This is a genomic window from Simplicispira hankyongi, from assembly GCF_003570885.1.
GTDB classification, from domain to species: Bacteria; Pseudomonadota; Gammaproteobacteria; order Burkholderiales; family Burkholderiaceae_C; genus Simplicispira; species Simplicispira hankyongi.
Genome location: NZ_QXJC01000003.1, coordinates 340,617 through 795,839 on the forward strand (window position 1 = coordinate 340,617; position 455,223 = coordinate 795,839).

The 455,223-nt window shown below is 64.4% G+C and carries 409 protein-coding genes, 4 tRNA genes, 1 other RNA gene, 2 pseudogenes and 1 riboswitch (2 of these 417 running past the window's edge); of the genes and pseudogenes, 151 read left to right on the forward strand and 265 right to left on the reverse strand.

Features of this window, described 5'->3' with window-relative positions:
* The 12 genes from tatC to D3F03_RS08340 all read right to left on the reverse strand — a co-directional run.
* Positions 1-462 carry the 5' portion of a twin-arginine translocase subunit TatC gene (gene tatC, locus D3F03_RS08285; protein ID WP_119108906.1) on the reverse strand. Its footprint begins 336 nt before the window's first position, so only the first 462 of its 798 coding nucleotides appear in the window; the start codon lies at positions 460-462; its stop codon lies off the left edge, out of view.
* 57 nt (positions 463-519) lie between these two features.
* Entirely contained in the window at positions 520-987 is a 468-nt protein-coding gene (gene tatB / locus D3F03_RS08290; protein WP_119108907.1) for a Sec-independent protein translocase protein TatB, read from the reverse strand.
* Between the two features lie 24 nt (positions 988-1,011).
* Positions 1,012-1,254, reverse strand: coding sequence for a Sec-independent protein translocase subunit TatA (gene tatA, locus D3F03_RS08295; protein ID WP_119108908.1), 243 nt, complete (start codon positions 1,252-1,254; stop codon positions 1,012-1,014).
* A gap of 101 nt (positions 1,255-1,355) precedes the next feature.
* Complete coding sequence (locus D3F03_RS08300; protein ID WP_119108909.1) at positions 1,356-1,712, reverse strand: histidine triad nucleotide-binding protein; 357 nt, start codon at positions 1,710-1,712, stop codon at positions 1,356-1,358.
* Positions 1,713-1,725: 13 nt separating this feature from the next.
* On the reverse strand, positions 1,726-2,757 hold the full coding sequence (locus D3F03_RS08305; RefSeq protein WP_119108910.1) for a patatin-like phospholipase family protein: 1,032 nt from the start codon (positions 2,755-2,757) through the stop codon (positions 1,726-1,728).
* Positions 2,750-3,136, reverse strand: a complete 387-nt coding sequence (locus D3F03_RS08310) for a DUF4870 family protein (protein WP_119108911.1) — start codon at positions 3,134-3,136, stop codon at positions 2,750-2,752. Before D3F03_RS08310 ends, D3F03_RS08305 begins: the two co-directional genes overlap by 8 nt.
* Positions 3,137-3,138: 2 nt before the next feature.
* Positions 3,139-3,528 (reverse strand): phosphoribosyl-ATP diphosphatase, encoded by a 390-nt coding sequence (locus tag D3F03_RS08315; protein ID WP_119109462.1) that lies wholly within the window; start codon positions 3,526-3,528, stop codon positions 3,139-3,141.
* Positions 3,529-3,533: 5 nt separating this feature from the next.
* Positions 3,534-3,923: a phosphoribosyl-AMP cyclohydrolase gene (gene hisI, locus D3F03_RS08320; RefSeq protein WP_119108912.1), complete on the reverse strand. Its 390-nt coding sequence runs from the start codon at positions 3,921-3,923 to the stop codon at positions 3,534-3,536.
* 10 nt (positions 3,924-3,933) lie between these two features.
* Positions 3,934-4,971 carry a S49 family peptidase gene (locus tag D3F03_RS08325; RefSeq protein WP_119108913.1) on the reverse strand — a complete coding sequence of 346 codons (1,038 nt, stop codon included), beginning with the start codon at positions 4,969-4,971 and terminating at the stop codon, positions 3,934-3,936.
* A 1-nt stretch (position 4,972) separates the two neighbouring features.
* Positions 4,973-5,344 (reverse strand): Rieske (2Fe-2S) protein, encoded by a 372-nt coding sequence (locus D3F03_RS08330; RefSeq protein ID WP_119108914.1) that lies wholly within the window; start codon positions 5,342-5,344, stop codon positions 4,973-4,975.
* Positions 5,341-6,012: an HAD family hydrolase gene (locus D3F03_RS08335; RefSeq protein WP_119108915.1), complete on the reverse strand. Its 672-nt coding sequence runs from the start codon at positions 6,010-6,012 to the stop codon at positions 5,341-5,343. The genes D3F03_RS08330 and D3F03_RS08335 overlap by 4 nt, the downstream gene beginning before the upstream one ends.
* Entirely contained in the window at positions 6,009-7,028 is a 1,020-nt protein-coding gene (locus D3F03_RS08340; protein ID WP_119108916.1) for an RluA family pseudouridine synthase, read from the reverse strand. The genes D3F03_RS08335 and D3F03_RS08340 overlap by 4 nt, the downstream gene beginning before the upstream one ends.
* A gap of 592 nt (positions 7,029-7,620) precedes the next feature.
* Here D3F03_RS08340 and D3F03_RS08345 point away from each other — a divergent pair.
* The 4 genes from D3F03_RS08345 to queF all read left to right on the forward strand — a co-directional run bounded on the left by D3F03_RS08345 (position 7,621) and on the right by queF (position 13,370).
* Complete coding sequence (locus D3F03_RS08345) at positions 7,621-10,719, forward strand: Rne/Rng family ribonuclease (RefSeq protein ID WP_119108917.1); 3,099 nt, start codon at positions 7,621-7,623, stop codon at positions 10,717-10,719.
* Positions 10,720-10,802: 83 nt separating this feature from the next.
* Positions 10,803-11,582: a peroxide stress protein YaaA gene (yaaA, locus tag D3F03_RS08350; RefSeq protein WP_119108918.1), complete on the forward strand. Its 780-nt coding sequence runs from the start codon at positions 10,803-10,805 to the stop codon at positions 11,580-11,582.
* An 11-nt stretch (positions 11,583-11,593) separates the two neighbouring features.
* Positions 11,594-12,463, forward strand: a complete 870-nt coding sequence (locus D3F03_RS08355; protein ID WP_119108919.1) for a 2OG-Fe(II) oxygenase — start codon at positions 11,594-11,596, stop codon at positions 12,461-12,463.
* 61 nt (positions 12,464-12,524) lie between these two features.
* Positions 12,525-13,370, forward strand: coding sequence for an NADPH-dependent 7-cyano-7-deazaguanine reductase QueF (queF, locus tag D3F03_RS08360; RefSeq protein WP_119108920.1), 846 nt, complete (start codon positions 12,525-12,527; stop codon positions 13,368-13,370).
* A 12-nt stretch (positions 13,371-13,382) separates the two neighbouring features.
* On the opposite strand, the gene D3F03_RS08365 is transcribed toward queF, so the two are convergent.
* From D3F03_RS08365 to D3F03_RS08415, 11 genes are all read right to left on the reverse strand, one after another.
* Complete coding sequence (locus D3F03_RS08365; RefSeq protein WP_119108921.1) at positions 13,383-14,942, reverse strand: methyl-accepting chemotaxis protein; 1,560 nt, start codon at positions 14,940-14,942, stop codon at positions 13,383-13,385.
* 118 nt (positions 14,943-15,060) lie between these two features.
* The gene (locus tag D3F03_RS08370) at positions 15,061-16,296 is read right to left on the reverse strand and encodes a DNA polymerase Y family protein (RefSeq protein ID WP_119108922.1); all 1,236 of its coding nucleotides are present in this window, start codon (positions 16,294-16,296) and stop codon (positions 15,061-15,063) included.
* A gap of 253 nt (positions 16,297-16,549) precedes the next feature.
* Positions 16,550-17,014 (reverse strand): group I truncated hemoglobin, encoded by a 465-nt coding sequence (locus D3F03_RS08375; RefSeq protein ID WP_119108923.1) that lies wholly within the window; start codon positions 17,012-17,014, stop codon positions 16,550-16,552.
* A gap of 13 nt (positions 17,015-17,027) precedes the next feature.
* Positions 17,028-17,924, reverse strand: coding sequence for a DUF3034 family protein (locus tag D3F03_RS08380; RefSeq protein ID WP_245960582.1), 897 nt, complete (start codon positions 17,922-17,924; stop codon positions 17,028-17,030).
* Between the two features lie 70 nt (positions 17,925-17,994).
* Complete coding sequence (locus tag D3F03_RS08385; RefSeq protein WP_119108925.1) at positions 17,995-18,795, reverse strand: anti-sigma factor; 801 nt, start codon at positions 18,793-18,795, stop codon at positions 17,995-17,997.
* A gap of 7 nt (positions 18,796-18,802) precedes the next feature.
* A complete protein-coding gene (locus D3F03_RS08390; RefSeq protein WP_119108926.1) occupies positions 18,803-19,378 on the reverse strand; it encodes an RNA polymerase sigma factor in 576 nt (191 codons plus the stop codon).
* A 123-nt stretch (positions 19,379-19,501) separates the two neighbouring features.
* Positions 19,502-20,665, reverse strand: a complete 1,164-nt coding sequence (locus tag D3F03_RS08395; RefSeq protein ID WP_119109463.1) for an alpha-hydroxy acid oxidase — start codon at positions 20,663-20,665, stop codon at positions 19,502-19,504.
* A 189-nt stretch (positions 20,666-20,854) separates the two neighbouring features.
* Entirely contained in the window at positions 20,855-23,143 is a 2,289-nt protein-coding gene (locus D3F03_RS08400; protein WP_119108927.1) for a bifunctional diguanylate cyclase/phosphodiesterase, read from the reverse strand.
* Positions 23,144-23,203: 60 nt separating this feature from the next.
* Entirely contained in the window at positions 23,204-25,498 is a 2,295-nt protein-coding gene (pbpC, locus tag D3F03_RS08405; protein WP_119108928.1) for a penicillin-binding protein 1C, read from the reverse strand.
* Complete coding sequence (locus D3F03_RS08410) at positions 25,491-25,859, reverse strand: hypothetical protein (protein ID WP_119108929.1); 369 nt, start codon at positions 25,857-25,859, stop codon at positions 25,491-25,493. Before D3F03_RS08410 ends, pbpC begins: the two co-directional genes overlap by 8 nt.
* A gap of 60 nt (positions 25,860-25,919) precedes the next feature.
* Positions 25,920-31,949: an alpha-2-macroglobulin family protein gene (locus D3F03_RS08415; protein WP_119108930.1), complete on the reverse strand. Its 6,030-nt coding sequence runs from the start codon at positions 31,947-31,949 to the stop codon at positions 25,920-25,922.
* A gap of 104 nt (positions 31,950-32,053) precedes the next feature.
* On the opposite strand from D3F03_RS08415, the gene D3F03_RS08420 reads away from it, so the two are divergent.
* The gene (locus tag D3F03_RS08420; protein ID WP_158606149.1) at positions 32,054-35,905 is read left to right on the forward strand and encodes an EAL domain-containing protein; all 3,852 of its coding nucleotides are present in this window, start codon (positions 32,054-32,056) and stop codon (positions 35,903-35,905) included.
* 93 nt (positions 35,906-35,998) lie between these two features.
* Here the strand turns inward: D3F03_RS08420 and D3F03_RS08425 are convergent, their stop codons facing one another.
* Both D3F03_RS08425 and argH read right to left on the reverse strand, forming a co-directional pair.
* Entirely contained in the window at positions 35,999-36,988 is a 990-nt protein-coding gene (locus D3F03_RS08425; RefSeq protein WP_119108932.1) for a Bug family tripartite tricarboxylate transporter substrate binding protein, read from the reverse strand.
* A 137-nt stretch (positions 36,989-37,125) separates the two neighbouring features.
* Entirely contained in the window at positions 37,126-38,625 is a 1,500-nt protein-coding gene (gene argH, locus D3F03_RS08430; RefSeq protein ID WP_119108933.1) for an argininosuccinate lyase, read from the reverse strand.
* Positions 38,626-38,676: 51 nt separating this feature from the next.
* Between argH and D3F03_RS08435 the strand changes: the two genes are divergently transcribed.
* On the forward strand, positions 38,677-39,789 hold the full coding sequence (locus tag D3F03_RS08435; protein ID WP_119108934.1) for a sensor histidine kinase: 1,113 nt from the start codon (positions 38,677-38,679) through the stop codon (positions 39,787-39,789).
* Positions 39,786-40,541 (forward strand): LytR/AlgR family response regulator transcription factor, encoded by a 756-nt coding sequence (locus D3F03_RS08440; RefSeq protein WP_119108935.1) that lies wholly within the window; start codon positions 39,786-39,788, stop codon positions 40,539-40,541. The genes D3F03_RS08435 and D3F03_RS08440 overlap by 4 nt, the downstream gene beginning before the upstream one ends.
* Before the next feature lie 75 nt (positions 40,542-40,616).
* On the opposite strand, the gene hisF is transcribed toward D3F03_RS08440, so the two are convergent.
* Positions 40,617-41,402: an imidazole glycerol phosphate synthase subunit HisF gene (gene hisF / locus D3F03_RS08445; protein ID WP_119108936.1), complete on the reverse strand. Its 786-nt coding sequence runs from the start codon at positions 41,400-41,402 to the stop codon at positions 40,617-40,619.
* A gap of 239 nt (positions 41,403-41,641) precedes the next feature.
* On the opposite strand from hisF, the gene D3F03_RS08450 reads away from it, so the two are divergent.
* The 4 genes from D3F03_RS08450 (at position 41,642) to D3F03_RS08465 (ending at position 45,668) form a co-directional block, all read left to right on the forward strand.
* Positions 41,642-42,598, forward strand: a complete 957-nt coding sequence (locus tag D3F03_RS08450; RefSeq protein WP_119108937.1) for a DUF4434 domain-containing protein — start codon at positions 41,642-41,644, stop codon at positions 42,596-42,598.
* 187 nt (positions 42,599-42,785) lie between these two features.
* Positions 42,786-43,952 (forward strand): acyl-CoA dehydrogenase family protein, encoded by a 1,167-nt coding sequence (locus D3F03_RS08455; protein WP_245960552.1) that lies wholly within the window; start codon positions 42,786-42,788, stop codon positions 43,950-43,952.
* Between the two features lie 29 nt (positions 43,953-43,981).
* Positions 43,982-44,215: an acyl carrier protein gene (locus tag D3F03_RS08460; RefSeq protein WP_119108938.1), complete on the forward strand. Its 234-nt coding sequence runs from the start codon at positions 43,982-43,984 to the stop codon at positions 44,213-44,215.
* A gap of 13 nt (positions 44,216-44,228) precedes the next feature.
* Positions 44,229-45,668 (forward strand): AMP-binding protein, encoded by a 1,440-nt coding sequence (locus D3F03_RS08465; RefSeq protein ID WP_119108939.1) that lies wholly within the window; start codon positions 44,229-44,231, stop codon positions 45,666-45,668.
* Here D3F03_RS08465 and D3F03_RS08470 read toward each other — a convergent pair.
* The 15 genes from D3F03_RS08470 to D3F03_RS08540 form a co-directional block, all read right to left on the reverse strand.
* Positions 45,658-46,320 carry an alginate O-acetyltransferase AlgF gene (locus D3F03_RS08470; RefSeq protein WP_245960553.1) on the reverse strand — a complete coding sequence of 221 codons (663 nt, stop codon included), beginning with the start codon at positions 46,318-46,320 and terminating at the stop codon, positions 45,658-45,660. The two genes, D3F03_RS08465 and D3F03_RS08470, sit on opposite strands and share 11 nt — an antisense overlap.
* A gap of 38 nt (positions 46,321-46,358) precedes the next feature.
* The gene (locus D3F03_RS08475) at positions 46,359-47,942 is read right to left on the reverse strand and encodes an MBOAT family O-acyltransferase (RefSeq protein WP_119108941.1); all 1,584 of its coding nucleotides are present in this window, start codon (positions 47,940-47,942) and stop codon (positions 46,359-46,361) included.
* A 7-nt stretch (positions 47,943-47,949) separates the two neighbouring features.
* Entirely contained in the window at positions 47,950-49,056 is a 1,107-nt protein-coding gene (locus tag D3F03_RS08480) for an alginate O-acetyltransferase AlgX-related protein (RefSeq protein WP_119109465.1), read from the reverse strand.
* Positions 49,057-49,061: 5 nt separating this feature from the next.
* Complete coding sequence (locus D3F03_RS08485; RefSeq protein WP_119108942.1) at positions 49,062-50,051, reverse strand: alginate O-acetyltransferase AlgX-related protein; 990 nt, start codon at positions 50,049-50,051, stop codon at positions 49,062-49,064.
* Between the two features lie 40 nt (positions 50,052-50,091).
* Positions 50,092-53,238, reverse strand: coding sequence for an NfrA family protein (locus D3F03_RS08490; protein WP_245960554.1), 3,147 nt, complete (start codon positions 53,236-53,238; stop codon positions 50,092-50,094).
* A 116-nt stretch (positions 53,239-53,354) separates the two neighbouring features.
* Entirely contained in the window at positions 53,355-55,058 is a 1,704-nt protein-coding gene (locus tag D3F03_RS08495; RefSeq protein WP_119108944.1) for a glycosyl transferase family protein, read from the reverse strand.
* Between the two features lie 27 nt (positions 55,059-55,085).
* Entirely contained in the window at positions 55,086-57,296 is a 2,211-nt protein-coding gene (locus D3F03_RS08500) for a cellulose biosynthesis cyclic di-GMP-binding regulatory protein BcsB (RefSeq protein WP_119108945.1), read from the reverse strand.
* Positions 57,293-58,483, reverse strand: coding sequence for a non-hydrolyzing UDP-N-acetylglucosamine 2-epimerase (wecB, locus tag D3F03_RS08505; protein ID WP_119108946.1), 1,191 nt, complete (start codon positions 58,481-58,483; stop codon positions 57,293-57,295). The genes D3F03_RS08500 and wecB overlap by 4 nt, the downstream gene beginning before the upstream one ends.
* 430 nt (positions 58,484-58,913) lie before the next feature.
* Complete coding sequence (hisA, locus tag D3F03_RS08510; protein ID WP_119108947.1) at positions 58,914-59,651, reverse strand: 1-(5-phosphoribosyl)-5-[(5-phosphoribosylamino)methylideneamino]imidazole-4-carboxamide isomerase; 738 nt, start codon at positions 59,649-59,651, stop codon at positions 58,914-58,916.
* 103 nt (positions 59,652-59,754) lie between these two features.
* The gene (hisH, locus tag D3F03_RS08515) at positions 59,755-60,423 is read right to left on the reverse strand and encodes an imidazole glycerol phosphate synthase subunit HisH (protein ID WP_119108948.1); all 669 of its coding nucleotides are present in this window, start codon (positions 60,421-60,423) and stop codon (positions 59,755-59,757) included.
* A 43-nt stretch (positions 60,424-60,466) separates the two neighbouring features.
* The gene (gene hisB, locus D3F03_RS08520; RefSeq protein ID WP_119108949.1) at positions 60,467-61,090 is read right to left on the reverse strand and encodes an imidazoleglycerol-phosphate dehydratase HisB; all 624 of its coding nucleotides are present in this window, start codon (positions 61,088-61,090) and stop codon (positions 60,467-60,469) included.
* Positions 61,087-62,205, reverse strand: coding sequence for a pyridoxal phosphate-dependent aminotransferase (locus D3F03_RS08525; protein ID WP_119108950.1), 1,119 nt, complete (start codon positions 62,203-62,205; stop codon positions 61,087-61,089). The genes hisB and D3F03_RS08525 overlap by 4 nt, the downstream gene beginning before the upstream one ends.
* A complete protein-coding gene (locus tag D3F03_RS08530; protein WP_119108951.1) occupies positions 62,202-62,654 on the reverse strand; it encodes a PIN domain-containing protein in 453 nt (150 codons plus the stop codon). The genes D3F03_RS08525 and D3F03_RS08530 overlap by 4 nt, the downstream gene beginning before the upstream one ends.
* Before the next feature lie 3 nt (positions 62,655-62,657).
* On the reverse strand, positions 62,658-62,882 hold the full coding sequence (locus tag D3F03_RS08535) for a CopG family transcriptional regulator (protein WP_119108952.1): 225 nt from the start codon (positions 62,880-62,882) through the stop codon (positions 62,658-62,660).
* 68 nt (positions 62,883-62,950) lie between these two features.
* The gene (locus D3F03_RS08540) at positions 62,951-64,399 is read right to left on the reverse strand and encodes an aminotransferase-like domain-containing protein (RefSeq protein ID WP_119108953.1); all 1,449 of its coding nucleotides are present in this window, start codon (positions 64,397-64,399) and stop codon (positions 62,951-62,953) included.
* A 152-nt stretch (positions 64,400-64,551) separates the two neighbouring features.
* Between D3F03_RS08540 and D3F03_RS08545 the strand changes: the two genes are divergently transcribed.
* Positions 64,552-64,860 (forward strand): DUF2917 domain-containing protein, encoded by a 309-nt coding sequence (locus tag D3F03_RS08545; RefSeq protein WP_119108954.1) that lies wholly within the window; start codon positions 64,552-64,554, stop codon positions 64,858-64,860.
* Here the strand turns inward: D3F03_RS08545 and hisD are convergent.
* From hisD to D3F03_RS08605, 12 genes are all read right to left on the reverse strand, one after another.
* Positions 64,847-66,169 carry a histidinol dehydrogenase gene (hisD, locus tag D3F03_RS08550; protein WP_119108955.1) on the reverse strand — a complete coding sequence of 441 codons (1,323 nt, stop codon included), beginning with the start codon at positions 66,167-66,169 and terminating at the stop codon, positions 64,847-64,849. The genes D3F03_RS08545 and hisD overlap by 14 nt on opposite strands.
* A 177-nt stretch (positions 66,170-66,346) precedes the next feature.
* Positions 66,347-67,009 carry an ATP phosphoribosyltransferase gene (hisG, locus tag D3F03_RS08555; protein ID WP_119108956.1) on the reverse strand — a complete coding sequence of 221 codons (663 nt, stop codon included), beginning with the start codon at positions 67,007-67,009 and terminating at the stop codon, positions 66,347-66,349.
* A 1-nt stretch (position 67,010) separates the two neighbouring features.
* On the reverse strand, positions 67,011-68,291 hold the full coding sequence (murA, locus tag D3F03_RS08560) for a UDP-N-acetylglucosamine 1-carboxyvinyltransferase (RefSeq protein WP_119108957.1): 1,281 nt from the start codon (positions 68,289-68,291) through the stop codon (positions 67,011-67,013).
* 100 nt (positions 68,292-68,391) lie between these two features.
* Positions 68,392-68,634 carry a BolA family protein gene (locus tag D3F03_RS08565; RefSeq protein ID WP_119108958.1) on the reverse strand — a complete coding sequence of 81 codons (243 nt, stop codon included), beginning with the start codon at positions 68,632-68,634 and terminating at the stop codon, positions 68,392-68,394.
* 148 nt (positions 68,635-68,782) lie between these two features.
* Positions 68,783-69,538, reverse strand: coding sequence for an ABC transporter permease (locus D3F03_RS08570; RefSeq protein WP_119108959.1), 756 nt, complete (start codon positions 69,536-69,538; stop codon positions 68,783-68,785).
* 49 nt (positions 69,539-69,587) lie between these two features.
* Positions 69,588-70,550 (reverse strand): ABC transporter ATP-binding protein, encoded by a 963-nt coding sequence (locus D3F03_RS08575; RefSeq protein WP_119108960.1) that lies wholly within the window; start codon positions 70,548-70,550, stop codon positions 69,588-69,590.
* A gap of 14 nt (positions 70,551-70,564) precedes the next feature.
* A complete protein-coding gene (locus D3F03_RS08580) occupies positions 70,565-70,870 on the reverse strand; it encodes an STAS domain-containing protein (protein WP_119109466.1) in 306 nt (101 codons plus the stop codon).
* A 5-nt stretch (positions 70,871-70,875) separates the two neighbouring features.
* The gene (locus tag D3F03_RS08585; protein ID WP_119108961.1) at positions 70,876-71,505 is read right to left on the reverse strand and encodes an MlaC/ttg2D family ABC transporter substrate-binding protein; all 630 of its coding nucleotides are present in this window, start codon (positions 71,503-71,505) and stop codon (positions 70,876-70,878) included.
* A 139-nt stretch (positions 71,506-71,644) separates the two neighbouring features.
* Complete coding sequence (locus tag D3F03_RS08590; RefSeq protein ID WP_119108962.1) at positions 71,645-72,397, reverse strand: MlaA family lipoprotein; 753 nt, start codon at positions 72,395-72,397, stop codon at positions 71,645-71,647.
* Entirely contained in the window at positions 72,394-72,882 is a 489-nt protein-coding gene (gene mlaD, locus D3F03_RS08595) for an outer membrane lipid asymmetry maintenance protein MlaD (RefSeq protein ID WP_119108963.1), read from the reverse strand. Before mlaD ends, D3F03_RS08590 begins: the two co-directional genes overlap by 4 nt.
* A gap of 26 nt (positions 72,883-72,908) precedes the next feature.
* Positions 72,909-73,691, reverse strand: coding sequence for a lipid asymmetry maintenance ABC transporter permease subunit MlaE (mlaE, locus tag D3F03_RS08600; RefSeq protein ID WP_119108964.1), 783 nt, complete (start codon positions 73,689-73,691; stop codon positions 72,909-72,911).
* Positions 73,688-74,521, reverse strand: a complete 834-nt coding sequence (locus D3F03_RS08605) for an ABC transporter ATP-binding protein (RefSeq protein WP_425453105.1) — start codon at positions 74,519-74,521, stop codon at positions 73,688-73,690. Before D3F03_RS08605 ends, mlaE begins: the two co-directional genes overlap by 4 nt.
* 320 nt (positions 74,522-74,841) lie before the next feature.
* Here D3F03_RS08605 and speD point away from each other — a divergent pair, with 320 nt between their 5' ends.
* Together speD and speE are read left to right on the forward strand one after the other, a co-directional pair.
* Positions 74,842-75,249 (forward strand): adenosylmethionine decarboxylase, encoded by a 408-nt coding sequence (gene speD / locus D3F03_RS08610; protein WP_119109468.1) that lies wholly within the window; start codon positions 74,842-74,844, stop codon positions 75,247-75,249.
* A gap of 163 nt (positions 75,250-75,412) precedes the next feature.
* Positions 75,413-76,354 carry a polyamine aminopropyltransferase gene (gene speE, locus D3F03_RS08615; RefSeq protein ID WP_119108965.1) on the forward strand — a complete coding sequence of 314 codons (942 nt, stop codon included), beginning with the start codon at positions 75,413-75,415 and terminating at the stop codon, positions 76,352-76,354.
* A 90-nt stretch (positions 76,355-76,444) separates the two neighbouring features.
* Here the strand turns inward: speE and D3F03_RS08620 are convergent, their stop codons facing one another.
* The 14 genes from D3F03_RS08620 to D3F03_RS08685 all read right to left on the reverse strand — a co-directional run bounded on the left by D3F03_RS08620 (position 76,445) and on the right by D3F03_RS08685 (position 93,142).
* Positions 76,445-77,221: an amino acid ABC transporter ATP-binding protein gene (locus tag D3F03_RS08620; RefSeq protein ID WP_281271425.1), complete on the reverse strand. Its 777-nt coding sequence runs from the start codon at positions 77,219-77,221 to the stop codon at positions 76,445-76,447.
* Positions 77,202-77,855: an amino acid ABC transporter permease gene (locus D3F03_RS08625; RefSeq protein WP_119108966.1), complete on the reverse strand. Its 654-nt coding sequence runs from the start codon at positions 77,853-77,855 to the stop codon at positions 77,202-77,204. Before D3F03_RS08625 ends, D3F03_RS08620 begins: the two co-directional genes overlap by 20 nt.
* 48 nt (positions 77,856-77,903) lie before the next feature.
* Positions 77,904-78,704, reverse strand: a complete 801-nt coding sequence (locus D3F03_RS08630; RefSeq protein ID WP_119108967.1) for an amino acid ABC transporter substrate-binding protein — start codon at positions 78,702-78,704, stop codon at positions 77,904-77,906.
* A gap of 288 nt (positions 78,705-78,992) precedes the next feature.
* A complete protein-coding gene (locus D3F03_RS08635) occupies positions 78,993-80,468 on the reverse strand; it encodes a glutamate synthase subunit beta (protein WP_119108968.1) in 1,476 nt (491 codons plus the stop codon).
* A 28-nt stretch (positions 80,469-80,496) separates the two neighbouring features.
* A complete protein-coding gene (locus D3F03_RS08640) occupies positions 80,497-85,278 on the reverse strand; it encodes a glutamate synthase-related protein (RefSeq protein WP_119108969.1) in 4,782 nt (1,593 codons plus the stop codon).
* 184 nt (positions 85,279-85,462) lie between these two features.
* Positions 85,463-86,161, reverse strand: a complete 699-nt coding sequence (locus tag D3F03_RS08645; protein WP_119108970.1) for a transposase — start codon at positions 86,159-86,161, stop codon at positions 85,463-85,465.
* A gap of 38 nt (positions 86,162-86,199) precedes the next feature.
* Positions 86,200-87,072 (reverse strand): class I SAM-dependent methyltransferase, encoded by an 873-nt coding sequence (locus D3F03_RS08650; protein WP_119108971.1) that lies wholly within the window; start codon positions 87,070-87,072, stop codon positions 86,200-86,202.
* Positions 87,069-87,674 carry a DUF1415 domain-containing protein gene (locus tag D3F03_RS08655; RefSeq protein WP_199665448.1) on the reverse strand — a complete coding sequence of 202 codons (606 nt, stop codon included), beginning with the start codon at positions 87,672-87,674 and terminating at the stop codon, positions 87,069-87,071. The genes D3F03_RS08650 and D3F03_RS08655 overlap by 4 nt, the downstream gene beginning before the upstream one ends.
* A 120-nt stretch (positions 87,675-87,794) precedes the next feature.
* Complete coding sequence (locus D3F03_RS08660) at positions 87,795-89,081, reverse strand: Yip1 family protein (protein ID WP_245960555.1); 1,287 nt, start codon at positions 89,079-89,081, stop codon at positions 87,795-87,797.
* A gap of 182 nt (positions 89,082-89,263) precedes the next feature.
* Entirely contained in the window at positions 89,264-90,559 is a 1,296-nt protein-coding gene (locus D3F03_RS08665; RefSeq protein WP_119108973.1) for a dihydroorotase, read from the reverse strand.
* A gap of 75 nt (positions 90,560-90,634) precedes the next feature.
* The gene (locus D3F03_RS08670) at positions 90,635-91,597 is read right to left on the reverse strand and encodes an aspartate carbamoyltransferase catalytic subunit (RefSeq protein ID WP_119108974.1); all 963 of its coding nucleotides are present in this window, start codon (positions 91,595-91,597) and stop codon (positions 90,635-90,637) included.
* On the reverse strand, positions 91,591-92,127 hold the full coding sequence (pyrR, locus tag D3F03_RS08675) for a bifunctional pyr operon transcriptional regulator/uracil phosphoribosyltransferase PyrR (RefSeq protein WP_119108975.1): 537 nt from the start codon (positions 92,125-92,127) through the stop codon (positions 91,591-91,593). Before pyrR ends, D3F03_RS08670 begins: the two co-directional genes overlap by 7 nt.
* A complete protein-coding gene (ruvX, locus tag D3F03_RS08680) occupies positions 92,124-92,552 on the reverse strand; it encodes a Holliday junction resolvase RuvX (RefSeq protein ID WP_119108976.1) in 429 nt (142 codons plus the stop codon). The genes pyrR and ruvX overlap by 4 nt, the downstream gene beginning before the upstream one ends.
* Positions 92,549-93,142 (reverse strand): YqgE/AlgH family protein, encoded by a 594-nt coding sequence (locus tag D3F03_RS08685; protein ID WP_119108977.1) that lies wholly within the window; start codon positions 93,140-93,142, stop codon positions 92,549-92,551. Before D3F03_RS08685 ends, ruvX begins: the two co-directional genes overlap by 4 nt.
* A 20-nt stretch (positions 93,143-93,162) precedes the next feature.
* Here D3F03_RS08685 and D3F03_RS08690 point away from each other — a divergent pair, with 20 nt between their 5' ends.
* Positions 93,163-94,647: a cryptochrome/photolyase family protein gene (locus D3F03_RS08690; RefSeq protein WP_119108978.1), complete on the forward strand. Its 1,485-nt coding sequence runs from the start codon at positions 93,163-93,165 to the stop codon at positions 94,645-94,647.
* A 10-nt stretch (positions 94,648-94,657) separates the two neighbouring features.
* Here the strand turns inward: D3F03_RS08690 and D3F03_RS08695 are convergent, their stop codons facing one another.
* Genes D3F03_RS08695 through D3F03_RS17280 form a run of 8 tightly spaced genes read right to left on the reverse strand, consistent with a single transcriptional unit; the run spans position 94,658 to position 105,903 of the window.
* Entirely contained in the window at positions 94,658-95,857 is a 1,200-nt protein-coding gene (locus D3F03_RS08695; RefSeq protein ID WP_119108979.1) for a PilT/PilU family type 4a pilus ATPase, read from the reverse strand.
* Positions 95,857-101,874: a hybrid sensor histidine kinase/response regulator gene (locus D3F03_RS08700; RefSeq protein ID WP_119108980.1), complete on the reverse strand. Its 6,018-nt coding sequence runs from the start codon at positions 101,872-101,874 to the stop codon at positions 95,857-95,859. Before D3F03_RS08700 ends, D3F03_RS08695 begins: the two co-directional genes overlap by 1 nt.
* Positions 101,875-101,920: 46 nt before the next feature.
* A complete protein-coding gene (locus D3F03_RS08705) occupies positions 101,921-104,173 on the reverse strand; it encodes a methyl-accepting chemotaxis protein (protein ID WP_119108981.1) in 2,253 nt (750 codons plus the stop codon).
* A 21-nt stretch (positions 104,174-104,194) separates the two neighbouring features.
* A complete protein-coding gene (locus D3F03_RS08710; RefSeq protein WP_119108982.1) occupies positions 104,195-104,722 on the reverse strand; it encodes a chemotaxis protein CheW in 528 nt (175 codons plus the stop codon).
* A 15-nt stretch (positions 104,723-104,737) separates the two neighbouring features.
* Positions 104,738-105,103, reverse strand: coding sequence for a response regulator (locus D3F03_RS08715; protein WP_119108983.1), 366 nt, complete (start codon positions 105,101-105,103; stop codon positions 104,738-104,740).
* Complete coding sequence (locus D3F03_RS08720; RefSeq protein WP_119108984.1) at positions 105,103-105,501, reverse strand: response regulator; 399 nt, start codon at positions 105,499-105,501, stop codon at positions 105,103-105,105. Before D3F03_RS08720 ends, D3F03_RS08715 begins: the two co-directional genes overlap by 1 nt.
* A 51-nt stretch (positions 105,502-105,552) precedes the next feature.
* Positions 105,553-105,705: a rubredoxin gene (locus tag D3F03_RS08725; protein ID WP_119108985.1), complete on the reverse strand. Its 153-nt coding sequence runs from the start codon at positions 105,703-105,705 to the stop codon at positions 105,553-105,555.
* A 24-nt stretch (positions 105,706-105,729) separates the two neighbouring features.
* Positions 105,730-105,903 (reverse strand): hypothetical protein, encoded by a 174-nt coding sequence (locus D3F03_RS17280; RefSeq protein WP_199665451.1) that lies wholly within the window; start codon positions 105,901-105,903, stop codon positions 105,730-105,732.
* On the opposite strand from D3F03_RS17280, the gene thiD reads away from it, so the two are divergent.
* The 3 genes from thiD to D3F03_RS08740 all read left to right on the forward strand — a co-directional run bounded on the left by thiD (position 105,821) and on the right by D3F03_RS08740 (position 108,988).
* Positions 105,821-106,756, forward strand: coding sequence for a bifunctional hydroxymethylpyrimidine kinase/phosphomethylpyrimidine kinase (gene thiD / locus D3F03_RS08730; RefSeq protein ID WP_119108986.1), 936 nt, complete (start codon positions 105,821-105,823; stop codon positions 106,754-106,756). The two genes, D3F03_RS17280 and thiD, sit on opposite strands and share 83 nt — an antisense overlap.
* On the forward strand, positions 106,740-108,044 hold the full coding sequence (gene hemL / locus D3F03_RS08735) for a glutamate-1-semialdehyde 2,1-aminomutase (protein WP_119108987.1): 1,305 nt from the start codon (positions 106,740-106,742) through the stop codon (positions 108,042-108,044). Before thiD ends, hemL begins: the two co-directional genes overlap by 17 nt.
* Positions 108,045-108,124: 80 nt before the next feature.
* Positions 108,125-108,988, forward strand: coding sequence for an acyltransferase (locus tag D3F03_RS08740; RefSeq protein ID WP_119108988.1), 864 nt, complete (start codon positions 108,125-108,127; stop codon positions 108,986-108,988).
* 66 nt (positions 108,989-109,054) lie between these two features.
* On the opposite strand, the gene purH is transcribed toward D3F03_RS08740, so the two are convergent.
* The 4 genes from purH to D3F03_RS17160 form a co-directional block, all read right to left on the reverse strand.
* Positions 109,055-110,656, reverse strand: coding sequence for a bifunctional phosphoribosylaminoimidazolecarboxamide formyltransferase/IMP cyclohydrolase (gene purH / locus D3F03_RS08745; protein WP_119108989.1), 1,602 nt, complete (start codon positions 110,654-110,656; stop codon positions 109,055-109,057).
* An 81-nt stretch (positions 110,657-110,737) separates the two neighbouring features.
* The gene (locus tag D3F03_RS08750) at positions 110,738-110,971 is read right to left on the reverse strand and encodes a Fis family transcriptional regulator (protein WP_119108990.1); all 234 of its coding nucleotides are present in this window, start codon (positions 110,969-110,971) and stop codon (positions 110,738-110,740) included.
* Entirely contained in the window at positions 110,968-112,014 is a 1,047-nt protein-coding gene (dusB, locus tag D3F03_RS08755; protein ID WP_119109471.1) for a tRNA dihydrouridine synthase DusB, read from the reverse strand. The genes D3F03_RS08750 and dusB overlap by 4 nt, the downstream gene beginning before the upstream one ends.
* A gap of 110 nt (positions 112,015-112,124) precedes the next feature.
* Complete coding sequence (locus D3F03_RS17160) at positions 112,125-112,370, reverse strand: hypothetical protein (RefSeq protein WP_147414717.1); 246 nt, start codon at positions 112,368-112,370, stop codon at positions 112,125-112,127.
* Between the two features lie 378 nt (positions 112,371-112,748).
* On the opposite strand from D3F03_RS17160, the gene D3F03_RS08765 reads away from it, so the two are divergent.
* Positions 112,749-113,222 (forward strand): YqaA family protein, encoded by a 474-nt coding sequence (locus D3F03_RS08765; RefSeq protein ID WP_119108992.1) that lies wholly within the window; start codon positions 112,749-112,751, stop codon positions 113,220-113,222.
* Between the two features lie 77 nt (positions 113,223-113,299).
* Here D3F03_RS08765 and D3F03_RS08770 read toward each other — a convergent pair whose 3' ends face one another.
* The gene (locus D3F03_RS08770; RefSeq protein WP_245960556.1) at positions 113,300-114,574 is read right to left on the reverse strand and encodes a GGDEF domain-containing protein; all 1,275 of its coding nucleotides are present in this window, start codon (positions 114,572-114,574) and stop codon (positions 113,300-113,302) included.
* Positions 114,575-114,803: 229 nt separating this feature from the next.
* Positions 114,804-115,898: a redox-regulated ATPase YchF gene (gene ychF, locus D3F03_RS08775; RefSeq protein WP_119108994.1), complete on the reverse strand. Its 1,095-nt coding sequence runs from the start codon at positions 115,896-115,898 to the stop codon at positions 114,804-114,806.
* Positions 115,899-116,059: 161 nt separating this feature from the next.
* Here ychF and D3F03_RS08780 point away from each other — a divergent pair, with 161 nt between their 5' ends.
* The 7 genes from D3F03_RS08780 (at position 116,060) to miaB (ending at position 122,687) form a co-directional block, all read left to right on the forward strand.
* Entirely contained in the window at positions 116,060-117,235 is a 1,176-nt protein-coding gene (locus D3F03_RS08780) for an FAD-dependent monooxygenase (RefSeq protein ID WP_119108995.1), read from the forward strand.
* Positions 117,232-117,951 carry a DsbC family protein gene (locus D3F03_RS08785; RefSeq protein ID WP_119108996.1) on the forward strand — a complete coding sequence of 240 codons (720 nt, stop codon included), beginning with the start codon at positions 117,232-117,234 and terminating at the stop codon, positions 117,949-117,951. The genes D3F03_RS08780 and D3F03_RS08785 overlap by 4 nt, the downstream gene beginning before the upstream one ends.
* A gap of 50 nt (positions 117,952-118,001) precedes the next feature.
* The gene (locus D3F03_RS08790) at positions 118,002-119,783 is read left to right on the forward strand and encodes a M61 family metallopeptidase (RefSeq protein ID WP_119108997.1); all 1,782 of its coding nucleotides are present in this window, start codon (positions 118,002-118,004) and stop codon (positions 119,781-119,783) included.
* Between the two features lie 52 nt (positions 119,784-119,835).
* Positions 119,836-120,615, forward strand: coding sequence for an enoyl-CoA hydratase (locus D3F03_RS08795; protein ID WP_119108998.1), 780 nt, complete (start codon positions 119,836-119,838; stop codon positions 120,613-120,615).
* 54 nt (positions 120,616-120,669) lie between these two features.
* Positions 120,670-120,746 (forward strand) — tRNA-Met (locus tag D3F03_RS08800).
* A gap of 108 nt (positions 120,747-120,854) precedes the next feature.
* A complete protein-coding gene (locus tag D3F03_RS08805) occupies positions 120,855-121,280 on the forward strand; it encodes a hypothetical protein (protein WP_119108999.1) in 426 nt (141 codons plus the stop codon).
* Positions 121,281-121,352: 72 nt separating this feature from the next.
* On the forward strand, positions 121,353-122,687 hold the full coding sequence (gene miaB, locus D3F03_RS08810) for a tRNA (N6-isopentenyl adenosine(37)-C2)-methylthiotransferase MiaB (RefSeq protein WP_119109000.1): 1,335 nt from the start codon (positions 121,353-121,355) through the stop codon (positions 122,685-122,687).
* Positions 122,688-122,797: 110 nt separating this feature from the next.
* Here the strand turns inward: miaB and ffh are convergent, their stop codons facing one another.
* The gene (gene ffh / locus D3F03_RS08815; protein WP_119109001.1) at positions 122,798-124,177 is read right to left on the reverse strand and encodes a signal recognition particle protein; all 1,380 of its coding nucleotides are present in this window, start codon (positions 124,175-124,177) and stop codon (positions 122,798-122,800) included.
* 79 nt (positions 124,178-124,256) lie between these two features.
* Between ffh and D3F03_RS08820 the strand changes: the two genes are divergently transcribed.
* The 8 genes from D3F03_RS08820 to D3F03_RS08855 all read left to right on the forward strand — a co-directional run bounded on the left by D3F03_RS08820 (position 124,257) and on the right by D3F03_RS08855 (position 134,296).
* The gene (locus D3F03_RS08820) at positions 124,257-125,054 is read left to right on the forward strand and encodes a cytochrome C assembly family protein (RefSeq protein WP_119109002.1); all 798 of its coding nucleotides are present in this window, start codon (positions 124,257-124,259) and stop codon (positions 125,052-125,054) included.
* On the forward strand, positions 125,051-125,275 hold the full coding sequence (locus tag D3F03_RS08825; protein ID WP_119109003.1) for a PP0621 family protein: 225 nt from the start codon (positions 125,051-125,053) through the stop codon (positions 125,273-125,275). Before D3F03_RS08820 ends, D3F03_RS08825 begins: the two co-directional genes overlap by 4 nt.
* Complete coding sequence (locus D3F03_RS08830; protein ID WP_119109004.1) at positions 125,265-126,992, forward strand: ATP-binding protein; 1,728 nt, start codon at positions 125,265-125,267, stop codon at positions 126,990-126,992. The genes D3F03_RS08825 and D3F03_RS08830 overlap by 11 nt, the downstream gene beginning before the upstream one ends.
* A gap of 10 nt (positions 126,993-127,002) precedes the next feature.
* A complete protein-coding gene (locus D3F03_RS08835) occupies positions 127,003-128,469 on the forward strand; it encodes a sigma-54-dependent transcriptional regulator (RefSeq protein WP_119109005.1) in 1,467 nt (488 codons plus the stop codon).
* Positions 128,459-129,037 carry a 1,6-anhydro-N-acetylmuramyl-L-alanine amidase AmpD gene (ampD, locus tag D3F03_RS08840; RefSeq protein WP_119109006.1) on the forward strand — a complete coding sequence of 193 codons (579 nt, stop codon included), beginning with the start codon at positions 128,459-128,461 and terminating at the stop codon, positions 129,035-129,037. The genes D3F03_RS08835 and ampD overlap by 11 nt, the downstream gene beginning before the upstream one ends.
* 277 nt (positions 129,038-129,314) lie before the next feature.
* Complete coding sequence (locus tag D3F03_RS08845; RefSeq protein WP_119109007.1) at positions 129,315-132,203, forward strand: ribonucleoside-diphosphate reductase subunit alpha; 2,889 nt, start codon at positions 129,315-129,317, stop codon at positions 132,201-132,203.
* Between the two features lie 121 nt (positions 132,204-132,324).
* On the forward strand, positions 132,325-133,500 hold the full coding sequence (locus D3F03_RS08850) for a ribonucleotide-diphosphate reductase subunit beta (RefSeq protein WP_119109008.1): 1,176 nt from the start codon (positions 132,325-132,327) through the stop codon (positions 133,498-133,500).
* A gap of 196 nt (positions 133,501-133,696) precedes the next feature.
* Entirely contained in the window at positions 133,697-134,296 is a 600-nt protein-coding gene (locus tag D3F03_RS08855; protein ID WP_119109472.1) for a histone, read from the forward strand.
* Positions 134,297-134,348: 52 nt separating this feature from the next.
* Here the strand turns inward: D3F03_RS08855 and D3F03_RS08860 are convergent, their stop codons facing one another.
* The 7 genes from D3F03_RS08860 to D3F03_RS08890 form a co-directional block, all read right to left on the reverse strand.
* Positions 134,349-135,251, reverse strand: coding sequence for a carbohydrate kinase family protein (locus D3F03_RS08860; RefSeq protein WP_119109009.1), 903 nt, complete (start codon positions 135,249-135,251; stop codon positions 134,349-134,351).
* A 27-nt stretch (positions 135,252-135,278) separates the two neighbouring features.
* Positions 135,279-136,871, reverse strand: a complete 1,593-nt coding sequence (locus D3F03_RS08865; RefSeq protein ID WP_119109010.1) for a DUF3426 domain-containing protein — start codon at positions 136,869-136,871, stop codon at positions 135,279-135,281.
* 37 nt (positions 136,872-136,908) lie between these two features.
* The gene (prmA, locus tag D3F03_RS08870; protein WP_119109473.1) at positions 136,909-137,796 is read right to left on the reverse strand and encodes a 50S ribosomal protein L11 methyltransferase; all 888 of its coding nucleotides are present in this window, start codon (positions 137,794-137,796) and stop codon (positions 136,909-136,911) included.
* Positions 137,797-137,823: 27 nt separating this feature from the next.
* Positions 137,824-139,173 (reverse strand): acetyl-CoA carboxylase biotin carboxylase subunit, encoded by a 1,350-nt coding sequence (accC, locus tag D3F03_RS08875; RefSeq protein WP_119109011.1) that lies wholly within the window; start codon positions 139,171-139,173, stop codon positions 137,824-137,826.
* 47 nt (positions 139,174-139,220) lie between these two features.
* Positions 139,221-139,667, reverse strand: coding sequence for an acetyl-CoA carboxylase biotin carboxyl carrier protein (gene accB / locus D3F03_RS08880; protein WP_119109012.1), 447 nt, complete (start codon positions 139,665-139,667; stop codon positions 139,221-139,223).
* 103 nt (positions 139,668-139,770) lie between these two features.
* Positions 139,771-140,364 (reverse strand): TlpA family protein disulfide reductase, encoded by a 594-nt coding sequence (locus D3F03_RS08885; protein WP_245960557.1) that lies wholly within the window; start codon positions 140,362-140,364, stop codon positions 139,771-139,773.
* A complete protein-coding gene (locus D3F03_RS08890) occupies positions 140,361-140,966 on the reverse strand; it encodes a hypothetical protein (RefSeq protein WP_119109013.1) in 606 nt (201 codons plus the stop codon). The genes D3F03_RS08885 and D3F03_RS08890 overlap by 4 nt, the downstream gene beginning before the upstream one ends.
* A 169-nt stretch (positions 140,967-141,135) precedes the next feature.
* Between D3F03_RS08890 and mpl the strand changes: the two genes are divergently transcribed.
* Positions 141,136-142,554, forward strand: a complete 1,419-nt coding sequence (gene mpl / locus D3F03_RS08895) for a UDP-N-acetylmuramate:L-alanyl-gamma-D-glutamyl-meso-diaminopimelate ligase (RefSeq protein WP_119109014.1) — start codon at positions 141,136-141,138, stop codon at positions 142,552-142,554.
* 79 nt (positions 142,555-142,633) lie between these two features.
* Here the strand turns inward: mpl and D3F03_RS08900 are convergent, their stop codons facing one another.
* From D3F03_RS08900 to rodA, 6 genes are all read right to left on the reverse strand, one after another.
* On the reverse strand, positions 142,634-142,945 hold the full coding sequence (locus D3F03_RS08900; protein ID WP_119109015.1) for a hypothetical protein: 312 nt from the start codon (positions 142,943-142,945) through the stop codon (positions 142,634-142,636).
* Between the two features lie 62 nt (positions 142,946-143,007).
* Positions 143,008-144,138, reverse strand: coding sequence for a 3-deoxy-7-phosphoheptulonate synthase (locus tag D3F03_RS08905; protein ID WP_119109016.1), 1,131 nt, complete (start codon positions 144,136-144,138; stop codon positions 143,008-143,010).
* Between the two features lie 202 nt (positions 144,139-144,340).
* On the reverse strand, positions 144,341-144,895 hold the full coding sequence (locus D3F03_RS08910; protein ID WP_119109017.1) for a hypothetical protein: 555 nt from the start codon (positions 144,893-144,895) through the stop codon (positions 144,341-144,343).
* A gap of 45 nt (positions 144,896-144,940) precedes the next feature.
* Entirely contained in the window at positions 144,941-146,425 is a 1,485-nt protein-coding gene (gene tldD / locus D3F03_RS08915; RefSeq protein ID WP_119109018.1) for a metalloprotease TldD, read from the reverse strand.
* 60 nt (positions 146,426-146,485) lie between these two features.
* The gene (locus D3F03_RS08920) at positions 146,486-146,821 is read right to left on the reverse strand and encodes a YegP family protein (RefSeq protein ID WP_119109019.1); all 336 of its coding nucleotides are present in this window, start codon (positions 146,819-146,821) and stop codon (positions 146,486-146,488) included.
* A 95-nt stretch (positions 146,822-146,916) separates the two neighbouring features.
* Entirely contained in the window at positions 146,917-148,077 is a 1,161-nt protein-coding gene (gene rodA / locus D3F03_RS08925) for a rod shape-determining protein RodA (protein ID WP_119109020.1), read from the reverse strand.
* A 32-nt stretch (positions 148,078-148,109) separates the two neighbouring features.
* Here rodA and D3F03_RS08930 point away from each other — a divergent pair, with 32 nt between their 5' ends.
* A complete protein-coding gene (locus D3F03_RS08930; RefSeq protein WP_119109021.1) occupies positions 148,110-148,724 on the forward strand; it encodes a YqiA/YcfP family alpha/beta fold hydrolase in 615 nt (204 codons plus the stop codon).
* Between the two features lie 22 nt (positions 148,725-148,746).
* Here the strand turns inward: D3F03_RS08930 and folE2 are convergent, their stop codons facing one another.
* From folE2 to D3F03_RS08955, 5 genes are all read right to left on the reverse strand, one after another.
* Positions 148,747-149,586, reverse strand: coding sequence for a GTP cyclohydrolase FolE2 (gene folE2, locus D3F03_RS08935; protein ID WP_119109022.1), 840 nt, complete (start codon positions 149,584-149,586; stop codon positions 148,747-148,749).
* Positions 149,587-149,605: 19 nt separating this feature from the next.
* Complete coding sequence (locus D3F03_RS08940; RefSeq protein WP_119109023.1) at positions 149,606-150,838, reverse strand: c-type cytochrome; 1,233 nt, start codon at positions 150,836-150,838, stop codon at positions 149,606-149,608.
* Positions 150,839-150,921: 83 nt separating this feature from the next.
* Entirely contained in the window at positions 150,922-151,332 is a 411-nt protein-coding gene (locus tag D3F03_RS08945; protein ID WP_119109024.1) for a c-type cytochrome, read from the reverse strand.
* A complete protein-coding gene (locus D3F03_RS08950; protein WP_119109025.1) occupies positions 151,329-151,922 on the reverse strand; it encodes a ferritin-like domain-containing protein in 594 nt (197 codons plus the stop codon). The genes D3F03_RS08945 and D3F03_RS08950 overlap by 4 nt, the downstream gene beginning before the upstream one ends.
* Positions 151,923-152,074: 152 nt before the next feature.
* Positions 152,075-152,794, reverse strand: a complete 720-nt coding sequence (locus D3F03_RS08955) for an RNA polymerase sigma factor (protein WP_119109475.1) — start codon at positions 152,792-152,794, stop codon at positions 152,075-152,077.
* A 154-nt stretch (positions 152,795-152,948) separates the two neighbouring features.
* On the opposite strand from D3F03_RS08955, the gene D3F03_RS08960 reads away from it, so the two are divergent.
* From D3F03_RS08960 to D3F03_RS08980, 5 genes are read left to right on the forward strand one after another with little or no spacing between them, the layout of a single operon-like run.
* The gene (locus D3F03_RS08960; protein WP_119109026.1) at positions 152,949-153,710 is read left to right on the forward strand and encodes a metallophosphoesterase; all 762 of its coding nucleotides are present in this window, start codon (positions 152,949-152,951) and stop codon (positions 153,708-153,710) included.
* A 57-nt stretch (positions 153,711-153,767) separates the two neighbouring features.
* Positions 153,768-155,858: a ribonuclease catalytic domain-containing protein gene (locus D3F03_RS08965; protein ID WP_119109027.1), complete on the forward strand. Its 2,091-nt coding sequence runs from the start codon at positions 153,768-153,770 to the stop codon at positions 155,856-155,858.
* Entirely contained in the window at positions 155,855-156,718 is an 864-nt protein-coding gene (locus D3F03_RS08970; protein WP_119109028.1) for a TonB family protein, read from the forward strand. Before D3F03_RS08965 ends, D3F03_RS08970 begins: the two co-directional genes overlap by 4 nt.
* Before the next feature lie 58 nt (positions 156,719-156,776).
* Positions 156,777-157,652: a shikimate dehydrogenase gene (gene aroE, locus D3F03_RS08975; RefSeq protein ID WP_119109029.1), complete on the forward strand. Its 876-nt coding sequence runs from the start codon at positions 156,777-156,779 to the stop codon at positions 157,650-157,652.
* On the forward strand, positions 157,649-158,380 hold the full coding sequence (locus D3F03_RS08980) for a transglycosylase domain-containing protein (protein ID WP_119109030.1): 732 nt from the start codon (positions 157,649-157,651) through the stop codon (positions 158,378-158,380). The genes aroE and D3F03_RS08980 overlap by 4 nt, the downstream gene beginning before the upstream one ends.
* Positions 158,381-158,382: 2 nt before the next feature.
* Here D3F03_RS08980 and D3F03_RS08985 read toward each other — a convergent pair whose 3' ends face one another.
* The 3 genes and pseudogenes from D3F03_RS08985 to D3F03_RS17495 form a co-directional block, all read right to left on the reverse strand.
* On the reverse strand, positions 158,383-159,225 hold the full coding sequence (locus D3F03_RS08985; protein WP_119109031.1) for a fumarylacetoacetate hydrolase family protein: 843 nt from the start codon (positions 159,223-159,225) through the stop codon (positions 158,383-158,385).
* 84 nt (positions 159,226-159,309) lie between these two features.
* Positions 159,310-159,582 (reverse strand): annotated as a pseudogene (locus D3F03_RS08990) (SRPBCC domain-containing protein); the annotation flags it as partial.
* 52 nt (positions 159,583-159,634) lie between these two features.
* Positions 159,635-160,018, reverse strand: coding sequence for an SRPBCC domain-containing protein (locus tag D3F03_RS17495; protein ID WP_281271426.1), 384 nt, complete (start codon positions 160,016-160,018; stop codon positions 159,635-159,637).
* 176 nt (positions 160,019-160,194) lie between these two features.
* On the opposite strand from D3F03_RS17495, the gene ruvC reads away from it, so the two are divergent.
* Positions 160,195-160,743, forward strand: coding sequence for a crossover junction endodeoxyribonuclease RuvC (gene ruvC / locus D3F03_RS09000; protein WP_119109033.1), 549 nt, complete (start codon positions 160,195-160,197; stop codon positions 160,741-160,743).
* Between the two features lie 13 nt (positions 160,744-160,756).
* Here the strand turns inward: ruvC and D3F03_RS09005 are convergent, their stop codons facing one another.
* Positions 160,757-162,148, reverse strand: coding sequence for a sensor domain-containing protein (locus tag D3F03_RS09005; protein ID WP_119109034.1), 1,392 nt, complete (start codon positions 162,146-162,148; stop codon positions 160,757-160,759).
* A gap of 91 nt (positions 162,149-162,239) precedes the next feature.
* Entirely contained in the window at positions 162,240-162,683 is a 444-nt protein-coding gene (locus D3F03_RS09010; protein ID WP_119109035.1) for a general secretion pathway protein C, read from the reverse strand.
* Between the two features lie 59 nt (positions 162,684-162,742).
* Between D3F03_RS09010 and gspG the strand changes: the two genes are divergently transcribed.
* From gspG to D3F03_RS09070, 12 genes are all read left to right on the forward strand, one after another.
* Positions 162,743-163,192: a type II secretion system major pseudopilin GspG gene (gene gspG, locus D3F03_RS09015; RefSeq protein ID WP_119109036.1), complete on the forward strand. Its 450-nt coding sequence runs from the start codon at positions 162,743-162,745 to the stop codon at positions 163,190-163,192.
* Positions 163,167-163,613 carry a prepilin-type N-terminal cleavage/methylation domain-containing protein gene (locus D3F03_RS09020; protein WP_119109037.1) on the forward strand — a complete coding sequence of 149 codons (447 nt, stop codon included), beginning with the start codon at positions 163,167-163,169 and terminating at the stop codon, positions 163,611-163,613. The genes gspG and D3F03_RS09020 overlap by 26 nt, the downstream gene beginning before the upstream one ends.
* Positions 163,613-163,987 carry a type II secretion system minor pseudopilin GspI gene (gene gspI, locus D3F03_RS09025; RefSeq protein WP_119109038.1) on the forward strand — a complete coding sequence of 125 codons (375 nt, stop codon included), beginning with the start codon at positions 163,613-163,615 and terminating at the stop codon, positions 163,985-163,987. The genes D3F03_RS09020 and gspI overlap by 1 nt, the downstream gene beginning before the upstream one ends.
* On the forward strand, positions 163,984-164,682 hold the full coding sequence (locus tag D3F03_RS09030) for a PulJ/GspJ family protein (protein WP_119109039.1): 699 nt from the start codon (positions 163,984-163,986) through the stop codon (positions 164,680-164,682). The genes gspI and D3F03_RS09030 overlap by 4 nt, the downstream gene beginning before the upstream one ends.
* Positions 164,679-165,647, forward strand: a complete 969-nt coding sequence (gene gspK, locus D3F03_RS09035) for a type II secretion system minor pseudopilin GspK (RefSeq protein WP_425453112.1) — start codon at positions 164,679-164,681, stop codon at positions 165,645-165,647. The genes D3F03_RS09030 and gspK overlap by 4 nt, the downstream gene beginning before the upstream one ends.
* 34 nt (positions 165,648-165,681) lie before the next feature.
* Positions 165,682-166,911 carry a type II secretion system protein GspL gene (gspL, locus tag D3F03_RS09040; protein WP_119109040.1) on the forward strand — a complete coding sequence of 410 codons (1,230 nt, stop codon included), beginning with the start codon at positions 165,682-165,684 and terminating at the stop codon, positions 166,909-166,911.
* Between the two features lie 61 nt (positions 166,912-166,972).
* Positions 166,973-167,536 carry a type II secretion system protein GspM gene (gene gspM, locus D3F03_RS09045; RefSeq protein ID WP_119109041.1) on the forward strand — a complete coding sequence of 188 codons (564 nt, stop codon included), beginning with the start codon at positions 166,973-166,975 and terminating at the stop codon, positions 167,534-167,536.
* Between the two features lie 18 nt (positions 167,537-167,554).
* Positions 167,555-168,397, forward strand: a complete 843-nt coding sequence (gene gspN, locus D3F03_RS09050; protein ID WP_119109042.1) for a type II secretion system protein N — start codon at positions 167,555-167,557, stop codon at positions 168,395-168,397.
* Positions 168,398-168,410: 13 nt separating this feature from the next.
* Positions 168,411-170,687 (forward strand): type II secretion system secretin GspD, encoded by a 2,277-nt coding sequence (gene gspD / locus D3F03_RS09055; RefSeq protein ID WP_119109043.1) that lies wholly within the window; start codon positions 168,411-168,413, stop codon positions 170,685-170,687.
* The gene (locus D3F03_RS09060; protein WP_119109044.1) at positions 170,687-172,075 is read left to right on the forward strand and encodes a GspE/PulE family protein; all 1,389 of its coding nucleotides are present in this window, start codon (positions 170,687-170,689) and stop codon (positions 172,073-172,075) included. The genes gspD and D3F03_RS09060 overlap by 1 nt, the downstream gene beginning before the upstream one ends.
* Before the next feature lie 62 nt (positions 172,076-172,137).
* On the forward strand, positions 172,138-172,362 hold the full coding sequence (locus tag D3F03_RS09065; RefSeq protein ID WP_119109045.1) for an AbrB/MazE/SpoVT family DNA-binding domain-containing protein: 225 nt from the start codon (positions 172,138-172,140) through the stop codon (positions 172,360-172,362).
* Between the two features lie 9 nt (positions 172,363-172,371).
* On the forward strand, positions 172,372-172,761 hold the full coding sequence (locus tag D3F03_RS09070) for a type II toxin-antitoxin system death-on-curing family toxin (RefSeq protein ID WP_119109046.1): 390 nt from the start codon (positions 172,372-172,374) through the stop codon (positions 172,759-172,761).
* Here the strand turns inward: D3F03_RS09070 and D3F03_RS09075 are convergent.
* The 3 genes from D3F03_RS09075 to D3F03_RS09085 form a co-directional block, all read right to left on the reverse strand.
* Positions 172,758-173,453, reverse strand: a complete 696-nt coding sequence (locus D3F03_RS09075) for an MOSC domain-containing protein (RefSeq protein WP_119109047.1) — start codon at positions 173,451-173,453, stop codon at positions 172,758-172,760. The genes D3F03_RS09070 and D3F03_RS09075 overlap by 4 nt on opposite strands.
* Positions 173,454-173,459: 6 nt before the next feature.
* On the reverse strand, positions 173,460-173,945 hold the full coding sequence (locus D3F03_RS09080) for a CZB domain-containing protein (protein WP_119109048.1): 486 nt from the start codon (positions 173,943-173,945) through the stop codon (positions 173,460-173,462).
* A 169-nt stretch (positions 173,946-174,114) separates the two neighbouring features.
* Positions 174,115-175,167, reverse strand: a complete 1,053-nt coding sequence (locus D3F03_RS09085) for a beta-propeller fold lactonase family protein (RefSeq protein WP_119109049.1) — start codon at positions 175,165-175,167, stop codon at positions 174,115-174,117.
* A 301-nt stretch (positions 175,168-175,468) separates the two neighbouring features.
* On the opposite strand from D3F03_RS09085, the gene D3F03_RS09090 reads away from it, so the two are divergent.
* Positions 175,469-176,491 carry an LLM class flavin-dependent oxidoreductase gene (locus D3F03_RS09090; protein WP_119109050.1) on the forward strand — a complete coding sequence of 341 codons (1,023 nt, stop codon included), beginning with the start codon at positions 175,469-175,471 and terminating at the stop codon, positions 176,489-176,491.
* 63 nt (positions 176,492-176,554) lie between these two features.
* Here D3F03_RS09090 and D3F03_RS09095 read toward each other — a convergent pair whose 3' ends face one another.
* Positions 176,555-177,304 (reverse strand): SDR family NAD(P)-dependent oxidoreductase, encoded by a 750-nt coding sequence (locus D3F03_RS09095; RefSeq protein WP_119109051.1) that lies wholly within the window; start codon positions 177,302-177,304, stop codon positions 176,555-176,557.
* A 122-nt stretch (positions 177,305-177,426) separates the two neighbouring features.
* On the opposite strand from D3F03_RS09095, the gene gspF reads away from it, so the two are divergent.
* Together gspF and D3F03_RS09105 are read left to right on the forward strand one after the other, a co-directional pair.
* Entirely contained in the window at positions 177,427-178,653 is a 1,227-nt protein-coding gene (gene gspF / locus D3F03_RS09100; RefSeq protein WP_119109052.1) for a type II secretion system inner membrane protein GspF, read from the forward strand.
* A gap of 10 nt (positions 178,654-178,663) precedes the next feature.
* The gene (locus D3F03_RS09105) at positions 178,664-179,566 is read left to right on the forward strand and encodes a 5'-nucleotidase (protein ID WP_119109053.1); all 903 of its coding nucleotides are present in this window, start codon (positions 178,664-178,666) and stop codon (positions 179,564-179,566) included.
* Here D3F03_RS09105 and D3F03_RS09110 read toward each other — a convergent pair.
* The 3 genes from D3F03_RS09110 to D3F03_RS09120 form a co-directional block, all read right to left on the reverse strand.
* Positions 179,563-179,997 (reverse strand): hypothetical protein, encoded by a 435-nt coding sequence (locus D3F03_RS09110; protein ID WP_119109477.1) that lies wholly within the window; start codon positions 179,995-179,997, stop codon positions 179,563-179,565. The genes D3F03_RS09105 and D3F03_RS09110 overlap by 4 nt on opposite strands.
* A gap of 141 nt (positions 179,998-180,138) precedes the next feature.
* Positions 180,139-180,612, reverse strand: a complete 474-nt coding sequence (locus D3F03_RS09115; protein ID WP_119109054.1) for a cyanophycin metabolism-associated DUF1854 family protein — start codon at positions 180,610-180,612, stop codon at positions 180,139-180,141.
* Positions 180,609-182,921 carry a cyanophycin metabolism-associated ABC transporter gene (locus D3F03_RS09120; RefSeq protein WP_119109055.1) on the reverse strand — a complete coding sequence of 771 codons (2,313 nt, stop codon included), beginning with the start codon at positions 182,919-182,921 and terminating at the stop codon, positions 180,609-180,611. Before D3F03_RS09120 ends, D3F03_RS09115 begins: the two co-directional genes overlap by 4 nt.
* A gap of 175 nt (positions 182,922-183,096) precedes the next feature.
* On the opposite strand from D3F03_RS09120, the gene D3F03_RS09125 reads away from it, so the two are divergent.
* From D3F03_RS09125 to D3F03_RS09135, 3 genes are read left to right on the forward strand one after another with little or no spacing between them, the layout of a single operon-like run.
* On the forward strand, positions 183,097-185,325 hold the full coding sequence (locus D3F03_RS09125; protein ID WP_119109056.1) for a cyanophycin synthetase: 2,229 nt from the start codon (positions 183,097-183,099) through the stop codon (positions 185,323-185,325).
* 15 nt (positions 185,326-185,340) lie between these two features.
* Positions 185,341-187,908 carry a cyanophycin synthetase gene (gene cphA, locus D3F03_RS09130; RefSeq protein ID WP_119109057.1) on the forward strand — a complete coding sequence of 856 codons (2,568 nt, stop codon included), beginning with the start codon at positions 185,341-185,343 and terminating at the stop codon, positions 187,906-187,908.
* Between the two features lie 8 nt (positions 187,909-187,916).
* Positions 187,917-188,423: a CreA family protein gene (locus D3F03_RS09135; RefSeq protein WP_119109058.1), complete on the forward strand. Its 507-nt coding sequence runs from the start codon at positions 187,917-187,919 to the stop codon at positions 188,421-188,423.
* Positions 188,424-188,500: 77 nt separating this feature from the next.
* Here the strand turns inward: D3F03_RS09135 and D3F03_RS09140 are convergent, their stop codons facing one another.
* Positions 188,501-189,148 (reverse strand): DsbA family oxidoreductase, encoded by a 648-nt coding sequence (locus tag D3F03_RS09140; RefSeq protein ID WP_119109059.1) that lies wholly within the window; start codon positions 189,146-189,148, stop codon positions 188,501-188,503.
* Positions 189,149-189,396: 248 nt separating this feature from the next.
* Here D3F03_RS09140 and D3F03_RS09145 point away from each other — a divergent pair, with 248 nt between their 5' ends.
* Complete coding sequence (locus D3F03_RS09145; protein WP_119109060.1) at positions 189,397-189,687, forward strand: DUF4148 domain-containing protein; 291 nt, start codon at positions 189,397-189,399, stop codon at positions 189,685-189,687.
* Positions 189,688-189,894: 207 nt separating this feature from the next.
* The gene (locus D3F03_RS09150; RefSeq protein WP_245960558.1) at positions 189,895-191,175 is read left to right on the forward strand and encodes an SPOR domain-containing protein; all 1,281 of its coding nucleotides are present in this window, start codon (positions 189,895-189,897) and stop codon (positions 191,173-191,175) included.
* Between the two features lie 35 nt (positions 191,176-191,210).
* Here D3F03_RS09150 and D3F03_RS09155 read toward each other — a convergent pair whose 3' ends face one another.
* The 3 genes from D3F03_RS09155 to hrcA form a co-directional block, all read right to left on the reverse strand.
* Positions 191,211-192,221 carry an aldo/keto reductase gene (locus tag D3F03_RS09155; RefSeq protein WP_119109062.1) on the reverse strand — a complete coding sequence of 337 codons (1,011 nt, stop codon included), beginning with the start codon at positions 192,219-192,221 and terminating at the stop codon, positions 191,211-191,213.
* 178 nt (positions 192,222-192,399) lie between these two features.
* Positions 192,400-192,476: transfer RNA gene (locus D3F03_RS09160), tRNA-Ile, on the reverse strand.
* Positions 192,477-192,526: 50 nt separating this feature from the next.
* Entirely contained in the window at positions 192,527-193,537 is a 1,011-nt protein-coding gene (gene hrcA / locus D3F03_RS09165) for a heat-inducible transcriptional repressor HrcA (protein WP_119109063.1), read from the reverse strand.
* 29 nt (positions 193,538-193,566) lie between these two features.
* On the opposite strand from hrcA, the gene D3F03_RS09170 reads away from it, so the two are divergent.
* The 3 genes from D3F03_RS09170 to rapZ are packed head-to-tail and all read left to right on the forward strand — an operon-like array spanning position 193,567 to position 197,007.
* Complete coding sequence (locus tag D3F03_RS09170; protein ID WP_119109064.1) at positions 193,567-194,463, forward strand: NAD kinase; 897 nt, start codon at positions 193,567-193,569, stop codon at positions 194,461-194,463.
* Positions 194,464-194,465: 2 nt separating this feature from the next.
* Complete coding sequence (gene recN, locus D3F03_RS09175) at positions 194,466-196,133, forward strand: DNA repair protein RecN (protein ID WP_119109065.1); 1,668 nt, start codon at positions 194,466-194,468, stop codon at positions 196,131-196,133.
* Between the two features lie 4 nt (positions 196,134-196,137).
* Positions 196,138-197,007: an RNase adapter RapZ gene (gene rapZ / locus D3F03_RS09180; RefSeq protein ID WP_119109066.1), complete on the forward strand. Its 870-nt coding sequence runs from the start codon at positions 196,138-196,140 to the stop codon at positions 197,005-197,007.
* A gap of 16 nt (positions 197,008-197,023) precedes the next feature.
* On the opposite strand, the gene mutY is transcribed toward rapZ, so the two are convergent.
* The 3 genes from mutY to mutM all read right to left on the reverse strand — a co-directional run bounded on the left by mutY (position 197,024) and on the right by mutM (position 200,961).
* Complete coding sequence (gene mutY / locus D3F03_RS09185; protein ID WP_119109067.1) at positions 197,024-198,067, reverse strand: A/G-specific adenine glycosylase; 1,044 nt, start codon at positions 198,065-198,067, stop codon at positions 197,024-197,026.
* Positions 198,064-200,043: a dynamin family protein gene (locus tag D3F03_RS09190; RefSeq protein ID WP_119109478.1), complete on the reverse strand. Its 1,980-nt coding sequence runs from the start codon at positions 200,041-200,043 to the stop codon at positions 198,064-198,066. Before D3F03_RS09190 ends, mutY begins: the two co-directional genes overlap by 4 nt.
* A gap of 102 nt (positions 200,044-200,145) precedes the next feature.
* Positions 200,146-200,961, reverse strand: coding sequence for a bifunctional DNA-formamidopyrimidine glycosylase/DNA-(apurinic or apyrimidinic site) lyase (mutM, locus tag D3F03_RS09195; protein ID WP_119109068.1), 816 nt, complete (start codon positions 200,959-200,961; stop codon positions 200,146-200,148).
* A gap of 47 nt (positions 200,962-201,008) precedes the next feature.
* Between mutM and D3F03_RS09200 the strand changes: the two genes are divergently transcribed.
* From D3F03_RS09200 to pth, 7 genes are all read left to right on the forward strand, one after another.
* Positions 201,009-202,772, forward strand: a complete 1,764-nt coding sequence (locus tag D3F03_RS09200) for a heme biosynthesis protein HemY (RefSeq protein ID WP_245960559.1) — start codon at positions 201,009-201,011, stop codon at positions 202,770-202,772.
* 17 nt (positions 202,773-202,789) lie between these two features.
* Entirely contained in the window at positions 202,790-203,287 is a 498-nt protein-coding gene (locus D3F03_RS09205) for a lipoprotein insertase outer membrane protein LolB (RefSeq protein WP_119109070.1), read from the forward strand.
* A 7-nt stretch (positions 203,288-203,294) separates the two neighbouring features.
* Entirely contained in the window at positions 203,295-204,146 is an 852-nt protein-coding gene (gene ispE / locus D3F03_RS09210; RefSeq protein WP_119109071.1) for a 4-(cytidine 5'-diphospho)-2-C-methyl-D-erythritol kinase, read from the forward strand.
* Between the two features lie 39 nt (positions 204,147-204,185).
* A tRNA-Gln gene (locus D3F03_RS09215) sits at positions 204,186-204,262 on the forward strand.
* 48 nt (positions 204,263-204,310) lie between these two features.
* Positions 204,311-205,285 carry a ribose-phosphate pyrophosphokinase gene (locus tag D3F03_RS09220; RefSeq protein ID WP_119109072.1) on the forward strand — a complete coding sequence of 325 codons (975 nt, stop codon included), beginning with the start codon at positions 204,311-204,313 and terminating at the stop codon, positions 205,283-205,285.
* A gap of 113 nt (positions 205,286-205,398) precedes the next feature.
* Entirely contained in the window at positions 205,399-206,037 is a 639-nt protein-coding gene (locus D3F03_RS09225; RefSeq protein WP_119109073.1) for a 50S ribosomal protein L25/general stress protein Ctc, read from the forward strand.
* Between the two features lie 123 nt (positions 206,038-206,160).
* Positions 206,161-206,772, forward strand: a complete 612-nt coding sequence (pth, locus tag D3F03_RS09230; protein ID WP_119109074.1) for an aminoacyl-tRNA hydrolase — start codon at positions 206,161-206,163, stop codon at positions 206,770-206,772.
* A gap of 65 nt (positions 206,773-206,837) precedes the next feature.
* Here pth and D3F03_RS09235 read toward each other — a convergent pair whose 3' ends face one another.
* Positions 206,838-207,092: a YfhL family 4Fe-4S dicluster ferredoxin gene (locus D3F03_RS09235; protein WP_119109075.1), complete on the reverse strand. Its 255-nt coding sequence runs from the start codon at positions 207,090-207,092 to the stop codon at positions 206,838-206,840.
* Between the two features lie 140 nt (positions 207,093-207,232).
* Here D3F03_RS09235 and D3F03_RS09240 point away from each other — a divergent pair, with 140 nt between their 5' ends.
* The 6 genes from D3F03_RS09240 to D3F03_RS09265 are packed head-to-tail and all read left to right on the forward strand — an operon-like array spanning position 207,233 to position 214,053.
* Positions 207,233-208,195, forward strand: coding sequence for an ABC transporter permease (locus D3F03_RS09240; RefSeq protein ID WP_119109076.1), 963 nt, complete (start codon positions 207,233-207,235; stop codon positions 208,193-208,195).
* Positions 208,192-209,046, forward strand: a complete 855-nt coding sequence (locus tag D3F03_RS09245; RefSeq protein WP_119109077.1) for an ABC transporter permease — start codon at positions 208,192-208,194, stop codon at positions 209,044-209,046. The genes D3F03_RS09240 and D3F03_RS09245 overlap by 4 nt, the downstream gene beginning before the upstream one ends.
* Positions 209,047-209,055: 9 nt before the next feature.
* Positions 209,056-210,258: an ABC transporter ATP-binding protein gene (locus D3F03_RS09250; RefSeq protein WP_245960560.1), complete on the forward strand. Its 1,203-nt coding sequence runs from the start codon at positions 209,056-209,058 to the stop codon at positions 210,256-210,258.
* Positions 210,255-211,169 (forward strand): ATP-binding cassette domain-containing protein, encoded by a 915-nt coding sequence (locus tag D3F03_RS09255; protein ID WP_119109078.1) that lies wholly within the window; start codon positions 210,255-210,257, stop codon positions 211,167-211,169. Before D3F03_RS09250 ends, D3F03_RS09255 begins: the two co-directional genes overlap by 4 nt.
* Positions 211,166-212,653 (forward strand): ABC transporter substrate-binding protein, encoded by a 1,488-nt coding sequence (locus D3F03_RS09260; protein WP_119109079.1) that lies wholly within the window; start codon positions 211,166-211,168, stop codon positions 212,651-212,653. The genes D3F03_RS09255 and D3F03_RS09260 overlap by 4 nt, the downstream gene beginning before the upstream one ends.
* A complete protein-coding gene (locus D3F03_RS09265) occupies positions 212,650-214,053 on the forward strand; it encodes an amidase (protein WP_119109080.1) in 1,404 nt (467 codons plus the stop codon). The genes D3F03_RS09260 and D3F03_RS09265 overlap by 4 nt, the downstream gene beginning before the upstream one ends.
* A gap of 67 nt (positions 214,054-214,120) precedes the next feature.
* Here the strand turns inward: D3F03_RS09265 and D3F03_RS09270 are convergent, their stop codons facing one another.
* The 8 genes from D3F03_RS09270 to D3F03_RS09305 all read right to left on the reverse strand — a co-directional run bounded on the left by D3F03_RS09270 (position 214,121) and on the right by D3F03_RS09305 (position 220,141).
* On the reverse strand, positions 214,121-214,786 hold the full coding sequence (locus tag D3F03_RS09270) for a LysE family translocator (RefSeq protein WP_119109081.1): 666 nt from the start codon (positions 214,784-214,786) through the stop codon (positions 214,121-214,123).
* A gap of 63 nt (positions 214,787-214,849) precedes the next feature.
* Positions 214,850-215,068, reverse strand: a complete 219-nt coding sequence (locus D3F03_RS09275; protein ID WP_119109082.1) for a hypothetical protein — start codon at positions 215,066-215,068, stop codon at positions 214,850-214,852.
* A complete protein-coding gene (locus D3F03_RS09280) occupies positions 215,065-216,027 on the reverse strand; it encodes an alpha/beta hydrolase (protein WP_119109083.1) in 963 nt (320 codons plus the stop codon). Before D3F03_RS09280 ends, D3F03_RS09275 begins: the two co-directional genes overlap by 4 nt.
* A 68-nt stretch (positions 216,028-216,095) precedes the next feature.
* On the reverse strand, positions 216,096-216,914 hold the full coding sequence (locus D3F03_RS09285) for a DUF429 domain-containing protein (protein WP_119109084.1): 819 nt from the start codon (positions 216,912-216,914) through the stop codon (positions 216,096-216,098).
* Positions 216,915-216,922: 8 nt separating this feature from the next.
* The gene (locus D3F03_RS09290) at positions 216,923-217,345 is read right to left on the reverse strand and encodes a BLUF domain-containing protein (RefSeq protein ID WP_119109085.1); all 423 of its coding nucleotides are present in this window, start codon (positions 217,343-217,345) and stop codon (positions 216,923-216,925) included.
* A gap of 7 nt (positions 217,346-217,352) precedes the next feature.
* Positions 217,353-218,075, reverse strand: a complete 723-nt coding sequence (gene folE / locus D3F03_RS09295; RefSeq protein WP_119109086.1) for a GTP cyclohydrolase I — start codon at positions 218,073-218,075, stop codon at positions 217,353-217,355.
* 113 nt (positions 218,076-218,188) lie between these two features.
* Positions 218,189-219,406, reverse strand: coding sequence for a cardiolipin synthase ClsB (gene clsB, locus D3F03_RS09300; RefSeq protein WP_119109087.1), 1,218 nt, complete (start codon positions 219,404-219,406; stop codon positions 218,189-218,191).
* On the reverse strand, positions 219,407-220,141 hold the full coding sequence (locus tag D3F03_RS09305; protein ID WP_199665436.1) for an endonuclease/exonuclease/phosphatase family protein: 735 nt from the start codon (positions 220,139-220,141) through the stop codon (positions 219,407-219,409). It abuts the gene before it with no gap.
* Positions 220,142-220,257: 116 nt separating this feature from the next.
* On the opposite strand from D3F03_RS09305, the gene D3F03_RS09310 reads away from it, so the two are divergent.
* Entirely contained in the window at positions 220,258-221,982 is a 1,725-nt protein-coding gene (locus D3F03_RS09310) for a response regulator (protein ID WP_119109089.1), read from the forward strand.
* On the opposite strand, the gene nudB is transcribed toward D3F03_RS09310, so the two are convergent.
* The 14 genes and pseudogenes from nudB to serA form a co-directional block, all read right to left on the reverse strand.
* Positions 221,951-222,436 carry a dihydroneopterin triphosphate diphosphatase gene (nudB, locus tag D3F03_RS09315; protein WP_119109090.1) on the reverse strand — a complete coding sequence of 162 codons (486 nt, stop codon included), beginning with the start codon at positions 222,434-222,436 and terminating at the stop codon, positions 221,951-221,953. The two genes, D3F03_RS09310 and nudB, sit on opposite strands and share 32 nt — an antisense overlap.
* A gap of 69 nt (positions 222,437-222,505) precedes the next feature.
* Positions 222,506-224,320: an aspartate--tRNA ligase gene (gene aspS, locus D3F03_RS09320; RefSeq protein WP_119109091.1), complete on the reverse strand. Its 1,815-nt coding sequence runs from the start codon at positions 224,318-224,320 to the stop codon at positions 222,506-222,508.
* A gap of 40 nt (positions 224,321-224,360) precedes the next feature.
* Positions 224,361-224,981: a DUF502 domain-containing protein gene (locus D3F03_RS09325; protein WP_119109092.1), complete on the reverse strand. Its 621-nt coding sequence runs from the start codon at positions 224,979-224,981 to the stop codon at positions 224,361-224,363.
* A gap of 11 nt (positions 224,982-224,992) precedes the next feature.
* Positions 224,993-225,316 carry an FmdB family zinc ribbon protein gene (locus D3F03_RS09330; RefSeq protein WP_119109093.1) on the reverse strand — a complete coding sequence of 108 codons (324 nt, stop codon included), beginning with the start codon at positions 225,314-225,316 and terminating at the stop codon, positions 224,993-224,995.
* Between the two features lie 110 nt (positions 225,317-225,426).
* On the reverse strand, positions 225,427-226,881 hold the full coding sequence (locus D3F03_RS09335; RefSeq protein ID WP_119109094.1) for a high affinity choline transporter 1: 1,455 nt from the start codon (positions 226,879-226,881) through the stop codon (positions 225,427-225,429).
* A 93-nt stretch (positions 226,882-226,974) separates the two neighbouring features.
* On the reverse strand, positions 226,975-228,546 hold the full coding sequence (gene ubiB / locus D3F03_RS09340) for a ubiquinone biosynthesis regulatory protein kinase UbiB (protein WP_119109095.1): 1,572 nt from the start codon (positions 228,544-228,546) through the stop codon (positions 226,975-226,977).
* Positions 228,543-229,115 (reverse strand): hypothetical protein, encoded by a 573-nt coding sequence (locus D3F03_RS09345; RefSeq protein WP_119109096.1) that lies wholly within the window; start codon positions 229,113-229,115, stop codon positions 228,543-228,545. The genes ubiB and D3F03_RS09345 overlap by 4 nt, the downstream gene beginning before the upstream one ends.
* Before the next feature lie 63 nt (positions 229,116-229,178).
* Positions 229,179-230,171 carry a Tim44 domain-containing protein gene (locus tag D3F03_RS09350; protein WP_119109097.1) on the reverse strand — a complete coding sequence of 331 codons (993 nt, stop codon included), beginning with the start codon at positions 230,169-230,171 and terminating at the stop codon, positions 229,179-229,181.
* Positions 230,172-230,185: 14 nt separating this feature from the next.
* The gene (gene ubiE, locus D3F03_RS09355) at positions 230,186-230,917 is read right to left on the reverse strand and encodes a bifunctional demethylmenaquinone methyltransferase/2-methoxy-6-polyprenyl-1,4-benzoquinol methylase UbiE (RefSeq protein WP_119109098.1); all 732 of its coding nucleotides are present in this window, start codon (positions 230,915-230,917) and stop codon (positions 230,186-230,188) included.
* Between the two features lie 154 nt (positions 230,918-231,071).
* Positions 231,072-231,521, reverse strand: a complete 450-nt coding sequence (locus D3F03_RS09360; protein ID WP_119109099.1) for a gamma-butyrobetaine hydroxylase family protein — start codon at positions 231,519-231,521, stop codon at positions 231,072-231,074.
* Between the two features lie 212 nt (positions 231,522-231,733).
* Positions 231,734-231,856, reverse strand: a pseudogene (locus tag D3F03_RS09365) (tyrosine-type recombinase/integrase); the annotation flags it as partial.
* A 213-nt stretch (positions 231,857-232,069) separates the two neighbouring features.
* Positions 232,070-232,525: an HIT family protein gene (locus D3F03_RS09370; RefSeq protein ID WP_119109100.1), complete on the reverse strand. Its 456-nt coding sequence runs from the start codon at positions 232,523-232,525 to the stop codon at positions 232,070-232,072.
* Positions 232,522-236,433, reverse strand: coding sequence for a DUF3683 domain-containing protein (locus tag D3F03_RS09375; protein ID WP_119109101.1), 3,912 nt, complete (start codon positions 236,431-236,433; stop codon positions 232,522-232,524). The genes D3F03_RS09370 and D3F03_RS09375 overlap by 4 nt, the downstream gene beginning before the upstream one ends.
* Positions 236,434-236,580: 147 nt before the next feature.
* Complete coding sequence (gene serA / locus D3F03_RS09380; RefSeq protein WP_119109102.1) at positions 236,581-237,819, reverse strand: phosphoglycerate dehydrogenase; 1,239 nt, start codon at positions 237,817-237,819, stop codon at positions 236,581-236,583.
* A 249-nt stretch (positions 237,820-238,068) separates the two neighbouring features.
* On the opposite strand from serA, the gene ugpB reads away from it, so the two are divergent.
* The 5 genes from ugpB to ugpQ all read left to right on the forward strand — a co-directional run bounded on the left by ugpB (position 238,069) and on the right by ugpQ (position 243,168).
* On the forward strand, positions 238,069-239,379 hold the full coding sequence (ugpB, locus tag D3F03_RS09385) for a sn-glycerol-3-phosphate ABC transporter substrate-binding protein UgpB (protein WP_119109103.1): 1,311 nt from the start codon (positions 238,069-238,071) through the stop codon (positions 239,377-239,379).
* Between the two features lie 89 nt (positions 239,380-239,468).
* Entirely contained in the window at positions 239,469-240,350 is an 882-nt protein-coding gene (gene ugpA, locus D3F03_RS09390) for a sn-glycerol-3-phosphate ABC transporter permease UgpA (RefSeq protein ID WP_119109104.1), read from the forward strand.
* Positions 240,350-241,201: a sn-glycerol-3-phosphate ABC transporter permease UgpE gene (gene ugpE / locus D3F03_RS09395; RefSeq protein ID WP_119109105.1), complete on the forward strand. Its 852-nt coding sequence runs from the start codon at positions 240,350-240,352 to the stop codon at positions 241,199-241,201. Before ugpA ends, ugpE begins: the two co-directional genes overlap by 1 nt.
* Positions 241,202-241,263: 62 nt before the next feature.
* Complete coding sequence (locus tag D3F03_RS09400; protein WP_119109106.1) at positions 241,264-242,271, forward strand: sn-glycerol-3-phosphate import ATP-binding protein UgpC; 1,008 nt, start codon at positions 241,264-241,266, stop codon at positions 242,269-242,271.
* Between the two features lie 135 nt (positions 242,272-242,406).
* A complete protein-coding gene (gene ugpQ / locus D3F03_RS09405; protein ID WP_245960561.1) occupies positions 242,407-243,168 on the forward strand; it encodes a glycerophosphodiester phosphodiesterase in 762 nt (253 codons plus the stop codon).
* 6 nt (positions 243,169-243,174) lie between these two features.
* On the opposite strand, the gene D3F03_RS09410 is transcribed toward ugpQ, so the two are convergent.
* Entirely contained in the window at positions 243,175-243,453 is a 279-nt protein-coding gene (locus D3F03_RS09410) for a hypothetical protein (protein ID WP_119109481.1), read from the reverse strand.
* 72 nt (positions 243,454-243,525) lie between these two features.
* Between D3F03_RS09410 and hemA the strand changes: the two genes are divergently transcribed.
* From hemA to paeA, 5 genes are all read left to right on the forward strand, one after another.
* Entirely contained in the window at positions 243,526-244,824 is a 1,299-nt protein-coding gene (gene hemA, locus D3F03_RS09415; protein WP_119109107.1) for a glutamyl-tRNA reductase, read from the forward strand.
* Positions 244,825-244,881: 57 nt separating this feature from the next.
* Complete coding sequence (prfA, locus tag D3F03_RS09420) at positions 244,882-245,991, forward strand: peptide chain release factor 1 (protein ID WP_119109108.1); 1,110 nt, start codon at positions 244,882-244,884, stop codon at positions 245,989-245,991.
* A 76-nt stretch (positions 245,992-246,067) separates the two neighbouring features.
* Positions 246,068-246,910 carry a peptide chain release factor N(5)-glutamine methyltransferase gene (gene prmC / locus D3F03_RS09425; RefSeq protein ID WP_119109109.1) on the forward strand — a complete coding sequence of 281 codons (843 nt, stop codon included), beginning with the start codon at positions 246,068-246,070 and terminating at the stop codon, positions 246,908-246,910.
* A gap of 58 nt (positions 246,911-246,968) precedes the next feature.
* Complete coding sequence (gene grxD, locus D3F03_RS09430; protein WP_119109110.1) at positions 246,969-247,286, forward strand: Grx4 family monothiol glutaredoxin; 318 nt, start codon at positions 246,969-246,971, stop codon at positions 247,284-247,286.
* A 119-nt stretch (positions 247,287-247,405) separates the two neighbouring features.
* The gene (paeA, locus tag D3F03_RS09435; protein ID WP_119109111.1) at positions 247,406-248,719 is read left to right on the forward strand and encodes a polyamine export protein PaeA; all 1,314 of its coding nucleotides are present in this window, start codon (positions 247,406-247,408) and stop codon (positions 248,717-248,719) included.
* Here the strand turns inward: paeA and D3F03_RS09440 are convergent.
* Positions 248,716-249,360 (reverse strand): lytic transglycosylase domain-containing protein, encoded by a 645-nt coding sequence (locus D3F03_RS09440; protein WP_119109112.1) that lies wholly within the window; start codon positions 249,358-249,360, stop codon positions 248,716-248,718. The genes paeA and D3F03_RS09440 overlap by 4 nt on opposite strands.
* Complete coding sequence (locus tag D3F03_RS09445) at positions 249,357-251,102, reverse strand: proline--tRNA ligase (RefSeq protein ID WP_119109113.1); 1,746 nt, start codon at positions 251,100-251,102, stop codon at positions 249,357-249,359. Before D3F03_RS09445 ends, D3F03_RS09440 begins: the two co-directional genes overlap by 4 nt.
* A 90-nt stretch (positions 251,103-251,192) precedes the next feature.
* On the opposite strand from D3F03_RS09445, the gene D3F03_RS09450 reads away from it, so the two are divergent.
* Positions 251,193-251,882, forward strand: coding sequence for an RNA pyrophosphohydrolase (locus D3F03_RS09450; RefSeq protein WP_119109114.1), 690 nt, complete (start codon positions 251,193-251,195; stop codon positions 251,880-251,882).
* A gap of 27 nt (positions 251,883-251,909) precedes the next feature.
* Here the strand turns inward: D3F03_RS09450 and proB are convergent, their stop codons facing one another.
* The 4 genes from proB to rplU form a co-directional block, all read right to left on the reverse strand.
* Positions 251,910-253,058, reverse strand: coding sequence for a glutamate 5-kinase (gene proB, locus D3F03_RS09455; RefSeq protein WP_119109115.1), 1,149 nt, complete (start codon positions 253,056-253,058; stop codon positions 251,910-251,912).
* A 63-nt stretch (positions 253,059-253,121) separates the two neighbouring features.
* The gene (cgtA, locus tag D3F03_RS09460) at positions 253,122-254,195 is read right to left on the reverse strand and encodes an Obg family GTPase CgtA (RefSeq protein WP_119109116.1); all 1,074 of its coding nucleotides are present in this window, start codon (positions 254,193-254,195) and stop codon (positions 253,122-253,124) included.
* A gap of 101 nt (positions 254,196-254,296) precedes the next feature.
* Entirely contained in the window at positions 254,297-254,557 is a 261-nt protein-coding gene (rpmA, locus tag D3F03_RS09465; protein ID WP_119109117.1) for a 50S ribosomal protein L27, read from the reverse strand.
* Positions 254,558-254,585: 28 nt separating this feature from the next.
* Entirely contained in the window at positions 254,586-254,897 is a 312-nt protein-coding gene (gene rplU / locus D3F03_RS09470; protein WP_106445542.1) for a 50S ribosomal protein L21, read from the reverse strand.
* Positions 254,898-255,199: 302 nt separating this feature from the next.
* Here rplU and D3F03_RS09475 point away from each other — a divergent pair, with 302 nt between their 5' ends.
* The 8 genes from D3F03_RS09475 (at position 255,200) to D3F03_RS09510 (ending at position 261,901) form a co-directional block, all read left to right on the forward strand.
* Positions 255,200-256,129, forward strand: a complete 930-nt coding sequence (locus D3F03_RS09475) for a polyprenyl synthetase family protein (protein ID WP_119109482.1) — start codon at positions 255,200-255,202, stop codon at positions 256,127-256,129.
* Positions 256,130-256,154: 25 nt separating this feature from the next.
* Positions 256,155-256,231 (forward strand) — tRNA-Pro (locus D3F03_RS09480).
* A 161-nt stretch (positions 256,232-256,392) separates the two neighbouring features.
* Positions 256,393-258,126 (forward strand): type IV-A pilus assembly ATPase PilB, encoded by a 1,734-nt coding sequence (gene pilB, locus D3F03_RS09485; RefSeq protein ID WP_119109118.1) that lies wholly within the window; start codon positions 256,393-256,395, stop codon positions 258,124-258,126.
* Positions 258,127-258,151: 25 nt separating this feature from the next.
* Positions 258,152-259,372, forward strand: a complete 1,221-nt coding sequence (locus D3F03_RS09490; RefSeq protein ID WP_119109119.1) for a type II secretion system F family protein — start codon at positions 258,152-258,154, stop codon at positions 259,370-259,372.
* Positions 259,372-260,247 carry a prepilin peptidase gene (locus D3F03_RS09495; RefSeq protein WP_119109120.1) on the forward strand — a complete coding sequence of 292 codons (876 nt, stop codon included), beginning with the start codon at positions 259,372-259,374 and terminating at the stop codon, positions 260,245-260,247. The genes D3F03_RS09490 and D3F03_RS09495 overlap by 1 nt, the downstream gene beginning before the upstream one ends.
* Complete coding sequence (coaE, locus tag D3F03_RS09500; RefSeq protein ID WP_119109121.1) at positions 260,244-260,864, forward strand: dephospho-CoA kinase; 621 nt, start codon at positions 260,244-260,246, stop codon at positions 260,862-260,864. The genes D3F03_RS09495 and coaE overlap by 4 nt, the downstream gene beginning before the upstream one ends.
* A 47-nt stretch (positions 260,865-260,911) precedes the next feature.
* Entirely contained in the window at positions 260,912-261,667 is a 756-nt protein-coding gene (gene zapD, locus D3F03_RS09505) for a cell division protein ZapD (protein ID WP_119109122.1), read from the forward strand.
* Between the two features lie 18 nt (positions 261,668-261,685).
* Positions 261,686-261,901 carry a DNA gyrase inhibitor YacG gene (locus tag D3F03_RS09510; RefSeq protein WP_119109123.1) on the forward strand — a complete coding sequence of 72 codons (216 nt, stop codon included), beginning with the start codon at positions 261,686-261,688 and terminating at the stop codon, positions 261,899-261,901.
* A gap of 37 nt (positions 261,902-261,938) precedes the next feature.
* Here D3F03_RS09510 and D3F03_RS09515 read toward each other — a convergent pair whose 3' ends face one another.
* The 5 genes from D3F03_RS09515 to D3F03_RS09535 all read right to left on the reverse strand — a co-directional run bounded on the left by D3F03_RS09515 (position 261,939) and on the right by D3F03_RS09535 (position 268,749).
* The gene (locus D3F03_RS09515; protein WP_119109124.1) at positions 261,939-262,367 is read right to left on the reverse strand and encodes an NUDIX domain-containing protein; all 429 of its coding nucleotides are present in this window, start codon (positions 262,365-262,367) and stop codon (positions 261,939-261,941) included.
* Between the two features lie 149 nt (positions 262,368-262,516).
* Positions 262,517-263,395: an ATP-binding protein gene (locus tag D3F03_RS09520; protein WP_119109125.1), complete on the reverse strand. Its 879-nt coding sequence runs from the start codon at positions 263,393-263,395 to the stop codon at positions 262,517-262,519.
* Between the two features lie 44 nt (positions 263,396-263,439).
* Positions 263,440-264,669 (reverse strand): bifunctional glutamate N-acetyltransferase/amino-acid acetyltransferase ArgJ, encoded by a 1,230-nt coding sequence (gene argJ / locus D3F03_RS09525; protein WP_119109126.1) that lies wholly within the window; start codon positions 264,667-264,669, stop codon positions 263,440-263,442.
* Between the two features lie 186 nt (positions 264,670-264,855).
* Complete coding sequence (gene secA / locus D3F03_RS09530; protein ID WP_119109127.1) at positions 264,856-267,615, reverse strand: preprotein translocase subunit SecA; 2,760 nt, start codon at positions 267,613-267,615, stop codon at positions 264,856-264,858.
* A gap of 138 nt (positions 267,616-267,753) precedes the next feature.
* Positions 267,754-268,749 carry a M23 family metallopeptidase gene (locus D3F03_RS09535; protein ID WP_119109128.1) on the reverse strand — a complete coding sequence of 332 codons (996 nt, stop codon included), beginning with the start codon at positions 268,747-268,749 and terminating at the stop codon, positions 267,754-267,756.
* A 36-nt stretch (positions 268,750-268,785) separates the two neighbouring features.
* Between D3F03_RS09535 and D3F03_RS09540 the strand changes: the two genes are divergently transcribed.
* Positions 268,786-269,085 carry a DciA family protein gene (locus tag D3F03_RS09540; protein WP_119109129.1) on the forward strand — a complete coding sequence of 100 codons (300 nt, stop codon included), beginning with the start codon at positions 268,786-268,788 and terminating at the stop codon, positions 269,083-269,085.
* Between the two features lie 57 nt (positions 269,086-269,142).
* Here the strand turns inward: D3F03_RS09540 and D3F03_RS09545 are convergent, their stop codons facing one another.
* Positions 269,143-270,816 (reverse strand): ABC transporter permease, encoded by a 1,674-nt coding sequence (locus D3F03_RS09545; protein WP_119109130.1) that lies wholly within the window; start codon positions 270,814-270,816, stop codon positions 269,143-269,145.
* A 21-nt stretch (positions 270,817-270,837) separates the two neighbouring features.
* Here D3F03_RS09545 and D3F03_RS09550 point away from each other — a divergent pair, with 21 nt between their 5' ends.
* A complete protein-coding gene (locus tag D3F03_RS09550) occupies positions 270,838-271,914 on the forward strand; it encodes an ABC transporter ATP-binding protein (RefSeq protein ID WP_119109131.1) in 1,077 nt (358 codons plus the stop codon).
* A 35-nt stretch (positions 271,915-271,949) separates the two neighbouring features.
* Here D3F03_RS09550 and D3F03_RS09555 read toward each other — a convergent pair whose 3' ends face one another.
* From D3F03_RS09555 to D3F03_RS09595, 9 genes are all read right to left on the reverse strand, one after another.
* On the reverse strand, positions 271,950-273,119 hold the full coding sequence (locus tag D3F03_RS09555; RefSeq protein ID WP_245960562.1) for a deoxyguanosinetriphosphate triphosphohydrolase: 1,170 nt from the start codon (positions 273,117-273,119) through the stop codon (positions 271,950-271,952).
* A gap of 79 nt (positions 273,120-273,198) precedes the next feature.
* Complete coding sequence (gene aroB / locus D3F03_RS09560; protein ID WP_119109133.1) at positions 273,199-274,296, reverse strand: 3-dehydroquinate synthase; 1,098 nt, start codon at positions 274,294-274,296, stop codon at positions 273,199-273,201.
* Positions 274,297-274,543: 247 nt separating this feature from the next.
* The gene (locus tag D3F03_RS09565) at positions 274,544-275,083 is read right to left on the reverse strand and encodes a shikimate kinase (RefSeq protein ID WP_119109134.1); all 540 of its coding nucleotides are present in this window, start codon (positions 275,081-275,083) and stop codon (positions 274,544-274,546) included.
* A 305-nt stretch (positions 275,084-275,388) separates the two neighbouring features.
* Complete coding sequence (locus D3F03_RS09570; RefSeq protein ID WP_119109135.1) at positions 275,389-276,930, reverse strand: Ig domain-containing protein; 1,542 nt, start codon at positions 276,928-276,930, stop codon at positions 275,389-275,391.
* A 27-nt stretch (positions 276,931-276,957) separates the two neighbouring features.
* A complete protein-coding gene (locus D3F03_RS09575) occupies positions 276,958-279,072 on the reverse strand; it encodes a type IV pilus secretin PilQ (RefSeq protein ID WP_425453117.1) in 2,115 nt (704 codons plus the stop codon).
* A 17-nt stretch (positions 279,073-279,089) separates the two neighbouring features.
* Positions 279,090-279,635: a pilus assembly protein PilP gene (locus tag D3F03_RS09580; RefSeq protein ID WP_119109137.1), complete on the reverse strand. Its 546-nt coding sequence runs from the start codon at positions 279,633-279,635 to the stop codon at positions 279,090-279,092.
* Positions 279,632-280,312 (reverse strand): type IV pilus inner membrane component PilO, encoded by a 681-nt coding sequence (locus D3F03_RS09585; RefSeq protein WP_119109138.1) that lies wholly within the window; start codon positions 280,310-280,312, stop codon positions 279,632-279,634. Before D3F03_RS09585 ends, D3F03_RS09580 begins: the two co-directional genes overlap by 4 nt.
* 3 nt (positions 280,313-280,315) lie before the next feature.
* Positions 280,316-280,930 carry a PilN domain-containing protein gene (locus D3F03_RS09590; protein WP_119109139.1) on the reverse strand — a complete coding sequence of 205 codons (615 nt, stop codon included), beginning with the start codon at positions 280,928-280,930 and terminating at the stop codon, positions 280,316-280,318.
* Positions 280,927-282,006 carry a pilus assembly protein PilM gene (locus D3F03_RS09595; protein ID WP_119109140.1) on the reverse strand — a complete coding sequence of 360 codons (1,080 nt, stop codon included), beginning with the start codon at positions 282,004-282,006 and terminating at the stop codon, positions 280,927-280,929. The genes D3F03_RS09590 and D3F03_RS09595 overlap by 4 nt, the downstream gene beginning before the upstream one ends.
* Before the next feature lie 268 nt (positions 282,007-282,274).
* On the opposite strand from D3F03_RS09595, the gene D3F03_RS09600 reads away from it, so the two are divergent.
* Entirely contained in the window at positions 282,275-284,668 is a 2,394-nt protein-coding gene (locus tag D3F03_RS09600; RefSeq protein ID WP_119109141.1) for a penicillin-binding protein 1A, read from the forward strand.
* A 41-nt stretch (positions 284,669-284,709) separates the two neighbouring features.
* Here D3F03_RS09600 and cyaY read toward each other — a convergent pair whose 3' ends face one another.
* The gene (cyaY, locus tag D3F03_RS09605; protein ID WP_119109142.1) at positions 284,710-285,039 is read right to left on the reverse strand and encodes an iron donor protein CyaY; all 330 of its coding nucleotides are present in this window, start codon (positions 285,037-285,039) and stop codon (positions 284,710-284,712) included.
* Between the two features lie 12 nt (positions 285,040-285,051).
* Between cyaY and lptM the strand changes: the two genes are divergently transcribed.
* Complete coding sequence (gene lptM / locus D3F03_RS09610; protein WP_119109143.1) at positions 285,052-285,270, forward strand: LPS translocon maturation chaperone LptM; 219 nt, start codon at positions 285,052-285,054, stop codon at positions 285,268-285,270.
* On the forward strand, positions 285,267-286,544 hold the full coding sequence (gene lysA / locus D3F03_RS09615) for a diaminopimelate decarboxylase (protein WP_119109144.1): 1,278 nt from the start codon (positions 285,267-285,269) through the stop codon (positions 286,542-286,544). Before lptM ends, lysA begins: the two co-directional genes overlap by 4 nt.
* A gap of 47 nt (positions 286,545-286,591) precedes the next feature.
* Here lysA and D3F03_RS09620 read toward each other — a convergent pair whose 3' ends face one another.
* The 5 genes from D3F03_RS09620 to D3F03_RS09640 form a co-directional block, all read right to left on the reverse strand.
* Positions 286,592-287,269: a protein-methionine-sulfoxide reductase heme-binding subunit MsrQ gene (locus D3F03_RS09620; protein ID WP_119109145.1), complete on the reverse strand. Its 678-nt coding sequence runs from the start codon at positions 287,267-287,269 to the stop codon at positions 286,592-286,594.
* Between the two features lie 14 nt (positions 287,270-287,283).
* The gene (gene msrP / locus D3F03_RS09625; RefSeq protein ID WP_119109146.1) at positions 287,284-288,279 is read right to left on the reverse strand and encodes a protein-methionine-sulfoxide reductase catalytic subunit MsrP; all 996 of its coding nucleotides are present in this window, start codon (positions 288,277-288,279) and stop codon (positions 287,284-287,286) included.
* Between the two features lie 350 nt (positions 288,280-288,629).
* Entirely contained in the window at positions 288,630-289,973 is a 1,344-nt protein-coding gene (gene ccsB / locus D3F03_RS09630; protein WP_119109147.1) for a c-type cytochrome biogenesis protein CcsB, read from the reverse strand.
* Positions 289,970-292,135 carry a cytochrome c biogenesis protein ResB gene (locus tag D3F03_RS09635; RefSeq protein ID WP_119109148.1) on the reverse strand — a complete coding sequence of 722 codons (2,166 nt, stop codon included), beginning with the start codon at positions 292,133-292,135 and terminating at the stop codon, positions 289,970-289,972. The genes ccsB and D3F03_RS09635 overlap by 4 nt, the downstream gene beginning before the upstream one ends.
* 131 nt (positions 292,136-292,266) lie before the next feature.
* Entirely contained in the window at positions 292,267-292,896 is a 630-nt protein-coding gene (locus D3F03_RS09640; RefSeq protein ID WP_119109149.1) for a c-type cytochrome, read from the reverse strand.
* A 72-nt stretch (positions 292,897-292,968) separates the two neighbouring features.
* Here D3F03_RS09640 and yihA point away from each other — a divergent pair, with 72 nt between their 5' ends.
* Together yihA and D3F03_RS09650 are read left to right on the forward strand one after the other, a co-directional pair.
* Entirely contained in the window at positions 292,969-293,688 is a 720-nt protein-coding gene (gene yihA / locus D3F03_RS09645; RefSeq protein ID WP_119109150.1) for a ribosome biogenesis GTP-binding protein YihA/YsxC, read from the forward strand.
* 61 nt (positions 293,689-293,749) lie between these two features.
* A complete protein-coding gene (locus tag D3F03_RS09650) occupies positions 293,750-294,658 on the forward strand; it encodes an alpha/beta fold hydrolase (RefSeq protein WP_119109151.1) in 909 nt (302 codons plus the stop codon).
* A gap of 121 nt (positions 294,659-294,779) precedes the next feature.
* On the opposite strand, the gene D3F03_RS09655 is transcribed toward D3F03_RS09650, so the two are convergent.
* Both D3F03_RS09655 and D3F03_RS09660 read right to left on the reverse strand, forming a co-directional pair.
* A complete protein-coding gene (locus D3F03_RS09655) occupies positions 294,780-295,646 on the reverse strand; it encodes a lysophospholipid acyltransferase family protein (protein ID WP_119109152.1) in 867 nt (288 codons plus the stop codon).
* Positions 295,643-296,506 (reverse strand): lysophospholipid acyltransferase family protein, encoded by an 864-nt coding sequence (locus D3F03_RS09660; RefSeq protein ID WP_119109153.1) that lies wholly within the window; start codon positions 296,504-296,506, stop codon positions 295,643-295,645. Before D3F03_RS09660 ends, D3F03_RS09655 begins: the two co-directional genes overlap by 4 nt.
* A 130-nt stretch (positions 296,507-296,636) precedes the next feature.
* On the opposite strand from D3F03_RS09660, the gene metK reads away from it, so the two are divergent.
* Both metK and D3F03_RS09670 read left to right on the forward strand, forming a co-directional pair.
* A complete protein-coding gene (gene metK / locus D3F03_RS09665) occupies positions 296,637-297,818 on the forward strand; it encodes a methionine adenosyltransferase (RefSeq protein WP_119109154.1) in 1,182 nt (393 codons plus the stop codon).
* 509 nt (positions 297,819-298,327) lie between these two features.
* Positions 298,328-299,377 carry a bifunctional nicotinamide-nucleotide adenylyltransferase/Nudix hydroxylase gene (locus D3F03_RS09670; protein ID WP_119109155.1) on the forward strand — a complete coding sequence of 350 codons (1,050 nt, stop codon included), beginning with the start codon at positions 298,328-298,330 and terminating at the stop codon, positions 299,375-299,377.
* Positions 299,378-299,475: 98 nt separating this feature from the next.
* Here the strand turns inward: D3F03_RS09670 and D3F03_RS09675 are convergent, their stop codons facing one another.
* Together D3F03_RS09675 and D3F03_RS09680 are read right to left on the reverse strand one after the other, a co-directional pair.
* Positions 299,476-301,254 carry an EAL domain-containing protein gene (locus D3F03_RS09675; protein WP_158606150.1) on the reverse strand — a complete coding sequence of 593 codons (1,779 nt, stop codon included), beginning with the start codon at positions 301,252-301,254 and terminating at the stop codon, positions 299,476-299,478.
* A 149-nt stretch (positions 301,255-301,403) separates the two neighbouring features.
* Positions 301,404-303,047, reverse strand: a complete 1,644-nt coding sequence (locus tag D3F03_RS09680; protein ID WP_245960563.1) for a methyl-accepting chemotaxis protein — start codon at positions 303,045-303,047, stop codon at positions 301,404-301,406.
* Between the two features lie 322 nt (positions 303,048-303,369).
* Here D3F03_RS09680 and D3F03_RS09685 point away from each other — a divergent pair, with 322 nt between their 5' ends.
* Positions 303,370-303,660 (forward strand): co-chaperone GroES, encoded by a 291-nt coding sequence (locus D3F03_RS09685; RefSeq protein WP_119109157.1) that lies wholly within the window; start codon positions 303,370-303,372, stop codon positions 303,658-303,660.
* Positions 303,661-303,744: 84 nt separating this feature from the next.
* Positions 303,745-305,394: a chaperonin GroEL gene (gene groL, locus D3F03_RS09690; RefSeq protein WP_119109158.1), complete on the forward strand. Its 1,650-nt coding sequence runs from the start codon at positions 303,745-303,747 to the stop codon at positions 305,392-305,394.
* A gap of 76 nt (positions 305,395-305,470) precedes the next feature.
* On the opposite strand, the gene D3F03_RS09695 is transcribed toward groL, so the two are convergent.
* Positions 305,471-305,803: a DUF805 domain-containing protein gene (locus D3F03_RS09695; protein WP_119109159.1), complete on the reverse strand. Its 333-nt coding sequence runs from the start codon at positions 305,801-305,803 to the stop codon at positions 305,471-305,473.
* A 404-nt stretch (positions 305,804-306,207) separates the two neighbouring features.
* On the opposite strand from D3F03_RS09695, the gene D3F03_RS09700 reads away from it, so the two are divergent.
* Complete coding sequence (locus D3F03_RS09700; protein WP_342769312.1) at positions 306,208-306,531, forward strand: ATP-binding protein; 324 nt, start codon at positions 306,208-306,210, stop codon at positions 306,529-306,531.
* A gap of 268 nt (positions 306,532-306,799) precedes the next feature.
* Here D3F03_RS09700 and D3F03_RS09705 read toward each other — a convergent pair whose 3' ends face one another.
* Both D3F03_RS09705 and D3F03_RS09710 read right to left on the reverse strand, forming a co-directional pair.
* A complete protein-coding gene (locus D3F03_RS09705; protein ID WP_158606151.1) occupies positions 306,800-308,218 on the reverse strand; it encodes a sensor histidine kinase in 1,419 nt (472 codons plus the stop codon).
* Positions 308,211-308,885 (reverse strand): response regulator transcription factor, encoded by a 675-nt coding sequence (locus D3F03_RS09710; RefSeq protein WP_119109162.1) that lies wholly within the window; start codon positions 308,883-308,885, stop codon positions 308,211-308,213. Before D3F03_RS09710 ends, D3F03_RS09705 begins: the two co-directional genes overlap by 8 nt.
* Positions 308,886-309,075: 190 nt before the next feature.
* Between D3F03_RS09710 and D3F03_RS09715 the strand changes: the two genes are divergently transcribed.
* From D3F03_RS09715 to D3F03_RS09725, 3 genes are read left to right on the forward strand one after another with little or no spacing between them, the layout of a single operon-like run.
* Positions 309,076-310,083: an ABC transporter substrate-binding protein gene (locus D3F03_RS09715; protein WP_119109163.1), complete on the forward strand. Its 1,008-nt coding sequence runs from the start codon at positions 309,076-309,078 to the stop codon at positions 310,081-310,083.
* 20 nt (positions 310,084-310,103) lie between these two features.
* Positions 310,104-310,910: an ABC transporter ATP-binding protein gene (locus D3F03_RS09720; protein ID WP_119109164.1), complete on the forward strand. Its 807-nt coding sequence runs from the start codon at positions 310,104-310,106 to the stop codon at positions 310,908-310,910.
* A 40-nt stretch (positions 310,911-310,950) separates the two neighbouring features.
* Positions 310,951-311,835 (forward strand): ABC transporter permease, encoded by an 885-nt coding sequence (locus tag D3F03_RS09725; RefSeq protein WP_119109165.1) that lies wholly within the window; start codon positions 310,951-310,953, stop codon positions 311,833-311,835.
* Positions 311,836-311,957: 122 nt separating this feature from the next.
* Here the strand turns inward: D3F03_RS09725 and eda are convergent, their stop codons facing one another.
* The 4 genes from eda to pgi form a co-directional block, all read right to left on the reverse strand.
* Complete coding sequence (gene eda, locus D3F03_RS09730; RefSeq protein ID WP_119109166.1) at positions 311,958-312,590, reverse strand: bifunctional 4-hydroxy-2-oxoglutarate aldolase/2-dehydro-3-deoxy-phosphogluconate aldolase; 633 nt, start codon at positions 312,588-312,590, stop codon at positions 311,958-311,960.
* Positions 312,581-314,350, reverse strand: coding sequence for a phosphogluconate dehydratase (gene edd, locus D3F03_RS09735; RefSeq protein WP_119109484.1), 1,770 nt, complete (start codon positions 314,348-314,350; stop codon positions 312,581-312,583). Before edd ends, eda begins: the two co-directional genes overlap by 10 nt.
* A 150-nt stretch (positions 314,351-314,500) precedes the next feature.
* Entirely contained in the window at positions 314,501-315,712 is a 1,212-nt protein-coding gene (locus D3F03_RS09740; RefSeq protein WP_119109485.1) for an AGE family epimerase/isomerase, read from the reverse strand.
* Positions 315,713-315,733: 21 nt separating this feature from the next.
* Positions 315,734-317,293, reverse strand: a complete 1,560-nt coding sequence (gene pgi / locus D3F03_RS09745; RefSeq protein ID WP_119109167.1) for a glucose-6-phosphate isomerase — start codon at positions 317,291-317,293, stop codon at positions 315,734-315,736.
* Between the two features lie 164 nt (positions 317,294-317,457).
* On the opposite strand from pgi, the gene zwf reads away from it, so the two are divergent.
* Complete coding sequence (gene zwf / locus D3F03_RS09750; RefSeq protein ID WP_119109168.1) at positions 317,458-318,912, forward strand: glucose-6-phosphate dehydrogenase; 1,455 nt, start codon at positions 317,458-317,460, stop codon at positions 318,910-318,912.
* A gap of 16 nt (positions 318,913-318,928) precedes the next feature.
* Here the strand turns inward: zwf and D3F03_RS09755 are convergent, their stop codons facing one another.
* The 6 genes from D3F03_RS09755 to D3F03_RS09780 all read right to left on the reverse strand — a co-directional run bounded on the left by D3F03_RS09755 (position 318,929) and on the right by D3F03_RS09780 (position 325,479).
* Complete coding sequence (locus D3F03_RS09755; RefSeq protein ID WP_119109169.1) at positions 318,929-319,906, reverse strand: glucokinase; 978 nt, start codon at positions 319,904-319,906, stop codon at positions 318,929-318,931.
* Between the two features lie 181 nt (positions 319,907-320,087).
* Complete coding sequence (locus D3F03_RS09760) at positions 320,088-321,149, reverse strand: ABC transporter ATP-binding protein (RefSeq protein ID WP_119109170.1); 1,062 nt, start codon at positions 321,147-321,149, stop codon at positions 320,088-320,090.
* A gap of 6 nt (positions 321,150-321,155) precedes the next feature.
* Positions 321,156-322,025 carry a carbohydrate ABC transporter permease gene (locus D3F03_RS09765; protein ID WP_119109171.1) on the reverse strand — a complete coding sequence of 290 codons (870 nt, stop codon included), beginning with the start codon at positions 322,023-322,025 and terminating at the stop codon, positions 321,156-321,158.
* Complete coding sequence (locus tag D3F03_RS09770) at positions 322,015-322,893, reverse strand: carbohydrate ABC transporter permease (RefSeq protein WP_119109172.1); 879 nt, start codon at positions 322,891-322,893, stop codon at positions 322,015-322,017. The genes D3F03_RS09765 and D3F03_RS09770 overlap by 11 nt, the downstream gene beginning before the upstream one ends.
* Before the next feature lie 131 nt (positions 322,894-323,024).
* Positions 323,025-324,209, reverse strand: a complete 1,185-nt coding sequence (locus tag D3F03_RS09775; RefSeq protein ID WP_245960564.1) for a carbohydrate porin — start codon at positions 324,207-324,209, stop codon at positions 323,025-323,027.
* 19 nt (positions 324,210-324,228) lie between these two features.
* Entirely contained in the window at positions 324,229-325,479 is a 1,251-nt protein-coding gene (locus D3F03_RS09780) for an ABC transporter substrate-binding protein (protein WP_119109173.1), read from the reverse strand.
* 151 nt (positions 325,480-325,630) lie between these two features.
* Between D3F03_RS09780 and D3F03_RS09785 the strand changes: the two genes are divergently transcribed.
* Both D3F03_RS09785 and D3F03_RS09790 read left to right on the forward strand, forming a co-directional pair.
* Positions 325,631-326,347 carry a response regulator transcription factor gene (locus D3F03_RS09785; RefSeq protein ID WP_119109487.1) on the forward strand — a complete coding sequence of 239 codons (717 nt, stop codon included), beginning with the start codon at positions 325,631-325,633 and terminating at the stop codon, positions 326,345-326,347.
* A 4-nt stretch (positions 326,348-326,351) separates the two neighbouring features.
* The gene (locus D3F03_RS09790) at positions 326,352-327,842 is read left to right on the forward strand and encodes a sensor histidine kinase (RefSeq protein WP_119109174.1); all 1,491 of its coding nucleotides are present in this window, start codon (positions 326,352-326,354) and stop codon (positions 327,840-327,842) included.
* A 10-nt stretch (positions 327,843-327,852) separates the two neighbouring features.
* Here D3F03_RS09790 and tal read toward each other — a convergent pair whose 3' ends face one another.
* Entirely contained in the window at positions 327,853-328,800 is a 948-nt protein-coding gene (gene tal, locus D3F03_RS09795; protein WP_119109175.1) for a transaldolase, read from the reverse strand.
* A gap of 120 nt (positions 328,801-328,920) precedes the next feature.
* On the opposite strand from tal, the gene D3F03_RS09800 reads away from it, so the two are divergent.
* On the forward strand, positions 328,921-329,766 hold the full coding sequence (locus D3F03_RS09800) for a MurR/RpiR family transcriptional regulator (RefSeq protein ID WP_119109488.1): 846 nt from the start codon (positions 328,921-328,923) through the stop codon (positions 329,764-329,766).
* 126 nt (positions 329,767-329,892) lie between these two features.
* On the opposite strand, the gene D3F03_RS09805 is transcribed toward D3F03_RS09800, so the two are convergent.
* From D3F03_RS09805 to D3F03_RS09845, 9 genes are all read right to left on the reverse strand, one after another.
* Positions 329,893-330,387 (reverse strand): YbhB/YbcL family Raf kinase inhibitor-like protein, encoded by a 495-nt coding sequence (locus D3F03_RS09805; RefSeq protein ID WP_119109176.1) that lies wholly within the window; start codon positions 330,385-330,387, stop codon positions 329,893-329,895.
* A gap of 177 nt (positions 330,388-330,564) precedes the next feature.
* A complete protein-coding gene (locus tag D3F03_RS09810) occupies positions 330,565-331,572 on the reverse strand; it encodes an ABC transporter ATP-binding protein (protein WP_119109177.1) in 1,008 nt (335 codons plus the stop codon).
* Entirely contained in the window at positions 331,569-332,537 is a 969-nt protein-coding gene (locus D3F03_RS09815) for an ABC transporter ATP-binding protein (RefSeq protein WP_119109178.1), read from the reverse strand. Before D3F03_RS09815 ends, D3F03_RS09810 begins: the two co-directional genes overlap by 4 nt.
* A 222-nt stretch (positions 332,538-332,759) precedes the next feature.
* Positions 332,760-333,671 carry an ABC transporter permease gene (locus D3F03_RS09820; RefSeq protein WP_119109179.1) on the reverse strand — a complete coding sequence of 304 codons (912 nt, stop codon included), beginning with the start codon at positions 333,669-333,671 and terminating at the stop codon, positions 332,760-332,762.
* Between the two features lie 31 nt (positions 333,672-333,702).
* Positions 333,703-335,283: an ABC transporter substrate-binding protein gene (locus tag D3F03_RS09825; protein ID WP_119109180.1), complete on the reverse strand. Its 1,581-nt coding sequence runs from the start codon at positions 335,281-335,283 to the stop codon at positions 333,703-333,705.
* Positions 335,284-335,317: 34 nt separating this feature from the next.
* Positions 335,318-336,538, reverse strand: coding sequence for a M20 aminoacylase family protein (locus D3F03_RS09830; RefSeq protein WP_119109181.1), 1,221 nt, complete (start codon positions 336,536-336,538; stop codon positions 335,318-335,320).
* Positions 336,538-337,518, reverse strand: coding sequence for an ABC transporter permease (locus D3F03_RS09835; protein ID WP_119109182.1), 981 nt, complete (start codon positions 337,516-337,518; stop codon positions 336,538-336,540). Before D3F03_RS09835 ends, D3F03_RS09830 begins: the two co-directional genes overlap by 1 nt.
* 292 nt (positions 337,519-337,810) lie before the next feature.
* Complete coding sequence (locus tag D3F03_RS09840) at positions 337,811-338,734, reverse strand: porin (RefSeq protein WP_119109183.1); 924 nt, start codon at positions 338,732-338,734, stop codon at positions 337,811-337,813.
* Between the two features lie 367 nt (positions 338,735-339,101).
* Positions 339,102-339,551 (reverse strand): OsmC family protein, encoded by a 450-nt coding sequence (locus tag D3F03_RS09845; protein WP_119109184.1) that lies wholly within the window; start codon positions 339,549-339,551, stop codon positions 339,102-339,104.
* 298 nt (positions 339,552-339,849) lie between these two features.
* On the opposite strand from D3F03_RS09845, the gene ilvA reads away from it, so the two are divergent.
* From ilvA to D3F03_RS09860, 3 genes are read left to right on the forward strand one after another with little or no spacing between them, the layout of a single operon-like run.
* The gene (gene ilvA, locus D3F03_RS09850; RefSeq protein ID WP_119109185.1) at positions 339,850-341,421 is read left to right on the forward strand and encodes a threonine ammonia-lyase, biosynthetic; all 1,572 of its coding nucleotides are present in this window, start codon (positions 339,850-339,852) and stop codon (positions 341,419-341,421) included.
* Positions 341,422-341,472: 51 nt separating this feature from the next.
* The gene (locus tag D3F03_RS09855) at positions 341,473-342,318 is read left to right on the forward strand and encodes an adenosylcobinamide-GDP ribazoletransferase (protein WP_119109186.1); all 846 of its coding nucleotides are present in this window, start codon (positions 341,473-341,475) and stop codon (positions 342,316-342,318) included.
* A 2-nt stretch (positions 342,319-342,320) separates the two neighbouring features.
* Entirely contained in the window at positions 342,321-343,016 is a 696-nt protein-coding gene (locus tag D3F03_RS09860) for a histidine phosphatase family protein (RefSeq protein WP_245960565.1), read from the forward strand.
* Here the strand turns inward: D3F03_RS09860 and D3F03_RS09865 are convergent.
* From D3F03_RS09865 to dapF, 29 genes are all read right to left on the reverse strand, one after another.
* Positions 342,904-344,565, reverse strand: coding sequence for a methyl-accepting chemotaxis protein (locus D3F03_RS09865; RefSeq protein ID WP_119109187.1), 1,662 nt, complete (start codon positions 344,563-344,565; stop codon positions 342,904-342,906). The genes D3F03_RS09860 and D3F03_RS09865 overlap by 113 nt on opposite strands.
* A 123-nt stretch (positions 344,566-344,688) precedes the next feature.
* Positions 344,689-346,584: a phosphomethylpyrimidine synthase ThiC gene (thiC, locus tag D3F03_RS09870; RefSeq protein WP_119109188.1), complete on the reverse strand. Its 1,896-nt coding sequence runs from the start codon at positions 346,582-346,584 to the stop codon at positions 344,689-344,691.
* A gap of 111 nt (positions 346,585-346,695) precedes the next feature.
* A riboswitch (TPP riboswitch) is annotated at positions 346,696-346,815 on the reverse strand.
* Between the two features lie 37 nt (positions 346,816-346,852).
* Entirely contained in the window at positions 346,853-347,029 is a 177-nt protein-coding gene (locus tag D3F03_RS17285; RefSeq protein ID WP_199665437.1) for a hypothetical protein, read from the reverse strand.
* 9 nt (positions 347,030-347,038) lie between these two features.
* Positions 347,039-347,962, reverse strand: a complete 924-nt coding sequence (lpxC, locus tag D3F03_RS09875) for a UDP-3-O-acyl-N-acetylglucosamine deacetylase (RefSeq protein ID WP_119109189.1) — start codon at positions 347,960-347,962, stop codon at positions 347,039-347,041.
* A gap of 56 nt (positions 347,963-348,018) precedes the next feature.
* The gene (gene ftsZ, locus D3F03_RS09880) at positions 348,019-349,227 is read right to left on the reverse strand and encodes a cell division protein FtsZ (RefSeq protein WP_119109190.1); all 1,209 of its coding nucleotides are present in this window, start codon (positions 349,225-349,227) and stop codon (positions 348,019-348,021) included.
* Positions 349,228-349,387: 160 nt separating this feature from the next.
* Positions 349,388-350,617 (reverse strand): cell division protein FtsA, encoded by a 1,230-nt coding sequence (gene ftsA / locus D3F03_RS09885; protein ID WP_119109191.1) that lies wholly within the window; start codon positions 350,615-350,617, stop codon positions 349,388-349,390.
* A gap of 21 nt (positions 350,618-350,638) precedes the next feature.
* Entirely contained in the window at positions 350,639-351,394 is a 756-nt protein-coding gene (locus tag D3F03_RS09890; protein ID WP_119109490.1) for a cell division protein FtsQ/DivIB, read from the reverse strand.
* 32 nt (positions 351,395-351,426) lie between these two features.
* Positions 351,427-352,425: a D-alanine--D-alanine ligase gene (locus D3F03_RS09895; RefSeq protein ID WP_199665438.1), complete on the reverse strand. Its 999-nt coding sequence runs from the start codon at positions 352,423-352,425 to the stop codon at positions 351,427-351,429.
* A gap of 14 nt (positions 352,426-352,439) precedes the next feature.
* A complete protein-coding gene (gene murC, locus D3F03_RS09900; protein ID WP_119109192.1) occupies positions 352,440-353,855 on the reverse strand; it encodes a UDP-N-acetylmuramate--L-alanine ligase in 1,416 nt (471 codons plus the stop codon).
* A complete protein-coding gene (gene murG, locus D3F03_RS09905) occupies positions 353,852-354,916 on the reverse strand; it encodes an undecaprenyldiphospho-muramoylpentapeptide beta-N-acetylglucosaminyltransferase (protein WP_119109492.1) in 1,065 nt (354 codons plus the stop codon). Before murG ends, murC begins: the two co-directional genes overlap by 4 nt.
* A gap of 163 nt (positions 354,917-355,079) precedes the next feature.
* Positions 355,080-356,348 (reverse strand): putative lipid II flippase FtsW, encoded by a 1,269-nt coding sequence (ftsW, locus tag D3F03_RS09910; protein ID WP_119109193.1) that lies wholly within the window; start codon positions 356,346-356,348, stop codon positions 355,080-355,082.
* Entirely contained in the window at positions 356,345-358,189 is a 1,845-nt protein-coding gene (gene murD / locus D3F03_RS09915) for a UDP-N-acetylmuramoyl-L-alanine--D-glutamate ligase (protein ID WP_199665439.1), read from the reverse strand. The genes ftsW and murD overlap by 4 nt, the downstream gene beginning before the upstream one ends.
* Complete coding sequence (mraY, locus tag D3F03_RS09920; protein WP_119109194.1) at positions 358,186-359,364, reverse strand: phospho-N-acetylmuramoyl-pentapeptide-transferase; 1,179 nt, start codon at positions 359,362-359,364, stop codon at positions 358,186-358,188. The genes murD and mraY overlap by 4 nt, the downstream gene beginning before the upstream one ends.
* Complete coding sequence (locus tag D3F03_RS09925) at positions 359,358-360,776, reverse strand: UDP-N-acetylmuramoyl-tripeptide--D-alanyl-D-alanine ligase (RefSeq protein ID WP_119109494.1); 1,419 nt, start codon at positions 360,774-360,776, stop codon at positions 359,358-359,360. Before D3F03_RS09925 ends, mraY begins: the two co-directional genes overlap by 7 nt.
* Positions 360,777-360,781: 5 nt before the next feature.
* A complete protein-coding gene (locus D3F03_RS09930) occupies positions 360,782-362,272 on the reverse strand; it encodes a UDP-N-acetylmuramoyl-L-alanyl-D-glutamate--2,6-diaminopimelate ligase (RefSeq protein ID WP_119109195.1) in 1,491 nt (496 codons plus the stop codon).
* Positions 362,269-364,014, reverse strand: a complete 1,746-nt coding sequence (locus tag D3F03_RS09935) for a peptidoglycan D,D-transpeptidase FtsI family protein (protein WP_119109196.1) — start codon at positions 364,012-364,014, stop codon at positions 362,269-362,271. The genes D3F03_RS09930 and D3F03_RS09935 overlap by 4 nt, the downstream gene beginning before the upstream one ends.
* Positions 364,011-364,355 (reverse strand): cell division protein FtsL, encoded by a 345-nt coding sequence (gene ftsL / locus D3F03_RS09940; RefSeq protein ID WP_119109197.1) that lies wholly within the window; start codon positions 364,353-364,355, stop codon positions 364,011-364,013. Before ftsL ends, D3F03_RS09935 begins: the two co-directional genes overlap by 4 nt.
* Before the next feature lie 3 nt (positions 364,356-364,358).
* Positions 364,359-365,282 carry a 16S rRNA (cytosine(1402)-N(4))-methyltransferase RsmH gene (rsmH, locus tag D3F03_RS09945; protein WP_119109198.1) on the reverse strand — a complete coding sequence of 308 codons (924 nt, stop codon included), beginning with the start codon at positions 365,280-365,282 and terminating at the stop codon, positions 364,359-364,361.
* Positions 365,283-365,287: 5 nt separating this feature from the next.
* Positions 365,288-365,719, reverse strand: coding sequence for a division/cell wall cluster transcriptional repressor MraZ (mraZ, locus tag D3F03_RS09950; RefSeq protein WP_119109199.1), 432 nt, complete (start codon positions 365,717-365,719; stop codon positions 365,288-365,290).
* A 279-nt stretch (positions 365,720-365,998) separates the two neighbouring features.
* Positions 365,999-367,315 carry an ATP-dependent protease ATPase subunit HslU gene (gene hslU, locus D3F03_RS09955; RefSeq protein WP_119109200.1) on the reverse strand — a complete coding sequence of 439 codons (1,317 nt, stop codon included), beginning with the start codon at positions 367,313-367,315 and terminating at the stop codon, positions 365,999-366,001.
* A gap of 84 nt (positions 367,316-367,399) precedes the next feature.
* Positions 367,400-367,963 (reverse strand): ATP-dependent protease subunit HslV, encoded by a 564-nt coding sequence (hslV, locus tag D3F03_RS09960; protein ID WP_119109201.1) that lies wholly within the window; start codon positions 367,961-367,963, stop codon positions 367,400-367,402.
* 38 nt (positions 367,964-368,001) lie between these two features.
* A complete protein-coding gene (locus tag D3F03_RS09965; RefSeq protein WP_119109202.1) occupies positions 368,002-369,747 on the reverse strand; it encodes an STAS domain-containing protein in 1,746 nt (581 codons plus the stop codon).
* A 69-nt stretch (positions 369,748-369,816) separates the two neighbouring features.
* Complete coding sequence (gene dksA, locus D3F03_RS09970; protein ID WP_119109203.1) at positions 369,817-370,578, reverse strand: RNA polymerase-binding protein DksA; 762 nt, start codon at positions 370,576-370,578, stop codon at positions 369,817-369,819.
* A gap of 202 nt (positions 370,579-370,780) precedes the next feature.
* Complete coding sequence (locus tag D3F03_RS09975) at positions 370,781-371,848, reverse strand: CobW family GTP-binding protein (RefSeq protein ID WP_119109204.1); 1,068 nt, start codon at positions 371,846-371,848, stop codon at positions 370,781-370,783.
* Positions 371,849-371,981: 133 nt separating this feature from the next.
* Positions 371,982-373,205: a class I SAM-dependent rRNA methyltransferase gene (locus tag D3F03_RS09980; RefSeq protein ID WP_119109205.1), complete on the reverse strand. Its 1,224-nt coding sequence runs from the start codon at positions 373,203-373,205 to the stop codon at positions 371,982-371,984.
* A gap of 58 nt (positions 373,206-373,263) precedes the next feature.
* A complete protein-coding gene (lepB, locus tag D3F03_RS09985) occupies positions 373,264-373,935 on the reverse strand; it encodes a signal peptidase I (RefSeq protein WP_119109206.1) in 672 nt (223 codons plus the stop codon).
* A 473-nt stretch (positions 373,936-374,408) separates the two neighbouring features.
* Positions 374,409-375,344, reverse strand: coding sequence for a tyrosine recombinase XerC (locus D3F03_RS09995; protein WP_119109495.1), 936 nt, complete (start codon positions 375,342-375,344; stop codon positions 374,409-374,411).
* Between the two features lie 161 nt (positions 375,345-375,505).
* Positions 375,506-376,213 carry a DUF484 family protein gene (locus tag D3F03_RS10000; RefSeq protein WP_119109207.1) on the reverse strand — a complete coding sequence of 236 codons (708 nt, stop codon included), beginning with the start codon at positions 376,211-376,213 and terminating at the stop codon, positions 375,506-375,508.
* Positions 376,210-377,085 (reverse strand): diaminopimelate epimerase, encoded by an 876-nt coding sequence (gene dapF / locus D3F03_RS10005; protein ID WP_119109208.1) that lies wholly within the window; start codon positions 377,083-377,085, stop codon positions 376,210-376,212. The genes D3F03_RS10000 and dapF overlap by 4 nt, the downstream gene beginning before the upstream one ends.
* 98 nt (positions 377,086-377,183) lie before the next feature.
* Between dapF and D3F03_RS10010 the strand changes: the two genes are divergently transcribed.
* The 3 genes from D3F03_RS10010 to D3F03_RS10020 all read left to right on the forward strand — a co-directional run bounded on the left by D3F03_RS10010 (position 377,184) and on the right by D3F03_RS10020 (position 380,516).
* Positions 377,184-377,888, forward strand: coding sequence for a glutathione S-transferase N-terminal domain-containing protein (locus D3F03_RS10010; protein WP_119109209.1), 705 nt, complete (start codon positions 377,184-377,186; stop codon positions 377,886-377,888).
* A 22-nt stretch (positions 377,889-377,910) separates the two neighbouring features.
* Positions 377,911-379,587: an MBL fold metallo-hydrolase gene (locus D3F03_RS10015; protein ID WP_119109210.1), complete on the forward strand. Its 1,677-nt coding sequence runs from the start codon at positions 377,911-377,913 to the stop codon at positions 379,585-379,587.
* A gap of 140 nt (positions 379,588-379,727) precedes the next feature.
* Positions 379,728-380,516, forward strand: coding sequence for an rRNA pseudouridine synthase (locus D3F03_RS10020; protein ID WP_119109211.1), 789 nt, complete (start codon positions 379,728-379,730; stop codon positions 380,514-380,516).
* Positions 380,517-380,603: 87 nt separating this feature from the next.
* Here the strand turns inward: D3F03_RS10020 and rnpB are convergent.
* Positions 380,604-381,047: RNase P RNA component class A (gene rnpB / locus D3F03_RS10025), an RNA gene on the reverse strand.
* Positions 381,048-381,107: 60 nt separating this feature from the next.
* On the opposite strand from rnpB, the gene D3F03_RS10030 reads away from it, so the two are divergent.
* From D3F03_RS10030 to D3F03_RS10045, 4 genes are all read left to right on the forward strand, one after another.
* Positions 381,108-381,725 (forward strand): class I SAM-dependent DNA methyltransferase, encoded by a 618-nt coding sequence (locus D3F03_RS10030; protein WP_119109496.1) that lies wholly within the window; start codon positions 381,108-381,110, stop codon positions 381,723-381,725.
* Positions 381,726-381,850: 125 nt separating this feature from the next.
* Positions 381,851-382,768, forward strand: a complete 918-nt coding sequence (gene cysK / locus D3F03_RS10035; RefSeq protein ID WP_119109212.1) for a cysteine synthase A — start codon at positions 381,851-381,853, stop codon at positions 382,766-382,768.
* Between the two features lie 315 nt (positions 382,769-383,083).
* Entirely contained in the window at positions 383,084-383,971 is an 888-nt protein-coding gene (locus D3F03_RS10040; RefSeq protein ID WP_119109213.1) for a cache domain-containing protein, read from the forward strand.
* Between the two features lie 164 nt (positions 383,972-384,135).
* Positions 384,136-385,851 (forward strand): NAD(P)/FAD-dependent oxidoreductase, encoded by a 1,716-nt coding sequence (locus tag D3F03_RS10045; protein WP_119109214.1) that lies wholly within the window; start codon positions 384,136-384,138, stop codon positions 385,849-385,851.
* A 46-nt stretch (positions 385,852-385,897) separates the two neighbouring features.
* On the opposite strand, the gene htpX is transcribed toward D3F03_RS10045, so the two are convergent.
* From htpX to pyrC, 3 genes are read right to left on the reverse strand one after another with little or no spacing between them, the layout of a single operon-like run.
* On the reverse strand, positions 385,898-386,779 hold the full coding sequence (htpX, locus tag D3F03_RS10050) for a protease HtpX (protein ID WP_119109215.1): 882 nt from the start codon (positions 386,777-386,779) through the stop codon (positions 385,898-385,900).
* A 60-nt stretch (positions 386,780-386,839) separates the two neighbouring features.
* Positions 386,840-387,598 carry a DUF3025 domain-containing protein gene (locus tag D3F03_RS10055; protein WP_119109216.1) on the reverse strand — a complete coding sequence of 253 codons (759 nt, stop codon included), beginning with the start codon at positions 387,596-387,598 and terminating at the stop codon, positions 386,840-386,842.
* 20 nt (positions 387,599-387,618) lie between these two features.
* Positions 387,619-388,671: a dihydroorotase gene (gene pyrC / locus D3F03_RS10060; protein ID WP_425453114.1), complete on the reverse strand. Its 1,053-nt coding sequence runs from the start codon at positions 388,669-388,671 to the stop codon at positions 387,619-387,621.
* A 331-nt stretch (positions 388,672-389,002) separates the two neighbouring features.
* Between pyrC and D3F03_RS10065 the strand changes: the two genes are divergently transcribed.
* The 3 genes from D3F03_RS10065 to D3F03_RS10075 are packed head-to-tail and all read left to right on the forward strand — an operon-like array spanning position 389,003 to position 391,563.
* Complete coding sequence (locus tag D3F03_RS10065) at positions 389,003-390,565, forward strand: sensor domain-containing diguanylate cyclase (RefSeq protein WP_158606152.1); 1,563 nt, start codon at positions 389,003-389,005, stop codon at positions 390,563-390,565.
* 22 nt (positions 390,566-390,587) lie between these two features.
* Positions 390,588-390,950 carry a response regulator gene (locus D3F03_RS10070; protein WP_158606153.1) on the forward strand — a complete coding sequence of 121 codons (363 nt, stop codon included), beginning with the start codon at positions 390,588-390,590 and terminating at the stop codon, positions 390,948-390,950.
* A 1-nt stretch (position 390,951) separates the two neighbouring features.
* On the forward strand, positions 390,952-391,563 hold the full coding sequence (locus D3F03_RS10075; RefSeq protein WP_119109219.1) for a chemotaxis protein CheC: 612 nt from the start codon (positions 390,952-390,954) through the stop codon (positions 391,561-391,563).
* A gap of 68 nt (positions 391,564-391,631) precedes the next feature.
* Here the strand turns inward: D3F03_RS10075 and D3F03_RS10080 are convergent, their stop codons facing one another.
* From D3F03_RS10080 to D3F03_RS10105, 6 genes are all read right to left on the reverse strand, one after another.
* The gene (locus D3F03_RS10080; RefSeq protein WP_119109220.1) at positions 391,632-392,369 is read right to left on the reverse strand and encodes an amino acid ABC transporter ATP-binding protein; all 738 of its coding nucleotides are present in this window, start codon (positions 392,367-392,369) and stop codon (positions 391,632-391,634) included.
* A 9-nt stretch (positions 392,370-392,378) separates the two neighbouring features.
* Positions 392,379-393,071: an amino acid ABC transporter permease gene (locus D3F03_RS10085; RefSeq protein ID WP_119109221.1), complete on the reverse strand. Its 693-nt coding sequence runs from the start codon at positions 393,069-393,071 to the stop codon at positions 392,379-392,381.
* A gap of 1 nt (position 393,072) precedes the next feature.
* The gene (locus D3F03_RS10090; RefSeq protein ID WP_119109222.1) at positions 393,073-393,828 is read right to left on the reverse strand and encodes an amino acid ABC transporter permease; all 756 of its coding nucleotides are present in this window, start codon (positions 393,826-393,828) and stop codon (positions 393,073-393,075) included.
* An 89-nt stretch (positions 393,829-393,917) separates the two neighbouring features.
* Complete coding sequence (locus tag D3F03_RS10095) at positions 393,918-394,817, reverse strand: amino acid ABC transporter substrate-binding protein (protein ID WP_119109223.1); 900 nt, start codon at positions 394,815-394,817, stop codon at positions 393,918-393,920.
* A gap of 183 nt (positions 394,818-395,000) precedes the next feature.
* The gene (locus D3F03_RS10100; RefSeq protein ID WP_119109224.1) at positions 395,001-395,894 is read right to left on the reverse strand and encodes an amino acid ABC transporter substrate-binding protein; all 894 of its coding nucleotides are present in this window, start codon (positions 395,892-395,894) and stop codon (positions 395,001-395,003) included.
* Between the two features lie 99 nt (positions 395,895-395,993).
* Positions 395,994-396,935, reverse strand: coding sequence for a LysR substrate-binding domain-containing protein (locus D3F03_RS10105; RefSeq protein WP_119109225.1), 942 nt, complete (start codon positions 396,933-396,935; stop codon positions 395,994-395,996).
* A 121-nt stretch (positions 396,936-397,056) separates the two neighbouring features.
* Here D3F03_RS10105 and D3F03_RS10110 point away from each other — a divergent pair, with 121 nt between their 5' ends.
* The 6 genes from D3F03_RS10110 to D3F03_RS10135 all read left to right on the forward strand — a co-directional run bounded on the left by D3F03_RS10110 (position 397,057) and on the right by D3F03_RS10135 (position 406,068).
* A complete protein-coding gene (locus D3F03_RS10110; RefSeq protein WP_119109226.1) occupies positions 397,057-397,572 on the forward strand; it encodes a TRAP transporter small permease in 516 nt (171 codons plus the stop codon).
* A 7-nt stretch (positions 397,573-397,579) separates the two neighbouring features.
* On the forward strand, positions 397,580-398,878 hold the full coding sequence (locus tag D3F03_RS10115) for a TRAP transporter large permease (protein ID WP_119109227.1): 1,299 nt from the start codon (positions 397,580-397,582) through the stop codon (positions 398,876-398,878).
* Between the two features lie 21 nt (positions 398,879-398,899).
* Positions 398,900-399,937 carry a DctP family TRAP transporter solute-binding subunit gene (locus tag D3F03_RS10120; RefSeq protein WP_119109228.1) on the forward strand — a complete coding sequence of 346 codons (1,038 nt, stop codon included), beginning with the start codon at positions 398,900-398,902 and terminating at the stop codon, positions 399,935-399,937.
* Positions 399,938-400,055: 118 nt separating this feature from the next.
* Positions 400,056-401,417 carry an efflux RND transporter periplasmic adaptor subunit gene (locus D3F03_RS10125; protein WP_245960566.1) on the forward strand — a complete coding sequence of 454 codons (1,362 nt, stop codon included), beginning with the start codon at positions 400,056-400,058 and terminating at the stop codon, positions 401,415-401,417.
* 14 nt (positions 401,418-401,431) lie between these two features.
* On the forward strand, positions 401,432-404,596 hold the full coding sequence (locus D3F03_RS10130; RefSeq protein ID WP_119109229.1) for an efflux RND transporter permease subunit: 3,165 nt from the start codon (positions 401,432-401,434) through the stop codon (positions 404,594-404,596).
* A 5-nt stretch (positions 404,597-404,601) separates the two neighbouring features.
* Positions 404,602-406,068 carry an efflux transporter outer membrane subunit gene (locus D3F03_RS10135; protein WP_425453118.1) on the forward strand — a complete coding sequence of 489 codons (1,467 nt, stop codon included), beginning with the start codon at positions 404,602-404,604 and terminating at the stop codon, positions 406,066-406,068.
* 121 nt (positions 406,069-406,189) lie between these two features.
* Here D3F03_RS10135 and D3F03_RS10140 read toward each other — a convergent pair whose 3' ends face one another.
* Positions 406,190-408,019: an ABCB family ABC transporter ATP-binding protein/permease gene (locus D3F03_RS10140; RefSeq protein ID WP_119109230.1), complete on the reverse strand. Its 1,830-nt coding sequence runs from the start codon at positions 408,017-408,019 to the stop codon at positions 406,190-406,192.
* A 43-nt stretch (positions 408,020-408,062) separates the two neighbouring features.
* Here D3F03_RS10140 and D3F03_RS10145 point away from each other — a divergent pair, with 43 nt between their 5' ends.
* Positions 408,063-408,500, forward strand: a complete 438-nt coding sequence (locus D3F03_RS10145; protein ID WP_119109231.1) for an acyl-CoA thioesterase — start codon at positions 408,063-408,065, stop codon at positions 408,498-408,500.
* 137 nt (positions 408,501-408,637) lie between these two features.
* On the opposite strand, the gene D3F03_RS10150 is transcribed toward D3F03_RS10145, so the two are convergent.
* On the reverse strand, positions 408,638-409,654 hold the full coding sequence (locus tag D3F03_RS10150) for a 1-aminocyclopropane-1-carboxylate deaminase (RefSeq protein WP_119109232.1): 1,017 nt from the start codon (positions 409,652-409,654) through the stop codon (positions 408,638-408,640).
* 162 nt (positions 409,655-409,816) lie between these two features.
* Here D3F03_RS10150 and D3F03_RS10155 point away from each other — a divergent pair, with 162 nt between their 5' ends.
* Entirely contained in the window at positions 409,817-410,332 is a 516-nt protein-coding gene (locus D3F03_RS10155; RefSeq protein ID WP_119109233.1) for an Lrp/AsnC family transcriptional regulator, read from the forward strand.
* Between the two features lie 28 nt (positions 410,333-410,360).
* Here D3F03_RS10155 and D3F03_RS10160 read toward each other — a convergent pair whose 3' ends face one another.
* From D3F03_RS10160 to D3F03_RS10180, 5 genes are all read right to left on the reverse strand, one after another.
* Positions 410,361-411,536, reverse strand: coding sequence for an acyl-CoA dehydrogenase family protein (locus tag D3F03_RS10160; protein WP_119109234.1), 1,176 nt, complete (start codon positions 411,534-411,536; stop codon positions 410,361-410,363).
* Positions 411,533-412,207, reverse strand: coding sequence for a TetR/AcrR family transcriptional regulator (locus D3F03_RS10165; protein WP_119109235.1), 675 nt, complete (start codon positions 412,205-412,207; stop codon positions 411,533-411,535). Before D3F03_RS10165 ends, D3F03_RS10160 begins: the two co-directional genes overlap by 4 nt.
* 124 nt (positions 412,208-412,331) lie before the next feature.
* A complete protein-coding gene (locus D3F03_RS10170; protein WP_119109236.1) occupies positions 412,332-412,844 on the reverse strand; it encodes a bactofilin family protein in 513 nt (170 codons plus the stop codon).
* Between the two features lie 142 nt (positions 412,845-412,986).
* Entirely contained in the window at positions 412,987-413,472 is a 486-nt protein-coding gene (locus D3F03_RS10175; RefSeq protein ID WP_119109237.1) for a thioesterase family protein, read from the reverse strand.
* A gap of 99 nt (positions 413,473-413,571) precedes the next feature.
* Positions 413,572-414,372, reverse strand: a complete 801-nt coding sequence (locus tag D3F03_RS10180) for a crotonase/enoyl-CoA hydratase family protein (protein ID WP_119109238.1) — start codon at positions 414,370-414,372, stop codon at positions 413,572-413,574.
* Positions 414,373-414,493: 121 nt separating this feature from the next.
* On the opposite strand from D3F03_RS10180, the gene D3F03_RS10185 reads away from it, so the two are divergent.
* The 6 genes from D3F03_RS10185 (at position 414,494) to D3F03_RS10210 (ending at position 421,599) form a co-directional block, all read left to right on the forward strand.
* Positions 414,494-415,369 (forward strand): branched-chain amino acid ABC transporter permease, encoded by an 876-nt coding sequence (locus tag D3F03_RS10185; protein WP_119109239.1) that lies wholly within the window; start codon positions 414,494-414,496, stop codon positions 415,367-415,369.
* A gap of 150 nt (positions 415,370-415,519) precedes the next feature.
* Positions 415,520-416,596, forward strand: a complete 1,077-nt coding sequence (locus tag D3F03_RS10190; protein WP_119109240.1) for a branched-chain amino acid ABC transporter permease — start codon at positions 415,520-415,522, stop codon at positions 416,594-416,596.
* A complete protein-coding gene (locus D3F03_RS10195) occupies positions 416,593-417,444 on the forward strand; it encodes an ABC transporter ATP-binding protein (RefSeq protein WP_119109241.1) in 852 nt (283 codons plus the stop codon). The genes D3F03_RS10190 and D3F03_RS10195 overlap by 4 nt, the downstream gene beginning before the upstream one ends.
* A complete protein-coding gene (locus D3F03_RS10200) occupies positions 417,444-418,262 on the forward strand; it encodes an ABC transporter ATP-binding protein (protein WP_119109500.1) in 819 nt (272 codons plus the stop codon). The genes D3F03_RS10195 and D3F03_RS10200 overlap by 1 nt, the downstream gene beginning before the upstream one ends.
* A 245-nt stretch (positions 418,263-418,507) precedes the next feature.
* A complete protein-coding gene (locus D3F03_RS10205) occupies positions 418,508-420,364 on the forward strand; it encodes an AMP-dependent synthetase/ligase (RefSeq protein WP_119109242.1) in 1,857 nt (618 codons plus the stop codon).
* A gap of 68 nt (positions 420,365-420,432) precedes the next feature.
* On the forward strand, positions 420,433-421,599 hold the full coding sequence (locus D3F03_RS10210) for an ABC transporter substrate-binding protein (protein ID WP_119109243.1): 1,167 nt from the start codon (positions 420,433-420,435) through the stop codon (positions 421,597-421,599).
* 118 nt (positions 421,600-421,717) lie between these two features.
* Here D3F03_RS10210 and D3F03_RS17220 read toward each other — a convergent pair whose 3' ends face one another.
* On the reverse strand, positions 421,718-422,167 hold the full coding sequence (locus D3F03_RS17220) for a host attachment protein (RefSeq protein ID WP_158606154.1): 450 nt from the start codon (positions 422,165-422,167) through the stop codon (positions 421,718-421,720).
* A gap of 502 nt (positions 422,168-422,669) precedes the next feature.
* Here D3F03_RS17220 and D3F03_RS10220 point away from each other — a divergent pair.
* The 3 genes from D3F03_RS10220 to D3F03_RS10230 are packed head-to-tail and all read left to right on the forward strand — an operon-like array spanning position 422,670 to position 424,811.
* The gene (locus D3F03_RS10220) at positions 422,670-423,095 is read left to right on the forward strand and encodes a universal stress protein (RefSeq protein ID WP_119109245.1); all 426 of its coding nucleotides are present in this window, start codon (positions 422,670-422,672) and stop codon (positions 423,093-423,095) included.
* Between the two features lie 45 nt (positions 423,096-423,140).
* Complete coding sequence (locus D3F03_RS10225; RefSeq protein WP_158606155.1) at positions 423,141-423,665, forward strand: flavodoxin family protein; 525 nt, start codon at positions 423,141-423,143, stop codon at positions 423,663-423,665.
* Positions 423,666-423,671: 6 nt separating this feature from the next.
* Positions 423,672-424,811, forward strand: coding sequence for a DUF8173 domain-containing protein (locus tag D3F03_RS10230; RefSeq protein WP_119109247.1), 1,140 nt, complete (start codon positions 423,672-423,674; stop codon positions 424,809-424,811).
* Positions 424,812-424,906: 95 nt separating this feature from the next.
* Here D3F03_RS10230 and D3F03_RS10235 read toward each other — a convergent pair whose 3' ends face one another.
* The 6 genes from D3F03_RS10235 to D3F03_RS10260 form a co-directional block, all read right to left on the reverse strand.
* Positions 424,907-425,728, reverse strand: a complete 822-nt coding sequence (locus tag D3F03_RS10235; protein WP_119109248.1) for a universal stress protein — start codon at positions 425,726-425,728, stop codon at positions 424,907-424,909.
* A gap of 68 nt (positions 425,729-425,796) precedes the next feature.
* A complete protein-coding gene (locus D3F03_RS10240; RefSeq protein WP_119109249.1) occupies positions 425,797-426,276 on the reverse strand; it encodes an Hsp20/alpha crystallin family protein in 480 nt (159 codons plus the stop codon).
* Positions 426,277-426,280: 4 nt separating this feature from the next.
* The gene (locus D3F03_RS10245; RefSeq protein ID WP_119109250.1) at positions 426,281-426,709 is read right to left on the reverse strand and encodes an Hsp20/alpha crystallin family protein; all 429 of its coding nucleotides are present in this window, start codon (positions 426,707-426,709) and stop codon (positions 426,281-426,283) included.
* Positions 426,710-426,857: 148 nt separating this feature from the next.
* On the reverse strand, positions 426,858-427,319 hold the full coding sequence (locus D3F03_RS10250; protein WP_119109251.1) for a CBS domain-containing protein: 462 nt from the start codon (positions 427,317-427,319) through the stop codon (positions 426,858-426,860).
* A gap of 47 nt (positions 427,320-427,366) precedes the next feature.
* On the reverse strand, positions 427,367-428,020 hold the full coding sequence (locus tag D3F03_RS10255) for a BON domain-containing protein (RefSeq protein ID WP_119109252.1): 654 nt from the start codon (positions 428,018-428,020) through the stop codon (positions 427,367-427,369).
* Positions 428,021-428,543: 523 nt separating this feature from the next.
* Positions 428,544-430,550: an erythromycin esterase family protein gene (locus tag D3F03_RS10260; protein WP_119109253.1), complete on the reverse strand. Its 2,007-nt coding sequence runs from the start codon at positions 430,548-430,550 to the stop codon at positions 428,544-428,546.
* A gap of 273 nt (positions 430,551-430,823) precedes the next feature.
* Here D3F03_RS10260 and D3F03_RS10265 point away from each other — a divergent pair, with 273 nt between their 5' ends.
* The 4 genes from D3F03_RS10265 (at position 430,824) to D3F03_RS10280 (ending at position 436,991) form a co-directional block, all read left to right on the forward strand.
* On the forward strand, positions 430,824-431,990 hold the full coding sequence (locus D3F03_RS10265) for an acyl-CoA dehydrogenase family protein (RefSeq protein WP_119109254.1): 1,167 nt from the start codon (positions 430,824-430,826) through the stop codon (positions 431,988-431,990).
* A gap of 232 nt (positions 431,991-432,222) precedes the next feature.
* Entirely contained in the window at positions 432,223-433,428 is a 1,206-nt protein-coding gene (locus D3F03_RS10270; protein WP_119109255.1) for an acetyl-CoA C-acetyltransferase, read from the forward strand.
* Between the two features lie 139 nt (positions 433,429-433,567).
* Positions 433,568-435,721 carry a 3-hydroxyacyl-CoA dehydrogenase NAD-binding domain-containing protein gene (locus D3F03_RS10275; protein WP_119109256.1) on the forward strand — a complete coding sequence of 718 codons (2,154 nt, stop codon included), beginning with the start codon at positions 433,568-433,570 and terminating at the stop codon, positions 435,719-435,721.
* Between the two features lie 127 nt (positions 435,722-435,848).
* Positions 435,849-436,991, forward strand: coding sequence for an ATP-binding protein (locus D3F03_RS10280; protein WP_245960567.1), 1,143 nt, complete (start codon positions 435,849-435,851; stop codon positions 436,989-436,991).
* A gap of 144 nt (positions 436,992-437,135) precedes the next feature.
* On the opposite strand, the gene D3F03_RS10285 is transcribed toward D3F03_RS10280, so the two are convergent.
* The 15 genes from D3F03_RS10285 to D3F03_RS10355 form a co-directional block, all read right to left on the reverse strand.
* Positions 437,136-437,840 carry a response regulator gene (locus D3F03_RS10285; protein ID WP_119109258.1) on the reverse strand — a complete coding sequence of 235 codons (705 nt, stop codon included), beginning with the start codon at positions 437,838-437,840 and terminating at the stop codon, positions 437,136-437,138.
* Complete coding sequence (locus tag D3F03_RS10290; protein WP_119109259.1) at positions 437,837-440,551, reverse strand: DUF4118 domain-containing protein; 2,715 nt, start codon at positions 440,549-440,551, stop codon at positions 437,837-437,839. Before D3F03_RS10290 ends, D3F03_RS10285 begins: the two co-directional genes overlap by 4 nt.
* Positions 440,552-440,598: 47 nt before the next feature.
* Positions 440,599-441,177, reverse strand: a complete 579-nt coding sequence (kdpC, locus tag D3F03_RS10295; protein WP_119109260.1) for a potassium-transporting ATPase subunit KdpC — start codon at positions 441,175-441,177, stop codon at positions 440,599-440,601.
* Between the two features lie 23 nt (positions 441,178-441,200).
* Positions 441,201-443,270: a potassium-transporting ATPase subunit KdpB gene (gene kdpB, locus D3F03_RS10300; protein ID WP_119109261.1), complete on the reverse strand. Its 2,070-nt coding sequence runs from the start codon at positions 443,268-443,270 to the stop codon at positions 441,201-441,203.
* The gene (gene kdpA / locus D3F03_RS10305; protein WP_119109262.1) at positions 443,267-444,979 is read right to left on the reverse strand and encodes a potassium-transporting ATPase subunit KdpA; all 1,713 of its coding nucleotides are present in this window, start codon (positions 444,977-444,979) and stop codon (positions 443,267-443,269) included. Before kdpA ends, kdpB begins: the two co-directional genes overlap by 4 nt.
* Positions 444,976-445,068 carry a K(+)-transporting ATPase subunit F gene (kdpF, locus tag D3F03_RS10310; RefSeq protein ID WP_119109263.1) on the reverse strand — a complete coding sequence of 31 codons (93 nt, stop codon included), beginning with the start codon at positions 445,066-445,068 and terminating at the stop codon, positions 444,976-444,978. The genes kdpA and kdpF overlap by 4 nt, the downstream gene beginning before the upstream one ends.
* Positions 445,069-445,451: 383 nt before the next feature.
* Positions 445,452-446,591: an MBL fold metallo-hydrolase gene (locus D3F03_RS10315; RefSeq protein ID WP_119109264.1), complete on the reverse strand. Its 1,140-nt coding sequence runs from the start codon at positions 446,589-446,591 to the stop codon at positions 445,452-445,454.
* A gap of 85 nt (positions 446,592-446,676) precedes the next feature.
* Positions 446,677-447,435 carry an enoyl-CoA hydratase gene (locus tag D3F03_RS10320; protein WP_119109265.1) on the reverse strand — a complete coding sequence of 253 codons (759 nt, stop codon included), beginning with the start codon at positions 447,433-447,435 and terminating at the stop codon, positions 446,677-446,679.
* A 29-nt stretch (positions 447,436-447,464) separates the two neighbouring features.
* A complete protein-coding gene (locus D3F03_RS10325; RefSeq protein ID WP_119109266.1) occupies positions 447,465-448,295 on the reverse strand; it encodes an acyl-CoA thioesterase in 831 nt (276 codons plus the stop codon).
* 28 nt (positions 448,296-448,323) lie between these two features.
* Positions 448,324-449,199, reverse strand: a complete 876-nt coding sequence (locus tag D3F03_RS10330) for an alpha/beta hydrolase family protein (protein WP_119109267.1) — start codon at positions 449,197-449,199, stop codon at positions 448,324-448,326.
* A gap of 305 nt (positions 449,200-449,504) precedes the next feature.
* Positions 449,505-450,698, reverse strand: coding sequence for an acetyl-CoA C-acyltransferase (locus D3F03_RS10335; protein WP_119109268.1), 1,194 nt, complete (start codon positions 450,696-450,698; stop codon positions 449,505-449,507).
* Positions 450,699-450,762: 64 nt separating this feature from the next.
* Positions 450,763-451,473 carry a crotonase/enoyl-CoA hydratase family protein gene (locus D3F03_RS10340; RefSeq protein ID WP_119109269.1) on the reverse strand — a complete coding sequence of 237 codons (711 nt, stop codon included), beginning with the start codon at positions 451,471-451,473 and terminating at the stop codon, positions 450,763-450,765.
* Positions 451,474-451,499: 26 nt separating this feature from the next.
* The gene (locus D3F03_RS10345) at positions 451,500-453,899 is read right to left on the reverse strand and encodes a 3-hydroxyacyl-CoA dehydrogenase/enoyl-CoA hydratase family protein (protein ID WP_119109270.1); all 2,400 of its coding nucleotides are present in this window, start codon (positions 453,897-453,899) and stop codon (positions 451,500-451,502) included.
* 80 nt (positions 453,900-453,979) lie between these two features.
* On the reverse strand, positions 453,980-454,417 hold the full coding sequence (locus tag D3F03_RS10350) for a DUF2147 domain-containing protein (RefSeq protein WP_119109271.1): 438 nt from the start codon (positions 454,415-454,417) through the stop codon (positions 453,980-453,982).
* Between the two features lie 44 nt (positions 454,418-454,461).
* A protein-coding gene (locus D3F03_RS10355; RefSeq protein WP_119109272.1) for an acyl-CoA dehydrogenase C-terminal domain-containing protein crosses the window boundary here: on the reverse strand, positions 454,462-455,223 show its final stretch. It continues 1,035 nt past the right edge of the window; only the last 762 of its 1,797 coding nucleotides appear in the window; its start codon lies beyond the right edge, outside the window — the gene reads right to left on this strand; the stop codon is at positions 454,462-454,464.

Below are 455,223 nucleotides of genomic sequence, written 5' to 3' on the forward strand. Positions count from 1 at the left end.
CTTGGGCGCAAAGCCCTGGATGAAGGCAAACACCTTGCCAAAGACAAAGAAGTAGCAGAACGCCACGCCCACCAGGAACAGCACGGTACTGGAGATGACCAGCGGCAGCACCAGGCGCTTCTCGTGCTGGTACAGACCGGGCGCGATGAACCCCCAGACCTGCCACAGCACCACCGGCAGGGCAATCATGAACGCCGACATCAGCAAGATTTTGAGCGGCACCATGAACGGCGAGATCACCGAAGTGGCAATCAAGGTCGCTCCCTTGGGCAGGTGCGCCACCAGCGGCGCGGCCATCAGGTCGTAGAGCGCGCCAGGGCCAGGGAAAAAAAACAGCACCGCCGCCACGACGCCTACGGCCACGATCGACTTGACCAGGCGGTCGCGCAGCTCCATCAGGTGCTGCACAAAGGGCTGCTCGGTGCCGGCGAGTTCGTCGTCTGGAGAAGGATTCTGGGACATGGGACAGAAAGTGGCGGGCAACTCATGCCCGAAGCCGCGCAGCTGGCGGCGCAGCGTTCAATGAAATTTCTGGGGACGGTAGCGTGCTACCCGGGCCGCGCCCGACTGCGCCTTGGTGCGCACACCGGCACGCGATTTGTACCACTGCGGCATGGCCCCCCGCTTGAGGCGCCAGTTCTTGCCGGGGTTGCGGTAAGCAGGAACAACAGCACTCTCGGCACCCGCCAGATACGCGGCGTGCGCGTCATCGGTGGCCTGTGTCAGGTTCCGCTGAAATTCTTCGGCGCTGGTGTGAATGCTTTGCTCGACGTCGCGGGCCGCGCCCTCCACCGTGTCCTTCATCTTGCGCAGCTCATCGAGCTCCATGGAGCGGTTGACCTCGGACTTCACGTCGGCCACGTAGCGCTGGGCCTTGCCCAGCAGCGTCCCCACGGTACGCGCCACGCGCGGCAGTTTCTCGGGACCAACGACGATCAGCGCGACCACGCCGATCAGCGCCATTTTGGACAGGCCGATATCAATCATGCGCGTGCGCGGCGGTACGGATGATCAGCTTTTCTGCTTGGCCTGCACGTCGATGGTCGACGTATCAGGCGCGGCAGCGGCGTTGGTCACTTGCGAGGGCGGCGGCACGGGCGCAGCATCGTCGGCTGAGCCATCCCTCATGCCGTCCTTGAAGCCCTTGACGGCGCCGCCCAGGTCAGAGCCGATGTTCTTGAGCTTTTTCGTGCCAAAAACCATGACCACGATCAGCAGCACGATCAGCCAGTGCCAGATAGATAAAGAGCCCATGAAAATCTCCTAAGGAATGCAGACCATTTTAGTCCGTGCCGACAAGGTGGCTTGCAGTCAGCTTGCAACGCCCCCCAAGACGATGGTGATTGGGTGCGCTGTCAGCCCTTGAGCCAGGGGCGTGGCCCGCCCATGACGTGCATGTGCAGGTGGTCCACCTCTTGGCCCCCTTCGCGCCCGGTGTTCACCTGGATGCGAAAACCGCCTTCCGGATACGGCCGGCAACCCTGTTCCAGGGCCAGGCGGGGTGCCAAGGCCATCATGCGCCCCAGCAGGCCGGCGTGTCCGGGTTCCACCTGCGCCATGGAAGGGATGTGCAGGCGCGGCACCACCAGGAAGTGCACGGGTGCATGCGGGTGGATGTCGTGAAAAGCGACAAACTCCTCGTCTTCATAGACCTTGCGCGAGGGGATTTCGCCGGCGGCAATTTTGCAGAATAAGCAGTTCGGGTCGTGCATGGCAACGCTTGGGTTATTGGGCATTTTGCGTCAGATCAAGGGTGGCCCGCACGCCCAGATCTTTGCGGTGCGCGGCCAGCCAGGCGCTCCCTGCGGCGCGGCCGCGCTCAAACAACAGGCGCACAAAGGACAGGTCGGCGCGCGCCTTGCTGGCCGCGCCAAACTCCGAAAGCGCGGCGCCTCCGTCGATGCGGTGCATGCGGATGTCCTTGTAATGCGTAGGGTCAAGCTTGCCTTCACGGAGCAAGCGCCGGACAAATTCGATAGCGCGCAGTTCGGCCAGCAGGCAGGCGTTGAAGTTGATCTCGTTCATGCGGTCCATGATCTCGGGCACGGTGTCGGGCACCGCGTCGTGCTCGATCGGGTTGATCTGGACCAGCAAGATATCGGTGCACTCTACTTCGTAGGTCAGTGGGTACAGCGCCGGGTTGCCGGAATAACCCCCATCCCAATACGCTTGCCCGTCGATCTCCACCGGCTGGAACACCATCGGCAGGCAAGCCGACGCCATGACCGTTGCGGCGCTCAGACCCGCACCCGAGAAAATTTCCCCCCGGCCCGTGCGCACATTGGTGGCGCAGACAAAGACACGCGGCACGCCCGCAGGGGTTGCGGCGAGGCGCTCAAAGTCGATTTCCCGCTCCAGCAGGCTGCGCAGCGGGTTGATGTCCAGCGGATTGGACTGCACTGGCGCCAGCCAGGGCGTTATCAAGGCCATGGCCGGCAGCACCGCGGGGCCACCCCCCCAGCCTGGGCCGCCCAGCGCGCCAACACCCTCCCACAGGCGGGCCAGCGTTTTGCGCGCGAGCCTTGCCCCTTCGACACGCGCCTCAACCGGGTCGCGGGTCTGCGCGGCAGCCTGGGCGAAGCCATGCGCCACCGCCACGGCATTCATGGCGCCGGCGCTGGTGCCGCTAATCCCGTCGATATCGATACGCCCATCTTCCAGCAGGGCATCGAGTACGCCCCAGGTCAAAGCGCCGTGCGAGCCGCCGCCTTGCAGTGCCAGGCTCAGTGCGTGCCGGGCCGCGTGCGGCTCAGACATTAACAGCCCGGTTCTGGTTCATGGCCACCATGCCGCGCACGATGCGGTAGAGGAACCAGATGGAAATCAGGCACCACGCCAGCCAGCCAGGCAAAAAGAACAGTAGCCACAGCGGCGCGGTGACGATGTACAGAACACCCGCCCACAGCACCGTGCGGATGCGCCAGGAAAAATGGCTCGCCTGCCAGGTGCCCTCAGCGTCCGAGCGCTTGACCAGATCGATGATGAGGGCAATCACCAGCAGCAGCGCGCCGGGCTGGGCACCGGGAATCACCGCGCCCAACGCGACGACCAGGTGCAGCGCATAGCTCACCCAGCCCCAGGCCTTGAGGCCTTCCGCGCGTTCGCCGTCGTTCGGGATATCGATGATGTCGTTCATGGCTAACCCTCTTCGCTAGCGCGGCGTTGCGCCTTGCGCAAGGCCTTTTCCTCGATGCCGCTGGTGCCGGCGCGGCGCTCGAGTTCAGCAATCACATCGTGCGGCGACGCGCCGTAGTGCGCCAGCGCCACCATGGAGTGGAACCACAGGTCTGCGACTTCACCGACGAACTTGCTGCGCTCGCCACCGTGGTCCAGGTCTTTCGCGGCCATGACCACCTCGGTGGCCTCTTCGCCGATTTTTTTCAGGAAGGCGTCGGGGCCTTTGTGCAGGAGCCGGGCCACGTAGCTGGTCTCGGGGTCGCCGCCGTGCTCGCGCTTGCGGCTTTCGATGGTGGCGGCAAGCCGGGCGAGTGCACCTTCGTCACTTGCCGGCAAATTTTTGTCATTCATGGGCGTCATTTGTAGATGGAGGCCGGGTCTTTCAAGACCGGCTCGGTCGCTTGCCACTGGCCGTCCTTGAGCACGTTGAAGAAACAGCTGTGGCGACCCGTGTGGCAGGCAATGCCGGGTTCGTGGCCGAGCTGGGTGACGCTGAGCAGGACCACGTCCTGATCGCAGTCGATACGAATCTCGTGCACTTCCTGCACATGGCCGGATTCTTCGCCCTTGAACCACAGCTTGCCGCGCGATCGGCTGAAATACACCGCGCGGCCCAGCTCGGCCGTCTTGGCCAGCGCCTCGCGGTTCATCCAGGCGAACATCAGCACATCGCCTGTGCCACGCTCTTGGGCAATCACCGGCACCAGGCCTTGCGCGTCCCACTTCACTTGATCAAGCCAGTTCATTTGGAGACCCTCAACGCAGGTTCAGCACAGCAGACTGCATGGCACGCACGGTCCCCGCACCGAGCGCCGCACCAAAACGCTTGGCAAGCCGCTCGGCCACGTTTCCATGCTGGGTGTAGTCGATGACGTCCTCGGCCTTGACGACGTCGCGGGCCACCGAATCAAGGCTGCCGAAATGGTCGGCCAGGCCCATCTCGATGGCCTGCTGACCGGTCCAGAAGAGGCCGCTGAAGGTTTCCGGGGTTTCCTTGAGCCGGTCGCCCCGGCCCGCCTTGACGGCAGCAATGAACTGCTGGTGGATCTGGTTGAGCATCGCCTGGGCAAAGGCGCGCTGTTTCTCGGTCTGCGGGCTGAACGGGTCGAGAAACCCCTTGTTCTCGCCCGCGGTCAGCAGCCGCCGCTCGACGCCCAGCTTATCCATGGTGCCGGTGAAGCCAAAGCCATCCATCAGCACGCCAATGCTGCCGACGATGCTGGCCTTGTCGACGTAAATATCATCGGCCGCCGCGGCAATGTAATAGGCCGCCGAGGCGCAGGTCTCTTCCACCACGGCATAGACCGGCTTGTTGTACTTGGCCTTGAGCCGCACGATCTCGTCGTTGATCATGCCCGCCTGCACCGGGCTGCCGCCGGGGGAGTTGACCAGCAGCACCACGGCCTGCGAGCCTTCGTCTTCGAACGCGCTGCGCATCGCCGCCATCACGTTTTCGGCACTGGCGTCGGCGTCGGAGGCGATTTCACCCTTGATTTCCACCATCGCCGTGTGCGGGCTGCTCTTGCTGGGGGTCGCCAGTTCGCTCGAAAACAGCGCCCAGGCAATGCCGCCGATCAGCAGCAGCCACATGAGGCGCAGAAAAATGCGCCAGCGGCGCGCGGCGCGCTGCTCGCGCACCGTAGCGAGCACCAGCTCTTCGAGCACACCGCGCTCCCAGCCGCTGCTCGCAGCGCCTTGTTTGACTTCTGAATTCATAGCTTCCTTTGCCCAGATATCGGGCGCTGGCGGGGTTTTTTGTGTCGAACCTACGTTCGGATCTTTGGCGTCTGTCATGTCACCGCCTGGAGGGCTGGAGTTGGGGAGAAGTATGCCAGCGCACCCGTCCACCCTCCTCGGAAACGGCTATTTTGATCAGTCCCTGCCGGCACGGACCGGCGACGCAGAGGCCGGTTTGCGGCGCATAGGTGGCGCCGTGCGTGGCACACATCAGCCATTGGCCGCTGCTGTCAAAGAATTGCCCGTCCACGTAGTCCATCTCCATAGGCACATGGCCGCAGCGGTTCAGGTAGGCATGCGCCTGGCCTTGGAAACGAATGGCGAACGCCCGGCACGGCTGCCCCTGGTACACCACGTCGAACGGCACGGCTGCGCCGCTGTCGGCCAAGGCGCCGCTCGCACACAGGTCGAGCACGACGGCTTCGCTCATCCGTTCTGCTCCAGCCAGGCCGCCAGTTCGGCGACCGAAGGCGCGATGTAGCGCGGGGCGAATGCGGCAAAGGCGCTGCTGTCATGGGCGCCATAGCCCACCCCGACACTGGCGCAGCCGGCGCTTTGCGCCATTTGCAGGTCGTGCGTGGTGTCGCCAATCATCAAGGTGCGCTCGGCGGGCACGCCAAACTCGGCCATAAGCTCCTGCAGCATCAGCGGATGCGGCTTGCCAGCGGTCTCGTCTGCCGTGCGCGAACCGTCGAACACGCCGCGAAGCTGCACGCTGTGCAAGGCTTCGTCCAGCCCGCGCCGGCTCTTGCCGGTTGCCACGGCCAGCAGGTGGCCGCGCGCGCGCAGGCGCTCGAGCAACGGCAGCACGCCCTCGAACAGCACCAGGTCATCCTGGTGGCGCGCGTAGTGGGTGCGGTAGCGCAGGCCCAGCTCGGGGTATTTTTCGGGCGGCACATCGGGTGCAGCGTGGGCCAGCGCCTGCGTGAGCGCCATGCCGATCACGTAGCTGGCGTCCAGATCGGTGGGTCGCTTGCCGCCCACGTCGCACACTGCCTCCTGGATGCAGCGCACGATGATGGCGGTGGAGTCGAACAGGGTGCCGTCCCAGTCGAAGGCAATGAGGTCGAAGCGGCGCGCGGGCAGGAAATCGGTCATGAGAGGGGAAAAAAACAGGCCAAGTCAGGCGGCAATGGTGCCAGCAGTTCGATGCGCTCGCTGCTTGCGGGATGGGTGAACTGCAAGCGCCAGGCGTGCAGGTACATGCGTTTGAGGCCGTGGCGCTGCAGGCGGCGGTTGAGCTCGAAGTCGCCGTATTTTTCATCCCCGGCAATGGGGCAGCCCTGGCTGGCGAGGTGCACCCGAATCTGGTGCGTGCGGCCGGTCTTGATGGTCACTTCGAGGAGGGAAAACTCCGGCAGGCCTGCTTCTGGCCGCGCCGGCAGGCGTTGGCGCAGCTTGACCAGGGTGATCGAACGCATGCCGTCCGGGTCATCCGCCGTGGTGGTGCGCACGCGGCGCTCGCCGTCCTGCTGCAGGTATTTGTGCAGCGGCGTGTCGATGACCTTTTTATTGGCTTGCCAGGCACCGACCCCCAGCGCCAGGTAGGTCTTGCCGGTCTCGCGTTCGCGAAACTGTGCTTGCAGATGGGTCAGTGCGCTGCGTTTCTTGGCGATCAGCAAGATGCCCGAGGTTTCGCGGTCCAGCCGGTGCACCAGTTCCAGAAAGCGTGCCTGGGGCCGCGCCTGGCGCAGTTGCTCAATCACGCCAAAGCTCACGCCGCTGCCGCCATGCACGGCCACGCCGGCCGGCTTGTCGATGGCCAGCACGGCGTCGTCGTCGAGCAAGACGGGAAATTCGCGCGCTGGCGCCGGGTGGGCGGCCTTTTCCTCGATACGGTCCGACACCCGCACCGGCGGCACGCGCACCAGGTCGCCCTCGGCCAGGCGCGTGTCGGCACTGGCGCGCCCCTTGTTGACGCGCACTTCGCCGCTGCGAATGATGCGGTAGACATGCGTCTTGGGAACGCCCTTGAGCTCGCGCAGCAGGAAGTTGTCCAGCCGCTGGCCCGCCGAATTGGCGTCTATGGCCTGGAGACGGACGACCTGCGGTGCCGGGTGCGCGGCCGGCGACGCCGGGTGTGGGGGGGGTTTGGCCCCTATAATGTGTTTCACCTGCGCACTATTTTGTAAGTGGTTGATTTGTCTGAATTTTAGTCGACACAACCATTTCCCTTGCGCAGGCAGGTCGATGCCAGCGTGCGTCGCACTAGCGGGCGGCAGGCCAGTTGCCTGCCGCGGCAGGTGCACCGCACGGCGGGCGGACACATTGAAACACCGATACGGAATACTGAGTTTGCAGGCTTCCCCCACGAGGCGGGGCCTGCCAACGGATCGAAGCGAAAACATGCTGGCACTGGTACTGCGATGGATCTCCCTCTGGCAATGGCGTCTGCCTTTGTCATGGGCGTCAAATCGCGCTCAAGTGCTTGTCAAACCTGCGCAGGCAGCTACTCTTTTAGTAGTGATCATGCCCTCCCCCAGGCTCGCCCCCTTCCACGCGCCCCCGCCTCTGCCGCTCTGCTAAACACAGCGTTATTGGCGACTTCGGCAATTCCCTTCGTTTCAAGACGTCCGTCCAGGCACCGTTGGCTCTGCGCAGCGCTTTAGCGCGCGCGAGCCGTTGTTTGGATTTTTTGGGCCACCCGCCGCGCGCAGCCATCTCTGCGCACCGCCGGCCCCGCCACTTGAGAGAAGGACACGCATCATGAAGCGGATGCTGATCAACGCCACGCAGCCCGAAGAGCGCCGCCTGGCCATCGTCGACGGACAAAAGCTCCTCGACTACGAAATCGAGATCGAAGGGCGCGAACAGCGCAAGGGCAACATCTACAAGGCCGTCGTCACCCGCGTCGAGCCCAGTCTGGAAGCCTGCTTCGTCGACTACGGCGAAGACCGCCACGGTTTTCTGCCGTTCAAGGAAATCTCCCGGCAGTACTTTGCCCCCGGTGTCCCGCCCAGCCAGGCACGCATCAACGAGGTCATCAAGGAGGGCCAGGAACTGCTGATCCAGGTCGAGAAGGAAGAGCGCGGCAACAAGGGCGCAGCCCTGACCACGTTCATCTCACTGGCCGGCCGCTACGTGGTGCTGATGCCCAACAACCCCCGCGGCGGCGGTGTTTCGCGCCGCATCGAGGGCGAGGACCGCGCCGAGCTCAAAGAGAACATGGACCAGTTGGAATACCCCAACGGCATGTCCATCATCGCGCGCACCGCCGGCATTGGCCGCAGCGCCCCCGAGCTGCAGTGGGACCTGAATTACCTGCTCAAACTCTGGAGCGCCATCGACGGCGCCGCCCAGGGCGGCAAGGGCGCTTTCCTGATCTACCAGGAATCGAGCTTGGTGATCCGCGCCATCCGCGACTATTTCAACAACGACATCGGTGACATCCTCATCGATACCGACGACATCTACGACCAGGCCCAGCAGTTCATGGCGCACGTCATGCCCGAGCATGCCGCCCGCGTGAAGCGCTACCGCGACGACGCCGCCCTGTTCAGCCGCTTCCAGATCGAGCACCAGATCGAGTCGGCCTACGCCCGCACCGTGCAACTGCCGTCCGGCGGCGCCATCGTGATCGACCACACCGAAGCGCTGGTCAGCGTGGACGTCAACTCGGCCCGCGCCATCAAGGGCGGCGACATCGAGGAAACCGCCACCCGCACCAACCTGGAAGCCGCCGACGAAGTGGCGCGCCAGATGCGCCTGCGCGACCTGGGCGGCCTCATCGTCATCGACTTCATCGACATGGAGGAGAGCAAGAACCGCCGTGAGGTCGAGAACCGCCTGCGCGACGCGCTGCGCCAGGACCGCGCCCGCGTGCAGTTCGGCACCATCAGCAAGTTCGGTCTGATGGAAATGAGCCGCCAGCGCCTCAAGCCCGCGCTCAGCGAAGGTTCGTCCATCCCCTGCCCACGCTGCGGCGGCTCCGGCCACATCCGCGACACCGAATCGTCGGCGCTGCAGATCCTGCGCATCATTCAAGAAGAATCGATGAAGGACAACACCGCCGCAGTGCACTGCCAGGTGCCCGTGGAAGTGGCTTCGTTCCTGCTGAACGAAAAGCGCACCGAGATCGCCAAGATTGAGCTCAAGCAGCGCGTAGCCGTGCTGATGGTGCCCAACAAGACGCTGGAAACCCCCAACTACAAGCTCGAGCGCCTCAAGCACGACGACCCCCGCCTGGACCACATCGAAGCCAGCTACAAGCTAGTCGAAGAGGTGGAAGACCCAACGGCCGTGACACGCCGGTCGCAAGAGCCCACCAACAAGCAGACCCCGGTGATCAAGGGCGTGCTGCCCGACGCGCCCGCGCCCCAGGCCGCCCCGCGCGCCGAAGGCGAAGTGCGCGCACCACGCGGCACCACGCGCCCTGGCGCCACCCAGGCCAACGCGCCTGCTGCGGCACCCGCCACCCCGGTCGCACCGCCATCGGTACAGCGCACTCCTGAACCCGGCTTCATGAGCTGGCTCAAGAACCTTTTTGGCATGGGCGAGCCGGCACCGGTGGCGGCGCCCGCCGCGCAGCCGGCACCGGCAGCCGAGAAACCCGTACGCGAACCGCGCCAGGGCGGCCGCAACGGCGAAGGCCGTGGTGGTGAAGGCCGCAGCCGGCGCGGCGGTGGCCGCGGCGATGCTGCGCGCGAAGCGGGTCGCGAAGGCCAGGGCGAAGGCCGGGGCCGGGGCCGCGCAGAGCGCAGCAATGGCGAAGCCCGCCCTGCGCGCGATGCGGAACGCGGCGAAGGCCGCAGCGACAGCCGTGAAGGCCGCGAAGGCCGCGAAGGCCGGGGCCGTGGGCGCGGCGAGGGCCGCGCCAATGGCGCTGCTGCTGCCGCGCAGCAGAGCGAAGCCGCCATGCAAAGCACGGCCGCGAATGCTGACGTTTCGCTGCCGCCGCAAGACGCAGAAGTTCAAAACGACCGGCCCGTGCGCACCAGCGAACCACGCCGTGAACGCGGCGAGGGCAACGGCAATGCCCGGCGCGAACGCGCCCCGCGTGGCGAGGGCCGCGAGCGTGCACCGCGCAACAACGAGGCGCAGGCAGCGCACGGCGGCGATTTTGTCGACACGGCGCCGCTCGATTCTCTGCCCGACCTCGACCTCTCAAACGTCCAGGAAACCAACGGCTCCAGCGCTGGCGAGCCGCAAGAGCGGCGCGAGCGCCGCTCGCGCGACCGCTATGGCCGCGACCGCCAGCGCGGCACGCGCCAGGACGCAGCACCGGCAGCCGACAGCGAACCCAGCCTGCTGAGCAACGAAGGCGAAGCCCCATCGAACGCCGAAGAAGCGCCCGTACGCCGCAGCTACTTTGCCGCATCCCCAGCGCCTGCGGCAGTGGCGGTGCCAGAGCCAGAAGCGACGGCACAAGCGGAGCGACCACAAGCGGTAACGCCGGCGGCTCCCGCCGTGCGTGATCTGCCTGCGACAGCCCCGGCCGATCAGCCTGCGCCTGTCGCTGCCCCCAAGCCGGCTCCCCGCCGTGCAGAGGCTCCGCGCGCCGAGCCGCAGGCCGAGGTGGCCCCTGTGGCCCCGGCGCCCGCAGCAGCCGGCATGCCCCTTGTGGGCCGCTATGAGCTGCCGGTGGACGCCATGCAACAGGTGGCCAGCAGCTCCGGCCTGCAGTGGGTGAACTCCGACGCCTCCAAGGTGGCTGCGGTTCAGGCCGCGATTGCGGCGGAACCGGCTCCCGTGCGCGTGCCGCGTGCCCGTCCACCTGTGCCAACGCCAGACGAAGGCCCGCTGGTCCTCGTCGAAACGCACCGCGACCTGCGCGACATGCCACTGCCGTTCGATCAGCCACGCTGATCCCTGGGGGCTTGCCCCCACACGGCAACGCCGCTCTCGCATCCCGCGAGGCGGCGTTTTTTATTTCCGGCGAAGATCGGCCAATGCTGATCGTTCTCTCCCCCGCCAAGTCGCTCGATTTCGACACCCCGCTACCGGCTGATTTGCCGCATACGCTTCCCGCTTTCCCCGCGCAAACGCGCGCGCTGGTCGAGCAGATGCGCAGCTTTGCGCCGCAGGACCTGGCATCGCTGATGCACATCAGCGATGCACTGGCGGCTCTCAATGTGGGGCGCTTTGCAGCTTTTCGCGCACGCGCCAGCGCGGCCTGCGCACGCCAGGCGCTGCTGGCCTTCAACGGGGATGTGTACGACGGATTGGACGCGCGCAGCCTCGGCGCCGCCGACCTCGATTGGGCGCAGGAGCACCTGGCCATCCTGAGCGGCCTCTACGGCGTACTGCGCCCGCTCGACTGGATGCAGCCCTACCGGCTGGAGATGGGCACACGCCTTGCCACCGGCGAGGGCACGGGCTTGTACGCGTACTGGGGCGAGCGCATTGCGCGCCACCTGGACCGCCAGTTGCAGCGCCAAGCCGGCGAGCCGTTGCTGCTCAACCTCGCCTCGCAAGAGTATTTCAAAGCCGTAGATCGCAAGGCCCTGCGCGCCCGCGTTGCCGAGTGCGTGTTTGAAGACTGGCACGGCGGCGCCTACAAGGTGATTGGTTTTCACGCCAAGCGCGCACGCGGCCGCATGGCGCGCTTTGCCATCCAGACCAGGGCCGAAACACTTGAAGCGCTACAGGCTTTTGGTGCCGATGGCTACGCTTACACAGCGAAGGCATCGGCCCCCGACCGGCTGGTATTCCGCCGCCGCGCAAACTGACGCCGCGCCCGATGGGGTACAACCAGGGCATGGACAACCACCCCATTTCCGCCGCGACGCCGGTATCGGACGAACTGCGCCACTGGGCCATGGAGCAGCGCAGCCGCAACGTCGACCCCGAGGCCATGCTCCAGGCACTGCTGGCCGTGGGCTGGCAGACCGAGCAGGCACAAGCCGCGCTGGGCGCCGTGCTGGACACGCCACCCAACAGCCCTGCCGGCGCACGCCCCCTGCCCGGGCCGGATCTCTCTGCAGCGCGGCCGGCCCTGCCGGCAGCCGACCGGCAGGTGCAGGTCGTGGTCGCCATGGAATACCCGCCGCTGGCGGTCTTCTCGCAGTTGCTGAGTGCGGACGAATGCACCGCCCTCATCGCGGCCGCCCGGCCACGCCTGGCGCGCTCGCTCACCGTTGAGACCCACACCGGCGGCGAGCAAGTCAACGCCGACCGCACCAGTGAAGGCATGTTCTTCGAGCGGGGTGAGAGCGACCTGGTGCGCCAGATCGAAGGGCGCATTGCCGCGCTGCTGCGCTGGCCGGTGGACCACGGCGAAGGTCTGCAGGTGCTGCGCTACGGGCCAGGCGCCGAATACAAACCGCACTACGACTACTTCGACCCCCGCGAGGCGGGCACCGCCGCCATGCTGCGCCGCGGCGGCCAGCGCCTGGCAACGCTGGTGATGTACCTCAATACGCCCGAAGCCGGCGGCGCCACGGCGTTCCCGGCACTCGGACTCACCGTCACGCCCCAGCGCGGCAATGCAGTGTTCTTTCGCTACGACCGCCCACACCCCAATACACGCAGCCTGCACGGCGGCGCACCGGTGCTGGCGGGCGAGAAGTGGATTGCCACCAAGTGGCTGCGCGAGCGAACATTTGAATGAAAATGGCCTCTAACGCATATCCCATAAGCGCTACGAGCTATTATTTTTGTAGTATTTCTCCATGAACACCCCTGAACAATCCCCGCTGGGCAAAACGAGCGCAAGGCCCGAACACTACGACCCTGCGCTGCTGTTTCCCATTGCCCGCGCTGCCAAGCGTGCCGAGATCGGTGTCGGCGCCCAGCCGCAGTTTTTTGGTGCCGACCTATGGACCGCGTACGAGCTCTCGTGGCTCAACCCGCGTGGCAAGCCGCAGGTGGCGCTGGCGCACCTCACCGTGCCGTGCGAGTCGCCCAACCTCATCGAGAGCAAGTCGCTCAAGCTCTATCTGGGCAGCTACGCCAACACGCCGTTCGCCAGCCCGCAGGACGTGGCGGCGCGCATGCGCACGGACCTGTCCGAAGCTGCGTGGCGGGGGTCCGCGCTCGGCGGCAGCGTGGGCGTGCGCCTGCTCCTGCCCGAGGCCTTCGACCGCGAGCCCATACACGAACTGGACGGCCTGAACCTGGACCGCCTGGACCTCGAATGCAGCCGCTACACCCCGGCGCCGGACCTGCTGCACGCCGCATTCGACGAAGCGCCGGTCAGCGAGGTGCTTACCAGCAACCTGCTCAAGAGCAACTGCCTGGTCACCGGCCAGCCCGATTGGGGGAGCGTGCGCATTGCCTACAGCGGCCCGCAAATCGACCAGGAGGGGTTGCTGCAGTACATCGTGAGTTTTCGCAACCACAACGAATTCCACGAGCAATGCATCGAGCGCATCTTCATGGACCTCTGGGCGCGCTGCCAGCCCATCAAGCTGGAGGTCTATGGGCGCTACACACGCCGTGGCGGCCTGGACATCAACCCCTGGCGCACCAGCCACCCCATGGCAATACCGCCCAACGTGCGCACGGCGCGGCAGTAGCCGAACTGCCGGCTACAACTTGAACACGTCCAGCGTGCGGCCGAGCACGCCTGCGTTGTCGCTCATGGTGCGGGCCGAAGCGGCGGACTCCTCCACCAGCGCGGCGTTTTGCTGCGTGACGCGGTCCAGGTCGGTCACGGCCTCATTCACCTGCGAAATGCCCTGAGCCTGCTCAAGCGTGGCAACGCTGATCTGGCCCATCAAGGTGTTGACGTGTGCCACCGACTGCACCACCTGGGCAATGGTTTTCCCGGCCGACTGCATCTGCCCGGCGCCGCGCTCAATGTGGGCACCGGACTCGCCAATCAGCCCGCGGATTTCGCCCGCCGCCGTGGCACTGCGCTGGGCAAGCGCCCGCACTTCGCTGGCCACCACCGCAAAACCCCGCCCCTGCTCCCCCGCGCGTGCGGCTTCAACCGCGGCGTTCAGCGCCAGGATGTTGGTCTGGAACGCAATGCCCTCAATGGTGGCGATGATCTGCCCCATCTTGCCCGACGACTGCGCGATGGCCTGCACTACCGCGCCGACCTGGGCCACCGCTTCACCGCCGCTGCGCGCCAGTTCGGCGCTGTGCTCACTTTCTTTTTGCACCTGCTGCGTGGTTTCTGCCGATTGGCGCACCGTGCTGGAGAGTTCCTCCATCGCCGCCGCCGTTTCCTCCAGGCTGCTGGCCTGCGATTCGGTGCGCTCGGACAAATCTTGTGCGCTCTGCGCAATCTCGGAAGAAATGCTGCCAAAGCCGCCAATTTCCTGGCGGGCATCGCCGACCACCGCGCGCAGGTTGAGGTGAATGCGCTGCACCCGCTCCAGCAGCAGTTCAACCGGGCTGTTGCCGGCCGGCTCTTTTTGCGGGTGGGCCAGGTCACAACCGGCAATCTCGGTCATCAGGCGCGCGGTAGTGATCAGGGGCGCCGTGATGCTTCGCTGGCACCACCACAGCGTGAGGGCCGTCAGGGCCACCAGCACGGTGGCCTGGACCATGAACACATTCCCTTCCCTCCAACCAAGCACCCCTGGGACCAGAGCCACCGCCAGAAGCGGCAGCAGAAGCCCGAAGAGGCGATGCGTTAGGTTAAAGCGCTGGAGCTTGCCCAGCGCATTGCGCCAGCCTGGACGCCGCACGCGCCCGGCATGCAGGTAGAAGCTGGGGGCACCACGCCCACGCTCTTCGTGGATCTGCTGGTACAAAGCCTCGGCCGCACGCACTTCCTCGCGCGTGGGTTTGACGCGCACCGACATGTAGCCGCGCGGTTTGCCATCCACCATCATGGGGGTGACGTTGGCGCGCACCCAGTAGAAATCGCCGTTCTTGCGGCGGTTCTTCACCATGCCCGTCCAGTTGCGGCCCCGGCCTATGGTGGCCCACAGGTCCTTGTAGGCTTCAGGCGGCATGTCGGGGTGGCGGATCAGGTTGTGCGGCTGACCCATGAGTTCGTCCATGGAATAGCCGCTGACCCGGGCAAAGGCGGCGTTGCAATGCGTCATCACCCCCTTGTTGTCGGTGGTCGACATCAGCAGCTCGTGGTCGGGGTAGTCGAATTCGTTGTGGGTAACAGGAAGATTGGTGCGCATGAAGACCTCGGAGATGTAACCGAGTATAAAAATTCACTGCAGTTTTGCAGTCACCCCTCACGCCAACGGGCCTGTGTTGGAGCGCAGAAGTAGCGTGCCAACAACATCCAGAGGGCGATCAAAAGAGCCCTGGCTGGCTGGCGGGTGCCGGCAGGTCGCTGGAGCTCGGCGGGGTTTGCCGCGGACCATTGTCCAGCCGGCTCAGCCCACCCACGCGCACGCCCAGCAGCCGCAGGCGCTGGGTGAGCGGCGCGCGCTTGAGGCACAGCCCAGCCGCGTGGCGGATGGCAGCCGCATCCTGCGTCGGCACGGCCAGCGTGTGGTCGCGCGTGACCGTCGAGAAGTCGGCATAGCGCAGCTTGATGCCTATCCCCCGCCCGACATAGCCCTTGCGCTGCAGGTCGGCCGCCACCTGCTCGCACAGCGACGTGAAGATGGCCCCCAGCTCCCGGCGGTCGCGCACTGCGTGCAGGTCACGCTCGAAAGTGGTCTCACGGCTCATGCTCACAGGCTCGCTGTGCGTCTGTACCGGGCGGCTGTCGCGTCCCCAGGCCGATTCGTGCAGCCAGGCACCGGTAGCGCGGCCGAAATGCTCGACCAGCCAGTCTTTCTGGCAGGCCGCCAGCTCACCGATGGTGGTAATGCCGTGGCGCGCCAGCTTTTCCCCGGCCTTGGGGCCAATGCCGTTGATCTTGCGGCAGGCGAGCGGCCAGATGCGCTGCTGCAATTCGTGCTCGTACAGCACCGCGACGCCGTTGGGCTTGTCGAATTCGCTGGCCATCTTGGCCAGCAGCTTGTTGGGTGCGACGCCGAGCGAACAGGTCAGGCCCGTGGCCTGAAAAATCGACTTCTGGATCAGCCGCGCCAGCACGCGCCCGCCTTCGCGCTGGCCGCCGGGGACGTCGGTGAAGTCGATGTACACCTCGTCCACGCCGCGGTCCTCCATGACCGGCGCGATCTCGGCAATCGTCCTTTTGAACAAGCGCGAGAAACGGCGCACCTCGTCAAAATCCACCGGCAGCACGATGGCCTGCGGGCATAGCCGGGCGGCTTTCATCATGCCCATGGCCGAGCCCACGCCAAACTGCCGCGCAGCGTAGGTGGCCGTGGTGATGACGCCCCGGCCGACGTAGTCCTTGAGCAGCGGAAAGTCGGCTACGGGAATAAAACAGCGCTCGCGCCCGCCGCTGCCGTCCGGGCCTTGCAGCAGCAGCTCGTCCACCGCCCGCCGCGCGCCGCCAATCACCACCGGCAGCCCCTTGAGTTGCGGGTAGCGCAGCAGTTCGACAGAGGCGAAGAACGCATCCATGTCGAGGTGGGCAATGCGGCGCAGCTTGCCGCCGGTTGCCGGCATGGCAGGCGAGGCGTCTGGGCCAGGATTTGTCTCGGAAACGGTCACGGCCGGTATTGTGCGCGGCGGCGCAGCGCTTGAGCGGCTCGCAAAGAAGCCGGGGCTCTGCCGTTGACAGCATGGAGAGCCTCTGCCGCTCCACCACGGCGGCGAGGGCAGCGTACGCTTGCTTGCGCACCTGGATTTGCACATTTTCGGCAACAGCGCTTGCACTGCTTATGCAAGAAGCTATTAAAAAAAGAGCAACTCGGAACGCTCAGTGCCGCGTGATGATGTCCCGGTGCATGGGCGCGAGCAGCGCCAGCAGACGATTTTGTTGGCGGAAGGCGATGCCCTGGGCGTCCATGGCGCGCTGCAGTTGCTCGACCAGGGCGTTGAAGTCGCCTTTGTTGATCTCCATGTCGGCGTGCACCTCGCGCATGGTGCCACCGTGGTAGGTGCAGGGGCCGCCGCTCAGCACGCAGAACTGCTCGGCCAGGCTTTCCTTGAGCGCGGCGGGCTTGGTGTCCTTGAACTGGGGGCCGATGCGCGGGTCACGCACCAGGCGCTCGACAAAATCATCGACCAGGCGGTCAATTCCGGCTTGCTCGCCCAGCGCCGCATACAGGCCGGAGGGTGCGGCAGCAGGCGCAGCGGCGGGTGGCACAGTGGTCTGTGCGTGGGCCAGCGTGAGGGTGGCGCCTGACACCATCAGGGTGCAGCACAGGGCAAAAGCTTTCATGGGGTTCCCCGCATCAGAAGGCCACCTGGGCCGAAAGGTAGGCGCCGCGTTGGCGCCGGTCGCCCGTGATGCCGGGGACGATGCGCCCCAGGTCCGCCCAGGCCAGCGTGAGCGAGAGGTGCTTGCTCGGCGCCCAGGCCACGAAGAGATCTTTCCATGCGTCTTCGCGCAGCGCCGCACCCAGGCCTGCCGCGCGGCCGGTAGCTTGCAAGTTGTCAGGCTTGAAGCGCCATTCCGCGCCAACGGCAAGGTCGTGGCGGAGCAGCCAGGCCACCGAAAACTCGGGCTGCAGGCTGCGCCCGCCCCGGCCCGGCGCGGCGGCCCCAAAGCCGAGCAAGCCGTTCTGGTTGGCGCGGGTGGAGCGCAGCGTGGCGTTCAGCAACAGGCCTTTGTCCAGCACCAGCTTGGTGGCGCTGACGTAGAAATCGGTGGACTGTTCGCTGGCACCCAGAAAGTCGAACACCGATTGCAGCGATCCCGGGTGCACGCGCTTGTGCTCCAGGCCGATGGACATCTGTGGCATCCAGGTGTCGGCGTCCAGGATGGCATCGCCGGCGACGCGCACTTTGGCGCCGAGGATATCCATGCGGATGTGCTGGCCCGGCTGCACGCCGAACGGTGCAATGCCGTTGAGTGCCACCGCCGCGCTGGCGTCGAAATCCTGTCGGGCCACCGACAACTCGACACGCTCGTTCCACGCCAGGGCGGCGCCGTAGCTGGTGAGCACGTAGTCGTGCGTGGCGGCACGGGTGGTGAAGGCACTGGCCCCCCATTCGCCCTCCGTGGCATTGCTGCCGATGACGGCCCATGGCGTGATGCCGCCACCCGCCGTGCCGGTGATGCTGCTGACGCCACCGGTGAGCAGCAGTTTGCCGGTTTCGGCCTGTGCCGGCGGGCCCATCACGGCCATTGTGGCCAGCGCGGCGAGCAACTTCGGCGTGCTGTTTTTCATTCGAAGGCCCTGGTTCGTTACGAAAATCTCAAACGGTCTTCTGTATCCATTCGCCCGTGAACAGCACCGGCCCGGTCGGGCCGCCTTCGGACGGCACGCCTCCCTTGGGCTCCAGACTGATGGCGAGCATGGGAACGCCCTGCACCTGGCCCGCCGCCGCCGGCAAGGCCTGGGTGGCCGCGGCTGCCAGCACACCGAGCGAACGCGGCTTGCCGCCCGCGGGCAACGCCCAGAGCTGCAGGGAGCGGTCGGGCGGCACGGCAAAGCCCCCCACCCGCTGAAGGTGCAACTGCTGCGCCTGGGCATCGAAAGTGACCAGCAATTCGGCATGCGCCTTGTCGTCCCGCAACACCGCCACATGCGTGGTCTGCCCACGCGCCGCCAGCTCGGTCTGCAAGCTGGCAATCTGCTGGTGGGCCGATTCGCGCACGCTTCCCGTGACCTGTACCGCCACAACGACCGCAACCAGCGTGGCAAACGCCCCGCCGGCGGCAGCGCCCTGCCACAGCGCCAGTCGGCGCCACCAGCGCGGTGCGCTCGCTTGCGCGGCGCGGGGCTGGTCGGCCTGGTTCACTTGGTGGCGCAGGGCCGCGCGTTCGGCCTGCACCAGGTTGTCAATGCGCATCCAGACGGCCGCAGGCGGCGGCTCGGGCGCCTGCAGCTCGGTCAGGCCCGCCCAGTGCGTTTGCCACAACAACGCTGCGGCGCGCACCGCAGGGTGTTCGCGCGCCTGGGCCTCAAAGCGGCGGCGCGCACCGCCGCGCAGCGTGCCCAGCGCGTAGCTGGCAGCGAGTGCCTGCAGCAGGTCGGGGTGTTGGTGGAGGTTCATGGCGGGCTCAGGCGTAGCGGGCCATGCAGCCGCGCAACTGCTCCAGCCCGCGCCGGATCCAGGTTTTCACCGTGCCCAGCGGCAAGGCGAGCTGCAGCGCCAGCTCGCTGTGGCTCAGGTCGCGCAGGTAGGCCAGGCTGACCACCTCGCGCTGGCGCGCTTCCAAGCGCTGCAGGCAGGTGTGCAGGGCCGTCGCCTGCTCGCTGGCATCGGCCGCGTCCATGGGGTCGGGGGCGTCGCTCTCCAGCGCGTGGCCCAGGCTGTCGTCCAGCTCCTGGGTGCGGTCGGCACGCGCACTGGCGTGTTTGCGCAAGGCGTCGAGCGCACGGCTGCGCACGATGACCCCGAGCCAGGCCAGCGGCGGGCTGAGCGAGAGCCGGTAATCGCCCGCGGCGCGCCAGACGGTGAGAAAGCTCTCCTGGAGCACATCTTCGGCCGCGTCGCGCCGGCGCAGGACGCGCATCGCCAAACCAAAGAGGCGGGGCGAGGTGAGGTCGTAGAGCGCACGCAACGCGGTTTCGTCGCGCTGCGCAATGCGGTCGATGAGCGTGACCAGTTCGGCATCGAAGGATGGTGGCGGCATGCATGGATTGTGGTGGAGGAAGGCAATTCTTGCTTTCCGTATACGCACCGCGCCGCCGACTGGATTCACCAGGCTGCCACCGGTCGCCAGAAGCCACCAGGGACGCTGGCTCTGCCGCTCAGATCACGGCTTGGGGTAGGTGCCCGGCAGCAGGATGCCCTCATCCACCGTGTCAATGTCGGTGCGGCCGCAGAAGGCCATGGTCAGGTCGAGCTCGCGGCGGATGATTTCCAGCGCGCGGGTAACGCCCAACTCACCGTAGGCACCCAGGCCGTAGAGGAAGGCCCGGCCGATCATGGTGCCGCGTGCGCCGAGCGCGCGCGCCTTGAGCACGTCCTGGCCGCTGCGGATACCGCCGTCCATCCACACTTCGATGTCCTTGCCCACCGCCTGCGCTATTGAAGGCAGTGCGGCAATCGACGAGGGCGCGCCGTCGAGCTGGCGCCCGCCGTGGTTGCTGACGATGAGCGCATCGGCGCCGCTGTCGGCGGCCAGGCGGGCGTCTTCCGCGTCCATGATGCCCTTGATGATCAGCTTGCCGCCCCAGCGCTTCTTGATCCACTCGACGTCGCCCCAGTTGAGTTCCGGATCGAACTGCTCGGCCGTCCAGGAGGCCAGCGACGACATGTCGCCCACGCCCTTGGCGTGGCCGACGATGTTGCCAAAGCTGCGCCGCTTGGTTCCCAGCATCCCCAAGCACCAGCGTGGCTTGGTGGCCAGGTTGATCATGTTGGCCAGCGTGGGCTTGGGTGGCGACGACAGGCCATTCTTGATGTCCTTGTGCCGCTGGCCGAGGATCTGCAAATCCAGCGTGAGCTGCAGCGCGCTGCAGCCGGCGGCCTTGGCGCGGTCGATCAGGCGCTCGATGTAGTCGCGGTCGCGCATCACATAGAGCTGGAACCAGAAGCCCGGGCCGGCGTGCTCGGCCACGTCCTCGATCGAGCAGATGCTCATGGTCGAGAGCGTGAAGGGCACGCCAAACGCCTTGGCGGCGCGCGCTGCCAGGATTTCACCGTCGGCATGCTGCATGCCGGTCAGGCCGGTGGGGGCCAGCGCCACCGGCATGGCAACGTCCTGGCCGATCATGGTGCTGCGGGTGGTGCGGCCCGTCATGTTCACGGCCACGCGCTGGCGCAGCTTAATCGTCTGGAACTCGTCGATGTTGGCGCGGTAGGTGCTTTCGGTCCAGGAGCCCGAGTCGCAGTAGTCGTAGAACATGCGCGGCACGCGGCGTTTGTAGACGCGGCGCAGGTCTTCGATGCAGGTCATGGTGGAAAGGTCGCTCACGCTGGTCTCCTGGCAGGTTTCTAAGTGCTGGCAATCGTAGGGGCACGGCGCGGCGCGCACCATCAAAATTATTTGTGCGGCCGCGGAGCAAATTTAAATCTGGCGCACTGGCAGCGCTCGAAAATTCAAACAAAAATGGCCTGTAGCGCTTATTTGGAAAGCGTTTACAGCTATTTTTTCAATAGCATTTTAGGTGCCTTGCAACACGGGGGCCGGCGAACCCGGCAACGCCAGCACTTCGGGTTCTGCAGCCTGTCCCCGGTAGCAGCGCACCTGCATGCGCCCACCGCGCTTGGCGGCGTACAGGGCCGTATCGGCATGGCGGGCCAGTTCCTCGTAGTCACTGCCGTGCTGCGGGAACAACGCCAACCCGGCACTCAGACCCATTTTCAGCATCTGCCCGTTGAGAACAAAGGGCTCCTGGCACACACCCAACACCTTGCCGGCGATGGCAGCCGCCTGCCGAGGGTCTTCCAGCCCGGGGAGCAGCAGCACGAATTCGTCCCCACCCTGGCGGCACACGGTGTCGGACTGGCGCATGGCGGCCACCAGGCGGCGCGCAAACTGCACCAGGAGCTGGTCGCCCGCGTCGTGGCCCAGGGCGTCGTTGATCTGCTTGAACCCATCGAGGTCGAGGTACATCACGCCCAGGCCCTTGGCTTCGCGGCGCGCCAGCGCCAGGGCGTGCTGCGCACGGTCCTGCAGGAGCACGCGGTTGGGCAGATCGGTCAACGCGTCGTACTGCGCCAGGTGCGCCATGCGCTCGGCCATGGCCATGGTTTCGGTCACGTCGTGCAGCACCATCACCGCACCAGTGAGACGGTGCTCGCGGTCGATGATGGGGCAAGCCGACTCTTCCACCTCGAAGCGCTGGCCGTCCTTGCGGTGCAGCACCACGCCGCGCGTGGGGCCGCAGGCCGCCTGCGTGGCCAGCGCCACGCGCAGCGGGCTGGGCTGGGTCTGCTGGCCATTGGCGAGGTACAGCGGCGCGACCTCGTCCACGTCGCACCCGGCGGCGTCGAAGGCCTGCCAGCCTGTCAGGCGCTGGGCCACCGGGTTGAGGTAGGTGATGCGGCCTTGCGCGTCGGCGCAGACCACCGCATCGCCAATGGACTGCAGGGTCAGGCGCATGAGTTCCTTTTCCTGAAAAATCTCATCTTCCATGCGCTTGCGCTCGGTGATGTCGGTCATCTGCACAAAGATGCCACGCACCAGACCGTTGCTGCTGCCCCGGTCCGGGGTGTAGCTGACCTGCATGTGCCGCTGCTGCCCGTTGGCATCGGTAAGGGTCCGCTCAAACAGCTGTGCGCGCCCTTGCAAAGCCTGTTCGAGGTATGGCCGGACAAAAGCGTAGTCTTGTTCACCCAGAAATTCCTGCGCCAGCAGCCCGCGAAACGCTTCAGGCGAGCGCCCGAACATCGCACTGGTGGTCTGGTTGACGAAACGGTTGCGCTGCTCGGTGTCCCAATAGCCGACCATGGAGGGCAGGTTGTCGAGAATGGTATGCAGGTCGCGTTCTGCCTGGTGCAGTTGCCCGGCCAATTGCTGACGCTGCTGCAGTTCACGCACAAAGAGCACCGCCAGTCCCAGGCAGGCCAGCATCAGCAGCAGGGCAAAGCCGCCCACCAGCGCAGCATGGCGACGCCAGCCGGCCAGGATTTCATCCGTTGACTGCCCAATGTTGACCACCAGCGGAAAGTCACCCACCTGCTGGAAGGCATACAAGCGTTCCACACCATCGATCACGGCCCGGCTGGTGAAGGTGCCGCTGGGGCTCGCGGTAATGCGGGCGAGGTTTTCCGAGCCTGCCACGCTGCGCCCCACGTCCCCTGCCGCCCACGGCAGGCGTGCGATCAACGCGCCATTGGTCTGGTACAGGTTCAGGCTGCTTTGCGGCCCGATCTGGACGGCGGCGAACAGCGTGTGGAAATAGTCGAGCCGGATGGAACCCACCACCACCCCACCAAAGCTGCCGTCCTGCTTGAACCAGGCACGGCTGACCGGCAGACAGTCCCGACCCGTCAGCCGCGAACGGATGAGATGGCCAATGAACAAGCCCTGGCGCCCCCCGGACTGAAAGGCACGGAAATAGTCGCGGTCGGAAAAATCCGTTCCGCCCGGTCCGAGCCCGCCAGAGTCGAAGATCCGCTGGCCCTGTGCGTCCAGCACCAGCACAGCCGACAGCCCCTCGGCGCGCAGGGAGTGGTCAAACAGCACGCGGTTGCGCAAATCAGGACTCAGGGCCATGACCTGCGGATTCGCAAGATCGCCCGCCAAGCCCTGCAGCGACGGATCGAGGGTTCTGAGCAGTGTGGCAATGGACTGCTGCAGGGCATAAGCCAAATTGGCGCCGGTGCTCTCGGCGTGCCGCAAGGCATGGGAGCGCATCGCCCAGATCGCTTGCGCAAACAAGGCCCCGATGCCCAAGGCCACCAGCAAAGCCAGCAGGATCAGTCGACGGGAGGCAGGTTGGCGCACAAAATGAAGCAGAGAATATGAATATTATAAATATTGCAGTCCTCACGCCTTGAACAGGCGCTAAGGTTTTCTCGGTGCGGACGCGCCTACGCCGGCCCCACGCACCTCGAAGCGCACCGCATCGAGCACGCGTCCGCCCGCATCCTCTAGCTGCAACTGGTGGCGCCCCGGCCACGGCGGCCAGGCGTGCACCGGCCGGCGGCCGACCAGCTTGCCGTCGAGGCGCCAGCGCAGCGGGGCGCCGGGCACCGCACCCGCGGCGACAAAGCGCAGGCGCTGGTTGGCGGGGGGAATGTCGGGGTCGAGCGCCACCACGGCGCCGGAGGCGGGCTCGGCAATGCGCAGGGCCGGCGGCTGCGCAGGCAGCGAATTTTTATGGTCTTTTTGGCCTCTAGCGCTTGTTACATATGCGCTAGCAGCTTCACTATCAATAGCAAACAACGGCTGCTCGGTGCCCTTTAAAAACCATTCGCTGCGCGCCGCCTCCAGCGGGTTGCCGGTGGCCGCATCGGGGCCAAAGCGCACCGCCGCCTGCACCACGCCCTTGGGCGGGCGCGGGGCGCGGCTGGCCTCGTGCGCGTGCAGGTAGCCCATCACCGCCGCCCACATGGGCGCCGCGCCGCTGCTGCCGCTGACCTCGTGCATGGCGCCGCCCGCCGCATTGCCCACCCACACGCCCACGGTGTAACGCTCGGACCAGCCCAGCGCCCAGTTGTCGCGCATATCCTTGCTGGTGCCGGTCTTGACGGCGCTCCAGAAGCGTGTGGCCAGCACACTGTCGAGCCCGAAGGTGCGGGCGCGGGCATTCGGGTCGGACAGGATGTCGGAGGCGATGAAGGCGGCACCGTGGTCGATCACGCGCGTCCATTTCGGCGGCGGCGGCTTCGCATGCGCCAGCGGCGGCGCCACCGCACTCAAGCGCCCACCGTTGGCCAGCGCGCGGTAGGCATTGGTCAGTTGCAGCAAGCTGACTTCGCTGCTGCCCAGCGCCAGGCTCAGGCCGTAGTAGCCGCCGCTCTCGCGCAGCTCCAGCCCCAGCGCCTGCAGCTCCTGGAAAAACGCATCGGGCGACACCATGGCCAGCGTGCGCACCGCGGGCACGTTGAGCGAGGACGCCAGCGCCGTGCGCGCCGACACCCAGCCCTTGAAGTGCAGGTCGTAGTTCTGCGGGATGTAGAGGCCGCCCGGGGTGGCGATGTGCGCGGGCGAGTCGTCGATCAGCGACGCGGCCGTCAGGCGCCGCTCGGCCAGCGCCTGCGCGTACAAAAAGGGCTTGAGCGTGGACCCAGGCTGGCGCCTTGCCAGCACGGCATCCACTTCGCCCGCCTGGCTAAGGTCACCGGACGAGCCGACCCAGGCCAGCACCTCACCGCTGGCGTTGTCGAGCACGACGATCGCGCCGTCCTGCACGTTGCGGCCGGCCAGCTCGCGCAATTGCTGCGACAGGGTCTGCACGGCAAAACGCTGCAGCGGCGCACGCAGCGTGGTGGTCAGGCGTGCAGGCGGCGGCGCGCCAGACGGCAGCGCCGCCAGCGCGCGGCGGGCAAAGTGCGGGGCGATGCCCTCGCTGGCGGCAAAGGCGCGGCGTGCCAGGGTGCCGCTGGCCAGCAGCGCCAGCGCATCGCAGTCGGTGCTGGCAGGCGCTGCGGCGCTGCTGCCCGCCGCCTGCATCTCGCGCAGCACGCCGCAGGCACGGCGCGCGACCTGCGCGCTGCTGGCGTTGGGTGCGCGCACCAGCGCTGCGGTGATGGCAGATTCACGCTCGTCCAGACCGTGGGCCGCCTTGCCGAACAGGCTGCGGCTGAGCGCATCAATGCCCACCAGCTCCCCGCGAAACGGCACCAGGTTCAGGTAAGCCTCCAGAACCTGGTCCTTGCGCCAGCGCCGGTCCAGCACCTCGGCCGCCGCCACCTGGCCGATCTTCTGCACCAGGCTGCGGCCACCCGGCCGCTGGCGCAAATCGGCGCCGCCGCTCTCGTCGATGAGGCCGGCGAGCTGCATGGTGATGGTGCTGGCACCACGCGTGCGCTCGTTCCAAAGGTTCGCCCAGGCGGCGGCTGTCGCAGCCTGCCAATCGACACCGCTGTGCTCGTAGAAGCGCTTGTCTTCCGACAGCAGCATGGCGCTGCGCAACGCGGGTGACACATCGGCGAGCGCCACCCACTCGCCGCGCCGCACGTTGGGGTCGGTGCGCACGCGCTGCAGCACCTCACCCTCACGCGACAGCACCAAGGTTTCGGAAGAGCGCCATGCCGCATGCACCTGGGCATACGAGGGCAGCGCCCAGGCGGGCGCCGCTGCGAACGCCAGCAGCGCCATGCAAACCCCGGCGCGCAGCGCACCGGCCTCAGTCATTGCGGTGCTCGGTGTCGAAACGGCGCTCGGCCTGCGCCAGGTGGCGCAGCAGCACATGCGAGACCAGGTTCACGCCAATACCGCCAAACAGCACTGGCAGCACGTACAAGGCCACCCGCACTTCGGAGACAAACACCGCGTCATCGACCGCGGATGTGGTCTTTGCCGCCAGGTGGCTCAGCCACTGCAGAAGGTACACATCCACCCCGGCAATCACCGTAAGCAGCAGACCCAGCGCCAAAACGGTGCCAGAAGACACCGCACGGCGTACCAGCAGCCCGTAATAGATGGCGATGGGCGCAACGCCTGACAGCACCAACAGAAACCAAAACCGCAGTTCTATGAAGACGCTCGATTGCATGGGCCACACAAAATATCAGTAAAAACTGCCTTGACCGCTTACGGATAAAGCGAACATAGCTCACTTTACAGGAGCATTTTTCCCCAATGCCTGCACCACTCTCACTGGCGCATTGGGTGATTCGCCAAACATCTCGGGCGCGTACAGCGCCTCGACGCGCGTGGGTGGCAGGGCGAAGCTGCCCGCGTTGTTCAGCCGAACCGTGTACTGCAGTGTCACCTTGCCTGCGGGCAAATAGGCGTAGTAGCTGCGAAAGGCCTCGAAACTGCGCTCCTCGAAGGCGAGCCAGCCATGGCCCGAGCGCTTTTCGCCCTGGGTGGCGATGTCGGAATCGCGCCCCAGGCCGCTGCCCAGGATGGTGGCGCCGCCGGGAATCGGGTCGGTGATCGCCACCCAGGTCATGTCGGCGCTGGCGTCCACTTCCAGCGTGACGCGCAGCACATCGCCGCGCGAATACTGGCCGGGCGGCAGACTCTTGTCGGCCTGCTCTACGGGGACCACGCTGCGACGTATGCGGTAGCCCGCGTCCAGCGGCGCGGTGCGCGGCACGGCGGCGAGCGACTGCACGGTCAGCCAGGGCTTGCCTGTGCCTTGGTGGGTGACGGTCAAAGTCTGGCCGCTGGTTTTGGGCCAAGGCAGGAACAGGGTGTTGCCGCTGAGCATGCCGGGGGCCGATGGCGCGCCAAAGGTGCTGGTCTGGTGCGCGGCCCCTGCGGCGTCGCTGGGCTTGCGGCGCTCGACCTTGGCCCAGTCCACCCGGGCGGTCTCGCTGCCCAGCGTCGCTTGCGTGGTGCCGGCCACCGGCGCGCTCTCGAACTTGGCCGAGAAGCTGCGCAGGGCCAGCGCGCCCCACAGGTTGGCCGTGGTGGTGTGCCAGGCGCCGCCTTGCTGGCGAGCGATAAAGCCGGTGACGAGGCGCGGCAAATCGCCCTGCCAGGCCGGATCGTCCATGACGGCCAGCAACAGGCGCGCGGCGTTCACATCGCTGTTCTGCATCAGCCACCACCAGTCGTCCTGCTGCTCGGTGCTGAACGCCACGCGCGTGCCCTGGTAGTTCAGGCGGCTGTGCAGAATTTGCTCAGCTTCCTGCAGGCGCGCGGCCTGGTTGGCGATGCCGGGCACTTTGCGCAGAATGCGCAGCCAGTCGATCACCGCGTGCGTGGGCCACTGGTTGGGCGCGATGGTAATGCTGCCGAGCATGCGCGCCTGCGCCTTGCCGCTGCGCGACAGCGCCTCGATGGCAGCAAGCTTGCGCATGGCCAAGTCGTCCCGCGGGCTCCAGAACTTGCGCGTGATCTTGCCTTCGACAAAGGCCACCAGTGCCTGCTCCATGGGGGCACGCACGGCGTCCGGCAGGCCCATCGTGGGGTCCAGCTTGGCGGCTTCGTCGGCGGCGGAGATCAGGAAGGCGGTGAGCGTGTCGCTGCCCTGGCGCGTCTCGCCAGCACGCGGCGGGAAGTAGTTCGCCAAGCCGTCTTCATCGAGGTAGGTCGGCACGCGCGCCATCAGGGCGCGCCAGGCGGCCGCATCTTCCATGCCGATGGACTTGCTGGCCTGCTGCTCGAGGCAGCTGTAGGGGTAGCGCGCCCACCAGTCGCGCACGCCGGGCAGGCCTTCGGCCAGCTTGGGTTGCACCGCAAGACTGATGCCGCCGCGCCCCGGCAAGGCAGTGGGCGGCGGCGCCACGGGAAGCGCATAGCTGCCACCCAGCTGCACCAGCGTGCCCTGCTGCACCGAGACCGGTACGGCGGGCACGGTGCGCTGCTGCGCCTTGAGCGCGTCGCGTGCGCCGCCGAGCGTGTCGTGCGCTTCGATTTCCCACAGAATCGCCTGCGCACGCGTCTGGCCCAACTGCTCCGGCGCGGTCACGTCCCAGGCGACTTCACGTGCTTCGCCTGCGGGGATGTCCACTGTCTGTGGTTTGAGGTCGATAAGCGTGGCGTGCGCAGCGGCCTCGACCTGCATCGCCTTGGCCGTGGTGTTGCGCAGCGTGATCTGGGCGCGGAACTGGTCGCCCTCGCGCACCAGCGGCGGCAGGCCGCTGATGATTTGCAGATCCTGCGTGCTGCGAATGGTGGCAGCGCCCGTGCCAAACAGGCCGATACCGGAATCGGCCACGGCGACGATGCGAAAGCTGGTGAGCGCATCGTTCAACGGCACGGTGACCTGGGCCTGGCCCTTGTCGTCGAGCTTGACCACGGGTTGCCACAGCAGCAGCGTGTCGAGCAGCTCGCGGGTCGGCGCGCGGCCGCCACCACCACCGGGCGCAGCGGCCTTCTTGCCGTAGTGGCGCCGGCCAATGATTTCCATTTGCGCCGTGGCCGTCTGCACGCCCCAGGCGCGCCGCTGCAGCATGGCGCCGAGCAGGTTCCAACTGGTGTTGGGCATGAGTTCGAGCAGCGCTTCATCGACCGCCGCCAGCGCCACTTCGGCGTGTGCGGCGGGTTTGCCGCCCGGCAGTGTGGCGGTAATGGTGACTTGCGCCTTGCCGCGCACCGGGTAGCTGGCCTTGTCGGCCGCCACTTTGACGTCGATGCGGTGCGCTGCCGCGCCGACCTTGATTTCGGCCATGCCAAAGCGGAAGGCCGGTTTGCTCAGGTCCACCAGGGCGGTGGGCAGCTTGTACTCCTTGCCGTCGTACCAGAAGGCGCCCCACCATTCGCGCGGTGCCTTGTAGCCCCAGGTGAAGAAGCTGTACCACGGCACCTCGTGCAAGCGCCCGCGCAGCGCCAGCACGCTGATGTACACGTTGGGCCCCCAGTCGGGTTGCACCTTGAGCGCCACGCTCGGGTCCTTGCCCGAAAGCGTCACCACCCGCGTCTCAAGGATGCCTTCGCGCTCCACTGCCACCAGGGCCGTCGCCTCGCGAAATGGCATGCGCACCTGCAGGCGCACGGTCTCGCCCGGCTGGTAGCTGCGCCGCTCGGGCAGCACGTCGATGCGGTCGTGGTTCTCGCCGCCAAACCACTGCTCGCCCGCACGGCTGACCCAGAGGGACGCGGCGGCGTCAAAGGTGTTGCCGTCCTTGTCGCGCGCCGTGGCGACGAGCTCGATCTCGCCCACGTCGTCGAGCCGCGCCTCGCACAGCAACAGGCCGCGCGCATCGCTCTTGCCGGTGCACAGGATGCCCAGATCGCGCGTTTCGGTGTGGTTGTCGTAGCTGTAGAAGCCGCCGACGATGCGCTTCCTGCTGCTCGTTGTCGTGCGCACCCGCGCCTGCACCTGCAGTGGCACACCGGCCAGCGGTTTGCCGTCGGGTGAGAGCGCCAGAACCTGGAAGCGCGCCTTGCTGCCCGATGCCACCCAGCCCTCGGTCTTGATGCCGGCAATCACACCGGCCGGCCACAGGGTGTTGCTGCTGCGCAGGGTCTGCACCTCGCCGCTGGGGTCGGCGTAGGTGGCTTCGATGACCAGTTCCTGTGCGCTTGCTGCGCGCGGCACCGGGTCCAGCGTCACCTGCCCAGCACCCTTGCTATCGAGCGTAAGCGGCAGCTTGTCGGCAATGATGCGGATGTCGCTGGCGGCGCTGGAGGGCGCACCCGATTCGTCGCCCTCGTCGCCCCCATCGGCCATGTCTTGCTGCGCGTTCTGGGTATCGCGCTCGCGCGGCGGACTGAAAGAGAATTCGTCGTACTCGGTAAACGTCAGGCTTTTGCTGCGCACCAGCGCCGAAACACGCACCGGCAAGCGCGCAGCAGCGCCGCCCGCCACGTAGTGCACCTGCACGTCCACGGGCACCTTGCGCAGGCTGACGAGAGCGTCCTTCTGCTGCGGGCCGACATGGCCCTCCAGCACCGGCAGGCGGAAGGCCTCGACACGAAACTGCCCCGACGCCAGGCTTTGCGCCTGTTCACCCTTGCCGCGCAGTTCCACGGTGTACACGCCCAGCTTGGCGGCCGGCGGCACGGCAAATTCGCTCAGCGCACTGCGTCCGCCGGTCGCGGTACTGCGCCAGGCCAGCGGCTGAACGAACTGCTGGCCACTGCCCACATGCGTGACCACCAGTTCGGCGGGTTCGGATTTGGACAGGGCAAAACCCGCTGCCGTCTCGGCGCGCAGGAAATGCTTCATCGACACCGTTTCGCCGGCGCGCACGAGCGTTCTATCAAACACGGTGTGGGCGCGCTGATCGCGCTCGGCGTCGCTGCTGGTGGGCACGTTGAAGCGCCAAGGTTCGATGCCGCGCTGCCACTGGCTCCAGGTGAAGGCCATATCGGCCACGCCGTCGTCACCGGTGTGCCGTACGCTGACAAAGTAGCCGTCGGCACTGCCGTAATCGTCCTGGCCTTCGTTGCAGTCGGGTGCATTGGCCGGCAGCCCGCTGATGGACGCACGGCCCTGGGCGTCGGTCAGGCCTGAAGCCAGCAGGCGGCCGTCGCAGCCCGAGACCTGCACCTTGGCACCTTCGACGACTTTGCCCTTGTCCAGCGAGGTCACCCAGGCCAGCGCGTTCTCACGGCCCAGCTTGAAATGCACCGCCAGATTGGTGACCAGCGCACTGGTGCGCACGTACATCGTCCGACCAGCACCGTATTCAGGCGCCAGCAGGGAGGCGCCCAGCAGGGGCGAAGCGACTTCCAGCACGTGAAAACCTGGTGTGAGCGGCACGCCCACCACCTCGAACGGGCGCGGGTCGCCGAGAGCGGCCTGCGGCAGGGTGACGCTGTGCACGCCGGGCTGGCCGCCCAGCAAGGACACCATGCGGCTTTGCACGGAATCCTTGCTTTCATCTTGCAGAGGCTTGGGCAGGGCAATGCGCGCATCGCGCCCGGCCTGCTGGCGCTGTACCTGGTCGTGGCTGTAGTACTGCACGCGGCGGTACCAGGCAATGATGTCGGCATCGCTTTGCGGCGTCAGCGTGTGCATGGGCACACCTGCCTTGACTGGAACCGGGCCCATGGCTTGCACCCGCAGGGCGGACTCGACCTTGCGCAGCGTGATGGGCAGCAGCGCCGGGCCACCCGGCCCTTCGGCAAAGCGCTCGACGATGCCAAACGGTGCGGCGGCGAACTTGGCCAGCGGCGGCATGGCGCCCGTGCCCACCGCCAGCGGAAACATCGAGGCATTGGCCAGCGTGCGGCCCGAGGCATCGACGAAGTCTTTCGGTAGCTCAAGCGTGTACGAACTTGCTTCGGTAAACGGCGCAGAAAACCGCAGCCGGCTCACCAAAGTGTCGCCCTGCACGACCGTGCCCTCGTCGTCACCATTCAGGTCGGGCTTGAGCACCTCGTGCGGCCCGCGCAGGCGCAGCGCCGATGCCAGCTTCCAGGACACGGGGGCGCTGAACGTGACCGTCATCGGCCGAATGGGCAGGCAGGCAGCCTGCGCGTTCTCGCGTTCGCAGCTGAGTTCCGCGGTGAAGGCATCACGCACCGTGTAGTCAAAGCGCTTGTCCACCTTGGTCACGACGCCGCTGGGCGTGGCCAAGCCCTTGCCCACCACCAGTTGCAGTTTGCTGCCAGGCGTCAACCGCCGGTTGCAGGCCAGCGTGGCAATGCTGAGCGGCGCCTTCGCTGCCTCTTTGTCAAGATGCAGCGCCTTGAGCAATTCGCTGCGCTGGGCGCCGTCGATGAGGCGAACGGGAATGCGCTCGCCCACGCCTTCCATACTGCACCAGGCGCTGGCTTTGACGCTCACCAGTGTCGCCGGGCCGCTCAATTGCAGGACGAAGAACTGGTCTTCGTCGAGTGCTTGCCAGGTGCCCGGTCGGACATGCTCGACCAACGGGCCGCCACTATTGAATGCATAGCTTCTAGCGCCCTTCCACTCTGCGTCAGAGGGCGATTTGAGTGCTGCATTGGGCTGCGCAGTGCAGCGCACACCGGGCGGCAGATGCTGTGCGAAATCAAACACCCATTCGCGCTCGCTGGTCCAGCGGCCCGAGCCCTGGCTGGCAGCAGCGTCACTGCAGGTAATGGCAAACGGTGCTGGCGCCTTGGGATCGCCAAACTGCACCGCCGGCGCGTCGAAGTGCGCCACCACCTGGCGCACGCTGGCCACTTCGCCCTGTGGCGAAAAGCGGCTGGTCTGAAACGCCTGCGCGCTGGCGGTGGCCAGCGCAAGGCCCCAGACAGCGATTCTTATATTCATTCTGGTCTCCTCTGCTGAACCACAAGGCGAGCAAAATAATGCAGTGCTCGCACGACAGCACCCGTCAATGCCGGAGTCGTGCCATCCTGCCAGCACAATACGCCATGCCCACGCGATTCGACATTCCATTTGGCCAGAACCTGTGTGATGTACTTCACGCGGAACTGGATTTGGTCTGCAGCTTCATGGGGGAAGGTGGGCGCATCGTGGCGTCGAGCGAGCGTGAGCGCATCGGCCACACGCACGCGATGGCGCAGCGCATCATGCAAGGCACGCTGGAAGAATACAGCGTCACCCCGGAGGAGGCCGCCCACTCGGCGACCATGCGCGAGGGCATCAACATGGGCATCGACCTGGGCGGCCAGCGGGTGGCCTGCTTTGCCATCGCCGGCCCACTGGAGGTGGTGCGCCCTCTGGCGCGGATCGTGCGCTTTTGTGTGACATCGCTGCTGCAGGTGCGCCCGGAAGTGCCCGCATCGTCTACGTCCACCCCCGCCATTGAACAAGCGCTGGGCAGCAGCGCCCCAAACACCCGCCTGACCGACCTGCTGGGCCATGCCAGCCAGACCATGGCGTTCAGTCTCAGCCGCCTGCACGACGCCGTCAACTACATTGACCAGGGCATCACGCTCTTCGACAGCCACCTACAGTTGGTGGTGTGGAACCGGCGGTTTCTCGATCTGATTGGCGTTCCCGAGACTGCGGTTCGCCTTGGCCAGCCGCTGCAAGAGTTGTTGCAGCGCTACGCAGAAGGCACGGGCCATTCCCCGGCAGAACTGCAGGCCCTGGTGTCCCGCAGGGTAGCGCGAGTGCGCGCGGGCCAACCCAGCGCCTTCGAGCATCTCAGCCCCCAGGGCACGGTCCTGGCCATCGTGGACCGGCCGCTGCCCGATGGCAGTCTGGTCTCCACCTACACCGATATCACCGATAGGCACCGGGCCGACACCGCCATGCGCGCCGCCTACGAAAGCGCCGAGCGACTGGTCGAACAGCGCACCCGCACGCTGACGGATTTTTCCAACCTCTCGTCCGACTGGTTCTGGGAACAGGACACCGAGTTTCGTTTCATCCGGTTTTTCGGCAACTCACCCGAAAAGCTGCGCCGCGCGCCCAGCTATTTTCTTGGGAAACGGCGCTGGGATATGCCCATTCAAGGAATCACCGACGACCAGTTGGCCGAGCACATCGCCTGCCACCAGCGGCACGAGCCCTTTCGCCATTTCGAATACGAAATCGCTGCGGAGGACGGCAGCACACAGTATTTTTCCATCAGCGGCAGCGCCCGGTTTGACGATCAGGGCCGCTTCGAGGGCTACCATGGAACCGGCAGCAATATCACCGATCTGCGGCGAGCGGAGTTGGTGATCCGCGAGCGGGAACGCCAATTCGCGCAAATTGTCGATGGCAGCCCACTGGCCACCTTCGTCATCGACGCACAGCACCGCATCACCCACTGGAACCGTGCCTGCACCGCGCTGACAGGCAGGGACGCCACCACGATGCTGGGCCGCGACGAGGCTTGGCGCGGCTGGTACCCGAGCCCCCAGCCGACCCTGGCCAGTCTGCTGGTCGACCAGGCCCCGGACGATGTGCTCGCCACCCATTACCCCAACGCTCGCTACTCCACCCTGATCGCAGGCGCGCTGGAGGTCGAAGTATTTCTGGCCAACGTCGCAGAGAACGGGCGCTGGCTGCACATCACGGCCGCCCCGCTGCGCGATGCGCAGAGCCAGCTGACCGGCGCCATCGAAACCGTGCAGGACGTGACCGAACGGCGGCGCGACCAGCAACTGCTTGAAGACCGCAGCACCGCACTGCAGCACGCCAACCTGGTGATGGAAGAGCGCGTTCAGGCGCGCACCGAAGAGCTGTCCCGGCAACTGAGCTTCCTGCACCAGCTGATCGAGGCCATTCCCAGCCCCCTGTTCTACAAGGATGCCCAACTGCGCTATCTGGGCTGCAACAGCGCCTTTGAGGCCTTCATCGGAAAGCCTGCGGCAGACATCGTTGGCAAAACGCCCCCTGGCGTTGCGCCCCAAGCACTGGCCGACCGGTACCTGGCCGCGGACCGGGAGCTTCTGGCGCAGCGTGGGAAGCAAATCTACGAGAGCGCAGTGCGCCATGCGGATGGGACGCTGCACCAAGTCATTTTCCACAAGGCCACGTTCACCCACCCCGACGGCAGCGTGGGCGGACTGGTCGGCGTCATGCTCGACATCACCGAACGCACGCGCATGGAAAATGATCTGCGCCAGGCGGCCACGGTCTTCGACAACATCGCCGAGGGGGTCAGCATTACCGAACGTGATGGCTCCATCATCGCCGTCAACCGCGCTTTCTGCACCATCACCGGCTACGACCGCGCAGAAGCGATTGGCCAGAACCCCCGCATGCTCCAGTCGGGACGGCACGACCGCAAGTTCTACGCCGACATGTGGGAGGCCATCACCCGTTACGGCCGTTGGCAGGGCGAGGTCTGGAACCGGCGCAAATCGGGCGACATCTACCCCCAATGGCTGTCCATCACGACGGTGGACGCTCCCCTGGGCCAGCCAACGCACTACGTTGCCACGTTCTCGGACATCACGCACCAGAAGCAGAACGAAGAACGCATCCAGTTGCTGGCCTTTTCGGACCCACTCACGGGCCTGCCCAACCGGCGCTTGCTGCTGGACCGCCTGGAGCATGCCCTGATCGTGAGCACGCGCAACCAGCGCGGGGGGGCGTTGTTTTTCATCGACCTGGACGACTTCAAGGGGCTCAACGATACGCGCGGCCACTACATGGGCGACCTGCTGCTGCAGCAGGTCGCCCAGCGCCTGGTAGGCTGCGTGCGCAAAGGCGATACCGTGGCCCGGCTCGGAGGTGATGAATTCGTCATCATGCTCGAGGGCCTGAGCCAGGATGCTCTGCAGGCCGTGAAACAGGCCGAAGCAGTCGGGGCCACCATCCTGCTCGCCCTCAATGAGCCCTACGTGCTGCAGGGCAGCGCGCACCACAATACGCCCAGCATTGGCGTGACGCTGTTTGGGCAGTCCCAGGGCTCGGTGGAAGAATTGCTCAAACAGGCCGATCTCGCAATGTACCGCGCCAAGGCCTCGGGGCGAAATGCCTTGTGCTTCTTCGACCCGCAGATGCAGTCCGTGCTGGCCGAACGGGTGGCGCTCGAAAAGGAATTGCGCATCGCGCTGCAGCGCCAGGATTTCGTCCTGCACTACCAGCCCCAGGTCAACGGGGCAGGCGCCATGGTGGGCGTGGAGGCCCTGGTGCGCTGGCAGCATCCGCAGCACGCCCTGATCTCACCGCTCGACTTTATTCCACTGGCAGAGGACACCGGCCTGATCCTGCCCCTGGGCCGCTGGGTGCTGGAAACCGCCTGCAGGCAACTGGCCGCGTGGGCAGAGCGTGGCAACCGCCAGCACCTGACGATGGCCGTGAATGTGAGTGCCCGGCAGTTCCACCATGCCGATTTTGTCGAGCAGGTGCTCACGGTGCTGCAGGAGACCGGCGCCAACCCTCAGCGGCTCAAACTTGAGCTGACGGAAAGCCTGCTCATCACCAATGTCGAGGAAGTGATCGCGAAAATGAGCGCCCTCAAGGCCCGGGGCGTGTGCTTCTCGCTGGATGATTTCGGCACGGGCTATTCGTCGCTGGCCTACCTCAAGCGCCTGCCCCTGGACCAACTGAAAATCGACCAGGGCTTTGTCTCCCATGTGCTGACCGACGCCAACGATGCCGCCATTGCCCGCATGATCGTCGCCTTGTCGGAGAGCCTGGGGCTGGAGGTCATTGCCGAAGGGGTCGAGCAGGCCGAACAGCGCGATTTTCTGGCGCAGCACGGCTGCCAGACCTACCAGGGCTACTTCTTTAGCCGGCCCCTTCCCATCCAGGACCTGGAGGCTTATATCGAGGCCTGCCAGGCCACACCTTTTGCACTGGCAGGCGAAGGCATCTGAGGCCGTCCAGGCTGGCGCTGGTTCCGCGTGGCCTGATGGACGAAACCGGCATGGGGAGCGGGCGGCGCTGCACCCACCTGCGACCAGGCCGGCCTACTGCGGCTGAAAGCCGCTGGTCTGGATGATGCGCGTCCAGGCCTTGGTGTAGGCGTGCTCGCGCACCGCCAGTTGTGCACCGGTCATGTAGTCCACCGTCAGGCCCAACGCGACGAGTTGCGTGCGCACCTCGGGCAGCGCCAGCACCTTGGCCACGCTGTCCGAGAGCCGCTTGACCTCGGCGGCCGGCGTGCCTTTGGGGGCGTAGATACCGTAATACGGCAGGTCTTCAAACCCCTTGAGGCCGAGCTCATCAAACGTGGGAACATTCGGCAGCGCCGCCTGGCGCTGGGTGCCCAGCACAGCCACCACCCGGATCTTGCCGGCACGGTGGTTTTCAATGAAGTCCTGCACCGAACCCACGCCCGCATGGATCTGGTTGCCGAGCATGTCGGTCACCATGGGCGCGCTGCCGCGGTAGGGGGCGGACACCAGATCGAGCTTGTATTTGTCGGCAATGACCTTCACCAGAAACTCGGGTGTGGAAGCAGGCGCCGGAATACCCACCGCGTCCTTGCCGCCGTTCTTCGCTTTGACCCAATCCACGTAGGCGGCAAAGCTGTTGGCCGGCGTGCCGCCTGACACGGCAAAGGCGTTGACGAAGGTGGCGATACCGGCCACGGGCACGAAATCGGTCTCGGGCGCGTAGCCGGGGTTTTTGACCACCAGCGGAAGAATGGAAATGGTGTGGTCGTGCGAGAGGAACAGCACGCTGCCATCCGCCGGCGCGGCCTTGAGCGCCTGCGCCGCAATCTGCCCGCCCGCACCGGGCCGGTTTTCCACCAGCACCTCGGTGCCCAGCGGCGTGCGCAACTTGGCGGCCAGCAGACGGGCAATGGCGTCCGAGCCGCCGCCGGCCGGGAAGCCGACCATCAGACGAATGGGTTTGGCACCCTGCGCGAACGCGCTGCACAGGGCCAGGCTGGCGCCCAGGGCGGCGGTGGTGCGCAAGGCGCGCGAGATCAGGCTGCGGCGAGACGGGGACATCGGCGGAACTCCTTTGGCGGGAAAAAATGGGCGCTGCCACACGCTGCCGCTAGGACAGCCGTGCGTTAAAAACTATTGTTTTGATAGCTATAAGCGCTTATGCATCAAGCGCTAGAGGCCAATTTCATTCAAAATTCCTAGCCCAGGCGCGCCTGGTGCCGCGCAATCTGCATTCTGACCTGTGCGGGCGCCGTTCCGCCCAGAGTGCTGCGCGCGTCGAGCGAGCCGCGCAGGCTCAGCACGCCGTACACGTCCTTGTCGATTTGGGGGTGAAAGCCCTGCAGCACCGAGAGCGGCAGCTCCGACAAATCGCAGCCGTGGGATTGCGCCGCTTTCACAGCGTGCGCCACGGTTTCGTGGGCGTCGCGAAACGGCAAACCCTTTTTCACCAGGTAGTCGGCCAGGTCGGTGGCCGTGGCGTAGCCCTTGCGTGCCGCGTCTTCCATGGGCTGCGCATTGACGGTGATGCCGCCACTCTTCTCGCCGGTGGCCGCATCCAACTGGCCGCCGATCATTTCGGCAAAGATACGCAGCGTGTCCTTGAGCGTGTCCACGGTGTCGAACAAGGGCTCTTTGTCTTCCTGGTTGTCCTTGTTGTAGGCCAGCGGCTGGCCTTTCATCAGCGTGATCAGCGCCATCAAATGGCCGACCACGCGGCCGGCCTTGCCGCGCGCCAGTTCGGGCACGTCGGGGTTTTTCTTCTGCGGCATGATCGACGAGCCGGTGGTGAAGCGGTCGGCAATGCGGATGAAGGCGAAGTTCTGGCTCATCCACAGCACCAGTTCTTCCGACAGACGGCTGATGTGCACCATCACCAGGCTGGCGGCAGCGGCAAATTCAATGGCGAAATCACGGTCACTCACGGCGTCCAGGCTGTTCTGGCAGACGCGCGCCGCGCCGCTTTCATCGACCATGCCCAGCGTGCGCGCCACGCGCTCGCGGTCCAGCGGGTAGGTGGTGCCGGCGAGCGCCGCGCTGCCCAGCGGCAGCACGTTGACGCGGCGGCGCACGTCCTGCATGCGCTCGGCATCACGCGCAAACATCTCCACATAGGCCAGCAGGTGGTGGGCAAAGCTCACCGGCTGCGCCACCTGCAGATGCGTAAAGCCGGGCAGGATGACTTCCACATTGCGGCCAGCAACTTCAACCAGGGCGCGTTGCAGATCGGCGAGCAGCGCGGCAATCATGTCGATCTCGCCGCGCAGCCACAGGCGCACGTCGGTGGCGACCTGGTCGTTGCGGCTGCGGCCTGTGTGCAGGCGCTTGCCGGCGTCGCCGACCAATTGCGTCAGGCGCGCCTCTATGTTGAGGTGCACGTCTTCGAGGTCGAGCTTCCACTCGAACTGGCCAGCTTCGATTTCAGCGCGAATGGCGACCATGCCGCGCACGATGTCGGCGTGGTCGGCGGCGCCAATGATGTTTTGCGCGGCCAGCATCTCCGCGTGGGCCAGGCTCCCCTCAATGTCGGCACGCCACAGGCGCTGGTCGAAAAATACGCTGGCGGTGTAGCGTTTGACCAGATCGCTCATGGGCTCGGAAAACAGCGCCGACCAGGCCTGGGCCTTGGTGTCGAGCTGGTTGGCAGAAGGGGCGGAGTCGCTGCCGGCAGGCGCGATTTGGTCTTGGCTGGTGGGCATGGCAGGGCAATAATCGCGCACCCACGACAGCCGGACCACCCGGATGCCGCAATGCACGAGACGCAAATTTTATCGACCCTTCCCGGAGTGCCCGATCCAGCGCCCAAGTCGCGGGAGCACGCACGCGTGCTGGTCTTCGATGCCTGCGACCTGGGCGTGGTGCTGCGCGCGGTGTTGTTCGTCGAACTGGTGCTCGCCGTGGGCGTGATGTTTGGCGCGCAAAACCCGATCGACTGGCTCGCCCGCCTCTCGCTGCTGACGGGGGGCACCCTGCCCGCAACCCTCGCCTGGCTGGTGGCCGCCTGCAGCGCCAAACGGCTGCTCGCACGCCTGCCGGTGCGCGTCCAATACCTGGTTGGCGTGCTGCTGGGCGCGCTCGCCGGCCTGTGGGCCTGCACCATATTGGCCATGGTGGGCATCGCCGCACCGCCACCGTGGTGGGCAAGCGCTGCCAGCGGCGCGCTGCTCGCCGCCCTGCTGGTGGCGGCCCTGGCGCTGCGCGCTCGCGGGCGCACGCCAGCGGCGACCACCGCGCGGCTGACCGAGCTGCAGTCGCGCATTCGCCCGCACTTTTTGTTCAACACACTCAACAGCGCCATCGCCTTGGTGCGCGAAGACCCGTCCAGGGCCGAGTCGCTGCTAGAAGACCTCAGCGACCTGTTCCGCCATGCCCTAGTCGAACAAGGCGAATCGGTCACGCTGGCCGAGGAACTGGTGCTGGCGCAGCGCTACCTCGCCATCGAACAGGTGCGCTTTGGCGAGCGGCTGCAGGTGCAGTGGCAGATCGACCCGCGCGCCGGCAGCGCTCTGTTGCCGCCACTTCTGCTGCAGCCGCTGGTGGAAAACGCCGTCAAGCACGGCGTCGAGCCCAGCAACTGGGGCGGGCGCCTGCGCGTCTGTACCGAACTGCGCGGCAGCCGCGTGATCATCCGCATCACCAACACTCTGCCCGCCGAGCGCGCGCGCACAAGTGACGCCGCACCGGGCCACGGCATTGCGCTCGCCAATGTGCGCGCCCGCCTGGCGCTGCTGCACGATGTGCAGGCCGAATTCAGTGCTGGCATACGCGGCGCTGTGTACGAGGTGCGGCTTTCAATCCCCCCCGCACGGCCAAAGCAGCCAGCAGGTGAGGCCCGCACGGCCAAAACAGGACGCGCACCATGAACATTCTCATCGTGGACGACGAAGCGCTGGCGCGCCGGCGCCTGGCCACGCTGCTGGCCGATTGCGGCGCGATGCCGCCGCACCGTGTCGTTGAGGCGGCCAGCAGCGCCGAGGCCCTGGCACTGCTCACGCCAGGTGACGGTCGCGGGGTCGATCTGGTGCTGCTTGACATCCACATGCCGGGGCTTGATGGCCTGGCACTGGCGCACCGCCTGCGCGCGCTCGCCCGGCCACCCGCCATTGTCTTTGTCACAGCACATGCCGAGCACGCCGTCAGCGCTTTCGAGCTGGAGGCGCTCGATTACCTCACCAAACCCGTGCGCCTGGAGCGCCTGCAGCAGGCCCTGGCCAAGGCACAGCGCCTGCGCAACCCATCCGGCCACGCACCGGCATCTGCCGCGGCAGCGCCCGGTGAGAGCCTGTTGATTCAAGACCTCGGCCGCACCGAGCGCGTGCCGCTGGCCGAAGTGTTGCTGTGCAAGGCCGAGCTCAAGTACGTCACGCTGCGCACCGCGGCGCGCAGCTACGTGCTCGACAGCACCCTGGCGGAGCTGGAATCTCGCCACGCCGCGCACCTGATGCGCGTGCACCGCAATGCGCTGGTGGCGCGCAGCGCCGTGCGGGCGCTGGAGCGCTACTTTGACGCGGAGGAAGGCGAAGGCTGGGCGGTGCGCCTGGCGGGCCTGGCCGACCTGGTGCCGGTCTCGCGCCGCCAGGTGGCTGCCGTGCGCGAGGCCATCGCTGGCAGTTAGCTATCAAAAGTAGAGCTTTTACCGCTTACTGCATAAGCGCTAGGGCCGTATTTCTATTGAAATTTTGGCTGCGAGCTATGCGGCCAGACGAACCGGAATCCCGCGCGCCGCCATCGCCCGCTTCGCTTCTTGCACCGTGAATTCGCCGTAATGGAAGATGCTCGCGGCCAGCACCGCGTCAGCGCCGCCGATCTGGATGCCATCGCACAAGTGTTCCAGGGTGCCAACGCCGCCCGACGCAATCACCGGCACGGAAACCGCATCGCTCACCGCACGGGTGAGCTCCAGATCGAAACCGGCCTTGGTGCCGTCCCGGTCCATGCTGGTGAGCAGAATTTCACCCGCGCCGCGTGCGGCCATGTCGCGCGCCCAGGCGACAGCGTCAAGCCCGGTGTTCCTGCGCCCACCGTGGCTGTAGACATCCCAGCCAGCGCCGCGCGCGGCCAGGTCTTCGCCCTGGCGGCGTTTGGCGTCAATGGCCACCACGATGCACTGCGCACCGTAGCGGTCGGACACCGCATTGATGACGTCCGGGTTGGCAATGGCGGCGGAGTTGAAGCTCGTCTTGTCGGCTCCGGCATTGAGCAGCCGGCGCACATCTTCCACCGTGCGCACGCCGCCCCCTACAGTGAGCGGAATGAACACCTGGCTGGCCACGGCCTCAATCATGTGCAGGATCAGGTCGCGCCCATCGCTGGTGGCGGTGATATCGAGGAAGGTCAGCTCGTCCGCCCCCTGGGCGTTGTAGCGCGCGGCGATCTCCACCGGATCGCCGGCGTCGCGCAGTTCGACGAAGTTGACACCCTTGACGACGCGGCCACCGGTGACGTCCAGGCAGGGAATGATGCGTTTGGCAAGCATGGCGGGATAACTCTGGCGGTTGAAAGCGAGGCGCGCAAGATAGCACGCGGCGCAGCGAGCGCCTTGCAACCGCGCCTCTCGATTGGCCGTTTGCCACCAGGATGGTGCGATTCACGGGGTCGACAGACTTCCATGAACGATCTTTGAAACTGCCCATGGCGGAGTCGACACGGCGCTTCCCGGCAAGCCGATCGAGATATGGCTATGCTGGGCTGTCTTGCCTCTGACACCCGATTGCGATGCTCCATCTTTCCGCTGCCTCACAGGGTCGTGCCCTACAGCTTCGCAGGCGAACTTGGTTGACGATGGCTGCGGCATCCTTACTGGCTTCCTGTAGCAGCAGTTCCCCTGAAAAATTTCAGGCCACCTTTCTCCAGCCTTGGCAGAGCCATGAAACGCTGCCCCTCGTCGAGTGGCGCAGGCGCCTCAAACTCATGCACGACATGGGGTGCAGCGAAATCATCTTGCAATGGAGTGCCACTTACGACGGCAGCTTCCCATGGACTATGCCCGATGCGCTGATCCAGCTTCTGTTTGACGAAGGCGCTCACCAAGGCATAGGCATTCGGGTCGGCCTGCCGTACGACGAGGGCTGGTGGAATGCCCTGCGCAGCGATAACGCACAGAGTTTGCCCGACTTCCTCGCCAGCACCCAGGCGCGTTGCGTTAAGACTCTGGAGGAAAGTCGATGGCCAGCACAAGCGGGATTCCGTGGCTGGTACCTCCCTTACGAACTGGACCAATACAACTGGGCGACACCCGAGCGAAGGGCGTTGCTCCTTCCGTGGCTGAACGCCATTGCTGCCGCGTCCAGCAAGAGCTCCACACAACCACTTGCGCTGTCTACTTTTTACAGCACCTTGCCAACCGCTGGCACCTTGGCGGGGCTGTGGACCGACATCCTGGATCGGGTGACATTGCGCCCCATGCTGCAGGATGGTGTTGGCGTGGCAGGCCTTGGGAACTACGCAGGGCTGGAGCCGCTGCGCGTGCTCTTGCTCAATCGGGGAATCGCCTTTGACCTCATCGTTGAACTGTTTGAGCAATTGCCTCCATTGCCCAACACCAACGGCGCCTTCCGGGCTCGGCCCGCTTCGAGCGACCGTATCCGCACGCAGATGTCCATTGCGCGCAATTACGGTGCAGATCGCATCGTGGCTTTTGCTATCGATCCCTGGATGCTCAAAAAGTCGTAGGCGGCCAATAGTGCCTTTTCCTGGATTGCGTGGGAACCACAGTACCCACTTCTTGCACACCATATGCCTGTGAGCCAGCCAGTGAACAGCATCTGATAGCGCAGCGATTGACGAAACTTTGTACCGATGCTTGCCCCTCCATGACTACCAAGAGAAAATGCGGCAACTTTTAGTAAGACGCATTCGAATGAGTTCCACCACCGCAGAGTCTCCGCCGGCATTCGCAGCCTCTGCTGCCGCCACCGCTGCCGTCGCAGCGGAACACGCTGACGCAGTCGACAGGGCAGGACAGTTGCCACACCATGCACTGGATTCCCTGCGTGCGGAGGGCCTGCTCGGGCTATTGGTGCCGCACCGCTATGGTGGACCAGGCCTGTCGCTGCGTGAGGTTACGAATGTGTGCAGGCGCTTGGCCGAAGCTTGCGGCTCTACCGGGCTGATCTTTGCAATGCACCAGTCGCAAGCTGCCGTGGCCATTGGCCATGCCCAGGACAGTGCGTGGCACCACCACCTTCTTGAGCACATGGCCCGCGAGCAATGCCTGATCGCGTCGGCAACGACGGAAGGCGCAACGGGCGGCGCTATCCGCCACAGTGCCTGCTTTCTGGATGCGCGCGAAGATGGGCTGCATCTGGACAAATTCGGCTCCGTCATTTCCTACGCGCATGCGGCCGACATCTTCCTGATCTCGGCCCGGCGCTCGCCAGAGGCTGCGGCATCAGATCAGCAATTGGTCGCTAGCTTGCGCGAGCAAACCACGCTCGCCAGCGCCACTACATGGAACCCCATTGGCATGCGTGGTGCCTGCACCCAGCGCTTCGATCTGCATGCCCACTGTAGCCAAGAGCAGGTTTTCCCAGACCTCTTCGCGCATGCCATGTCGCAAACACTTTTGCCTACCTCGCACATCTTGCTGGGCGCCGTCTGGCTGGGCATTGCGTCCTCCGCACTGGCGCGCGCACGGGCTTTTCTGCGCGCTCGCAATCGCGCCGGCGTGCCGCTCAACCCGATCGCCAATCTGCGCCTTGCCGAGGGCGAAGCGCTGGTGCAGCAAATGCGCGCCATGATCGCGGCCAATCTGGCGCTGTACGAAGGTGCAAGCTGCAGCGCTTCGGCCACCGACCGCATGGTCAGCTACAACACGCTGAAGGTCGGCGCATCCGAGTTGGTAGTGCGCATCACCGATGTCGCGCTGCGCATTTGCGGTATCCAGGGCTACATGGAAGAAGGCGAGTTTTATCTCAGTCGCCATATCCGTGACGCCCACTCTGCGATGGTGATGGTCAATGACGACCGCATTCTCGGCAGCCTCTCCAGCGTGGTGCTCGGCGTGCCCATCACACGCAACGTCTGAATGCCACCCCACTACCCGTTTCACTGCCCATGACCTCCTCCGAAATCGAAACCCAACTGGCCGACATGATCCACGCGGCCATTCTGAAAAAAGTTGACCCGGATACCTTGCTGCTGGAGTCTGGGCTGCTCGACTCGGTCGCCGCAGTCGATTTGATGCTGGCCATCGAGGGGCGCTTTGGCTGCACCGTGCCACTTACAGAAGTGGAGGAGCACCTGCACTCCCTGCGCACCCTGACCCACTACGTGGCGGCGCACTGCTGAAACCTTCTGCCCCATGCATTTCAACTTTGAAACTGGCGCATTCGCTGATCTGGACACTCGCCCCGACGCAACCGCCGTCATCGCCCACGATCGCACCCTGAGCTGGCGTGAACTTCAAACCGAGGTCCTGGCCTGGTGCGCACAGGCGCGTGCCTTGGGTCTGGAGGTTGACACCCCCATCGTCATCCGCGGCCACAAGGAATCGGCATTTTTTGTCGCGCTCACAGGCGCCTTGATGCTGCGTGCACCGTTTGTGCCGGTGGACGCCGTGTACCCGCAGGAGCGCCTGCTAAGCATCCTGGACATACTCGACGCCAGCCTACTCTACGACACGGCCAGCGCCCAATTCGAAGTGGTGCGGCCGGGCCCTGCACCGGTGATGCATGAAAAGGCCTTGTGCTACATCATGTTCACTTCGGGCACCACCGGCCAACCCAAGGGGGTGCAGATTGGCCGAGAAAGCGTGCAAGCGCTCATCGAATGGATGCGCCTGGATTTCGATCTGGGAGCGCACCCCGTGTTTCTCAACCACACGGTCTTCAGCTTCGACGTATCGCTCTACGACGTGTTCGGCACGCTTGCCATGGGCGGCAGCATCATGATGCTGGACCGCGATACGGCGGCGTCACCGCTGAAGGTCGCTGCGCTCATGGAAGAGCACCAGGTCACGACCTGGGTGTCCACGCCCTCCTTCGCCCAACAGCAACTCCCCAATCCAGGCTTCAACCAAACAGCGCTGCCATCGCTGCGAACGCTGCTGTTTTGCGGGGAGCCACTGCCGGTTCCGTTGGCGCGCGCACTGCGCAAGCGTTTTCCAGATCTGCCCATCCTCAATACCTACGGACCCACGGAGGCGACGGTGGCCACAACATTGCTGCGCGTCGAAGACGTCCACCTCGCCAACGACGCCGTTATGCCCATAGGGCGTGCCAAGCGCGGCAGCGCCGTGTACTGCGACGGTGGAGAGCTGTGCATTGCGGGGCCGCACGTCATGCGGGGCTACCTCAACCGGCCCGATCTGAATGCCACCCGAATGTTCCAGCGTGGTGGAGAACGCGGCTTTCGCACGGGAGACTTGGGCACCGAATCTGAAGACGGCATGCTGTACTGCCAGGGCCGCATCGACGACCAGATCAAACTGCACGGCTACCGCCTGGAGTTGCTGGAGGTGGACGCCGCACTGGCCACGCTACCGGGCGCACGCCCAGCCGCCGCCATCGCCCTGCGGCGTGCCGATGGCACCGTTGCACGCCTGGTCGCTTTTGTGGAAATCGGCTCTGCCAACCCCGGCCTGCCATCAGAGCTGACCAACTGGAAAGCACTGCTCGCCAGCAAGATCCCGCACTACATGCTGCCGACAGAACTGCTGGCTTGCGAGCGTCTGCCTGTCTCCGTGAACTACAAGGTGGATCGCAAGCAGCTTGCTGCACTCTACCAATCGCTCAACGCTTGAAGACATCGGTGCGGTTGGTCTGCATGACCAAAACCGGCGCCTGTGCCGTTCCCAAAAGGAACAGGCTCAGGTGGTCCCCCGGCTGCAGCGCCGGGAGTTGCTGCGCTGGCGTGCTGACCTGTCCACACTGGGCAGCAACGGCCGCACGCACAGGGTTGACCGAGCGCGCCGCCGAACCGTTGGCCGCGACCGATCGAAACACCAGCGTGCCCGACGGCGAGAGCGCCAGCGCAGCCTCCGGACACGCACGCGCCAGGTTGTAGAAGCGCAGTTCTGCCTTTAGCGCGTCTTCGGTGTCGGTCGTATCGTCCACAGGTGTTACCGCGTAGCGCTTGCCGCTGCGGCGCAGTACCAAGGTATGAAAACTATCGGGCCGCACCTGCAGCCCGGTGATTTCTGTATCCCCAACCTGTACTGAAAAATCCTGCCCGCCGTGCACGATGGCATAGCTTCCTGCGGGGGTTTGGCCGCCAATGCTCTGCACGGAGCCTTTGGCCACGCGCACGGCGAGCGCTGGCGCTTCTGGATTCACCACCCGCACATAGGACGACCCAGCCGGCGGACGCGCTGCGTAAAGCTGCGACAAAACCCCCTCCTGCGCCGCTGCCAAACCGCAGGCGGCAATCAACACCAGCACAAGGGCATGGTGCACCCGATCAAAAAAACGAGTTTTTTTAGTAAAGCAAAACATCAGAATTGGAAGTAGAGAAACCGGGTTTCCCGGTGGAGGTGGATCAGGCAGAAAAAGAGCGTCACCAGCAGCACCCCCAGCCAAGGGAGGCTCGGCTTCCAGCGCAGCCAGCGCACCCGCGCCTCATCCGTGCGTGCGAGCGCTGGCGAGAAACGCCCCAGAATCTGGTGGGTATTGGGCGCCAGCCATACGATGAGCAGCAACAGCACCAAGTAAACAGCCAGCAAGTTCCGCCCCAGCAGCAATCGCCAACCCTCTATTCCTCCCACCTCGCGCAGGAGGCCACCTGGCCACTGCCAGGCTTCAAACCCCTGCAAGCCGGCCATGCCCTGCAGCAACGCCACGGCGTCGTGCACGCCCGCGGCACGGAAAAACGCAAAGGCAGCCACCACGGCAACAAAGGTCAGCAGCACACAGGTGCTGCGCCACAGCCACTGTGTCCAGGCGCGCTGCAGTTTCAGGCGGCTACCCACCGCAATACGCCAGCCATGGTTCACGCACAGGTAGGCGCCATGCAGCACGCCGTAAATAAAGAACTGCAGGCCAGCGCCGTGCCACACACCGGCCAGCGCCATGGTGTAGAGGGTTGGCGCGGCAACCATGAGCGCAAAACCTGTGGGTGTCCGGCTGCCCACAGACCCGACCGCCAGACCCCGGCGGCTGCGCCAACGCGAGATCTGCATTGCCATGGGGTAGTACAGGTAGGCGGTCAGGTAGCGCGTCAGCGTCATATGCCAGCGTGCCCAGTAATCGATGATGCACACGGCCTTGTACGGCGAATTGAAGTTCAATGGAAAACGAATGCCAAACATCTTGGCCAGTCCGAGTGCCATGTCGGAGTAGCCCGAAAAGTCGAAATACAGCTGCATGGCATACGCCAGACTCGTAGCCCAGGCACCCCAGAACTGAAGGCCTTCTGGAGCCATGAAACCTGCGTCGGCATACGGTGCAATGCTGTCCGCAAACAGCACTTTCTTCGCAAGCCCCATAAGAAATAAGGTGCCGCCAATGGACAGATTTTCTGCCCTGAACCGATAGTTTTCGGGTTCGGCAAACTGCGGCATCATTTCCTTGTGGTGCAACACCGGCCCGGCAATCAGATGCGGGAAGAACGTGACGAAAAGGGTGTGCTTGAGCAAGCTGGGGGATGCCACCAGGCCAGCCCGGCAATCAAGCAGATAGCCAATCTGTGTGAAGGTAAAAAACGAAATCCCGAGGGGCAACAAGATGCTGTCCGGCGAATTCGTGTACAGACCAAAGCCCTGCAGTGCTGCGATCAGACTCACGAGGTACTTGTAATAAATAAGCAGCAACAAATTGCATGCCACGCCGAAGGCCACTATCCAGCCCTGGCGTTTTTTCTGTCCAGCATGGCGCAGCACGTAGAGGCTGACCACATAGTTGAAAAGAATCGAGGTGACAAGGAGCACGACAAAGCGTGGGTTCCACCACCCGTAAAACACAAACGAGGCAAGGCATAGCCAAATTGCCGCCCACTTCAAGCGAATCGATCCCAGCAGGTAATAGCCGCCCAGCGCCACGGGCAGGAACAGAAACAAAAAGAGGTAAGAGTTGAAAAGCAAGGCTGCCTCAGTGCATGGCGGCCCACGCGCGCTGCTCTTGTGCGGACAGCGGTAGTGACAACGAGAGTTCCGAGAACACCCACACCGCCACCTTGAGGCTGTGGGGCCAGCGGTCCTGGCGCGCCAGCGCGTCAAGCATGGCACCGGAGAAATAGCCGCCGTCCTGGCTTAAATTCCACACCTCACGACCCAGACTGCGGCCCAAGCGATCGGCAAATTCACTGCGCAGGCCATTGGAATCGCCCACCAACAGCACCTCGACTGGCGCCACATCGTCCAGCAAGCCCCCGCGGCGCTGCGCTTCCAGGTGCGTGGGAAGGAACTGCTCCACAGGCGGGCGCCAACCGATGGGTGCCTGCGCCAGATCAGCCAGCACGAGCAGATCACCCATGCGCACCTCAGGCTTGGGACCTGCACTTTCGACGAACTGCGTCTCGCCTTTGCCACCCAACAGCGGGAGCAGTGCATCGCCTATGCGATCCGCCGCCACCTGTGCGCCAGCGGGTGCCATGTGCACGTCGGTGCGATAGAAGGCCTGGGGCAGCGACACCAAGGGGGGCCGCAAGTCAATCAACGGGACGCCTGCTGTCGCGAGTGCGGCCTGCCACGTATTCCAGCGGGCGTGCATGAGGGGTGCCTGGTGCAGGCCGCACAAGTGTTTTGACTCGATCCGCGACTTATCGGGTACGGTGGCAACCACCAGGCGCACTCCGGCTTGTTCAAGACGCGAGGCCCAGCGGCGCATCAGGTCGATCCGCTGTGACAGCACGTGCGCCCGAGTCGGCGGTGGGCGCAAACCGTCGCGGTAAAACAGCCAGCCAGGGCAGCCTTCACGCACCTGCCGCCCAAGGTCGCCCAGCAGGCGGTAGCGCAGTGCAGCCGACCAACGGTCCATGCGGGCCTGGCCAGGCAGCGTCCCCAAGGCGGTGTTGACGAGTTTGCCCGCGTGCCCATCCACCCAGGTGGACGGCTGCCATTCGCTTGGAGCAAAACGCAACTGCGCCAGGCGCAGGGCGCCCCAGCCGAACGCAGCGGCAAGAGCGATGGCTACGGCGAAGGCAGTACGCCGGTGTCCTTCACGGTACGGTGCATCCGACGGTAGCGGCATTGCCATGGCAGCTACGCCGGCAGCGCGGCTGCGAGCCTTTGGCTCCAATCCTGCTCGGAAATGAGCGATGCGCTGTCCCAAAGACCCTTTGCATTCGGACCCAAATGCAAGTTGGGTTCGAACAACTGCCAGACGACGACCTGTGGTGGCTGCGTCCGAAATGCCGAGGATTCCAGGTACTCCATCAGCACGATCCAAAATCCTACGTCACCCGGTTTCCAATTGACAGACACCGGCCGGTCAAGCAGGTTGGACAATTTTTGCGGAAAACCGAAATACGGCTGCACCATGCTGTTTCCAGTAACGTGCACCGGAGCTGGCGCACTATCGAGAAGCCCCGTTTGTTCCGTCGCTCGTCGCACCGTAAAGATTTCACGTCCCGCCGCACGCCGCTGCTCAGGAGACAGGAAACGGTCGGCCAAGTCGCCGTAGCGCCGCTCTTTGGTAATAGCGCCCAGCGCAAGGCCGGTTCCGGGCTTGCCTGCAAGTTGGGGCACCAATTGGTGAATCAGCTCCGCCGTGGCCTGCGCCGTGGCATCGGCAGCGATCTGTGTCCAGTGCTGATCCGTACGGTAGTACACCTGTTCGCCCTTGGCCTGCAGTGCACGGAACAATGCTTCGGCATCAAATCCCGGAACCTTGGCCGCAGCCAGCCGGTCCCGAATGCCGGCATAGCGGCCGAGCATTTCAGGTGTCAGCGCGTCGTCTCCCACCAGCTTGTCGGCATAAAAAAGCTTCTTGCTGGGAATCACAGGCGCCACCAGCGCAATGCCCCGTGCGGCCAGGCGTCGGCGTACCTCCGCCACCCTCGCCACGTTGGCGTCAATCGCCGCCCAATCGGGTGCATCCGTGGTTCCCCAGGCAGGAAACAGGTAGTTGTCTTTGCCAATGATGGCCAGGATGTCCGGCTGCGCGTGGGCCGCACCTGCCAACCACAGTCCTAGAGGCCAACTCAGCAGGGTTCGGCGGGTGAGTACGCAAAAGGGAGCGGAATGTTTCATCGACAGATCGAAGGGAGTTCAACAACAGCGACCAGCGCTCTCAATAGGAATAGGTCAGACTCAGAAAGACCCCTCGGGCACGGTCGGTCACGCCGCCCAGGCGCGCTCGGTACTGCAAGGTGCCATCGATATAGGAGCTTTGCGCGCGGTAGTGGTCACCTTGAAGCCAGTAGCGCACATTGACGCCCACGCCTGCACCCACCGACCAGTCGCTGCCGCTCCCTGTAAGGTCAAAGCTCGCATTGCCCGCGACAGGTGAGCCGGTCACGCGGTTGCGGTTGGAGTACCAGTCGGCTGCCACCGAGACATGGGGAAAGAACACCAGGCGATCGCTGTAATCCGTGAGGAAACTGCGGCCTACACGCACCTCACCAGCGGCAAAACCCTGGCCACGCTTGAGCTTGCCGTTAGAGCTTCCCAGCACCTGGCCAGTGCTGTCGCGCAGGGTATAGGCGGTAGGCGCATCCAGCAGCGTGTAGCCCGCCTGCAGGTAGCCTTCCATGGTGAACCAGCTCTTGGTATCGATGCGCAGTCCCGTGCCTTCATAGAAACCGTAGAGCACATAGGCCTGCCAGGCGCCTGCGGCTGCATCGGTTCGGTAGTCCACCGCACTGGCCTGCTGGTTCAGCAAACAGCGCACGGCGTTGGAACTTGGGTTGAGAAGCCCTGTGCGGGTTGCATTGCCGAGGAAGAATTGCCGTTCCAGGCCAAAGGTGAGGTTCTTTTCGGCCCACGGCGTATAGCGGACACCGAGCGCGCCCGTGGTCGTGGGAAAGCCCGATGGGGCGTGCGTGCGGCTCTCCGCGACAGCTATCGCACCGCCGCCACAAGGGTCTGGCACGCTCTGCGCACCCGTGACATCGGTGCCGCTGTGCAGCGTATTCGACAAGCGCCCGTAGACATCAAAAGTGCTGCTGCTGGAATTAAGAAACTCAGGCGGTCGCCAATACGCTTCCACCGTGCTGAACTCGGAATTTCCCGGAACGGAAACAGGCTGCCCAACCAGGCCGTTCGACGGGGCACGGGCACCACGGTAGCCGACCGACGCTGTCAGCCCCCATTCACGAGAAAAGTTGGCAATGGCGCTGCGGGTATCGAAGCGCTGCTGTTTGTCCAGCGGCAGTTTGCCTTCATCGGCGTCGTCAATCGCTTGGCGCAGCATGGCAGCGGCCGGCAACCGCCGGCCGGTTGCGGCCATGGCATACGCTTCGTCGAGCAAGTTGGTGGCGGGTGCGTTTCCTGTATTGCGCGCCGCGACAAAATCCTCCAAGGCCAACAGGGGTTTCCCATTGGCCAGCCGCAAATAGCCGCGCTGGCGCAGCAGGTTGGCGTCATTGGCTTGCGCGGCCAATGCCTGGTCAAGCCGTGCCATGGCCTCCTGCTGCTCCACCGGAGTTCCCGCCGCCAGCGCCGTCGTCAGCAGCGTTTGATTGCCCGCATTTTTAGGGTCTTCTGCGACCGCCTTGCGCGCCAAGGCAATCGCCTCTGGATAGCGCTTCTGGCCGTAAGCCGCATAGGCCCGCGCCGCTGGGTTGTCGGTACCAGGGGCATCCCACGGCTCCATTTCGCACACCGTTCCATAGGGCGTGTCCCGGCACAGCTGCAATGGGGCATAGGCCGTCACAGGCAGCACGTCTGCTGGCCTCCACAAGCTGCCGATAGCCTTCGCTGCCTCGCGGCGAGTCTTCGCCTGGCTGTCACCGGCAGGTAGCGGCTCCAGCAGCGCCAGCGCCCGCCCCCGTTGTCCGTTGGCAAGCGCAAGGTCGGCACCAATCAAACGGGTGTTGCGGCGCAGGGCCTCGTCGATCCAGTCCTGGGCAAGGACAGCATCAATATCCTGCTGCGCAGCATCTCCCTGCCCCAGTTGTTGGCGCAGGTACGCTCGCTGGAGATGAATGGTGGTATTTTCATCATCGTCTTTCAACGCGTCGCTTGCCGCCACTTCTGCTCCTGCAATGTCCTGCGTTGCCTGCAAGGCACTGATGAGCAACAGACGATGGCTGGCGACATCCGGGGCCCGGCGCACAGCTTCGCGCGCCTCTGGCACAGCGTCCTGGGGACGGTTCGCGGCGATCGCGTCGAAAGCCTTCTGAGCGTACTGAACAGCGATCGCCTGACTGGCCACGCGCATCAAGGCTCCAATGGCATCGCGGTTGGGTGCGCCCAGCTCGATTGCTTGTTGGCCTGCAGCAATCATGTTCTCGTAGCGCTGTAGATCTTCCAGGGCATTGAGCCAAAGGAGTGCCCAATCGCCCTGGCTGGGATCCGTGCGCACGGCAATTTCTGCATTGGAAGCGGCCTCCGCGTACTTTCCGGAGGCCAGCTGCTGGAACGCGAGCGTGGCGATAGGAAAGGCCTTGCGGTATTCCGGTGTCGTAGGCACAGTGCCGGCGGCCCCTGGCGCCGACTTCAGGTTCGTAAGCGCCGCCTCCAGCTCGGGACTGGTGTAACCGTTGGTGATGGCCTGCTCGGCAGCATGCACCGCGTCGTCAATGCGCCCCAATTTCTGCAAGGCATACACGCGCAATTGGTACAAACGAATTACATCCGGACGCAGTGCCAAAGCGGCATCTGCACGTTTCAGCGCAGTTTCATAGTCGCCGCGGGCGTAGGCCTTGTAGCCTTGATCCGAAAGGTGCCACGCCCGGCCGCGCAGGCCGCCACTGCTGCGCCTGGCCCGTGCTGCTGGCTTGCTGTTGGGTTCCGCGCGCTGTGGACGCTCGATCTGATCGGGGGGCGCAATCGCGGGGAAAGGTGCCACAGGTTGAACGGGTTGCACCGGCGCATCGGGTCGCGGGGCTTGCCAAACCGGCAAGGCGGGCATTTGCAGCCTGACGTACCGCATCAAAGCGCGCTGGAAGACGTTGTCCGTGATGGTATCTGCGGGGCCAGCGCTCCAGGAGCTGTCCTGCATGTGCTCAATTTCCTGCAAAGCATGCGCAATCAACTCGGGCCCAAGCCGGTTGGTGGACAGCGGTGCGGGTGGCGCTGCTGCCAGCACTGGCTGCCCCCTTGGAGCACCCCGATGCAGCGTCAACGCGCGGGCCAGCCTCAAGCGTGCAGTCACGACCTCGCGCGGGTCACGCAGCAACTGCGCGACTTGAGGCGCTTCTTGCGGAGCGTTCGGCCTGGGTGCTGGGCGCGATGGATCGGGCATCGTCATCACCATGGACATCGTGAGATGCAAGGGAATCTCGTCGCCCTGTGCTGCAGTGTCCCCGTGCTGCGAGGCGGCCCCTGCAGAAGCAAGCGGCCAAGCAAGGGCCAGCGACATGACCAAAAGGGTGCGGCTGCACAGCGGCTTCATACGGCGACGATATCCTGCATGGCGGGGTGCGGCGGTGCCACGGGCTTGGATTCCGCTTCTTGAAATAAGATGGCTTCTTCCAGCGTGCCTTCGTCCAGCCAGCCCTGCTCCAACAAAATGGCGCCTAACGGACGGCGCGAGTCGCGCTGCATGACCAGTGCCTGCTGAAGGTGACTGGCATCAATGGCACGCCAGGACAGCAGCACTTCGCCAAGACGCTGGCGATGCCGGTCAAGCTGGTCAGCCGAAGGGAAATCGTGCATGGTCTTGTCCCAGACCAGTCGGGTGCCCAGCAATTTGTGCGACAAGAACAGGCGCCAAGCGCGGGCTGCGGCCATGGCGTTGATGAAGTTGCCTATCACCATGCGAGGAATGGACAGCAGTCCATGCTCCCACCCATACATGCTGCCAACAAAGTAGGCGCGCTGTACCACGCGCAGCAGGAGGGCGATGGCATTGAGCCCCATGATGGTCATGAACCAGCCATTGATACGGAACACGGATGGGTAGTACACCGTCCACCAGCCCAGTTGATCGGCGGCATAGAACACCAGGAAATTGAGCATCAGCAAATAGCCCAGGATGGCCACGAAAGCGGTGACCAAGCCTTTGCGATCACGGAACAACAGGTACTTGGTCGAGAGCGGGCCGGCCCAGCCGACTTGCTGCCAGCCTTGTAAACCAATACCAATGGTCCAGCGCGCCTTTTGCCGATAGGCCGCCCGGAAGTTGTCGGGGAAAAATTCACGGACGCCCAAAGGCATCTGGATGGAACCCATCTTTTCTCGCCCGAGCCCAAACCAGGAAGTGCGCCGCGTCACGTAGTCCACGTCGAATTTGCCAAAAATCTGCTTCATCCCCATGCGGTTGAGGCGCGTGCCAATGTCGTAATCCTCGGTCAAGCTCTCTACATTGAACGGCTCGTTGCTCGTCGTGGCCGTCAGCACCTGCATCGCGCTATGGGAAAAGCAGGTGCCCACGCCAGCCGACGGCACCATGCTGGAGAGGCTCTCGCGCACCACCAGATCTTTGCTGTGCCACTCCGCAAACTCATCCATGTAAGTCCCCGCGATCAGCTCGAACCAACTGCGTTCCAGCGATGTCACCGGCAGTTGGATGAAATCCATGCGCGGCAGCAGATAGTTGTAGTACTTGAGTTCCAGCGGGTGCAGCACATCTTCGCTGTCGTGCAACACGAAGCCGGCAAAAACTTGCGAGACCGCCCGTTCGTGCAGAAATGCCGCCTGCACGATCCAGTTGAGGCAATCGGCCTTGCAGGTCGGCCCATCATGCGGGACCTCGACACGCACCAGTTGCCGGTACCGCCGGCGCATGCGCTCCACCTCGGCAATGGTGCGTTCGTCGTTGCGGTAGGTTCCCACGAAGATGGTGTAGTTCGTATAGTCCAGAACCGACACCATGTTGCTGAGCATGGGCGCGATCACGTCGTATTCCAGCCATGCCGGCACCATGATCGCCATAGGTTGCTCAGCATGCGAACGCAGTTGCTCGGCCGTCAGCCGCTTGTACTGACGACGCCGCACCACGACCGTGCGGTAGATCTGCCGCACCCAGTACCAGGCGTCAATAAACAAGTCATCCAGACTAGAGAGCAGGATGACGACGCCTACCACCGCCGTCACGATTTCGAGACCGCGGTAGTAGTCGGCAAACAGATAGGGCCAGTACAGCGTGAACATGCGGTCCAGACAGGACGTAGAGCGTCGTTACTGGCTCTTTTGCTGTGAATGGCGGCGCTTGAGGCGATAAGCCCACACAAACAGCAGCAGCAACACCAGGAGCGCCGCGCTCACCAATGGCACACCCCAGGAGAAGTACCGACGCCATTCGTAGAACGCCCCCTCGCCAGCACGCGGCGGCTGGCTCGCTGAAGGGTTGCTGCTGTCCACCCAGCTCACAGGGCCTTGTGCACCAATCAAAGCAATATCGCCACGATTGAGCACAAAGGGCTTCTCTTGAACAGGTGCCTGGCCGCCCAGGGTCTGCCAATACAGCCCATCCTGATCGTGGGCGCGTGTGACTTCGACGGCACTCAGGTGGGCCAAACCATTGACATCCAGCCAAGGGGTCTTTTTGCCGTTGATGCGCAAATGGGCATCCTTGATCTCCACCCGCGCCTTGGCACCGTCCACTGGAGCCTCCATGGCGAGGAAGGGCCGGGTTGGCGCGGTGGCGGCGCCTTGCGCAGCAACGACCAGCTCGGCCCGCACGGGCGTCACGCCTGCGGCCACCGCCATGCGCACCACCCGCATCAAGCTGGTCGGCGCATCGGCAAGATACGCCTGCGGAATGATGAGTTCCGGCGTACCGGACATCAACGGGAGCAAGCCAACAAAAGTACCGTCAGGCTCGGAATCACCGCCACGCACATAACTTGTAGGCAGCACACTCACGGGAAAGGCCTGCGGCGTCTCATTGCAATCGTTCGAATAGGGCTGGCGCTGGAACGACACGCGCACCACATTACTGAGGCCAAGGGCATAGCCAGGAACGCGCGCATCCAGCCGCTCGGGGTGTCCATCGGCCTGCAAGCGCCTGGCAGACAGCAACACGTTGTTCCAGAACACTGAGGCCACCGGCCGCGTGGAGGAAGCCCCGGGTGCCGCAGCCACATCCACCACCAAATCGGTGGGCATGCGGCCGTTGACCGCTACGGCGGCCAGAGGCAAAGTGGCCGTCCAGTCGCCATGCGCCAGCACGTCAAAGTTGGCATCACTGCCGCCCAGGTTCGTCAGACGCAGTGCCGCCTGGTCAATCACCTCGGGAGCGTTGGCCTCGGCGATCACCACATTGCGCGCCGTCAAAGCGTTGCGCCATACATCTGCAAAGGCGCCAGCCGCTTTGGCTCCGGCGTCTTCGGCCACGACGATGACCGGATGCGCTCCCAATGTGGCCAAACGCACGCTATGCGAGGGCACCGCCGCTGCGCCCAGCGCCGTTTGCAAACTGCGCCAGGTCGCCAATGCGCGAGTGGCGTCTGGATCGGCGGAAAGCTGTGCGCCCAGGGCATCCAGCGCTGCAGCGACCTGCTTTTGCAGGGCGGGATCGGCAACAACGATATCGCCCGTTGCCAGCGACGATCCAAGAACCACCAAGGCACCGACCTCGGCCTCGTCCTTCAGCGCGTGCTTGGCCTCATTTTGGCCCAGGGCCGCGAACGCCGGCACATTGGCCAGGCCAGGAGGCAACTGCCAGCCCGTCGTATCGACCATATCGCCAGGCGACGGGAAAGACTTCACTTGGACGCGGCGATTGGCCTGCTCCAGCGCAACGCCAAGCCGCCAAGCCGTGTCGTAGGCCGTTTTGTTCAGGCTGCGCGAGGCCACCAGCAAGGTCGGGTGGGCAGGTAGCGTCAGCCAGGCATCCGCAAGACTGGTCAAGGCCGCACTGCTGAAACGGTAGTTGAATCGCGTGTCGCTCGACACAGACAACACGTTGCCCGTGGAGCGCTCCACGTCGCAAATACGCTGGCCGACATTGTTCAGCCAATCCACACGAAAACGCAGGAAGCCATTGCCGGGCTTGCTGACATCGACCTTCAAGAGCTGGCTGGCATCGCCTTCAGAGGTGTCGATGCGGCGCGAATGCACGGGTTTGCCATTGACAAACAAAAGCATGGAGGTGCGCCCCTCCTCAGCCTTGTAATAGCGCCCGCGGAAATCGACGCTAGCATCGGCCAGATGCAGCGTGCGTGGCACTGGAAGGTAAAACTCCTGTCGGCTGTCATAACCGCTGAGCAGGACATCCTCACCAAAACCCAGATCGGACAAGGCAAAACTGCGGTTGACCCAGGTGTCGCCCTGCAAGCGCTGCAGCGCATCTCCGGCCGGACTGGCCCATGCCAGAAGAGGCGCACTCAAGCCGATCAAGGCAAGCAGGCGCGAAAGACGCCGTGGGTGAGAGACGCTGGCTGTCATAGGTGAGACTCCGCAATAAAAGCGTTCATGAGAGGCTGCGATTGGGCAATCGGCCCGGGTCTGAATTCGGCAAAGGCGCGCCCGCACAAGGCATCGACGATGCGCTGGCAGGCGTGTCCGTCGCCATAAGGGTTGCCTTTGCGGCAAAACTCGGTATGCAGGGAGGCATCGTCCAGCAGGCGCGTCGCCTCGGCGGTAATGCGCTCGCGCGAGGTCCCCACCAGGCGCACCGTCCCTGCCGCCACGGCTTCCGGGCGCTCGGTCACATCGCGCATGACCAGCACCGGCTTGCCAAGGGCAGGCGCTTCTTCCTGCACGCCGCCAGAATCGGTCAGGATGAGGTAGGCGCGCCGCATCAGCCAGACGAAATCCACGTAGTCGAGCGGCTCAATCAAGTGGACATTGGCCTGACTGGCCAGGGATTGCCGCACAACATCCCGCACGTTGGGATTCAAATGCACCGGGTAAACGATTTGCACATCGTCCCGCTGTGCAAGCGCCTCCAAAGCAGCGCAGATATTGCGAAATCCTTCACCGAAATTTTCTCGGCGGTGGCCCGTCACCAACACAAGTTTTCGCTCGGCATCCAGCCAGCTGTAGCGCTGCGCCAGAGCGCGCTGGCGCTCAGCATCGGCGTCAAGCCGAGCCAGCGTGGCATTGAGCGCATCGATGACCGTGTTGCCCGTCACCCAGATATGGCCCGATACCTTTTCTTGCAGCGCTGCCTCGCGTGCCGCCGGCGTGGGAGCGAACAGCCAGGTGCTCATCGAATCGACGAGCCGGCGGTTCATCTCCTCGGGAAAAGGCGAATGCATGTTGCCGCTGCGCAGGCCGGCTTCCACATGCCCCACGGCAATGCGGCGATGAAACGCAGCCATGGCTGCCGCTGCCGCTGTTGTGGTATCGCCATGCACCAGCACGCAATCGGGCTGCTCGGCGTCAAGCACCGCACCCACAGCCGTCAGCAGCCGTGCATACAGACCATTGAGCGTCTGATTCGGCCGCATGACATCGAGTTCGTGCTGGGCCTGCAGACCAAACAGCGCCATGACCTGCGCCAGCATCTCACGGTGCTGCCCAGTAACGCAAACGCTGCTATGTAACTGTGGCTCCCGACCCAGTGCTGCCACAAGGGGAGCCATCTTGATGGCTTCGGGACGGGTACCGAAAATTGAAAGAACGCGCATTCGAGGAGTCAGTCGCTAGGGCCTCACAGACTGCTCCCCGGAGGGATGCGACAGCGCGCAAGACCACCACCACATGAAATGGGGCCACTTGCGTGAACCCCGTGGGCGGAACGATCTGCGCCGTCTGACCCTCGATGCACATATCTTAACAAATGTATCTGACCGTGCGCAAGAGTCCCTCAAATCGTGAACAAATTGCAACAACCTTAACGCTTTGCCGACAAGTAGGCGGCAACCCATCGCTTAGGGAGCCTCCGCACGAATCGCGTGGCAAGTGGGCGCTGCGGATCGGGATGAGCTGCAAGGCGCAAACCGCAGCGATAGCCGTAGCTATCGCGAGGATTTGCAACGCTGCAGATCGCCCGAGGCCGCAGATGCACACGGCGCGACGATTCGTGCAGAGGCTCCTTAGCGCGCTCCCGCGCGCAGATCAGGCCAGCGCGTCGGCCCGGCTCTGTGCAGCGGCAAAATCGAGGTCGCCCGAATAGATGGCGCGCCCGCAAATCACCCCCTCCACACCTTCATCCTCGACAGCGCAAAGCCGCTCGATGTCTTGCATGTTGCTCAGGCCGCCCGAAGCAATGACCGGAATGGTGAGCGCCTGGGCCAGCTTGACGGTGGCCTCGATGTTGATACCCGAGAGCATGCCGTCGCGGCCAATGTCGGTGTAGACGATGGATTCAACGCCCCAATCCTCGAATTTCTTGGCCAAATCGACCACCTCGTGGCCGGTGAGCTTGCTCCAGCCATCCGTCGCCACCTTGCCATCCTTGGCGTCGAGCCCGACGATGATGTGACCGCCAAACGCCGAGCAGGCGTCCTTCAAAAACCCTGGGTTTTTCACGGCTGCAGTGCCGATGATGACGTAGCGCAGGCCGCCATCGATGTATTTTTCAATGGTATCCAGGTCCCGAATGCCGCCCCCGAGCTGCACCGGGATCTCGTCGCCCACTTCGCGCAAGATGCTTTTGACGGCGGCGTAGTTCTTGGGCTTGCCCGCGAAGGCACCGTTCAAGTCCACCAGGTGCAAACGGCGCGCGCCGGCATCCACCCAGCGCCTGGCCATGGCCGCCGGGTCTTCACCAAAAGTGGTCGATTGGTCCATGTCGCCCTGCTTGAGGCGAACACAGTGGCCGTCTTTGAGGTCAATGGCGGGGATGAGCAGCATGGCAAGTGGGTAAGGATAGTGGGCTCGAAGACTTGGCCCGGACAGGTGGAGAAAAAGTTGCAGCCTGGGAAAATCCGCCAGGATGCAGCAAGAAACGGCTCGGTCAGGGATTCCAGCGCAGAAAATTTCGGTACAGCCGCAACCCTTGATCGGCACTCTTCTCGGGATGGAACTGGGTGGCAAAGATGTTATCGCGCGCAATGGCCGCTGCAAAGGGCGCGCCGTAGTCGGCCTCGCCAGCGCAGTGCGCGGCATTCGCCGGCGCCGCATAAAAGCTGTGCACGAAATAGAAATAACTGTTGTCGGGCACCCCATGCCACAGCGCATGCACGGCGCCGCCATGGGGCACCTGGCGCACCTGGTTCCAGCCCATTTGCGGCACCTTGAAACGGCTGCCGTCCTGCTGCAGGCGGCCGGCCAGGTCAAACCGCAGCACCTCGCCAGGGATCAAGTTCAGGCCGGGCGTATCCCCCTCGGCGCTGTGGCTCAGCAGCATCTGCATGCCGACACACACGCCAAACAGAGGCTTGCTGGCAGCCGCTTCGAGCACCGATTCCTTGAGCCCCGATTCGCGCAGCTCGCGCATGCAGTCGGGCATGGCGCCCTGCCCTGGCAGCACGATGCGCGCGGCAGCGTGCACGTCATCGGGCCGGGAGGTCACCACGACGTCCCAACCCGTGTCCTGCGCTGCGGCCTGGACGGCTTGCGACACAGAGCGCAAATTGCCCATGCCATAGTCCACCACTGCGACCGTTTTTGCTTTGATATTCATAGCTGATAGCGCTTACTCTATAAGCGCTAGAGGCACTTTTTACTTACAAAACACCTTTGGTGGAAGGAACGCTGCCGGCATTGCGCGGATCGCGCTCGACCGCCGCACGCAGCGCGCGACCGAAGGCCTTGAAGGCTGTCTCGCACTGGTGGTGCGCATTGACACCGCGCAGGTTGTCGATGTGCAGCGTGGCGCCAGCATGGTTGACAAAGCCCTGAAAAAATTCGTGTGTGAGCTGGGTGTCGAAGCCACCAATCATGCCGCTGGTGAAAGCGATGTTCTGCACCAGCCCCGGCCGGCCGGAGAGGTCAATCACCACCCGCGTCAGGGCTTCGTCCAGCGGCACATAGGCGTGACCGTAGCGGCGCAGGCCCTTTTTGTCGCCTATGGCACGTGCCACGGCCTGACCAAGCGTGATGCCCACGTCTTCGACCGTGTGATGGCCGTCGATGTGCAGGTCACCGTCGGCGCGCACTTCGAGATCGATCAAGCCGTGGCGGGCGATCTGCTCAAGCATGTGGTCAAAAAACCCGATGCCGGTCGAGAGTTGCGATTGGCCGCTGCCGTCGAGGTTGATGCGCACGGTGATGCGCGTCTCGCTGGTGTTGCGGCTGACTTCCGCAGTGCGGTCCGCATTGGCGGAGGAAACGAGGGCAGAAGAGGTCATAGCGAAGCCTGAAGGGCGGCCAGCATGCATGCGTTCTCGTCGGCGGTACCCACCGTGAGCCGCAGGCACTGGGCCAGCAAGGGATGCATTGTAGAAACGTTCTTGATAAGAACCTTGCGCTCGCGCATACCGGCAAAGGTTTTGGCCGCGTCCTGCACGCGCACCAGCACCATATTGGCTTCGCTGTCCCACACGCGCTCCACCCCCGGCAGGGCGCGCAGGCGCGTCACCAGTGGGTCGCGCTGGGCGCGCAGTTCGGCGGCCTGCGCGGCAAACACGTCGGCATGTTCCAGCGCAAACAGCGCCGCCTCGCAGTTGAGCACGCTGACGTTGTAGGGCGGGCGCAGCTTGTCCACCTCGGCCACCAGCACTGCCGGGCCCATCAGGTAACCGAGACGCACACCCGCCAGGCCGAACTTGGAAAGCGTGCGCATGAGCAGCACATGCGCGTTGCGCTCGGGCTCGGCGCGCATGCGATCAATCCAGCTGCGGCTGGCGAACGGCTGGTAGGCCTCGTCGATGAGCACGATGCCGCCCTGCGCGCCCACCGCATCGACCACGGCCTGCACCGCCGCTTCGTTCCACAGCGTGGCCGTGGGGTTGTTGGGGTAGGCGATGTGCGTGAGTGCCGGACGGTAGTCGGCAATGGTGGCCAACATGGCGGGCACATCCAGTTCGAAATCCGCGGTCAGCGGTACACCAACGAATTCGAGGCCCAGCAGCTGTGCCGACACCGCGTACATCACAAAACCCGGCATCGGCGCAAGCACCACCGGGCGCTTCGCGGCGGCGTCCCAGGGCTGCGCGCAAGCCTGGGTGACCAGACCGATGAGTTCGTCGGAACCGTTGCCCAGCGCCATGCTGCAGCCCGCCGGCATGTCCGCATACTGCGCCAGCGCGGCCTTGAGGTCATCGCTGCGCGCGCCGGGATAGCGGTTCAAGGCCAGCGCGCCAAGACGTTCACCCAACGCACGTTGCAGCTCGGGCGGCAACGTGAAGGGATTTTCCATCGCATCCATCTTCAGCATGCCTTCCGCCGGCTGCACGACGTAGGCGTGCATGGCACGGACGTCGGGGCGGATACGGTTCAGGGCTTGGTCGGTAGTCGTTGTCATTCGGTGGTGTCCAGTGCAGTAGGTGCCACAAGGAAGGGGTTGATAGGGCGCACGGCATCGAGGGGCTGGTCGTGCGGCAGCGCCTCGGTCAGCAGGTAGCGGCAGCCCTGCTGGTGGGCAGACGAGAGGATGAGCGCGTCCCAGTAGCCCAGGCCGTAGCGGTCTTGCAGGTCCCAGGCGCCATCAACCGTATAGGCGTCGAGGTGCGGCGGCAGCCAGACGCGCAGGCGCCGCACCTGGGCGCGCACCTGCGGCAGCACCCGGGGGCCGTCAAAGCGCTGGATGGCCTGGTTGTACAGCTCGTTGAGCACCTGTGAGCTGATGCGCCCGCTGCGGGTTTCCCAGCAAAAGCGCAGCCATTCGCGGGCGCGCGCCTGGCGCACAGCATCGCGCTCGTCCACGCTGGCCAGCAGCACTTCGGTGTCGACAAAAATGGGAGCGATTGCCATGGCTCAGCGCTCGAACAGGGTGTTGCGCGGCACATAGGGGCCGCTCGAAGCACCCCACGTCTCAAAGCCCAGCGCCTCGCGCATGGCCTGGGCGTAAGCGTCTTCCTGGCGCATCTTTTCGGCCATCCACTCACCCAACAGGCGCGAGACGCTACTGCCGCGCTTGGCCGCTTCCACGCGGACCCATTCGGCAACGGCATCGTCCATGGTGATGGTGACGTTTTTCATACGGCACAGTTTACACGAACTTCGTGTTGCACGAACTTCGTGTCACTTCAAGGCAAAATAAAAATAACTCAAGCCGCCTTGCGCGGCACCGCCGCCATGGCGCAGGCCAGCTCCCCCACCCTGCGCAGCGCACGCACATGGTCGGCCGTCCAATCGCCACCCACGCCGATGCGCAGGCAATTGCGAAAGCGCCCACCGGTACCGAATACCGTCCCGGGCGGCACGAGGATGCGTTCGTCCAGAAAGGCCTGGTGCAATTGCACGGTATCCACGGCGCGGGGCAACTCCAGCCAGAACAGCAAGCCTCCGGGCGGATCGCTAACCCGCGTTCCGGGCGGAAAGGCGCTCGCGATCACCCGGCGCACCTCGTCCATGCGCGCAGCAATGGCCGTGCGCAGCTGGCGCATGGCGGCGGCGTGGCCGGTCTGCCCTATGAGGTCGGCCAGCGCCAGTTCCAGCACCGGCGACTGGCCGCCGGCCTGCATGTCCTTGATGCGGCGCAGGGGTTCGGTCCAGCGTCCTGCCTCGACCCAGCCCAGGCGCAGACCAGGGGCCAGCGTCTTGGAGAACGAGTCGCACAGCATCACATGGCCCGTGGCGTCGTAGGATTTGACGGAGCGCCGGTGCTCGTCCTGCTCGGCCAGGTCGCTGTAAATGGCATCCTCGATCACGGCCAGGCCATGCTGCGCAGCGAGTTGCGCCAGGCGGCGGCGCTCACCTTGCGGCATGCAGGCACCCAGCGGGTTGCTGAGCGTGGGCACGACCAACAGGGCTTTGACGGGCTGTGTCTCCAGCGCCAGCTGCAAGGCATCAAGCGAAATGCCGTACCGTGGGTGCGTGGGGATTTCCAATGCCTTGAGGTGCAGGCCCTGCAGCACCTCCAGAAACGAAAAATGCGTGGGCGACTCCAGCGCCACCACGTCCCCCGGCTGCGTCACCGCACGCAGGCACAGGCTGATGCTGTCCATGCAGCCGCCAGTAATGAGGATGCGCTCGGGGTTCAGGCTGCATCCCAACCCCACGGCATAGCGCGCGATGGCCCGGCGGGCATCTTCATGCCCGTTCGATGAAGGGTAGGTGCACAGCAGTTGCCGGTGCCGCTGGGCCGAACGGGTCACGGCGCGGCGCACGCGGTCCACGTCCAGCAAGTCCGGCCCCGGCGTGCCACTGCTGAACGAAATCACGTCGGCGGGATGCGGCGTGCCCAGAATGCGCTGGCCCAGCCAGTCCACCGAAACATCGCGCGGGCGGCGCAGGCCCCGCGAAACGCTGGGTTCGGGCAGCGCCACTGGCCGCGCGGCGACGAAATAGCCCGAGCGGGGCCGCGCCGTGATCAGGCGCGCATCTTCCAGCCAGTGGTAGGCCTGCACCACCGTGCTTTGCGCCACGCCGCGCTGGCGGGCCAGTTCGCGTACCGAGGGCATGCGCGAGCCGCGCCCCAGGGAGCCATTGCGAATGAGTTCGGCCATCTGCGTGGCGATCTGCAGATACAGCGGCGGTGAATCGTCAAGAGCCATATGGCATTCTGTATCGGTTCACGTCAGAGCCATCGATACAGATACCCTGCAGATCAAGCAACACAGATGGCCTGCGCCGGGCATCTGTGTTGCACCACATCGCCGCGCGCTGTGGCTGTTGCAGGTGCGGCGTCGCACGCACAGTGGACGGCATGAAAACCCTGCTCCATCTCTCTCCTACCGCTCCCATGCTCCAGATCAACCTGGAGCCCGGCGCACCGGTGACGCCGCTGCGCTGCCGTACCGGGCAGCGCGCCTCGCTCGAAGTGCTGGAAGGCCGGCTGTGGCTGACGCAGCAGGGGTGCGGCGACGACCTGTTTCTGGAGGCCGGCCAGCGCCTCACCCTGCAAGGCCCTGCCGTGTTGTATGCCGGGGCCGACGGCGCTGCGCCCCTGCGCCTGCGCTGGATGCAGGAGGCAGGCACCCTCCGCGCACGACCCGCCCGCCTCAGCGCGGCTTGAGGCGCAGCTCGGCCGCCTGCGCGTGCGCCTGCAGGCCCTCGCCATAGGCCAGAGTGGCGGCAATCGGGCCCAGAATTTGCGCGCCCGCCTCGCTCACTTCAATCAGGCTGCTGCGCTTCTGGAAGTCGTACACGCCCAGCGGCGATGAAAAGCGGGCCGTGCCGCTGGTGGGCAGTACGTGGTTGGGGCCGGCGCAGTAGTCGCCCAGGCTCTCCGAGGTGTAGGCGCCCAAAAAGATGGCGCCAGCGTGCTTGAGCAGCGGCTCCCAGCGGTGCGGTTCGCGGCTCGATATTTCGAGGTGCTCGGGCGCGATGCGGTTGGAAATTTCCCAGGCCTCTTCCATGCTGCGCGTATGGATCAGCGCGCCCCGGCCGGCAAGGCTCTTGGCGATGATCGCGGCGCGCGGCATGGTGGGCAGCAGCCGGTTCATTTCACGCTGCACGGCGTCGATGTAGGCCGCATCCGGGCTCAGCAGGATCGCCTGCGCCAGCTCGTCGTGCTCGGCCTGTGAAAAAAGGTCCATGGCCACCCAGTCGGGCGGTGTGCTGCCGTCGGCCAGCACCAGGATTTCGCTGGGGCCGGCGATCATGTCGATACCCACCTGGCCGAACACGCGCTTCTTGGCGCTGGCCACGTAGGCGTTGCCGGGGCCGGTGATCTTGTCCACCTTGGGGACGGTTTGCGTCCCGTAGGCCAGCGCCGCCACGGCCTGGGCGCCGCCCAGGGTGAAGGCGCGCGTGACGCCAGCCACGTAGGCGGCGGCCAGCACCAGCGGGTTCTTCTCGCCGCGCGGCGTGGGCACGACCATGATGATCTCGCCCACGCCAGCGACATGCGCGGGGATGGCGTTCATCAGCACACTGCTCGGGTAGGCGGCCTTGCCGCCGGGCACGTAAATGCCCACGCGGTCGAGCGGCGTGACCTTCTGGCCCAGCAGGCTGCCGTCGGCATCGCGGTAGCTCCAGCTCTCGCCGCAGGCCTTTTTCTGCGCTTCGTGGTAGCTGCGCACGCGGGCGGCCGCTGCTTGCAGGGCTTCGCGCTGCGGCGGAGGAAGCGCATCGAACGCGGCTTTGAGCTCGGCCTGCGTGAGCTCCAGCGCCGCCACGCTGCTGGCATTCAGGCCATCGAAGCGCGCGGTGTAGTCCAGCAGCGCTGCGTCGCCGCGCGCGCGCACGTCGGCCAGGATGTCGGCCACGCGCTGCTCGATCGCGGCGTCCTGGTCGGCAGACCAGTGCAGACGCGCTGCGAAATCTGCCTCAAAAGTGGCGCTAGCGCTTGATAGGCGTGCGGGTATAGCTACTAAATTCATAGTAAATCAGCGTCTCATGGAATGTCGCAGCATCCGCGACAGTTGCAGTGGCACACAACAAGCCAGCGGCCACCGTGCAAGGGCCGCCCCGCAGCACCGGTGGCGTCACCCTGCCCGCATCGCGCAGCGATGCGAGAGCGGGGAGAAGGCGCGAAGCGACGCAGTGGGGTGTTCATTTCACTTCGGGCCGATAGCACCCGCGAACGCGTCAATGATGCGGCGCAGCGGCGCCTGCTTGAGCTTGAGCGCCGACTGGTTCACCACCAGGTGCGAGCTGATGTCCATGATGCGCTCCACCTCGACCAGGTGGTTGGCCTTGAGCGTGTTGCCGGTGGAGACCAGATCGACGATGGCGTCGGCCAGGCCGGTGAGCGGGGCGAGCTCCATGCTGCCGTAGAGCTTGATCAAATCGACATGCACGCCCTTGCTGGCGAAAAAATCGCGCGCAATGGCGGGGTACTTGGTCGCCACCTTCAGGCGCCCGCCGGGCTGGACGGCGCGGGCGTAGTCAAAACCCTCACGCACCGCCACGCTGACGCGGCAGCGGGCAATGCGCAAATCGAGCGGCAGGTACAAGCCAGCGCTGCCCGAGCCGCCCCACTCGGCGCTGTGCTCGATCAGCGTGTCCTTGCCGCAGACGCCGATGTCGGCACCGCCAAACTGCACGTAGGTGGGCACGTCGGTGGCGCGCACGATGACGACGCGCACGTCCGGCTGGTTGGTCGGCAAGATCAGCTTGCGCGATTTTTCCGGGTCTTCCAGCACCTGAATACCGGCGGCGGCCAGCAGCGGCATCACTTCTTCGAAGATGCGGCCTTTGGAGAGGGCGAGGGTGATCACACTAAATCCTTTCAACGTCGGCGCCCAGGCCGCGCAGCTTGGCTTCCATGCAGTCGTAGCCGCGGTCGAGGTGGTAGATGCGGTCCACCACGGTCTCGCCCTCAGCCACCAGGCCGGCAATGACCAAGCTGGCGGAGGCGCGCAAGTCGGTCGCCATCACCGTCGCGCCCGAGAGGCGTGCGCTGCTGCCGGCCAAGCCTTCGACCACGGCCACGCGGCCATCGACCTGAATGCGCGCGCCCAGACGTGCCAGCTCGTCGACGTGCATGTAGCGGTTTTCGAAAATCGTCTCGGTCACCGTGGCCGTGCCCCGGGCAACGCAATTGAGCACCATGAACTGCGCCTGCATGTCGGTGGGGAAACCGGGGTATTCGGTGGTGCGAAAGCTCTGGGCGCGCAGCTGCGCCGCGCCGGGACTGGAGACGCGAATGCCGCCGCGCTCCGCCAGCACCTGCGCACCGGCCTCGCGCAGCTTGTCGATCACGGCGTCCAGATGGTCCGCGCGGGCATGGCGCAGGAAAACGTCGCCGCCAGCAGCGGCCACGGCACAGAGAAAAGTGCCGGCTTCGATGCGATCGGCCACCACAGCGTGCGTGCAGCCATGCAGTGCCGGCACGCCGACGATACGGATACGGCTGCTGCCGTGGCCCTCGATCTGCGCGCCCATGGCAATCAGCATTTCGGCCAGATCGGTGATCTCGGGCTCCTGGGCAGCGTTTTCCAGCACCGTCTCGCCCTCGGCCAGCGTGGCCGCCATGAGGAAGTTTTCGGTGCCGGTGACGGTCACCATGTCGGTGGTGATGCGCGCACCCTTGAGCCGCGTGCGCCCCGCCGGCAACTTGGCAAGGATGTAGCCGTGCTCGACAACGATGTCGGCCCCCATGGCCTGCAGCCCCTTGATGTGCTGGTCCACCGGCCGCGAGCCGATGGCGCAGCCGCCGGGCAGCGATACCGTGGCTTCGCCAAAGCGCGCCAGCAGGGGCCCCAGCGCCAGCACCGAGGCGCGCATGGTCTTGACCAGTTCGTACGGTGCTTCGGGCGAATTGAGGCCACTGGCGTCCATGCGCATGCCGCCTTGCTCGGTACGCTCGATGGCCACGCCCATGTTGGCGATCAGCCGCTGCATGGTCGCCACGTCCTGCAAGTGCGGCACATTGCCGAGCAGCACCGGCTCGGCCGTCAGCAGCGCGGCGCACAGCTCGGGCAATGCGGCGTTCTTGGCGCCGGAGATGGCAACCTCGCCCTGCAGGCTGCGGCCACCGCGAATCAGGAGCTTGTCCATGCCTGTCTTGCGTTAGGAGTTTAGAAGAAATATGCCTCTAGCGCTTATGTATCAAGCGCTTACAGCTATTATTTTATGAGCACTCTGGTTTCTGGTGGGCTTACGCCTGCGCCTGCGCCCACTCTGCCGGGGTGAAGGTCTTCATCGAGAGCGCATGCACTTCGTCGCTCAGCATCTTGCCGCCCAGGGTGCCGTACACGCGCTGGTGGCGCTGAATGGCGCGCAGGCCCTCGAAGGCCGGCGAGACGATGGTCGCATACCAATGCCGGCCGTCGCCTTCCAGTGTGATGTATTCGCACGGCAGGCCGGCGCTGATGAGGTCTTTGATTTGGTCGGCAGTCATTTGGTTTATTCCAGGAGGTTGATAAGCGTGCGCCGGGCCATGAAACTGACGCAGCCCAGGCCAGCGGCCGCCGTGCAAGGGCCGCCCCGCCGCACGGGCGGCGTCCCCCTTGAGGGGGAAGGCGCGCAGCGACTCAGGGGGTGCTTCTTCATGACCTTATCTTGTACCCGATGCGCAGCAGGTGCAGGGCCAGCAGGCTCACGCACAGGCAGGCACTTCCGACAATGGCCAGGCTCAGCCAGGGCGAGGCGTCGCTCTGGCCAAAAAAGCCGTGGCGGAAACCGTCGATCATGTAGAAAAATGGGTTGAACAGACTCACCGCCCTCCAGAACGGCGGCAGCGAGCCTACCGAATAGAACACGCCCGAGAGAAAGGTCATCGGCACGATGATGAAGTTCTGGAACGACGCCATCTGGTCGAACTTGTCGGCCCACAGGCCGGCAACGATGCCCAGCGAAGCGAGCAGCGTGGCGCCCAGCACGGCAAACACCACAATCCACAGGGGTGCGGCGAACTGCGGCACGGCAAAGTACAACGAAACCACCAATACGCCCAGTCCAACAGCCAGCCCACGCACCACCGAAGAGCCCACATAGGCCACAAACCAGGCGAAGGGGGACAGCGGCGTCAGCAGCTGAAACACCAGGCTGCCCATGATCTTGCTCTGCACCAAGCTGGAAGAACTGTTGGCAAATGCATTCTGCAGCACGCTCATCATCACCAAGCCGGGCACCAGAAACGCGGTGTAGCCGATGCGGTCGTACACCTTCACATGGTCTTCGAGCACATGCCCGAAGATCAGCAGGTACAGCATGGAAGTGAGCACCGGCGCGGCCACGGTCTGGAAACCCACTTTCCAGAAACGCAAAATTTCCTTGTAGAACAGCGTGTGCCAGCCAGTCACTGCAAAACCTCCGTAGCACGCACCAGGGCGCGCGCTTGCCTGGCTGCGCTCATGCTGCTGCCTCGGCGGGCCTGGGAAAACTGGGCACCTTGGCCTCCCAGTCCGCCGGCGCGTTGCCGGCCATGACCTTGAGGAACACATCCTCCAGATCGGCGCGGCGAATCTCGATGTCCTGCACCTCCACGCCCGCCTGGCGCAACTGCGCCAGAAAGTGTTCGACCTCCTGGACATCCTGCGCAACCATTTGCACCACGCGCCCAGTGACGCGCGCAAGCGGCGCCAGCGCCGCCGGCAAGGGCGCGTCGGTTTTGAACACCAGCACGTTGCCCGAGGCCGATTTGAGCAAGTTCGAGGTGCGGTCCAGGGCCACCACATGGCCGCGCTGCAGCATGGCAATGCGGCTGCACAGGGCTTCGGCTTCTTCCAGATAGTGCGTGGTCAGCAGCACGGTGTGGCCCTGCTTGTTCAGTTTGGCGATGAACTGCCACAGTGTTTGGCGCAGCTCGACGTCCACGCCGGCCGTAGGCTCGTCCAGCACGATGATGGGCGGTTTGTGGACCAGCGCCTGCGCCACCAGCACGCGCCGCTTCATGCCGCCGGAGAGCTGGCGCATGTTGGCCTGCGCCTTGTCGGCCAGACCCAGGCTGTGCAGCAATTCATCGATCCAGGCGTCGTTGTGCTCCACGCCGAAGTAGCCCGACTGAAAGCGCAGTGCTTCCCGCACGCTGAAAAACGGGTCAAACACCAGTTCTTGCGGCACTACGCCGAGTTTGCGGCGCGCGTTGGCGTAATCGCTTTGCACATCAGCGCCCTGCACCAGCACGCGCCCGGAAGTCGCGCGCGCCAGGCCCGCGAGAATGCTGATAAGGGTGGTTTTCCCCGCGCCGTTGGGGCCAAGAAGGCCGAAAAACTCGCCTTCCTCAATGCCCAGTGACACCGCATCCAGCGCCCGGAAGGGGCCTTGAGGGGTCGAATAGGTCTTGGTGACGGACTGAAAGGAGACTGCTGCCATGGAAGCCGGCTATTTTAGCCGGCCGGTGCGGCGTGGCCGTCTGCGTCGGTCAGCAAGGTGTCCACGCCGTACAAAGCGGCCAGGCCCCTGAGGGCCGACGGCAGCCCGGCGACCGCAAACGCCCGGCCGCTGGCAAGCGCAGCACGGCGGCATTCAAGCAGCACGGCGAGGGCAGACGAATCAAACACCTGCATGCCCTGCGCCTGGATGCGCACCGGGACACTTGGCGCCAGCGTAGAAATGGCGGCGAGCAAGCGCAAGAGCGCGCCACTGGCCTGGCGCAGCGTCAGCTCGCTTGGCAGGGAAAGGGCATCGGCCAAGGCGTTCAACCTTTTGCCGCGTTGCTCTTGTTGCGCGCGTCCAGCGTTTCAATCAGGCCATCAATGCCGTGGGCGTTGATTTCTTGGGCAAACTGGCTGCGGTAGGTCTCCACCAGCCATACGCCGAGCACATTGAGGTTGTAGATTTTCCAGCCGGCGCCCTCACCAGGCGTTTTTTCCAGCCGGTAATCCAACTGCACCGGGTCGCCCCGGCCGCGCACTTCGGTGCGCACCAGCACATCGGTATCGTCCGGCGCTGCGCGCAGCGGCTTGACGACCACGGTCTGGTCGCCCACCTGGGCCAGAGCGCCGGAGTAGGTCCGGATCAACAGCGTCTTGAACCCTTGCTCCAGCTGCTGTTGCTGCTGCGCTGTGGCGCGGCGCCAGGCCGGCCCGACGGCAGCGGCCGTCATGCGGCGAAAGTTCACGTTGGGCATCACGCTCTTGTCCACCAACGCAATGATGCGGTCCAGGTTGCCGTTTTTCAGCGCAGGGTCGGCACGCAGTTCGGCCAGTACCTCATTGGATATCCGGCCCACCAAGGCATCGGGCGCCTCCTGGGCCGCGAACGCGGGCCCGAACGCCAGCGCTGCCAACACGACAGCCGCAAGGCGGCCAATCAAACGTCTTTGCATGAATCACTCCTTCCAAACCGCTTCAGGCGGGTGCTATGGCACGGATTATCTCGGGTAAACCCTTAACGCGTCGGCCAACGGCCCGAATGCAGGCAAGCGGGGCAGGCTGCGTTCTGGCTGCGCCCTGACGCGCCAGATCTCAATCCGGCTCAGGGGGGAGCCGGCCGTCGTTGACGGGGCGAGAGGCACTGGGCCGGCGGCGACCGTTTTCTTCACGGCGCACCTGCAGGTAGACGTCGCGGGTAAAGCTGTACTTGTCCAGCGCGGCATCGTCCAGCACGCTGCCCGCACGCAGCAGGTTGGCACGCGCGTCCACTGCGCGCAGCGCATACAGACTGTTGCGGGCGGAAACCGGATCCACGGTGGTGAGCAGGTTGCCGCTCATGTCCACGGGCAGCGCCACGGTGTCGCGAATCGTCGAGGGACCAAGAACGGGCAGCACGAAATACGGCCCGGTGGGCACCCCCCAGCGGCCCAGCGTGAGGCCGAAATCCTGCTTGTAGCGGTCAATACCCATCTCGCTGGCCACATCGAGTATGCCGGCCAGACCCATGGTGCTGTTGATGGCAAAACGGAAGAAGCTAGAGACAGCCGGCTCCAGGCGCAACTGCAGCGAGTTGTTGACGAACGACCAAGAGTCACCAATGTTGGCAAAAAAGTTGCTCACCCCGGTGCGCACCAGCATCGGCGTCAATTCCTGGTACGTAGTGGCCACGGGCTTGAGCACGGCGTTGTCGACGGCGTCGTTGAACTTCGTCATGCTGCGGTTGTAGGGCTCCAGCGGATCGTCCCGATTCACGTTGGGGCCGCTGGCACAGCCAGCCATCAGGCTGCCACACAGCGCCAGAAGCAGCGTCGGTGTAGACAAAGGGCGAAGAAAAGGGTGTTTCATTTTTTTGCTGTGCTGTCGGTGGCAGGCGCTCCGTCAGCGGCCTTGCTGTAGAGGAACTGGCTGATCAGGTTTTCGAGCACCACGGCGGATTGCGTCGCCACGATGCGATCGCCTGCGGCCAGCATTTTTTCATCGGCGCCCGCCTCAATGCCCAGGTACTGCTCGCCCAGCAGGCCGCTGGTGAGAATCTTGACCGAGCTGTCCTTGGGAAAAGCATAGCGGTCCTGCAGCTCAAGCGTGACGCGTGCCTGGTAAATTTTGTCGTCAAACGTGATCGACGCCACACGCCCAACGACCACGCCGGCGCTGCGCACCGCCGCGTTGGGCTTGAGCCCGCCGATGTTGTCGAAACGGGCGGTCACCTGGTAGCCACTGCGAAAATTGAGCTGCAGCAGATTGGCCGATTGCAGCGCCAGAAACACCAGCGCCGCTGCCCCGAGCAGGACAAAAAGCCCAACCCAAACATCTGTTCGCGACTTTTGCATTGAAGATTCCTTGATTTGCGGGGCTTTTAGAGGCTGAACATCAGCGCCGTCAGCACAAAATCCATCGCCAGCACCGAGAGCGACGCCACCACCACGGTGCGCGTGGTAGCACGCGCCACGCCGTCCGGCGTCGGCTTTGCGGTGTAGCCCTGCAGGAGGGCGACAAAGGTGACGATGAAGCCAAACACCACGCTTTTCACGACCCCGTTGCCGACATCGCGAAAGACATCCACCCCGCCCTGCATCTGGCTCCAGAACGAGCCGTTGTCAATACCGATCATGCCCACGGCCACCCACCAGCCACCGACCACGCCGATGGCGCTAAAAACGGCCGCAAGCACCGGCATGGCGACCACGCCAGCCCAGAAACGCGGCGCGAGAATACGGCGCACCGGGTCCACCGCCATCATCTCCATCGCGCTGAGCTGCTCGCCCGCGCGCATCAGGCCGATCTCGGCTGTCAGCGAGGTGCCGGCACGGCCAGCAAACAGCAACGCGGTGATCACCGGCCCCAGCTCGCGCAGCAGGCTCAGCGCCACCAACTGACCCAGCGCCTCGGTGGAGCCGAACCCTTCCAGGGTGTAGTAGCCCTGCAGCGCCAGCACAAAGCCCACAAACAGGCCCGAGATTGCAATGATGCCGAGTGAAAAGTTGCCCAGGAAATGGATCTGGTCGCGCACCAGAGCCGGCCGCCGGGCCACCGCCGGCAGCAGCAGCGCGAGACGCACAAACAGGCGCGTGGCGCTGCCGATACGGCCCAGCAGGCCGCGCGTCGCAAAACCTACGTCTGCGGGCTTGAACCAGCTCATGCGCCCCTCCCGGCGCGCGCGCCAAAGTCTTCCTCGATCCCGGGGCCCGGGTAATGAAACGGCACCGGCCCCGTGGGCAGCGCGTGCACGAACTGGTGCACCAGAGGGTCGGTGCTGGCACGCACCTCGTCGGGCGAACCCTCTGCCGCCACGCGGCCTGGGCCGAGGATGACGATGTGGTCGGCCAAACGAAACGTAGCCTCCAGATCATGGGACACCAGGATGGTGGTCAGCCCCATGGCGTCGTTCAGATGGCGAATAAGCTCGGCCGCCGTGCCCAGCGAGATCGGGTCCAGCCCGGCAAAGGGCTCGTCGTACATCACCAGTTCGGGGTCCAGGGCAATGGAGCGCGCCAGCGCGACGCGACGCGCCATGCCGCCGGAGATCTGCGATGGCATGAGATCGCGCGCGCCGCGCAGGCCCACGGCATGCAGCTTCATCAGCACAATGTCGCGCACCAGCGCCTCGGACAGATCGGTGTGCTCGCGCAGCGGGAAGGCCACGTTGTCAAACACGGTGAGGTCGGTGAACAGCGCGCCGTACTGGAACAGCATGCCCATGCGCCGGCGCGCACGGTAGAGCGCAGCGGTGTCCATGGCCCCCACGTCCTCGCCATCAAACAGGACAGTGCCCTGGCTGGCACGCTGCTGGCCCCCTATGAGGCGCAGCACGGTCGTCTTGCCGCCCCCCGAGGCCCCCATGATGGCCGTGATCTTGCCGCGTGGAACGCACAGCGACACGCCGCTGAGCACCTCACGCTCCCCATAGCCGAAATGCACCCCGCGCAGCTCCACGAGCGCATTTTCAGTGGGAGTGGTCGGCATGGACATGGAAAAATGGGCAGGATGGAAGGCTGCGGCAAACCGCCCATCATAGGGGAATTACGGATATCCTTCCTGAGGCCTACTGCTGCGGGCTATACTTTTTGGTTCTGGTGCTGGGTGGATTCAAGAGGCATGCAAGAACGTGTTCACGAGCTCCCAGGGGGCCGCGCAGTGGTGTTTGCCCCGACGCCCCGCGCGCCACGCCGATCCGAGGGCGCAGGCTCCACTTTCCCCCTCGTTTCCCTGCTGCCAGCGCGTTGCGCACGGCGCGAGCGTTCGTCGGCGCGCCGGTTTTTGCCATCCGCAAGAATAAGGACCTCCGCCCCATGCAATCTGTACCCACTGCCGCGGATACGCTGCGCCCGCTCGGTCGCCAGGCGAGTGGCCTGCATCTGATTGGCGACCTCTATGGCTGCCTGTGTGATAGCCAACTGATGCGCGACGCCCAGCACCTTGAACAATTTTGCAAGGAGCGCGTGGCCGCCGCCGGTCTGACCGCGGTGGGTGCCTTGTTCCACAGTTTTGGCGAGGGTGGCGGCGTCACCGGCGTGGTGGTGCTGGCCGAATCGCACCTCTCGATCCACACCTGGCCCGAGGCAGGCTACGTGACGCTGGACGTATACGTCTGCAACTATTCGGCCAACAACCGGCCCAAGGCGCAGCAGTTGTTTGACGACATCCAGGCCGCGTTCAACCCGGCCGACCCGCACCTGCACCGTGTCGAACGGGCGTGAACATGAGGCATCCCCCTGAGTCGCCTTCGGCGCCTTCCCCCTTCTCTCAATCGCTTGGCGCTTCGGGAAGGGGGACAACTCCAGCGCGGCGGGGCGGCCCTTGCGCGGCGTTCACTGGTTTTTGGGCGCGCTCGTTTCAACGGTTTTGCCTTTTTAGACAGCAATGACCCAACCGCGATACCTAGCCGAGCGACTGACGCCCGACTTCGGTTTCTATTTGCGCGAAGGTGAATTGCTCGCCCGCGTGCAGTCGCAGTGGCAGCACATCGAGGTCTTCGACAACGCGCTGTTTGGCCGCGTGATGCGCATCGACGGCTGCTTCATGACCTCGGAGCGCGACGAATTCTTCTACCACGAGCCCATGGTGCACCTGCCTGCCATCGCCCACGGCGGGCCGCGCAGCGCACTGGTCGTGGGCGGCGGTGACGGCGGCGCTGTGGAAGAGCTGCTCAAGCACCCGGGCATGCAGCGTGTCGTCCTGGCCGAACTCGACGCCGAGGTGATCGCCATGGCGCGGGCCTGGCTGGGCGGCATCCACCACGGCGCGCTGGACAATCCACGGGTCGATATTCGTCTGGGCGATGCACGCGTGTTGATCGAGGCAGGCGGCGAGCGGTTCGACCAGATCGTGCTCGATCTGACGGACCCTTTTGGCCCGGCGCTGGACCTTTATACCGTGGAGTTCTACCAGGCCTGCCGCAAGCGGCTTGCACCCGGCGGCGTGCTGTCGCTGCACCTTGGCTCACCCATCCACCTGCCTGGCTCGATGGCGCGCATCGCCGCATCGCTGCGTGCGGCATTCCCCATCGTGCGGCCCTATCTGCAGTACGTGCCGCTCTACGGCACGCTGTGGTGCATGGCCATGGCATCCGAGAGCACCGACCCCGCGCTGCTGGATGCGGCAGCGGTCGATGCACGCATCGCCGAGCGTGGGCTGGCGGATTTGCAGCTCTACAACGGTGCCGTGCACCAGGCCCTGCTGGCCCAGCCCAACTTCGTGCGCCATTTGCTGGCGCGCCCAGCGCAGCCCATCCACCGCGGCGGCAGCCTGCCCGAAGCCATGGACCCAGAGGATCTGCCAAGGGTTGCCGTGCTTCCTGCCTAAGAGTCTGTTCAATGCCCAGGAACACAAGCAAAATATGGCTCCAGCGCTTATCCAATAAGCACCTGAAGCTACAATAACAAGAGCATTTGACTACAGCATGTGTTGCAGAAATGCCCGCGTGCGTGCGTGCTGCGGGTGGGCAAAAAAGTCAGCTGCGCGCTGCGCCTCGATCAGCTCGCCCTGGTCCATGAAGACCACGCGGTGGGCCACCTCGCGCGCAAACCCCATTTCGTGCGTGACCACCAGCATGGTCATGCGTTCTTCAGCGAGCTGGCGCATGGTGCGCAGCACCTCGCCGGTGAGTTCGGGGTCGAGCGCCGAGGTCGGCTCGTCAAACAGCATGATGTCGGGTTCCATCGCCAGCGCGCGGGCAATGGCCACGCGCTGCTTTTGCCCGCCCGAGAGCCGCGCAGGGTAGCTGCCTGCCTTGTCCTTGAGCCCGACCTTCGCCAAGAGCGCCTCAGCCCGCGTACGCGCCACATCGCTCGCCAGACCCAGCACATCGACTGGTGCCAGCGTGATGTTCTCCAGCACCGTGAGGTGCGGGAACAGGTTGAAGTGCTGGAACACCATGCCAGTTTTGCGGCCGATGCCGCGCAGATCGCGCTCGCTCGCATAACTGCAGCGGCCAGCGGCGTCGGTGCTGACCAGGGTTTCGCCTTCGATGGCGATACTGCCGCTGTCGATCGTCTCCAGGTGGTTCAGGCAGCGCAGCAGCGTGCTCTTGCCCGAGCCCGAGGGGCCAATGATGGCCACCACCTCGCCGCGCGCGATCTCCAGCGACACGCCACGCAGCACCGGCACGCTGCCAAAGCGCTTGTGCAGGCCGCGTGCCTCGATCATGAACTCAGGCGTCTTGCCGTGCATAGCGATTCTCCAGGCGCGCAAAGCCCCAGGTGAGCAGCAGCGTCATGGCCAGATAGAACGCGGCAGCCACAATGAAGGGCGTGGTGGTGAAGTCGCGCTGCACGATGCCGCGCGCGGCGCGCAGCAGGTCGTTGAGTGCCAGCACGTAGATGAGCGAGGTGTCCTTGACCAGCGTGATGGTCTCGTTGCTCATGGGCGGCAGGATGCGCCGCACCATTTGCGGCAGCACGATGCGGCGCATGGTCTGGCGGTAGTTCAGGCCCAGCACGCGCGCCGCTTCGTACTGGCCGCGGTCCACCGCCTCGATGCCGGCGCGAAAGATCTCGGCGAAGTAGGCGGCGTAGTTCAGCGCAAAGGCCAGCACCGCCGCCGGAAAATCGGGCAGGCGCACGCCCACCACCGGCACGAAGGGCAGCGCAAAGTAGATGAACAGCATCTGCAGCATCAGCGGCGTGCCGCGCATCAGCCACAAATAGCCACTGACCGCCGTGCGCAGCAGCGCCCAGCGCGAGAGCCGTGCCAGCGCCAGCACCAGGCCCAGCGGCAAAGCCAGCGCCAGTGTGATGAAAAAGAGCTTGAGCGTGACCTGCGCGCCCTGCCACAGCGGCGCCAGCATCGAGAGCAGGTAATCCATGCAGTCCTTTGCAACACGCACCGAGGCGCGCGTGGGGCAAGCGGGGGTTTATTTGGTGATGTCCTTGCCAAACCACTGGGTGGCGATTCGGGCCGCCGTGCCGTCCTGCTTCATGCCGGCAAGAGACTGGTTGAGCTTGGCGAGCAGGTCGGTGTCGCCCTGGCGCACGCCGACACCGTATTCCTCGGTACCGAAGTTCTCATCGAGCACCGCGTAGTCCTGCGGTTTCTTGGCGACGTAGTAGCGGCCCACCACCTCGTCCACCACTACGGCGTCAAGCCGACCGGTGCTCAAATCCATCAGCGCCGTGACGTTGTCGCCAAAGGTCTTGAATTCCTTGAACGACTTGAAGACCGCGTCGTCCTTCTTCACGGCATCGACCGCGCTGCTGCCGTCCTGCGCGCCCACCACCTTGCCAGCCAGATCGGCCTTGGTCTTGATGGGCGAGGCCGCGGCCACCACCACGATCTGGTGGTTCTCCATGTAGGGCGCCGTGAAGGCAATGTTCTTCTTGCGCTCTTCGGTAATGGTCAGGCCGTTCCAGAGCACATCGACACGCTTGGCCGAAAGCTCGGCCTCCTTGGCGCTCCAGTCGATAGGCTTGAACTCCACTTCCACGCCCATGCGCTTGGCCGCCTCGCGTGCCATGTCGATGTCAAACCCCACCAGTTCGTTCTTCTCGTCGCGAAACCCCATGGGTGGGAAGTTGTCGTCCAAACCGACGACGATTTTGCTCACCACTGCCGGCGTTGGCGCAGCGGCCGTGGCGCTTGGCGCAGCCTCTTGCTTGCCGCAGGCGACAAGCAAGGCACTGAGAGAGAGGGCGATCAGGGCGGAACGTTTGTTCATGTCAGGGGAATCTGCTTGGAAAAACCCAAGATTGTCCCAGACAGGACGGCCCGCAACTCCAAAAGTGGTTGGCTGCCTATGGGAATTTGGTGGCATTTACTATGTAAACCATAGCTACTAGCGCTTACTCCATAAGCGCTAGAGGCCATTTTCACCATATTTCTCATGCCACCGGGGCAGGTCGCTCGATCCCAACTGGTCCACCGAGCGAGCGGCCTGCCGGCCTTCGCGCCGCACGCGTCCACACCTTCCCGCCTTGGGCGGTTCGGGAAGGCCGGGCGCTACCGATCAGCGGGGCAGCTCGCTCGATCCCATCAGGAACTGGTCCACGGAGCGAGCGGCCTGCCGGCCCTCCCGAATCGCCCACACCACCAGGCTTTGCCCGCGGCGAATGTCGCCCGCCGCAAATACACCCGGCACGTTGGTGGCGTAGCCGCCCTCCTCGGTGCTGGCGCGGATGTTGCCGCGGCCGTCTTTCTCGATGCCAAAGGCGTCGAGCACCGCAGCGACCGGGTTGACGAAGCCCATGGCGAGCAAAACCAGGTCGGCGGGATAGTGTTTTTCCGTGCCTTCCACCTCGGTCAGCTTGCCGTCCTTGAATTCCACCTGCACGGTGGTCAGGCCCTTGACCTTGCCCTTCTCGCCAGTGAACGCCTTGGTGGAGATGGCGAACTCGCGCGTGCAGCCTTCAGCGTGGCTGGAACTGGTGCGCAGCTTGATCGGCCAGTAAGGCCAGGTCAGCGGCCGGTTCTCGACCTCGGGCGGCATGGGCATGACTTCGAACTGCGTGACGCTGGCCGCGCCGTGGCGGTTGCTGGTGCCCACGCAGTCGCTGCCGGTGTCGCCGCCACCGATGACGATGACGTGCTTGCCATCGGCGCGGATCTGGCCCTTGAGCTTGTCGCCAGCGTTGACTTTGTTCTGCTGCGGCAGGAATTCCATCGCGAAGTGGATGCCGGCGAGGTCGCGCCCTGGCACTGGCAGGTCGCGCGACTGCTCGGCGCCACCGGTCAGCAGCACGGCGTCAAAGTCCTGGCGCAGTTGCTCGGGCGTGATGGTTTCCTTGGCCCAGTTGTTCACCTTGGAGTCCTTGCCAAGGCCCTCCTGCGCACTGCCGACAAAAACGCCGGTGCGAAACACCACGCCCTCGGCCTCCATCTGCGCCACGCGCTTGTCGATGTGCACTTTGTCAAGCTTGAAATCCGGAATACCGTAGCGCAGCAGGCCGCCGATGCGGTCGTTCTTTTCGAACAGCGTCACATCATGGCCCACACGCGCAAGCTGCTGCGCTGCCGCCATGCCCGCTGGCCCAGCACCCACCACGGCAATGCGCTTGCCGGTCTTGTGCTCTGGCACCTTGGGTACGACCCAGCCATGCTCCCAGGCGCGGTCGATGATGGCGTGCTCGATGCTCTTGATGCCTACCGCATTGTCGTTAATGTTGAGCACGCAGGCCGCCTCGCACGGGGCGGGGCAAATGCGGCCGGTGAACTCGGGGAAGTTGTTGGTCGAGTCGAGCACCGTGAACGCGCTCTTCCAGTCGCTCTGGTAGACCAGATCGTTGAAATCCGGAATGACGTTGTTGACCGGGCAGCCGCTGACGCAAAACGGCGTGCCGCAGTCCATGCAGCGCGCACCTTGCACCTTGGCCTGCGCATCGGTGATACCGATGACAAATTCCTTGTAGTTCTTGACGCGCTCGGCCGGGGGCGGGTAGCCCTCTTCGATGCGGTCGTACTCCATGAAACCAGTGATCTTTCCCATGTTCTTGTCCTCGTGAGGGTTCAATGGCTTACTTGGCAACCACGGCGGTCGGCTCGTGCTCTACCACGGACGGTGTGGCAGGGTCTTCCAGCACCTGGCGTTCGTACATTTCCGAGAGCGCGCGCTTGTATTCGGTGGGGAACACCTTGACGAATTTGCTGCGCGACGCCGCCCAGTTGTCCAGCAGCTCGCGCGCGCGCTTGCTGCCGGTGTAGCGGTTGTGCTCTTCGAGCAGGCGCTTGAGCTGCTCTTCATCGCTCTGACCCTGGTGCCAGGTGGAGCGCGCATGGCTGGCTTGCTGCTCGTCGTGCGGCAGGATGCGCTCCAGCGTCACCATGGCCATGTTGCAACGCGTGTCGAATTGGCCGTCCTCGTCGTACACATAGGCCACGCCACCGCTCATGCCAGCGGCAAAATTGCGACCAGTCTTGCCCAGCACCACCACGGTGCCACCTGTCATGTACTCGCAGCCATGGTCGCCCGTGCCTTCCACCACGGCCGTGGCGCCCGAGAGGCGCACCGCAAAGCGCTCGCCCGCGACACCGGCGAAGTAAGCCGAGCCGCTGGTGGCGCCATACATCACGGTATTGCCGACGATGGTGTTGCGCGCCGCCTCGCCGCGGAAATCAAGGCTGGGGCGCACCACGATACGACCGCCCGAGAGGCCCTTGCCGGTGTAGTCGTTGGCGTCGCCAATCAGGTACAGCGTGATGCCACGGCACAGGAATGCGCCAAACGACTGGCCGCCCGTGCCTTCCAGCTGGATGTGAATGCTGTCGTCTGGCAAGCCTTCGGGGTGCACGCGGGTGACCGCGCCCGAGAGCATGGCGCCCACCGAGCGGTTGACGTTGCGGGCCACCTCGATGAAACGCACCCGTTCGCCCTTTTCAATGGCGGGGCGGCTGCGCTCGATGAGCTTGCGGTCGAGCGTGTGCTCGATGTTGTGGTCTTGCGCTTCGACATGGAAACGCGGCACGTCGGCCGGCACATCCGGTTGCGCGAACAGGCGCGAAAAATCAAGCCCGCTGGCCTTCCAGTGCTCCAGGCCTTTGCGCATGTCGAGCAGGTCGCTGCGACCCACCAGATCGTCAAATTTGCGGATACCCAACTGGGCCATGATTTGCCGCAGCTCTTCGGCGACGAAGAAGAAATAGTTGACGACGTGCTCGGGCTTGCCCGAGAACTTCTTGCGCAGTACCGGGTCCTGCGTGGCCACGCCCACCGGGCAGGTGTTGAGATGGCACTTGCGCATCATCACGCAGCCCTCGACGACCAGCGGGGCGGTGGCAAAGCCAAACTCATCGGCGCCCAGCAACGCCCCAATGGCGACGTCGCGGCCGGTCTTCATCTGGCCATCGGCCTGCACGCGAATGCGACCGCGCAGGCGGTTGAGTACCAGCGTCTGCTGGGTTTCTGCAAGACCAATCTCCCAAGGGCCGCCGGCATGCTTGATGGACGACCAGGGCGATGCGCCCGTGCCGCCGTCGTGCCCGGCAATCACCACGTGGTCGCTCTTGCACTTGGCGACGCCCGCGGCCACCGTGCCCACACCCACTTCGGAGACCAGCTTGACGCTGATGCTGGCATGCGGCGCGACGTTCTTGAGGTCGTGAATGAGCTGCGCCAAGTCTTCGATAGAGTAGATGTCGTGGTGCGGTGGGGGCGAGATCAGCCCCACGCCCGGTACGCTGTGGCGCAGCTTGCCGATGTAATTGCTGACCTTACCGCCGGGCAGTTGGCCGCCCTCCCCCGGCTTGGCACCCTGCGCCATCTTGATCTGAATCTGGTCGGCGCTGGAGAGGTATTCCGCCGTGACGCCAAAGCGCCCTGAGGCCACTTGCTTGATACGGCTCCTGAGCGAATCGCCGTCCCTCAGGGGCAAATCGACTTCGACGTTCTCGTCACCGATCACGCTTTTCAGGCTGTCGCCCTGCTTGATCGGAATGCCCTTGAGTTCCTGCCGGTAGCGCGCGGAGTCTTCACCGCCCTCGCCGGTGTTGCTCTTGCCGCCCAGGCGGTTCATGGCCACCGCCAGCGTGGCATGTGCTTCGGTGGAAATGGAGCCAAGCGACATGGCGCCGCTGGCAAAGCGCTTCACGATCTCCTTGGCGGGCTCGACCTCGTCCACCGGGATCGCCTTGGCCGGATCGAACTTGAACTCGAACAGGCCGCGCAGCGTCATATGGCGCTTGCTCTGGTCGTTGATGATCTGGGCGTATTCCTTGTAGGTGTTCCAGTTGTTGGAGCGCGTGCTGTGCTGGAGCTTGGCGACGGCGTCCGGCGTCCACATATGCTCTTCGCCGCGGGTGCGCCAGGCGTATTCGCCGCCAGCGTCAAGCATGTTCTCCAGCACCGGGTTGTCGCCGAACGCAGCTTCGTGCATGCGGATGGCTTCCTCGGCGATCTCGAACACGCTGATGCCTTCAACGCGGCTGGCGGTGCCGGTGAAATATTTGGCCACCGTGGCGCTCGAAATGCCAATGGCTTCGAACAGTTGGGCGCCGCAATAGCTCATGTAAGTCGAGACACCCATCTTCGACATGATCTTCGACAGGCCCTTGCCAATGGCCTTGACGTAGTTGTAGATGGCCTTGTCGGCGGACAAATCACCGCTCAAGTCCTTGTGCATGTCGGCCAGGGTTTCCATGGCCAGCCAGGGGTGCACGGCCTCGGCGCCGTAACCCGCGAGCACGGCAAAGTGGTGCACTTCGCGCGCTGTCCCGGTCTCGACCACCAGGCCAGTCGTGGTGCGCAGGCCCTCATGCACCAGGTGCTGGTGGATGGCCGAGAGCGCCAGCAGCGAGGGGATCGCCACCTGTTCGGCGTTCATCGCCCGATCGCTGATGATGAGGATGTTGGCGCCGCTCTTGATTGCATCCACCGCCTGCGCGCACAGCGAGGCCAGCTTGGCCTCGACACCCGCGCGGCCCCAGGCCAGCGGGTAGGTGACATCGATCACGCTGCTGCGAAACTTGCCCTGCGTGTGCCGTGCAATGTCGCGCAACTTGGCCATATCGGCCCCATTGAGTATGGGCTGGCTCACTTCGAGCCGCATCGGCGGGTTGACCTGGTTGATGTCCAGCAGGTTCGGCTTGGGGCCGATGAAGCTGTTGAGTGACATCACGATGGCCTCGCGGATCGGGTCGATCGGCGGGTTGGTCACCTGGGCGAACAACTGCTTGAAGTAGTTGTACAGCGGCTTGTTGCGGCCCGAGAGCACGGCCAAAGGACTGTCGTTGCCCATGGAGCCGATGGCTTCCTCCCCATTTCGCGACATGGGCGCCAGCAGGAACTTGATGTCTTCCTTGGTGTAGCCAAAGGCCTGCTGGCGATCGAGCAGCGATACCTGCTGCGCGCCATCTGTACCCTCGCTCATCGCGAGTGGCGGAACCGACGCATCGCCGTTCCCAATGCTGTCGAGTTTGATGCGCAGGTTCTCGATCCACTGCTGATACGGCTTGGTGTTGACGATGTTGGCCTTGAGCTCGTCGTCGTCGATCATGCGACCCTGCTCCAGGTCGATCAGCAGCATCTTGCCGGGCTGCAAACGCCATTTGCGCACGATGCGGTTTTCCGGCACCGGCAGCACGCCGGACTCGGACGCCAGGATCACCAGATCGTCGTCGGTCACGCAGTAGCGCGAGGGCCGCAGGCCGTTGCGGTCCAGCGTGGCACCAATCTGGCGGCCATCGGTAAATACGATGGAAGCGGGACCGTCCCAGGGCTCGAGCATCGCAGCGTGGTATTCATAGAACGCGCGCCGGCGCGGGTCCATGGTGGTGTGCTGCTCCCAGGGTTCGGGGATCATCATCATCACAGCCTGGCTGATCGGGTAGCCCGCCATGGTCAGCAGTTCCAGGCAATTGTCGAACGTTGCGGTGTCGGACTGGTCGGCGAAGCTGATGGGGTAGAGCTTTTGCAGGTCGGCCGCCAGCACGGGCGAGGCCATCACGCCCTCGCGCGCCTTCATCCAGTTGTAGTTGCCCTTGACGGTGTTGATTTCGCCGTTGTGGGCGACGTAGCGGTACGGGTGGGCCAACGGCCACTCGGGGAAAGTGTTGGTCGAAAAGCGCTGGTGCACGAGACCAATGGCCGAGACGCAGCGTGCATCCTGCAAATCGAGGTAGTAAGTGCCCACCTGGGCAGCCAGCAGCAGCCCCTTGTAGATGACCGTGCGGCTGCTCATGCTCGGCACGTAATACTCTTTGCTGTGCTTGAGGCCCAGCGCCTGAATGGCGGCGCTGGCGGTCTTGCGGATGACGTAGAGCTTGCGCTCCAGGGCATCCTGCACGATGACGTCATTGCCACGGCCAATGAACACCTGCCGAAGAATGGGCTCCTTGGCGCGCACCGTGGGCGACATGGGCATATCGCGGTTCACCGGCACATCGCGCCAGCCCAGCAACACCTGGCCCTCGGCCTTGATGGCGCGCTCCATCTCCTGCTCGCAGGCCAGGCGCGAAGCATGCTCCTTGGGCAAGAAGATCATGCCCACGCCGTATTCACCTGCCGGAGGCAGGGTGACGCCGACAGAACCGTCTGGGGCAGCCCCAGCCCGCGCCATTTCCTCACGGTACAGCGCATCAGGGATCTGGATCAGGATGCCCGCGCCATCGCCCATGAGCTTGTCGGCACCGACGGCGCCACGGTGGTCGATGTTCTCCAGAATCTTGAGCGACTGGGTGACGATATCGTGGCGCTTGGCCCCTTTGATATGGGCCACAAAGCCCAGGCCGCAGGCGTCGTGCTCGTTCGAAGACGAGTACAGACCATGTTGTTTCAGATGCTCGATTTCGGCGGCCGTGGTCATGGCGCATTCCTCATTGTTTTCGCAGGGACGCCAAGATTAGTGCATTGCAGCAACTTTGTGCAAGTTAAATAATTGGGGTCAGATTCCAATTATTTTTAAAAACCAGGTTTTTGAATTAATTTAGGGACATATCAAAATTGATAGCATTTATCTCATTTGCTTCCTAAGGGAAATGGGGTTTTATTTACTTATTTTTCCGCTCAAGCCGTGGCCGACCGGCAGCCGACTTGATCGCCCGGCGATCGGTATGCGCGTGCAAACCAGCAACAAATTCAGGCCCGCCAAGCGCCCATCCGCGAAGCGTGGCCTCCGTCAGCGCTTCGCGTTGCTTGCGGTCGATCCCCACTTGCAAGAGCTCCCGGTACGCGGCCTCTCGCGCGAAAGGTGTATTGCCCATGGCCCACTGCAAGGCATGCGGCGTCACCAAGCGGTCGGTGTGCAGACCAAGATGGCTCGCACAACTCGACCAGGCCCATTCCGCCGGGCTGCGCACCAACCCCGCCCGCTCCGGATTCAGGTCGATATAGACCATGCACGCCAGCAGATAGCGTTCGGTCTCGATCAGGGTTGAGCGGTACCGCCCTTCCCACAAGGTGCCGGTGCGTGTGTGGCGTTGGTTGAACCACCGCACGTAACTGCGCCCCACCGCCTGCATCATCTGCGGCAGACCGTCGGCAGTCACAGGTGTTGCCAACAGGTGCAAATGGTTAGGCATGAGCACGTAACCGTGCACGGCGACCTGGAACTTCTCCGCATATTCGGCCAGGGTGTCCAGCATGCGCTCGTAATCACGCTGGTCGTGAAAGATGGCCTGCCGGTTGTTGCCCCGCTGGATCACGTGGTGGGCATAGTGCGGAACCGTGAGACGTGGCAACCGGGCCATGGCGATCCTCCAAAGGCAGAAAAGGGGTCTGACCCCAATTATGCTGTGAGCCCGAAACGGGGGCCCAGACTGGATTCCAGTCCGAATTGCTGGAGGATGGCGCGCAGGCGCTCCGTGGCGCTGTGCTTTTTCTGGCCGGTGTAGCGCGCGATGATGAGTTCGTTCTTCATGCTGTGCTCCCAACCCACGAGCTCGGTGACAGTCACCTGGTAGCCACTGGCTTCCAGATGTAGGCAACGCAGCACGTTGGTGATCTGGCTGCCCAGCTCGCGGGTGTGCAAGGGGTGGCGCCACAACTCGGCCAATGGGGTGCGGGAGAGTTGCAACGCCTTGCCGGCACGCAGGCAGGCAGCGACCTCCGCCTGACAGCAGGGCACCAGCACCATGGCACGGGCATGCTTTTGCAGCCCAAAGGCAATGGCGTCATCCGTCGCGGTGTCACAGGCGTGCAATGCGGTCACAAGGTCGATACGCTCAGGCAGCTCTGCAGCGTCTTGCGATTGCGCAACCGACAGGTTCAGGAAGGACATGCGCTCGAACCCAAGCCGTTTGGCCAGCGCACGCGATTTTTCCACCAGCTCGGCGCGCGTTTCGATACCGTAGATGTGTCCACGCCCCATCGCCTTGAAATACAGGTCGTAGAGGATGAAGCCGAGATAGGACTTGCCCGCGCCATGGTCGGCCAGCAACGGTGCGTGACCATCGGCCGCCATCTCTTCCAGCAAAGGCTCGATGAACTGAAACAGATGGCTGACCTGCTTGAGTTTGCGGCGCGAATCCTGATTGAGCCGGCCATCGCGGGTCAGGATGTGCAGTTCCTTCAGCAACTCCACTGACTGCCCAGGCCTCAGCTCGGGCAGATCGACCACGGCGCCTTTGTCCTGGCCAGCTGCGCGCTCGCGCGGCTTCATGCGTCTTCACCGGTTGCCAGCGCCACTTCGCCAGGCACGCCGTTTTGGGGCAGCGCCCGCGCACCCACATCCAGGGCCGTCCAGCCAGCTGCGCCCAGCGCCTCAAGCCGTTCTACGTTGCGGCCAAAAATCGCCCCGGCATCTGGAAAAACCTCGACGGCGCGGTTCAGGCTTTCTTCACGCAAAAGATGCAAGGTGGGCCAAGGGGCGCGGTTGGTGCAATTCGAGACGTCGTCATCGCCCGTTCCGGCAAACCGGAACTGCTGGTGAAAACTGGCGATCTGCAGAACGCCCGCAAGCTCCAGCGATTCGAGCAGTGCATCGCTCTCGTCAAGAAAATCGTTGAAATCGAGAAAATCACCGAGGCATGCTCGGAGCATGATCAAGGTGGTATCGCGTTCTGCAGCGGGCAGTGCAGCAAGCGCAAGCAACTCCGTTTCCAAGCACCTCAGCACCTCGGCGATGCCCGTAGCGCTGCACACCACGTAGTGAATCTGCCCCTTGCCATACACGCTCTTGGCAAATGGGCACAGATTGAGACCGATGACGGCGCGCTCCAGCCAGCGCACCGTGTCCTGCACCACTTGCGCCTCTGCCGCCATGCCTGAAAACGCGGCGCCGACAGGCGGGGAAAGAGTGCTATTCATGGCAGGAGCCCGGTGGGAAGACAGCCGCCGATTTTATCGGCCCAGCGATTGCGGCAGCCGGGCCGGGGCAAACGTTTACGGCTTCTTGCGTTCCAAGTGCTCAAGCTTGGCCACATCGAGCTGGTCCGCCATGCTGCGCAGTGCGGCAATGTCCATATGGTCGGCAGAGACACTCACCAACACGCCGTTCTTGAGCGCGATCTTGCGCTCTGCCGCACTGCCGTCCTTGGCATAGCTCTCGTGCAGGGTGCGTCCACCTTCCTGCCATGTCTTCTCGGCGTGCGTCTGGTCTTCCTTTTCGCCTTGCACCATGCCAATGGCCGCAGCCGCCATTGCACCAAGCCCACCCAGGTCCATGATTTCCACGCGCACCGCGCGCTCACCGCTACCGTACTTGGCGCTCGCCTGGCTGGTGGGCAGGCCGAGGGCCGCGCCGTCCTGCACTTCGAACGCAGTGCGTGCCAAGCCGCCAAGCTGCTCGGGCAGCGCCGCCTTGAGCGTTTGGGCTTCCAGTGCCTGGCCACCGCCCAGCATGCCGGCCGCCGCAGCCGTAGCCTCGCGCGTGGCAGCGGCCATGGCCGTCGGGTCGTTCTGGCTGCGCGCCCGCTCCATGCTGCGCGCCGCCTGCTCCATTTTTTTCTGCGCTGCCGCAATGCCGGCACTGTCAATGGTGACTTCGCCACCCGGTGTGCGCACCGAGACCGTCGCGGCGTCTCCGCCCGCCCAGTGGCTGGCACTGCGCGGCATGAACAGCGCATTGGCGGCGCCTACGACCAAGCCCAGCACAATGGCAGCGACGATGACTACCGCCGTATAGGCGGCCGACTTCTCCTGGGCACTTTTCATCAGGATCGGCAGGCCGGTGTAGAGCAGGTAAATGGAGTACAGCCCTGCCAGCAGGCCCAGCATTGACAGCATGGGAAGCAGCGCAAACACCCCTCCCAACATGGCGGCAGTGCTGGCATACACCGCCACTTTCAGCGCCTGAATGCGGCTGCTCGCGCCGCCAAAGCGTGGCGCGAGCAGGTCGATGATCAGCGCCAGCACGTACACACCCACCAGGCTCAGCACGTACGACACCACCATGTTGACCAGGCCCCAGAGGAAAGGGACGCGCATCGACACGCCAAACATTCCCATGCCGATGAGGGACATGCCGATAAACCCGCAGACCGCTGGAATGGCGGCCAGCAGCATGAGGTAGCCGGTGTAGAGGCTTGCGGTATCGGCTGGTTCGGTGTCAATCACCTGCCATGTCGGCCGGGGGGCAAGCAGGATGGATTTGGCGCGCTCGACGATGTTCATGGTGTCCTCCCAGTCATAGCGGCCCGCCAACGGCAGACCCGCGACAGGGCGAACCATAAACGCGGACATCCTGCGGGGCAAGTCCCGGCTGCCTTTGTGCGGCCAAAGCGTGGAATATGTCCGCTTCGGGCTCTGCCACCTACGCTCTGATCGGCCTTCTGGCTCTCGGCGATTCACCCGGCGCTCAAGGAGGTCCTGCCCCACTTCTCGCACGCCGCAAGGAGTGGTTCGAGGTGTTCTCAGTCGCGCTCGAACGCCACCTGACCGCCCACCAGTGTCCACCGCACCGTGCCTGGGAGTTCGTAACCACCAAAGGGCGTGTACTTTCCCTGGCTGCGCAGGGTCGCTGGCGCAACGGTCCAGCGCGCGGTCTCATCGACGATGCACAGGTCTCCCACGCCGCCCTCCACCAGTTGGCCCACGCTTGCGGCCAGGGTGCCCAAGGCGCTGCCGAGCACACGCGCCGGCTCGCTGGTGACCACGGCCAACGCACGGGCGAGGGGCACCTTCCCGTCTTGCGACCACTTGAGGGCAAGACTCAGCAGGAGCTCCAGGCCCGTTGCGCCCGACTCGGCCTCCGCAAAAGGCAGCGTCTTGGCATCTTCATCGACAGGGTTGTGGTCCGACACCAGCGCATCCACCGTGCCATCGCGCAATGCCTCGGCCAGGGCGTCGCGGTCGCGCTGCTGGCGCAGCGGGGGCGAGAGCCGGGCGCGGCTGTCAAAGAAGCCAATATCGTTCTCGGTCAGGTGCAGGCTGTTGATGCTGATGTCGCAACTGACGGCCAGGCCTTCCGCCTTGGCCCGGCGCACCAAGGCGATGCCTGCCGCACTGCTGATGCGGCACAGATGCACACGCGCCTCGGTGCCGCGCATCAATTCGAAAATGGAGTGCAGCGCAATGGTTTCGGCGGCCACCGGGATGCCGGCAAGCCCCAGTCGGGTGGCCAGAGCGCCACTGGCAGCCACGCCTTTTCCGAGGCTCGCATCCTGCGGCCGCAGCCACACGGCGTAGCCAAAGGTCGCCGCATATTGCAGCGCGCGCTGCAAAACCTGGTTGCTCGCCAAACCGACATCCGCCTGGCCAAAGCCGACACAGCCTGAGTCGGTCAACGCAGCCATCTCGGTCAGCACCTCGCCGGCAAGGCCGCGCGTCAGAGCACCCAAAGGAAAAAGGCGCGACTGGTGCAATTTTTCGGCCCGAAACTTGAGCATTTCGACCAAGCCGGGCTCGTCGAGCACAGGGTCGGTATCGGGCGGACAGACGAGGCTGGTCACGCCCCCAGCCACGGCTGCGGCGATCTCAGATTCGAGCATGCCCTCATGCTCGTAACCAGGCTCACGCAGCCGGGCGGCAAGGTCCACCAAGCCGGGGATGACCAGACACCCGGTGGCGTCGATCACGCGCGCCGGGGCGAAGCCAGACGGAACGCGCCCCACACCGACGATCCGTCCCGCAGCCAACGCTACGTCACCCTTCTGATCAAAGCCACTGGCAGGGTCGATCACGCGGCCGTTCTGGATGAGAATCTTCATGATTTGAAGCAAAATTGGCCTCTAACGCTTATCCCATAAGCGCTAGCAGCTATAAAAATAAGAGTCCGCACCACCTTAGGCCGTGTTTCCGGCCACGATGGACATCACCGCCATGCGCACTGCGATGCCAAAGCTCACCTGCTTCAGGATCACGCTCTGCGGGCCGTCGACCACCGCCGAATGGATTTCCACGCCCCGGTTGATGGGCCCGGGATGCATCACGATGGCATCCGGTTTGGCCAGCCGCAGGCGCTCGGGTGTCAGGCCAAAGCTCTTGAAATACTCTTGACTCGACGGTAGCAAGGCGCCGCTCATGCGCTCGTTTTGCAGGCGCAGGGTGATGACCACGTCGGCGTCCTTCAGGCCCTCTTCCAGCGTATGGCACACGCGCACGCCCATGGGCGCCATGTCGGTCGGCACCAGCGTTCGCGGGCCGACCACACGCACCTCCGGGCATCCCAGCGTGGTGAGGCCGTGGATATCCGAGCGCGCCACGCGTGAATGCAGCACGTCACCGACGATGGCGACGGTGAGGTTGGTGAAATCTTTCTTGTAGTGCCGGATCGTCAGCATATCCAGCAGCCCCTGCGTGGGGTGCGAATGCCGCCCGTCGCCGGCATTCACCACATGCACATGGGGCGCCACGTGCTGCGCGATCAGGTACGGCGCGCCCGATTCACTGTGCCGCACCACGAACAGATCGGCCGCCATGGCCGAGAGGTTGGCGATGGTGTCGAGCAAGGATTCCCCCTTGCTGGCTGACGAGCGCGCGATGTCCAGATTGAACACATCGGCCGACAGGCGCTTGGCGGCGATCTCGAAGGTGGTGCGGGTGCGCGTGCTGTTCTCGAAAAACAGGTTGAAGACGCTCTTGCCGCGCAGCAGCGGCACCTTCTTGACCTCGCGGTCGTTGACCGAGACGAAGCTGGCCGCCGTATCGAGGATGTGCGTGACGATGTCGCGCGGCAGGCCCTCGACCGAGAGCAGGTGCACCAGCTCGCCGTTCTGGTTGAGTTGCGGGTTGCGCGGATTCAGCACGGCGCCACCTCCCGCAGTTCGAAGTCAAACGCACCATCCGGGCTGCGCGCGAGCGCCAGCGCCTGGGTGGCGGGCAGGGCAATGCGCGCCGCGGCATAGTCGGCCTGCACCGGCAGCTCGCGCCCGCCGCGGTCTACCAGCACCGCCAGACGAACCCGCGCCGGCCGGCCATAGTCGTACAGTTCGTTGAGCACGGCGCGCACGGTGCGGCCGGTGTAAAGCACATCGTCGAGCAGCAAGATGTCGGCCCCGTTGACCTCAAAAGGCAAGGTCGTCTGGGCGCTGGCGGCAAGACCGCGCTGGGCAAAATCGTCGCGGTGCATGCTCGACGAGAGCACACCCGCTTCGCCTGCAAGGCCAAGGTCCCGCTGCAGGCGCTCCGCCAGCCAGGCTCCGCCAGAGGCAATCCCGGCAAGCAGCGTGTCCTGGCGGCGCAGGTTGCGCACGCCCGCTAGCAGTTCGCGGTACAGCGCTTCGGCATCAAGCGAGAGCGCACGGGCTCCGGCTGTGCCGGACGGATGGGATGTCATGGAAGATTCCTCAAAAACTGCTCCAGGATGATGCAAGCCGACGCGGCATCAGCGTCCCGGGCGCCCTGGGACAACGCCTCGGTCGTGCTGTAGCGCTCATCCACCTCGAATACCGGCAAACCAAAGCGCCCATGCAACTGGCGGGCAAAGCGCCGGGCACGGTGCGTGTTCTCATGGCTGGCGCCATCGGGATGAAACGGCACCCCAACCACCAGCGCATCGGGCTGCCACTCGCGGATGCGCTCGGCAACCGCGACAAAACGCGCCTCGCCTTCGGCGCGCACCGTGGGCTGCGGGCTGGCGCTGCGCAGCATGCGGGTGCCGACCGCTACGCCGGTGCGCTTGAGCCCGAAATCGAACGCGAGAAAGCTTTGCAGGTGCGGCGCAACAACAGGCGCCGGCGCAAGCGGATCACCGTGGGTCATGCGTGACCGGCTCCGGGAGAGAGCTGCCAGGCTTGCAGCCCCAGCAACCCCAGCGCGCTGTCGTAGCGCGCCTCCACCGGGGTGTCAAAGATGACGGCGGCATTTGCCCCCACTGTCAGCCAGCTGTTTTCGGCCATTTCCGATTCCAGTTGTCCTTCACCCCAAGACGAGTAGCCAAGCGTCACCAGCACCCGGCGAGGGCCTGCCCCGGTCGCCAGGGCTTCGAGCACGTCCTTGGACGTCGTCATCTCCAGGCCCCCAGGAATCACCATGGTGGAGGCGTACGCTGGCTCGTCGTCGGTTTCGAGCTGCACGCGCTCGTGCAGCACAAAACCGCGTTCCGTTTGCACCGGTCCCCCGAGAAAAACGGGCGAGCCGGTCAGATCGCTTCGCCCCAGCGAAAGATCCACCTTCTCAAACAGCCCCTCAAGGCTGATATCCGTGGGCTTGTTGATGATCAGTCCCAGCGCGCCACGCTCGCTGTGCTCGCACACATAGACCACACTGCGTGAAAACGACGCGTCCTCCATGCCGGGCATGGCAATCAGGAAGTGGTTCGTCAAGTTCATGGGCGCAGAATTGGCGGGCATAGACCAATTTTACGGTGAACATGCCCCAACTCTTTCCCTGTGGCCTGGTATGGTTCCGCCGCGATCTGCGCGTGCACGACCACCCTGCCCTGTTTCACGCACTGCGTGAATGCGCCCAAGTGCACTGCGCTTTCGTGTTCGACAAGGAGATCCTCGCGCCGCTGCCACGCGCTGACCGGCGCGTGCGGTTCATCCGGGAAAGCCTGGTGGAGCTCGACGCCTCCCTGCGCGCCCTGGCGCACGACAGTGCCTGCGGCCTGATCATGCTGCACGCCGCTGCCAGTGCGGCCGTCCCGGAACTGGCCGAACGGCTGGGCGTGCAGGCGGTGTACGCGGCCCACGACGACGAACCTGCCGCCCTGTTGCGAGACGCACAGGTGCGCACGGCGCTTGCAGCGCAGGGGCGCGAATTGCGGCTGGTGAAGGACCATACGATTTTCGCGCGTTCAGAACTGCTGACGCAGGCAGGAACGCCCTACACGGTCTTTACGCCCTACAAGAAGGCCTGGCTGCGCAAGGTCGACCCATTTTTTCTGAGCGCCTACCCGGTGCGCATTCCTCCGGGTACTCTCGCGCCCCGTGGCGAATTCGGTGCGCGCGGTATCCCTGCGCTGTCGGCGCTGGGTTTCGCTCCGAGTGAGACCGTGCGACTTCCCGTGCCGGCAGGCAGCTCGGGAGGGCGTTCTCTTTGGACGGACTTCTCTGCACGCATGGACGCCTACGACCAAGCGCGCGATTACCCGGCAATCAAAGGCCCGAGCTACCTGGGCGTTCATCTGCGTTTTGGGACGTTGTCCGTTCGCGAAGTCGCCCGTGAAGCCTATGCGCGCATGCAGGCGGGTAGCAGCGGAGCGGCGGCGTGGCTCTCAGAGCTCGTCTGGCGGGATTTTTACCAACAATTGGTGGCACATTTTCCGCACGTGGTCGAGCGCAGCTTCAAACCGGCGTACGACGCGATTGCATGGGAGACTGGCGAGCAAGCAGACGCCCTGTGGACCGCTTGGCAAACAGGCCGTACCGGCTACCCGCTGGTCGACGCCGCCATGGCGCAAATCAACCAGACTGGCTACATGCACAACCGATTGCGCATGGTGGTGGCAAGCTTTCTGGCCAAAGATCTGGGACTGGACTGGCGGCGTGGGGAGGCCTACTTTGCACAGCAACTGACCGATTTCGAGCTGGCCTCCAACAACGGCGGCTGGCAGTGGGCAAGCTCCAGCGGCTGCGACGCACAGCCCTGGTTTCGCATCTTCAATCCCGTCACCCAAAGCCAGAAATTCGACCCGAAAGGCGGCTTCATACGCCGCTACCTACCGGAACTGGCACGTCTAAACGACACGGATGTGCATGCACCCTGGCTGGCGCGGTCGGAGGCCCTGCGCGCAGCGGGCGTCGTGCTGGGCGCCGACTATCCTTTGCCGGTCGTAGACCATGCCCATGCGCGCGATCGCACATTGGCGCGCTATTCGGTCGTCAAGGAAGCCCGGCTCTCCGGCAATCCTTGATCACTGAAATTCACATCGGAGGGGGAGGCGGCGCCGCTTGCGCTCCGGGCGGTGCGGGTGGGTCGAAATCCGCCACACGCATCCCGGCCATTTCCAGTGGTGCCCCTGCGGCAAGGCGCACTCGCAGCGTGAGGTCGGTGCGGTTGTCGGCATAGGCCAACATATCCTCCTGGGTGATCGCGCCGCGCTCGTAGAGGGCAAAAAGCGATTGGTCAAAGGTGCACATGCCGACCTGGCTGCTTCGCTCAAGCGCAGTACGAATCTCATGCACCTGGCCCTTCTGTAGCAGATCGGCGATGAAATTCGTCAACAACAGCACCTCTACGGCAGGCACCTGACGCGACTGCTTTCCAGGAATGAGCCGCTGCGCGACAACGGCCTTCAAATTCAGCGAGAGGTCCTGCAGTATCTGCGCATGCGCCGTATCCGGAAAGAAGTTGAGGATGCGCTGAATAGACTGACTGGCATTGTTGGCGTGCAGGGTGGACACGCACAGATGGCCCGATTCGGCGTAATGCAGCGCATGCTGCATGGTTTCGCGATCACGGATCTCGCCGATCATGATGGCGCTCGGCGCCTCGCGCATGGCATGGCGCAGCGCTTCGTCGTACGACAAGGTATCGAGCCCGACCTCGCGCTGCGTGACCAGCGAGCGCCGATGCGTGTGCACATACTCGATCGGATCTTCAATGGTCAGGATATGCCCAGGAATCCGAGCATTGCGATGGTCCAGAAGGGACGCAAGGGTTGTGGTCTTGCCCGCGCCCGCCGCGCCCACCGCGAGCACCAGGCCGCGCTTGAGAAACGCCAGCTGATGCACCACGGGCGGTAGGCCCAAGGCTTCAAGAGACGGAATCTGCGAGGAGACATGGCGCACCACCATGCCGGTCTGCCCGCGCTGCAGATGCACGTTGATGCGAAAACGGCCAGCATTTGGCACATGGAGCGCCAGATCGCATTCCTTGCGGATTTCAAACGCCTCGGCCTGGGCAGGACTCATGACCGACATCGCGAAAGCACGAATATCCAGCGCGGCCAAAGGCTGCTGCGTGAGCGCCAGGTAGTCGCCATGGCGCCGGATCGTAGGCACAGCGCCAGCGATCAAAAAGAGGTCAGAGGCCTCTTCCCGCACCATGGCAGACAGCAGATCCTGCAGCACCTCGGAAGCCGCGCCTGCCCCATTGCTCACAGTGCAAGCTACCGCAGCCATCAAACACTTGCCGCTTCTACCGCATCCACATGGGCGTAATGCTTCACCAGGCTGAGCAGTTCCTCGTCGGAGTAGGGCTTGCCAAGATAGTGGTTCACTCCCAACTCGATCGCGTGGTCGCGGTGCTTCTGGGCGATACGCGAAGTGATCATGATGATGGGCAGATCGTGCAACGCCGCATCAGCGCGGATGTTGCGTGCAAGATCGAATCCATCCATGCGCGGCATTTCAATGTCCGAAAGCACAACCGCAGGCCGCTCATCCTGAAGGCGTTCAAGTGCCTGGAGACCGTCGGCCGCAAGTGCCACGCGGTAGCCTTCGCGCAGCAGCAAACGCTGCGTGACGCGGCGCACAGTGATCGAATCATCCACCACGAGGACCAGAGGTACCTGTCCCGGCATTGGGATTGCCGCTGGGGCCGCTGTCGCCGCCGCCGGGATGTCACCGTGAGGCGGCTGTTCCGTTTCAGCCAATACCTCTTGCGAATCGCGCAATTGGCTGCCGTACACCGTCGCCAGCGCCACTGGGTTGTAGATAAGCACCACGGCGCCAGAGGCGAGCACCGACATACCCGCCAAACCAGGCAGGCGCGAGAGTTGGGGCCCCAGGTTCTTCACCACCACTTCCTGGTTGCCCAGAACGTCATCGACATGCATGGCAATGCGCTGCGAGGCGCTGCGGAAGATCACGACGGACCTGGTCTTGCCCACCCCTTCCTGGCTGCGGCGCGACGCTTGGAGCAACGCACCAGCCCAGTAGAACGCTACGCTCTCACCGCCCACATCAAGCTGACCGGTCCGGTAAGCTGCCTCTATCTCCGCCAAGGGAACCCGGCGAACCAACTCGACCACGTTGGCCGGTACGCCAAAAGCGAGCTCACCTGCCCGGAGCATCACCACCTGCGTCACAGCCGTCGTCAGTGGCAGCACCATGCGGAACGCAGTGCCAGCACCAGCGACCGTTTTTGTTTCAATGCGGCCGCCCAGGGCCTGGACTTCGGAGCGCACGACGTCCATGCCAATCCCCCGGCCAGCGAGCTCTGTGACTTCGCTGGCCGTGGAAAACCCGGGCATAAAAATCAGGTCGGCAGCGTCGCTGTCGCTGACATCTCCAGGCGACGCAATCAAACCCTGCGCCACGGCGCGGCTGCGAATGCGCTCCAGATTCAGGCCGGCACCATCGTCGCGGAACTCTACCGATACGTCGTTGCCCTCGTGCCGCAAATCGACCGTTACGGTGCCCATGGCGGGCTTTCCGATGGCAACGCGATCGTCTGGCGGCTCGATGCCGTGTGCCACGCAATTGCGCAGCAAATGCTCGAATGCAGGGGTCATGCGGTCCAGCACACCGCGGTCCATTTCAATGGAACCCCCAGTGATGTCGAGCTTGATTTGCTTGCCAGTCTCTTTGGATGCCTGGCGAACGACGGCATACAAACGCTCGGAAATGCCCTCGAATTCCACCATGCGCGTGCGCAGCAGGTCGCGTTGCAACTCGCGTGCCTGCCGGCCTTGCGCAATCAAATCGTCTTCTGTCCCTTCCACCACGCGCTGCAGGTTCCGCTGCACCGTGGCAACGTCATTGACCGATTCGGCCATCATGCGCGTCAGCTCTTGCACCCGTGTGAAACGGTCGAATTCAAGCGGATCAAAGCCTGCTGCGGTGTCCTTGGACAATGCCAGCCGCGACTGCATTTGGGATTCCGACTGCACCTCGATGTCGCGCAGTTGCTGGCGCAAGCGGTCGAGGTTAATCGACAACTCGCCCATGGAGCCTTTCATGTGCCCCAAGCGGGATTCAAGGCGTGCACGGGTGATCATCACCTCACCGGCCTGATTGACCAAGCGGTCAAGCAACTGGGCACGCACCCGGACCGATTGTTGGGTGGCTGCGCGCGCCGCCGCGCCCTTGCTCGCCACCAACGGCCGGGTCAATACGGACGGCAAAGGCGCTGCTTGCTCGCCGTCCGCAGACGTGTGCGCATCAAGCGTCGCGCCGTTCTGCTGGACGTCTTCTGCGAATCCCTCAGGCAAGGCCCCATCGTAGGTGCGCAATACCTTGAAGTTTGCTTGAAGCGCGTCGAAGTTGGCCAACAGCGGCTCTATCTCTTCGGCCTGCAAGGTTTCCAGGTCAAGCTGTTCAATGGCCGATTCCAGCCGATGCGACATCTCGCCAAGGCGCATGGCTCCTGCAAGGCGCGAACTCCCTTTAAGGGTGTGCAAGGCGCGAAGCACCTCGCTGCGTGCCCCCAGGTTCTCCGGGCGCGCGGCCCACTGTCGCAGCGCACCACCCAATTGGGGCAACAACTCTGCGGCCTCCTCTTCGAAGATCGGGAACAGATCGGGATCGATGACGTCGAGTGCGTCAATATCGTCGTCCAGATCTGACCCCAGTGCGACAGCCCTTGCTATCGCGTCGTCCACCTGCTGGTCGTGATCACGCGCGGCTACAACTACGGACAGGGCGGGAGCCACCACACCCGAAGGCACCGGCTCGAACGTCGTCGGCTCGGACACCACCTCCGGCTGCGAAGCCTCTACTTCGATTGGCTGCGCAGAATCGGCAGGAAGGGTCTCAAACTCGGCCGTCGCAGGAGCGACGAATTCTTCCAGAGACGGCGATAGCGTGGTGCAGACTTCAGTTTCGAGAATGCTGCGCAATGCCCGGTGAATTTCTTCATCGGCTGGCTTGAGAAAGCCCGCAGCAAACTGGTGAAGCAAGCGGCGCACTTCATCCGCTGCGCGCAAAAAGATCGCCGCCTGGTCCGCTTCGCCCACCGGTTGCAGTTGCACATGCTCGAGCGCATGCTCAAGAAGTCGGGCTGTTTGTGAGAGCGCTTCGAACCCCACAGTGGCAGAACTGCCAGCCAGAGAGTGCGCCAGGGCAATCGCTGTATCCGGCAAACGCTCGTGCAACTCCAGCGACCATTCCTGTAGGCAGGTTGTCAAGCGGCGAGACCATTCGTCCGCTTCATTCAGATAGACGTTGTACAGCGGAATGCCGATGCGCAAGTGTCCGATGGATTTGGTGCTTTCGTCTACCGCGTCGCTGGATGCGAGTGGTGACATTTCCAATGCACCATGCTCCTGGCCGTGCTCCTGCTGGGTGCGCGCGCCAGCTTCCATCGAAGCATCACCGACATGGGCCTGTTCCGCAGCACCCTGCTCGTCGCTTGCCAACACCGTTTCATCCAGTGCGGACGGCAATGCCAGTTCTCCAGAGGTGCCGATAGATCCAGAGGCACCCAATGCAGCCTCGAACTCGGAAAAATCAATTTCACTGCCTTGCCCGATCTCGGCAGCTTCTGCCGGAACCACGGCAGACATCTCCACCATACCAAGCTCAGTAGCTTCACGCTCTCCAAGATCTGCTGAATCCGGAACGGCCTCCGCTAACCCGTCCACCGCTTCAGCGACAAAACCCTCACCCTCAAGGGCAACCTCTTCAGGCGCTACGTCGGGCTCGCCATCAGTCGTGCTGGCAACGGCTGCCACCTGAAGATCTGGCGCGACTTCGGTTTCGGGACCCGTGCGGACCTCGCCACTCTCGGGCGGAAGGACCAAAGGCAACACCTTGCCCTCCAGACGCATGGCTTCTGCCACAGTGCGGAAAGCAGACTCATTCCATGCCGAATCGTCACCTGCTGCGATATCCAGGGCCCATCGACTGAAGCCTTGCAATGCTTGCCGGGAGATGTCGAGCAGGGGGCGCTCCATGGGCTTTTGTTCGGCAAGCCACGCATTAAGCAACTGCTCCATCGACCAGGCGGCCTCGCCAAACCGGTTCAGCCCGACCATGCGGGAACTGCCTTTGAGCGTGTGGAATGCCCGTCGCAGGGTGGTTTGCTCGCTCAGATCGCCTGGATCTTCATCCAAGGTGGATATAGCGCCCAAACCATTGCCCACCACCTCGCGAACCTCTTCGAGAAAGACGTCCAGCAATTCGTCTTCTAATTCCGGCCCCCGCAGATGCATCTGCGGCGCGCTACTGTCTTCTGTCGGCTGGGTCTGCGGCTCGGAAGCCACCTCAATCGGCTCCTGCGTGGCACCAGCTTCCTCAGGCAATGCTTCCAACACCTGCGGGACGGCAATAGGCTCGGTCGTTGCGAACCCTGCGGCAGCTGTTTGCTCATGGGGCACATGCGCGGGTATGCGAGGAACCACATCCGGGAGCGGCACGGCCGCACGCTCCTCGATGGTTGCTGCCAGTTCTTCCGCATCGACCGCCACGTCTGACGAACGGGTGCGGGCGCGTCCCGCAATCAATCGCAGCTCGCCCAGCGCTTCGTCGTAGACGAACAGCTTGCGCGCCATGGCACGCTGGTAGCTCAGCATGTCGATCATGAAGCCCAGTGCACCCAGGCTATTGCCCAACTTTTCAAAAAGCGACTTGCGTTCGTCGGGATCTTCAACGCCTCCAGCGAGTAGGCGTCCCACGGTATCGCGCATCCGAAGGACTGCGAGCGACGCTTGATCCAGCCCCAGCACCGATAGCACGCCACGCATTTGCGACAACCGGTCTGGAACCGGGACAAGCGGCGCGGTATCTTCCGGATCGCGGAAAAACTGATCCATGGACCGCTCGGCCTCACCCAGCGTGGCACGCAACTCATCGACGACGCTGCCCATGGTCTGGTGGTCGCTGACGCGGCGGTACAACTCCTCCATCCAGGGCTCAAGGGGGTCTGGCTCCTTGCCCGCCGAAACGCTGTCGAGGCGCTCGGCCAGACGCACGGCACGCCCGGCCATCTGCTCATCCGACACATCGGAGTCTTCCAACGCGGCCTGCAGGTACAACACCGAAGTAGCCACCTCCATGGCCAAGGATGCCGAAGGCGGCTCAGCAGAGCGCACGGTCAGATCAAGCGCCCGGGTCAATGCCTGGGCAAGACTTTCACTGTTTCGATTGAGTTTGCGGAGCGAATCACAAACAAGACTGAATTGGTCGGCAGCGGGTTTGAGCTTGTTGCGATCACCGCCTGCCAGAGCTGACCATGTTTCCGCCGCAGCGGAGATACGCTTGCGTGCCTGCGCCAATACTGCGGGATCGAATCGCCCGAAACGCCGCGCCTCATAGTCGACAGGCTGGAAACGCTGCAAACCAAATGATTTCTGTACAGCATCGAGCAACGGCAGCGACTCGTCTGCATTGGGCCGCGCCTGGGCACAGAAAAACAGCAGATCCTGCACCAGGCGGTCTGCGATCACACTCTCACCGCGCGCCAAGGAAGCGTACTGCATGAGAACGCGGGATGCCACCCGCTTGACATACACATCCGTAGCGAACATGCCACGCGCAAAAGCATCAAAGAAAGCGGCGCAGATTTTCCAAAAAGCCCGCCCTTGCCGATCTGAGTGTGCAGCAGCCAAGCCCAAAGAGAGATCACACAAGTCGCGCGCCGCGTCAAAATCGCCATCCTTGACGATACGCAGCACGGCCTGATCCAGTCGACTCCTCGCCGCTGGACCATAAGCGAGGGGTGACTGCCTGATCTCAAATTCGGGCTCCCGAAACCGGCGCTCTGCGGGCCACAAATCGGCTGGATGCACACGTTCGGCACCGGTCAAAGCCTGAACATCCCGGTACTGCGGAAAGAGGGCCACCGGAGAAACCGCCTTGCCCGCAAGCACGATCTCCAGGTATTCGCACAGCGCAAAACTTGCGCGCTCTATCGCGCCTGCTGCACCGTCTGTGCACAGTTCAGGCCGCTGAACAAAGCGCTGCACCGCGCCTTCCATGGCACGCAGCACAAGCGCAGGCGATGCCATTCCCACCATTTCCAGCGCGCCGGTGGCCTGGTGCAGTTGCTGTCGTGCCACGCGCAGCGTAGCGGTATCCAGCGAGGCAATATCTGATTCCCGGGCAATATCCGCATCGTAGACAAAGCGGCGCAAGGCCTTGATCGCTCCATCAAGTGACTTGCGCAGTTCGTCCAGCACCCAGGCCAGCGGCCCCAGATCCAGCTCCCCCGCCCCCCCTTCAGCAACAGGGGCATTGGCGACTTCATTTGGCGACATGGATTCGTTCCTGGCGGCGCGCGGCCTGTTCAATGGTCAGACGGAGTCAGGCAATCTTGAAACGCGCGACGGACTGGCGCAACTCTTCGGCCATGGTCGAGAGCTCGCGCACCTGCTGTGCGGTCGTTCGCGTGCCTTCTCCCGTCTGCTCCGTCACCGCAAAAATATGCTGAATGTTGTCGGCGACTTCGTTGGCCAAGCTGGCCTCGCGAGAGGTAGAGGATGAGATCTGTTCGATCAGCTCGGCGAGGCGCCGCGAGACCCGGTCAATTTCCGAAAGAGCGGTACCTGCGCTATCAGACAGGCGCGCCCCTTCCACCACACCTTGCGTAGAACGCTCCATAGCGGCGACGGCGTCTTGCGTATCGGTTTGAATCGCCTTCACGAGCGCAGAAATCTGGCGCGTTGCATCACCGGAGCGCTCAGCCAGGCGCTGCACCTCTTCGGCCACCACCGAGAAACCGCGACCGGCTTCCCCAGCGGATGCGGCCTGGATAGCGGCGTTCAAGGCCAGCACGTTCGTCTGCTCGGTAATGTCGGAAATCAGTTCGGTGATTTCGCCAATCTCCTGCGACGATTCACCCAGCCGCTTGATGCGCTTGGACGTGTCCTGAATCTGGTCACGAATGGAGTTCATGCCGCCGATGGCGTTTTGCACCGCCTGCAGGCCTGAATCGGCTGCTTGCAGCGATTGGCGCGCCACCGTGGCGGATTCCTGCGCCTGGGTGGACACTTCGTTGATGCGCGAGGCCATGTCGAGCACCGATCGGCCCGTTTCACGAATTTCGCGCAGTTGCTCGGTCGAGGCGGCAAGCAGTTCGGTCGAGGTGTTGTCCACCAGGGCGGTGGTTTGCGCCACCCGCGTGGCGGTGTTCTGCACGCTGCCGACGATCTGGCGCAACTCTTCCACGGTGTAGTTCACCGAGTCGGCGATAGCGCCCGTGATGTCTTCGGTCACCGTGGCTTCCTGTGTCAAATCGCCTTCAGCAACCGATTGCAACTCGTTCATCAGCCGCAAAATGGCGGCCTGGTTGGCGTCGTTGACGCGCTTGGCCTCCTGCTCCTGACGCTGTGCGTCGCGGTGCTGGGCTTCTGCAACGCGTTGGCGGCTTCGGCTGTCGAGCAGCTGCACGCGCGAAATACCGATACCGCAGAAAATCACGAAGAGCGCCGCGAGCACCAGCGCGATGAGCTGACCGACGCCAATGCCCGTCTGTGAGGTCAAGCGGTTTTGCAAGCCTTCGAGCTGACGGCGCAGAGGTTCGCTGTCACCAATAATGGCGGTTTGCGCTTCACGCGCAGACACCAGCCCCTGCAAATTACCCAGAATGGCGCTGGCTTGCGTCCGTGTTTCTTCGTACAGCTTGATGAGCGAGGTGAGCTGGTCGCGGGTTTGCGGATCGCGCGTGGCGCTCAGCCGCAATTCGGGGCTGCCGTCGAGCAGTCCTTGGGCAATTTCCTTGAAGGAATTCAAGTCCTTGCCGAGCAGGAACACGGCCTCAGGGCTGACGCCTTCAGTGGTCTGAAACTCATTGGCCGACTTGCCGATGCGTTGCGTCAGCATTACCAATTGACCAGCTGCGGAAATTTCTGCTGCAGGGGCATTCTGCTGCAGCTTGAGCGAAGACACGGTTTCCGCAATTTCGAGCAAGTCGGACGACTGGCGGTTGATGGTGCGAAGCGCATCACCCACCTGCGTCAGAATCTTCTGCTGGCCCATCACGACGGCAGCATTGCGCTCGGCGCGCTCCATCAAAGGCTGGATGGTTTTCAGATCGGACTGGTAATTTGCACCCAGTGCCTGAACACCCAGCTCAGCATCGCCGGCTTGCAGGGCACGCACGTTGCGCGCCAGCACGCCAGAGCTTTCCACCACATCAGGGAAGGCCTGAGGGCTCCCCACCAAGGCCTGGGAAACCGACTTGGCGAGCCGCTGCGACTGCATCAAGGATTGCCCTGTGGCAGCGAGTTGCTGCGCAGACCGGTCGGACTGGCGCAACACCCAGCCGGCAATCAATGCCAGCACCACCACACCAAGGGCCAGCAAAATCAGCAAGCGCCTTTGGTGCGCCGCTGCAGTGGCCTCCCCCAGCAAAGGCAGTGAAATATGGTCGGCTGCCGGCACAAGCGGCGGAACCTCTGGACTACCGGGGTCTCCCTGCACGCTGTTGAGCCCATCTCCCAGGTAAGGCTCGCGCAGGGCAGATCCCTCACCGCCCTGTTCATCGGAAAGCGCGTAGCCTTCGGCCTGCGCCGGCTTGCGATTGAAGAGTTTTCCAAAATTTTGAACGACAGACATGGAGCGACCTTACAGAGAAACTCAAGCACCGATACTCAAAAATGCCGGGTGCTGTGACAGCACCTGCAAATTGAGCTCCTGCCAGCGGGTGCCGCCGGCCTCGACATATGTAGTACCAAAAAAATCTGGCGCATCACCAGCAGGAGGTTCGGATCGTACAAACGCCTCCGTCCCACGCAAGCCAGCCAGTCGATCGACCAGCAGTGCCGCATTGACTTCCAGCGCCGCATTGAAAGCCAGCAGACTGGATTCAGCCAGTGCCTGCTCACTGCGCACGCTGAGGTGACCCATCAACCGGGCCAAGTCAACCACCCCTGTAAGGCCGCCGCGCAAGTTCGCCACACCCAAAAACCAGTCGCGGGTATAGGGGACGGGCTGAACCGATGTCCAGGGGAAAATCTCTCCCGACTGAACCAAGGGCAGCAAATAGCGCTCCCCGGCGGACTCCACGGCCAGCCAGGAAGACACAGACACGGCTTCACTGCGCGCCGCCTGGAGCCTGCTGGCCAGACGTATCTGCAGTTCCCTGAGGGCTTCACGATTTGCCATGGAGCTTGCGGGCGCTTAGTTGAGAGCGTCGATCTTGGCTTGCAACTCGGCGGGATCTACAGGCTTGGTGATGTAGCCACGCGCCCCCTGGCGCATTCCCCAGACACGATCGGTTTCCTGATTTTTACTGGTGCACATAATGATCGGAACATCTGCATACTGCGGGTCACGACTAATGGCACGTGTTAACTGAAATCCATTCTGACCGGGCATTACCACGTCCATCAAAATCAGGTCAGGTTTTTCTTCCGCAAGACGCCGGAATGCCTCTTCGGCATTTTCTGCAGTCCGCACCTGCATTCCTTTTTTCTGCAATAGGTCCGTGAGGAACATCAATTCAGTCTTCGAATCATCGACGACCAGTACTTTCTGGATAGCCATTACATCGCTCCTTGGGAAACACTTGCAAATTGCTGCACTGCTTGCAGTAACTGATCTTTTGTGAAGGGTTTTGTCAGATAATCCTGACACCCCACCATTCTTCCACGAGCCTTATCAAAAACGCCATCTTTTGAAGATAGCATGACAACCGGCGTGTGTGTAAATTGGGGGTTTCTCTTAATGATTGCGACTGTTTGATAGCCATCAAGCTTAGGCATCAATATATCGCAAAAAATAACCTGCGGATGGTAGTCGTTAACTTTTGCCAATGCATCAAAACCATCGTCCGCAAGAAGGACTTCATGCCCTCCCTGCTTCAAGAATATTTCTGCACTGCGGCGAATGGTATTGCTGTCATCCACCACGAGCACTTTGAAAGAGGCGCCGCTTTTAGTCAATTGTCACTGCTCCGATGGAAATTAATAAACGCAAGAGAAATCTCTTGCGTTTTAGATCTGCACCATCTCGAAATCCTGTTTGCCCGCTCCGCATTCCGGACACAGCCAACTTTCAGGTACTTGCTCCCACGGTGTGCCCGCAGGTATCCCATCTTCGGGACAACCCTTGGTTTCCTCGTAAATCCAGCCACAAATAAGGCACATCCAAGTTTTAGGTGCGGCCACAGCTTAAGGTGCCTTCACATAGAATGCAACGATTGTATCCAGGCGCGCCGCACGGCTGCCGTTTTTGCGCCACCCCTGGCGCGGTATAGGGTTCATGACGACCACGCCTTCTTCACCAGAAACAGCCACAGGAATAACCACACCGTCGGACTTGCCGGCTTGCGTGATGTCAATCAACGCCAGCGATCCCTGCGGCGCAGCGGGCCTTACAGCGGATATTACGACCATTGCGTCCGTAGGAGGCCACCCGCTGGCAATAGTGACCGGTGCCTATGTCCGCGACACGGGCCAGTGCTTCGACCACTACGCCCTGGACGATGAGGCGGTTGTGGAGCAGGCGCGCGCGGTGCTCGAAGACCTCCCGGTTCAAGTGATCAAGATTGGCTTTGTAGGAACGCCGGAAAACATCAGCGCACTGGCGGAACTCACGTCCGACTACCCTGACCTTCCCGTAGTGGCCTACATGCCCAATCTGTCCTGGTGGCAGGACGACCGCATTGATCAGTACCTGGATGCCTTTCGCGAACTGTTGTTGCCCCAGACAACAGTGTTGGTAGGAAACCACAATACCTTGTGGCGCTGGCTGCTTCCCGACTGGGACAGGGACGCCAGTCCAGGGCCAAGGGATATCGCCGCCGCCGCTGCCGAGCTGGGCGTGCCCTACACCCTGGTGACAGGAATCGCACTGCCGGAACAGTTTGTCGAGAATGTGCTGGCAACACCCGAGACCGTGTTGTGCAGTGGCCGCGTCGAGTTGTTCGATGCGACGTTTACCGGTGCGGGCGACACGCTCTCGGCGGCTCTGGCAGCACTGCTGGCAACGGGCTGCGACCTCTCCGAGGCGTTCACAGAAGCACTCGGCTACCTGGACGGCTGCCTGGAAGCGGGTTTTCGCCCCGGCATGGGGCATGTCCTGCCTGACCGCATGTTCTGGGCGGAACCCGACGACAACGAGGATACAGCCCCTGAAATCGAAGACACACCGAGCGCGCAAGAGTTCGGCCTACCCCCACATGACACACAACACTGACCGCAACTTTTCCCTGTTCGAGCGCGCCCGCGCCGTCATCCCTGGCGGCGTCAACTCGCCCGTGCGCGCCTTCAAGGCCGTGGGCGGCACGCCGCGCTTCATCGGGCGCGCCCAAGGCGCCTACATGTGGGATGCCAACGGCACGCGCTACATCGACTACATCGGTTCCTGGGGGCCGATGATCCTCGGCCACGGCCACCCAGCGGTTCTGGAGGCCGTGCAGAAGGCGGCGGTTGACGGCCTGTCGTTCGGCGCGCCCACCGAGCGCGAAGTCGAACTGGCCGAAGCCATTCTGGAGCTCATGCCGTCCATGGACATGGTGCGGCTGGTGAGCTCCGGCACCGAAGCCGGCATGAGCGCCATCCGCCTGGCGCGCGGCGCCACCGGCCGCAGCAAGATCCTCAAATTCGAGGGCTGCTACCACGGCCACGCCGACGCCCTGCTGGTCAAGGCCGGCTCAGGGCTGGCGACGTTCGGTAACGCCACCAGCGCCGGCGTACCGCCCGAGGTGGTGCAGCACACCCTGGTGCTTGAGTACAACAACGTGGTGCAGTTGGAAGAAGCCTTCGCCCTGCATGGGCGCGACCTGGCCTGTTTGATGATGGAGCCCATTGCCGGCAACATGAACTTCGTGCGCGCCAGCACCGAATTCACCCGGCGTTGCCGCGAGCTGTGCACCGAATACGGCGCACTGCTGGTGTACGACGAAGTCATGACGGGCTTTCGCGTAGCGCTGGGCGGGGCACAAAGCGTGTATGCGCAACAGATTCCCGGTTTCGCGCCCGACATCACGGTGATGGGCAAGGTGATTGGCGGGGGCATGCCTCTGGCCGCTTTTGGCGGACGGCGCGAGGTCATGGAGCAACTCGCCCCGCTCGGCGCGGTGTACCAGGCGGGCACGCTCTCAGGCAACCCGGTGGCGACAGCCTGTGGTCTGGCGACACTGCACGAAATTCGCAAGCCCGGCTTCTACGAGGCCCTGGCGAGCAGTACGCGCGCCCTGGTCAGCGGCCTCGAAGCGGCGGCGGCCGACGAAGGTGTGCCGTTCTGCGCCGACAGCGAAGGCGGCATGTTCGGCTTCTTCCTGCTGCCAGAGCTGCCGCAGAACTATGCCGAGGTCATGCGCACCGACGGCCAGCGGTTCAACAGGCTGTTCCATGGGCTGCTCGAACGCGGCGTGTACCTGGCGCCCGCGCTGTACGAAGCCGGCTTCGTCAGCGCAGCCCACACACAGGACGACATTGCCGCCACGGTGGCTGCTGCGCGAGAAGTCTTCAAAACGCTATAATTTGTATAGCTTCTTGCGCTTTACCCATAAGCGCTAGAAGGCAAAAGCATCATAAATCTCCCGCTACCTGCTCCCGTTCCATGTCCGCGCTCAAGTTTTTATTTGCCTCGCTGATCCTCGCCGTCAATACCTTGGTGCTGGTGCTGGCCATGGTTCCGGTGGCGCTCGTCAAGCTGCTGTTTCCCACCGAAGCCGTACGCAGCGGCTGCGACCGCGCCTTGATGGGTATCGCGGCGCTGTGGATGGACATCAATGCGTTCTGGCTGGGCGCGGTGAACCGAGGCCGGTGGAGCGTGGAGGGGGCGGACGGGCTCGATCCGCGTGGCTGGTACCTGGTCACCAGCAACCACCAAAGCTGGGTGGACATCGTGGTGCTGCAACGCGTGTTCAACCGCCGCATTCCCATGCTGAAGTTCTTCACCAAGAAAGAGCTCCTCTACGTCCCCGTGATCGGCTTTGCCTGGTGGGCCCTTGATTTCCCCTTCATGCAACGCAAGGGCGGAGCCAGCGCGCGTGCCGACCTGGAAGCCGGGCGCAAGGCCTGCGCCAAGTTCCGCCTGGTGCCGACCTCGGTCATGAGTTTCGTGGAAGGCACCCGCTTTACCGCCGCCAAGCACGCCCAGCAGAAGTCGCCCTATCGCCACCTGCTCAAACCCAAGGTGGGTGGCATTGGCATGGCCCTTGAGGGCCTGGGCGACGCGTTCACGGGGTTTCTGGACGTGACCCTCGTGTACCCGCAAGGCCTGCCGACCTTCACCGACGCCATGGCCGGGCGCCTGGGCGACGTGGTGGTGCGCGTGCATCTGCGCGATGTTCCCGCTCAGGTGCTGCCGGCACCCGGCGAACCAGCACCACGGGCTGCCGTACAAGCCTGGGTCAATGAGCTGTGGCAGGCGAAGGATGAAGAAATTACGCGCCTTCTCGCAGAGCGGCAGCCTCGCTGATTGACCACGTCGACCAGCCAGACAAAAAAAGCGGCCTGAGCCGCTTTTTTTTGGTGCAACGCCGGGTCAATGGCGGAAGTGCCGCACGCCGGAAAACACCATGGCCACGCCGCGCTCGTTGGCGGCATCAATGACTTCCTGATCGCGCATGCTGCCGCCGGGCTGAACGATGCAGCTCGCGCCGGCATCCACCACCACGTCCAGGCCATCGCGGAAGGGGAAGAAGGCGTCGCTCGCCACCACGGTGCCCTGCAGGCTGAGGCCCGCATGCTGGGCCTTGATGCTGGCGATGCGGGCCGAGTCGAGCCGGCTCATCTGGCCAGCACCGACGCCCATGGTCATGCCGTTTTTGCAGAACACGATGGCGTTGCTCTTGACGTACTTGGCCACCTTCCAGGCAAACAGCAGGTCTTCCATTTCCTCCAATGTGGGCTGTTTCTTGGTCACTACTTTAAGGTCGGTCAACGAGAGCTCATGGTTGTCGGCCGTCTGCAGCAGCAGGCCCGAGCCGATGCGCTTGGCGTCCATCGCATTGCGGCCACGCGCCCAGTTGGTGGTGCCGCCATGCTTCGGAAGCTCCACTTTGAGCAGCCGCACATTCACTTTGGATTTGAAGATTTCCAGCGCTTCCGCCGTGAAATCCGGGGCCATCAGCACCTCAACAAACTGCTTGCTGATCTGAGCCGCTGCGGCACCGTCCACCACGCGATTGAAAGCAATGATGCCGCCAAAGGCGCTGGTGGGATCGGTCTGGAAGGCCTTGGTGTACGTGCCCAGCGCGTCCAGTCCCACGGCCACACCGCAGGGGTTGGCGTGCTTGACGATCACGCAGGCAGCAGCGTCGAAGCTCTTGACGCATTCCCAGGCGGCATCGGCGTCGGCAATGTTGTTGTAGGACAGCTCTTTGCCCTGCAGTTGCACGCCCGTCACCAGCGAGCCGGGTGCGGGGTGCAGGTCACGGTACAGCGCTGCCTGCTGGTGGCTGTTTTCGCCGTAGCGCAAATCTTGCACCTTGGTGAAGATGCCATTGCTCTGACCAGGAAACAGGGTGCGGCTGGGCACATAGGCGTCTGCAAGCTTTTCCGGTTCGAACGTGACGGAAGACAAATAGTCGCTGATAGCGCCGTCGTACTGGGCGACGCGGTTGAATGCCGCCACCGACAGCGCAAAGCGCAGTTGGTCGGAGAGTTTTCCACTCGCTTGCAATTCTTCCAGTACTGCGGGGTACTGCGAGGCATCGGTCAGCACCCCCACATCCTTCCAGTTCTTGGCGCCACTGCGCACCATGGCGGGGCCACCGATGTCGATGTTCTCAATGGCATCCGCCAGCGTGCAGCCGGCCTTGGCCACGGTGGCCTCGAACGGGTAGAGGTTGACCACCAGCAGGTCGATGGTGTCGATGCCATGCTCCTTCAGTGCTGCCATGTGCGCTGGCAATTCACGGCGCGCCAGCAGGCCGCCGTGCACCTTGGGATGCAGCGTCTTCACGCGGCCATCGAGCATTTCCGGGAACTGGGTGACCTCAGCCACCTCGGTCACCGGCAGGCCGGCCGAAGCCAGCAGTTGTGCAGTGCCGCCGGTGGACAGCAGCTTGATGCCCAGCGCGTGCAGGGCTTTGGCAAAGTCGACAATGCCGGTCTTGTCCGAGACAGAAAGAAGTGCGTTCATGGCGTGGGCCGCAGAGTTTTGAATAAAAAACGGCTGTAGCGCTTATCTGGCAAGCGTCTACAGCTATATAAATAATAGTATTTAGAGCAGCTTGTGTTCGAGCAGCTTCTTGCGCAAGGTATTGCGGTTCAGGCCCAGCCACTCGGCGGCGCGCGACTGGTTGTTCTCAGCCTGGCTCATCACCACTTCGAGCAGCGGCTTTTCCACCGCACGCACCAGCATGTCGTACATGCCGTCAGGCGTTTCGCCATCCAGATCGCGAAAATAGCTCTGCAGGCTCTCGCGCACGCATTCGTCAATATGTTGCCGGCTCATGCCAACCATCCCTCTGTTGTTATTGCATTGTCCTGCGCCACAACGGGCGCTGGCAATCGGTCCATGGTAGCGCCCAACGCGTGCAGGTACTGCGCCACAGCGGCCCGCTGCCCTGCGCAGTCGTCTATGGCATTCATGCGCTGGCGGAAGGCTTCGCCGCCCGGCAGCGCGCGCAGGTACCAGGCAATGTGCTTGCGCGCACTGCGCACGCCCGTCTCTGCGCCGTACAGACTGTAATGCTCGTCCAGGTGGGCAAGCAGCAGGCGCTCAAGTTCGGCGACCAGCGGCGGCGCCAAGTGCTCGCCAGTAGCCAAGAAATGGTGGATCTCGCGGAATATCCAGGGCCGCCCTTGCGCCGCGCGGCCAATCATCAAAGCGTCAGCCCCCGTGGCGGCGAGCACGCTTTGCGCCTTCTCGGGCGAGTCGATGTCGCCGTTGGCCACCACCGGCACACCCACCGCCGCTTTCACAGCCGCCACGGTGGCGTACTCGGCGGCGCCACTGTAGCCCTGCTCACGCGTGCGCCCGTGGACGGTGAGCATGGCAATGCCCGCTGCCTCGAACTGGCGCGCAAGAGATACTGCGTTCTTGTGCTGCGCACACCAGCCGGTGCGCATCTTGAGGGTGACAGGCACGCCGCGTGGTGCACAGGCCTGCACCACCGCCCGCGCAATCGACACCGCCAGTGCCTCGTCCTGCATCAGGGCCGAACCGGCCCATTTGTTGCACACCTTCTTGGCCGGGCACCCCATGTTGATATCGATGATCTGCGCGCCGCGCTCGATGTTGTGCACGGCCGCCTCGGCCATCATGGCAGCGTCGGTACCCGCAATCTGTACGGCAATAGGCCCCGGCTCTCCGCGATGGTCGGCGCGGCGCGACGTCTTCAGACTGTTCCACAAATCGGGCCGCGAGGTCACCATTTCGCTGACCGCATAACCGGCGCCCAGCGTCTTGCACAGCCGGCGAAAAGGCCGGTCGGTGACGCCTGCCATAGGCGCGACAAAAAGACGATTGGGCAACAGGAAAGACCCGATATGCATGGGGTGCGCGGCAGGCTCGAACAAGGAGGCGGGATTGTAGCTGCTTAAATTTTCAGCATGCTGACACACCGCCGCGTGGGCCGGACTGCAGTTCAGACCTCCTCGGCGGATCAGTGCGTAGCCAGATCCATCGACTGCGGTCCCAGCCGTCTGTCCCGTACTTCGTGGGGGGCCGAAAGTTCCACCCGATGGCGCAGCAGCGCCTGGTCCAGCCAGGCGCGGTTGAATTGCACATCGGGCGAAGCGCCCGCGCCAGCGCCAAGTTCGACTGGCTCACCATCCGCCAGAGGGCCTCGCAGCACTGCGCTGGCGCGCCCGGAGTCCCGTACCACCAGTTCCACGCCTTGTGGGCGCATGTCGACGCACTGCACGCGCAACGCCAAGCCTTGGACGCGCAGTTCTTGCTCCGCAGCCCGCCAGTTGGCATCTCCTGGCCCACTGTGACAGTACCCTTCAGCGATCCGCAACGCGATGTCTTGTGAAGCGTCTGCTCGCGTTGCTGCCTGTGGGCTTATACAGCTGACGCAGCACAGGGCCGCCAGCAGGCACGCGATTGGGGGTCGAGCGAAGGGGTGGCTACGCGCCATGGGCACCTCCTGAAACGGGCCACTTTGCATAAGCACCAGCTTAGAAACCCCAACCCAGACCGCACCTACGCAGGCACCGCACATGGACGTAGGACAGCGCCTCGCAACACCCACTATGCCGGTGACGGCCCCTACACTCTGTCCGGTATGGAAATGTGGACCCATCTGCTTGAATGGCTCGCCCTGCCCCAGTTCGGGCTCAGCACCGTGTTCGTCATCGCTTTTGTCTCCGCTACCTTGCTGCCGCTCGGGTCCGAGCCAGCAGTTTTGGGCCTGGTCAAGCTCAATCCGGGCCTGTTCTGGCCCGCCGTGCTGGTCGCAACAGTGGGCAATACCTTGGGTGGCGCACTGAACTGGTGGATGGGGCTGGGCGCCCACAAGGTCGTGGACAGGGCCAAGGGCAGCCGTACCGATGTGCATGCACTGGCCTGGCTGGAGCGCTTTGGTGCGCGTGCCTGTCTGCTCAGTTGGCTGCCTGTGGTCGGCGACCCGCTGTGCGCCGTGGCTGGCTGGTTGAAACTGCCTTTCTGGCCCTGCGTCTTCTACATGGCCGTCGGCAAATTCTTTCGCTACCTCATCATCACCAGCGCACTGCTGACGATTATCCCGGCCGGGCTCTGAGCCGGTTTGCAATAGAATTTTTTGGTAGCTGCATTCGCTTATGCAGCATACGGAAACGCCAGAAATATGTCAGAAAATCAGTGCCCGCCGGAGCGGCGTTCTTCAATGAATCCGGCTTCCTCCACGAGCGAAAAATCGTCGTCTATTTCGCCGTCTTGCCCGAGACCATCACGGGCTTCATCGTCAGCATCCGGCTTTTGCGCCGCGCGCCTGTCCACCGGCTCTTCCACCACCACCTGATTGCGCCCACCTTCCTTGGCCAGATAGGTCGCCGTGTCGGCACGCGAGAAAAACTCAAGCACCGATTCTCCTTGCACATACTGCGTCACGCCGATGGAAACCGACACACGGGAGCGCATGGCCGCGCCCCAAGGGTGGGTCTCGACTTGCGAGCGCACACGCTCGCAAGTATTGAGCGCGGGCAACAAGGAAGTGCCAGGGAAAATCAGCAAGAACTCCTCGCCCCCATAACGACCGAAGATGTCCTCGTCGCGCACGCTCTGCTGCGCCACGCGCGAAAAGGTGCGCAACACCTCGTCTCCACCCAAATGGCCCATTTCGTCGTTGATGCGCTTGAAATGGTCGAGATCAATAATGGCAATGCACAGCGGTTGCCCGGTTTCATCGGCCAGTTGCTTTTGCTCCTCAAGCGCCGCAACGATGTAGCGGCGGTTGTAGCAACAGAGCAAGGGGTCAAGCTGGGCGTCGGCTTCAATGGTTCGAATCTTGCGACTGGCCTTGTTGAGCACCAGGTGCAGCAGCGGCACCTTGCCCGTCAGGTAAACAAACCCGGGAAGCGCGGCGGCCAAAGCCAGGAAATGCATGAACTCCAATTTGAGCAAGGCGGGGTTGCCCCGCTCAAATGCATGCATGGCCATCACCAAGGCATACCCAACCACCACGCTCAGCGCCAGCAAAAAGGCGACGTTGCGCGAAATACGGTACATCCCGTAGGCCAGGGTCACAAAAGTGAACGGCACCAGCAGCATTTGCATGGCAGGGTCGAGGTACACCAGCCACAGCATGCTGGCAAGCGCGCACACCACGATGGGCAGTTTCAGGCGCTTTTCACGAAACTTGAGGTTCCACTGCTTGCGAAAGAGCAGCAAAAAAACCAAGGGCACTGCCACCACCAGCCCAGAGAGGGCCTGCAGGGTGCTCGCCTGCACGTAGCCCATTGCCCAAAAGACCGCAGCGACCCCAACAAAGGCCCCCAGCAACAGCAAAACCACCAGCCATTTCTGGGCCGTGGAACGTGTACGGCGCAGGCGGCTGAAATCCGACTGGCGACGCCCAAAATTCCCCACACTGGCCGAAGAATCACCAAACCCTGACCCCATGTCCTCAGACATGGGGAATCCCTCGCTATGGGCAAAACCCACGCTTCCCCGGGCCGAAAACAACGACAAGAAAGGGAACATCCCCATGGGTTCACACCAAGTAGAGGGCGAAGCAAAAATCGGGACTGACAGGACTGAAGTGAGCGTTGCGCAAAACAAACGCTAGAGAAGAAGATAACAGATTTTCACAAAAAAACTACGGTTTGTTACGCCGAGCTTTTGACCAAACCCGCCAGGAGGGTCAGACGTTAAAAAGAAAATTCAGCACATCACCATCCTTAACGATGTACTCCTTGCCTTCTGCCCGCATCTTGCCGGCATCTTTAGCGCCTTGCTCCCCTTTGAACTTGATGAAATCGTCAAATGCGATGGTTTGCGCACGAATGAAGCCACGCTCGAAATCGCCATGAATCACACCGGCAGCTTGCGGAGCAGTATCTCCGACGTGAATCGTCCAGGCACGCACTTCCTTGACGCCCGCCGTGAAGTAGGTTTGCAGTCCGAGCAACTTGAAAGCTCCCCGGATCAGCCGCGCCAGGCCCGGCTCGGACTGGCCCATTTCCGCTAAAAACATATCGCGGTCTTCATCGCTCATTTCCGCCATTTCAGCTTCGATCTTGGCGCAAATGGCAACCACCGGTGCCTTCTGGCCAGCGGCATATTCCTTCAGTCGATCGAGGTAAGGGTTGTTTTCAAACCCGTCCTCGCTCACATTGCCGACGAACATCGCCGGCTTGGCGGTGATGAGACAAAACGGCTTGAGCAGTGGTTGCTCTTCCTTGGAGATCTCCACGGACCGGGCTGGTTTGCCCTGGTTAAGCGCTTCCTGAATACGGGTCAACAAGCTCACCAGTTTGGCGGCCTCTTTGTCGTTGCCCGACTTGGCAGCCTTGCTGTAGCGGTTGAGCGCCTTGTCCACGGTGGCAAGGTCGGCCAAGCACAATTCGGTCTGAATCACTTCAATGTCAGAAATTGGATCCACCCGCCCTGCCACATGGATCACGTTCTCGTCGTCAAAACAGCGCACGACATTGACGATCGCGTCGGTTTCACGAATATGGGCGAGAAATTGATTCCCCAGGCCTTCCCCCTGGCTGGCCCCGGCCACGAGCCCGGCGATATCGACGAACTCCACAATGGCCGGAACAATGCGCTCGGGCTGGATGATCTCAGCCAGTTGCTGCAGGCGCGGATCGGGCACCTCCACCACGCCCACATTGGGTTCGATGGTGCAAAAGGGGTAGTTCTCAGCCGCGATGCCGGCTTTGGTCAGGGCGTTGAAAAGGGTGGACTTGCCGACGTTGGGCAGGCCCACGATGCCGCATTGGAGGCTCATGGAAAATCCTTGTAAGGCGCCGTAGGCCGATAAAAACCGGCGCGACGCGAGAGAGGGCGCGGCGCTGCAGCTCCGAAGACGCAATTTCAAAGGGCAGGCGCGGGCAAGCCCGGCATTCTAGCCAGCGGGCAGTTCCTAGGCCACCCTTCTACAATCCTGGCATGGCCAAGCACTACGACCTCTGTATCCGCGGCGCTGGCATTGTCGGCCGCACACTTGCCTTGCTGCTGGCCCGCGAGCGCTTGAACGTCGCCTTGGTGGGCGCACCGCAGGCCGCAGGCAGCGAGCGCAGCGACATTCGCGCCTATGCGCTCAATGCCACGTCCCGCGCGCTGCTCGAATCGCTGCGTTGCTGGCCCGAAGCCGAGCACGCCACTGCAGTGTTGCACATGCAGGTGCAAGGCGATGCCGGCGGGGAAGTAAGCTTCGACGCCGCCGACCAGCATGTGCCGGCACTGGCATGGATCGTCGATGTGCCTGCGCTCGAAGCGCGTCTGGCCGAGGCCGCACGTTACCAGCCCCATATTGACCTTGTTCCTGAACCAGTGGCGGCACCTTTGACGGTCGTCTGCGAAGGTCGGGCCAGCCATACACGCTCCGAGCTGGGCGTGCATTTCGACGTCTCCCCCTACCCCCAGACCGCACTTGCCGCGCGCGTGCACTGCGCTATGCCGCACATGCAGACCGCACGCCAATGGTTTTCGGCCGATGGCATTCTGGCCTTTCTGCCGCTTGGCGGCGCCGACGGCAAGGAGGTCGCCGTGGTCTGGTCCGTCACGCCCGAGCATGCCCAGGGCCTGACGGAACAGAGCGACGCCACTTTTGCCAGTGCACTGGCGCAAGCCAGTGGCGGCGCGCTCGGTGTCTTGCAAGTGCAGGGCCCACGGTGCATCTGGCCACTGCAACTGGCACGTGCAGAACGTTGGTGCGGCCCGTTGGGCAGTGCTGGCAGCACCAGCGCCTCCTGGGTGCTGGCGGGCGACGCCGCCCACACGGTTCACCCATTGTCTGGACAAGGCCTGAACCTCGGCCTGGGCGACGTGCAGGCGCTTGCGCGTCTGCTCCATGCGCGCAGCAGTTGGCGCAGCGTGGCCGATCTGCGTGTGCTGCGCCAATACGAACGCGAGCGCAAGGCCGCGCTGCTGCCCATGCGCCTCACCACCGACCTGCTGGCCCAGCTGTTTGCCCACCCTCAGCCGGCCTTGCAGGCCCTGCGCAATTGGGGCATGCAGGGCTTTGATCACAGCGGCCCGCTCAAGAGTTGGGCCGCGAACCAGGCCATGCACCCAGACCTTTTTGCTTCCTCTGCAGCCGCTACAGGATATCCCATCCCATGAAGAAACTCACCTGGCTTCTGGCCTGCACCGCGCTCGCCACAGCGTTCAGCGCAGCCGCGCAGGAAAGCGCCATCCGCAAGACCCTCGCCGAGCGCATTCCGCAACTGGACAAGCTTGACGAAGTGCGCGCCACGCCCATGCCGGGCTTGTACGAAGTACGCATGGGCACCGATGTTTTCTACACGGATGCCAAGGGCAATTTCCTGATTCAGGGCGAGTTGATCGATACCAAGGCGCGCCGCAATCTCACCGAGGACCGCATCGCGAAGCTCTCGGCGGTGGACTTCTCCGCCCTGCCGCTGGCCGACGCCTTCACGGTGGTGCACGGCAGCGGAGCGCGCAAACTGGCGGTGTTTGAAGACCCCAATTGCGGCTACTGCAAGCGCTTTGAGCGCGACCTGCAGAAGGTGCAGAACGTCACCATCTACACCTTTCTCTATCCCATCCTGAGCCCGGATTCAGCGGAAAAATCGCGCAATATCTGGTGCGCCAAAGACCCCGCCGCAGCATGGCAGGACCACATGCTGCGTGAGCGCACGCCGGCTGCGGCGAGTTGCGACACTGGCGCGCTGCAACGCAATCTGGCATTTGGCAAGAAACACAAAATCACGGGTACACCTACCCTGATCTTCTCGGACGGCAGCCGCGTGCCTGGCGCCGTCAATGATGCGGAAGTCGAAAAACGCCTGGCACAGGCGGAACAAGCGGGCAAATGAGGCAGCACGGCGACCAGGCACCGTCCAGCCCAGCCCTCACGTCTTCAGCAATGCAGAGCGCCGGGGCCCCAGCCGTGCAATTCCGGGTCGTTTTACACGATCCGCATGCCCACCTCTACCGCATCACCATGCGGGTCGAAAATCCGCAGGCCCAGCAAACGCTGCAGTTGCCAACGTGGATTCCGGGCAGTTATCTGGTGCGCGAGTTTGCCAAACACCTGCAAAACCTGCGTGCTGGGCAAAACGACCAGCCCGTGGCGCTGACGCAGTTGGACAAGGCGACCTGGCGCGCCGACTGCCAAGCGAATGCAGCACTTGAAGTCCAGTACGAGGTCTATGCCGCCGACCAGTCGGTGCGCAGCAGCTGGCTGGATGCGTCGCGTGGTTTCTTTAACGGCACCAGTCTGTTTTTGCATGCCCTTGGCCACGCGCATTTGGCGCATGGACTGACCATTGAAGCTACGTCCTATGCCTTGGACTGGCAGGTGGCCACGGCTTTGCCAGCAGAACACATCGACGGTGCCGGCTTTGGGTCCTACCTGGCGCCTGACTACGACACCCTCGTGGACTGTCCTGTGGAATTAGGGAACGTCTGGAGGGGCCACTTCACCGTTGGCAGCACCCCGCACCGGTTCGCGGTCAGCGGCGCTGCGCCTTCCTTTGACGGCCAGCGGCTGCTTGCCGACGCTGAAAAAATCTGTACCACCTGCATGGCGTTCTGGCATGGCACGGAGCCGCCGCCGATCGAGCACTATCTCTTTCTTCTCAATGCGGTGGACGACGGCTACGGGGGCCTGGAGCATCGCAATAGCACGGCCCTGATTGCCGGCCGGCGTGACCTTCCGCGGCGCAGCGATGGCGCTGGCGGTGCCTGGAAGCCGGGCGAAGGCTACACCACGCTGCTCGGGCTCATCAGCCATGAGTATTTCCACACCTGGAACGTGAAACGCCTGCGTCCAGCAGAGTTCGAGCGCTACGACTATGCGCAGGAGAACTACACACAGCTGCTGTGGTTCTTCGAAGGCTTTACCAGCTACTACGACGACCTCCTGCTGGTGCGCGCGGGGGTTCTGGAGCATGCGGCCTATCTCAAGCGTCTCACCAAGACCATCAACCAGGTACTGCAGACGCCGGGGCGTCTGATCCAGAGCCTGGCGCAGGCCAGCTTCGACGCCTGGGTCAAGTACTACCGCCAGGACGAAAACACCCCCAACGCCACCGTCAGCTACTACACCAAGGGCGCCTTGGTCGCCTTGTGTCTGGATCTGACCCTGCGCCGGGAAGGCCACAGCACGCTTGACGCGGTCATGCGCGCACTGTGGACACGCTGCAAGGCAGGACCGATGCGGGAAGCCGATCTTCTCACCGCACTGGAAGACCTGGGGGGGCGCAGCTACGCGGCTGAAATCGCTGCCTGGGTGCATTCCACCGAGGAACTGCCGCTCGCCGAACTGCTGGCCGCGCATGGCGTTCGCCTGCAAGCCGATACCCCGCAGTGGGCGCAGCGCCTGGGCATGCGCATCGCCACAGGCGAAGAGCTGCGCATCAAATCGGTCCTGCGCGGCGGGCTGGCCGAGCGCGCCGGCATGGCAGCGGGCGATGAGTGGCTGGGCATTGAAACCGCCGCCGGCGCCTGGCGCCTGCAGCGACTTGACGACCTGGCCCTCTATGCGCCGCAAGGCACGCGCGAGGTGGTCGCCCTGGTAGCGCGCGACCGGCGCCTGCTGCGCCTGCCCCTACAGATCCCGCAGGACGGCACCGCCCCGGCAGATACCGTCTTGTTGCAACTAAGCGATACGGCATTGGCAGCGCATTGGCTCTCAGGCGACTGACGGCGCGCAGCCTTCTATATAGTTTGCATTTGGCAATTACCTGGAGAACACCGTGTCCTACGCAATGATCGAAGTGCGCACCGAAGCCGAGAAAGTCGGCATCATCACGCTCAACCGCCCCAAGCAACTCAACGCGCTGAACGATCAACTCATGAACGAGCTCGGCGCCGCCTTGCAGGCCTTCGACGCCGACGAGCGCATCGGCTGCATCATCGTCACGGGCAGTGAAAAAGCCTTTGCCGCTGGTGCAGACATCAGCGCCATGGCCAAGTACAGCTTTGCCGATGTGTACAAAGGTGACTTCATCAGCCGCAACTGGGAAACCATCCGCTCCATCCGCAAACCCGTCATCGCTGCGGTGAGCGGCTTTGCGCTGGGCGGCGGCTGCGAGCTGGCCATGATGTGCGACTTCATCATCGCTGCCGACAACGCCAAATTCGGCCAGCCAGAAATCAAGTTGGGCGTGATCCCTGGCGCTGGCGGCACACAGCGCCTGCCGCGCGCAGTCGGCAAAGCCAAGGCCATGGACATGGCCCTCACTGGCCGCATGATGGATGCCGAGGAGGCCGAGCGCGCCGGACTGGTCAGCCGCGTGGTGCCGCTGGGCAAGCTGCAGGACGAAGCCTTGGGCGCTGCGCTGACCATTAGCGACTTCTCGCGCGTTGCCGTGATGGCGGCCAAGGAATCGGTCAACCGGGCATTCGAGAGCGGTTTGTCGGACGGCGTGATGTTCGAGCGCCGCCTGTTCCACGCCCTGTTTGCGACCGAGGACCAGAAGGAGGGCATGGATGCGTTCCTGAACAAGCGCAAGGCCGTTTTCACACACCGCTGATTTCGCACGGATCCGGCGCCTACCCGCTGAAATCTGTTCTATAATTTTGGTCGCGGTGATATAGCTCAGTTGGTTAGAGCGCAGCATTCATAATGCTGATGTCGGTGGTTCAAGTCCACCTATCACCACCACTTTTTTTACCCCTTGCAGGCTGCCTGCAAGGGGTTTTTGCTTTCCAAGGTCGCTCGCGGCGCGCAGGCGGCGGCCTAGAATTGCCTTTTCAGCCGCTGGATAGAACCATGACCCGCTGCCCACCCTTGCTCTCCCGCCGCGCCCTTCGCGCCACGCTCCTGGCGCTGTGCGCTCTTGTGCCCTTTGCGGCATCCCCCGCTCTCGCACAGACCAATGGCGAACTCGGCGGTGTACGCACCTTCCCCGAGCAGGCCCGGCGCGGCACCCTGACCGTGCTCTCGACGGTGGACGCGCAAATCGACGGCAACCCGGTGCGCATGGCCCCCGGCATGCGCTTATTCAGCCCGCAGAACTCGCTCGTCATGCTGCATTCCGTCATCGGCAAGCAGTACACGGTGAACTACCGGATGGAGACCAGCACCGGCATGCTGCATACCGCCTGGATTCTGACCGCAGCCGAGATCGCCCTGCCGCGCGCCGGCGGCGGCGTGCAGCGCAACTTCCGCTTCGAGAGCGACACCACCCCGCGTTGAAACCTTGGCCGCTTCGGGCAGGCGGCAGCGCCGGCGCGCACCTGCTTGGGCACAGCCCTGCGAGACATTTCCATGAGCAAAAAAGTCTTTATCAAAACCTTTGGCTGCCAGATGAACGAGTACGACTCGGCCAAGATGCTGGACGTCATGCACGCCGCGGAAGGCTACGAGCCCACGCAGGACGTCGAAGAAGCCGACTTGATTCTGTTCAACACCTGTTCGGTGCGTGAAAAGGCGCAGGAGAAGGTGTTTTCCGACCTCGGCCGGGTGCGCCACCTCAAGGAGCGCGGTGTGCAGATTGGCGTGGGTGGCTGCGTCGCCAGCCAGGAAGGCGCCGAGATCATCAAGCGCGCGCCCTATGTCGACATCGTTTTCGGGCCACAAACCTTGCACCGCCTGCCGCAGCTCCTGGAGCAGCGCCGCGTGCAGGCCCGCCCGCAGGTGGACATCAGCTTCCCCGAAATTGAAAAATTCGACCACCTGCCGCCCGCGCGGGTGGAGGGCGCATCGGCCTTCGTCTCCATCATGGAAGGCTGCAGCAAGTACTGCAGCTACTGCGTGGTGCCGTACACGCGCGGCGAAGAAGTCAGCCGCCCGTTCGACGACGTGCTGGTGGAAGTCGCCGGCCTGGCCGACCAGGGGGTGAAGGAAATCACCCTGCTGGGCCAGAACGTCAATGCCTACCGCGGGCCCATGGGGAACACGGCCGAGATTGCCGATTTCGCCCTGCTGCTGGAATACGTGGCCGACATTCCCGGCATCGAGCGCCTGCGCTTCACCACCAGCCACCCCAACGAATTCACCCCGCGGCTGATCGAGGCCTACGCGCGCATTCCAAAATTGGCCAACCACCTGCACCTGCCCGTGCAGCACGGCTCAGACCGCATCCTGATGGCCATGAAGCGCGGCTACACCGCTATGGAATACAAGAGCACGGTGAAGAAGCTGCGCGCCATCCGGCCCGATCTGGCGATGAGCAGCGACTTCATCGTTGGCTTCCCCGGCGAGACCGAAGACGATTTCGCCAAGATGATGAAGCTGATCGACGACATCGGCTTCGACAACTCCTTCAGCTTCGTCTTCAGCCCGCGCCCGGGCACGCCCGCAGCCAACCTGCACGATGAAACGCCGGGCGACGTGAAGCTGCGCCGCCTGCACCAGTTGCAGGCCGTCATCAACGCCAACATCAAAACGATTAGCGAGCAACGCGTCGGAACGGTGCAGCGCATTCTGGTGGAAGGCGCCTCCAAACGCGACGCCGGCGAACTCATGGGCCGCACCGAGTGCAACCGCGTGGTGAACTTCGCCGGCCAGCCAAGGCTGGTGGGGCAGATGGTGGATGTGGCCATTACCGAAGCCAAGGCCTACACCTTGCGCGGCGAAGTGCTGGTCCGCGAGGCAGCATAAAGCGCCGGAAGCGCCTCTGAAGCGCCAACAGGCCAAGTGCAGCTATGCTTCTATATTTATAGCTGCTAGCGCTTACCCAATAAGCGCTAGAGGCCTAAAACACCTAAAATTTAAAAGGGCATCTTGGGCATGCCACCGCCGCCCATGCCTTTCATGCCGCCCATCTTCTTCATCATCTTCATCAGGCCGCCGCCCTTCATCTTCTTCATCATGCCCTGCATCTGCTCGAACTCCTTGAGCAGGCGGTTGACTTCCTGAACCTGCACGCCGGCGCCGTTGGCAATGCGCTTCTTGCGGGTGGCCTTGATAAGTTCGGGCCTGCGGCGCTCCTTGGGCGTCATGCTCTGGATGATGCCCTCCTTGCGTTTGATGTCTTTCTCGGCCCGGTCCATGTCCACCGCGCCGGCCTTGGCGCTCAGCTGCGCAGGCAGTTTGTCCATCAGGCTCGACAAGCCGCCCATCTGCTTCATCTGCTGGAGCTGACCGAGGAAGTCGTTGAGGTCAAAACCGTCGCCGCTTTTCACCTTCGCAGCGAGCTTCTGCGCGGCTTCCATGTCCACACCGGCCGACACCTGCTCGACCAGGGCGACGATGTCGCCCATGCCCAGGATGCGGCCGGCGTGGCGCTCGGCGTCAAACACCTCCAGACCGTCGAGCTTTTCCGACACGCCGGCGAACTTGATGGGCGCACCCGTGATCTGGCGCACCGACAGCGCCGCGCCGCCGCGCGAATCACCGTCGAGCTTGGTGAGGATGATGCCGGTGAGCGGCAACGCCTCCTTGAAGGCCTTGGCCGTGTTGATGGCGTCCTGGCCCTGCATGGCGTCCACCACAAACAGCGTTTCGACCGGCTTGATGGCGGCATGCAGGTCCTTGATTTCCTGCATCAGCAACTCGTCAATCGCCAGGCGGCCTGCGGTGTCGACCAACAACACATCGAAGTAGTGCTTTTTGGCGTAATCAAGCGCAGCGAGGGCGATATCCAGTGGCTTCTGGTCAGGCGTACTCGGAAACCACTCGGCGCCGGCCTGGGCCGTAACAGTCTTGAGCTGTTCGATGGCGGCCGGGCGGTACACGTCGCCAGAGACCGTCAGCACCTTCTTCTTGCGCTTCTCGATCAGGTGCTTGGCCAGTTTTGCCGTTGTCGTGGTCTTGCCCGCGCCCTGCAAGCCCGCCATCAGGATGACGGCCGGCGGCTGTGCGTTGAGATTGATGTCGGCCACGCCTTCGCCCATGGTGGCGACCAGTTCGCGGTGGACGATACCCACCAGCGCTTGCCCGGGCTTGAGCGAGCCCATCACTTCCTGACCCAGGGCCTTGTCCTTCACACGGGCGATGAAGTCGCGCACCACGGGCAGGGCCACGTCGGCCTCCAGCAGCGCCATGCGCACTTCGCGCAGCATGTCCTGCACGTTCGATTCCGTGATGCGGGCCTGGCCACGCATCTCTTTGACCAGGCGCGTGAGTTTGTCGGTGAGGGCGGAGGCCATAAAAAAATTCCGGGTGAGTGCGCTTGGGCGGGCGGTGTGGGCCGCAGGCTGGTGCCCGGGCGAAAGGTAAACTGCCGGGATGATTTTAACCAGCGCCTCTCCCGTCGCCTTGCTGCTGGGGGCTACCGCTGCAATTGCCTATGCCATACCGGCGGCGTTTGCCTCGCGCCTGCCCGAACCGGCCGCGAAAGCGGCGCTTTGGTTGGCTTGGGCACTGCATGGCGCCCTGCTTGGGCTGGGCATGCTGCAGCCCTCGCCTCGCTTTGGTTTTGCCCCCGCGCTGTCCGTCACCGCCTGGCTGGTGCTGACGGTGTACGCCGTAGAGCGGCAACTATTCCCCCAGTTGCGTGCACGCTGGGCTTTGGCAGCGCTGGGGGCGCTGGCCGTGCTGTTGGCTCTGGCATTTCCAGGCCAGCCGCTGCACATCAGCGCCTCGGGCTGGCTGCCACTGCATCTGGCGCTCGGCATCGCAGCCTACGGGCTGTTCGCTGCTGCGGTGGTCCATGCGGCACTGATGACCCGTGCCGAAAAGCGGCTTCGCCTGGCCGAAGACCCCCACAGCGGCCTGCCTTTGCTGACGCTTGAACGCCTCACGTTCCGCTTCGTCACAGCCGGGTTCGTGCTGCTGAGCGCCACCCTGGTCGCTGGCGTTCTGTTCAGCGAGGCCCTCTACGGGCGCGCATGGCGCTGGGACCACAAGGCGGTTTTTTCGCTGCTGTCCTGGTTCACTTTTGCCGCCTTGCTGCTCGGGCGCAGGCGCTTTGGCTGGCGCGGGCGCAGTGCGGTCCGGGTGTTGTATGCGGGCGCAGTGCTGCTGCTGCTCGCCTACGTCGGTTCGCGCTTTGTACTGGAAGTCGTGTTCGGGCGCGTAGTATGAAATTTCTCGTTCTGCTGCTGGTGCTCGGCGTGGCCTACATGGTGTGGCGCGGCAAGCGCGTCGAGTCCAGAAAAGCACCCCGGCAATCGGCGCAACTTCCTGCTCCCCAAGAGATGCTGGCCTGTGCGCGCTGTGGCGTCCATGTGCCCCGCAGCGACGCCTGGCTCAGCGACGGGCGAAGCTACTGCTGTGCCGAGCACCAAAAGCAAGATGGCCACTGAGGGGTTCTTTGCCACCTCGCTGGCGCGGCAGCGGCTATTGCGCGGACAGGACCCCGCCTTTTTGCGTCTGTGGCAAGGCTTTCTGACTGGCCGCGTCGTCGTAGCCCTGGCGCTGCTGCTGCTGCAGCTCATGGGCCAGATGCTGAACCAGGCCGCAGAACCGTGGATCATCGGCGTCTGCGTGCTGTACTTGGCTGGCACCCTGGCCCTGCGCCTGTTCGCAGGCAGGGCGGCGCCCTCTCCGCAGGCTGGCGTGCAATGGCTGCCTTCGATCGGTGTGGATTTGGCGGTGGTGTCAGCGCTGCAACTCCTGCACACCGGCAGCATGAGCTTCACCCCGCTCTTTGGACTGCCCATCCTCATGGCCTCGGTGCTGGGCACACTCACCCTCGCGCTGGGGACCACCGCAGCCGTCACGATCTTGCTGCTCGCCTGGGCCTGGTGGGGAGGTGACCACAACGGCGCAGAGATGGCGCAGCGCTCGCTGCAAGCGGCGTTGACGGGCACGGGCTACTTTATCGTGGCCTTCCTGGTGCAGCAGCTCGCGCTGCGCCTGGTGCGCGAGCAGCACATTGCCCAAACCAGCCGAGCCACGGCCATGGTGCAGCAGCAGGTCAGCGCGCTTGTGATTCAGAACCTCAGCGAGGGCGTGCTGGTGCTGGGCGAAGACTTTGTGGTGCGCAATGCCAATCCGGCGGGAGTGCGGCTGCTCGGCGCCGAATCCACGCTGAGCGCGCCGTTCTCGCTGCTTGCGCGCCCGCCCTGGCAAGCCCTTGCCGCCCTGGCGCGGCGCAGTTTTCGCCAGAATGCCCCCCAAGTCGCCGAAGTCAATCTGATCAGCGAAGACCAGAGCCCTATTGGATTGCACGTGCGCACCTGGCTGACAGCGCCCGACTCCGCGGCCCCGGACGCTTCCGAGCAGCGCCTGTGCGTCATGTTCCTGCACGATTTGCGCGAGCTCGAAGCACGCCTGCGGACCGAAAAGCTCGCCGCCATGGGCCGCATGTCGGCCGCCGTGGCGCACGAAATCCGCAACCCGCTGGCGGCAATCGTCCAGGCAAACGCCCTGCTGGACGAAGACCTGCACGACCCGACACACAAGCGTCTGGCGCAGATGATCGGCCAGAACGCCGACCGTCTGGCCCACATCGCCGAGGAAATTCTCGATATTGCCCGCGTGCAGCACCAGATCGACCACGCCGCTGCGGCCACGGTAGCGCTCGACGACAACGTGGCGCACATCTGGCGCGAGTGGCAGGCGCACGCCGCGCCGACACGCCAGGGAACGCTGGCACTGGGCGCGCCTGGCATGCATGTCGAATTCGATGCCGAACACCTGCGCCGCGTGCTGGTGAACCTGCTCGACAATGCCTTGCGCTACCGCTCCGGCGACAGCGAGTCGCTGCAATTGCAGACGCGCATGGATTCCCCGGGCCAGGCCAGCGTACAAGTGTGGAGCGATGGCGCGCCCTTGGACCAGTCGGTCGAGCGCCATCTGTTCGAGCCCTTCTTCTCCTCCGAGAGCCGCTCCAGTGGCCTGGGTCTCTACATCTGCCGCGGCCTGTGCGAGCGCCATGGCGCCAGCATCGGCTACCAGCGCGCGCACCGGCAGACACAGACCGGCGATCGCAGCGGGAATGCGTTTACCGTAAGGTTCCGTGGCACTGGCCTGGTGGCCTCGCCCGACGCCTCCCTGTTTGACACCATCGTGGTCTGACCCTCTGACTATGCATTCCCAGCCCGCCTCCATCCTCGTGGTCGATGACGAACCCGACCTGCGAACGCTCTACGAGCTGACGCTGTTGCGGGAGGGCTACCGTGTCGAAACAGCCGCCGATGTTGCAGAGGCACGCCAGTTGCTGGCGCAAAACCGGTACGAAGTGGTCATCACCGACATGCGCCTGCCCGACGGATTTGGCATGGAATTGCTGCACGACCTGCGCAAACAGCAACGCCCGGAGCGCTGTTTGGTCATGACAGCGTACGGCTCGGCTGAAAACGCCGTCGAAGCACTGCGCGCCGGTGCATTTGATTACCTCACCAAACCGGTGGATCTCAAGCAGTTTCGCGCCGTGGTGGCCTCGGCGATCCAGGGTACGGACAGCGTCTTGGCGCCCAAAACCGCGCAAACACGTACGGCGCCGGGCGGCCCCAACGGTCTCAGCGGCCCGACCTCCCTTGATCGCCTGGTAGGCCAATCCCAGACCATGCAGAACGTCAAGCAACGCATTGCCAAAGTGGCACGTGGCATGGCGCCTGTCCTGGTACGCGGTGAATCTGGCACGGGAAAAGAACTGGTTGCCAGAGCCTTGCACGAAAGCAGCCAACGGGCTGGTGGCCCGCTGGTCGCCGTCAACTGCGGCGCCATTCCGGAAGCTTTGCTGGAAGCCGAATTCTTCGGCGCGCGCAAAGGCTCCTACACCGGCGCTACGCAGGATCGACAGGGGTACTTCCAGGCCGCGCAAGGCGGTACGCTCTTTCTCGACGAGATCGGTGACTTGCCGCTGGCCATGCAGTCCAAGCTGCTGCGCGCCATCCAGGAACGCAGTGTGCGGTCGCTGGGCGCAACGCAGGAGGAGCCGGTCGATGTGCGCATCGTCAGCGCCACCCACCGCGACCTCGCCGCCGACGTCCAGGCTGGGCGCTTTCGCCAGGATCTGTATTACCGGCTCAACGTCATCGAGGTGGTGATACCTCCGCTGCGCGAACGCCGCGAAGACCTGCCTGACCTGTGCCGCGCCCTGCTGGCGCGTATTGCCCACGAATCCGGCATCCCCGCGCCCAAACTTACCGATGCGACCGTTGCGGCCATCGCGGCCCACCCCCTCACCGGCAACGTGCGCGAACTGGAAAACCTGCTGCACCGCGCGGTAGCCCTGGGCGACGGCGATGAACTGCACGTGGACTGCGCAGTCTCGTCAGTCACCGAACCCCTACCGGCCGGCACCACCCCCGGCGCGACGGAAACAGCACCTGCGGCAGCACGGGCGGATCAGGAACCGGTCCCCCGGGATCTGCAGGCCTGGCTGGATCAGCAGGAGCGCTGCATTCTGGTGCGTGCGCTGCAAGAAAACCATTTCAACCGCACGGCGACGGCAGCTCGCCTGGGCATCAGTCTGCGCCAGATTCGCTACCGCATCGCGCGGCTCAACATCGCGGCACCTGGCGACCCGCAAGGCGACGATGAGGCCTGAGAACAGCTCCTTGTGGCAAGGTGGCTGGTACCAAGCTGCGCATGCGCTGGCATCACCACACTGCGATGCGCGTCCGGCGGGCGCCCAGGTGGATTTGCTGGTGGTGCATTCCATCAGCCTGCCGCCTGGGCAGTACGGCGGCGGTGATGTCGCGGCGCTCTTTCTCGGCACCCTCGACTGCACCGCCCATCCCTACTACGAACGCTTGCGCGGCCTGCGCGTTTCAGCGCATTTCTTTGTCCGCCGGGATGGCGCGCTGGTTCAGTTCGTGGACTGCGACCAGCGCGCATGGCATGCGGGGGCGTCCTGCTACCGGGGCCGCAGCCATTGCAACGACGACTCCATCGGCATTGAACTCGAAGGCCTGGAGGGCGAAGTCTTCGAGGCTGCGCAGTACGGCACGCTGGTGCAACTGAGCCACGCGTTGGCGCAGCGCTACCCCATTGCCCACATAGCCGGGCATGAACATATCGCACCAGGGCGCAAGGCCGACCCAGGTGCGGCATTTGACTGGGTGCAATTTCAGAGCCGCCTGGGCCTGCCGAGCATTCAGTTTCCGCTGCGCTGAGCACGCCGCACGCGGGCCACATAGCCCGCGCCCAGGCCAACGCTCCAATCCAAACGCGGCCCGAGAGCCACAAACAGCTCGCAGACGGCTGCCAAGCTTGCTTCTTCCCCCGCGCTCCAAGCCACATGCGGGCTGGCACAAATGTCTGCATGGCATGCACCATTAAATTCCAAAAAAACACTATAGGTAGCGTATTGCAAATACTTTTTGCACCACCTATAGTTATTCACCCACACCTACCGCCGCCCAGTCTTTTTCTTTTTTTGAATGGAACGCCATGCATTCCTCCCTCCAGCCCCCTGAATTTTTTCGCCGATCGGCAATTCCTGCGCAAGGTGCCAACCTATTGGCGCCCACACCACCAGCGGATTACGCCCACCACCACCTGATTCGTCGCAACGGTGCCGTCGTACCGTTTGAGCCGCAAAAAATCGCGGTGGCATTGATGAAGGCATTTCTCGCCGTGCACGGCGCGCAAGGGGCTGCATCCGCCAGCATCCGCGAGGCCGTGGATGGGCTCACCCAAGCGGTGGTGCGTGCCCTGCTGCGCTCGCGTCCGAACGGCGGCACCTTTCACATTGAAGACGTGCAAGACCAGGTCGAGCTGGGGCTGATGCGCGGCGAACACCACGAAGTGGCACGCGCTTATGTGCTGTACCGGGAGCGCCGCGCGCAGGAGCGTTCGCACCAAGCAACTCCTGTGCACCATGCAGAGGCCGAAGTGCTGCATGTGCTCGAAAATGGGGAGCGCACACCACTCGACTTGGCCAGGCTGCACGCACTGGTGGAGGCCAGTTGCGCTGGTCTGGGTGAGCATGTCGCAGCCGCCCCCATCGTCCAGGAAACGTTGCGCAACCTCTACGACGGCATTGCGCTGGATGAAGTCTTCAAGGCCGTGATCCTGGCCGCGCGCACCCTGATTGAAAAGGACCCGGATTACAGCTACGTCACGGCCCGCTTGCTCATGCACACCATTGGCCGTGAAGTATGGGGGCGCGACGTCAGCCCAGAAGCGTTGGACGCCGCCTACCGCGAGCACTTCCCCACCTTGCTGCGCCAAGGCGTGGAACAAGGCTTGCTGGACGAGCGCCTGCTGCAATTCGATCTGACGCCACTGGCCAACGCATTGCGCCCCGAGCGCGACCGCCAGTTCGACTACCTGGGCCTGCAAACGCTGTACGACCGCTATTTCTTGCATGTGCACAAGCGCCGCATCGAAATGCCGCAGACCTTTTTCATGCGGGTCGCCATGGGGCTGGCTCTCAATGAAGTCGATCGCGAAGCCCGCGCCATCGAGTTCTACGAACTGCTGTCGGCCTTTGACTTCATGTCGAGCACGCCCACCTTGTTCAACAGTGGCACGCGCCGCTCGCAACTCTCGAGTTGCTACCTGACCACCGTGCCCGATGATCTCGATGGCATCTACGAATCGATCAAAGAAAACGCCTTGCTTTCCAAGTACGCCGGAGGGCTGGGCAACGACTGGACGCGGGTACGGGCCCTGGGTAGCCACATCAAGGGCACGAACGGAGAATCTCAGGGCGTCGTGCCGTTCCTCAAAGTCGTGAACGACACCGCGGTCGCAGTCAACCAGGGAGGCAAGCGCAAAGGAGCCGTGTGCGCCTACCTGGAAACCTGGCACCTGGATATTGAAGAATTCCTGGAACTGCGCAAAAACACCGGCGACGACCGGCGGCGCACGCACGACATGAACACCGCCAATTGGATTCCCGATCTGTTCATGCGCCGGGTCCTGGAAAAGGGACGCTGGACCCTGTTTTCGCCGTCTGACGTGCCCGATCTGCACGACTGCTTCGGCGCCGAGTTCGAGCGTGCATACCTGGCGTACGAGGAGCGTGCACAGCGTGGTGACATCACACCTTCACGCACCATCGAGGCGACCGATCTGTGGCGAAAAATGCTCACCATGCTGTTCGAGACCGGGCATCCCTGGATCACGTTCAAGGATGCCTGCAACCTGCGCTCACCCCAACAGCATGTCGGCGTCGTGCACTCGAGCAACCTGTGCACCGAGATCACACTCAACACCAGCGACTCCGAGACTGCCGTCTGCAATCTTGGGTCGATCAACCTGCTGAACCACCTGAGCCGCAGCGCCCAGGGTGCCCTGTCACTGGATCACGGCAAGCTGCAGCGAACGGTGGCGACCGCGATGCGCATGCTCGACAACGTCATCGACATCAATTTCTACGCGGTCAAGAAAGCGCGCGATTCGAATCTCCGGCACCGCCCTGTAGGCCTGGGCCTGATGGGTTTTCAGGACGCGCTGTATGCACTGCGCATTCCCTACGCGTCAGAAGAGGCGCTCGCATTTGCCGACCAGTCGGCAGAGGCTCTCTGCTATTACGCCTACGAGGCATCGAGCAACCTAGCCGCGGAGCGTGGTCGCTACAGCAGCTTCAAAGGCTCTTTGTGGGACCGCGGCATCCTGCCGCTCGATTCGCTCGAACTGCTTGCACAGGCGCGCGGCGGCCATGTCGAAGTCGATCGTTCATCACAACTCGATTGGGACACGCTGCGCGCCAAGATCAGGCGTGACGGCATGCGCAACGCCAATTGCGTGGCCATCGCGCCGACGGCAACCATCTCGAACATCGTCGGCGTGGACGCTTCTATCGAGCCATGCTTCGGCAATCTGTCGGTGAAATCGAACCTGTCGGGCGAGTTCACCATCATCAACCACGGGCTGGTACGCGACCTCAAGCAGGCGGGTATCTGGGACGAAGTGATGCTGATGGATCTCAAGCACTTCAAGGGCTCACTGCAGCCCATTGACAGGGTGCCCGCAGAGATCAAGGCGCTGTACGCGACCGCCTTCGAGATCGCACCCCGATGGCTGGTCGAGGCCGCAGCCAGGCGCCAGAAGTGGATCGACCAGGCACAGAGCCTGAACCTCTACATGGCGGGCGCCTCAGGCAAGACGCTGGACGAGACCTACAAGCTGGCCTGGGTGCGAGGACTCAAGACCACCTACTACCTGCGCACCCAGTCGGCCACGCATGTCGAAATGAGCACCGTGCCTTCGCGCCACCACAACGCAGTCGACAGCCAACTGCAGCAGCCAACGCATGCAGCCGCAGCCCTTCCAGCAAGCGATGTGCAGTTCTGCGCCATCGACAACCCCGACTGCGAAGCCTGCCAATAGAGACGTGCATCACGCACACGCTCGGCGGCTTGTGCAGTGAAGCAACAAAACCGCGTCGCGCCGCGCTTGCGCGCTTTTCATTTCGGAGCAGTGCTCTCATAATGCGAGCACTGGAAAAACCATGCTGACCTGGGACGAAGAAGTCACACCACTCTCGCCAATTTCTACTGATCGCGTCGTGCCCCAAGCAACGCTGGCTGCCCCGTCGCCGCTCGATGTTTCCAAACTTCAGCAGCCCCTGCCAAAACAAGCTGCAGTCGATACCTCAGCGCATCCTGCCCGTCGCGTGAGCGCAACCGACAAGCGCATCATCAATGGCAAGACGGACGTCAACCAGTTGGTGCCCTTCAAATACAAATGGGCGTGGGACAAATACCTCGCCAGTTGTGCCAACCACTGGATGCCGCAAGAGATCAACATGACGCGCGACATCGCGTTGTGGCGCGACCCCAATGGCCTCACCGAAGACGAGCGCCGCATCGTCAAACGCAACCTCGGTTTTTTTGTCACCGCCGATTCACTGGCGGCCAACAACATCGTGCTTGGGACCTACCGGCACATCACGGCCCCGGAATGCCGCCAGTTCCTGCTGCGCCAGGCGTTCGAAGAGGCCATTCACACGCACGCCTACCAATACATTGTGGAATCACTGGGGCTGGACGAGGGCGAGATTTTCAACGCCTACAACGAAGTCCCCTCGATTCGCGCCAAGGACGAATTCCTGATTCCGTTCATCGACGTGATCATGAATCCGTCGTTCAGCACCGGAACACCCGAGACCGACCAGGCGCTGCTCAAATCCCTGATTGTGTTCGCCTGCCTGATGGAGGGACTGTTCTTCTACGTCGGCTTCGCACAGATTCTTGCGCTGGGACGGCAGAACAAGATGACCGGTGCAGCCGAGCAGTACCAGTACATCCTGCGCGACGAGTCCATGCACTGCAACTTCGGCATCGACTTGGTCAACACCATCAAGCTTGAAAACCCGCATCTCTGGACCGCTGCCTTCAAGGAAGAAATCGCGGCGCTGTTCCACAAGGCGGTCGAACTCGAATACCGCTACGCCGAGGACACCATGCCGCGTGGCGTGCTTGGCATGAACGCTTCGATGTTCAAAGGGTACCTGCGGCACATCGGCAACCGCCGCGCCTCACAGATCGGTTTGGGTAAATTGTTCTCCCAGGAAGAAAACCCGTTTCCCTGGATGAGCGAAATGATCGATCTGAAGAAGGAGCGCAACTTCTTCGAAACCCGCGTCATTGAATACCAATCAGGGGGGGCACTCGCCTGGGACTAAGCCCGAGTTCGCCATCCTTCACTTCAATGAACACTTTACCTGCACTCCTCTGGCCCCAGGGCGCGATCGCGCAACCGTGGCTGCCGGAGCAGTGCACCCCCATTCAGGGTCTGGCGCGTCGCTTCGGACTCTTGAATCTCTCCGTGTCCCATGCAGGCGTGGAGTGCTCTTTGCTCATTGACCCTAGGAGAAGATGATGGCAACTGCGAAGAAGCCGGCCGCCAAGGCCGCAACCCCTGAGAAGAAGGCTGCGCCTGCCAAGACCGCAGCAGTAAAGAAGGCTGCTGCCCCGAAGGCTGTAGCGAAAAAGGCTGCGCCTGCCAAGAAGGCTGCAGCTCCTGCCAAGAAAGCCGCTCCGGTGAAGAAAGCTGCTGCACCGGCCAAGAAGGCTGCGCCCGCGAAGAAAGCCGCTCCCGCCAAGAAAGCTGCCGCGCCCACGAAAAAGGCAGCTCCTGCCAAAAAAGCAGCACCCGCCAAGAAGGCTGTAGCGGCGAAGAAGGCTGCCCCAGCCAAGAAGGCCGTCGCAACGAAGAAGGCAGCACCGGCAAAGAAGGCCGCTGCTCCAGCGAAGAAGGCCGTTCCTGCCAAGAAGGCCGCCCCGGTCAAGGCAGCTCCGGCCAAGAAGGCCGCACCGGTCAAGGCGGCGAGTGCCAAGAAGCCGGCCGCCAAGGCGCCAGCAAAGCAGGCCGCATCGCCCGCTGCGAAGCCCGCAGCCAAGGGAAACGCCGAGCCGACACCAAAGACCCAGCTCAACCCCCAAGCTGCATGGCCCTTTCCCACAGGCTCTAAGCCCTGAGAAATCGTTTGATTTTTCCACCGGCGCTCTGCGCCGGTTTTTTTTACCCCGCTCAGGCGGGCGTGAAATCCAACTGGTAATTTTGCGGCCCGCGCGTAGCGATTTTTAGTGCACCCATGCGGCTGCCAAGTGCCGCGCAGCGCACCAACGGCCAGCCTTGTTCCAAACCGAACAGCAAGGCCCCGCGCCAGGCATCTCCGCAACCCGTGGGGTCTACCACTTGCTGCGCTTTCACTGGTGGTACCAGCGTTTTCGTGCCAGCCACCCACACCTCGCAGCCGGCAGCGCCCAAAGTCACCACGAGCCCTTCGACGCGCAAGGACAGTTCTGCGAAATCCAGGCCGGTACGTTCACACAGCATGCGCGCCTCATAATCGTTCACCGTCACCCAGGTGGCGAGATCCACGAAGTGCTTGAGCTCGTCGCCAGAGAACATCGGCAAGCCCTGGCCCGGGTCAAATACGAAGGGAACACCGGCAGCATGAAATTGGGCCGCATGCTCCAGCATGGCGTCGCGTCCGTCTGGGGCCACGATGCCCAGCGTGATGCCATGCGCTGGCGCGTTCTCAACACGGTTGCGATGCGCTTGCATCATCGCGCCGGGGTGAAACGCGGTGATCTGGTTGTTGTCCATGTCGGTCATGATCATGGCTTGCGCGGTGTAGGTGTCCTCCACCTGCCGAACAAAATCCGTGCCGATTCCCAGCTTTTCCAGCCGTTGCAAATACTCGCTGCCATCGCTTCCCAAAGTCGCCATGGGCAGCGCCTTGCCGCCGAGCAGATTCAGGCTATAGGCAATATTGCCGGCGCAGCCACCGAAATCCCGGCGCAGCGATGGCACCAGAAACGAGACGTTCAGTATGTGCAACTGCTCCGCCAGTATCTGGTCGGCAAACCGGCCTTCAAAAGTCATGATGGTGTCAAACGCCAGGGAACCGCAAATCAGGACTGCCATAAAAACTCAAGGTGCGAGGTCGAAACCTCAAGGATAAAAAGCCAGAACGCGGTAGCCCGCAACGCGCGCAGCGCCTTGGCCAAGGGTCATGGGCGCCATAGTGCTCCATTCCTGGCCTGGCCCAAGCGGGTTCGGGATCGCCAATTCAGCGGGCAGCAAGATGCGTCGCAGCACGGTTTGATCTTGTGCGTCGGTCAGCGTCAATTCAATGGCCGGCGCTTCCACAGGCAAGGCTGAGCGGTTTCGCAGTGTCAGCGAAAACTGGTACCGGTCACCCTGCGCACGGTTGAACGACGAGCCATCCACCAGCACTGCACCGATGTCGCGGTTCAGTCCCACGGAACATTGCAGATAGGCGCAAGCAGATTCGAGAAAACTGCGGCTCTGCGGCCAGGTTGCTGCCACGCGCGCGCGCTCGTGCAGCACCACCTGGCCAGCCAACCCTAGCAACAGCACGCTGGCCAACAAGGACAAGCCCGCGCGCACGCCCTTGCCAGACCAGAACGCCCGTCGGCGCGCGCTGCGCACGAAGGACAGGTCCTGATCCAGTTCGGTGGCCTCCTCCAGTGCATCGCTCTCCGCGATTTCGGCTTCACGCTGCACCGCAATGTGCCGCTTCTGCGCCAGGGGAACAACGGGCTGAAGCGGCAAGGCCTCCTCCATTGAAGCGGAAGAGCCCTCTTGCACCAAGGTCCAATCCGGCTCGCCTTCATCACTCGGAGCCTCATGGGGCCCAGCCAAAGCCGCTTCCTGCACCGCTGCAGCCATCACTTCAGGCGCCGGGTCTGTACCCGAATTCACCGCGCTGTCCAGCTCAGGCGTTTGCGCAAGTGTGGCAATGAAATGCGCCAAATCGGGTTCAGGTGTATCGCCACGGGGAGTATTCGCCTGAGCTTCAGCGTTTGGCTCCAGCTTCGGCATGTCGTCAAATAGCGCGGGCCAGTCGCTGTCGCCGGTGTCCACTTGCGCCGCTGGCAACTCATAGCCGCCCGGATGCAAAAATCCAAATCCTGATGCCGGCTGCGAGTCCGCATCCTCGGTGGCACGCGGCAACGGGCCATCCCCAGTGGCCCGCGATACGGCTTCGTCAGCGCCATCCTCCCCACGCCCGCCAAAAGGCGGCGGGAAAACGGACACAGGGGGTTGCGTTTGCCCGCGTGCGAACTGCTGCCCCGAGAGCCCCAGGGCATTGGGCACAAGAAAATCAGGTTCGGGGGGGATCGGCGCCTTCAGAAACGAGGGCACATGGTCAGGGGCATCGGGCACCGCATCTTCCGCCAGCGAGTCCAGGGTGCCGGACCGTGTCTGCGCAAAACCGTCGTCGGCTTCGCCATCGTCCTCGTGCGAAATAGGTGGTGGGGGTGCAGGGCGCGCCGCAGCCGCGCTGCCCCAGGCTCGCGCAGTCGGTGCGGGGGGTGCCACGCGCGCCACGGGCCCGCGCAACTGGTCCAGCGGCATGTCGGGCAGCATCGCCTCGGGCGCTGCGGGCTGCAGCGACAGCGACGCATCGAATACCTGCTTGCAATTGCCACAGCGCACCCAGCCATCGGAAATGCGCAGTTGGTCCGCAACGACCTTGAAGCGTGTCTGGCAGGCGGGGCAGCGGGTGGTCTGGCTCATCGGCTGCCGATTGTAGAAAAGGCGCGTCGGATCCGCGTCAGCGTTGGGCCGTCATCAGCACCCACCCGTCTTCACTGTCGGCAACCGAAAGGGCCAGCCAGGGGGCATAGGCTTCCTGCAGCTCGGCCACCTGGCGCTCAAGAATGCCTGCCAGCACCAGATGCCCGCCTTGCGCCACATGCGCGCAAAGCAACGGCGCCAGCACCCGCAGCGGTGTGGCCAGGATATTCGCCAGTACCGTGTCGTAGAGCCCCTGGGCCGTGTCTGGCAAGCCGCTGCGCAGCTGCACGCCATTGGCCTGCGCGTTGTACCGCGTGGACTCCACGGCCGCCGTGTCGATATCCACGGCGTCAATGTCAGTGGCACCAAACTTGGCCGCTCCGATCGCAAGGATCCCGGAGCCACAACCGTAGTCCAACACACGGCCAAGGGCTGGGGTATTTGCGTGCGCGGCGATCCAGCGCAGGCACATGCGCGTGGTGGGGTGCGTGCCGGTGCCAAATGCCAAGCCTGGGTCAAGGCGAATCACCTGCCGGGCCTGGGCCGGGGGTTCGTGCCATGTGGGAACAATCCAGAACTCGGGCGTCACTGCCACAGGGGTGAACTGCGATTGGGTCAGGCGCACCCAATCCTGCTCTGCCAGAGGCGCTTCGCCCAGCACCTGGCAGCCAGAGAAGAAATCCTGCGCTTGCAACAAGGCAAGCGCTTCCTGAGCCGCCTGCGCGCCGGAAAAGAGCGCAACGACACGGCTACGCTCCCAGGCATTGCGCGGTGCTGGCATGCCCGGCTCGCCAAACAAGGCTTGTTCGGCATCGGTATGGGCATCGGCATCTTCCACAGATACGGACAGCGCATCCAGGGCTTCCAGCGCATCGCTCAGCAATTCCACCTGCTCTTGCGGGCAGGCCAGGCTCAGTTCGTGCAAGCTCATGGGGTGTTTTGCAGGCTGGCGTCAGCGCTGGCGCTGTGACAGCCACTCTTCCAGGTAGTGAATATTGGTGCCACCGGTGACGAAGTTCGCGTCCACCATCAGCTCGCGGTGCAGCGGCACGTTGGTGTTGATCCCTTCGATCACCGTCTCGGACAGCGCCGTGCGCATGCGCGCCAGCGCCTGTTCGCGGGTGTCGCCGTGCACGATGAGCTTGCCGATCATCGAGTCGTAATTTGGCGGTACGTAGTAGTTGGTGTAGATGTGCGAATCCACCCGTACGCCCGGACCACCCGGTGCATGCCAGGTCGTGACGCGCCCCGGCGAAGGAATGAATTTGTACGGGTCTTCGGCGTTGATGCGGCACTCAATCGCATGGCCGCGAATTTGAATCTGGCGCTGCGTGAACGGCAACTTCTCGCCGGCCGCCACCATGATCTGCGTGCGCACGATATCCACACCGGTGATCCACTCGGTCACCGGGTGTTCGACCTGGACACGCGTATTCATCTCAATGAAGTAGAACTCGCCGTCTTCGTACAGAAACTCGAATGTTCCCGCCCCCCGGTAGCCGATCTTCTTGACAGCGGCCACACAGCGCTCGCCGATGCGTTCGATCAGCTTGCGCGGAATGCCAGGCGCGGGCGCCTCTTCGATCACCTTCTGGTGGCGCCGCTGCATGGAGCAGTCGCGCTCGCCCAGGTACACCGCATTGCGGTGTTTGTCGGCCAGAATCTGAATTTCGATGTGGCGCGGGTTCTGGAGGAATTTCTCCATGTACACCGCCGGGTTGCCAAAGGCCGCCCCAGCCTCCGCCTTGGTCATCTGCACCGCATTGATCAGTGCCGCTTCGGTGTGCACCACCCGCATGCCGCGCCCACCGCCGCCGCCCGCCGCCTTGATGATGACGGGGTAGCCCACGGTTTTGGCAATGCGGCGGATCTGCACCGGGTCCTCAGGCAGTTCACCTTCCGAGCCTGGAACACACGGCACACCTGCCTTGATCATGGCTTGCTTGGCCGACACCTTGTCGCCCATGGTGCGAATCGACTCAGGGCTGGGGCCGATGAACTGGAAACCGCTCTTTTCCACCCGCTCGGCAAAGTCCGCGTTCTCCGACAGGAAACCGTAGCCAGGGTGAATCGCTTCGGCGTCGGTCACTTCCGCTGCGGAAATGATGGCCGGCATGTTGAGGTAGCTCAGTGCAGAAGGCGCTGGACCGATGCACACCGCTTCTTCGGCGAGCTTGACGTACTTGGCGTCCCGGTCGGCCTCCGAATAGACGATGACGGCCTTGACGCCCAACTCGGAGCAGGCCCGTTGAATACGCAGGGCAATCTCTCCCCGGTTGGCAACCAGAATCTTCTTAAACATAGGCGCCCTTTCGGCGCAGGGCCATTGCGTGCATGCTCATAGACCGCTTACTCGATGATGAAAAGCGGCTGGCCATATTCCACGGCCTGTCCGTTTTCGCCAAGAATGCGCGTGACGGTGCCCGACTTGTCGGCTTCGATCTCGTTCAAGATCTTCATGGCCTCGATAATGCAGATGGTCTCGCCTTCCTTGACCACACTGCCCACCTCGACAAAGGATTTGGCGCCAGGGCTGGACGCCCGGTAGAAGGTCCCCACCATGGGCGACTTCACCACATGGCCGCTCGGTTCCGCCGGCGCAGGAAGCTCGGCGACAGCCGGCGCGACAGGCGTCGGCGCCTGTGGAGCCATCGCTGCGGCCGGGACCATTTGCTGCAGCACCTGGCCGCCGCTTTTGACAATGCGCACCTTGCCTTCGGCCTCGGTGATTTCCAGTTCCGATACGTTGGATTCGGATACCAGATCAATCAGGGTTTTGAGTTTTCGCAGGTCCATGCAAGCTCCAGAGCAAATTCTTGACAGGGCGCGAATTTACTCCAATTTACGCGTACCTCAGGGTTCTTCGGGCAATTTCGTTCTTTTGCGCCATCGGCCAGAATCAAGAACGGCTGGTGACGGCGCCTTTGGCCACCCAGTCAACGAGCTCTTGCGGCTTGATTTGCCCTATTTTACGGTGCAGCACCCGGCCATCGGCAGCAAACACGACCGTGAAGGGCAAGCCGCCCGCAAGATTGCCAAGGGAGCGCGAAAGCTCAGTCCCGCCCAAACCCGCCATGCCGATGGGAAAACTGACGGGCCGGCGCTCAAGGAACTTGCGCACGGCCGAAGGCTGGTCTACCGCCAGGCCCAGAATCTGCCACCCCTGCGCCTGGTGCTCTTGAAAGAACTGGTTCAGCAAAGGCAATTCCGCAATGCAGGGTGGGCACCAGGTCGCCCAGAAATTGAGCAGCAACGGTTTGCCGCGAAACGCCTGCGCGGACAACGGCGCACCCTCCGGCGTTTCAAAAGACTGGGCAAAGAAGGCCGCATCGCTGGCCTGTGCGGCGGCCGTCTCGGCGTGCGGCTGCAAGCGCCACCAGGCCCAGCCCGCGCCGGCAAGCGCTGCGCCGCCAGCCACCCCCGCGTACAACAGGCGGCGGCGCAGCGCGTCAGGCGCGGCGGGTACGGCAGAAGAAGGTTCTGAATCGGTCACTCGGGGTGCTCCAGCAATAGTTTTCGCAAGGCCGCCGCATCGCCGCGCGGCGTTCGGCCGCCCTCGCCCGGGCGCAGCGCGCCGCGCAGGTCGTCGTGGTCATAGACCAACAGATGAACCCCGACCCGCTCGCCCAGTGCCTCGCTGAAAGTGGCGACGCTGAGTGCCTCCACCGGGCGCCCGTGCAGCCCCTGCACGGTGCTGGCGTCGTAGGCCACGCCCTGGTCTATCAGCGCAATTTCGGCAGATTTTGGGTCATCGCAAAACAACTGCAGGTAAATGTCAACATGGCGTGTGGCTGTGCCGCTCCATACCGCACCGCCCACGTAGGGGCGAAACGCCTGCAGGCGCTCCATCCACAACAATGCAAGTTCGCGCAAGGCGCGGAGTTCACCAGGCTGGGTATCGGCGCAAAACAGGGCGATGTGCTCCCGGATGGCCTCCTCAACCAGCGCCGTGTCGGGCAGGGGCGTGCGCGGTGCGGCGCCCAACTGCTGCGCCGCGCGCCGCTTGGCGCGGCCCAGCTCCACGCCGTCCTCCACCACCATGCGGGCGGCAGTGCGGGCAATTTCCACAGACAGTCCGGACGACGCGACATACATACCGCCATTGTCGCCCCGAGCGCGGCCAAGGTACGCCCCAGGGTTTTGTACCGCCCAAAATTTACTATCAAAACTATAGCTTATGGCGCTTACCACATAAGCGCTAGATGCCATTTTTCATACAATTTTCATTTCTCTGCGCTCCCCCGCGCCTTCTAGAATTGCAGGCATGCATATTCACATTCTGGGCATTTGCGGCACCTTCATGGGCGGGCTCGCCGCGCTCGCACGCGCTGCCGGCCACCGCGTCACGGGCTGTGACGCAGGCGTCTACCCTCCCATGAGCGACCAGCTGCGGGCGCTGGGCATCGACCTGATCGAGGGCTTTGGTGCCGACCAGCTAGCTCTCGAACCCGACGTCTTCGTGGTCGGCAACGTCGTCAGCCGCGCACGGCTTGCCGACGGAACGCCAAAGTTCCCCTTGATGGAGGCCATTCTCGACGCCGGCGCACGCTACACCAGCGGCCCGCAGTGGCTCAGCGAGCAGGTGCTGGCCGGGCGCCACGTGCTGGCCGTGGCTGGCACGCATGGCAAGACCACGACCACCTCCATGCTGGCGTGGATCTTGGAGTCCGCTGGCTTGGCGCCTGGCTTTCTGGTGGGCGGCGTGCCGCTCAATTTCGGCGTTTCAGCGCGCCTGGGCGCCGCCCAGCGGCCAGGCGCGCCGGGCGCGCCGGGCGCCGCGCCGCTTTTCGTCATCGAGGCCGACGAGTACGACACCGCCTTTTTCGACAAGCGCAGCAAATTCGTGCACTACCGGCCGCGCACCGCCGTGCTGAACAATCTGGAATTCGACCACGCCGACATCTTTGACGATCTTGCCGCCATTGAGCGCCAATTTCACCATTTGGTGCGCACGGTGCCCAGCTCTGGCTGCGTGGTCGTCAATGGGCTGGAAGAGAGTCTGGCGCGCGTGCTGCACGCCGGCTGCTGGAGCGAGGTGGCCAGCTTTGGCAGCGCGGTGAGCGACTGGAGCGCGAATGGCGAACCCGGTGCCTTCGACGTGCTGCTGCACGGCAAGCGCGTGGCCAGCGTGCACTGGGCGCTGACGGGCGTGCACAACCAGCTCAACGCCTTGGCAGCCATCGCGGCTGCTGCCCATGTGGGCGTGGCGCCAGCGGCGGCGGCAGAGGCGCTGCAGACTTTTCAGAACGTACGCCGGCGCATGGAAGTGCGCGGGGTGGTGCGCGGCATCACGGTGTACGACGACTTCGCCCACCACCCCACCGCCATCCGCACCACGCTCGATGGCCTGCGGCGCAGCATAGGGCCGAAAGTGCGCATCCTCGCCGCGTTCGAGCCGCGCAGCAACACCATGAAGCTGGGCACGATGAAGACGCAGCTCCCCTGGGCACTGGAGAGCGCCGACCTGGCGTTTTGCCACACCGCCGGCCTCGATTGGGACGCGGCCGCCGCCCTGGCGCCGCTGGGCGTCGGGCCGGGCCGGCGCGCCCAGACAGCACCCGACATCGCCACGCTGCTCGCCCAAATCGTCCAAGTGGCGCAGCCCGGCGACCACATCGTGTGCATGAGCAACGGCGCTTTTGGCGGCGTGCACGCGCAGCTATTGCAGGCGCTGGCAGCCTAAAATGCTATTTATTTGATAGCTGTTAACGCTTACTGGCTAAGCGCTATAGGCCTTTTTTGCTTGAACTTTTACGTAGCGGTCAGTAGCTGATCGCCATGGCCTGCAAATCGATGCGCACCACCGGTTTGGCCAGTGCGCCGTTGGTGGCGCGGGCAAAACTCTTGAGCCACTCGGCATCCGACAGCAGGCCATGCTCTGCCGCCCGCGCCACCGCCAGCACCTTGTCGGCCAGCAGCACCTTCCCACTGGCACGCAAGGGCTCGCATTCGAGGCGTATGAATTCGTCGTCCAGCCAGCGGCGGGCTTCGTCCTGCGGCATGGCATCGGCGCCTTCGAGGTCAACACGGAATTCCTGGTTGCGGTCTGCGCTGACCGACACTTCGCTGTGCATGGCGGGCCTTTCTTTTTGAAGATGGACAGGCCGGGCGCTTGCCCGGCCCCACACCGGCAAGCTTACACCGCCGCCTTGCGCCGGGCGGTGACCGCGGCCGAGAGTTCCCCCAGCGTGGCAAGCGACGCCTCCCAGCCCAGACACGCATCGGTAATGCTCTGGCCGTGGGTGAGTGTGGCGGGGTCGTCCTTGCCGGGGGTGAACTTTTGCGCGCCCGCCACCAGGTGGCTTTCGATCATCACGCCGAACACGCAATGCGAGCCGCCCGCCACCTGGGCCGCAATATCGCGCGCCACGTCCTGTTGGCGCTCGTACTGCTTGCTGCTGTTGGCATGGCTGCAATCGACCATGAGGGCCGGGGTGAGCTTGGCGGCGGCCAGGTCTTTGCAGGCGGCGGCCACACTGGCGGCGTCGTAGTTCGGCGTTTTTCCGCCGCGCAGGATGACGTGGCAATCCTTGTTGCCCTTGGTGTCGACAATCGCCACTTGGCCGTTCTTGTGCACCGACAGGAAGTGGTGCCCGCGCCCGGCGGACTGGATGGCGTCGGTGGCGATGCGGATGTTGCCGTCGGTGCCGTTCTTGAAACCAATGGGGGCCGAGAGGCCCGAGGCCAGCTCCCGGTGCACCTGGCTCTCGGTCGTGCGCGCACCAATGGCGCCCCAGCTGATCAGGTCGGCGATGTACTGGGGCGAGATCACGTCGAGAAACTCGCTGCCGGCGGGCACGCCCAGGCGGTTGATCTCGATGAGCAGCTGGCGAGCAATGCGCAGGCCTTCGTCAATGCGGTAGCTCTCGTCCAGATAAGGGTCGTTGATCAGGCCTTTCCAACCCACCGTGGTGCGCGGTTTCTCGAAATACACCCGCATCACGATCTCCAGCGTGTCCTTGTACTGTTCGCGCGCTGCCTGCAGGCGGTGGGCGTATTCCAGCGCCGCCGCCGGGTTGTGGATCGAGCACGGGCCGATGACCACCAGCAGGCGGTCGTCCTTGCCGATCATGATGTCGTGGATGTTGCGCCTGGTGCGGGTGATGAGGTTTTCCACCTTGGTGCCGCGAATCGGGAAGAAGCGGATCAAATGCTCTGGGGGTGGCAACACGGTGATTTCCTTGATGCGTTCGTCGTCGGTCTGGCTGGTTTTCTCGACGCTTCGGTACCAGGCATCGCTGGAAGGGTGTGCAGCTGCTGCGGTCATGGGCTTCTTTCCGGAAAGGTTGAAACAAAGGACTGAAAAACAAAAAACCGCCGGGCTTTGCAGCGTCGGCGGTTGGGTGGGAAGTGTTCAGGTGCTTGCGCGCTTGCCTCTCATCCGCCTAGGACAGAGAACCAGAACCAAAAGTAAAAAACAGCGCGCGAAAACATGGGCTGCAATGTAGCACAGCGGATAGGCGCCGTTCCTAACGCCTGCTCCCGCGCAGCCAGGCGAGCACGCGCTGCCAGCCCACGGGACGCACAGGTGGCGCATCGGCCGGCTCGCTGTGGGCGCTTTCACTCTGCTCGTACATGTCGATCAGCATCAGGCCTTCGCCCAGCGTGCGCCAGGCGGTCAGTTCGATGCGATCGAAGGCCGCGCTCTCTTTGGGGGTACGCTCCACCAATGCGGCATGCCAGGCGTCAGCTGCCCGGCGCAGGCCGCGCAGCGCACTCTGGTAGGCCCCCATCTCGTACAGCGCATGCCAGGCCGAACCCAGGCCGGTGACAAAGAACTGGTGCTCGCGCACGCATTTGGCGAGTTCAGCGGCCTGGCGGGTGATTTCGGCAGTGTCGGCAGCAGCCGCCTTGACGGGGGCGGTGCGCCGCACCCGGATGGCCTCGTCAATCCTTTGCGCCAGCGCCCCGATACTGTCGCGCAGCTGGCGTGAGTCCTCATCGGCCACCCCCGAGCGCAGGAAACGGCTGACGTCGCCAAAGGACTGGACGGTGAATTGCGACCGGGTGCGGGTGCTCGGCATGGCCCATTGTGCGCGAGTGCCCACGCAGAGAAAAGCAGGTACCGCCTACGCCGTACCGCCCACCGTGAGCCCGTCGATCCGCAGCGTGGGCTGGCCCACGCCCACGGGAACGCTTTGGCCTTCCTTGCCGCACGTGCCGACGCCGCTGTCGAGCCGCATGTCGTTGCCGATCATGGTGACGCGTTTGAGCGATTCAGGCCCGCTGCCAACGATGGTGGCGCCCTTGACCGGGTATTGAATCTTGCCGTTCTCCACCCAGAACGCTTCGCTCGCCGAGAACACGAACTTGCCCGAGGTGATGTCCACCTGCCCGCCGCCAAAGTTGGTGGCGTACAGGCCTTTCTTGATGCTGGCGACGATCTCCTGCGGGTCTTTGTCGCCGCCCAGCATGTAGGTATTGGTCATGCGCGGCATGGGCACATGGGCGTAGCTCTCGCGCCGGCCGTTGCCGGTGGGCGCCACGCCCATGAGGCGCGCGTTGAGCGAATCCTGGATATAGCCCTTGAGAATGCCGTCTTCGATCAGCACGTTGCGCCCGCTGGTGTTGCCTTCGTCGTCCACATTGAGCGAGCCGCGGCGCTCGGCAATCGTGCCATCGTCCAGCACCGTGACGCCCTTGGCCGCCACGCGCTGGCCGATGCGGCCGCTGAAGGCGCTCGACCCCTTGCGGTTGAAATCGCCCTCCAGCCCGTGGCCGATGGCTTCGTGCAGCAGGATGCCCGGCCAGCCGGGGCCGAGCACCACGGTCATCTCGCCGGCCGGCGCCGGGCGCGATTCGAGGTTGACCAGGGCGGCGTTCACCGCCTCGTCCACGTACTGCGCAATCTGCGCGTCGTCGAAATACGCCAGACCAAAGCGCCCACCGCCGCCGGCCGAGCCCATTTCGCGCCGGCCGTTCTGCTCGGCGATCACGGTGACCGACAGACGCACCAGCGGGCGCACGTCGGCCGCCAGCGTGCCGTCGGCGCGCGCCACCAGCACCACGTCGTATTCGCTCGCCAAGCCCGCCATGACCTGCGCCACACGCGGGTCCTTGGCACGGGCGCGCTGCTCGGCACGCTCCAGGAGCGCCACCTTGTCGGCGCTGCCGAGCGTGGAGATGGGGTCGGTCGAGCCATACAGTGCACGGCTTTTAGCTATCTTCCTAGAAGCTACTCGCGCCCGCCCCTCTTGCCGTGCGCTCGAAATAGACCGCACGGTTCTGGCCGCGTCGAGCAAAGAGGCCTCGGAAATGTCGTCGGAGTACGCAAACGCCGTCTTCTCGCCACTGACGGCGCGCACGCCGACGCCCTGGTCGATGGAGAACGACCCCGTCTTGACGATGCCCTCCTCCAGGCTCCAGCCTTCGCTGCGCGTGGTCTGGAAATACAGGTCGGCGTCGTCCACGCGGTGCGCGCGAATCTCGGCGAGTGCGCGCGCCAAATGGCTTTCATCGAGTCCAAAAGGCGACAGCAGCAGGCCAGAGGCGAGGGCGATGCGCTCGCGGGTGCTGGTGGTGTGGGCGGCGGCAAGGGGGGTGCGGGTGCTCATCGGGCCATTTTAGGGCGCTGGCACCTTGGCCGCTTCCCGCAACCGCATCGGCGGCGCCGGTCAGAGCGTCTGGTCGTCCAGCACCGCATCGGCGGCATTGCCCTGCACCGCGGCGATGCCGCCGTCGCGCGCCTTGGCGCCCGAATACATCTGGCTCTGGCCGATGACCTGGCCATTGCCGGCCTTGAGCGTGAAATAGGGCGAGCCGTCTTTGGCCGAGAGGCGGCCATAGCGCGCATCGTCTGGCCCGTTCTTGCGCACGGATTCGATGCCATTGAGCGCGCTGGCCTTGGACTCGTACATTTCGCTGGTCAGCACCACTTGGCCATTGGTCGCGACCAGGTTGAACACAAACTTGTCGTTGCGGGTTTTTTTCAACTCGTACTTTGCGGCCATGCAAGGTCTCCTGGAAAGTGCGCCAAAAAGGCTTGGCCCCCCGTTGTACCTGCTGCGCGCCGCTGTGGCAACGCCCCGGCCAGCCGGCAGCGGCGTCAACGCCCCTGCGCAGCGTCGCGCTGCGCACGCACGATGGAGTTGAGAATGCCCAGCGCCAGCCCCAGCGTGACCATGGCCGTGCCGCCGTAGCTGACAAACGGCAGCGGCACGCCCACCACAGGCAAGATACCACTCACCATGCCCATATTGACGAAGGCGTAGGTGAAGAAAATCATGGCCACAGCACCCGCCATGAGCCGTGAAAACAAGGTTCCCGCATGCATCGCGATGGCCAGCCCCCGCCAAACCAGCAGCAAAAAGCAAACGATCAGCACCAGGTTGCCCACCAGGCCGAACTCCTCGGAAAAGGCGGCAAAGATGAAATCGGTCGTGCGCTCGGGAATGAACTCCAGGTGCGTCTGCGTGCCGGCCATGAATCCCTTGCCAAAGGGCCCGCCCGAACCAATGGCAATCATGCCCTGGATGATGTGAAATCCCTTGCCCAGCGGGTCACGCGTCGGATCGAGCAGCGTGCAGATGCGCTGCTGCTGGTAGTCGTGCAACACCGGCCAGCGCACACCCTCGGCACAAATCTGGGACTCAAAACCCACGATCAGCACGATCCCTACGACGATCAGCAGCATGGGGGGCAGCACCAGCTTCCAGGACAAGCCCGCGAAGAAAATCACCGAAAGCCCAGCCGCCAGCACCAGCAGCGAGGTCCCCAGATCGGGCTGCTTCATGATGAGCCCCACCGGCACCGCGAGCAGCAGGCCGGCTACCGCGAAATCCAGTGCGCGCAACTGGCCTTCGCGCTTCTGGAACCACCAAGCCAGCATCAGGGGCATGCCGATCTTCAAGAGCTCGCTCGGCTGAATCACCACCCCCAGGTCGATCCAGCGCTGCGCCCCTTTCTTGGTAATACCGGCGACCGCTACCGCCACCAGCAGCAGCACCCCCACCGCGTACAAGGGGGGCGCAAACGCCATCAGCCGCTGCGGTGGAATCTGTGCCACGGCAAACAGCAACACCAGCGCGATGACCATGTTGCGCGCATGGTCGACAAAGCGCGTGCCGTGGTCGTAGCCCGAGGAGTACATGGCCAGCAGGCCGGCCCCGGCCAGTACCAGCACCAGCACCATGAGCCAGCCGTCGAAACCGCGAAACAGCGGCAGGATGCGCGCGGGCAGCGTGGGCTTGTTGATCGTGGTTTCCATGGGCCGCGATTATCGCGGGCGACAATGGCCCCATGGTTCCTGCACATCCATCCAGCACCACCCACCTGCTCTATTTGCACGGCTTCAGGTCTTCGCCCCAGTCGGCCAAGGCCCGCCTGATGGCCGCTTACGTGGCGCGGCTGCACCCCAGCGTGCAATTTTGGTGCCCCCAATTACCGCCTTCACCGCGCGCGGCGGTGGAGATGCTTTGCGCCGGCATCGCCGCCTGGCCCCGCGCCAGCATGGCGGTGATCGGCTCCTCGCTGGGCGGCTACTACGCCAGTTGGGTGGCGCAGCAGTGCCGTTGCCCCAGCGTGCTGCTGAACCCGGCGGTAGACCCGGCGCGCGATCTGGCACGCCACATCGGCGACCAGGCCAGCTGGCACGACCCGGCCGAGCATTTCTATTTCGCACCGGAATTTGTCGATGAGTTGCGCGCACTCGACGTGCAAAGCCAGCCCCCAGCGGCGCGCCAACTGGCCATCATCGCCAAGGGCGACGAAGTGCTGGACTGGCACGAAATGCTGGCGCGCTACCCACAAGCCCAGGTGACGCTGCTGGAAGGTGGCGACCATGCGCTGAGTGATTTCCCCGCGCACCTGGCGACCATTGCACGATTCCTGCAGCTCGCGTCAGGCACCGATTGACCATGCCAGGCACTGCGCACGTTCAGCTGCCAGCCCCATGCCGAACCTGCACTCCCACAGCAGCCCCCGCAGGGCGGGCGATGCGTGCAAAGGCGCTGTGGTTGTGGATCGACTCGAAATTTTCCACTTCCACCGTGTAGGCACCTACACGTCGCTCCTGGTTGAGCGCCGCCGCCACGTCGCGCACCATGTCTTCCACGAATTTCGGGTTCTCATAGGCACGCTCGGTGACGTATTTTTCATCTGCACGCTTGAGCAGTCCATACACCTCGCAGGAACTGCTGCGTTCTGCAATGGCTATCAGATCCTCCACCTCGATCGGATCCAGGACCTCGACCTCGATGGCGACATGCGAGCGTTGGTTGTGCGCCCCATAGACCGATATTTCCCGGGAACACGGGCACAGGCTCGTCACGGGAACCACCACCTTCAGCCACAGGGACTGCTGTCCCTGTGCGGAGACGCTCGCGCGCCACTGGACATCGTGGTCGAGCAGACTGCGCACGCCCGAGACCGGCGCTGTTTTTTCCACGAACCATGGAAAGCGCATTTCGATGGTGCCGGCCTGCGCATTCAGCCGGCCCAGCATGTCCCGAAGCAAGGCACGGAAACCCGCCGCATCCAGCGCATCCGACTGCGCCTGCAGCAGTTCGACAAACCGCGACATGTGCGTACCCTTGACCGTGGCCGGCACGGTCACCGTCATGGCCCACTGCGCAACGGTTGCGGCGACCCGGCCGCCGCTGCGCACCTTGATGGGATAGCGCAGCCCCTGGATGCCCACGGCACCAATCTCGATGCCTCGAACGTCCGCACTGCTCTGAATGTCGGGCAGGAGCCTATTTTTTTCCGGTGCATTCATTCAATGGTTCTCCACGCTGTCACAGCGATTTCAGGTACTGGGCCAGATCCGACACGTCCTGCGCGTTCAGCCCCAGGCCCAGCCGGGTGTTGTAGGTCTGCGCCACCTCGTCCAGCGTGGCGGCCGAGCCATCGTGGAAATAGGGTGCATGCTGCCAAACGCCCTTCAAGGGCGCGGTGCGGTACTGGCGCGTGGCGGAGCGAGCGGCATAGCTGGGACTCTCGGGTTCCGCCATCGAGTCGGCCGGCGGATGCAGGCGGGTGTTTGCGTCCGTAAAAGTGCTGCCGCTGTGGCAGGTCACGCATTTTCCGGCCCCCTCGAAGACGGCCCGGCCCCGCGTGGCGGCGGCGGGGTCAAAACTTCCCACGGGTGCCGGCGGCGCCTGGAGCGTGAGCTGGTACGCCTGCAGCGCAGGCAGTTTGGAGCTCACCAGGTCCTCGCTGCCATGGGTGACGCTCAGGTTCAGGCGCGGCTCCAAGACCGTGCCGAGCCCGCCCATTTCGGCCACGGCCACGTAGCGGTTCCAGTAGGCGATGTCCTCACCATCGCCGGTGAACGTGATCCGGTGGATACCCGCCAAGCCATAGGCGGGCGGAATGACGACCGGCTTGCTCAGGCCATCGATGTTGTGGCGCGGGTCAAACTTGCCCGGCCCCCAGCTGTTGAGTGCGGCCTTCGTTGCCGCATCCACGGCCGGAGACAAGGCGATGATCGCCCCCGGATTGAGGTCGCGGTTGGGCCAGCCGTCCAGGCGCTTGCCAATGCCCTTGGCAAAGGAGTTATCCACCGTCGAGTGGCACAGGGCGCAGGTGATGCCGACGCGAACGAGCTTGTCCACTCCGTTGACCGTCTCCACGGTCCCTCGGACGCCAACCACTGCATTGAGCTTGAGCAGCGCCACCGTGGTGGCTGGATCCTTCAGGTCCACGCTGCCGTCCTGGATGCCTGCCACCACGGCAGCGGGCAGCGCCTCGGCATCCACCTTGAGTCCGACGGACAAGGCGGTGACGGGATCAACTGCCGCCGCAATGACCTCGTGCAGCCCGAGCGCGTCGGTCCATTGGGCCTCATCGCCGAACGTGTCGTAGCGGAAGATGTCCCGCCCCTGCGCAGCCAACGCCGCCTGGGCGGCATCCGGGCCATCGACCGCAGCGCCCCCACCGCAGGCGACGACAGCCACTGCGATCACACTGATAGCTCCTGCAAGACGCCACACCGACGAGCGGCGTGCCCAACCACCTGCATGTTTCATGTCTCTTCTCCTCATTGTTTATGGATTCCAGCATCCCAGCGGCGCGGCTGCATGCCGGATCGACCCTTGCGCTTGCGGCAGCACTAAGGAACGGGCTTGCACGCCGCGCCGGGCTGCGTGGCCTCCTTCAGCCAGGCGATCAGGTCCGACCGCTCGACGGCGTCCTTCACCCCGGCATAGCCCATGGTGGTTCCAGGCAACGCCTTCATCGGATCTTTCAAGAAAACGTTGAGCGTCTTCTCATCCCACACCCACGGGCTCTCCCGCATGGCCTTGGAATACGCGTCGTAGCCGGGCGCGGTGCCAGCATGGCGCCCGAACAACCCGCAGTGCTGCGGACCGGTGCGGTTGCCCTCGATGGCGTGGCAGGCGGCGCAGCGCGCGTACACCTGCTCACCGCGCGCCAGCGCTGCGGCATCCGGCGCCGCATGGGCACCGGCGGCGAGCAGGCCGCCCGCCAGCCCCAGCGCCACGACAAGCCGGCGCGACTTCATGACATGAAGGCCGAAGGCACGGGAGCCTCACCCAGGACCTGGCGCAGCACGGCCCAGTGCATGGCCTCGTCGCCCAGGATGCTCGCGGCGACCTGCGCCAGCGCACGGTCGGCGAACAGGGGCACGGCGCCCAGGTAGGCCGAGATGGCGCCGCGCTCCAGACCCGCCGCGAAGCGCAGCACGTCGGCCTCCACCTTGAGTTTTTCCACGGGGAAGTGGTATTTCTCCTTGGCCACCACGGGCTTGCCGCCGAGTTTTTGCACCGTGCTGGCAATGGCCGCCGCATGCTCCTTGTGGTGCCCCTGGAACGCGACCGCCACCGGCAGCACCGCCTTGCTCAGCAGGCCGCTCTCCGCGCCCACCTGGTAGGCCGCTACCGCCTCCAACTCCGCGCCAAGGGCGGTATTGAGGATGCGCACATCGGCCTCCAGCTCCTGGGCGCTCACCTTGGCACCGGCGGCCAGCGCGTCGCGCCCGCCCAGCAAGGCCACGGCGCTGGCCGACAGCACGGCGGCACCGGATGCCGACATGGCGCGGCGGCGCGAGAGAAACAAGGCCTGCGAGGGGACGTAAATGGAAGGGTTCTTCATGGTTTTCTCCGTGGGTTGATGAACCGTTGCGCCGGCATCTGGAACGGCCGGCAAATTTGAACAAGGTGGCTCTGGTCAGGCGCAGCGCTGCAGGCCGTACGCGCGGTACGGCCAGACAGGACGGGGTCGCCAGAGGGGTGTTTTGGCCGCGCTCAGTGCCGCGCAATGAGATGGCGCTGCTGCAACTCGGCCACCACATGGCGCACGACCTGGTCGCAGCGCTCGCCGGCAAAGGCAAAGACGCTCTCGGCATGCGCCTCGATCTGCGCACCCAGCGCATCGCGCAGCAGGGCGCGGGCGCGCAGGTAGCGGGTCTTGACGACGGCGTCGCTCACCTGCAGGCAATACGCCGCCTCGTCCACGCTCATTTCCTGCACGGCGCGCAGGATGAACACGCTGCGGTAGATGGGCGGCAGCCCCTCGATGGCGGACTGCAGCAGGGCGCGCAGCTCGGTGCGCGCCAGCACGGATTCGGGCGATACGCCCGCGGGAGCGCTAAAGGACATCATGTGCTCCGGAGAAGGCTCGTGGTCCAGATCGTGGGAGTCGAGCGGCACCGACCGGTTGCGCTTGCGCAGCACGTCCAGCGCGACGTTGATGGCAATGCGCGCCATCCAGGTCGCCAGCGATGCGCCCCCCTGGAAATCCCGCAGCCGTGTGAAGGCGCGCAGGTAGGTTTCCTGCACCACGTCCTGCGCCTCGGCGTCGTCGGAGACCACTCCGCGCGCTGCGCGGAACAGCACCCGGTTGTGGCGCCGCATGATGGCTTCGAAGGCACTCTGCTCTCCTTGCAGAGCACTCGCCACCAACTGCTCGTCGGAACGAAGGGTTGGAACGGTGGGCAGAGCGTTGGCTAGGGACAAGGACTGCATGGTGGACTCGCTTTTTTGGGGGCTTGTGACCATTGGACGCTGAGGATCCCAAAAAGGTGACAGCCGTCCGGATATCCGCAATGGCCGCATGCCCAGGCCGGCTTCCGACTCCGGGCCAGAATGGACCCCCGTCTCGCTGTCACGGAATTCGCCCATGAAAATCGCTCTGCTCTCCGACCTGCACCTGTCCGTGCAGCCCCTGGAACTGCCGCACACAGACGCCGATGTCGTCGTCCTGGCCGGCGACCTGCAACGCCCTGCGCAAGGCATGGCCTGGGCGCGGCGGTTCAGCCAGCCCACGCTCTACGTCGCTGGCAACCACGAGTTCTATGGCTCCGACCTGGTGAGCACCATGGCTGCCCTGCGCACCGAGGCGCAGGGCAGCCCGGTGCGCGTGCTGGAACGCGAGGAATGGCGCCATGGCGGCGTGCGTTTTCTGGCCTGCACGCTGTGGTCGGATTACCGGCTGTTCGACTCACCCGCGCAGCGCGAGGAAGGCCTGGAAAAGGCGCAGGCGTTCGTGCGCGACTTCAGCCGCATCGGTCTGACCCCGGATTTCCCGGACCGCTTTACGCCCGCCGCCTCGCAAATGCTGTTTGACCAGTCCGTCGCTTGGCTCGAAGCACGCTTTGCCGAGCCCTTCGATGGCCCCACGGTCGTGGTCACGCACTTTGCGCCCTCTCCCGGCAGCATCGCGCCGCAGTTTGTCGGCTCACCGCTGAACGCCTGCTTTGTCTCCAACCTGGAAGCGCACATCCTGCGCTGGCAGCCCCGCCTGTGGCTGCACGGCCACGTGCACCACAGTTGCGACTACCAAGTGGGCGCCACGCGCGTCGTGGCCAACCCGCGCGGCTATGCGCCCAAAGGCGTGGTCGAAAACGCGCAATTCGCGCCCGGCCTGCTGATTGAAGTCTAAAAACCCACTAGCCAGGACGACGATGGCGGCCCGGGCGGCCATGGGACAATTCGGCCAATGCACGCACTTTTTGAAGATTCCGGCAAGTTCTTCGCCGGCCGCATCCTGTCAGAAGCCGAATCCTCTGCCCAGGTCGAGCTCGACTCGGGCAAGCGGGTCAAGGTCAAGGCCGCCAACCTGCTGCTCAAGTTCGAGAAGCCCGCGCCGGCCGAACTGCTCGCGCAGGCCCAGGCACTGGCCGAGTCCATCGACCTGCCGCTCGCCTGGGAATTCGCACCCGAAGGCGAATTTGGCTTTGCCGACCTGGCACGCGACTATTTTTCCGAGCACGCCACACTGACCGAGCAGGCCGCCGCGCTGTTTCGCCTGTACGAGGCACCGCACTACTTCCGCCGCGCGGGCAAGGGGCGCTTCAAAAAAGCACCGGCCGACATCCTGCAGCAGGCGCTGGCCGCCATCGAGAAGAAAAAGGCCGTTCTGGCACAGATTGCCGAGTGGGCCGAGCAACTCGGGCAAGGCGTTTGCCCGGCGCCGATCCGCGAACAGCTCTACAAGATCCTGTTCCGACCCGACAAGAACGCGCCCGAATACAAGGCCGTGGTCGAAGCCAGCCGCGCCACGCACACCGCGCCGCTCGACCTGCTGCAAAAGGCGGGGGCCATTGATTCAAGCTACCAGTTCCACTGGAAGCGCTTTTTGTTCGACAACTTCCCCAAGGGCACGGCCTTCCCTGCGCTCGATGCGCCGCAGCCGCCGGCCGATCTGCCGCTGGCCGAGGTGCAGGCGTTCTCGATCGACGATTCGCAGACCACCGAAATCGACGATGCGCTCTCTGTCACCGGGCTGGGCACTGGCACGGTGACGCTGGGCATCCACATCGCGGCGCCGGGCCTGGCGATTGCGCCCGGCAGCGCCATCGACCAGCTCGGCCGCCAGCGCCTGTCCACCGTCTACATGCCCGGCTACAAGCTCACCATGCTGCCGGACAGCGTGGTGCAGATCTACACGCTGGACGAGGGCCGCGCCAACCCCGCCGTGTCGCTGTACTGCACGATCGACGAAGCCACGCTGGAGATCACCGCCACCGAGACACGCATTGAGCGCGTGCCCGTGGTGGCCAACCTGCGCCACGACCAGCTCGACCACATCGTGACCGAGGCCTGGCTGGCCGATCCGAGTATTGAGGTCGAAAACACGCCTGAGCGCTTATCCAGCCTGCGCCAACAGCTCTTTTTTTTGCACCGTTTGGCACAAAAACTCAAGGCCGGGCGCGAAGTGGTGCGCGGCAAGCCCGAGAACTTCAACCGGCCGGATTACAACTTCCGCCTCGTGGGCGGAGAGGGCGGCGAGCCGAGTGGCAGCGAAACCGTGCAGATCACCACCCGCCAGCGCGGTGCCCCGCTGGACCTCATCGTCGCCGAGGCGGCCATCGTCGCCAACAGCACCTGGGGCCAGTGGCTCGCCAGCCTGGGCGTTCCCGGCATCTACCGCAGCCAGGCCAGCATGGCGCCGGGGGTGAAGGTGCGCATGGGCACCAAGGCCTTGCCGCACGCCGGCATGGGCGTGAAAAGCTATACCTGGGCCACCAGCCCGCTGCGCCGCTATGTCGATCTGGTGAACCAGTGGCAGATCATTGCCTGCGCACGCCACGGCGCCACGGCAGCGCTGGCCGCGCCGTTCAAGCCCAAGGACGCCGAACTGTTCTCCATCATCAGCAACTTCGACGCCACCTACAGCGCCTACAACGGCTACCAGGCGGGCATGGAGCGCTTCTGGACGCTGAAATACCTGGAGCAGAACGGCATCACCGAATTGGAGGCCACGGTCTTCAAGGAAGGCCCCGGCGGCAGTTTTCTGGTGCGCGCCGATGCGTTGCCCCTGGTCTTCCCGGTGCTGGGCGCGCAGAACCTGCCGCGCGGCGCGCGCCTGCTTGTGAAGCTCGGTGAGGTGGACGAAATCACGCTCGACCTGCACGGCACGGTGCTCGAACGCCTGGACGATCCGCTGGACACCAGCGACGACGGCCTGGTGGACGACGAGGGTGGCGACGATGGCGAGGACGGCGACAGCGCCGTGGCCGGCCCGATTGCCATCGCGGTGGATATGAACGAACCCGAAGCGGCCCCGGCCGACGCTGCTGCGCCGTGAAACTGCCCGCCTCGCTCCGCACCTTCAGCACGCTGCAAATCACGCTGGCGTTTTCGGTGCTGGCGCATGCGCTGCTGCTGTCGGTGCGCTTCGTCGCACCCGAGCAGTTCGACCGGGTGTTCCAGGACACGCCGCTGGAGGTGATCCTGGTCAACGCCCGCACCCATGAGCCGCCACCCGAGAAGGCCCAGGCCATTGCCCAGCAAACGCTTGCCGGCGGCGGCGAGGCGGCCAAAGGCCGCGCCACCAGCCCCCTGCCCTACTCGGCCCTCACCCGTGTGGGCGACGATTTCGAAGACGCACAGAAAAAGGCCGACGCCCTGCTGGAGCAGCAAACCCAGCTGCTCGCCCAACTGCGCCGCCAGGTCGCCGCGCTGCCCCCCCCCGACCCGCGCAAACCCGCCCAGAGCGAGGGCGAGAAAGCCCAGGAAGAGCGCCGCCGCCAGCTCGTCAAGATCCTGGCGGAGATCGAGCGGCGCATCAACGAAGAAAACGCCCGCCCCAAGAAGCGCTACATCAGCCCCGCCACGCGCGAAGCGGCCTACGCCGTGTACTACGACGCCCTGCGCCGCAAGGTGGAAGACAAGGGCACGCTGAACTTTCCGGAGAAGGGCGGGCAAAAGCTCTATGGCGAGCTGACCATGATCGTCACCGTCAACCACGACGGCCGCGTGCTGGAAACCGAAATCGTCCAGGGCTCGGGCAACACCCTGCTGGACCACCGTGCCGAGGCGATTACCCGCGCCGCCGGCCCCTTTGGCCCCTTCACCGCCGAGATGCGTGCCAAGGCCGACCAGATCGCGGTCGTCTCGCGCTTCAAGTTCACGCGCGACCAGACACTGACGACCGAAGTGCGATAGCGCTCCCCGGCGTCCCTGGCGCATGCCAGCCAAGATGCCTGCGCCAGGAAGAAACACCATGACGTCATCCGCCCCATCCGTCGATCTGTACTGCGTGCTCGGCAACCCCATTGCCCACAGCCGCTCGCCCTGGATTCACACCCGCTTTGCCGAACTGACGGGTGAGCGCCTGCGCTACGAGGCGCGCCTGGTGCCGCTGGACGGCTTTGCGCCCGCCATTGCCCGGCTCGCCGCCGAGGGCGCGCGCGGCTGCAACGTCACCGTGCCCTTCAAGCTCGAAGCCGTGGCCGCCGCCACCCGGTGCAGCGAACGCGTGCAACTGGCGGGCGCGGCCAACACGCTGAGTTTCGTGAACGGCGCCGTCCTGGCCGACAACACCGACGGCCTGGGCCTGGTGGCCGACATTGCCCGCAATGCCGGTTTTGGCATTGCCGGGCGCGACGTGCTGCTGATCGGTGCCGGCGGCGCCGCGGCCGGGACGCTGGCCCCACTGCTGGCAGCCGGCCCGCGCCGCGTGGTGGTGGCCAACCGCACGCTGGCCCGCGCCGAGGCGCTGGTGCGCGCCCACAGACCGCTGGCTTTGCTACACAAAACAGAGCTGCTAGCGCAATCCACACAAGCGCTGGAGCATGATTTTGACCTCATTATCAACGCCACGGCAAGCAGCCTGGCGGGCGACGTGGTACCGGTGCCGGCGCGGGTGCTGCGCCCCGGCAGCCTGGCCTACGACATGATGTACGGCCCAGCGGCCCAGGGCTTTCTCGACTGGGCCACTGCCGGCGGGGCGCAGGCGCGCGACGGCCTGGGCATGCTGGTGGAGCAGGCAGCAGAAGCCTTTGCCCTCTGGCGCGGCGTGCGCCCGCCCAGCGCGCAGGTGCTGCAGGAGATGCGCACTGCAAGCGCCGCCGCAGCGACCGGCGCAGCGCGGCCATGAAAGCCGTTTGGCGCTGGGTGGCACTGGTGGCCATGGCGTTGGTCGCGCTGCAGCTCTTCTTCGTGCTGCGCATTGCCGCTATGGCCGTGGTGGACCCGCAATCGACCAGTTTTCAGCGCAGCGAGATCTGGGCCCAACTGCACGGTGGCGGCTTGCACTGGCACCAGCAATGGCTGCCGTACGCGCAGATTGCCGAGCCCCTGAAACGCGCGGTGATCGCCTCGGAGGACGACGGGTTCGTCAACCACGACGGCGTCGACTGGAACGCCATCGAAAAGGCCTGGGAGCGCAACAACCGCGCCGAGCAGCAGGCCGCCAAGGCCAGCGCCCGCGCGCCGGACCGCCCGGTGCGAGCCGCCAAGATCCGCGGCGGCTCCACCATCACGCAGCAACTGGCCAAGAACCTGCTGCTCTCGGGCGAGCGCACGCTGCTGCGCAAGGGCCAGGAATTCGTGTTGACCATGCTGCTGGAGCGACTGCTCTCCAAGCAGCGCATCCTGGAGATGTACCTCAACAGCGTGGAATGGGGCGACGGCGTCTTTGGCGCCGAGGCAGCGGCGCAGCGCTACTACAGGAAAAGCGCCAGCCGCCTGAACAGCCAGGAAGCCGCGCGCCTGGCCGTCATGCTGCCGGCGCCCAAGCGCTTCGAGAAAAACCCCGGCTCGGCCTACATCGCCGGGCGCACGCGCACCATCCTGGGACGCATGGCCAGCGCGGAGCTTCCTTAGGGTTACATCAGTTGCTGGCGCTGCCGGCCCAGGCCTTCGATCTCCAGCTCCACCACGTCGCCCGCCTGCAGGTACGGGAAACGCCCCGACATCGCCACGCCCTCGGGCGTGCCGGTGAGGATGACGTCGCCGGGCTCCAGCACCAGGTACTGCGAGAGGTCGTGCACGATCTGGTCCACGTTGAAAATCATGTCGCGGGTCGAGGAATCCTGGCGCGGCTCGCCATTCACCCAGGAGCGGATGCGCAGACCGTCTGGCGAGATTTCATCGGACGTGACCAGCATGGGGCCGAGGGGGCAGAAGCCGGGCAGCGACTTGCCTTTGCCCCACTGCGAGCCGCTGCGCTCGAGCTGAAACATCCGCTCAGAGAGGTCGTTGGCGACGCAATAGCCGGCAATGTGCGCCCGGGCGGCCGCCACCGAGGGCAGGTAGCTGGCGCGCTGGCCGATGACCACTGCCAGCTCCACCTCCCAATCGATGCGCGTGGCGCCGCGCGGCACGGCCACCGCGTCGTTCGGGCCGGCCAGGGTGTTGGGGTGCTTGAAGAACAGCACTGGCTGCTGCGGCGCCGGCATGCCGGACTCCGCCGCGTGCGCCGCGTAGTTGAGCCCGATACACAGCAGCGCCTGCGGCCGCGCCACCGGCGCGCCCACGCGCAGGGCCTGGGCGTCGTGCACCTGGGGAAGCTCGCCGCGCTGCAGCGCCTGTGCAACGCGCTCTGCACCTTGCGCACTCCAGAACGCGCCGTCGATATCCGCCGTCACGGCACGCAGGTCGAAATACTGCCCCTGCCACAGGGCCACGGGGATTTCCTGGCCCATGGGGCCAAGGCGGAGAAATTGCATGGTCTCTTTCTTATGTCAGCAGGAAAAATAGGAAGCACCCAAAAGGCCAAGGGGCCCAAAGGGGCTAAAGACTTGGGCCCGCGCTCAACCGGTGATCTGCGGCTCCACCAGCAGCGCCAGCTGCACCAGCGATTCCTGCCAACCCAGCAGGCATTGGTCCACCGGGATCACGGCCGGCAGCCCCTCTTGCAGCACATTGAGTTCCGTGCCGCAGCCCACGGCGCGCAATTGCACGGTGGTCTGCATGTCGCCAGGCAAATTCGGATCATCAAACCGGTCGGTGTAACGGATGCGCTCGCCAGGCACCAGTTCCAGATAGGTGCCGCCAAAGCTGTGCTTCTCGCCCCTGCCGAAGTTAGGGCCTGTTAACACTATGCAAGGGGTCGCGAAGGTCATCAGAGCCTGCCCATCAAGGCGCGCGACGCAGTGCGTGCGTCCGCACGCTCAAGGAGCGCAACGCCGAGGGACGGGCTCTGGTGACCTTCCCTTCGGGTTGCCTCGCAAAGGGGCCGTCTGCAGCGTTGCCCGCGCTTGCAAGGCACCAGCCTTGCTGTGCACGTGTGCCTTGCATACAGCCCCTTTGCGGGGCAACGCGATCCCCTTGCATAGTGTTAACAGGCCCTAATGCCATGCGGTAGTGGCCACCCACGCGGGCGTCCATGTGCTCCACCGTGCAAGTGAAACCATGCGGCGGAAGCCATTTGGCCATGGCGGCTGGGTCGAGAAACGCGCGGTAAACGCGCTCGGGGCTGGCGCGCAGCACGCGCTGCAGGCGGACGGTGCCGGTCTCCATGTCAGGCTCCTCAAGAATCGGATGGCTTCATTTTGCAGGGACGCAGGCCGCGCTGCAATCGTCCCCGTATCATGGCCGGCGCACGCCCACCGCGTTTCCCATGCACCAAAATTTTTGGTCAAATCGACCTGTAGCGCTTATCCCATAAGCGCAAATAGCTCACTATTCAATAGCAAATGCGCATACTCGGCATCGACCCTGGCCTGCAGACCACGGGCTTTGGCGTCGTCGACGTGGACGGCCACAAGCTCGCCTACGTGGCCAGCGGAACCATCCGCACCACGCAGCTCGCGCTGGGCGATCTGCCGGGGCGCCTGAAGGTCTTGTTCGACGGCATCAGCGAGGTGGTGGCGCGCTACCAGCCCGACGTGGCGACCGTGGAGATCGTGTTCGTCAACGTCAACCCGCAGTCCACCCTGCTGCTCGGCCAGGCGCGCGGTGCGGCCATCACCGCGCTGGTGGCACGCGACCTTCCGGTGGCCGAATACACCGCCCTGCAAATGAAAAAAGCGGTCGTCGGCCACGGCCGCGCTGCCAAAAGCCAGGTGCAGGAGATGGTGCGCCGACTGCTCAACCTGCCCGGCCTGCCCGGAACCGATGCGGCGGATGCCCTTGGCATGGCCATCACCCATGCCCATGCCGGGGCCGCCATGGCGCGGCTGGGCGAAGCGGCTACGCTCCACCGCCGCCAGCACGCGATGTACAAGGGCGGACGCAGCTACTGACGCTGGCCGCGGATCAAGCCGAAAAGCGCGTGCCCCCGTGCGCTGGCTCGGATGCCAGCGGCGCATCACCGCGCACCTGGTTACCGCCCTCCTGCTTGGAGAGGTACATGCTGCGATCGGCATGACCGAGCAAGGCCGCCGCGTCACCACCATCGTCGGGATAAAGCGCCGTGCCAATGCTGGGATGCATGTGCAGCACGCTGCCCTCCAGATCGAACGGATGGGCGAAAGCGGCCAATACTTTCTGCGCCACCGTCCGGGCGTGTTCCTTCTGGCGCCCGCTCTCGAGCAGCACCACGAATTCATCGCCACCCAGGCGTGCCACGGTGTCGGAGGCGCGCACACAGCCTTGCAGGCGCCCGGCGACCCGTTGCAGCAAAAGGTCGCCCATGGCGTGCCCCAGGCTGTCGTTCACGCGCTTGAAATCGTCCAGATCGACAAACAGCAGCGACACCAGCGTGCCATCGCGGCGCGCACGCGCCAGGGCAATCTGCAAGCGGTCCATCAGCACCATGCGATTGGGCAAGCGGGTGAGCGCGTCGAACTGCGCCATCTGCTGCAGGCGCTCGTGCGTTTGCTTGCGCTCGATGGCGGTAGCCACCTGGGTCGAGACGAACTGCAAAAGCTCCTGATCCGTGGACGTGTAACCCCCCTCTTCGCCGTAGCTCTGCAGCACCAGAACGCCGATCACGCCGCTCTCGGAGCGCAAAGGCACGCCAAGCCAGTACCGTGCCTGGGACGCCATATCGGCAGGCGGTACCGGTGCGGACACCCCATGGCGAGCGTCTGGCGTGATCAGCAAGGTGCTGGCGGTGCGAACCACCTCGGCGCAGCGCGAATCGCTGCACCGAGGTGCGCTGGGCGCTGCCGCATGCGCGTTGGCATGGTAGGCATAGCGCAGCTCGCCATTGGTGGGATCGCGCAGCACCACCGAGAAGTTGGTTGCCACCACCAGCCGCCCGATGATTCCGTGGATGTGCTCAAAGAGCGACTCCAGGTTTTGTGCGGCATGCGCGGCTTCCGAGATGGCATAAAGCGCTGCCTGCCGGGTCTCGTGCTGCTTGCGCTCGGTGATGTCGTGCGCCACCGCCAGACGCACCTGCCGGTCGGGCAGCCAGCGTGCGGTCCAGAGGATGTGGGCAATGCGCCCGTCCTTGCGCAGGTAGCGGTTTTCAAACTGCAACTGCAAATCGCCCGCCATGATGCTGGCGACCTGGCCCTGCGTGGCGGCCTGGTCCTCGGGGTGCAACATATCGAGCATGCGCCGGCCCACGACTTCCTGCGGCGTGTAGCCAAAGATGCGCTCGAACGCGGCGCTGACGAAAACAATCCTGCTGTCTGCCTGCACGATGCATACGGCATCGAGCAGCAGGTCGATCACCTTCAGGGAAGAAATGTCGTGCATGAAACAGTCGTGCAAGGGCTCGGCAGTGGATGACGGGCCATTGTGCCGGTCTGCGCCGCACTGCGCTGGCGCCTGCCAGAACTGGCTGCGCCTACCGCTCTGCGGGCAAGGCCAGCGTCAGCGTGGCTGCAGCGCCAGAGGGACCGAGGCGCGCCTCGCGCGGCCCCAGTGCCTGGAGCACCAGATCACCATCCACGCGCGCGCCCACACGGAACGGTTTCGCGGGTTGCCCGGCGACGGCAATCAACGCCGCGCCGCCGGTGCCATCCCGGTCGGTGAGCACGCCCAGCAGGGCATAGCGGCTGCCGGCCGTGGTGGCCGCGCCGGGCGCCGGGGGGGACGGCACCGCGCCCAGCAGCCTTGCTATCGCCTGCACATCCGGCGCGGCGACGGGAGCGGGGCTGGCGGGTGCCGCCGGTGGGGACACCGGCGTGCTCAGGCGCAAGCCCCAGAACACCGCGCTGGCGGCCGCCAGCGCCCACAGGGCAAGCGTGCTCAGGCGCACGGGCCAGGGGCTGGGGGTAAGGCGGCTCATCGCACGATTATCATTCAGCGCACACGCAACCCGGCGCTCTTGCGCCCGCCCCAACCTCCATGACCCTTGCTCTCAACCTTGCCCGAACCGCACGCCGGCGCCTCGCTGCCGGTTTCACCCTGATCGAGCTGATGGTGGTGCTGGTGATCATCGGTGTGCTGGCCGCGCTGATCGTGCCCAACGTGCTCGACCGCGCCGACGATGCCCGCACCACGGCCGCGCGCACCGACGTGACCAACCTGATGCAGGCGCTCAAGCTCTACCGCCTGGACAACCAGCGCTACCCCACCGCCGAGCAGGGCCTGCAGGCGCTGGTGGCGCGGCCCAGCTCCGGCCCGCCGCCCGCCAACTGGAAGCCGTACCTGGAAAAGCTCCCCAACGACCCCTGGGGCCGGCCCTACCAGTACCTGAACCCTGGCATCAAGGGCGAGGTGGACGTGATGTCCTTTGGCGCCGACGGCCAATCGGGAGGCGAAGGCAAGGATGCGGATATTGGCAGCTGGCAGTAAAAAGCCCAACGGTTTTACCCTGCTGGAGCTGCTGCTCGTCATCAGCATCATGGCCCTGGCCACGGCCGGGGTGTCGCTGGTGCTGCGCGATCCGTCCGAAACCCAGCTGGAGCGCGAGGCCGACCGCCTGGCGGCGCTGCTGGAAGGGGCGCGGGCGCAGTCGCGGGCGGCCGGGGTGCCGGTGCGCTGGCGCCTGGCGCCCAATGGATTTCACTTTGACGGTCTGCCGGCCAGCAGCACCCTGCCCACGCAGTGGCTGGACCCCAATACGCGCGCTTTCGTCCCCGCCCCGCTGCTGCTGGGGCCGGAGCCGCTGATTCCACCGCAAACCGTGGTACTAAGCCAGGCCAGCCACCCGGAGCGGCGCTTGCAAGTGGCGACCGATGGCCTGCGGCCCTTTGCCGTGCAGGCTGCGCCTTGATGAAATTCACATTCCGCCGTCCCCCGGCGCACGGCTTTACGCTGATCGAGGTGCTGGTGGCGCTGGGCATCGTGGCCATCGCGCTGCTCGCGGGCAGCCAGGCCACGGGCGCGCTGGTGCGCAATGGCGCGCGCCAGTCCGAAGTCATGCTGGCCCACCTGTGCGCTGAAAACGCGCTGGTGGCGGTGCGCCTGTCGCGCCAGATGCCCGCCATTGGCGAGAGCGTGCAAGGCTGCGAGCAGGCCAGCGAACGCTTTGATCTGACGCTGGTGGTGCGGCCCACGCCCAACCCCAGTTTTCGCCGCGTCGACGCCCAGGTGCGCAGCCGGAGCGGGCCGGTGCTGCGGCTCTCGACCATCGTGGGGCGCAGTTGAACCGGCGCAGCCCACGTTCTGCACGCGGCTTCACGCTGATCGAGCTGCTGATCGCCATCGCTCTGCTGGGCTTGATGGCCCTGATGAGCTGGCGCGGCATCGACGGCATGGTGCGCACCCAGCAGCAGACCAAGGCGCGGGGCGACGCCCTGCTCACGCTGCAGGCCGCGCTGGGCCAATGGGGCGTTGATCTGGATGCGCTGGTGGCGCTGCCCTACACCACACCGATTGACTGGGACGGCCAGGTGCTGCGCATCACACGGCGCAGCAGCGCGGGGGGCGAGGCAGGCGCTTTGGTGGTGGCCTGGAGCCAGCGCGAGGTGGCGGGCACCAACCAATGGCTGCGCTGGCAGTCGGCGCCGGTGACCACGCGCGGCGACTGGCAGCGCGCCTGGGACCAGGCCGCCGTGTGGGCCCGCAGCCCAGGCGATGCCGAGCGGCGCAGCGAAGTGGCTTTACTGCCGCTGGCCGGCTGGCAGATTTTCTATTTCCGCGGCAATGCCTGGAGCAATCCGCTCTCCAGCCGTGGCACGCCCACAGCACAAAGCGTCGGCCAGGCGAGCGCCGCCGCCAAGGCGCAGGCGCTGGTGCCCGACGGCATTCGCCTGCAGCTTGATCTCGGCCCAAACGACGCACTGGCCGGGCGCCTGACGCGCGACTGGGTCAACCCGCTGAATGGGGGCGGGAAATCGTGAACCGCCGCCTTGGACGTGCACGCACGCGCGGCGCCGCGCTGCTCGCCGCCATGCTCACCGTGACCCTGGTGGCCACCTTTGCCGCCGCCGCCATGTGGCAGCAGTGGCGCAGCATCGAGATCGAGACGGCCGAGCGCGCGCGCATCCAGTCGGCCTGGATTCTGATCGGCGCCCTGGATTGGTCGCGCCTGATCCTGCACGAGGATGCGGTCGCCGGGGGCGGTGACAACCTGGCCGAGCCCTGGGCCGTGCCACTGGAAGAAGCCCGCTTGTCCACCTTTCTTGCCGCGCAGGACGGCAACGCGCAAAACGGTGCCAGCACCGACACGCAGGACGCATTTTTGTCGGGCCGCATCATCGACCTGCAATCGCGCCTGAACGTGGGCAGCCTGGTGGCGAGCGGTGTGGTTCAGCCCGCAGTGCACGCCCAGTTTGCCCGGCTCTTTTCGCAACTCGGCCTGCCTGCAACCCAGCTGGAGACGCTGGAGCAGGCGCTGGTGCGCGCCACCGCCCCTCAAGTGGCAGAAGGCGGCGACGCGCCCCTGATGCCCCAGCAGGTCGAGCAATTGCCATGGCTGGGGCTGCCCACGGCGACGGCGGCGCTGCTGGCACCCTACGTCACCGTGCTGCCCGAGCGCACCCCTGTCAACCTCAACACCGCCAGCCCCGAAGTGCTGCAGGCGGCCCTTGATGGGCTGGACCGCGCCGGGGCCGAGAGCTTGGGCACGGCCCGCGAGACGCGGCCCTTCCGATCGCTCGAAGACGTGCGCGCCCTGCTGCCCACGCGGCCCACACTCTCTACCACCGAACTGAGCGTGGGCAGCAGCTACTTTGAAGTGCAGGGCCAATTGCGCCTGGGCGACGCGGTGGTGAAGGAGCGCTCGCTGGTGCACCGCATCGGCACCCAGGTCAGCACCCTCTGGCGCACCCGCGTGGCAGACCTGGCGCCCGCCGCGACTCCCTGAGCCACACCCCTACAATGGCCCGCGAAATTCGCCCATGAGCATTCTTGTCCTCACCCTACCTCTGGCCAACGGCACGCTCAGCCCTGAATACAGCTTCGCGCTGAGCCAGGACGGCCACCAGATCACCCGCCACGGCCGCGCCACCGCCGCCCTGCTGCCCGCCACTGGCCGGGCTGCGGGCGAACTGGTGGCGCTGGTGCCGGCGCAGGCGCTGTCGTGGCAGCGCGTGCAACTGCCCCCTGGCGTCGCCTTGAACAGTCCGCGCATGCGCGCCGTGCTCGAAGGCCTGCTGGAAGACCAGGTGCTTGACGAGCCCGCACGCCTGCACTTTGCGCTTGCGCCCGGCGCGGCGGCTGGTGCAAGCGCCTGGGTGGCGGTCTGCGACCGCGCCTGGCTGCGCGGCGCGCTGCAGGCCCTGGAGGCGGCGGGCCACCCGGTGGCGCGCGTGGTGCCCGAGATCGCGCCCGGTGCGAGCGCCCCCGCCCTGCACTTCGCTGGCACCGCCGAAGCGCCGCTGGTGCTGGCCACCGGCTTGCCACCCGAGGGCGCGGTGGCCGTGCTGCCGCTCACGCCCGCGGCGCTGGCGCTGCTGCCCGCGCAGGCGCAAGGCGACGAACCGATCACCGCCACCAGCGAAAGCGCCGTGGCCAGCCTGGCCGAGCAGACCCTGGGCCGGCCTGTGGCGCTCGTCTCCGCCGGCGACCGTGCCCTGCAGGCCGCGCGCGGCCGCTGGGACCTGGCGCAATTCGACCTGGCCAGCTCGGGCCGCACCCGTGCCATGCGCAAAGCGGGGGGCTTGCTGGGCGCACTGCTGCAGGCGCCCCAGTGGCGCGCGGCGCGTTGGGCGGGCGCGCTGCTGGTCCTGGCGCAAATCGTCGGTTTGAACGCCTGGGCCTGGCAAGAGCGCTCGGCGTTGGCGACCAAAGAAGCGGCGGTGAGAAACACGCTGACCGCGACCTTCCCCAAAATCAAGGTGGTGGTCGATGCGCCGCTGCAAATGGAGCGCGAGCTGGCGCTGCTGCGCCAGGCCAGCGGGGCCCTGGCGCCGGCCGACCTGGAACCCATGCTGGCGGCTGCGGGCAGTGCGCTGGCCACACAGGGCAGCGCCAGCGCCATCGACTACAGCCCAGGCGCTTTGCAACTGCGGGGACTGGCGCTCTCGGCCGAAGCCCAGGCCGCGGCAGGCAATGCGCTGCAGGCGCAGGCCTACCAATTGAGCCACGAGAACGACAGCCTGCGGCTGCGTCTGGCGGGCCGGCCATGAGCGCAATGCCGAACCGCCCCAACCCAGCGCGCACCGCACGGCGCTGCACGAAGATTTCCCAATGAGCACGCCCAGTACCGCCGCCGCCCGCCCCGCCTGGCGCACCCGCTGGGACGCCATGGCCCCGCGCGAACGCCGCCTGGCGCTCGCCGCTGCGCTGCTGGTGGCTGCGGCGCTGGCGTGGTGGCTACTGCTGGCACCCGCCCTGCGCACCTTGCGCGAGGCGCCCGCGCGCCATGCCGCGCTGGACGCCCAACTCGAACATATGCAGACGCTGGCCGCCGAGGCCCGCCTGCTGCAAGCCGACGCCAGCACCCGCCCCAGCCAGGCCGAGGCCCAGCGTGCACTGCAAAGCGCCACGGCGGCACTGGGGTCCGGCGCGCGGGTCAGCTTAATGGGCGAGCGCGCCACCGTTGGCCTGCAAGGCGTGCCCGCTGCGGCCATCGCCCCCTGGCTGGCCCAGGTGCGTGGCAATGCGCGCAGCGTGCCGGTAGAGGCCCACCTGACACGCAGCAACGCCAAGCCGCCGGCCCAGCCCATCGCTGGCGCAGCGCCCCAAAAAACGGCCCCTGCAGGCGAAGCGCGCTGGGATGGTGCCATCGTGTTCGCCCTGCCCGCGCAGTAGACCCGCACACGTCTTTGCATGGCCCCCACCCCCTTCTCCCGCTCAAGCCCGCGTGCGCCCAGCGCATTGCGGCGCCGCAGCGCGCCGAGTGCGGCGCACGCACCCTGGGGCTGGGCGCTCGCCGGTGCGCTGCTGGGCGGCGGCGGCGCGTTGCTCGCGGCGCTGCCCGCGCACTGGATGGCCATGGGCGTGGCGCGCGCCAGCGGCGCGCAACTGCAACTGGCGGCGCCGCGCGGCAGCGTCTGGAACGGCTCGGCCCAACTGGTACTGGCGGGCGGCAGCGACAGCCAAAGCACGTCCGCTTTGCCGGGGCGTGTGCACTGGCGCTTGCGTCCGAACTGGGGCGGGCTACAAGCCGAATTTTCGGCCGACTGCTGCACGCAGGCGCCCCTGCGGCTGCAGGTACAGCCGCGCTGGGGCGGCCTCCATCTGGCGCTGGCCGACGGCCAAAGCCGCTGGCCAGCCGCCGTGCTGACGGGCCTGGGAACACCCTGGAACACACTGCAACTGCAGGGCCAACTCGCCTTGCAAACACAAGGCCTGGTGATCGAATCGGTGCGCGGCCGCGTGGTGCTGCGCGGATCGGCCCAGCTCGACGCCCTGGACGTGTCCTCGCGCCTGTCCACGCTGCGGCCCATGGGCAGCTACCGGCTGGCGCTGGCCGGAGGCGAGGCGCCCACGCTGCAGCTCTCGACCCTGGCGGGTGCGCTGCAGCTCTCGGGCAGCGGGCAATGGGTGGGCCAGCGCCTGCGCTTTGCCGGCGAGGCGCAGGCGGCGCCGGGGCGCGAGCCGGCGCTGTCGAATCTGCTCAACATCATCGGGCGCCGCGTAGGCGCGCGCTCACTCATTTCGCTCGGCTAACACCGCAAAACTTATGTCCAGCCCCGCTCAGTACATTCCGCGCCATTGGCATCACACTATTGTTTCAATAGCTGCTTGCGCTTTATTGATAAGCGCTGGAGGCCAAATTCATGCCCAAACTGCTGCGACACCCAACCCGCAAAGCGTGCGCCCAGGCGAGCCGGTGACGCTGAACTTCGCCAACGCCGACATCGAAGCCGTGGCGCGCACCATGGCCACCATCACCGGGCGCAACGTGGTGGTGGACCCGCGCGTCAAGGGCCAGCTCAATCTGGCGACCGAGCGTGCGGTCACGCCGGCAGCGGCTTTCGAGCAGTTCCTGGCGGCGCTGCGCTTGCAGGGCTACACAGTGGTCGAAGCGGGCGGACTCTACAAGGTGGTGCCCGAGGCGGAAGGCAAACTCCAGGGCAGCAGCGTGCGCGTGTGGCAGGGCGGCGCGCCAGCCGCGGCAGGGGGCGGGCAGATCGTCACGCAGATCTTCAAGCTCAATTTCGAGAACGCCGCCAACCTGGTGCCGGTGCTGCGCCCGCTCATCAGCCCGAACAACACCATCAACGTCAACCCCGGCAACAACTCGCTGGTGATCACCGATTACGCCGACAACCTGCAGCGGCTCGCCCGCATCGTCGCCGCGATGGACGTCTCCAACGCCAGCGACGTGGAAGTGATTCCGCTGAAGAACGCGATCGCCTCCGACCTCGCACCCTTGGTGGCGCGGCTGATCGAGGGGGGAAGCGCTTCCTCCACCGGGGTGACGCCGGGCGCCGCGCCGGGCCAGACCGACAGCACGTTCAAAACCACGCTGCTGGCCGATCCCAGCAGCAACTCGCTGATCCTGCGCGCCGCCAACCCGGCGCGCCTGGCCCAGGTGCGCGCGCTGGTGCAAAAGCTCGACCAGGCGCCTGCACCGGGCAGCAGCGCAGCCAGCGGCAACATTCACGTGGTGTATCTGAAGAATGCCGACGCCACCAAATTGGCCGCCACGCTGCGCGCCGCCATGGCGGCGGGCGGAGGTTCCGGTTCCAGTAGCAGCAGCAGCCCTGGACCTGCGGCAAGCAGCACCAGCGGCCTGAACAGCGCCACGGCGGGCACCAATACCGCCTCGGCCAGCAGTACGGGCATGGGGAGCAGCAGTGGCGGCGGCCTGAGCACCGGGGGCGGCAATCTGAGCGGCGCCAGCAGCGCGGCGCCGTCGACCGGCGGGCAGATCCAGGCCGATCCGGCCACCAACTCGCTCATCATCACGGCACCCGAGCCGCAATACCGGCAACTGCGCGCCGTGATCGACCAACTCGACGGCCGGCGAGCGCAAGTGCTGGTGGAGAGCCTGATCGTGGAAGTCACGGCCAGCAAGCTGGCCGAGTTCGGCATCCAGTGGCAGGGCATCCTGGGCAAGCAGGGCGACGGAACCATCGGTGTGATCGGCACCAACTCGGCCCAGTCGGGTGCCAACATCGTGAACATCACGGCAGCGCTGGCCAGCGGCTCCACGACCACCGCGGCCTCCGCCCTGGGCACGCTGGGCAAGGGCCTGAACCTGGCGCTGGCGCCGCGCATCAACGGCCAGTACTACCTGGGGGCGCTGGCCAATTTCCTGCAAAACAGTGGCGACGCCAACGTGCTCTCCACCCCCAACCTGATGACGCTGGACAACGAAGAGGCCCGCATCATCATCGGCAACAACGTGCCCTTCGTCACCGGCTCGTATGCCGCCAGCGCAGGAACCAGCACGGTGAACCCCTTCACCACCGTCGAGCGCAAGGACGTGGGCCTGGTGCTGCGCGTGCGCCCGCAGATCAGCGAGAACGGCACGGTCAAAATGTCCATCTACCAGGAAGTGTCCAAGATCGACAGCAGCACGCTAACGAATGCCAACGGACCGACCACCAGCAAGCGGTCCATCGAATCAAACGTGGTGGTGGACGACGGCAACATCATCGTCATTGGCGGCCTCCTGGAGGACTCCTACAGCTCGGGTGAAGACAAGGTGCCGTTGTTTGGCGACATCCCGGTCGTCGGCAACCTGTTTCGCAGCGAAAACCGCTCGCGCAACAAGACCAATCTGATGGTCTTCCTGCGGCCCACGGTGATTCGTGACAGCGCCGCCAGCAATGCACTGACGGTGGACCGCTACGAGGCGATTCGCGCGCTGCAGCAACAGGCCCAGCCCACGCCGAGCACGCTGCTGCACCCGGTGTCGGGCGCGCCGGTCCTGCCGCCGCTGCCCGCACGGCCCGCTGCGACGCAGACCAACATCGTCACACAGCCCGATTTCCCCGCAGGCAACTGATGGCCTACCCTTTGCCCTATGCGTTTGCGCGCGGAGCCCAGTTGCTGCTGGAAGCCGACGGCGAGCGGCTCGTGCTGTGGCACGGCCCGGCGCCGCAAGCCGGGCCCTTGAGCGAAGTGCTGCGCAAATACCCGGTGCAGCGCCTGCAGCCGCTCGACGCCCACACCCTGGCGCAACGCATCAGCGCCGCCTACTCGCAGCGCGAATCCAGCGCCGCCACGGTGGTCAGCGAGGTGGAAAGCGACGCCGACCTCTCGCGCATGATGCAGGAGCTTCCGGCCGTCGAAGACCTGCTCGAAGCCGCCGACGACGCGCCCATCATCCGCATGCTCAACGCCCTGCTCACGCAGGCGGCGCGCGATGGGGCGAGTGACATCCATATCGAGCCGTACGAGCGCCATTCGAGCGTGCGCTTCCGCGTGGACGGCACGCTGCGCGAGGTGGTGCAACCCAACCGTGCACTGCATGCGGCCTTGATCAGCCGCCTGAAGATCATGGCGGACCTCGATATTTCCGAAAAACGCCTGCCGCAGGACGGCCGCATCAGCCTGCGCCTGGGCACCCGCGCCATCGACGTGCGCGTCTCCACCCTGCCCAGCGCCCATGGCGAGCGCGCCGTGCTGCGCCTGCTCGACAAGAGCGAGAGCCGCCTCACGCTCGAAGCCGTGGGCATGCAGGGCCCTACACTGGCGCGCTTCGAGGGCCTGATCCGGCAGCCGCACGGCATCGTGCTGGTGACCGGCCCGACCGGCTCGGGCAAAACCACCACCCTGTACGCGGCGCTGGGCCGGCTGGACGCGGCGCAGGCCAACATCATGACGGTGGAAGACCCGATCGAGTACGAACTGGCCGGTGTCGGCCAGACGCAGGTCAACGCCAAGATCGACCTCACCTTCGCCAAGGCTCTGCGCGCCATCCTGCGCCAGGACCCAGACGTGATCATGATCGGCGAGATTCGCGATTTCGAAACGGCGCAGATCGCCATCCAGGCCAGCCTCACCGGCCATTTGGTGCTGGCCACACTACACACCAACGACGCCGCCAGCGCCGTCAATCGCCTGACCGACATGGGGGTGGAACCCTTCCTGCTGTCGAGCTCGCTGCTCGGTGTATTGGCCCAACGCCTGGTGCGCAAAACCTGCACCGCGTGCCGCGGCCAGGGGTGCGATGCCTGCGGCCAGACGGGCTACAGCGGACGCACCGGGCTCTTCGAACTGCTCGTGACCACCGACGCGCTGCGCGCGCAGATCCACAACCGGGCGTCGGAGGCCGACGTGCGCGCCGCGGCCCTGGCTGGCGGCATGCAACTGATGCGCGAAGACGGCGAGCGCCTGATTGCCGCGGGCGTCACCAGCCGGGAGGAAGTGCTGCGGGTGACGCGGGATTGAACATGTGGTTGACGACAGCGCACGCCAAGGAATAACATACGTTATAACTTCGAACCGCTGCTATGCACACGCTCAAACTCACCCAAATCGGAAATTCAGTCGGCGCCATTTTTCCCAAAGAATTGCTGGCACGCCTTGACCTGACCAAAGGCGACGAACTCTACGTCACCGATTCGCCTGACGGCTTGCGCATCACCACGCACAACCCCGATTTCGAAGCCCAGATGAAACTGGCGCGCGACATCATGCGTGAGCGGCGCGCGGTATTGCACGAACTGGCCAAGTAGGCCCCGCGCATGGCTCACTTCCTGTGGTTGGATCGCGCCGTCATTGTTGCAGTGCACGAAGCACAGCTTGCCGAACATGGGGGCAGTGCCGGTACGCGCGATGCAGGCTTGCTCGATTCGGCGCTGGCCCGCCCCGCCAACCTGCTCGCCTACGCCGCGCCCGACGCATTCGCGCTGGCCGCAGCCTACGGTTACGGCATCTCCCGCAACCATCCTTTCATCGACGGCAACAAGCGCACCGGTTTTGTCGCCGCTGAATTGTTCCTGCGCTTGAACGGCTACCACCTTGGCGCGAGCGATGCTGACTGCGTGCTCACCATGCTCGCCGTCGCCTCAGGCGAGTTCGGCGAAGAGGCCTTTGCCACCTGGCTGCGCGAGCATGCCAAGGTAAAAGACTAGGTCTGCGCAGGCCCCTCCAGCCGCGAAACCCAGCTTTCCACCACGCCGCTGCCCAGCCGCCGATCCAGCAAACGCTGCCAATTGGCCGGCAGCGGCAGCACCCGCGCAGCACGCAGTTCGGCAACGTCCAGACTGGGCCGGTAAAGCAGGTCGATCAGGCGCGCCAGCGGCCATTCGGGATACGGGCGTGCTTGCAGCAGCAGGTCCGCACCAGCCCAGAGCGCGCCCTCTTCCAGCACGCGGTAGTACCAGCCGGTGCGCCCAGTGCGCTGCACCTGCACGGCCATGTCAGGGCGTCCAAAGCGCTCGTTGAGCTTCCAGCACGGCTGGCGGGCTTGCGAGACCTCCAGCAAGGCATCGCCCACGCGAAAACGGTCCCCCAGACACACGTCGGCCTCGGTCAGGCCGCTGCTGTGCAGGTTTTCGCCAAAAGCCGCCGGGGTGTCGAGCAGCGGGTGTGGCCCCAGTTCCGCACGCCAGGCGGCGCAATGCTCGCTGGGGTAGTGGTGCACCGCCTTGTCCGGCCCACCATGGACCCGAAGGTCACCTTGCTCATCGCCCACCAGACCGAGGGTGTGGCAATACACCTTGCCGGTGCGAACCTGCTTGTCGATGCCGCTGCGCGAACCGCGCGCGTAGGGCACGGCCTGCCCGGTGCAGACCGACAGGACGCGACCACAGACCGAGCGCATACCCACTCAGCGCCCCAAACCACGCTTGAGCTGCTTGAGCAGCAGCACCACCTGATTCGAAGCGTGGCGGTAGCCGCCATGGAACACGCGCAGTGCACGCTCGTACTCCCCGGCACGGCTGAGCTCGACGACCTCGACAGCCTGGGCATGAAAATAGGCATGGCGCGCTACGAGGATGTCAAAGGCCGGGTACTGGCCCAACATTTGCTGCCCGGGGCCGGCGAGCCACTGGCCCAACGGGCAGGCTTCGGGGTTGCGCAATTCGTCCAGATCGATTGGGGTATCGATCTCGCCGCTCAGTTGCTGGCGCAGCCTGTTTTTCCATGCCTCATGCCTGCTGATGGCGGCGTCGATGTCGAATTCGAACGCCAGCGTGTTGGCGTACTCGGCATCCAGCACCAGTTCGCTCGCGTTGTCCTCGAAAGCCCAAGTGGTCTCCTGGCTTTCAGGGTCCTGCTCGCGCAGTTTGAACATTTTGCTGAAGAATCCCATGGAAGTACCCGATGCGTCGCGCCAACATGGCCCATGAAGCCATCATATAGACCCTGCAGCAATTGGATACACCCGCGTCACTCACCGCCGAAAAGACCCTGTGAATGGGCCGACGCGGAATGCAAAACGCCCGCCAGGGTGGCGGGCGCTTTCTTCGGGGCGTTCTCGCTCAGGGCCGGTCGATACTGCCCATCGCCTTCGGATAGGTCACGATGCCCCAGGGCATGCCCATCTCTCCGAGGTGCTTGGTCACCTCCAGCGAAGCGGCATCGATCACCACCAGTTCATTCGATTTGCCGCAGGCCACCAGGATCTGCTTGTCGTCAGGGGTGAAGCTGAAATGCCAGCAGCGATCACCGATCGGGATATCCTTGACCTTTTCATAGGTCTGGGCGTCGAAGACCTGGAGCAGCTTGTCCTTGTTGGAGGCCACGAAGATGCGCGAACCGCTGCGGTCGAAGGCCACACCGTAGGGCGTCTTGGCGGTGGCGACCTCCTTGACGACATCGAACTTGTCGTTGAGCACCAGCATCTTGTCCGAAAGCTCCAGTGTGGTCACCAGCGCCTTGCCGTCGGGCGACAGCTTGATGCCGCGCGGGCGGTTGCCGTACTTGCCAAGCGGGATGCTCTTGAGCAGTTTGCCGCTTTTGGCGTCGTGCACCGTCAGCGAATTGTCCGATTCATTGGTGATGAACAGCTTCTTGCCATCCTTGGAGAACTCCAGACCCTCGGTTTCCGGCTTGCCGACGATGTCGTGAACGACCTTGCCCTGCTTCAGGTCCACGATGGCGATGTGCCCTGGGACGGCGCCATCGTCGTCCTTGGCGCCATTCTTGGAGGGCGGGCCCGACTTGGCGCTGGGTTCGTAGGTGACATAGGCATAGTGGCCCTGGACACGAACGAATTCGGGGTTCTTGCCGATCGGCACATAGCGGATTACATGCCCTGTTTTGGTGTCGATCAGGGCAATGTTGGCGCCACCCTTGTTGGCCGTTACCAGCATGGCGCCATCGGCGGTAATGCCAATGCCGCGCGGCCCGGTGACGCCAACGTCGATGTTGTCCCTGGCCGTCATGGTGGCCAGGTCGATGACGCTCACCCCTGCTTCCTGATTCGATACATAGGCCACGCCACTGTCGGCAAACACCGGTGCAGCGCAGGACAAACCGAGGGCCAGCGGCACGGCGACCTGACCGATCGCCTTGAGCAAATACTTGTTCATTGAGTCCACTCTCTTAAAAAATTTCTGGCGCCACCCATAGGTGAAAGGTACGGCGGTATTGGTCGGCCAAACTGCCGTCAGCCCACGGAAACCCGAACGCCCCCTCCACAGCGACGGCTACTGGCGCCCGGCAAGTCACCTAGGCGACTTTAGCAAGTTTCAGCGCCTGGCCCGATCCAATGGCAGCGCCCCCGATGTGCCATTGCAAGCGGACATGTGCCAGACGCGGGCGAAAATTTTGCAGCATGTCCAAGGGCTCACCTAACCCGCACGCTCCTGCAAGGCGCGCCACAATGGCGGCATGACGGCTTCCATTCCTACCGCGCTCTCCCTGCTCGACCTCGTGGCCGTGCGCGAGGGCGGCAGTGTGCGCGATGCGCTCGCCATAGCGCTGGCGACGGCCCGGCATGCCGAGTCTCTGGGTTTCAAGCGCTACTGGCTGGCCGAACACCACAACATGGACGGCATTGCCAGCTCGGCAACGGCGGTACTGGTGGGCCACATCGCCGCTGGCACCGAGCGCATGCGCGTCGGCTCGGGCGGTGTCATGCTGCCCAACCACGCACCGTTGGTGGTGGCCGAGGCCTTTGGCACGCTGGCCGAACTGTTCCCCGGCCGCATCGACCTGGGGCTGGGGCGCGCGCCGGGGACCGACCCGCTCACCATGCGCGCGCTGCGCCGCGACCGGCCCGAGACGCAGGAGGACTTCCCGCGCGACGTGGCCGAACTGCAGCGCCTGCTGGCGCCCCCCGAGCCAGGCCAGCGCCTGGTGGCCACGCCCGGAGCGGGCACCAACGTTCCCATCTGGCTGCTCGGCTCCAGTCTGTTTTCCGCCCAGCTCGCGGCCGAGCGCGGCCTGCCTTACGCATTTGCCTCGCACTTCGCACCGCGTTTGCTGCTGCAGGCGATAGACCTGTATCGGCGCCTGTACAAACCCTCGGCACACTGGCCCAAGCCCTATGTGGTGATTGGCGTACCGCTCATTGCCGCACCGACCGACGAGGAGGCGCAATTCCTCGCCAGCAGCACCTACCAGCGCGTGCTGGGCATCCTCAAGGGCGAGCGGCGCAAGCTGGCGCCACCGGTAGCTGGGCTGGTGGAACACCTGTCGCCCCAGGAACGTGCCGCCATTGGTGAATTCCTCGCGGCAGCCGTCATCGGCGGGCCCGACTCCGTGCGCTCCGGGATGGAGGCGCTGCTCAAGGCGACACAGGCCGACGAACTGATGCTGGTGTGCGACGTGTTCGATCCGGCCTTGCGCCTGCGCTCGCTCGACATTGCCGCCGCCGCCCGGGCACAGCTACAAGCCACGGGCAATTTTTAACTATTATTTCAATAGCTGCATGCGCTTTACTAGCAAGCGCTAGCGGCCATTTTTGCTCTAAATTTAGCGCGCCAGATAGCCGCCGTCCACCGGGTAGTACGAACCCGTCACAAACGAGGCCTTGCTGCTCGCGAGCCAGAGCACCAGTTCGGCCACTTCCTCAGCACGGCCCAGCCGGCCGATGGGGTGGGCGGCGACCAGCATGCCGTTGACGGCCTGGTTCTCTTCCAGCGCGCTGATCATGGGCGTGTGGATGAAGCCCGGCCCGACGGCGTTGATGCGCACGCCCTGCGCGCTGTATTCCAGCGCTGCCGCCTGGGTCAGCCCTACGACTCCGTGCTTGGCTGCGGTGTACGCCGGTGCTCCGGCAAAACCCACGGCCCCCAGAATGGACGCCATGTTGACGATGGCGCCGCCGCCATTCTTGAGCATGGCCGGCAACTGGTACTTCATGCCATAGAACACACCCGAGAGGTTGATGCCAATCACCTGCGCCCAGCCGTCCAGCGGGTAGTCGGCCGTGGGCGCCTGCGGGCCGCCAATGCCGGCGTTGTTGCAGGCAATGTCGAGACGCCCGAACTTCTCCACAGCGCGCTGCACCAGCGCTTCGCAATCCTGCGGCTGGCTCACATCAGCGGTCACAAACAGCGCCTCGCCGCCAAGCCCACGCACCTGGGCCACGGTTTGCTCGCCGCCGTCACGGTTGGTGTCGGAGACCACCACGCGCGCACCCTCGCGCGCCCAGGCCAGGGCAACGGCGCGACCAATGCCCGAGGAACCGCCGGTGATCAATGCGACTTTGTCTTTCAACATGGGAACTCCTTGCGGCCCCGGACCAAGCGCCGAGGCTTGCAGGCCATTGTGGACTGGGCGAACGCGTCCGGCCAGTGTGCAGCGGCTACTATTGCGGCCCATGCCGATTTCTTACACCGCCCATGCCCGCCTTTGCCTTTGAAGCGCTCGATGCCCAGGGCCAGACGCGCACCGGCATGCTGGAAGCCGACAACGCCAAGGCCGCCCGCAGCCAGCTGCGGGCGCAGGCGCTGGTTCCGCTCGCGGTCTCGCCCGCGGCGCAATCGGGTGCGGCAGACGGCTCGCGCACCGCTGGCGGCTGGCTGCAGCGGCCGGTGTTTGGCAGCACGGGGCTGGCCATCTGGACGCGCCAGGTGGCGGGACTGGTCTCCTCCGGGCTCACGCTGGAGCGGGCGCTGACCGCCCTTTCCGACGAGGCCGACGACGAGCGCCAGCGCCACCTGGTCGCGGTGCTGCGCGCCGAAGTCAACGCCGGCGCGCCCTTTGCCCAGGCACTGGCCCAGCACCCGCGCGAGTTTTCCGACATCTACTGCGCCGTAATTGGCGCTGGCGAGCACAGCGGCAGGCTCGGCCTGGTGCTCGAACGCCTGGCCGACGACCTGGAGGAGCGCCAGGCGCTCAAGGCCAAGCTGGTCGGCGCCGCGCTCTACCCCGCCATCGTCACGCTGGTGGCCATCGCCATTGTGATTTTTCTCGTCAGCTACGTCGTACCGCAGGTCGCTGGCGTGTTTGCCGGCTCGCGCCGCGCATTGCCCTTCCTGACGGTGGCCATGCTGGCGGTGAGCGCTTTCGTGCGCCACTACGGTATCTGGCTGCTGATTGCTATTGTTATTGCAGCTATTAGCGCACGCTACGCTTACGCTAGAGCCGCTTTTCGTTCAAAATTTGACGCTGCCTTTCTGCGCCTTCCCATCCTTGGCCGCCTGGCACGCGGCTACAACGCAGCGCGCTTTGCCAGCACGCTGGCCATGCTGGCGGGTGCGGGCGTTCCCATCCTCAAAGCCTTGCAGGCGGCCGCCGAAACCCTGAACAACCGCGCCATGCGTGCCGACGCGCTGGACGCGCTGGTGCAGGTGCGCGAAGGCGCGCCGCTGGCCTCGGCGCTGGCGCAAAGAAAGCGCTTTCCGAGCCTGCTGTCCATGTTCGCCCGTCTGGGCGAGCAGACCGGGCAACTGCCGCTCATGCTGCAGCGCGCTGCCGTGCAGCTCAGCACCGAGGTGCAGCGCCGCGCCGTGCAACTGGCAACCGTGCTGGAGCCCCTTCTGATCGTCGTGATGGGACTGGTGGTGATGCTGATCGTTCTGGCCGTTCTGCTGCCCATCATTCAGCTCAACCAGTTCGTCAAATAAGGGGCATGCGATGCCGGTAAGCCTGCAAGACAAACTGGTGGTCGCGATTTCCTCGCGCGCGCTGTTTGATTTCGAAGAAGAAAACCGCGTGTTCGACGCGCAGAACCCGCTCGCCTACATGCGTTTGCAGCAGGAGCGCCTGGCGGTGCCCGCAAAGCCGGGGGTCGCATTTCCGCTGGTGCACAAGCTGCTGGCCTTCAACACCGACGCGGTGCAGCGCGTGGAAGTGGTGATGCTCTCGCGCAACGACCCGGTGACGGCGCTGCGCATCTTCCGCTCGGTGCAAAGCGCCGGGCTGCAGCTCGAGCGCGGCGTGTTCACGCAGGGGCGCGACCCCTTTCGCTACTTGCGGCCACTGGGCGCGCACCTGTTCCTCTCTGCCAACGAACGCGATGTCAGCGAGGCGCTGCACCTGGGTTTTCCAGCCGCAAGGGTATTGACCGAATCGGTTGCCGCCGGCATCAACTACCCCAACGAACTGCGCATTGCCTTTGACGGCGACGCCGTGCTGTTCTCGGACGAAGCCGAGCGGGTCTACCAGGAAGGTGGGCTGGAAGCCTTTGTCTCGCACGAAACCAGCAAGGCCGCCCTTCCGCTGTCTGGCGGGCCTTTCAAGCCGCTGCTCGCCGCGCTGCACCAACTCCAGCAGCAGGCGGATGTCTCGGGTATGCGGCTGCGCATTGCACTCGTCACGGCCCGCAGTGCGCCAGCGCATGAGCGCGCCATCAACACCCTCATGAAGTGGAACCTGGCGGTGGACGAGGCGATGTTTTTGGGCGGGCTGGAGAAGGGCCCGTTCCTGCGCGAATTCGAACCGGATTTCTTTTTTGATGACCAGACCGGTCACGTCCGCTCGGCGGCGCGCCATGTACCGGCCGGCCACGTGCGCAGCCTCCCGGGAGCAGCGCCTTAAAGCCCCGTAGTGCGCTTGACCGTGGGGTCCGAGTAGGTCAACGGCTCATTCTTGGCCTGCTGAGCCAGGCGCTCCGCCAGCGTGGTTTTGTTCACGTCCTGGGCCATCTCAATGGCACTACCGCTGGCGCGCCACATGGACTGGATGAATTCAATCATCACCTTATAGAGCGGCGGCTCCTTGGGCGGCTCGGGAGGAATCTTCAGCTCTTTTTTGTCAGCCCCCTCGGTCCAGTCGCGATTGGCCTGATCGGGGCTGGATGACTTTTCGGGCGTCTTGACGATGGCCCCCTCTCCCAGTCGGTCCATCGACTCGACCGGCGTGGCCGCATTGATGGGTCGCACCGGAACCGCCCCCGATGCCCCGGTGGAGTAAAGGTCGGCGCCCTGGGGACGCCAGCTTGTCGATCGGTCAACAGGTGGCAGTTGCATGGCAGAGTCCTCAGTTAGACGGAGCGAGCCGGATTCCCCCCCGTCTCGTAACTCTATTTCGGCGAAAAGAGGGGCAACTTGAGCCCTTTTCTCCGAATTGGCCAAAATTTAAGGGTAAACACCTATTAAGTGCCACTCCTGCTACAAAAATCGCTCCAGCAAGCGCAGCGAATGCCGGTCGAGCGCCCGCGTATCGGCGATGCGGTACTGCACGCCCTCGGCACTCGCCACCATCAACCGGGTGCGGCCGGCCAGGCGGCGGATGTCTTCCTCGGCCTTCAAGGTGAACTGGGTGTCACCTCGGTCGGTGACGACCTGCCAGGTGCTGGGCGTGGAGAAGCTCGACACCGAGACGATGCGCGTGATTTCGGGGGAAAACTCGCGCACCGCGAGTTCTTCCTCAACCAGCGCACGCACGCCAGCGGGCAAATCGGTCAGACGGTCCACCCACAGCCGCTCATGCCCGTCTTGTCCCAGCAGCGAAATTCCTTCGTCCGGTGCGCCGATAGGAAACGCGCGCACGGGCTGCACGCCCACATGCTCGCTCCCGTCGGCCAACGTGAGCACCAGTCGGCCATGGCTGTCGCGCTGCAGCGAAATGTTCGAGGTGCTCATGACTGGCCTGCAGGGTGTGCGGAATGGGAAAGTGCTTCGGGCAGCACGCCCGCTGCTTGGGCGTCTTCCTCGGCGCGGCGCGCCTGGGCTTCGTACAGGCGCCAGTAAGCGCCTTGTCGCTCCATGAGGGTATCGTGCGGCCCGACTTCGACGATCTCGCCGCGGTCCATGACCACCAGGCGGTCGGCTTTGCGCAAAGTGGACAGGCGGTGGGCAATAGCGATCGTGGTCCGGCCCTGCACCAGGTTGTCGAGCGCGCGCTGGATTTCCTTTTCCGTTTCGGTATCCACCGCCGACGTGGCTTCGTCAAGGATGAGGATGCGCGGGTCGATCAGCAGCGCGCGCGCAATGCTGATGCGCTGGCGCTCGCCGCCCGAGAGCCCTTGACCACGCTCACCGACCAGTGAGTCGTAGCCATGCGGCAGTCGCAGGATGAATTCGTGCGCGTGCGCGGCGCGCGCGGCCACAATGATTTCGCCGCGCGTCGCGTCTGGCTTGCCATAGGCAATGTTCTCGGCAATCGTGCCGAAGAACAGGAACGGCTCCTGCAGCACCAGGCCAATATGGCGCCGGTAGTCCGCCACAGCAAACCGCCGGATGTCGGTGCCGTCGAGCGCAATCACCCCTTCGGTGACGTCGTAAAAGCGGCAGATCAGATTCACCAGCGTGCTTTTGCCCGAGCCGCTGTGGCCCACCAGGCCAATCATTTCGCCGGGCCGGATCTCCAGATCGAGTCCTTTGATGACGGCACGGCTGCCGTAGCGGAAACCCACACCGCGCAGCGCAATGGCGCCCTGTACCCGCTCCATGTGCACCGGGTGGGCCGGTTCGGGCACGTTGCTGACGTGGTCCAGGATGTCAAAGATGCGCTTGGCGCCCGCAGCGGCCTTTTGCGTGACCGACACGATGCGGCTCATCGAGTCCAGCCGGCCATAGAAGCGCCCGATGTAGGCGATGAACGCCGTCAGCACACCCACCGTGATCTGGCTTTTCGATACCAGCCAGATGCCAAAGCCCCATACCACCAACAGACCGATTTCCGTCAGCAGCGAGACTGTGGGCGTGAACAGCGCCCAGGTCTTGTTGAGCTTGTCGTTGACCTGCAGGTTGTGCTGGTTGGCGTCGTAAAACCGCCGGGCCTCACGCTTTTCCTGAGCAAAGGCCTTGACCACGCGGATGCCGGGGATGGTGTCGGCCAGCACGTTGGTCACTTCGCTCCAGACCCTGTCGATCTTCTCGAAGCCGGTGCGCAACCGGTCGCGCACGGTGTGAATCATCCAGCCTATGAACGGCAGTGGCACCAGCGTGACCAGCGCCAGCCAGGGGCTGATCGAAAACAGGATCGCCGCCGTCATGAGAATCATCAGCACGTCGGTGACGAAATCGAGCGCATGCAGCGACAGGAACACGTTGATGCGGTCGGTCTCGGCGCCGATGCGCGACATCAGGTCGCCCGTGCGCTTGCCTCCAAAATAGTCCAGCGACAGGCGCAGCAAATGCTCATAGGTCGTGGTGCGCAAATCGGCGCCAATGCGCTCAGACACCAACGCCAGGATGTAGGTGCGCGCCCAGCCCAAGCCCCAGGCGAGCAGCGCGGAGGCGAGCAGCCCCCCGAGATACAGCAGCACCAGGCCTGGCTCGATCTGCTTGCCGTTCTGGAACGGAATCAGGATGTCGTCCATCAGCGGGATGGTCAGGTACGGCGGCACCAGCGTGGCGGCGGTAGAGGCCAGCGTCAAGCCAAAACCGGTGGCCAGTTGCTTGCGGTAGGGGCGCGCAAAGCGCCAGAGCCGCAGCAGCACCCAGGTGGAGGGCTGGGGCGGCTGGGCACGGGCGCAAACCGGGCATTCTTCGGTATCTGGCGAGAGCTCGCTGTGGCAGACCGGGCACAGGGCGTCTGCCTCCACTGCCGCATGCGGCACCAAGCCGCCATGCGCAATCTGGACGATGCGCAACTCGAACTGCCGCACCAAGCGCTGTGCCGCTGGATTGATTGCCAGCGTGAAGTGCCAGAGCGCCAGGCGGTTGCGGTCATCGTGCAACTCCAGCGTGCCCACGCCGCCATGGTCCAGCAGTCGCAGCCCTATGCCAGGCGCCAGCGCCCACTCGCGCCACTCACCGCCCTGGGTACAGGCCAGCAACCGGGCGCTGGTCAAGGCAAGCAGGTTGCTCGTGAACTGCAGCGCGTCACTGAGGTCAACCTGCAGGGTGGCGAGCACGTTTTCATTGGGCACAAGCCGACGACCCAGTTCTGCCTCGAAAGGTCGGGACGCGGCGTCAGTTTCGGCCGCACGGTGGTGATGTTGCATCTTGAATTGAATACGCGCGAATTGCGCAGAACAGCCAGCACAGTGGCAGCAGCCGAATTTTCCCCCAAACACGCGAGCGACCGTCAACGGTATGCTTGCGCCCATGCTATCTGGCACGCAACGGCCCGGCCGATGCGCCTGCCTTCAACGGACTACGCACCCGGTGCGCTGACCCATGACCACATTTAAAGACATCGACCTGCTGCGCATCCACTACCTTCGTGGCCCAAACATCTGGACCTACCGCCCGGTGCTGGAGGTCTGGCTGGACCTTGGCCCGCTGGAGGATCACCCTTCGCACCAATTGCCGGGATTCAACGAGCGGCTCACCACCTGGCTGCCGGCGCTGATCGAGCACCACTGCGGCGTAGGCGAGCGCGGCGGTTTCCTGCAGCGCCTGGAGGAGGGCACTTGGTGCGGCCACGTGCTGGAGCATATCGTCATCGAACTGCTCAACCTGGCGGGCATGCCCACGGGGTTTGGCCAGACGCGCAGTACCTCGCGGCACGGCATCTACCGCATGGTGTTCCGGGCCCGCGAGGAGCAGGTCGCGCGCAGCGCGCTGGCCGAAGGCCACGCGCTCCTCATGGCGGCACTCAATGACCAGCCTTTTGACGTGAACGCCGCCGTCGCCCGCGTGCGTACGGTGGTGGACGACCGCTACCTCGGCCCAAGCACGGCCTGCATCGTCACCGCAGCCGCCGATCGCGGCATTCCGCACATCCGCCTGAACGACGGTAATTTGGTGCAGCTGGGTTACGGCGCCGCCCAGCGCCGCATCTGGACAGCCGAGACCGAATTCACCAGCGCCATCGCCGAGGGCATTGCCAGCGACAAGGATCTAACCAAAAGCCTGCTCAAGGCCTGCGGCGTGCCGGTGCCCGAGGGCCAGGTTGTGGCTAGCCCGCAAGCCGCCTGGGAGGCCGCCCAGGACATTGGCCTGCCGGTGGTGGTCAAACCCTCCAACGGCAACCATGCGCGCGGCGTCACGCTCGACCTGCGCAAGCGCGAAGATATCGAAGCCGCGTGGCACGTGGCCGAGCCCGAAGGCAGCGAGGTCATGGTCGAGCGCTTCATCCCCGGCGACGAGCACCGCATTCTGGTGGTCGGCGGCAAGGTGGCGGCCGCCGCGCGCGGCGAGGTGGTCAGCATCACCGGCAACGGCCGCTCCACCGTCCAGGAACTCATCGACAGCCAGCTCAACTCCGACCCGCGCCGCGGCTACGAGGAGGAATACCCGCTGGAGATCATCGACCTGACGCAGGACGCCAAGGTGCAGCTTGAACTCATGCGCCAGGACCTGGGCGCCGATTCCGTCCCCGCCGCCGGCCGCCAGGTGGTGATCCAGCGCAACGGCAATGTGGCGGTGGACTGCACCGACGAAGTTCACCCCGAGGTGGCCTACATCGCGGCACTGGCCGCCAAGGTCGTAGGTCTGGACATCGCTGGCATCGACATGGTGGCGCAAGACATTTCAAAGCCTCTGCACGCGCAGGGGGGTGCCATTGTGGAAGTCAACGCCGGACCCGGTTTGCTGATGCACCTCAAGCCCGCCATCGGTGCACCGCGCCCGGTGGGCCAGGCCATTGCCGAGCACCTGTTCCCGCTGGCCGACGATGCCTCTGTCGACGACACTGTCGGCCGCATTCCGGTCGTCGGGGTCGCGGGCACACGCTCAAGCGCCACCATTGCCCGCCTGGTCGCGTGGCTGTTGCATCTGGGGGGTCGCTACACAGGCCTGGCCTGCAGCGAAGGTCTGTTTCTGAACGAGCGCTGCGTGGACACCCGCCCCAGCGCCCACTGGGAAGGCGCGCGCCGCTTGCTCACCAGCCAGATGGTGCAAGCCGCCGTGATGGAAAACGACGCGCGCGCCATCCTGCAGGACGGCCTGGCCTACGACCGCTGCACCGTCGGCGTGGTGACCGACATGGATGGATGGGAAGCACTGGCCGAATTTGACGTGCTGTCCGCCGAGCAGATGCCGCGCGTGCTGCGCACCCAGGTCGATGTGGTCCTTGCCAGCGGCGCGGCGGTGCTGAACGCCGACGAGCCGGAAGTGGCCGAACTGGCCCGCTTGTGCGACGGCGCCGTGGTGCTGACCTCCACCGACGCGCTCAACGCTGCCGTGGCGGCCCACCGCGCCAAGGACCATGGCCGTGCGGTGCTTCTGCAAGGCGGCCAGGTAGTGCTGGCGCAGGGAGCCAGCGAAAAGCCCTTGGGCGAGCTGGCGCGCCTGACTCAGGGCCAGGCAGCTGCATCGGTGCCCGTACCGGCCCTGCTGGCGGCAATTGGCGCCGCCTGGGCGCTGGACATTGCCCCCGACCTGATTGCCGCAGGCGTCAAAACCTTCGAACCCGTATTGGCAGGCGCCAATGCGCCGCGCATTCCCGTACTGCCGCTGTAATCCCGAAAGATTTCCATGGATGTATCCCGTACCCGGGCCCTGCGCGGCCCCAACCTGTGGAGCCGCAACACCGCCATTGAGGCCGTGGTGCGTTGCACCGACGACGAATTGGCGATGGCGCAGATGGCCGGTTTCGAAGCCCGCTTGCGTGCTCTGTTCCCGGCCATAGGCACCCTGCTGCCCGAGGGCAGCGAGAACGATATTTCGCTCGCCCACGTGCTGCAATCGGCGGTGCTGGCGCTGCAGGCGCAGGCCGGCTGCCCCGTGACGTTCAGCCGCACCGCGCACACGCCAGAGCGCGGTGTGTTCCAGGTCATCGTCGAATACACCGAAGAAGCGGTAGGTCGCCAGGCGTTCGAAGACGCTCAGGCGTTGGTAGCCGCCGCGCAGCAAGGCGGCGCATTCGACTGCGAAGCCGTGGTGGCCCGTCTGCGCGAGCTCGATGAAGACGAGCGCCTGGGCCCCAGCACGGGTGCCATTGTGGAAGCCGCTGCGGCACGCGGCATCCCATGGCGCCGGCTCACGCAAGGCAGCCTGGTGCAGTTTGGCTGGGGTTCGCGCCAGCGGCGCATCCAGGCGGCTGAAGTCGATGTGACCAGCGCCGTGGCCGAGTCCATCGCGCAGGACAAAGACCTGACCAAACGCCTGCTGCACGCCGCCGGCGTCCCGGTGCCCATGGGGCGACCCGCTGCCACCACGGACGACGCCTGGGCCGTGGCGCTTGATGTCGGCTTGCCGGTGGTGGTCAAGCCCCAGGACGGCAATCAGGGAAAGGGCGTCACGGTCAATATCACCGAACGATCGCAGCTTGATGAAGCCTTTCGCGTGGCCGCCGAATACGGCGAGGTCATGGTCGAGCGCTTTCTGCCAGGCCACGACTTCCGCTTGCTGGTGGTCGGCAACCAGTTGGTGGCCGCCGCGCGGCGCGAGCCGCCCCAGGTGCTGGGCGACGATATCCACACGGTGCGCGAACTGGTCGACCTGGTGAACCTTGATCCGCGGCGGGGCGAAGGCCACTCCACGCCACTGACAAAAATTCGCCTGGACGACATTGCCGTAGCGCGCCTCACCACACAGGGCATGACGCCCGATTCGGTGCCGCCCAAAGGCCAACGCATCATCCTGCGCAACAACGCCAACCTCTCTACCGGCGGCTCGGCCACCGATGTGACCGACGACGTGCACCCCGACGTAGCAGCGCGCGCCGTGGCGGCCGCGCAAATGGTGGGGCTGCACATCTGCGGCGTCGATCTGGTGTGCGAGAGCGTGCTGCACCCGATCGAGGAACAAAACGGCGGCATTGTCGAAGTCAACGCCGCGCCCGGCCTGCGCATGCACCTGGCGCCGTCCTACGGCAAGCCGCGCGCGATTGGCCAGGCCATGGTGGACCTGGTGTTCCCGCCCGGCAACGACGGACGGATTCCGGTGGTGGCCGTCACTGGCACCAATGGCAAAACCACGACGGCGCGCCTGATTGCCCACCTCTTTTCCGCCCACGGCCTGCGGGTCGGCATGACCAACACCGATGGCGTGTACGTCAACGGCCGCCAGATCGACAGCGGCGACTGCAGCGGCCCGAAAAGCGCGCGCAACGTGCTGCTGCACCCCGAGGTGGATGCGGCGGTGTTCGAAACGGCGCGTGGCGGCATCTTGCGCGAGGGCCTGGGCTTTGACCGCTGCACCGTGGCGGTGGTCACCAACATCGGTGAGGGCGACCACCTGGGGCTGAACTTCATCACCACGGTGGAAGACCTGGCGGTGCTCAAGCGCGTCATCGTGCAGAACGTGGCGCCCGATGGCTATGCGGTGCTCAACGCCGCCGACCCCATCGTCGCGGCCATGGCGCCGGCCTGCCCCGGCAAGATCATCTTCTTTGCCGCCGATCGCCACCATCCCGTGATGGCCACGCACCGTGCCCAGGGCAACCGGTCGGTCTATGTCGATGGCGATTCGGTCGTGGCGGCCGAAGGCTCCTGGCGCGAGGCAATTGATCTGCGCGATGTGCCCATCACGCGCGGCGGCAAGATTGGTTTTCAGGTGGAAAACGTCATGGCCTCGGTGGCCGCCGCCTGGGGCGCGGGCCTGTCGTGGGAGACGATCCGCCGCGGCCTCTCGGGTTTCGTCAACGACAGCGACAACGCGCCCGGGCGCTTCAACCTGATGGATTTCAAAGGCGCCACGGTCATTGCCGACTATGGCCACAACCCCGACGCCATGCGCGCCCTGGTGAGCGCCGTGAATGCACTGCCGGCCAAGCGCCGCAGCGTTGTCATCAGCGGTGCGGGCGACCGGCGCGACGAGGACATCCGCGCGCAGACCGTGATTCTCGGCGCCGCTTTTGACGACGTGCTGCTGTACCAGGACGCCGCCCAGCGCGGCCGCGCCGATGGCGAGGTGATGCGCCTGCTGCGCGAAGGCCTTGCTGGCGCCGGGCGCACCCAGCATGTGGAGGAAATTCGCGGCGAATTCATCGCCATCGACACCGCTCTGGCGCGCCTGGCGCCCGGCGACCTGTGCCTGGTGCTGGTGGACCAGGTGGAAGAAGCGCTGGCGCATCTGGCCCGCCGCTGCGCTGAAGCATGAGACGCAGCATGGCATCCAAGCAACGCTCCGTTCCCGCCCACTTGCTGCGTGCAGCCTTGGCAACCTTGTGCCTGGCTGGCGCCACAGCAGGCCAGGCGGCCGACAAGATCGGCACGGTAGACACGGCTTTCCAGTTGCTTGGCCGCGACCACGACATCATTGTCGAGGCCTACGACGACCCGGGCGTCTCGGGCGTGACCTGCTACGTCTCGCGCGCCCGCATCGGCGGCATCAAGGGCACGCTGGGCCTGGCCGAAGACCGGGCCGAGGCATCCATCGCCTGCCGCCAGACCGGACCCCTTTCGTTCGCCAAACCGCTGCGCCAGCAGCAAGAGATTTTCTCCGAGCGCATGTCGCTGCTCTTCAAGCGCCTGCGTGTGGTGCGCATGGTGGACGCACCGCGCAACACCCTGGTGTACCTGAGCTACTCGGACAAACTCATTGACGGCTCGCCGCAGAACAGCGTCACCGCCGTCCCGGTGGACCGCGCCACGCCAATCCCGCTGGACAAGTGATTGCCCACGGAAATTTTAGGCAAAAAATGCCTCTAGCGCTTATCCCATAAGCGCCAGCAGCTATCAATTCTATAGTTCTAGGCTTCTGCTGCAATCTGCCGCAGCGCCTGCTCGAACACCTCCACCGGCTGGCCGCCCTGAATCAGGTGACGCTCGTTGATGACGATGGCCGGCACGGAGTGGATGCCTTGTTGCAGGTAGAACTGCTCGCGCTCACGCACGTCGGCCGCGTAGCGATCCGATTGCAGCAAGGCGCGTGCCTCTGCCACGTCCAGCCCCACCTCGCCAGCCAGGCGCACCAGCAATGCCTGGTTGCTCGGGTCTTCTCCGTCGGTGAAATAGGCCTTGAACAGCGCGTTCTTGAGCGCCTCCTGGTGCCCCTGCAGCTCAGCCCAGTGCAGCAGGCGGTGCGCGTCGAAGGTGTTGTAGATGCGGCCGCGCGCACCAGGAGTGAAGGTGAAGCCCAGCTCGGCACCGCGTGCAGCAATGGCGGCGCGGGTGGCTTCGCGCTGCGCGTCGGACGCGCCATATTTCTGCTGCAGGTGTTCGCCGATGTCCTGGCCGTCTGGCCCCATCTGCGGATTGAGTTCAAACGGCTGGAAGTGCAGATCGAGCTGCACCTCACCGGCCAGGCGCTCGGCAGCCTGCTTCAGCGCGCGCAGGCCGATCACGCACCAGGGGCAGGACACATCAGAAACAAAGTCGACTTTGAGGGTGGTTGGCATCGGTGGCTCCAAAAAACATCGGCCTATTCTGAAACGAATCTGTTTTGGATGCGCGGCAGGCCTTTGGATTCACATCAAAAACCAGAACAGTCAGTTTCATACCGAGTAGTTTTTCTTTGGACGATGAAGGAATACAGTTCAACCCATCGATGAGACGACGCCGCAAGGACCTCATCGAACCCGGCCTCGCAGGCACTTTGCCACCCATGCGGAACCGGTCTACTTGTTGCTCTTGAAGGATATTGACCATGAATGCCACCCGCCTCTTCTCCGTTGCCGCTGTCGCTGCCTTTGCCTCCTTTGCCGCCCAAGCCGGCAGCGCCTACGGCGATCTCTACGGCGCCAACTTTGACGCCAGCGTGCAATCGACCCGTGCCAGCGCCGAAGTCCGCGCCGAAGGCGCGGCCGCCCTCCCCGCCCAAAAGAATTTTGTGGTGCTGCAAGCGAGCCAGCCCTCGCAGCTCAGCCGTCTTGATGTGCGCGCCGAAGCGGTGACTGCGGCCCGCGCCGGCGAAATCGCCACCGGTAACCGCAGCTAAGCTGCTTCCCTGACGCGCTACGTGCGCGCTAGCAAACCCCGCCGGGCCCAGTCCGTCGGGGTTTTTTCTTTCTGCTCGCGCGCTGGGCGCATCTACCTTCATACTCTCTAATCAATAGCGCAATGCGCATACACAACAAGCGCTACAGGCCGATCTGATTGTTAAAACAGGCATTCACAGAAGCGGCACCCCATGCCAGAATGCCGCATGCCAACTCCCGATGTAAGGCCGCAGGCCGCCAGCGACAGCGCCATGGACGCGCTCTACCGCGCCGCCCTTGGCCCGGTGCAGCTACCGCGCTATCTGGCACTGTTCGAGCGCTTCGACCGAGCCGGCCGGGCACCCGCCGGCTGGAATCTGGCCTCCAGCCTGGCCACGCTCAATTGGATGCTGCTGCACCACCTCTGGAGTGCCGCACTGGTGTATGTCGCCTTGGTCGAAGGCTTGGCGCTGCTGGTTTTTGGCGTCGGACGGCCACTGTTGCACTGGCCCGAGCAGATCGAGTGGGGCCTGTTTGCCGCGTTTGCCATGTTTGCCATCGCGCTGCCAGGCCTGTTTGGCGACGCCCTGCTGCACCACGAGATTCGCAAGCGCATTGCGCACGCACTGGTGGCGGCGCACACCATGCCCGAAGCCCATTCCCTGTTGGCACGCCAGGCCAGCAGTTGGCGGCGCCTGGCCTGGATCGCGACCGCCAACGTCCTGCTGTTTGCCGCCATTGCCTTGACCTGGGCGCTGGTGCCTGCCGGCAGCGGGAGCGCGTCCAGCACTGCGGTCAGGCAAGTCGCAACGGGCGCGGTGCAGACCACGGCGCCCGTCCTCCCGTCCGCATTGAAGGCCTCGGCAACGGCGAACCCGGCATTGCCAGCCGCATCGCCCGCTTCCGAGGCACGGCCAATAGCAGAAATGGCGGAAGCCGCGGTTCCGGGCAAGGATTTGGCACCGCCGCCCCCACCACTCCTGGCGCAGCACAATGCCCATTCGCAGGCACCCGCTGCCCCACCGCAAACACCCGCCAGCACGCAGGCTGCGCCGATTCTCCCGCCAAAGGCGCTTCCGACACCCACCCACGCCGCTCCTGCTGCGCCAGCCCCCAAGGCAACAGGTTTGCCGGCTTCCCCTGCATCAGGCAAGCGGAGCGCCCAACCGGCCGCCGCAACCTCCACGTCCGCAGCCAAGGTGGCCGCCACCACCAGCCCATCTGCCGCCGCGCCAAAGCCGGCCGCCAGCACCCCCAGCCCGGTAGGCAGTGCGCCGGGTTACTACCTCAACGTGGGTCTGTTCGCCGAAGAAGCCAATGCACGCCGCACGCAGGCCAAGCTGCTCAACGCCAATCTACCGGCATTTCGCCAGACCTTTGCCACCCAGAACGGCGAGCGCACCCGCGTGCGCGTCGGCCCCTTCGCGACCCCAGCCAAGGCACAGAAGGCCGCCGCGCAAATCCGCAGCATGCAGCTCGACGCAGTGATGTACCGGCAGCGCGGCTGAGGGCGCGCGCCATGGCGCCACCCGAATGGCTTGCGTCAGGCGGCGGGCGCGCGGCGGCCCGTCAGCGGATAAGCCGGGTCGGTAAATCCGGGCGTCGAAGGGTGCCCCGGCGCCACCAGCGCATCCACGAGCGCCTCATCCTCGGCATCGACCACGTAATTGAGCGCGGGGAAGTAATCCGTCCATTGCGCCAGGGTGCGCGGCCCGGCAATCACTGCGCTCACACTGCGGTTGGCAAGCACCCAGGCAGTCGCAAATTGCGCCAGCGATACCCCCTTGGCAGACGCATGCGCCTTGAGTTTCTGTGCAATGGCGAGGGATTCCTCGCGAAACTCGGTTTCCCGCATGCGCCGGTCACCTCGACCCGCGCGAGTGCCCTGTTCAGGAGCTGCTCCTGGTGCGTATTTGCCCGTCAACACGCCGCGGGCAATTGGGCTGTAAGGCACCACGCCAATCCCGTAGTACTCGCATGCAGCCAGAATTTCGACCTCAGGCATCCGATTGAGCAAGTTGTAGTACGGCTGGCAGACCACCGGGCCAGGCATGCCGATGCGAGCCGCAAGATGCACCATTTCGGCGATACGCCAGCCACGGAAATTGGAAATACCCCAATAGCGCACCTTGCCGCTGCGGATCATGTCGTCCAGTGCCCGCAAGGGCTCTTCAAGGTTCATGCCCGCAAAGTCGCGGTGCAGGTAGTAGATATCAATATGGTCAGTTTGCAGGCGCCGCAAGCTGCTCTCAAGCTCCCGCAGCATCCAGGCCCTGGAATAGTGGCTCTCGTTCACCCGCTCTGACATCTTGTTGCCGAGCTTGGTGGCCAATATCCAGTCGTGCCTGGTGGCCTTGATCAGCGACCCAAGCATCGCTTCTGACGCGCCCGCGGTGTACACATCGGCGGTATCGAGGAAGTTGACGCCATGCTCGTGTGCATGCGCGACGATCCGCTGCGCCTCGTCCTGCTCGGTTTGGTCACCGAACATCATCGTACCCAGGCAGAGTGCGGATACCTTGAGATTGCTGCTACCGAGGTTTTTGTATTCCATGACCAACTGTAAGCGGATTGCGGCAGGAACACCTGCGGCTTTCTCTATCAAGAGATGTACGGCACCCGTGTGACGCAGCCCATCGGTTGCAGTTGCAGGCTGAAAGTGACGTGTAGAAGCTTGGGCGCAATTGTAGAAACGCCCCAGGACCCTTTCGGGCGCTGGGGCGCATGAACACTGGTAGGCCGTGTAGGACTTGAACCTACGACCAAAGGATTATGAGTCCTCTGCTCTAACCAACTGAGCTAACGGCCCCCGTTCGTGCGGCAATCAGCCGCCTGAAACCAATCGGCGATTGTAGGGGCTCAGAATTTGTTCTCGGTTCGATGGCTGAGCGCATTCGAGACCAAGCGTGAAGTGATATCAACAATCTGGATCATCTTGTCGTAGGGCATGCGCATCGGCCCAATGACCCCCAGGGTGCCCACCACTTGCCCATCCACCTCATAGGGTGCACTCACCACCGACAGTTCTTCAAACGGAACCACCTGGCTTTCCCCGCCAATAAAAATGCGCACGCCCTCGGCCTGGGAGGACACATCAAGAAGGCGCAGCAATTGCGTCTTTTGTTCAAACATGTCAAAGGCGCGCCGCAAATTGCCCATGTCCTTGGAAAAATCACTGACGGCCAGCAGGTTGCGTTCGCCGGAAATGACGACTTCGTCTTGCGCATCAGCGCCTCCCCCAACCTGCACCGCCGCCTGCATGAGATCGGCGATTTCCCCTTGCAGCATTGCCACCTCGGTTTTGAGACTCTCGCGGACCTGCTCCATGGCCAGCCCGCTGTAGTGGCTGTTGAGGTAGTTGGCCGCCTCGGTGAGCTGCGTTTGCGACAGGTCACTCTGGACAAAAATCACCCGGTTCTGCACATCTCCCTCGGGGGAAACGAGGATCACCAGCACGCGGCGCTCCGACAGGCGAAGAAACTCGATGTGCCTGAATACCGACGCGCGGCGCGGGGCCATTACCACGCCAACGAATTGCGACAGGCTGGAGAGAAGATTGGCCGCGTTGGCAATGACCTTCTGAGGCTGCTCGGCCGCCAGCGAATGCGGGGTGATGCGATCGCGCTGCACGGTGAGCATGGTGTCCACGAACAGACGGTAGCCTTTGGCGGTCGGGATGCGCCCTGCTGACGTGTGCGGGCTGGCGATCAAGCCCAACTCTTCCAGATCTGCCATGACGTTGCGAATCGTGGCGGGCGAGAGTTCCAGGCCACTGGCACGCGAGAGCGTCCTGGAGCCGACAGGCTGTCCATCCTCGATATAGCGCTCGACCAGCGCTTTGAGCAACAACTTGGCGCGCGCATCCAGCATGCAATCATTTTAGTGATGTAATTTCAATCATGACCCCCTCGTTTCACCATGTGGCGTTAATAGGCAAGTACCACCATGCGGAGACTGGCACGGTAGCGCCGGGTTCGCGCGAAGTGCTAGAGCACATTGCTGCCTTTCTGGTTGGACAGGGGTGCCGCGTGTCAATGGAAATGCAAACCGCGGACAACGGTGGCTTCTCGGGGCACGCCGCGCTGACACCACAGGAGATCGGCGAGCAATGTGATCTCGGCCTGGTTGTGGGGGGCGACGGCACGATGCTGAGCATCGGCCGCAAGCTGGCGCGATTCAGTACGCCGCTCATCGGCATCAACCAGGGGCGGCTGGGGTTTGTAACCGACATCCCTCTAGAAGAACTCAAGACAACGCTGACGCCCATGCTGCATGGGGAGTTCGAGGAAGACCGCCGGCAGTTGATGCACGGGCAGGTGCTGCGCAACGGCGAATGCGTTTTCGACGCGCTGGCGATGAACGATGTGGTCGTCAACCGCGGGGCGACTTCGGGCATGGTGGAGCTGCGCGTCGAGGTGGACGGGCATTTCGTCGCCAACCAGCGCGCCGACGGCTTGATCGTGGCCTCGCCTACGGGCTCCACGGCCTACGCACTGTCGGCCGGCGGCCCCATGCTGCATCCATCCATTCCCGGCTGGGTGCTGGTGCCGATTGCACCACACACGCTGTCCAACCGCCCGATCGTTCTTTCGGACAGTGCTGAAATTGCCATCGAACTCGTCAATGGCCGCGACGCTAGTGCCAGCTTCGATATGCAGTCGCTTGCCGCATTGCACAAAGGCGATCGCATTCTGGTGCGCCGCTCTGAATATTGCGTTCGTTTTCTACACCCGCGCGGCTGGAACTATTTCGATACCTTGCGACGCAAGCTGCGCTGGAACGAAGGAGGTTCCTGACCATGTCGCTGCGGCACATGAGCTTGCGTGATTTCGTCATCGTCGAATCCTTGGAAATCGATTTTGAGCCTGGCTTCACGGCCCTGACGGGCGAGACGGGCGCAGGCAAATCGATCCTCATCGACGCACTGCAGCTGGTGCTGGGCGCACGCGCCGACGCTGGCATCGTGCGCGAAGGCGCGGCGCGTGCGGAACTGAGCGCGGAGTTTGACCTGCCACAGGAGGTGGTGCCATGGCTCCAGCGCGGGGGATTTGAGGCAGATGGCGAGCTACTGCTGCGCCGCACCGTCGACAGCAGCGGTAAAAGCCGCGGCTGGATCAATGGAACACCGGCAACAGCGGCGCAATTGCGTGAACTGGCTTCGGCCTTGCTGGATATCCATGGCCAGCACGCCTGGCAGCAGCTCACCCGCCCCGGAGCGGTGCGCGAGTTGGTCGACGCCTATGCCCATACCGACACCGGGCGCGTGCAACAGGCCTGGACCACCTGGCGCACTGCCGTTGAAGCACTGTCCGCGGCTCGCGAAGCCCAGGAGTCTGCAGGTGCAGAACGTGAACGGCTGCAATGGCAGATCGCAGAACTCGACAAGCTCGCCCCGCAACTTAACGAGTGGGACGCTCTGAACGAGGAACACACCCGACTCGGACATGCACAGTCCTTGATGGAAGCCGCACTGGCTGCGGCCCACCATCTGGACCATGAAGATGGCGGGGCATGCTCAGCATTGGCACAGGCCCTCGCCGTGTTGACTGCACAAGAGCACCTCGAACCCCAATTCCGCGAAACGGTGCTCCTGTTGGCGGACAGCGTCGCCCAGACAGAGGAAGCCCTGCGCGGCCTGCATACGTACCTGCGCCGCGATGCCCTCGATGCCGCGCAGATGCAGACCTTGGATGAACGCGTTGCCCTCTGGCTCAGCCTGGCGCGCCGCTTCAAGCAGCCGCCAGGAGATCTGGCGCAAGTGCACAAGGGCTGGAAAACCGCACTGGCCCAATTGGAAGCAGGCCACGATTTGCAGGCCCTGGCAGCTGCAGAGCACGACGCCGCCAGCCGCTACCAAGCAGCAGCGAAAGCGCTGACGCGCCAGCGCAGCGCGGCAGCACCGCGCCTGGCAGAAGCCGTCACCTCGATGATGCAGGATCTGGGCATGGTCGGTGGACAGTTCGTCGTACAACTCACTGCAGCGGCGCAGCCTGGCTCAGCGGGCCTGGACGACATCGAGTTCCACATTGCTGGCCATGCTGGGCAGACGCCAAAATTGCTCGGCAAGGTGGCTTCTGGCGGAGAACTCTCACGCATTGCGCTCGCTATCGCCGTGACCACCAGCGCCAGGGGAAGCGCTGGGACGCTCATTTTTGACGAGGTGGACGCAGGGGTTGGAGGCGCAGTAGCAGAAACCGTGGGGCGGTTGATGCAACAACTGGGGCGCGAGCGCCAAGTGCTGGCCGTGACCCACCTGCCTCAGGTCGCAGCCTGTGCCGACCACCACCTTGTCGTATCAAAAAACCAGACCCTGCAAGGAGCGAACAGCACCGTCGTGCCCGCCAAAGGGACGCAGCGGGTTGCGGAAGTGGCACGCATGATGGGAGGAGAAAAAATCTCACGGGCGAGCATCGCACATGCCCAGGAAATGCTGGGCGATGGCGCCCGGGAAAACGCACTGGAGTAGGTCAGTGGCCATTGAAATCGTCTTGATTACGGGCATGTCCGGTTCGGGCAAATCGGTGGCCCTGCGCGCCTACGAGGATGCAGGTTATTACTGCGTGGACAACCTGCCACCCGAGCTGCTTTTGAGTTTCGTTGCGCTGGAACACGCCCACCATGGCAATCGTTTCGCCATTGCCATGGATGTGCGCAGCCGCACCTCCTTGCCGATGGTGCCCGAGAAACTGCGTGAGTTGCGCGCGCAGGGCTGCACGGTGCACTCCGTCTTTCTGGATGCCAATACCGATACGCTGGTGCGCCGTTTTTCAGAAACACGCAGGCGCCATCCACTGACGGACAGCATGTCTCCCCAGGGGCCGCGCGGACTGATGCAGGTCATTGAACTTGAGCGCGAGCTGCTGGCCGATTTGCGCGAAAGCGCGCAGGTGGTCGATACCAGCACCATCCGCGCATCGCAGCTGCAAAGCTACATCAAGAGCCTGATGGCGAAGCCGCCCAATCCGCTGTCCCTGGTCTTCCAGTCGTTTGCTTTCAAACGCGGCGTTCCCCTGGATGCGGACTATGTATTCGACGTGCGCATGCTTCCCAACCCACATTACGAAGCCGCCCTGCGCGACCTGACGGGTCGAGATGGGCCCGTCATTGATTTTCTGGCCGCGCATACCGAGGTCGCGCGCATGGAAACCGACATTGCGCGGTTTCTGTCTGAATGGCTGGATGCCCTTGCGCAAAACCATCGCAGCTACGTGACCGTTGCCATTGGCTGCACAGGCGGGCAACACCGCTCCGTGTACCTGGTCGAACATCTGTCGAAGCGCTTTGCCAGCCGCTGGCCCACTGTGACGCGCCACCGGGAACTCGATACGCAGAACGCATGAGGCGCCGTGCAGTACCTCATGCACCGTTTTCCAACAAAATGCGTACAGGGGCGGGCAGGCCTAACACCGGCCATTCTTCGGGTGTGAACCAGGCACCTTCTGCCTCTTGCGCGGTACACCGGCCTTCGAACAAGCCTAACCGCACCGGGTGCAGCACCAGTTCGCGGTGCGTAAGTGCATGCCGAAATGGCACCATATTTTCGATTTCGGCGGCGCCCCAGCGTGCGGCATGCGCGCGCAAGGCCATCTCGTCAGCAAACACAGGCGTGCAGTAAAGCCCAGCCCATATGCCAGGCGCAGGCCGCCGCTGCAACCAGATGCGCCCGCTCGCATCGCGCAAAACCAAGAGCCACCAGCTTTCCTGCTTGCGCAGCACCTTGCGTGAGCGCACAGGAAACTGCTCCACATTGCCGCTGCGCCGTGCAGCACACGCCATCGCCAAGGGACAGGTACCGCAAGACGGCCGACGTGACGTGCAGACCGAGGCTCCCAAATCCATCATGCCTTGCGTGTAAGCCGGCATATCACTGGCAGCCTGGGGAACCATCTCGGCGGCCAGCGCCCAAAGGGCCCGTTCATTGGCAGGGCGAGCGAGATCGTGCTCGAACGCAAGAAAACGGGTGAGGACGCGCCGGACGTTGGCATCCAGAATTGGCACCCGTTCATCGAAGCAGAAAGCTGCAATGGCGGCCGCAGTGGAACGCCCTACGCCCGGCAGCTGCGCCAACTGTGCCGCAGTGTCCGGAAATTTCCCGCCGTGCTTCAAAACTACCCTCTGCGCGGCCTTGTGGAGGTTGCGCGCCCGGCTGTAGTAGCCCAACCCGCTCCACAGCGCAAGCACCGCATCCTCAGGCGCAGCAGCCAAGGCGCCCACATCGGGAAAATGCTCCAGAAACCGGCTGTAATAGCCAAGCACCGTAACCACCTGCGTTTGTTGCAGCATGATTTCCGAGAGCCATACGCGGTACGGGTCGCGCGTGTTTTGCCAAGGTAGCGCACGACGCCCATGCTGTTGCTGCCAACTCACGACAGCCTGCGCAAACCCCTGGCCAAGCGTCATGCCTGCACTGGAAGCGGCAACGGAGTTGAAGCCGATGCGTCGTCGTCACTCAAAGGCTCGGAGAACGACCGCAGGGACAGCGTAAGGGATTCCAACTGCTCACTCAGACTGTCCAGAGCCTGTTGGCCCTCTTCAATTTCGGCAATGCGTTCTTCCAAGCCAGAAGCGGCAGCCTGTATGCGGTCCACCGCATCGATCCGTCTGCTGAAACTTCGCTTGCGCTCGCGCAACTGAGCATCCAGCTGCGCCATCGCCGCATTGCTCCACAGCTCCAGGTCGTTGGCTGCAGACTCGTAGATGGCACGCAACCTCGTCGAGAGCGCACGGGCAAGTCGCTCGGCAAATTCCGACTGCACCAGCTTCAAGACATTGCCCACATTGAGGTATTGCACATGACTGCGTTCAATGCGAACCAGATCGAGCACAAACTGATCCAACTGAATTGGTTGCGGAACCTGCAGAGAAAACCCGAACTCCGCGTTCAATTGCCGAAAAGTGCCCGCCAGCATGGCCTGGACTTCCGTGGCGTTGGCCTGTGCCTCGTCAAGCACACCACGCAAGCGATCGAAGGTATCCGCATAGTGTTTCTTGACACCTAGCTTGAGGCCCTTTTGCCGCAGCGCGTGCACCAGATCTGCAAGCAGCCCTTTCAGAGCCTTGGCGCTCAAGCGATCAAAGATGTCTCGCAACAACTTGAGGTGCACGGCGCGAACCGCCTGTATTTTGGCGGCACATTGCCCAAATTCGTCACGCTCATGCTCGATGCGCTGGCGCATCGCCGCAATGACGGCCGCATTCTTTCCCCGCAGACTGCCCAATTCGATCATTTGGTCATCCAGATCGCGGCGGCGGATATTGAGCACGCGCGCTGTCTCACTGCGTACCCCCGCCAGGGCAACGCCAATGGCAGAGCGCAAAATGCTCTGCCGCTGACCCATGATGCCCTGGGCCAGCGCATCTTCGAGTTCGGGCAAGCCACTCGACTCCAGCATGACGTCGTCGCAGGAGATTTTTGCTACCAATCCTTTCTGTGCCGAAACCAGCAGCACCTGCTCGGGAGCAACTCCAAGAGTTTCCGCCGAGCTTAGGCGCTGACGCTGGAGTTGCGCCCGCACTTGTTCGGCCGAACTCAATGTGTCCCACAGGGTGTCAATCTTGTTGAGAACCACCAGACGTGCTTCCGCGCTGTCGGAAGTGCCTGCAAGATGCTCGCGCCAGATGGCGAGATCGGATCGGGTGACTCCGGTGTCCGCCGCAAGAATAAAGACTACCGCGTGGGCTTGCGGAATCAGGTTGACGGTCAATTCCGGCTCGGCGCCGATTGCATTCAGGCCTGGCGTATCAAGAATCACCAAGCCGTGCTGCAGCAAGGGATGGGGCAGATTAACGATGGCATGGCGCCACCTCGGAACTTCCACCAGGCCCTCTGCCGTTTGCGGTGGATTTTCCTGAGGCAATTCGTCGTGCCAAAACCCGAGGGAGCGCGCTTCGTCTACGCTGACAGCACGCACCTCCGCCACCTTTGCGATGGCGGCAGCAATTTGCGCGCCATCATTGGCATCCAGGGCGATCTCCCGCCAGCTGTCAGGCAAGGCGCGCCAATCGGCCAGCCCCCTGGGCGACAGGCGTGTCTCTATCGGCAACAGTCGCAGGGTGGGCGCCAGGGCCGCGTCATATCCCAATTCGGTCGGACACATGGTGGTGCGCCCAGCGCTTGCCGGCATGATGCGCCGCCCATAGCCGGCAAAGAAAATCGCATTGATGAGCTCAGATTTACCGCGTGAAAATTCCGCGACAAAAGCCACCATGACTTTGTCGGTGCGAACCTGCGCTTCGAGCCGCTGCATTCTCTCGCGCACCGACTCGTCCATCAGATCGTGAGACGACAACCAGTCGGCCAACTGGCGCAGCCGACGCGAAAAATCGCGCCGCCATACGTCGTGTTGCTCGAATTGCTCGTTGAAAGAAGGTCCCACGGTGGCTTTCGGGTTGTCAGTGCAACGCAAGACGCGTCGTCAAAATATAGTGCATCGTTGCCATGGCACGCATTCGTCTGCTGCAGACGTTGCATCCTCGCATCACGGCCTTTGGCAAACGGGGCAATAAAAACTGCTGCGCTGCCCCTGCCGCACCATTTTGATGGGCGCGGCGCAAGTATGACAGGGCGCGCCTGCCCGGCCATACACATGGGCACTGAGCTGGAAGTGCCCCGCGCTGCCATCGGCCGACTGGAAATCCCGCAAGGTGCTTCCGCCTGCCGCAACGGCCTCGGCCAAAACCGAGCGGATGGCCGCATGCAAGCGCTTGGCGCGCAGCGGTCCAATACGTCTGGCCTGCGTGGTGGGCCGAATGCCGGCTAGGAAAAGTGCCTCTGAGGCATAAATGTTCCCAACTCCGACAACCAGCTTTCCCGACAACAGTACTTGCTTGATGGGCGCCCGGCTGGACTTCAGTCCGGCACTGAAGTCCGCCAGAGAAAAAACCTCTGAAAGCGGCTCTACACCGAGGTGGCCCAGCAATTTGCGCAGCACGGGAGCATCATCGTCCGGCGCCCAGACTACTGCACCAAAGCGGCGTGGGTCATGCAAACGCAGATGCCCGCGATCGGTCTGCAAATCAAAATGGTCGTGCGGCCCACTGGGCGGCAGATTCAGCGCGAACGACAGACTGCCCGACATGCCCAGGTGCACGAGCAGGAGCCCTTGATCCAGGCGCAGGAGAAGGTATTTGCCGCGTCGGTCCACACAGGTAACACGTCGCCCCACCAAGGATTCGAGGCTGCAGCCCAGAGGCCAGCGCAGCGGCTTTCCAAGCGTTGCGTCCACAATCCGGGCGCCTGCAATGCGGTCCGCAAAGCTGCGCCGGGTGACTTCGACCTCAGGCAACTCGGGCATAGGAACGCGTGTACAGACAAGGGTTTCGCATGGATTATTATGGCTTGATGCCTTCCTCCTTACGTCTTCTGGCGGCCCCGCTGCTGGCCTGCTCCCTGGCGGCGTGCGCCGTTCAGGCGCAGAACACACCACCGGCTACTTCTCTGCCTACCGCCAGCGCTCCCACGGCACAAGAGAACGGCGCAGAACTCGACGCCGAACTGTTTTATGAAATCTTTACTGGCGAGCTCTCCGCCCGTTCAGGGGACCCGGGTGCAGGCTACTCGCTGCTGCTCGAAGCTGCACGCCGCAATCAGGACGAAAAACTGTTTCAGCGCGCCACGGACATCGCACTGCAATCGCGCTCCGGAGAGGCTGCGCTTGCGGCAGCGCACGCCTGGGTAGACGCCTGGCCGACATCGCATACGGCACAGCGCTATCTGTTGCAGATCTTGCTGGCACTGAACCGTACGGCAGAGACGGCTGCGCCGCTGGCACAGTTCCTGAGCACCGCTGAGCCCTCGGCGCGACAAGGATTGGTGCTTTCGCTGCCACTCTTGTACCGGCGGGCGAGCGACAAGGCGCTGGCGGCAACGGTCGTATCCGAAGCACTGAAGCCTTATTTCGCCGATCCTGCTCTCGGTCCTGCGGCCCTGGTCTCCAGCGGCCGCACATTGCTGGTTGCGGGCGACGCCGCCGGGGCACTAGCGGCGGCAGAACAAGCCGCCGCACTTGCCCCTGATTCAGACGAGCTGGCCTCATTTGCACTGGATTTGCTGGAAGCCAAAGTAGTGGGTGCCGACGCACTGGTGCAAAGAGCGTTCTCCAGCAGCCGCTCGGCGCAGCTTCACATGACCTACGCACGGGTGCTGCTCGAACTGCAGCGCTATTCGCTTGCCCAAGCCCAGATTGAAACGGTGACCAAGGAGCATCCCGAACTCTCCCAGCCCTGGCTGGCACTTGCGGCCCTGCAAGTGCAGAACGGAGAGACCGACGGAGCAGAAGCCTCGCTGGCCCGCTTTGCACAAGCGGCGAGCAGCATGGCAGATTCACCAGAGAAAGATGCCGCAAAATCGCAAACCTATCTGCTGCAATCCGAAATCGCCGAAAAACGGGGCCAATTGGACGAGGCAGAGGCGTGGTTGGCGAAAATCAGCGACGCCGACTCGCGCTTTGACGTTCAGGTTCGCCGTGCCTCGCTGTTGGCGCGGCGCGGCAAGCTCTCGTATGCTCGCGCGCTGATCCAAAGCTTGCCCGACAACTCCCCCGAAGAGAAACGGCGCAAGCTGGTGGCCGAAGTGCAGTTGCTGCGCGACAACGGGCAATATGCCGACGCCTATGCCCTGCAGGGTGAATTGGTCAAGCAAGCGCCTAGTGACCCCGATCTGCTTTATGACCAGGCCATGTTGGCGGAAAAGGCGGGGGACCACGCCACCATGGAACGCCTGCTGCGCAAGCTCATTGCCGCCAGACCCGACTTTCACCATGCGTACAACGCGCTGGGCTACTCTTTTGCCGAACGCGGCATTCATCTGGCCGAGGCGCGCAAGCTGGTGGAAACCGCTCTGCGCCTGGCCCCGGGGGATCCTTTCATCACCGACAGTCTGGCCTGGGTGGAGTTTCGCTCAGGCAACAAACAGCGCGCCCTGGAACTTCTCGAAAGTGCTTTTGCCGCCCGCAAAGACCCAGAAATAGCGGCCCATTTTGGTGAAGTGCTTTGGGCTGCAGGCGATCATGAGCGCGCGCAGGCCATCTGGCGCGAAGGCCTGCGCAGCGACGCCAAAAATACCACGCTGCTGGAGACGCTCAAGCGACTGGGCGTTGCACTTTGACGCCACAAGCGGCATTGATGCGGCCCCTGCCGTGGCCACGCTGGGTCGGCGCCTTGCTGATCACGCTGCTGCTGGCGGCCTGCGCCCTGCCCCCACGCACCGCCGTGAGTACCAACGCACCCGACCTATGGAGCGGCCGCATGGCCCTGACCGTGGAAGGAGATGCGGGGCAATCGTTTTCCGGCCTATTTGTTCTCGAAGGCGGGCCTGAGCACGGCAATTTGGCGCTCAGCACCCCGCTTGGCACGGTGCTGGCAGCGTTGCGCTGGGCACCGGGACATGCCGAACTCCGATCATCCCACGGCGTGCAAACGGCCGATTCCCTCGATGCACTGCTCCGCGACGCCCTGGGCAGCACAATTCCCATCCAAGCCTTGTTCGCCTGGCTGCGTGGCGATGCAGCCACAGCCGCCGACTGGCAGGCCGACCTGAGCCAGATCAATGACGGTCGCCTCACTGCGGTGCGCGCCCAGCCCCTGCCCCGCGCCACTTTGCGCATTGCGCTCGACCACTGAGCCCGGTATGCAAAGCCTGTACGACGTTCCCGCTCCTGCCAAGCTCAATCTCTTTCTGCACATCACGGGCAAGCGCCCGGACGGCTACCACCTGCTGCAATCGGCGTTCATGCTGATCGACTGGTGCGACACCTTGCACTTCGAGCTGCGGCCGGACGGCCGCATCACGCGCGAAGATTTGGCAGGCGATCTGCCTGAAGACGATCTGAGCGTGCGTGCGGCACGGTCCCTGCAGCAGGCCTGCCATTGCCCCCTTGGTGTGCACATTGGCGTGCTCAAACGCATCCCTGCACAGGCGGGTATGGGCGGCGGTTCTTCGGATGCGGCGACCACCCTGCTCGCGCTCAACCGTCTCTGGGACCTGGGGCTCAGTCGCCGGGAGCTGATGACCCTGGCGGCCCCACTGGGTGCCGACGTCCCTTTTTTTCTCTGCGGATCCAACGCCTGGGTCGAAGGGATTGGCGAGCAGCTAACCCCTCTTGAAGGACCCAAAGCTCTCCCGCCGCAACGCTTTGTGGTCGTAAAACCCGAAGCCGGACTACCCACATCAAGAATTTTTTCTCAAATAACGGCAAAAGATTATTCTGGCAATGCTAGAATCTCAGGCTTTGCTGCAGACCCATTTGGCTTTGGCCGAAACGACTTGCAGGGCATCGCCGAGATGCTGTGCCCCGAGCTTGCTCAAGCCCTTGATTGGCTGATGGCTCAGGGATTACATGGCAGAATGACAGGCTCTGGAAGTGCGGTGTTTGCAGCCGCATCGCATGCTGCTCATCTACCCGCACCACCCGGTGTATGGCAGGTGAAGGTTTGCGATAATCTGTTGGTTCACCCTCTGGCAGGTTGGGCAACGGAATGAGTTTTGGGTACACAGCCACCTATGGTTGTGCACCTGTGTAGGGGAGTCGCCAAGCTGGTTAAGGCACTGGATTTTGATTCCAGCATGCAAAGGTTCGAATCCTTTCTCCCCTGCCAAATGCTTGTCCCGAATACGGACAATATTTTCTAAAAGCTGGGACGCTCATGCAGGCCAACCACCCCGATTTCATGGTCTTCACCGGCAACGCCAATCCGCAGCTTGCCGCTGAAATCGCACAGCATCTCGGCATCGGCCTCGGCGCCGCCCATGTAGGACGCTTCTCCGACGGCGAAGTGACCGTGGAAATCAAGCAGAACGTGCGCGCACGGGATGTGTTCGTCGTGCAGTCCACCTGCGCGCCGACCAACGACAGCCTGATGGAACTGCTCATCATGGTCGATGCGCTCAAGCGCGCGTCGGCCGAGCGCATCAGCGCCGTCATTCCCTATTTCGGCTACGCCCGGCAAGACCGCAGGCCGCGCTCGACCCGCGTGCCGATCAGCGCCAAGGTCGTGGCCAACATGCTGCAAGCCGTCGGTGTAGCCCGCGTGCTGACCATGGATTTGCATGCCGACCAGATTCAGGGTTTCTTCGACATCCCGGTCGACAACATTTACGCCTCGCCCGTGCTGTTGGGCGATCTGCGCCAGAAGGACTACCACGACCTCATCGTCGTCTCGCCCGACGTCGGCGGCGTGGTGCGCGCCCGGGCACTGGCCAAGCAACTCAATTGCGATCTGGCCATCATCGACAAGCGCCGCCCCAAGGCCAACGTGTCCGAGGTGATGCACGTCATCGGCGAAATCGAAGGCCGCAACTGCGTCGTCATGGACGACATGATCGACACCGCGGGCACCTTGGTCAAAGCGGCCGAAGTGCTCAAGGAGCGCGGCGCCAAGAAGGTCTACGCCTATTGCACGCACCCGATTTTTTCAGGTCCGGCCATCGAGCGCATCACGCAAGGCGCCGCACTCGACGAAGTCGTCGTCACCAACACCATTCCCTTGAGCGAGGCGGCACGCGCCTGCCCCAAGATTCGCCAGGTTTCCGTGGCTCCGCTGTTCGCCGAGACGATCCAGCGCATTGCCCGCGGCGACTCGGTCATGAGTTTGTTCTCGGATCAGGAAAATCTTTTTTAGATTTCTACAAAACCTTTTCTGATTCGTGACAAGAAGCCGGGCAGCCTATCAGGCGGCCCACCAACCAACCGGAAGTGACACTGGTCGCGGTGCACTTCATTTCGGAGAGAACTATGAACTTCGTCGCTTTTGAGCGCGCCAAGCAAGGTACGGGTGCGAGCCGCCGTCTGCGCAATTCGGGCCGCACGCCCGGCATCGTCTACGGCGGTGCTGCTGAACCCCAAGCCATTGAGCTGGACCACAACGCTTTGTGGCACGCCCTCAAGAAGGAAGCCTTTCATTCGAGCGTGCTCGAAATGGAAATTGCCGGCGCCACGAGCAAAGTGCTGCTGCGCGACGTGCAGTACCACCCCTACAAACAGCTCGTGCTGCACGTGGACTTCCAGCGCGTGGACGCCAAGACCCGTTTGCACATGAAGGTGCCACTGCACTTCATCAATGCGGAAGAATCGCCTGCCATGAAAGTAGACCATTGCACGGTCAACCACGTGGTGACCGAGCTGGACGTGGCCTGCATGCCCTCCGAGCTGCCCGAATTCATCACCGTGGACCTGAGCGAGCTGAAGAAAGGCTCGTCGCTGCACTTGAAGGACATCAAGCTGCCCAAGGGCGTCAACGCCGTGACCAAGGGTTCTGCCAACAACCCGGTCGTGGTGACCGCCATCCCGCCTCTGGTCATCGAGGAAGCGCCTGCCGCCGACGCAGCGGCTGCCGATGCAGCTCCTGCCAAGGGCAAGGGCAAGAAGAAGTAATCGCTTCTTCGCCTTGCCAGTCGCAGCATGCGGCTGGCCCGCAACGGCCCACCCCGCGTGGGCCGTTTGTCATTGTGCTGGCACACACCGCCAGCACACCTCTCGCTGCGGATAATCCTTGCCATGATCAAACTGGTGGTGGGCCTGGGCAACCCAGGCCCGGAATACGAGGCCACGCGGCACAACGCGGGCTTCTGGTGGGTGGACGCGCTGGCGCGCGAACTCAAGGTGCAACTGGTGCCCGAACGCAGCTACTGGGGTCTGGCCGCGCGTGCCACAGTCGATGGCCAGCCGGTATGGCTGCTGGAGCCACAGACCTTCATGAACCTCTCGGGCAAGGCGGTTGCGGCACTGGCGCGTTTTTTCAAGATTGCGCCGAACGAGGTGCTGGTCGTGCACGACGAACTGGACTTGCAGCCCGGCCAGGCCAAGCTCAAGCGCGGCGGCGGGCATGCGGGCCACAACGGGCTGCGCGACATCCACGCGCAGCTCGGCACGCCCGACTACTGGCGGCTGCGCATCGGCATTGGGCACCCGGGTGATCGTGCCGAGGTGGCCAACTGGGTGCTCAAGCGCCCGCCACAGGAGCAGCGCACGCTGATCGAAGACAGCATCGCCCACTCGCTCAAGGCCTGGCCTGCATTGCTGGCGGCCGACATGGACAAGGCGGCGCAGCAGATCCACACCACCAAGCCGCCCAGGCCCAAACCACCCCGGCCTGTCGAGTCCGCTTGATACTATTATTCTTATAGCTTCTAGCGCTTACTGCATAAGTGCTAGAGGTCTAAAACACCTAACTTTTATACCTTGGCTTCCTGCAAACGCTGGAATTTCTGCCACAGCGTTTCCCGGCTCTCGACATGCGCCGGATCGACGGGGATGCAGGCCACTGGGCAAACCTCCACGCACTGCGGCTGGTCGAAATGACCCACGCACTCGGTGCACTTGTGCGGGTCGATCTCATAGATCTCCGGTCCCATGGTGATGGCCTGGTTCGGGCATTCGGGCTCGCAGACGTCACAGTTGATGCATTCGTCGGTGATCCTCAAGGCCATTGCGCACTCCGTGGGTGATGCCGGGCATCGCGCTGCCCGCAAAAGCGTGGATTATCCCGTGCGGGCCAACGCACTACAGAGCGTGCTGGCTTTGCCGTTAAGCTGCAGACGTAGAGTTTGCCGTTCTGGCCCGTACCTCCATGCGCCTGTTCCTTCTGCGTCGCTTTGTCACCTTGCTGCTCACGCTCGCCGCCGCGTCCGCCGTGGTGTTCGTCGTGCTCGATGTGCTGCCGGGCAACGCCGCACAAACCATGATGGGGCCGGACGCCGCACCCGAGGCCGTTGCCGAGCTGGCGCGCCAGCTGGGGCTCGACCAACCCGCCTGGCAGCGCTATGGCACATGGGTGCAAGGCCTGCTGCACGGCGACATGGGCGAGAGCTATGCCTACGGCAGCCCCGTGGGCGAATTGGTGGCCGAGCGGCTGGCGGTCACCGTGCCGCTGGCGCTGATCGCGATGGCGCTGGCCGTGGCCATGGCACTTGCCGCGGGCATGTTTGCCGCCGCGCACCACAACCGCGCGGGCGACACCGGCGTGATGGCGCTGGTGCAGCTCGGCATTGCAGTGCCCAATTTCTGGCTGGCTATTCTTTTGATCCTGCTGTTTGCGGTGCGCCTGCAATGGCTGCCGGCGGGGGGCTTCCCGGGCTGGCAGGCCCAGGAGGGCGGCGGTTTCTGGCCGGCGCTGCAGGCCCTGCTGCTGCCCGCTGTGGCGCTGGCCGTGGTGCAGGGAGCGATCCTGGCGCGCATCACGCGCTCGGCCCTGCTCGAAGTGCTGCGCGAGGATTTCGTGCGCACCGCACGCGCCAAGGGACTCTCCCGCCGCGCCGCGCTGTGGCGCCATGTGCTGAGGAACGCCCTGGTGCCCGTGCTCACCGTGATGGGCCTGCAATTTGCCGGGCTGCTGGCGGGCACCATCGTGGTCGAGAACGTGTTTGCTCTGCCGGGCCTGGGGCGGCTGGTGTTCCAGTCGATCGCCAACCGCGACGTGATTGTGGTGCGCAACTGCGTTCTGCTGCTGGCCGGCATGGTGGTTGTCGTCAATTTTGCGGTGGACGTGCTGGCCGCGTTCATTGATCCGCGGCTCGCCCGCCGCGCCGCATGAGCGGCCGCGCCCTTCCCCGCCGCCCTTGGCAGCGCGCGCTGCGCCACCCCAGCTTTCTAGCGGGCAGCCTGCTGGCGCTGCTGGTGCTGGGTGCAGCGCTCTTATCGCTATGGTGGACGCCCTGGTCGCCCTACGCCATGGACATGGCGCAGCGCCTGGCACCGCCTGGCGGCGCGCACTGGCTGGGCACCGATGCCTTTGGCCGCGATGTGGCCTCGCTGCTGCTGGTGGGCGCGCGCAGCAGCCTGCTGGCCGGCTTGGTGGCCGTAGGCATTGGGCTGGTGGTGGGCACCGCGCTCGGCCTGCTGGCCGCCGCGCGGCGCGGCTGGGTCGAAGAACTGGTGATGCGGCTGGCCGATTTCAGCTTCGCCTTCCCGGCGGTGCTCTCGGCCATCTTGTTCACGGCGGCCTGGGGCGCAGGGCTGGTCAACGCCATTGCGGCCATTGGCATTTTCAACATTCCGGTGTTTGCCCGCGTGGCGCGCGCGGGGGCGCTCGGTGTGTGGTCGCGCGACTACGTGCTGGCGGCGCGCGCCTGCGGCAAGGGGATACTCCGCATCACACTGGAGCATGTGCTGCCCAACATCGCCTCTGCCCTCATCGTGCAGGCCACGGTGCAGTTTGCGCTGGCGATTCTGGCCGAGGCGGCGCTGTCTTACCTGGGCCTGGGCACGCAGCCGCCGCAGCCATCGTGGGGCCGCATGCTGGCCGATGCGCAAACATTGATGTACCAGGCGCCGCTGCTGGCCGTGTGGCCCGGTGCGGCCATTGCCTGTGCGGTACTGGGCTTGAACCTGCTGGGCGACGGCCTGCGCGACTTACTTGATCCGCGCCTGGCCCGTTCCCGCTGAGAAAACTCGATGTCGCTCCTCACCGTCTTGAACCTGCGTATTGCGCTCGCCACGCCGTACGGCACGGTGGACGCCGTGCGCGGCATCGACTTCTCGCTGCCTGCCGGCGGCACCCTGGGCCTGATTGGCGAATCGGGCTGCGGCAAATCGCTGACCGCGCTGGCGCTGATGGGCCTGCTGCCCGAGGGCGCCAGTGTGAGCGGCAGCATGCGCCTGGGCGGGCAGGAACTGGTGGGGCTTGGCGAGAGCGCCCTGTGCGCCCTGCGCGGCAACCGCATCGCCATGGTGTTCCAGGAGCCCATGGCCGCGCTCAACCCGCTGCACCGCGTGGGCGACCAGGTGGCCGAGCCGCTGCGCATCCACCAAGGCCTTGCGCGCAGCCAGGCGCGCAAGGAGGCGAAAATCTTGTTGGAGCGCGTCGGCATTGCCGACGCCGCACGCCGCATGGACGGCTACCCGCACGAGTTTTCGGGCGGCCAGCGCCAGCGCATCTGCATTGCCATGGCGCTCGCCTGCGGGCCGGATCTGCTGGTGGCCGACGAACCCACCACCGCGCTGGACACCGAAGTGCAGGCGCAAATTCTCGCCCTGCTGGCTGAACTGGTGGCCGAGCGCGGCATGGCGCTGCTGCTGATCTCCCACGACCTGGCCGTGGTAGCACGGCACACGGCCAACATGCTGGTGATGTACGGCGGCACCGTCGTCGAGGCCGGCCCAACGCAAGAGGTCTTCGCCCGCATGGCCCACCCGTACACGCGTGGCCTGCTCGCGGCCCGCCCGGTGCTAGGAGTCTGTCGGACTTGGAGCGTCGAAAGCGAAAACCGGAGGTTTCACCAAAATCAGCCCCAGCGAGGGCAGTTTTTGCCGGATTTGCAGCCCCATAGCCCGGCTATGGGGCAAAAAGACGGTGTTCTCGAAGAGCGGCGAAGCCAAAAATGGACCGCTGCGGCAGATTTGCAGCCGACGATTTCCAAGTCCGACAGGCTCCTAGGCAGCCACGCGAGCACCCGCGCCGCGCTGCGCCCGCCCCTGCCCACCATTGCCGGCAGCGTGCCATCCCTGCAGGCGCTGCCGCCGGGCTGCCCCTTTGCCGGGCGCTGCGCCTTCACCATCGAAGCCTGCCACGCCGCGCCGCCGCCGGCGGTGGATGTGGGCCATGGCCACCGCGTGCGCTGCATCCGGCCAGAAGCCATGGCGGGCGATGCACCATGAACACGATGACTCCTGAAACAATAGCTGCTAGCGCTTATGCAGTAAGCGCTAGAGGCCATTTTGAGCACGAAAATGGCGGCGTGCCGCTGCTCCAGGTACGCAACCTGGCGCACCACTACGCCCTGCCGCGTACGCAGCTGTGGGGGCCGCGTCCACAGGTCACGGCGCTGCAAGATATCAACCTCACGCTGCATGCGGGGCAGAGCCTGGGCATCGTCGGCGCCTCGGGCTCGGGCAAGTCCACGCTGGCGCGGCTGGTGATGGCGCTCGACATGCCCAGCAGCGGCCGCGTGCTGTGGGCCGGCCAGAACCCCCAACAAATGGGCGCGGGCGAACTGCGCCGCGCACGCCGCCATATCCAGATGGTGTTCCAGGACCCTTTCGGCGCACTGGACCCACGCCAGCGCATTGCCCGCACCGTCGCCGAACCCCTGGCTGCGCAAGGCGACACGACCCGCACCGAACAGCGCCGCCGCGCCGCCGAGGTGCTGGAGCAAGTGGGACTGCGCGCCGAAGCGCTGGACCAGTACCCGCACGAATTTTCCGGCGGCCAGCGCCAGCGCATCGCCATTGCGCGCGCGCTCATCACGCGGCCGCGCGTCATCGTGGCCGACGAACCGGTCAGCGCGCTGGACGTATCCGTGCAGGCCCAGGTGCTCAACCTGATGCAGCAGCTGGCGCGCGATTTCGGCGTGACCTATCTGCTCATCAGCCACGACCTGGCGGTGGTGAACCACCTGTGCGACGAGGTGGCTGTGCTGCACCAGGGCCGCATCGTCGAGCAGGGGCCGCCCGCGCAGCTCTTTCAATCGCCCACACACCCGTACACCCGCGCTCTGGTGGCAGCGATGCCGCTGGCGCCAACTGGTGTACAAAAGCCCTTTTTTCCGCCCTCGGAGAACGCCCCATGATGAACCGCCGCACCGCCCTGGCCGCCACGCTGGCCGCTGCACCGCTCACCGGCCCGCTGTCCGCCTGGGCCAAGGACGGTGGCGCGCGCATGGTGCTCGCCCTCACGCTCGAACCCCCGGGGCTGGACCCGACGGCCAACGCCGCCTCGTCGATTGGCGAAGTGGTGCACTACAACGTCTTCGAGTCGCTCACCAAGATCAACGCCGACGGCAGCGTCTCCCCCCTGCTGGCCGAGAGCTGGGAGGTCTCGCCCGACCTCAAGACCACCACCTTCAGGCTGCGCAAGGGCGTCAAGTTCCACAACGGCGAGCCCTTCAATGCCGAAAGCGTGAAGTTCTCGCTCGACCGTGCCGGCGGCGACAAAAGCACCAACAAGGACAAGCGCAGCTTTGCCAAGGTGAGCACGCATGTGGTGGATAAGCACACCGTGGTGCTGATCAACGAAGACATCGACCCCGATTTCCTCTTCGTGCTGGGCCAGGCCACGGCCATCATGGTCGAGCCCAAAAGCGCCGCCAGCAACGCCACCCAGCCGGTCGGCACGGGGCCGTACCAGCTCGCGCAGTGGCGGCGCGGCGCCTCGGTGACACTCGAGCGCTGGCCCGGGCACCGCGATGCCAAGAAGGTGCAGATTGCCCGCGCCACCTTCCGCTTCATCTCCGACCCGGCCGCGCAGGTGGCCGCCCTGCTGGCCGGCGACGTGGACGTGTTTGCCCGCGTCACGCCGCGCAGCGTGGCGCAGTTCAAGGGCCAGCCGCGCTACCAGGTGGTGGTGAGCGGCTCGCGCGCCAAGACCATCCTGGCCATGAACAACGGGCGCAAGCCCCTCACCGATGTGCGCGTGCGCCGCGCCATCGCCGCCGCCATCGACCGCAAGGCCGTGATCCAGGGCGCGGCCGAGGGCTATGGCGTGCCGATTGGCAGCCACTACGTGCCGGGAGCGTTTGGCTACGTGGACACCACCGGCATCAACCCCTACGACCCCGCCAAGGCGAAAAGCCTGCTGGAAGAAGCCGGTATCCGCACACCCCTTGAACTCACCATGACGCTGCCGCCGCCGCCCTACGCGCGCCAGGGCGGCGAAATCATCGCCGCACAGCTGGCGCAGGTGGGCATCGTCGCCAAACTGCAGAACGTGGAATGGGCGCAGTGGCTCTCCGGCACCTACGGCAACAAGAACTACGACCTGACGCTCATTTCGCACGTCGAGCCCTTTGACCTGGGCAACTTCGCCAAGCCCGACTACTACTGGCAGTACCACTCGGAGGCGTTCAACACGCTGTTCGACAAAATCCAGCACACCGCCCGCCCCGCCGACCGCGCCCGCCTGCTGGGCGAGGCGCAGCGCCTGCTGGCGACCGACTGCGTGCATGCCTTTTTGTACCAGCCGCAGTGGGTCACGGTGGCCAACCAGCGCGTGCGCGGCTTGTGGAAGGACATGCCGATTTTCGTCAACGACCTTTCCGGGCTTTCCTGGGCATGACCGACGCTCTGCACAATCTCGGTGCGCGCACCTTGCAGCAGGGCTACGCCTCTGGCGCGTTTTCGCCAGTCGACGTAGCCAAGGCCGTGCTCGCCCGCATCGAGCGCTGGGAGCCGCACCTGCACGCCACCTGGCTGTTGCGGCCCGAGCTGGCGCTGGTCCAGGCACGCGAGAGCGAAGCGCGCTGGCAGCGCGGCGCCCCGCTCTCGCCGCTGGACGGCGTGCCCATGACGCTCAAGGACAACCTCGCCACGCAGGGCGATCCGACGCCGCTGGGCACCGCCGCCGCGCCGCTGTTCCCGGCACTGGCGGACGCGCCGCCCGCTGCGCGCCTGCGCGAAGCCGGCGCGGTGCTGGTGTCCAAGACCACCATGCCCGACTACGGCATGCTCTCCTCCGGCCTGTCGAGCTTTCACGCGCTCGCCCGCAACCCCTGGGACCTCAGCAAAGGCCCGGGCGGCTCCAGCGCGGGTGCGGGCGCCGCTGCGGCCGCCGGCTACGGGCCCTTGCATGTGGGCACCGACATTGGCGGTTCGCTGCGCCTGCCGGCTTCGTGGTGCGGCATCTTCTCGCTCAAACCCAGCCTGGGCCGCATTCCCATCGACCCGCCCTACACCGGCCGCGCCGCCGGCCCCATGACGCGCAGCGTGGAAGACGCGGCGCTGATGATGGCGGTGCTGTCACAGCCCGACGCGCGCGACAGCATGCAACTCCCGCCGCAGGACATTGCCTGGCACGACTTCGAGCGCAGCCCCGAGCATTTGCGCGGCCTGCGCATCGGTTTGTTGCTGGACGCCGGCTGCGGCCTGCCCGTGGACCCGCAGGTGCGCGCAGCCATCACGCAGGCGGCCCGGCTGTTCGAGAGCGCCGGCGCCACCGTCACGCCCATGCAGCCGTTCCTCGCGCCCGAGATGCTCGCCGGCATGGACCAGTTCTGGCGCATGCGCTCGCACCTGGACATGGCTGCCCTGCCGCCCGAGCGCAAGGCGCGCGTGCTGCCCTTCATTCAGGCCTGGGCCGACAGCGCCGCGGGCCTCTCGGGCACCCAGGTGTTCCACGCCGCCCAGCAGTTCCACGCGACACGCGTGGCCACCGTGGCGGCCTGCAGCGCATTCGACTATGTGCTCTCGCCCGTCGCGCCGATCACCGCCTTTGCCGCCGAGCTGGCCAGCCCGACCGACGACCCGCTGCGCGCGCTGGAGCACATTGCGTTCACCGTGCCGTTCAACATGTCGGAGCAGCCGGCAGCCTCCATCAACTGCGGCTACAGCGACGAGGGCTTGCCCATTGGCCTGCAGATTGCCGGCGCCCGCTTTGACGACCTGGGCGTGCTGCGGGTGGCGCGCGCCTTCGAGCAGTTGCGCGGGCCGCAGCGCCCCTGGCCCGAGCCACCAGGGTAGAAAATATTGATCAAAACAGCCTCTAGCGCTTATCCCATAAGCGCTAGTAGCTATCAACTAAATAGCATCAGGTCGCAGCGCGGCTGATCGTCGCCAGGCGCACGGCCAGACCCAGAAACACCACGCCGGCCGCCCGGTTGAGCCAGCGTTGCGCGCGCGCCGAGCGCAGCAGCAACGTGCCAAAGGTGCCCGAGAACACGGCAATGGCGCCAAACACCAGCAGCGTGGCCAGCATGAAGACGATGCCCAGCAGCATGATCTGCGGCGCCACGCTGCCCAGCGCCGGGTTGGCAAACTGGGGCAGGAAGGCAAGGAAAAAGATCACCACCTTGGGGTTGGTCAGGTTCATCACCATGCCGCGCCCGACCATGCGCCAGGCGCTGGCGGCAGGCCGCTCGGAGGGGCTGGGTGCCCTGTCGGGGTCCGCCCCGTCCTGCGATGCCTGTGCGCGCGGGCGCAGCGACTGCCAGGCCAGCCATCCCAGATACGCCGCACCCAGGTACTTGAGCACCGTGAACGCCGTGGCCGAAGCGGCAAACAGCGCCGCCAGCCCCAGCGCCACGGCCGCCGTGTGCACCACCAGCCCCACGCACAGCCCCACCACCACCGCCATGCCGGCGCGCCAGCCGCGCTGGGCCGATTGCACCAACACAAACAGGTTGTCGGGGCCGGGCGTGATGCCCAGCAGCAGGGAGACACCAAAAAAGGCAAGCAGAGTGTCGAGGGTGGGCATGGCAGAACGGGCAGCGCAAAAATGCCATTGTGGAGCAGCGCAGCCGGTTGGTTGAAGCGTGCATCAGCGCATGGGAACGACAAAGACACGCGGTTTCGGTGCGCAGCCCGGGCCTTGGTAGGGCCCGCCATCGCGCTCCCAGCCCGTACCCGGTGAGATCTGGGCGCAGAGGCGCGTGCCATCGACCTTGCTGCGCCACCAGTACCAGGGCGCGGGTGCGGCCCAGGCCAGTTGCGCCAGCAGCAAGGCGCCGATCGTGGCCAGGCGCGCAGCAAGGTTCATCGCGGCGCCCAGGCGGCAAAGCGGCTCAGAAACCCATCCACCGCCTGCGTATACGCACCGGCTTGGCCCAGTTGCGCATTGATTTGCCCATGCGAGAGGGGCTGCGGCAACACCTCGGCCTGCCCGCCCTGCGCCTGGCTTTTGCGCGCATACGCCTGCGCTTGCGTACAGGAATCGCGGCGCGGCGACGAACACACCAGCAGCGTGGGCGGCAAGGCGGCGTGCAACTGCTGCAGGGGCGAGACCCGCAGCCAGTACGCCGGGTCGCTGCCAAACGCCTGATCGAACAGGCGCGCATGGCGCTCGTTCATGATTTCCGGCACGTCCAGCGCGCCGCTGTCGAGCAGCACCAGGGCCTGCGGCGCGCGCGCGCCTGCAGCGCGCAACCACTGCGGATCGCCTGCCACCAATGCCGCCAGATGCGCGCCGGCCGAATGGCCCATGAGCACGAATCGCCCGGCGTCCGCTCCCCAGCCGGGCGCTTGCTGCTGCGCCCAGGCCAAGGCCTGGGCCACGTCCTGGGCCTGCAGGTCCGGCGCGGCCTGCGGCAGCATCCGGTAGTTGATGGAGACCACCACCACGCCGCGCGGCAGCCAGTGCGCGAGCTTCTGGTCGATCAGCCGGCCGTGCGTCTTGTCGCCCCGCCGCCAGCCGCCGCCGTGCACCAGAAACAGCACCGGCGCTGCCTGGGCGTGCGCGGGCAGGTACACATCCATGCGCTGCAGCCGATCCGGCCCATAGGCGAGGTCGCGCAGCACGCGGGTGCCGGCAGGCAGAACCGGCGCCGGCTGCGAGCGGCTGCTATCCGCCTCATCGTCCCAGAGCTGCGCCTGCAGCGCGCGCTGCTGCAGGCGTTCGCGCAGCGGGCCGCCATGGGCTGCAGGTACGAATCCGGCGATGGCGGTAAAGAGCAGCGCCGCCAGGCACTGGACACCACGATTCTTTGGCAGGGAGTTCATGCTGAACCTCGAAAAAAAAGTCTGCCGATTGTGCGCAGCGCCCATGAACGCTGTGCCGTGCCGAAGTTTCAAGCCGTAACAATCCACCCTTCCAAGGGGTCCATCGCGGGCGGCAGGCCGTAGAGCGCGTCGCCTTCGGCATGGCGGCGCTCGCCCCAGGCGGCTTGCAGCAGGCACAGTACTGCGTCCAGGCTGTCGCCGCTGGCGTCCTGCACCAGCGTCTCGGCCTGCACCGGGCGCAGCTGCAGGCGCAGGCCCAGACGCGTACGGCCTGCCTCCAGCGCAGTGAGCAGGTCTTTGCGCGCAATCAAGCGCTCGGGCGTTTGCCCGGCGCGGCTGTCGCTCTTGTAGCTGCGCCGGCCGATGAGTTCGCGTGCCAACAGACCGGGATAGGCCTCCAGCGCCACGCGCGCCGGGTCGCCCGCGTGCAGACCCGGCAGGTGCACCCCCGCTTGCAGCAGCAGCGGCACGCCGGCGTGCAGCATGAAGGCGACGGGGGGGTTCACCCATTTCATGCTCGGGCTCGAGCCTGCGGGGCCATCGGTGGCGCGGTGGGCGAACTTGCCGCCCACAGGCCGCGCAGCGCAAAAGGCGGAAAACCGCGCGCGGATGTCTTCCCGCTCAAGGCGGGCATAGTGCTGCATGCAGGCCTGCCAGCCTGTCGGCCAGCCCAGATGCGCGACCAGTTCGCGCGGCAGGCCAAAAGGCAAATCAAAGCCACCCACCCAGGCGCGGGGTTCGGCCAGCCAGGCGGCCCAGGCCGACAAGTGATCGAAAGATTCAAGCGCATGCAACCGCACGGCCGCGCCGCGGCGCTCGCCCAGCGCCAGCACGATGCGCTTGCGGCGGCTCGGGCTGCTGCTGAAATCGCAGCCGATCAGCAGCACCAGTTGCTCTACACCCGGCCGATGATGGAGGCGGTGGCCATCAGCTCTTCGAGCAGGGCAAACGACACGGCGCCCGAGACGCTGTAGGGATCGAGCTCGGGCTTTTCGGAATACTTCAGCAGGATGGAGTGGTTGATTTTGCTGAGGTTGACCTTGCCCATGGTCCAGCCGCCAAAGCGCCGCTCAGAGATCTCCTCGTAGTGCAGCAGCTCCACGTCCTTGTGGCGTACGTCGCGCTGGATGTGGCCGTACAGCTCGTTCACCGCCGAGCGCCCGCCCTCGATGGCCTGCAGGAACACGCCGCCGCCGTAGCAGAGGATGCCGGTGATGCCGCAACCCGGGTTGTGCTCGCGCGATTGCGTGAGGATGGCGTCGATGGCTTCTGGCGAATTGTCGACGGCGCGGCTGGCGTAGAGCAGGCGTACGAGCATGGTCGGTTCACTTTCCAGGGATGAGCGAGAGGAATTCGCGGCGCAGCGAGGCGTCTTTCAGGAACACGCCGCGCATCACCGAGTTGAGCATCTTGCTGTCCATCTCTTTCACGCCGCGCCAGGACATGCAGAAGTGGCTGGCCTCCATGACGATGGCCAGGCCATCGGGCTGGGTTTTTTCCATGATCAGATCGGCCAGCTGCACCACGGCTTCCTCCTGGATTTGCGGGCGGCCCATGACCCAGTCGACCAGGCGCGCGTACTTCGACAAGCCGATCACGTTGGTGTGCTCGTTGGGCATGACGCCGATCCAGATCTTGCCGATCACCGGGCACAGGTGGTGGCTGCAGGCGCTGCGCACCGTGAGCGGGCCGACGATCATCAGCTCATTCAAGTGCTCGGCATTGGGGAATTCGGTGATCGAGGGCGACTCGATGTAGCGGCCCTTGAAGACTTCGCTCAAGTACATCTTGGCCACCCGGCGCGCGGTGGCCTGCGTGTTGTGGTCACCGTGGGTGTCGATCACCATGCTGTCGAGCACGCCCTGCATCTTGACCTCGACCTCGTCGAGCAAGGCTTCCAGCTCGCCGGGCTCGATGAACTGGGCGATGTTGTCGTTGGCGTTGAAGCGCTTGCGGGCCGCGACAATGCGCTCGCGAATCTTCACGGAGACGGGAACGCCCTCGTCGTGGGCTTCGGGGCGGGTCTCAAAGGGTTCGGAGCGCTGCATGGGCGAATGGTAACAGCCGCGCGGAGCCTTTGCTTATGAAGGTTTTTTGGCCTCTAGCGCTTATTCAGCATGCGCTTCCAGCTATTTAAAGCATAGCATCAGTGCGAAATGGCTCAGTAGGTCTTGCCCGTGAGCCACAAGGCGCTGCGCACCAGTGCAAGGGCCAAACGGTCAAGCACACGCGCCCGCCACGGCCGCGCGGCGTAGGCAGCGCTGTCGATCTGCCGACCTGCGTGCTCCATGGCGTCCACCAGGCGCTTGCGCAAATTCTGGGCGAACTCGGCATCGGCCACCGCCACGTTCGCCTCGCGGGCCAGCAGCAGGCTCAGGGGGTCGAGGTTGGACGAGCCCACCGTCGCCCAGGGGTGCGATCCTTCGGCATCGATCACGGCCACCTTGGCGTGCAAAAAGCTCGGCGCGTATTCGTGAATTTCAACACCTGCCTTCAATAGCAGGCCGTACACCGGCCGGGCTGCGTGGTACTGCAAAAAATACTCGTAGCGCCCCTGCAGCAGCAGGCGCACGCGCACCCCGCGCCGGGCCGCGTGCACCAGCGCGCGGCGAAGCCGCCGGCCGGGCACGAAATAGGCGTTGGCAATGATGATTTCCTCCCGCGCCTGGGCAATCGCGCGCAGGTAGGCGCGCTCGATCACCGCGCGGTGCAGGACGTTGTCGCGCAGCAGCAGGGCAGCGCGCACGCCGCTGCGCTCCTGCGGCGCAGCCGCCTTGGTTCGCGCCACCTGCCGCGCCGCGAAGAAATCGCGCCGCGCCTCGCCCAGGTGGCGCAAGCGCGCGGCGCTGACCGCCTGCATACGCCACCAGGCGATCTGCATCGCGGCATTCGCCTGCGCCGTGATGGGGCCGCGCACCTCAACCGCGAAGTCGAGCCGGGGCGCTTCGAGCCGCCCGTAATTCGGGTCATAAAAGTCGTCGAGCAGGTTGATGCCGCCGCAAAACAGCACCGCACCATCCACCACACACAGCTTGCGGTGCAGCCGGCGCCAGCGCTGCGGCAAGAGCAGCCCCAGCGGCCCAAGCGGCGCGAACGCCTGGTACTGCACGCCGGCGGCGCGCAGGCGCTCCAGCCAACCAGCATCCAGGCCGCCTGTGCCAAAGCCATCGACCAGCAACTGCACCTGCACGCCACGCCGTGCCGCGCGCTCCAGTGCCGCGCCAATGCTGGCCCCGCTGTCGGTGAAGTCGCAGATATAGGTTTCAAACCGCACGCTTTGCGCCGCGCCATCCATGGCTCGCACCAGCGCGGGAAACAGCTCCTGAGCCCCCTGCAGGAGCGCCACGCTGTGGCCGGGAATCAGCTCGACATTGCGCATCTACAGTCGAAACTCCGCCACCAGCGGCAAATGGTCCGACATGCGCCACCAGATGCGGCCTTTAGGCACGTACGTCCCCATGGGCATCAGGCCGCGCACATAAATGTGGTCGAGCTGCACGATGGGCAGACGCGCCGGGTACGTGAACGCGCTTTGCTCAAACTCCACCATGCCAATCTGCGCCAGCGCCTTCTTGACCTGCAAGCCCCAGTCGTTGAAATCGCCCGCCACCACCAGCGGCGCGCCCGCCGGAACCTCGCGCTCGATGAAGGCGCGCAGGCGCTGCACCTGGCGCACCCGGCTGCCGGGGATCAGCCCCAGATGCACGACGATGGAATGCACCGATCTGCCCGCGAGATCGATCTCCACGTGCAGCAAGCCGCGCTGCTCGAAGCGGTGGTCCGAGATGTCTTCGTGCTGGTGGCCCAACACCGGCCAGCGCGTCAGCAACGCATTGCCGTGCTCGCCATGCTTGGTGTAGGCGTTGGTGCGGTAGACGGCCTCGTAGCCCTCGGGCGCCAGGTACTGCGCCTGGGGGAGCGCTGGCCAGCGCTCGAAATAGGCCGCTTCGCTCCGGTTCAGGCTGCGCACCTCCTGCAGGCAGACGATATCGGCGTCGAGCTGCTCTACCGCATGGCCCAGGTTGTGGATCTCCAGCCGGCGCGCCGGGCCGAAACCCTGCACGCCTTTGTGGATGTTGTAGGTGGCAACGCGCAGCAGCGATGGGGATTCCATACCGCCCATTGTGGCGCAGATGCCTCTCCTGGGGGTCTGCCCTATCGCCGGTTTGCGTGCGCCTGCTTACACTGCCTGGCGCCGCAACTCCCTGCACTGCCCAACCAAGCTTTCACATGGCCGAACCTCTGCCCAAACCCCCACGCGCCTACGTCGCGCTGGTCGTGGATGGCAACGCAACGTCGCGCAGCATTCTTGCTGCGCAGCTGCGTGCCTACGGCATTGGCAAGGTGGTGCAGTGCAACCGCATCCGCGACGCACGCAACCGCCTTGAGCACATGACCTTCGACTACGTGCTGTGCGAGCAATCGTTTCACGAGCACGACACCTCCGGCCAGACGCTGCTGGACGACTTGCGCCGCGCCCGGCTGCTGCCGTTTTCCACGGTATTTTTCATGGTCACGGGCGAAGCCACCTACGCCAAGGTGGCCGAGGCAGCGGAATCGGCACTTGACGGCTATTTGCTCAAGCCCTTCACACCCTCGACACTGTTCGAGCGCCTGCGCCAGGCACGCCAGCGCAAGGAACACCTGAGCCCCATCTTCGAGGCGATCGAGGTCGAGGACTTCGAAGCCGCCGCACGCCTGTGCACCAAACGTTTTGAAGAGCGTGCCCCCTACTGGCTGTACGCCGCACGCATCGGCACCGAGCTGCTGCTGCGCCTGGGCCGCCACGACGATGCGCAAAAACTGTTCGAAGCCGTGATCGCCACCAAGGCCCTCCCCTGGGCCAAGCTCGGCGTAGCGCGCGCCCAGATCGAAGGCGGAAAATTTGCGCATGCCGCCACCACCCTGCAAGGCCTGATCCAGGAAGACGCCGGCTACGCGGACGCCTACGACGTGCTCGGCCGCGCGCAGGTCGAGCAGGGCCAGTTCGACGCAGCGCTGGAGACTTACCGCCTGGCGGTCAGCCTGACCCCCGAATCCCTGGCGCGGGTGCAAAAGCTGGGGGTCATGTCGTACTACCTGGGCCAGCGCAAGGAAGCGCACAAGGCCCTCGGCCGGGCCGTGCACATGGGCCTGGACTCCAAGCTGTTCGACTACCAATCGCTGGTGTTGTATGCCTTCACCTGCTTCGAAACCGGTGACAGCAAAGGCCTGGAGCGCTGCAGTGCCGACTTCACCCGCGTCCTGGAGCGTTACGGTGAGAGCCTGCGTCTGAAGCGCTTTGCGCGCGTCGTGCGCACCTTGCGCTCCATCGGGCAGCGGCAGTTTTCCGACGCTGTGGACGCGGTGCGCAGCATGGCTGGCGAGATTACCGACCCGGAACTCGATTTTGAAGCCGCCTGCAACCTGACCGGCCTGATTGCCGCGCTGGCCACCACATCGATCAGCCTGGACCAGGCCGAAGGCTGGATTCAGGCGCTGGGCATGCGCTACGCCCACACGCGCGGCTTGGCACAAATGCTCGCCAGCGCCTGCGGCGCACACCAGCAGTTTGCTGATCGCCTCCGTGCCTGCCTGCCGGTCATCAACACAGTGGCTGAAAAAGCCATTGCCCAAAGCCTGGCGGGCCATCCGCGAGCGGCCATCGATCTGCTGCTGGAACAAGCGGGCGCCACGCGCAACACCAAGCTGCTGGAGCTCGCGCAGCAAGTTCTCCAGCGCCACCGCAGCAAGGTAGACGGTGCCGCCGAACTGCAAGCGGCCATCGATACCCTGCGCCCCCAGTGTGTGGGCACACAGCCGCGCACGCTGATCACCGGCGAGAGCGAGCGCGCCGCGGGGGGCGTTTCGCTGCGCATGCCGATCCCTGCGGCGGCGGCTACCCCCACTGTAGTCGCGGGTCTCGTCGAAACGCCCATACCGTTTACCAGCGCCGCACCTGCGCAGCCGGACTGACTCCCGCCGCGCGCTGCGGCAAATCCAGGCAGGCCTGCGCGTTGCTTTGCGAAAAACAGGCGGCTGCCGCCTCGCGCCAAGGCAGCCAGCGTGCCGCCAGATGTTCCCTCGGGCTAAGAATGGCCGGTGTCCCCACCGGTACGCACAGGCCAAACACGTGCTCCCGGTTGCGCAGCACGCCGGGTGCGTAGCGGTGGCGCCAGCGCGGCCAGATGGCGTAGTCGTTTTCGTACTGCCAATCGGTCAGCACATGGCCAGGAAGCCGTGCACCAATGCCGGTTTCTTCGCGTACCTCGCGGATGGCCGCGGCTTCGAACGATTCGGTGGCGAAATCCTTGGAGCCTGTCACCGATTGCCAGTGGTCCGGCCAGTCTGCGCGCGCGAGCAGCAACACCTCCAGCGCCGGGGTATGGATCACCACCAGCACGGACTCAGGGATCTTGAATTCAGGCATGGGGTGGGCAAATAATAAAAAAGGGCGCCGCGAGGCGCCCTGATTTTCTAACGCAAGACCGGAGACCTCTCAACCCACCTTCACCGCATCCACATTGCGCAGGCGGATATGCAGCTCGCGCAGCTGCTTTTCGTCCACCGGCGAAGGCGCTTGTGTCAGCAGGCACTGGGCGCGCTGCGTCTTGGGGAAGGCGATCACGTCGCGGATCGATTCAGCACCCGTCATCAGCGTGACGATGCGGTCCAGGCCAAAGGCCAGGCCGCCGTGCGGGGGCGCACCGTATTGCAGCGCGTCGAGCAGGAAGCCGAACTTCTGCTGCGCTTCCTCGGGGGTGATCTTGAGCGCGTCGAACACTTTGCGCTGCACGTCGGCGCGGTGGATACGCACCGAGCCGCCGCCCATTTCCCAGCCGTTCAGGACCATGTCGTAGCCCTTGGAGATGCACTTCTCGGGCGCGGTGACCATGTAGTCTTCGTGGCCGTCCTTGGGCGCCGTGAAGGGGTGGTGCACCGCGACCCAGCGGTTGTTTTCCTCGTCGTGCTCGAACATGGGGAAATCCACCACCCACAGCGGCGCCCAGCGGTCGTCGAACAGGCCGTTCTTCTTGCCAAATTCACTGTGGCCGATCTTGATGCGCAGCGCGCCGATGGCGTCGTTGACGATCTTTTCCTTGTCGGCCCCAAAGAACAGCAAATCGCCATCCTGCGCGCCAGTGCGCTTGAGGATTTCGGCAATCGCCGCGTCGTGAATATTCTTGACGATGGGGCTCTGCAAGCCATCACGGCCCTTGGCCAGCTCGTTGACCTTGATATAGGCCAGGCCCTTGGCACCATAAATCTTGACGAACTCGGCATAGCCGTCGATCTCGCCACGCGAGAGGCCGCCGGTCTCACGCGCGCCGCCGGGCACGCGCAGGGCCACGACGCGGCCGTTCTTCATGTTGGCGGCGCCCGAGAACACCTTGAAGTCCACGTCCTTCATCACGTCGGTGAGCTCGGTGAATTCGAGCTTGACGCGCAGATCTGGCTTGTCCGAGCCGAAGCGGTAGGCCGCGTCCTGGTAGGTCATGACCGGGAACTCGCCCAAATCCACGCCCAGCGTGTTCTGGAACACCGTCTTGATCATCTCCTGCGTCAGGTCGCGGATCTCCTGCTCTTCCATGAACGAGGTTTCAATATCGATCTGGGTGAACTCAGGCTGGCGGTCGGCGCGCAAGTCTTCATCGCGGAAGCACTTGGTGATCTGGTAATAGCGGTCGAACCCCGCCACCATCAGCAGTTGCTTGAAGAGCTGGGGTGATTGGGGCAGTGCGAAGAACTGGCCGTCGTGCACGCGACTGGGCACCAGATAATCCCGCGCACCCTCCGGCGTGCTCTTGGTGAGCATCGGGGTTTCGATATCCACAAAACCATGCGTATCGAGGAACTTGCGCACTTCCATGCTCACGCGGTAGCGCAGCATGAGGTTGTTCTGCATGTAGGGGCGGCGCAGGTCCAGCACGCGGTGCGTCAGGCGCGTGGTTTCCGACAGGTTCTCTTCGTCGATCTGGAAGGGTGGCGTCACCGAGGGGTTGAGCACCACCAGGGAATGGCACAGCACCTCGATCTTGCCGCTCTTCAAGTTGTCGTTGGTGGTACCGGCTGGGCGCTCGCGCACCAGGCCTACCACTTGCACGCAGAACTCGCTGCGCACGTCTTCGGCGGTGGCGAACATCTCGGCACGGTCGGGGTCGCAGACCACCTGCACCGAGCCTTCGCGGTCGCGCAGGTCGATGAAGATCACGCCGCCATGGTCGCGGCGGCGATTCACCCAGCCAGAGAGGGTGACGGTTTGGCCCAGCAGGGCTTCGGTCACAAGACCGCAATAGTGGGAACGCATGGCCATGGCAAAACTTCCGGCGCCGTCAGGGGCGCATTGAGAAAAATCAGGAGGGCAAGGTCGCAGCCGCTTCGTGCGGCACAACAACGCCCATGGAGACGATGTAGCGCAGCGCCGCATCGACCCCCATGTCGAGTTCGATGCAGTCGCTCTTGCGCAGCATCACAAAATAACCGCCCGTGGGGTTGGGCGTGGTGGGCACGTACACGCTGACGAATTCGTCCTGCAGCAGTGCGGCGACTTCCCCGGCTGGCGCGCCGGTGACAAACGCCACCGTCCATACCCCTTCGCGCGGCCACTGGACCAGCACGGCCGTGCGAAACGCATTGCCGCCTTCAGAAAACAGCGTATCGGACACCTGTTTGACGCTGGAGTAGATCGAGCGCACCACCGGGATGCGGCTGACCAGACGGTCGCCCCATTGCACCAGCTTGCGCCCGGCAAAGTTGCTCGCCACGGCGCCCACCACCAGCAGAATCGCCAGCGCCAGCAGTGCGCCGAAACCGGGCACGTGGAAACCAAGGACCCGGTCAGGCTGCCAGGTGCCGGGGAGGATCAGCAGTGTCTGGTCCAGCAAACCCACCATCCAGTTCAGCACGGCCAGCGTGATGACCACCGGCACGATGACCAGCAGCCCGGTGAAGAACCATTTGCGCAGAGAAGGCATGGACGGCAAGCTCAATCGGCCTTTGTGCTTGAAGCCGACGCTGCAGGCGCAGGCGATGCCGTCGGCGCCGGCACAGGCGCCGCAGCACCTGCATCCGCTGAGCCGCCAGCGGGTTTGTCGGCGCTGGTGCCCACAGCCGATGCTGGCGCCGCACCACCGCGAAAGTCCGTCGCGTACCAGCCCGAGCCCTTCAATTGGAAGCCTGCGGCCGTCACCTGTTTGGTGAACGTCTCTGCGCCGCACTGCGGGCAGACCGTCAGCAAAGGATCGGACATTTTCTGCAGCACGTCGCGCGCATGGCCGCAGGCACTGCATTTGTAGGCGTAAATAGGCATGGAGTGGGCGTGAGCTGCAAAGCCTTTAATTATAGGCAGCGGCCTGTTTTTCAATCCCCGCTTCTGCCGATGCGCTGGCGCAACGGCGTGGGGCTGCAAACCATGGCCCCTCAACCCGGGGTGGCGGTGTAATGCACCACGTGGCCCTTCTGGTCGCGCAGGAACTGGGGCACCAGGGAGCCGACCAGCATGCCCGCGATCGCCGCCAGCAGCCCGGCGAGCTGCTGCGGAAACGCCTGGTTCAGTGCCGGGCTGGCGGCAAACAGCAGCCACACCCCCATGCCCAGCGCCACCGCCAGCAAAGCGCCCTGGCTGGTGGCCCGGTGCCAGTACAGGCCAAACGCGAGCGGCACAAACGCACCCACCAGCGGCACCTGGTACGCGCCGGACACCATGTCATAGATGGAGGTTCCCTGCGCAGAGATGGCATAGGCCAGCACGCACAAGGTGAACACAAACACCGAAATACGCATCGCCTTGAGCGTGAGCGCATCGCTCATGCCAGGCCGCATATTGCGCAAAATGTTCTCGACGAACGTGGTCGAGGGGGCCAGCAGCGTGGCCGAGGCCGTGGACATGATGGCCGAAAGCAGTGCGCCAAAAAACGCCACCTGCAAACCGATCGGCATGCGCTCCATCACCAGCGTGGGCAAGAGCTTCTGTGGGTCGTCCTTGAGCAGCGCGGTTGCCGAATCGCCCATGACCAGCACCGCGGCGGCGACGACAAACATGGGAACAAACGCAAACAGCAGGTACAGCACGCCGCCAATCACCGGGCCGCGCCGCGCCGTGGAAGCGCTGTTGGACGACATGACGCGCTGGAACACGTCCTGCTGCGGAATCGAGCCCAGCATCATGGTGATGGCGGCGGCGCCAAAGAACGTCCATTCCTTCAGGCCGGCATCCTTGGGAAACAGCGAAAACCGCCCTTCGCGCGCCGCAAATTCCACCACCCGCCCGGTGCCGCCCGCCAGATCGGCGGCAAACCAGGCAATTGCGAGCAGGCCGGCAACAATGACGATCATCTGCACGAAGTCAGTGAGCGCCACCGACCACATGCCGCCGTAGAGCGTGTACACCAGCACGATGGCGGTTCCCAGCACCGTGCCTGCGGTCACCGATACCGCACCCTGCGTCAGCAGGTTGAACACCAGCCCAAGCGCCGTGATCTGCGCCGCCACCCAGCCCAGGTAGCTGAAAATGATGATGGCCGAGCACAGCACTTCGAGGGTGCGGCCAAAGCGCTGGCGGTAGTAGTCGCCCAAGGTAATCAGGTTCTTCTGGTACAGCCGGTAAGCAAAGAAAAGGCCCACCAGTACCAGGCACATCGATGCGCCAAACGGGTCTTCCACCACGGCGCCCAGCCCCCCGTCAATGAACCGGGCCGGCACGCCCAGCACCGTCTCGGAGCCAAACCAGGTGGCAAAGGTGGTGGCGATCACCACCGGCAACGGCAGGCTGCGGCCGGCCACGGCGTAATCGGCTGTGTTGTGCACGCGGGTCGCTGCGTACAGGCCAATGCCGATGGATACCAGCAGATAGAAAGCGATGAAGGTCAGCAGCATGCGCGGCTCCGAAGAGGGGGCGGTTGGCAGGAAAACGCCGCGCATTATCCGTGCCAAACCCCCATGCCGGTCAACCGAATGCGCGCTACAGCGTCAATGCAACAGCGAAACGCGCACGATCGCCTGCACCACCACCAGCCCGAGCACGAAGCCGATGCCGCAATAGACGATGGCCTGCAGCAAGCCGTTGGTGCGGCGTTGCTCCTTGAGCAGTGCCATCAGTTCGCGCTCGCGCGCATCGTTAGGGGCGCGCTTGAGATAGTCGTGCAGCAGGCGCGGCAATGCCGGCAGCAACTGCGCATAGTGCGGCGCCTCGGCGCGCAACTCGCGCAGGAAGCGCTGCGGCCCGACCTGCTCGAGCATCCAGGTTTCCAGAAACGGCTTGGCGGTGCTCCACAGGTCAAGCTCGGGGTCGAGCTGGCGGCCCAGGCCTTCGATATTGAGCAGCGTTTTCTGCAGCAACACGAGCTGGGGCTGGATTTCCACCTGAAACCGCCGCGAGGTCTGAAACAGCCGCATCAGCACCATGCCCAGCGAGATTTCCTTGAGCGGCCGGTCGAAATACGGCTCGCACACGGTGCGAATGGCCCCTTCGAGCTCGTTGACGCGCGTGTTCGCCGGCACCCAGCCGCTCTCTACGTGCAATTCGGCCACACGTTTGTAGTCGCGCCGGAAGAAGGCGGCGAAATTCTGCGCCAGGTATTCCTTGTCGGATTCGGTCAGCGTGCCGACGATACCGAAATCGAGCGAGATGTAGCGCCCGAACGTGGCGGGCTCCAGGCTGACCTGGATGTTGCCGGGGTGCATGTCGGCGTGAAAAAAGCCGTCGCGAAACACCTGCGTGAAAAAAATGGTGACGCCGTCGCGCGCCAATTTGGGGATGTCGACCCCCGCATCGCGCAGGCGCTGCACCTGGCTGATGGGCACACCGTTCATGCGCTCCATCACCATGACTTCCGGGTGGCAGAAGTCCCAAAAAATGGTCGGGATTTCGACCAGACCCAGGCCTTCCATGTTGCGCCGCAGTTGCGCGGCGTTGGCCGCCTCGCGCACCAGGTCGAGCTCGTCGTGCAGGTAGTTGTCGAACTCGGCCACCACCTCGCGTGGTTTCAGGCGCTTGCCATCGGCCGACAAACCATCGACCCAGCCGGCCATCATGCGCATCAGGCTTAGGTCCTTCTCAATGACCTCCAGCATGCCGGGGCGCAGCACCTTGACCGCCACCTCGTGCAACGCACCCTGGCGATCGCGCAGCGTGGCGAAGTGCACCTGCGCAATCGAGGCGCTGGCCACGGGCACGCGGTCAAAGCTGACAAAGACCTCTTCCACAGGGCGGCGAAAGGCACGCTCTATAGTCGCGATGGCGATGGCGCTATCGAACGGTGGTACGCGGTCTTGCAGCAGGGCGAGCTCGTCGGCAATGTCGGGTGGCATCAGGTCGCGCCGCGTGGAGAGCACCTGGCCAAACTTGACGAAAATGGGCCCCAGGCGCTCCAGTGCCTCGCGCAGGCGCTGGCCGCGCGGCGCGCGCAGGTCGCGCCCCACCGAAACCATGCGTGCCAACAAGCGCAGCCAGGGTTTCTGGAAGCTCGTCAGCACCAGGCCATCGAGCCCATAGCGCAGCGCCACCCAGACAATGGTGGCACCACGAAAAATGCGCTTCATGGCAAGGGGCCGTTGCCCGACCAGGGCGCCACCGCGCCGCCGGCGGCCGCGCCGCTTTTGCGCACAAAGCCGCGCAGCGCCTGCGCCGCGCTGCGCGCCACGCTGGCAATGGTGTGCGCCGGCACGTCACCGATGACGCGCGCCATGTCGTCCTCGATGTCCCAGCGCAGGTTGTCGGCCAGCCACTGCAGATCACCAGCGAAATCCACCGCGCCGTCGATGCGCACGGGCGGGCGGTCCCCCCGCAGAGCGGCCTGCGCCAGCCCGAGCGGCGAGGTTTCGGTCACTTCGAAACGCAGGTCAGGGGTACCCCCTTGCGCTGCCAGATCAAACAACCCAGCGGGGGTCACCTGCAAGGCGACGAAAAACTGGCGCCATTGAACCCGCACCACGCGGCCCTTGCGCGGGATCAAGCGCTCGGTCGCCGCGCGCTCCTGCATCAGCACGTGGTTGATAAGGAGCACCAGGCGCTGCTGCGCCTCGTTCACCAGCCAGTCGGGCGGGCGCGGGCCCTGTGCGATACGTTCAAAGAGACCGTCGAGAAAGGGGAAGGGAGACTGTGTGGCCATAGCGGTGGATTATGGCAAGCCGACAGCGGCCGCAACGCGCAGCCGCACGCTGCGGCGCGGTCTTTATTGCAGCGCCTGCACGCCCGCCACCAGCCAGCCGCTCCCGCCGCTGCGGGGTTTGGTCATGTTCCAGACCTCGCGGAAGGGGCTCGGGCCGGCCGAGGGTTCCTCACGAATCATCCCGGAGAATTCCACGCTGGCCATGTAGGCATCGCCCAACTCTTCGATGCCCAGCAATTGGGCTTCGATCATGACCACGTCGGTGTGGTTGGGCTGGTCCCCACGGTGCAATTCGCGTTCGGTGAGCTGGCTCTGAATCTCTTCAACCATGGCGTCCGTCATCATGGAGCGCAGCGTGGCGATGTCGGAGCGGTCCCAGGCCGACTGCAGGGTGATGAAGTTGCGTTTGGCCGCCTCCAGAAAACCCGCCGTATCAAACCCCTGGGGCACGCCCCAGTTCTGCGAGCCCGAAAGCGCCGACCCGATGATGGAGCCCTCCTCATTTCCCGCGCTGCGCTGTGCATCAAAAGCCAGGCTACTGCGCTCCCAGGGGCGTGCGGAGGCGTCATTGCCCACCTTGTCGGGGCTGTACTGCTGCGCGACCGGGACGCTGGCAGGGGCACCACCGCCCGCCCCCTGGAAGGCGAAGGGCGATGCGGGCGAGGCCGCCGCCTTGCCGCGCGAGCGCAGCATGCGAAACAGCGCGAAGCCCACCAAGCCGAACAGCAGCAGCATCAGGACTTGGCCAAACCCGGCCCCCAGACCGAGCGAGCTGGCCAGCCAGGCCAGCCCCAGACCAGCCGCCAAGCCGCCCAGCATGGCGCCCCATGGGCGCTTGGGGGCCGCCGCAGGCGCAGCGCCCGCTGGCGTACCGGGGCGAGCGGCATTGGCGCTCTGCGCAGGCGCTGCCGGGGCGGCAGGTGGTGCGGCCTGGCGCTGCGTCACGTTGCTGGACTGGCGGCCAAAAGACTTGCCACCGCCCATGCGCTTGGCCTCGGCTTCGAAATGCACCACGACCAACATCAGGGCCAACAGGGCCGGGAAGAGTCTTTTCATGGTTTTTCCTTGGCTCAACACTTGATACCAACATGCAGGGCGACGACGCCGCCCGTCATGTTGTGGCAATCGACATGGCCGAACCCGGCCTGCTTCATCAGCGCCTTGAGCGCCTGCTGGTCCGGGTGCATGCGGATGGATTCGGCCAGATAGCGGTAACTGTCGGCATCGCCCGCCACCAACTGGCCGATGCGCGGCAGCACATTGAACGAATACCAGTCGTACACCTTGGCGAGCGGCTTGGCCACCTTGGAAAATTCGAGCACCAGCAGCTTGCCGCCAGGCTTAAGCACGCGGCACATCTCGGCCAGCGCAATGTCCTTGTGCGTCATGTTGCGCAGGCCAAAGGCCACGCTGACCAGATCGAAATGCGCGTCGGGGAACGGCAGTTGCTCCGCATCGCAGACCACCGTGGGCAGCACCACGCCGGCGTCGATCAGCCGGTCGCGCCCGGTGCGCAGCATGGCTTCGTTGATGTCGGTGTGCACCACCTGGCCACGCTCGCCCACCTTCTTGGAAAAAGCCAGCGCCAGATCGCCCGTGCCGCCGGCAATATCCAGCACGCGCTGGCCCTCTTGCAGGTTGGCGACCAACACCGTGTAGGCCTTCCACGCGCGGTGCAGGCCACCCGACATCAAGTCGTTCATCACGTCGTATTTGGACGCCACCGAATCGAACACACCGCGCACGCGGCGCGCCTTGTCGCGCTCGTCCACCGACTCGAAACCAAAATGTGTAGTGCTCATGGTGGGAATGCTAGCCGCTTGCAGGGCAACCCTCTAAATGCGTGGGATATCGGATATTTAAGCCAAACCACGCTCTAGCGCTTATGGGTATTGCGCTAGCAGCTTCTAAAACGATAGCAAAACAGTGGCAAATCTGCCACCAACCGAGCGCGAATCAGTGCCCGCCGCAGCCCTGGGCGCTCTTGGTTTTCGTCTTGCTCACGCCCTTGGACGCGCTTTTGGGCGCCATGGGGGTATCGCGGTCCACCCCTGCCGCTGCCAGCCGGGCCTCGTAATCGGCCCACAGTTCGGCCTGGCGCGCGCCAAGCTCATAGAGGTAATCCCACGAAAAAATGCCGCTGGCATGCCCATCGGAAAAGCTCGGCTGCACGGCGTAATTGCCCACCGGAGCCAGCTCCAACACCACGACATCGCGCTTGCCGGTCTGCAGCACCTCCTGCCCATGGCCATGGCCCATGACCTCGGCCGAGGGCGAGTACACGCGCAGCAGCTCAAACGGCAGGCGAAAGTGCGCACCGTCGGAAAACTCCACTTCCAACACGCGGGACTGGCTGTGGACGGTGATGGAATCGGGTGTGGGGGCGCCGGGTTTGAGGCCTGCCATGGAGATTTCCTTATGGGATAGGACTTACTGAAAATTGTCCCAGCAAGGCGCTCTGACGCAGACAGTGCAAGCGCACGGCAAGGAAGAGCAACGCCGCTGGGACGATTTTGCGCAAGTTCTGTGGGAAAACGATTGCTAAAACGGGCCGCCATTGTCCCATCCGCCCTGTGGCGGCCTGCCCTTTAGCCACATGAACCCTTGTACCCCGGTGGTTACAGGGCATGCAGCGGGCTCAAAACGCCGCGCCCGCCTTTGTTGCGCACATGGGTGTAGACCATGGTGGTGCTCACGTCCGAGTGCCCCAGCAACTCCTGCACCGTGCGGATGCTGTAGCCGTCAACCCCACGGGCACGTTCGCTTCCATCGATTTTTCGGTCATGCTGCCTTGCTTGCCCAACTCGCCATCCGGCACGATCTGACGCTCCTGACCACAGACAACGACTTCCCGTATGGGGCCAAGCACTGCGCACTTCGCATATGGCCAGCGCAGGCACGCGTAAGGCAGTGAGCCTCCCTGAGCTTGGCCTGCGCTTGGCCGGGAACGCCCGTCAATCTCCTTGCGACGCCTCACCCTTTGCCAAATACCCCCGTATCTGCGCGTTGACGGCGTCGAGGTGCGTGCGAACCGCCGCCTCCTTGTCGCGGTCTCGGGCGCGCTGCGGTTCGCCCCAGAAGGCGTTCGGGAAGTGCGTATCCCATTCAAATCGTGCGATCACGTGCCAGTGCAAGTGCGGCACCTGGTTTCCCAGGGCGGCAAGGTTGACCTTGGTTGGCGCCAAGTGTTCGATGAGCGCACGTTCGACGCAGACCACCGCGTCCATGCACTCGGTGCGTTCTTCGGCCGAGAGGTCGGAAAACTCGGCGACATGCGCATTCCAGATCACGCGGTAGTAGCCGGGGAAGCCCTCTTCTTCGACGTGCACCACCCGCAGCTTGGCGCTGTGCCACACCAGGGCGCCGCCGTCCTGCGCGCACAGCGCACAGCCAAAAGACGATTGGCTCATACCAACACCCTTTCGATACCGCCGCTGTTGGCGCACTGCACGTATTCGGGCAACCAGTTCTCACCCAGAATCTGTTTGGCCATTTCAATGACGATGTAGTCGGCCTCCAGCAGGCCGTTCTGCAAGTCGTCCTCGTAGCGCTTGAGGCCTTGCAGGCAGCTTGGGCAACTGGTCAGAATCTTCACATTGGCCTGCGGCGCCACGCTGCCGTTGGCGCGCAGCAGTGCCTCGCCCTTCTTGATTTCCTCTTCCTTGCGAAAGCGCACCTGGGTCGAGATGTCGGGGCGGGTGACGCCCAGCGTTCCCGATTCGCCGCAGCAGCGATCGCTCTTGATGACCTTGTCGCCCACCAGCGCCTTGACGGTTTTCATCGAGTCGCCCAGCTTCATGGGGTTGTGGCAGGGCTCGTGGTACAGGTAGCCGCCCTGCCCGGCCGGCAAGGTAATGCCCTTTTCCAGCAGGTATTCGTGGATGTCGATGATGCGGCTGCCAGGGAAGATCTTGTCGAATTCGTAGCCCTGCAGCTGGTCGTAGCAGGTGCCGCAGCTGACCACCACCGTCTGGATGTCCAGGTAGTTCAACGTGGTCGCCACTCGGTGGAACAGCACCCGGTTGTCGGTGATCATCTTCTCGGCCTTGTCGAACTGGCCGCTGCCGCGCTGCGGGTAGCCGCAGCACAAATAGCCCGGTGGCAGCACGGTCTGCACGCCGGCGTGCCACAGCATGGCCTGCGTGGCCAGGCCCACCTGGCTGAACAGCCGCTCGGAGCCGCAGCCGGGGAAGTAAAACACCGCCTCGCTGCTGGCCGTGGTGGCCTGCGGGTTGCGGATGATGGGGACGTAGTCCTTGTCTTCGATGTCGAGCAGGGCGCGCGCCGTCTTGGTGGGCAGGCCACCGGGCAGCTTCTTGTTGATGAAGTGGATCACCTGCTCCTTGATCGGCGCCGGGCCCACGGTGGCGGGCGGGTGCGCTGTCTGCTTGCGGCTGACCTTGCGCAGCAGATCGACGGCGATGCGCTGCGCCTTGAAGCCCACGCCCACCATGCCGGCACGCAGCAGCTTGATTTTCTCGGGGCTGGTGGCATTGAGCATGGTCATGGCCAGTGCGTTGCCGGGGCGCCAGCTCTTCTTGCCCATCTTGCGCAACAGGTTGCGCATGTTCATCGTCACATCGCCAAAGTCGATCTTCACCGGGCAGGGCGAGAGGCATTTGTGGCAGACGGTGCAGTGGTCGGCCACGTCCTCGAACTCCTGCCAGTGGCGGATGCTGATGCCGCGGCGGGTTTGCTCTTCGTACAGGAACGCCTCGACCAGCAGCGAGGTGGCGAGGATTTTGTTGCGCGGGGAGTACAGCAGGTTGGCGCGCGGCACGTGCGTCGCGCAGACCGGTTTGCACTTGCCGCAGCGCAGGCAGTCCTTGACCGAATCGGCAATGGCGCCGATGTCGCTCTGCTGCATGATGAGCGATTCGTGCCCCATCAGGCCGAAGCTCGGGGTGTAGGCGTGGGTCAGGTCGGCCGAGCGCAGATTTGATGCAAAATCGGCCTCCAGCGCTTGACCAGTAAGCGCTGATAGCTCCTGGTTACGTAGCAATTTTCCCTTGTTGAAGCGGCCCTGCGGGTCCACGCGCCGCTTGTAGTCGGCAAAGGGCGCGAGCTCTTCGTCGCTCAGGTATTCGAGCTTGGTGATGCCAATGCCATGCTCGCCCGAAATCACCCCGCCCAGGCTGCGTGCCAGCCGCATGATGCGGCCCACGGCGGCGTGCGCGGTCTGCAGCATCCGATAGTCGTCGCTGTTGACGGGGATGTTGGTGTGCACGTTGCCGTCGCCAGCGTGCATGTGCAGGGCCACCCACACGCGCCCCTTGAGCACGCGCTGGTGAATGGCAATGCACTCGGCCAGGATGGGGGCCAAGGCGTCGCCGGCAAAAATGCCGCGCAGAGGTGCGAGGATCTGCGTCTTCCAGCTCGCCCGCAGGCTGTGGTCCTGCAACTGCGGGAACAGCGCCTCGACCCCCTGCAGCCATTGGCTCCACAGCGTGCGCGCTTGCTGCACCACGTCCAGCGCCTCGTTCACGCGCTCCTGCAGCGTCTCAGGCGAGAGCGCGTCGCCCGCGTCCTGGCCGGCCGCGCCCAGCGGCAGTTGGCCGCGGGCAAAGAAATCCTCCAGCGCATCGCACAGCGCCAGTTTGTTCTGCAGCGAGAGCTCGATGTTGATGCGCTCGATGCCGTCGGTGTACTCGGCCATGCGCGGCAGCGGGATCACCACGTCTTCGTTGATCTTGAAGGCGTTGGTGTGCCGGCTGATGGCCGCGGTGCGCTTGCGGTCGGCCCAGAACTTCTTGCGCGCCTCGGCGCTGATGGCGATGAAGCCTTCGCCGCTGCGCGAATTGGCAATGCGCACCACCTCGCTGGTGACGCGGGCCACGGCATCCGCATCGTCGCCGGCAATGTCGCCAAACAGCGCCATTTTCGGCAGGCCAGCGCGCTTGGATTTGGTGGCGTAGCCCACCGCCTTGAGGTAGCGGTCGTCCAGGTGCTCCAGGCCGGCCAGCACCACGCCCGAGCGTTTTTGCTCGGCGAACATGAAATCCTTGATCTCGACGATGCTGGGCACGGCGTCCTTGGCGTTCCCAAAGAACTCCAGGCACACGGTGCGCGTGTGCACCGGCATGCGGTGCACGATCCAGCGGCAGCTGGTAATCAGGCCGTCGCAGCCTTCCTTCTGGATGCCGGGCAGGCCGGCGAGGAACTTGTCGGTCACGTCCTTGCCCAGGCCCTCGGTGCGAAAGCGCTTGCCGGGGATGTCCAGGCGCTCGCTGCGCACAGGTGTCTTGCCGTCGGCCTCGAAGTAGTTCAGCTCGAAGCTGGCCACTTCGGCGTCGTGAATCTTGCCCAGGTTGTGGCCCACGCGCGTCACTTCCAGCCACTGCGCGTCGGGTGTCACCATGCGCCAGCTCGCCAGGTTGTCCAGCGCCGTGCCCCAGAGCACCGCCTTCTTGCCGCCGGCGTTCATGGCGACGTTGCCGCCCACGCAGGAGGCTTCGGCGCTGGTCGGGTCCACGGCAAACACGAATCCCGCCGCCTCGGCGGCGTCCGCCACGCGCTGCGTGACGACACCGGCCTCCGTCCAGACGGTGGCGACCTCGCCCGCCACGCCCGGCAGCGCGCGCATTTCCACCGCCGTCATGGCTTCGAGTTTTTCGGTGTTGATGACGGCGCTTTTGTCGGTCAGCGGAATCGCGCCGCCGGTGTAGCCGGTGCCGCCGCCGCGCGCAATGATGGTCAGGCCCAGTTCGATGCAGCCTTTGACCAGGCCGGCCATTTCGGCCTCGGTGTCGGGGGTGAGCACGACAAAGGGGTACTCGACGCGCCAGTCGGTCGCATCCGTCACATGGCTGACGCGCGAGAGCGCATCGAACTTGATATTGTCCTTGGCCGTCAGCCGCGAGAGCGTGCGCCGGGTGGCGCGGCGCAGCTGGGCTGCGGCGTCAAACGAGGCGTCAAACCGGCGCACCGCGGCGGTGGCCGCAGCGAGCAGCTCGCCCACCAGCGCGTCGCGCTCGGGCGCGGCATCGGGCTGGCGGCGCTTGTGCACTTCAGAGAGGCGGTGGTCGAGCGCCTGCACCAGTTGCTTGCGCCGCTCGCGGCTGCCCAGCAGGTCGTCTTGCAGGTAGGGGTTGCGCTGCACCACCCACATGTCGCCCAGCACCTCGTAGAGCATGCGCGCCGAGCGGCCAGTGTCGCGCTCGCGCCGCAGTTGCAGCAGCGTGTCCCAGGCGCGGCTGCCCAGCAGGCGGATGACGATCTCGCGGTCGGAGAAGCTGGTGTAGTTGTAGGGGATCTCGCGCAGGCGCACGGGCTGAGGGGGTTGCGCCATCAAGTTGGCCAGCGCGGTGGGAGCATTCATTCGGGGGAACCTGGGATGGGTGGCAGCCTGTGGGCACACAGGCGCCCGGGAACCCGCGATTTTAAAGACGCAGCGCCTAAACGCGCTTTCCACGTGAAATGCGCGTTTAGAGTCAGCTCTCGGCGCGCCGCCTGGCGCGGAACGCTTTTAGAACAGCACGCGGCAGCGCAGCGTGTTGGGCACCTGCTGGAGCTTTTGCAGCGCCAGCTCGGACGAAGCGGCATCGATATCCATCACCACATAGCCAATGGCCTCGTTGGTCTGCAGGTACTGGGCGGCGACGTTGATGTGGTTCTCGGCAAAGACGCGGTTGATCTCGGACATCACGCCCGGCACGTTGCGGTGCACGTGCAGGATGCGGTGCGTACCGCGCTGCGGCGGCAGCGCCACTTCGGGGAAATTGACCGAGCTGATGGAGGTGCCGTTGTCGCTGTAGCGCACCAGCTTTTCGGCCACCTCGACGCCGATGTTGGCCTGTGCTTCGAGCGTAGAGCCGCCGATATGCGGTGTCAGGATGACGTTGTCCAGGCCGCGCAGGGGGCTGGCGAATTCTTCCTTGTTGCTGCGCGGCTCGACCGGGAACACATCAACTGCCGCGCCCAGCAGGCGCCCGGCGCGCAAGGCCTCGGCGAGGGGTTCGATCTCGACCACGGTGCCGCGTGCAGCGTTGATGAAGATCGCGCCGGGCTTGAGCGCGGCGATTTCCTTGGCGCCGATCATCCATTTCGTGGACGGCAGTTCGGGCACGTGCAGGCTGACCACATCGCTCGCGCCCAGCAGCTCCGTCAAACTGCCGACCTGGCGCGCATTGCCCAGCGGCAGCTTGGCGATCACGTCGTGAAAAATCACATGCATGCCGAGCGACTCGGCCAGCACCGAGAGCTGCGAGCCAATGGCGCCGTAGCCGACGATACCCAGCGTCTTGCCGCGCGTCTCGAACGCGTTGTCGGCCGACTTGAGCCAACCGCCACGGTGCGCGGCCGCATTGCGCGCCGGAATGCCGCGCAGCAGCAAAATGGCCTCGGCCAGCACCAGCTCGGCCACGGAGCGGGTGTTGGAATACGGCGCGTTGAACACCGCAATGCCACGCTCGCGCGCCGCGTTCAGGTCCACCTGGTTGGTGCCGATGCAGAAGCACCCGATCGCAACGAGCTTGTGGGCATGCGACAACACCTCGGCGGTGAGCTGGGTGCGCGAACGGATGCCGATGAAATGCACGTCGGCAATGCGCTTGATGAGTTCCTCTTGCGGCAACGCGCCAGACACCGCATCGATCTGCTCATAGCCGGCATTGCGCAGCACCTGCAGGCCGGAGGGGTGCAGGCCTTCGAGCAACAGAAACTTGATCTTGCTTTTATCGAGGGAAGTGGGGGCAGCAGCGCTCATGGGTCAACGGGTCAGGCCGGCGAGTGAAAGGAAGCCGGAACCGTAACATGTTGCGTCGCAACATGAAAGTTTTTGCGCGGCTGGCACTACCTGCATCCAGGGAATATGCGAGACACAGCCACGGGGTTAACCCGCCTATTCCAACAAGCAAACGCTGGTTAAAAAGCAAGGTGGTTCCGGGTTGCGACACGCAATGGTCACACAAGCAAGCCAGGATCAGCGTTTTCACCCCAGCAAGGAGACCCTTTCATGAACTACCGATCGCTCGCCGCCTGCGCCGCCCTGGCCGCCATGGCCAGCACCGCTGCCCAGGCCCAGACCGAAATCCAGTGGTGGCACGCGATGAGCGGGCCGCTAGGCGAATGGGTCAACGACCTGGCCAAGGAGTACAACGCCAGCCAGACCGAGTACAAGGTGGTGCCTACGTTCAAGGGCACCTACGACGAGAACATGACCGCCGCCATTGCGGCCTTCCGCGCCGGCAATGCCCCCGATATCCTGCAGGTGTACGAAGTGGGTACAGCCACCATGATGGCGGCCAAGAAGGCGATCGTGCCCGTGGGAGAAGTGATGAAGCAGGCCAAGGTCAAGTTCGACCCCAAGGCCTACATCCCTGCCGTCGCCGGGTACTACACCGCGCCCAATGGGCAAATGCTGAGCTTCCCATTCAACAGCTCGACCACGGTTTTCTACTACAACAAGGACAAGTTCAAGGCAGCCGGTCTCGATCCTGAGAAAGCGCCCGCCACCTGGCCCGAAGTGGTCGCTGCCGCCGCCAAGCTCAAGGCCAATGGCGAAAAATGCCCCTTCACCACGAGCTGGATCAGCTGGACCCAGCTTGAGAGCTTCTCGACCTGGCACAACACCTTGTTCGCCACCAAGAACAACGGCTTTGGCGGCACCGACGCGCGCCTGGCGTTCAACTCGCCGCTGCATGTTCGCCACTTCGAGAACCTGGCCAATATGGCCAAGCAGGGCCTGTTCGTCTACAAGGGCCGCGCCAATGCGCCCGACGTCTCGTTCCCCTCGGGGGAGTGCGCCATGATGACCGGCTCGTCTGGCCTGTACGCCCGCGTCAGCAAGGAAGCCAAGTTTGCCTACGGCATCAGCCAACTGCCCTACTACCCGGATGTGGCTGGCGCACCGCAGAACACCATCATCGGCGGCGCCAGCCTGTGGGTGATGTCGGGCAAGCCGCCTGCGCACTACAAGGGCGTGGCGGACTTCTTCTCGTTCCTCTCGAACGCCAAGGTGCAGTCCGACAGCCACATGCGCACCGGCTACCTGCCCATCACCATGGCGGCCTTTGAGCTGACCGAGAAATCGGGCTTCTACAAGGCGCATCCGGGCACCGACGTGGCCGTGACGCAGATGATCCGCAAGACCACCGACAAGTCGCGCGGCATCCGCCTGGGCAACTTCAACCAGATCCGCACCATCATCGACGAGGAAACCGAGCAGATCTGGGCCGGCAAGAAGAGCGCCAAGGAGGCCCTGGACACCGCGGTCAAACGCGGCAACGAGCAGCTTGAGCGCTTCCAGAAGGCCAACAAAACCTGAGCCAGCGGGCGTTCGCGCCCGCTTCCAACCTCTCGGCCCGCCGCACTGCAAGCCGCAGCGCGGCGGGTCGTTGCATTGACACCGGATTCATGGAAAAACGCGTACTTTTTCGCTCGGGCTGGCTGCCCTGGGTGCTGCTGACACCGCAACTGGCGGTGATCATCGTGTTCTTTTTCTGGCCGGCCAGCCAGGCCCTGCTGCAGTCGATGCAGGTGCAGGACGCGTTTGGCACCTCGACCGAATGGGTGGGGCTGCAGAATTTCCGCGAGCTGTTCAACGACCCGGCGTACCTTGAGTCGTTCAAGACCACGGCCTGGTTCTCGCTGCTGGTGGCCACGCTGGGCATCGGCATCTCGCTGCTGCTGGCCATCTTTGCCGACCGCATCGTGCGCGGCGCCATGTTCTACAAGACCTTTCTGATCCTGCCGTATGCCGTGGCGCCCGCCGTGGCCGGGGTGCTGTGGGTGTTCATGTTCTCGCCCACGCTGGGGGTGGTGGCGTATGCGCTGGAGCATGTCGGTATCCACTGGAACCATCTGCTCAACTCGGCGCATGCGCTCACGCTCATCGTCATGGCGGCCGTGTGGAAGCAGATTTCGTACAACTTCCTGTTCTTTCTGGCCGGCCTGCAATCGATCCCCAAATCGCTGATCGAGGCCGCGGCCATGGACGGCGCAGGCCCCTGGCGGCGCTTCTGGAGCATCCAGTTTCCGCTGCTCACGCCGACCACGTTCTTCCTGCTGGTGATCAACATGGTGTACGCCTTCTTCGACACCTTCGCCATCGTCGACGCCACCACCCAGGGCGGCCCAGGGCGCGACACGGCGATCCTGGTCTACAAGGTGTACTACGACGGCTTCAAGGCACTCGACCTGGGCGGCTCGGCGGCGCAGTCGGTGGTGCTGATGGCGATCGTCGTCGCGCTGACCGTGGTGCAGTTCCACTACGTCGAGAAGAAAGTCCAGTACTGATGGTTGAACGCAATCCCTTTCTGAGCGTGCTCTCGCACGCCGTCATGCTGCTGGGCGTGGCCATCGTCGCCTTCCCGCTGTACCTGGCATTTGTGGCGTCCAGCCACACCGCCCAGGAAATCGTCCAGGCGCCCATGCCACTGCTGCCCGGCAGCCACCTGTGGGACACCTACAAAACCGCCCTGCTCGGCGGCGGCGACGGCGCGGGCTCGACGGCGCCGGTGGCCCGCATGATGTGGGTGAGCTTTGTCAGCGCCATGGTCATCACCGTGGGCAAGATCTCCATCTCGCTGCTCTCGGCGTTTGCCGTGGTGTATTTCCGCTTTCCGTTCAAGCAGTTGTGCTTCTGGGCCATTTTCGTCACGCTGATGCTGCCGGTGGAAGTGCGCATCGGCCCGACCTACCAGGTGGTCTCCGACCTGGGCATGCTCAACAGCTATGCGGGCCTGACGGTGCCGCTGATTGCCTCGGCCACGGCCACCTTCCTGTTCCGGCAATTCTTCCTGACCGTGCCGGACGAACTGGTGGAAGCGGCACGCATGGACGGCGCGGGCCCGATGCGCTTCTTCAAGGACGTGCTGGTGCCGCTCTCGGCCACCTCGATTGCGGCGCTGTTCGTCATCCAGTTCATCTACGGCTGGAACCAGTACCTGTGGCCGCTGCTGGCCACCACCAGCGAGGACATGTACCCGGTAGTGATCGGCATCAAACGCATGATCGCCGGAGGCGACGCAGCGAACGACTGGAACATCGTCATGGCCACCGCCATTCTCGCCATGCTGCCACCGGCCTTTGTGGTGGTGCTGATGCAGAAGTGGTTCGTCAAGGGCTTGGTGGACACCGAAAAATAATGGTCAAATTGGCCTCTAGCGCTTACCCATAAAGCGCAAGCAGCTTCCAAATAAATAGCACAATGGCATCCATCACGCTCCGCAACATCGTCAAGCGCTACGGCCAGGGGCCCAAGGCCAACCAGGTGATCCACGGCGTCAACGCCGACATCCACGACCGCGAGTTCGTCGTCATCGTCGGGCCATCGGGCTGCGGCAAATCCACGCTGCTGCGCATGGTCGCCGGGCTGGAGGAAGTCACCGGCGGCGACATCCTCATTGGCGACAAGGTGGTCAACAACCTGGAGCCCGCCAAGCGCGACATCGCCATGGTGTTCCAGAACTACGCGCTCTACCCCCACATGAGCGTGTTCGACAACATGGCCTACGGTCTCAAGATCGCCAAGGTGCCCAAGGACGAGATCAAGACCCGCGTCGACAAGGCGGCCAAAATTCTCGAACTCGGCCACCTGCTGGAGAGGAAGCCCCGCGAACTCTCGGGCGGCCAACGCCAGCGCGTGGCCATGGGCCGCGCCATCGTGCGCCAGCCGCAGGTGTTTTTGTTCGACGAACCGCTCTCCAACCTGGACGCCAAGCTGCGCGCCCAGACCCGGCTCGAAATCCAGAAGCTGCACCGCGAGCTGGGCATCACCAGCCTATTCGTCACGCACGACCAGGTCGAGGCCATGACGTTGGCGCAGCGCATGATCGTGATGAACGCCGGCAACATGGAGCAGTTCGGCACACCCGAAGAGGTCTACCACCGCCCCACCAGCACCTTTGTCGCCAGCTTCATCGGCTCGCCGCCGATGAATTTGCTGCAGCACGCGCCGGGTGCCCGCCCCGGCACGCTGTTGGGCATCCGGCCCGAGCATCTTGACGTGACCACCGAGGGCGGATGGGACGTGGAAGTCGAGACGGTGGAGCTGCTGGGCGCCGAGCGCCTGATTTATGGGCGCCTCAACGGCGAAGCACTGATCATCCGGGTGGAAGAAGGCAGCCACGCCCCCGCGCCCGGCAGCCGCATCCACGTCACGCCGCGCGCCGGCCGTACCCACGCTTTCGATGTCGCCAGCGGGAAGAGAAAGTGAAATCCCCCTGAGGCGCTTCGCGCCTTCCCCCTTCTCTCGGTTTCGCCGGGAAGGGGGACGCCGCCAACGCGGCGGGGCGGCCCTTGCGCGGCGGCCACTGGCATTGGCCACCCCAGCTTCAAAGTACGCAGAGCAATGAATGAAAGCAGCACCAAGATGACGACACCCTGGCCCTATCCGCGCTGGATCGCCCACCGGGGCGCCGGCAAGCTCGCACCCGAAAACACCCTGGCGGCGTTCCGGCTGGGTGCGCAATACGGCTACCGCATGTTCGAGTGCGACGCCAAGTTGAGCCGTGACGGCATTCCTTTCCTGCTGCACGACAGCACGCTGGAGCGCACCACCGACGGCACAGGCACCGCTGGCGAGTTCGACTTTGCCGAACTCGCCCGGCGCGACGCCGGCAGTTGGCATGGCCGCGCCTGGGCCGGCGAGCCACTGCCCACGCTGGAAAGCGTGGCGCGCTACTGCCTTGCGAACCATTTTTTTCTGAACATCGAAATCAAACCCACCCCCGGCCAGGAACTGGAGACTGGCCGTGTGGTCGCCGCGCAGGCCGCCCAGCTCTGGGCCGGTGCGAAGGTGCCGCCGCTGCTCTCGTCCTTCCGGCCCGAATCCCTTGCCGGCGCACGCGAGGCCGCGCCCCATGTGCCCCGCGCCCTGCTGCTCGACAGCCTGTGGGAAGGGTGCATCGAGCAGGCACGGCAACTGGGCTGCGTGGCGCTGGTGTGCAAGTACACCCTATGGGATGCCGCGCTGGTGGCGCGCACCCACGGACTGGGCATGCGCGCGCTGAGCTACACGGTGAACGACGCTGCGGCCGCCGATGCGCTGCTCGCGCTGGGCACCGACGGCCTCATCACCGACCGGGTGGACTTGTTCAGCCCGGCAGCCTGACGGATGTCAACGCCGCCAGCCGCGCACCAGCAGCCATTGGGTGCTCGCGCTGGCCAGCACCAAGGCGGCATAGGTCAGCATCTTGCCGTCGCGCCCCCCTGCCCACAGCCCCACCAACAGCACAGCGGAACACACTGCGGCCTGCACCAGCCACTGCAGCCACCAGCGGGGCGCGCCAGCGGGCCGGCCGAAGGCAAGGCGCGCCAGCGGCCAGAGCAGCACGGGCAGGCACCAAGCCGGCAAAAAGAAATTCAACAGGTGGTTGGTGGCGGAGGCGAAATCCATGAACATGACGCAAGTCAAGACACTTGCGCAGGTTGTTAGGCGTTGAAGGGCCGGCGATTTTATAATCGCGCCATGTCTGTCTGGGCCTTGGGCATCAACCACAACACCGCGCCAATCGATTTGCGTGGCCGTTTTGCGTTTGCGCTTGACCAGATCGCACCCACGCTGCAGGGTTTGCGCTCGGCCCTGGGGGCCTCCAATCCGCATCGCGGCATCGAATCGGCGATCATTTCCACCTGCAACCGCACCGAGGTGTATTGCGCCGGTGACCAGATTGCACTGGACCACACGCTGGGCTGGCTGGCGCAGAGCGGCGGCGTCAGCGCCGACCTGCTGCGCTCGCACTCCTACGTGCTGGAAGACGGCCCGGCCGCCCGCCACGCGTTCCGAGTGGCCAGCGGGCTCGATTCCATGGTGCTGGGCGAGCCGCAAATTCTGGGGCAGATGAAAGATGCGGTGCGCGCTGCCGAGAGCGCGGGCGCCCTGGGCTCCACGCTCAACCAGTTGTTCCAGCGCAGCTTTGCCGTCGCCAAGGAAGTGCGCACCTCCACCGAAATCGGCGCGCACAGCATCAGCATGGCGGCCGCCGCCGTGCGCCTGGCCAGCCAGATTTTTGAAGACCTGGGCAAAACCAAGGTGCTTTTTGTCGGTGCCGGCGAAATGGTCGAGCTCACCGCCACGCATTTCGCTGCGCGCAACCCGCAATCCATCGCCATCGCCAACCGCACGCTGGAGCGCGGTGAGCGCCTGGCCGCGCGCTTTGGCGCCGAGGTGCTGCGCCTGGCCGACCTGCCCGAGCGCCTGCACGAATTCGACATCGTCGTCAGCTGCACCGCCAGCACGCTGCCCATCGTGGGCCTGGGCGCGGTCGAGCGCGCACTCAAAAAGCGCCGCCACCGCCCCATGTTCATGGTCGACTTGGCGGTGCCGCGCGACATCGAACCCGAAGTCAAAGCCCTGCGCGACGTCTACCTCTACACCGTGGACGACCTGGCCAGCGTGGTGCAAACGGCGCAGGCCAGCCGCCAAGCCGCCGTCGAGCAGGCCGAAGTGATCATCGACGCCGGCGTGCAAAGCTTCATGCACTGGATGGACCAGCGCGACCCACAGCATGGCGTGGTGCCGCTGATCCGGCAGATTCAGGAACAGACCGACCAGTGGCGCGCCATCGAACTGGCCCGCGCGCGCCGCCGACTGGCCCGGGGCGAGGACGTAGACGCCGTGCTGGAGGCGCTCGCGCGCGGGCTCTCGCGCAAGATGCTGCATGGCACCATGGCCGAGCTGCGCGCCAGCGACGCCGAGGCGCGCGATCAAACAGCGCGCACCGCTTCGCGCCTGTTTCTGCGCTCTCAAAGCAAAACCTCCTTGTAGCGCTCATTGGGCCTACGCTTATAGCTATCTTTTGGGTAGCTAAACGATCTTTCGCGCATGCAAACATTTCTCAGGAACCAGCTCGAACGCTATGCCCGGCGCATGGAGGAGCTCGACTTCCTGCTTTCGCGCGAGGACATCATGGCCGACATGGGCCAGTACCGCACGCTCTCGCGCGAGCACGCCGAGGTGACGCAGATTGCCGGCCGCTTTGCCCGCTACCGCCAGTGCGAGGCGGACCTGGCATCGGCGCGCGGCCTGCTGGACGACCCCGACATGGCCGAACTGGCGCAGGACGAGATTGCCGCTGCCGAAGCCGAAATGCCCGTGCTGGAGGCCGAGTTGCAACGCCTGCTGCTGCCCAAAGACCCCGACGACGCACGCAACGCCTTTATGGAAATCCGCGCCGGCACTGGCGGCGATGAGTCGGCACTGTTTGCCGGCGACCTGGCCCGCATGTACACGCGCTACGCCACCACCCTGGGCTGGCGCGTGGAAGTGGTCAGCGAGAGCCCGTCCGAGCTCGGCGGCTACAAGGAAATCGTGCTGCGCATCGAAGGCCCGGACGGCAGCGGCCCCGGCGGCGCGGGCGTGTACGGCACGCTGCGCTTTGAATCCGGTGGCCACCGCGTGCAGCGCGTGCCCGCCACCGAAACCCAGGGCCGCATCCACACCAGCGCCTGCACGGTGGCCGTCATGCCCGAGCCGGACGAGCATGAGGCCGTCAAACTCAACCCGGCGGATCTGCGCATCGACACCTTCCGCGCCAGCGGCGCCGGAGGCCAGCACATCAACAAGACCGATTCGGCCGTGCGCGTGGTGCACCTGCCCACCGGCATCGTCGCCGAATGCCAGGACGGCCGCAGCCAGCACGCCAACAAGGCCAAGGCGCTGCAGGTGCTGCAGGCGCGCATCCAGGAAAAGGAGCGCAGCGAGCGCGCCGCCAAGGAAGCGGCCGAGCGCAAGGGCCTGATTGGCAGCGGCGACCGGAGCGATCGCATCCGCACCTACAACTTCCCGCAAGGGCGCTTAACCGACCACCGCATCAACCTCACGCTGTACAAGCTGCTGGCGGTCATGGAGGGCGACTTGGGCGATGTGCTGCAGGCGCTGGCGCACGCCCGCGAGGCCGAGCTGCTGGAAGAATTCGAGATCGGCGCGCTGTAGGCCTGCTGCCTGCGTGCGGCACCAGAAATTTGAATGAAATAGGGCTCTAGCGCTTTACCCATAAGCGCTAACAGCTATGCAAAATATAGCAAACACTGTCACTTCCGCGCTGACCTGGGCGCAGGCGCAGGGCCTGGAGCGCATCGACGCCCAATGGCTGCTGCTGCACGTGCTGGGCCAGCCGGACAGCGGGCGTGCCTGGCTGATCACCCATGGGGACGATGCGCTGAGCAGTGCCCAAAGCGAGCGACTTTTTGCCTTGTGCGCACGCCGGGTCGCCGGAGAGCCCGTGGCCTACCTCACTGGGCACAAGGGCTTTTACGGCCTCGACCTGCAGGTGGACGCACGCGTGCTCGACCCCCGGCCCGACACCGAAACCCTGGTGGACTGGGCGCTGGAGCGCTTGGCCGGGCGCCCAGCGCCCCGCGTGCTGGACCTGGGCACGGGCAGCGGTGCCATCGCCCTGGCGCTCGCGCATGCGCGCCCAGATGCCACCGTGCTCGCCGTGGACGCCAGCGCAGACGCCCTGGCCGTGGCCCGCGCCAACGCCGAGCGGCTGCGCCTGCCGGTGCAGTTCGCCCAGTCCGACTGGTTCAGCGCGGTGCCAGGCCCTTTTGATCTGATCGTCTCGAACCCCCCCTACATTGCCGAGCACGACCCCCATCTGCCCGCCCTGCGGCACGAACCCCTGGCCGCCCTGGTGGCGGGCGCCGACGGCCTGCGCGATCTGCGCGCCATCACTGGGGCAGCACCCGCCCACCTCGCGCCCGGCGGCTGGCTGCTGCTGGAGCACGGCTGGGATCAGGCCGAGGCGGTGCAAACGCTCTTGCGCGCCCAAGGCTTCACAGAGGTGCAAACCCGCAATGACCTGGCCGGCATAGGGCGTTGCTCGGGCGCAAGACGCCCGAGAGTGAAATAATCCCCCCCGATCACCGCTACCCCCACCGGCCCCACGCGGCCACTATCTTGGAGCCCCCATGAGCGACACCCAGAAACGCATCGACGATCTCGTCAAATCCAGCAACGTGCTTTTGTTCATGAAGGGCACGGCCAGCTTCCCCATGTGCGGTTTTTCCGGCCGCGCCATCCAGATCCTGAAGGCCTGCGACATAGACCCCAAGGACATCACCACGGTCAACGTGCTCGACGACGACGAAATCCGCCAGGGCATCAAGGACTACAGCCAGTGGCCCACGATTCCGCAGTTGTACGTCAAAGGCGAATTCATTGGCGGCTCGGACATCATGATGGAGATGTACGAATCGGGCGAACTCAAGCAGACGCTGGCCCGCTGAGCGACTGCACACCCCGAGCAAGCCGCCTGCGGGCGGCTTTTTTGTGCCCGCAGCGCAATGCGGCCGGGACACCCGCTTGCCGCCTAAACTCGGATACCCGCCTAAGGCGCTCGTGCTCCATGCTGCAAGACCTTTTTTTCATCGCCCTCTTGATCGCTGCCAGTGCATTCTTCTCGGCGGCAGAGATTTCTCTGGCCGCCTCAAGGCGCCTGCGGCTGCGCCAATTGGCCGACGACGGCGACGCACGCGCCGAACGCGTCCTGCGCCTGCAAGAGCAACCGGGCGACTACTTCACCGTCGTGCAGATCGGGCAAAACGCCGTGGCGATCCTGGGCGGTATCGTGGGCGAGAGCGCCCTGAGCCCGGGATTTGGCGCCCTTTTGGCTCGCTGGCTGCCCGAGGCAACGGCGCAGAACCTGGGGTTTGCCGCCTCTTTCCTGCTGGTGACCTCGCTCTTCATCCTGTTTGCCGACCTGGTCCCCAAGCGTCTGGGCATGGCGGACCCCGAGCCGATGGCCGTGCGCCTTATGCGGCCGATGTCGCTGTGCATGGCCCTCCTCAAGCCGCTGGTGTGGCTCTACAGCCGCAGCGCTGACGGGCTGTTTCGCCTGATGGGCCTGTCTTCGCTGCGCGACGACCGCATCACCTCGGACGACGTGCTCGCCATGATGGAGGCCGGCGCACGCGCCGGTGTGCTGGCGGCGCGCGAGCAGCAGGTCATCACCAATGTGTTCGAGCTCGATACACGCACCGTCTCCAGCGCCATGTCGCAGCGCGAGCGCGTGGCGTTTTTCCGCCGCGATGACGCGGATGCCGTGATCCGCCTGCGCATCGCCGCCGAGCCGTTTTCCACCTACCCGGTCTGCGAAGGCGACATCGACCACGTGGTGGGCTACGTGGACGCCAAAGACCTGTTCCAGCGGGTGCTCAACAACCAGCCGATTTCGCTTGCCGACGACAGCCTGGTGCGCAAGGTGCTGATCGTGCCGGACCGGCTGACGCTCTCGGAGGTGCTCGAACAGTTCCAGCAGGCGCACGAGGATTTCGCCGTCATCGTCAACGAATACAGCCTGGTGGTGGGCGTGGTCACGCTCAACGACGTGATGAGCACGGTGATGGGCGACCTGGTATCGCCGTTTGACGAAGAGCAGATCGTGCGGCGCGACCAGGATTCCTGGCTCATCGACGGCATCACACCCATCGAAGACGTGTGCCATGCGCTCAGCCTGGACGAACTGCCGCACGATTCCGAATACGAGACCCTGGCCGGGTTTCTGATGGTGATGCTGCGCCGCGTGCCGCGCCGCACCGACAGCGTGCTGTGGGGCGGCTACAAGTTTGAGGTGCTGGACGTGGACAGCTACCGCATCGACCAGGTCATGGTCTCGCGCGTACCCTCCGGCAGCGCACCAGGTGCGGTCGCCGCCGATTAGCCCGCGAGGCGGCCGTCGAACTGCCAGTTGCGCTGGGCAGAGAACACGGCATTGGGATACGGCGAGCGCCCGCGGCTGCCGTTGTAGCGCCCTAGCGTCATGTACAGATCGCCTTGCTCTCGGTCCAGGTAGTGGCGCAGGATGACGCAGCCAAAACGCAGGTTGGTCTGCATCTGGAACAGCTTGGACGGGTCGCCGTCGCCAATCAAGCGCGTCCAGAACGGCATGACCTGCATGTAGCCGCGCGCCCCGACGCTGGAGACAGCGTACTTGCGAAATGCGCTCTCGACCTGAATCAGACCCAGCACCAGCGCCACATCCAGGCCGGCGCGGCGGCTTTCGTACCAGGCGGTCTGCAGAAAATCGCGCCGCACTTCCCAATCGAGCTTGCGCCGACGCAGGCGGTCGCTCATGGTGGCGAGCCAGCGCACATACAAGATACGCTCTTGCGTGCTGCCAAAGAGCGGCTCGGGCGGCGCCTCGTTGGCAACTGCGGCACTCAGCGCGCTGCGCACCGAATCCATCAAGGGCTCTTCTACCTGGCCACCGGCATGCGCCACACCGGGCACAGCCCAGCCCAGCGGCACCAGCGCAGGCAGCGCCGCCGCTAGGCAGTTGCGGCGTGTGACTCCCGTAGTCATTTGCTCAATTGGCCCTTCAGGTGGGCCAGGATGTCTGTGAGGGCAATTTTGGTCGCGCCAGTATCGCGCCGGTGCTGGTATTCGACAAGGCCCTCCTTGAGGCCCCGGTCGCCAATGGTCACGCGGTGCGGCACGCCAATCAGCTCCCAATCGGCAAACATGGCGCCGGGGCGCTCACCGCGGTCGTCGAGGATGACGTCAACGCCCGCCGCAAGCAGTTGGACGTACAACTGCTCCGCCGCCACTTTGACTTCAGGAAACCGGTCGGGCGTGATCGCACACAGCACCACGGTGAACGGCGCAATCGCGTCGGGCCAGATGATGCCGCGCTCGTCGTGGTTCTGCTCAATGGCCGCCGCCGGCAGGCGGGTGATGCCGATGCCGTAGCAGCCCATTTCGAAAAACGCAGGCTTGCCGTCTTCGCCCAGGAAGGTGGCGTTCATGGCGCGGCTGTACTTCGTCCCCAGATAGAACACATGGCCGACCTCGATGCCACGCTCGATGGCCAATGGCCCAGCGCCGTCGGGCGAAGCATCGCCCGCCACGACGTTGCGAATATCGGCCACCAGTTCGGGCTCGGGCAGGTCGCGCCCCCAGTTGACGCCGGTCCAGTGAAAATCGGGCGTATTGGCGCCACACACCCAGTCGGCCATCACCGCCACTTCGCGGTCCACCACCACGCGCACGGGCTGCAGCAGCCCGATAGGTCCCAGATAGCCCGGCTCACAGCCGAAATGCGCCTTGATCTCGGCCAGCGTGGCAAAGCGGAAGCCCGCGTCGAGACCCGGCAGCTTGCCCACCTTGATCTCATTCATGTCGTGGTCACCGCGCAGCAACAGCAGCCAGACCTGGCTGCGGACGATTTCGCCGGCCTGGTTCGTCTCGTCGGTCGCCAGCACCAGCGATTTCACGGTGTTCTGCAGCGGTAGGTTCAGCAGCGCAGCCACATCGGCGCAGGTGGCTTTGCCCGGCGTTGGTGTTTTGGCCATGGAATGGGCGGGTGCGGGGCGCGGCCCCGCTGGCGCCAGTGCCTCGGCCTTTTCCATGTTGGCGGCGTACTCGCTGCCGGGGCAATAGACGATGGCGTCCTCGCCGGTCGCGGCAATCACCTGGAACTCTTCGCTCAAATCGCCGCCAATGGCGCCGCTGTCGGCCGCCACCGCGCGGTAGCGCAGCCCGAAACGATCGAAGATGCGCCGATAGGCCTGGGCCATGACTTGGTAGCTCGCCTTGGCCGCATCCACATCGCGGTCAAAGCTGTAGGCGTCTTTCATGGTGAACTCGCGCCCACGCATCAGGCCAAAGCGCGGACGGCGCTCGTCACGGAATTTGGTCTGAATCTGGTAAAAGTTGCGCGGCAGCTGCTTGTAGCTGCGCAGTTCCTGGCGGGCGATGTCGGTCACCACCTCTTCGCTGGTGGGCTGCACCACATAGTCGCGGCCGTGCCGATCCTGAATGCGCAGCAACTCGGGGCCCATGGTCTCAAAGCGCTTGGTCTCCTGCCACAGCTCGGCAGGTTGGACCACCGGCATGCTCAGCTCGACGGCACCCGCGCGGTTCATTTCTTCGCGCACGATGGCTTCGACTTTCTGCACCACACGCAAGCCCATAGGCATATAGGTGTATATGCCGGCGCCCAATTTCTTGATCAGGCCGGCGCGCGTCATGAGCTGGTGGCTGGCGACTTCGGCGTCGGCAGGCGCTTCCTTGAGCGTGGAAATAAAGAACTGAGAAGCTTTCATCGGAACATTACAGACTGCACGCGCTCCGGCCGCCGCAGCAGGCAAGTGCCGTGCATAATGGATGCAGTTTTAAGATTTTGGGGTTCGATTATGCTTGACCGGGACGGCTTTCGGCCGAACGTCGGCATCATCCTGCTCAACCAGAGAAACCAGGTGTTCTGGGGCAAGCGCATACGCACCCACAGCTGGCAGTTTCCGCAAGGCGGCATAGACCGCGGCGAATCGCCCGAGCAGGCGATGTTCCGGGAACTCCACGAAGAAGTAGGCTTGTACCCCAACCACGTCCGCGTGGTGGCCCGAACCCGGGATTGGTTGCGCTATGAGGTGCCTGACCGGTACATCCGCCGCGATGCGCGGGGACATTACAAGGGACAAAAGCAGATCTGGTACCTGCTTCAGTTGGTCGGTCACGACTGGGATTTGAACCTGCGTGCCACCAACCACCCGGAATTCGACGCCTGGCGCTGGAACGAGTACTGGGTGCCGCTGGACGTGGTCGTCGAATTTAAGCGTGGCGTTTATGAGACGGCATTGACCGAGCTCGCCCGCTTTTTGCCGCGCCAAGAACAGCGCAACCGCTACCTGCGCAGCGGCATGCGCGCGCGCGACGCCGAATCGGGGGGCTATAGCAGTCTCCACCGCAGCGGCGCCATGCTGGTGCATCCGGGGGTAGAACTGCCTCCGGGAGCGAGCTTCGATCCGAATCCGCAAAAGGACTGCTCCGCAGACCCGATGGAACCCCCTGAAGACACCGACACCTTGCCGCGCCACGGGAACTGACGGGGAGGGACCGCGCCCTTGCGTGGTTTAGCGCCCTGTGAGCACCAGATTGTCGCGGTGCAGCATCTCGGGTTCGGCTGCATAGCCCAGCAAGGCTTCGAAGGCGCTGGAGGGTTTGCGGCACAGGCGCCGCGCCTCGTTGCTGGCGTAGTTGGCCAGGCCGCGCGCAATCTCGACGCCTTCTGGGTCGTGCACCGCGATGATGTCACCGCGTTCGAACTCCCCTTCGACATGCGTCATACCGATGGGCAGCAGGCTCTTGCCCTCGCCACACAGTTTGGCCGCCGCCCCGGCATCCACCCGCACGGCGCCGCGCAGTTGCAGGTGGTCCGCCATCCACTGCTTGCGTGCCTGCTTCTTGGCGGTCTGGGACACCAGCAAGGTGCCGATGGGTTCACCTGCCGCGAGCCGCAGCAGCACATCGGGCTCGCGACCCCAGGCAATCACGGTGGAAGCCCCCGAGCCGGCGGCGCGCTTGGCGGCCAGTATCTTGGTGAGCATGCCGCCTCGCCCGATACTGGAGCCGGCGCCTCCCGCCATGGCTTCGAGCGCCACATCGCCGGCGCGACCCTGGTGCACAAACGCCGCCGCGGGGTCCCGGCGCGGGTCGGCGGTGTACAGCCCCTTTTGGTCCGTGAGAATCACCAGCGCATCGGCCTCCACCAGATTCGCCACCAGGGCGCCCAGCGTGTCGTTGTCGCCAAACTTGATCTCGTCGTTGACGACGGTGTCGTTTTCGTTGATGACCGGTACCACGCCGAGCTGCAGCAGGGTGACCAGTGTTGAGCGCGCATTGAGATAGCGTTCGCGGTTAGCCAAGTCGGCGTGGGTCAGCAGCACCTGTGCGCTGCCAATGCCGTTTTCACGCAACTTGGTTTCGTACATTTGCGCAAGCCCCATCTGCCCTACGGCGGCAGCGGCCTGAAGTTCATGGACCTGGCGCGGGCGGGCACTCCAGCCCAGGCGCTTCATCCCCTCTGCGACAGCGCCGCTGGAGACCATGATGACTTCGCGCTTGCCCCCCACCTGACCACTGACCAGCGCCGCGAGTTGCCGCGCCCACTCACCAATGGCCTGTGCGTCCAGCCCACGGCCCTCGTTGGTGACCAGGCTGGAGCCCACTTTGACGACGATGCGGTGCGCGGTCCGCAGCACCTCCGAGTTTTCAAGGGTCATTTCTGCCTCTAGCGCCCTATATATAAGCGCTTAAAGCTATATTTATAATAGCAAATTTCGTACTTAGGCGGGCGATGCGTCTGGAAACCGGGGGTCGTGCTCGGGGGCGGGTGCCTGCTCGGCCACTTGCACGGCCTTGACGTGCGCGTAAATCGCGTGGATCAGCGGCTCGCAGCCTTCGCGCGTCAGGGCTGATATTTGGAATACCGGCCCCTTCCACTTGAAACGCTTGACGAAATCCGCCACGCGCGCGGCCCGCTCATCGAGCGGAACCATATCGAGTTTGTTGAGCACCAGCCAGCGCGGCTTCTTGAACAGGGCGCTGTCGTACTTCTTGAGCTCGCCCACGATGGCCTTGGCCTGCGCCACAGGGTCCACCGCGTCGTCAAACGGGGCCAGATCCACCACATGCAGCAACAGCCGCGTACGCTGCAAGTGGCGCAAGAATTGGTGCCCAAGCCCCGCACCTTCCGATGCCCCTTCGATCAGGCCAGGGATGTCGGCCACGACAAAACTTTGTTCCGGCGCGACACGCACCACGCCCAGGTTGGGATGCAGCGTGGTGAACGGGTAATCGGCAATTTTGGGCCGCGCATTCGATACCGCCGCAATGAAGGTGGACTTGCCCGCATTGGGCATGCCAAGCAGACCCACATCGGCAAGCACCTTCAATTCCAGCTTGAGGTTTCTTTTCTCGCCCGGCCAGCCAGGCGTTTTCTGGCGTGGCGCCCGGTTGATCGCGCTCTTGAAGCGCATATTGCCAAACCCGCCGTCGCCCCCCTTGGCAATGGTGATGACTTCGCCAGGTGTCAGCAGCTCGAACAGCACCTCACCGGTTTCAGCATCGCTGAGGATGGTGCCCACGGGCATCTTGAGCGTGATGTCGCTCCCGGCTGCGCCAAACATGTCGGAACCCATGCCATGTTCGCCGCGCTTGGCCTCGTAGCGGCGCGCATAGCGAAAATCCACCAAGGTATTGAGGTTCGGGTCCGCCACGGCAAACACATGGCCGCCGCGTCCACCGTCGCCGCCGTTGGGGCCGCCGAACTCCTTGTACTTCTCGTGCCGGAAGGACACGCAGCCATTGCCGCCGTCGCCCGCGGCAATGTCAATGTAGGCTTCGTCGACGAATTTCATGGGGAGTCCAGTGTACAAAAGCGGCCGCAATCATAGGGCTTGCGGCAAAAAACAAAGCCCCGACTAAGCGGGGCTTGGACTGCAAAGAAAGCGCGCGCGCTTCAGGCTGCAGCAGTCACGTTGACCGTATGCTTGGACAACGCACCCTTGACGGCAAACGACACATGGCCGTCCACCAGGGCAAACAAGGTGTGGTCCTTGCCCACGCCGACATTAGCGCCAGGGTGGAACTTGGTGCCGCGCTGGCGCACGATGATCGCGCCTGCGCTGATCAATTCGCCGCCAAAAGCCTTTACACCGAGCATCTTGGGCTTGGAATCGCGCCCGTTTCGCGTAGAGCCGCCGCCTTTTTTCTGTGCCATGACATCTCTTCCTGGTTAGCCGGCCGGATTACCCAGCAATTGCGCCGATTTGCAGTTCAGTGAACTGCTGGCGGTGGCCCTGGCGCTTCTGATAGTGCTTGCGACGGCGCATCTTGAAGATGTGCACTTTGTCGTGCTTACCGTGTGCCAGCACAGTGGCTGTCACAGTGGCGCCGGACACCAGGGGCGTGCCCACCTTGAGTTCAGCGCCGTTTCCGACGGCCAGAACCTGGTCGATCACGATTTCCTGGCCTACGTCCGCAGCAATCTGTTCTACTTTAATTTTTTCGCCGGAAGCAACGCGATACTGCTTGCCACCGGTTTTTATGACCGCGTACATGTTGACCTCTTGAGTCTGATAGCGAAGGCAGCGAGCCGCCTCCCACGAACTTTCCGCAGAAGGATTTCCGCAGAACCCATAAGTGTACCACGCCACTGCTGCTCGTTGAAACCCAGTCGCACACCCGTCTTCCCTCCCTCAGGTACAGGCAAACTCGGCAACCCGAGCGTCTTCGCCGCCTGTCCTACCCTGTAGACGTTCCTATAATTCCCCCCGTGTCTTCGATCCACATCCCGAATGCTCCAGCCCCTGCCCCACTGGCAGCGCAACGCCCCTCTCCACTGGCCTTGGTGGCGGACGAATTGCGAAACGTCGATGCCGTTATCGCACAGCGACTGGAGTCTGGGGTTCCCCTGATAGGCCAGGTCTCGCGGTACATCATTGCGGCCGGTGGGAAAAGGCTGCGCCCCGCCCTGTTGCTGCTCATGTGCGGTGCGCTGGGCGTCGAAAATCGCGCGCGGTTCACGCTGGCAGCCGTGGTGGAGTTCATTCACACCGCCACCTTGTTGCACGACGATGTGGTGGATGAGTCCACATTGCGTCGCGGGAACGCCACAGCAAATGAAACCTTTGGTAACCCGGCAAGCGTGCTGGTGGGCGATTTTCTCTATTCCCGCGCCTTCCAGATGATGGTGGATGTGGGCGAGATGCGCGTCATGCAAATCCTGTCGGATGCCACCAACGTGATTGCCGAGGGCGAGGTTTTGCAACTGATGAACATGCACGACGCCTCGCTGGACGAGGCAAGCTACCTGCATGTCATTCGCTCCAAGACAGCCAAGCTGTTCGAAGCAAGCGCGCGCCTGGCCGCTGTGTTGGCGAAATCAGAACCAGGAATTGAAGAGGCATGCGCAATTTACGGGCAAGCACTCGGCACGGCCTTCCAGATTATTGACGATGTACTGGACTACGACGGCAATGCCTCGGAGATGGGCAAGAACCTGGGAGACGATCTGCGCGAAGGCAAGGCCACGCTCCCCCTCATTGCCGCAATGCAGCGCGCCAGCACAGCCGACAGCAGACTCATTCGCAGTGCCATCGAAACCGGCAATACCGATCAACTTGATGCCGTGGTGCGCATCGTCCGCGAAACGGGCGCACTAGACGTTGCGCGAGCCCTGGCGGCAGCGGAAGCAGAACGCGCAATGACGGCAATTGCCACCTTTGCGCGCAATGAGCACCAGGCCAGTTTGCTACAATTGGCGGCTCAGTTGCTCGGGCGCAGAATGTAAATAAGTGCCCGCTCACAACACACTTCGGGGTGTAGCTTAGCCTGGTAGAGCGCTACGTTCGGGACGTAGAGGCCGGAGGTTCGAATCCTCTCACCCCGACCACAATCTGGACCTGTAAAACGCCTTGGCACTTTTTGTGCCAAGGCGTTTTTGCTTCTTAAATGGCTCCCGTTCAAATCAGCTGCAACGACTTCAATTTACAGCGCAACACTGATCGGCGATGATAGGATGATTGTCGAATTCTTACGAGGACCTCTGCCTCTATGGCTGCTGTTGATATCGCTCAGAAAGATGCTTCTTCGATAGCCTTGCCCGGGCTGGGAAGGGCCTTGATTTCTGCAGGCAAGCTGACCCAAAAAACGGCTGAAGATATTGTGCGAAAAGCACAAGCTTCGCGTAACAGCTTTATCGCGGAAGTCACAGGCGCAGGAATCGTTTCGGCAAGCGACCTAGCACACACGGTGTCGTCTATTTTTGGCGCCCCCCTCCTGGATCTCAACGCCATTGATCCGTTGCGCCTGCCCCGCGACTTGCTCGATGCCAAGATATGTCAAGCGTATCGGGTGCTGGTGCTGAGCAAGCGCAGCAATCGCTTGATTGTTGCCACCGCAGACCCCACTGATCAGGAAGCGGCAGAGAAGATCAAATTCACCACCCAGATGGGGGTGGACTGGGTCATTGCAGAATACGACAAACTTGTTCGCCTGATTGATGCCAATACCAAAACGGCCAGTGAGGCAATCGATGCTTACGCAGGTGCGGGCGAATTCGAATTTGAAGAGGCCTCATCGGAAACTGAAGCCGATCCGGGCGATGCAGCGAACGACGTCGAGGATGCGCCCATTGTCAAATTTCTGCACAAAATGCTGCTTGACGCGTTCAATATGCGCGCCTCAGATTTGCACTTTGAGCCCTATGAGCACCATTACCGGGTGCGTTTTCGGGTAGATGGGGAACTGAGGGAAATTGCCTCCCCCCCAATTGCCATCAAGGAGAAACTTGCATCGCGCATTAAAGTCATTTCACGGCTCGATATTTCGGAGAAGCGCGTACCGCAAGACGGGCGCATGAAACTCAAGGTTGGCCCGGATCGCGTTATCGATTTTCGCGTAAGCACGCTGCCAACACTGTTTGGGGAAAAGATCGTTATCCGTATTTTGGACCCGAGCAGCGCCAAAATGGGAATTGAAGCCTTGGGTTATGAACCGGAGGAAAAAGAGCGTCTTCTCAAGGCCATTGAGCGGCCTTACGGGATGATTCTCGTCACCGGCCCAACAGGTTCCGGAAAAACGGTGTCGCTCTACACCTGCTTGAACCTCCTGAACAAGCCTGGTGTGAATATTGCAACAGCTGAAGATCCATCTGAAATTAATTTGCCGGGAGTGAACCAGGTCAACGTTAACGAAAGGGCTGGATTAACGTTTGCTGTTGCACTCAAGGCTTTCCTCCGTCAGGATCCAGACATTATTATGGTCGGTGAAATTCGCGATCTGGAGACTGCGGATATTTCGATCAAGGCCGCCCAAACCGGTCACTTGGTGCTTTCGACCCTGCACACCAACGATGCGCCGACGACACTGACACGCATGCGCAACATGGGTATCGCGCCGTTCAATATTGCGTCTAGCGTGATTCTCATCACGGCGCAACGTTTAGCAAGACGGCTTTGCCCACTGTGCAAAGAGCCGGCAGATATCCCGCACGAGGCGTTGATTGATGCGGGCTATGCCGAGGAGACTATTGATGGCTCCTGGGTCCCTTATAAACCTGTTGGGTGCTCGGCCTGTAACAACGGCTACAAGGGTCGGGTTGGTATTTACCAAGTCATGCCCGTGTCCGAAGAGATTCAGCGCATTATTCTGCGGGATGGCAGCGCATTGGAAATTGCCGCACAAGCCAAAGCTGAAGGTGTGCGCTCCCTACGCGAATCCGGGCTCCACAAAGCCAAGTTGGGCCTGACTTCCCTCGAAGAAGTGCTGGCAGTCACCAACCTCTAATACCACGCAAACACTAGGGACCGCAATGGCGACTGCAGCATCTGCCCAAGGGGCCAAGGACTACGTCTACGAATGGGAAGGCAAGGATCGCAACGGCAAAATCGTCCGTGGCGAGATTCGAGCCTTGGGCGAAAACCAGGTTCAGGCGACCTTGCGACGTCAAGGCGTTCTCCCCGTCAAAATCAAGAAGCGCAAGATGCGCTCGGGGAAAAAGATCAAGCCCAAAGATATTGCGTTGTTCACTCGCCAAATGGCGACGATGATGAAGGCTGGCGTCCCTCTGCTGCAAGCCTTTGACATTGTGGGCCGTGGCAACGCCAATGTCAGCGTGGGAAAATTGCTCAACGATATTCGCAGCGATGTAGAAACCGGGACCTCGCTCAATGGTGCATTTCGCAAATACCCGATGTATTTTGATAGCCTCTACTGCAACTTGGTGGAGGCTGGCGAGGCCGCAGGTATTCTCGAAGCACTGCTCGATCGCCTTGCCATGTATATGGAAAAAACCGAGGCCATCAAATCGAAAATCCGATCGGCCTTGATGTACCCTATTTCTGTGGTGATCGTCGCTTTCGTGGTGGTGACGGTGATCATGATTTTTGTAATCCCGTCTTTCAAACAGGTTTTCACATCCTTTGGTGCAGATTTACCCGCCCCAACTTTGTTTGTAATGGGAATTAGTGAGATTTTTGTAAAATGGTGGTGGCTGATCTTTGGCGTACTGGGAGGCGGTTTTTATTTTTTCATGCAGGCTTGGCGGCGCAGTGAAAAGATGCAGATCTTCATGGATCGCGCCCTGCTGAAGATCCCGATCTTTGGTGTTCTGATTGACAAATCTGCGGTAGCACGCTGGACACGCACGCTCTCGACCATGTTTGCTGCAGGCGTTCCTCTGGTGGAAGCCTTGGACTCCGTCGGAGGCGCTGCGGGGAATGCGGTGTATGCGTTGGCAACCAACAAAATCCAGCAGGAGGTCTCCACCGGCACCAGCCTGACCGCTGCCATGACGAACGCCAATGTTTTTCCCTCCATGGTGCTGCAGATGTGTGCCATTGGTGAGGAATCGGGTTCCATCGACCACATGCTTGGCAAGGCGGCCGACTTCTATGAGGCAGAGGTCGACGACATGGTGGCCGGCCTCTCCAGCCTGATGGAGCCCATCATCATCGTGGTGCTGGGTTCCCTCATCGGTGGCATCGTGGTGTCGATGTACCTGCCCATCTTCAAACTGGGCCAGGTCATTTGATGCCGCCTGAGGTCTGGTGGGGCGCCAGCATTGCAGGCGTTCTGGGCTTGTTGATTGGCAGCTTTCTCAATGTGGTGATCTACCGATTGCCCCGCATGCTGGAGCGCCAATGGGAGCAGGAGGTGGCCGAATATGCCACCCGCGCCGTGCCGGAGGGAGCCGCTGCACAGGCGCCGTCTGAGCCCTTCAATCTGATGCTGCCACGCTCGCACTGCCAAGCGTGCTCCCACCAGTTGCGTTGGTACGAGAACATTCCGGTGCTCAGCTATGTGGCACTGCGCGGAAAGTGCTCGTCGTGCGGCGCCTCCATCAGCATGCGCTACCCTTTGGTGGAGTTGCTGGTTGGGAGCTTATTTTTCTATTGCGGGGAGCGCTTTGGCCTCAGCGCCAGCGGTATGGCATGGGCGTTTTTCTGCGCCATGTTGGTGACCATGGCGTTTATTGACTGGGACACTACCTTGCTTCCCGACGCCCTGACACTGCCGCTTCTGTGGGCGGGGCTGCTCGCATCGGCAGCTGGCTGGATTGAGGTTTCACTGCAGCATTCCGTGGTGGGCGCCGCCGCCGGTTATCTCTCGCTGTGGCTGGTCTACTGGGCCTTCAAGCTGGCAACGGGCAAGGAAGGGATGGGCTATGGGGACTTCAAGCTCTTTGCCGCTCTGGGCGCCTGGTTTGGCTGGCCGGCGCTAGTGCCCTTGATCTTGATGGCCTCGGTGGTGGGTGCCTGCGTGGGTATCGCCATGAAGTTTGCCAGCCGTCTGCGCGCGGGCGGCTACGTGCCGTTCGGGCCATTCCTGGTAGGCGCAGGACTTGCTGCCTTGTTCTTAGGCCCAGACACCGTGCAACGGGCGATTTTGGGCGCCTTGAGCCCGTGAATCAGCGCCGGGCATCTGCACCGCGCATTGGTCTGACAGGGGGCATTGGCAGCGGTAAAAGTACGGTGGCGGCATTGCTCGCCAGCGCTGGTGCAGCAATTCTGGACGCCGATGCCCTTTCCCGCGAAAGCACTGCCAGCGGCGGCGCAGCGATTCCCCTCATTGCCGAAGCTTTCGGCCCAGAATTTCTGGATGGCGATGGCGCCTTAGACCGCGCCCGCATGCGCAGCCTGGTGTTTGCCGACCCATCGGCGCGCGCGCGCCTGGAGGCCATCGTGCATCCCCTCGTGCTGCGCGGCATTGCCGAGCGTACCGACACCGCGCTGCAGGCGGGTGCTCGACTATTGGTACTTGACATTCCCTTGCTGGTCGAATCAGGGCACTGGGCCCCGGCACTGGACGCGGTACTGGTGGTGGACTGCCGTACCGAGACCCAGATAGAGCGCGTCATGCGGCGCAGTGGCATGCCGCGCGCGCAAGTGCAAAGTATTTTGGACACGCAAGCCAGCCGCGCCCAGAGGCGCGCCGTGGCCGATGCAGTGCTTTTCAACGATTGCATCTCCTTGGCAGCGCTTGACGACGCGGTCCGCACGTTCGCACGGGGGTTCGGGCTATGATTCCCAATGCGTTCTCCCTCCAACGCAACCTTTAGAAAACCGGCCGCGTGATCCTGTACGAATACCCCTTTAACGAGCGCATCCGCACGTATCTGCGGCTTGAGCATCTGTTTCGCCGCCTGGGCGTACTGATTGCCCGCGAGCATCCGCTGGACCACCATTTCGCCCTGACGACGATCTTCGAAGTCATGGATGTCGCGGCCCGGGCCGACTTGAAGTCCGACGTCATGAAGGACCTTGAAAAGCAAAAGCACCAGCTCGACGGCTACCGGGGCAACCCTTCCATCTCTCTGGATGCACTCGACAGCGTGGTGCGCCAGCTCGACGGCTGCTTTTCCGCGCTCAATGCGCAATCCGGCAAGGCGGGCCAGTCGCTCACCGAAAACGAGTGGCTCATGGCCATCCGAAGCCGCGTCGGCATTCCCGGCGGCACCTGCGGTTTTGACCTGCCCGCGTACGCCGCCTGGCAGCACCGCCCTGCCGCAGAGCGCCAGCAGGCGCTGGCCGAGTGGGCGCACACGCTGGCCCCGCTGGCCGAGGCGGTGTTTTTGCTGCTCAAGCTGCTGCGCGACTCCGGCGTGCCGCAAAAGATGGTCGCCGAACGCGGGCAGTTGCAGCAAACGCTGCCGCAAGGGCGCACTTTTCAGCTCCTGCGGCTGCGCATTGACCCAGCGCTGGAAGTGGTGCCCGAAATCAGCGGCAATCGGCTGATGGTGTCGGTGCGTTTGATGCACGAACAACCCGGCGAGCACGCCACGGCCAGTACACAGGACGTCAGCTTTGAGCTGACACTGTGCGCCTGAGCACCGGAAAGACGCAGCATGGCGCAGCCTCCTGACCTTAAAGCCCGCCAGGTCGTCTGCCCGGCCTGCGGCGGCCCAAGCCTCTACAGCAGCGCCAACCCTTGGCGGCCGTTCTGCTGTGAGCGCTGCAAGCAGCAGGATCTGGGGGCTTGGGCGAACGAGGAATTTCGCATGCCGACGGAGGCGCCACCCGACGATGCGCCGTACGGCGATCCCCGCACAAAAAATGAATGAAATAGGGCTCTAGCGCAATACCATCAAGCGCTGACAGCTATTTATTTCGTAGTATTTCGGGGTCAAACGCCAAGCCGCGCTCCTGCGCCAGCCATTCAAGCACCGGCAAGGCGCCCGGCAGCACGGGCCGCACCGTGACAGGCCAGTGCTGCCAGCACATCTGCTGGGCCTCGCGCATCTCGAACGCGCCGCTCCACTCGGTCACCCGGCACCAATGCAGGCGCACCAAGGCGTGCGGGTAATCGTGCTCCGTCACCTTCCAGACCTGTGCCGGGCCAATGGTGATGCCGATTTCTTCCTGCAGCTCGCGCCGCAGCGCCTGCTCCACGCTCTCGCCCGCTTCGAGCTTGCCGCCAGGAAACTCCCAATAGCCGGCGTAGACCTTGCCCTCCGGGCGGCTGGTGAGCAGCAGCGCACCGTCGCCCCGGATCAAAATGCCAACGGCAACCTCCGTGTACGGACGCATCTCAGGTGGCTGCGGCCGCTGTTCACGCATGGCGCACCTGCTTCGCTCGCAACTGGCGCGGCCCCGCCAGTGGACGCCGCGCAAGGGCCGCCCCGCTGCGCTGGCGTCGTCTCCCCTCCCGCAGGAGAGGGGGGAAGGCGCGAAGCGCCTCAGGGGGGCGTTGCATGCTTTCCTGCATAGTCACGGGCAAATTGATACGCCACACGCCCGCTGCGCGAGCCGCGCTCCAGCGCCCAGACCAGTGCCTCGGGCCGAGCCGCTTCAATCGCCGTGGTCGCTACACCGAACGAGGCCAGCCACTGCGCGGCAATTGCCAGGTACTCGTCCTGGCTGAACGGGTAAAAGCTGACCCACAAGCCAAAGCGCTCGGAGAGCGAAATTTTCTCTTCCACGCCTTCACCCGGATGCACTTCGCCGTCGTCGGTGTGCGTGTAGGTGAGGTTCTCGCGCATGTACTCGGGCAACAGGTGGCGGCGGTTGCTGGTGGCGTAAATCAGCACATTGGGCGTGGCAGCGGCCACCGAGCCGTCGAGGATGGATTTGAGCGCCTTGTAGCCCGGCTCACCGTCCTCGAAGCTCAGGTCGTCGCAGAAGACGATGAACTTCTCGGGCCGATCCGCGACCACTTCGATGATGTCCGGCAGATCGGTCAGATCGGCCTTGTCCACCTCGATCAGGCGCAGGCCGGCGCTGGCATAGGTGTTCAGGCAAGCCTTGATGAGCGAGCTCTTGCCGGTTCCACGCGCGCCCGTGAGCAGCACATTGTTGGCCGGCTGGCCATGGACGAACTGCTCGGTGTTGCGCCGGATCTTTTCCTTCTGGCCATCAATTTCCTTGAGGTGGCCGAGTTCCATGGCAGCCACGTGGCGCACCGGTTCCAGCCGGCCATGGCCGCCGGCGCGCCTGCGGTAGCGCCAGGCGACGGCCTGCGACCAATCGGGCGCGGACAAAGCTTGCGGCAGGGCCAACTCGATGCGCGCCATGAGTTGTTCTGCGCGGGCAATCAACTGGTCAAAATTATGGGTCATTTTGGCCTCTAGCGCTTATGGGTAAAGCGCTTACAGCTATTGAATCAAGAGCGATAGTCGGCGTTGATGCTGACGTAGTCGTGGCTCAAATCGCAGGTCCAAACCTGGTCCTGCGCGTCGCCTCTGCCGAGCAGCACGCGCACCGTGATTTCGGCCTGCTGCATGACGCGCTGGCCGTCTTCCTCGCGGTAGTCGGGGTTGCGCCCCCCTTGGCGCGCAACCAACACATCGTCGAGGTACAGGTCGATGCGCGTCTGGTCGAGGTCTTCAATGCCCGCGTAGCCGACGGCCGCCAGAATGCGCCCCAGGTTCGGGTCGCTGGCGAAAAAGGCCGTCTTCACCAACGGTGAATGGGCGATGGCATACGCCACCTTGCGGCACTCTTCTGTGCTGGCACCGCCTTCGACGCGCACGGTGATGAACTTGGTCGCCCCTTCGCCGTCGCGCACGATAGCCTGCGCCAAAAGCCGCGCCACATCGCCCAGCGCAGCGGCCAGTGCCCGGCCTTCGGCGCTGTCAAGCGAGGTGATTTCAGCGTTCCCGGCGCGCTGCGTGGCGATCAGCGTGAACGAGTCGTTGGTGGAGGTGTCGCCATCAATGGTGATGCGGTTGAAGGATTGCTCGGCCAACTGGCGCACCAGCCGCGGCAGCAGCGCCGGCGCCACGCAGGCATCGGTGGCCAGAAAGCCCAGCATGGTCGCCATGTTGGGGCGAATCATGCCGGCGCCCTTGGAGATACCGGTGACGGACACCGTGGCGCCGCCAATCTGCACCTGGGCGCTGAAGGCCTTGGGCACGGTATCGGTCGTCATGATGGCCTGCGCCGCCGTGCCCCAGTGGTCGGCAGCGGCGTTGGCAATGGCATTGGGCAGGCCCGCCACGATACGCTCGACGGGCAGCGGCTCCATGATCACGCCGGTGGAATACGGCAGCACCTGCTGCGCGGCGATGCCCAGCGCCTGCGCCGCAGCCGTGCAGGTGCGGCGGGCACGCGCCAGGCCATCGGCGCCGGTGCCCGCGTTGGCGTTGCCGGTGTTGATCACCAGCGCGCGGATGGCGCTGCCGCTCGCCAGATGCTCGCGCGCCACCTGCACGGGAGCCGCGCAGAAGCGGTTCTGCGTGAACACGCTGGCCACGGCGGCACCTTCATCAAGCAGAAAGACGGTGACGTCTTTGCGCCCCGGTTTTTTGATACCCGCTTCAGCGGTGCCGATACGAATCCCTGCAATGGGGCGAAGGTCAGATGCAAGGGGAGCAGAGAGATTCACAGGCATGGTTGTCCTTAAAAACCTTAAAAAATGCACTTGAAAATGCAAACTTAGGCCAAGTGGTCAATGAGACGGCCCACCCCCGTACCCGTGGACACCGCGCAAGGGCCGCCCCAGAGCGTCGGTGCCGTCCCCCTTGCGCAGCGCAGCTGCAAGAGAAGGGGGAAGCCGCGCAAGCGGCTCAGGGGGTTGTCACGCCAGCTTCCCGTGGCACTGCTTGTATTTCTTGCCACTGCCACAGGGGCAGGGGTCGTTGCGGCCGATGCGCCCGCCAGCAGCGACCTTCTCCTGGACGCGCAGCGTGCGCTCGTCGACGACGGTTTCGGCATCGCCGCTCTCGTTGGGAGCGCTGTAGGTGACGTTGGCGATGCTCTCGGCGCGCTGCTCCATGTCTTCGGCGGCCTGGTCGAGCTGCGTCGGCGACTGGATCTGCACCGTCATCAGCACCTTGGTGACCTCGTTCTTCACCATGTCGATGAGCTGGCGGAACAACTCGAAAGCTTCGCGCTTGTATTCCTGCTTGGGCTGCTTCTGCGCATAGCCGCGCAAATGGATACCCTGGCGCAAATAATCGAGCGCACTCAAATGGTCGCGCCAGTTGGTATCGAAGGTTTGCAGCAGCACGACGCGTTCGAACTGGGTGAAGTTTGCTTCGCCCACCAGGGCCACCTTGGCGTCAAAGGCGTCGCGCGCGGCCTGGAGCACGCGCTCGAGCACGTCTTCGTCGGTGATCGAGTGGGAACTTTCGACTTCCTTTTGCAGTTCCAGGGGCAGTTGCCAATCATCAGCCAGCACCTTTTCCAGCGCCGGCAGGTTCCATTGCTCCTCCACCGATTCCGCTGGCACATAGAAACGCACCAGGTCAGACAGGCAGTCGTCGCGCATGGCGCCAATGACATCGGCAAGCTCGGAGGCATCGAGAATTTCGTTGCGCTGCTGGTAAATGACCTTGCGCTGGTCGTTGGCGACGTCGTCGTATTCAAGCAGTTGCTTGCGCACGTCGAAGTTGCGCGCTTCCACCTTGCGCTGAGCCGATTCGATGCTGCGTGTGACGATCCCCGCTTCAATCGCCTCGCCGTCAGGCATCTTGAGACGGTCCATGATGGCCTTGACCCGGTCACCGGCAAAAATGCGCATCAGCGAATCGTCCAGGCTCAGGTAGAAGCGCGAAGAACCGGGGTCGCCCTGGCGGCCCGAGCGACCGCGCAACTGGTTGTCGATGCGGCGCGACTCGTGGCGCTCGGTGGCGATGATGCGCAGGCCGCCAAGTTCCTTGACCTGCTCATGGTCGCGCTGCCAGTCGCTGCGCAATTGGGCAATGCGGGCCTGCTTGGCAGCCTCGTCCAGCGACTCGTCGGCCTCGACGGTGGCGATGTCTTTCTCGACGTTGCCACCGAGCACGATGTCGGTGCCGCGGCCCGCCATGTTGGTGGCGATGGTGATCACCCCCAGCCGCCCCGCCTGGGCCACGATATCGGCCTCGCGTGCGTGCTGCTTGGCGTTGAGCACCTGGTGCGGCAGGCCCACCTTGGTGAGCATCTCGTCGATGATTTCGGAGTTTTCGATCGACGTCGTCCCCACCAGCACAGGCTGGCCACGCTCGTGGCATTCGCGGATGTCGGCAATGGCGGCCTCGTACTTCTCGCGCGTGGTCTTGTAAACGCGGTCGAGCTGGTCTTCACGGCGGCTCGGGCGGTTGGGCGGGACGACCATGGTTTCCAGGCCATAGATCTCCTGGAACTCGTAGGCCTCGGTATCGGCGGTTCCGGTCATACCGCCCAGATTGCTGTAGAGGCGGAAGTAGTTCTGGAACGTGATGGACGCGAGCGTCTGGTTTTCGGCTTGAATTTCCACGCCTTCCTTGGCCTCCACGGCTTGGTGCAGGCCGTCGCTCCAACGGCGCCCGGCCATCAGCCGGCCGGTGAATTCATCGACGATGACCACCTCGCCGCCCTGCACCACATAGTGCTGGTCGCGGTTGTACAGGTGGTTGGCGCGCAGCGCCGCGTACAAATGGTGCATCAGGCTGATGTTGGCAGGGTCGTACAGCGACGCACCCTCGGGGATCAGCCCCTGATGCGCCAGCACGCGCTCGGCCGTTTCGTGGCCTTGCTCGGTCAGGAACACCTGGTGGGTTTTCTCATCCACCGTGAAGTCGCCCGGCTTGATGACGCCCTCGCCAGTGCGCGGGTCCTCTTCGCCCTCCTGGCGCACCAGCAGCGGCACCACTTTGTTCATCGCCACATACATCGCGGTGTGGTCTTCGGCCTGGCCGCTGATGATCAGCGGCGTGCGCGCCTCGTCGATCAGGATGGAATCGACCTCGTCGATGAGGGCGTAGTTGAGCCCGCGCTGCACGCGGTCACCCGCCTCGTACACCATGTTGTCGCGCAGGTAGTCGAAGCCGTACTCGTTGTTCGTGCCGTAGGTAATGTCCGAACCGTAGGCCGCCTGCTTTTCCTCGCGCGGCATGTTGGGCAGGTTGATACCCACACTCAGGCCCAGGAAGTTGTACAGCCGCCCCATCCACTGCGCGTCGCGGCTGGCCAGGTAGTCGTTCACCGTGACCACGTGCACCCCCTTGCCCGATAAGGCATTGAGGTACACCGGGAGCGTAGCGGTCAGCGTCTTGCCCTCGCCAGTGCGCATTTCGGCAATCTTGCCAAAGTGCAATGCCATGCCGCCGATCAGCTGCACGTCGAAATGGCGCATTTTCATCACCCGCTTGGAGCCCTCGCGCACCACGGCGAAGGCTTCCGGCAAAAGTGCGTCCAGATGCTCGCCGCCTGCCACGCGCTGCTTGAATTCCTCTGTCTTGGCACGCAAAGCCTCGTCGCTCAGCGCCTCGTAGGCGGGCTCCAGTTCGTTGATGCGCGCAACCGTCTTGCGGTACTGCTTGAGCAGGCGATCGTTGCGGCTGCCGAAAATTTTGGTGAGAAAGTTGGTGGCCATTCAGACATGGACCTCTCGCGACGGGTGAGCGCGCGAAAAATCCGCAATCCCTGTGAAGAAGTGGGTCAAATGAGGCCGAAAGCGGGAACTGCAAGCAAACCTTGCGCCCCAGGCACTCGGACCCGAAAGGAGGGGATTTTACCTGCGCGCCACCGGGGTGGCAGCGCCTGCGATTGGCGCAACACTGGCAGTCACCGACTGGGCGCGCGTAGCGGCGTCGCCTGCAGCGAGGAATTTCTTCGGATCCTGCAATACACCCTGCACCCAGACTTCGAAATGCAGGTGGGGCCCGGTGGAACGGCCGGTGGTGCCTACCAGTGCGATTTTCTGCCCGCGCCGCACCAAGTCGCCGCGGCGAACAAACACCCGGGACGCATGCGCATAGCGTGTGATCACCTGATTCCCGTGGTCAATCTCGACCATATTGCCGTACTCTGGGTGAAACTCCTGGGTCACGACCACGCCGCCGGCCGCCGCCAGGATAGCGGACCCTGTCGCAGCAGGGAAATCCAGGCCGGTGTGCAGCGCCGATCGACCTGTGATCGGATCGATGCGCCAACCAAATCCCGAGCCCACCATATGGCCAGGAACCGGTTCTTGGGTAGGAATCATGTGCTTGCTCAGGAGTTGGTCGAGCAAGCGCGATTCGAGCACCGTCATCAAGTCTGCCCGTTGGCCGCTGATCGCGTCCAGCTCATCCAACGTGCGCTGCAACTCGTCCATGCTGAGCGGACGGCTCGCCACCAGCACGCCGCCCTGCCCCGGCGCCTTGCCGGGTTTGTCACCCGTGCTCGCTGGCAAAGGGATTCCGGCCAGACCGGAGACCCGGTCGCTGAGCGACTCCAGTTGCACCATGCGTGCCTGCATTTCTCCGACCTTGCGCGCCATGGCGTCCAGGTTCTGGCGCACGAAGCGGTTGCGCTGATCGGTATCGTCCTTGACGACCAGGCGAACCAAATCGCCAATGACGGGCCAGCCTTCGCGTGCACCCTTCAAAAATACCAGGTGGTAGAGGCCTGCGGCCACGCACATCAACACCAGCGAAAACACCAAACCCGCTAGAACCAGGCGCGTACCGGAAAGTGTCAGCGTCCGGCTGCGCGCAAGACGCGCGTCCATGATAATTACCTGCATTTGCCGCCTTTAACTGCGTGGCTTCTGCCTTTGTTTATGCACCGCCGCCACCATGCCGTGACTTTTCAGCAGGCCGCCGAGGAGGCGCCTGTCTTGGCCCAACTCACGAGCCTTGCGCGCGATTCAAGCGCACGCCTGAATGCCATCGAACCGCTGGTTCCCCCGGCGCTCCGGGCGTCTTTGCGCGCCGGACCCATTGACGGTACGACCTGGTGCCTGCTTGTCCAGGGCAACGCTGCCGCTGCCAAACTGCGCCAGTTGCTGCCCGCCCTGGAAGCCCATTTGCGCAGCAAGGGGTGGGAGGTTAGCGCGATTCGCCTGAAAGTTCAAACTTAGGGCGCCTGCAGATGCTCTGGTCAAGGGCGGAAAATGCTTCGGACACCTTCGCGCCTGCTAGCGACTGCGCAGGGCACGGCTCAGCAGCAGCACCGGCACCAGCCCGACCAGCACCAGCGCGAGTGAAGGCAGTGCTGCTTCGCCCAGGCGCTCGTCGCGCGCCAGCTGGTAGGCCACCACCGCCAGCGTATCGCTGTTGAACGGCCGCAGCACCATGGTGGCGGGCAGCTCTTTCATCACGTCGACAAATACCAGCAGCGCGCCCGCTGCCGCAGCGCGCTTGAGCAAGGGCCAATGCACCTCGCGGGCCAGGCGGATACTGCCGGCCCCCAGCAACCGGGCGCTTTCGTCCAGGCTAGTGGGCAGGCGGGCATAGCCGCTTTCCACGCTTTGCAGTGCCACGGCGCAAAAACGCACCAGGTAGGCCCAGACGATGCCCACCGCTGTCGTGGTAACGACTGCCGCAAGCCCCAGGTGCGGAAATTGCTGCTGAATCCAGGCGACAGGCAGCAATACGCCAACGACAATGACGGCGCCCGGCACTGCGTAGCCCACGCCCACCAGGCGCGCCACGAAACGACCCGGCCCTTGCGGCGTACGGCGCCCGGCAAACCCGAGCGCCAGCGCGAGACCCAACGCCAGCGCAGCGGTGATGCCGCCGAGCCGCACACTGTTCCCTGCCCATTCCAGAAAACGCTCCCAGGGCAGTACCGACCAATCGGCCGCCAGGGGCCGCAGCATGAAGCCCACCGGCGCGGCAAACCCCAGCACAACAGGCAGGCCGCACACCAACCACGCAAGCACGGTGCCCCAGCCGGACAATGCTGTCGGCACAGCAGCTGCCCCACCCGCCCCGCGGATGCTGAAACGCAAACGCCGTTGCGCGCGGCGCTCCAGCCACAACAGCACCAGCACGAATGCCAGCAGCATGGTCGAGAGCTGCGCCGCGACACGCGGGTCGTCCATTGCCAGCCAGGCCTTGATGATGGCGGTGCTGAACGTCTGGATGCCAAAGTAGCTGGTGACGCCAAAGTCCGCCAGCGTCTCCATCAAGGCAAGTGCCACGCCAGCCGCCACCGCCGGGCGGGCCAGTGGCAATGCCACTTCGGCAATGCGGCGCGAGAGTGGTGCGCCGAGCATGCGCGCGGCCTCCATCAATTGGGGAACGCGCTCGGCCAACGCCGTGCGCGCCAGCAAGTACACATAAGGATAGAGAGACACCACGAAGACCAGTACGGCGCCGCCCAGGCTGCGTACTTCCGGCAGCAAACGCCCTTCCAGCCCAAAGGCCGTCCGAGCCCATGTCTGCAAAGGCCCACTGAATTGAAGGAAATCGGTGTATGCGTAGGCCGTGACATAGGCGGGCATCGCCAGCGGCAGGAGGAGCAGCCATTCGAAACTGCGCCGGCCTGGAAAATCAAACAAGGTGACAGCGACGGCTGCGCCGGTTCCCACGACCGCAGTCCCAACGCCGACGCCTAGCGCCAGCCAGAGCGTCGTCCACAGGTACCCCGGCAGCACCGTCTCGGCCATGGCCCTGAGCACAGGCAATGGCGCCGTAGACGCTGTGCCCGGCAACCACGCGCCCAGCAAGGCGAGGACAGGCAAACCAAGCACGCCGGCAATCAGCAACAAGGGAAGGTGACGCAATACCGCGCGGAAGGTAAGCAAGATAGGAAGTCGGAAGGTGCGCGGCAACGCCAGTTCAATGCAAATGAGAATTTTACGCATTTACAAACATAAAATGGATGAATGTTCCTGCAGCTATCAAATCTGGGTGTGCGCTACCCGGATCAAAACACCCCGGCAGTCGATGGCGTCAGCCTGGGCCTGCCCGCTGGCAGCATTGGCGTTCTGATCGGGCCCTCTGGCTGCGGCAAGACCACGCTCTTGCGCGCGGTGGCCGGGCTGGCGCCCGTTGAACACGGTGAAGTGCGGCTGGCTGGCGAATGTGTGAGTTGCCCGGGCCACGGTGTGCCTCCCGAGGCAAGGCACATCGGCATGGTGTTTCAGGACTACGCGCTGTTCCCTCACCTGGACGTGGGCCGCAATATTGCGTTTGGCTTGCACGGCATGGAGCGCCACGCACAAACCCACCGCATTGGCGAGGTCCTGGATTTGGTGGGTCTTCCGGGCCGCCAGGGAAGCTACCCCCACGAACTCTCAGGCGGACAGCAGCAGCGTGTGGCGCTGGCGCGCGCTTTGGCACCCCAACCCAAACTGATGCTGCTGGATGAGCCCTTTTCCAATCTTGATGTGGGCTTGCGCGAGCGTCTGGCGCACGAAATGCGTGACATTCTCAAGGCAGCAGACGCCACAGCGTTGTTTGTCACGCACGATCAACTGGAAGCTTTTGCCATTGGCGACCTGATTGGCGTCATGCAGGCCGGCAAGCTGGAGCAATGGGACGATGCCTACAGCCTCTACCACCGCCCCGCCACCCGGTTTGTCGCCAACTTCATCGGGCACGGCGTCTTCGTGCCGGCCTCGCTTGAGCAAAGGCAGACGGGTGTTGCCGTGCATACCGCCCTGGGCAGCTTGCAGAACCTGACCGATTGCCCCCTGCCTTCGCACTATGCAGATGGCAAGTGTGACGTGCTGCTGCGCGCCGACGATATCGTGCACGACGATGCATCGCCCGTGAAAGCCCGCGTGCTGCGCAAGGCGTTTCGAGGCGCCGAGTTTCTCTACACCTTGCAGATGCAGGGCGGCTTGCAGCTACAGGCCCATGTGCCCAGCCACCACGACCATGCCATTGGCGAATGGATTGGCGTGCGCGTGCAAGCCGACCATGTCGTCACATTCGCCCGTGAGGCAGTGAACGCCTGAGACCGCTGCGGCCTCCAGCCACGCACCAAGCCTGCTCAGACGAGCAACCTGCGGCCCGTGATCCGCTCGTGTTCCGCCGCGGCAAAGCGGTCCGTCATACCGGCGATGAAATCCGCCACCACCCGTTCACATTGCCCTGGCGCTGCGGCAGCGCGGGCGAGGTAACCAGGCTTCATCGCCTTCGGGTCGGAAAGATAGGCCTGGAACAACTCACGCACCACGACTTGGGCATTGTCCGTGGTCGCCACAACCTGCGGATGCCGGTACAGGTTGTCGAAGAGAAAGCGCTTGAGCGCCTGCGACTCGCTGCGCATCTCCGGGCTGAAGCAAATCAAGGGCTCGGCATGGCGGGCGCCGTCCACATCGGCCGGCGTGGCGCGCGCCAGTGCCGCCTGGGTCGCCGCAATGACGTCGTAGACCTGCGCGCTGAGCATGCGGCGAATGGTTTCGTAGAGCAGGCGGCGCTGGTGATCGGGCATATCGAGCGAAGGGTACTCACTCAGCGCCTGCGCCCGGTAGCGCGCAAAGAGCGGCACCTGCTGCAGTTGTTCTTGCGTGATGAGCCCCGAACGCACGCCATCGTCGATGTCGTGGGCGTTGTAGGCGATCTCGTCGGCCAGATTGGCCAACTGGGCCTCCAAGCTGGGTTGGCGATGTTCCAGGAACCGGGCGCCGACACCGCCAGGCTCTTCGGCCTCCAGGGCCTGGGCATTCGTGCGCGAGCAATGTTTCAAAATGCCTTCGCGCGTCTCGAATGTGAGGTTGAGGCCAGCAAACTGCGGGTAGCGCAGCTCCAGCTTGTCCACCACACGCAGGCTTTGCAGGTTGTGCTCAAAACCGCCATGCGAGCGCATGCAATGGTTCAAGGCATCCTGCCCAGCGTGGCCAAAAGGCGTGTGGCCCAGGTCATGCGCCAGGGCGATGGCCTCCACCAGGTCTTCGTTCAGGCGCAGCGAGCGCGCCACCGAGCGGGCCAGTTGCGCCACTTCGAGCGAGTGCGTCAGCCGGGTGCGAAACAGGTCTCCCTCATGGTTGAGGAACACCTGCGTCTTGTAGACCAGGCGCCGAAAGGCCGAGGAATGCACGATGCGGTCGCGGTCGCGCTGGTAGTCGCTGCGCGTGGGCGCGGGCGCTTCGGGATGCCTGCGTCCGCGGGTGCCCGCCGCATGGCAGGCATAGGCGGCCAAACCAAAAATATCAGTCAAATCTGCCTCTAGCGCTTATTCCATATGCGCATACAGCTATGTATTCAATAGCATTCAAGGGCTTTGCCAAGCTTGTGCCTCAGTCGGTGGCGCAGCACAGGTCGATCACCTCACGCACCAAGGCATCGGGTGCCCCGCGCACCACGGCCTTGCCTGGGCCGTCGATCAGCACAAAGCGGATGTCACCTGCCTGCGCCTTCTTGTCCACCCGCATCAATTCGAGATAGCGCCCGGCGTTGTCCTGCGCATCCAGCACCGGTGCCCGCACCGGGAGGCCGGCCCGCTCGACCAAGGCGCGCAGGCGCGCGCAGAACGCCGCATCCAGCAAATTCAGGCGACGAGAGAGCTCGGCGGCCATCAGCATGCCAACGCCAACGCCCTCGCCGTGCAACCACACGCCGTAGCCCATGCCAGACTCAATGGCATGCCCAAAGGTGTGGCCAAAGTTGAGAATGGCGCGCAGGCCCGATTCGCGCTCGTCCTGGGCCACCACCTCGGCTTTGATCTCGCAACTGCGCCGCACCGCATGGGCAAGCGCCGCCTGATCGCGTGCGCGCAGCGCATCCATGTGGGCCTCAAGCCACCCCATGAATGCCATATCGTAGATAGGCCCGTACTTGATCACCTCGGCCAGACCTGCACTCAGCTCGCGCGCCGGCAGGGTAGCGAGGGTGGCCAGATCACAGACCACCAGCAGCGGCTGGTGGAACGCACCCAGCATGTTCTTGCCCAGCGGGTGGTTGATACCCGTCTTGCCGCCCACGGAAGAATCCACTTGCGCGAGCAAGGTGGTGGGCACTTGCACAAATGGCACGCCGCGCATGTAGCACGCGGCAGCGAAGCCCGTCATATCGCCGACCACACCGCCGCCCAAGGCGAACAGGATGGTTGTGCGGTCGCAGCCCTGGGACAGCAAGGCATCAAAAATCAGGTTCAGCGTGGTCCATGATTTGTGCTCTTCGCCATCCGGCAAGACTACCCCATGCACTTTCGCGTACTTCGCCTCCAGGCTGGTGCGCAAGGCTTGGGCGTACAGGGGCTCCACCGTTGTGTTGGTGACAATGAGCGCGGACGTTGCCGGCGGCAGTGTGGCAAAGCTGCTTGCCATGCCCAAAAGGCCTGGGCCGATAACGATAGGGTAGCTGCGGTCGCCCAGCTCAATAAAGACAGTTTGCATGTTCGTGGATACGGGCTAGCCAACAGAAGGTGCAGCGCCTGCGCGATCGCGGGACAGCGTGGCGTCGTGGATGTGAATCGAAGAGGACATGGCACGCAAAGTGTAGGACATGAATGTCGTGGGGGGCGGCTTATCCAGGCTGGTGTGTGGGGGCGCCCCGCTCCAGAGGGCACAGGCGACACAGTCGCTGGCCCTTCCAAGGAATCGGCCACGGCGAGGCGAAGCGGGCAGTGGGATAGCGTCTTGGTTATGGGTGCGCCTTATCACCAGGCGGCACAACGCTGCCCAGTTCCAGTTGCATCACGACCATGTTCACCAAGGTCGCGACCGACGGGCGGCCGGTTTCAATCACGAAATGCGCTGTTTCGCGGTACAGCGGGTCACGCTCGGCATACAGGCTGCGCAGCCGCTCCAGGGGATTGGCGGTTTGCAGCAAGGGCCGCGTGGTGTCGTGGCGCAGGCGTCGGTAAATATCCTCGGGCAAGGCATGCAGGTAAATTACCCGAGTACGCTCATGCAGATGATGGCGGTTCACAGGGCGAAGCACGGCACCACCTCCAGTCGATATCACTGCAAAACGATTGGCGGCCGTTAGCTCATCGATAACGGTTTCTTCCAAAGCACGAAATTGCTGCTCCCCCTCGCGCTCGAAGTAGTCACGAATGGAACACCCCAGACGCCGCTCAATTTCTTGATCAGTATCGAAAAAAGTGAAGCCGAGCCTACGGGCTAAATAGCGTCCAACCGTGGATTTTCCACTGCCAGGCATGCCGATAAGAGCAATCATATGAACATGCGACACGGACTATCCTGCTTGCAGGCTCGCCTCAAATAAGGTTTCATGTCTGCCACAATAAAATCTCAACAATTTTCTGTCCAGTATCTTCGATACATTCGCGATTAAAACGAAAATCTCCAATTTAGCAGGTAAAACAAAGCCAATTCCACTCAAATTTCTATTGCTACGAATCTAGCCCGTGATCGGGTGCTGAGGAGAAAGAGGAAATTCATAAAAAATGGGGCTTACGCCCCATATGGTCTGTCGCCACTGAAGCTGCTCCAATCCATAGCTCCAGCGGCAAACTCAATTGATCAAGGGCAACCACCGCTACCGCTAGCCAACTTAACCAGTATCTGACGACTCACTGATAAGGTATCGCGTGTGGCAGTTGCCAGAAAACTTACACTGCATTGAGCTGCTGGAACGGGGCTGACAGGCGTTCCACTGATTACGCCATTGTTTCCTACCTGGGTAGCTGTCAGCCATGCAGGTGTTGCGGGAGTGAAATTCCACGTCACAGGCTTGGTTTCATCCCCCCCTGTAGCAGAAAACGCGTACAAATAAAGCATGTCTGCAGTTGCGTTAGGCAGTTGGCATACGGTTGTGGCACTACCCGTGCAACCAGTGATCGTCAGAGGCGCCTGAGCCGGCGCAGTGGGGGTGGGCGGCGTTACCACAGCCGCTGCGGCGACTGTGATCGCCATATTTTGCGTTGTTGTCGCACCCAAGCTATCAGTAACAGTGACAACGATGTTGTAGGAGCCCTCTACTGAAGGAGTGCCTTGAAGCACCCCAGAACTGCCAAGTGTCAAGCCACTTGGTAGACCTGCAGTAGCAACCCAACTATACGGTGGCGTGCCCCCACTTGCCTGCAACACATATGCGAAGGGTACACCCACTTGAGCTCCAGGCAACGTAGTTGCAGCAATAGACAGTGGAGTCGCAGAAATAGCGTCGTAGACACCCACAGCCAGAAGAGAAGTTACCGGGTCTTGAATGCCATTACTCACATCATTATCGAAGCGATCAGTCGTAAATTCAAGTAAAATTACGCCAGAATTGGGGCCACTAGATAGTGAAATCAAGCCAGTACCGCCAATAGTGCGCACTTGGAGAACGCTGCCTGATTGAGAACCCGACAAAAGACGCGCACCAGCTGAAGCGTCACTAGCCGAGGCGAAGGGGCGAATGCTGATTTGAACATTGGCCGCGCTTGGGTTTGGAATCGGCTGATTGGCATCATCCATGATAAATGCCTGAATACCAACGTTATTTCTAATTAAGCTTACATTTCCTTGAGATCCGAGATATTTCGGTTCCTGCGCCGAGGCAATCACGCTCGCCGGTTTGCCCGTCGCAGCACCGACAACAATATCGACGCTTGCGCTGGAGACCTGATTGTCCGCAGGATTAGTAACCGAACAGGTCACCCGCGCCGTGCCTGACTTAGTGCCGGCATGAAAGTGAAAGGAGTTTCCACCAGAGTTCGCCCCTAGCGTGATGGATCGGTAAGCCAGCGGATTTCCATTATCGTCCTCATGGGACTTATCACCGTCAAGATAATACAAAACCCCAGAATCCAGTCCCTGGGAAATATTACAGGCAAAAATATCTTTCCCGCCTTGAATTGGGGCTCCGCCTTCAAAGGCATTCACATACAACGTTGTGGTATAAGTTGCATAGGCTCCAATACTTGCAGCTTGACTGGAAATATTGATAGGTAATTGAGTTTTGTCCGCCGTCAGCGTGATGGTGTAGGGTAGTTTGGTGTCCCCTGGGCTCCCTCCACCTCCACCGCAGGCAGTCAACACCGAAGAGATTACCAGGGCAGCAACGCCAAATAACTTTCTCATTTTTCTCACCTCAGTTTAAATCTTGATTTATCGCACGGGACCACGATCCGAAATCACCTTGGGCGTGATGAAGACGAGCATCTCACGCTTCGTGGATTCCTTGGTCCTGCTCTTGAAGAGATTCCCCATCACCGGAACGTCTCCAAGGAATGGAATCTTATTTTCCTGATTGGTCTCCTCCATCTCGAAGATGCCGCCAATCACAACCGTGCCACCATTTTCCACAAGAATCTGGGTGACGATATGCTTGGTATCGATGGCGACGCCCTGCGTCGTGGTTTCGCCCCGGCTGTCCTTGTTGATATCAAGGTCGAGAATAATATCGCCTTCTGGCGTGATCTGGGGAGTAACTTCCAGTTTCAACACTGCTTTCTTGAAAGCAATTGTGGTAGCACCGTTTGGCGCTGTGACAGAGTAAGGGTATTCCGTCCCTTGCTCAATCAGCGCCTTGGTCTGATCGGCCGTGATGATGCGCGGGCTGGATACGATTTTGCCTTTTCCATCCGCTTCAAGAGCCGATAACTCCAGCGTCAGAAAACGGTTTGCCGCCGCATTAAAGATGGACAAAGCGAAGCTTCCCACGGCATCGCCACCCGAGAGGGATGCCGGCAAGTTAACGAAATTACCGGTGGCGTCCGTAGTACCCCCGGCGCCACTGCTGGCAACGGCGTTGCTATAACTGGTCCCGAATGCCACGCGGTTGTTATTGCCCAGGGCGTAACCGCCCGTTCCGCCATTATTGGCGCGAAGATCTGTCCCGCCCAGGCGAACACCGAGGGAACGACCGAAGGTATCGCGGGCTTCGACAATTCGCGCTTCGATCAGCACTTGCCGTACGGCGACGTCCAGTGACAGCAGAAGCTTGCGCACCTCCTCGATCTTGGCGGCGGTATCGGTGACGAAGAGCTGGTTCGTGCGCGGCTCCGCGATGGCACTGCCGCGCTCGGAAAGGAAGCGCACTGTGTTGCCCCCGCTTGATCCACTGCCAGTGGACGTGAGCTGATCAACCATCGCTGTCGCTTTTGCGTAGTTGAGCTGAAATGCCTGCGTGCGCAATGGTTCCAGCTTTTGAATTTCCAGCGCTGCCTCAAAATCCTTCTTGGTGCGCGCGTCGATCTCGTCCTTGGGCGCTATCCACAGCACCGTACCCGTCTTGCGCATCCCCAGGCCCTTGGCGTCCATGATGATCTGCAATGCTTGGTCCCAAGGCACATCCTTGAGCCGCAGCGTGAGCGCGCCCGTCACAGTGTCGGATGTCACGATGTTGAAGTTGGTGAAATCCGCAATCACCTGCAGCAGGGAGCGCACTTCAATGTTCTGGAAATTCAGCGAAAGCTTTTCTCCGCTGTAGCCAGGGCCTTGCGTCAACTTGCTCAGGTCCACCTTTTTCTGCCGAACTTCAACGACAAACTGGTTGTCGCTTTGGTAGGCGCTGTGCTCCCACTCGCCGATCGGCTCAATCACCATGTGGACGCGGTCTCCGTCCTCTGTCGTGGTAATGCGCTGCACCGGCGTACCAAAGTCGGTGACATCCAACTTTCTCCGCAATCCCTCAGCCAGTGAAGAGCGAAGAAAATCGACAGTCAATGTTCTGGCCTGCTGCCGCAAATCAACGCCCACCTGATTGTTTGCCAAGGCCACTACAATTCTGCCGGAACCATCAGGGCCACGTCGAAAATCGATATCCTTGATGGGCAACACATCGCTATTACCGGACTCCGAAAATACCGTCGTCTGCGCAGAGGCGCTGCCGGTAGATGCCACAGGCTCCAGGACAACCAACAATGCATCCCCCTGAAGCTCTGTCCGGTATGCCGTTGGCTGCTTCAAGTTGAGCACCACACGTGAACGGCCTTGGGCTTGGACGACATTGACAGTTTTGAGGTTACCTTGGTTGATATCCACGACAGGCTTGTCCAATGCGCTGGTTGCGCCAGGAAAATCAAGTGCAATGCGTGCAGGTGACTGAGTGGCAAACCCAGTGGGGAGCGCTGCCAGTGGCTGCGTGAAATCAATACGCAGTACTTCTGAGCCACCTTGCAGCGATCCTGTCACAGATTTGATGGCGCCCTGTGCAAAAGCGAGAGAAGAGACAAGAGTAGCAGCGGTCGCGAAAGCCACGCTGCGAGCAAAGTTCATCATATTGAAATTATCCCGCTTCATTTTTTCTCCCCCTCTTGCAGTTCCAGCGATGCTGTGCGCTCAACCCAGTCGCCCGTGGCGTCCTGCACGATTTCACGAAGTTGAACCGCAGTTTCGGTGATATTTTTAATACGGCCATAGTTTTGACCGAGATAGTCGCCCACACTGACTTGGTAAAGCAAATTCTCCACCTTGAGGAGTGCAGTGGGTTTGCCTGCTTTCCTCAAACTCCCCACCATGGCCATGGAATCCAATGGAAACGCCTCCAATGGCTCTTTCCGACGGGCCAGCTCGGGGGCAATCAAGGCCGCATTCGACGCCGTTTGAGTAGAATCGCGCCGCAATGCTTGCGTCAGACGCTGAGGGTTGAAGGGCTCCAAATCGCTTTGTGCAATATACGGCTGAGGCTCGAAGTGCTTAGGTTCGGTAAGGGGCGTCACATGGGGCTGGGTTTGCGCACGCTCCTGTGCCATCCATTCGCGCAATTCACCTTCGCCCGAGGAATCGCACCCCATGAGAACCAGAACAACAGCACCTAGCAATGCGACATGAATTTGCTTCATTTTGGCTGCTCCTTCGCCACCTTGCGCTGGGCTTCAATTTCATCAGCATCTAGATAGCGGAAGGTTCTTGCCGTCGCATCCATAGTGAGGTTGGTGCTATTCTTATCCTTATCGCTGGCTACGATAGCGATATCGTTCAAGGTCACAATGCGAGAAAGATTAGCGATATCGGCCGCAAATGCACCCATATCGTTGTATTTTCCGGTCACACGAATAGCAATAGGAAGCTCTGCATAGTATTCGCGAACAATCACTTGCCCAGGACGGAAAAGTTCAAACTGCAGGCTACGCCCCACACCCGCCTGATTGATGTCAGACAGGAGGGCCGCCATCTCCGCCTTACTGGGAAGCTGTTTTTCCAACTGAATCACATATTGTTGAATTTGTTCTCGCTGCTTCTTCAAAAGATCCAAGCTCACCGCTTTGGCCAACTTGGTTTTGTAATCTTGACGCAGAGTTTGCTCAGTAGCACGCTCTGCATCCAACGCGTCTCGATAGTCGGTTAGTTTTGCAAACCACAATACCACTGCGACCGCAGCAGCAATAAAGATACAGAGCAGATACCGCGGCAGAGGAGGCCACAGCGATGGGTCCTTGGTATCCAGATTTCGGAATTGGCGTTGCAATTTACTTTGCAATGCCGCCATGTCTATGGAGTTTTTTTGCTTCTTGGCCATGATTTAGTTTCCGGCCGCTGGCGTATTCACATCGCCATCTTTTGTCTTGTTTGCGCCACTGGACCGCTTCAACGTAAAGCTGAGGTTAAAGGCATACACGCGTCTCTCATCACGCGGCGTCAGAGCAACCTTGCTTGCCACAATCTCAACCAATTGAGGCTTCGACAACCAAGGCGTATTGTTGGACAAATTGCGCAACATTTCAGACACACGCTCATTGGACTGCGCCATCCCCTGAATTGCAATCTGCTGGTTGGTTTGCTTCAGATTGGTCAGGTAAACACCATCAGGCAATTGCTTGACCAGTTCACTCAGCAGGTGCACAGGCAAATTACGATCTGCCTGTAAGTCCTCTACCGCTTTCTGGCGAGCACGCAGCGAAGCAATTTCGTCTTCAATGCCGGCGATCTCCTTGATTTGCCCTTCCAAAACCGTGATTTCGCTGTGCAAAAAGGCGTTTCTGGCCTGCTGTTGCTCGATCATCATCTGGAACCACCAGTAGATGAGACCGGCGATTAGCAAGCCCACCAAAAATGAGGCAAACATCGTTGCCTGGAATGCTTCGCGCCGACGCTTGCGCGCCACTTCGCGATGCGGTAGCAGGTTGATGAGAATCACTGCAGGAACCTCCGCATCGCAAGACCACAGGATGTGAGGTAGGAAGGCGCCTCACGCACCATCTTCTTGATCCGAACCGAGCTCGACATCTCCATGCCTTCAAAAGGATTGACCACGGCGGACGGAAAACCTGTGTGCTGCGTTACCGCATCAGACAAACCCTGCAGGGGAGATGACCCCCCCGCAAGCAAGATGCGATCGACCCGGTTGTGCGGCGTACTGGTGAAGAAGAACTGCAATGCGCGTCCGACCTCCTGCGCCATGCTTTCAACAAACGGCCGAAGGACCACACTCGCATAGTCTTCTGGAAGATCACCGCTGCGCTTCTTGCTTTCCGCCTCTTCGACAGAGAAGCCATATTGCCGCATGATCAGTTGTGTCAGCTGGGCACCACCGAAAGCCTGGTCGCGGTCGTACAGCACCTCGTCATTGCGAATGACCTGCATGCTGGTGGTCATCGCCCCCACCTCGAAGAGGGCAACCAGAGAGTCCACACCTTTGTTCGGGAACGCTTCGATAAGACGACTCGCTGCCAAGCGCGACGCATAAGACTCAACATCCAGAATCACCGCCTTGAGGCCTGCAGCCTCGGCCAAGCCTTCGCGGTCCTGAACCTTCTCGCGGCGCGACGCCGCAATCAGTACATCAACATCCCCTGGCGCATTCTTGCTCGGGCCGATGACACAAAAATCGAGACTCACTTCATCAAGCGAGAAAGGGATGTACTGATTGGCCTCCGACTCGACTTGCACCTCAAGCTCCTGATCGGTCATGCCAGCAGGCAATGAGATCTTCTTGGTAATGACGGCAGAGGGAGGCAAAGCAAGTGCTACAGATTTGGTACGCGTCCCGCTTTTCTTGACGACGCGTCGAACTGCCTCGGCCACTTCATCAAATTTCTCGATGTTGCCGTCAGTGATCCAGCCGCGCTCCAATGGCTCAATCGCGCAACGCTCAAGAATTAACGCACCCGATTTGTCGCGCCCCAACTCCACCAGCTTGACGCTGGATGAACTGATGTCGATACCCAGCAGCGCAGGAGACTGGCGACCGAACAAGGATCCCGAAGAGATCAAGATGCCCCCTTGTAGTTGTACATATGAAGCAACAAAACTTCACATTTCACATGAATGCTAGCAGTAAGATACTTCTCCGGCAAAGAGTTTTCCCGTTGTAGCATCTTCAGAACGTTGTCAAAAGCAGACGAATCAGTTTCCTGCCGGAACAGAGAAGCACGGTGGCCTACTCTCAAAAATGAGAGCGCCCGCCACGCAAAACCTAAGCCAGCGCGCAAGCTCGTATTCGGTTTTTTTATACTCGGTGCTTAGTTCAAACCGAAGCGATATGCCGCCCTCCACCCCGAAAAAGCCCACCCCTTCAACCGCAGGTCGTGCGGCACCCTCCTCCCCTTGGTGGAAATGGCCACTGCGGGTACTCATCTGGCTTTGTGGTTTGGCGGCTGCGGGAGCTGTTGCAGCCGCCTTGGTGATCGCTGTTGCGCTGGCATTTGCCTATCCGAACCTTCCTGACATCTCCGACCTTGCCGACTACCGCCCCAAGTTGCCACTTCGGGTCTACTCTTCCGAGGGCGCCCTGTTGGGTGAGTTCGGCGAGGAGCGGCGCAATCTCACGCCGATCGGGGACATTCCAAAGGTGATGAAAGATGCAGTCCTGGCCATTGAGGACACGCGCTTTTTCGAGCACGGAGGCGTCGACTACAAAGGCATGCTCCGCGCCGTAATGGCCAATCTTGGGAAGGTCAAAAGCCAGGGCGCATCCACCATCACCATGCAGGTGGCACGCAATGTGTATTTGTCTTCAGAAAAAACATTTACCAGAAAGATTTACGAAATATTACTTACGTACAAGCTTGAGCATCTGCTTTCCAAAAATCAGATTCTTGAGATTTACATGAACCAGATTTATCTGGGCAATCGCGCTTATGGTTTTGCTGCAGCGTCAGAGACGTATTTTGGAAAACCTCTCAAATCGGTTTCCATTGCGGAGGCCGCCATGCTTGCGGGTTTGCCCAAAGCCCCCTCCACCTACAACCCCATCAACAACCCCAAACGTGCGCGCATCCGGCAACAGCTCGTCATCGACCGGATGGAGGAAACCGGCTTCATTACCGCGGCACAGGCTGCCGAAGCTCGCAAGGAACCCGTTCACATCCGGACTGGGCCGGACGACACCCGTGTGCATGCCGAGTACGTTGCCGAAATGGCTCGCCAGCTGATTTTTGCGCAGTACGGTGCCGAGGCTTACACACGTGGACTCAACGTCTACACCACGCTCAGCGCCAGCGATCAGGACGCCGCCTACCATTCGCTACGCCGCGGCATCATGAACTACGAACGGCGCCAGCACTATCGCGGCCCAGAACAATTCATTGAATTGCCCAAAGACCCCAAGGAGATCGACGACGCGATTGACGACGCACTGGCCGACCACCCGGACAACGGCGATGTGCTCTCTGCCGTGGTGCTTGCGGTGGACAAGCGCAAGCTGACTGCGGTGCGCAGCAACGGCGACACCATTGAGGTAACCGGTGACGGGCTCAAACCCGTTCTATCCGGCTTGAGCGACAAGGCACCACCCAACATCAAATTGCGCCGGGGCGCGGTGATTCGCGTCGCACGCACCGACAAGGACGGATGGGAAGTGACGCAGCTTCCAGAAGTGGAAGGTGCCTTTGTCGCAATGGACCCACGCAGCGGCGCCATCAAGGCCCTGGTGGGTGGCTTCGACTTCAACAAGAACAAGTTCAACCATGTGACGCAGGCCTGGCGCCAGCCGGGGTCGAGCTTCAAGCCCTTCATCTATTCCGCTGCACTGGAAAAGGGCTTCACGCCGGCCACCGTGATCAACGACGGCCCCCTGTTCTTTGATTCTGCCTTTACCGGCGGCCAACCATGGGAGCCCAAAAACTACGATGGCAAGTTCGACGGACCCATGACCATGCGCTCGGCCCTGGCAAAGTCCAAAAACATGGTATCCATTCGCATCCTCCAGGCCGTAGGGCCGCGCAATGCCCAGGAATGGGCCACCCACTTTGGTTTCGACGCCGACAAGCAACCGGCCTACCTGACCATGGCGCTTGGCGCCGGCTCCGTGACGCCCATGCAGATGGCGGTGGGCTACTCCGTATTTGCCAATGGCGGTTTTCGCGTCAATCCGTGGCTCATTTCCAAGGTGACCGACTTCAAGGGCCAGATTATTTCGGAGACCACGCCTCCAGCCACCGACAAATTTCCACGCGCCATCGACGCCCGCAACGCCTTCATTATGGACAGTCTGCTACAAGAGGTAACGCGCTCGGGAACCGCCGCCCGCGCCCAGGCCACCTTGAAGCGCCCCGACCTGTATGGCAAGACCGGCACGACCAACGATGCCTGGGACGCCTGGTTTGCCGGGTTCCAGCCGACACTCGCCGCCATCACCTGGATTGGCTACGACACGCCGCGCAATCTGGGAAGCCGCGAAACGGGCGGGGGACTCAGCCTACCGGTCTGGATCAGCTTCATGGGCAGTGCGCTCAAGGGCGTTCCGGTCATGGAACCTACCGTGCCACCTGGCGTGGTGAATGTCGGCGGCGAATGGTTTTACGACGAATACGCGCGCAACGGCGTCGCGAGCCTTGGGTTGAATGACCAACCCGCACCGAATTCTCCGCTGACGCCCCAGGACGCTCCCGCGCCGGAAGAACGCAACAAAATTCTGGATTTGTTTCGCAACTAAGCTGCGGGGCGGCAAAGGCCCCGCAGCGCCGTTGGCGGGGATCAGGCCTGGAAATTGAGCGAGAGGCCCGATTGCGCGCTGGCGTTCGCGCTCAGCGCTGCAAAGAACTCACCCGCGCCCTTGGTGTCCTGCCAGGCGGCGCCGTCAAAACGGTAGTGGTAGCCGCCGGAACGCGCCGCCATCCAGATTTCATGCAGCGGCTTTTGCTGGTTGATGACGATCTGGCTGCCGTTGGCGAACACCAAGGTGATCAGGCCACCGCTGCGCTGGCTGTCGATATCAGCGTCGGTTGCGTCGTTAATGCGGTCCGCGCATTGCTCGACGGCACGCAGCAATTGCTCGGCACGGTCAGCGTATTCCAGGTCGGTCATTACAATTTCCGCATGTTGAATGTTTCGCAAATTCTAGTGAGAACGCTTGGCCTTGCCGCCTGCGTGGCTGCGCTCGCCGCCTGTGGCCAGCGCGGCCCGCTGTTTCTCCCCAAGGCGCCCGCCGCCGCGCAGCGTGCCACGCTGCCGCAAACACTGCTGCCGGGCGACAGCGCGGTGCAGCCACCGCGCCCGTCTCTTCCACCCACGCCCTCCGCCTCTACTGCCCAATGAACCCTTCTGAGCTTCCTGGCCGTCCGCAAATCGCCTACCGCGGCGAGGCCCTGTACATCGAAGACTGCGCCGTAGCCGACTTGGCGCGTGCACACGGCACGCCGCTGTTTGCCTATTCCACGGCGGCCATGCACGATGCACTGGCGGCGTACCGACGTGGATTTTCCGGTCGCAAGTTGCTGGTCTGTTATGCCATGAAGGCCAATTCCTCGCTGGCGATCCTGCAATACTTCGCCCGCCAGGGCTGCGGCTTCGACATCGTCTCGGGGGGCGAACTGGTACGGGTCCTGGCGGCTGGAGGCGATCCGGCCAAAGTCATCTTTTCGGGCGTCGGCAAGACACGCGCGGAAATGCGCCAGGCGCTTGACGCCGGCATCCTGTGCTTTAACGTCGAGAGCGAAGCTGAGCTCGAGGTCTTGAGCGAGGTCGCAACCCAGTGCGGTCGCCAGGCGCGCGTGAGCATTCGCGTCAACCCCAACGTGGACCCCAAGACCCACCCCTACATTTCGACCGGGCTCAAAGGGAACAAGTTTGGCATCGCGCACGAACGCACCCTGGCGGTGTACCAGCGCGCGGCCCAACTGCCGGGGCTGCAGGTGGCGGGCATCGATTTTCATATCGGCTCGCAGATCACCGAAGCAACGCCCTATCTGGACGCCATCGACCGGCTGCTCGACCTGGTGGAGCAGATCGAAGCCGCAGGCATCCCCATCAAGCACCTGGATTTCGGCGGCGGCCTGGGCATCGACTACGCTGGCGACACACCGCCCGCAGCCGACGCGCTGTGGCAGGAGTTGCTGGCAAAGCTTGATGCGCGCGGCTTTGGCGAGCGCCAGTTCATCATTGAGCCGGGCCGTTCGCTGATCGGCAACGCGGGGCTGTGCGTCACCGAGGTGCTGTACCTCAAACCCGGGGAAGCGAAAAACTTCTGCATCGTTGACGCGGCCATGAACGACCTGCCGCGCCCGGCGATGTACCAGGCGTTCCATGCCATCGTCCCAGTGCAGCAGCGGGGCGGCGCCGGCGCCACCTATGACGTGGTGGGCCCCGTGTGCGAGAGTGGCGATTGGCTGGCGCGCGAGCGCGCGCTCAATGTGCAAGCGGGCGACCAGCTTGCAGTGCTCTCCGCTGGCGCCTACTGCATGTCCATGGCGAGCAACTACAACACGCGCGGCCGGGCGGCGGAGGTGCTGGTTGATGGCGGCACGGCCCGCATCATCCGCGTGCGCGAGACGCCAGACGACATGCTGCGCGCTGAGCGTTTGCTCGACTAACCACGTCGCAAGAAATTTAGACGAAATTGGCCTCTAGCGCTTATGGATCAAGCGCTAGTAGCTATATTTTTAGTAGTATTACCACGAATGGGCGCCCGCGCATGCCTGCGCGGTGCACGGGCCGCTTGGCGCTTGCGCAGTGCCTCCCACACGCGCCAGCCCAGCAGGGCGGCGAGGATGGCGCCGTACACCGCCACTTCGGCAAAATTGTGCTTGCCGGCGCGCATCCAGTAAAAATGCAGAATGGCCAGCCCGGCCACCGCGTACACACTGCGGTGCAGCCAGCGCCAGCGCACGGCGCCCAGCGCCTTGATGGCACGGTTGAACGAGGTGGCCGCCATCAGCGCCAGCAGCAAGCCGGCGAACGAGCCCACCAGAATAAACGGACGTTTGGCGATATCCTTGGCGATGTCCCCCGCGTCAAAGCCCATGTCGAAGGCAGCGTAAGACAGCAGGTGCGCCAGCGCGTAGAAGGCAACAAACAACCCCAGCATGCGCCGAAAACGCGCCAACGCAGGCGTTCCGGTCAGGACGCGCAAAGGGGTCACGGCAAGCACGGCACACAAAAAGCGCAGGGTCCAGTCGCCCAGGCTGCGAATCAAGGCCTCCGCCGGGTTGGCGCCCAACTGGTCTGCCGCTGCCGCATACAACAGCCAGGCAAACGGCAACAGGCAGACGGTGAAGAGCACAGGCTTGGCGGCGCGGTGCATCAGCAGTTTTTTCATGGCGCTGCAACCGTTCAGAAGTTTTTTTTCAAATCCATGCCAGCATAAAGCTGGCCGACCTGGGCTTCATAGCCATTGAACATCAGGGTCTTGCGGCGCTTGGCAAACAGGCCGCCTTCGCCGATGCGCCGCTCCGTCGCCTGGCTCCAGCGCGGGTGGTCCACCTCGGGGTTCACGTTGGAATAAAAGCCGTATTCCTGGGCCGCCGCCTTGTTCCACGCCGTGGCGGGCTCCTTGTCGGTAAAGCGAATCTTGACGATGCTCTTGGCGCTCTTGAACCCATATTTCCAAGGAACGACGATGCGCACCGGCGCGCCGTTCTGCTTCGGCAGCACTTCGCCGTACATGCCAAAAGTGAGCAGCGTCAGCGGGTGCATGGCTTCGTCCAGCCGCAGGCCTTCGGCGTACGGCCAATCCAGCACGCGCGAATTCACGCCCGGCATGGTGACCTTGTCGGCCAGCGTCACAAATTCCACGTATTTCGCGCCGCCGAGCGGTTCGACACGTTTGATCAGCTCGGCCAGCGAGTAGCCCACCCAGGGAATCACCATGGACCAGCCCTCGACACAGCGCAGGCGGTAAATACGGTCTTCCTGGGCGGAGAGCTTGAGCAGTTCGTCCAGGCTGAACTTGCCCGGCTTCTTGACCAGCCCCTCGACGCTCACGCTCCAAGGGTCAATCTTGAGCGTGCTGGCATTGCGCGCTGGGTCGGATTTGTCCGTGCCGAACTCATAGAAGTTGTTGTAGCTGGTGGCATCTTCATACGAAGTCGCCTTTTCCATGGTGACCGCGCCCGGCACCTTGGAGGCCACACCCGGCAGTGCCGCCAGTTTGCCAGGGTGCTCTGCGGCCGCCCGTGCGCTCCGCCCGGCCCAGGCGGCCAAGGTAGCGCCGGCAGCGCCTGTCGCCAGGCCGCGCAGCAGCAGGCGCCGCTCTTCGTACACGCGCTGCGGCGTAATCTCGGAGGGAGCTGGGTGGTTGAACCCGTCGTTGCGATGAAAGATGGACATAAAAACTCCTGCTGGCCAGAAATGCGAAGCATTTCCGTTGCGTGGCAGCGTGACCTGAAAAATGCCAGGTGCACCTTGCACTGTGGTTCTAATTCGGCGAGCCCACCACCAAGGTTACAGCCAACCGAAAAATTTAGCGCGTCCGCCAGTGCCGCATGGCGGCGCGGGCGAGCCGCTCACAAGGAGTACGCAGCCGGGCGGCCGCTGGATTCACACGCGCCGCTGCGGTGCGACGCCTGACGTTTTATTCCGTATCCCAATCAACCGAGTGCGCGAAGGTGAAACGCAGACAGCACAGGCGTACTGGCGAAGCGAAGCCGACAAAGCAATCGTTTGATTTAAAAATGGAACTACAGTTCGCCGTAGCTGTGCAGGCCGCTCAGGAACATGTTCACGCCCAAGAAAGCAAAGGTCGTCACCACCAAGCCCACCAGCGCCCACCAGGCCGACACCGTGCCGCGCAGACCCTTCATCATGCGCATATGCAGCCAGGCGGCGTAATTGAGCCAGACAATAAGCGCCCAGGTTTCCTTGGGGTCCCAGCTCCAGTAGCCACCCCAGGCTTCGGCAGCCCAGAGCGCGCCCAGAACCGTGGCAATGGTGAAGAAGGCAAAGCCCACGGCAATCGCCTTGTACATCAGGTCGTCCAGCAGTTCGAGCGGTGGCAGCTTGCTGGCAATGTGCTTGCGGCCATAGAGGATGCCGCCGACTGCCAGCATGGACACACCGAAATAGACCATCCAGAAACCAGTGCTGGCCTGCCCGGCCGTGGTGCGAAACACAATCGGCTCAAAGCACAACACCAAGCCCAGCGCGCCCAGCGGCGCCAGCCGGGTCCAGCTCGTCTCGGTCGCCTGCTTTTTGATGAGGTAAGCGAACGCCACCATGGCGGAGAGCGCGAAGGTGCCATAGCCAATGAAATTGGCGGGCACGTGCAGCTTCATCCACCAGCTCTTGAGCGCCGGCACCAGAGGTTGGATCTCCTGCGCCTCGCGCGCCACGGTGTACCAGAGCAGAAAACCCACCGCTGCGCTGACCACCATCAGCACGAAGGCGCCCAGCGCGCGCGTGTTGTAGTGCTCTTCGAAGTACAGATAGAACAGCGCCGTAATCCACGAGAACAGCACGAATACCTCATAGAGGTTGCTGACCGGGATGTGGCCCACGTCTGCGCCCACCAGGTAGCTCTCGTACCAGCGCACCATGGTGCCGGTGAGCGCCATGCCCACCGCCACCCAGGCCAGCCGCGAGCCGATGAGCGACAAGGCCCCGCCTTCACCGCGCGACGCCATGCCCAGCCAGTAAAACGCGGTGCTCATAAAGAACAGCACGCTCATCCACAAGATGGCCGATTGGCTGGAGAGGAAGTACTTGAGCCAGAACACCGATTCGGCGCGCGCCAGCTGGCCTTGGCCGTCGATCTGGTAGGAGGAAATGGCCAGCAGCGCCGCCCCCGCCACCACCAGCATCAGCACGCGCAGCGGTCGCCAGAACCAGCCCAGCGCCACCAGCGCGGGTATGGCGGCCAGCAAAATACCTTTTTCGTACACGTCCATGAAGGCCGCGTAGCGCTGAAAGGCAAACAGGCCGCCGCCCACGACCAGTGCGGCAAATAGCCAGTCAAATCCATTGCGCCGGGAAAACAACCCCTCATTGAGGGACATCGTCGTAGTGCCGGTGGTGGCCGTGTTCATGCTTTGCCTCCTGTGGGGCGTGCCCCAATAAGCTTTTCAGTCAAGCTGGCGAATTCGCGGTCGCCGTCCATGGTTTTGCGGTTGGTCGAGAGCGCCATCATGGCGCGGCTGCCGCTGCCCTCCGGCACCAGCCATACCCATACGCGCCGCTCGCGGATGAAGAGCATCGAGAAAACGCCCAAAATCAGCAGCGCACAGCCCAGATAGACCACTTTCTTACCAGGGGAACGCGCCACCTGGAACACGCTGGCCTGCACCTGGGTGAAATCCTTGAGGGCAAAAATCAGGGGTGCCGGATAGGCCTGTACATCACTCAGCGCCAAAACCGCCTGCGTCATGAATTCAAGGGTGTGCTCGTCGGATTTGAGTGGAGCAAGGCCGGCGCGCTCGCGTGTGAGCTGCGCCAATTCAAACAAGGTTCCATTGAGGATGCGCACCAACACCTCTCCGGCTCGGGAGCGCTCGGCGGCTGGCACGTTGTCTTTCATGAACTTGGAGATGGCGGGCAGGCCGCCATGGAACTCACCCGTGACCAGGTCCGCCGGTTCGCCGGTGCCGGCAAACAAGGTCAGCGCGCGCTCGGCCGATTGCTGCAATTGCGCTGCCAGTTCGGCGCGGCCTGTCGGCACCACTTGCTTGACGTAGCGCTCCACCGCCTGCTCCCGCGCCTTCGGGTCGGAGAGCGCGCGCCGCAGGCGTACAAAGCCGTCGATGCTGCTATTTTCGTCGGCCGGCACACGCAAATAGCGGAAGGGCGCGGCGGGGTCGTCGCGCGCACCCAATAGAAACACCGGAACGGTGCCCTTGCCCATGTCCACCGGCAGCATGTAGTTGTTGTATTCGCGCGCCTGGCCGGCGGCGTCGCGCAGCTTGTAGCTGATGCTCGGCCCCACATTGCGCAGTTCCTTGGTCTGCCCCGTGTTGTTGGCGGCGCCCATATGTGAATCGAGCGTTCGGCGCAGATCGACCTTGCGCACATCGGTGCCCGAACCGCTGGCGTCATCGCCCTCACGGCCGAAGTTCTCGACATTGATCGTGCGCAGGCCGGTGAATTCAATGCTCAGCGCCTGCTCGCCGGTGCCCTTGACAAGCTGCGACTTGCCGCCAATGACGCCGTCGACCTCGAACGGCGTACCGCCCGGCGCCAAAGGCATGGCCGAGAGCTTGACGCGCGAACCGCCGTCGTCAAAGCTCGATTGGTAAATCTCAATGCCCTTGAAGCTCGCCGGGTGGTTCACTTCGATGCGCTTTGGCACCGCCTCTCCCGTGGCCAGGTCGTGCAGGACCACGTCGCTGGCAAACAGCTTGGGCATGCCCGTGGAGTAGTACTCGACAACGAATTTCTTGAGTTCCAGCGTGAACGGCAGCGGCTGCAGCAGAATGCCATCGGACTGGCTCAGGATGGCCGTACTGCCCTGCGTGCCCTCGCTGACGACCAGGTTGCCCCGGTACGCGGGATTGCGCTCACTCATCCAATGCTGCGGGCTGACTTCGGAAATCAGGCCGCCGCCAGCGTAGGGCGTCTTGCCCCCTAGCCACATTTGCGCGCGCACGATCATGTCGCCGTCGAGCAAGCCCCCCAGGCACACCAGCACGATGGCGCTGTGGGCGGCGATATAGCCGATCTTGTTGGCCGCACCGGCCTTGGCCGCGACCATCCAGCCAGTGCCAGGCCCGGCTGCCGTATCGCGCTGCTGAAGCTTGACCTTCCAGCCGCCACCGACCAGCATCTTGCCAATGCGCTGCGCCTCTGCCGCACTGTCGCCTGCAAGCTGCGCCTCGGCCTTGTGGTGAAACGCGCGCAGGTTCTGCTCGCGGATGTTTTCCTTGTAGGTGCGCAGGTCGGCAATGATCTTGGGCGTGTTGCGCGCTATGCACAGCGAAGTGCTGACGACCAAGAACGCCAAAATCAGCAAAAACCACCAGGCGCTGTAGACGGCATTGAGCTGCAGCGCGAAAAACGCCTCGGCCCAGAACGGCCCGAACTGGTTGACGTAGTTCCCGAGCGGCTCGTGCTGCTTGAGCACGGTGCCAATAACAGAGGCAATGCAAATCACCGTCAGCAGCGCAATGGCAAAGCGCATCGAGGACAGTAGCTCGACCGCGCGGCGCAAAGGCTGTGAGGCGCTCCGGATGTAAACGCCTTGGGTAGTATCAGACATGAAGGGGGGAGTATGCAGCGCCAGAAGACAACAGGCGGGACCACCCTGTAGATGGACCCGCCTGCATTGGGGTTAGTCGCCCGCCAATGGTTCCCGGCACGCGCCCAGGCGGGCCGCGCCGCGCAGGCTGCTCAGCGCAGCCCAGCAATGTAATCGGAGACCGCGCGAATTTCGCGGTCATTGAGCTTGGCAGCGACACCGGTCATCGGAATGCTGTTGGTGCGCACGCCATCGCGGAACGCCTTGAGCTGGGCAATGGTGTAGTTGCCGTTCTGGCCCGCCAGACGCGGGAACCCCGAAGGAATACCGGCCCCATTGGGGCTGTGGCAGCCAGCGCAGGCCGGAATACTGCGGTCGGCAATGCCCCCGCGGTAGATCCGCTCACCCAGTGCAACCAGGTCTTTGTCCTTGGCGAAGCCTTCTTTGGCGGGCTTGGAGGTCAACCACCAGGCAATGTTCTTCATGTCGGCGTCGGACAGCATGGAGGCCATGCCCTGCATGACGGCGCTGGCGCGCTTGCCGGACTTGAAATCCTGCAACTGCTTGACCAGGTATTCGGGGTGCTGCTGCGCCAGCTTGGGATTCTCGGGAATCGTCGCATTGCCGTCCACCGCGTGGCAGGCCACGCAGACCTGCGAGAAACTGGCCTCGCCCTTGGCCAGGTCGGGCTTGGCAGCCGGTGCCGGAGCGTCTGCCGCCAGGGCAGGAAGAGCGGGGGCTGCCAGCGCGGCAGCCATGAACAGGGAGGCGAGCAACTTCATGACGGGGATTTTGTTAGGTGGCGCGAAACCGGGCAATTCTACAATGCCACTCCAACCCCACTGGCCTCTTCCATGACCGCTTCTGATCCTGCACAAAGTGTTGGCACCTTTCCGCCTACCGCCGACGCCAAGAGTGCGATGGGCTGGATGCACACCGCGCGCTTCCTGACCACGGCGGCCCAACTGCACCAGTTGCCCACGGTGGAGGTGCCTGAGATCGCCTTCGTCGGGCGCTCCAACGCGGGCAAATCCTCGTGCATCAACACGCTCACGCAGCAAAAGCAGCTCGCCTTTGCCTCGAAGAAGCCGGGGCGCACGCAGCACATCAACCTGTTCTCCCTGGGGCGCCAGAACACCACCGATGCGGTGTTGGCCGACCTGCCCGGCTATGGCTACGCGGCGGTGTCGCGCTCCGACAAGATGCGCTGGCAACAGGTGATGGTGAACTACCTGGTGCACCGGGAGAGCCTCACCGGCATCGTGCTGTTGTGCGACCCGCGCCTGGGCCTGACGGGCCTGGACGAAGCGCTGCTCGAAGTCGTCCGACCGCGCGTGGAAGACGGCCTGAAGTTCCTGGTGCTGCTGACCAAGGCCGACAAGCTGACCCGCGCCGAGCAGACCAAGGCGCTGTCGATTGCGCGACTGCAAACCGGCGGCGGCGAGGTGAGGATGTTCTCCGCGCTGAAAAAGCAGGGCGTGGACGAGGCCGCGCTGCTGCTGTGGCAGTGGGCACATCCGCAGGCGGAGGCAGTTGCGCCTATTGCCCCAGCAGATTCAACGCTGAAATTTTGATTAAAACAGGCCTCTAGCGCTTACTCCATAAGCGCTAGCAGCTCATTTATCAGGAGCATTTGTGGTCTCTACGCGCAGCATTTCCCTGCCCCACGGCATCACGCTCGATTGCCGCGTCTGTGGCAATCCGGCGCGCCCGGTGCTCCTGTTCCTGCACGGTTTCCCCGAGGGTGCCTTCATCTGGGACGCGCAGCTGGCGCATTTCTCCCAACCCGAGTACGGCGGCTACTACTGCGTAGCGCCCTTTCTGCGTGGCTTTGGCGCCTCCAGCAGCCCGGCGGGCGCCGAGGCCTACCGCCCGCGCTATCTGGTGCAAGACATTGATACGCTGATCGCCGCCTTGTGCCCGGGCGGCGCGGTGGAATGCCTTATCGCGCACGACTGGGGCGGCGCCGTGGCCTGGAACCTTGCCAACCAGAAGCCCGAGCGCATGCGGCGCCTGATGATCGTCAACTCGCCCCACCCCGGCGCCTTTGTGCGCGAGCTGCAGCACAGCGCTGCGCAGCAAGCGGCCAGCCAGTACATGCATTTCCTGCGCCGCGACGATGCCGAGGCATTGCTCGCGGAGGACGACTTCCACCGCCTGTTCGGCTTCTTCAGCAACACCGCAAGCGAACCACCCGCCTGGCTCACCGAAATGGAACGCGCGAAATACCGCGCCCTGTGGCGGCAGGGCCTGCACGGTGCCTGCAACTACTACCGCGCCACGCCCCTGCGCCCGCCGCGCGCCGGCGACACCGGCGCAGAGTCCGTGCAGATGCCGGACAGCATGTGCACCATCCAGGTGCCCACGCGGGTGCTCTGGGGCAGCGACGACTTTGCCTTGCTGCCCAGCCTTCTGGAGGGGCTGGAGGCCTGGATTCCAGACCTGGAAATCCACCAGATTCCCGGCGCCTCGCACTGGCTGGTGCACGAACAGCCCGAACGGGTAAATGCGGAATTAACCGATTTCCTGCAATCAAAAGGATAGCTTTTAGCGCTTACCCCATAAGCGCTGGAGGCCATTTTCCATAGTTTTCCAGCCTGTAAAGACTCGGCGCTGCCGCCTGCAGACTTGGCGCGCGTCGAAACCGGCGCGCCTTCAGGGGGAGTCAATACAAGCCCTTTTCGCCCTCGGGCCGCGTCTTGAAGCGCTTGTGCACCCAGTAGTACTGGCTGGGCTCGGGCCTTACCCATTCTTCCAGGCGCCGATTCATCTCGGCCGTATCGGCTTTCAGATCGTCCGTAGGGTAGTGCTCCCACGCCGGGGTGATCTCGGCCACGTAGCCGCCGGGCACCAGCCGCGTGGCCATGCCAATGACCTTGGCGCGCCCCAACCGGGCAAAGCGGGACAGCGAGGGCACGGTGGCGGCGGGCACGCCGAAGAAGGGGACAAAAAGCGAGTCGTTGCGGCCGAAATCCATATCAGCGAGCAGGTACAGCAGACCGCCCTTGCGCAGATTCGACAGAATCGGCTTCACACCGTCCTTGCGGTTGAGCATGCGCACGTCGCCAAAGCGCTGGCGGCCATTGCGAAACCAGGCGTCCACGGCCGGATTGGGGTGCGTCGAGAAAATGGAGGTAAAAGCGCGTGGCGTGTGCAAGGTCAGTGCCGAGCCGCCCGCGTCCATGCCGTAGAAATGCGGCGCGAAGAGGATGGTGGGCGCGTTGCCTTCCAGCTCCTCCAGCGCCCCCGTCAGACGCACGCGGCTGAGCACTGTCTCGCGTGGGGCAAACCACAGCCAGCTGCGGTCCAGCCACGACTGGCAGAACGCCACGAAGCTCTGGCGCGCCCAGCGCCTGCGCGTAGCGGCCGATTCCTGCGGGAAGCACAGCGCCAGATTGCGCAGCGCGACGCGCCGGCGCGGAACAGCCAGGACAAACAGCACCTCGCCGATCACCCAGCCCAACGCACGCAGCAGCGGCAGCGGCACATGGGCCAGCAGGCGCATCAGCGCCACCCCCATCTTTCCGCTCATGCCGCGCCCTCCCCCACCGCCATACCCACAGGCGCCGGCCCGCGCGGACGCTTGTAGCGTGCGTAGCCCCACAGGTACTGCTGGGGGCACTGGCGAATCAGATGCTCCATGGCGCGGTTGATTTGCGTGGCGGCAAGCACCGCATCATCGGCCAGCGGTGCCTCAAGGCGTTCGAAATGCGTCACGAAGCCCCGGCCCTTGGGCAGGCGCTCGCAGTAGACGATGAGCACCTGCGCCCCCGTCTGCTGCGCCAGGCGCGCGGCCAGCGTCATGGTGTAGGCGTCCTGCCCGAAGAACGGCGCCCACACGCCCTGGCCATCGGGCGGCACCTGGTCGGGCAGCAGACCCACGGCCTCGCCTCGGCGCAGCGCCTTGATCATCAGGCGCACGCCAGTGAGGGTCGTCGGAACGGCCTGCATCGCCGGGCGGTTGCGCGCCGTTTCCATCATGCGTGCCAGCCAGGCTTGCCGGGCAGGGCGGTAGAGCACGGTAATCGGCCCGTACCGATCGCCCCAGCGGCGCGCTGCGTCCTGTGCAGAGAGCTCGAAGCAGCCCAGATGCGGGGTCAAATAGATCACGCCGCGCCCGGCGGCATACGCCTCGGCCACCAGGCCCTCGTTGACCAATGCGCAGGCTGGCGTACTGCCAAACCACAGGCGCGGAATCTCGGCCGCGGTGCGTCCGGCCTGTGCCACGGCGGCACGCACCTCGGCAAAGCGGTAGCCTGCCCGTGCGGCGTTGGCGACGAAGCGGCGCCGGTAGGTCGGCGAAGCCAGAAAGGCGAGCCAACCGAGCAATGCGCCCAGAACATGCATGAAGCGCAAAGGGATATGGGCCAGAAGGCGTACGAGAACAGGCATTAAAATGGCAGGGTCGCTGAGTTAAATGAGCAACTTGCAGAGCGACGTTAAACAAGACTGCTAAAGCGTTCGCCAGAGCTTCAAAAGGCTGCGGGCAACGCCCCACCAGCCAGCACAGGAGTTTATTCAAATGGCGAACGACTTTCTCTTTACTTCCGAATCCGTCTCCGAAGGCCACCCCGACAAGGTCGCCGATCAGATTTCGGACGCCATCCTCGACGCCATCTTCACGCAGGACCCGCTCTCGCGGGTAGCCGCCGAAACGCTGTGCAACACCGGCCTCGTGGTGCTCGCTGGCGAAATTACCACCAACGCGCATGTGGACTACATCCAGGTGGCGCGCGACACCATCAAACGCATCGGCTACGACAACACCGAATACGGCATCGACTACAAGGGCTGCGCCGTGCTCGTCGCCTACGACAAGCAGAGCAACGACATCGCCCAGGGCGTGGACCATGCAAGCGACGACCACCTCAACACCGGCGCGGGCGACCAGGGCCTGATGTTCGGCTACGCCTGCGACGAAACGCCCGACCTGATGCCAGCGCCCATCTACTACGCGCACCGTCTGGTCGAGCGCCAGTCGCAACTGCGCAAGGATGGGCGCCTGCCCTTTTTGCGCCCCGACGCCAAGAGCCAGGTCACGCTGCGCTACCGTGACGGCAAGCCGCACAGCATCGACACCGTGGTGCTCTCGACCCAGCATTCGCCCGAAATGAGCCTGGGCGACAAGATGAAGCCCGAGTTCTACGAGGCGATTCGCGAAGAGATCATTCGCCCGGTGCTGCCGGCCGAGTGGCTCACGGCGGAGACCAAGTACCTCATCAACCCCACCGGCCGCTTTGTCATCGGTGGTCCGCAGGGCGACTGCGGCCTCACGGGCCGCAAGATCATCGTCGACACCTACGGCGGCGCCTGCCCCCATGGCGGCGGCGCCTTCAGCGGCAAAGACCCGACCAAAGTGGACCGCAGCGCCGCCTACGCCGCCCGCTATGTGGCCAAGAACATCGTCGCTGCCGGCCTGGCGCGCCAGTGCCAGATTCAGGTCGCCTACGCAATTGGCGTGGCCCACCCGATGAACGTGACGATCTACACGGAGGGCACCGGCGTCATCCCCGACGACCAACTGGCCAAGCTGGTGCAGGAGCATTTCGACCTGCGCCCCAAGGGCATCATCCAGATGCTCGACCTGCTGCGTCCCATCTACGAAAAGACCGCCGCCTACGGCCACTTCGGCCGCGACGAACCCCAGTTCACTTGGGAAAAGACAGACAAGGCTGCCACGCTGCGCGCGGCAGCGGGCCTGTAAGGCCCTGAGCGCAGCGAACTTGGCTGGCTTTCGGCGCAGGCTCATATCGGCGCAGCCGATGTGAAGGGCCGCAAGGCCCGGCCGAAGCCAACGCACCGACAAAGCCCAAGCGCTGCGTGCAGCGGCTGGTCTGTAAGACCAGCACTTGTGCAGCAAATCTTGGGCTTTGGGGCGAAGCTCATATTGCGCAACAATGTGAGCGAAGACCACAAAGCCGCAGCCCTACGGGCTGCGGCCGGGCTGTAAGCCCGCTGCGCGAATGCGCAGTTGCCGCGAGCGGGCGAAGCTCATAGCGCGCAGCGGTGTGAGCGCAGACCAAAACCGGACAAGGCCGTCACCCGAGCCATGCCCCAAGGCGCGTTCGCGCCAGATTTCTCTCTAGCGGTCCAGGCGTTTGCGTCCGGACGCATCGCACGGCGGCCTATCCTGGTGGCCGCACCCGCTCGATTTGATTGAAAATCCACCCTGGCGCTTGGTACACAAGCGCCAGCAGCTCATTTTTTTGAAGCATGTACGACACCGCCATCCTGATCGGGCGTTTCCAGCCCGTACACAACAGCCATCTGGCGCTGCTGCGCGACGCATTGGCTGCCGCTCGCCAGGTCGTCGTCGTGTTGGGCTCGGCCCATGCCGCACGTTCCCCGCGCAACCCTTTCACCTGGCAGGAGCGGGCAGCGCTGCTGCGCGAGGCGCTGCCAGAAGCCGAACGGACGCGGCTGCGGGTGCTGCCCGTGCGCGACTACTACGACGAGCCCCGCTGGGCACGTGCGGTGCAGGCCGGCGTGCAGGAGCTGCTGGCGCAGCAGAGCGGCGCTTCGTCACCCCACCAGATCTGCCTCGTCGGCCATTTCAAGGACACCAGCAGCGGCTACCTGCGCAGCTTCCCTGCCTGGCCGTTGCGCGCGCTACCGCGCCAGGGCGATACCGACGCAACGGCGTTGCGCGACGCGTATTTCGGCGGCCAGTCCGCCAGCGCACTGGCCGGACAAATTCCGCGCGCAGCCGTCGCGTTTCTTGACCGTTTTCGCGAGACGGCCGAATTCACACGCTTGCAAACGGAGTGGCGTGCCTTGAAGCAAAGCCACGCCGCCTGGGCGGGCGCGCCCTACCCACCGGTGTTCGTCACCGTCGATGCGCTGCTGCGTGCCTGCGGCCACGTGCTGCTGGTGCGCCGGGCGCACGCGCCCGGGCAGGGCCTGCTGGCACTTCCCGGGGGGTTCATCGACGTGACTGAAACCTTGTGGCAAAGCTGCTTGCGCGAGCTGGCCGAAGAAACGCAGTGCAGCCTCACAGCGGCCGAGTTGGCTGCGGCGCTGCAGGGCGTGGCCGTATTCGACCACCCGGGGCGCAGCCAGCGCGGGCGCACCATCAGCCACGTGCATTTTTTTGACGTCCCGGGTGCTGCACTTCCCCCAGTGCACGGCGGCGACGATGCCGCCGAGGCGCTGTGGGTGACCGTGGGCGACCTGCCGACACTTGAAGCGCAGTTCTTCGACGACCATTTTCATGTCCTGGACCATTTCCTGGGCCTGCTGCCGCATGCAGAAGCGGGCACGTAAGAACGTGTTTACGATCTCCCGGGAGGCCCCTGGGAGATCGTAAACACGTTCTAAGACGCACCGCCATCCCGCACGGCAGACCTGTGACCCGCCCGGCCTTATTGCCAGGACTGCGCTTGCGGGTGTGGACGCACAACTGGGCGGTGCGCGACAACCAGCCCCTCGTGTCCCATCTTGGCTTGGTGCTTGACCGCAGCCGCCGCAGAGGCGACGGCATCGGGTTTGTCGAAATGCCCGGGCTCGATGACGATGGCACCAAGCGACAGCGTAGTGAACGGGAAAAACCTCCGTACGCCGTGCCGATCCTCTGCATCGATGCCGCCGCGCCGCAAAGCCTCCTCATCGAACAGATCCCGTGCACGCTCGTTGAAAGACTCGAGGATGAGCCGACAGCGCTGCTCCCAATCCTCGCTCTGGAAAAGAATCATGAAGTCGTCGCCGCCCACATGGCCCAGGAAGTCGCGTTGCGGCTCGCAATGCGAGACCAAGGTGCGAGCCGCCAGGCGGATCATTTCGTCACCTTGCCAATACCCGTAGTGGTCGTTGAATGGCTTGAAATCGTTCAAGTCGGCGTAGCAGGCCACGAACCGTCGCCCCGCCTTCAGTAACCGTCGTATGTGCTCGTTGATGGGAATGTTGCCAGGCAAGAAGGTCAGGGGATTGGCATGCCGGGCAGCTTCGATGCGCACCTCGGTCACAAGCCTCACCAACTGCTGCCCACTGCCCAGGCCCGCGTATTGGCCGTTTTCCGTAACGATAAAGCCTTCCGACAGGTAGCGCTGGTCGGCCGAGATGAGCACGTCGGTCATGGCGTCAACGCCAGCATGCTTTTGAAGCACCAAGGGATTGGTGTTGGCGAACTGCATGGCAGGACGCCCTCCAAACAATTCCTTGAAAAACGGCCTGGAGTAGCTGTCGTTGAACGTCTGGCGAATGACCAGCCCCACAGGGCGGCCGCTGTCCACCAACGCGATCGCTTTGAGCGAACTGTGGGTCTGGAACACCTCGGCCAGTTCGTTCACCGTGATTGCCGGATGCTGCGGCTCTACCCACGTCGTCACGCGCGCGAGCGTCACATCACCACCGCCAGCCCGCGCCAGGCTGGGCAGCACGGAGATTTCAGCGCTGGCAATCACGCCCTGCGCGGCAGGCAGAATGTCCAGGGCGGGTCGCTGCTGGGGCCGCCCCAGGCCATACCCTTGACCCAGTGCGATGCCCAGATCGCGCACGACACGCAGCTCGGCTTGCGTTTCGATCCCCTCTGCGATAAGCGTCGAGCCAAAAATCTCTGCCAAATGCACCAGGCCTCGGAGGGTTTGCACTTTGACCGGGTTGGCCTCGACCCCTGCGATGAAGTACTTGTCGATCTTGACGTAGTCGGGCCGCAACTCTGCCCAGAGACGCAGGCTTGAATGGCCCTCACCGTAGTCATCCAGCGCAAATCGGACGCCGCAGGCGCGGATCTGCGTTGCCGCATGGATCAGCCGCGAGATATCCATTGCGTGATCGTGCTCGGTGATCTCGATGACCAGGGAGGATGGGGACACGCCTGCCGCTTCCAGCGCCCATGCCACGCCCGCTGCGGTCAATCGATCGACCATCTCGACGACGGCGAATGCGCTCAGGTTCAAAAAAAGCAATCGGCCAGCAAGGCTGCTCCAGGTGCGGATGCCTTCGTCAAGGCAGGCTTGTTCAAGGCGTACCAGCAGCCCTTGCTCTCGAGCAGCATGAAACAGTTCGTCCGGGTTGCGTATGGCATGGCCTGCAGGCAGACGGATCAGGCTCTCATGGGCCACAACCGCTCCGTTGTCCAGCCGGGCAATGGGCTGGTAGTGGGCCCGCAGCGTGTTCTCGTCGAGCAGACGGGCGATGGACATGGTGTGAGACCCAGGAGCCGATGGCACAGGTCCGCCCACAGGGGAAGGATGCGCGGGCCGATCTCTGACCCACGGTCCCGCAATCGCCCGTTCAGGCGCCCATGCGTTGGTTTGGCGGTATTGGTTCAGCATAAGAGCCTGTTTGCGTTCTAAGCACCGGCGCCGACCAGCAGCGCGCGTCGCCCAGCCGGCGGCAGCCTCACGGGCGCGTGCTCTGCCGGCTTGGGCAGCACAAAGCGGCCGACCAGCGCCGACAGGTCGTGCGCCTGGCCGAGCAGGCTCTCGGCCGCCGCGGCGGATTGCTCCACCAGCGCGGCGTTCTGCTGCGTCATCTGGTCCAAATGCGACATGGTCGCGTGGATGGCGGCGATGTCCTGGTTCTGCGCCTGGTTGGTGGCCTTGATCTCGGCCATGGCTTCGGCCGCGTGCGTGATCGACGCGACCACCCGCTCCATGGTGTGGCCGGCATCGCCCGCCAGGCTGGTGCCGGCATCCACCTGCTGCACCGATTCCATGATGAGCGTCTTGATCTGGCGCGCCGCTTCCGCTGAGCGGTTCGCCAGGCGGCGCACTTCGCTGGCCACCACGGCAAAACCCCGGCCCTGCTCACCGGCATGCGCCGCCTCAATCGCTGCGTTCAGCGCGAGGAGATTGGTCTGGAACGCAATCGAGTCGATCACCCCGGTAATGTCGGCAATCTTTTGCGAGCTGCGGGAGATCTGCTGCATGGTGGACACCACGCGCGTGACCACGCCGCTGCCTTGCTGGGCTACGCTGGCGGCTTGCACGGCCAGGGCCTCTGTGCGCTGTGCCGTGTCGGCCGACTCCTGCACCTTGCGCGTGACGTACTCCAGCGACGACGTGGTCTCCTGCAGGCGGGCGGCGGTCTGTTCCGTGCGGCTGGACAGATCCGCGTTGCCGTTGGCGATTTCCGCGGACGCCATGCGAACGCCCTGCACGGAGGCGCTCACCTGCTGCACCAGGGTGCGCAGCGCTCCCTGCATCGTGGCGAGCGATGCGAGCATGTGGCCCGTTTCGTCGCGCGCGTGGCCGACGATATCGTGGCGCAGGTCCAGGCCCGCGACGCGGTCGGCCGTGGCGCTGGCCAGGGCGATGGGCCGCGTGATGCTGCGCACCAGCCACAGCGCCAGCAGCGTGCCCAGCACCAGCGACAGTCCACCGAAGGCCAGCAGCGACAGGCGTGCGACCTTGCTCAGCTCCGCCACGCGCAATGCCGCCAAATCGATCGCTTGGCGCTGTGAGTGGGTAAGTTCGTCCAAGGCCTGCAGAAGGGCCCGAGAAGAGGGCAGGAAGCGCTCGGCGTAGACCTTGTTGATACGTGAAGTCAGGCCCGAATCGCGCGCGGCAACCAGTTCGGTGCGGGCCCGCAGAAAGCCTTCTCCCATGCTGCGCACATGGTCCAGCCGCTGGGCATCGTCGTCGGTACTGAGCTGCTTCCCAAGCTGCGCGATGAGGGCGTCGTACTGCCCCTGCGTCTGCGCGATGTCGGCTCCCAGGATCTCACCCACCTCGGGTTCGGAACTCAGGGCGACCGCCTTGTAGCGCTCGGAATTGATCGCCTGCAGCCGGTAAGCATCGGCCACGAGCCGCTCGTTCGCCACGCTGCGCTGCACCATGGCTTCGGTGGACTGGTTGATGCGGTAGAGCGACCAGATCCCGATGGCCGCGCCGACAAGGCTCAGTGCCAGGACGGCCAGAAAGACGGAGATCAAGCGGCGCCCCAGGGAGCCGGTAGCGGAAGGCGTGGGCAAGGAAGGCGCGTCGATGGACATGTCACAAGGTGCGAAAGGGAAAGGCCGCCGGATGGGCGGGGCATCGAATCGCCGCAGACGGTATTTGCGGCACTGCAACACACTGTGCGCTGCAAATGTGTCAGTTTGTTTTCAGTGGTGTGCCGACGAAAGTGCGGCGGCGTTCCCCAGCCGCCGCCACCGCAATCGCACAGCGCCAACCCTTGAAACCAGGCCAAATGCCCTTATCATTAGCACTCGTCCAATGCGAGTGCTAGCAACCTGCACGGACTGATATCACCGAGCGCCTGCCCTGCCAGGCGCTTTGCCTTCACGGCGCATTTTTTGAACCAGGAGTACTGCAATGAACCTTCGTCCCCTTGCTGACCGCGTGATCGTCAAACGCGTCGAGTCCGAAACCAAGACCGCTTCGGGCATCTACATTCCCGACAACGCCGCCGAGAAGCCCGACCAGGGCGAAGTGCTGGCGGTTGGCCCCGGCAAGAAGAACGACAAGGGCGAACTGGGCGCGATGAGCGTCAAGGTGGGCGACCGCGTCCTGTTCGGCAAGTACAGCGGCCAGACCGTCAAGGTCGATGGCGACGAACTGCTGGTAATGAAGGAAGACGACTTGTTTGCAGTCGTCGAGAAGTAATTCAAACGCTATTTATTCGATAGCTACTAGTGCTTACCAGATAAGCGCTAAAAACGTATTTAACCCATATTCAGGAGCTCCAACATGGCAGCAAAAGACGTAGTTTTCGGCGGCGAAGCCCGCGCACGCATGGTTGAAGGCGTGAACATTCTGGCCAACGCGGTCAAGACCACCCTGGGCCCCAAGGGCCGCAACGTGGTGCTCGAGCGCTCGTTCGGCGCCCCCACGGTGACCAAGGACGGTGTGTCCGTCGCCAAGGAAATCGAACTCAAGGACAAGCTGCAGAACATGGGCGCGCAGATGGTCAAGGAAGTCGCGTCCAAAACCAGCGACAACGCCGGTGACGGCACCACGACCGCCACCGTGCTGGCCCAGGCCATCGTGCGCGAAGGCATGAAGTACGTGGCCGCCGGCATGAACCCGATGGACCTGAAGCGCGGCATCGACAAGGCCGTCACGGCCCTGGTCGCCGAGCTGAAGAAGGCCTCCAAGGCCACCACCACCAGCAAGGAAATCGCCCAGGTCGGCTCCATCTCCGCCAACTCGGACGAATCCATCGGCAAGATCATTGCCGACGCCATGGACAAGGTTGGCAAGGAAGGCGTGATCACCGTGGAAGACGGCAAGAGCCTGGACAACGAGCTCGATGTCGTCGAAGGCATGCAGTTCGACCGCGGCTACCTCTCGCCCTACTTCATCAACAACCCCGAAAAGCAAGCCGCGATCCTGGACAACCCCTTCGTGCTGCTGTTCGACAAGAAGATCAGCAACATCCGCGACCTGCTGCCCACGCTGGAAGCCGTGGCCAAGGCTGGCCGTCCGCTGCTCATCATTGCCGAGGACGTCGAAGGCGAAGCCCTGGCCACGCTGGTGGTCAACACCATCCGCGGCATCCTGAAGGTCGTGGCTGTCAAGGCCCCTGGCTTTGGCGACCGCCGCAAGGCCATGCTGGAAGACATCGCCATCCTGACGGGCGGCAAGGTTATCGCCGAGGAAGTCGGCCTGACGCTTGAAAAAGTGCAGCTCTCCGACCTCGGCCAGGCCAAGCGCGTGGAAGTGGGCAAGGAAAACACCATCATCATCGACGGCGAAGGCCAGGCTGCCGACATCGAAGCGCGTGTCAAGCAAGTGCGCGTACAGATCGAAGAAGCCACCAGCGACTACGACCGCGAGAAGCTCCAAGAGCGCGTGGCCAAGCTGGCCGGCGGTGTGGCCGTGATCAAGGTCGGCGCTGCCACCGAAGTCGAAATGAAGGAAAAGAAGGCCCGCGTGGAAGACGCCCTGCACGCCACCCGCGCTGCCGTGGAAGAAGGCATTGTGGCTGGCGGCGGCGTGGCGCTGCTGCGTGCCAAGCAGGCTGCCGGCACCATCAAGGGCGACAACGCTGACCAAGAGGCCGGTATCAAGCTGGTGCTCAAGGCCATCGAAGCGCCTCTGCGCGAAATCGTCGCCAACGCCGGCGGCGAGCCGAGCGTGGTGGTCAACGCCGTGCTGGGTGGCAAGGGCAACTACGGCTTCAACGCCGCCAACGACACCTATGGCGACATGATCGAAATGGGCATTCTGGACCCGACCAAGGTCACCCGCACCGCACTGCAGAACGCCGCTTCGGTGTCCGCACTGATGCTGACGACCGAATGCATGGTCGCCGAAGCGCCGAAGGACGAATCCGCTGCCGGCGGCGGCATGCCCGACATGGGCGGCATGGGTGGTATGGGCGGCATGGGCATGTAATGGCCCCGGGGCGGGGCTTGCTCCGCCTCAGCACTGCACAAAACCCGCAGGTTCTACGGCCTGCGGGTTTTTTCGTTCAGGCAACCGACCCTTCGCCGTAGCCATTGGCCTGTGCTTCACCGGGCTGGACGAACCAATACAGCAGCACCAGATAGCCGATTCCAGTGACCGTGAGCAGTTGCCACCAGCCCGAACGCCCAACATCGTGCAGACGGCGCGTGCCCACGGCCAGCGCGGGCAGCAACAACAGCAAGGCAAGAATGCTGTACGCCACGTCGCCCAGCATGCCCGAGACAATCAGTGCCAGTATCTGGAACAGGAAGAACCACCAGAACTCAGACCGCGATGCACGGCCCGAAAACGTCGCGTACTGGCTCAGACAGCTTTGAATGGCCTGCATAAAATTCATGGTGCGGTTCCTCTCTTGGCGGGTGATGGTTGGATTGCGGGGCGCATGCCCCGCGCCATGATAGGCGCCTTGCGCCACCCGTTCACCCTCCTGCGAACGGGCTTCGCTTGCGGCCTCAAGACGGCATGGCGCCGCCCCGTTGCTTTTAATTTGATAGCTACAAACGCTTTCCCCATAAGCGCTGGACGCCTTATTTACTCTAGCTTCTGGCCCGACCTTGGCCACCGCTCAGGACGCGTCCCGCGTTAAGCCATTCTTCATGCCCGCCTCGCACCATGGCGGCATGCATTTCTCACACCGCTTTCTCCCGACCGCCCGGGCCGCGCTGCTGGCGCTGGCCTGCACCCTGCACCTGGCGCACGCCGCCGACACCACCGCCGCCCTGCAGATGCAGCGCTGGAGCGATGCCTCCGGCGCCCCTGCTGCTGCGCAACCTGCTGGACAACGCGCTGCGCTACAGCCCCCAGGGCGCATCGGTGCACCTGCGGCTCACGCCTGCGAGCGCCACAAGCCCGGCATCGCTGTGCGTGGAAGACAGCGGCCCGGGCCTCACGAAGAGCGAAATGGCGCGGCTCGGAGAGCGCTTTTACCGCGTGCTGGGCACGGGCCAGAGCGGCAGCGGCCTGGGCTGGTCCATCGTGCAGCGCATCGCGCGCCTGCACGGCCTGGGCTTGCAGGTGGATCGCAGCCCGGCGCTGGGCGGCTTGCGGGTGCAGGTGGCCTGGTGATGCCCTGCCTGAAGGTGCATGCGCAGGCAGGCGGCGGGGCTGCCTATGGGCGCAATTTACTATTAAAAATATAGCTGCTAGCGCTTACCAGATAAGCGCTATAGCCATATTTCTCTTGTATTTTCACATATCCGTGTGCACGGCCTGCGCCAGACCGTGGCCAACGGCGCTAACCACACCGATGGCGACATGATCGAGAGGGAGGCCTGGCCCCCACCGACAAAACCCGCACCGCACCACGGAACACCGGTTCGGTGCCCTCGCTGATCTACGCTGGCGCAGCCGCAGGAAAGCGTACCGTGACCAGCACACCGTGCGACCCGTGCGGGTTGGCGGCAAGCCCAACCGTGGCGCCGAATGCGCGCGCAATCTCCTGCACGATCGCAAGCCCCAGTCCGGTCCCCTCGGTGTCCTGCGAGACGCGGTAAAAGCGCTCGAACACATGCTCCATCGCCTCTGCCGGGATGCCCGGCCCGTTGTCTTCCACCGTCAGCGCGACGCCTGCGGCGGCCACGTGCACACCCAGCGTCACACGGCCGCCCTCCTGGGTGTAGCGCAGCGCGTTGTCCAGCAGGTTGCTCACCAAGGCATCGAGCAGCGCAGGTTGCGCGAACACCATTGCGACACCAGCGGCCTGTGGCGCGTCCAGGCCCAGGTCGATCTGGCGGCGGTCCGCCAGCGCGGCGAGCTGCTCCACGCAGCGCAGCGCCACGGCGGCAAGGTCGGTCGGCTCCAGCCGGGTGTGCGCATCGCCATGCTCGGCCTGCGCCAGCAGCAGCAGCTTGTTGGTCACGTCGATCAGGCGGCGGTTGCTGGTTTGCAGGGCCCGCCACATCGCGTCCATATCGGCGCGGCGCGTCTCCCAGTTCTGCCGGTGCTGGCGGGTGTAGCGTGCAAATTCGATCTGCGAGGCCTGCAGCGCCAGCGGCGTGCGCAATTGGTGCGCTGCGTCGGCAATGAAGCGCCGCTGCGCCTCCGAGTGCCTCTTGAGCTGGCGCACAAAACGGTTGATGGTCTCGGCCACCGGCCGCAACTCGGTGTGCAAGGCATGCGCATCCACGACGAAGTCCAGGTGCAGCGGGTCGCGCTGGGCGAGCTGGCGGCTCAGCCGCACCACGGGGCGCAGTTCCCAGGTCAGCGCCAGCGTCGTCAGCACCAAGGCCAGCACCAGCGCGATCAGCAGGTACTCCATGGACGGCTGCCACAAGGTGCGCACCATCTGGTCGCGGCTGGCGGTGGTCTTGCCGACCGCAATCGTGATGTCGCGCGCGCCGGCCACGTCGTACATGGCGCGTTGCGTGATCACGGCGCGCACGGACCGGCCTTCGAACGTGGCGTCGTACCACTGCGCGCGATCTGTGCCCACCAGCCGGCGCGGCTGCGGCAGGGGAAACCCCGGCAGGCCCGCCAGCAGCCGGCCGCTGGCATCCGTCACACTGAGATAGACACGGTCATGCGCCGGCGATACGAACAGGCTTAGCGCCGCTGGCGGCACGCTGGCCTGCACGTCGTCGCCCTCCCAGATCAGCCGGTCCGACAGCACCTTGGCCGAGGCGAGCAGGTCGTGGTCCTGCACGTAATCGGCCACCTCGGCGGCATTGCGCCAGCTCAGAAACCCGCACACGGCGACAAACACCGACAACGGTAGCAGCAGCCACGCCACCAGGCGCAGGCGCAGGCTAGCCATCGTCGCGGGTGCGCAGCAGGTAACCCACACCGCGCAGGGTGATGATGGTGGCCTGGCTGGCTTCGAGCTTTTTCCGCAAACGGTGCACATACAGCTCCACCGCATCGGCGCTGGGTTCGTCGTCGAGGTCGAACAAGCCGTCGATCAGCGTCTGCTTGGGCACCGTGCTGCCGGCCTTGAGCATCAACGCCTCCAGCAGCGTGCGCTCGCGCGGTGGCAGCGCCAGTTCGCGCCCGTCCAGCGCGAACGCGCGCGTGCGCAGGTCGTAGTGCAGGTCGCCACAAGTCATCTCGTTGGCCTTGCCGGGCACCTGGCGGCGCACCAGGGCCTTGATGCGGGCCACCAGCTCGCGGCTCTCGATGGGCTTGACCATGTAGTCGTCCGCGCCGATCTCCAGGCACAGCACCTTCTGATCGAGCGAGGCGGCAGCCGTCAGGATCAGCACCGGCACCTCGTCGCGCCGCTCCCGCAGGCGGCGCAGCACGCCTTTGCCGGACAGGCGCGGGATATTCAAGTCCAGCAGCACCACGTCGTAGCGCGCCTGCTGCAACTGCCGGTCGGCGGCGTCGCCGTCCTGCATGTGGTCGACCACAAACCCCTGCTCGCGCAGCAGGCTGGCCAGCCAATGGGCCAGTTGTGGGTCGTCTTCGATGAGCAGCAGCTTCATGGGTGGGGGCCAAATCATTCCACAAACCGCAGCAGAGCGTGCCCGGCCGGCAATGCAGCGAGCCTAGGGATAACCATGAGTGATTTCGCCACCGGCCGAAAGCTGTCCGAAGGATGGCAATTTTTAGACTGGCGGAACTCTGCGGCACCAGCGCTCGCAGCCCTTTGTACAACTCTGGAGACGAACCACCATGCATCCCTCACGCCGCATCCTGATCGCCAGCGCCTTCTGCACCGCACTGGCCGCTGCCGCCCCCTTCGCCCAGGCCGCCGATGCGCCTATCACCATCATGGTGGGCGGTATCAACAAGATCATTTACCTGCCGGCCATGCTGACCGAGAAGCTGGGCTACTTCAAGGATGCCGGCCTGGATGTGAGTCTGCAGTCCGCGCCCGCCGGCGTGAATGCGGAGAACCAGTTGATTGCCGGTGCCGTGCAAGGCGTGGTGGGCTTTTACGACCACGCCATCGACCTGCAAAGCAAGGGCAAGGAGATCGAGGCCATTGCGGTGTTGTGCAAGGTTCCTGGCGAAGTCGAAATGGTATCGACCAAGGCCGCTCCAACATTCAAATCCATGGCGGACGCAAAGGGCAAGACGCTGGGCGTGACCGGGCTGGGCTCGTCCACCGATTTCCTGACCCGCTACCTCGCCGGCCGCAAAGGGGTTGCATCGGCAGATATTTCTCTGTTGCCGGTCGGCGCCGGCAACACCTTCATCGCCGCGATCCAGCAAGACCGCATCCAGGCCGGCATGACCACGGAGCCCACCGTCTCGCAATTGCTCAAGACAGGTGACGCCCAGGTGCTGGTGGACCTGCGAACCGAATCCACCACCCAGGAGGCGCTGGGGGGTTTGTACCCGGCAGCGAGCCTGTACGTGCAAAACAGCTGGGCCGAATCGCACAAGGACGAGGCCTCGAAGCTGGCGAAGGCGTTCGCGCGCACCATGGTCTATATCCACACCCACACGGCCGAGGAGATTGCCGATCTGGTGCCGCGCGACTTCTACGGCAACGACAAGGCCCTGTACGTGACCGCCCTGAAAGCCTCGCTGCCCATGTTCACCACCGACGGGCACATGCCCGCTGGCGGCCCGGAAACCGTGCTCAAGGTGCTCGCCACCTACAAGCCACAGGTCAAGAGCGCGAACATCAATCTGTCCAAGACCTACACCAACGCGTATCTGGACGCCAAATAACCCTTGCCATCAAGATGCCCATGAAGAATGAACAGCCAGCCAGCGCAGGCAATACCCCGTCCATCGAATTCCGCGATGTCTCGCTGCGCTTCATCTCCGCAGACGGCAACGCCACGGTGGCGCTGCGCAACTTCAGCATGTCGGTGGCGCGTGGCGAGTTCGTCGCCATCGTCGGCCCTACGGGCTGTGGCAAGTCGACCACGCTGAACATGATCACCGGCCTGCTGCGACCCACCGTGGGCGAGGTGGCGATCATGGGGCAGCCGGTGCAGGGCATCGACCCGCGCATCGGGTTCGTGTTTCAGGCAGATGCCGTGTTTCCGTGGCGCAGCGTCAGGGACAACGTGGCAGCTGGCCCGCTGTTTCGCGGCATGCCCAAACCACAGGCGTATGCGCTGGCCGACGACTGGATTGCGCGCGTCGGCCTCGACACCTTCGGCGACCATTACCCGCACCAGCTCTCTGGCGGCATGCGCAAGCGCGTGGCGCTGGCGCAGACCTTCATCAACAGCCCCGAGATCCTGCTGATGGACGAGCCCTTCTCGGCCCTCGACATGCAGACGCGCACGCTGATGCAGGACGAGCTGCTGCAACTGTGGTCAGGCACAGGCGGCTCGGTGGTCTTCGTCACGCACGACCTGGAGGAAGCCATCGCGCTGGCCGACCGCGTGTTCGTCCTGTCGGCGCGCCCGGCCACGCTCAAGCGCGTGTACGAAATCGACCTGCCGCGCCCGCGCGTGATGTCCGAGGTGCGCTACGACCCGCACTTCATCGAGCTGTCGAAACACATCTGGGCCGATTTGCGCGAAGAAGTGGTGATCCATTGATCCCCCTCCGCCCTTGCTTACTCCAACAAAGAGACTACCCATGAGTGCCATTGCCACCCACAGCGTGACGCCGGGCAAAGCCGCGCTGCCCACCTCGCTCAGCGACGAAGCGCTGGCGCGCGAATCCACGCTCGCACAGGCCGCCATCCGCCGGCACCGTTTTGTCATCATCGGCCTGCGCATCGCGGTGCTGGTCACCGTGCTCGGCGGCTGGGAGCTGGCCGCCAACCGCAAGTGGATCGACCCCTTCTTCTACTCGCAGCCGTCGCTGATCTGGGCGCAGATCGTGGACTGGATTCGCAACGGCACCTCGCAGGGTTCTCTCTGGATGCAGGTGGCCGTCACGCTGGAGGAAACCATACTCGGCTTCCTGATCGGCGGCGTCAGCGGGATCATTGCCGGCATCCTGCTGGGGCGCAACAAGCTGCTGTCGGATATCTTCAGCCTGTACATCCAGATCGCCAACTCGGTGCCGCGCGTGGTGCTGGGCTCGGTCTTTGTGATCGCGCTGGGGCTGGGCATGGCGTCCAAGGTGGCACTCGCCGTGGTGATGGTGTTTTTTGTCGTGTTCGGCAATGCCTTCCAGGGCGTGCGCGAGGCCGACAAATACCTGATCGCCAACGCCCGCATCCTGGGTGCCTCGCCCCGCCAGTTGACCACCTCGGTCGTCATCCCCTCGGCGATGTCCTGGATTCTGGCCAGCCTGCACGTGAGCTTTGGCTTTGCCCTGGTGGGTGCAGTGGTGGGCGAGTTCCTCGGCGCCAAGCAGGGCATGGGCCTGTTGATTTCCACCGCGCAGGGCGCCTTCAACGCCAGTGGCGTGTTCGCCGCGATGATCGTGCTCGCCGTGGTCGCCCTGGTGGCCGACTTCCTGCTCACCCGGCTGGAAACGCGATTGCTGAAGTGGCGCCCCACCGTGTTTTGAGGGGTGCCCACCAAGTGACAGCCTGCGCCCTTGACCGCTCAGGATCACACAGGGGACAAACTTTTACTATCTAAAGAATAGCTGCTAACGCTTATCAGATAAGCGCTAGCAGCCAATTTCACTTATTTTTTACCTACCGTGTGCGTGGCCTGCGCCAGTTCCGTGATGCGCGCCCAGTCGCCTGCGCGCACGGCATCGGGCGGCGTCAGCCACGAGCCACCCACGCAGCGCACATTGGGCAGCGCGAGGTAGTCGCCCGCCAACTGCGCTGTGATACCGCCCGTAGGGCAGAAGCCGACGGCGCCAAACGGGCTGGCCCAGGCCTTGAGCAAGCCGAGCCCGCCCACGGCCTGCGCCGGGAACAGCTTGAGGAAGTCGTAGCCGTCCGCCAGGGCGGCCATGATCTCGCCCGAGGTCGCCACGCCGGGCAGCAGCGGCAAGGCGAGTGCGCGGCAGGCCGCGCCCACGGCGTGGGTGTAGCCGGGGCTCACGGCAAACACCGCGCCGGCTTCTTTGGCACGCCGCGCATCCTCGGCGTTCAGCACCGTGCCCGCGCCGACGATGGCGTCGGGCAAGGCACGCGCAATCGCTGCAATGGCCGGCAGGGCGGCAGGCGTACGCAGGGTGATTTCCAGCACCCGCACGCCGCCAGCGAGCAGCGCGCGCGCCAGCGGCAGCGCGTCGGCCTCGCGCTCGATCACGATGACGGGAATGACAGGCCCGAAACCGGGCAAATCCTGGGTCTTCAAAGCCATGTGCAGGCTCCTTGTTCGGCACCGGCAGCGTTCTGCCGGAAGTTGTGGAAAAGATCGCGTCCGAAGGTGTGCGCGGGCGGGGCGCTACTCTGTGCGGGCGCACGCGCATCCCATTCTTCTGCGCTCACCAGCACGTCGAGCGTGCCGGCGTCAGCATCGACACGCACGATGTCGCCATCGCGCACCCGCGCCAGCGGTCCGCCGCCCAGGGCTTCGGGCGTGACGTGGATGGCGGCAGGCACCTTGCCCGAAGCGCCGCTCATGCGCCCATCGGTCACCAGCGCCACGCGCAAGCCCTTGTTTTGCAGCACGGCCAGCGGCGGCGTGAGTTTGTGCAGCTCGGGCATGCCGTTGGCGCGGGGGCCCTGGAAGCGCACCACCGCCACCAGGTCGCCTTGCAGGTCGCCCGCATCAAACGCGGCCAACAAGGCCTCCTGCGAATCGAAGACACGCGCTGGCGCCTCGACCACATGCCGGTCATCCGGCACGGCAGACACCTTGATGACGGCGCGGCCCAGCCGCCCTTGCAGCAGGCGCAGCCCGCCCGTGGGCGAGAACGGCGCCGCCGCCGTGCGCACCACGCCTTCGTCGCCCGAGACCGCCGGTGCGGCCTTCGCACCGGCGCGGATGCCGCCGGCATTCACGCTGAGCACGTCCGCGTGCATCAACCCGGCGTCCAGCAGCTCGCGCAGGATCCAGGGCGGTCCGCCTGCGGCCTGGAACTGGTTCACGTCGGCGTCGCCATTGGGATAGACGCGTGCCAGCAGCGGCACGGCGGACGACAACTCATCAAAATCCGTCCAGTCGATGAAGATGCCCGCGCTGCGCGCCACCGCCACCCAGTGGATGAGGTGGTTGGTCGAGCCGCCCGTGGCCAGCAAGGCCACCATGGCGTTGACGATGCAGCGCTCGTCCACCAAATAGCCGATGGGCGTGAAGCGCGCGCCGCGCTTGCCAATGTTCAGCACGGTGGCCAGGGCATCGCGCGTGAACTGCTCGCGCTCGGGGCTGGCCGGGTGGGCAAAAGCGGCGTTGGGCACATGCAGGCCCATGGCTTCGAGCAGCATCTGGTTGCTGTTGGCCGTGCCGTAGAAGGTGCAGGTGCCGGGGCTGTGGTACGCGGCCTGCTCGGACGCCAGCAGCTCCGGGCGGCCCACCTTGCCCTGGGCGTAGTCCTCCCGCACCTTGGATTTGGTTTTGTTGGAGATTCCCGTGCCCATCGGGCCGGCGGGCACGAACACGCAAGGCAGGTGGCCGTAGTGCAGCGCGCCAATCAGCAGGCCGGGCACGATCTTGTCGCAAATGCCCAGCAGCAAGGCGCCATCAAACACGTCGTGCGACAAGGCAATGGCGGTAGACATGGCGATGGCATCGCGCGAAAACAGACTCAGCTCCATGCCCGGCGTGCCCTGGGTGATGCCATCGCACATGGCGGGCACGCCGCCCGCCACCTGCACCGTGGCGCCCAGGCGCTTGGCCTCGTCGCGCAGCACCGCCGGGAAGCCCTGGTAGGGCTGGTGGGCCGAGAGCATGTCGTTGTAGGCAGTGACGATGCCGATATTGGGCGCCTTTTCCACCGTAACCTTGAGCTTGTCGGCACCGGGCAGCGCGGCGTAGGCATGCGCCAGGTTGGCGCAGCCCATGCGATCCTGTGGCGGCCTGCGCGCGATCATGGCGTCGACATAGGCGAGGTAGGCAGCGCGCGTTTCGGCGCTGCGCTGAACGATGCGTGCGGTCACGCGCTCTACGGTTTCATGCATGGTGGGCTCCATCAGTGACCCCTATCCGGCGCAGCGAAAGCAACTCTGTGGTGCATGGCTTCTGGTGCGCAGGCGGGTTCATTACAAATTCATGGTGATTGACTGGCTTTGTCGTGTCGTGTCGATTCGTTGCGCTCGCTGCGGCCTTCTTCATGCCCTTGCAAGCGCCTGAAACACGTCGTGGCACGCGCCAATGTTGTGGTAATCGACTTTGCCGGCATTGCTCTTTTCGCGCGTGTGGTTTCGGTTGGCCTGGTCCAGGAGGCGAAACCAGCCCCCGTGCCCATGGTCCACAAAATGCTCCCAGCAATAGACCCAGATACGGTCGTACCAGTTCCAGTACTGCATGTCGCCGGTGGCGAGCGCCAGCATCGCGGCGGCGGCCAGGCTCTCGGCCTGCACCCAGTGGTATTTGTGGCCGTCGCAGACGCTGCCGTCCGGCGCCATGCCATAGACGATGCCGCCGTGGACAGCGTCCCAGCCCTTATCGAGCGCGGCATGGAACAGGAACTGCGCACAGGGAAGATGCCAGGGGGCCGGTGCCAGAGCATCGAGCTGCAGCAGCAGCTTGGCCCACTCGGTCTGGTGGCCGATCTGAAACCCCCAGGGGCGAAAGACGTTGCTTTTGTCGTGCCGGTGGTAGTCCCAGTCGATCGACCAGTCGGCGTGAAAATGCTCCCAGATCCAGCCCGGCCAACCCTGCGCCAACGCACCCTGGCGCTGGCAGATGCCTTGGGCAAGTTGCTCGGCGCGCGCCAGGTAGCGCACCTCGCCGCTGGCGCGAAACGCGGCGATCATGGCCTCGCAGGCGTGCATATTGGCGTTCTGCCCTCGGTAGTCGGCAAGCGTCCAGTCGGGCGCCGCCTCATCGGCATACAACCCGGCGCCTGGCAACCAAAAATGCGCCTCGGTGGTGTCAAACGCCTCGGCCAGCCAGGCGCGTGCCTCGGCCACCCCGGCCCGCAGCGCCCAGGCGTAGGCCAGCATGACAAACGCCATGCCGTAGCAGTGCCGCGTGGGGTCGAGCACCGTGGACCGCCCCGCGTGCCAGTCGATCTGCCAGGCGTAACCCCCGCTGGACGGGTCCAGAAACGCGCGGCGCAAAAAACCGAGCGCGTGCAGCATGCCCGCCTGATAGCGCTGCTCACCCGTGGTCTGGTACAGCATGGCGTGCGTCACGACGAAGCGCGCCGCGCTCACGAGGTGGCGCGTGCGGGTGTCGTAGACCGTGCCATCGTCGAGAAAAAAATGGTACATGCCGCCGCTCGGGTCGGTGGCCACGGGCTCGTAGAACGCCATGGTCTGGCGCATGTGCGCCAGCAGGAAGTCGCTGGAGCGGAAGTCGGGGCGGGAAACCGCCATGCCAAGCGTCTCCATGCCGTGCTACGCAGGGGTACGCAAGCGCCGCAGCAGCCCGGCGGTCGAACCATCCAGCCCGGCGGTAGTGCCGCTGGCCAGACGGGCGGCAAGGTCCAGCGCCAGTACCTTGCCCAGTTCGACACCCCACTGATCGAAGCTGTTGATGCCCCAAAGGCTGCCGCTGACAAACACGCGGTGCTCCTGCAAAGCCAGCAGTGCCCCCAGTGCGCGCGGGGTGAGCGCGTCGAGCAGCAAGAAGGTGCTGGGTCGGTTGCCCGGAAAATCGCGGTGGCCGTCGCCGTGCTCGCGCCCGAGCATCAAGGCCTGCGCCTGCGCCAGCGCATTGGCCAGGAGCTGGTCCTGGTGCCCGGGCAAGGTATGGGCCGCCTGGCGCACGGCGATGATTTCCAGCGGGATGACGTCCGTTCCCTGGTGCAGCATTTGAAAAAACGCATGCTGCCCATTGGTGCCGGGCTCGCCCCACAGCACGGGTGCCGTGCCGCCTGCGACCGGCGCGCCGCTTTGGTCCACCCGCTTGCCGTTGCTTTCCATCTCAAGCTGCTGCAAATAGGCCGGCAGGCGGGCCAGCGCCGCATGGTAAGGAGCAATGCAGCGGCTGGTGAACCCGAGAAAATTGCGGTACCAGACATCGAGCAGCCCCAGGCGCAGCGGCAGGTTGCTGGCGACAGGCGCGGTGCGGAAGTGTTCGTCCATGGCATGCGCGCCCGCCAGAAAGGCACGGAAATGCTCCGCTCCCACGGCAATGGCCAGCGCCAGACCAATGGCCGACCACAGCGAATACCGGCCGCCCACCCAGTCCCAAAAACCAAAACAGGTGGTGATGCCCAGTGCCGCCGCCGCTTGGGTGTTGGTGGTCAGGCCAATGAAGTGCCGGCCCACATCGCGCGCCCCCTGCGCGGCAAACCAGGCCAGCGCAGAGTGCGCGTTGGCCATGGTCTCGGTGGTGGTGAAAGTCTTGGAGGCAATGAGAAACACCGTGCTCTGCGGCTGCACGCCTTGCAGCACGGCATCGAGCTCATGGCCATCGACATTGGAGACGAAATGCAGGCGCTTGCCCGCGATGCGGTACGCCGCCAGCGCGCGCACCGCCATCGCCGGGCCCAAATCAGAGCCGCCAATGCCGATGTTGACCACGTCGGTGATGCGGCTGTCGGCGCGCAGTTGCTCGGCGTACGCCAGCATGGCCTCCAGCGTACCGTGCACCTGCGCCAGCAGGCCAACCACCTCGGGTCTATCACCGGGCAAGGCAAGGCCGGCGGGCCGGCGCAGCAGCGTGTGCAGCACGGCGCGCTGCTCGGTGGTGTTGATCGGGTCGCCGCGCAGCATGGCGTCGCGCTGGCCCTCGACATCGCAGCCGGCGGCCAGTTGCAGCAGCAGCGCTTCGGTCTCGCGGCTCCAGAGGTTTTTCGACAGATCGGCAAAGACCTCCGGCGCCTGTTGGCTGAAATGCCCGAAGCGCCCCGCATCGTGGGCAAAGGCTTCGCGCAGATCGAGCGTGCGGCCCTGGTCGCGGCAGTGCGCTTGCAGTTGCCGCCACTCCGGGGTTTGGTCACAGCGTGGCACGCTTGGCTCCTTGCAATTTCAGGGAAGAGGTTACGGCAAAATTCAGGTGATATGGTAACAAAATTACATGTTTTTGCCTATATTTCTGGAAAATATTGTCCCAATTTAGTCAATAACAATGTAACTTGATTACAATTTCTGGCAAACCCATACGGAGAGTGTTCATGAGTTTCGATCTGGTGCTGTTTGGTGGAACCGGAGACCTGGCGTGGCGCAAGCTGATGCCCGCGCTGTTCCAGGCGTTTCGCCACGGAACCCTGCCGCCGGGCGGCCGCATCATCGGCGTGGCACGCGACGACCTGAGCGATGCGCAGTACCGCGAGCTGATGGCCGAGCGTGCCGGCCGGGTCGAGCTGGCCAAGCGGCCCACCGCCGAAGAGTTCACGCAGTTTGGCGCCATGCTGCACTACCTGCGCATGGACCTGTCGCAGCCCGCCGACTACGCGCGCCTGGCTGCGTTGGTGAGCGAGCGCCATGCCGACTCGCTGGTGATGTACCTGGCGACAGCTCCCGCGCTGTTCACCTCGGTGGCCGAGCAGATTGGCGCGGCGGGCCTCAACGGACCGACCACGCGCATCGTGCTGGAAAAGCCCCTGGGCCACGATTTGCAGTCCAACCGCACCATCAATGCGCTGCTGCGCACAGTGCTCAAGGAAGACCAGATCTTTCGCATCGACCACTACCTGGGCAAGCCCTCGGTGCAGAACCTGTTTGCGCTGCGCTTTGGCAACAGCCTGTTCGAGCCACTGTGGCGGCGCGAGACCATTGCCAACATCCAGATCACGATTGCCGAAGACCTGGGCGTGGAGACGCGCGGCGCCTTCTACGACCAGACCGGCGCGCTGCGCGACATGGTGCAAAACCACGCCTTGCAACTGCTCTGCGCCATTGGCATGGAGCCACCGATCAACGCCAGCGCCAGCGCCATCCGTGACGAAAAGCTCAAGGTGCTGCAGTCGCTCAAACCGTGGACCCCCGAGACACTGGCGCACCATGTGGTGCGCGGGCGGTACACGGCCGGCACGGTGAATGGCCGTGCGGTGCCTGGCTACCTGGAAGAAGCGGGCGTTGCGCCCACCAGCACCACCGAAACCTTTGTGGCCCTGCGCACCGAGATCGCCAACTGGCGCTGGGCTGGCGTGCCGTTCTACATCCGCACCGGCAAGCGCCTGGCAGGGCGCGACGCCCACATCGCCATCAATTTCCGCCCGGTGCCGCACCCCATTTTCCGCACACCCAGCGGTGCGACCAACCGGCTGGTCATCAACCTGCAGCCCAAGGATGGACTGGAACTGCAGTTGCTGTCGCAAAGCGCCAGCCAGCACCAGGCGGAGCCGGCGCTCTCGCAGGTCAGCCTGGACCTGGACTTCGATCAGCGCTTTGGTGCCGAGCGCGTCGGCGCCTACGAGCGCCTGCTGCTCGACGTCATTGCCGGGCGCTTGAATCTGTTTGTGCGCAGCGATGAGCAGGAGGAAGCCTGGCGCTGGGTGGAACCCATCCTGCAGCACTGGCGCAACGACCCCACGGGCCCGAGGCCCTATGCCGCGGGCAGCTGGGGCCCAAGCGCCGCCAGCGCCATGATTGCGCGCGAAGGCCATTGCTGGAGCGAGGAAGTTTGAGCCGCCGGCCGCCGGCTTAGGCCGACGGCCGGCCACTGTCGAGCGCGCATGCCGCGCCGTACAGCGCCGGCGCGCCACCGGGGTCCACCACCCAGCAGGGGATGGAAGCCAGGTAGGCCTTGAAGCGCCCCTTGGCTTCAAAGCGCGCGCGAAAGCTCGACTGGTCGAACCAGGTTCCCAGGCGCGGCACGATGCCGCCGCCCAGGTACACGCCGCCCTTGGCGCCCAAGGTGAGTGCCAGGTCGCCGGCGACACTGCCCAGAAACCCGCAAAACATCTCCAGCGCCTGCAAGGCCAGGGCGTCGTGCTGTTCAAAGGCCAGGCCCGTCACCTGCGCCGCCTCGCTCACCTCCCGCCCTTCCTGCCCGTCGAGCTGGCGCAGCGCGTGGTACAGCTCCACCAGCCCGGCGCCCGAGACGGCGCGCTCGGCCGAGACATGGCCGTAGCGCTGGTGCAGCAAGGTGATGACATCGAACTCTTTTTGCGTGTGCGCCGCAAGCGACACGTGGCCGCCCTCGCCGGCAATCGGCACGCCCTCCTCGCTGCCCGGCGGAAACACCAGGCCCGAGACACCCAGGCCGGTGCCCGGCCCGATCAGCGCCACAGCGCTGCCCGCCACCGCCTCGCCGCCCCCCACGGGGCGCAGGTGCTCCGAGGTGAGCCGCGGCAGCGCCAGCGCCAGCGCGGTGAAGTCGTTGACAAACACCAGCCGCTGCAAGCCCAGGGCATCGCGCACGGCGCGCTGCGAAAAGCTCCAGTGGTGGTTGGTCATGTGGATGGCGTCCCCGGTGACCGGGTTGGCGATGCCAAACGCAGCCTCGCGCGGCTCGGGCACTTGCACCTGCGCGAGGTAGTCCTGCACCGCCGCTGTCAGCGTGGGGTAGTCGCCGCAGGGCTGTACACGGATATCGTTCAGCGTACCGCCTGGCACGGCCTGCCAGGCAAGGCGGATGTTGGTGCCGCCAATGTCGGCAAGAAGGCGAGAAATTTGCATAAGACGGCCGCTGCACGCCCCAAAACTTCTTGGAGCGGAAAGCTATTATTTATGTAGCTTGAAGCGCATATGGTATATGCGCAAAAGCCAATTTTTACTCCAAATTTTCCGATGGCGCCAGACCACAGCGGGCAGAGGACCAAGCCACACCAACCCGCTGGCCGGCCAGCCCAGCGTGCGCTCAGGCGATGCGGTCTTCCGTCCGGGCGTCAAACCAGTGGGCATGGGCAGGCGCAACCGCCAGCCCGACACGCTCCCCCGGCTGCACGCGGTTTTGGGCGTCGGTGCGCAGCGTGACGCTGCCCGCAGCGGTATCCACCGTCACATAGGTGTCGGGCCCGGTGGGCTCTACCACGCTGACCTCGCCGCGCCAGGCAGCGCCGTCGACCAGCTCCAGGTGCTCGGGACGCACGCCCAGCAGCAGCTCACGCGGCCCCTGCGGCGCCGCGAGTGCCAGCGGCACCTGCGGCAAGTCAAACAGGCCACCCACCTGCGTACCGCGCAGCAGGTTCATGGTCGGCGAGCCGATGAAGCTCGCCACCCAGGTGTTGGCCGGGCGGTTGTAGATGTCGTGCGGTGAGCCCAGTTGCTGCACCACGCCGCCCTTCATGACGGCGATGCGCGAGCCCAGTGTCATGGCCTCGACCTGGTCGTGCGTGACGTAGACACTGGTGATGCCACTCGCTTGGTGCAGGCGCTTGATCTCGGCGCGCATCTCCACGCGCAGCTTGGCGTCCAGATTGGAGAGCGGTTCGTCAAACAGAAAGAGCTGCGGCTGGCGCGCCAGCGCCCGCCCCATGGCCACGCGCTGGCGCTGCCCGCCCGAGAGCTGACCGGGTCGGCGCTCCAGCAGGTGGCTGATCTGCAGCATGGCGGCGACTTCGGCAATGCGCTTCTGGCGCTCGGCCTTGGGCATCTTGCGCATCTCCAGCGCAAAGCCGATGTTGTCGGCCACCGACAGCGTCGGGTAGAGCGCGTAGCTCTGGAACACCATGGCGATGTCGCGGTCGCGCGGCGCCATGCCGACGACGTTCTTGCCCGCGATGCGGATTTCGCCCTCGCTCGGCTCGGCCAGCCCGGCAATGATGCTCAGCAGCGTCGATTTGCCGCAGCCAGAGGGGCCGACGAGAATCAGGAACTCGCCCGGGGCGACGTGGATATCGATCTTTTGCAGCACTTCCACGCTCTTGTCGCCTTTGCCAAAGCGCTTGTTGATGCCGCAAATTTCCAGTGAAGACGCCATGATTCTTTATCCCTTGACGGCACCAGCCGTGAGGCCGCGCACAAAAAATTGACCCGCCAGCACATAGATCACCATCGTGGGCAAACCCGCGATGATGGCCGCGGCCATGTCCACGTTGTAGGCCTTGACGCTGCTCGACGTATTGGCCAGGTTGTTCAACCCAACCGTGATCGGCTTGGAGTCGGCCCCCGAGAACACCACGCCAAACAGAAAATCGTTCCAGATGTTGGTGAACTGCCAGATCAGCGCCACCATGATGATGGGCGTGGACAGTGGCAGCACGATGCGCCAGAAAATCTGCCAGAAGCTCGCGCCATCCATGCGCGCGGCATTCACCAGCTCTTTCGGAATCGCGGCGTAGTAATTGCGGAAAAACAGCGTCGTGCCTGCCAATCCGGCCAGGCAGTGCACCAGCACCAGCCCGCCGATCGAGCTCGACAAGCCCAGCCAGCCGAGGACCTGGCTCATCGGCAGCAGCACCACCTGGTAGGGCATGAACACACCAAACAGCAGCAGACCGAACAGCGCATCGCTGCCGCGAAACTTCCACAGGCTGAGCACGTAGCCATTGAGGGCGCCCCAGACGGTGGAGATAAGCACCGCTGGCACCACCATCAACACCGAGTTCCAGAAGAACGGCTGCAGGCCATGGCAATCGACCCCCGTGCAGGCCCCCGACCAAGCCATGCGCCAGGCGTCGCCATTGAGCGCGCTCGGCAGGGCCAGGAGCGAGGTGGAGCGGATCTCCTGCGCGTCCTTGAACGAGGTGACCAGCATGGCGTAGAGCGGCAGCAGGAAGAAGGCCGTGGCCAGCGCCAGCACCGCGTACACGAGCAGACGGCCCACTGAGGGGGCCACAGAGCGCTTAGTGTTCATGGGGCTTGCTCCGCAATTCGCTATAGAGGTAGGGAACCACCAGCGCCGCGACGGTCGCCAGCATCATGGTGGCGCTCGCCGCGCCCAGGCCCACCTGGCCGCGCGAGAAGGACATGGTGTACATGAAGGTCGCCGGAACATCGGTGGCGTAGCCGGGGCCGCCGGCCGTGAGCGCCATCACCAGGTCAAAGCTCTTGATCGCCAGGTGCGAGAGCACCATCAGCGTGGAGAAGAACACGGGCCGCAGCGCCGGCAGCACGATGCGCCAGTAGATGCGCGGCAGCGAGGCGCCATCGACCTGCGCCGCCTTGATGATGCTGTCGTCAATGCCCCGCAGGCCCGCCAGAAAGAGCGCCATGGCAAAACCCGCGCTCTGCCAGATGCCGGCAATCACCAGGCAGTAGATCGCCTTGTCGGTATCCACCAGCCAGTCGAAAGTGAACCCCGTAAAGCCCCAGCCGCGCACCAGCTTCTCGATGCCCATGCCAGGGTTGAGCAGCCACTTCCAGGCTGTTCCCGTGACGATGAACGACAGCGCCATGGGGTAGAGGTAGATGGTGCGCAATACGCCTTCGGCGCGGATTTTCTGGTCCAGCAGCACCGCCAGCAGCACACCGATCAACAGAGAGCCGCCGACATAGCCGACACCAAAAATGCCCAGATTCTTCAGGGCCACCCACCAGCGCTCCATGCCCCAGAGTTCCCGGTACTGCGCCAGGCCCGCCCACTCGTAGTTGGGCAGCATGTGCGAGGTCGTGAGGCTGAGCGCCCCATTCCAGACCATCAGGCCATAAATAAAGGCAAACCCAAGCACGAAGGCGGGTGCCACGACCACCTTGGGAAGCCAGTGTTCAAATGAATTCTTCATTGCTTAAACGTTGTGTTCTGCATGGCGCAGGACCGGGTGTTGCCCACGCCAGCCCATGCTGCCTGCATAAAAAGGGGGGCGCCGAGGCGCCCCCAAGAACAAAGCAACCCTTGGTTAACTCACTACCCCTCTTACCACCACACCTCGTACTGCACGCCCACCAACGTGCGTGAGGTTTTCCCGTTGGCGCCGAAACTCCCCGCATTGGCCACGGCCGCCGCCTGGTTCCAGTTGGCCCGGGTCACATACAGGCGCAGCTCAGGACGCGACCAGAAGTCCGCCCCTGTCGCCAGCGCGGCTGCCAGGGTGATTTTGTTCAAGCGCTGATCTGCCCCCACGCCCTTGCGCGTGGTGGTCGACACCTCGGCCAGCGCCTTGACATGCTCGGTGAAGGCGTACGACGCCCGCCCGCCCAGCGAGAAGTCTTTGGTCGTTGGCCCCCCAAGATCGGACTTGCTGGTTTGGTAGGCGGCCAAGGCCTGCCCACCGAAGGGCCCATGCTGCCAGTTGATCGAGTCCGCGATGCGCGTCACACGCTTGCCGGCGTTCAATCCGTCAATCGACTCAAACTCGCCGTCGATACGCGCATGGCCCTGTGAGCTTTGCAGGAACAGCGCGTTGTTCAGCCCCTTGACCAGAAAATCGGTTTGGTTGTGCGAAATCGAAATGCCGGTGCCCGAACCGCCATTGACCTGGCCACTGCCCCCCACCGCCGTCAGCAGCACCCGCAGCTTGCCACCCGGATTGGTATTTATCTCCGAGAGATCGGCGTTGACGCGGTGGGCTTTGGCCCCGGTCGGCAGATTGCCGTCGAACTTGTCACCGCTAAAGACGCCGATCCCCAGCTTCATGTTGCCAACGGCAATATCCGTCACGCCGGCCCCCTCGTTGTCACCGTAGTTCAACAGAAAGTAGTCGACGATGTGCACGTCCTGGATGCGCAGGCGGCGCTGACCAGCCCAGAACTTGGCTTCCGGGGCGAACGGCAGGCCGCTCATTTCCACATAGGCCTGTTCGGTACCGACCTTGCCGCTGCCCCACTTGGAGGGCATGTAGTTCACTTTCCACTTGACGCCATTGGTATCAAAGGTGCGTGCCAGGTTGATTTCAATGCCGTTGTCCCCTTCGTTGCCAAGACGGAACTTCTGCGTATCCCCACCCAGGGTCATGCCGCCTTTCACCCCGTCCGAGTCGTTGAATACCGGCCCGCCACGCGAGTAACCGTTGAATTCAAAGCCGGCAACGTCCATTGCCATGGCACCATTGGCGCATGCGGCGGCCAAAGCCACCGCCGCGAGGCGGTATCTTTTCTTCATGATGGAATCCCTCAGTGGTTTATTTGGTTTTCGCAGCGGCTGCGATTTGCTTCATCGCATCGGCCACCGTGATCTTGTCGTCGTTCCAGAATTGGCTCACCGCATCCTTGATGGCGCCCTCGATCGCAGGGGGAACCGCCATGCCGTGGGCAATGCTGGGCACCAGGCTGCCGCTCTTGGCGGTTTCAGCGAAGTCCTTGGCCGACAACTTGGCGCAATCGTCGAACTTGTCCATGGAGACACCCGAGCGCACCGGGATCGACCCCTTGTTGAGGTTGAACACCTCCTGGAACGCGGGGCTCATGATGGAGCCGGCCAAATCGGCCTGCGCCTTGCGGGCCGAGGCATCCTTGAGCTTGAAGAAGATGAATGAGTCCACGTTGAACGTGAAGGCATTGGCCGTGCCCGGCGCCGCAGCACACTGGAAATCCTTGCCCGGCTGCTTGCCAGCGGCAAGAAACTCGCCCTTGGCCCAGTCGCCCATGAACTGAAAACCCGCCTTGCCCTGAATCAGCATTGCCGTCGCCAAGTTCCAGTCGCGGCCAGGGGCAGAGGGGTCGGTGTACGCCTTGATGCGGCGAAAGGTCTCCAGCGACTTCTTCATGGTGTCGCTGGTCAGCGCCTTGTTGTCCAGCCGCACCAGGGCGTCCTGGTAAAACTTGGCGCCGCCGGTGCCCAGGACCACCGTTTCGAAGGTGGTGAAATCCTGCCAGTTCTGGCCGCCATGCGCCACGGGAATCAGCCCCGCTGCCTTGAGCTTGTCGGCGTCGGCAAAGAACTCGTCCCAGTTTTTGGGCATGGTGGCCACGCCGGCCTTTTTCAAGGCCTCCGAGCTGCCCCACAGCCAGTTGACGCGGTGCACGTTGACCGGGGCCGCCACGTAGGAACCCTTGTATTTCATGATGTCGCCCACGACCTTGGGCAGCACCTCGTCCCATTTCTCAGCCTTGGCAACCGGGTCCATATTGGCCAGGACACCCTCGGCGGCCCACTCCTGAATCGCAGGGCCTTTGGTCTGGGCAGCCGACGGCGGGTTGCCCGAGATGACACGGCTTTTGAGAACCGTCATGGCGCTGTCGCCACCGCCACCCGCCACAGCAAAATCGCGCCAGGTGTGGCCCTTGGCCTGCATCATCTTCTTGAGCTCCGCCACCGACTTGGCCTCGCCGCCCGAAGTCCAGTAGTGCAGCACCTCCACTTCCCCCGCACTGGCGGACAAGACCGCCGCCAGACCAATCGCGGCCGCAGCGATCTTTGTAATATTCCCCATAGCCTTGTCTCCTCGATGTTGTGAATCCGGTTGGCTGCCTGACGCACGTCGCCGTCAGCGCAGGCCATACTTTAATTACAATAATTAATTTACGTCCTGGTATTTTCCCTGAGTGCCCAGTCCCACGGTTTTCGCGGATATGCTCGATTCCATGGTCACGATCCTCATTGTTGAAGACGACGCGCTACTGCTTGACGCACTGACAGGCCAGCTCCAGCAACTGGGCTATGGCGTGCACACGGCATCGAGTGTCTCCCAGGCGATGGCGCTTTTGCAGGCACATGTGGTGGACGGCATCATGCTGGACCTGGGTCTGCCGGGAGCCGACGGCATGGAGCTGCTGGTCTGGGTGCGCAGCCACATCGCTGGTTTGCCGGTGCTCATCCTGACAGCGCGCGATGGCGTGGACGACCGCGTGCGCGGGCTCAACGCCGGTGCCGACGACTACATCACCAAGCCCTTCGACATGCAGGAGCTGCAAGCCAGGCTCCAGGCGATGTTGCGGCGCGCACGCCAGCCGGCGTTCACCCATGCCACCAGCACTGCAAACGGTCAAATCACGAGCCTGGGCGCCCTGGAGATCGACCACGGCAGCCACACGGCAGCGTTGGAGGGAGCGCCCCTCGATCTGACGCAGCGCGAATGGGAATTGCTGGAATTGCTGGTCCAGCGCTGCGGCGAGGTGGTCACCCGCGAGGACGTGCTGGCGGCTTGGCGCGCCAGCCCCAGCGAAGCCGGCCAAGTGGTGCCACCGGTCAATTCGAATGCGCTTGAGGTGTATGTCCACCGCTTGCGCAAGAAGCTCGATCCCTCCAGCCTGGCCATCCGCAACATCCGCGGACTTGGCTACATGCTGGCCAAGCCCTGACGCCATGCGCCCGGCCTCTGGCGTCTCGCTGCAACGCAAGCTCTTGCTGTGGCTGCTGTTGCCCCAGCTGGTGCTGTGGTTGTCCGGTGGCTTTTTTGCCTGGCGATTGGCGCTGCAAAACGGCGAGAAAGGCATCGATCAGATGCTCACGCAGTCGGTGCGGGGCCTCGCGCGGCAGATCAAGCCGATTGGCGACGGCCTGCTGGTCGATTTTCCCAAGGCCGCGCAAGACCTGCTGGAGCAAGACCCCGCCGACCGCATCACCTACATGGTGTCGTCTCCGCCGGGCAAGTTTCTGCTGGGCAACGCCCAGCTGCCGCCCCCGCCGCCGGTGGGCGTACGCGTCGGCGAACCCCTGCTGTACCCGGCGCGGCTGGATGGCAAGGCCGTGCGCGTCGCCCTGCTGGACGTGGACTACGGCACGCCCCAGGCGCGCCAGACGCTGCGTGTCCAGGTGGCGCAAAGCCTCGCCGTACGCAAGCGCATTGCCCAGGAGCTGCTGGCACAGATGCTGCTGCCCATGGGTCTGATGGGGCTGGCACTCAGTGCGCTGGTCTATGCCGGCGTGCTGCGCGGCCTGCAGCCACTCAAGCGCCTGGAAGCCCAGATTGAGCGCGCGGGCGCGCGCTCGCACGGCGGCACCGACCCGCTGCCGCCGATTGAACTCACCTCGGCTCCACAGGAGGTGCATTCGCTCGCCAGCACCATCAACCGGCTGCTCGAAGCCGTGGCGCATGGCCAGCAAATGGAAAAGCGCTTTCTGAACGACGCCGCGCACCAGTTGCGCACGCCGCTCGCCGGCCTGATCGCCCAGACCGAGCTGGCGCTGCACGAGAGCCATGAGACGGCGGTGCGCGAGCGCCTGGAAAAAGTCCTCGCTGCCGCCCGGCGCAGCGCCCATCTGGTGCACCAACTGCTACAGCTGGCGCGCTCGGAGGCCAGCATCGCCATGCAGCCCGTTGACCTGGCCACCTTGGCGCGCGAAGTGGCGCGCGAATGGGCCGCACGCGCCCTGGCCCAAAACATCGATCTGGGCTACGAGGGCGATGCGCAGCGCCTGGTGCAGGGCCAGCCCTTGCTGCTGCGCGAGGCGCTCAACAACCTGATCGACAACGCCCTGCACTATGCCGGCCAGGGCGCGACGGTGACGGTACGCGTCACAGCCGAGCCGGATGGCTGGGCGACTCTGGCCGTTGAAGACGACGGGCCCGGTGTCTCGCCCGTGCACTTGGCAGACCTGTTTTCGCGCTTCTGGCGCGGCTCGGACAAAGCGGGCGGCTGCGGCCTGGGCTTGTCCATCGTCGAGGAAATCGCGCTGCGCCACGGTGGGCGCACCGTGGCAGAGCTGATGGAGCCGCACGGCCTGCGCGCGGGTTTGCGCCTGCCGCTCAGTGGGGAACTTGTTCGGTTTCCCAATCAATCGAGTACGCGAAGGCGAAGCGCAGACAGTACAGGCGTACGGCAAGCGGAGCCGACAAAGTCATCGTTTGATTGAGAAATAGAACTCAGGCCGCCAGGATGAGCTTTTCCAGCTTCACCGCATCCACCGCAAAGGCACGAATCCCCTCGGCCAGCTTCTCGGTGGCCATGGCATCTTCGTTCAGCGCGTAGCGGAACCCTGCCTCGTCGTACTGAATGGCCGCGATGTCCATGGCGCGCGCGGCGCCGGCATCGAGCGCACGCGGCAGCGGGGCGTCACGCTGCGCCAACTGGGCCAGCAGGTCGGGCGCGATGGTCAGCAGGTCGCAGCCCGCCAGCGCCGTGATCTGGCCGATGTTGCGAAAGCTCGCGCCCATCACTTCGGTGCCAATCCCAAAGTGCTTGTAGTAGTGGTAGATCTGCGTGACCGACTGCACGCCGGGGTCATTGGCGCCCGCACGCGCTGCCTCGTCCCACGCAGCGCCGGCGTTTTTCTTGTACCAGTCGTAAATGCGGCCCACAAACGGCGAAATGAGCTGCACCTTGGCCTGCCCGCACGCCACGGCCTGCGCCATGGAGAACAGCAGGGTCAGATTGGTGTGGATGCCGCGTGCTTCGAGCTGGCGCGCCGCCTCGATGCCCTCCCACGTGGCCGCCACCTTGATGAGCACGCGGTCGATATGAACGCCCTCGGCCTGGTAGAGCTCGATGATCCGCTCGGCACGCGAAATGGTGGCGCTGGTGTCGAAGCTCAGGCGGGCATCCACTTCGGTCGATACGCGCCCCGGAATGATCGCCAGAATCTCGCAGCCAAAGCGCACCAGCAGGCGGTCAATCACCTCGTCCAGGGCACGGCCGCGCCAGGCGTCCACGGTCGATTGCAGCAGCGGTGCGTAGTCGGGTTTTTGCACCGCTTTCAGAATGAGCGAGGGGTTGGTCGTCGCATCCTGGGGCTGGAACTGCGCGAGCTGCTTGAAGTCGCCGGTGTCGGCAACGACGGTGGTGAACTGTTTGAGGGCGTCGAGCTGGTTCATGCGGGTCCTGTAGGGAAAACGTGGGACGGAGAAGGATCTTCCAAGTGTATGCGCCGCTGCACAGCCATGAAACCGGGTTACATTGCGACGCATCCCCCTGCCCGCTCCGCTTCCTTCACCATGCTCGACCGCATCACCGCATCCCTCTCCTCGCTGGCGCCTGCCGAGCAGCGCGTGGGCCGCTTGGTGCTGCTCGACCCACGCGCCTTCGCCCGCCTGCCGGTGCGCGAACTGGCCGAGCGCGCGCAGGTCAGCAAACCCACGGTGGTGCGCTTTTGCCGCAGCATGGGCTACGACGGCCTGGCCGACTTCAAGCTCAAGCTCGCCGGCAGCGTGAGCGAGGGCGTGCCCTTCATCCACCGCAGCGTGGACCTGGACGACAAGACGGGCGACGTGCTGGTCAAGGTGGTGGACAACGCCGTGGCCGCCTTTCTGCAGTACCGCAACGCGGCGAGCACCAGCGCATTGGAGCGTGCGGCGGTAGCACTGGCGGACACCTGGCGCCAGCGCGGGCGCATTGAATTCCACGGTGCCGGCAATTCGGGCATCGTCGCGCAGGACGCGCAGCACAAGTTCTTCCGCCTGGGCGTGACATCGCTCGCCACCAGCGACGGCCATATCCAGGTGATGAGCGCGACGCTGCTGGGCAAGGGCGATTGCCTGGTCATCATCTCGAACTCGGGCCGCACGCGCGACCTGATGGACGCGGCGGACATCGCACGGCGCAATGGCGCGACGACGATTGCCATCACGTCGAGTGGCTCCCCGCTGGCCGGCGCCTGCCACATCCACCTCGCCGCCGACCACCCCGAGGGCTACGACCGCTACAGCCCCATGGTCTCGCGCCTGCTGCACTTGCTCATCATCGACGTGCTGGCCACCTGCGTGGCGCTGCGCATCGGCAGCTCGCTGCAACCCGTGCTGCAGCAGATGAAGGACAACCTGCGGGCGAAACGATATACGTGATCCCCCCTATGTCGCTTCGCTCCTTCCCCCCAAAGGGGGGACGCCACCAGCGCGGCGGGGCGGCCCTTGCGCGGTGGCCGCTGGTATGGGCCGCGCCAGTTGCGACGACCTGACGCACGCCGCAGCCTACCGCCCATAGGAGGAGGTGAAACTGGCCTTGGCCAAGGAGTTGGCGTTCACCATGAATCCCGCCAACGCCGCCGAGGCATCGTCGGGAATGTCGAGACTGTCCACGCCCAGGGCATGCACGGTGAAGACATAGCGGTGCGGCTTGTCGCCGGGTGGCGGGCACAGGCCACCCCAGGCAAAGGCGCCGTAGTCGTTGCGAATCTGCCGCGCGCCCTGCGGCAGGCTGACACCGCCCTTGGCGCCTGCATTCGGTGCCAGCGCGGCCGTGTCCGCCGGAAGGTCGATCACAAACCAGTGCCACCACCCCGAACCGCTGGGGGCGTCCGGGTCATAGACCGTGAGGGCGAAGCTTTTGGTGCCTTCGGGCGCGCCGCTCCAGTACAGCGCGGGCGATTCGTTGCGGCCCGAGCAGCCAAAGCCGTCAAACTCAAAATGCGCGGGAACGCTGCCGCCGGCGGGAATGTCGGGGCTGCTGAGGGTGAAGTGGCCCATGTCTGTCTCCTGTTCCGATCAAAACGTTGACAGTGGGTTGTAGCAGACGGGTGCGTTCGTGTCGCGCGCAACAGCCTCAGCCCAGCCAAAAAATAGTAGCAAAAATGGCCTCTAGCGCTTTATGGGTAAGCGCTACCAGCTATCTATACAGGAGCAAATTCGCGCTCTGACGCTCTCTCAGATCCGCCCCTCTTCCACGGCATGGCAGGCGATGCGGATGCCGCCCAGACTCAGCAGGGCCGGCCGCTCGCTGCGGCAGCGATCGTTGGCGTGCGGGCAGCGCGGGTTGAAGGCGCAGCCCGGCGGCGGCGCGAGCGGGTTGGGCACTTCGCCCTGCACCGGGGTGCGCGCGCGGCCGGTGTCGTGCATCTTGGGGATGGCGTCGAGCAGCATGCGCGTGTAAGGGTGGCGCGGCTCGGCAAACAGGCTCGCCTTGTCTGCCAGCTCGACCAGGCGCCCCAGGTACATCACGCCCACGGCGTCGCTCACATGCCGCACCACGGCCAGGTTGTGGCTGATGAAGAGGTAGGTCAGGCCGAGGCGCTGCTGCAAGTCCTTCATGATGTTGAGCACCTGCGCCTGCACCGACACGTCAAGCGCCGAGGTGGGCTCGTCGCAGACCAGAAATTCGGGTTCGGTCGCCAGCGCCCGGGCAATCGATACGCGCTGGCGCTGCCCGCCCGAGAACTGGTGCGGAAACTTGGCCATGTCGAGCGGCGACAGGCCTACGGATTCGAGCAGCACGCCAATGCGCTCACGCAGATCCACCTTGCCGCTCGCCATGCCATGCTCGCGCAGCGGCTCGCCCACGATGTCCTCCACCCGCCAGCGCGGGTTCAGGCTGGCGTACGGGTCCTGGAAAATCATCTGGATGCGGCGGCGCAGCGCCTGCGATTGCGCACCCAAAAAACCGGCGTGCGCATCCTGGCCATCGAACTGGAAGCTTCCGCGCGACGGCTGGTACAGCCCCACCAGCAGGCGCGCAACCGTGCTCTTGCCGCAACCCGATTCCCCCACCAGCGCCAGCGTCTGGCCACGCCCGATCTCGAAACTCACGCCATCGACGGCATGCAGGAGCGTGCGGGGTCGCCGCTCGATGACGCGGTTGAGCCAGGGCGCGGAGACGTCAAAGGTCTTGGCGAGGTCGCTGGCCTGCACCAGCGGTGCGGTGCGCAAGGCGCTCATGCACCCTCCCTGGCATGCAGCCAGCAGGCCGCGCGCGTGGCCCCTGCGTCGAGCAGGTCGGGACGCTCGGCACGGCAGCGCGCAAACACTTCGGGGCAGCGCGGGTGGTAGGCGCATCCGGGCGGAATGGCGTTCAGCCGGGGCATGGCGCCGTCGATCTGGTGCAAACGCTCCCGGTCCTGGGCCATGTCGGGGATGGCCGCCATGAGCCCTGCCGTGTAGGGGTGCGCAGGGTGGTTGATGAGCGCGTGCACCGGGCCGATTTCCGCCACGCGCCCGGCGTAGAGCACGGCCACTCGGTCGCAGGTTTCGGCGATCACCCCCATATCGTGGGTGATCAACATGACGGCCGCGCCGCGCGAGGCGCAAACGCTTTTGAGCAACTGGATGATCTGCGCCTGGATGGAGACATCGAGTGCCGTGGTCGGCTCGTCGGCAACGATCAGCCGTGGCTCGGCAGCCAGCGCCAGCGCAATCACCACCCGCTGGCGCATGCCGCCGGAGAACTGGTGCGGGTAGTGCTCAATGCGCTGTTCAGGCGCGGGAATGCCGGTGTCGGCCAGCAGCTCGATGGCCCGCTCGCGCGCCTGCGCGCGGGTCATTGGCAAATGCGTGAGGATGGTTTCCGTGAGCTGGCGCCCGACGGTGTAGAGCGGGTTCAGCGAGGTGAGCGGGTCCTGGAAGATCGCGCCGACGTGGCGGCCACGCACGTGGCGCATCTCCTGGGGTGGAAGTTGGTCGATGCGCCGGCCTTCGAGCCAGATCTCGCCCGAGGCGATGCGCCCTGGTGGCTCCAAAAGACCAATGATGGCAGCACCGGTCAGCGACTTGCCAGCACCCGATTCGCCCACCACACCCAGAATTTCTCCCGGCTCGATGGCGAACGAGATGCCGTCGAGCGCCCGCAACGTGCCACGCCGGTGCGGGAATTCGACCACCAGGTCTTTGACTTCAAGCAGGGGCATTTGCGTAGTCTGTTGCGCTATGGAAGCCCCGCAGCGCAAAACACCGGCGCAGCCCACACCAGCAGCAGCCGCGCAAGGGCCGCCCCGCCGCGCTGGCTGCGCCCCCCTTGGGGGGATGGAGCGAAGCGACACAGGGGGTTTCATTGAAACCGCGCAAGGGCCGCCCCGCCGCGCTGGCTGTGTCCCCCCTTGGGGGGGATGGAGCGAAGCGACACAGGGGGGTCATTGCAACCTTGGGTTGAGTGCATCGCGCAGCCAGTCGCCCAGCAGGTTCACCGACAGCGCAATCAGCACCAGCATGAGGCCGGGGAAGACGGTGATCCACCATTCGCCGGAGAAAAGGTAGTCGTTGCCCACGCGAATCAAGGTGCCCAGCGACGGCGAGGTCACGGGCGCCCCGACACCCAGGAACGACAGTGTTGCCTCGGTAATGATGGCGGTGGCGACCTGGATGGTGGCCAGCACCATCACCGGACCCATGACGTTGGGCAGCACATGCCGGCGCATGATGCGCAGCGGCGGCACACCGGTGACACGCGCCGCCTGCACGTATTCCTTGCTGCGTTCGACCAGCGTGGAGCCACGCACGGTGCGTGCGTACTGCACCCAGCCGGTCAGCGAAATCGACAGGATGAGCACACCAAAGGCGAGTGACTCGTCTGCATCCGGAAACATCGCCCGCCCAACCCCGGCGATCAGCAGCGCTACCAGAATGGCCGGAAACGAGAGCATCACATCGCACAAGCGCATCAGCAGGCCGTCAACCCAGCCGCCTAGGTAGCCCGCGACCAGCCCCAGCGTCACGCCGACCAGCACCGACAACACCACCGAGGCAACACCGACGATGAGTGAGATACGCGCGCCGTACATGACCGCGGACAGGATATCCCGGCCCTGGTCGTCCGTGCCCAACAGGTATTTGCGCGAGCCGAGCTCGCTCCAGGCGGGCGGCAGGCGCGAATCACCCAGCTCCAGGCTCGCAAGATCAAACGGGTTGTGCGGCGCGATCTGTCCAGCAAACAGCGAGGCCAGCACACAGACGAGTACCACCACCGCTGCCGCCATGGCAACCGGCGAGCTGCGCAGGCTGTGCGCCAGGTCGCTGTCCCAGGCGCGCCGCACGATGGCCCTCATGCGCAGGCCATCCTTGTGGCGTGTCGGGGGCTCACTTTTCGATGCTCATCCATTTGAACGGCATGAAGTTGTCGGCCAATTGCACGAGCTTGACCTTCTTGCTGACGCCCCATGCCAGCGCCTGCTGGTGCAGCGGCAGGTGGCCAATGTCGGCGGTATGCAGGGCAAAGGCTTCCTTGATCATGGCGTTGCGCTTGGTCTTGTCGGTTTCGACCTGGATTTTGTGCGCCAGTTCGTCCACCTTGGGGTTGCAATAGGCACCCAGGTTGAATTGCCCCGCGCCGTTCTCGTCCACACAGACCATCAAGGCATTGAGAGCGTTGAGCGCGTCGTAGGTCGTGGGCGTCCAGCCCAGCATGTAGAAACTGGTGTCCCTACGCAGCACCTTGGGAAAGTAGGTCCCCTTGGTTTCAGCCAGCAGCTTGATCTTGACATTGATGCGCGCCAGATTCGCCGCCACCGCCTGGCAGATTTTGCTGTCGTTCACGTAGCGGTCATTCGGACAGTTCATGGAGACCTCGAAGCCGTCGGGATAGCCGGCTTCGGCCATCAGTTTCTTGGCGGCGTCGGGGTCGTAGGGCAGACGCTTGACACTGGGGTCGAACCCATTGATACCGGGGCCGACCATCAAGGCCGACGGGTTGGATGCGCCCCGCATCACGTTCTTCTTGATGCCGTCAATGTCAATCGCCTGGTAGAACGCCTGGCGCACGCGCTTGTCCTTGAACGGATTCTTGCCCTTGACGCTGGAATACAGCAGTTCATCGCGCTTCTGGTCCATGCCGAGGAAGACGGTGCGAAGCTCGGGGCCTGTGACGGCGCGTGTGCCTGGGTTGCGGTTGACGCGCTCGATGTCCTGTACGGGAATCGGCTCCATCACATCCACTTCGCCCGACAGCAGCGCGGCGACGCGCGTGGAATCGTTCCCAATGGGCGTAAAGATGATTTCCTGGGCGTTGCCCTCAATCTTGCCCCAATAAGTACCGTTGCGCGTGAACACGGTGCGCACACCGGGCTGGCGCTCGCGCAGGCGGAATGGCCCGGTGCCGTTGGCGCGGAAAGAGGCTGCGTTTTCGATCCCCTTGCGGCGATCCACCGGCTTGACCGCCTGGTTGTCCTCACACCATTTTTTGCTCATGATGTAAGAGGTCGTAATCACATCCGGCAGGATCGGCTGGGGCGCGAACGTCTCTATGTCCACCGTGTGGTCGTCAACCTTGCGCACTTCTTTGACGTCGCTATTCGTGGCTTTCATGTCCGAGCCCTCGCCCTTCATGCGGGCGAAGCTGAACACCACGTCGTCGGCGGTGAAGGGCGTGCCGTCGTGGAACTGCACACCCTTGCGCAGTTCAAAACGCCAGACCGTGGGCGCCGTCTGCTTCCAGGCCGTGGCCAGTGCCGGTGCAAGGCTGAGATCCTTGTTGCGGCCGACCAGCGGTTCGTAGACGTTGCTGTCCGTGCTCAGTTGCAGCGACTCATTGAGCGAATGCGGGTCCATGGAGAGCGCGTCTCCCTGGTTGGCGATGCGGATGGTTTGCGCCTGTCCCACCAGCGTGGCGGCAGACAGGGCAGCGAACAGGGCAGTGGCAACCAGTTGTCTCGTCTTTTTCATTTAGGTCTCCTGGGGTGAAAGAGGGAGGGCGTCCTCATGCAACAGGCAAGGGCATGGCGCGCTCGATCAGGCTAGCGTGCAAGGCGGCGCCCAGCGACAGGATATCGTCGTTGAAGTCGTAGCGGTTGTTGTGCAGTGCGACACCGCTCGCCCCCATACCCTGACCAATGCGCAGATAGGCGCCAGGCTTGGTCTGGAGCATGAAGGAAAAATCCTCGGCACCCATGCTGGGCTCGAGGTCGCGCACCACGTTTTCCGCGCCCAGCAGGGCCACGGCCACATCACCAGCAAACTGCGCCTCGGCTTCGGAGTTGATGGTGGCAGGGTAAATGCGCTGGTAATCCAGTGCAATCGTGGCACTGAACGCCAGCCCTACAGCACTGCACAGCTCGTGCAGGCGTCTTTCAACCAAGGCTTGCACTTCGTGGTCGAATGTGCGCACCGTGCCCACCAGCGTCGCGCTTCCGGGCAACACGCTGAAAGCGGCAAGGTCGCCCGCCTGCATCGCGCACAGGCTTACGACAGCACTGTCGATGGGCCGCACGTTGCGCGAGACGATACTTTGCACGGCGGTGATCAGATGCGCGGCCACCAGCACCACGTCCACTGTCTGGTAGGGATGCGCCCCATGGCCACCGCGTCCGGTGATGTGAATGGTGATGCGATCGGCCGCTGCCATCATCGCCCCGTCATTCAGGCCCACGGTGCCCGGCTTCATTGCCGGCCAGTTGTGCATGGCGTAGATGGACTGCACAGGAAACCGATCGAACAATCCGTCTTCCATCATCACGCGCGCACCAGCCATGCCTTCTTCGCCCGGCTGAAAGATCAGGACCGCCGTGCCATCGAAATCGCGCGTCGCGGCCAGGTAACGCGCCGCGCCGACCAGCATGGCGGTATGGCCGTCGTGGCCGCAGCCATGCATCAGGCCCTGTTTGCAGGACTTCCAGGTGAAGTCGTTGTGCTCCGTCATCGGCAGGGCATCCATGTCGGCCCGCAGCCCCACCATGGCGCCGCTCGCCGTGCTGCGCCCGTGCACCACGGCAACGATGCCTGTGCGACCAATGCCATCGTGAATCTCGTCCACGCCGCAGACCTTGAGCGCTTCCTTGACGCGCGAACCGGTATACACCTCTTCAAAACCCAGTTCGGGATGTGCATGCAAATCGCGGCGCAGCGCGGTCAGTTCGGGGTGAAACTGCGCAATCTGTGCAAACGCGCGGCCGCCCGCCTTGAGGCGGTGAGAAGACAACATCAGCGAGCTCCCAAGCCCCCAGCACGCAGGCGGGGGTCAACAACAAAATACAGCAGATCAACCACCAGATTGATCACCACGAAAATCAAGGCGATCAGACACAGATAGGCCGCCATCACGGGAATGTCGGCAAACGTGACGGCCTGGATGAACAGCAGGCCCATGCCAGGCCACTGAAACACGGTTTCCGTGATGATGGCAAAAGCAATGAGGCCACCGAGCTGCAGCCCGGTGATGGTCATCACCGGTACCAAGGTATTTTTGAGCGCGTGGCCGAAATGAATCGCGCGGTCCGACAGGCCCCGCGCCCGGGCAAACTTGATGTAGTCGGTCCGCAGCACTTCCAGCATTTCGGCACGCACCAGCCGCATGATGAGCGTGAGCTGGAAAATCGCCAGGGTGATCGCGGGCAACACGATGTGGTGCCAGCCGTCACGCGTCAGCAAACCGCTGCTCCACCAGCCCAGTTGGACCACGTTGCCGCGGCCAAAGCTGGGGAACCAGCCTAGCAGCACCGAAAACACCAGAATCAGCAAAATGCCGATCAGAAAGGTAGGCAGCGACACCCCCAGCAGAGACAGCCCCATGAACACCTGGCTGAGAAAGCTGCCGCGCCGCAGCGCCGCATAGACGCCCATGGGCACCCCTGCCACCAAGGCCAGGACGGCAGCGACCAACGACAGCTCCAAGGTGGCCGGAAAGCGCTCGGCGATCAGCCGTGAGACCTTGGCGCCCTGGCGCAGGCTCAAGCCAAACTCCCCCTGGGCGGCGTGCACCAGAAAATGCCAGAACTGCACAAAAAAAGGCCTGTCCAAGCCGAGTGAGGCGCGCAACTCGCGAATCTGGTCCGGCTTGGCGTCCTGCCCCAGCAGGAACACCACCGGGTCGCCCACGTACTGGAACAGCAAAAAAGAAATGAAGGCCACCGCGACCAGTACGACCACGGCCTGCATCAGACGGCGAAAAATGAAGGCCAACATTCCCGCGTCAAGCTCCTGCCGCCATGGCGCCGTCTGTCACACCTCTGCGATGGAGGCCCACTGACCCACTAGGCCCGCTGCAAAGGATCTGCGTCATGCCGTCAGGATAGCGAGGTTTCCGTGGCTTGCCGTGCTTTGCCTGGGTGGCGTCGGGTCAAAACAACGTAGCAGACATTGGTCGATTCCATCGGCAAGAGCACGCCCATGCTGGGCGCACATAAAAAAAGCCGCAAACCCGAAGGTTTGCGGCTTTGATTCTTGCGATGCAAAGCTGGCTCACGCCAGCGCGTCATCAGAAGTTGTGGCGAACGCCCAGGCCAAAGGTGTTCTTGGCGCCGGTCTTGTAGTTGCCGGCATCATCAGCACCATCTTTGTAGTAGGTTGCGTACGTGAAGGTGCGCTTGGACAGAGCGTACTTGGCTTCCAGCAGAACGTCGGTGTTCTTGAAGCCGCTGTTGGTTTGGCGAGCGATGTCCAGCGTCAGAGCCACAGGGCCGACAGGAACCGTGCCACCCAGGGTGAAGCCCTTGGCATTGATTTGCTTGTCGTCCTGGAGCGAGCCGGCCAACTTGAACATACCGAAGTCATACGAACCACCCAGAGCTACGTTGCTCTTCAGGGTGTTGGTCTTGTTGTACGACAGAGCAGCAGCGATCGGGCCGTTCGCGTAGATCAGGTTCAGGTCGGTCTTGGCATTGCCGCTGTTGTCAGGCTTTGCGGTGTAACCGATCGTGCCGCTGAAACCGCCCATGTTGGGGGTGGTGTACTGGAACACGCTGTTGGTACGTGGGCCTTCACCCGTGAAGCCGAACTGGTTGCCCACTACCGAGTAGTTGGCCGTGCCAGTCAGTTCCCAAGCAGCCACGCCGTAGAAGCTGGGGTTCAGCGTACGGCCCATTTGGAAGCGGCCAAAGCCACCCGACAGAGCCAGCCATGCAGCACGTTGGTAGGTAGCAGCATCGGTAGCGCCGGATTCAGCGTTGATGCCTTGTTCGAAGTTGAAGGAAGCCTTCAGGCCACCGCCCAGATCTTCAACGCCGCGCACGCCCAGACGGCTGTTGCCGTTGTTCATCAGGCCGTTGCCGCTCATTTGAGCCGACACGCCGCTGGCCTTAGCCAAAGACAAATCAGCCACGCCGTACATGGTGACCGAAGACTGAGCCATGGCGGCGCCGGAAGCAGCCAGCACGGCCAGGGCAATCAGGGATTTTTTCATTGCGAGTTACTCCAAGGTTAAACATAGGGCGCCGGTACGGGGGGTCTTGGGTGTTGTGGCACCTGCACAGTCCCGCCGGTTCCCCGGGCCAACCTCCTGGTGGGGAAGTTGCTGCTATTGCACCAGAGGCGGGCAGGTTTCGCAAAGGAATTCACGGTCCAACAGCCGCAAAGTGGCAATTCGTTGTCCTGCTGCAACAGCCTGCGTCCAGACACCACCATCGGCACCAGAAGGACCAAGTTGAGCGCACAAGTTCCCATTATTTTGTATCTATACGCAAAGAATGTGCCAAATCACCCTCTATGGGGCGAGGGCCGGCAATCTCCAGCCGCCCCCGGTTCCGGTTCCGCCGCTCTGCCCTCAGCCCTCAGCCCTCCAACACTTCAAAACTGGTGGTGATCTGCGCCGTCTTGCCCAGCATGATGCTGGCCGAGCAGTATTTTTCGTGGCTGAGCGCAATGGCGCGCTCCACGGCGGTGTCTGGCAGGTCTTTGCCCGACACCGTGAAATGCATGTGAATACGGGTGAACACCTTGGGATCGGCTGCGGCTCGCTCGGTTGTGAGGTGCACGCTGCAGCCGCGCACATCGTGGCGGCCTCGGCGCAGGATCAGCACCACGTCGTAGGCGGTGCAGCCTCCAGTGCCTGCCAGCACGGTCTCCATCGGGCGCGGCGCGAGGTTCTGACCACCCATTTCCGGCTTGACCGTGTCGGGCGCGCCATCCATGGCAATCACGTGCCCGCTGCCGGTTTCGGCGACAAACCCCATACCCGAACGGGTGCCTGCGGCCCCCGTCCAACTGACTGTGCATTCCATCGGTGTCCTTGTGCGCATGTGCTTTGGAGGCAACATTCTAAAAAATTCGCAGGCTACTTGCTGCATTGCAACAAGCAAAGCGCTACACTGCAACCATGCGAGGCACCGCAGACAGCAATCCTGTCACAGCGCCTGGCACCGTTTGTCTCCTCCATCTCCTCAAAACGGATGGATTAAGCCCCCGGCTTTGCGGCCAGGGGCTTTTTTTTGCCTGTCGCTCCGGCCGGCTGCTTGGAGTGGCGCCTATGATGACCGCCCCGCGTCGGCATTGGCCGCGCCGGGTCACTTGCAGCGCGACATGATCGATCCTCTTACGCCCCACGATTACCTCACCAGAATTCTGAACGCACGCGTCTATGACGTGGCCATCGAATCCAACCTGGATCTGGCGCGCGCGCTCAGCCAGCGGCTGCACAACAAGGTGCTGCTCAAGCGCGAGGACCAGCAGCCGGTGTTCAGCTTCAAGCTGCGCGGTGCCTACAACAAGATGGCGCACCTCTCGCCCGAGGATCTGCAGCGCGGCGTGATTTGCGCCTCCGCCGGCAACCACGCCCAGGGCGTGGCCATGAGCGCGCACAAGCTGGGCACGCGCGCCGTGATCGTCATGCCCACCACCACGCCCGAGGTGAAGATCGATGCCGTGCGCGCCCTGGGCGGCGAAGTGGTGCTGCATGGCGACAGCTATTCCGACGCCTACGACCACGCTGCGGCACTGCAGCGCGACCAGGGACTGACATTCGTCCACCCGTTTGACGACCCGGACGTGATTGCCGGCCAGGGTACGGTGGCCATGGAAATCCTGCGCCAGGTGCAAAAACTCGGCACCCAGCGACTGGATGCGGTGTTTGTCGCTATCGGCGGCGGCGGCTTGATTAGCGGCGTGGCGAACTACATCAAGGCCGTGCGGCCGGACGTCAAAGTCATTGGCGTGCAGATGAACGACTCGGACGCCATGATGCAGTCGGTGGCGGCGGGCAAGCGCATCACTCTGCCCGACGTCGGGCTGTTCTCGGATGGCACGGCCGTCAAGCTCGTCGGCGAGGAGACCTTCCGCATTGCACGCGGCTTGGTGGACGAGTTCATGACCGTGGACACCGATGCGGTCTGCGCCGCCATCAAGGATGTGTTCGTTGATACCCGCAGCATCGTGGAGCCCGCCGGCGCGCTGGCTGTAGCCGCCATCAAGCAGTATGTGGCAAGCCACAAGACCCGCGGCGAAACCTACGCCGCCATTCTGTGCGGCGCCAACATGAACTTCGACCGCCTGCGCTTTGTCGCCGAGCGCGCCGAGGTGGGCGAGGAGCGCGAGGCCCTGCTGGCCGTCACCATCCCCGAAGCGCGCGGGAGCTTCCGGCGTTTTTGCGAGGTGATTGGCGAACTGCCTGGCGGGCCGCGCAACGTCACCGAGTTCAACTACCGCATCAGCGATGCGGCGCGCGCCCATGTGTTCGTCGGCATTGCGACCCACGGACGGGGCGAGTCGGCGAAGCTGGCGAAGAGCTTCGCTCGCCATGGTTTTGAAGCGCTGGATTTGACGCACGACGAATTGGCCAAGGAGCATTTGCGCCATCTGGTCGGGGGCCACTCCGCCCTGGCGCAAGACGAGCGGCTGCTGCGCTTCGTCTTCCCCGAGCGGCCCGGCGCGCTGCTGAAGTTCCTGAGCCTGATGCAGCCGAGCTGGAACATCTCGCTGTTCCACTACCGCAACCAGGGCGCCGACTACGGCCGCATTCTGGTGGGTTTGCAAGTGCCGGCCAGCGATGCGCAGGCGTTCGAGGCATTCCTGGCTACCTTGGGATACCCCTACGTGGAAGAAACGCTCAACCCGGCCTACCGCCTGTTCCTGCAGTCGGGCCACGGTGGCAACTGAAACTTCGAATCAAATGGGCTTCTTCCGCATATCCCACAAGCGCGAGCAGCTATGAATTCTGAAGAACGGGCGCAGCAGGCACTGCGCCACTACCTGCTGGCGCTGCAGTTTTTCACCCGCATTCCGGTCACCGGCCGGCTGGCGGCGTGGGTGGGGTTCAGCCCGGAGATGCTGCGCGCCTCCAGCGCCCATTTCCCAGGCGTCGGCTGGGTCGTCGGCGCCTGCGCCTGCACCGTCTATGCCCTGCTCTACCTGGGGCTCAGCGCCGCGCCCGCCACGCCCTGGGTGGCCGCGGCGCTGAGCACGGCCGCCACCGTGCTGCTCACCGGGGGCTTTCATGAAGACGGCCTGGCCGATGTGGCGGATGGTCTCGGCGGCAGCCAGGAGCGTGAGCGCGCACTCGACATCATGAAAGATTCGCGCATCGGTGCTTTCGGCGCCATGGCGCTCGTCTTGGCGCTGCTGGCCAAAACGGGCTTGCTGGCCTTGCTCGGCCAACGCGGCCTCTCGCCTGCGCTGGCGGCGCTGGCCGGCGCCCATGTGGTTTCCCGATTTTTCCCGCTGCTGCTGGTGCGGGGGCTGCCCTACATCGGCGACAGCGCGCGATCCAAAGCGAAACCGCTGGCAGACAGCATCACCCTTGTGCAACTCACGGTAGCCATGGCCTGGTGCGTGGCTCCGCTAATCGTCATCGCCCTTGGCGAAGGGGTGCTGTTCGTGCTCCTGGCGCTGCTGCTCAGCGGTGCCTGCACCGCTTTGCTGACACGCTGGTTTTTGCTGCGGCTGCAGGGCTTTACGGGCGACTGCCTGGGCGCCGTACAGCAAGTGGCCGAAATTGCGTTTTATCTCGGTGCGGCACTGGCCCTGGGCCCCGTGGGGCTCAGGACGGGCGGCTGAACGTGCCCCAATTGTGGCTGGTGCGCCATGCGCCAGTGCTGGCGCCGCCGGGCATCTGCTACGGCCAACTCGATCTGCCGGTCGAGCTGGAAGCGACGGCGCGCTGCGCCGAACGGCTGGCAAGCGCGCTGCCACGCACATTGCTGCACAGATCGGTACTGCGACATTCGACGCTACGAAGATGTGAGCTGCTTGCGCAAGCAGCATATGCGCTAAGGCCTGATTTCACCCTTAAATCTGACGCCCGCCTGCGCGAACTGAATTTTGGCGCCTGGGAAGGGCTGGCCTGGGCAACGCTGCCGCGCGCCGAGCTCGACACCTGGGCGGCCCAGCTTGCGACCTATGCGCCTGGCGGTGGCGAGCGGCTCATCGACATGCTGGCGCGCGTCGGCGCAGCCTTGCAAGAAGACAGCACCATGGCCAGCGAGACGGGGAGCGACGTGGTGTGGATCGCGCACGCCGGCGTGGCACGCTGCGTGCAGTGGCTACTGGGCGAGCGTGCGCAAAGGGGCAATCCGCCCTGCTCTGCCCACTGGCCGGTGCACGCGCCTGCGCCGGGTGCCTGGGCGCTGTACCCGCTCCCGTTCAGCCCAAGCGCAGCGGTGCACCGCCCTCAGGAAGCGCATACCCGTCCGGCGCAGGGTGCTGCACAGGAGCAGACGCCATCGGCACCGATGGCGCCCCCTGGCCCAGTTTGAACTGCGCTGCCGCGCGCGAGAGCGCAGCCGCCTGCTCGCGCAGCGACTGCGCAGCAGCGGCCGATTGTTCGACCAGCGCCGCGTTCTGCTGCGTCATCTGGTCCAGATGGCGCACGGCCTGGCCGATCTGCTCGATGTTGTCGCGCTCTTCGGCGGCCGACGCACTGATCTCGCTAATGACATCCGAGACACGGCGCACGCTGCCAACGATCTCGGTCATGGTCTGGCCGGCCTGGCCCACGAGGCGCGCGCCATCTTCCACACGCTCGACCGAGGCGCCGATAAGCGACTTGATTTCCTTGGCCGCGTCGGCGCTGCGGCCCGCGAGGCTGCGCACTTCGCTGGCCACCACGGCAAAGCCGCGCCCCTGTTCCCCGGCCCGCGCCGCTTCGACGGCAGCATTGAGCGCCAGAATATTGGTCTGAAAAGCAATGCCGTCGATGACACCGGTGATGTCGGCGATCTTGCGCGAGCTGGTGCTGATCTGCTCCATGGTGCTGACCACCTGCCCGACCACTTCGCCGCCCCGGCCCGCCACGGCGCCAGCCTCACCCGCCGAAGCGCTGGCGCTGCGGGACGATTCCGCGTTGTGCTGCACGGTGCCAGTGAGCATGTCCATCGACGCGGCGACCTCCTCCAGGTTGGCTGCTGTCTGCTCGGTGCGCTGGCTCAGGTCGAGGTTGCCGGTGGCGATCTCGGCGCTGGCGGTCGAGATGTTGCCGGCTGCATCCTGCACCTGGCGCACCAGCGTGCGCAAGGACTCCTGCATGCGTCCCATGGTCAGTACCAGTTGGCCCAACTCGTCCAGGCTGCGCGGCGCCTCGTCGTCGGAGAGGTCGCCGGCGGCAATCCGCTCGGCCAGCGCGCGGGCTTGTGCCAGCGAGGCGGTAATGGAGCGCAGCGTGAAAATGGTCAAGGGCAGCACAATGGCCAAGGCCAGCAGCACCGCCACGGCAACAGCAATCGCCAACAGGGAGGCGCGCGCATCGACCGCTGCACGCGCCTCATCCATGCGCGTTCTCGCCTGCGTCGCCAGGCCGGAGAGCAGTTGGTCGCTGATCTCCATGTGGCCCTTGAACTTTTCGGCATACGCCGCGCCCCCCGCACCATCGAGCTGGGCGGCTTCGATTTGTGTGAACACGGGGGAAACGCCCTCGTCATATTGCTTGATTTCGGCAAGCGTTTTGTCGATGGCGCCTGTGAAATCTGCGTCCCCCGCCTTGTGCTCGCGTACCTTGCCCAGTTCGCTGCGCAGCGTATTCATGGATTTGGTCCAGAGTTCGCGCTGGGCGGCTACCTCCACGGCGTTGTTGAAGTTGAGGATGATGTCTTTTTCAACCCGCCGCACATCGCCCAGCGTGGTCCGCAACTCGGAAATATCCGTCAGCGTCTGCACATGCTGGTCAAAGAGCATGGCCACCGTGTCACGCGTGCGTTCCAGCCCCACATAAGCCAAGGCGCCCACCGCTACCAGCAGCAGCAACGAAAAAGCCGTGGCGAAATACAGGCGCGTACGGATAGAGAGCGTTTTGCCGGCAAGTGTGCTCATGAAGCCTCTGGTCTATTTACAACTTTTGACACTTGCAGCATAGCCAAATCTCGCACGGCGCACCTCGGGAAAGACCCTCTTCCCGAAGACGCGCCTGGAAGTCTCTCACTTCATAAGAGTGTCTTATGCGATGGGGGTCATCGGGACGTACAAACGCCCCCCGCCCTGCTGGAACTCCTGCGCTTTCGCCTGCAGGCCGTCGGCCAATGCCTCTGTTTCGCTCAGGCCCTTTTTGGCCGCGAATTCGCGCACTTCCTGGGTGATTTTCATGGAGCAGAACTTCGGCCCGCACATGGAGCAGAAATGCGCCACCTTGGAGGCATCCTTGGGCAGGGTTTCGTCGTGGTATTCCTGCGCCGTCTCGGGGTCGAGGCCGAGATTGAACTGGTCCTGCCAGCGGAAATCAAAGCGCGCCTGGCTCAATGCATCATCACGGGCACGGGCACCGGGGTGGCCCTTGGCGACGTCGGCGGCGTGCGCGGCGATCTTGTAGGCGATGATGCCCTGCTTGACGTCGTCGCGGTCGGGCAGACCCAGGTGCTCCTTGGGCGTCACGTAGCACAGCATGGCGGTGCCCATCCAGCCAATCATGGCGGCGCCGATGGCAGACGCAATGTGGTCGTAGCCGGGCGCGATGTCGATGGTCAGCGGGCCCAGGGTGTAGAACGGCGCTTCGTGGCAGGTCTTGAGCTGCTCGGTCATGTTGGCCTGGATCATGTGCATGGGCACATGGCCAGGGCCTTCGATCATGGTCTGCACGTCGTGCTTCCAGGCCACTTGGGTGAGTTCGCCCAGCGTGTGCAATTCGGCGAACTGGGCTTCGTCATTGGCGTCCGAGGCGCAGCCGGGGCGCAGGCCGTCGCCCAGGCTGAAGGCCACGTCGTAGCTCTTCATGATGTCGCAGATGTCCTCGAAATGCTCGTACAGGAAGCTCTCGCGGTGGTGTGCCATGCACCACTTGGCCATGATGGAGCCGCCACGCGAAACGATGCCGGTGCGCCGCGCTGCCGTGAGGTGGATGTAGGCCAGGCGCACGCCCGCGTGGATGGTGAAATAGTCCACGCCCTGCTCGGCCTGCTCGATCAGGGTGTCGCGGAAGATTTCCCAGGTCAGGTCCTCGGCGATGCCGCCGACCTTTTCGAGCGCCTGGTAGATCGGCACGGTGCCGATGGGCACGGGCGAGTTGCGCACGATCCAGTCGCGCGTGGTGTGGATGTTCTTGCCGGTCGAGAGATCCATCACGTTGTCGGCGCCCCAGCGGATCGCCCAGACGAGTTTTTCGACCTCTTCCTCGATGCTTGAGGTGACGGCGGAGTTGCCGATGTTGGCGTTGATCTTGACCAGGAAATTCCGGCCAATCGCCATCGGCTCCACCTCGGGGTGGTTGATGTTGGCGGGGATGATGGCGCGGCCGCGCGCCACTTCATCGCGCACGAACTCGGGCGTGATGATCTTCGGAATCATGGCGCCCAGGGGGTTGCCGGCCAGGCGCTGCTCGCGAGCGGCGTCCTGCTGGTACTGCGCCATCCATTCGCGCTTGCCGTTTTCGCGCAGCGCCACGTATTCCATCTCGGGCGTCACGATGCCTTTGCGGGCATAGTGCATCTGCGTCACATTGGCGCCGCTCTTGGCGCGCAGCGGCTGGCGCTGCAAGCCTGCGGCCTCAATGCGCAACTGGGCCAGGCGCACCGCGTCTTCGCTCTTGCTGCCGTCGTCCAGCGCCACGGGCGGTCGCCCCTGGTAGCGTTCGGTGTCACCGCGTGCTTCGATCCAGCCGCCGCGAACGCTAGCCAGCCCCTTGCGCACGTCGATCACGGCCTGCGGGTCGGTGTACGGGCCCGAGGTGTCGTACACGCTGACCTGCTCGCCGTTGGTGAGCGCGATGTCCCGCACGGGCACACGCAGCTCGGGGTGCAAGGCGCCAGCAAGGTACTGTTTGCGCGACGCGGGAAAGGGCTCGCGCGCACGTGCCAGCAGGCTGGCGAAAGATTCACGGGCAAGGGGTTCGGGGGCGTTCATGGCAGGTCTCCTACGGTCCGGTGGATGGATGCTCCGGACTGAACCTGCGCCTCCCGCAGAGGTGGTGTGCACCAGGGGGACGGCGTGCAGGCCTTATGGGGACGGCACGCAGACAGGGAGATCGGCTCTTCTTCCGCCGGTATGAACCGGATCAAGTTCGTCGGGTTCGCCAGGGAGCCTGTTGTCAGGCCCCCGGCATCTCAGCGCATCAGCACACCCCGGAGCAGGGGCGAGTGTACTGCCCTACGCATGCCCGTGTGCGCCGGCCTCAGGCAAGGCGGTCGATAAAGAGCACCGCAAAGAAGAACAGGCCAGCGATCACGGTCCATTTGAGGATCACCAGACCAAAGCGCCGGTAACGCAGTTGCCCGGTTGCGGCGTAGAAGGCAAAAAAGACCGCTGCCGTTAGCAGCAGGATAAAAACCAAGGTACGGGCGATGAGCACGCCTGCGGCCTACCAGGCACGCACGGGCTGCGCGAACCCGCGCGGCGCCTGGCGTTCGTCGTCGAAGGTAACGACATCCCAGGCGTCCCGCTGCGCCAGCAGCTCGCGCAGCAGCAGGTTGTTCATGGCATGGCCCGAGCGAAACGCGCTGTAGGCAGCAAGCAGGGGTTTGCCGACCAGGTACAGGTCGCCCATGGCGTCGAGGATCTTGTGTTTCACAAACTCGTCGTCGTAGCGCAAGCCATCGGCATTCAGTACCTTGTAGTCGTCCATGACGATGGCGTTGTCCAGCCCGCCACCGAGCGCCAGGCCGTTCGAGCGCATCATTTCCACGTCACGCGTGAAACCAAAAGTGCGGGCCCGTGCGATGTCGCGGCTGTAGTTGCCCGCACCCAGGTCGAATTCGACCCGCTGCCCCGTGGAATCGACCGCCGGGTGGTCAAAATCAATCTCGAAGCTGAGTTTGAAGCCGTGGTAAGGCGCCAGACGCGCCCATTTGACAGCCGCGCCTGTGCCCTGGCGAACTTCCACGGCTTGCTTCACCCGAATGAAACGTCGTGGCGCCTTTTGCAACTCGATACCGGCGCTTTGCAACAGAAACACAAAGGAAGCCGAGGAGCCATCGAGGATCGGCACCTCTTCTGCCGTGATGTCGATGTAGAGGTTGTCGATGCCCAACCCTGAGCAAGCCGACATCAAATGCTCCACCGTGTGCACCTTGGCCGCGCCCACGCCAATGGTGGAGGCCAGCCGCGTGTCGGTCACCGATTCGGCGGACACGGGGATATCCACCGGTTGCGGCAGATCGATACGGCGGAACACGATGCCGGTGTCGGGCGCAGCGGGCCGCAGCGTCAGTTCGACGCGCTGGCCGCTGTGCAGACCGACGCCAACGGCACGTGTAAGCGCCTTGATGGTGCGTTGCGGGAGCATGCGGGCATTTTAGGTTCGATGGCGCAGTTTTGTTGCACTGCGCCATCGGGACCCGTTTAGTCTGCCTGCTTGCGCAGAAAGGCCGGAATCTCCAGATCGTCCATGCCGCCGGACGACAGTGCATCTACACGCGCCGCAGCGGAATTGCGGTTGGTCCGCCAGACGCTCGGCACGGCCATGTTCCCGTAGTCGGCGCTTCCTGCCTGACCTACGCCCCCCATCGCATTGGCGGGCATCTGGTAGGCGATGTTGTCGGTTCCGGTGCGCAGACCTTGCACCACCGAAATCGGCTGGCGGCGCGCGTTCTGGCGAGCCAGGCCGGTAGCGACCACCGTGACGCGGATGTCTTCGCCCAGGCTCTCGTCGTAAGCGGCGCCGAAAATCACGTGTGCATCGGTCGAGGCATACGCGTTGATGGTGCTCATGGCCAGGCGCGACTCCGCCAGCTTGAGGCTGCCCTTGCTGGCCGTCACCAACACCAGCACACCCTTGGCGCCCGACAGGTCTATGCCTTCGAGCAATGGGCAGGCAATGGCCTGTTCGGCCGCAATGCGCGCGCGGTCCGGACCGCTGGCCGTGGCCGTGCCCATCATGGCCTTGCCGGGTTCGCCCATCACGGTACGCACGTCTTCGAAGTCGACGTTCACCTGGCCGTATTCGTTGATGATCTCGGCGATACCGCCCACGGCATTTTTCAGCACGTCGTTGGCATGGGCAAAGGCTTCTTCCTGCCGAACGTCGTCACCCAGCACGTCGAGCAGCTTTTCATTGAGCACCACGATCAGCGAATCGACGTTGGCTTCGAGTTCTGCAAGGCCGTCATCGGCGTTCTTCATGCGCCGGCCACCTTCCCATTCGAAAGGCTTGGTCACCACGCCGACGGTGAGGATGCCCATCTCCTTGGCGATGCGTGCGATCACGGGTGCGGCGCCCGTTCCCGTGCCCCCGCCCATGCCGGCCGTGATGAACAGCATGTGGGCGCCCGAAATCGCATCGCGGATGTCATCCACCGCGGCTTCGGCGGCGTCGCGTGCCTTCTCGGGCTTGCTGCCCGCACCCAGGCCGCTCTCGCCCAGCTGGATGGCGCGGTGCGCCGAGCTGCGCATCAGGGCCTGTGCGTCGGTGTTGGCACTGATGAACTCCACGCCCTGGACGGCGCGCGCAATCATGTGTTCGACGGCGTTGCTGCCGCCACCGCCGACCCCGATCACCTTGATCTGGGTGCCCTGGTTGAATTCTTCGGTTTCGATCATTTCGATGGGCATGTTGTGACTCCTGGTACTGCTGACGGGTTTTGAATGGGTGGCAAGACAAAAAAACAAATGTGAGGTGGGCGCCATCGCCCGCGATGCCGGCCGGCAGCGCAGCTTCTGCGCCTTCGGGGCGGGGGGTGGGGGCGCAAGCGCAGATTGGGGGTCAACATGGTCAGAAGTTCCCCACGATGAAATCCTTGAAACGGCCGAATGCGGTCTGCACCGATCCCGTCTTTTGCGCCACCTTGAAGCCACGCATGCGTGCCAGGCGCGCCTCTTCGAGCAGGCCCATCACGGTGGCGGCGCGCGGCTGGGCCACCATATCGGAGAGCACGCCGGAGTATTTCGGAATGCCGCGGCGCACAGGCTTCAAGAAAATGTCTTCGCCCAACTCGACCATGCCGGGCATGACCACGCTGCCGCCGGTCAGCACGATGCCCGACGAGAGCACTTCTTCGTAGCCCGATTCGCGCACCACCTGCTGCACCAGGGTGAAAATTTCTTCCACGCGCGGCTCAATCACACCGGCCAGCGCCTGGCGGCTGATCATGCGCGGGCCACGGTCGCCCAGGCCCGGCACCTCGACCTGCGCTTCGGGGTCGGCCAGCAACTGCTTGGCGTAACCGCTTTCCACCTTGATTTCTTCCGCATCCTTGGTGGGCGTGCGCAGCGCCATGGCGATGTCGCTGGTGATCAGATCGCCAGCGATCGGAATGACGGCCGTATGCCGGATGGCGCCGCCGGTGAAAATGGCGATGTCCGTGGTGCCGGCGCCGATGTCCACCACCGCCACGCCCAGCTCGCGCTCGTCGTCGGTCAGCACCGCCTGGCTCGACGCCAGCGGGTTGAGCAGGAGCTGCTCGACTTCCAGTCCGCAGCGGCGCACGCACTTGATGATGTTCTCGGCCGCGCTCTGGGCGCCGGTCACGATATGAATCTTGGCCTCCAGGCGGATGCCGCTCATGCCGATGGGCTCTTTCACGTCTTGCCCGTCGATGACGAATTCCTGCGGCTCGACGAGCAGCAACCGCTGGTCGCTGGAGATATTGATGGCCTTGGCAGTTTCGATTACGCGGGCGACGTCGGCAGGCGTCACTTCCTTGTCTTTCACCGCCACCATGCCGCTGGAATTGAGCCCGCGAATGTGGCTGCCGGTGATGCCGGTGTAGACGCGCTGGATCTTGCAGTCGGCCATCAGCTCGGCCTCGCGCAAAGCCTGCTGGATGCTTTGCACCGTGGCGTCAATGTTGACCACCACGCCGCGCTTGAGCCCGTTGCTCGGTGCCACGCCCAGCCCGGCGAGCCTGAGCGTGCCACCGGGCAGTACCTCGGCCACCACCGCCATGATCTTGGCGGTCCCAATGTCCAGCCCCACCACCACGTCTTTGTATTCTCTTGCCATAGGTCTGATGCCTCTTGTTGTCTAGCGTGCCGCGTGGGCGTTGGTTTGGGCAGTGACGGTGGTCACGCCGCGCAAGCGCACTGCGTAACCACCGATATGGCGCAAGTCTGCGGATTCCAGCGCATCCGCGCGGCGCCCGAACTGGGTGGCCACGCGCGTGAGCGTTTGTGCAAAGCGCTGGGTGCGCGCAATGACTTCGGGGGGCGTGCCACCACCGAGCTCGACCGTGGCGTCCTCGCCCAAGGTCACGCGCCAGCCCCCGCGTACCGAGAGCGCGAGGGCCGTGATATCGAGCCCCAAGGGTTCGAAAATGGGTTCCAGCGCCTGCGCCATGGCGAGCACCTGCGCCGAACTGCCTTGCGGTCCGTCCAGGCGCTGCAAGTCTTCAAGTTCGTCGTCCACACCGTTGGACTCGAACACTTCCCCCTCGGTATTGACCATGGCCGTACCCGATTCGGGCCCCCAGTGGGCCACCGCATGGTGCTCCGTCAGGCGCACGCGCAAGGTGCGAGGAAATTCACGCTGCACCTGCGCGCTGCGCACCCAAGGCACTTGCTCGAAAGCGCGGCGCACGTTCTGCAAATTCATGGTGAAGAAATTGCCGGAAATTTGCGGCGCCACGTTGGCCCGCAGCGTCACCGCGTTGTTGTGCGCCAGTTCGCCCTGCACGACGATGCGCGCAATGGCAAAAGCGGGGTGGCGCAGCGCCCACCACGCGCCGCCCGCCAGCGCAAACAATGCGCAACCGGTGAACAGCAGCGTGGCCGTCAGGTTCATCAACCGGACGTCGAGCGGCGCGGCCAGGGTGGTCACTGCGCGCCTCCTGCCAACGTGCCTGCAGTCGAATCGAGGGCGGCGCCCGCCAGCAGCAGCAGGCACAGGTCCTCGTACGACAAGCCTGCGGCACGCGCCGACATGGGCACCAGCGAGTGGCCCGTCATGCCGGGCGAGGTATTGATCTCCAGCAAAAAGGGCTTGCGGTCGCTGGCGCGAATCATCAGGTCGGCGCGGCCCCAGCCGCGGCAGCCAAGCGCCCGGTAGCTGGCCAGCACCAGCCGCTGGATTTCGCGCTCCTCGGCTTCGGGCAGGCCACTGGGGCAGTGGTACTTGACCTCGTCGGTAAAGTACTTGTTCTGGTAGTCGTAGGCACCATTCGGGGCTTCGATCCGGATCACGGGGAGCGCACGCGCCTCTGCGCCCGTGCCCAATACGGGGCAAGTCACCTCTTCACCCTCGATGAATTCTTCACACAGCACTTCGGGCTCGTACCGGGCGGACAACGCCACCGCTGCCTGCATGTCGGAATAGCCATTGACCTTGCTGACGCCGATCGACGAACCCTCGTGCGGCGGCTTGACGATCAGGGGCAGGCCCAGCGTATCGGGCACGGCACGTAGGCGCTCGTGCGTCTGCTGCTCGGGCGTCAGGCACACATAGCGCGGCGTCGGCAAGCCTTCGGCAATCCACATGCGCTTGGTCATGACCTTGTCCATGGCAATGGCAGAGGCCAGCACCCCCGGGCCGGTGTAGGGAATGCCCAGCAGTTCCAGCGCGCCCTGCACCGTGCCGTCTTCGCCGTGGCGGCCATGCAAGGTGATGAAGCAGCGCGCAAAACCTTCACGCCGAAGTTCCCCCATGTCGCGCTCCGCTGGGTCGAAGGCGTGGGCATCGACACCGCGCGACCGGAGCGCGGCGAGCACGCCGCGTCCCGACATGAGGGACACCTCGCGCTCGGCCGACGTGCCACCCATGAGCACGGCCACCCTGCCCATTTTCTGCACGTCAATATTCACATCTTTATGGCTCATAGCGCTTGTCTTGTCTACGATGACAGCTCATGTTTTTGTAGCAATTCTACCGTGCGCGCGGACACATTGCCAATCGATCCGGCGCCCATGCACAAGACCACGTCGCCTGCTCTGGCAAGTTCGGCAATGGCGCGTGGCAGCGCCGCCACATCATCGACAAAGACGGGTTCAACCTGCCCGGCAACGCGCAGCGCACGCGCCAGCGAACGGCCGTCTGCGGCCACGATCGGAGGCTCTCCAGCGGCGTACACCTCCGTCAGCAGCACGGCGTCGGCCTTGCCGATGACCTGAACAAAATCCTCGAAGCAATCGCGTGTGCGCGTGTAGCGATGCGGCTGGAAGGCGAGCACCAGGCGCCGCCCGGGAAAAGCCCCGCGTGCAGCAGCCAGCGTGGCCGCCATCTCGACGGGATGGTGGCCGTAGTCGTCGATGAGCGTGAAGGTGCCACCCCCCGTGGCCGGCAGATCGCCGTAGCTCTGAAAGCGCCGGCCCACCCCCCGGAAATTCTCCAATGCGCGCAGCACCGCCGCGTCGTCAATGGACAGTTCCACCGCCACCGCAATCGCCGCCAATGCGTTCTGCACGTTGTGCTCGCCCGCGAGGTTGAGGCGCACCTCCATGTCCGGCAACGTGACGCCATTGCGCCGCTGTACGGTAAAGCACATTTGCGCACCTTCGGCGCGCACGTTCAGCGCGCGCACCTGGGCATCCTCTGAAAACCCATAGCTGGTGACGGGGCAGGACACCTGGGGCAGGATGTCGCGCACCGCAGCGTTGTCGATGCACAGCACGGCCGCGCCGTAGAACGGCATGCGGTGCAGAAAGTCAACAAACGCCTTTTTCAGCCGGCCAAAGTCGTGCCCATAGGTTTCCATGTGGTCGGCGTCGATGTTGGTGACGACCGCCATCACGGGCAGCAAGTTCAGAAACGAGGCGTCGGATTCATCCGCCTCGACAACGATGTAGTCGCCGCCGCCCAGCTTGGCATTGGCTCCAGCGCTGTTGAGACGCCCACCGATCACGAAAGTCGGATCGAGCCCGGCCTCGGCGAGCACGCTGGCCACGAGGCTGGTGGTGGTCGTCTTGCCGTGCGCACCGGCGATCGCGATGCCCTGCTTCATGCGCATCAGTTCCGCGAGCATGAGGGCACGCGGCACCACGGGGATCTTCTTCTCACGCGCGGCCAGCACTTCCGGGTTGCCTTCCTGCACCGCGGTGGACGTCACCACGGCATCGGCGCCTTCGACATGCGCGGCCGCATGGCCCAGGTGGGTGGCAATGCCCATGGCCTGCAGACGGCGCAGCGCAGCGCTGTCGGCCAAGTCCGAGCCGCTGACGGTGTAGCCTTGGTTGAACAGCACCTCGGCGATACCGCTCATGCCCGAACCACCGATGCCGACGAAGTGAATGTGGTGAATGGCGTGCTTCATGCGGCCAGCTCCTCGCAGGCGGCTACCACCGCGTTCGTCGCATCCAATTTTTGCATCTTTTTGGCCTCTAGCGCTTTGTTCATCAGCGCATTGCGCTCCATATTTCGGAGCATATCAGCAAGCCGCTGCGGGGTCAGTTCGCGCTGGGGAAGCAGCCATCCGCCGCCCGCGTCGACGAGAAAGCGCGCATTCGTGGTCTGGTGGTCATCGACCGCGGAAGGAAAGGGCACGAAGACCGCAGCGGCGCCGACGGCCGCAATTTCGGTCACGGTGCTGGCACCGGCGCGGCAGACGATGAGGTCGGCGGCGGCGAAAGCGCTGGCCGTGTCGTCAATGAAAGGCGTGAGCTCGGCCTCCACACCAGCAGCGGCATAGTTGGCGCGCAGGCGCTCGATCTGCGCGGCGCCGCTCTGGTGCAGCACCTGTGGGCGCTCGGCCGGCGAAAGCAAGGCCAGCGCCTGCGGCACGGTGTCGTTGAGTGCCTGTGCGCCCAGGCTCCCGCCCACCACCAGCAGGCGCAGCGGACCGCTGCGCCCAGCAAAACGCTCGGCCGGGCCCGCCTGTTGCATGAACGCCGCGCGCAGCGGGTTGCCCACCCATTCGGCCTTGCGCAGCACGTTGGGAAAGGCCGTGAACCGCTTGTCGGCAACGACCGCCAACACACGGTTGGCCATACCGGCCACCGAATTTTGCTCATGCAGCACCAATGGCTTGCCGGCCAGAACGGCCATCATGCCGCCCGGAAAGCTGATGTAGCCGCCCAGGCCCACCACCACGTCGGGGCGCACGCGGCGCACCACCGCCAGCGCCTGCCAGAAGGCGCGCAGCAGGCGCAGCGGCAGCAGCGCCAGCGTGAGGACACCCTTGCCGCGCACACCGCCAAAAGCAATCGTCTCGAGCGCAAAACCCTGTGCGGGCACCAGGCGCGACTCCATGCTGCCGGGCGCGCCCAGCCAATGCACGCGCCAGCCGCGCGTGCGCAGTGCCTGTGCCACGGCAAGGCCGGGGAAGATGTGGCCACCGGTGCCGCCCGCCATGATGAGGGCTGTTTTGCTGCTCATACGCGGCCTCCGCGCATGCACTGCTGCGCAGTGCGCAGTGCTGGCGCACTGCAGGGTTTGTTTTGCAGAAACAAGCATCTCATACGCGGCCTCCGCGCATGCGCTGCTGCGCAGCGCGCAGCGCTGGCGCACTGCAGGAGCTTGTTTTGTCGAAACAAACATCTCATACGCGGCCTCCGCGCATGAGATGTTTGTTTTCGTAATCCACTCTGAGCACCACCGCCAGGGCCACCAGATTCATCAGAATCGCCGAGCCACCAAAGCTCATCAGGGGCAGCGTCAGGCCCTTGGTCGGCAGCGCGCCCAGGTTCACACCCATGTTGATGAAGGCCTGGAAACCCATCCACATCGCCACGCCTTGCGCCACCAGGCCGGAAAAGACGCGGTCAAGCGCGATGGCCTGGCGACCGATGTGCATGATGCGGCGTGTCAGCCAGAAGAACAGCACGATCAGGGTCAGCACCCCCACCAGGCCGAATTCTTCGCCGATCACGGCCAGCAGAAAGTCGGTGTGCGCTTCGGGCAGCCAATGGAGCTTTTCCACACTGCCGCCCAGGCCAACACCGAAAATCTCGCCGCGACCGATGGCGATCAGCGAATGCGAGAGCTGGTAACCCTTGCCCAGGGCATGCGCCTCGGTCCAGGGGTCGAGGTAGGCAAAGATGCGCTCACGCCGCCAGTCGCTCATCATCACCATGGCCGAGAAAGCGGCGAGCAACACCGTGGCGATGAGAAAGAACATGCGCGCGTTGACACCCCCCAGGAACAGGATGCCCATGGCAATCACGGCGATGACCATGAAAGCGCCCATGTCGGGCTCGGCCAGCAGCAGACCGCCGACCAGCGCCACCGCCGCGCCCATGGGGAGCACGGCACGGAAAAACCGCTCTTTCACATCCATCTTGCGGCACATGTAGTCGGCCGCATAAATCACCACCGCGAACTTGGCCAGCTCGGAGGGCTGGAAGTTCATGATGCCCAGCGACAGCCAGCGCCGCGCGCCGTTGACGACCGTGCCAACGTGCGGCACCAGCACGGCAATCAGCAGGGCGATCGAGAGCAGGAACAGCGCGCGGGCCTGGCGCTCCCACACGGCCATGGGAATCTGAAAGGTGAGCAAGGCCGCCACAAACCCCATCACCAGCGCGAACATGTGGCGCACCAGGAAATGGGTGTGCGAAATATTGCCGAACCGCGGGTTGTCCGACATGGCGATGGAGGCGGAATACACCATCACCAAACCCCAGGCCAACAGCGCCATCACCACCCAGAGCAGCGCCTGGTCGAACCCCAGCACGCTCGCCGGTGTGGCCGTGCTCTGGCGGTATTCCATGCCACCCGCGCGCACCGGCAGGCCTTCCGTGCCGTGCTGCCTGCGCGCGGCAAGCCAGGCCGCGATGCGGCCGCTAAAGCGAGACGCGACGGCGCTCATGCCGCACCCTCCCAGGGGTGCCCGGCGTCCTGCGCGCGTTCGCGCACGAGGGCGGCAAACATTTCACCGCGCTGCACGTAGTGCTCGAACATGTCAAAACTGGCGCAGGCAGGCGAAAGCAATACCGCGTCACCCGCATGGGCGCGGCGGGTCGCCAGGTCCACGGCTTCGGCCAGCGTGCTGGCGTCCAGCAGCGGAACGCCGGTGGATTCGAGGGCGGCGCGAATCTGCGGCGCGTCGCGCCCTATCAACACCACGGCGCGGGCGAAGCGCTCGACCGGCACGGCGAGCGGAGAAAAATCCTGCCCCTTACCGACCCCGCCCAGGATGACGACCACGCGCCGCTCGGCGCCCAGGCCGGAGATGGCGGCCACGGTGGCACCGACGTTCGTCCCCTTGCTGTCGTCGAAATACTCGATGCCGTCGAGGGTTCCCACCGGTTCGACACGGTGCGGCTCGCCACGGTAGTCGCGCAGCGCGTAGAGCATGGGCCCCAGCGCGCCGCCTGCCGCCTGCGCGAGCGCCAACGCGGCCAGTGCGTTGACCGCGTTGTGCCGACCGCGAATGCGCAGCGCGTCGGTGGGGATCAGGCGCTGAATGAAGATCTCGTCCGGCTCCGCGCCCTGCCCCGCACTGCTGCGGCGCGGGGCGCGCTTTCGGGTCTCGTCGGCTTCCTGCGCCCGTACCAGCCAGGCCATGCCGTGCACCAGCTCGATGCCGAAGTCGCCAGGGCGCTTGGGGCTATCGGCGCCAAACGTGACGATCTCGCGCTGCACGACTTTCGCCTGCTTGCCGCGCGCGCCCCCTTCGGGCACAGCCGCTGCACTGGCCGCAGCGTGCATCTGCATCACCACCGGGTCGTCGCGGTTGAGCACCATCAGGCCTTGCTTGCCAAACACCCTGGCCTTGGCTGCGGCGTAGGCCTGCATGCTGCCGTGCCAGTCCAGATGGTCTTGGGAAATGTTCAGCACCGCGGCTGCAGTCGGCTCGAAATTTGCGGGGGCATCCAGCTGGAAGCTCGAGAGTTCCAGCACCCAGACCTCGGGGAGCGTGCCACTGTCGAGGTGCTGCGCCAAGGTATCGAGCAGCGCCGGGCCAATGTTGCCCGCCACCGCCACGCGCGCACCGCCCTCTGCGGCCAGCAGGCCGGTGAGCGCGGTCACCGTGGTCTTGCCATTGGTGCCGGTCACCGCCAGTACCCGCGGTGCGTAGCCGCAGGCGCTGCGCAGCGCCGCCAGAGCGTCGGAATACAAGCCTAATTCGCCTTCAGCGCTTATTCCATCTGCGTTAGCAGCTACGATTACAGGAGCAATCTCGGCAGGACTCAAACCCGGCGAACGCAGCACCGCATGCAGGCCCTTGCCTGCCACCAGCGCAGCGTCAAAAGCGCCGCCGACAAACCGCACCTGGGGCAGTTCGCCCCGCAGGCGCGCCAGCAGCGGCGGCTCGGCGCGCGTATCGGCCACCGTCACCGCCGCACCACAGCGCACGCACCAGCGGGCCATGGACATGCCCGAAATGCCCAGACCCAGCACCAGCACCGAGCGGCCTGCAAGCAGGCCCTGCACGGCCTCAGCCGGAGCCATGGTCGGCAGCTCTGTAGGCACCTCCGCGGCTTCGCTCTGGGCCGCCGCTTCGCTGGAGGGCGCTTCGACAGCTACCGCATCGGCGCTGCCAATGTCGCTGAACATGCGCGCTACGAACTCGCTGGCATCGCGCGCGGCGTGCAGCGGCTGCGCGGCCTGCACTTCACCCGCAGCAGGCGTGGGCATTGGCAAAGCCGAGCCCGCACCGGGCAGGGGCGCGGCGTTGTCGTGGGGCAGTTCAGGCGTCTCGTTCATCGCAGTTTCAGGGTCGAGAGGCCGATGAGACACAGCAGCATGGTGATGATCCAGAAACGCACAACCACCTGCGTCTCCTTCCAGCCGCTCTTTTCAAAATGGTGGTGCAGGGGCGCCATCTTCAGCAGGCGCCGCCCTTCGCCATAGCGGCGCCGGGTGACCTTGAACCACATCACCTGCGCCATCACCGAGAGTGCTTCGACGACAAAAATTCCGCCCATGATGGCGAGCACCACTTCCTGGCGCACGATGACGGCGATGGTGCCCAGCGCCGCCCCCAGCGCCAGGGCGCCCACGTCGCCCATGAAGACCTGGGCCGGATGGGTGTTGAACCACAGAAAAGCCAGCCCCGCACCGGCCATGGCCGAGCAGAAGATGAGCAGCTCGCCGGCACCGGGGATATGCGGGAAGAGCAAGTATTTAGAGAAGGTGATGTTGCCGGTGACATAGGCAAACACGCCCAGCGCCGAGCCCACCATGATCACCGGCATGATGGCCAGACCGTCGAGCCCGTCGGTCAGATTGACCGCATTGCTGGAGCCCACGATCACCAGGTAGGTCAGCACCACGAAGCCGACCACGCCGAGCGGGTAGCTGATTTCCTTGAAAAACGGCAGCAGCAGCCCAGCCTGCGGCGGCAGGTCGACCGAGAAGCCCGAACGCACCCAGGTGACGAAGAGTTGGAACACCTTGGGGTTGGAGCCCTCGGAAATACTGAACACCAGGGCCAGAGCCGCCAGCAGACCGATGATGGACTGCCACATGTACTTCTCGCGCGAGCGCATGCCATTGGGGTCCTTGTAGACCACCTTGCGCCAGTCGTCGGCCCAGCCGATGGCGCCAAAACCCAGCGTGACGATGAGCACGATCCAGACGAAGCGGTTCGATAAATCGGCCCACAGCAAGGTCGCCACGGCAATGCACAACAGAATCAGCACCCCGCCCATGGTCGGCGTTCCGCTCTTGACGTGGTGCGTTTCCATGCCGTTGGTGCGAATCGGCTGGCCGATCTTGAGCGCGGTGAGGCGCCGAATGACGCGTGGCCCGGCAATGAGCCCGATCAGCAGCGCCGTCATCGCCGCCATCACGGCGCGCAGCGTGAGGTATTGGAAGACACGCAAAAAACCCAGCTCCGGCGAGAGCGATTGCAGCCATTGCGCAAGCAGCATCAGCATGCGGCACCTGCGACATTGATCGAGGACTCGGCCTGTTGCGGCTGGGCCGCCTCGTTGAGGGTCTGCACGGCCCGCTCCATGCGCATGAAGCGCGAACCCTTGACGAGCACGCTGGCGACGCCGGGAAGCGCCGCTCGCAGCGCGGCCTGCAAAGCTTCCATGCTGTCGAAATGGCGCGCTCCGGGGAACGCCGCTGCGGCCTGTGCCGACTGCTCGCCCAGGGCAAACAGCTGCTCGATGCCGCGCGCATGCGCATGGGCGCCGGCCTCTTGGTGAAAACGCGGCCCTTCATCGCCCACTTCGCCCATGTCGCCCAGGACCAACAGGCGCGGGCCGGGCATCTCGGCCAGCACCTCGATGGCCGCATGCATGGAATCGGGGTTGGCGTTGTAGCTGTCGTCCACCAGCGACAGGGTACGGCCTTGCAACGGCACGGCGAGCGCGCGCGAGCGGCCCGCGACCGCACGAAATTCGGCCAGACCGCGTGCGACGGCCGCCAGCGGCACGCCCGCAGCCAGCGCACAAGCCGCGGCGGCCAAGGCGTTGCGCAGGTTGTGGCGCCCCGGCATGGCCAGGGAGAAGGCCAGCAGCCCCTGGGGCGTGGCGCAGCGTGCCTGCCAGGAAGCCCCCTGCCACTCTGCGGCTTGTACGTGCAACTCCCCTTGGTCCATGCCAAAGCCGAGCATTCGCCGCGCACCGGCAAGGCCACGCCACATCGGCGCATAGTCGTCGTCAGCGGGAAAAACTGCCGTCCCATCTGCGGGAAGTGCCGCCAGCACACTGCCGTTTTCACGCGCCACCGCGTCCACGGTGTGCATGAATTCAAGGTGCTCGCGTTGCGCGTTGTTGACCAGCGCCACCGTGGGCCGCGCGAGCGCGGCAAGTTCGGCAATCTCGCCGGGGTGGTTCATACCAAGTTCAACCACGGCAAAGCGGTGCGCAGGGGTGAGGCGCAGCAGCGTCAGCGGCACGCCAATGGCGTTGTTGAAGTTGCCGCGCGTCGCCAGCGCCGCCTCGCCCGCATGCGCGGCGAGGATGGCCGCGATCATCTGCGTCACCGTGGTCTTGCCGTTGCTGCCGGTCACGGCGATCAGCGGCAGATCGAACTGCGCACGCCATCCCGCAGCCAAAGCGCCCAGCGCCGCCAGCGGGTCAGGCACTTCGATGCCGGGCAACCCGGCAGCTTGCAGGCCACCCTGCGCCAGCGCCGCAGCAGCGCCCAGAGCGGCTGCTTGCGGCAAAAAGGCCTGCGCATCGAAGCGCTCGCCACGCAGGGCGACAAACAAATCGCCCGCCTGCAGGCTGCGGGTATCGGTGTGCACGCGCAGAAGTGGCGTTGCCGGGTCTCCCACCAGCCGCGCCTGGGGAGCACTGGCGCGGACCCAGTCGAAAGCGGACTGCAGCGTCATCATGGCGGTCATGCGGCAACTCCCCGGCGCGCCAAGGCAGTGCGCGCGTGTTCCAAATCGGAAAATGGCCGTTTGACGCCTGCCATCTCCTGCCAAGCCTCGTGCCCCTTGCCGGCAATCAGCACCACATCGGCAGGCGCCGCCTGCTGCAGCACCTGCGCAATGGCGGCGGCGCGGTCGGGTTCGGCGCGCACGGTGTTGCCGGCAATGGTGCCGAGCAGAATCTGGTGCACGATGGCCGCGGGGTCTTCGCTGCGCGGGTTGTCGCTGGTGACCACCACCTGGTCGGCGTGCTGCTGCGCTGCCGCGCCCATCAGTGGACGCTTGCCGGCATCGCGGTCGCCGCCGCAGCCAAACACGCACCACAGCTGGCCACCGCGCTCAGCGGCCAGGGGACGCAGCGCCTGCAAGGCTTTCTCCAGCGCATCGGGCGTGTGCGCGTAATCCACCGCCACCAGGGGTTGCCCGGCGGCAAGCAGGCGTTCCATGCGGCCCGGTACTGGCGCAAGCTGCTCGCAGGCACGTACGGCGGCGGCCAACGGCACGCCCAGCGCGCGCATGGCAGCGATCACGCCCAGCAGGTTAGAGATGTTGTATTGGCCTATGAGCGTGGTGTGCAGGCGCAGTTGCTCGTCCCCCTCGCTCAGCAGGCACTGCAGGCCTTGGGCGCCGAGCGCCACCTCGCTGGCGCGCAGGCGTGCCGGGCCGGTTTGCGACACGGTCCACAGGTCCAGCCCGGCGGCTTCCATCTGCCCCTGCAGACTGGCGGCAGCCGCATCGTCGAGGTTGAGCACCGCAGCGCGCAGGCCCGGCCAGGCAAACAGCGCGCGCTTGGCGTCCAGGTAGGCCGCCATGCTGCCGTGGTAGTCCAGGTGGTCCTGGGTGAAATTGGTGAACACCGCCACCGCAATGCGGGTGCCGGCCAGGCGGTGCTCGGCAATGCCAATGGACGAGGCCTCGATGGCACAGCTCCTGGCCCCCGCGTCCACCAGCGCGCGCAGGCCGCGCTGCAGGCGCACCGGGTCGGGCGTGGTCAAACCCGTTTCTTCCAAAGCGGCGGGAAAACCCATGCCCAAAGTGCCGACTAGCGCACAAGGTGCATGGGCTGTTAGCTCGCATCCTGATAGCGCTTGCGCGAGCCACCAGGCGGAGCTGGTTTTGCCGTTGGTGCCGGTAAAGGCGACCATTTCCAGGCCATGCGAGGGCACGCCAAACCAGGCAGAGGCGATCTCGCCGACTGCGGCCTTCAGCCCCTGGAAGGTGGCGATGTCGTCCCCCGCGAGATCAAACGCCTCACCGCCCTCAGCTTCCACCAGGCAGGCGGCGGCACCGCGCGTGCGCGCGTCGGCCAAATGTGCCCGCGCGTCGGTAGCCGCACCAGGCCAGGCAATGAAGGCGTCACCAGGCGCAACCTGCCGGCTGTCGGACTGCAGCGTGCCGGTGGTGCGCTCGCGCAGCCAGGCCAGGGCTTCGTCGGTGTCGTGCAGGACGCGCGTCACAGTGGCTCCTCCACTCCGTTGGCAACAATTTGCGGCTTCACGGCAACGTCGGGTTGCACCCCCATGATGCGCAGCGTTTGCTGGACCACCTGGCTGAATACTGGTGCGGCAACCTCGCCGCCATAGACCATGCCGTTGCTCGGCTCATCCACCATCACGGCGACGATGATGCGTGGCTTGTCAATGGGCGCCATCCCGTTAAACCACGCACGGTACTTGGTGGTGGAATAGCTTTTACCCACCTGCTTGCGCGCGGTACCTGTCTTGCCGCCGACCGAGTACCCCAGGGTCTGCGCCTTGGCCGCGGTGCCGCCAGGGCCGGCGGCCATCTGTAGCATCTTGCGCACTTCTGTCGCCGTTTTCGGCGAGAAGACGGGCACACCCACTGCCGGCCCGGTGGCCTTGAGCAGGGTGGCAGGAATGATCTGGCCGTTGTGTGCAAACACGGTGTACGAGCGCGCCATCTGGAACAGGCTGGCCGAAAGGCCGTAGCCGTAGGACATGGTGGCCTGCTCGATCGGGCGCCAGGATTTGTAAGGCCGGAGCTTGCCGCTCACCACACCGGGAAACTTCAGTTGCGGCTTCTGCCCAAAGCCGGCAGCGGAAAACGTCTCCCACATCTCGCGTGCCGTCATCTGCAGGGCCAGCTTGGTGGCACCGACGTTGCTCGATTTCTGAATCACCCCCTCGACTGTCAGCACGCCGTAGTTGTGCGTATCGCTGATGGTCGAACCCGTGATCGTGATGCGCCCCGGTCTGGTATCGACCAGCGTGGTCGGTGTGACGCGCCCGCTCTCGAGCGCCAGCCCGATGGTGAAGGGCTTCATGGTCGAGCCGGGTTCGAAGGTGTCGGTGAGCGCGCGGTTGCGCAGTTGTTCGCCGCTCAGATTGCGGCGGTCGTTGGGGTCATAACTGGGGTAATTGGCCAACGCCAGCACTTCACCAGTTTCGGCGTCAAGCACGACCACGCTGCCGGCCTTGGCCTTTTGTGCGATCACTTCGTCGCGCAGCTTCTGGTAGGCGAAGAATTGCACCTTGCTGTCGATGGAGAGCTGCAGATCGCGCCCATCGACCGGCAGCACATCATCCCCCAAGCCCTCCACCACGCGGCCCATGCGGTCCTTGATGACGCGGCGCGAACCGGCCTTGCCGGCCAACTGGTCATTGAAGGCCAGCTCCATGCCCTCCTGCCCCTTGTCTTCGACATTGGTGAAACCGACGATATGCGCCGCCGCTTCGCCCTCGGGGTATTCGCGCTTGTATTCCTTGCGCTGGTAGATGCCCTTGATCTTGAGGGCGGCGATTTTCTGGCCGTTGTCCCATTCCACCTGGCGCTGCAGCCAGACGAAGGTCTTGTCGTCATCGGCCAGCTTGGCAATGAGCGTGGCGTAGGGCATGTTCAGCAGGTCGGCCAGTTGCTTGAGCTGCGCCTTGGCTTCGGGCGTGTCCTGCACCACGTCTTCAGGAATCGCCCAGATGCTGGCCGCAGGCACGCTGGACGCCAGAATCATGCCGTTGCGGTCCAGAATGCGGCCACGGTTGGCCGGCAGTTCCAGCGTACGCGCAAATCGCACCTCACCCTGGCGTTGGAAAAATGCGTTGTTGATGACCTGCACATAGGACGCGCGTGCCCCGAGCGCGACAAACCCCAGCGCGACCATGGCGACAATGAACTTGCTGCGCCAGACCGGCGTACGGCTGGCCAGCAGGGGGCTCATGGTGTAGCGCACGCTGCGGCTCATGGGTGCGCTCCAGCGGCAGAGGCTGCGCTTTGCGCAGGAGCAGCACTGCTTACTGCGGCCAGACCAGCGGCAGCGCCCTCGGCCTGGGTGATGTAACGGGTAATGGCCGGCGTGGCCGGGCGCATGGCGAGCTGCGAGCGCGCCAGCGACTCGACGCGCAGCGGCGTGGCCTGCGCCCGCTTTTCTACCTGCAAGCGGTCATGCTCGGTGTCAAGCCGGCGCGCTTCGCTGCGGGCACGGTCCAGCGCGGTATAGAGCTGGCGCGATTCGTACTGGGTGTGCACCAGGTACAGCGCACTGCCCAGCACCACGACAATCAGAAAAAGGTTGATGCGCGCCACGCTTCAAGCCTCCGTGCGCCGAGCGACGCGCATGATGGCGCTGCGCGCACGTGGGTTGGCGGCCACCTCGGCTGCGCCAGGGCGCACGCGCGCGAGCACTTCGAGCTTCATCGCGCGGGGCGCGGCGAAAGGCGCGCGCCGGTCGAAGACCTCCTTGGAGTGCAGCGCCATGAACTGCTTGGTGATGCGGTCTTCGAGCGAGTGAAAGCTGATCACCACCAGCCGCCCGCCGGGCGCGAGTACCGACAGCGACGCCTCTAGCGCCTGTTGCAGCTCTTCAAGTTCGGCGTTGATGAAAATCCGAAAAGCCTGAAATGTGCGCGTTGCAGGGTTCTGGCCTGCCTCGCGGGTTTTGACCGCGCCAGCCACGAGATCGGCAAGTTCGGCGGTGCTGCCCAGAGGGCCGCGCTCCTGCCTCCAAGCAACAATCGCCTTTGCAATGGGGCCAGCAAACCGTTCTTCACCGTATTCACGTATCACCTCCGCTATTTTGTCCACCGGTGCGTCTGCCAGCCACTCGGCCACGCTTTGGCCCCGCGTGGTGTCCATGCGCATGTCCAGTGGGCCATCGAACCGGAAACTGAAGCCCCGCTCGGGCGAATCGATCTGCGGCGAACTCACGCCCAGGTCCAGGAGAACACCGGCCGCACTTTGCGGCGGCAAATCGGCCAGCTCCGAAAAGCCGGCGTGTCGAATGGAAAAACGCGCATCGTCGATGCGCGTTGCTTCTTGGATGGCTTCGGGATCCTTGTCGAACGCCAGGAGCCGGGCGCCGGGCGGGATCCGTGCGAGGATCCTCCTGGAATGCCCTCCCCGGCCAAAGGTGGCATCTACCCACAGACCGTTGCTCCAGCCGTCCACATCCGCCAGCAAGGCGTCCACCGCCTCGTCCAGCAGCACGGTGGTATGGCGAGGCGCTTCTGCCATGGCGGTCAAAACGAAAAATCCTTGAACACGTTGGGCATGGCTTCCTGCGCGGCCTTGGCCTCTTCGGCGTCGTACCTGGCCTTGTCCCACAACTCGAAATGCTTGCCCATGCCGAGCAGCAGCACGTCACGCGACAGGCTGGCCGCTTGGCGCAACTCGGGGGAGATCAGCACCCGGCCGGTGCCGTCCATGTCCACATCCATGGCGTTGCCCAGGAACATGCGCTTCCACCACTGCGCTTCCATGGGCAGGTTGGCAATGCGGTCGCGAAACTTTTCCCACTCGGGACGCGGGAACACCATCAGACAGCCGTGCGGGTGCTTGGTGATGGTGAGCTGGCCGGCGGCGTTCGCGCTCAGGACGTCCCGGTGCCGGGTCGGCACGGAAAGCCGCCCCTTGGCATCGAGACTGAGCGACGACGCACCTTGAAAGACCATCCGTTCCTCTGCTTGTTCTGCTGCCGGTCTCCCCCCGGAAACACCAGGAGGCGGCACTTTTCACCACAAATTTGCACTTTTTTGCACTGTAGCAGGAAAAGCCACCCGAACAAGAGGGCTTGCAACATCTTCTTGCAATGAAATCAAGAGCTTAGACGCGGTTCCTGAAACGATTTCAGGAAAAAATCGTTATTTAAAAAGAAGTTAGCAGCGGTACTGAAAGTGAATCCTCAGTCTGCAGGCGGTCGCAACCGGGCAACGGCAGAATCCGCCGGCGCCTCAAAGAATGAAACGCGAGAGGTCTTCGTCCTGGCTGAGGGCTTCCAGGCGCTGGTCGACATAGGCCGCATCGATGTGCACGGTCTGGCCGCCGCGGTGCGCCGCATCGAAGCTGACTTCGTCCAGCAGGCGCTCCATCACGGTGGACAGGCGCCGCGCGCCGATGTTCTCGGTGCGCTCGTTGACGTCAAAGGCAATGTGGGCCAGCCGCGTAATGCCCTCGGGCGTGAACTCCAGCACCACGTCTTCGGTGGCCAGCAAGGCCTGGTACTGGCGCACCAGGGATGCATCGGTCGCCATCAGGATGGCTTCGAAATCCTGCACCGACAGCGATTCGAGCTCGACGCGGATCGGAAAGCGCCCCTGCAGTTCAGGAATCAAATCACTGGGCTTGGCCAGGTGAAAGGCGCCCGAAGCGATGAACAGGATGTGGTCCGTCTTGACCATGCCGTATTTGGTGGACACGGTCGTGCCTTCGACGAGCGGCAGCAGGTCGCGCTGCACGCCCTGGCGCGAGACTTCGGCACCACCCGTTTCCTGGCGCGAGGCCACCTTGTCGATCTCGTCGATGAAGACAATGCCGTTCTGCTCGGCGTTGGCGATGGCCTGGGTTTTGATCTCTTCCTCGTTGACCAGCTTGCCGGCCTCTTCGTCGATCAGCAGGCGCCGGGCTTCGGCAATGGGCAGCTTGCGCTTGTGCCGCCGCTCCTGGGCCACCTGGCTGAACATGCCGCGCAGTTGCTCGGCCATCTCGTCCATGCCTTGCGGCCCCATGATTTCGAGCTGCGGGCGCGCTTCTGCCACTTCAATCTCAATCTCGCGTGTGTCGAGTTCGCCTTCGCGCAGCTTTTTGCGAAACACCTGGCGCGTGGGGCTGGCTTCGCTCACCTCGCCAGTGCGCGCAGGCGGCAGCAGGGCGTCAAGCAAGCGCTCTTCGGCCGCATCTTCAGCGCGCGTGCGCACCTGGCGGGTGTGCAGTTCGCGCTGCTGCTTGACCGCGATCTCCGCCAGGTCGCGGATGATGGCGTCCACGTCCTTGCCGACATAGCCGACCTCAGTGAACTTGGTCGCCTCCACCTTGACGAACGGCGCATCGGCCAGGCGCGCCAAGCGGCGTGCGATCTCGGTCTTGCCAACGCCGGTCGGGCCGATCATCAGGATGTTCTTGGGCGTGATCTCGTGGCGCAGCTCGGCCGGCACCTGCTGGCGGCGCCAGCGGTTGCGCAGTGCAATGGCGACGGCGCGCTTGGCGGCGGCCTGGCCGACGATGTGGCGGTCAAGTTCGGAGACGATCTCCTGGGGGGTCATCGAAGACATAATAATAGGGGTTATTTTGGCCTCTAGCGCTTATCTAGTAACCGCTAGCAGCTATATATTTGATAGTTCCGTCCACGCCAGCACTCAGAGCGTCTCGATCGTGTGCTGCATGTTGGTGTAGATGCACAGCTCGCCGGCAATCTCCAGCGATTTCTTGACGATCTCGGCGGGGCTGAGCTCGGTGTTCTGCAGCAAGGCCTTGGCAGCCGAGTGGGCGTAGGCCCCGCCGGAGCCAATGGCCACAATGCCCTGCTCGGGTTCCAGCACATCGCCGTTGCCGGTGATGATGAGCGAGGCTTCCAGGTCGGCCACGGCCAGCATGGCTTCGAGCCGGCGCAGCACACGGTCGGTGCGCCAATCTTTGGTCAGCTCGATGGCAGCGCGCGTCAGATGCCCCTGGTGCTTTTCCAGCTTGGCCTCGAAGCGCTCGAACAGCGTGAACGCATCGGCCGTGGCGCCGGCAAACCCGGCCAGCACCTTGCCATGGTGCAAGCGGCGCACCTTGCGCGCCGTGCCTTTGACGATGATGTTGCCCAGCGTGACCTGGCCGTCGCCGCCGATGGCGACCTGCATGCCGGTGGGCGTCTGGCGGCGCACGCTGAGAATGGTGGTGCCGTGAAAAACCGGCGCGTTGTTAGAAGCATCCATAGCGCCCGCAGATGGGGGCGCGGGCGATTCTTTCAAGCTCAGTCCTTGCGGGCCACCACCCAGGCGTGCTCGTTGATGCCGACGACGTTGAAGAACACCGCCACCAACCGGTGCAAGTTCACGAACTGGACGACGCGGCGCTCGGCCTGCTGCTCGGCCGCCCAGTTAAGCACCGACCCCGCAGCCGAAAAATCGATGCGTATCAGCCGGTCGCAGTGCACTTGCAGCGGCACATCCGCGCCCGCCCCTGCAGCAATGGCGGCCGCTGCCACGGCCTCCAGCGCCGCCGTGGCGTCGCCTTCCACGTGCCCAACCAAACCCTCGGCGCCCGCCACGAGAGGGGCCGGTGCAGCAGGTTCCGCACCCGGCGCCAGCGGGTCCCAACGGGCCCGCGCCATCAGTTCCGTGCTGGAGCCCGCAGGCGCCGCTGCGGCGCCACTGCCCGCATCGTCCTGGTAGGCACAGCGGGGGGACTGCCAGGACGGTGGCGACACCTCGTAGGTGACGCAATAGTCCAGGGCCACCATTTCAAACTCGTCGGGCCGCCCCATCAGGCGCAGCGCCGCCATGCGCAAGCGCCACCAGTCCGGAGATTGGGCACGGTCACCAGACTGGGTGTGCGCTTCGAGCACGGCCTGCAGACAGTCGGTTCCGACAAACACCACCTGCCCTTTCTGCTCGGCCCAGCGCTCAAATTCGGTCGCCAGCGCGGGAACCGCTGCTTCGTCGATGTCGGTGAGCCTGGACCAAGTCAGGGTCCAGGGCGACGCGGCGCGGCCCAATGCGGCTTGCAGCGCGGCCACGGTTTGCAGCGTCAGCCTGGGTGGGGCATTCCAGGCGAAATCTCGCCGCGCAGGGGCAACGTCGGCCGCAGGCTCTGCCACCATCCCGAGCTGCGCGGGCATGGAAAACCACAGGGGCGCCGAGCGGTCAAAGCGCGCGGCGAAGTCGATGGCGAGCGCATCGAATTGATCTTGCTGGCCGGTGGCGCGGTACAGGTCGAACAGCGTCATCCATATTTCAAACAGCGGCTCCGGTGCGTCATTGCCATGCTGCGCCAGCACCTCTTGAAGCCCAGCTTCGGCACCTTCGTGGTCGCCATTGGCAAACCGGATGGCCGCCTCTTCGAGATCGGGTTCGTGCACGAATCTCTCCAGTTCAGGTGCCGCAGCGGATGCGGCGCGCACAGTGGAAGGGGCCCCACCTGCCGGCCGGGCGCCTGTCGCGCTGCCAAACGCGGCAATGGCCATGCTGTCATCAGCAAAAAGCGGTGCCGCTGGAGCGCCCAGGTCCGCCGACAGCGAGAGTGGTGCAGTCGGCGCAAAGGCTGTACCGCCAGCGTTTGATTCCCTCTGCGAGGCACCGCCCGCTTGCGGCGCGTCCAACCCCATGGGCTCGGTGGGAGCCTCGGCATTGTGCTTGCTCTTCCACCACTGCATCGACATCTGCGCCTCGATCTCGTCGATCTTCTTGATCGTGCCGGCCCGATCGTCCGGCGAGGTGAGGCTGCTTTGAAAGAACGATGGGCGCGCCGCCGGGTCTTCGACCCGTTGGCCGCTCAGCGCGTCGCGCGCGCGCAGTTTGCGCAATTGATCGAACTCACGCCGGCGCACGAAGTCGTTGCGGCGCTTGCGCTCGATCATTTCCTTGAGCATTTGCTTGCTGTACTGGCTCTCGCGATCGGCTTCGATGGAGTCGAGATCGGTCCAGTTCACCGTCGGGTTGCGCACGAACCGCACCACCTTGGACAAAAGGCCGGTGGGGGGAGTGTCTTCCTTGCTCATGGAGAACAGTTTACGGGCCCAGGCGCAAGTTCGGGCAGGCGCACACTCTTTTTCAACCGGTGCGCTGGGTCAGTCGCCAAACATCTTCTGTTTGAGCTCACGGCGCTGTTGGGCCTCTAGAGAGAGGGTCGCCGTGGGGCGTGCCAGCAGGCGGCCGACGCCAATCGGCTCGCCCGTTTCGTCGCAATAGCCGTAATCGCCGCTATCGATGCGGGCAATGGATTGCTCAATCTTCTTGAGCAGCTTGCGCTCGCGGTCGCGCGTGCGCAGCTCCAGTGCATGCTCTTCCTCGATCGTCGCGCGATCGGCTGGATCAGGCACCACCACGGTGTCCTCACGCAGGTGCTCGGTGGTTTCACCGGCACTGTTGTGAATGTCCAGTTTGAGCTGAACAAGCTTGTGGCGAAAGAACGCCATCTGCTTGTCGTTCATGTACTCGGCGTCGGGCATCGCAAGCACTTCGGCGTCGGTGAGTTCTTCGGCCGCGCGCGTCTTCCAGTTGTCCACCAGCTTGGGGTCCTTCTTCGGTGGTGCCACCGGAGCCGCCATCTGTGCCTGGGAGGGCGGTGGCGTGGAATAACTCGACTTGGCAGCCGTGGACGCGACGGACTGCGCCATCGAAGGCACCGTCAACTGCGTCAGACGCGAAGAAGGGCGCGGGCTGCGCAGCACACCGCTGGATGACACGGGTGCAGGCGCAGGTACAGGTGTTGGCGCAGGCGCCTTGGCCGCAACTTTGGCTGAAGCCTTTGCCGCCGACTTGGTGGCCGTTTTGGCCGTAGCGGATGGCGCCTTGGCAGTTGCCGTGGTTTTGCTGGTAGTAGCGTTCAATTCCCGTCTCCTCGCAGTTCGGTGGGTTTCGCGCGGTGCGCGGGCCAGGGGGCAATAGACTCCCCAGTCTTTACCGGGCCGCGATTGTATCGACACCACCTTGCGCTCGAGCCAGCGTTGCGAAATACCCACAAAGCCACGGCTCTGTCGATCGCGCCATGGGCGCAGCCATACGGCGACAGGGGACGTGCTGGGAATGTCCTTATACGGCCAGACATTGCTCCAGGCCCTGCTCCAAGATATCGCGCGGCAGGTCAATACCAATAAACACCATGCGGCTCTCGCGCGCCTCGCCCTCGGCCCAGGCAGGCCCCAGGTCGCTGCCCATGAGCTGGTGCACGCCCTGGAAGATGACCTTGCGGTCCGTTCCGGTCATGCTGAGCACACCTTTGTAGCGCAGCATGCGCGGGCCATAGATATTGACAATGGCGCCCAGAAAATCTTCCAGCTTGGCCGGATCGAACGGCCGGGGACTGCGGTAGACAAAGCTCTTGACGTCATCGTCGTGGCGATGGTCGTGCCCGCCGCCGTGCTGGTGCGAGGGATGGCTGCAATGCTCGCCGTGTGCATGGTCATGGTCATGGTCATGGTCATGGTCATGGTGGCCATCCTCCGGTTTCAGAAAATCCGGGTCGATATCGAGCTTGGCGTTCAAATTAAAGCCGCGCAGGTCGAGCACCTCGCCAATCGGCACTTCGCCGAAATGCACGGCCTTGATCGGCGCGCGCGGGTTCATGTGCTTGAGGCGGTGCGTCAAATCAGCCACGTCCTCGGCACTGACCAGATCGGTCTTGGAGAGGAAAATCTGGTCGGCAAACCCTACCTGCCGGCGCGCTTCCTGGCGCTGATCGAGCTGCTGCGGTGCATGCACCGCATCCACCAGGGTGACGATGGAGTCGAGCAAATAGGTTTCGGCGATTTCCTCGTCCATGAAAAACGTCTGCGCCACGGGCCCCGGATCGGCCAGGCCGGTGGTTTCAATCACGATGCGGTCAAACTCGAGCAGCCCCTTGCGGCGCTTGGCGGCCAGCAACTGCAAGGTTTCACGCAAGTCTTCGCGAATGGTGCAGCAAATGCAGCCGTTGCTCATCTGCACGATCTGCTCTTTGGATTCGGTCACCAATATGTCGGTGTCGATGTTTTCTTCGCCAAACTCGTTCTCGATCACGGCAATCTTCTGGCCGTGCACCTCGCTGAGCAAACGCTTGAGCAAGGTCGTTTTGCCCGAGCCGAGAAAGCCGGTGAGGATGGTGGCGGGGATGAGGGACATGAAAAACCTTGAGAAAAATGCGCCCACCGCGCCCGGCCGGACGCAATATGGCGGTGGTACAGGGGATATGGAGACTGTAGCGGAGCTGTCAAGAGGCAGCCCAAGCCAGCGACCGCAGCGCCACAGGGGGTTCTCACGGCTTGCGCATCACCACCAGGCCCTTGAGGTACTCGCCCTCGGGAAACTCCAGCGTCATCGAATGGTCCGGCGCCCCGCCCAAACGCTCCAGGATGTAGCCGTCCACGCCCGCGTCGGCCCCGGCCGAGGCCACGATCTTGTGGAACAGGTCGGCGCTGATGCCACCCGAGCACGAGAAAGTGAACAGCACCCCACCCGGCTCCAGCAACTGCAGCGCGAGGCGGTTGATGTCCTTGTACGCCCGGGCAGCGCGCTCGGCGTGCGCCGCCGTGGGGGCAAACTTGGGTGGATCGAGCACGATGGCGTCGAATTGCCGCCCTTCCTTCAGGAACTGGCGCAGCGAGGCGTTCACATCGGCGTCCAGAAAGGTGGTGCGCGCAGCGTCGAAGCCATTGAGCGCCACATGCGCGCGGGCGCGTTCGAGCGCCGGGCCGGACGAATCGATGGACACCACCTCGCCATCCACCACCCCGGCCGCGCGCTGGCCGGCCAGCGCCGCCACCGAAAACCCGCCGGTGTAGCAATAACAATTGAGCACGCGGCGCAGGCGAAGGCGCTGCACGGTGTCGGCAAAGCGCTTGCGGCTGTCGCGCTGGTCCAGGTAGAAGCCGGTTTTGTGGCCTTCGGCGATGTTGAGCGTGAGGCGCCACTGGTGCTCGTGGATCTCCAGCTCCAGCGGCGGCGCCTCCCCCCCAGCCGCCGGGCCGCCGCGCAGCCAGCCGGTGCTGGCGTCCAGGCCTTCGAGCTGGCGCACGCTGGCGTCCGAGCGCTCGTACAAGAGCGCCAGCCCCGTGGCCTGCAAAAGGGCGTCGGCAATCACATCCTTCCAGCGCTCGGTGCCTGCGCTGGTGAATTGCGCCACGAGCGTGTCGCCGTAGCGGTCCACGATCAGCCCCGGCAGAGCGTCCGATTCGCCATGGACCAGGCGCATGCCGCTACTTTTGATATCAAATCGGGCTCTAGCGCTTACCGCTCTTGCGCAAGCAGCTATGAAAAATGCACCGTCGATGCGCTGCGATGCGTCAAAACTCCACACCCGCGCCCGGATGCGCGAGGCCGGGCTGAACGCCGCCCAGGCCAGAAACTGGCCTTCATGCGACTCCACGCGCACGGTCTCACCGCTGTCGCCCCCACCTTTGGCGATGGCGGTTTCAAAGATCCAGGGGTGGCGGCGCAGCAGGGAGCGCTCTTTGCCGGGGCGCAGGATGAGGGTTTTCATGGTGGTGCAATCGTCGCGCAAATACGCCCCCAACCAAGCACGGGCCGCCGTGTCAGTATCAGAGCGCTTGGCCGATACGGCCCAGGCGCGGCGCCCAATTCTCCAGGATATCCACCGACACCAGCACGCGCCGTGCCTGGCCAATGAGCAAATGGCGCGGAACCAACCCGATGTAGCGCGAGTCGGCGCTGTTGTCCCGGTTGTCGCCGAGCACCAGGTATTCACCCTCGGGCACGGTCACCGGGCCGAAGCTGCGGTGCGCCGTCACGCCCTGCAGCCACTGCACGCGTCGTTCATCTCCCTGCAGGTGCTCGGTCCAGCGGGTGGCGGGCACCTGCGCACCGATTTCGGCCAGGGTCTCGGTCACGGCTTCGGGCGCGTCGTAGCGCGCGGCCTCGCCGTTGAGGTACAGCACCTCGTCGCGCATCTCCAGGGTATCGCCAGGCAGCGCCACAATGCGCTTGATCAGTCGCGTGCCGTCGCGCGGCGAGGAAAAAGTGACGATATCGCCCCGTCGCGGCTCGCCCAGGTGGGCGAGCACCACGTCGGTCAGCGGCAGTTTCAGGTCGTAGGCCAGGCGGTTGACAAAGACCACGTCGCCCTCCAGAAGTGTGGGCCGCATGGAGCCCGAGGGAATGGGATTCCAGTCGGCCACGGCGGTGCGAAAGACACCAAAGCACAGCAGCAGGACGATGAACCCACGGTTCGATTTGACCCATTTCAGCAGCATCTGGACAACTCCAAAAGCGCTCCACAGCGAGCGCCCCTGCTCGGATGCACCCGGTCGCAACTTGGTTCCGCCATGCCGGCGGTCGGGGGTCAGACGCAGCCATGGCCCCGTGCGCGGCGCCATGCCAGTGCCCCCTTGGAACCGGCTTTGCCGGGCCACCGGGTGCGCCCCCCTTGGGGGAAGCGGCGCAGCCGCTTAGAACGTGTTTACGATCTCCCAGAGGCCGCGCAGCAGTCTTTGCGGGATGGGATGCAAGGCGCGGTGGGCGGCCAATAGCCCCGCTATTGGCAAGCGCCGCAACGCCGCAGACCGCCCGCAAAGACCACTGCCCAAAGGGTTGGAGCGCAATCGGGCGATTGGACGCCCCGGCTGCTTGCATGGGCATGAGCCCATGCGGCGCATCCGAAGCATCCACTCATCCCGATTGCGCTCCAACGCAGCCCCTGCGAGATCGTAAACACGTTCTTAGGGGATCATTTTTTTCTCGCGCGCGGGTGCGCCGCGTCGTACACCTTGGCCAGGTGCTGGAAATCGAGCCGCGTATAGACCTGCGTGGTGGTGATGTTGGCGTGGCCCAGCAATTCCTGCACGGCGCGCAGGTCGCCGCTCGATTGCAGCAGGTGGCTGGCAAACGAATGGCGCAGCATGTGCGGGTGCACTGGCGTGCTCAGACCTGCCTGCCCGCTGCGCTGGCGCAGGCGCTTCCAGACCGACTGGGCCGAGAGGCGCGTGCCGCGCTGACCGACAAAGAGCGCCGGCCCGCCCGCACTGCCGCGCAGCGGCAGCCACACAGCCAGCGCCTGCCGCGCGGCCGTGCCCAAAGGCAGGCTGCGGCGCTTGCCGCCCTTGCCCAGTACGTGTGCCTCGCCGGCCTGAAGGTCGATCCAGCCCCGGCCTTCGCGCGCCGCGTCGCTGCCGGCCGTTCGGTCCAGGCCGACGAGCTCGCCGACGCGCAGGCCACAGCCATAGAGCAGTTCCACCATGGCGGCGTCGCGCGCCTCCAGCCAGGGGTCGGCGCCGCCGGCATGGAAATCCGCCAGCCGCACCGCATCGTCCACGCCCAATGCCTTGGGCAAGGGCTTGGCCGCCTTGGGGCCGCGCACGCCCTGCACCGGGTTGCTGCTCACCAGGCCCTGCCGCGCGGCCCAGGTGAAAAAACCGCGCCAGCCCGAGAGAATGAGTGCGATGCCCCGGCTGCTGCGCCCGGCGCCGTGCATGTGCGCCACAAAGCGGCGAATATGCGCCGGCTGCAAATGCAATAGCGGTACGCTGACTGCACTCGCAAACTGCGCCAGCTTTTCAAGGTCAAGGGTGTAGAGGGTGAGCGTGCGCGCGGCCAGCCGCTTTTCGACGCGCACATGCTCCAGATAGCGCTGGGCTTCAGCGGGCAGTGGCGCAGGCGCGGTCATGCGCAGACCACCCTGCTTTTCAGTGTTCTGCAGCGCCGTGCACCGCCCACAGCCCACGCAAAGGGCGCAATCCAGACCAGCGGCCACCGTGCAAGGGCCGCCCCGCCGCACCGGTGGCGTCCCCCTGAGGGGGAAGGCGCCGAAGGCGACTCAGGGGGCATCTACCTCAGCCGCTGCAGCGCGGCGCTGGCCAACTCGGCCATGCGCGAGAGAAATTCCGTGCCCATGGTGGCATCGAAGCGCTGGGCGTCGGGCGAACCCAGCACCAGCAGGCCAAAGGCCGGCGTGGCGCTGTCGATCGAGCCACCCCGCAGCGGCAGCAGGGCGAGCGACTGTGCTGCCATGCTGTCGCCCTCTTCCACCGCGACGCGGGGCAGCCAGCTGGCCGGCTCGAACCCCAGGTTGGGCCCGCAAAACGGCATGGTCAGCGAGCTGGCAAAGGCGCGCACATCGTCGCTTGCATCCTGCGCAAAATCGTGCTCGGTGTACTCAAAGGCAACGTCCCAGACACGGATGGCGGTCTGCGGCACGTCGAAATGCCGCTCGATGCCCTGCACCACGGCCTGCGGCAGCTCCGCGGGGTGCTGCACGCGCTGCAGCTCGCAGCCCCAGGTATGCACCTTGGCGGCAATGGCTTCGTTGTCGTGGCTGTTGCGCACCATGTCCATCACGCGCTGCTCCAGCGCCTTGATCTTCTCGCGCAGCATTTCGGCCTGGCGCTCCTGCAAACTCACGGCGCGCTGGCCGTGGGCGCTGGCGATCTGCACGCTGGCCAGCACCTCGGCGTGGCGTTCGAAGAATTCTGGCGTATTCACCAGAAATTGGGCGATATCCTCTTCGGTAATGGGGGACTGTGCGCTGGTACTCATAGGGGGTCCGGAAGTTGAATGCGGCCCTCGAACACCGTAGTGGCCGGGCCGGTCATGAAAACGGAGTCGGCCGCCTGGCCGCTCCAGGCAATGGAGAGTTCACCGCCGAGCGTCTGCACCTGCACGGGCGATACCAGATACCCCATGCGAATACCCGCCACCACCGCTGCGCAGGCGCCGGTTCCACAGGCCAGCGTCTCGCCCGCGCCGCGCTCGTACACGCGCAGGCGCACATGGTGCGGGTCCACCACCTGCAAGAAGCCGGCGTTGGCGCGCTCGGGAAAGCGGTGGTGGTTGCCGATCAAGGGGCCGATTTCGGCGACCGGCGCCGTGTCAACGTCGTCCACCAGAAGCACCGCGTGCGGATTGCCCATGGAGAGCACTGCCACATACAGCAGGGTTTCCTGGCCCTGGTCTTCGCGCGCCAATGGCCAAGTCTGCCAGGCACCTTCGGGCTTGGGCTGCAGGCCGGTCGCAGTGAATGGCGCCTGCAGCGGGTCGAACACCGGGCGGCCCATGTCCACCGTGACGCCGTCGCCAGCGAACTGCAGAACAATGGTGCCCGAGAGCGTCTGTACGCGCAGGCTGTCCTTGCTGGAGAGTCCCTTGTCGCGCACAAAACGGGCAAAGCAGCGTGCGCCGTTGCCGCATTGCTGCACCTCGCCGCCGTCGGCGTTGTAGATGGCGTAGGCAAAATCGACGTCCGGGCCGGGCGCGGGGCGCACGCACAGCACCTGGTCGGCGCCCACGCCAAAGTGGCGATCGGCGAGAAAACGAATGTGCTCGGGCGAGAGCTGGTACGCCTGCTGGGTTTCATCGAGCACGACAAAATCGTTGCCCGCGCCCTGCATCTTGGTAAATGCGATTTCCATGGCCGCAATTATGGGTGCAGGCGCCCTGCCGGGCACGGCTGTCGCGTTCGGGTTAGGCTGATTGCCATTGCATCGCAACGGACAGGAAAGGACAGAACATGACGCTACTGAGCGATTTCCCCATCACCAAGAAATGGCCGGCGCGCTTCCCGGACCGCATCCAGCTGTATTCGCTGCCCACGCCCAATGGTGTCAAGGCGTCCATCATGCTGGAGGAAACCGGCCTGGCCTACGAGCCGCACCTGGTGAATTTCGAAACCAACGACCAGAATTCACCCGAATTTCTCTCGCTCAACCCGAACAACAAGATTCCGGCCCTTCTGGACCCCAATGGCCCAGGCGGCAAGCCGATGGCACTGTTTGAATCGGGCGCCATCCTCTGGTACCTGGCAGAACGCACCGGCCTGTTCCTTCCCCAGGACGCCATGGCCCGCTACGAAACCCTGCAATGGCTGATGTGGCAAGTGGGCGGCGTCGGCCCGATGTTTGGCCAGCTCGGCTTCTTCAACAAGTTCGCCGGCAAAGACTTTGAGGACAAGCGCCCACGCGATCGTTACGTGGCCGAATCGCGCCGCCTGCTGGGCGTGCTCGACAAGCACCTCGAAGGCCGCGACTGGATCATGGGCCAGGATTACACCGTCGCCGACATCGCCACTTTCCCCTGGGTGCGCAACCTGATTGGTTTTTACGAGGCCGGCGCGCTGGTTCAATTCGAGCAGTTCCGGCAAGTCAAGCGCGTGCTCGACGCCTTTGTCGCCCGGCCCGCCGTGGCGCGCGGCCTCACGATTCCCGCGCGCGGCTGATTTCGGGTTCGATAATGGCCCCATGACCCGCCCTACCCAGTGGCTGCACCCGCAGCGCGAACCCGTCCGGCCGCTTTCGGCCGCCACTGTTCTACTTGTGCGCGATGCGCCGGACGCCCCAGGCGGGCTGCAGGTGCTGATGACGCGGCGTTCCGCCAAGGCGAGTTTTGCGCCAGGTGCCTACGTTTTCCCGGGCGGCGGCATTGACGCGCTGGACGCTGACCCAGCCACGCACGCCGCGTGCGCGCGCCGCCCCGGCCAGTCGGATGAGCAGCTCACGCAGGCCGTCGCCGCGATCCGCGAGAGCTTTGAAGAGCTCGGCATCCTGCTGGCACGCCACGAAGGTGGCCGACCGGCCGATGCTGCCGACATCGCCGCGCTCGATCGCCACGCACCGTTTGCCGCGCAATGCGCCGTGCGGGGCCTGCGCTTGGCGGCCGACGAAGTCTTTGTGCTGGCGCGCTGGACGGGGGACCGCGACCTGCCGCGGCGCTTCGACGTACCCTTCCTGATCGCCCGCATGCCCGAAGGCCAGACGCCCGTGGCCGACGAGGCCGAGCAGTTCGAGCCGGTGTGGGTGCGCCCGCATGAAGCGCTGGAACGCCACGCGGCGGGCGGTTTCTTCATGATTTTCCCGACCATCCGCACCCTGGAGCGCCTGACGAAGTTCGACGGCGCCGACGCCGTGCTGGCGGCCTGCGCCAGCGGCACGCCCCTGTGGACCAGTTGCCCCCGCGCCGGCCTGCTGGCCGGCAAGGAAGCGCGCTACATGGAAGACGAAATGCCCTATGGCGAGCTGGCCCTGGTCTGCCCAGATGGCCAGATCGTGCACCCGCTCGACTGGCAAAGCGAGCGCCCGGTGCCACTTTTGAAGAACCTGCAGCGCCTGACCGCCCCCAATCCCGGCGTCATGACCGGCCCCGGCACCAACAGCTACCTGGTGGGCGAGCCGGCCACGGGCTACATCGCCATCGACCCCGGCCCCGCCGATTCGCAGCACCTGGAAAAGCTCTGGCGCGCAGCCAGCGGCGACATCCGCATGATCGTCTGCACCCATTCGCATCCCGACCATTCGCCAGGCAGCCAGCCGCTGCAGGCGCTGTGCGTGCAAGCGGGCCGCAGCGCCCCGCCCATCCTGGGCCTGGCCTCAAAACCCACGGCGCGCGCGCACAGCCAGTTCACACCGGATCGCGCGCTACAAGATGGTGAGCTGCTCACGCTTACGGGGCAAGCGCTAGAGGGTGAAATCACCCATACTTTGCAAGTGGTGTACACCCCCGGCCACGCGGCCAACCACCTGTGCCTGTTGCTGGTGGAAGACGCCCTGCTGTTTTCCGGCGACCACATCCTGAACGGCAGCACGACGGTGATCGACCCGCCCGATGGCAACATGGCCGATTACCTCGATTCACTCGACCGGCTGGACGCGCTGTGCGCCGAACATGGCGTTGAATTCATCCTGCCCGCGCACGGCTACGTGCTGGGCGATGCGCGCGGCGCGATTGCCCGGCTCAAGGCCCACCGGCTGGCGCGCGAAGCGAAAGTGATTGCCGCGCTGGAGGCCCTGCCCGGCGGCAGCATGGAAGACTGGGTGGCGCATGCCTACGCCGACGTGCCGCCGCGCATCTGGCCGGTGGCGCAGCGCTCGCTGCTGGCGCACATCGAGCGCATTCGCGCACTCGGGCCCGGGAATAATTGATACCCCCTGAGCCGCTTCGCGGCTTCCCCCAAAGGGGGACGCCACCAGCGCGGCGGGGCGGCCCTTGCGCGGTGGCCGCTGGTCTGGGCCGCGCTTGTTTGATGCGCCGCGCTGGATGTATTGCCCCATGATTGAGCGAAATGAAAAATCTCTCCACTTCACCTGACAACACCGAGCGCCTCGCCAAGCGCGTGGCGGCCGAGCATGGCCTCTCGCGCAGCGCGGCCGAGCAGTACATCGAAGGCGGCTATGTCAGCGTCGATGGGGCACGGGTCGAAGTCCCTGGCGCCCGCGTGGCGCCGCAGCAGCACGTGGTGCTGGCCAAGGATGCCAGCCTCGACGCGCTGGAACCCGTGACGCTGCTGCTGCACAAGCCGCCGGGCTATGAAGCAGGCCTGGGGCTTGAAGCGGCGGCCGCTGCGCACGGCAGCCGCAGCCAGGGCGCGCCCGCAGCGCTGAGCCTGATCGGGCTGTCCACCCACATGGAAGGCGACGCCGCCGACACCCGCGTGCTGCTGCGCCACTTTCGCGCCCTGGAATGCTTCACGCCGCTGCCCACACCGGCCAGCGGGCTGGTGGTCTACACGCAGGACAAGCGCATCGCGCGCAAGCTGGCCGAGGACATCGAGTCGCTGGAGCAGGAGTGCATCGTCGAGGTGGCGGGCCAGATTGCCGAGGGCGGTCTGAAAAAGCTCTGCCATGGCCTCTCGTTCAACGGCCGGCCGCTGCCGCCCATCAAGGTGAGCTGGCAGAACGAAACCCGGCTGCGCTTTGCGCTGAAGGGCATCCGCCCCGGGCAGATTCCTTCGATGTGCGAGGCCGTGGGCCTGCGCGTGGTGGCGATCCGCCGCATCCGCATCGGGCGCGTGCCGCTGGCCAAGGTGCCCGAGGGGCAATGGCGCTATCTGCAGGCATGGGAAAAGTTTTAAAGCTATTTAAATGATAGCTGTCAGCGCAATATGGATAAGCGCTAGAGGCCAATTTCCCCTGAAATTTCCGCCTGCACTGCGATAAAAGTGTGAAGCGCGCCGATAAGCCGGATTCTGTGCACCCGAACCTCCTTGCGAAGGCCGGGCGTGACCGCCATTACTCTGGGCCGGATGTCGCCACCACGGCTCGGTGCTACCTACCCGCCAACTCTGCGGAACCACATCAACGTTGGCCTACTTGGTATTGCTGCGCGTAGAGATTGCCCGTTTCACCTTGGGCGCGGAGCTCCCAAGGTGGCTGCGGGCTTTCCCGGCTTGCGCCGGGAACCGACTGGCTCACGCCATTCGGCACCAGCTTTCGCTGGCGACCCACAGAACACCCTTGGTGGCTCTACACCCAAACTCGTCTCTGTTGCTCTGATCCTCACCTCACGGTGGGCAGCCGTTAGCTGCTACGCTGTCCTGTGCAGTCCGGACGTTCCTCCAGTGCCTGGTTTCCCAGATTGCACCAGCGGCGGTCTGGCGCGCTTCACGGGAGCGATTATCCCCGACCCACGCGCCTCGTTCACCCCTTTTTCCAAGCCCATCACCATGACCATTCCTTCCACCACCCATTTCGACACGGCCGCCCGCGATTGGGACCAGCGCCCCACGTCGCTGCAACTGGCCGCTATCCCCGAGCGCCTGCTGGCGCAGCTGCCCTTGCAGGCCAGCGACCATGTGCTGGATTTCGGCGCCGGCACCGGGCTGCTGTCCACCGCCATTGCGCCGCACGTCACGCAGGTCACGGCGCTGGATATGTCGGCCGCCATGCTGCAGGTGCTGGATGAAAAGGGCTTTGCCAACATCACCACGCGCCAGCAAGACATCTCCGCAGGGTTGCCCGGGCAGTACCACGCCATCGTGAGCTGCATGGCAATGCACCACGTTGCGGACACCGCCGCGCTCCTGCACACCTTTGCCGCTGCGCTGCACAGCGGCGGACGCATTGCCCTGGTGGATCTGTACCAGGAGGACGGCAGCTTTCACGGCGACGCCGCCGCCAACGCCGCGAAGGGCGTGCAGCACTTCGGCTTTGCACCCGACAGCATGCGTGCGCTGGCCGAACAAGCCGGTTTGGTGGACATCGCGTTTGGCGAAATCCTTCGCTTGCAGCAGCACAACGGGCGGGCCTATCCCCTGTTTCTGATGACCGGGCGCAAGCCCTGAGACAGCGGGCACCGCAGTAGGAAGGGGAAAGGCGCCAATCCGACATATCCATATGGCGGAACCGGCAGAACAATGGGTTCAGAATGAATGGCACTGCTTTTCCACCCAACCGTTCAGGAGACGCCATGAAGGTCGACAACATTCTGCAAACCATTGGCAACACGCCGCACATCCGCATCAACCGCATCTTCGGGCCGGACGCGAAGGTGTGGATCAAGTCCGAGCGCAGCAACCCGGGCGGCTCCATCAAGGACCGCATTGCGCTGGCCATGGTCGAAGCGGCGGAAAAGTCGGGCGCGCTCAAGCCCGGCGGCACCATCATCGAGCCCACCAGCGGCAACACCGGCATCGGCCTGGCGCTGGTAGCGGCCGTCAAGGGCTACAAAATCATCCTGGTGATGCCCGACAGCATGAGCATCGAACGGCGCCGCCTGATGCTGGCCTACGGTGCGAAGTTTGACCTGACGCCCAAGGAAAAGGGCATGAAGGGCGCAATTGCCCGCGCCGAGGAGCTGCAGGCGCAGACGCCCGGCGCCTGGATTCCGCAGCAGTTCGAGAACCCGGCCAACATCGCCGTCCACGCCGAGACCACGGCAAAAGAAATCCTGGCCGACTTCCCCGATGGCCTGGATGTGCTGATCACCGGCGTTGGCACCGGCGGCCACATCACTGGCTGCGCGCGCGTGCTCAAGGCAAGATTCCCGAATCTCAAGGTGTTTGCGGTGGAACCCACCGGCTCGGCCGTGATTTCCGGCGGCGCTCCCGGCCCGCACGCCATTCAGGGTCTGGGCGCCGGCTTCATTCCGAAGAACCTCGACACCAGCGTGCTCGATGGCGCCATCGTGGTGGACGCCGAGGACGCGCGCGAATTCGCACGCCGCAGCGCCCGCGAGGAAGGCATTCTGGTCGGCATTTCATCGGGCGCCACGCTGGCCGCGATTGCACAAAAGCTGCCCGAACTGCCCACTGGCAGCCGCATCCTCGGCTTCAACTACGACACCGGCGAGCGCTACCTGTCGGTGGATGGTTTCCTGCCCACCTGATCCAGACAAGCCCGGTGAGCGCGCTGGTGCCGCGCGTGCCTGCGGCGCTGGGCGCTCCCGAATCGGTCGGCGTGGCGCTGTTGACCACGCAAGCGCTCCCCAAGCATGGCTTCCAATGCGTCATGTAATGGAACAATAGTTTCAGATTGGAACGATTGTTCCTGTACGGCGCGATTCGCACGCTTGGCTGTGTGACACAGTTCGACAAATGAAGGGGTTGGTCTGTATTTTGCTAGCCATTTGGGCTGACACCTTGGCCATCCAACGCCCATTCCGGTACCGAATGGGCTCTCATTTTCCGATCTGGAGTACGTCATGAAACGCAATCGCTTGGGCTTGCTCACTCTGGCCGTAGTTTCGGCATTGATCGCAGCACCGCTCGCCAACGCTGCCGAAGTTACTGAAGCACAGCACCTTGGCACCATCGAACGCTCGGAAGCCAAACGCGCCACCGCGCTGCTCGATAGCGCGGTGAGCTACCTGCAGAAGAATGGCCCCGAAAAATCCTTCGCTGCCTTCAACGATCACAAGGGGCCTTTTATCGACGGCCCCTACTATGTGTTTGCCGTCGGAACGGATGGTTTCATGCATGCCGATGGCGCCGCGCCGGCGCTGGCAGGCAAAAATCAGGCTCAACTGCGCGATGCGGCCGGCAAACCCTTCATTCAGGACTTGCTGGAACTGGCCCAGAAATCCCCGACAGGCACGGTCGAATACCGGTGGCTGAACCGCACCACCAACCACCTGGAAAACAAGGTCAGCCTGTACCGCAAGGTCGGCGACACCATCCTCGGCGTCGGCTACTACACACCACGTGCCACGGTTGAAGACGCACAGAACCTGCTCGCCAAGGCCGTGGCATACCTGAAAAAATGGGGCGGCAAGACGGCATTTGAGGCCTTCAATGACCCACAGGGCAGTTTCACGCACGACGACCAATATGTGTTCGTGATCGGTATCGACGATGGCGAATACCGGGCAACGGGCGCGTCACCCCAACTCACCGGGATGAATGTGCGCGGTCTGCGGGATGCCGCCGGCAAACCGCTGATCGAAGAAATGATCAACCTGGCAAAAGAAAAGGGCAGCGGCACGGTGGACTACGTATGGCGCAATCCAGCCACCAACGCGGTGGAGGCCAAGCACTCGCTCATCCAGCGCGAAGGCGACGTGTTGCTCGGTGTCGGCTACTACACCAAGTAGCGTTCCCTGCGCCTTGGCGGACCCGCCGCCGTCGACTGACTCCCCCAGCGCAGCCATGAGGCGTGCTGCCAAGCCCATGCGAGACATGGCGCACGCAGCCTGAGGGGCTATCATTTGCGCCCTCCGACATTGCCATCGCCCGATAACCACGGGCCCGCAAAATCATGATCCGGCTCTCCGAAATCCGGCTGCCCTTCACCGCAGCCCAAGCGCCCGAGGCCCCGCTGCGGGCCGCTGCCCAGGCACTGCTGGGCCTGGCCCCGGCGGACATTGCCCATGTCCACGTCTTCAAGCGCAGCTTCGATGCACGCAAGGCGAATCTGCTGGCGGTGTACATCATCGACATCACACTGGCCCAGCCGGAGCGCGAAGCCGCCCTGCTGGAGCGCCATGCCAGCAACCCCCACCTCCAGGCCACACCCGACATGGCGTGGCAGCCCGTGGGCCGGGCGCCGGAAACGCTGGCGGATCGTCCCGTGGTGGTCGGTTTTGGCCCCTGCGGCATCTTTGCCGCGCTGGTGCTGGCGCAAATGGGGTTCAAGCCCATCGTGCTGGAGCGCGGCAAGGCGGTGCGCGAGCGCACGCAAGACACCTGGGCGCTGTGGCGCAAACGCGAACTGCACCCCGAGAGCAACGTACAGTTTGGCGAGGGCGGCGCCGGCACGTTTTCAGACGGCAAGCTCTACAGCCAGATCAAGGACCCGCGCCACCTGGGTCGCAAGGTCATGAACGAGTTCGTACAGGCCGGCGCGCCAGAAGAAATCCTCTACGCCGCCCACCCGCACATCGGCACGTTCAAGCTCGTCAAGGTGGTGGAAAACCTGCGCGCGCAAATCATCGCGCTGGGCGGCGAGGTGCGCTTTGGGCAGCGCGTGACCGATGTGCTGCTGGACAAGAGCGCCACGGGCCAGCGGATCACAGGCCTGCGCGTGCTCGACCAGACCACCGGCGACACATACGAACTGGCCGCATCGCAGGTCGTCATGGCACTCGGCCACAGCGCGCGCGACAGCTTCACCATGCTGCACACGCGCGGCGTCGCCATGGAGGCCAAGCCGTTTTCCATCGGCTTTCGCATCGAGCACCCGCAAGGCCTGATCGACCGCGCCCGCTGGGGCCGGCACGCCGGCAACCCTTTGCTGGGCGCAGCCGACTACAAACTGGTACACCACGCGGCCAACGGGCGCGCTGCCTACAGCTTTTGCATGTGCCCTGGCGGCACCGTGGTGGCCGCCACCAGCGAGCCCGGCCGTGTCGTCACCAACGGCATGAGCCAGTATTCGCGCAACGAGCGCAACGCCAATGCGGGACTAGTCGTCGGCATCACGCCCGAGGACTACCCGCAGGATGCGGCGGCATTCGAAGCCATGCTGGGGGCGCACCACGGGGTCACCGGCGGGCGCGCGGGCAGCGCGCATCCGCTCTCCGGCATCGTGCTGCAGCGCCAGCTCGAATCAAGCGCCTATGTCCTCGGCGGCAGCGACTACAGCGCGCCCGCGCAGTTGGTGGGCGACTTTCTGGCGGGCCGCGCATCCACCTACATGGCGAGTGTCGAGCCCTCGTACCAGCCTGGCGTGCGGCCGGTCGATCTGGCCAACGCCCTGCCCGGCTACGCCATTGCCGCGCTGCGGGAAGCTTTGCCCATCTTTGGCCGAAAAATCAAGGGCTTTGACATGCCCGATGCGGTGCTGACGGGGGTGGAGACACGCACCTCTTCGCCGCTGCGCATCCACCGGAGCGACGATTTCCAAAGCCCCAACACCGCCGGCCTGTACCCCGCCGGCGAAGGCGCGGGCTACGCTGGCGGGATTCTTTCGGCCGGGGTGGACGGCATCAAGGTCGGCGAGGCCGTGGCGCGCAGCCTGCTGGGCTTGGCATAGAAAAGCCGCCAGCGGCAGACCTGCTGGCGGCTTGTAGCGTGCGCGCTCAGCCGTTCTTCTGCGCCGCCTGCAGCGCTGCAATCCGCTCTTCAATCGGCGGGTGGGTGGAAAACAGCTGGCCAATACCGCCGGCAATGCCCATGGCCTGCATGCTCTTGGGCAGCTCTGCCGGGTGCAGGCCACCGAGACGCGCGAGCGCATTGATCATGGGCTGGCGCTGGCCCATGAGCTGGGCGGAGCCAGCGTCGGCACGAAACTCCCGCTGGCGTGAGAACCAGGCGACGATGATGGCCGCCAGGAAGCCCAGCACGATGTCGAGCACGATGGTGGTGACGTAGTAGCCGATACCAGGGCCCGAGCGCTGCTCGTTGTTGCGCGAGAGAAAGCTGTCCACGGCGTAGCCGATGACGCGCGAGAGGAACACGACAAAGGTGTTCATCACCCCCTGGATCAGGGTCATGGTCACCATGTCGCCGTTGGCAATGTGGGCGACCTCGTGGCCAATGACGGCTTGAACCTCCTCGCGCGTCATGTTGCGCAGCAGGCCCGTGGACACTGCCACCAGCGCCGAATTCTTGAAGGCGCCCGTGGCAAAGGCGTTCGGATCGCCCTCGAAAATGCCGACTTCGGGCATGCCGATGCCAGCCTTCTCGGCAAAACCACGCACCGTCTCGACAAGCCAGGCTTCGTCACCATTGCGCGGCGCCTCGATCACCTGCACCCCAGCGCTCCACTTGGCCACGGGTTTGCTGATGAGCAGCGAAATAATGGCGCCGCCAAAGCCCATGATGAAGGCAAACCCCAGCAGCGCGCCGAGGTTCAGGCCATTGGCGGTGAGGTAGCGGTTGACACCCAGCAGGCTGGCCACAATGCCCAGCACCACCACCACGGCCAGGTTGGTCATCAAAAACAGGGCGATACGTTTCATTCAGGCTCCACAAAAGAGTCGTTCAAAGGTCGAAGGAAGGTGCGGCGTCCAGCGCCGATTTCAAGGGTGGCGAGGTGGGCGAAACACCGTGGCGTCATCATAAAAGCCAGGTGTCTCGTTGCCGGCCCACCACCCCGGGATACCCAGCAGCGGCAGGGGGGCAAAGGGCTTGGTGGCCAGCCAGGGCGCCTGGAGTTGCTGCGCCAGCCTTGCGCCCTGATTTACTTCTAAATTTATAGCATCGTACGTAATCAACACGTGCGCTGTGATCTCTTTTCTTGGCTTGACCAGTTGTTCCATTGCGGCATGGCCAAACAACGTGACCCGGGCGCTGCGCCAAAGCGCGCGGTGCAGCACGAACAGTGCTTGCCAATCGCGCGCCAGCAATGCCTGCCAGAGGGCCGGCGGCGCTTCAAGCAGGGCACCGCTCTCGTCCAGCAGCGTGCAGGCATCGCGCAGCGGCCCGCGCACCGGGCCCACGCCCCGTGTCGCCATGGCACCGGCCTGCAACTGGTTCAGGCGCTGTTTGGCTTGGCCAAAGCGCTGCCACACCAGGCCATTGAAAAAGTCGTGCAGGTTGTTGCGCGTAGGCACGCTGCCGGTGTCGAAGATGAACTGCTCATAGGCCACACCTGCTGGCAGCTCCGCCTGGGGCACGAACCGCACTGGCGCGCCTTGGGCAGCGTTCAGCGCCTCGTGCACCGGCGTGCCGCTGGCGACGGCACCCGCCAGCGGTACGCCGAGCTCGCGCCAGGGCGCAAGCCAGGGGGTTTGCCAGTCCACTTCGGAAAGCACGGTAGGCCGCGTTCGGCTGGCCATCGGTCTGGCATCGGCAGGTGTCAGTTTTGCACGCGCCACGCCAGCGCTTCGCCCGCGCGCAGGGGCTTGAGCTCGGCCTCGCCAAAGGCAAAGCTGTCCGGCGGCGTCCAGCTCTCTCGCACCAGGGTGAGTGTGCCGCTGTTGCGCGGCAGGCCGTAGAAGGCCGGGCCGTGAAAGCTGGCAAAGCCCTCCAGCTTGTCGAGCGCACCGGCGGCATCGAACGCCTCGGCGTACAGCTCCATGGCCGCGTGCGCGGTGTAGCAGCCAGCGCAACCGCTGGCGTGCTCCTTCAAATGCGCGGGGTGCGGCGCGCTGTCGGTGCCGAGAAAGAAGCGGTCGCTCCCGCTGGTGGCAGCCTGCACCAGCGCGCGGCGGTGCTCTTCACGCTTGAGCACTGGCAGACAGTAATAGTGTGGGCGAATGCCGCCCGTAAAGATAGCGTTGCGGTTGTAGAGCAGGTGGTGTGCGGTGATGGTGGCGGCCGTGAAGCGATCCGCATCATTCACGTACTGTGCGGCCTCGCGGGTAGTGATGTGCTCGAAAACGATTTTCAGCTCAGGAAAATCGTGCCGCAGGGGTATCAGTTGCTGCTCGATGAACACCGCCTCGCGGTCGAACAGGTCGATGTCGGGACTGGTCACTTCACCGTGCACCAGAAGCAGCATGCCCGCTTTCTGCATCGCCTCCAGCGTGGCATAGGTCTTGCGCAGATCGGTCACACCAGCATCGCTGTTGGTCGTGGCGCCGGCAGGGTAGAGCTTCACCGCCACAATGCCTGCTTCCTTGGCGCGGGCGATTTCCTCCGGCTGCAGCTTGTCGGTGAGATAGAGCGTCATCAGCGGCTCGAAGGCCATGCCCTCGGGCACTGCCGCCAGGATGCGCTGCTTGTATTCAAGCGCCTGCTGCGCCGTGGTCACCGGCGGGCGCAGGTTGGGCATGATGATGGCACGGCCAAACTGAGCGGCAGTGTGGGGCACCACGGTTCGCAGCGCATCGCCATCGCGCACGTGCAGGTGCCAGTCGTCGGGGCGGGTGATGGTGAGAATGTCGGTGGAGGCGGTCATGGGCAGCATTGTCCCATCCGCGCCAGCGCTTCCAAAACCGGACGACAGTCCCCCCCAATGGGGGATCCACTGGAGGCAAACGCTGGCCCCTGGTGCTCAGAACGTGTTCACGATCTACGGAACATACGGGGGCATTGGACGATGGAGCCGCCAGATCCGATGGGGCCTGTGCGTTACCATTCCCTACTGACCACCGCAGCAGTGGCTAGTCCATGGGCACCCGGGAAAAAGGGCCGCTGGAACTGATCCCCTGACGGCCTTCCCCAACTGCAGGTGCGGGAATACCTCAATCCAACCCTCTCACAGGTCCATGCAATCTCCGTCTGCTAAGACTCCGCCGGTGGCGCCTTCCAGATGGTTGAACGGTACCTACTGGCTGCTCGCCATGGTGGCTGCCATGGCGGTTGCCACTTCGACGGCGCTGTGGTGGACCGTACGGGAAACGCAGTCGCTTGCGCGACCCTACCAGCAAAGCGACCCCTGGTACGTTTCGAGCGTGCACAGCGAACTGGCACGGGTCAGTCTGCTTGCACGCAAGCTGCAGACAGGGGAAGCCTCCGCGCATGAGCTGCAGAATGGCGTGGACGTGCTTCTCGGCACGCTCGACCAGCCTCATCAAATCGGCATGCGACTGCGCGAAGAGCCACCACAGCCGGCGGCGGAACTGAAGGAACTGCTGCGCCACACTGCGCAATGGTCCAGCCGGCTGGACCGGCCCGATGCCGACGCACGGGCCGTCGCGACAGACATCATCGGGCGCTCGGATGCACTGCTCGACAGCAGCCGCAAAGCCGTGGCTGCTGCGTACCTGTCCAACACCCAGGAAACTGGCCATGCGCGCCAGCAGCTCCACGACCGCTTCACGGTGCTCAGTGCCGTGCTGGGTGGCCTGCTGGCAGGCACGGCGCTGCTGATCTGGAAGCTGGTGCATGACGCCCGGTCGGCCAGCGCGGCATCACGCCAGCTTGCTCAGGCCAACCGTCAGCTCGAAGTACGCGTGGCCAACCGCACGCGCAAGATCGAGGAAGGCCGCGCGCTGCTCAGCTTCATCCTCGATACCAGCCCGAGCGACGTGGTGCTGGCCGAGGTCCAGAGCGGGCGGGTGCATTTCATCAACCGCAAGCTCACCGAGCGCCTCGGGCTCAAGGCTCCGCCCCAGACGCTGTTCCTGCAGCAATTGCTGAACGACCCGCAAACCCGCCAACGGTTCATGCAGGCACTCGACCAGTACGGCCAGGTCGATGCGATGGAGGCGCTCATCGGCGGGCGCAACCCAAGCTGGAGTTCGCTGTCGGCACGCCTCATCGAGGTCGATGGGCAACTGGCCCATTTGCTGTGGGGGTTCGACATCAGCACGCACAAGGCGCTCGAAGCGCAGTTGCGCGAACTGGCCACCCAGGACCCGCTCAGCGGACTGCTCAACCGGCGTGCCTTCATGGAACGGGGCACGGCCCTGTTCGACCATTGCCGCCGGCACGCACAGCCCTGCGCGGTACTCATGATCGACATCGACCACTTCAAGCGCATCAACGACCTGCACGGCCACCAAGCGGGCGACGACGCCATCCGCGCCTGCGCGCAGGCCATAGGACAGGTACTGCGCGATGCCGACCTGCTCGGGCGACTGGGAGGTGAGGAATTCGCGGCGCTGCTCCCCCATTCATCGACCGGCAGCGCCATGGTGATCGCCGAGCGCATCCGCGGCGCCATCGCACGGATGGACATCGAGTCCGCCCCTGGCCATCCTATGGCATTCACCGTCTCCATCGGCGCGGCAGAAATGGCGCCCCAGCATCCCGGCATCGAGCACCTGCTCGCCGAGGCCGACCGGGCGCTTTATCGCGCCAAAGCCACGGGCCGTGACAAAGTACTTGCCTATGAGCCCGGAATCCGACAGTCTTGAGGCACTGCCTGTGCCATTCACCATGAGTATCCGACTACTGATCGTTGACGACAGCCGCATGTCCCGGCTCATCCTGCAGGGACTGGCCCTGCAGGCCCATCCGCAATGGACCATCCTGCATGCCAGCAGCGGCGAGGAGGCGCTACAGATGGTTCGAGAGAGCCCGGTAGACCTCGTCTCCATGGACTTCAACATGCATGGCATCAACGGCCTGGAGGCCGCGCTGGAGTTGCGCAAAATCCTGCCCGACGTACCTATCGCCATCCTCACCGCCAACGTACAGTCCGTCCTGCAGGAACGCATCGAGGAGGCAGGAATGGTGTTCATCCCGAAGCCGATCACAGCCAGCGCCACGGCCCAGCTCGCGGCGCTCGTGGGAGCCTGACATGGTGCAGCTTGACGACGAGCAAATCGACGCGCTCAGCGAGATCTTCAACATCGGCGTGGGCAAGGCGGCGGCCGCGATGGGCCACCTCATGCACGACGAGGTCCTGCTGTCCGTGCCGCACGTGAGCATCCTCACCGTAAGCGAGGCCGCCCAGCAGCTCGGTACGGCCGAAAAGCCCATGTACGGCGTGCGCCAGCCGTTCCGGGGCGTCTTCAGCGGCGATGCGCTGCTGATCTTTCCGGGCCACAAGAGCCTGGAGATCGTGCGCATCGTGGCGGGCCAGAGCGTGCCCGGCGAGGACCTCAGCGCCATCGAGCAGGATGCGATGACGGAGGTGGGCAACGTGATGCTCAACGCCTGCATCGCGGCACTGGCCGACCTCCTGGGCAACGAATTCGAGCTCAGTCCACCCAGTATTGACATCGGCGACAGCCGCACCATTCTGGGTACGCGCATCCAGAACCACCTGGTGGTGTTCCTGCGCATCCGCTTCGAGCTGCTGAGCAGCCAGATCGAGGGCTTCGTGGTATTCGTGCTCAACACCACCTCGCTCGAAAGCCTGCGCTCGGCAGTCAACCGACTGCTGGACCGCCCGACAGAAATGGACTGACCCAACCAACTGGCGGGCGTGTTCCACGCCCGCGAGCGCCGAGGGCCGCCGACCATCGGCGCCGCCCCTCAGTGCGACAGTATCTTGTTAAGGAAATCCTTGGTGCGCGGCTGGCGGGCTTCCAGGTTGTTAAAGAACTCCTCACGCGTGCAGTCCTCCAGGATCTTGCCGCCCACGTCCATGAAGATGACGCGGTGCGCCACCTTGCGGGCAAAGCCCATTTCGTGGGTGACGCACATCATGGTCATGCCCTCGTTGGCCAGGCCCACCATCACGTCGAGCACCTCACCGACCATTTCAGGGTCGAGTGCCGAGGTCGGCTCGTCAAACAGCATGACGATAGGGTCCATGCTGAGTGCACGTGCAATGGCCACGCGCTGTTGCTGACCACCCGAGAGCTGGCCTGGGAACTTGTCCTTGTGCGCCGACAGGCCCACACGGTCGAGCATCTTGAGGCCGCGTTTCTTGGCTTCGTCGGCGCTGCGGCCCAACACCTTGATCTGCGCGATGGTGAGGTTTTCCGTCACTGAGAGGTGCGGGAACAGCTCGAAATGCTGGAACACCATGCCAACACGGCTGCGCAGCTTGGGCAGGTTGGTCTTGGGGTCGTGCACCGCTACCCCATCGACCCAGATCTCACCCTTCTGGAAGGGTTCGAGCGCATTGATGGTCTTGATGAGCGTGGACTTGCCCGAGCCGGAAGGGCCGCAGACGACCACCACCTCACCCTTCTGGATGGCGGTGGAGCAATCGGTCAGCACCTGAAAGCTGCCGTACCACTTGGAGACGTTCTTGAGTTCAATCATGCAATTTCCTTAGCGCACGATGGCAATCCTGCGGTGCAGGCGTTTGACGGCCCAGGACAGCGCAAAACAGATGACGAAATAGACCACGGCTGCCGCCAGATAGGCCTCGATGGGTCGGCCGTAGTTCTTGCCGGCGATCTCGAAACCCTTGAGCATGTCGTAGGCGCCGATGGCGTAAACCAGCGAGGTATCCTGAAACAGGATGATGGTCTGCGTCAGCAGCACCGGCAGCATGTTGCGAAACGCCTGCGGCAGGATCACGAGCTTCATGTTCTGCCCATAGGTCATGCCCATGGCCATGCCGGCAAACACCTGGCCGCGCGAAATCGACTGGATACCGGCGCGCATGATCTCGCTGAAGTACGCCGCCTCGAAAGCAACAAAGGTCACGACCGCCGACATCTCTGCACGGTAGTCCCTTCCAAATTCGCCAAAGAGTGCATAAAAAGACATCGGCACCAGCAGGAAGCACCACAGAATCACCATGACCAGCGGAATGCTGCGCATGCCGTTGACATAGATGGTCGCCGGCAGCACGAGCAATTTGCGCCCCGAGAGCCGCATCAACGCCAGCACGGTGCCAAAAATCACGCCGCCAATGGTGGATACCACCGTGAGCATGACGCTGAAGTAGAGGCCCTTGAGCACAAAGTTGTGCACCAGGTCCCAGTTGTAGAACGAAAAATCGATCGAAAGAGGCATTTCAGTGTCCTCCTGCGCCGCTGGCGGCAATGAGGCCCGGCACACGCGAGCGCTTCTCGATGAACGCCATGAGGCGGTTGATCGCGAAGGCCGACACCACGTAAAGCGCTGTCACCGCCAGGTAAACCTCGATACCGCGCGAGGTTTCTTCCTGCGCCTGCATGGCGAACATGGTCAGCTCGGCCACGGAGACCGCAAAGGCCACGGACGAGTTCTTGAAAATGTTCATGGTCTCGCTGGTCAGCGGCGGAATGATGATCCGCAGCGCCATCGGTAGCAGCACGTAGCGGTAGATCTGGAAGGTGGTGAAGCCCACCGCCATGCCCGCGTAGCGCTGGCCCCGCGGCAGCGACTCCAGCCCCGATCTCACCTGCTCTGCAATGCGCGCGGAGGTGAACAGGCCGAGGGCGAAAATCACCAGCACGAAACCGGGCACCTGCTGGAGCGAGGGGAAGAACGATGGCAGCACGTGGTACCAGAGGAACAACTGCACCAGCAAAGGAATATTGCGAAACAGTTCCACCCAGGCATTGCCCAGTCGTACCACCCAGGGCCTTCCCTGCAGGGTGCGCAGCGTGCCGATGAGGCCGCCCAGCACCAGCGCCAGCACCAGCGCCAGCAGCGACACCGACACCGTCCAGCCCCAGGCCGAGAGCAGCCAATCGAGGTAGGTGATGTCACCACCTTTGCCAAAACAACCGGCCACGGCGGTTTGATCCAGCGTGTCCTGACAGAACACCTGCCAATCCCAACTCATAGGTTTCCTTTCAGTTCACGGTCGTGCAGCGCCACGAAAAAGCCCCCCCGAACCGATGGCTCGAAGGGGGCATGGAGCCGATGGTTGCCTTACTTGTTGCCGTAGTCTTCCATGGGCTTGTCGTTCGGGTGCGCCCACGCATCCTTGGTCGCTTCAGACATGGGCAGACCAATCTTCACGTTGGTCGGCGGCACGGGTTGCATGAACCACTTGTCGTACAGCTTGGCGAGCGAGCCGTCGGCGATCTGACGCTTGATGGAGTCGTCCACGGCTTTCTTGAAGGCCGGGTCGTCCTTGCGCAGCATGCAGGCGATGGGTTCGACCGACAGCACTTCACCGACGATTTTGTAGTCGGCCGGATTCTTGGCTTTGGAGATGTTGGCCGCCAGAATGGAGCCGTCCATCACGAAGGCATCGGCACGGCCGGTCTCAACCATCAGGAAGCTGTCGGCGTGGTCCTTGCCATAGACTTCCTTGAAGTCCAGACCGGTGGCGCGCTCGTTCTTGCGCAGGGTCTGAACCGAGGTGGTGCCGGTGGTGGTCGCTACCGTCTTGCCCTTGAGGTCCTTGATGGAGTTGATGCCCGAGTTGGCCTTGACCGCCATGCGCACTTCTTCCACGTAGGTGGTCACGGCAAAAGCCACGTCCTTCTGGCGGGCCTTGTTGTTGGTGGTGGAGCCGCACTCCAGGTCCACGGTGCCATTGGTCACCAGCGGGATGCGGTTTTGCGACGTGACGGGCTGGTACTTGATGTCCAGCTTGGCCACGCCCAGGTCCTTTTGCAGGTCGCCCACGATGCGTTCGGCCATCTCGGTGTGAAAACCGACGTACTTGCCATTGCCCAGCGTGTACGACAGACCTGACGATTCGCGCACGCCCAGCGTGATGCTGCCAGAGGATTTGATCTTTGCCAGGGTGTCACCAGCCTGCGCGAAGCTTGCGCTGGCAGCCAGTGCGAGGACGGCTGCGGCCAATAGTTGCTTTTTCATGCGTGTCTCCTTGGGGTTGTGCCGAAAATGGCGGATTTTAGGGTGCTGCACTCACCTTGCGCAGCTGTTGAAGAAATCGAATCTGCAATCAAAGCGAGAACTGGGCACCTGTGCGGAAACGCCGTTCCGCACCAAGACCGAAACGACACAGTAACCGCTTTAAGAAGAAAATGGCGCTGCCGATCAGAAAGGCACCTTGTCGGTCGGGTACTTCCAGAAGTCGCGCATCAGGTAGTTCACCGGCAGATTGAGCGCGCGGTTTTGTGGTGGAATGGGCTGCAAGAACCACTTATCGTAAATGGCATAGATCTCGCGGCTGGTAATCAGGCGGCGCATTTCGTCGTCCACCAGTTTTTTGAACTCAGGGTCGCCCGGCGCCAGCATGATGGCTAGTGGTTCCGTGGTCACGAACCGACCGACGACTTTGAGCGCCTTCGGGTTCGGGCGGCCGGCCGCCAGACCGTAGAGCAGGACGTCGTCCATCACGAAGGCATCGGCCTCGCCTTTTTCCACCATTTCCACGGCACGCGCGTGGTCCGGCGCCTCGACGATGTTCAGGCCCATCAAGTGCGATCGGTTGGCCTGCTGCACTGCGAGCAAAGGCGTGGAGCCTTTGGTGGATACCACCGTTTTGCCAGAAAGATCCTCAAGCCGGGTCACCGTGCTTGCCGCCGGCACCAGCAAACGTGCGCCGGTAATGTAGTGCGGAATGGTGAATGCCACGGTTTTGCGACGCTCGGCGTTGTTCGTCGTCGAGCCGCATTCCATGTCGGCCTTGCCCTGTGCCACCGTGGCCACCCGATTGGCCGAGGTAACCGGCACCAGTTCGATCGCCATATCCTTCTTGCCGGTTTGGCGACGCACGACGTCCGCCAAGTGCAGGCACAGGTCCATGGCGTAGCCAATGGGTTTGCCGGTTTTGGTGTCCACATAGGAGAACGGGACCGATGAGTCGCGGTAGGCAATGACCAGCTTGTCGCCCCCGCGTACGCGCTCCAGCACCCCTTGCGCAGCCAACGCGCTCGTGCTTGCCGCCACGGCCAGCAGGAAGTAGACAAAGCGCGAAGCAAGGTTCATGGGGTTCAGGTCCAGAGTAAGAAATACTGTAGGCGGCGAATGTAAGTGGACAGTTACCGCGCATCCAATGCCTATTGTTGGCCGTGTCATGCAAAAGAATCATGAGCCTGCGGAGGCGGCACTTTGGTCCACGAGAAAATTCCACAAAGCATCAATCTTGTCGTGTCCGGTCTCTCGCGGACCGCGTCGCTCGCGGCAGATGCGCACGTCCATGGTCATTTGCAGATGCGGCAGTTCAGGCGGCGCGGCACTGACCAGGCGGCGCGCACGCAGATCTTTGCGAACCGCGCTAAGAGGCAAAAAGGCCACGCCGTGGCCTTCCAGCGCCATCGCCTTGAGGCCTTCGGCCATATCGGTTTCGTACACCCGCTCCAGGTGCAACGGAACACGCGACTCCTTGAGGATCAGTTCGGTCACGCGCCCCAGATAAGCCCCTGGCGCGTAGGCCAGGTAAGGCAGCGGCTCGGCAGCGGCGCCGGGCAGACGGTACAGCGGCCGTCCGTCCGGACCGGGGCGCACATAGGGCGCAAGCACTTCCTGGCCCAGGCTGAGCATTTCGTAGCGGTTGGCATCGAGTTGAAACGGCTGCGACTCATGGTGGTAGGTGACCAACAGATCGCAGCTGCCTTCGACCAGCCGCATGACGGCATCGTGCACATTCAGCGCGATCAAACGGCTCTTGAACGGCCCAAAACGCTCGCGCATGCGCGAGACCCATTCGGGGAAAAAGGTAAACGCCAGGGTGTGCGGAACAGCAAACTCGATCATGTCCTGGCTCGAACTGCCATGGGCGCGCAAGGCGGCCCGGGTGCTGTGCAACGCTTGCAGCATTTCCAGCGACTGGTCGTAGAGCGTACGGCCCGCCGGGGTCAGGCGCGTAGGGTAGGAGCTGCGATCGACCAGGTCGGTTCCTGCCCAGGCCTCAAGCGCCTGGATGCGGCGCGAAAACGCCGGCTGCGTCACATGGCGCAACTGGGCGGAGCGGCTAAAACTGCGCGTCTCGGCCAGGCTGACAAAATCTTCAAGCCACTTGGTTTCCATCGGTCGATTATCCGCTTGCACATGCACGCCACAAGCGGCGCAATTGCGTTGCACGCATAATGTTTTGCGCCTGCGCCACGCCCCGCGTGGACCACTTCTGCTTCTCTGAATCCGCTTCCGCATGTCCCAACCTGAACTGCCCTCGCCGCCAGACGATGCGGCCGACGCCACGCCCCGCTCGCTGGCGCTTGAAGACTGGCTCACCGTACTGACCATGGCGGCGCTCGCGCTCATCACCTTCGCCAATGTGCTGGTGCGCTATTTCACCGACGCATCGTTTGCCTGGACGGAAGAATTCTCGGTCTTTCTGATGATCGTGCTGGCGCTCGTCGGCGGCTCGGCGGCGGTTGCGCGCGACCGGCACATCCGCATCGAATTTTTCTCCAGCGGCGGCAGTGCCATGCGCCAGCGGCGCCTGGCCCAGCTCGGCGCCTTGATGGTGACGGTACTGTTCACGCTGATGGCGGCGCTCAGTGTGCGCCTGGTGTGGGACGACTACCGCTACGGCGAAACCTCGCCCGGTATCGGCGTGCCGCAGTGGTGGTATTCGATCTGGTACCCGGTGCTCACCGGTTTGATCGCATGGCGCGCTTTCGGCCTGCTACTGCGCATTTCGCGCCGCCCACCCGCTCCATGACCGCCCCATGATCGCGACTTTGCTGTTTACCGCCTTCGCGGTTTTTCTGCTCGCGGGCGTGCCAGTGGGCGCCGCACTGGGCTTGGCAGGCGCGGCGGCCATTGCGCTCGCCAACGCTGATACACAGTGGTTTGGCCTGCTGGCCGTGCCACAGAACTTCTACGCCGGCCTGGGCAAGTACCCGCTGCTGGCGATTCCGATGTTCGTGCTGGTCGGGTCCATCTTCGACCGCTCCGGCGTCGCCGCACGCCTGGTGAACCTGGCCGTCGCCATCGTCGGACGCGGCCCCGGCATGCTGCCGCTGGTGGCCATTGGCGTGGCCATGTTCCTCGGCGGTATTTCGGGCTCGGGACCGGCCACGGCTGCGGCCATTGGCGGCGTGATGCTGCTGGCCATGCAGCGCGCTGGCTACCCGCCAGCGTTCTCTGCCAGCGTAGTGGCGGCAGCGGCCTCTACCGACATTCTCATTCCACCGTCTGTGGCGTTCATCGTCTACTCGGTGCTGGTGCCTGGGGCCTCGGTGCCGGCGCTGTTTGCCGCCGGCATGGTGCCGGGAATTCTGGCCGGACTGGCACTGGCCATTCCTACGGTGTGGCTGGCACGGCGCCACCGCATGGGCCAGCTTGAAGCCGCGCTACCGCGACCGCCCTTCTGGCGCAGCCTGCGCGACGCTGCCTGGGGCCTGGCAGCCCCGGTGGTGATCCTGGGCGGCATGCGCGCGGGCTGGTTCACGCCTACTGAGGCAGCAGTGGTGGCCGTGTTCTATGGCTTGTTTGTCGGCATGGCCATTCACCGCACGATTCGCGTGCGCGACCTGTTCGTCATCTTGCGCGAATCGGGCGAGCTCTCAGCGGTGATTTTGCTGGTGGTGTCGCTCGCGGCCATCTTTGCGTTCTCGCTCTCGACGCTGGGCGTGATCGACCCGATCACGAACGCCATCGTGCATTCCGGCCTGGGCGAGAACGCGGTGCTGGCGCTTCTGATCCTGATGCTTATCGTGCTGGGCATGTTTCTCGACGGCATCTCGATCTTCCTGATCTTTGTGCCGCTGATGATGCCCATCCTGCGCCACTACCACTGGGACCCGGTGTGGTTTGGCGTCATCCTCACACTCAATGTCGCCATTGGCCAGTTCACGCCGCCCATGGCGGTGAACCTGATGGTGTCGAGCCGCATCGCAGGCGTACGCATGGAAGACACCACTGGCTGGGTGCTGTGGCTGGTGGGTGCCATGTGCGTGGCGATGCTATGCGTCATCGTCTGGCCACAACTGGCGCTGTGGCTCCCCACTTACCTGGGCTATTGATTTTTACAAGGAGACTGACCCATGAAACTGCGTACTTTTCTGACCTCGGCCGTGGCCGCCGCCTCGCTGCTGGCCTTCAGCACCCCCGTTGCGCTGGCGCAAAGCCACTACAAAAGCGAGTACCGCATGTCGCTGGTGCTGGGCACGGCCTTCCCCTGGGGCAAGGGCGGCGAGTTGTGGGCCAACAAAGTACGCGAACGCACCAATGGCCGCATCAACATCAAGCTCTATCCCGGGGTCTCGCTGATCCAAGGGGACCAGACGCGCGAGTTCTCCGCCCTGCGCCAGGGCGTGATCGACATGGCCGTGGGCTCCACCATCAACTGGTCGCCGCAGGTCAAGCAGCTCAACCTGTTTTCACTGCCCTTCCTGATGCCCGACTACGCCGCCATTGACGCGCTCACGCAGGGCGAAGTCGGCAAGAGCCTGTTCACCACGCTGGACAAAGCTGGCGTGGTGCCACTCGCCTGGGGCGAGAACGGCTACCGCGAAATCTCGAATTCCAAGCACCCCATCAAGACCCCGGCCGACCTCAAGGGCATGAAGATCCGCGTCGTCGGCTCGCCACTGTTTCTCGACACCTTCACCGCCCTGGGAGCCAACCCGACGCAGATGAGCTGGTCCGATGCCCAGCCCGCCATGGCCAGCGGTGCGGTGGACGGGCAGGAAAACCCCCTCTCCATCTTCACCGCCGCCAAACTGCACAGCGTGTCGCAAAAGTACCTGACGCTGTGGGGCTACATCGCCGACCCGCTGATCTTCGTCGTCAACAAGGAAGTGTGGAACAGCTGGACGCCTGCCGACCGCGACATCGTGCGCCAGGCCGCCATTGAAGCTGGCAAGGAAGAAATCGCCATTGCGCGCAAAGGCGTAGTGGAAGCCGACAAGCCCCTGCTCAAGCAGATCGAGGGCCTGGGCGTCACGGTGACACAGCTCACGCCCGCCGAACGCGAAGCGTTTGTGAAAGCAACTCGCCCGGTCTACAACAAATGGAAAGGCCAGGTGGGCACCGATCTGGTGAACATGGCAGAGAAAGCCATTTCAGCACGCAAGCAGTAAACCCGTGCCACACCAGCCCCGCTCCGGCGGGGCTTTTTTGTGTCGGCAGAGCGCCAACTTTATGAAGAAGACACATTGGATGGTCACAATTCGACCGAGATTCGGAGCCGCCATTTCCATGCCTTTTTCACCCAGCGAAGCCCGCATGCACCCCATCGCCCTCCAAAGGGCCCATCCTGCAGATCGGTCACCTGCAAGGGCCAGTGTCCACAAGAAACAGCGGATTCATTGGTGGGCGCTCCCCCTGGCAGCAGCAGCCTTGCTGGCGGCCTGCTCCGACAAGCCTGCCTCCGACACCAAAGCCCACAGCGCCGCGGCGCAGGAACCCGCAAAGGTCGGCGTAATCACGCTGCAACCCGAGCGACAGACACTGACCAGCGCTCTGCCCGGGCGCACCGTTGCCTTCATGAGCGCCGACGTGCGCCCCCAAATCAACGGTATCGTCCAAAAACGCCTGTTTGTTGAAGGTGCGCAGGTCAAAGCGGGACAGCCGCTCTACCAGATCGACGCTGCCCCCTATCAGGCCACCGAAGCTGCTGCCCGAGCCGCAGTGGCCAAGGCAAAAGCGCAAGCGCATACCGCAGAAGTGAATGCCAAACGCAATGCGGAACTGGTGCGCATCGACGCCGTCAGCCGGCAGGCCTACGAGGAAAGCCAGGCAGCCGCCGAGCAGGCCACCGCCGACGTGGCGGTGGCACAGGCAGCGCTGGACACCGCCCGCATCAACCTGCGCAACACCCGTGTGCTGGCGCCAATTGCTGGACGCACCAGCCTCTCCAACGTCAATACCGGCGCCCTGGTCACTGCCAACCAGGCCGACGCGATGACCACGATAGCCCAGTTGGACCCGATCTATGTAGACATCACGCAGTCGAGCAGCGAGTTGCTGCAGCTCAGGCGCGACCTGGCCGATGGCCGCTTTCAGCGCGTCGGCGAAGGCGCTGTGCGCATCAGCATCGCGCTCGAAGGCGGCATTCAGTACCCGCAAACCGGGCGCCTGCAGTTTTCCGGTATCACGGTGAACCCCGGAACCGGCGCCGTAACCTTGCGCGCCGTGGTTCCCAACCCGGACGGCGTGCTTATGCCGGGCATGTACGTGCAGACGCTGCTACCCACCGGCGTCTCTAGCGATGCCCTGCTGGTGCCCCAGCAGGCTGTCACGCGGGACATTGCCGGCAAGGCCAGCGTGCTCATCGTGGGACAGGACCGCAAGGTGATGCGTCGCCCTATTGAGGTGAACCGGGCCATCGGAAGCCGCTGGCTGGTCGAGAGCGGCGTGGCGGCCGGCGACACGCTGATAGTGGACGGTTTTCAGCGCATCAAGGAAGGTGATACGGTGAACCCGCAGCCGGTGAAGGTAGCCGCCGCGCAGGCGCCAGGAGCGGCCACGGCGGCAGGCACAGGGGGCGTGCCCAAAGCGCCCGCCGACAAGGCACCTGCCGCGTCGGCCCAGCCCGCCCAGAACGCCGCAGTGCGCTGACCGGAGCGCCCGCCATGGCACCGTTTTTCATCAATCGGCCCATCTTCGCGTGGGTGCTGGCCATTGTCATCACGCTCGCCGGCGGCCTGTCGATTGTCACACTGCCGCTGGAGCAGTATCCCAACATCGCCCCACCCAGCGTGACCATCAGCGCCACCTACACCGGCGCGTCCGCCGAGACGGTGGAAAACTCGGTCACGCAGGTGATTGAGCAGCAGCTCAAGGGCATCGACAACCTGCTCTACATGGGTTCGACCAGCGACGCCTCTGGCCAGTCGCGCACCATCTTGACATTCAGCCCAGGCACCAACATCGACGTGGCGCAGGTGCAGGTGCAAAACAAGCTGCAGGCCGCCATGAACCGCCTGCCCGATGCGGTCAAAAGCCGCGGCGTGTTCGTCAACAAGGGCGGCAACGACTACCTGACCACTTACAGCTTCACTTCGCCAGACCCGAACGTGAGCCAGGTGGACGTGGGCGACTATCTGTCCACCAATCTGGTGGATGTCATCGGCCGTATCGACGGTGTGGGCGACGTACGGATATTTGGCACTGGCTATGCCATGCGCATCTGGATGAACCCTGCGCTGATGGAGAAGTTTGCGCTGATGCCGTCCGACATCATCGCGGCGTTGAACGCTCAGAACGCGCAGGTGTCGGCCGGTCAGCTCGGTGCCCTTCCCGCCATGCCCGACCAGCAGCTCAACGCCACCATCACGGCGCGCACCAAACTCAAGACGGTGGAAGAGTTCCAGAACATATTGCTGAAGGTTGCTCCAGACGGCTCGGCGGTGCTGCTCAAGGATGTGGCACGTGTAGAACTGGGCGCAGACAACCTTGCCATCACGTCGCGGTTAAATGGCAAACCCGGCGCCGGCATGGGCATTGTGCTGGCTGACGGTGCCAACGCAACAGCGGTGGCCGACGCAGTGAATGCCAAGCTGGCCGAACTGCAGCCGTTTTTCCCCAACGGCCTGACATCGTTCATCAGTTCGGACTCCACGCCTTTCGTGCGCGCGTCTATCAAGGAAGTGGTCTTCGCTCTCGGCGAAGCCATTGTGCTGGTGGTGCTGGTCATGTTCCTGTTCCTGCAGAACATCCGCGCCACGCTGATTCCCGCCATTGCCGTGCCGGTGGTGCTGCTTGGCACCATGGGCGTGTTGTCGATTGCGGGGTATTCGATCAACACGCTCACCATGTTCGCACTGGTGCTGGCCATCGGCCTGCTGGTGGACGACGCCATCGTGGTGGTGGAGAACGTCGAGCGGGTCATGTCCGAGGAAGGCTTGCCGCCCAAAGAGGCGACACGCAAATCCATGGCGGAAATCACCCCGGCGCTGGTCGGCATTGCCCTCACGCTATCGGCGGTGTTCATCCCCATGGCATTTTTTGGCGGCTCTACCGGCGTGATCTACCGGCAGTTTTCCATCACTATCGTCTCGGCCATGGCGCTGTCGGTGTTTGTGGCGCTGACCCTCACGCCAGCCCTGTGCGCCAGCCTGCTCAAGCCCGTGGTCAAGGGAACACACCACGCGCACGGCGATGCGCCGCGCCGCGGGTTGCTGGGCATCTCCGACCGGTTCTTCCTGTGGTTCAACGGCCAGTTCGACCGCAACGCCACACGCTACCAAGGTGCCGTGGGCCGGCTGCTGCACGGCAGCAAGCGGATGCTGCTGGTGTTCCTGCTGATCTGCGGCGGCACCGCACTGCTGTTCAGCAAGCTGCCGACGTCCTTCCTGCCGGTGGAAGACCAGGGGTACATGCGCATCCAGATCAGCCTGCCGCCCGGCAGCACCAATGCCCGGCTGCAAGCCGTGATGAAGCAGGTGCAGGAATACTTTTCCAAGCAACCCGATGTGGTCAGCTTCAACTCCATCACGGGCCTGAGCGGTGACCAGGCGTCGGCACGGGGCTTTCTGCGCCTCAAGGACTGGAGCCAGCGCCAACGGCCCGATCAGGCCGCCGACGCCATCGCGCGCAAGGCCACCAAAGATCTCGCGATGCTCAGAGACGCGCGAATCTTCGTGACGGCACCGCCTGCGGTACGCGGCCTCGGCTCGGACGCCGGCTTTAACTTCCAGATCAAGGATTTGAACGGCCTGGGCCACGACGCCTTGGTAGGTGCCCGCGACCAAGTGCTGGAGCAGGCCAAGGGCAGCGCGTTGATTCGCAGCCTGCGCAGCACCAATCTGGAGGACACCTCCGAGCTGGGCGTGGCGATCGACGACCGCAAGGCTGCCGCGCTGGGCCTCTCGACGGCCAACATCAACAGCGTGCTCTCCAGTGCCATAGGCGGCACCTATGTGAACGATTTTCTGAACAACGGCCGGGTCAAGCGCGTGTACGTGCAAGGCGATGCGCCCTACCGCATGCTGCCGCAGGACATCAGCCAATGGACCGTGCGCAACGACAAGGGCGAGATGGTGCCGTTCAGCGCGTTTTCTTCGACCGACTGGACCTATGGCACGCCACAACTGCAGCGCTACAACGGCAGCCCCAGCTACGAATTCATCGGTGACAGCGCACCCGGCGTGAGTTCTGGTGACGCCATGAACGCCATCGAGGCCATTCTGAAGAAGTTGCCCCCAGGTATCGGTTACGAGTGGACAGGCGCCTCCCTCCAGGAGCGCCTGTCCGGCGCGCAGGCGCCGCTGCTGTACGCCGTGTCGGTGCTGTTTGTGTTCCTCTGCCTGGCCGCTTTGTACGAAAGCTGGACGGTGCCGCTCGCGGTGATTCTGGCGGTGCCACTGGGCGTCGTCGGTGCGCTGGTCTTCACTGGGCTGCGCGGCCTCTCCAACGATGTGTACTTCCAGGTGGGGCTGCTCACCACCGTGGGGCTGGCCTCCAAAAACGCCATTCTGATCGTCGAATTTGCCACCCAGTTGCAGGAGCGCGGTCGCAGCGTCTTTGACGCCACGCTGGCAGCGGTGCGGCTGCGGCTGCGGCCCATCCTGATGACGTCCATGGCCTTTGGGTTTGGCGTGCTGCCGCTCGCCATTGGCAGCGGGGCCGGCGCGGGCGGCCGCCACGCCATTGGCACGGCCGTGCTGGGCGGCGTGGTTTTCTCCACCTCTCTCGGAATCTTTTTCGTGCCCGTCTTCTTCCTTGTCGTGCGCAGCTGGTTCGCGAGCCAGTCGCGCAGAGAAAATGCCCCAGCGGCGGCGGAGGAAGCGGTATGACCCGCATGGCAATGCGCCCTCTGCCGGCCCACGCTTTGCGCGGTCGCAACCCTTTTCTCCTGGTGATCACGGTGAGCTTGTGCTTGTCGATGGCCGGCTGCATGAATCTGGCGCCCGCCACGGCAACGCCCGCCCTGCCGGTGCCGGCAACCCTGAACGTCGCCGGGCAAGACACGCGGGACCAGGCTGCAGCGCAACCCACTGCGCACAGCCTGGAGCAGGCCGAGGCCATCGGCTGGGTGCAGGCGCCTGCGCTGCGGCAGGTGCTGGCACTCGCGCTGGCCAACAACCGCGACCTGCACCTGGCACTCACCAACATCGAAAAGGCCCGCGCGCAATACGGCGTGCAGCAGGCCGACCAGGTGCCGACACTGGCCGCCACCGTGCAGGGTACCCGCAGCCGCACGGCGCAGGACCTCACAACAGCCGGGCATGCTCAAACGACCAGCCAATTGAGCGCGCAGATCGGCTTTGCCAGCTACGAACTCGACTTCTGGGGGCGCGTGCGCAACCTGAACGAGGCGGCGCTGCAGCAGTTCCTGCAGACCACCGAGAACCAGCGCAACGTACAGATCACCCTGGTGGCCGACGTGGCCAATGCCTGGCTGACGTTTTCAGCCGACCAGGCGCGCCTGCAATTGGCGCAGGACACGCTGCAATCACGGCGCAAGGCCTACGCGATCACGCAGCGCATTTACGAGTTGGGGGCCACCTCGGGCCTCGTTCTGGCGCAAAACCAGACCACGGTGGACACCGCGCGTGGCGATGTGGCCGCCTTCTCCAGCCAGGTCGAACGCGACCGCAACGCGCTGCAACTGCTGGTGGGCGGGCCGGTGCCCGAAGTGCTGCTGCCCGCACCGCTCACCAGCGATACGCCCAGCGCGGCCGCACTGGCCGATGTAGCGGCGCCCTTGCCGTCGAGCCGGCTGCTGGCGCGCCCTGACATCCAGGCTGCCGAATACGGCCTGCGCGCCGCCAGCGCCAACATCGGCGTGGCGCGCGCGGCGCTGTTCCCGAGCATCAGCCTGACGGCCTCGGCCGGATCAGCCAGCACGGAACTGTCCAGCCTGTTCAGCGCAGGCAATGGCACCTGGAGCTTCGTACCACTGGTGCGCCTGCCGATCTTCGACGGCGGCCGCAACCGCGCCAATGTGCAGGTGGCCGAGGCCAATGAGCAACTGGCGCTCACGCAGTACGAAAAAACGGTCCAGACCGCGTTTCGTGAAACCGCCGATGCGCTCGCCGACCGCGCACGCTGGGCCGAGCGGCTTGAGGCCCAGGCGTCGCTCCTCGCAGCCACACAAAAGGCGTTTGATCTGTCCGAGGCGCGTTTCAAGGCCGGCGTGGACAACTACCTCTCGGTGCTGGACGCGCAGCGCAGCTTGTACGCCGCGCAGCAAACCCAGATCACGCTGCAGCTGGCAGAGCAGGCCAACCGCATCACGCTGTACAAGGTCCTTGGCGGCAGTTGACCGCGTTCTGATATCAAAAAGATAGCTGATAGCGCTTACTGCATAAGCGCTAGAGGCCAATTTCTCTTAAATTTCCCCTCTCACCCCAACTTGCCCCTGCGCATCGTGCGCAATCGAGCATTCAGACGTTTGCGCCATCGCCGCTCTGCTGCAGCGCCCACATGTGCGCATAACGTCCGCCCGCCGCCAACAGCGCACTGTGGCTGCCGCGCTCAACGATCTGGCCGGCGTCCATGACCAGGATTTCGTGCGCATCGACCACGGTGGAGAGGCGGTGCGCGATCACCAGCGTGGTCTTGCCGCGCGCCACGCCGCGCAGCTCGGCCTGAATGGCACGCTCGTTGGCCGAATCCAGGGCCGACGTCGCTTCGTCAAACACCAGAATAGGCGGGTTCTTGAGCAGGGTACGGGCAATCGCCACGCGCTGCTTCTCGCCACCCGAGAGCTTGAGGCCGCGCTCGCCCACCATGGTGTCGTAGCCCTTGGGCGTGCTGGCGATGAAGTCGTGGATGTGCGCGGCGCGCGCCGCCTGCTCGACCTCTTGCTGCGTGGCGCCGGGCCGGCCATAGGCGATGTTGTAGGCCACGGTGTCGTTGAACAGCACCGTGTCTTGCGGGACGATGCCGAGCGCTTCGCGCACGCTGGACTGCGTGACGCTGCGCATCTCCTGCCCCGCGATGGTGATGCGTCCCTGCTGGATGTCGTAGAAGCGAAACAACAGCCGCGCCAGTGTCGATTTGCCGGCGCCAGACGGCCCGACCACCGCCACCGTCTTGCCTGCGGGAATCTCGAAGCTCACGCCGCGCAGGATGGGGCGGTCGCTCTCGTACGCAAAGTGCACGGCTTCAAAGCGCACCGCCGGGCTGCTTGCAGAAGATAAAAGGAGCGGCTCGGCACCTGGCGCATCGGCCACCTCGCGCTCGCGGTCCATGAGCGTGAACATTTTGTCCAGGTCGGTCAGGTTCTGCTTGATTTCTCGGTAAATCACACCAAAGAAGTTCAGCGGGATGTAGAGCTGGATCATGAAGGCGTTGACCATGACCAGGTCGCCCAGTGTCATGTTCCCGGCGGCGACGCCCTGCGTCGCGCGCCAGAGCATGGCGACCAGCGTGGTGGCGATGATGGCCTGCTGCCCGGCGTTGAGCATCGAGAGCGTGCTCTGGCTTTTGAGCCGCGCGCGGCGCAGTCCCTCCAGGCTCTCGTCGTAGCGGCGCGCTTCGAAGTCTTCGTTGTTGAAGTACTTCACCGTTTCGTAGTTGAGCAGCGAATCGACCGCCTTGGTGTGCGCGGCCGAGTCGAGCAGGTTGGCTTCGCGCCGGAACTTGGTGCGCCACTCCGTCACCACGACGGTGTAACTGATGTAGAGCACCAGCGCGGCAAGGGTGATCCAGACAAACCACATATCGAAGCGGTTGCCCAGCACCGAGAGCACCAGCGCCACCTCGACCAGGGTGGAGACGATGTTGAACAGCGCAAACGACACCAGCGACTCGATGCCGTGCACCCCGCGCTCGATGTCGCGCGTCATGCCTCCGGTCTGGCGCTCCAGGTGAAAGCGCAGCGAGAGGCCGTGCAGATGGCGAAACGTCTCTAGCGCAATCGAGCGCGCCGCACCCTGCGTGGCCTTGGCAAACACCAGCTCGCGCAGTTCGGTAAACATCGAGGTCATCAGCCGCAGCGCGCCATAGCCCAGCAGCAGCGCTACGGGCACCACGAGCAGCGTGGCCGGATCGCCGGGCGGGAGCTGCATCGCATCAACCAGGCGCTTGAGCACCAGCGGCACGCCCACATTGGCAAGCTTGGCGCCCAGCATGAAGACCAGCGCAGCCAGCACGCGCCATTTGTAGCGCCACAGGTAGGGCACCAGGCGCCCAAGCGTCGCCCAGTCAGAGCGGGTGCGCGGCTGGCTACCGAGGGGGGCTGGGGGAGGGGAATCGCCGTGGTGGCGCATTGGGGGACAATTCGAAGCGTTGATTCAACCCTGATTGTTGCCCATGAGCGAACTGCCTGCACCGCCCGCGCTACCCATCCTGCCCGCCCCCGCACCGCCCTGTGAACACGAACTGGTGCTCAAGGTCATTCCCATGCCGGCAGACAGCAACGCCAACGGCGATATTTTTGGCGGCTGGGTCATGGCCCAGGTCGATCTGGCGGGCTCGGTGCTTCCCGCCCGCTACATCCGCGGCCGCATGGCCACCGTGGCAGTGAACGAGTTCATCTTCAAGCAGCCAGTGCGGGTGGGCGACATCTGCTCCTTCTTCGCCCACGTCACGCGCATCGGACGCACCTCGGTCACGGTGGAGGTCGAGGTGTATTCGGAACGCTTTGCCGGCCAGGGGCAGTATCTGAAAGTGACCGAGGCGCGCCTGACCTACGTGGCAATCGATGCGGATGGGCGGCCTCGGGCGGTAGTCTTGCCAGGGGCGCAATAGGGCCTGTTCACGCTCATGTTGCCAGATGCGTTGGGTGACATTGCGGCTTTTCGAGACTGCAATCGGACAGCGCTCAGATCACGGCCCATCCGGCCAGCCGCGCCCAGCGCTGCGCCAGGGCCTCGGTTTCGCGCTGCTTAGCCGTTTCGAAAAAGAAAGCTGTAGGCGTTGAGCGCCGGCACCCCTCCCAGGTGCGCGTACAGAACCCGGGAGCCTTCGGGGAATTCGCCGTTGCGCACCTTGTCGATCATGCCGTGCATGGACTTGCCTTCGTACACCGGGTCGGTGAGCATGCCTTCCTGGCGCGCACACAGGCGAATGGCTTCGAGCGTGCCCTCGTTGGGCAGGCCGTACTCGGGGCCGCCGTAGCGCGTGTCCAGCACTACGTCCTCGGCCGTGATCTCCTGGCCCAGCTCCACCAGTTGGGCCGTGTTCTGGGCGATGCGCAGAATTTGCGCATGGGTCTGCGCGGGCTTGGCCGATGCGTCAATGCCGATCACCTTGCGCGCGCGGCCATCGGCCGCAAAGCCCACCACCATGCCGGCCTGCGTGCTGCCCGTGACCGAGCACACGACGATGTAGTCGAACTGGAAACCCAGCGCTCTCTCCTGCTGGCGCACTTCCTCGGCAAAGCCCACAAAGCCCAGGCCGCCGTACGGGTGCTCGGAGCAGCCTGCGGGGATGGGGAAGGGCTTGCCGCCCGCCTTGCGCACGTCGTCCATGGCCTGCTCCCAACTGGGGCGGATGCCGATGTCAAAGCCCGCCGCGTCCAGGCGCACATCGGCGCCCATGATGCGGCTCATCTCGATGTTGCCCACGCGGTCGTACACCGCGTCGGAGTAGTTCACCCAGTTCTCCTGCACCAGCACGCACTTCATGCCCAGGTGGGCCGCCACGGCGGCCACCTGGCGCGTCTGGTTGGACTGGATGCCGCCAATCGACACCAGGGTGTCGTAGCCGCCCGCAATCGCTTCAGGGATCAGGTATTCGAGCTTGCGGGTTTTGTTGCCGCCGAAGGCGAGGCCCGAGTTGCAGTCCTCGCGCTTGGCGTACAGATGGACCTTGCCGCCCAGGTGGGCCGACAGCCGTGGGAGCGGTGTGATGGGCGAGGGGCCGAAGGTGAGCGGGTGACGGGGAAATTTCTGCAGGTTCATGGCGGTTGTCCGGTCGATGGAAGGGGTGGGTGCAAGGGCTCGCTTGCAGTGCCTTCATCGTAAAAAGACACGCGCATTAAATGGTTGCGAATTTCATGGAATTTTCAGAGTTCTTGGTTTCTATATAAAAATATTAGCGTCAAATATTTCTTGAAATCCATCATGTGCGCAACAAAAATTCGTTCCAGGAATGTGCCGCAGGCCGATGTGTCGGCCGAGCTGGACCGCACCGACAAAGCCATCCTGCGCCAGTTGCAGCGCGACGCCTCGCTGTCCAATGTGGCGCTGGCCGAGAAGGTTCATCTGAGCGCACCCGCCTGCCTGCGCCGGGTGGAGCGGCTCAAGCGCCTGGGGCTGATTGACAAGGTGGTGGCGCTGCTCGACCCCAAGGCCGTGGGCGCCGGCATGCTGGTGATGATCGGCGTGGTGCTGGACCGCTCCACGCCCGAGTCGTTCGCCGAATTTGAAAAGGCGGCCGCCAAGGTGTCCGGCTGCATGGAGTGCCACGTGGTGACCGGCGAGTTCGACTACTTCATGCTGGTGCGCACGCGCGACAGCGACAGCTTCAACCGCCTGCACGCCGAGCAGTTGCTTTACCTGCCGGGCGTGCGGCAGGTGCGCTCGTTCATGGTGCTGCGCAATGTGCTGTCCACCACAGAACTACCGCTGGCCTTGTGAGGGCGCCCCTCAGAGTCTGTTCAAAGTCTCACAACCCCCACTGCCGCGCTGCCAGGTCCTTCATGATGTCTTCCGCCCCGCCGCCAATCATCATCACCTTCACCTCGCGGTAGATGCGCTCGCTGACCGTGCCGCGCATATAGCCCATGCCGCCGAGGATCTGCACCGCCTGGTCGGCGCAGAACTGCAGGGTCTGGGTGGCGTGGTTCTTGAGCACACAGACCTGGGCCACCCAGTCTGCCCCCACGTCGCCGGCATCCGCCCGTGCGGCCAGGGCTTCGACCCAGGCAGACGTGGACTGGATGCGCATCTGCATGTCCACCAGCTTGTGGCGCACCGCCTGGTGGCCAACGAGCGTGCTGCCAAAAGTCTTGCGCTGGCGCGCCCAGGCGAGCGCCTCGTCGTAGCAGGCCTGGGCAAAGCCCAGCGACGCAGCGGCAATGCCGAAGCGTTCCGCGTTGAAGTTGGCCATGATGGCGCGAAAGCCGGCACCCTCTTCGCCGAGCAGGTAGCGGGCAGGCACGCGCATATGGTCAAAGCGCAGATGCGCCGTGTCCGAGCACCACCAGCCCATTTTTTCCAGGCGCGTGCGCGCGAGACCAGGGCTGTCGCCCGGCACCAGCAGCAGCGAAATGCCGCCCGAACCTTTAGCGCCAGCCTCGCCCGTGCGCACGGCGAGTGTGATCCAGTCGGCACGCATGCCCGAGGTGATGAAGACCTTTTCGCCATTGACCACGTAGTCGCCGCCATCGCGGCGTGCGGTGGTGGCGAGCTGTGCCACGTCCGAGCCGCCACCCGGTTCGGTGACGGCGAGCGCGGCAATCTGTTCGCCGGCCAACACGGGCGGAACGACTTCTCGGCGTACCGCCTCGCTCGCCAGCGCCAGCACTGGCGGCAGGCCGATGTTGTGCGAGAGGAGGCTGGCAAGCACGCCGCCACTGGCACCGTAGCGGCACAGCGGCGACCACAAGGCCAGGCGCAGCGCTTGCGGCGCGGGTGTTCCGCCGTACTGCTCGGGGTAACCCAAACCGAGCAGGCCGAGCTCGCCGGCGCGGCGGTACAGGCTGCGCGGGAATTCACCGGCAGCGTCCCACGCGGTGACGTGGGGGGCGATTTCGGTGCGGGCAAAGCGCTCGACCGTGTCGTGCAAAGCGGCGCGGTCGGCCAGCAATTCGGTGGATGAGGCAGTGCTGGAGGCGCTCATGGAACATCCCCCAAAAACAGCGCCAGCGCCTGGTCGGTAAGCGCATCAAGCGAATGCGCGCCGCGCGCATTGAACCACTGCACCGACCAGTTGAGCGCGCCGAGGATGAACAAGCGCGCCGTGGCTGGGTCGGCCCTGAGTGCGCCCTGGCGGTGCAGTGCTTCGAGCACCGGCGTCCAGCAGGCCTCGTAGGCGTCCTTGGTGGCGGCAATGTCCTGGCGCTGGGTGCTGGTAAGCGAGCGCCATTCGTAGAGCATTACGGGGATGAAATCAGCATGCGGCCCGTGCAGCACCTCGAAATGCTGGCGCACCAGGCTGCGCAGTTGCGCGTGCGGGCTGGCGCCTTCCGGCAACCGGGCGAGCGCGTCCTTCTGGCTTTGGGCAGCGAATGCCATGCCTTCCTGCACCACCACGTAGAGCAAGGCATTTTTGCTATCGAAATGGTAGAACGGCGAGCCGCTGCGCATGCCGGCGGCGGCCGCAATGTCGCGGGTGCTGGTGCCCTCGAAACCCTTGGCGCGAAACAAGCGCGCCGCAGCCTCGATCAAGGGGCGGCGGCGGTTGCCTTCGTCGGGGTCGGCTTGCGACTTGGGCGGGCGGCCCCGGCGGCGCGGGCTGGGCGCGGGCGGCGTGGCAGCCGTGCGGGGAGAACTGGCTTGCGGCTTGGTCATGCCGGGAAGATAGCAAGAGCGGCATTTTTAAGCAAGCAGATGCTTTGTGAAAATACCGTGAACTATTCTGCTGCCGCCCCAGCGCGGCATGGCGGCGGGCACGGCCGCCTCACCCTGCACCGGCTCAGGCCAGTGCTGGCCTGGCCTCGTTTTGGCGCAACCGCGGCGGAGAGGCGCGCTCGCCCGTGCCGACCTCGATTTCGCCCGAAAGCTGGCCGCCCTCTTCAATCACCAGCTTGCCATAGCGGATCTTGCCGCTGACCTTGCCGGTGCTGAAGATGACCAGCTTCTGGCGCACCGTCAGCGAACCATCGAAGTTGCCGCGAATCTCGGCAATATCGATCTCGGCAGAGCCACGAAACGCGCCTTCTTCTGAAATCTGGATAACGCGCGAATCCATGGTGGCCTCAACCGTGCCTTCAACGACAAGCGTATCGCAATCGGTGATCTCCACGCCCTTGAGCTTGATGTTCGGCCCGACGGTGAGCTTGCTGCCAGCGCCGCCAGGGGCCGCAGCCGTGGTGGTCACGGGCGCCGCACTGTGCGCGGTTTGTGGAGCTGGCGCTACCGGAGCGCTGGTATGGCGCTGGAAGGATTCGGGTTCACGTTTGCCAAAGAACGGGGTTTGCACGGCCATCGGACCTCCTTGTTGGTAAGCAAGGATCGTAGAAGGCCGCCCACACCAGGCACCGCATGGATTCGCAAGTTGCGTAAGCAAACGGTTCAACGCTTGCATGCGCTTGCAGCAGTTGCCACAGCACACACCACGTAAGGACGTGTCACGAAACGATGTACGCCCCCGCCCCGGTGGCCATGAGGCTGCCATCGGGGCCCAAAAATTCCATGCGCGTGCTGGCCACACGCGAGCCCAGGCGCAGCACCGTGGCGCGCAGGTCGAAATGGCTGCCGATGCCGGGGCGCAGGTAGTCGATGCGCAGGTCGATGGTGCCCAGGCGCGAAAAACGGTGCAGGCGCTGTTCGGGCGGCTCGTCCATGTGCTTGGCGCCCAGCGCCGCCATGACCGCCAGGCCGCCCATGGCGTCCAGCCCGGCGCTGATGGCGCCGCCGTGGATGCGGTTGTAGGCAAAGTGACCAATGAGTTCGGGGCGCATGGCAATGCGGCCGCTGGCGCCATCGGCGCGCAGCTCGGTCACCTTCAGGCCCAGCACCTGGTTGAAGACGATTTTTTCTTCAAATATCGCCTTGAGGGCGGTGACGAATTCCGGCTCGAAGGCGGGCACAGTGGGTTGGGTAGCGGGGCTCATCGGACTCCAAGTAAGCGGCACCGGCACGGATGGCCGGCACCATAAAAATATCAATTTCATAGCTGCTAGCGCTTACAGGATAAGCGCTAGAGCCCTATTTCATTCAAATTTCCCATGCCTGCCGGCGCCTTGCGCAAAGTGTGCCGCGCCGCGCAGGGCGTCGGCCAGGCAGGCACGGCCACCCCGCCACTCCTGGAACAGGGCCTCACGCTCACCCAAGCCCTCTTGCGCCAAGGCGCTGGCGCGGTCGGCGCGCAGCGTGGCCTGGGGAAACGCAGCCAGTTGCCGCGCCAGCGCCAAGGCCTCATCGCGCGCCGCACCTTTGGGAACGACGCGGTTGCACAGCCCGATGCGCAGAGCTTCTTCGGCATCGACCTTGCGGCCCGTCAAAATCAGATCCAGCGCCCGTGCCAGGCCAATCAGGCGCGGCAGGCGCACCGTGCCACCGTCAATCAGTGGCACGCCAAAGCGCCGACAGAAGATGCCGAAGTACGCGTCCTCTTCCACCACGCGCAGGTCGCACCACAAGGCAAGCTCCATGCCGCCTGCCACCGCGGCACCACTGATGGCAGCCACCACAGGCTTGGTGAGCGCGAGACGGCTCGGCCCCATGGGGGCCAAGGGCTCGGTATCCGACGCAAAGAAGTCGAGCTGCCCGGCCAGCGCATCGGGGGTCACACCGCCTTCGAGCAGCGCCGCGCCGGCCTGCAAATCCCAGCCGGCACAAAAATGCCCGTTCGCGCCGTGAAACACCGCCACATCAGCCGTGTCGTCGTGCTCGAAGGCGACAAACGCCGCATGCAAGGCGAGCGCCGTGGCGGCGTCGACCGCGTTGCGCACCTGGGGCCGGTCGAGTGTCACCAGCGTGACGCGCTCAAATTTTTCGGTATAGACGGTCATCGTTTGATGCGTGACATTGCGCTTGCCTGCAGTTCGGGTTAGCCCCCGCTTGTGGCACACGCGGCAGGCAGGCACATTATTTAGTCAAAGCGTCTGCTTCGCACAATTTACCGGAGACTTCGTGCAGTTCCTGCAATTGACGGTCAGCGGCATTTCACAGGGCTGCATTTACGGATTGATCGCATTGGGCTTCGTCTTGATCTACAAGGCGACCGAGGCAGTGAGCTTTGCCCAGGGCGAGCTGATGATGCTCGGCGCCTTCTGCGGCCTGGCGCTGATGACGGTCCTGGGCTTCCCCTACTGGGTGGCAGTGCCGGCCACGATCGTGGCGATGGGGCTGTTCGGCGTGGTGCTTGAACGCCTGGTCATCCGCCCCATCCTTGGCCAGCCGGTGTTCTCGATCGTCATGCTCACGATTGGCGTCGGCTACGTGCTGCGCGGCCTGGTCACCATGATTCCCGACATTGGCACCAACACCAACAGCCTGCCCGTGCCTTACAAGGACATGCTGCTGCGCATGAGGGAGCTGGTGCTGAGCGCCGAGCAACTGGTGGTGATCGGCGCCACCGCCGTGCTGTGTCTGCTGCTGTTTGCGCTGTTTCGCTACAGCAAGCTGGGCGTGGCCATGCAGGCTTCATCACAGAACCAGCTGGCGGCGTATTACATGGGCATTCCGGTGCAGCGGCTCAATGGCCTGGCCTGGGGGCTGGCATCTGCCGTAGCGGCGGTGGCGGGGCTGCTGCTGGCGCCGATCACCTTCGTGCACGCCAACATGGGCTTCATCGGGCTCAAGGCGTTTCCGGCTGCCGTGGTGGGTGGTTTTGGCAGCTTGCCGGGCGCCATTGTCGGCGGCCTGGTGATTGGCCTGGTGGAATCGTTTTCGGGCTTTTATCTGCCTGAAGGCTTCAAGGACACCGCGCCTTACATCGTCGTGCTGCTCATGTTGATGGTCCGGCCCAACGGCCTGTTTGGCGAACGCCTGCGCAAGAAGGTATGACCATGGCACTCCCCCGAAGCACCTGCGGCGCCTCCCCCTCAAGGGGGCGGTACCAGCGGCCCGGCAAAGCCGGTTCCGCGGTAGCCCCGGTATTTGGTGGCGCGCGCTTCATACGGCATCGGTGCGGCGCAGAAAAGGGGCGCTGCTGATATGCGCTTTCTCTTCAAGACCTCGTACGCGCAGGACCTGCGGCTGGCCAAGCATGGCGGGCAGGTGTTCTGGTACGGCCTGCTGTGTCTGTTGCTGGTTGCGGCACCGCTGTTCACGCCCGAATACTGGCTGGCACAGCTCACCTTTGTGCTGATCTATGCCATCGTCGGCTTGGGGCTGATGCTGCTCGCCGGCTACACCGGCCTGTTCTCACTCGGGCACGCGGCGTTTCTCGGGGTGGGGGCGTACACGCAGGCGGTATTGACCGGCATGGGCTGGCCATTTTTCCTGTCGCTGGGCTGCGCTGCGGGCATTTCGGCGGCCGTTGGCATCGTTGTCGGCCTGCCGGCGATGCGTGTCAAAGGCATTTACCTGGGTATGGCCACATTGGCCTTTGGCTTCATTGTCGAAGAAGGGTTTGCGCGCTGGGAGAGTGTGACGGGCGGCAATTCTGGTATGCCGGTGGGCACGCCCGAGGTGCTGGGCTACGCGCTGGACACCGCGACGTCGTTCTACTTGCTGTGCCTGGCGATCACGGCGGCGTGCACGCTGGTGATCCTGAACCTGCTGCGCTCGCCCACCGGGAGGGCCTTTGTCGCCATCCGGGATTCGGAGATTTCCGCGCAGAGCATGGGCATTCACCTCGCGTACTACAAGACGCTGTCGTTCGCGCTCTCGGCAGCATTCGCCGGCATTGGCGGCGCGCTGTACGCGCACAAGCTGCAGTTCATCTCGCCGGACCAGTTCAGCATCCTGCAATCAATTGACCTGCTGCTGATGATCGTCATCGGCGGGCTGGGCTCGGTGCACGGCGCCTTCCTGGGAGCGCTGTTCCTGATTTCCATGCCACAGCTCATCTCGCTCGGCAAAGACTGGCTGCCCGATTCGGTCGGCCAGTCGCCCGGCCTGCAAGGCCTGGTTTATGGCGTGGTGCTGATTGCCTTCGTGCTGTTCGAGCCCATGGGGCTGTACGGCCGCTGGCTCAAGGTGCGCACCTGGCTGCAGATGTTTCCGTTCTACCGCCAGGGTATGTTCAAGCGACAGAAAACATTCCAGAAATCGGATAGGTTGAGATGAGCAGGCCCGCCAACTCTGATGTCCTGCTCGCGGCCCGCAACCTCAGCGTGCGCTTTGGCGGTGTGCTTGCCGTCAACGACGTCAGTTTTGACGTGCGCCGGGGCGAGGTGTTCACGCTCATCGGACCCAACGGCGCTGGCAAGACGACGGTGTTCAATCTGATCAGCCGCATCTACACCCCCACCACCGGCACCATTGCATGGTCAGGGCCAGACAGGCACGTCGATCTGACGCAGCAGGCGCCGCACCAGGTGGCAGGCCTGGGCATTGCACGCACCTTCCAGAACATCGAGTTGTTCGAACACGCCAGCGTGCTGCACAACCTGTTGATCGGCCGGCACATCCGGCGCGAAACCGGGCTCTGGGCCGACATGCTGTTCACCAGCCGCGTGCGCGCCGCCGAAGTGCGTGCGCGCACGAAGGCCGAGGAAATCATCGAGTTCCTGGACCTGCAACACTACCGCGACACGCTGGTGGCCGGCCTGCCCTACGGCGTGCGCAAGGTGGTGGAGCTGGCCCGCGCGCTGTGCACCGAGCCGCGGCTTTTGCTGCTGGATGAGCCCTCGTCGGGCCTGAACGTCGAGGAGACCGAAGACATGGCATTCTGGATCCAGGACATCCAGCAGGACCTGGGTATTTCCGTGCTGATGGTCGAACACGACATGTCGCTCGTGTCCAAGGTATCCGACCGCGTGCTGGCCATGAACCAGGGCGAGGTCGTCGCGCTGGGCACGCCGCAGGAAGTGCAGGCCCACCCCGGCGTGATCGAGGCCTACCTGGGCAGCATCGACGAAGTCGCCAGCCTGCGCCGCCCAGCCGGCAGCGCTCCCGCCAGGAGCGCCACATGATGAGCGGCGCCGCCGAAACCACCATGGCTCCCGCCCACGGCAAGGTGGCACAACCCCTGTTGCGCCTGCAAAACGTCGAGAGCGCCTACGGCCCGATCAAAGCGATTCGGGGCGTGAGCCTGAAGGTGCAGCCAGGCGAGATTGCCGCTGTGCTGGGCAGCAACGGCGCGGGCAAGACCACCATTCTCAAAACCATCTCCGGCATCCTGGACCCGCGCCGGGGCAGCGTGGAATTCGAGGGCGCGGACATCACCGCACACGACCCGGCCGCCATCGTGCGGCGCGGCATGGTGCACGTACCCGAAGGGCGGGAAGTGTTTGCCCTGCTCTCCGTGCGCGACAACCTGATGATGGGTGCCTACACCCGCAGCGACGGCGACGCCGTGGCGCGCGACCTGGAGGTGGTCTATGGCTACTTCCCCATCCTGCGCGAGCGCGCTGCGCAGGAGGCAGGCCTGCTCTCTGGCGGCCAGCAGCAGATGCTGGCGATCTCGCGTGCGCTGATGGCCGCGCCCAAGCTGATCCTGCTCGACGAACCCAGTCTGGGGCTCTCGCCGCGTTTAACGAAGGAAATCTTCGAGATCGTGGTGCGCATCAACCGCGAACGCGGCACCACCATTTTGCTGGTCGAACAGAACGCCAACATGGCCCTCAACGCCGCCGACTTCGGCTACGTGCTGGAGAACGGCCGCATCGTCATGGAAGGCGGTTGCGACGTGCTGCGCGAGAAAGACGATATCAAAGAGTTCTACCTCGGCATGAAGGACCAAGGCGTGCGCGGCGAGCGGCGCTGGAAGAAAAAGAAGACATGGAGGTGAAATGAAGCCCCCCCTGAGGCGCTTCGCGCCTCCGTGCGTCCGCCGGAGACGGCCGCTCTTCGGGCGCGTCCAAGCCTGCGCAGGCAGGCTTGGAGCCGCGGCCCTCAGCCCCTCTCTTGACTCGCTGCGCGAGGTGGGAGAGCGACGCCCCCAGCGCGGCGGTGCGGCCCTTGCGCGGGGGCGCTGGCCTAGAGCGTGCCAGTTTCAAAAGCGGTCGACGGCACACGACGCCATGGATCACTGATATGTCGAATCTCTGGGACCTCTCTCACATCCAGCCTGCTGGCGCCGACGTGCTGGCGGGCGACACCATCCCCGCGATGTTCTGGAACGCGGTGGCGGCGCGCGGGCCAAAGGTGTGGCTGCGCCAGAAGGAGCTCGGCATCTGGAAAAGCTGGGCCTGGAACCAGACCGCCGACGCAGTGCGCGAGATCGCTGGCGGGCTGATGGCGCTTGGCCTGGCGCCGGGCGAGTGCACCTCCATCCTGTCGAACACCACCATCGAATGGGTGCTGGCAGACCTGGCCGTGCTGTGCTGCGGCGGCGTCTCCAACGGCATCTACCCGACCGATGCCGCCGTGCAGGTGCAGTACCTGTGCGAAGACTCGTCCACCCGCGTGCTGTTTGTCGAGGACGACGAGCAGCTCGACAAGGCGCTGGAAGTGCGCGCCCGGCTACCCTTGCTACGCAAGATCGTGGTCTTCGACATGGAAGGCCTGCGCGCCCTGGACGACGAAGGCGTGATGGGCCTGCCCGCGCTGCGCGCCCTGGGGCGCGAGTACCTGGCGCAGCACGCAGGCGAGCTCGAACGCCGCTCCCAGGCCTGCCAACCGCAGGACCTCGCCATCCTCGTCTACACCTCGGGCACCACCGGCAAGCCCAAGGGCGCCATGCACACGCACGGCGCCATCACCTACACCTTGCGCGGCTACAACACCTTGATTGCGCGCAGCGAAGCCGACGAAGCCATGTGCTTCCTGCCGCTGTGCCACATCGCCGAGCGCATGGGCGGTGAATACTTTTCGCTCTACACCGGATCGAAACTCAACTTCGTCGAGAACCCCGACACCGTGCCCGAGAACGTGCGCGAAATTTCTCCCACGGTGTTCACCGCCGTGCCGCGTGTGTGGGAGAAGTTCTATTCGGGCGTGATGATTTCGCTGAAAGAATCGACCCGGCTGCAGCAACTCGCCTACGCCTGGGCGATTGGCGTGGGCACGCGCATTGCCGATCGGGTTTTGGCGGGTGAAGCCGTCGGCACCAGTCTGAAATTGCGCTTCTATCTGGCGCGCTGGCTGGTGCTGGACAACGTGCGCAAGCTCATCGGCATCCACAAGGCGCGCTTTCTCGTCACGGGCGCGGCGCCGATTTCGCCAGAGCTGGTGAAGTGGTACCTGGCGCTGGGCGTGCCCATGCTGGAAGTCTGGGGCATGACGGAAACCTGCGGTGCTGCCACCGGTGTACCGGCAAGCCGCATGAAGCCCGGCTCCATCGGCCCGGCGGCGCAGTTCAACGAAGTGCGTATTGCCGAGGGCACGGGCGAAATCCTGGTGCGCGGCCCCAACGTGTTCAAGGGCTACCTGAACCAACCAGAAAAAACCGCCGAAACCATCGACGCCGAAGGCTGGCTGCACACCGGCGACGTGGGCAGCATGGATGCCGATGGCTACCTGCGCATTACCGACCGCATGAAGGACATCATCATCACCGCCGGCGGCAAGAACGTGACGCCAAGCGAGTTGGAGAACGAGCTCAAGTTCAGCCCCTACATCACCGACGCAGTGGTAATCGGCGACAAGCGGCCCTACCTCACGGTCATCGTCATGATCGACCAGGAAAACGTCGAGAAGTACGCGCAGGACCATGACGTGCCCTTCTCCAACTACGCCAGCCTGACGCGCACGGCCGAGGTGCAGGCGCTGATTCAAGGCGAGCTCGACCGCGTGAACGCCAAGTTCGCGCGGGTCGAGCAGCTCAAGAAGTTCTTCTTGCTCGACACCCAACTAACCGCCGAGGACGAAGAGCTCACGCCCACCATGAAGCTCAAGCGCAAGCTGGTGGAACAGAAGTACGCACCCCACATTGAGGCGATGTATCGGTAGCCTAGGGAAATTGCCCGTGTCCTGAGCGCTGCCCCGCCCTATAACTGATCACTCAAGGAGACAAAGCCATGAAACTTCACCACCTCGCAGCCCTGGCGTTCGCGCTGGGCACCACGGGCGCCGCCTTGGCGCAGGCGCAGCAGGGTGTCACCAAGGACACCATCACGCTGGGCACGATTCAGGATTTGTCCGGCCCGCTGGCCGGTTTTGGCAAGCAGGTGCGCCTGGGCATGATGCTGCGCGTGGACGAGGCCAACGAGCAGGGCGGTGTCGATGGCCGCAAGCTCGAACTGAAGGTGGAAGATTCGGGCTACGACCCCAAGCGCGCCGTGCTGGCTGCACAAAAGCTCGTGAACCAGGACAAAATTTTCATGATGGTCGGCCACATCGGCACGGCGCAGAACATGGCCGCCATGCCGGTGCAGTTCACCAAGAACGTCATCAACTTCTTCCCGGTGACCGCCGCGCGTGAAATGTACGAGCCCTTCAATAGGCTCAAGTACTCGTTTGCCGCGACCTATTACGACCAGATCCGCCTGGCCCTGCCCAAGCTGGTGAAGGAAAAGAACGCCAAGAAGGTCTGCACCATTTACCAGGACGACGAGTTCGGCCTGGAAGTCGAGCGCGGTGGTGAAGCTGCTCTCAAGGCCATGGGCACGGACTACACCGAGAAAACGTCATTCAAGCGCGGTGCCACCGATTTTTCCTCGCAGGTGGCCAAGATGAAGGCTGCGGGTTGCGACTTCGTCGTGCTTGGCACCATCATCCGCGAGACCATCGGCACCATTGGCGAAGCGCGCAAGACGGGCTTCAACCCGACCTTCCTCGGTTCCAGCGCGGCCTATACCGACCTGATCCACAAGCTGGGCGGCAAAGCCATGGACGGGCTCTACGCCACCATGACGGTGCAGAACCCCTACCTGGATGAGGCCTCGCAGCCGATCCGCTTCTGGGCCAACAAGTACAAGACCAAGTTCAACGAGGACCCGACCGTGTTCTCGGTCTATGGCTACGACATCATCGACTCGTTCATCCGCGCAGCGCAGAAGGCGGGCAAGAACCTGACCACCGACAGCTTCATCAAGGCCATGGACACGATGGTGATCCCGCCGGACATTTTCGGCAGCGCCGAGGCCACCTTCGGCCCCAAGAAGCGCCTGGGCAGCAACCTCTCGCGCCTGTCGCAAATCCAGGATGGCAAGTGGAAGGTCGTGTCCGACTACGTGCAGCCCTGAGCCTGCGCGCCGGTCGCCTGAGCCGCCCAGTAGGCGGCTCTTTTTTTGCCGCCATGCGCGGGGGCGCGAGCCGCCTCGCGCTTGTGAAGCGCTCGCGGCGAACCGCGCCCCGGTAGTCTCAGCGTGCGGGCCGGCACAGTTCGCGCAGACGGCTTTCGAGGGCACTTGCGTCCAGGCTGGTGAAATCCGCATCGTGCACCCACTGCAGCCGGGCGGCCACGGCATGGCTCAGAACGGCCTTGAGGGCTCCCAGGAAGGGGCTGGATGCCGTGAGCCACAAGGCCTCGTATTCCCCCTGTGCCAGGCCCTCCTCGAGCCGTGCCGCCAGTTCACAGGCGAACTGGTGCATCACCTTCTGGCGCGTGCTGGTGTGCGGCTCGAAGTGCGCGGCAGCTGTGCTGTTGTCGCTGCTCTCATGGCCCTGGCGGTCCCGTTCAAGTTCACCATCCTTGAGACGACCTTGGGGAAAGTCGATGGTCTCCAGCGCCACCAGCGGATCGCCCGCGCCGGCACGGCTGAAGAATCGGGCCAGGGCCCCGTTGGCAACCAGAATCCACTGCTTACTCATAGCCGTTCCTTTCCGAATCGAGGGCTCCCAATCTAGGACCAGCGAGGGCACACGCCACTGAGTGCGATCAACACGGATGCAGGCGGGGAGCGCAACAGGCGGGCGCCTTCGCCACAGAACCCCGTGCACGATGGGGCGCGGATTCCCATTCGTGCCGACGCCGAAGGCGGACCACCAGCGTCCTGCAGAGAGGCGGGCTGGCGCACGAGGGCGACGTGGCCGACGCGGGTGGGCTATCGGCCCAGGCCGGGGCGGTACAGCAGAGAGCGGGGCATCGCACCTGCGCGGCCATTGAGTACGCTCAAGGCCACCGCCTGCGGCACCGCACAGACTGAAGGCCTCTGCTGCACACAGCATCTGGCGGGAAAGTGGTTTCGCAATCCGGCCCTGGAGACCGCACTGCGGCGGTCATCTGTACAAGCGTGGCGCAGACGTGAAGCGCCACCTACCGCCAGCCTGACGGCAGTTGGCACATCCCATCCTGGGGACAAGGAGGATCACCATGTTCAAGGTCCTGATTGCAGTCGACGGCTCCGAGCACGCCAACCACGCTATCGAGGCCGTGGCGTGGCTGCCGCGCGGACCGGGTGGCCTGGAGGTGGCGCTCGTGAACGTGAGCAACCCGGTGTACTACGGCGAACTCCCGGCCCTGGCGCAGGAGGAGGTCGAGAGGGCCCGGCGTGAACGGCAGGAGCGGATTCTGGAAGAGGCGGCGCAGCGGGCACGAGGCCTGGGCCTGATAGTGGGTGGCAAGCACGGCACGAGTGGATCGGTGGCCGAGGAGATCGTGGGGCTGGCGCGTGAGACCAGTGCCGATCAGATCGCCATGGGCACGCGCGGCCTGGGAGCGGCGGGCAGCCTCTTCCTCGGCTCGGTGGCCCTGGGCGTGGTGCACCGTTCGCATGTGCCCGTGTTGTTGGTGAAGTGAGGTGGCGACATGTCCGCGAAAGATGTCTGTGAAAGGAACCCCGCCGTGAACCGCATCCTGGTTGTCCACTACTCCCGAACGGGCCACACCGACCACGTGGCCAGGCATATTGCGGCCTCCTGCCACGCCGACATCGAGCGCATCGAGGACCGACAGAGCCGGGGGGGCATGTCTGGCTACCTGCGCAGCGCAGTCGAAGCACTTCTCGGTTGGCGCCCGCCGATCGAACCCGGACACCACCGCCCGAGCGACTACGACCTCGTGATCCTGGGTATGCCCGTATGGTTCTGGGGCGTGGCCAGTCCGATGCGCACCTGGGTGGAGCGCCACCACAGCGAACTGGACAATGTGGCGGTGTTTTGCACTTGCGGCGGTTCCGGATACGACAAGGCACTGGACGACCTGGAGCGTTTGTGTGGCCGCCCTGCATTGGCGCGGCTGGCCCTGGCCGAACGCGCGGTGGCGAAATGCCAGCACAACCCGGCATTCCACCAATTCCTGCTCGAACTCAAGCGGGCGCGCTCAATCCCCAGTTTCACTGCCTCCACGTATGGTCAGGCGCACGCCTGAAGCACCATGAAAGCCGCTGTACTGGTTTTTCTCGGCCTGTCGGCATCCGCCGCGTTCTGCCAGCCAGCGGCGGTCAAGCAGAACGTGCAGATGATGGGTCCATCGGTGCGCTCTGAAGCGGTGGTCGAGGGCGACTTCGCCGCGATGGGCGGGCATGTACTGGTGAGCCTCCCCGTGGCTGGCGACGCCCTGCTCCTGGGTGGCACGGTCGATGTGCACGCTCCAGTGGGCGACGACCTGCGCGCCGCCGGAGGCGATGTGGTCGTCGAAAGCTCCATCGGTGGCGACGTGCTGGCCGCAGCCGGCAACCTCAGGCTGACCAAGGCCGCGCGAGTGGCGGGTGGCGCCGAGCTCGCGGGTGGCGATGTGCGGGTGGACGGCCGGGTGGAGGGTTCGCTGAACGTGCGCGCCCGGCGGCTGGTGCTCAACGGACCGGTAGGCGGCAACGTGCAGGCCGCCGTCGAGGAACTCGAACTCGGGCCAGAGGCCCACGTCGGGGGCAGCTTGCGCCATACCGCATCCGCCCCCACGCAAGATCCGGCCGCGGTGGTTTCAGGCCCTGTGGAACGTGTCGACTGGCTGTTTGGCGAACGCCAGCGATGGAACGGCAGGCACCCCATGCACGAAGGGCGGTGGCCCGCCATGGGTGGGTGGTGGTTGCTGGTGCCGCTGTCCATGGGCCTGCTCGGTGTGCTGACCTTGGCCGGTCTCGTGCTGTTCGTCTTTTCCCACTTTGCCGATCAGGCGGCGCACCAGATCGAGACCCGACCCTGGCTCGCCTTGGGCGTTGGCGCGGGGTTGCTGGTCGCCCTGCCGATGCTGGCCCTGCTGCTCCTCTTCACGCTGCTGGGCATCCCGCTGGGCCTGGTGGTCATGGCCTTGTACCCGCCGCTGTTGCTGCTCGGCTGGTTGATTGGTGCGTTGTTTGCGGCGCGTTGGCTGGCAGCGCGCACCCGGCGAGGCCAAGTCACCGGGCCGGCTGTGTCCTACGGCTGGATGGCCGTGGCCGTGATCGCCTTGCTCATGGCCGGGATGATTCCCATCGTTGGACCCCTGCTGGCGACCGCCACCATGGCCGTCGGCCTGGGCGCCTGCGTGCTGGAGTGGCGCCGCCGACTGGCCAGCCGCCCCAGGGACACGCCTTGAGCCGCAGTTCCCATCTGCACCGCGCAGGGGTGTTCCTGGGCACCGGCAAAATGGAGTTCCTTGTGCGACCGGGGCACCCAGTTTCCCAAGCACGCTCAATGCGACAGCAACACCGGCAGCGTCATCGAGGCCAACACGGTATGCGAGGCGCCCCCCAGCACCCATTCGCGCGCTCGGCGGTGCCCGTAGCAGCCCATCACAAGCAAATCCGCCCCCACATCCGCAGCCATCGACAGCAGGTGGCTGCCCACATCGTTGCCCTCAGGACCTCCCGCATGCACCGTGATGTCCACGCCATGCACGCGCAGATAGCCCTGGAGCGAGCGCAGCGGCGCATCCGTGGCTCTACCGAAACACACCCCGTGCACATGCCGTGCGCGCTGCAGCCAGGGCAGGGCGGCCGACAGCGCCCGGGCGGCCTCCCGGGTCTCCTTCCAGGCCACCAGCACGTTGCGCCCGACGGGACCGATCGCGCCGGCGTAGGGCAGAACAAGGGCGGGACGGCCGCTCTCGAGCAGCACGCTGGAGACAAAGTCCGCCGGCAATTGCACGGCCGCGGGGTCGTCCGCATCGCGCTGGCCCAGGATCATCAGATCGGTATAAAGCGCCCGGCGCGCAAAGCCCCACGGCCCATCGGCCAGCGGCTCGGCCCAGCGCAGCCGCTCACTCTCGCCCACGAGTTGCCGGAAGGTGCTGCGCATTTTCTCGATGGCTTCCTGGTCCAGATCCTCCATCAGGGCGATGGTTGCTGCCGCACCCTCGATGGCGAATGGGTAGCTCACCAGGGCCGTCAACAGGCAGGGCTGACCGATGACCTCGGCCTCGAAATCGTCCGCTAACTGGCGCGCCAGCTTGATGCGCTCTGGCGTGCGGGCGGAACTGTCGAGGTGCAGCAGGATGGTTCTGGGTGTTTGCATACGCGTTCACTCCCTCTAAAGTGGCGGTACCCACATTGGTACCTGCGCTTGCACCGATTGAAACGCGCCTATGCCGCATGGACGGGAATGCGCCGACCGCGCTCGCGGTCTGCGCGCGGCATGTCGATGCGCAACACGCCGCTGCGGTAGTGTGCCTGGGTGCGCTCTGCATCGACCGCATGCGGCAGGACCAGGTTGCGCCGGAAGCTGCCGTAGGCGCACTGAACCAGGCGGTAGCTGCCATCGCCGCTCTCTTGCTCAAGGTGCTTTTCACCCGACACGCTGAGTCGGTCGCCGTCGATGTCGATCTGCAGATCTTCCCGGTTCATGCCGGGCAGCTCCATGCGCACGATGATGCGGTCATCCTCCACGCGCAGGTCGGCGGCCACCAGCCCCCAACTTGCACGGGCATCGCGGCCGGACAGGTCGCTGCGCCGAAAGCGCGTGAGCGCCCCGCCGGCACGCCTGCGCAGGTCTCTCCAGCCGTGCGCCAGCGAAGCCCAGGCCTGTTGCGCGCCCTGCTGCCAAGGTTTGGTCAGCGTGCTCATGGCATCACGCGATCGCGATTCGCTTGCTGGAGCTATCCGCCTTCTTCGGCAAGGTCAGGGTCAGGATGCCATCCTTGTAGCTGGCCTCGACCTTGCTTTCGTCCACCGGACAAGCCAAGCTGAAGCTGCGGCTGGCGTAGCCCTCCTGGCGTTCGCGGCGCAGCATGCGGCCACCGTTGCCTTTTTCCTCTTTCTCGGACTTGATTTCGGCGCTGATGGTGACCATGCTGCCGTCGATGCGTACGTCGATATCGTCTTTCTTCACGCCGGGAATCTCGGCCTTGACGGCGTAGCTGCCGTCCTGCTCGGAGAGGTCCAGTTTGATGCGCGGCGCTGCTTCCGGCATCTCGACGCGCCATGGGCGCATGAAGGAGCGCAATGCATCGTCGAAGGGGTCAATGGCAAAAGGATCCAGAGGGAGAAGCTCGTTCATGGTAATGCTCCTGTTGAACGGTGGAGATGGATTGCCTGACAGGTCCACGACATCACGAGGAATGTGCCAATGCAGGAAAGATGTTGAAACGGCAAGGTCCTGGCGCCATTGAGTGAACGCAATGCGGAAGCACTCTCTGGCGATGCCATCAAGTGCGCTCACGCTGCTCGCGCAGGGATTCCGTCTCGATCACCGCGGCCATCTCGCGCATCTGCTCGGACATCAGGGAGAGCACGTCGTCCATCGTCACCAGCCCGACCAGAACCCCTTGCGGCTTGACCACCGGCAACCGGCGGATGCCCTTGCGCCGCATGGTCGCGAGCAGGTCCTTGATCGAGTCGTCTTCCAGTGCGCTGATCAATTCATGGCCCATCACATCACCCACCGTGAGCTGGGCCGGGTTGAGTTCGTTGGCCACTACCGCCACCACGATGTCGCGATCTGTGAGCAGGCCCACCACCAGCGGCCCTGCTCCGGTTTCGTCAACAACGACCAGAGAGCCGACATGCCGCTTGCGCATGAGTTGCGCCGCCTTCACCAACGACAGACCGCGTTCGGCGACCACCACGATACGGTTGCAGATATCTCTTGCCAGCATCTTTTCATGCATGTCGCTCTCCAGCCAAGTTGCTTGATCAAGGCCGCGCGGATCGGACCTCAGGAGTTGACGCGCAACTCGTTGTCCACCCGGGTGACGCCGGGCGCCGACCAGGCCGCGCCCTGGGCAGCCTCGCGCTCGGCCCAGGTGTGCACCGAGCCGCGCAGTACGGCCGTCGAACCGTTGATGCTTACCTCAATGCCCTTGGCCTCGCGCTCGGCCCGGCGGGTCAGCGCGTCCCGGATGCGTTTTTCAATGTTGCCCGGTGTGGTTCGGGGTTTGAGCACAATGGCGTTGCTGACGCCCACGACCCCGAGCAAGGGTCGCACCAGATTGGCTGCGGTGGCCCGCTGGTATTCCCAGTCGACCTCCCCGCTGAGTGTGACCCAGCCCTTCTCGACCTTGGCCTTGATGCGTTCGGCCGGTACGGAACTGTGCCAGGCGAGTGCGGTCTCCACCGCATGGGCGATCTCCGTGTCGCTGCGCTTGCTGCCGCCGTTCAGCTTCACATCGATCTCGATCGCCACGGCGCGCACGCCAGCCACCCTCTGCACCACCTTCTCCACCTCGTACTTCTCGATGAAGCTATCCAATTGGCCGGACAACGTGACCACTCCGTCCTTGACCGCCACACCCACCTCGGCGGCATTGATCGAAGGGTCCCAGTCGAGTTCGTCCTCCACGTCCTTCTTGATCTGTATATCGGATTTCATGTTCAACCTTTCTGTTGAGAGGTGTGAAAAAAGATGGCCTGCCGTCCTTTCGGAGGGCAGGCCAAGGTGAAGGTCCCCGGCAAGACCCTCTCGGGCTCAACCGGTCTGAGGTTGCCTTCATCCCTTCATGGGGTGATTGACACTCCACGAACATTCCCCTGAGGGAAATCCTCACTTGGCCTTTGCATTTCGGTTTGACCCGTAGAGGCATCGGCAATTGCAGTATCGGCGGCGCCGGTGGCTGGCCCGTTGAGCATGCTCAACGCGGCCTCAGATCATGCAAACGATGGAGAAACACTGCGGATTTCCGTACTGCGGGAAATCCTCGCACGGCGAGCAAGGGGCCACCCCGGAAGGGCTTCGCGGCGGGCCCCGTTGAGCGGAATCAATCGATCCCGCTGTCCGCGATGCCAGGAAGCGGGACCGATGTTCGGCGATGCGGTGTTCGCCCTCCGGGCCGAGCCCTGCAAGCCCTGCTCAAGACGCCTGCCCGCATGGCGGTCCTGTGCCCACTGCTGCTTCGTCACACCCCAAAAGGATAGGTGTCGGCCAAGCCCTCGCCCACTTTCATCGGCAACGGCGTCACTGCATGGGTTTCGTCGAACCAGATGTACTCGTCGAACTGGCTCGGGAGCACCGCATCGAAATAATGGCTCTGGCGCTCCGTCTCGGGACGATAGAGGACGCCGATCGCGCGTTCCAGCCGAGGCGCTGCCAAGCCACCGAGCAGGGCTTTGGACAGGGAGGGTTCACGCAACGGCAGCAAGAAGCACGCGATACCGCTTGCGTGAAACAGGGACTCGTAACTTCCCGGCAGGGCGGGTCGAACGGCCTTCACTTCCATAGGGCCATCCCAGTCGGTGGCGGCGGCCACGGTGCCTGCGTAGGTTCCGAAGCCCACCAGGCAGGCCGATTTCCCGAATTCCTGGCGACAGAGATGCCCGAGATTGAATTCCTCGCGCAGCGACATTTCGGTGGCGGCCGAATCGCCAACATGCGAGTTGTGTGCCCACACCACGGCCTTGCTCTGCGCGCCATGGAACGACAGCAGGTGCCGCAAGGTCGTGAACATGTGGGTATCGCGCAGATTCCAGGCCACGCGCGAACCGTAGTACATGGTGCAGTAGTAGCGCTCCGCCTGACTGACGACCCGCGCGTTTTGCAGCGCGTCCAGCAGGCGCTCGCCATCCTGGCCGATGTAGAGCGGGCTCTTTTGCTGCAGGTCGACGAGCATTTTCACGACGTCCGGCTCGCAGCTCCTGTAGCGCCTGGTCAATGCCGCCAGGCCATAGCTGGCGGGATCGGACTCCCAGGGGGTAAGACACCCGTAGCGCTGCCGCGCCACCTGCGCCGTCGGGGGATCGACCCGGTCCAGATAGGCCAGCACCGCGTCGATGGAGCTGTACAGGCTGTAGAGGTCCAGCCCGTGGAACGCAGCGGGTTGCTTCGCCTGCGCATTGTGTTCGCGCAGCCAATCGACAAAGCCCCGCACTTCCTCGTTGCGCCACATCCAGGCGGGAAATCGGGCAACCCCGGACCAGGCCTGGCCGGGCGCCGCACCCGCGCGCACGGACCGATCGATCCGCGCCGCATCGGGCCAGTCGCCTTCAATGGCGACAAAGGAAAAACCCTTGCGGGCGATCAGCTCGCGCGTGATGCGCTCGCGCATGCGATAGAACTCGGAGGTGCCATGGGTGGCTTCACCCAGCAGCACGACACGCGCCTCGCCAACGCGCTGCAGCAGCGGCTCCAGATCGGCGGACTCGACCGAGTCGAACGCTTGGGCCGCTTCGGCCACAAGGCGCGCCAGCGCGGCGTCCGCAACAGCCGCCTCCTTGCCACCTGCCGGCCTGCGCCACATGGCACCCGCATGCGGGTGCACGTGCGGCGCTTCCCCCAGCACCGGAGCCGGCCCGATGTCGGCCATGTCCTCGACACGAAACTGGTTGTCCGGCAAGCGCGTCACACGCACCAGCTCCGCGACCTCGGGATCGTCCCCCAACGCCATGACAAGTCTCCCGCCCGGCACCAGCTGCTCTCTCAGCACGCGCGGAACGTGGCGGGCACTGGCGTGCACCACGATGGCATCGAACGGCGCCTCCTCCGGCCATCCCTGGGCCCCGCTGTCGTGGCGTATCTCGACGTTGTGGCAGTCCAGGCGCGCGAGCGTGGCCGTGGCCGCCAAGGCGGCCGGCCCCTGGGGCTCGACGCTGTAGACGCTCGCGCACAAACGCGACAACAGCGCCGTCACATACCCCACGCCAGTGCCGATCTCCAGCACCCTGTCCCGCGCCTGGAGGTCCAGTGCGGCCAGCATCACGCCCACCTCGCTCGGACGCGGCAGCAACCGACCATCCGGGATGGGCAGCGCGACATCGTCAAACCCGAATTCCAGCAATGCCTTGGGCACGAACTCCTCGCGCGGCACCTCGCGCATGGCGTCGAGCACGCGCTCAGCACGCACATTGCGGCCCACCACATACCGCTCCACCATGACAGCCCGGCGCCGAGAAAATTCCGAATGATTCATAGGGCTGCCTCCTGGAACGCAACGGCCATCCCAGCGATGGCAACGCAATGGCCTATGGTCTGCGAGACGCATTCACCAGGCATTGAGTCGGCGCAACCGGGACTCCCAAAAAGCACGCTGCGGCATTGCGGGAGCTGGAGGGCTGCTGCCTTGGCTACGTATGCAACTGCCTGGAACGGGGCGGCCGCAGCAGAGAGGCCAAGGCCGAGACGCTGCGGCACGCGCGGATGGCGCCGCTCAGGGTATTCTCAAATCCGATTTCAGGAGTCCCCCATGATCGAACGCAGTCTTTTCAGCACAGACCATCGGAGCTTCGGCGAGAGCTTCGAGCGCTTCATCACCAAGGAAATCGCGCCGCACCATGCCGATTGGGAAGACCAGGGCTACGTGGACCGCGCGGTCTGGACCAAGGCCGGCGAGAACGGCTTTCTGTGCATGACGCTGCCCGAGGAATACGGCGGCGCGGGCGCGGACAAGCTCTATTCGGTGCTGCAGATGGAGGCCATTGCCCGCGCGGGCGCGAGCGGCGTCGGCTTTGGCCTGCACAGCGAAATCGTCGCCCCGTACATCCTGCACTACGGCACCGAGGAGCAGAAACAGAAGTACCTGCCCCAGCTTGCCAGTGGCGCCATGGTGGGGGCGATTGCCATGAGCGAGCCGGCCGCCGGCAGCGACCTGCAAGGCATCCGCAGCACCGCCATCAAGAGCGCGGACGGGGCGCACTATGCGCTGAACGGCAGCAAAACCTTCATCACCAACGGCTGGCACGCGGACCTCATCATCGTCGTTGCCAAGACCGATCCAGCGGCGGGCGCCAAGGGGACCAGCCTGCTGCTGATCGAAGCCGGAATACCGGGCTTCGAGAAGGGCCAGCGCCTGAAGAAACTGGGCATGAAGGCGCAGGACACCTCGGAGCTTTTCTTCAACGACGTGCGGGTGCCGGCGGAAAACCTGCTGGGCGGCGCCGCCATGGAAGGCCGGGGCTTCATCTGCCTGATGGAGCAGCTCCCCTGGGAGCGTTTGCAGATTGCCATCGGCGCCGTCGCATCCGCAGAAGCCGCCATCGGCTGGACGGTGGATTACGTGAACCAGCGCAAGGCCTTCGGCCAGAGCGTGGCAGCCTTCCAGAACACACGCTTCAAGCTCGCCGAACTGCAAACCGAAGTGCAGGTAGCGCGCGTATTTGTCGACAAATGCTGCGAGCTGATACTGGCCAACCAGCTCGACACCCAGACCGCCAGCATGGCCAAGTACTGGACCAGCGACCTGCAGTGCAAGGTGATGGACGAATGCGTGCAACTGCATGGCGGCTACGGCTACATGTGGGAATACCCCATCACTCGCGCCTACGCCGACGCACGCGTCCAGCGCATCTACGGCGGCACCAACGAAATCATGAAAGAAGTGATTGCACGCGGGATGGGACTGGGGGGCCAGTGATGTTGCTTCACTATTAATAGCTGCCAGCGCTTACTGCATAAGCGCTAGAGGCCATTTTCACCAAATAATTGGTAATTGGGGTCAGATTCCAATTAATTGGCTGTTTGCTGCCCCTGAAGGCACCACAAACCTCCCATACCTCTGGCACCGTGCTTTCTTGAATTAAACAAAGCGTGCGCTCAGTTAAATAATTTATACTGATTTTCTGAATGCAACCCGGAGACCCCGCCCCATGACCGAAGCCTATGTATTCGAAGCCCTGCGCACCCCGCGCGGCAAAGGCAAAAAAGACGGCAGCCTGCACGAAGTCAAGCCCATCACTTTGCTCACCGGCCTGCTCACCGAGCTGCAGGCGCGCCAGGGTTTTGACACGGCGGCGGTGGATGACATCGTCATGGGCATCGTCTCGCCCATTGGTGAGCAGGGCTCGGTGCTGCCCAAGGTCGCGGCCATCAAGGCGGGTTGGGCGTTTACCACGGCGGGCGTGCAGATCAACCGCTTCTGCGCCTCGGGCCTGGAGGCCGTGAACCTGGCGGCGCAGAAGGTGCGTTCCGGCTGGGAAGACCTGGTGGTGGCTGGCGGCGTCGAGAGCATGAGCCGCGTGCCGATTGGCGCCGACGGCGGCGCCTGGGCTCAGGACCCCGAGACCAACTCGGCCACGCTGTTTGTGCCACAAGGCATTGGCGCCGACCTGATTGCCACGCTCGACGGCTTCACACGCGAAGACGTGGACGCGTTCGCGCTCGAATCCCAACGCCGCGCCACCGCTGCACGCGCGGCCGGCTACTTCAAGCCATCGGTGGTGCCGGTGCGCGATGCCCTGGGCCTGGTGATTCTGGAAGAAGACGAATTCATCAAACCCCAGACCACGATGGAGGCGCTCGCCGGCCTCAAGCCCTCGTTTGCGCAACTCGGCGCCATGGGGTTTGACGCCGTGGCGCTGCAACGCTACCCGCAGGTGGAACGCATCCACCACGTGCACCACGCGGGCAACGCATCGGGCATCGTCGATGGCGCGGCGGCCGTGCTCATCGGCAACGAAGCAGCAGCCAAGTCGCAGAACCTCACGCCGCGCGCGCGCATCGTCGCCACCGCCCTCTCGGGCGCCGACCCGACCATCATGCTCACCGGCCCCGTGCCGGCAACGAAAAAGGCGCTGGCACGCGCCGGCATGACGGTTGACCAGATCGACTTGTTCGAAGTGAACGAAGCCTTTGCCGCCGTGCCCATGCGCTTCATGCGCGAGCTGGACGTGCCGCACGAGAAGGTCAACGTCAACGGCGGCGCCATTGCCATGGGCCACCCGCTGGGCGCCACCGGCGCCATGCTGCTGGGCACGCTGGTCGATGAACTGCACCGGCGCCAGTTGCGCTACGGGCTTATCACGCTGTGCGTCGGCGGGGGCATGGGGATTGCCACCATCGTAGAAAGGATCTAGCTCCCCCTGTGCCGCTTTGCGGCTTCCCCCTGAGGGGGACGGCTCCAGCGGACTGGCGAAGCCAGATCCGCGTTGCCACTGGCTTAGGGCAACGGTTCGCTTCTCCAAGCGCAGTCATTCATCAGATAGAGACACCACCATGCAAACCATTCGCTACGAACTTCTGGACACCGCTTCCGGCAAAGTTGCCCTGGTCACGTTTGACGAAGCGGGCTCGCCCGTCAACACCATGTGCCGCCAGTGGCAGGACGACCTCATCGAACTGGTGGCGCAGGTGCAGCAGGACCGCACGCAGCTCTCGGGCATCGTGCTGGCGTCGGCCAAGACCAGCTTCTTCGCCGGCGCCGACCTGAAGGCCACCATGCGCGCCACGGCGGACGACGCCCAGGCCGGGTTTGCCGCCATCGAGCGCATGAAGCAGCAGTTCCGCACGCTCGAAACCCTGGGCATCCCGGTAGTGGCGTGCCTCAACGGCGCGGCGCTCGGCGGCGGCTGGGAAGTGGCGCTGATTGCCCACCACCGGATTGCGCTCGACAACCCAAAAATCCAGTTTGGCCTGCCCGAAGTGACCCTGGGCCTGATCCCCGGCGCGACCGGCATCACCAAAATGACGCGCCTGCTCGGCCTGATGGGGGCGCAGCCGTATTTGCTGGAGGGCAAGCTTTTCAACCCGCAAGAAGCCGTGAAACTGGGCCTGGTGCACGCCACCGTGGCGACACCGCAAGAGCTGCTGCCGGCGGCCCTGGCCTGGATTGCCGCCAACCCCAAGGCGCAGCAGCCCTGGGACGACAAAAACTACAAGATCCCTGGCGGCACGCCTGCCAATCCCCAAATCGCCAACGCCTTGGTCGTGGCGCCCGCCATGCTCAAGAAAACCACGCGCGGACGCTACCCCGCGCCCGAGGCGGCGCTGGCCTGCATGGTGGAAGGCGCGATGGTGGACTACGACACCGCCCTGCGCATCGAGAGCCGGGCGCTGGCCAAAATCATGAGCGGCCAGGTGGCGCGCAACATGGTCAGCACCTTCTTCTTCGACATGAACGCCGTGAAAAGCGGGCGCTCCCGCCCCGGCAACGCGCCGCGCACCAAGCTCGCCAAAGTGGGCGTGCTCGGCGCCGGCATGATGGGCGCAGGCATCGCCTGGGCGCAGGCCAGCAAGGGCATCGCCACGGTGCTCAAGGACGTGAGCCAGGAGAAGGCCGACGCCGGCAAAGCGTACAGCGCCAGCCTGGCGGAAAAACGCGTCGCCAAGGGCCGCATGGATGCCGCCAAGGCGCAGGCGCTGCTGGCGCGCATCACCCCCACGGCCGACGCAGCAGACCTCGCTGGCTGCGAACTCATCATCGAAGCCGTGTTCGAGAACCGCGAACTCAAGGCCCAGGTGACGCGCGAGGCCGAGCCGCAGCTCGCGCCCGGCGGCTTCTTTGCCAGCAACACCTCCACCCTGCCCATCTCGGGCCTGGCGCAGGCCAGCAGCAACCCGGCCAAATTCATCGGCATCCACTTCTTCAGCCCCGTGGACAAGATGAAGCTGGTCGAAATCATCCGTGGCAAGCACACGGACGATGAGACCGTGGCCCGCGCCTTCGACTACGTGCAGCAGTTGGGCAAGCTGCCCATCGTGGTCAACGACTCGCGCGGCTTCTACACCAGCCGCACCTTCGGCACCTACGTCATGGAAGGCGCTGCCATGTTGGGCGAAGGCCTTCCTGCCGCCCTCATTGAAAACGCCGCCATGCAGGCCGGTATGCCCGTGGGCCCACTGGCGGTGCTGGACGAAACCGCGCTGACGCTGAGCGTGCATGTACTGGACCAGACGCGCGCTGATTTCGCGGCGGAAGGTAAGACTTACGAAGCGACGCCCGGCGAGTTGCTGGTCGAGCGCATGGTGAAGGAACTCAAGCGCCCCGGCCGCGCCGGCGGGGGCGGCTTCTACGACTACCCTGCGGGGGAGAAAAAGCACCTGTGGCCAGAACTGCGCGGCCTGTTCGAAAAACCAAGCGTCGCCTGGAACGTGCAGGAGATCCAGGACCGCCTGCTCTACCGCCAGGCCATCGAAACGGCGCGCTGCCTGGCCGAAGGCGTGCTGACCAGCGCGCATGACGCCAACATCGGGTCGATTTTTGGCATCGGCTTCCCGGCATGGACGGGGGGAGCGATGCAGTTCATTTACGGGACTGGCGTCGAGGCATTCTTGCGCCGGGCCGACGAACTCGCGGCGAAGTACGGGGCGGGATTCGCCTTGGATGCGCGGGCACGCGAGGCCCTCAAGAAGTTTCAGCCGACGTATTGAAGCGGCTGTCCGGCAACAGCGGCGGGCGCATGAGGTAAAACTCCCAACGAAGTCCTCTTTTTTCCTTGCATTTTGACTGTCAGGCAATCAAAATGCAAGGATGTTTACCCGCCAATTGCATGCCCTGTTGACCGAACGCCTCGCGTTCTACCCCGGCATCGTCCTGCTGGGCCCGCGCCAGGTGGGCAAGACGACCCTGGCCAGGGCGATCGCCGCGCAGCACCCCGGCGCGCTGTTCCTCGACCTGGAACGGCCCGCTGACCGGGCGCAGTTGGCGGAGCCCGAACTCTTCCTGGCGCAGCACCGGGATCGCCTGGTGGTGATGGACGAAGTGCAGATGCTGCCCGACCTGTTCACCCACCTGCGGCCCGAGATTGACGCCGACCGGCGGCCGGGGCGCTTTCTGCTGCTAGGGTCCGCCAGCGGCGCGCTGCTGCGCCAGCGCTCCGAGTCGCTGGCGGGGCGCGTGGGCTATATGGAGCTGACGCCCCTGCTGGCCAGCGAGGTGGCGGCCACCAACGACTTGAGCGACCTGCAAAAACTGTGGCACCGAGGCGGTTTTCCGCTGGCGCACCTGGCACCCAGCGACAGGCTGGCCTACGCTTGGCGGCAGGATTTCATTCAGACCTTTTTGCAGCGCGACCTGCCGCAGATGGGCGTGACCGTGGCGGCGGATGCGCTGCACCGCTTCTGGCGCATGCTGGCGCATCTGCAAGGGCAACTATTCAATGCCTCGCAGTTGGGGCAGTCGTTGGGCGGCGCGTCGCACACCACCGCCGCCCGCTACCTGGACCTGCTGGTGGACACCATGCTGGTGCGCCGGCTGGAGCCGCATTTGCCCAACGTGGGCAAGCGCCTGGTGAAATCGCCCAAGACCTACATCCGCGACAGCGGCCTGCTGCACGCGCTGCTGAACATCGCCAGCCTGTCGGACCTGCAGGGCCACCCCATCGTTGGTGCTTCGTGGGAAGGGTTTGTGCTGGAGCAGGTCGCGGCGCATCTGCCCGAGGGCGCGCAACTGGGCTTCTACCGCACGGCGGCCGGCGCCGAGATGGACATCGTCGTGCAGGCCGGGCAGCGCCGCCTGGCTATTGAGGTGAAATTCTCGTCTGCACCGACGGTGACCAAGGGCTTCTGGCATGCGCGCGAAGACCTTCAGCCCACGCGCACGGTGGTGGTGGCGCCGGTGGAGCGGCGTTATCCACTCAAGGAGGGGGTCGAGGTAGTGCCGGTGAGTGCCATTGCACCATTGCTGGCTGGACTGGGTTGAGCCTGGGGGCAGGTCTCCTGCGCGACGCTCGCCGAAGGCAGCATAGTCTGGAGAATCAAAATGCTATTAACTATGTAGCTAATGGCGCTTACCCATCAAGCGCTAGAGCCTAAAACAGTCAAAATTTCCTATCCCGTGACCGGCTCACGGCACAAACCGATACCCGATCCCCGCCTCAGTACGCAGGTGCCGGGGCATCGACGGGTTGTCCTCCACTTTTTTGCGCAGGTTGGCCATGTGTACGCGCACGTAGTGCGTGTCGTCGGCATGGCCGGGGCCCCATACTGTTTTCAGCAGTTGCTGGTGGGTGATGACGCGGTCGGGCTGCGACGCCAGGTGGGTGAGCAGTTTGTATTCGATGGGCGTGAGGTGCAGCGGCTGACCAGCGCGCTCGGCGGTGCGCCGGGCGAGGTCGATGCGGACATCGCCAAAGGCAATCAGCGGCTCGCCACCGGGCGTCTGCTGGTAGTGGCGCCGCAGTTGCGCACGCACACGGGCCATCAGCTCGCCGGCGCCGAAGGGCTTGACCAGGTAGTCGTCGGCGCCAGCGTCCAGCGCGGCAATCTTGTCAGCCTCCTGGCTGCGCGCCGAGAGCACGATCACCGGCACGGTGGACCAGCGGCGCAGGCCGTGGATCACCTCGATGCCATCGCCGTCGGGCAGCCCCAGGTCAAGCACGACCAGGTCGGGGCGCCGTGTGCCGGCCTCGATCAGGCCGCGGGCCACGCTGTCGGCCTCGTGCACGGTGTGCCCCTCGGCGCCCAGCGCCAGGCGCACAAAGCGGCGAATGGCGGCTTCGTCCTCGACGACCAGAATGCTGTGGCCTGCGGGATGCTCAGGTGTGCTCATGGTGTTGCGCCCTGCCCGGTGCCGTCGTCCTGCGGAGGCTCGCCGCGCGGCAGGGCAATGGTGAAGCGGGCGCCCGCAATGGTGCCATGCGCGCGCCGGTTGCTGCCCTGGATCTGGCCGCCGTGCGCCTGCACGATGGCGCGGCAGATCGCCAGGCCCAGGCCCACGCCCGGCAGCGAGCTCTCGCGGTTGCCGCGCTCGAACTTCTCGAAGATGCGTTCTTGTGCGCCTTCAGGCAGGCCGGGGCCTTCATCGTCCACCCATAGCAACACCTCACGCGCTGTGGCCTTGGCGCCCAGGGTGATGGCGCTGCCGCTGGGCGTGTACTTGGCAGCATTCTCCAAGAGGTTGACGAGCACGCGCTCGAACAGCACGGCGTCGAGGTACAGCAGCGGCAGGTCATCCGGCAGGTTCACGTGCAGCGCTCGGCCGGCCAGCGCCTCGCTACTCGCCGCCAGCGCGCTGCCCACCACTTCTTCGAGGGGCTGCCAGTCGCGGTGCAGGGGCGCGGCGCCCGCCTCCAGCCGGGCCATGTCGAGCAGGTTGTTGACCTGGGCACTCATGCGCAGCGCCGAATCGCGGATGGCATCGGCCACCTCGCGCTGGGCGGCGCTCAAGGGCGGCCCGGTCAGGCCGAGGGCATCGGAGAGCCCCACCAGCGAGGCCAGCGGCGTGCGCAGGTCGTGCGAGATGGCCGACAGCAGCGAGTTGCGCAGGCGCTCGGATTCGATCTGCACGGTACTCATACGCGCCACTTCGATGTAGTGGATGCGTTCGAGCGAAATCGCCAGCAGCGAGGCGCAGGTACCGAGCAGGCGCATCGGCTCGGGCCCAAGCTGCGCGCTGCCGGGCAGCTCCAGCACCAACACGCCGCGCACCCGCATCGGCGCCTTGAGCGGCACGACGAGGCAGGGGCTGGCCGGCAACGTGCCGGTGCCACGGCCAGCGGGCTCGGCACGGTCGAACGACCACTGGGCGACGCCCAGGTCCACCGGCGCCTCGCCCCCTGCAAGCGCTTCCAGGTGGTTGGCGTCGTCGGCCAGCAGCAGGCTGGAGCGGGCGCGGAACTCGGCGCGCAGGAAGCGTGCGGCAATCTCGCCCACCTGCTCGGGCAGCAGCGCGGCCGACAGGTCGCGCGACATGTCGTACAGGCTGCGCACGCGCCGCTCGCGCTGCATGGCCGCCGCCGCCTGCACCTTGAGCCCTGCAGTGAGCTGGCCCACCACCAGCGCCACCACCAGCATGACGGCAAAGGTCACCAGGTACTGCACGTCGCTGACCGCCAGCGAAAAGCGGGGCGAGACGAAAAACCAGTCGAACAGCACCACGCCCAGAAACGCGGCCAGCACCGCGGGACCACGGCCGAAGCGCAGCCCGACGCCCACCACCAGCAGCAGAAACAGCATGACGATGTTGCTCAGTTCGAGCACGCCTGCCAGAGGGGCCGCCACCAAGACCAGCGCGGCACAGGCCGCGGCGGCGGCGGCGTAGCCGCGCCATGACCTGGCCTCGTCCGCGTCCGGGTCTGCGCCCTGCAGCACGGGTGGACGTTCAGGCGCCCCCGTGCCAGGCATGGCGGGCAGCGCCACCTGCAGCACGTCGAGGTCATCAGCACAGCGCACCAGTTGGTCTGCCAGGGCGCGCCGCCAGAGCCGGCGCGGGTGCGCACGCCGCCCCAGCACCAGCCGCACCAGGTTGTGTTCACGCGCGTAGCGCACCAGCGCTTGTGCCGGCTCGGGCGCCGACAGTGTGGCCGTATTGGCACCCAGCTCTCCCGCCAGTTTGAGCACGCCCAGCGCCTGAGCGTCGCCCATGGCGTTGGTTTCCACATGCACCGCGTGCCAGGGCACATCGAGCTGCGCGGCCATGCGTGCACAGGTACGCACCACTTTCTCGCCCGTGCTGCCGGGGCCTATGCAGGCGAGCAGCGCCTCGCGGTTGGCCCACACCGGCTGCACCGAGACCGAGCGGCGGTAGGCACGCACTTCGCCGTCGACCCGGTCGGCTGTGCGGCGCAGCGCCAGCTCGCGCAAGGCCAGCAAGTTGCCTTTGCGAAAGAAATTGGCGGCGGCGCGCTCGGCTTGCTGCGGCACATAGACCTTGCCGGCCTTGAGGCGCCCCAGCAGCTCGTCGGGCGGCAAGTCGACCACCACCACCTCGTCGGCTTCGTCGAAAACGCGGTCGGGCACGGTTTCCCAGACGCGGATGCCGGTGATACCGCTCACCACGTCGTTGAGGCTCTCAAGGTGCTGGACGTTCATGGTGGTCCAGACATCGATACCGGCGGCCAGCAATTCCTCTGCGTCCTGCCAGCGCTTGGGATGGCGCGCGCCGGCGGCGTTGCTGTGGGCCAGCTCGTCAAGCAGCACCAGCGCGCGCTCGTCACCACCATGCGCGGCGCCGAAAGCCAGCGCAGCGGCCAGGTCAAATTCCAGCAGGGTGCGACCCCGGTACGGCAGGGCGATTGGGGGCAGGCGCGGCAGGCCGGCTGCCATGGCTTCGGTCTCACCTCGGCCATGCGTTTCAACCACGCCGACAATCAGGGGCGTGCCCCGCACCTGCGCATCGCGGGCGGCGGCCAACATGGCGTAGGTCTTGCCCACGCCTGCGTTGGCTCCAAAGAAGATCTTGAGCCGGCCGCGCCGTGCCCGCACCTCATCGCGCTGCATCTGCGCGAGCAGTGTGTCGGGATCAGGGCGGGGTACGCTCATGGGCGGTTACTGTAGAGCAGGCACAGAGGCAAGGCAGCCCCGGCTCGTCAGGAATGGGGCAGCGCGTCGAGCGCCAGGTTGAGCTGCAGCACGTTCACGCGCGGCTCGCCCAGGAACCCCAGCAACGTGCCTTGGGTGTGCTGCGCCACCAGCGCCCGCACCTGCGCGGCCGGCAGGCCTCGCGCTCGGGCGACGCGGGACACCTGGTAGTCCGCAGCGGCGGCGCTGATGTGCGGATCAAGCCCGCTGGCCGACGCGGTCACCAGATCCACCGGCACCGGGGCATTGTTGCCTGGGTCGGCCGCGCGCAGCGCAGCAATGCGCGCTGCCACGGCCTCGGTCAGCGCCGGGTTGCTGGGCCCGAGGTTGGAGCCGGACGACGCTGCGGCGTTGTACGCATCGGGTGCCGTGGCCGAAGGGCGGCTCCAAAAATGGCCGGGCTGCGAGAACGGCTGGCCAATCAGCGCGGAGCCGACCACCACGCCATTCACCTTCACCAGGCTGCCATTGGCCTGCGATGGAAACAGCAGTTGCGCCAGCCCCGTGACGGCCAGCGGATAGGCCAGGCCGGTGATGAGGGTCAGCAGAATGAACAGCGACAGCGCGGGGCGAAACAGGGTTTTCATAGGGTCTCTCCTGGACAAAGCGCTCAAACCACGCCCAGCGCCACCAGCGCCAGGTCGATCAGCTTGATGCCGACAAAAGGCACCACCACACCGCCCAGGCCGTACACGGCGAGGTTGCGGCGCAGCAGCGACGCGGCGCCCACGGCGCGGTAGCGCACCCCTTTGAGGGCCAGCGGAATCAGGAACACGATGATCAGCGCGTTGAACACCACGGCCGACAGAATCGCCGAGTTCGGCGTCGCCAGCTGCATCACGTTCAGGGCAGAGAGCTGCGGGTAGGTGCCCACGAACGCCGCCGGCACGATGGCGAAGTACTTGGCCAGGTCGTTGGCGATGCTGAAGGTGGTGAGCGAGCCCCGCGTCATCAGCATCTGTTTTCCGGTCTCCACGATCTCGATCAGCTTGGTGGGGTTGCTGTCGAGGTCCACCATGTTGCCGGCCTCTTTGGCCGCCTGAGTGCCGGTGTTCATGGCCACGGCCACATCGGCCTGGGCCAGCGCCGGGGCATCGTTGGTTCCATCGCCCGTCATGGCCACCAGTTGGCCGGCTGCCTGGTACTCGCGGATGCGTTCGAGCTTGGCTTCGGGCGTGGCTTCGGCAAGAAAGTCGTCCACCCCCGCTTCGGCCGCGATGGCCGCCGCCGTGAGGCGGTTGTCGCCAGTGACCATCACGGTGGTGATCCCCATGCGGCGCAGCTCGGCAAAGCGCTCCTTGATGCCGGGCTTGACGATGTCCTTGAGCTCGATGGCGCCCAGCACGCGGGCACCCTCGCTCACCACCAACGGCGTGCTGCCGCGGCGGGCAATGCTGTCCACCACAGCCTGCAGCGGGGCTGGGAAGTCGCCGCCCAGTGCCTCCACATGCCGGCGGATCGCATCGGCCGCGCCCTTGCGCAGGCTGCGGCCGCCGGGCAAGTCGACACCGCTCATGCGCGTTTGCGCGGTGAAGGGCACAAACTGGGCATCCAGCGATGCAGCGTTCAATTCTGGGAGCTTGAATTTCTGCCGCGCCAGCACCACGATGCTGCGGCCTTCGGGTGTTTCATCGGCCACAGAAGCCAACTGCGCGGCGTCGCCCAGCGCGGCTTCAGCTACGCCCGGCGCCGGGGCAAACGCGCTGGCCTGGCGGTTGCCCAGGGTGATGGTGCCGGTCTTGTCGAGCAGCAACACATCCACGTCGCCAGCGGCTTCCACCGCGCGGCCAGAGGTGGCAATTACGTTGGCCTGCATCATGCGGCTCATGCCCGCGACGCCGATGGCCGAGAGCAGGCCCGCGATGGTGGTGGGAATCAGGCACACCAGCAGCGCCACCAGCACGACCAGACTCACGGGTTTGCCCGCGCCGCTGACGGCCACGCCAAACTGCGAGAACGGCAGCAAGGTGACCACCACGCCCAGGAACACGAGGGTCAGCGCCACCAGCAGAATGGTCAACGCAATCTCGTTGGGCGTCTTCTGGCGCTTGGCGTTCTCGACCATGGCGATCATGCGGTCGATAAAGGTCTCGCCAGGGTTGACCGAGACGCGCACCACGATCCAGTCGGACAACACCCGCGTGCCCCCAGTGACGGAGCTGAAGTCGCCGCCCGACTCGCGGATCACCGGGGCCGATTCGCCGGTAATGGCGCTCTCGTCCACCGAGGCCACACCCAGAATCACTTCGCCATCGGCCGGCACGGTGTCACCCGCCTCCACCAGCACCACGTTGCCACGCTTGAGCTGGCTGGCTTCGAGGGGCAGCCAGGTCATCGCTTCGCGCGTGGCGGGCAGATCGGCGCCCTTGGGCAACTGCTTGGCCCAGGTCTCCTTTTTGAGCCCGCGAAGCGATGCCGCCTGCGCTTTGCTGCGCCCTTCGGCCAAGGCCTCAGCCATGTTGGCAAAAAGGACCGTGAACCACAGCCACAGCGCCACCAGCGCGGAAAACCACGTCGGCGTGGCGAGCGCCAGCGCGGTGGTGAACGCGCTGCCCACGTACACCACGAACATCACCGGGTTGCGCCATTGCACGCGCGGGTCCAGCTTGTAAAACGCCTCCAGCAGCGCCGGGCGCAAGAGCGCCGGGTCGAACAGGGTCGGGGTGGTGTTGCGCGTCATTTCAGGGGCTCCAGCAGCATGAGGTGCTCGACCACCGGGCCAAGGGCCAGGGCGGGCACATAGTTCAAAAGACCCACCAGCAGCACCGTACCGACCAGCAGCGCGACGAACAGCGGCCCGTGCGTGGGCAGCGTTCCCACGGTAGCGGCTGCGCGTTTCTTGCCGGCGAGCGATCCGGCCATCGCCAGCACCGGCACGATCACGCCAAAGCGCCCGAACCACATCGCCGCCGCCAGCAGCAGGTTGTAGAAGGGTGTGTTGACCGACAGGCCGGCAAACGCACTGCCGTTGTTGTTGGCCGCCGAGCTCAGCGCATAGAGGATTTCACTGAAACCGTGCGGCCCGGGGTTCAAAATGCCCGCCCGCCCCGCCTCGGTACTGACCGCCAGGGCCGTGCCGAGCAGCACCAGCAAGGGCGTGACCAGGATGGCGAGCGACACCATCTTCATCTCGCCCGCTTCGATCTTCTTGCCCAGGTATTCGGGCGTGCGGCCAATCATCAGCCCGGCGATGAACACCGCCAGCATGGCGAACACCAGCATGCCGTAGAGGCCCGCGCCAACGCCGCCAAACACCACATCGCCGAGCTGGATCATCACCAGCGGCACGGCCCCGCCCAACGGGGTGAAGCTGTCGTGCATGGCGTTCACGGCGCCGCAACTGGCCGCCGTGGTGACGACGGCAAACAGCGTCGAGGCGTTGATGCCAAAGCGCGCCTCCTTACCCTCCATGTTGCCGCCGGGCTGCGTGGCGCTGGCGGTCTGGTCCACCCCCAGCGCGGCCAGCGCCGGGTTCCCCTGCTGCTCGGCGGCATTGGCCGCCACCGCGAACACCACGAACAGCACCACCATCGCGGCCAGCACCGCAAAGCCCTGGCGCCGGTCGCCCACCATGCGCCCGAACACCAGGCACAGCGCGGCGGGGATGGCGAAGATCGCCAGCATCTGCAGCCCATTGGTGATCGCGCTGGGGTTCTCGAACGGATGCGCGGAATTGGCGTTGAAAAAGCCGCCGCCATTGGTGCCCAGCATCTTGATGGCCAGTTGCGAGGCCACGGGACCCAGCGCCAGGTGCGTGCTGGCACCCTCGACACCGGTGGTGCCCACATACGCGGACAGGGTCTGGACCACGCCCAGCCCGGCAAACGCCAGCGCCAGCAGAAACGACAGTGGCAGCAGCACCCACAGCGTGGCGCGGGAGAGGTCGACCCAGACGTTGCCGATGGTCGCCGCGCTGTGGCGCGCAAAGCCGCGCACCAGTGCCACCACCACCACGATGCCGGTGGCGGCCGAGAGGAAGTTCTGCACCGCCAGGCCCAGCATTTGCGTCAGGTAGCTCATGGTGGTCTCGCCGCCATAGCCCTGCCAATTGGTGTTGGTGACGAAGCTCACTGCGGTGTTGAAGGCCGAATCGGCAGACACTGCAGCAAAGCCCTGCGGGTTCAGCGGCAACGGCTGCTGCAAGCGCTGCAGGGCATACAGGAACAGCACCCCCAAACCGTTGAACAGCAGCAGGCCCAGGGCATAGCGCACCCAGCCGGTTTCCTGCGCAGCATCGACGCCCACCAGGCGCCACAGGGGCGATTCGAGCTTGCGGCCGAGTGCGAAACGCCCGGCCATGACGGCGTCGATGGCACGCGCGAGCGGCCAGGCGAGCGCCAGCAGCAGTGCCAGGAACACCGCCAGTTGCAACAGGGCGCCGGGGGTCATGAAAAGTCCTCCGGCCGCAGCAGCACGGCCACCAGGTACACGAAGAGCCCACCCGCCAGCGCACCCGCCAGCCACAGCCAGGCACTCATCGCCGTGCCTCCGCGCGCTGCAGCCGCTCGCAGCCCTTGACCAGGCCCACGGCCAGCAGCCAGAAAAGGCCCGCCAGGGCCAGGTAGATGACGTCCATGAACCGCTCTCCTCGATGCGCTATTGGCAATGCACCGATGCTAGGAACGAACGTGTCAAGGCAGTGGCAAGAAGTACCCGCTGGGCATCAAGGAAGCATCAAGAAGCGCGGGGCCTGAACCGGTATCGCTGGGCCATGCTGGGGCCCAGGCCGCATTCCGTTCGCCCGCTGGACGAACTCCGGCGAATGCGCAATAGACCGGAAGTGGGGGTTATTTGCTATCTATTGAGGAGCTGCTTACGCAATATCCATATGCGCTAAGTGCCAAAAACACCAAAACTTTTGTTAATCCAAAGGCCACGCCAGCGGATGGGCATCGCCCACCTCCTGCAGCCCAGGCTCCTTGCGCTCCAGCGGTACAGATTCCACTGGCTGGACAGCCCCCACCGCCCGCCACCACGGTGCATCCAGCGGGCCATGCGCCGGCTCCACTGGGTCGCCCAGACGCGGCATCAACAAGTGCGCACCCTGCTGCGGCCCAAGCGTAAGCAGGGTTTCCGCGGGCTCGTCCCAGTCGTGCATCGCCAGGTTGAACGTGCCCCAGTGCACCGGCAGGAAGGCGCCGCCACCCAGGAGGTCGAGCGCCTTGAGGGCGTTTTCCGGGCCGAGGTGGATGTCGCCCCAGGTGGGGTGGAAGGCGCCGACTTCGAGCATGACGAGGTCGAAGGGGCCGAAGCGCTCGCGGATGCGGGCGTATTCGGTGGTCAGGCCCGTGTCGCCGCTGAAGAACACGCGGTGGCGGGGCGACTCGATGACCAGCGAGGACCACAGCGTGGCGTTGCGGTCCTTCAGGCTGCGGCCCGAAAAGTGCTGCGAAGGCGCGGCGTGGATGGTGAGCTCGGTGCCGGGCACCGTGTGCGACTGCCACCAGTCGAGCTCGGTAATGCGCTCGGGTGCAATCCCCCAGGCCTGCAGGTGCGCGCCGACGCCGAGCGAGGTGACGAAGGGGATGTTCGTCTTGGCCATCTGGCGGATGGTGGGGTAATCGAGGTGGTCGTAGTGGTCATGCGAAATCACGACAACGTCGATGGGCGGCAGTTGCGACAGGCGCACCGGCGCTTTCTGAAAACGCTTGGGGCCAATGAGGCGGGACGGCGAGGCACGCGGGCCCCAGACCGGATCGGTGAGCACGCGCAGGCCGTCAATTTCGATGAGCACGCTGGAATGCCCGAGCCAAGTCGCGCGCAGGCCGGACCCAGGCTTGCGGGCCCAGCGCTCGCGCGGGTCCACAGTGGGCAGCAGCCCCTGCGGCACGCGCCGGCCTTCCGAGAACATGAACTCGCGCAGGGTGGGGCGCGCGGCCGTGGTGTCGCGCAGGCCTGGCGGTATCGGGTACTGGTTGCGAAAGCCGCCCTCGGTCCACAGCGGGGAGGCCTGCATGCGCTCCAGGCGCAGGCCGGCGGCACGTTTGCCCAATGACATCATGGTGTGGTTTTCGAAAATTCAAAAAACCACTGTACGCCCTTGGCGCTGGCGCTGCTGGCGGGCAGCAGCGGTCTCAGAAATGGCTTTAGCGCTTGCCCATGAAGGCAGCAAAGGCTTCGCGCGCCGCAGGCTCGCGCAGCATGCGGCCAAAGCTGGCGCCCTCTTCGGCCATGCGCTCGATGACCTGGCTTTCCTGGCCCAGCTTCATCAGCCGCTTGGTTTCCACCAGGGACGCCAGCGGCTTGGCGGCCAGCTTCTTCGCCTGCGCCTGGGCGATGGCGTTGCATTCGGTGGGGGGCACCACGCGGTTGACCAGTCCCACCTCCAGCGCCGCCTCGGCCATGAAAGGCTCGCCCAGCAACAGCGCTTCGGCTGCGCGCTGGTGGCCCATGAGGCGCGGCAGCAGCAGGCTGGAGCCCGCCTCGGGGCACAGGCCCAGGTTCACGAACGGCAACGAGAACATGGCGTTGTCGCCGGCATAGACCAGGTCGCAGTGCAGCAGCATGGTGGTGCCAATGCCCACGGCCGGGCCGCAGACGGCGGCAATCAGCGGCTTGGGGAAACGCGCGATGGCGTGCAGGAAGCGGTAGACGGGGGAATCCTGCGTGGCAGCCGGCTGCTGCAGAAAGTCGCTGATGTCGTTGCCGGCGCTGAAGACCGTCACATCGCCCTGGAGGACCACGGCGCGCACGCCGCCGTCCTGCGCGGCGGCCTGCAAGGCGTCGGCCAGCGCCGCGTACATGGCGGTGGTGATCGAGTTCTTCTTGGCTACCCGGTTGAAGGTGAGGGTGCAGACACCGGCTTCGGTGTGCTGGAGGATGTCTTGTGTCGTGGTCTGCGTCATGGTCTCTGTTGACGCGGCGGGGCGCCGCGTCACTCCTTGTAGTAAACGATCTGGTGGCTGGTGGCAAGCAGCGTTCCGGCCTCGTTCCACAACTGCGCGGAATGGTCGAAAAAGCCGTTGCGAAACTCCTGCCCGCGCGCCTGGCCGAGCAGATAGCCGTCGCCGGTGGCGGCAAGATCCGCCTGGCTGGCATGAAAGTACACCGTGATCGACACCGTGCCCGCCGGCACCTGGCGGGCGCGGCGCAGCCATACGCGCGGAAAGAAGATGTCGGCCATGGCGGCCAGACTGCAAAAGTCGATCGCGCGCAGCGGCGCATCGCGCATCCACAGCTGCGACAGACTGTGGTCGCCGCTGCCGTCCCACACCGGGGGAATCGTTCCCGTGACGGGGCGCATTTCGTAGCGGCTGAGCCACTCCACACCAAACGCTGGCGGGATGGCCGCCAAATCCCCAGGCCGAGGCACCTCGGGCGCAGGCGTGTCCGCTGCGCTCCAGGTGTCGCGCCGCACGGCGGTGACGGCCGTGCCGGTGGTGGTGACCACGGGCGCGCCGTCTGGGCCGGGCTGAAGGATGGACAAGGTCCAGTGCTGGGTCGAGCGGTTGGTGCGCACCGGCACCGCCTGGATTTGAAACTCGCCCGCGACGAGCCCGCCCCCGTAATTCACCGTCAGCGAGAGCGGGTCGCCCAGCAGTTCGGGGTGTTGAAGTACCGCGCGAAGCAATGTGGCTGCGGTGACCCCGCCAAACGGCCCGACCATGTTCCAGTACGGCGCGGGCGCCACGCCTGTGTATTGCCCGGGCGCCTTCGCGTGCAATTGCAGGGCCTTGTCAAAGGGATGGGAAGAATCGGTCGTCATGCCCCCAAGTGTGCCCACAAAAGTACCCTCAGTGCGTCGTACTGGTGACTGGCTCGCTGCGAAATGTTGCCAGCGCGGCCACGGCACGTGGCCACAGCGTGGCGGAGAACTGCGGGCGAAAGAAACCAAAATGCCCGATGCGCCCTGCCCCTACCGCGTGCGGGTCAAGAATTTCCACGCGTGTGGGTGCCTGGCTGTAAAAGCCCGCCAGATGCTCGATGCCGCGCAGCGTCATCAGCTCGTCGTCCGCCAGTGCCAAGGAAAGAATCGGAAAGCCCACGGCCGCGTAGCGCCGCTCGGCCGCCGCGCCCTCGGCGCCCATGCCGTAGCGCGGATGCAGGCACCAGCGGCGCCACTGGCGTATGACGCCGGCGGGCAGGTCGCCGATCATGCCCAGGCGTTTACCCGGAAAGTAGCCGCACAAGCGTGTTGCCACCGGTACGATCAGCCCCCACAAAAGCGGCGCCATGCGCCGCACGCGCGGCGCCGTGTCGCGCCAGTACCCACTGCCCGCCGCCACGCCCAGCATGCCGTCGATGGCCGAGGTGTCCGCCATCAGCCCCGGCAACTGCGCGCCCAGGCTGTGGCCGATGAGGTACATCGGCACCCCAGGCCGAGCGGCCTTCGCCGCTGCAACCACCGCTTCGTAGTCGTGCACCCAATCGGATATCGTCGCGCGCACGGCGCGCATGGGCCCTTGCAGCGAATAGCCATGCCCCCGGTAGTCAAAGGTGGTGATGCGAAATCCCTGCCTCGCCAGCCACGCAGCAAACGCCGCATAAAAGTCCTGCCGAACCCCCATCGCCGCGCCAATCACGATGCTGGCGTGCACTTCCCCGTCTGGCTCGTAGACCCGCAGGGCCAGCGTGGTGTTTGCATCCACTCGCAGGGTTTCAGTTTTCACGCCATCTCCCCGAATGCCAGTCGAATGACCCCTTGTCTTCCCACCCCGCCCTCAAGGGTGTAGCGAGCGGGATGCGCTGCTAGGCGGACGGAGCACAGGAACCGGAACGTACTGAAGGTACGTGAGGATTCCGCGCACCGCCCAACGACGCAGATGGCCCGCTCGGTAGCCAACCCTCCCACCCTCAAGGGCGTAGCGAGCGGCTGTCAGGCTAGGCGGACGGAGCGCAGCAACCGGAACGTACTTCCTGTACGTGAGGATGGCGAGCACCGCCCAACGACGCATGGCAGTCGCTCGGTAGCCAGCTAAACCGATTCGAAGATGCCGGCGGCGCCTTGGCCGGTGCCCACACACATGGTCACCATCCCGTACTTCAGCTTGTGCCGCTTGAGCGCATGCACCACCGTCGCCGCACGGATCGCCCCGGTCGCCCCCAGCGGATGCCCCAGCGCAATCGCGCCGCCCATCGGGTTGACCGTGGCCGGGTCCAGGCCCAGGGTGCGCACCACGGCCAACGACTGCGCGGCAAAGGCTTCGTTCAGCTCGTACCAGCCAATGTCTTCGTGCTTGAGGCCGGCGTAGCGCAGCGCGGCGGGAATCGCCTCGATCGGGCCGATGCCCATGAGCTCGGGCGGCACGCCGCGTGCGGCAAAGCTGACAAAGCGCGCCAGCGGGCTCAAGCCAAACTGCTTGACCGCCTTCTCGCTGGCCAGAATCAAGGCGCCCGCACCGTCGCTCGTCTGCGAGCTGTTGCCGGCCGTGACGCTGCCCCGGGCGGCAAACACGGGCCGCAGTTTGCCCAAGGCTTCGAGCGTGGTGTCGGGGCGCGGGCCTTCGTCCAGGCTCACGGTGCGCTTCTTGGTGATCACTTCGCCAGTGGCCAGGTCCGGCGTGCGCTCGGTGATCTCAAAAGGCGTGATTTCGTCGGTGAATTCGCCGGCCTGCTGGGCCTTGACCGCGCGCAGGTGCGATTCCAGCGCAAAAGCGTCCTGGTCTTCGCGCGACACCTTCCATTGCTGGGCCACCTTTTCGGCCGTCAGGCCCATGCCATAGGCGATGCCGACGTTCTCGTCGCGGGCAAACACTTCGGGGTTGAACGAGGGCTTGTTGCCGCCCATGGGCACCATGCTCATCGATTCGGCGCCACCTGCGATCAGCACGTCGGCCTGGCCCACGCGGATGCGGTCGGCGGCCATCTGGATGGCGCTCACGCCCGAGGCGCAAAAGCGGTTGACCGTGATGCCGCCCACGGGGTGGTCAAAGACCAGGCCCATGGCGATACGGGCCATGTTCATGCCCTGCTCGCCCTCGGGGAACGAGCAGCCAATGATGGAATCCTCGATGGCCTTGGGGTCCAGCGTCGGCACCTGCAGCATGGCGCTGCGAATGGCGGCCACCAGCAGGTCGTCGGGACGGGTGTTCTTGAAGTAGCCACGGCCCGAGCGGCCAATGGGCATGCGCGTGGCGGCAACGATGTAGGCGTCTTGAACTTGTTTCATGGGGAGAACCTCAGGGTAAGGGCTGCGACTTCGGGGCGGCAGCGCCTGTCAATGTGGATAGGAATCAGGCTTTGGCGGCACCAAGGCGCATCCAGTCGGCCTTATCTTTTTCGATGGCGGCCGGCAACGCGCCCAGCACGCCAGCGCGCAGTCGCTGCTTGGTCGCGGTGAACGAAGCCGGGTGGGCTTTCTTCAGGCGGTCCACCTGCGCCTGCACGGCCGCAGCCAGTGCCTCGGGTGCGACGGCTTCGTCGAGCAAACCGGCCTGCACGGCAGCCGCTCCGCCATAGGCCAGAGCGGTGCCCACCAGGTGCAGATGCGGTGTCGCCACGCGCTCGCGCAGAGCTTCGAGCGCGAAGTACGGCAGCGTCATGCCGATCAGCACCTCATTGGCCTGGAACGTCGCCCCTGCGTTCAAGCCGATGCGCACATCGGCGCACTGGAGCAGGAACAGTCCCATGGCCATCGCATGGCCCGAGCAAGCGGCAACCACCGGGTGCGGATACGACAGCAGCCGCTGGGCCAGTTGTGCGCCACCGGTGAGCATCTGGAACGTTGCCTGGGGGTCGCCGGCCTTGAACACCGACAGGTCAAACCCGCCAGAAAAAACACCCGGTCGGCCGGTGAGCACCACGATGGCCTTGTCGGCCTCGGCCCGATCCAGCGCAGCATGGAGCGCGGCCTGCATGGCCGGCCCCATGACGTTGGCCTTGCCGTCGTCCATGGTCAGCGTGGCCACACCGTCGGCAAAAGCGTAGGAAACCAAATCAGTCATGTGTCTCTCCAGGGGCGCGGCGGCGCTCAATTCCTTACGGGCTTGCCCGTGCTCAGCATGCCCAGAATCCGTTCCTGCGTTTTCGGGTGCTCGATCAGCGAGCAGAAGGCCTTGCGCTCCATGGCCATGAGGTATTCCTCGCTGACCAGCGCACCGGCATCTACGTCGCCGCCGCAGACCACACCCGCGATCAGGCTGGCAATGTGGAAGTCGTGCGCGCTGATGAAGCCGCCATCGCGCATATTGACCAACTGCGCCTTGATGGTGGCGATGCCGCTGCGGCCGGCCACGGGAAACAGGCGTTTGTGCGGCGCACGCCAGCCGCCCCGGGCCATGGCCTTGGCTTCGTTCAGCGCGACAAACAGCAGTTCGTCCTTGTGCGGCACGATGAGGTCACTGTCGAGCAGGTAGCCCAGCTTGCGCGATTCGAGCGCGCTGGTGCCCACCTTGGCCATGGCGGCGGCGGAGAAACCTTCGGTCAGGAAGGGCAGCACGTCCTTGGAGGTGGACTGCGCCATGTTTTCCGCGGCACGGCGGGCGATGTAGGTCAGGCCGCCGGCACCAGGCACCAGGCCCACGCCCACTTCCACCAGACCAATGTAGCTCTCCATGTGCGCCACGCGGCGGGCCGAATGCACGGCCAGCTCGCAGCCGCCGCCTAGCGCCAGGCCCCGGATGGCCGAGACCACGGGCACGTTGGCGTAGCGGATGCGCAGCATGGTGTTCTGCAGCTCCTGCTCAGCACCTTCGATGGCACTGACACCCGCAACCATGAACGCGGGCAGCATGGCCTGCAGGTCGGCGCCGGCGCTGAAGGGCTCGTCGCCCGACCAGACCACCACGGCCTGGTAGTCTTTCTCGGCGATGTCCACCGCCAACGCCAGGCCCTCGGCCACATCGGGGCTGATGGCGTGCATCTTGGTCTTGATGCTGGCAATGACGACTTCGTCGTCCAGCGTCCACAGGCGGATGGCGTCGTCTTCGTGCAGCGTCTTGCCGGCCGTCTTGTAATCGGGCAGGGCCTCGCCCAGAAGTTTTTCAGGAAAATACTGCTTTTCGTAGACAGGCAAAGCGCGGCGCGCTACAAATTTATTAGCAGATGCGCTCCATGAGCCTTGCGCGGTGTGCACGCCACCGGCCTCGGCCACGGGGCCCTTGAAGACCCACTCGGGCAGCGGCGCCTTGGAGAGTGCCTTGCCGGCGTCGATGTCTTCCTGGATCATCTTCGCCACTTCGAGCCAGCCCGCCTCTTGCCACAGCTCGAAGGGGCCCTGTTTCATGCCGAAGCCCCAGCGCATGGCCTGGTCGATGTCGCGCGCGTTGTCGGCAATCGTGGCCAAGTGCACGGCGGCGTAGTGGAAGCTGTTGCGCAGAATGGCCCACAGGAACTGGCCCTGCGCGCCTTCGGCATGGCGCAGGAGTTTCAGGCGTTCGGCGGCGGGCTTCTTGAGCATGCGCCCGTACACCTCGTCGGCCTTCTGGCCGCCGGGCACGTACTCTTCGCCTGCCAGGTCGAAGCGCAGCACATCGCGGCCGACCTTTTTGTAGAAGCCGGCCTTGGTCTTCTGGCCCAGGTTGCCCAGGTCGAGCAACTTTTGCAGGACGGCAGGGGTGCCGAAGCTTTCATAAAACGGATCGGTTTCAAGGCTCAGGTTGTCCTGCAGCGTCTTGATGACGTGCGTCATCGTGTCCAGCCCCACCACGTCGGCGGTGCGGAAGGTGCCACTGCTGGCACGGCCGAGCTTCTTGCCGGTGAGGTCGTCCACCACATCGAAGGTCAGGCCAAAGTTCTCGACTTCCTTCATGGTCGCCAACATGCCGGCAATGCCGACGCGGTTGGCCACGAAGTTGGGCGTGTCGTGCGCGCGCACCACGCCCTTGCCCAGGCCGCTGGTCACAAAGGCTTCGAGCTGGTCGAGCACTTCGGGGGCGGTGGTGGGGGTGTTGATCAGCTCCACCAGCGTCATGTAGCGCGGCGGGTTGAAGAAGTGGATGCCGCAAAAGCGCGGCTGGATAGCGGAGGGCAGCGCCTCGGAGAGCTTGGTGATCGACAGGCCCGAGGTGTTGGATGCGACGATGGCGTTGGGATTGACGAAGGGTGCGATCTTTTTGTACAGATCGAGCTTCCAGTCCATGCGCTCGGCGATCGCCTCGATGATGAGGTCGCAGTCACGCAGTTGCTCCAGGTGCTCTTCGTAGTTGGCCTGGCCGATCAGCGCGGCGTCGTCCGCCACGCCCAGCGGCGAGGGTTTGAGTTTCTTCAGGCCTTCAACGGCCCTCATCACGATACCGTTCTTCGGGCCTTCTTTTGCCGGCAGATCGAACAGCACCACCGGCACCTTGACGTTGACCAGGTGCGCGGCAATCTGCGCGCCCATCACACCTGCGCCGAGCACTGCGACTTTCTTCACTTGAAATCTAGACATTGATTGTTCTCCGTGGAGCCCGTTCAAGCCGGGCCTCCGTTGTCAGACACCCCGCGACTGGCGCCGGGCAGACAGGGGGGTTACTGGATGCGAATCCAGGTTTGCGTGCGGCCAAAGGGACCGATGGAGCCGCGCACCTGAAGCTTCTTGCCGCCTTCGATGGGCGTCATGCGCAGGGTGTAGTTGCGGCCGTTCTCGGGGTCGAGAATCTTGCCGTCCTCCCAGACCTCCTTGCCCTCGGCCTTTTTGGCGTTGCGGATGATCTCCAGCCCCAGCAGCGGCTTGTCCTTGCGGTCGTCGCTGCACTCGGTGCACAGGTCGCCTGGCTTGGCATCCTTGAGCAGGCGCTTTTCCAGCACACCGTTCAGCGTGCCGTTGCCGGTGTCCTTGATGCGGATTTCCGCCTTGGCCTCGCCGGTCTTGTCGTCGATGTTGCGCCACAGGCCCTCAGGGGTCATCTGGGCCAGAGCCGGGGCGGCAAGCACTACCAAACCGATAGCTGTCAACGCTTTGTTCATGGGCGCTCCTGGGTCAAAAGGGGTTGAAAATCCGCACCGCGCACTCAGGCCAGCGCCAGATCGGTCTCCATCAGCGGCTTGGCACCCGCGCGCGCGGTGCGCATCAGGGTAGCGGTCTCGGGGAACAGCTTGGCGAAGTAAAAGCGCGCGGTCTGCAGCTTGGCACCGTAGAAGGGGTCGGTGTTGCCGGCGGCGATCTGGCGCAGCGCCACCTGGGCCATGCGGGCGAAGAAGTAGCCAAACACCAGGTGGCCGGCGACGCGCAGGTAGTCCACGGCGGCGGCGCCGACTTCGTCGGGGTTCTGCATGCCACGGAAGCCCAGCTCGGTGGTGAACTTGGTCATCTGGTCGGCGAGGTAGGCCACCGGGTTGATGAACTCGGCCATCTTCTCGTTCACGCCCTCTTCCTGCACCAGCGCACCGACCAATTTGCCGAACTTCTTCAGCGTGGCGCCGTTGTTGCCGAGAATCTTGCGGCCCAGCAGGTCCAGCGACTGGATGGTGTTGGTGCCTTCGTAGATCATGTTGATGCGCGCGTCGCGCACGAACTGCTCCATGCCCCATTCCTTGATGTAGCCGTGGCCGCCGAAGACCTGCTGGCACATCACCGTGGCGTCAAAACCGTTGTCGGTGATGAAGGCCTTCACGATGGGCGTCAGCAGCGCGAGCATTTCGCCCGAGTCCTTGCGCACCTTCTCGTCGGCGTGGTGCAGCTCCTTGTCGAGCAGCATGGCGCAGAAGATCGAGAGCGCACGGCCGCCTTCGGCGTAGGCCTTGGCCGTGAGCAGCATCTTGCGCACGTCGGG

Coding starts and splice junctions, on each gene's coding strand:
- D3F03_RS09805 (WP_119109176.1), bottom strand. CDS start 330,387: ATGGGCCACTTCACCCTCAGCAGCCCCGACATTCCCGCCGGCGGCAGC.
- metK (WP_119109154.1), top strand. CDS start 296,637: ATGGCGAACGACTTTCTCTTTACTTCCGAATCCGTCTCCGAAGGCCAC.
- D3F03_RS08635 (WP_119108968.1), bottom strand. CDS start 80,468: ATGGGAAAGATCACTGGTTTCATGGAGTACGACCGCATCGAAGAGGGC.
- ugpE (WP_119109105.1), top strand. CDS start 240,350: ATGGTTGAACGCAATCCCTTTCTGAGCGTGCTCTCGCACGCCGTCATG.
- serA (WP_119109102.1), bottom strand. CDS start 237,819: ATGAGCGCTGCTGCCCCCACTTCCCTCGATAAAAGCAAGATCAAGTTT.
- D3F03_RS09675 (WP_158606150.1), bottom strand. CDS start 301,254: ATGTCCATCGCCCGTCTGCTCGACGAGAACACGCTGCGGGCCCACTAC.
- D3F03_RS10275 (WP_119109256.1), top strand. CDS start 433,568: ATGCAAACCATTCGCTACGAACTTCTGGACACCGCTTCCGGCAAAGTT.
- D3F03_RS09110 (WP_119109477.1), bottom strand. CDS start 179,997: ATGCAACTGCCACCTGTTGACCGATCGACAAGCTGGCGTCCCCAGGGC.
- rplU (WP_106445542.1), bottom strand. CDS start 254,897: ATGTACGCGGTCATAAAAACCGGTGGCAAGCAGTATCGCGTTGCTTCC.
- murA (WP_119108957.1), bottom strand. CDS start 68,291: ATGGACAAGCTCCTGATTCGCGGTGGCCGCAGCCTGCAGGGCGAGGTT.
- hslV (WP_119109201.1), bottom strand. CDS start 367,963: ATGGATGCTTCTAACAACGCGCCGGTTTTTCACGGCACCACCATTCTC.
- D3F03_RS08335 (WP_119108915.1), bottom strand. CDS start 6,012: ATGACCGATTTCCTGCCCGCGCGCCGCTTCGACCTCATTGCCTTCGAC.
- D3F03_RS08910 (WP_119109017.1), bottom strand. CDS start 144,895: ATGCCGAGCACCCGCACCCGGTCGCAATTCACCGTCCAGTCCTTTGGC.
- D3F03_RS09770 (WP_119109172.1), bottom strand. CDS start 322,893: ATGAAGAATTCATTTGAACACTGGCTTCCCAAGGTGGTCGTGGCACCC.
- D3F03_RS09265 (WP_119109080.1), top strand. CDS start 212,650: ATGACCGACGCTCTGCACAATCTCGGTGCGCGCACCTTGCAGCAGGGC.
- D3F03_RS08820 (WP_119109002.1), top strand. CDS start 124,257: ATGATTTTAACCAGCGCCTCTCCCGTCGCCTTGCTGCTGGGGGCTACC.
- D3F03_RS10095 (WP_119109223.1), bottom strand. CDS start 394,817: ATGAAAAAGCAACTATTGGCCGCAGCCGTCCTCGCACTGGCTGCCAGC.
- murG (WP_119109492.1), bottom strand. CDS start 354,916: ATGAGCAGCAAAACAGCCCTCATCATGGCGGGCGGCACCGGTGGCCAC.
- D3F03_RS09220 (WP_119109072.1), top strand. CDS start 204,311: ATGCAGGCCAACCACCCCGATTTCATGGTCTTCACCGGCAACGCCAAT.
- lptM (WP_119109143.1), top strand. CDS start 285,052: ATGTTGAATGTTTCGCAAATTCTAGTGAGAACGCTTGGCCTTGCCGCC.
- dapF (WP_119109208.1), bottom strand. CDS start 377,085: ATGGAAATCGCATTTACCAAGATGCAGGGCGCGGGCAACGATTTTGTC.
- D3F03_RS09820 (WP_119109179.1), bottom strand. CDS start 333,671: ATGAGGGCCATCGTGCGGCGCGCCTGGGACAGCGACCTGGCGCACAGC.
- aspS (WP_119109091.1), bottom strand. CDS start 224,320: ATGGCCATGCGTTCCCACTATTGCGGTCTTGTGACCGAAGCCCTGCTG.
- D3F03_RS09140 (WP_119109059.1), bottom strand. CDS start 189,148: ATGCCAACCACCCTCAAAGTCGACTTTGTTTCTGATGTGTCCTGCCCC.
- D3F03_RS10155 (WP_119109233.1), top strand. CDS start 409,817: ATGTGCGCAACAAAAATTCGTTCCAGGAATGTGCCGCAGGCCGATGTG.
- D3F03_RS08835 (WP_119109005.1), top strand. CDS start 127,003: ATGCATTCCCAGCCCGCCTCCATCCTCGTGGTCGATGACGAACCCGAC.
- gspF (WP_119109052.1), top strand. CDS start 177,427: ATGCCCGCCTTTGCCTTTGAAGCGCTCGATGCCCAGGGCCAGACGCGC.
- ilvA (WP_119109185.1), top strand. CDS start 339,850: ATGATCGATCCTCTTACGCCCCACGATTACCTCACCAGAATTCTGAAC.
- D3F03_RS09760 (WP_119109170.1), bottom strand. CDS start 321,149: ATGGCGTCTTCACTGGAAATTTGCGGCATCAACAAGCGCTTTGGCAAA.
- tatA (WP_119108908.1), bottom strand. CDS start 1,254: ATGGGCTCTTTATCTATCTGGCACTGGCTGATCGTGCTGCTGATCGTG.
- speE (WP_119108965.1), top strand. CDS start 75,413: ATGACCCAACCGCGATACCTAGCCGAGCGACTGACGCCCGACTTCGGT.
- hisA (WP_119108947.1), bottom strand. CDS start 59,651: ATGCTGCTCATCCCCGCCATTGACCTCAAAGACGGCCACTGTGTTCGC.
- D3F03_RS08645 (WP_119108970.1), bottom strand. CDS start 86,161: ATGGCCCGGTTGCCACGTCTCACGGTTCCGCACTATGCCCACCACGTG.
- hemL (WP_119108987.1), top strand. CDS start 106,740: ATGACACACAACACTGACCGCAACTTTTCCCTGTTCGAGCGCGCCCGC.
- kdpF (WP_119109263.1), bottom strand. CDS start 445,068: ATGAGTGCCTGGCTGTGGCTGGCGGGTGCGCTGGCGGGTGGGCTCTTC.
- D3F03_RS10135 (WP_425453118.1), top strand. CDS start 404,602: ATGGCAATGCGCCCTCTGCCGGCCCACGCTTTGCGCGGTCGCAACCCT.
- D3F03_RS09060 (WP_119109044.1), top strand. CDS start 170,687: ATGGCCTACCCTTTGCCCTATGCGTTTGCGCGCGGAGCCCAGTTGCTG.
- D3F03_RS08780 (WP_119108995.1), top strand. CDS start 116,060: ATGGCCAAGCACTACGACCTCTGTATCCGCGGCGCTGGCATTGTCGGC.
- D3F03_RS09125 (WP_119109056.1), top strand. CDS start 183,097: ATGACCACATTTAAAGACATCGACCTGCTGCGCATCCACTACCTTCGT.
- D3F03_RS09705 (WP_158606151.1), bottom strand. CDS start 308,218: ATGGCTAGCCTGCGCCTGCGCCTGGTGGCGTGGCTGCTGCTACCGTTG.
- ftsZ (WP_119109190.1), bottom strand. CDS start 349,227: ATGCCCATCGAAATGATCGAAACCGAAGAATTCAACCAGGGCACCCAG.
- D3F03_RS10260 (WP_119109253.1), bottom strand. CDS start 430,550: ATGAATCATTCGGAATTTTCTCGGCGCCGGGCTGTCATGGTGGAGCGG.
- ccsB (WP_119109147.1), bottom strand. CDS start 289,973: ATGAACACGGCCACCACCGGCACTACGACGATGTCCCTCAATGAGGGG.
- ftsA (WP_119109191.1), bottom strand. CDS start 350,617: ATGGCAAGAGAATACAAAGACGTGGTGGTGGGGCTGGACATTGGGACC.
- aroE (WP_119109029.1), top strand. CDS start 156,777: ATGACGTCATCCGCCCCATCCGTCGATCTGTACTGCGTGCTCGGCAAC.
- D3F03_RS10140 (WP_119109230.1), bottom strand. CDS start 408,019: ATGCGCCACCACGGCGATTCCCCTCCCCCAGCCCCCCTCGGTAGCCAG.
- D3F03_RS09570 (WP_119109135.1), bottom strand. CDS start 276,930: ATGAGAAAGTTATTTGGCGTTGCTGCCCTGGTAATCTCTTCGGTGTTG.
- argJ (WP_119109126.1), bottom strand. CDS start 264,669: ATGCCTGTGAATCTCTCTGCTCCCCTTGCATCTGACCTTCGCCCCATT.
- D3F03_RS10125 (WP_245960566.1), top strand. CDS start 400,056: ATGCCTTTTTCACCCAGCGAAGCCCGCATGCACCCCATCGCCCTCCAA.
- ampD (WP_119109006.1), top strand. CDS start 128,459: ATGAGGCCTGAGAACAGCTCCTTGTGGCAAGGTGGCTGGTACCAAGCT.
- speD (WP_119109468.1), top strand. CDS start 74,842: ATGCAATCTGTACCCACTGCCGCGGATACGCTGCGCCCGCTCGGTCGC.
- mutM (WP_119109068.1), bottom strand. CDS start 200,961: ATGCCCGAGTTGCCTGAGGTCGAAGTCACCCGGCGCAGCTTTGCGGAC.
- D3F03_RS10020 (WP_119109211.1), top strand. CDS start 379,728: ATGAAAAATCTCTCCACTTCACCTGACAACACCGAGCGCCTCGCCAAG.
- D3F03_RS08765 (WP_119108992.1), top strand. CDS start 112,749: ATGGAAATGTGGACCCATCTGCTTGAATGGCTCGCCCTGCCCCAGTTC.
- D3F03_RS09720 (WP_119109164.1), top strand. CDS start 310,104: ATGAAGAATGAACAGCCAGCCAGCGCAGGCAATACCCCGTCCATCGAA.
- D3F03_RS09105 (WP_119109053.1), top strand. CDS start 178,664: ATGCCGGTAAGCCTGCAAGACAAACTGGTGGTCGCGATTTCCTCGCGC.
- D3F03_RS09670 (WP_119109155.1), top strand. CDS start 298,328: ATGTACGACACCGCCATCCTGATCGGGCGTTTCCAGCCCGTACACAAC.
- D3F03_RS09865 (WP_119109187.1), bottom strand. CDS start 344,565: ATGAGCACACTTGCCGGCAAAACGCTCTCTATCCGTACGCGCCTGTAT.
- D3F03_RS09710 (WP_119109162.1), bottom strand. CDS start 308,885: ATGAAGCTGCTGCTCATCGAAGACGACCCACAACTGGCCCATTGGCTG.
- D3F03_RS08900 (WP_119109015.1), bottom strand. CDS start 142,945: ATGCACAGCGAAGTGTCGGTCAGCGCAGACCGCAACCAGGAATTCCGT.
- D3F03_RS09085 (WP_119109049.1), bottom strand. CDS start 175,167: ATGAACAAGTATTTGCTCAAGGCGATCGGTCAGGTCGCCGTGCCGCTG.
- gspI (WP_119109038.1), top strand. CDS start 163,613: ATGAAATTCACATTCCGCCGTCCCCCGGCGCACGGCTTTACGCTGATC.
- D3F03_RS09835 (WP_119109182.1), bottom strand. CDS start 337,518: ATGTTGGCCTTCATTTTTCGCCGTCTGATGCAGGCCGTGGTCGTACTG.
- secA (WP_119109127.1), bottom strand. CDS start 267,615: ATGGCCACCAACTTTCTCACCAAAATTTTCGGCAGCCGCAACGATCGC.
- accC (WP_119109011.1), bottom strand. CDS start 139,173: ATGTTTAAGAAGATTCTGGTTGCCAACCGGGGAGAGATTGCCCTGCGT.
- clsB (WP_119109087.1), bottom strand. CDS start 219,406: ATGCGCAATGTCGAGCTGATTCCCGGCCACAGCGTGGCGCTCCTGCAG.
- D3F03_RS08830 (WP_119109004.1), top strand. CDS start 125,265: ATGGCCACTGAGGGGTTCTTTGCCACCTCGCTGGCGCGGCAGCGGCTA.
- D3F03_RS09725 (WP_119109165.1), top strand. CDS start 310,951: ATGAGTGCCATTGCCACCCACAGCGTGACGCCGGGCAAAGCCGCGCTG.
- cysK (WP_119109212.1), top strand. CDS start 381,851: ATGAAGGTCGACAACATTCTGCAAACCATTGGCAACACGCCGCACATC.
- D3F03_RS08770 (WP_245960556.1), bottom strand. CDS start 114,574: ATGTCTGAGGACATGGGGTCAGGGTTTGGTGATTCTTCGGCCAGTGTG.
- folE (WP_119109086.1), bottom strand. CDS start 218,075: ATGCAGCGCTCCGAACCCTTTGAGACCCGCCCCGAAGCCCACGACGAG.
- rodA (WP_119109020.1), bottom strand. CDS start 148,077: ATGGAAACCACGATCAACAAGCCCACGCTGCCCGCGCGCATCCTGCCG.
- D3F03_RS08530 (WP_119108951.1), bottom strand. CDS start 62,654: ATGGCAATCGCTCCCATTTTTGTCGACACCGAAGTGCTGCTGGCCAGC.
- D3F03_RS08860 (WP_119109009.1), bottom strand. CDS start 135,251: ATGGCAGTCCTGATTTGCGGTTCCCTGGCGTTTGACACCATCATGACT.
- cphA (WP_119109057.1), top strand. CDS start 185,341: ATGGATGTATCCCGTACCCGGGCCCTGCGCGGCCCCAACCTGTGGAGC.
- pilB (WP_119109118.1), top strand. CDS start 256,393: ATGGCTGCTGTTGATATCGCTCAGAAAGATGCTTCTTCGATAGCCTTG.
- D3F03_RS08460 (WP_119108938.1), top strand. CDS start 43,982: ATGACCTCCTCCGAAATCGAAACCCAACTGGCCGACATGATCCACGCG.
- D3F03_RS09995 (WP_119109495.1), bottom strand. CDS start 375,344: ATGACCGCGCCTGCGCCACTGCCCGCTGAAGCCCAGCGCTATCTGGAG.
- mpl (WP_119109014.1), top strand. CDS start 141,136: ATGCATATTCACATTCTGGGCATTTGCGGCACCTTCATGGGCGGGCTC.
- D3F03_RS10070 (WP_158606153.1), top strand. CDS start 390,588: ATGAGTATCCGACTACTGATCGTTGACGACAGCCGCATGTCCCGGCTC.
- D3F03_RS09090 (WP_119109050.1), top strand. CDS start 175,469: ATGACGGCTTCCATTCCTACCGCGCTCTCCCTGCTCGACCTCGTGGCC.
- D3F03_RS09070 (WP_119109046.1), top strand. CDS start 172,372: ATGGCTCACTTCCTGTGGTTGGATCGCGCCGTCATTGTTGCAGTGCAC.
- D3F03_RS08325 (WP_119108913.1), bottom strand. CDS start 4,971: ATGACAGACGCCAAAGATCCGAACGTAGGTTCGACACAAAAAACCCCG.
- ftsW (WP_119109193.1), bottom strand. CDS start 356,348: ATGAGCGCCGTCGCGTCTCGCTTTAGCGGCCGCATCGCGGCCTGGCTT.
- D3F03_RS08590 (WP_119108962.1), bottom strand. CDS start 72,397: ATGAAACACCCTTTTCTTCGCCCTTTGTCTACACCGACGCTGCTTCTG.
- accB (WP_119109012.1), bottom strand. CDS start 139,667: ATGGACCTGCGAAAACTCAAAACCCTGATTGATCTGGTATCCGAATCC.
- D3F03_RS10325 (WP_119109266.1), bottom strand. CDS start 448,295: ATGACGACCGATTCTTCCCATCCCTTTGACAAGGCCCTGCAATTGCAC.
- D3F03_RS09620 (WP_119109145.1), bottom strand. CDS start 287,269: ATGAAAAAACTGCTGATGCACCGCGCCGCCAAGCCTGTGCTCTTCACC.
- D3F03_RS08805 (WP_119108999.1), top strand. CDS start 120,855: ATGACCCGCTGCCCACCCTTGCTCTCCCGCCGCGCCCTTCGCGCCACG.
- D3F03_RS09310 (WP_119109089.1), top strand. CDS start 220,258: ATGGCCGAACCTCTGCCCAAACCCCCACGCGCCTACGTCGCGCTGGTC.
- D3F03_RS08965 (WP_119109027.1), top strand. CDS start 153,768: ATGCACGCACTTTTTGAAGATTCCGGCAAGTTCTTCGCCGGCCGCATC.
- D3F03_RS09510 (WP_119109123.1), top strand. CDS start 261,686: ATGGCGCAGCCTCCTGACCTTAAAGCCCGCCAGGTCGTCTGCCCGGCC.
- D3F03_RS09275 (WP_119109082.1), bottom strand. CDS start 215,068: ATGAACCTTGCTGCGCGCCTGGCCACGATCGGCGCCTTGCTGCTGGCG.
- aroB (WP_119109133.1), bottom strand. CDS start 274,296: ATGCAAACTGTCTTTATTGAGCTGGGCGACCGCAGCTACCCTATCGTT.
- D3F03_RS09075 (WP_119109047.1), bottom strand. CDS start 173,453: ATGCGCTCGGTCTGTGGTCGCGTCCTGTCGGTCTGCACCGGGCAGGCC.
- D3F03_RS09335 (WP_119109094.1), bottom strand. CDS start 226,881: ATGCTGCTGACCTTCATCGCTTTCTATCTGCTGGTATCCATCGGCATT.
- cyaY (WP_119109142.1), bottom strand. CDS start 285,039: ATGACCGACCTGGAATACGCTGACCGTGCCGAGCAATTGCTGCGTGCC.
- D3F03_RS09150 (WP_245960558.1), top strand. CDS start 189,895: ATGCCAACTCCCGATGTAAGGCCGCAGGCCGCCAGCGACAGCGCCATG.
- D3F03_RS08665 (WP_119108973.1), bottom strand. CDS start 90,559: ATGAAGATTCTCATCCAGAACGGCCGCGTGATCGACCCTGCCAGTGGC.
- D3F03_RS08415 (WP_119108930.1), bottom strand. CDS start 31,949: ATGAATATAAGAATCGCTGTCTGGGGCCTTGCGCTGGCCACCGCCAGC.
- D3F03_RS10200 (WP_119109500.1), top strand. CDS start 417,444: ATGAGCGGCGCCGCCGAAACCACCATGGCTCCCGCCCACGGCAAGGTG.
- D3F03_RS10000 (WP_119109207.1), bottom strand. CDS start 376,213: ATGAGTACCAGCGCACAGTCCCCCATTACCGAAGAGGATATCGCCCAA.
- D3F03_RS08380 (WP_245960582.1), bottom strand. CDS start 17,924: ATGGCCGTGATGGGCCCGCCGGCACAGGCCGAAACCGGCAAACTGCTG.
- D3F03_RS09540 (WP_119109129.1), top strand. CDS start 268,786: ATGCACCGCCGCCACCATGCCGTGACTTTTCAGCAGGCCGCCGAGGAG.
- miaB (WP_119109000.1), top strand. CDS start 121,353: ATGAGCAAAAAAGTCTTTATCAAAACCTTTGGCTGCCAGATGAACGAG.
- D3F03_RS10085 (WP_119109221.1), bottom strand. CDS start 393,071: ATGCCTCTTTCGATCGATTTTTCGTTCTACAACTGGGACCTGGTGCAC.
- D3F03_RS08825 (WP_119109003.1), top strand. CDS start 125,051: ATGAAATTTCTCGTTCTGCTGCTGGTGCTCGGCGTGGCCTACATGGTG.
- D3F03_RS10175 (WP_119109237.1), bottom strand. CDS start 413,472: ATGAGCCCCGCTACCCAACCCACTGTGCCCGCCTTCGAGCCGGAATTC.
- D3F03_RS10080 (WP_119109220.1), bottom strand. CDS start 392,369: ATGATTGAACTCAAGAACGTCTCCAAGTGGTACGGCAGCTTTCAGGTG.
- gspG (WP_119109036.1), top strand. CDS start 162,743: ATGACCCTTGCTCTCAACCTTGCCCGAACCGCACGCCGGCGCCTCGCT.
- D3F03_RS09825 (WP_119109180.1), bottom strand. CDS start 335,283: ATGAAAAAGACGAGACAACTGGTTGCCACTGCCCTGTTCGCTGCCCTG.
- D3F03_RS08930 (WP_119109021.1), top strand. CDS start 148,110: ATGGTTCCTGCACATCCATCCAGCACCACCCACCTGCTCTATTTGCAC.
- D3F03_RS10240 (WP_119109249.1), bottom strand. CDS start 426,276: ATGAGCACGCTGACCAAACCTTGGCAGCAGGGCGCGCAACAGGCCTGG.
- gspD (WP_119109043.1), top strand. CDS start 168,411: ATGTCCAGCCCCGCTCAGTACATTCCGCGCCATTGGCATCACACTATT.
- D3F03_RS09255 (WP_119109078.1), top strand. CDS start 210,255: ATGAACACGATGACTCCTGAAACAATAGCTGCTAGCGCTTATGCAGTA.
- grxD (WP_119109110.1), top strand. CDS start 246,969: ATGAGCGACACCCAGAAACGCATCGACGATCTCGTCAAATCCAGCAAC.
- D3F03_RS09260 (WP_119109079.1), top strand. CDS start 211,166: ATGATGAACCGCCGCACCGCCCTGGCCGCCACGCTGGCCGCTGCACCG.
- queF (WP_119108920.1), top strand. CDS start 12,525: ATGAACACCCCTGAACAATCCCCGCTGGGCAAAACGAGCGCAAGGCCC.
- yaaA (WP_119108918.1), top strand. CDS start 10,803: ATGCTGATCGTTCTCTCCCCCGCCAAGTCGCTCGATTTCGACACCCCG.
- D3F03_RS09200 (WP_245960559.1), top strand. CDS start 201,009: ATGCCTTCCTCCTTACGTCTTCTGGCGGCCCCGCTGCTGGCCTGCTCC.
- D3F03_RS09330 (WP_119109093.1), bottom strand. CDS start 225,316: ATGCCTATTTACGCCTACAAATGCAGTGCCTGCGGCCATGCGCGCGAC.
- thiD (WP_119108986.1), top strand. CDS start 105,821: ATGACGACCACGCCTTCTTCACCAGAAACAGCCACAGGAATAACCACA.
- D3F03_RS08440 (WP_119108935.1), top strand. CDS start 39,786: ATGAACATTCTCATCGTGGACGACGAAGCGCTGGCGCGCCGGCGCCTG.
- D3F03_RS08565 (WP_119108958.1), bottom strand. CDS start 68,634: ATGACTGCCGACCAAATCAAAGACCTCATCAGCGCCGGCCTGCCGTGC.
- prmC (WP_119109109.1), top strand. CDS start 246,068: ATGCAAAATATAGCAAACACTGTCACTTCCGCGCTGACCTGGGCGCAG.
- D3F03_RS10290 (WP_119109259.1), bottom strand. CDS start 440,551: ATGAGCGTACCCCGCCCTGATCCCGACACACTGCTCGCGCAGATGCAG.
- D3F03_RS09520 (WP_119109125.1), bottom strand. CDS start 263,395: ATGACCCATAATTTTGACCAGTTGATTGCCCGCGCAGAACAACTCATG.
- ugpA (WP_119109104.1), top strand. CDS start 239,469: ATGGAAAAACGCGTACTTTTTCGCTCGGGCTGGCTGCCCTGGGTGCTG.
- D3F03_RS10165 (WP_119109235.1), bottom strand. CDS start 412,207: ATGACCAAGCCGCAAGCCAGTTCTCCCCGCACGGCTGCCACGCCGCCC.
- ispE (WP_119109071.1), top strand. CDS start 203,295: ATGCAAAGCCTGTACGACGTTCCCGCTCCTGCCAAGCTCAATCTCTTT.
- D3F03_RS08695 (WP_119108979.1), bottom strand. CDS start 95,857: ATGGCTGCGGTAGCTTGCACTGTGAGCAATGGGGCAGGCGCGGCTTCC.
- gspM (WP_119109041.1), top strand. CDS start 166,973: ATGAGCACGCCCAGTACCGCCGCCGCCCGCCCCGCCTGGCGCACCCGC.
- D3F03_RS08535 (WP_119108952.1), bottom strand. CDS start 62,882: ATGAAAAACGTCACCATCACCATGGACGATGCCGTTGCCGAATGGGTC.
- D3F03_RS10115 (WP_119109227.1), top strand. CDS start 397,580: ATGATCGCGACTTTGCTGTTTACCGCCTTCGCGGTTTTTCTGCTCGCG.
- D3F03_RS08585 (WP_119108961.1), bottom strand. CDS start 71,505: ATGCAAAGACGTTTGATTGGCCGCCTTGCGGCTGTCGTGTTGGCAGCG.
- ugpB (WP_119109103.1), top strand. CDS start 238,069: ATGAACTACCGATCGCTCGCCGCCTGCGCCGCCCTGGCCGCCATGGCC.
- D3F03_RS10340 (WP_119109269.1), bottom strand. CDS start 451,473: ATGACTGATTTGGTTTCCTACGCTTTTGCCGACGGTGTGGCCACGCTG.
- D3F03_RS08785 (WP_119108996.1), top strand. CDS start 117,232: ATGAAGAAACTCACCTGGCTTCTGGCCTGCACCGCGCTCGCCACAGCG.
- D3F03_RS09065 (WP_119109045.1), top strand. CDS start 172,138: ATGCACACGCTCAAACTCACCCAAATCGGAAATTCAGTCGGCGCCATT.
- D3F03_RS09635 (WP_119109148.1), bottom strand. CDS start 292,135: ATGTCTGATACTACCCAAGGCGTTTACATCCGGAGCGCCTCACAGCCT.
- D3F03_RS08630 (WP_119108967.1), bottom strand. CDS start 78,704: ATGAACAAACGTTCCGCCCTGATCGCCCTCTCTCTCAGTGCCTTGCTT.
- D3F03_RS08575 (WP_119108960.1), bottom strand. CDS start 70,550: ATGGCAGCAGTCTCCTTTCAGTCCGTCACCAAGACCTATTCGACCCCT.
- D3F03_RS09225 (WP_119109073.1), top strand. CDS start 205,399: ATGAACTTCGTCGCTTTTGAGCGCGCCAAGCAAGGTACGGGTGCGAGC.
- D3F03_RS08605 (WP_425453105.1), bottom strand. CDS start 74,521: ATGTCCATGCCGACCACTCCCACTGAAAATGCGCTCGTGGAGCTGCGC.
- D3F03_RS10195 (WP_119109241.1), top strand. CDS start 416,593: ATGAGCAGGCCCGCCAACTCTGATGTCCTGCTCGCGGCCCGCAACCTC.
- msrP (WP_119109146.1), bottom strand. CDS start 288,279: ATGTCCATCTTTCATCGCAACGACGGGTTCAACCACCCAGCTCCCTCC.
- D3F03_RS09005 (WP_119109034.1), bottom strand. CDS start 162,148: ATGCACGACATTTCTTCCCTGAAGGTGATCGACCTGCTGCTCGATGCC.
- hemA (WP_119109107.1), top strand. CDS start 243,526: ATGTCTGTCTGGGCCTTGGGCATCAACCACAACACCGCGCCAATCGAT.
- D3F03_RS09815 (WP_119109178.1), bottom strand. CDS start 332,537: ATGCCCCTGCTTGAAGTCAAAGACCTGGTGGTCGAATTCCCGCACCGG.
- D3F03_RS09360 (WP_119109099.1), bottom strand. CDS start 231,521: ATGGCAGGCCTCAAACCCGGCGCCCCCACACCCGATTCCATCACCGTC.
- D3F03_RS10205 (WP_119109242.1), top strand. CDS start 418,508: ATGTCGAATCTCTGGGACCTCTCTCACATCCAGCCTGCTGGCGCCGAC.
- tal (WP_119109175.1), bottom strand. CDS start 328,800: ATGAACCAGCTCGACGCCCTCAAACAGTTCACCACCGTCGTTGCCGAC.
- D3F03_RS09895 (WP_199665438.1), bottom strand. CDS start 352,425: ATGAGCCATAAAGATGTGAATATTGACGTGCAGAAAATGGGCAGGGTG.
- D3F03_RS10255 (WP_119109252.1), bottom strand. CDS start 428,020: ATGAAATCCGATATACAGATCAAGAAGGACGTGGAGGACGAACTCGAC.
- pyrC (WP_425453114.1), bottom strand. CDS start 388,671: ATGCTGCCCATGACCGCCTCCACCGACATTCTCACCATCACCCGCCCC.
- kdpB (WP_119109261.1), bottom strand. CDS start 443,270: ATGACGCGCAACACCACCCCGACCCTGTTCGACCCGGCGCTCTTGCGC.
- D3F03_RS09715 (WP_119109163.1), top strand. CDS start 309,076: ATGCATCCCTCACGCCGCATCCTGATCGCCAGCGCCTTCTGCACCGCA.
- D3F03_RS10040 (WP_119109213.1), top strand. CDS start 383,084: ATGAAACGCAATCGCTTGGGCTTGCTCACTCTGGCCGTAGTTTCGGCA.
- pbpC (WP_119108928.1), bottom strand. CDS start 25,498: ATGACTGAGGCCGGTGCGCTGCGCGCCGGGGTTTGCATGGCGCTGCTG.
- D3F03_RS09765 (WP_119109171.1), bottom strand. CDS start 322,025: ATGAACACTAAGCGCTCTGTGGCCCCCTCAGTGGGCCGTCTGCTCGTG.
- rpmA (WP_119109117.1), bottom strand. CDS start 254,557: ATGGCACAGAAAAAAGGCGGCGGCTCTACGCGAAACGGGCGCGATTCC.
- D3F03_RS09115 (WP_119109054.1), bottom strand. CDS start 180,612: ATGAGCACCTCGAACATTTCGCTGCAGCGCGACAGCCATGGCCGACTG.
- D3F03_RS08855 (WP_119109472.1), top strand. CDS start 133,697: ATGGCAACTGCGAAGAAGCCGGCCGCCAAGGCCGCAACCCCTGAGAAG.
- D3F03_RS09935 (WP_119109196.1), bottom strand. CDS start 364,014: ATGAGCCGCAGCGTGCGCTACACCATGAGCCCCCTGCTGGCCAGCCGT.
- D3F03_RS08500 (WP_119108945.1), bottom strand. CDS start 57,296: ATGACAGCCAGCGTCTCTCACCCACGGCGTCTTTCGCGCCTGCTTGCC.
- eda (WP_119109166.1), bottom strand. CDS start 312,590: ATGGCTTTGAAGACCCAGGATTTGCCCGGTTTCGGGCCTGTCATTCCC.
- D3F03_RS09280 (WP_119109083.1), bottom strand. CDS start 216,027: ATGAACTCCCTGCCAAAGAATCGTGGTGTCCAGTGCCTGGCGGCGCTG.
- D3F03_RS09155 (WP_119109062.1), bottom strand. CDS start 192,221: ATGGAATACAAAAACCTCGGTAGCAGCAATCTCAAGGTATCCGCACTC.
- thiC (WP_119109188.1), bottom strand. CDS start 346,584: ATGAACGCCCCCGAACCCCTTGCCCGTGAATCTTTCGCCAGCCTGCTG.
- D3F03_RS08435 (WP_119108934.1), top strand. CDS start 38,677: ATGCACGAGACGCAAATTTTATCGACCCTTCCCGGAGTGCCCGATCCA.
- mlaD (WP_119108963.1), bottom strand. CDS start 72,882: ATGCAAAAGTCGCGAACAGATGTTTGGGTTGGGCTTTTTGTCCTGCTC.
- D3F03_RS08985 (WP_119109031.1), bottom strand. CDS start 159,225: ATGCAATTTCTCCGCCTTGGCCCCATGGGCCAGGAAATCCCCGTGGCC.
- D3F03_RS09655 (WP_119109152.1), bottom strand. CDS start 295,646: ATGAGCGGAAAGATGGGGGTGGCGCTGATGCGCCTGCTGGCCCATGTG.
- kdpC (WP_119109260.1), bottom strand. CDS start 441,177: ATGAAAACCCTGTTTCGCCCCGCGCTGTCGCTGTTCATTCTGCTGACC.
- D3F03_RS09785 (WP_119109487.1), top strand. CDS start 325,631: ATGGTCACGATCCTCATTGTTGAAGACGACGCGCTACTGCTTGACGCA.
- pyrR (WP_119108975.1), bottom strand. CDS start 92,127: ATGACATCCCATCCGTCCGGCACAGCCGGAGCCCGTGCGCTCTCGCTT.
- D3F03_RS09975 (WP_119109204.1), bottom strand. CDS start 371,848: ATGTCCCTCATCCCCGCCACCATCCTCACCGGCTTTCTCGGCTCGGGC.
- ffh (WP_119109001.1), bottom strand. CDS start 124,177: ATGGCCTCCGCCCTCACCGACAAACTCACGCGCCTGGTCAAAGAGATG.
- D3F03_RS10150 (WP_119109232.1), bottom strand. CDS start 409,654: ATGAACCTGCAGAAATTTCCCCGTCACCCGCTCACCTTCGGCCCCTCG.
- argH (WP_119108933.1), bottom strand. CDS start 38,625: ATGCCCACCAGCCAAGACCAAATCGCGCCTGCCGGCAGCGACTCCGCC.
- edd (WP_119109484.1), bottom strand. CDS start 314,350: ATGCATGAAACCGTAGAGCGCGTGACCGCACGCATCGTTCAGCGCAGC.
- D3F03_RS09370 (WP_119109100.1), bottom strand. CDS start 232,525: ATGAGCCAATCGTCTTTTGGCTGTGCGCTGTGCGCGCAGGACGGCGGC.
- D3F03_RS08315 (WP_119109462.1), bottom strand. CDS start 3,528: ATGAATGACAAAAATTTGCCGGCAAGTGACGAAGGTGCACTCGCCCGG.
- D3F03_RS10045 (WP_119109214.1), top strand. CDS start 384,136: ATGATCCGGCTCTCCGAAATCCGGCTGCCCTTCACCGCAGCCCAAGCG.
- D3F03_RS10010 (WP_119109209.1), top strand. CDS start 377,184: ATGACGCTACTGAGCGATTTCCCCATCACCAAGAAATGGCCGGCGCGC.
- D3F03_RS10120 (WP_119109228.1), top strand. CDS start 398,900: ATGAAACTGCGTACTTTTCTGACCTCGGCCGTGGCCGCCGCCTCGCTG.
- ubiB (WP_119109095.1), bottom strand. CDS start 228,546: ATGAAGCGCATTTTTCGTGGTGCCACCATTGTCTGGGTGGCGCTGCGC.
- D3F03_RS09515 (WP_119109124.1), bottom strand. CDS start 262,367: ATGCGTCCGTACACGGAGGTTGCCGTTGGCATTTTGATCCGGGGCGAC.
- D3F03_RS09290 (WP_119109085.1), bottom strand. CDS start 217,345: ATGCTCGTACGCCTGCTCTACGCCAGCCGCGCCGTCGACAATTCGCCA.
- D3F03_RS08655 (WP_199665448.1), bottom strand. CDS start 87,674: ATGGCGGCAGAGGCGCAAGTGGTGCAGGACACGGTGCGCTGGCTGGAG.
- D3F03_RS09845 (WP_119109184.1), bottom strand. CDS start 339,551: ATGGAATGCACAGTCAGTTGGACGGGGGCCGCAGGCACCCGTTCGGGT.
- hisB (WP_119108949.1), bottom strand. CDS start 61,090: ATGACCTCTTCTGCCCTCGTTTCCTCCGCCAATGCGGACCGCACTGCG.
- D3F03_RS08345 (WP_119108917.1), top strand. CDS start 7,621: ATGAAGCGGATGCTGATCAACGCCACGCAGCCCGAAGAGCGCCGCCTG.
- D3F03_RS10345 (WP_119109270.1), bottom strand. CDS start 453,899: ATGTCTAGATTTCAAGTGAAGAAAGTCGCAGTGCTCGGCGCAGGTGTG.
- D3F03_RS09830 (WP_119109181.1), bottom strand. CDS start 336,538: ATGTTGTCTTCTCACCGCCTCAAGGCGGGCGGCCGCGCGTTTGCACAG.
- D3F03_RS10130 (WP_119109229.1), top strand. CDS start 401,432: ATGGCACCGTTTTTCATCAATCGGCCCATCTTCGCGTGGGTGCTGGCC.
- D3F03_RS10075 (WP_119109219.1), top strand. CDS start 390,952: ATGGTGCAGCTTGACGACGAGCAAATCGACGCGCTCAGCGAGATCTTC.
- hisH (WP_119108948.1), bottom strand. CDS start 60,423: ATGAATATCAAAGCAAAAACGGTCGCAGTGGTGGACTATGGCATGGGC.
- D3F03_RS10030 (WP_119109496.1), top strand. CDS start 381,108: ATGACCATTCCTTCCACCACCCATTTCGACACGGCCGCCCGCGATTGG.
- D3F03_RS08980 (WP_119109030.1), top strand. CDS start 157,649: ATGAAAGCCGTTTGGCGCTGGGTGGCACTGGTGGCCATGGCGTTGGTC.
- D3F03_RS08660 (WP_245960555.1), bottom strand. CDS start 89,081: ATGGTTCGCCCTGTCGCGGGTCTGCCGTTGGCGGGCCGCTATGACTGG.
- D3F03_RS08375 (WP_119108923.1), bottom strand. CDS start 17,014: ATGAAAGCTTTTGCCCTGTGCTGCACCCTGATGGTGTCAGGCGCCACC.
- D3F03_RS09235 (WP_119109075.1), bottom strand. CDS start 207,092: ATGGCCTTGAGGATCACCGACGAATGCATCAACTGTGACGTCTGCGAG.
- hrcA (WP_119109063.1), bottom strand. CDS start 193,537: ATGCTGGATGCGCGCGCCAAGTTGTTGCTCAAAGCGCTGGTCGAGCGC.
- D3F03_RS10245 (WP_119109250.1), bottom strand. CDS start 426,709: ATGAACGAGCTTCTCCCTCTGGATCCTTTTGCCATTGACCCCTTCGAC.
- cgtA (WP_119109116.1), bottom strand. CDS start 254,195: ATGAAATTCGTCGACGAAGCCTACATTGACATTGCCGCGGGCGACGGC.
- D3F03_RS08370 (WP_119108922.1), bottom strand. CDS start 16,296: ATGCCGGCAACCGGCGGCAAGCTGCGCCGCATTGCCCACCTCGACATG.
- D3F03_RS09775 (WP_245960564.1), bottom strand. CDS start 324,209: ATGAAGAAAAGATACCGCCTCGCGGCGGTGGCTTTGGCCGCCGCATGC.
- D3F03_RS09345 (WP_119109096.1), bottom strand. CDS start 229,115: ATGGCCACACAGTCTCCCTTCCCCTTTCTCGACGGTCTCTTTGAACGT.
- D3F03_RS10105 (WP_119109225.1), bottom strand. CDS start 396,935: ATGGAAACCAAGTGGCTTGAAGATTTTGTCAGCCTGGCCGAGACGCGC.
- purH (WP_119108989.1), bottom strand. CDS start 110,656: ATGAACGCACTTCTTTCTGTCTCGGACAAGACCGGCATTGTCGACTTT.
- D3F03_RS10170 (WP_119109236.1), bottom strand. CDS start 412,844: ATGGCCGTGCAAACCCCGTTCTTTGGCAAACGTGAACCCGAATCCTTC.
- D3F03_RS10285 (WP_119109258.1), bottom strand. CDS start 437,840: ATGAGCACACCTGAGCATCCCGCAGGCCACAGCATTCTGGTCGTCGAG.
- D3F03_RS08305 (WP_119108910.1), bottom strand. CDS start 2,757: ATGTCTGAGCCGCACGCGGCCCGGCACGCACTGAGCCTGGCACTGCAA.
- D3F03_RS08455 (WP_245960552.1), top strand. CDS start 42,786: ATGAGTTCCACCACCGCAGAGTCTCCGCCGGCATTCGCAGCCTCTGCT.
- D3F03_RS08950 (WP_119109025.1), bottom strand. CDS start 151,922: ATGAAGAACCCTTCCATTTACGTCCCCTCGCAGGCCTTGTTTCTCTCG.
- D3F03_RS09695 (WP_119109159.1), bottom strand. CDS start 305,803: ATGAATTTTATGCAGGCCATTCAAAGCTGTCTGAGCCAGTACGCGACG.
- D3F03_RS09685 (WP_119109157.1), top strand. CDS start 303,370: ATGAACCTTCGTCCCCTTGCTGACCGCGTGATCGTCAAACGCGTCGAG.
- D3F03_RS08690 (WP_119108978.1), top strand. CDS start 93,163: ATGCCCCAACTCTTTCCCTGTGGCCTGGTATGGTTCCGCCGCGATCTG.
- yihA (WP_119109150.1), top strand. CDS start 292,969: ATGACCGCTTCTGATCCTGCACAAAGTGTTGGCACCTTTCCGCCTACC.
- D3F03_RS09020 (WP_119109037.1), top strand. CDS start 163,167: ATGCGGATATTGGCAGCTGGCAGTAAAAAGCCCAACGGTTTTACCCTG.
- D3F03_RS17160 (WP_147414717.1), bottom strand. CDS start 112,370: ATGCGCCCACAAGGCGTGGAACTGGTGGTACGGGACTCCGGGCGCGCC.
- D3F03_RS10100 (WP_119109224.1), bottom strand. CDS start 395,894: ATGAACCTTGCTTCGCGCTTTGTCTACTTCCTGCTGGCCGTGGCGGCA.
- D3F03_RS10190 (WP_119109240.1), top strand. CDS start 415,520: ATGCGCTTTCTCTTCAAGACCTCGTACGCGCAGGACCTGCGGCTGGCC.
- hslU (WP_119109200.1), bottom strand. CDS start 367,315: ATGTCTTCGATGACCCCCCAGGAGATCGTCTCCGAACTTGACCGCCAC.
- ugpQ (WP_245960561.1), top strand. CDS start 242,407: ATGAATGAAAGCAGCACCAAGATGACGACACCCTGGCCCTATCCGCGC.
- D3F03_RS08710 (WP_119108982.1), bottom strand. CDS start 104,722: ATGGCAAATCGTGAAGCCCTCAGGGAACTGCAGATACGTCTGGCCAGC.
- D3F03_RS08545 (WP_119108954.1), top strand. CDS start 64,552: ATGAAAACCCTGCTCCATCTCTCTCCTACCGCTCCCATGCTCCAGATC.
- D3F03_RS09145 (WP_119109060.1), top strand. CDS start 189,397: ATGAATGCCACCCGCCTCTTCTCCGTTGCCGCTGTCGCTGCCTTTGCC.
- D3F03_RS09440 (WP_119109112.1), bottom strand. CDS start 249,360: ATGACTACGGGAGTCACACGCCGCAACTGCCTAGCGGCGGCGCTGCCT.
- D3F03_RS10270 (WP_119109255.1), top strand. CDS start 432,223: ATGACCGAAGCCTATGTATTCGAAGCCCTGCGCACCCCGCGCGGCAAA.
- paeA (WP_119109111.1), top strand. CDS start 247,406: ATGCTGCAAGACCTTTTTTTCATCGCCCTCTTGATCGCTGCCAGTGCA.
- mutY (WP_119109067.1), bottom strand. CDS start 198,067: ATGACGCTTGGCCAGGGGTTTGCGCAGGCTGTCGTGAGTTGGCAGCAA.
- D3F03_RS10090 (WP_119109222.1), bottom strand. CDS start 393,828: ATGAGTTGGGATTGGCAGGTGTTCTGTCAGGACACGCTGGATCAAACC.
- D3F03_RS08450 (WP_119108937.1), top strand. CDS start 41,642: ATGCTCCATCTTTCCGCTGCCTCACAGGGTCGTGCCCTACAGCTTCGC.
- mlaE (WP_119108964.1), bottom strand. CDS start 73,691: ATGAGCTGGTTCAAGCCCGCAGACGTAGGTTTTGCGACGCGCGGCCTG.
- D3F03_RS10015 (WP_119109210.1), top strand. CDS start 377,911: ATGACCCGCCCTACCCAGTGGCTGCACCCGCAGCGCGAACCCGTCCGG.
- D3F03_RS09600 (WP_119109141.1), top strand. CDS start 282,275: ATGCCGCCCTCCACCCCGAAAAAGCCCACCCCTTCAACCGCAGGTCGT.
- D3F03_RS09640 (WP_119109149.1), bottom strand. CDS start 292,896: ATGAAGTTGCTCGCCTCCCTGTTCATGGCTGCCGCGCTGGCAGCCCCC.
- D3F03_RS08715 (WP_119108983.1), bottom strand. CDS start 105,103: ATGGCTATCCAGAAAGTACTGGTCGTCGATGATTCGAAGACTGAATTG.
- D3F03_RS08740 (WP_119108988.1), top strand. CDS start 108,125: ATGTCCGCGCTCAAGTTTTTATTTGCCTCGCTGATCCTCGCCGTCAAT.
- wecB (WP_119108946.1), bottom strand. CDS start 58,483: ATGCGCGTTCTTTCAATTTTCGGTACCCGTCCCGAAGCCATCAAGATG.
- gspL (WP_119109040.1), top strand. CDS start 165,682: ATGAGCATTCTTGTCCTCACCCTACCTCTGGCCAACGGCACGCTCAGC.
- D3F03_RS09740 (WP_119109485.1), bottom strand. CDS start 315,712: ATGGCGGTTTCCCGCCCCGACTTCCGCTCCAGCGACTTCCTGCTGGCG.
- mraY (WP_119109194.1), bottom strand. CDS start 359,364: ATGCTGATGCTGCTTGCGCAATGGCTGCAATCGCTCTCGCCGGAGCTG.
- folE2 (WP_119109022.1), bottom strand. CDS start 149,586: ATGAATGCACCGGAAAAAAATAGGCTCCTGCCCGACATTCAGAGCAGT.
- pth (WP_119109074.1), top strand. CDS start 206,161: ATGATCAAACTGGTGGTGGGCCTGGGCAACCCAGGCCCGGAATACGAG.
- D3F03_RS09800 (WP_119109488.1), top strand. CDS start 328,921: ATGCTCGACCGCATCACCGCATCCCTCTCCTCGCTGGCGCCTGCCGAG.
- D3F03_RS08650 (WP_119108971.1), bottom strand. CDS start 87,072: ATGAAGCCGCGCGAGCGCGCAGCTGGCCAGGACAAAGGCGCCGTGGTC.
- D3F03_RS10160 (WP_119109234.1), bottom strand. CDS start 411,536: ATGAGCGCCTCCAGCACTGCCTCATCCACCGAATTGCTGGCCGACCGC.
- hisD (WP_119108955.1), bottom strand. CDS start 66,169: ATGAATTTAGTAGCTATACCCGCACGCCTATCAAGCGCTAGCGCCACT.
- ubiE (WP_119109098.1), bottom strand. CDS start 230,917: ATGAGCACTACACATTTTGGTTTCGAGTCGGTGGACGAGCGCGACAAG.
- D3F03_RS10110 (WP_119109226.1), top strand. CDS start 397,057: ATGTCCCAACCTGAACTGCCCTCGCCGCCAGACGATGCGGCCGACGCC.
- D3F03_RS10350 (WP_119109271.1), bottom strand. CDS start 454,417: ATGAACAAAGCGTTGACAGCTATCGGTTTGGTAGTGCTTGCCGCCCCG.
- D3F03_RS08620 (WP_281271425.1), bottom strand. CDS start 77,221: ATGCACGGCAAGACGCCTGAGTTCATGATCGAGGCACGCGGCCTGCAC.
- D3F03_RS08540 (WP_119108953.1), bottom strand. CDS start 64,399: ATGGCTCTTGACGATTCACCGCCGCTGTATCTGCAGATCGCCACGCAG.
- mraZ (WP_119109199.1), bottom strand. CDS start 365,719: ATGGTCTTTCAAGGTGCGTCGTCGCTCAGTCTCGATGCCAAGGGGCGG.
- D3F03_RS08945 (WP_119109024.1), bottom strand. CDS start 151,332: ATGAAGTCGCGCCGGCTTGTCGTGGCGCTGGGGCTGGCGGGCGGCCTG.
- D3F03_RS09790 (WP_119109174.1), top strand. CDS start 326,352: ATGCGCCCGGCCTCTGGCGTCTCGCTGCAACGCAAGCTCTTGCTGTGG.
- D3F03_RS08920 (WP_119109019.1), bottom strand. CDS start 146,821: ATGGCCGCAAAGTACGAGTTGAAAAAAACCCGCAACGACAAGTTTGTG.
- D3F03_RS09550 (WP_119109131.1), top strand. CDS start 270,838: ATGTTCCTGCAGCTATCAAATCTGGGTGTGCGCTACCCGGATCAAAAC.
- D3F03_RS08330 (WP_119108914.1), bottom strand. CDS start 5,344: ATGAGCGAAGCCGTCGTGCTCGACCTGTGTGCGAGCGGCGCCTTGGCC.
- D3F03_RS09545 (WP_119109130.1), bottom strand. CDS start 270,816: ATGCGTAAAATTCTCATTTGCATTGAACTGGCGTTGCCGCGCACCTTC.
- D3F03_RS10320 (WP_119109265.1), bottom strand. CDS start 447,435: ATGACGCAGACCACGACACAAGACATCCTCCAGCACACCGAAGCCGGT.
- D3F03_RS17495 (WP_281271426.1), bottom strand. CDS start 160,018: ATGGAGACCGGCACCGTCCGCCTGCAGCGCGTGCTGCGCGCCAGCCCC.
- D3F03_RS09890 (WP_119109490.1), bottom strand. CDS start 351,394: ATGAACCTGACGGCCACGCTGCTGTTCACCGGTTGCGCATTGTTTGCG.
- D3F03_RS09580 (WP_119109137.1), bottom strand. CDS start 279,635: ATGAAGCAAATTCATGTCGCATTGCTAGGTGCTGTTGTTCTGGTTCTC.
- D3F03_RS08750 (WP_119108990.1), bottom strand. CDS start 110,971: ATGAGCCGGCAACATATTGACGAATGCGTGCGCGAGAGCCTGCAGAGC.
- D3F03_RS09780 (WP_119109173.1), bottom strand. CDS start 325,479: ATGGGGAATATTACAAAGATCGCTGCGGCCGCGATTGGTCTGGCGGCG.
- D3F03_RS10145 (WP_119109231.1), top strand. CDS start 408,063: ATGAGCGAACTGCCTGCACCGCCCGCGCTACCCATCCTGCCCGCCCCC.
- rsmH (WP_119109198.1), bottom strand. CDS start 365,282: ATGGCAGAAGCGCCTCGCCATACCACCGTGCTGCTGGACGAGGCGGTG.
- zwf (WP_119109168.1), top strand. CDS start 317,458: ATGAGTTTCGATCTGGTGCTGTTTGGTGGAACCGGAGACCTGGCGTGG.
- D3F03_RS10250 (WP_119109251.1), bottom strand. CDS start 427,319: ATGCATGAAAAGATGCTGGCAAGAGATATCTGCAACCGTATCGTGGTG.
- lepB (WP_119109206.1), bottom strand. CDS start 373,935: ATGCTGCTGAAATGGGTCAAATCGAACCGTGGGTTCATCGTCCTGCTG.
- D3F03_RS09980 (WP_119109205.1), bottom strand. CDS start 373,205: ATGAAAACCCTCATCCTGCGCCCCGGCAAAGAGCGCTCCCTGCTGCGC.
- D3F03_RS09925 (WP_119109494.1), bottom strand. CDS start 360,776: ATGATGACGCTGCAGTCCGCTTTCGACTGGGTCCGCGCCAGTGCTCCC.
- D3F03_RS09080 (WP_119109048.1), bottom strand. CDS start 173,945: ATGGGATTCTTCAGCAAAATGTTCAAACTGCGCGAGCAGGACCCTGAA.
- D3F03_RS09010 (WP_119109035.1), bottom strand. CDS start 162,683: ATGAGCCGCCTTACCCCCAGCCCCTGGCCCGTGCGCCTGAGCACGCTT.
- D3F03_RS09270 (WP_119109081.1), bottom strand. CDS start 214,786: ATGCCCACCCTCGACACTCTGCTTGCCTTTTTTGGTGTCTCCCTGCTG.
- D3F03_RS09245 (WP_119109077.1), top strand. CDS start 208,192: ATGAGCGGCCGCGCCCTTCCCCGCCGCCCTTGGCAGCGCGCGCTGCGC.
- ruvX (WP_119108976.1), bottom strand. CDS start 92,552: ATGACCCACGGTGATCCGCTTGCGCCGGCGCCTGTTGTTGCGCCGCAC.
- D3F03_RS09240 (WP_119109076.1), top strand. CDS start 207,233: ATGCGCCTGTTCCTTCTGCGTCGCTTTGTCACCTTGCTGCTCACGCTC.
- D3F03_RS10315 (WP_119109264.1), bottom strand. CDS start 446,591: ATGATGTCATTGGGCAAACGTGCCGCCGGCCTGCGCCTGGAGCGCATG.
- D3F03_RS09965 (WP_119109202.1), bottom strand. CDS start 369,747: ATGAGCAAGGAAGACACTCCCCCCACCGGCCTTTTGTCCAAGGTGGTG.
- lpxC (WP_119109189.1), bottom strand. CDS start 347,962: ATGCTCCCGCAACGCACCATCAAGGCGCTTACACGTGCCGTTGGCGTC.
- D3F03_RS09755 (WP_119109169.1), bottom strand. CDS start 319,906: ATGCAAATTTCTCGCCTTCTTGCCGACATTGGCGGCACCAACATCCGC.
- D3F03_RS08410 (WP_119108929.1), bottom strand. CDS start 25,859: ATGCAATCGAGCGTCTTCATAGAACTGCGGTTTTGGTTTCTGTTGGTG.
- recN (WP_119109065.1), top strand. CDS start 194,466: ATGTCGCTGCGGCACATGAGCTTGCGTGATTTCGTCATCGTCGAATCC.
- D3F03_RS08485 (WP_119108942.1), bottom strand. CDS start 50,051: ATGAAACATTCCGCTCCCTTTTGCGTACTCACCCGCCGAACCCTGCTG.
- prfA (WP_119109108.1), top strand. CDS start 244,882: ATGCAAACATTTCTCAGGAACCAGCTCGAACGCTATGCCCGGCGCATG.
- D3F03_RS08940 (WP_119109023.1), bottom strand. CDS start 150,838: ATGAAACATGCAGGTGGTTGGGCACGCCGCTCGTCGGTGTGGCGTCTT.
- hisI (WP_119108912.1), bottom strand. CDS start 3,923: ATGAACTGGCTTGATCAAGTGAAGTGGGACGCGCAAGGCCTGGTGCCG.
- D3F03_RS08725 (WP_119108985.1), bottom strand. CDS start 105,705: ATGTGCCTTATTTGTGGCTGGATTTACGAGGAAACCAAGGGTTGTCCC.
- dusB (WP_119109471.1), bottom strand. CDS start 112,014: ATGCATATCGGGTCTTTCCTGTTGCCCAATCGTCTTTTTGTCGCGCCT.
- D3F03_RS08865 (WP_119109010.1), bottom strand. CDS start 136,871: ATGAGCCAGACCACCCGCTGCCCCGCCTGCCAGACACGCTTCAAGGTC.
- D3F03_RS09410 (WP_119109481.1), bottom strand. CDS start 243,453: ATGGATTTCGCCTCCGCCACCAACCACCTGTTGAATTTCTTTTTGCCG.
- D3F03_RS08355 (WP_119108919.1), top strand. CDS start 11,594: ATGGGGTACAACCAGGGCATGGACAACCACCCCATTTCCGCCGCGACG.
- D3F03_RS09095 (WP_119109051.1), bottom strand. CDS start 177,304: ATGTTGAAAGACAAAGTCGCATTGATCACCGGCGGTTCCTCGGGCATT.
- D3F03_RS08525 (WP_119108950.1), bottom strand. CDS start 62,205: ATGACAACGACTACCGACCAAGCCCTGAACCGTATCCGCCCCGACGTC.
- D3F03_RS08890 (WP_119109013.1), bottom strand. CDS start 140,966: ATGTATGTCGCGTCGTCCGGACTGTCTGTGGAAATTGCCCGCACTGCC.
- D3F03_RS08960 (WP_119109026.1), top strand. CDS start 152,949: ATGAAAATCGCTCTGCTCTCCGACCTGCACCTGTCCGTGCAGCCCCTG.
- D3F03_RS08495 (WP_119108944.1), bottom strand. CDS start 55,058: ATGTTCACGCTGTACTGGCCCTATCTGTTTGCCGACTACTACCGCGGT.
- D3F03_RS09305 (WP_199665436.1), bottom strand. CDS start 220,141: ATGGAATCCCCATCGCTGCTGCGCGTTGCCACCTACAACATCCACAAA.
- D3F03_RS08300 (WP_119108909.1), bottom strand. CDS start 1,712: ATGCACGACCCGAACTGCTTATTCTGCAAAATTGCCGCCGGCGAAATC.
- hisF (WP_119108936.1), bottom strand. CDS start 41,402: ATGCTTGCCAAACGCATCATTCCCTGCCTGGACGTCACCGGTGGCCGC.
- tatB (WP_119108907.1), bottom strand. CDS start 987: ATGATTGATATCGGCCTGTCCAAAATGGCGCTGATCGGCGTGGTCGCG.
- D3F03_RS08705 (WP_119108981.1), bottom strand. CDS start 104,173: ATGTCTGTCGTTCAAAATTTTGGAAAACTCTTCAATCGCAAGCCGGCG.
- D3F03_RS09840 (WP_119109183.1), bottom strand. CDS start 338,734: ATGAAAAAATCCCTGATTGCCCTGGCCGTGCTGGCTGCTTCCGGCGCC.
- D3F03_RS10230 (WP_119109247.1), top strand. CDS start 423,672: ATGAAAGCCGCTGTACTGGTTTTTCTCGGCCTGTCGGCATCCGCCGCG.
- lysA (WP_119109144.1), top strand. CDS start 285,267: ATGAACCCTTCTGAGCTTCCTGGCCGTCCGCAAATCGCCTACCGCGGC.
- D3F03_RS10220 (WP_119109245.1), top strand. CDS start 422,670: ATGTTCAAGGTCCTGATTGCAGTCGACGGCTCCGAGCACGCCAACCAC.
- D3F03_RS09660 (WP_119109153.1), bottom strand. CDS start 296,506: ATGCCTGTTCTCGTACGCCTTCTGGCCCATATCCCTTTGCGCTTCATG.
- D3F03_RS09565 (WP_119109134.1), bottom strand. CDS start 275,083: ATGATTGCTCTTATCGGCATGCCTGGCAGTGGAAAATCCACGGTTGGA.
- D3F03_RS09450 (WP_119109114.1), top strand. CDS start 251,193: ATGCTTGACCGGGACGGCTTTCGGCCGAACGTCGGCATCATCCTGCTC.
- proB (WP_119109115.1), bottom strand. CDS start 253,058: ATGACCCTTGAAAACTCGGAGGTGCTGCGGACCGCGCACCGCATCGTC.
- D3F03_RS09325 (WP_119109092.1), bottom strand. CDS start 224,981: ATGCCTTCTCTGCGCAAATGGTTCTTCACCGGGCTGCTGGTCATCGTG.
- D3F03_RS09490 (WP_119109119.1), top strand. CDS start 258,152: ATGGCGACTGCAGCATCTGCCCAAGGGGCCAAGGACTACGTCTACGAA.
- D3F03_RS17220 (WP_158606154.1), bottom strand. CDS start 422,167: ATGAGTAAGCAGTGGATTCTGGTTGCCAACGGGGCCCTGGCCCGATTC.
- D3F03_RS08625 (WP_119108966.1), bottom strand. CDS start 77,855: ATGGATTACCTGCTCTCGATGCTGGCGCCGCTGTGGCAGGGCGCGCAG.
- D3F03_RS08850 (WP_119109008.1), top strand. CDS start 132,325: ATGCTGACCTGGGACGAAGAAGTCACACCACTCTCGCCAATTTCTACT.
- D3F03_RS09400 (WP_119109106.1), top strand. CDS start 241,264: ATGGCATCCATCACGCTCCGCAACATCGTCAAGCGCTACGGCCAGGGG.
- D3F03_RS08845 (WP_119109007.1), top strand. CDS start 129,315: ATGCATTCCTCCCTCCAGCCCCCTGAATTTTTTCGCCGATCGGCAATT.
- murC (WP_119109192.1), bottom strand. CDS start 353,855: ATGAAGCACGCCATTCACCACATTCACTTCGTCGGCATCGGTGGTTCG.
- D3F03_RS08365 (WP_119108921.1), bottom strand. CDS start 14,942: ATGCGCACCAATCTTCCTGTTACCCACAACGAATTCGACTACCCCGAC.
- D3F03_RS08390 (WP_119108926.1), bottom strand. CDS start 19,378: ATGCCGCCACCATCCTTCGATGCCGAACTGGTCACGCTCATCGACCGC.
- D3F03_RS08425 (WP_119108932.1), bottom strand. CDS start 36,988: ATGTCCCCGTCTCGCCGCAGCCTGATCTCGCGCGCCTTGCGCACCACC.
- D3F03_RS09445 (WP_119109113.1), bottom strand. CDS start 251,102: ATGAAAGCTTCTCAGTTCTTTATTTCCACGCTCAAGGAAGCGCCTGCC.
- D3F03_RS08905 (WP_119109016.1), bottom strand. CDS start 144,138: ATGACCGCAGCAGCTGCACACCCTTCCAGCGATGCCTGGTACCGAAGC.
- D3F03_RS10235 (WP_119109248.1), bottom strand. CDS start 425,728: ATGCAAACACCCAGAACCATCCTGCTGCACCTCGACAGTTCCGCCCGC.
- ychF (WP_119108994.1), bottom strand. CDS start 115,898: ATGAGCCTCCAATGCGGCATCGTGGGCCTGCCCAACGTCGGCAAGTCC.
- D3F03_RS10055 (WP_119109216.1), bottom strand. CDS start 387,598: ATGGCCAGCCGAACGCGGCCTACCGTGCTTTCCGAAGTGGACTGGCAA.
- D3F03_RS09535 (WP_119109128.1), bottom strand. CDS start 268,749: ATGCAGGTAATTATCATGGACGCGCGTCTTGCGCGCAGCCGGACGCTG.
- D3F03_RS09350 (WP_119109097.1), bottom strand. CDS start 230,171: ATGAAAAGACTCTTCCCGGCCCTGTTGGCCCTGATGTTGGTCGTGGTG.
- D3F03_RS09700 (WP_342769312.1), top strand. CDS start 306,208: ATGCCTCCGGCGCCCCTGCTGCTGCGCAACCTGCTGGACAACGCGCTG.
- murD (WP_199665439.1), bottom strand. CDS start 358,189: ATGAACGAGACGCCTGAACTGCCCCACGACAACGCCGCGCCCCTGCCC.
- tldD (WP_119109018.1), bottom strand. CDS start 146,425: ATGAGCACCCGCACCCCCCTTGCCGCCGCCCACACCACCAGCACCCGC.
- D3F03_RS08480 (WP_119109465.1), bottom strand. CDS start 49,056: ATGGCAATGCCGCTACCGTCGGATGCACCGTACCGTGAAGGACACCGG.
- D3F03_RS10265 (WP_119109254.1), top strand. CDS start 430,824: ATGATCGAACGCAGTCTTTTCAGCACAGACCATCGGAGCTTCGGCGAG.
- D3F03_RS09375 (WP_119109101.1), bottom strand. CDS start 236,433: ATGAATGCTCCCACCGCGCTGGCCAACTTGATGGCGCAACCCCCTCAG.
- D3F03_RS08385 (WP_119108925.1), bottom strand. CDS start 18,795: ATGAACCTCCACCAACACCCCGACCTGCTGCAGGCACTCGCTGCCAGC.
- D3F03_RS08640 (WP_119108969.1), bottom strand. CDS start 85,278: ATGACCACGGCCGCCGAAATCGAGCATCTGAAACAACATGGTCTGTAC.
- D3F03_RS08420 (WP_158606149.1), top strand. CDS start 32,054: ATGCCCACGCGATTCGACATTCCATTTGGCCAGAACCTGTGTGATGTA.
- D3F03_RS09855 (WP_119109186.1), top strand. CDS start 341,473: ATGAATTCTGAAGAACGGGCGCAGCAGGCACTGCGCCACTACCTGCTG.
- D3F03_RS10180 (WP_119109238.1), bottom strand. CDS start 414,372: ATGACCGTCTATACCGAAAAATTTGAGCGCGTCACGCTGGTGACACTC.
- nudB (WP_119109090.1), bottom strand. CDS start 222,436: ATGCCTGAATTCAAGATCCCTGAGTCCGTGCTGGTGGTGATCCATACC.
- D3F03_RS09680 (WP_245960563.1), bottom strand. CDS start 303,047: ATGTCCATCGACGCGCCTTCCTTGCCCACGCCTTCCGCTACCGGCTCC.
- D3F03_RS09585 (WP_119109138.1), bottom strand. CDS start 280,312: ATGGCCAAGAAGCAAAAAAACTCCATAGACATGGCGGCATTGCAAAGT.
- D3F03_RS09810 (WP_119109177.1), bottom strand. CDS start 331,572: ATGAGCGCCTTGCGCACCGCACCGCTGGTGCAGGCCAGCGACCTCGCC.
- D3F03_RS08790 (WP_119108997.1), top strand. CDS start 118,002: ATGCAGAGCGCCGGGGCCCCAGCCGTGCAATTCCGGGTCGTTTTACAC.
- D3F03_RS09135 (WP_119109058.1), top strand. CDS start 187,917: ATGGCATCCAAGCAACGCTCCGTTCCCGCCCACTTGCTGCGTGCAGCC.
- ruvC (WP_119109033.1), top strand. CDS start 160,195: ATGCGCATACTCGGCATCGACCCTGGCCTGCAGACCACGGGCTTTGGC.
- gspN (WP_119109042.1), top strand. CDS start 167,555: ATGGCCCCCACCCCCTTCTCCCGCTCAAGCCCGCGTGCGCCCAGCGCA.
- D3F03_RS08955 (WP_119109475.1), bottom strand. CDS start 152,794: ATGCAGTCCTTGTCCCTAGCCAACGCTCTGCCCACCGTTCCAACCCTT.
- D3F03_RS09250 (WP_245960560.1), top strand. CDS start 209,056: ATGTCGCTCCTCACCGTCTTGAACCTGCGTATTGCGCTCGCCACGCCG.
- D3F03_RS08465 (WP_119108939.1), top strand. CDS start 44,229: ATGCATTTCAACTTTGAAACTGGCGCATTCGCTGATCTGGACACTCGC.
- D3F03_RS10335 (WP_119109268.1), bottom strand. CDS start 450,698: ATGAAACAAGTTCAAGACGCCTACATCGTTGCCGCCACGCGCATGCCC.
- D3F03_RS08310 (WP_119108911.1), bottom strand. CDS start 3,136: ATGAACGACATCATCGATATCCCGAACGACGGCGAACGCGCGGAAGGC.
- D3F03_RS09170 (WP_119109064.1), top strand. CDS start 193,567: ATGACCCCCTCGTTTCACCATGTGGCGTTAATAGGCAAGTACCACCAT.
- groL (WP_119109158.1), top strand. CDS start 303,745: ATGGCAGCAAAAGACGTAGTTTTCGGCGGCGAAGCCCGCGCACGCATG.
- D3F03_RS10210 (WP_119109243.1), top strand. CDS start 420,433: ATGAAACTTCACCACCTCGCAGCCCTGGCGTTCGCGCTGGGCACCACG.
- D3F03_RS08685 (WP_119108977.1), bottom strand. CDS start 93,142: ATGCCCGCCAATTCTGCGCCCATGAACTTGACGAACCACTTCCTGATT.
- D3F03_RS09120 (WP_119109055.1), bottom strand. CDS start 182,921: ATGCAACATCACCACCGTGCGGCCGAAACTGACGCCGCGTCCCGACCT.
- D3F03_RS09495 (WP_119109120.1), top strand. CDS start 259,372: ATGCCGCCTGAGGTCTGGTGGGGCGCCAGCATTGCAGGCGTTCTGGGC.
- kdpA (WP_119109262.1), bottom strand. CDS start 444,979: ATGACCCCCGGCGCCCTGTTGCAACTGGCGGTGTTCCTGGCACTGCTG.
- D3F03_RS08700 (WP_119108980.1), bottom strand. CDS start 101,874: ATGTCGCCAAATGAAGTCGCCAATGCCCCTGTTGCTGAAGGGGGGGCG.
- htpX (WP_119109215.1), bottom strand. CDS start 386,779: ATGAAACGTATCGCCCTGTTTTTGATGACCAACCTGGCCGTGGTGGTG.
- D3F03_RS09205 (WP_119109070.1), top strand. CDS start 202,790: ATGCGGCCCCTGCCGTGGCCACGCTGGGTCGGCGCCTTGCTGATCACG.
- D3F03_RS09575 (WP_425453117.1), bottom strand. CDS start 279,072: ATGATGAACTTTGCTCGCAGCGTGGCTTTCGCGACCGCTGCTACTCTT.